Source organism: Pseudoalteromonas sp. JC28, from assembly GCF_013319255.1.
Lineage (GTDB): Bacteria > Pseudomonadota > Gammaproteobacteria > Enterobacterales > Alteromonadaceae > Pseudoalteromonas.
On record NZ_QOKX01000002.1, the window covers coordinates 173,014 to 556,861 of the forward strand.

Here is a 383,848-nt window from a genome sequence, read left to right on the forward strand (position 1 = left end):
GATACACATGTTCAGACTCATCAACCAAAATATCTAAAAATACAAGTCGGTCTTTAATCGACATTGCTTTTTCCAGCGCCGCATCAAGTTGCTCAGGCTTATCAACCCGAATACCGATATGACCATAACTCTCGGCAAGCGCAACAAAATCAGGCAGTGATTCCATATAGGAGCTTGCGTGACGTCCCTCATACATCATGTCTTGCCATTGACGCACCATACCAAGCGAGCGGTTGTTTAACGAGATAACCTTGACAGCAAGGCCGTATTGCAAACAGGTTGAAAGCTCCTGAATATTCATTTGGATAGAGCCATCCCCAGTTACGCACAATACTTCACTTTGCGGGAATGCCATTTTTACGCCCATCGCCGCGGGCAAGCCAAACCCCATGGTGCCAAGTCCGCCTGAATTGATCCATTGACGAGGTGATTTGAACGGATAGTACTGCGCTGCAAACATCTGGTGTTGTCCTACGTCTGAGCAAACATACGCGTCACCACTGGTCATTTGGTATAGCTTTTCGATAACCGTTTGTGGTTTGATTTTTTCTACACCCGCAGTAAACGACAAGCATTTCTGAGCACGCCATGTGGTAATTGCTTGCCACCAATCTTCTTGTGCGGCTCGGTCGATGCGCTTCTCGCTTTTTTCGATACCGCGTAGCAATTGCTCCATCACCGTATCTAAGCAGCCCACAACTGGGATATGCGCTTGAATGGTCTTAGAAATTGAAGTTGGATCCACATCAACGTGAACAATTTTGGCATCCGGACAAAATTTCTTGACGTTATTGGTTACACGGTCATCAAAACGTGCACCTAACGCTAAGATAACATCGGCATTCGCCATCGCCTTATTCGCTTCAAGACTACCGTGCATCCCTAACATGCCAATAAAATTAGGATGTGTGCCGCTGATCCCGCCAAGACCCATTAGGGTATTGGTGATAGGCGCGTTTAGTTTCTCAACCAGCTCAGTTAGTTTTTCTGAGGTATTCGAAAGAATAATGCCACCGCCAGAATAGATAACCAAACGCTTCGCTTCAATAATGGCTTCAACCGCTTTGCGGATCTGCTTGGAATGCCCCTTTACACTCGGGTTGTAAGTACGCATATCAATTTGTTCAGGCATCTGATAATCGAATTTAAGCGCAGGATTCAAAATATCTTTTGGCAGCTCAACCACAACCGGTCCCGGTCTACCAGAGTTGGCTAGATAAAATGCCTTAGCTAACACTTCTGGGATTTTTGTCGCGTCGCGGCAGTTAAAACTGTGTTTAACGATAGGGCGAGAGCAACCAACTATATCCGTTTCTTGAAACGCATCATCGCCGATTAGGTTTGAAGGCACTTGCCCCGAGAGTACAACCATTGGGATTGAATCCATATAAGCCGTCGCGATCCCTGTAATGCAATTTGTAGCGCCTGGGCCACTGGTCGCAAGAACGACACCGACATCTCCCGTTGCTCTGGCATAACCGTCGGCCATGTGGGTCGCTGCTTGCTCATGTCTAACCAAGATATGCTCAATATCTGATTGCTGAAACAAGGCATCATAAAGATCAAGAACCGATCCGCCGGGATAACCAAATATGTATTTTACTTTTAATGCGCTCAATGCTTTTACTACTAGCTCGGAGCCGTTGTATTGCTCTGCCATTACCTCATTCCTCGTTGACTGTGCATGCCTGTTATATTTATAAAATCAAAAAAAAACCCCGCTGGTTGCGGGGTTTGAGTATTTCTTTCAAGTAATAGCTCCCCGCTGAACTCTATGAAGAGACCAGTACCACCACGAGAACGATTAGTTGAAAGAAATTTGTCATTATTTTGCCTTTAAGTTGATGTCAAAGTTAGCCTACACAGTATTAGATATAAATTCCACCTTTCCACCTTTCAATTGTTGAAATATTACATTTCAATTTAAAATTCACCACCAATTGGATTTTTTATTTAGTAGAACTTATACGGGAACAAAACGATAAAAATGCTAAACTTAAAGCTCAATTGTACTAGGGAATCTTAGATGAATATTTTTAAACTAAGCGTATTGGTATCGGCCACACTGCTATCAAATGCAGCGTCAGCGCAGGTGCTCTATAAAGATCAAGTTATCTATTGGCAGGAGAAAAAGCTCGGCCGCACGCTGAGTGAATACGAGCGGAAAATTGCGCTTGAGCAATTCACCAAAACAAAGCCTATTGCCAGCCAAATAAAAACACCTTATGCAATTAAAAATGTGCACCTTGGCAATACTAAGTTAGGTAAACAATTTGCGGTGGGCACGGCGCAAACACTTAATGAAGCTAAAATCCTTGCTATTCTGGTCGATTTTCCCGACTTACCTAACGACCAGAACCGACTAAACCCGGGTGATACAGATATGTACTACTCGAGCTATCCCGCGTCTCACTACCAATCACTACTGTACTCAGATAGCGGCTATAACGGCCCTAACAATGAATCGTTGCAATCCGCTACCCAGTTTTATCAAGCGGCCTCAGGGGGCAGCTTCAAGGTATCTGGCAATGCATTTGGTTGGGTAAGAGCCGCTCAAAATGCAGCCTACTATGGCGAACAAGAAGGCGATACCCGAGACTTAAGACCGGAAGAGTTGGTGTTCGAAGCAGTAAGCAAAGCTGTGACCCAATTTAATATCGACTTATCTGAGTACGATAAAACAGATTTGAACGACATAGATGGTGATGGCAACCGCCTTGAACCTGACGGCATAATTGACCATGTCATGTTATTTCATTCAAGTATTGGTCAAGAAGCAGGTGGCGGCGTATTAGATACTGACGCAATTTGGTCACATCGCTTCTTCGTATTTGATGAAAACAACCAACCTAAGGCAATTCCAGATACCAACTACAAGATTTATAACTACACCATTAATCCTATTGATGCTGCAATCGGTGTGGTTGTTCATGAGTTTGGTCATGACCTTGGGTTACCCGACGAATATGATTTAAATTCCAATGACATAGGCGAACCCGTTGCGCTGTGGTCAGTTATGTCTTCAGGCAGTTACTTAGGCCAATTAAGTGGCTCGCAGCCCACCCAGTTCTCCCCTAAAAGCCTTGAGTTTTTACAACAAAATTATGCAGGAAATTGGTTAAACCAAACAGAGTACACATTAGATGATTTGAGTACAGAACAAACGGTAACGCTCACGGATATTGGAATAAACAATGGTACTACGAATCAAATAAAGATCAATTTGCCTGCACAACTAGAGGAATTCATTACGCCTCTGGATGGAAATTACCACTATTACTCCGGACAAGACGACAAACTCAATAATCAAGCAAGTTTTACCTTAAGCTTACCTAACGCAAGCCAAATTTCATTATCCATGCTTGCAAATTATAGTATCGAGCTTAACTACGATATTTTCCAAGTGGCGGTAAATGGGCAGCCAATAGCAGGAAATACAACAAAATCAAACCATCCAAATTATGCCAATGTCACTCACTACATGGATGGCGAGTCATCTTCTTTTGGGGCTAACCCAATTACGCTAGATTTTGATATCTCAGCGTACCGAGGACAAACTGTCACCGTGACATTCGTTTATCAAACTGACGATTTTGAAACGCTTAAAGGTGTATTACTAGACAACATTAAGGTGACAGCGGATGGTTCGCAAATTTATACAAATACCGCAGAGCCAACTAACGACTTAGTCTACAGTGGATTTCGTAAGATTTCTGGCTATAGAGCTAAATCAGGTAACGCTTACTACGCCCATTTACGCTCATTTAGAGGGTTAGATGCTGGTTTGTCTTTGTCTGGTTATAATTCTGGTGTGCTGATGTGGTACAGCAACAATGAAGAGAGTAATAACTCGACTTCGCTACACCCCGGCTCTGGAGATATGTTAGTCATCGACCAAGATCAAAACCCTATTTTCAAAGCCGACGACACCACACCCGCAACGAGTATTATTCAGGTCAAAGATGCGACGCTTCGTTTGGATACGCAGAAAGCAGGTCTTGGCGATCAACATCTCACGCCAATCAGTACGTTTGATGATACTCAGGATTACACCTTCCCAATCCAAAAGGAGTCAGGTGTTAGTTTGCCGGGTTTTGGTGTTCAACTTAGATTGAATACCATAGAGGAAGATGCAAGTAGTGCGCAAGTCGGTATAATTTACCTCAGCGACCCTAAAATCACTCAAGTACAATCGCAAAACACCGTTAAGTTTAATGTCAAAGGCTTAGCATTAAACGAATCAGATAGCTTTTTGTGGAACTTTGGCGATGGTCAAACAAGTAACGCGCTTTCACCTACTCATAGCTATCAAGATATTGGCAACTATACGGTAATGTTCACACGAACCAAAGCTGACGGGAGCAGTTCAGCGTTGAGTTCAAATGTCAGCGTAGGCAACGTCGAGCCAATCCCGCTTACAGTCGGTGATATCAAAGCGACCTCAGTAGGGCAAGGCTTTGTCTTCAATGCTGAAATCATTGGTGGCAAAGCGCCTTATGAACTTGACTGGAACTTTGGTGATGGAGCAACAGCATCATCTAACTCAGTTGAACATATCTATGAGCTAAGCGGCACGTACACGGTAACGCTTAATGTGAAAGATGCCGAAGGTGAGGCGGTAACTAAATCAACCTCAGTGACTGTCGTAGTACCACTAAGCATTGAAGCCACAGCGACCACATCTAACTTACAGGCAAGCTTTGTCGCAACTGCTGCTGGTGGTGATGGTAACTATCAAGCTAGTTGGGATTTCGGTGATGGTACGCAAGGTTCTGGTTTGACTACAACGCATAGTTACGCTCAAGCGGGTACATATAATGTCGTGTTAACGCTATCGGATGGTGCAGATCAAAGCGCGAAAGGCACTGTTGAGATCACAGTGACGACCCCAACAACAACGCCGACGGACTCTGGTGATAGCGGATCGTCTGGCGGCAGTATCGGATGGTTTGCGTTAATCTCTGGAATGCTAGTGGGATTAAGAAGAAGGTGGTGCTAACGCACCACCCAAGGATTAAATTGAGCGTTAAGAATTAAAGACGCTCAATTACCGCCTGTGTGAAATCGGTAGTGCCGTGGCTACCACCAAGATCGCGCGTAGTACGGTCACCGCTCTTAATAACGTCAGCTACTGCACTGCGGATTTTTTCCGCTTTATCAGCTTCGCCTAAATACTCAAGCATTTGAATTGAAGCTAAAATAACAGAAGTTGGGTTTGCAAGGTTTTTGCCTGCGATATCTGGTGCGCTACCGTGAACTGCTTCAAAGATTGCAGCATCAGTACCAATGTTTGCACCTGGTGCCATACCAAGACCACCGACAAGACCTGCACAAAGATCAGAAAGGATGTCACCGAATAGGTTTGTTGTTACGATCACATCAAACTCTTCAGGTGTCATTACTAGTTTCATACAAGTCGCATCAACGATCATTTCTGCTGATTCAATTTCAGGGTAACGCTCACCAACCTCACGAGCAACTTTAAGGAATAGACCTGAAGTTGATTTTAGGATGTTCGCTTTGTGAACCGCAGTTACTTTCTTACGACCTTCACGCTGTGCTAACTCATATGCGAAAGTTACGATCTTTTCAGCACCTTCGCGAGTGATCTTTGACATTGCTTCCGCTTCATTACCATCTTCAGAAACAACTTGACCAAGACCTGAGTACATACCTTGCGTGTTTTCACGTACGGTAATGATATCAATATCATCGTAACGTGCTTTAGTACCTTCAAATGACTTAACTGGACGAACGTTTGCGTAAAGGCCAAAATGCTTACGCAATGTCACGTTGATTGAAGTGAAACCTTCGCCAACAGGTGTAGTTAGTGGGCCCTTTAGCGTGATTTTGTTACGCTCAATTGCTTCTAGCGTTGCTGCTGGAAGTAATTCACCTGTTTTTTCTAAAGCAGCCAAACCTGCGTCTACGTACTCGTATTCATAGTCGCAACCTACGGCTTTTAAGATCTCGATTGCTGAATCGATGATGCTAGGGCCAATGCCGTCGCCACGGATAACTGTGATGGTTTGCTGTGCCATGTTTTTTCCTTTATCAAAAGTTGGAATACACCCAAGAAGAATTGCAGACTAAGTTTAGTAGAAATTAACAAAGGTGTACGTTCGCTTGTTTAAGCCGCGTTTTATAGCAATTAATTTGGTCTTATTCCAGTATGGAATGAAAAAATGACATACATATGATTTATGCTTGTTATTGATAGTATTTATAGAATAAATATCAGGCAATAGATGAGTAAAATCCGGCCTCTAGTAGCGCTACATCAAACTTTTGTGCGGTAACAAAACGACTTTCAGCTAATACGTCATCGACTAATTGTTTTTGCCATGCAGTTAACACGAAGGTGGGTGATATCACTTTAAGTGCAATAAGTTTAATAAAAATGAACAGTTTACACTGCGCATTGGTCTGAGACTTTTTTAACGTTTCGCTATCTAGCATTGCCTTATGAAGAATACTTTTTTCAAAGTACTGCAGATTAAAGTCTAGGTATTTATCTTTTGCTATCGCTCGGATCCCAAATAGGTTGGCAATTGATACTAGTTCCTCCGAATACTCACGAGAGTGGAGTGCAGTGGCATGTTGGATCTCTACCCCTTGTTTAGTCACTAAAAATACAATAACCGCTGCAAATGGCGACAATAAACGCTCAAATTGCTCACCATAACTTTCACCAACATATAAGGCGATAATTTGACTAATTACGCCATATTTGTGCACGATATCTTCTGTGAAAGGAAGCTTATGATTGGCTATGATCTGCTCAAGCAACACTCGCTGCGCCAGTAATCCAGCAGCATCAAGTCCTACCATGGCGAGAGAGTGCCTAACCGATGCGGCTTTTAGATTTTCACGGTTATACTGCTTTGCTGCGATCTGCAATGCACTTGACACTGAATCGAACTCGCAAATCAGCTTTTCAAGTGCACGAATACTTTGAAATTGACTGTGAGATAAGGCTTTTACTGTTTCTAGTAGATGTAAATGTTCAGAACCAAAAGGAAGTACTGCTGGTTCAGCAGCTCGGTCCCAAATATTGTAAAGTAACTTTGCATCTGTGGTTGCAGTCAAACCACAGTGAAACTGGAATTTACGGTTGGCCTTCGCCAGCTTTTTGGTTTGCCCATGTTCAACAACAGCAATTATTTTTTCACTGTTGCTTTGTATCACCAAAAAGCCCTCTTCGCCTTTAATCTCGCACAGCAACCCCGCAGGATGATTAACAAATGCCCCTGCAATTGCACTCAGCACTTTTAATGCAAAAGCATAACTGAGTTTGCAATAAAGAAGCTTAATCGCTCTGTCTAAAGCCACGCAATTTTGCTTGTGTGTTGGCGTTATTAAGCTTGCTACTCGGTGAGCAATTGCAACAATCAAAGAAGCATGGTCATTAAAGCGCTGAGGGGTAGGAGCCACTAGCTTGCTGTCATAGTTTGAAAGGCGAGATAAAATTCGCAAACATTGCAAGTTAGGTGTTTGCCCATCACTCAGTATTTGTACAGCCAATTGATGGCGAACTTTCCAAAGCTTATCTTGCTGTGCGTCTAACTTTTTACCTGCTGCGAGTTGATCGCTTTCTCTCGCTACGCATAAATAGTCCGCAAAGCTTGCGAGCAATAGCTCTTCGGTTACTGCACGAGAAAACTTTAAGTGATGGCAAGCCATACAAACCAACACATTTTGATTCATGACCAGATTAGTGTTGTAACCCAAGTTTTGTGAATACAGTCCAAGCTGCCCATGCATGCTACTTGGCGAGGACTCATAACAGTCCATGTAAAGCTGTGCAAGTTTAACTAGGGTAGGGTAAATAGAGGACCACTTCTCTTTGTGATAATAAAGACGTAATACTTTGTGTGTACCTTGGGCTATCGCGAACAGCGTTTTACTAGTAACTATCCTTGCATCCATCTATCTTTACCAATTTTATTAAGTAAACGGTCTATTTTAAAACGGTAAAATAGCTTTCTTAGCAAGGCAAAAACATTGCTATTTAGTTGTTCTAAATGAGGCGTTGTTAACGAAGCTAATATGGTATTTTACCCTTCAAATTGGTTGGAAGATTAATCTAATTGGTATCACACTTTATCAAATGTGACCCGAGCACCTGGTCCCCAAAGCTTTAATATGCCATTTTCAAACAATAATCCGGTGCATTCATCTTCCGTAGTAATACCATCTGGTTTTACAAGCTGAGTGCGATAAAACACAATTTGTACAACCGTATTGTCTTGTTTTTTCTTTACATACGTTAGATCCGGGCTGCCCAAGGTATCCAATACTGTGTCTAACTCAGTCGGCTTTTCAAGGCTAAGATTACGAATGAAACGATTGTTAAACGCTTCTCGGTCCTGCCAAATCATCGCTTGCGGGTCATCTTTATAATAATTGATCACGAGAAACACCACAGTAACGTAAACCGCAAGGCCAAGAAATATGTACTGTAGTATTTTCCTAATCATCTAACTGCTCAATAAAGAATGGGTAAAACGGACCTTGTACCTGCAAAAACTGAGATACGCTTGTATGCAATATATCAAAGTCATCTACATTCGCCTAGCGCTTAGCGACGATGTAATACATTGCCAATCAAAAGTCCCTTCAAACCACTCGTATATCCTTCAAACTAAAGCCAATTTCAATATCTCTTCTTAGAGTCACTAGCGCAAGGCTGGTAACATAGTCGCTTGCTCCGGCCTCTAATTTTGCTTTTGCAGCAAGCTTTACTGTCTCATCTTTTAGCATACTTTCAAAGTCGTCATGCTTTGCGAGTAGCTCTTGCGCCGTCTTGATACCAACACCAACAACACCTGGAATATCGTTCGTCTTGTCGCCACTTAACGCCCAAAACATTTCGAGCTTGCTTTGGGTGACAGAAAATCGACTTTTGATATCTTCGAGCGAAATTATCGACTTTTTAAAATAGTCGTACACAGAGATAGCATCATTGATCAGGGGTAAGAAGCCTTTATCAGTCGATACTATCGTGCAGTTAACATTGGCAGCTGCGGCTTTACAGGCAAGCGTCGCTATCACATCGTCAGCTTCATCATGTTCGGGATTAAATGATTTAACACCAACACTTGCGAACGCTTGTGAAAACTTGTCGAGGTTCTGATTTAGAAATTCGGGCATAGGTTGACGGCTTATTTTATATTTTGGGTAAAAGTGATAACGCCAACTTTTATCACCATCAAAGACAGCAACTGCGTGTGTCGCCCCCGTTTTGCGTAACAAGCTACGAGTAGCTTGCTCTACACGAAGACAAGAGGCCTTTATATGGGCCTCTTGTTCTTTAATACCTTTTGGTTCATTAACAGCATAGATGCGCCTGATAAGGTTAAGCGCATCTATTAACAACAAATTATTCATTCACTCTAAGCTTTAATTTTATAACACGGTATATATTTGCTCCCAGGTAGCTTCATTCGCCCCTGAGCTACAAATGCACCCAACAGCTTATCCATATCGGCCATCAGTGATTTATCACCACTTAATTCATACGGACCATGCTGTTTAATTGCTGTAATACCTTCATCCTTCACGTTACCGGCAACAATACCAGAAAAAGCACGTCTTAAGTTAGCAGCCAGTAATTGTTTTGGTTGCTCTAGGTGTAAGTCTAAGCTCGACATATTTTCATGCGTTGGTGCAAATGGGTGCTGAAAATCATTTTCAATCTTTAATGTCCAATTAAAGTAATAGGCATCACCTTCAGACTTACGATACTCGCGCACCGTTGCCATCGACTGTTTGAGCTTTTTGGCTACCAGCTCTGGATTGTCTACGATAATTTCAAACTTAGACAGAGCTTCTTTCCCAAGTGTTTTTTCAATGAAAGCACTGAGTTCTTCAAAATATGCCGCTGACTCTTTAGGGCCAGTTAAGATCACAGGTAAGCATTGCTTTTCATTTTCTGGATGTAACAAAATACCCAGTAAATAAAGCAGCTCTTCAGCTGTTCCAGCACCACCTGGGAAAATAATGATGCCATGCGCAATACGGATAAAAGCTTCAAGACGCTTTTCAATATCAGGCAAAATCACTAATTCATTAACAATTGGGTTAGGCGGTTCAGCGGCTATAATACTGGGTTCGGTAAGGCCTAAATAACGGTTATTCGAGATCCGTTGCTTAGCATGGCCAATTGTTGCCCCCTTCATCGGGCCTTTCATTGCACCCGGTCCACAACCAGTACAAATGTTTAGGCCGCGAAGACCGAGTTGATAACCCACTTCCTTGGTGTATTTGTATTCAACTTCATTAATTGAATGGCCGCCCCAACAGACAATCATGTTAGGGTCTTTATTCACTTCAAGCGCATCAGCGTTACGCAGCATGTCAAAAACCATATGGGTAATTTCTACCGGCGATTTATTTTCACCGTGATATTTTTGACAAATAAAAAGTATGTCGCGGATCACGGAAAATATGTGCTCATGGATACCGGTAATTATTTGACCATCAACAAAAGCTGACTCGGGGGGATTGCTTAACGCAATTTTTATTCCTCGCTCGCGTGCGAGTAGCTGAATATCAAAATCTTCGTATTTATCGTAGATTTCAGAGCTGGAATCGGTATGACTACCTACATTCAATACCGCCAATGCACAATTTCTAAAAAGCCTATATCTCTCACTTGTGGTTGACTGCTGAAGTAAATCGACTTCCAATCTTGATAATAAGTTAAGAACCCCAGTTGGGTTTAGCTCTACTTGCATAGGCTTACTCCTTGTTTATAATGCGCAGCGAATTGGTATAACTGAACAAAGCAGGGACGAGTATAATGTCTCGCAACTCAGCTTTTACCCAAGTTAACTCTATTTACTTAAAACACAATCTATCTCGCCCGCTATTCTTCGCTTCATAAAGCGCTGCATCAGCTCGGTCAAAAGCACTCAACGCAGTGTCCCCTTTGACAAACTGAGTAGCACCGAGAGAAATCGTAATTTCGACTTCTTTTTCTTTAAATTTGAATGGTATAGATTTAATGACTTGCCTTACTTTTTCAAGCGGTTTTTGCGCATGAGTCAGCGGCATACCTGGCATTAGCAAAACAAATTCCTCACCGCCGTAGCGTGCGATAAAATCGCTTTTCCTAATAGACTTTTTAAGGGCTCGTGCGATCACTTGCAATGTTTTGTCGCCCGCACTATGACCATAACGGTCGTTGATAGATTTAAAGTGATCAACGTCGATAACAACCAGCGTCACATCTGAGTCGTTTATCTCAAATAGGTGCATTTCATGGGTTAGACGCTCATCGAAAGCTGCTCTATTTGGTAACTTAGTTAAGCTATCCAATAGGCTTTTGAACTTTTGTTCGCTGAGTCGCTTTTTATAATTTGAAACTTTGGACTCTAAGGTGTTGATACGATTATTAATTGCATCAAATGAGTCAAGCAGCGCCTCACGCTCATTTTTTTCGAGCTTTTCACGCTCTATCAAATCAGCACTCAGTAGTTTCAACTCGTTGTCGACCAAGGCTTTAAGCTCAGTTATTGAGCTGGCGTTTTGGGTTTGCTGATTTAAGTTTTGAATTTTTAGTTCTATTTTATTGTTTAACGACTGTAGTTCTTTAGATGTTGATTTTGAACGCGCCGTTGTTTCAACAATAGAGCGATGTAGCTCTTCCAGTGTTTGATTCAGTGAAACCAAAAAACCTTGTGCGGATTGGCGCTCTTTGGCAATCGTTTGCGCAATAATTTTAATGATTTCTGTCGCTGCTGAATATAGATTATCTAAACTGTTGTTTTCCGCAACGCTTGCGCGGATCTCTTTAACCTTTTCTATTACTTCATCTTCGAAAATTAATTCGTTGATCAAAGCTTGAAGTTCAGCAGCTAGTTCTGGGTGGTGGCTATGAGATGTTTCTTCTGTAATTTCTACTTTTGATTGTAAAACCGTATGGTAGATAGAAACCAAAGACTCTAACGCGGGGATGTAAGCATTAGTAGAGTTGATATCTTCAAGTTCTACATCCAATAAATGACGCAACTTTCTGCGCGACTCATCTGGTAATCCCTTGAGCTTCTGCAGTAACTTTCCGCTTTGCTGAATTGCCGTTTGCAATGCTTTTTGATTATTTGAATTGGTCACTTCTTGTGACTTTAGCGGCTCGGAAATTCCATCGATAAAAGGCACAAGCAGCTCAAAATCGACGCCTTTATTAAGTGCAATACGAAATTTAGCTAACTGATTATCAAGTGAAACATCTTGCCCTTTGCAGGCTAAGGATAACTTTGCAGCAAACTGAGTAAGGAGTTCTACTTGTTGTTTTCTTGCATCCTCAAGCGTTTTTCTAGCCTCTATGGCTTGCTTTAATTTCTGCTCGAGCATTAAGGCATTGTCAGTCACAGATTTCCAATCATAAAATAATCTCTTAGTTACCAAGTCTACAACAAATTACGCTGTTATGCGCGGAAATTTAACGTGGTAATGTATCGGAGTTTGCTGTTTACTCATCGATATTACTTAGCGTGTAAGTCGCTGATTTGGTAAATTGATTTTATCTCGAATTACCGATACAAAAATAATGAAAAAAAGCCTTATTGCCTTAGCATGTGCAGCAACATTTAGTGCTTATGCTGACGTTGACTACCGTATTTCAATTACACAACCGCAGCATCACCTTGCGGAAGTAGAAGTTAAATTTCCAAAATCCTCACAATCAAGCATTGATGTGCAACTTCCAGATTGGCGTACAGGTCGCTACGAGATATTGGATTTAGCCAACGGCGTACGCTTTTTTGACGCCAAATCTCAAAGCGGGCAATCACAAAAATGGGAAAAAATTGATAAAAACACATGGCGCGTACACCTTAGCGAGCCTACCGAGCTGACGGTTAACTATCAGGTTTATGCCAATGAGTTAGGTCTTCGAGCCAGACACATAGATGACACCCACGCGTTTATCGATGCATCTGGCTTTTTGATGTTTAGTGAATCTTTCAGATCAGAGCCTGTTTCTGTTGAACTCAATGTACCTAAAGGCTGGCGCTCAGTCTCCGGTATGGAGTTTGCCGATTCAAAACACAGTTTCAAAGCCGATAACTATGACATATTGTTAGATTCTCCTATTGAGACTGGTATTAATCAGCTGCACAAATTTGAAGTGGATGGCCGTAGATATGAACTAGTTATTTGGGGCGAGGGCAACTATGACGTTGACCAAATGCTAGCCGATCTTAAAAAACTCGTTCAAACCGGCACGCTCATTTGGCACGATTATCCTTATGACCGTTATGTCTTTATGGTGCATGCAACCAGCGGTGCACGAGGGGCAACAGAGCACTTAAACTCGACGATTATTCAAAGACATAGAGACAGTTTTAAAGAAAGAGATGACTACATTGGTTTTATCTCTACAGCCGCACATGAATTCATCCACACGTGGAATGTCAAAAACTATCGTCCAGCAGGCATGGTTCCTTATGATTACGTAGCACCAAATTACACGGATTTGTTGTGGCTAGCAGAGGGCTCAACCAGCTACTTTGAGGATTATTTGCTGCTAAGTGCAGGGATCACCACCAATGACGAATATCTTAAAATGCTGACTAAGCGTGTTAATCGTCATTTAAAAACTCCTGGTCGTCATGTTCAGTCGGTTGCTGCAACGAGCTTTGATAAATGGATCAATCAAGGTGGCGATCATGGGATAAATTACAGCACCAATATCTATTCAGAAGGTGCGTTGGTGTCCATGGCACTTGATATCGATTTACTCGAGAAGTCAAACGGAAAAATTAGCTACCGTGACGTTCATAAAGCGCTTTACCAACAGCATAAATTGCCAAATAGCTTCACCAGTGAAGATGTTAAAAACATCCTAAAAGCGCTTACCGGTCAAGACTACAATACTTGGTGGAATGAATATGTTGATACACCAGCGAACATAGACTTTGACAAGTTATTCGACAAAGTCGGACTTGTTTATGATTATCCAGAGTCGGCTAAAATGATCGCAGGCTTAGATGGTATGGCAAGACAAAAGGGTGAATTACTGGAGCTGACGCATGTAGCTCGAGATGGAAATGCATGGCAAGCGGGGCTAACAGCAGGCGACCTTATCGTTGCATTTGATAAGCACCATGTTCGTAAAGATTTAAAAGCGAGCTTAGAAAACTTCAAGCCAGGTCAAACAATCACGGTAGATTTTATCCGTCGTGATAAGTTGATGAATACGAAAATCAAGCTTGACCGCGACCATGATAAGCCTAAAAAGATAACATTTACACCTAACCCATCAAGCGAGCAAGCGTTACTTTATAAAGCGTGGATGGGGGTTTCTCACCCAAATGAAATAAAATAATGGCAATCAAAAAGGGCTGATGATTATCAGCCCTTTTATAGTCCACAGCCCTAAGCTAAAAAGCAATTAGCTAAGCTTAGGGCTACTTAACTTACATAATGCGAGAAAAGAAGCGTGAACGGTTTTTAGAACGACTTCTACGCATAGAAGAACGGATCTGAGAGCGTGTGCCCGCAAGCCAGCTTTCACGATCGACCTTAGCATTATCACCACGTCTTGCTTCTTCAGTAGCTCTAAAGCCACAGAATTCACGGTATGCTTTTAAATCTAGCGACAGTTCTTGTAACACAAGTTCAATCATAATCGCATCATCGACATAGCCCAATACTGGGATATGATCTGGAACGATGTCTTCAGGCTCACTGAAGTAAGCAAGAGAAGCCATGATCTCGCGCTTTTCATCTTCAGGCATTTGCCATTCTTCATCTAACACTGCGTCAATTAGCGTTTGTAACGAAATTAGACGAGTGCTTACAAATTCAGGAAGGTTGGATTTTTCCATCGTTGCCACTAAATTACGCGCTTTAGCTATAATTTCGGCATCACTCACATCGCCACTTTTCTCAATAGCAGCTTTCATCATTCCACGGAAGTGTTCAAGATCTGAATCAGAGAGTTCAAAGTTGATTTCTATAGACACGTCTGTGCTCCCTCAACGTTGTTATTATTAATGGTTTAAGCAAAAAGTTAAACTTATTGCAATAATCTTAGATACTAGCACATCTTTTTCAGAAGTCTTCCCATAAATTACACTTTTAACACGAATTTTTCTCTATTCCGTACAAGTATAAAACCCATTGTTCAAAAGGCGTACAGCGGCTTTCGCATCATATAACTAGAAGTGTTGCTGATAGCGTTTGAGAACCAGCCCGCGATAAAACTTGTTTTTTATAAACTTATTTATCTGAAGCAATTGTTTACGCCAAAAATACCGCTTTGCTCCTGTAACACTTGGAGCTCTATCTATGGTACTCGCAAACTTTTCACCATGGCTAACAGGACAAGGGCTCATTACAAAAACACTGAGCTGTTTTTCCCAAAAATGTTGATAATCAATATCAATCGGTCTGCCGAAAGGAGTTGACTTAGATAATATTTTCTTCGCCCCCTCAAAACTTACAAGCTGAGCGACGATTCCCGCGGGCACTTTATTTTGCATAAATAGCGATAACGATTTATTTAGCGGAAAGCTTGCAATCGGAGTGCGTTTGTTCTTCGGAGATTGGAATAGCTTGATCATATCCCAACAAAATGGCAATGAAGCAATCTGTTGGTCAATATGTGCTAAGTCGTCGTGGAGCTGAAAATCATCTTCAAAAATAAAGGCGTAGGGTAGTTTTAACTCAACAATTTTTTCAAGTGCTTTGATATGACTTAGATAACAACCTATTTCACCCAAGGTTAAAGGGCGAAAATATTGCTTAGCGTTTTTTAACTTACAATAGCTCGTATCTAAAACGTCTGCGCTCAGCTCTGCGCCTTTTACAGCGCTTATCCTTTCAAAGGGTAGTGAGAACTTATCAAACTGGAGAGTAGATTCCTTGAGTCTATCAGTGCAAGAATCTAAATTGATGAGAAAAATATTCGGTTTGGTCACGATAACTCTTAAATCCGCTAACTAATTACATTATGAGTGTGCGACTTTTGTATGACAATGAAATGACCAAATTCTGACATGAGAGTAGGGTATCAACCCTACTCTAAAGGAAGTTATTACCAATCACTCGCAGCTGAGCAGTAACTCACTGCAGTTTGACGGTCTTCCGTTCTGTTATCATGGCGACTTGACATGCCGATGATTGCACCATTACCACCTAATGTCCAAGGTTGGTCGTAGCCTGTGTATTGTGTTGTAATACATGATTCAGCGAATAGTGCAGCGCCTGCGCTAGAGGTTGCCATAGATGCGCAATTAAAGTTAAACAAACGGTCTTCTGTACCATTATCGTGACGACTTGACATTCCGACAAAGAATTGACCATTAGGACAAACAAAGTTAAACGCTTGGTCGTATGAATTTACGTAACCGCTCCACTTTGTCGTTTTACGATAAATGCGACTACCGCTATCCGTTGTAAATTTTGCACAGACTAAGCTAAAACGTCTGTCTTCTTGTTTATCTTGATGGTAGCTTGAAATTGATTTAATAAACATATTACTTGGACAAGTGTAAGTAAATGCTTGGTCAAAATCATTTAAATACCCCGTATTGAGTTCACTATAAACACGTAAGTTACCACCAGCTAGCGTTGAAAAATCACTGGCAATTTCAGTGCTCTCAGTTTTCGCTAATTTAGTCTCAGTAACGTCATAACCTGAAACATCGTTATTAGTTTCTATTAGCGCAATTATCTCATCTAAATTCTTAGCTTGAGAAGCGGGGATCTCATATACACTGCCATTTACTGTATACTCGAATGGCTTAGCTTGTTCATTAGCAGAAGCAGGAGTGCTAAGCATAGCAACAGAGAAGGATAGAGCTGAAAGCTTTATTAATGTGTTCATCTTAATTCCTTTAAAAATAGTAGTTAATTTAGCGCCAACAACAAAAATAGCACCTGAATTAAACGCTACCTTTTCTTAATAAACAAGCTTTTTTATTAACACAAAAAACCAAAGAAATGCATAATCAGCATCAATTAAATACAGACTGTTGCAGATCCCAACTCCGCTCAAAATACATACAGCTTATTTTTTCTAAATTTGTATCGCGTTACACCACAATTACTATTCACTATTTTTATATAAAAGACGCCACGCAAAGCGACATTAGAATCGAGTAAAGCAACAATGAAAAATTTATTAACGCTTAAACAGACAAAGTCAAGGGGATTGCAAACGAGGAATCCTAGGGTGGGATAGGGCAGAAGAAGCACAACACTTCTCCGTATTTTGTATTTATTTTTCAGTCACATTAAACGAAACTATCCATGGCGAGACTTTATCGAGGCCTTTGCCCAGTTCAATTGCAATTTTGCTAGTAGAGCTCGGCGAAGTAATGTCCGTACGCATTAGCTGGCCACTCTTTTGGCTATCGCCAGCCCAAGAGTGATCTAAACATTGCCTTGCTAGACTCTGTGCATAGTTATGGATTTTTACTGCGTTTTCGTACTCTTTGAACTGCTCAGAACAGGTATATTTTGATTTTCCACTAGCGCTTTCTATAATTTGGCATTTATTGCCAACTAAATGTGCCTTAGCCTGCCAAGAGTTAATTAACTTTGCGCCGACTTCAGCACCTTTAAGCGCTGAAAACCCTGTGGATGATGCACTTAGAAGCGTATTAAGTTTCTCGCAATTAGACATATCATCGAGCTTTTCTTGTTGCTCTGGGGTTAATGTTGAACATCCGGCAGCTGTCAATCCTGCCAGCATTAGACCAAGTAATCTTGTTTTCATAAACCGTTCCATACTGTTCGTAGTAGCACTATTAAAGTTAGACTAATATTTTGCCACTGCATAGTTGTAAGACTATGAGAAGTTTACCTTATTTATATGAACAGGAGTTGATCTAATTACAGGTTTATCCCAATTTTACTAAGCTGGCTTGTTTCGGCACGATGTCTGGAACAAGCCAACGAAGGGATAGACGAAATGATTACTTACCCAAAGCGCAAATTACTTATGCCTATCTTTTAGCGTACTGACCACCTCACTGAGTGTAAGGCCTTGCCGCTGTAATAAAACAATAAGATGATACAGTAAGTCTGCGGACTCATTGAGCAACTCTTCGTTGTCGTTTTTCATCGCTGCTAGCGCCACTTCAACCCCTTCTTCTCCGACTTTTTGACAACTACGGCTTAAGTCTTTAGCAAATAAAGAGGCGGTATAGCTGCTTTCAGGTGATGCATTTTTCCTCTGGGCAATCACTCGCTCAAGCTTTCCTAAAAATGCTAGCTCTGGCATGGTTTCCGCAAAGCAGCTTTCGGTTCCAAGGTGGCAAGTTGGACCTTGTGGCTTTGCGTAAATCAGCAGGCTGTCTTTATCACAATCGGTATGCACTTCCACCAAGGTCAATACATTGTTTGAGGTTTCACCTTTGGTCCAAAGGCGCGATTTTGAACGCGAATAAAAAGTAACGAGTTGCTTTTCTAATGTCACTTCAAGGGCTTCTCTGTTCATAAAGCCTTGCATCAATACTACCCCGGTTAACACATCTTGTACGATAGCGGGAATGAGTGCTGATTTATCAAAATCTACTTTTGCTATGTTTTGTTTATTAATAATCATTGTCGTGCCGCCACATCATTATTTATTAAGAACTGTTTGAGCTTTGGAATGTCAATCACACCTTTATGGAACACACTTGCAGCCAAAGCACCATCGACATTAGTTTGTTTAAATACATCAACAAAGTCTTGCATACTACCCGCGCCGCCAGAAGCGATAAGTGGCACTTTACACAGCGCCCTAATCGCGCTGAGCTGCGCTATATCATAGCCATTACGCACGCCATCTTGATTCATACAATTAAGTACAATCTCTCCAGCGCCAAGGTCTTGAACTCGTTTGACCCATTCGTGCGTTTTGTATCGAGTACGACTTGCCGCATTCGGATCGCCAGTTAACTGGTATACTAAATATTCCTGAGTTTGCTTATCATAGAAGCTGTCTACGCCGACAACCACACATTGCTTACCAAATTCGTCATGTAACTCTTTAATGAGTTCAGGCCTTGCAATGGCAGGGCTGTTAATCGAGATCTTATCTGCGCCTTGCTCAAGCACTCGTGCCGCATCAGCCACTGATTTAATCCCACCAGCTACACAAAATGGTATATCGATATGTCTGGCAATTTCAGCTACCCAATTCACATCGAGTAAACGCTTTTCTACGCTGGCACTGATCTCATAAAACACCAGTTCATCAGCACCTGCCTCACTATAACGCTGGGCGAGGTCAAGAATATCACCGACGACTTCATGGCCTTGGAATTTAACACCTTTGACCACCTGACCGTCTTTTACGTCTAAACAAGGAATTATGCGTTTTGATAACATGCTAAAGCCTCCTCAACGCTAAATACACCTTCAAGTAGCGACTTGCCAAGTATCACTCCACCTACTTGTTGCTTTGCAAGCCGTGCAATATCGTCAAGAGAGCTCACGCCCCCTGATGCTTGTACTTTAATTGCACTGTTATGCTTAGTGATGTCTTCGTATAATGCAAACGATGGACCTGTCATCGTGCCATCCTTACTGATATCCGTACATAAGAAATCACTCACACCTTGCTCAACATAAAAATCTAACAGCTCGAATAGATCGCTTTTCGCATCATTTAGCCAGCCGTGAGTGGCAGGAGACCAGCCGCTTTCGGTTTTGTTCACATCAAGTGCAATCACGAATTTGTCGGCGCCACATGCTTTAATCCACGCAGCAACTTCTTGCTGTTTATCTACCGCCATTGAGCCAATCACCACTTGGGCAGCTCCGGTATCTAACCATTGCTTTACGTCGTCTATACTGCGAATACCTCCTCCTACCTGAAAGGGAACAGATAAAGCCTTAGTCGCCGCTTGGATAGTGCGCCACTGCTTTTTGCTCGGGTCACGAGCCCCTTCTAAATCCACCAAATGTAGCTTGGCTGCGCCTGCATTTTGGTATTCAAGTAAACGCTCAGCTAAATTAAATGGGTAAAACTGTGCGGTTTCGTACTTGCCTTGATACAAACGAACAATATTGTTCTCTAATACATCTAAAGCGGGAATAATCATTGTTCGTCCTTTTATAGCTGCCAATTAATAAAGTTTTGTAAAAGCTGCGCACCAACCTTGCCGCTGCGCTCAGGGTGAAATTGCATGCCGGCATAATTGTCGTTTGCGACAATCGCAGAGAACGCTTGACCGTACTCACCCGAAACCAATGTCGATTGATTGATGGTATGCGCAAAACTGTGTACAAAGTACACTTGGTCTTGTTCACTGAGCCCTGAAGTGAGCGCATGGGGCTTCACCACACGGAGATTATTCCAGCCCATATGCGGTGCAGTTAACTCGTTAGTCTCTAATAACTCAACCTTACCCGGAATACGACCTAAGCACGGAATATCCCCTTCTTCAGTCGACTCACAAAGCAGCTGCATCCCTAAACAAATCCCCATCAAAGGCCGTTGATAGTCAGCGACTGCGTCTGCCCAGCCTTGCTCATTTAACCGCTTCATTGCCACATTTGCGTGGCCGACACCGGGTAAAATGGCTCGTTCAAAGCGGGCTAGCTTCTCCGGTGCAGTGATCACTTCAGGCGTAACACCAAAGCGCTCAAATGCAAAACGCACTGAGTTAATATTGGCACAACCGGTATTAATAATTGCAATCATAAACACCCCTTAGAACTTGCCATTTGCTGTGACGCGTCTGTTGCAATTGCCATACGAATAGCACGAGAAAATGCTTTGAATAAACCCTCAACTTGGTGGTGGGCATTACCTTCGCTTACGCTCAAAATTAAACTCACTGCCGCATTATCCGCGAAGGATTTAAAGAAATGCTCAACCATTTGTACATCCAAGTCGCCCACTTTATCTCTTGTAAAGTCAGCGTTAAGTACAAAAGACGCGCGTCCAGATAAATCCAACTGACATTCTGCTTTACATTCGTCCATAGGCAGCGCAAAGCCATAACGTGCGATTTGTGATTTTGTGCCAAGCGCAGTCTTAAAAGCCTGACCAAGGGCAATACCGATGTCTTCTACGAGGTGGTGCTCGTCTATATGTAAGTCACCTTTCGCCTGAATATTCAGGCCAAGGTTAGCGTGAGTTCTGATCTGATCTAGCATGTGGTCGAAAAAACCAAGCCCTGTTGAAATCTCTCCATTTGCTTGTTGATCCAGATTTATCGCTACCGAAATCTGCGTTTCTTTGGTATTTCTGGCAATTTGTGCACTTCGGTTTAAGGTGGTTAACTGCGTCACAATAGCAGGCCAGTTATCTTTGTAGAGAATACCTTCAATGCAAAGGTTTTCTGCAAGCTGAATATCGGTTTGCCTATCGCCAATAACAAATGATTTGCTAAGGTTCACTTTACCTGAACGCATTAATTCAGTGAGTAATCCTGTTTTAGGTTTGCGACATTGGCAGTTGTCTTCGTCAAAGTGAGGACAGATCAGTACTTCTTCAAAACGGATCCCTTGGCTTGTTAAGATTTGCATCATTTTATCTTGAGGCGCATCAAAATCAGCTTTAGGGAAGCTATCTGTACCGAGACCATCTTGGTTAGATACCATCACTAGCTTATAACCAAACGACTGCAGTTGTAATAACGCTGGGATCACATTGGGTAATAGTGCCAATTTCTCTAGACTATCCACTTGCTTATCGGTTATTGGCTCTTCGATAATAGTGCCATCGCGGTCGATGAATAAATAGGGGGCGCTCATGATACTTCCTCAGTCACTTGGCATTGTTTCAGCCAGTTTTCTACTTGTTTTAATTCCTGCTCGTTGCCGATAGAGATCCGCAACCAGTTGTCCTCGCCAAACAGCACAAATGGCCGCATGATTAACCCCTGGCGCATCGCTTGCTCCACAAACTGTTTGTCGGTTAGCTGTAAAGTAACAAAGTTGCCTTCGCCGCATAACATTGCGCTTACGAACTCGCTGTCTTGTAGCCATTGTATAAGCTTCTTTTTTGCTAGGTTCAAAATAGAGACTTGCCGGCGCATCTGCGTTATCGCATCTGACGTTAACGCTGTTGCTGCTATTTGTGCCACGACTGTAGAAACAGGGTAGGGCGCAATCACTTTTCTCACCGGTGCCAATAGTGCTTCACTCGCTAACATAAAGCCAACGCGAAGTCCTGCCAGTGCAAACGCTTTAGATAACGTACGCAGCACAACAACGTTTGAGAATTCTTTGATAAGCTCGACACAGGTTTGTTCTTCACAAAACTCAATATAAGCTTCATCAACGACCACGATTGCACGGCCTTTAAGCTTATCAGCAAGTGCAGCGACTTTGCTGGCAGGTTGTATTGCGCCAGTTGGGTTATTTGGATTACACACAAATACCAATTTAGCGTCACCAATTGCAGCGGTTAGTGTATCCACATCGTCATCGGCAAGCTGATCTTGGCTTAATTCATTAATAGCGATGTTGTGGGTGTCTGCCGTAACTTTGTACATACCATAAGTAGGGGTAAAGATTGCAATGCTATCTTTGGCCGGTTCACAATATGTGCGTACTAATAACTCAATGCCTTCATCGGCACCACGCGTCATCAGTACATTTGTTTGATCGACCTTAGCGTAGCCTGCATAGGCATCAATTACCGCTTGAGGTTGCGGATCTGGATAACGGTTTAAGTTATCAAAGCACATTTCAAGCACACGAGCGTATGGACTTTCATTGGCATTGAGCCACGTGGTGCCGGTCAACTTTGCACTCTTTGCAGAGCTGTAAGCCTTAAGCTTTTCAATGTTATTTGGTAACGCAATATTAGTCATTATTATTCTCCAACCTCACTTTAACGGCGTTCGCATGTGCATCTAGGCCCTCAGCTTGTGCCAAAGGTAAAATGGCAGAGCGCAAACCACGAAGGCCTTCTTTTGTGATGGTTTGTACTGTGTAAGCCTTATAGAAATCCATCAGATTTAAACTTGAGTAGGTTTTTGAATAACCATAGGTTGGCAATACATGGTTGGTGCCAGACGCATAATCACCCGCTGATTCTGGCGTATAGTCACCAACAAACACTGAGCCTGCGTTTTTTACTAGAGGCAGGAAACGCTCTGCATCTCTTATCTGTAAGATAAGGTGTTCTGGCCCATACTCTGCTGAGATTTCAAATGCTTGCTCTATGCTCTCAACTAAAATCAGCGTGCTGTTTTTAAGCGCAGCTCTGGCAATATCAGCGCGACTAAGTTTGCTTAGTTGACGCTCGATTGCAGCTTCAGTTTCTTCGATTAGTTGACTGTCAGACGCCAATAATATGACTTGCGAGTCTTCACCATGCTCCGCTTGAGAAAGTAGATCGGCGGCGATAAATTCTGGATTAGCGCCCTTATCTGCAATCACTAACACCTCAGAAGGGCCAGCCGGCATATCAATCGCAAGTCCCGGCACTGACTGAGAAAGCAGCTGTTTTGCCATTGTGACAAAGCTATTGCCTGGACCAAAAATTTTGTTCACTTGTGGTACGCTGTTAGTACCTAGCGCCATGGCAGCAATTGCACCTGCACCACCACATTCAATCACATCGGTAACGCCACACAGTTTAGCCGCATACAAAATCGCAGGATGTATTTGGCTATCGCCTTTAACCGGCGTCGCCAAGACGATTGTTTTTGCACCACTTAGCTGCGCGCACACGCCTTGCATCAAGACAGAAGAAGGCAGTGGCGCGCTACCACCTGGCACATATAAACCCACGGCTTCTATCGCTTGATATCTGAGCTCGCAGGTCACGCCTGGCTGAATCTCAATTTTCTTGCTTTGTGGTAACTGCAACTGGTGAAACTTCTTAATGTTGCTATACGCTTGGTCAATAGCACTTTTAAGTTCAGGTGTTAACGCAAATTCGCTTTCAATAAGCTCTGATCCCGTTACCCGTATTCTTGGATTAATACGTGCGTCAAACTGCTCGGCATAACCAAGTAATGCGTTGTCGCCGTTGCGAGCGACGTTATCAATTATCTTTTCAACTGCTGCTTTTACCTTATCGCCCACTTTGACCGCAGGACGGCTCAAGCATTCGCGACGTTGCTCGCTGGTGGCTTGCTGCCAATCAAACATGCTGTTACTCCATCATCTTTTCAATTGGCATGACGAGAATAGAGTTAGCACCGAGCGCCTTTAACTCTTCCATTGTCTCCCAAAATAGGGTTTCAGAGCTAACCATGTGAAGTGCAACATATTCATCACTGCCAGCAAGTGCAAGTAAAGTTGGTTGGCCTGTACCTGGAAGTAATGCACATACTTCATCTAACTTATTCTTTGGTGCATGCATCATGATGTACTTGCTTTCTTTTGCTTGTTTCACCCCTTTAAGGCGTGGCATTAACTTATCGATAAGCGCAAGCTTACTTTGGTCAGTCAATGCTGCATTTTGAATGAGGCAAGCATTAGATTCTAAGATGGTATCGCCTTGCATAAGGCCATTAGCCTCAAGCGTTGCACCGGTTGATACTAAGTCACAAATGGCGTCAGCAAGGCCTGCTCGAGGTGCTACTTCTACCGAGCCCGTTAACATGACCACGCTAGCATCGATGTTCTCACGCTTTAGATATTGCTTTAAAATCTCAGGGTAGGTGGTTGCGATGCGTTTGCCGTTAAACCACGCTTTATCCTGTTGACCTAGCTCTTGTGGCCACGCCAGTGCTAAACGGCAAAAGCCAAAGTCCAGTCTTGAAAGTTTAGTGACTTCAGCAAACTGCTCGTTGCGAACACGCTCAGCTTGAACTTCTTCTAACACGTTTTCGCCGACAATGCCTAAATCACAAACGCCGTCCATTACAAGGCCGGGAATATCGTCATCACGTACTCTAAGTACATCAATAGGCATGTTGGTAGAGTGGGCGATCAAACGCTGTTCACGTAGGTTTAGTTTTACACCAAGTTGTTTGAGTAGGGCTTGACAATCCTTTGAAAGACGGCCTGATTTTTGGATTGCGATTCTTAAACGGTTGCTGTTGCTCATTATTTATTTCCTAATTCTTTAAACGAAAAACCCCGAGGCGGAACCTCGGGGCGAAATAAACTTTGACTATACTTTTTGCTTCGCCGGAGGTTCCTTTAAGGAATAACCCACCAGCGAAATACCTGACAGGTTATCCCGTATGATGATGGTGATGATGAATTGCTGTCAGTGTTATTAGCATGATGTTACCTTTGTAATATATCTGCTGTTCAAAAAGTTCATTTATAGATAAACATAATTTTGTTCTACTTGGCAATCATTTTTTAACGCAAATTAAAGAATAGCTTATAACAGCCGATAATAAGTAAGACCAACAGTAGGTTAGAGGGGGAACAGATGGATGCATTTAAACCTTTTTTAGGCCCAATCGTACGGCTAGATGTAACTCATAAGCCTGCATTTCATGTAGCTGGTGTGCAGCACTATAAGATTGAAAAAGTTAAGAAAGATCTAAAAACCGAAATTGAACTTAAACGCCAAGCTGCTGAGCACGAAAAAGTTAAAGAAAGCGAAGATGAAGAGGATGAGGAAGAAAAATCTCACGAAGAACATAAGGGTGAGAATCTAGATACATGGGCGTGATCTAAAATTGCTTTATTGCATCAGCTAGAACAAAACTCGCTTCATCTCGATGCCATTCGATTTGCAAAAATAGGTAAAGATATTTTTGCCTTCACAATGCCGAAATCTTAGAAAAACGTGTTGAACACTCACCCAAAAAAGTTAGTAACCGCTACCACCATATAACTTTTAATTATAAGATTTTGTTTATAAAGGTGTAATGACGTGTAATTCAAATTTTGCGTTTTCACGCCTATGTTTATAAACGAAATGGTGGCTAGGATAAAAATTCTAGGCCGTAAATCCATTTTAAGTTAAGTGAAAGAAAGTGATTCGATGATATGGTGAATGTGCAGGATGCCACAAGAGAGGGATCACTAATTTCTTGTAAATTTCATCCGATAGGAGAGGAATGTCATGTCAACATTAGAAGCATCTTCAGAAAGCATTAATGTGCTCATTGTTATTGATACAGAGTACGTGAAAGCGCATTACCCCCACCCAAGCCAAGACCAAAATAGTCCCACACCTATAGATCACAACAGTGAGTTTATGATTGCTTCAGATCCCAGAGGCATTGTTAGTGGCCAAGGTACTGCGGTACTAAACTTTAGAGCAAACGCTGGGGACAATGTTTCCTTTAGCGGCACGTCGATTTACGGCAACGCTGATGATGCCGTGATTATCTACGGGATCAAACAATTTGGTGGTACTCAAGTTTTTAATACGTTTGTGACTAACAGCGTAAATCGCACTGAAGCAGCAGTTCCAAATGTTAATTCCGGCAACAATAATGGTTTACCAGCGGCGCATGTAAGCACAAACTTTATGACGCTGGATTCTAAGGTGCGAAACTCAGGCACTGAAAACTTTCAAGTTCAGTCTGCGTTATATACGCTTAGTTCAGATGGTCAAAGCCAGTCGCTTTTAGGATATTATCAATGGGATCCAACCATCACTGTTAGCTGAGCAAAGTAACTGTTGACCAAAATAGACTTATTTTGTACATATTTAAGCCGTGTAGCTAACTAACCTGAGGTTTGGATAAGGAATGTTCCAACTCATTGTTGCTAAAGCACAACTTAGTTTTCTCCTTATCTAGCCAGAGAGTTTTAGGGAAAACAAGGCGAATTTACGCACCAATAGCTGGCTATTGGAAGTGAATTCAACGCAGTTAGCGCTAAAACTGGCTGCTAGAAAGGCATTAATTATCCGCAGCTCAGGTTAACTAGCACGGCTTTTCCCTCAATCTTTATGCTCAACGAATTTCACTAGGGCCAGTAGCCACCACGTCAAGCCAAAGCAAATTTAACCTGACCGTTCACCATTTTACACTGGAGAAATAACATGCCGTATAAATCAGTAAAGAACCTTATAGGTTGATTCGTTGTAGGTCTGTCTGTGCTCGCGTTAGCCCCAGTGTTTTCCTAGTAGTATAGCTGTTTTAGCATTTTATTTAAGCCCTGCGCTTCTCCCCATTTGCTTGTTTACCATTTCTTCAGCTAATCACCGCAACTTTTAATTGAAGGCAATCATTGTTGGTGTCGGTACGCTGGTTTTGAATGATTACTTGCGATTTGGTGCTTAGCCACATACAATTTCGCGACCTGTCTGTTTGTAAACTACATTACTTTGGCTGTATCTACGACTTTCTCTTCTACGGGGCCTTTAGCCCAGCACTTCCCAGGCTATCAACCAAGGCAGCCCCAAATTGATATGGCTATTGCGGTAGAAGAAACCATACAAAATGGCGGACAATGCATCGCCGAAGCAGGAACAGGGACAGGTAAAACGTTTGCCTATCTCATTCCTGCCTTTCAGTCTAAAGGTAAGGTCATCGTCTCAACCGGCTCCAAGGCCTTGCAGGAGCAATTATTCCATCGTGACGTACCGACGCTAAAAAAGGTGCTTACCAGTGGTAAAAAAGTCACTTTGCTAAAGGGTAGAGCCAATTACCTTTGCCCTTATCGTTTATCACAGCATTTGAGCCATGTACCAACCGACGACCCAGATGTTATGCACCAACTTGCCATGGTTGCAAAGTTCGCTTCTGAAACACACAGTGGAGACTTAGCCGACTGTGTGGGTATCGAAGAAGACGCAAAGGTATTACCCTACGTTACCTCAACTGCAGATAACTGTTTAGGAAAAGAGTGCCCAGACTACGAAGACTGTTATATCCGAAAGGCAAGATTAAAGGCAGTCGATGCCGATGTTGTGGTTATCAACCATCATTTATTTTTTGCCGATATGGCCGTAAAAGATTTAGGCTTTGCGGAGCTAATGCCAACCGCGGATAGCTATATCTTCGATGAAGCACATCAATTACCAGAAATAGCCAGTGACTACTTTGGTGAGACTATCAGCACTAAAGCTTTGCAGGCGCTTATTAACGATTTAAGGGTGATCTACCGTTCTGATATTCCAGATATGTTGCAACTTGGCAAAACACTCAGTAAATTGGAAACCAGTGTCGCCGATTTGCGTTTGGTATTTGGTGGCGATGGTGCCCGCGGTGATTGGCGTGAGGCGCTGGCGAATAAACCAATTTGCGATGCCATGCATCGAGTGATAGCTAACTTAGACTTTCTCTATAAAGTGCTCAAACTTTGTCTGGATAGAAGTGAAAAAATAGAACACCCATTTGAAAAGGTCATGACCTTTAAAAATCAGTTTGAACGTGCCTTTGATACCAGTCAAACTGGATTTAGTTACTGGTTCGAAACCACAAGGCGCTTTTTATCTATTCATATCACGCCGCTTGATGTATCAAGTAAGTTTGCACAAATTGTCAAAACCACTGAGGCAAGCTTTGTATTTACCTCCGCTACCTTATCCGTTGATAATTCCCTTGAGCACTTTAGTCGTAGCTTAGGACTCAAACCGACCTCACAATTTATTGTTGATAGCCCATTTAACTATAAGCAGCAAGCCTTGCTTTGCCTGCCACGCTATTTGCCAGAAAGCCGTGACGACTTAATGCCACATGCGCTGGTAAAGCTTGCAAAACAAGTGATTGAAGCTGCAAAAGGGCGTACATTTTTACTCTTTACCAGTTATCGCGCGATGCATTTAGTGTACGAAGGGCTGAATACGGCACTGCAATACCCCATTTTTATGCAGGGTCAAGCATCGAAACGGATAATTTTAGAGCAATTTATTCGGCACGGTAACGCCGTACTACTTGGTACAGCTTCTTTTTGGGAAGGCGTGGATGTGAGAGGTGACACTTTGAGTTGTGTTGTCATTGATAAGCTACCATTTGCTTCACCAGATGACCCTTTGTTGCAAGCGCGCATGCGAGACGCTGAAATGCGTGGATTAGAACCCTTTGATGCAATACAACTCCCCCAAGCTGTTATCGCGTTGAAACAAGGGGTTGGGCGGCTAATTCGTGATGCTAACGATAAAGGTGTACTGATTATTTGCGATAATCGCTTAGTTACGAGAAAATACGGCCAGACGTTTTTAAGTAGTTTGCCCGATATGTCTCGCACGAGAGACTTAAACAAGGCAATCCGATTTTTAGAGAATATTGATAAAAATGAAAAATAACCTGTTGGCCATAGACGCCTCCACCGAAGCACTCAGTATTGCATTGCACTATGAAGGCAAGTTTATTCGCCACTTCGAGGTTTGCCCACAGCAGCATAGCCAAAAGATACTTCCCTTAGTTGAACGTATTTTACGCGAAGCCGATATCACGCTTAGTGAGCTTGATGGCATTGTGTTTGGACGTGGGCCGGGCAGTTTTACTGGGGTTAGAATAAGTACAGCGGTTGCGCAAGGCTTAGCTTATTCTTCAGGTCTTAAGTTGGTTGGCGTTTCAACTTTGCAAGCGATGGCGCAACAGGCATACATGGAAGCAGGCAAGTCCAGCGTAGTGTCGGCAATAGATGCACGTATGGGTGAGATCTACTTATGCCAATACAATGGCGAAACTCGTGATGTTATTCAACCAAGCACCGAAGAAACAGTTATTAAACCTGAAAATATCGACTTTACATCAACTGGCGCGGCCGGTGTTGGTACAGGATGGCAAGCATTCTCAGAGCTTGCCACACAGCTTGAATGCGAAATCATTGACAATATCACGTTACCGGATGCTTATTACATGCTGTTTATAGCCGACGATAGTTTCACACAAGGCTTATCTGTGGATGCAGCTGACGCCCAGCCGCAATATGTAAGAGATACTGTGACGTGGAAAAAGTTGCCAGGTCGAGAATAAAGGCGTATTTTTATACAAGCACTTCGTATTTATTGAGCTAGAACGTGAAACTAAATTCAATCATTCAACAAGCAGGTACATATCAAGTAAAGCCACAGCCTAAAAAGGCGGTGAGCCCTGCTATTGAAGAAATGAGTACGGCTAAGCTCAATACCGCTCAGATCAAAACCAGTGAAAAGGGCATTGCGTTGGTGGAGCAGTTCCAATCGCAGCAACGTTCGACTATCTACGACCGCCCTAACTTTCGTACTGGACAAGCAATTAGTGAATACAAAGCAATTGCAACGGAAGCAAGACGAGATGAGATCAAAAGTATGATTGGCGTTTCTGTTTACGCGTAATACCAATTCGCTTAATTAAGTGGTCTATTTTGAGGCGAGAAAATCTTGTCGATAACAAGACGAAAATTTTGCTATTTAGTTGTTCTAAATGAGAAATTTTTAACGCCGTTAGCGTCAGATTTGCTCCTTAAAATTGAGCAAGTATTAAAGCTAATTGATATATTATCTCTTTCAAGATTCGATAACAAAGAAGGTCAGCAAATGCTGACCTTCTTTGTTTGAAATAATAGGTGAAGATTTTTACTTTTTAATAAATCCAATCAGTTTATCAGCAATTGCGGTATTGTTTTGCGAGCCGATAAACGCTTCTTTACCTTTACCATGGGCAAACACTTGTACATCGATAGCGGTGTGACCACCCGTTGTCCAACCGGTGAAAGATGCATCACTAATTGCCTCTTTAACGACAACACTAAGCGCCTTCGGACCTTGTGATAGTGCTTCTTTTACTTTTAGCTCAGTCGCACTGTCATACTCAAGACCTGTTAGCTCTTGCCATGTTGCTTTAATGTCTTTTGTCTTTGCAAGTGCTTTTGCTATCTCGCCCGCTGAACCTTTCACTTTAGCTACCACATCACGCTCCCAGCGATACTGACCGTTCGCACCAAGCGTTAATCCACCGGTAGAGTGATCTGCTGTGATCACCAAGATAGTGTCAGGGTTGTTATCAACAAAAGCCTTTGCCAGCTTAATTGACTCTGCAAAGTCGTCCATTTCATGCATAGCACAAGCGATATCATTAGCATGTCCACACCAGTCAATCTGACTACCTTCAATCATTAAGAAGAAGCCTTTATCATTCTGGTTTTCCAATAATGATAATGCCGTTTTAGTCATTTTAGTTAGGCGCTGAGGCTCTTCATCAATTGCGAATGGCAGACCTACTTCTGCGAACAGACCCATCGCAGGAATTTTATTTAGCGTATCAAGCTTAGATAAAGCATCGACGTATTGATAACCTGCGTCTTTAAATTCATTAACTAGGTTTCTATCTTCACGAATGAAGTATTTAGTGCCACCACCAAGCATAAGATCTACAGGTAATTTTCCTGCGATTTTATTGTCTATGTAATCATTGGCAATGTCGTCATAGTTACGACGTGATTCATTATGAGACGCGAAACTTGCAGGTGTTGCGTGGTTGATTTGCGATGTTGCAACAAGCGCGGTTGTTTTACCTTTTCTTTTCGCCAATTCGAGCATCGTTTCCAAATGTTCTTTATGGGTATCTACCGCAATTGCGCCATTATAGCTTTTCGTTCCTGTACTTAAGGCGGTTGCGCCCGCAGCACTGTCTGTTACAACCGTGTCGTCGTCTGGGTAGGTATGCGCCATACCAACCAAAATAGAGTCAAAAACCGTTGGGTCAACCACTTTCGTGGAAGGGTCATCTTTAAAATAACGGTAGCCCGTTGTGTAAGCCGGCCCCATACCGTCGCCAATCATGTAAATAATGTTTTTTGGAGCAGCCAGTGTCGGAGCCGCAAATACTAATCCAACAAATGAGGCCAAAAGGCTAGTTTTGAAATTCATTGTTATTCCCGTGTACTTATCGTGATGAAGGTTTGTGATTCTCTACTATTTGATCAATTTAAACGCATTCGTAATAAAATGGATGTTGGATAAAAATATTTTCAACAAATCAAAGTAGTAAGTTCAAATATGTCACGGTAAGATGATAAATCAATGATGGTACAATGAACACTAAAAGAATTCGTCGATGTCTCTATATGCGATAAAAGAACAAAAAATCGGGCCATTCTCCTACCAACACTGGGGAGAAGGAGAGCAAACCGTTATCTACCTTCACGGTTGGCAAGATAATAGCAACAGTTTTGTGCCGTTTGTGCCATTTTGCAATACACAATACACACATATAGCGCTTGACTTACCAGGTCATGGACATTCAGATTGGAAAAGTGCCGACGCCTTTTATTACTTTATCGACTATGTCTATGACTTAAAGTACTTTTTAGATTTAGCACAAATCAAAACGTGTCATATTGTTGGTCATTCTATGGGGGCGATGATAGCTAACTTGTTTGCAAGCTGCTATCCAACACGCTGTTTATCTTTGGTATTAATCGAGGGAATAGGAATTGTGAGTACCTCAGAGAGTGATACCAAAACCCAGCTCATTAATGCGTTTAATTCCCGAGATAAATTAAAACAATCTGAACCACGGGTTTATCCTGATATAAATACACTTACGCAACTGCGCAGTAAAATCAGTGATGTTTCCGTAGAAATAGCAGCGCTGCTTATGGCAAGAAATACCCTGCCGCACAGTGAAGGCGTGCAACTTACATTAGACCCTAGGCTAAAGCACCACTCTGGATTTAGGTATTCCATCTCGCAGGCAAAATCCGCGCTCAATGGGATTACCATTCCAACCTTACTGGTGTTAGCGGAACAAGGCTATAACATGATTGTCAGACAATATAGTCAATTTAAAGGCTGTTTCGACTCACTCAAGCTTGAGAAAATACCTGGCGGCCACCATTGCCATATGGAAAACCCGGAAATTTGCTATAAGCTAATTGAAGCACACCAAAACCGCGACAAAACCGCGTTTACAACTGAAGGAGCGTAAAGAATAAACTAATCATGGAAAGAAAAGTTCACAAAGAGCGCTAAAGCCCACGTTTCAACAGCATCTAGATTGTAAATCCTCAGATATTGTGGGAATATGGCGTTTTTAGAGTATTTGCTCAATTGTTAAAGTGCCTTACATCGTTTATGGTTTAGGGTGAATATAAAAATAACGAGAACACAGGAGCTAAGAGTGGAAAAAATCTGGCTTAAGCGCTACCCAGAAGGTATGCCTGAAACTATCGACCCAGAGCATTACAACTCATTGCTTGAATTATTTGAAAAAAGTTTTGCAGATTATGCTCAGTATCCAGCCTACACCAATATGGGTAAGACACTGACTTATCAGCAAGTTGATGAAAAGACCAAAGCAGTTGCTAGTTATATACAAAATGAATTGAAACTTGGCCGTGGCGATAAAGTTGCTGTCATGATGCCAAACTTGTTGCAAACCCCAGTTACTATTTTAGGTGTACTACGTGCTGGTTGTACCGTTGTAAACGTCAATCCGCTTTACACCGTGCGCGAATTAGAGCATCAGCTAAATGACTCCGAGTCAAAAGCTATCTTTATTCTTGCAAACTTTGCCCATACACTGGAGCAAGCCTTACCAAAAACCAGTGTGAAGCATGTAGTGCTGACAGAAATTGGTGACATGTTAGGTGGCTTCAAAAAGCATCTGGTGAACTTTGTTGTTAAGCACTTCAAAAAAATGGTGCCTGACTTTAGCCTGCCAAATACCATTCCTTTCAAACAAGTAATTGCAGCAGATCCTGCAAAATACAGTAAACCAGACGTGACGCTAAGTGACCTTGCCTTCTTGCAATACACTGGCGGTACAACTGGCGTATCTAAAGGCGCGATGCTTACTCATGGCAACATGGTAGCAAACCTTGAGCAAGTTTCTGGCTGTTTAGATACAGTATTAGTTAAAGGAAAAGAAGTCGTTATCACGGCGCTACCGCTATACCATATCTTTGCATTAACAGCGAACTGTTTGACCTTTATGAAGTACGGTGGTCACAATATCTTGATCACCAACCCGCGTGACATGCCTGCGTTTGTAAAAGAGTTGGCAAAAGTTCCATTTACCGCTATCACTGGTGTTAACACGTTATTTAATGGCCTGTTAAACACACCAGGGTTTGCCGACCTCGACTTTTCAACTCTGAAAATGTCTTTAGGTGGTGGTATGGCTGTACAACGCCCTGTCGCTGAGCGCTGGCAGAAGGTGACAAAGTCGAAGCTGATGGAAGGTTATGGCCTTACAGAATGTGCGCCGCTAGTTACTATCTGCCCACACGATCTTGAAGCCTACAACGGGTCTATTGGCTTACCTGCACCAAGCACTGACATCAAAATTGTTGATGACAATGGCAATGAAACACCTAAGGGTGAGCCCGGTGAGCTGTGTGTTAAAGGACCACAGGTGATGGCTGGTTACTACAACCGTCCAGACGCAACCGCCGAATGTTTAAAAGACGGCTGGTTTGCAACGGGTGATATCGCCACTTATGATGATGACGGTTTCTTCTACATCGTTGATCGTAAAAAAGACATGATCTTAGTGTCTGGCTTTAACGTTTTCCCTAATGAAATCGAAGAAGTCGTTGCCATGCACGAAGGCGTGTTGGAAGTTGCAGCGGTTGGCGTGCCTCATGAGGTTAGTGGTGAGCAAGTTAAAGTTTTTATTGTTAAAAAAGACCCATCTTTAACAGAAAAAGATATAATTGCACATTGCCGAGATAATCTAACGAACTATAAAGTACCAAAGCTAGTTGAGTTTAGAGATGAACTGCCAAAGACTAACGTTGGTAAAATACTACGTAGAGCGTTAAAAGAATAACAAATAGAGCCGGCACTAGCCGGCTTTTTTATAACTAGCGTGATATGGCTAGTTATGTAAATTGCATGGGAGTAACAGTGCAGTATCAAGTTATTGAAAGCCAAACAGCACTAGATGAATTTGTCTTGTCTATTTCGAAAGCCAAAGTGCTCGCCGTCGACACCGAATTCATGCGTCGCCGCACCCTATACCCAGAAATTGCTCTGTTACAGATCTTTGATGGTAACCACCTTGCCCTTATCGATCCACTAGCCGATATGGATTTTAGTAGGCTGTGGACATTATTTTCAGATACTAGTGTTTTAAAAGTACTTCATTCTCCATCAGAAGATATCGAAGTATTTCTAAAGTTTGCAGGTTTTATCCCATCACCAATATTCGATACCCAGTTTGCTTTACAGTTGTTAGGTGAGGGTAGTTGTATTGGTTTTGCTAATATGGTGAAGCAACTTAGAGACGTAGACATTGACAAAAGTGAATCCAGAACAGATTGGTTACGCCGCCCTTTAACTCAAAGCCAATTAGATTACGCCGCCTCCGATGTATATCATTTACTGCCATGTTTTGAGACTATTCAAGCGCGAGTAAATGAAAAGCAGCTATTTAACATAGTGCTTCAAGAGAGTGAGTTGCTCGCCCAAAAGAGAAGCTTCCGTCAACCTGATGAAGTACTTTATCTTGATGTCAAAAACGTGTGGCAACTTAAGCCTAGAGATCTTGCTACTCTAAAAGAACTTGCAGCGTGGCGCAGAGCCAAGGCAGAGAAAAAGAACTTAGCGCTAAATTTTGTGCTTAAAGAACATAACATGGTCGAAATCGCCAAACGTCGTCCAAGCTCACTGGGCAGTTTACGTAATGTTCCAGGTGTTGAGCCAATGGAAGTTAATCGCTCTGGTAAAGAAATTCTCGCCTGTATAGAAAAAGCAAAAGAAGTAAGTGAACAAGATTGTCCACAACGCGTGAGAAGACTTATCGACTTCAAAGGTTACAAAGCAGCGTGCAAGGATATCAAACAGGTTATCGCCGAAGTCGCCAAAACTAACGATATTCCTGTTGATGTGTTTGCTTCGAAAAAACAAATCAATCAGGTGATCAGCTGGTCGTGGAAAAAGTCACCGGAAGAAAAGCAATTGCTGATGAAACCCGATCTTGCGTTAGGCTGGAGGGCTGAGCTTGTTGCAGATAAGTTAGACAGTTGGTGGCTGTAGCACTCCTGTCGATTTAAAGGTGAAAGATAAACAGCGAAAGCGATAATAACATCCACCTTCCGAAGAAGGTGGATGTCGCTCAACTAGTCTTTTGGTTGTTCGATACCAAAGTACACGCAATGTAACACAGGTAATACAATCAACGTCAGTATGGTCGCAAAACCAAGACCGAACATAATGGTGACCGCCATGGACTGGAAGAACACGTCAAATAATAGCGGGATCATACCCAGTATGGTTGTGATAGCAGCCATAGACACCGGCCTTACACGACTCACACCAGAATCAAATACCGCTTGGTAAGGGGACTTACCAGAGTCTATTTCGATATTTATTTGATCCATCAGTACAATACCATTTTTAATCAACATGCCGGATAAACTTAGCAAGCCTAGCAGCGCCATAAAGCTAAATGGTGCTTGTAGTAAAACAAGGCCTGCCGTTACCCCAATAATAGCAAGCGGCACGGTTGACCAGATCACTAATGGCTTTTTCACCGAGTTAAAGAGCAATACAGTGATCATAAACATCGCTAAATAACCGATTGGTAATGAGCCAAAAATGGCTTTCTTCGCTTTGCTTGACGACTCATACTCGCCGCCCCATTGCATCTCGTACCCTTGGGGTAGCTCAATGGCTTCGATATCCGCCTTCACTCTTGCAAATAACTTAGCTGGGGTTTCATCACCTATCACGTCGTGATCAGCCATTACCGTGATGGTACGTTTACGGTCGCGGCGCATGATCAGGCTATCTTCCCAAGTGACACTAAAATCATCCACGATTTGTGAAACTGGTACGTAGACGCTAAGGACAGGGCTGAATATTTGTAAGTCACCAAGATTTTCAACATTGAGCCTCTCTTCCTCAGGAGAGCGCGCAATGATAGGCAACAGTTGTGTACCATCTCGATATAACCCTACTTTGTTACCTGACACCGAAGTCAGTAGCAACTGATCTAAGTCTGATTTACTGATCCCCAATCGACGCGCCTTCAATTCATTAAACTGTGGGCGCACCAGTTTGGTTCTTTGTCGCCAGTTATCACGAATATTAAACGCTTTATCGTCTTGGCTGATAATACCTTTGGCTTCTTCAGCTAGTTGGCGTAACACAACAGGGTCTGGTCCCGAGAACCTAGCCTCGATTTTTGCATCAGTTGAAGGACCAATTTCCATACGCTTTATTTTGAGACGTCCGTCTAGCTCATTTTCAAGCTCATAATCGCGAAGCTTGGCAATCATAGCCACTACTGCTTCTCGGTCTTTTACACGTACAATTAACTGACCATAAGCGTCGTATTGTTTTTCAGGCGAATAGGTCAACATAAAACGAGGCGCACCTTGCCCAATCGTTGCAGTTACTTCATTAACCATCGGATCGGCCAGTAAAAAGGATTCAATTTTCTCAACATTCTGCGCCGTGCTACGTATATCGGCACCTTGATAATGCCAGTAATCCACATAGAACATCGGTGTATTTGAAGCTGGGAAGAAAGACTGCTTAACCGATTTAAAGCCAACAACTGCAGCGACTAATAGTAGTACCATAGAAATAATAGTAATAGCACGATTTTTAAGGCAGAAGGTCAGCATGGATTTATACACGGTGAAGATCACACCTTTATAAGGGTCGTCTTCTCCGCTGGTATCTGATGACTTTTCTTTAGGCCCTTTAAACATCATATTGGCAAAAAATGGCGTCAGTGTAATAGCCGTTACCCAACTTAGCAGTAGTGAAATTAACAACACCCAAAATAGCGAGCCTGCAAACTCACCACTGGCGTCGGAGCTTAAGCCAATCGGTGCGAATGCGGTGATCCCGATAACGGTTGCGCCAAGAAGTGGCCATTTTGTCTGTTCAACAATGTTCACAGCAGCTTTTACTTTAGATTGACCCCGTTTAATATTAATCAAAATGCCTTCAGTCACTACAATGGCATTATCGACTAGCATCCCCAGTGCAATGATCAAAGCACCTAATGAAATACGTTGTAAATCAATGGCGAATATCTTCATAAAGATAAAGGTACCCAGCACGGTAATAAGCAAAATACCGCCGATTAAAATACCACTCTTTACACCCATAAAAATAAGCAAAACGATAATTACAATGGCAACGGCCTCTAAAAGGCTAACGATGAAACCATCAACCGAGGTTTCTACTTCTGTTGGTTGATTGTAAACCGTGTTGATCGTAATACCGTAAGGGCGCTGATATTCTAATTGCTGTAAGTGATGTTCGATTTCTTTACCCACCTCAACAACATTTACACCAGAAGTAAAAGAAACCCCAACCAGCAGTGCACGCTTTTGATCAAAACGTGTAATATGATTCGGCACTTCCGCATATTCGCGTGTCACTTTTGCCACGTCACCCAAATAAATAAGCTCTTTGGCACCGGGCTTTGAGATCAGTAATCCCTCTAGCTCAGCAACGTCTGTAAACTCACCAGTAGGGTGCAGGCGAATAGACTCATCTCCAACTCGTATTTTACCCGCATTAGATACTGTATTTTGAGCTTGTAGCAACGAGAAAATGTAACTAGGCGCAATGCCAAGTTGTGACAGTTTTTGTGTTGATATTTCGACGATCACTTGTGCTTGTTGCTCACCCGCAACAGTGACTTTACTTACACCTTCTACTAGCACTAATTCGCGCTTCAAAAAGTCAACGTAGTCTTTTAGCTCATCATACGAATAGCCTTCACCGGTGATCGCGTAGAGTTCACCGTAAACATCAGCAAAATCGTCGATAACGCTTGGCGTCATAACACCTGGCGGTAGCTTCGGCGAGAGATCATTTACTTTACGGCGCAGCTCATCCCAGATCTGTTGTAAGTCTTTCTTACGGTACTTACTCTTCATCTCAACAGTGATCTGCGACTTACCGGGAGAAGAAATTGAAGTAACATAATCAACATACGGCAGAGATTGAATCGCATTTTCAATCGGGAAGGTGACTTCCTCTTCCACTTGTTGTGGCGATGCACCAGGATACATGGTCACGACCATGGCTTTTTTTAGTGTGAATTCAGGATCTTCTAGCTGGCCTAGGCCCAAATAGGATACCGCCCCAGCAATAAGCAGGAGCAAGGCAAACATCCAACTGATAACCTTATTCTCAATTGACCACTTGGCTAAACTCATATTACAGACCTCTTTCTTTAGTCCAAGGTCTCACTTTTGCGCCTTCTTGCAAGTAATGCACGCCCGCAGCAACAATTTCTTCACCAGGTTCAAGACCCGACATTACCTCAATTCCGGTATGATTAAGTTGACCAACGGTGACTTCGCGTTTTGTTACCATCTGATTATCTCTTTGATATACCCATACGTAACTATTCCCCTCTGTGCCTTGCTTTTTATCTGAGAATACTGCTTGGTTAGGTACGATGATTGCTGTATTTTCACGGTTCGTAATTTTGCTTGGGTCGACGTAAACATGGCCTGTCATACCTGCGAACAAATTAAAGTCCTCAGGGATTGGAAGACTAAATACGACTTTGTAGGTTAAGGTTGCAGGGTCTGCCTGCGTATCCCATTCCTTAATCGTAAGCGGGTAAGACTTACTTGGGTAGCCATCAAAAACAACGGTCGGTTTGTAATCCGAATCTTTATCAACACGTGCAACGATGCGCTCAGGAACTTGAATAACCACATCCATCATATCGCGTGTTTCAAGGCGAAGGATATTTTGCTTTGCTACCACGTTTTCGTAATTTTTGACAAATACCTTAGCAACCGTGCCGCTAAATGGTGCTCTTAACTCACTATATTCAAGGTTTGTTTTAGCAATTTTAAATGCAGATTCCGCAACTTGCTTGTCTGCGTTTGCTTTATCAAACTCAGCTTTAGTCGCTATGCCTTTTTCAAATAACGGCTCAATTCTCGATAACTGCGATTTAGCGAGTTCAAATTGGGCTTTACGTTGTTCATATTGCAGATTGAAATCTTCAGGATCAAGCTTGGCTAGCAATTGCCCCTTTTGTACGTCTTGGCCTGCGAGAACAGGAAACTCGATAAGTTCACCATTCACACGAAAGGCAAGATAGGAGCCTTGATTTGCCACCACTTCAGCAGGGAAACTGCGAAGCGTGCTGCTATTGGGGTCCGAAACAGTGTGAATTTTAACTGGTCGGTTAGGGGCTTCTGTTGGGGCTTGTTCTGCTTGCTCTTGGCAACCCACTAATAAGGTAGCCAGCACAATTCCAGAAAACACTCTTAACATTTTGTTCTCCATGACAACGTCAATTTTAATGCGTGCAGAATAATGGAATTACATATAAAATAAAAATTATAAAACATTCTATACTGCATAAGATTTATTTATGAAGATTTCGGACTTAGCAGCGTTTTGCACCGTTGTTGAAGCGCCTAGCCTTACCGAAGCGGCAAATAAGCTTCATAAGACACAGCCTGCGGTCTCTCAATCAATTAAAAGATTAGAACAATCTTTGGGATTTGCCCTTTTTGAGCGTGAGAAATATCGCAATGTGTTAACAGAGCAAGGTCGTCGGTTTTATTTTGAAGCCGAAAAATTACTTAATCATCATAGAGATTTGTCATTACTCGCGACTGAATTCGCGGCGGGTAATGAACCAAGCTTTAACATCTGTTACGAACCGATCGTATATCAAAACCAGATTGATCAAGTATTAGGCAATGCCTTCATTAAGTTTCCCGCAACTGAAATGAACATCTCAAGTGGTAAACGTTTTTTTGCGCTTGAGCAAGTCACACAGGGGATTGCAAACCTTGGCATTGGCCCTTGGTTTGACCTTTTTCATTCAACTGGCGATTTAGAATCAATGCCGATTGGACACGTAAAATTAGGCTTAGTCTCATTAACAGGCTATATGCCACCAGAGCTGAGCTTTTCGGAGCTTGCGCAATACCCATCTCTTGCAATGAAAGAAAGTAAATTCAAGTTTGATAGTGAGCGCTTGGCATACAGAAATAGTAACAATGTCATGAAACTCGATGACGCACTGGCAATAAAAAGATATTTATTACAAGGTATGGGCTATGCCTTAATCGGCCTTGACCTTTGTAGAGAAGAATTAGAGTCTGGTGTTTTGCAACAAGTGAGGGTGTTTGATAGAAAAGACGAGTTTGAAGCTGAAATCCACGCGTATCGTTTGCATATTTCACACCATGGACCGGTAGCAAGATATTTTTGGGACAAATTAAAAGAGTTAAATATTCAATATGAAAAGCAGCAATCCTCAGCAAGAACTCGCTGAAAAGGTTTTCACCGTAATTGGCGGTATCCCGTTTGGGAAGGTAGCCTCCTATGGGCAAATAGCGAGCTTAGCTGGTTATCCAAAACATGCCCGAAAGGTTGGTCAATTGCTGAAGAACCTACCACAAGGTTCAACATTACCTTGGTACAGAGTAGTAAATAGCCAACGGCGCATTTCTTTTCCTGAAGACAGTAGTAAATTTCAAGAGCAAAAGTCACGCTTGCAAGCTGAGGGCGTCACATTCTCAAATAGTAACGTGATAGCTAAACACTGTGTTTGGGAATAGTCATAAATTTAGCGTTAACTGATCCAGATAAATAGGGCCGTCGTAATTATCGTTAGTTTTTGTATATTTGAACGGGAATTATGAAACTCGCTTTATTTCCATTGCCAATATTCTTGCTTCCAGGCGGGTTCACCCGCTTGCGGATCTTTGAGCAGCGCTATCTATATATGGTAAAAGAGGCCGCGAAAACAGAGCAAGGTTTTGTGTTATGCCCATACCTCGCGGATACGCCGAACAATGTGTCAAAAGAAGGCGTGCACGTTAAAATTGTCGACTTTTCACAAGATGATGATGGTCAGCTGCTCATTGATGTTGAGGCACTATCGCGCGTCGCGATCAGTAATGTGGAAGTAGACTCACAATCTTTACGTTATGGCGATTGTGACATTATTGATGGGCCGCCATGGCAATGTAGTGAAGAAGCATTTAGTCTAGTTGACGAAACCCTTGCTCATAAACTTCAGAGCGTTTTTATCGCCAACCCAATCCTTGATGATTTGTACCGCGACAAGCATTTTACTCAGCCTCTTTGGGTTGCTTATCGTTGGCTAGAAATCTTACCCATCTCGATGACCCAAAAACTAAAAATAAAACAAGCACAAACATTTGAACAGGTGGCAGAGTTCTTACATACTGTATTAGATGAAAAATAGTGATCCATGCCAAGTTTTACAGCGTATTACAGCTTATAATTATAAATTGGAAGGTGAGCTATGTTAGGCCAACAGCAATCTATTGATTGCAACGTTCAGTCAGGAACTCGCAAAGCAGTGCAAGAAACTCCCTCTCAAGCGTTATCGGACGCTTTAGTTAAGGTTGCAGAAAAACGAGATCGCAAAGCTTTTGCCTTCTTGTTTGAGTACTTTGCGCCAAAAATCAGGCGCTTTGGTGTGAAACAATTTGGTAATGACGCCCAAGCGATGGAGCTCGTACAAGACACGATGACGTCAGTGTGGCGTAAAGCCCACCTCTATCATCATGATAAAGGCGCAGCCACAACGTGGATCTATACCGTGATGCGTAACGCGTCGTTCGACGCATTGCGTAAAATGAAGAGTAATAAAGAAGAACATATCAGTGAAGACATCTGGCCGATAATTCAAGACTCGCAGGCTGACGACGACGGTTTTCAAGATCACTTGCAAACGGCGCAAATTCAAAAATACATCAATAAGTTGCCGCCAGCACAACGAGACATAGTCAAAGGCGTGTACTTTCAAGAAATGTCTCAAGAACAATTGGCAGAGCATCTTAATATACCTGTCGGGACAGTTAAGTCACGTTTACGGCTTGCTTTACAAAAACTTCGCGCAGAAATGGGAGATCAAGCATGATAAAGCATCACCCTAATGATTCATTATTAAGCCAATTTGTTGAAGGTAATTTGCCTGCAAGTATCAGTGTCGCAATTGCAGCACATGTCGAAATGTGTCCATGTTGTCAGAAAAAGACTCAACAGCTTGAAGCGCAAGAAGCGAATGTTCAGCTTGGAGGAGGCAGCGACTCTTCACTAAGCAGCGATTTCGAGGCGATGATGCAAGCGATAACACTGGACGACGAAATAGACGAAGTTAAAGAATATATCCAACCCTCATTTAACTATCAGGGCAGGGATGTTCAGTTACCTCGGGCTATTGCGAATATCGACCGCACCAAGTTTTCAGGTGTAGGCAAAATCGCCCGCTCTCGGTTATTGCTAGAAGACGGCGACTTACGCTCAAGCCTTTTACAAATTGGTGCGGAAGGCGAAATTCCAGAGCACACCCACACGGGCTTTGAGATAACCTTGTTGCTTGACGGCGATTTTGCAGATGAGGCTGGTGAATACGTACCGGGCGACTTTATTTGGCAAGACGGCAAACATAATCATTCTCCGCGCACAAAAGAAGGCTGCCTGTGCTTTACCGTGGTAAGCAGTGCACTACACTTTAATAAAGGCTTAAGTAAGCTGTTAAACCCAATTGGTAAGTTGATTTATTAAAGGAATAGTTGCGAAATGAAATTTTCATCACCAATAAAAATTGGCATTAGCGCGTGTTTGGCTGGAGACAAAGTGCGATTTGACTCAGGCCACAAGCGTTCAAACTTTTGTATGGATGAATTCGCCGAACATGTTGAGTATGTGCGCTTTTGCCCGGAAGTTGCGATAGGCATGCCAATTCCAAGACCAACTATCAGACAGATCCGCGTAGGCGACATTATCAAAGTTAGTCGCCCCGACGGTAAAGAAGATGTCGCACCAAAGCTTAAGGAGTTTGGTGAAAAGGTTGCAACCTCACAAACACAAAGCCTCTCCGGCTTTGTGTTTTGCGCCAAAAGCCCAAGCTGCGGAATGGAGCGTGTTAAGGTTTATAACGAAGCAGGAACAGGTAATACATCTGAGGGTATTGGCATTTTTGCTGAGCAAATTATAAAACACAATCCGCTTTTGCCTTGCGAGGAAAATGGCAGATTGAATGACATGCATCTTAGAGAAAACTTCGTAATGCGGGTATTTGTCTATAAAAGCTGGCAGGAACTAACGCAATCGGAAAACATCGGTCTACACGAGCTGACGAATTTCCACGCCAAGCACAAATATCTGTTGATGAGCCATAATTACCAAGCCTATAAAGATTTAGGGCGTCTACTTGGTGATGGCAAAAAATTTGATAGAGAGACGCTGAAACATAAATACATCAGTGGTTTGATGTCGGCACTGAGCAAGCCTGCCAATCGCAAAAATCAAGCAAACACGTTAACGCATCTACAGGGATATTTTAAGAATGAGCTTTCGAGCATCGAGAAGCAAGAGATGTGCGGCGCAATAGATCAATATCGCAAAGGTATTGTACCTTTATATGTACCGTTGACTTTGCTCAAGCATCATCTCACCGTGCATCCTAAAGCGTATTTGCAAAGCCAAGTGTACTTTGACCCATACCCCAACGAACTGCGTTTAAGATTCGGAATTTAATAATGAAAACAGCTTTTTGGTTTCGCCGTGATCTCAGGGTTTACGGCAACGAGGCTTTGATTGAAGCCGTGAATGAGGGCGCACGCGATGCGCTCTTTTTTTATTGCAAGCCACAGTGGCAGTCACACAACGTGGCCAGTATTCAGCTCGACCTACTTGAGCGCAGATTACTTGAGCTTGGCAGTCAGCTTAGTGAATTTGGCATTAGGCTACATATCATTGAAGCGAGCACATTCGCTGAGCTGCCGGCGCAGCTTCAAGTTGTTTGTGACGATAAAGGCATTGATTGCTTATATGCAAATAAAGAGTACGAAGTAAATGAAGTGGCCCGCGATGCAGCATGTGAAACTGTGATCACGTTAAAATTATTCGATGGCGATCTCATTGCCAAACCAGGCTCTGTGCTTACGGGCTCCGGTGAGATGTTCAAGGTGTTTACCCCCTTTAAAAAAGCATGGTTAAAACGTTTTGTGGGGCAGCAATTTCACTTCACTAGTTGGCCATTAGATAAGCAACATGAGGCAAACTTCAAAAAGCCAACTTTCTTCGAGATGACCAATGGATCTGAAAAGTGGCCAGTGGATGATAATGCCGTTGTCACGATTGTAAATCGTTTTATTAAGGACAAACTAGCAGACTACCAAGATGACCGTGATTTCCCTGCAATCAAAGGAACTTCGGGGCTCAGCCCATATTTGGCATTAGGCATTGTGTCGCCCAAGCAGCTCATCGCAGAGATCCAACTTCATTACCCTGAAGTGCTTGAAAACCCAAGTAAGCCAGAGTTTTGTTGGGTAAACGAGCTCATTTGGCGTGAGTTTTATCGCCATCTTATCGTCGCTTTCCCGCGTTTATGTAAAGGTTTTAATTTCAACGATAAATATAACGCGGTTAGGTGGCGTGACGACAGCCAAGCATTTGAGCTCTGGTGTAATGGTCAAACTGGCTACCCGATTGTCGATGCGGCAATGCGTCAGCTCAATAAAACTGGCTGGATGCACAATCGGCTACGTATGATTGTTGCCAGCTTTTTAACCAAACACTTGCTCATCGACTGGCGTAAAGGTGAAGCCTATTTTATGTCAAAATTAATAGATGGCGACCTTGCCAGTAATAATGGAGGCTGGCAGTGGGCTGCAAGTACGGGGTGTGACGCGCAGCCTTATTTTCGTATTTTTAATCCCATCACGCAGAGCGAAAAGTTTGATCCCGATGGTTCCTTTATTCGTACATATGTGCCTGAATTGAAAAATGTTCCAGCAAAGCATATTCATTTTCCTCATGACTATTTAGCGGCATTTGGCGGAAAGGATGACTATGTAGAGCCGCTGGTTGATCATAAAGAAGCAAGAGCAAGAGCACTTGACGCATTTAAGGTTTAAATAGGTATGGATCACAGAATGCAGCGATTCGTGGCAATTTATAATGAAATAGACAAATACTGTCTCGGTAAATTGGCTTCAATTTACACTGAGGACATCAGTTTCGTAGACCCTTTACATAAAATTCAAGGACTTGATGCGCTAACGAGTTATTTTCAGGTGTTATATGAAAATGTCTCTGAAATCGAATTTCTTGTTACGAACGCCTATCAAGTTGATGACGTCAGCTTTATCTACTGGACTATGTCCTATCAACACCCCAAGCTAAATGGCGGTAAGGTCATAGAAGTCGATGGTCATAGTCGTTTAAGTTTTATTGGCGAAAAAGTGGCGCAACATCGGGATTACTTTGACAGTGCGCAAATGCTGTATCGCCACGTTCCACTACTCGGTGGTGTGATTCGTCTATTGGATAAAAGGATCACGGCATGAGCAACATCTTAATTACTGGCGCAACATCAGGGATAGGTAAAGGTCTTACGGAATTTTATGCAAAACAGTCACATCAAGTAACTGCTTGTGGCCGCAACCAAGAAGTGTTAGACAAATTAGAAAGCAGCGTAGGTGCAAAGAGCAAAGCATTTGATTTAACGAACCGCGAAGAGATAGAAGATAACTTCAAAGATATTGACGACTTGGATCTCGTGATCCTCAACGCAGGTGGTTGTGAGTATATCGATAATCCCAACCAATTTGACGGCTATTTGTTTGAGCGAGTAATGCATATCAACGTCATCTCAATCGGCCACTGCCTAGACGTTTTACTGCCAAAAATGAAAACAGGCGGGCAACTTTGCATCGTAAGTTCCAGCAGTGCATTTTTACCTTTGCCTCGCGCCGAAGCGTACGGTGCGTCGAAAGCGGCTGTCAGCTATTTAGCGCGCACCCTGACAGCAACATTAAAAGACATTGGTGTAACCTTAGTTCACCCAGGATTTGTAGAAACGCCGTTGACAGATAAAAACGACTTTCCGATGCCATTTATTGTAAGTGTCGATGAGGCCGTGGGTTACATTAGCAAAGGAATAGAAAAGCGCAGCAAGGAAATACATTTCCCAAAAAGATTTACTCTATTTTTAAAACTTCTCAGGTTACTGCCGTTTTCGTTGTGGTTACCTCTCGCAAAAAGGATAGCCCGTGGCTAAGATTGCAATAATTGGAAGCGGTATTTCAGGTATGACCGCAGCATACCTGTTAAGTCGTCAACATGACGTGAAAGTCTTTGAAAAAAATGATTATATTGGCGGGCATACAGCAACTATTGATGTTGAATACCAAGGTGAAAAGCTCGCGGTTGATACCGGCTTTATCGTATTTAACGACAGAACCTATCCAAAGTTTGAAAAATTGCTGGCTGAAATTGGTGTTAGTCGCCAAGAAACCGAAATGAGCTTTAGTGTTCACAACAGTCAATCGAAGTTTGAGTACAATGGCCATTCACTCCGCACGCTATTCGCACAAAAACGTAACCTACTGAGGCCGACCTTCTGGCGATTGCTAAAGGATATTGTGCGTTTTAATGATCTTTGTAAATCATTATACGAAAAAGACGACTATCGAGGTGTTGAAACGCTTGGTAAACTGCTACAGCAACACCAATTTAATGAGTTTTTTAAGCTGCACTACATCTTGCCGATGGGCGCAGCTATCTGGTCAACCAGTATCAAAGAAATGCTCGACTTTGAAGCTAAATTCTTTGTCCAGTTTTTCTTCAACCATGGGCTCTTGGACATCACAAATCGCCCTCAATGGTATGTTATCCCAGGTGGTTCGAGGGAATACATTCAACCATTGGTGGCAGAATTTAAAGACAATATTGTGCTTAATGCCGACATCAAGACAGTAGTTCGTGATGACTCTGGTGTGACCATCGTCTTCAAAGATGGTAGTAATGAGTACTTCGATAAAGTGGTCTTTGCATGTCATAGCGATCAGGCTTTAGCGTTACTAAATACCCCATCGAGTGATGAACAAGCGATACTTGGTGCAATTCCTTATACTGCAAACTCAGTGGTGCTGCACACTGACACCCGTTTATTGCCAAAACGTCCGCTGGCGTGGGCCAGTTGGAACTATTTATTAAACGAAGCGACGGACAAAGCCGCTGTTGTCACCTACCAAATGAACATACTGCAAGGGTTTGACGCTAAACATCAATACTGTGTCACGTTAAATCATGATGAAGGGATAGCTGAAGACAAAGTGATCCGCCGCTTTGTCTATCATCATCCGGTATTCAATACCACCAGCATTGCGGCCCAAAAACGTAAAGCCGACATCGATGGTAAACACCATAGTTATTTTTGTGGTGCGTACTGGTTCAACGGCTTTCATGAAGATGGGGTGAGAAGTGCGGTAGATGTGGCCGAGCAATTGGGTATCTCATTTTGAACAGTGCAATACTGGTGGGAAAAGTTCGGCATCGGCGATTCGCTCATGCCAAGCATGCTTTTTCTTACCCCATGTATATGATGTGGCTAGATTTAAGTGAGCTCGACGCACTCAATAGTATTTCGTCAAAGTTTGGTACATCCGGCTTAAAACTGCTTAAATTCAATCAAGCTGACTATATCCTCACAGAAGGCGAAAGCTTAGTTGAGCGCGCACGTGCTAAGTCAAATTCGCTAGGCAAACCCGTTTCATCACAAACAAAAGTATATTTAATGGCGCAAATACGCTGTTTAGGCTTTTACTTCAGTCCGGTTAATTTCTACTTTTTTGAAGACGAGAAGGGGGCTGGTTTTAGCCATATGCTCGCTGAGGTCAGTAATACGCCTTGGAATGAGCGTCATTTTTATTTAGTTGAATTAAGTAAAGAAGTGAACTTTAAAAAGCAATTTCACGTATCACCTTTTATGAATTTGGATATGCACTACCACTGGAAAGTGAAGCCACCCGGTAGCAATACGCTAATCCATATTGAAAACAGAAAAGGTGACGAATTGCTATTTGATGCCACGATGACGCTCAAAAAGCAGGAGCTCAATGAAGCAAATATTAATCAATTGCTTAAGCGGTTTCCAGCAATGACATGGAGCATAGCTAAAGGCATCTACTGGCAAGCGTTGAAGTTATTTTTAAAAAAAGTGCCTTTTGTTGGGCACCCCGGAAGAGTATAAGATGGAAAATACCACGACAATATCCTCATCAATTTCGCTTTCTACATTCGATAGAGTGTATAAAAAGCTCGTCTTTGGCGCGTTGAACACCTTAGAAACCGGAAAAGTGGTACTTGTCGAAGGCGACCAAAAATACTGTTTTGGTGAGTCAGAAACAAGCTTAAGCGTTGATATTCAAGTTCATTCAGTGCAAATGTATAAGCTATTTGCACTTGGCGGCAGTGTCGGCGCAGGTGAATCTTACATTCTTGGTCATTGGAGTTGTTCGGACTTAACCAAACTGATTGAGATCTTCGTCCTAAACCAAGCTCAGCTAGATGCATTTGAGAATAAGTTTGCATTTTTCTCCGGCATTGTGAATAAGATAAAGCATCTTAAAAATAAAAACTCGAAACAAGGCTCAAAGCGTAACATTGTCGCCCACTACGACCTTGGTAACGACCTTTATGAATCATTTTTAAGTGAAGAAATGCTGTACTCTAGTGCAGTGTATCCCTCAAAGGAAGCATCGCTTGAAGAAGCGCAGCAACATAAGTTAGCCGCAATCTGTGAGCGCTTGGATCTTCAGGCAGCTGACAAAGTTGTTGAGATTGGCACCGGGTGGGGCGCATTTGCGGTTTATGCTGCAAAAAACTACGGCTGCCATATAACCACAACAACTATTTCAGAAGAGCAGCATGCCTACGTAAAAGCACTGATTGAAAAAGAAGGGTTGCAGCAGCACATCACATTACTAAAACAAGATTACCGCGAATTGGACGGCCAGTACGACAAGCTGGTGTCTATCGAAATGATTGAGGCAGTTGGACATGCTTATTTATCGGGCTTTTTTGCCAAATGCAACGACTTGCTGAAACCGACTGGCGCGATGCTGATTCAGGCCATTACCATCGCCTGCCAACGTTATCAACATTACCTCAAGCAATCGGATTTCATTCAGCAGTACATTTTTCCTGGCGGTTGTCTTCCTTCCGTGAGTGAAATGAGCAAGCAAATCGTAAATTCCACCGATATGGTTGTCCACGAACTCCATGATATCGGTCTGCACTATGCCAGAACGCTATACGATTGGCGTGTTCGGTTTGAAAAAGCATGGCCCTCACTTGATAGTAAACGTTTCGATGAACGCTTTTATCGCCTTTGGCAATTTTATTTATGCTACTGCGAAGGGGCGTTTAAACAAAGAGCAACTAGTGCCGTGCATTTAGTCGCCAGAAAACCAAGATACCAGTCCAATGTCTGTACTCAAACATTGGATTACTAACGCGCTACTCTTCCAAAGCATTTGGTTTGCTGCATTATTTTTTCAAGCAGATGCGCTTTGGTTGATGTTGGTTGGCTGTCTCGTTATGCTCGCAGGACACCAAAACAAGCATCTCAATTTGGTGCTTGCACTCGTTGGTTCCGCCATAGGAATGAGCATTGAACTGATTGCGGTCAAAGCTCAGCTCATCAATTACCAAGGTAGTGAATTACTTCCGGTTTGGCTTTGGGTTTTGTGGATAGCATTGGTGCTGACAATAAATAATGCACTTTCCAAACTATTAACGCTCAAAGCGCCGATGTTATTAGTGGTATTTTTGGTCTGCGCGCCACCTAGCTATCTCGGTGCAGCTAACTTTGATGTAGTTTCTATCTCAACACCTTGGTACATTTTTTGGCCAGTGTTTGGCGCACTGTGGAGTGTGGGGTTCTACCTGATAGTGAGTTTTAATCGCATTTTATGGGGTACAAAGCTTGCGCAGTTGCCAGCAAATTGATAGCGTTTGATTACAAACCCACAGGATCCGGGGCGAAACGCAATAAAATAATAGATATTTCGTCGAATTTCGCAATTTTGGGGTTGCACATAAACGCAAAATGCATAAACATAGGTTTTGCTTAGGCAAATTATAAAGTTATAGGAATCTAATAATGAATAAAGCTCAACTAGTTGAAAAGATGGCGGCAGACGCAGAGATTTCAAAAGCAGCGGCAACCCGTGCTTTAGAAGCGTTTACTGGCGCAGTAACTAACACACTAAAAGATGGCGGTTCTGTTGCTTTAGTTGGTTTTGGCACATTCTCAGTAAAAGAGCGCGCTGCGCGTACTGGTCGTAACCCACAAACTGGCGCTGAAATCCAAATCCCAGCTGCGAACATTCCTTCGTTCAAAGCAGGTAAAGGCCTAAAAGACCAAGTAAATCCTTAATCCACTCGCTGGACAAGAAAAACCTCCCAAGTTGGAGGTTTTTTTATGCCTCTCACATTCATTATAATTGATACCGCTACCTTGAATTTGCTACTATCGCCCCAATCTCGTAATTTTATCTAATAAGTTGTTTAATCAGTTTTCATGAAGCGTATTAACCTTTTCGCCGTTATGTCATTACTCATGTTGTTATGGGTAGCTGCTGCGTGCGCGACAGGAACGCCTGATAATCACTTATCCCATACTTCTGATACGCACAGCACGAGCTTCGAAAACATCACCCAAAAGGGCCTCGCTGACTCCAATCAGTTACCCAGTAAGCCAAGCCCTACAAGTCCAATAAAGCTCAGTGGTGAAACCACGCATCACGAAAAGGGCTTATTACCGGAACGCGAGCGTACTAGCCACCCTAGTTATTTTCTACATCCTAAACAACAAGCCGAATATGCGCTTGTATTTGAGCTTGCAGCAGAAAAATATATACCGGCCTCAGTCTATGACATCAATAGACCTAAACCTGTACCTTGGTATATGTGTGATACTCGGCCAAACAATGGCTTTATCGACAACTGTAAGCCGGCAAACTTAACCTTCAAAGGCAGTCTCAACTTCGCCTCTTAATCATTATCTACTACCAATAAAGTACCCAAATAGTAGTTTTGATACCAGCACCCTAACGTCTGTATGACCAGTATTCGTTAGCAAATCGGTATCGCTCAGATAGATAATGAGAAAAATATGAAAGATATAAATTCGCCAACGAGGCCATCAACCTCTCGTGGAGCCACCGCGCGTGCAAAACGCTTTTTTACTGCGCTTATTGTGTTCTTGTTGATCCTTTGTGCACTACCAAACTTGTATCCCAATAAGAATTTGATTCAAATTCAAGCAAGTAGTAACGAGGTAGTGTCTCTATCGCTGCCTGAGCTTAAATCTCAGCTAGAAGGAGAGGGATTCAAAGTCAAGCAAATCGAGTCTCATCAAGGTGGCTACTTAGTTGAACTTGAAAACCGCACGCTAACCGCCGAAGCGCGTGCTTATATGGCTGAGTCTCACTCCAAGCTAAGTGTTAAGGTTGTTAGTGCTTCAACGATGCCACAGTGGTTAGAAAGCACTGGACTCAAACCTATCAAGCTCGGACTAGACTTGGACGGCGGTGTGTTGTTCGTACTCAAGGTTGACACAGAGCAAGCGGCGCAAAATAAACTGCAGTCACTCGCAGACGAAGCCAATAGCCTACGGATCAAAAATCGTTATCGTAACCTATCTATTCCTCAAGTTATCAGTGGCGAGCAGGTTGAGGTCATAGCGAAAGCGCAAGGGCAAAATGAACTCGTAGCACTTACTGCGACACTGCGCGAACTCTATCCACAATTTACCAGTACAACTCATAAACAAGGCAGTTTAACGAGAGTTAATTTCCGTTTTGCCGAAGCGAAAAAAGCAGAGTTCGATAAGCAGTTAATGACCCAAGCGCTATCTACTTTACGTTCGCGTATTGAGGAACTCGGGATCACAGAAGCAGTTACGCAACGTCAAGGCACTAACTATATACGAATCGAATTACCTGGCGTGCAAGACCCAGAACAAGCCAAGCGTATTATCGGCGCCACAGCAAAGCTTTCATTTCATGCATTACAAGAAATGGGAGGTCAAAAATTAAAGGATAAATCTGGCGCTTTGGTTTCAGTCGACCCAGTTGCCATTTTTGGCGGGGATGAAATAGAGTCCGCAACAGCAGGAAGAGATGAATACGGCAAGCCTTTAGTGCAACTATTCTTATCTTCTCAAGGCGGTGAAAAGATAAACCGATTTTCTAGAAACAATGTTGGTAAACCAATGGCTACCGTATTCAGCGAATATTACGCGGATCCAAAAGGAGAGATTAAGCGCAAAACGGAAGTAATTTCAGTCGCCACTATTCAACAAGTATTAAATACCCGATTCAGTATTACCAATATGCAGTCAATGGAACGCGCGCAAGAGTTAGCATTATTGTTGCGGGCGGGTTCTCTTGACGCACCAATCACCATTGTGAAAGAGCAAACCATTGGTCCTTCATTGGGCGAAAAGAATATTGAAAGCGGCTTTAAAGCTTTGGCGTTAGGGCTAAGCCTAACTTTGCTGTTTATGGCAGTATGGTATCGCAAGCTAGGCGCAGTGGCCATTACCTCATTACTGGTAAACTTAGTTTGCCTGATTGGATTAATGTCGCTGCTTCCTGGTGTTGTGCTTACCTTACCCGGCATTGCGGGCCTAGTTTTGACTATCGGTATGGCCGTCGACACCAATGTGATTATTTTTGAGCGCGTTCGCGAATTAAGGCGTAAAGGCATTGGGATGGTTACTGCATTAAAGCAAGGTTATCAACAAGCCATGTCGAGTATTATCGATGCCAACTTAACCACGATGATAACTGCTCTTATCCTACTTGGTATCGGTTATGGACCAGTAAAAGGGTTCGCGATCACTTTGGCGCTGGGCATAGTAACCAGTATTTTCGCCGGTGTGGTCGTCTCCGGTATGTTATCAGAATCTCTTTATTCAAAATCACGTAAAGGCGCAAAGTAAAATGACAAGTAAAACGCAAAAGGCAAGATTCGTCGGGCTAATTTCTGGATTGTTACTTGTCCTTGCAAGTCTCATAGCCATCACTCAAAAAGGCATTGTATTAGGCCAAGACTTTACCGGCGGTTACGTTACGGTTATCGATTTACCCAAGCAAACGAACCAAACAGAAATGCAAAACAAGCTAGCTGAGCTTGGTGTTCAAGATGCGCGAATCTCTCTACAAAACGATGGTAGCTGGCGAGTTTTCCAACCCCCTCAGTCCACCGATGAAACACACGTCAAACAGTGGATAGAAGGAATTGAAACACAATGGCAAGCAAGCGTATTAGACGCCAGTTATCTTGGTGCGCAGGTGGGTAATGAGTTAATTGAGCAAGGTGGCCTTGCTGGTATATTCGCATTACTTAGTGTATTGATTTACTTGGCGTTTAGATTTGAGTGGCGCTTAGCGGTCTCCGCAAGTATCGCGCTTTTTCATGATGTGATTGTGACGCTAGGTTTGTTTGCAATAACGCAAGTAGAATTTGACTTAACCGTGCTTGCAGCGCTGCTGGCGATTATTGGTTACTCACTCAACGATTCGATTGTGATTGGTGACAGAGTTAGAGAGCTTTTGTTCGAAGAGCAGTGGAAAAACAGTCCCGTGGGCAATACCATAGACCAAGCGATAAAGGATTCAATGAGCCGCACGCTTATCACCTCATTAACGACGCTCACAACAGTGTTAGCGATATGGTGGTTAGGCGGCGCGGGACTTAATAGTTTTGCCATGGCGTTGTGTTGTGGCATTCTCATTGGTACTTTGTCTTCCTTGGCAATTAGCGCAACTTTACCGCAGTTTTTAGGTTTGTCATTTAATAACTACCTAAAAGAAGAATCTGAGGCAGCGAAACAGCAACTCGCTGAGCCATAAGCATAATATGCGATTTAGGTTAAAAAAGTAGCAATTACTCTTTTTTAACCTTGTCGTGCTGATGTATAATCCGCACTTCGAAAGGAGCCGGATAAGGATTAATGTCAAAATATAGTTATCAAACTCGGTGCGGGAAAGTAACCCTCTGGGCCGAGCAAAATATCCTCTTTGCCTGTTTCGAAGGAAATATTAATGAGTCTATGATCCATTATTTTTCTAGGGCATTAGAGCAATGTCGAGCCGAGATCCATTCTTCGACATGGGGTTACGTGAGTTATTCCGAAAAGGCCATAGCTGCGACACCAGAAGCCTACAAGTTACTGGTAAACACAGCAAAGCGCTGTTTGCAGTTAGGCTGTGTTAGTGCTGCGTATGTGTTGAAGTCGGCAATTGCGAAAAGCCAGATTGAAAAAATGCGCAAAGAAATTGGCATGCCAGAGCCATTAGATCAAGTTTTATTTGCTAATGTAAGCGCTGCCATTGAGTTTGTAAAAAGTACTTTAGCTACACCTGAAAAGTTGTCGGTATAAGACATCCTAATTCTATATAAGTGACGTTGCCTATTGGGACGAGCATTTATAATCAGTTTGATTGCGCCTTCACTGTTAAGGCTTCATTGGGCCGCATCTCGCAACGTGCGATGATGCGGTTGTTTTTATCTTCTTCCTGTCTAAGCAACATACCTTCATCATTTTTTGTCCACCACACAAACCCATCACCTTGATATTTTGCACCGCTGGCTGAGCGTGCAATCTTCATCTTAACCACCTGTTCGTTAAAATGGACAGTTGCCTTATCACTGTCGTTGTAGTCAACTTTTATCACCGAATCATTATCACATTGATAACGGCTAAGTGTTTCACTAAGCTCAATTTTACGATTTGAGATGTCCTCGCCACATGCACTGAGAACAGCGCTAATTAAAACAGCAAAGGCAATTTGGGATTTCATAAACAGACTCCGGCGAGAAAAAGACGGTATCTGATAATTTAGCGTAAACGGATGAAGTTAAGGTGAATAGTGCGGTTACAAGGCAATAAAAAGCAGCATAAAAAAGGCCCAATGGGCCTTTAAACATGATTACAAGTTATTAATCTTTTACTGGAATGGTATTGGGGTACTCTGCGCTTCGCGTATTTTTGGCGTGTATAATCGCTTCGTCATCGCCATAAAGAAAATAGGCGTAAACAATAGACCAAATAAGGTAACCCCTATCATTCCTGAGAATACTGCAATCCCCATGGTTTCGCGCATTTCAGCACCCGCACCAGTTGCAAGTACCAGAGGTACAACCCCCGCGGTAAAGGCAATCGACGTCATCAGAATAGGACGTAAACGTAGTTTACATGCCTCAACAATTGACTCCAAATTAGTCTTGCCTTGCTCATACTCTTCTTTGGCAAATTCCACCATTAGGATTGCATTTTTACACGCCAAAGCAACCAAAACGATAAGAGCAATCTGGGTAAAGATATTATTATCGCCGCCTGTTAGCCACACCCCTACTAATGCTGACAGTATGGTCATTGGCACAATGAGGATGATTACAAATGGTAGCTTTAGGCTTTCGTATTGCGATGCCAAAACCATAAACACCAAGAGTACAACCAGTGGGAAGATATACACCATCACATTACCCGCGAGGATCTGCTGATAGGTGACTTCAGTCCACTCAAATGCCATGCCTTCGCTAAGCGTTTCGTTTAGCACCGCTTCAATTGCCATTTGCGCTTGATCCGAAGAATATCCGGGCGCAGGGCTGCCATTTAACTCGGCGGTAGGATACCCGTTATAGTGCATAACACGATCAGGCCCCGTTGTCGGCGTGACTTTGAGTACCGCGCCAAGTGGCACCATTTGACCGTAGTTGTTTCTTACTTTGTAAGACAGAATCTGTGCAGGATCTGCCCGAAAATTAGCGTCAGCCTGAGCGGTAACCTGATAAGTGCGACCAAATAAGTTAAAGTCATTGACGTACATTGAACCTAAATAGATCTGTAATGCATTAAACACTTCCTCGAGCGGTACGCCTTGTACCATTGCTTGCTCACGGTCGATATCAATGTCCATTTGTGGTACTTGGATCCTAAAGCTTGAGTACAGTCCCATTAGCTCCGGTTGCTGCTGCGCTTTTGCGATCACTGCTTGTAAGTCAGAGAATAGCTTCTCAAAGCCAAGGTTTGCTCTATCTTCAATTTGCAGTTTAAATCCACCTGTGGTGCCTAACCCTTGTATTGGTGGCGGTGGGAAAACCGCGACAAACGCTTCATCTATGATGGCAAACTTCTGATTAAGCTGCGCAGCGATTGAAGACGCATACAACTCTGGCGATGTGCGATTTTCAAATTTATCTAGGGCAACAAATACAATCCCGCTATTTGGGCTGTTTGTAAAACCATTTACTGAAAGCCCAGGGAAAGACACGGAATGTAAAACGCCTGGAGTCTGTAATGCAATTTGTTCCATCTCACGTACAACGGCTTCTGTTCTATCCAAACTCGCCGCGTCTGGCAGTTGGGCAATCGCAACAAGATACTGTTTGTCCTGTTGTGGAATAAAGCCACCAGGGATGGTGCTAAACAACTTAGTAGTAGCAAAAATTAACCCTAAATAAACCACCAGCACAATGGTGCTCAGTCTAATAAGTTTTTTTACTAGTCCAACATAGCCGTGAGCTGCCTTATCAAAAAAGCGATTAAACGGTTTGAATAGCCACTGACCAAACAATTTATCTAACACCACTGTGAGTTTGTCTGGTTTAGCACCGTGCGGCTTTAATAGTAGTGCAGCTAGCGCTGGTGATAATGTTAATGAGTTAAATGCCGAGATCAGCGTCGAAATTGTGATCGTGAGGGCAAACTGTTTGTAAAACTGGCCTGACAAGCCGGTAATAAAAGCAGTTGGAATAAACACCGCACAAAGCACCAATGCAATCGCTATAATAGGGCCTGTCACCTCTGACATCGCTTGTTTAGTGGCCTCGAAGGGCGCAAGGCCGTTTTCAATATTACGCTCAACGTTTTCAACCACGACAATGGCATCATCAACCACGATACCGATTGCGAGTACCAAACCAAACAACGACAAAGTATTGATAGAAACACCAAGCCACTGCATTGCAGCAAAGGTACCAACTAACGATACAGGCACCGCTACCAGCGGAATAATCGAAGCGCGCCATGTTTGCAAGAATAAGATAACGACTAATACCACAAGTACGATGGCTTCTAATAATGTCGAAATTACCGCATCGATTGAGCCACGAACAAAAATTGTCGGATCATAAACAATATCGTACTCAACCCCTTCAGGAAAACGTGTCGATAACTCTTTCATGGTTTCACGCACCTGATCCGACAGCTCTATCGCATTAGAACCAGGACGCTGGAAAATCGGCATTGCCACCGCTTCGTTTCCATCTAGCAAAGCTCTTAACGCGTAGTTATCTTGTCCAAGCTCAACTCGGCCAATGTCTTTGAGTCTAGTGATCGCGCCATCGCTCGATACGCTAACAATAATATTGTCAAATTCACTGGTATCTACCAAACGCCCTTTAACGTTTAACAGAATTTGGAATTGATTTTCATTCGTTGTGGGTTGAGCACCCAAAGAGCCAGCTGCTACTTGGCGGTTTTGTTGTTGGATTGCTCGAACCACATCGCTTGCGGTTAAGTTTCTTTCAGCCAATTGCTCGGGGTTTAGCCATATCCGCAAGGCGTATTTACCGCCGCCGAATAGCTTCACATCACCAACTCCCGGCAAGCGCGCTATCTGATCTTTGACATAAATATCGGCATAGTTAGAGAGGTAGCTTGTATCATGCGAGCCGCTTGGCGATACCAAGTGCACCACCATAGTGAGATCTGGTGACGCCTTCTCAGCAACAACCCCTAAACGTTGTACTTCTTGCGGTAATCTTGGAATAGCGCTATTTACACGGTTTTGTACTTGAACTTGGGCGCGGTCCAAGTCAGTACCAAGTGCAAAAGTCACGGTAAGCGTTAAACGACCATCACTGGTTGCTTGAGAAAACATATACAGCATGTTCTCAACACCATTGATCTCTTGCTCAAGTGGCGTTGCAACGGTTTCAGCAATGACTTTTGGGTTTGCACCGGGGTAAGTTGCAGATACCACAACCGTCGGCGGTACCACCTCTGGATACTCACTAACGGGAAGCTGAAAAAGGGAAATGGCTCCTGCGATTAATATCACAAGCGACATCATCGCCGCAAAAATAGGCCGTTTAATGAAAAAATGGGAAAATTTCATTATTAGTTTAATCCTTGTGAAGAATCGTTTGGCGTCATCGCAACCACTTCTGTGGCGATGTTATCTGGCAAGGTAAGCGTCACTGAGTTTGGGCTTATCGGCATGCCAGGGCCTACACGCGCAGGACCATTCACCGCGATACGCTCTCCTGCGGCTAAACCCGATTCAACTGCACGAAATTCGCCATAGCGATTACCGAGTGTGATCAGACGATATTCAAGTGTATTCGCGTCGTTGACGACAAGAACAAAGCGATTTTTAAGATCCGTACCCACTGCGCGGTCTGGAATTAATACTCGATCGTTTTGCTCACCGGATGAAAGACTCACTCGCGCAAACGAGCCAGGTCGTAATTGCCCACTATGGTTATCAAAAGAAGCGCGTACTTTTAGGGTTCCGGAGTGGTCATCGATGGCGTTGTCAATAAAGTCTAGCTCACCCATGACTGGCTGTGACTCACGGCCCAATAACTGTAATTTCACAGGAAGCGGCTCACCTTCCGTCACTGATGCAAACTGGCTATTCCAAGTTCGCTCGTCGATATCAAAATACGCATACATCTTATCGGTTGCGACTATCGTCGTAAGCAAGGTGTCGTTTGCTCTAATGGTGTTACCTTGAGTGACCTCAGCAAATGAAATTTTGCCGCTGATTGGTGCTGTGATCTTGCTAAACTCTAAGTTTAGTTGAGCTGCTTTAAATGAAGCGCGAAGCGCATCTAGTTCGGCTTCACGCTGTGCGGTAAGCGAAACACGGGCATCGACTTCTTCGGTTGAAATCGCTTTTTGCTTGCTTAATCGAAGCGCACGCGCTGACTCACTTTTTGCTTGCGAAAGGGCCGCTTCGGCACGTTTCACTTGTGCGGCAAGACTGGCAACCTCAGCCAAGAAAGTTCTATCGTCCAGCTCAAATAAAACATCGCCTTGGTGCACCGTATCTCCTTCTTTGAAGTTTACCGAGCCGATCACTCCTGTGACCCGAGCGCGAAGTGCGACTTCGTTTGGAGAAGAAAGGCGTGTTGTATAGGTGTGCCAATCAGCAATGCTAATTTGCGGTGTTGGTGCTACATCAATTGGTTGAAGAGGCGGAGCTTGACTGCTTGCCTGCTCAGCTTCGCCACATGCACTTAGCAATAGCAAAGCAGAAATAATCGTTGCGAGTTGCGTTGGTTTTAACATAGTTCCTCCTTTGTGTATGGAGGTAACTATACGTTTCATTTGTTGCATTAAACATAAGTGAAATGGAATATGATTGGTGCTAAATTAGAATCAATTGATGTAGATAACGAAATCAAAATGTCTTTTTTGTGTGATTTGCGCGAGATCTAAGATAAATCTTCCCGATTGATTTAGAATAACAAAAAGCCTAACGGAATTGAATTATGTCTAACGCTAACCATTTACAATCCCTACTGAGTGAAGTGCTCAATAAAAGTGACGATGCAGTTGCTATTGTTAGCAACAAGTCGGTTCTTGAATTTTGCAATAAAGCAATGGCGAAGCTAATTGGACAACCCTCGTCTCACATAACAGGACGCACACTGAGTAATATCTTCGACCCACAAACAGACGATACGTTTGATGATAGAATCGACGGGGATGAACTCACGGAATGGTTTTTAGGCTTAAGCAACGGCTGTGAATTAGACTATCCAGAAATTGAAATTGATACCTTAAGTGGTGAGTTCTTCAGATTACGATGTTTTTCGCTGCAGAATGATGCCTTTGTTATCTACGGAGATAACATTACCACAACAAAAGCGATGCATAGCGAACTCGATCACTTACGTAAAGAGCTCGATTTTATTACTAAAACTGACCCATTAACGGGCGTCGCCAGTCGTAGGCAGTTAAGCGATAAAATTGACAGTCAAATTAGGTTATATGAACGTTACAGAACACCATTTAGTGTGATACTGACCGACCTCGATAATTTCCGTGCAATTAACGAGCAATTTGGCCATGAAGCGGGAGACCTAGTGCTGGTTCACGTGAGCTCGCGACTCTCTGACATGTTACGAGACACGGATTTAATAGCTCGGCTAGGTGGAGAGGAATTTGCTCTGGTACTCCCTAATACCGGCTTAGAGGGAGCAATCTTAGTCGCCGAGCGGGCACGTATTATGATAGAGCAGGCATCATTTCAAATTGCGGTCGGTGAAGAGGTCGATATTACCAGTTCATTTGGGGTTGCAGAATTTGGCGCAGGTGAGTCTGGCGTTGAAAGCATTATTCGTCGTGCAGATACGATGTTACTAGAGGCCAAAAGCAGTGGCAGAAATCGCGTTGTTCCAAACCCGCACTAATTAAGACCAATCGTTAAATTGTAACAATGCTTAACTAAGCTAGTTCCTTCAAGTAGTAGATAAGTGCGCCCAATATGGCGCATTTTGCAGTTAAGGAACAATAATAATGGCAAGTTTTACCCGTCGAGATTTTATTAAAAGTGCATTAATGGGCGTTGGCGCAGCGACAATTAGCGTCTCGTTAGTAGGTTGTGGCAGCAGTGATAGTAAAGCGGTTGCAAGCAATGATTTTGCTGTCGCATTTAACCATGGTGTCGCAAGTGGCGATCCTTTGGCTGATAGCATTATATTATGGACGCGAGTCACTCCTGAAGGCACACCTAACAGTGTGGATGTCACTCTACAAGTATCAGAATCAGAAGATTTTGGTGTCTTACTACAAAGCCACCAGCTTGCCGCATTAGCAAAAAACGATTACACCGTTAAAGTAGATCTTAATGGCCTTGTTGCAAATAGCCGCTACTTTTATCGCTTCGTCACTAAGGAAACGCATTCACCCATAGGTAAATGCAAAACCTTGCCCCTCAACGATGTAACTCAGGTAAAACTTGCCGTCATGTCTTGTGCAAATTATCCGGCAGGTTACTTTCATGTTTATGCAGAGGCTGCAAAACGCAGCGATTTAGACGCGGTGTTACACTTAGGTGATTACATATACGAATATGGTATGGGTGGGTACGCCACTGAAAATGCCGACGCCATGGGGCGAGGGCTGGATGCAGATAATGCGAGTGAGATTATTACATTAAATGATTATCGTCGTCGCTATGCAAAATATCGTACGGACCTTGGTCTGCAAGCTCTCCACGCCAGTACGCCATTTATTGCGGTATGGGACGACCATGAAGTATGCAATGACTCATACATGGATGGCGCTGAAAACCATAACGAGGGAGAAGGGGAGTACGCTGCCCGCAAACTTGCTGCACTGCAAGCTTACTATGAATGGATGCCTGTGCGTCCGATGGTTAAGGATCAACTTGAGAGCCTCTATCGTAAATTTGAATTTGGCGACTTGTTATCACTTTATATGCTAGATACTCGTCACGAGAGCCGAGCTAAAGCACTCGACTATCAAAATTACATTGACCCCACGACAGGACAGGTGGATTTTGCCGGATTTCAGGCGGATCTCACCGCGCCTTCGCAACAGCTTTTAGGCGTAAACCAATTGACTTGGCTCACCGATAATTTGAAAAATTCAACAGCGAAATGGCAAGTTTTAGGGCAACAAGTATTGATGACTAAAATGATGATCCCAGTCGAGCTGCTCATGTCTCTTGCCAACCCTTCCGCACAAATGCCGACGCAATTAACAGAGCTTGCTCAAATAAAGGGCAGGCTGCTTGCTGGTGACTCAACATTGTCTGCACAAGAAAAAGCGCGAGTCACGTATACTGCACCATATAATTTGGATGCATGGGACGGCTACCCGATTGAACGTGAAGTAATTTTACAAACAGCAAAAGCGGCCAATAAAAACTTAGTAGTCGTTGCTGGAGATACGCACAACGCCTGGTCAGGTAAGCTCTGCGATGCAAGCGGAGCCGTTTGTGGTCAAGAATATGCGACAGCTTCAGTCAGCTCTCCAGGGCTTGAGTATTACTTGCAATTAGGCGATGAGCAGGCGCTACAATTCGCTGAGGCATTGCAATTACTAGTCGATGACCTTGAATATGCCAATATTCATCAGCGTGGTTATTTAACGCTTAATTTCACAAAAGAGAAGGTGGAAAGTGAGTGGCATTTTGTCAATACAGTCAAGCAAGAGCAGTTTGAAAGCCACAATAAACAGCGCGAGCTTTTACTGTAGTTACAGCAAGCTATTCGCGCTACGCTTCTTGTAAAGCGGCGTAAAAAGTGTGTAAAGGGGCTTTACAGCCCCTTGCATTTAGCTATTTTATCTTGCGAAAGAAGCGGTGTTGCCTTAAACGGCTTCTTTTTACCTCCCTTAACTTTAACCTTTACAATATCTAAATATTGAAAGTCGCCAGGGGCGTTAAGACGCCATAAATTTTTTGACTGTTCAGAAAAGCAAAACTCTCCCGTATCTCCATGTATCAACAGCAACGGATAACTGAGTTGAGCCGCATATTCTGCAAGTGTCTCTCGATATAACTGATAACCATCGCACTTAGCTTTTGAGTTTTTATCACAACGTCCTGAATGCTTCTCTTTTTGATATAGGTCGGCTTGTAGAAATATCACCGCGGCTTTATGGTTTGGCGTCAACAAGCTGTCCAACCACTTGATATTCTCTACATCACGACGATGAGACTCTTCGTGCACTACTTTTTTATCGGATAATAAGATTTGTCTGCGACCATTGTTGGTGCCTGGTACATGCAAGGTTAAAAACTGCACATCATCCACTATCCAAGATTGATTTTCTGGTACTGTTTGCTGGCGTTTAAAGGCCGGTAGCTCAGGTGTTTGCACCGCAAAGTGTTTACGGATGAAATCCAATCTCTCTAATTCATCAAACCTAGGGTTTAGGGTCTCACGGTCACAGTCAGTCCAATCATTGTCTCCGGGCGTGAATACAAAAGGTTGACTACTTACATTTGAGATCAGGGCATAATTATCTTTAAGCAGCTGGTCTGTACAGGGCTCAGCACCGGATTTCATATCACCTACGTGCACCATAAAATCATGCTGTATATCATTTACCTTTTCGTGCAGAGCACCATTTGACATCAACATGCCTCTGTCTATCTCCGTATAGGGCATATCACCAAAGACTAAAAATGACGTTGCCGAGGCCTGAAATACACTGAGCATAGGCATCAATGCCATGGCGAATAATTTAACGAGCTGCACAATAATTCTCCTTTATGTTAGCCCCTATCATACATCAACTCTGTGACAGAAGAAGTCGCTCTCTCAATAAAAAGCGCCGCTAATTGCGGCGCTTTGCTACTTAACCTGAGCTGCGGATAATTAATGCCTTTCTAGCAGCCAGTTTTAGCGCTAACTTCGTTGAATTCACTTCCAATAGCCAGCTATTGGTGCGTAAATTCGCCTTGCCTACAGGATGTAGGTACCTTAGCGAGAGCAGGACGCGGAAGCGGTGTTTTCCTTAAAACTTGCTGGCTAGACAAGGAAAAAACTAAGTTGTGGCTTAGCAACAATAAGTTGGAACATTCCTTATCCAAACCTCAGGTTACTTAAGATGTTTTTCGAAAAAAGCTAAAAACTCAGTAAGCGTCTTCACTCTATGTGCTTGATAACTCAGATGGTGGTTGCCATCCTCGAGCTCTATATATTTGAACTTCTTGTCATGATCTTCAAGTTCATCTGCCATGTCACGACTATGATTCACAGGCACGACTTTATCGTCATCACCATGAATAAGTAACACGGGGCGGCTAATCTGCTTAGCGTAGTTAACAGGAGATTGTGCTTTAAGTTTATCAATATCTTGTCCGAATTGGTCACGAACAAGCTCTTTGTTTGTGAAAAAGCGCGCACGACTGACTATCGATTCTAAGTCTGTAACACCGGCAAAACTTGCTGCACATTGAAACGTTTCAGGATGTTTTACCACAGCCATTAGTGCCGCATAGCCGCCGTAACTTGCACCACCTATACAAATTTTATTTTTGAGTGCATACTTTTCTGCAATCAACCAGTTTGCCGCATCTTGTAAGTCATCTTGCATCTTTCCTCCCCAACCTTGATTTGCTTCATTAAAGAAGTCAAAACCATAACCAAAAGAGCCTCTAAAGTTAGGTTGGAAAACCACAAAGCCTCTGCTTGCCAATAGTTCAGACCAGTAATCAAAGCCAGCGTAGTCGCGAGAGTATGGTCCACCGTGTGGAAAGATGATTGTTGGAGCAGCCGCATCGAATGCTTTAGGTAGGGTTAAGTAACCCTCAATTTCTAGGCCGTCACGCGCTTTAAACGATACCCTTTGTTTGCCCAAATAATTGTCACCGGTAATATCCGGATATAAACGTCCTAACCCTGCCAAAGAGCTGGTTTCTCTGTCACCAATCAGATATGTACCGGAGTCTTGGTCTGAATCGCCGTACGCTATGTATTTTTTATTATCCGCGCTCATACTTATAACAACGGTGTCGTAGTTTGGTAATGCCGCTTTAAGTGAGCGTTGAAGGCGTTTGCGGTCTTCGTCCCAGTAAATTCTCGAGTTATCAAGGTTGGAATGGCTGAAGCCTATGGCTCTGCCGTCGTGTGAATAAATGATACTGCCATCAAAATCATAGTCTGGATCGGAGAAAATAAGCTGAGGTAAAAGCGGGCGTTTAGTAATGTCTGCTTTAAACAGCGCATTTTTACCATTATGAAGTGCGGTGAGGTAAATAATATTTGGGTCTTTATCAAATCCAAGAATATGGATAGCTTCCGGGCCACGAGCCTGAAAGGTATAGAAATCGGTTAAATCCTTCGTCTCATTATCATAGAGCATATAATAGGCAGTGATCCCTTCAAACCCATAACCCATTCTTACATTGCCTTGTTGATCGGCTATCCAGCTAGATATTTTTCTTCTTGCTCGAACAACTTTCTCGCGTCTATCTTTAGCTATATCTAAGATATAAACGCTCGGCTTGTTTGCCATATCAAAGTCAGTTTGAACCAATATCTTGTTTGGTTGTTCTGGCAGTATGCTAATCACGTCATCTTGAAATTGTGCCGAAATTTAATAGCGATAAGCACGGTTGATTTGAACTAATTCATCCGTAGGATTTTTTAAATCAAATTTAAATAAACGAGATGAGGTGTATTTTACACCTCGCTGCACTTTGGTGTAATTCGCACCAAATAAGAGCATGTCATCACTGGCCCAATCGTACCAACCAAGTGCTATCGTTTTATTATCAGTTTGCAGGATATAATTTTTTTTATGCGTTTTTAGGTCATGAACAGTAAGAACAAGGTTTCCTTCATAATTTTGTAAATACGCAACGGCCTTACCACTGGGTGAGAGTGAAACTTTACTCATATTAGGTAGTTGTGCGTAACTCTCTACGGGTAACTGGGCGTTAGCAGAGATGGTGCAGAGCAGTGCAGTGGCAAATAGAATTATATTTTTCATTTTCTGAAGTATAGTGTATTAAGTTCCTTTAATTTGCCAACATTATTATCTATTTTTAGACCAAACTCCAATCTATATACATTTACATAAACTATCATTAGCGGTAATTCAGGAGAAACAAGCACAAAAGTTAGCTACATTGTGCTCACCTTAAAATGGTCATTATTGGGGCTGCGTACGCATTAAATAATTCATACGCAGATTGAAAGCTAACTTTTAGCCTATTTTACGTTAATTGGATTTGAGGCGTGAATTTGATAATCAGTATAACCTTGTTCACCTCCACCAAATAATGTCTCAGACTGATGTTCATTTAAGAGCAAGTCATTTGCCAGCCTGTAGGGCAAATCAGGGTTTGAGATAAAAGGACGACCAAACCCAATCATATCAGCCCAACCTTCATTAAGAGCTTGTTGGGCGCGCCCTTTCGTATACTTTCCGGCATAGATCAACACGCCATTAAATGCCTCTCTAATTGCGTATTTAAAATTCAGAGGCATATCTGGCGCGTCTTCCCAATCCGCTTCTGCGATGTGTACGTAGCATACGTTGAGCGCAGTTAGCTGTTTAATTGCCGCGAGGTATGTCTGCTCAGGGTTTTCATCTACTGTACCATTTAAGGTAGTAAGCGGCGCAAGTCTAACACCCACTTTGTCACTGCCAATTTCTTCACTCACCGCCGTCACGACCTCACGCAAAAAGCGAATGCGGTTATCAACAGAGCCACCATAGCCATCAGTCCTTTGATTTGAGTGAGAGTCTAAAAATTGATTAATCAAATAACCATTCGCTGCATGCAGTTCAATTCCATCAAATCCTGCTTGCATCGCGTTACGTGCAGCGTGTCGATATTCGTTAATAACATTATTGATGTCTGCTTGGGTCATTGCTCTAGGTGTTTGAGCTTGAATAAAATCAGGGGAGTCATTTTCATCGATGAAAACTTTCACACCCTGAGCTTGAATTGCTGAAGCTGAAATCGGCTGAAGCCCAGCGGTATTACTTTGGTGCGATACTCGCCCAACATGCCAAAGCTGCGCAAACATAACACCGCCTGCATCATGCACTTGTTTTGTGACTTGTTTCCAGCCAGCAACTTGGGCGTCTGAATAGATCCCCGGTGTCCAAGCATACCCCTTACCGAGTTGCGATATTTGTGTCCCTTCACTAATAATTAAACCAGCCGTTGCACGTTGTGCGTAATAGGTTGCCATCAAACTGTTAGGGGTATCCCCGGGTTGACTTGCCCGCGAGCGGGTCATAGGCGGCATCACTATACGATTGCTCAGTGTTTTACCTGCTAAGTTAATCGACTCAAATAAATCAGCCATTTGGCCTCCTCAATGTTTATTTTCACTATGAGAAGCTTAACGATTTAAAATATTTTCATTAACAGCAATAAATACAAAATATATTTGTAAAAAATGAAAAAACTATAGCGTGAGCCTAGGCGCAATGTAGTCTAGAAATGCCGAAATCCGAGAGGATACACCACTATTTTGATAATACACGGCTTGTACTGCTTCTCTGCGATTTGGCGAAATAATTTGCTCGGTAAAAACTTCAACAAGTCTTCCGGCTTTTATATCTTGCCTCACCATAAAGTTAGATAGCAGTGCAATGCCATGGCCAGCAATACATAATTGCCTCACGGTCTCGCCACTGGATGCGCTAATAGAAAACTTGAGCTGTTGCGGATTTTGTAAAGGCCAGACGTTGAGATGTGGGGCATCGGTAAAACCTATCAAGTTATGATGTGGAAGATCAATCAGTGATTCATTACCTACAAATTTACTTAAGTAGTCAGGGCTTGCTACAAGATGAAGTTTACTGCGGCCTAGCAAACGCGCATGAAGATTAGAGTCAGCTAAGTCACCAATTCGTATTGCGATATCGGTTTTATGCTCTAGCAAATCGATGATGCTGTCATGACTTGTTATTTCCAAAGTAATATCGGGAAAGGCCTCATTAAAACCTTTTAATATAGGCGTAAGCTGGTGAAAAACGAAAGGACTTGCAGCATCCACTCTTAATTTACCAGCTGGCGAAAATCGTAACAGCTTTAACGCCTCTTCACCTTGCTCAATGGTATTGAGTGCCTGCCGCGCATAGCGTAAAAATAGCTCTCCTTCTTCGGTTAACTCTATCCGTCGAGTCGTTCGATTGAATAGGGTTACACACAGGGACTTTTCCAGTCGAGTTACTGCTCTTGAAACCTTTGCAACTTGTTCGTCCATCAGATTTGCTGCAGCGGAAAAACTCCCAGTATCGACAACACAGATAAAAGCTTCTAGATCTTCGGTTTTTGAGCTAACGGTCATGTGTATTCCTTTTCATTTTCTACAAAAGTATTTTGTCATTTTCGCTATTTTTTGCAAATAAAAAAGCTTTCACACTACACCAACTTATTGCTTATCACGTTAAAAAGGTTATTTATGCCGCTTGCATTACTGGCGCTGACATTAAGCGCATTTGCCATTGGTACCACCGAATTTGTCATTGTTGGTTTAGTACCGACCATTGCTTCCGATTTATCAGTTTCGCTGCCAAGTGCAGGTTTACTGGTGAGTTTATATGCCATTGGCGTTGCTGTTGGTGCGCCCGTTTTAACCGCACTGACAGGGCGATGGAATAGGAAATCTGTATTACTTAGTTTGATGGCACTATTTGTCTTTGGCAATCTGCTTGCGTGGCAAGCGCCAAGTTATGAAAGCCTCATTTTAGCGAGGATCATGACAGGACTCGCTCATGGTGTGTTCTTCTCGATTGGCTCTACGATTGCAACTAGCTTGGTCTCAAAAGACAAAGAGGCAAGTGCCATCGCCATTATGTTCACGGGACTGACCGTTGCGCTCGTAACAGGTGTCCCCTTGGGTACTTGGATTGGCCAACAGTTTGGCTGGCGAGCCACTTTTCTAGTAGTTTCTGCTTTAGGTGTTATCGCTCTCTTGGGAAGTGCATTATTAATTCCAAAGAACCTAAAGCAAAGCGCATCTGCCAGTCTATCTGAGCAGGCAAAAGTATTATTGCAACCCAGATTACTGCTCGTCTATCTTATGACCATACTCGGCTACGGTGGAACCTTTACAGCATTCACCTATCTTGCGCCAATTTTACAACAGGAAGCTGGTTTTAACGCCGCTACAGTCAGTATTATTATGCTGGTTTATGGTGTATCTGTTGCAGTTGGCAATATCTATGGCGGCAAATTAGCAGATAAAAAAGGGCCGATAAGCGCTCTGACCATCATCTTCGCGTTACTCTCGGTCATTTTGGCTGTGTTGACATTTACCATGCAGTCGAAAACCGGCGTGGTGATCACAGTACTAGTGTGGGGAGCATTTGCTTTTGGAAATGTACCTGGTCTTCAGGTCTATGTTGTACAGCTAGCCGAAAAGTTTAGTCCAAAAACGGTGGATGTCGCATCGGGGTTGAATATCGCTGCCTTCAACGTTGGAATTGCGCTCGGCTCTGTTTTAGGTGGTCAAATTGTTGAAAATATGTCGCTGCAGGACACCGCTTGGGTAGGGGCACTTATCAGCACTGCAGCCTTATTAGCAACCCGTTTTAGTGGCTATCTAGATAACAGATCTTTATTGAAGGCTCAAGTTGTAGAGTAGGTGGCGGCTCATCCGGAGGAATTTTGCTAAAAGATCGCCACCTGAAGTGGCTCCTACGAAAAAAGCAATCTGGTTTAGCAAATATTCAAGCCACACTAAAATAGGAGCAGGTTAATCCTGCGAGCTTTTGTTAAAGATCGCCACCTGAAGTGGCTCCTACGAAAAAAGCAATCTGGTTTAGCAAATCTTCAGGTCTCACCAAAGTAGGAGCAGGTTAATCCTGCGAGCTTTTATTAAAGATCGCCACCTGAAGTGGCTCCTACTAAGCTAAAGTGCAAGTGCTACACTATTGTTTGGGGATCGCATTTCCTTTAAACGACACTTTGATATTCGTCACTTTACTTAAGTCATAAAGCTGTGGATTTTTCAGCTTAATTGACCAAGTGGTAAACGGAGTTGGTTTAAAGTAATTAATCGCATAATCGTTTGCGATTGCACCACTGGTGATTGGATCTATGCGCGTCGTTTCACTATCTAACAGCTCGTAACTTACCAATCGGTATAACGACTCTGCACTAAATTGATAGTATTGCCCTTTAAACCTATCTTGATATGAACCACTAGATCTTACTTCGATATCATAGCGCTGGTTCTCATTTAACCCCGGACCTTCTAGTACAACATTGACCTCGTCTAATCTAACTCGATCAAACTGGGAAAAATCAATATCTTCCAACGACAGCGTAAAACTCATTTCACCGTCTTGCGCAAAATCCAGCAATTGCTGCGGCGCATCTAACTCTTCTATGGTGAGCATAAAATCTTGAGGCCGAGGGTTAAAACGCAATAATGACGCAGCCTCTTGTTCACGTAGTAAAGCTAAGTCGTGACGGTATTCTTGATAACTTTGATTAAGGCTGGGTGTCACTATGGTGTCATCAAGAGACCAGTAGCTAAATGCCGCCTGATAGTTTGTTAGTGCAACAAATATCGGCCGTTTTAGATTATTTAAAGTCCGGAATAGCTGTTCCTCCATGTCCTGAATTTCATCTAGACTGTTTTGATTATTTTGTAAAAATGCATCTATACGATTGATCTGTTTAAGTTTTGCATCAGCGGTGATGCGCAAATCTATCTGTCTAGACTGCTCCTGGGCAATATCAATCTCTACAGCAACTATTGCCTTGCCATGATTAATCAACTTTTCGATAGCAACAAGGTAGTCACTTGCACCATCAATGTCTTCATCTATGGCCTTTTTCATTTGTGCCTTAGCAGTTATTAAAAATTCGTCCCAAATTCGATTTGCCTCTTCTTTGGTCGGAATGAGTGAATTAAGGCGATTGAACTCTTGTGCAAGCTCACTACTAGAAAACGGATCAGCGGTTTTTTGTGATAACACGTTTAACTGGCCGCTAACCGTTTGTACTTTATCCATTAATGACGCGATATCATCAATTTTGGTTTTTAACTCATTGATCTCTTGGATTGTGGCGGGCAAGCTCGCAACTAAGTCTTTCAAGCCACTGGTATCTCCCCCCGCAGCACCGGCAAATGCAGTGCCCGCACTAATTACGGTTTCAAGTACTTTAAGCCCAATTTCAGTGATTTTATCTAGTTTGTAGTCCAAAATTCCTTGTTGAAACTCGACCCCTGAATAGAAGACATTATTTTCTTGTCCGCTGAATGCTGCTTTTTGTTCATCAAGTGTCTTTACCAAGCTCGTCAGTTGCTCTACAGAGCGAGAGATAATTCGTTGCTCAGCAGATGCAACGTCGAATAGGTTATCCTGCATTAAAGTGAGATCTTGGCGTTTGTTTTCTAAACTTCGACCTTGTTGCTGAAAATTACTATAGCTATCCTGATATGCTTCCATCGCTTCAATATATGCTTTAATCGTTAACTCATAAAAGTCGCGGGATAGGCTAGGCACATAGTTTTTGTTAAGTGTTGCGTACGACAAAAACTGTTTAAAGTTAGCAAGCTGCAAGTAAAAATTCTTTGCTTGAACGGAAGATTCTCTAACATCATGAGCTGCGTTTAAAATAGATTCAGGCCAACTCAACATCTCAATACTTAACGCTGGATTTTGATCATAGATAGAAGCTGCCATATCGAATGACTTTTCAAATGCATCTAAAAAGTACTCTTTATGCACAGAGATGAGTGACGTTAGCGCTGGCGAAACAGGCGTTGCAAACTTATTGCCTTGTATTACCTGATATAGCGTACCAAACGAATCCGGTGCAATACTAAAGCGTTCAATTTCACCATCACTTGGCGAATGAGCTGTGATTATATTGATATTGGCCTCAACTTTATCAGCCATAAATACCAATGTTGATGCTTGAGCATTTTGGGTGTCTACATTGATACTCACCGTACCATTACCCATTATTTTACGTGCGACGATAAAAATTCGTTTGTTTGGCGCATCGAAAATCATGTTTCGGTCGATTTCCACCGTGTCAGCAGCAATGACGATAGTATTATGATCTCTTGCACTAGTAAGCACGTCATTCAAATTGACATGTAAGGCCGAGACCAAATAATTTTGTGTGTCTATCTGTTGTTGATTTGAAGTCGTAACGCTCGGTAGGTTTTGACTTAGCTCAAGATTATATAGCTCATTCCAAGTCGCAGCTTGGCTCGAAAAAGCGCAGCCAATCAACAGGCTGAGTAAAGTTGGTTTCATAGTAACTCCTTGTTGCAACATAAAACACCAACCTATTGAGCGCTCTATGAGAGTAGATCGCTCAATAGCTGTTGATTTATGATGCTAAAAATTCAAACTTATTGATGTTTACTGCTGTGATGTAGGCAGGTAGGCGTTTTGTAGAAACGTCCTTGCTTTGTCTGCAATGTCTTTCCATGAGTTGCTGGCATTGCTAGCAAGAGGTGAAGAAACGATCCCTGCAACAATCACATTGGCATTACGTAATGCATTTTCACTGTCTAATTGGGTCAATACATCTCGAAGAGATTGCATATCTCCATACAAAGACTGCCAGTGCACTTGAACTTTGCGTACATTACTCAGCGCAGTTTCAATTTTTTCATTCATGCCTTCCACTTGCCCTTTGGCAATTTGATAAGAGGCCGCAAGACTCATCGCGTGAGCGAGTTCCTTATTCGCCGTCTCAATTTGAGATTCTACTTTATTAATCTCGCTCTTTACTTCCTCTAACTGAGCACCTTGGATACTACCGCCAATGATTAACCCAAGTACGCCGCCAAGACTACTTAAGCCAATGCCGGTTTTCAAATCACTCTTTTCATCATTCAGATCGTTGAGTCGTCGTTGTAATGTGCTAATTCGGTCACGTATGTTAGCTGGCTGGTCTTTATTTAAAATGTCCTCAAAAGTGCCTTCTAGTGTATTTAATTGTCCAGAGTGCGTAGTTAAATCTCCCTGGAAGGCAACAAGTTGATCTACCACTGTTTGGGTTTTTGTTAGATTACCATCAACAAAATTCATGAAGGTGTTTAGAAATGAAATTGCTACTTGTCTGCTTTGCTCAGCAGCTTGCAAATTTCCGCTTAGCGACGCGTTATGTAGCTTTGTTAGTTCATCGATAAATGGTTGAATTAGCAATACATGGGTATCGGAGTAATTCGCTAATTTTGTCGCAAGGTCAATGATGCTAGGATAAAGCTTATGATTCCAATTCTGACCCGACGCATTGATTGATTCAAAGGTTGTCATTAGTGCAATGTAGTCGTTATTTAGAGGCGTATCTGCTGGATATCGCGTCGCACTTCTAAAGGCAGCTTCGTTATTAGGTAAGCTAACAGCTGACTCAGCAAAAACTTGAATTGTGTGCCATTGCTCCTGAGTAAGTAGGAAGTCATTCGAGCCAACATCTATAAACAACGGTGAACCTTCAATATCACCTTGAAGTGTATCGTACATAATTGGTGAGATTTCTGGGACGTCGGTATTCGCAGTTGCAAGCTGACTAAGCCCAAATAATTGGAGTGACGTTACGATAGCGATTGCGCTTTTCTTTAACTTAATTGATTTCATCTTTCATATTCCTTAATCAATCGGTGTTCTAACTGTTAAGTTGCACTAGACCTATTCTGGTTTAAAAGGTGCAACTGAAGATAAAAGTGCATGTAGTTAAAATGTTAACCAAATGTACTTTTAATATTATTGATATAGGGACAATGAGAATGGAAGAACTTCTACACTTTCTAACAAATTGAGGAAATTAGTTGCATTTTCAATAACACCAAACAGCATGGCATACAATCTACAAAACAACATATTAAGTAAATGAAAGTTAACAAAAACGAGCTATAACCTGGCCATCCATAGCTATAGATGTAGGGGGTTTTGTTACAAACAGATAGTTAACAGCTTATTTTTATAGCCACTTTCGCTCAAAATTCAACCTTAATTAAACTGTTTCATAAAATCGAACTCAATGTTTCTGCCGCTATAAATGAGGCGCGTGTTCTTTGTTGAAGAAATAAATTCAATCTATTGACAGCTATCTGATCTTGGCCAGAAAAATCAAAGTAACTACCCGTTAGTACAGCCACTTTAAGTTATATAAATGACTTAAAAATTCAAACAAGGTTAAACCTAAAACGATTAAGAAAATTATCAATAACCACTTTTAGCTAGGCAGGGGAAATAACACTAAATCTGGTATAGACCAAAACACATATTTCATTTATAACTGTTAAAAACAAATGTTTAATTTATGTAATATTTATGTAATTTTATTTGGATGCGGCGGTCTTTATCTTATAAAGTAATGTGAAAAGAGAAGTTAAATGAACAAACTAAGAAGAATGATGATATTTAAGGGGGTGGTAGAGTCAGGATCACTGACCAAAGCCGCGGAGAAGTTATCTTTGTCTAAATCAGTGATCAGCCAACATCTCAAGAAACTAGAAGAAGAGATAGGAACACCACTACTATATAGAAACACACGAAGCCAATCATTGACCAACGTTGGTAAAGACTTCTATGCGTACTGCCTTGAAATCAGCCATTTATCAGAGTTAGCTTGGGAGAAAGCAAGATCTAAGCAATCAGTACTGGCAGGGCAGTTAACAGTGACAACATCCTATGCTTTGATGCAAACCATCGTTGCACCTGCACTATGTAAGCTGATTAAAACGCACCCTAAAATCCGCCTGAATTTAATTAATGAAGATCGCCATCTCAATCTAGTGGAGCGGGGGATAGATCTTGCTGTTAGAGTAGGTAAAAGCACAGATGTGGAGCAATCACAACAATATATTGGTTCATTTAGAGACGTGCTATATAAAGCAAAGGACAGTGAATTTAACGACACAACCGCTCCTTACATTGCAAACTCTTGGGAAAGCAAAGTCACAAATTATGAATTTATACATACAACACAAAATATCGTTAAACCGCTTTCATTCAAAGCACATCACAAAACCAATTCCGTTAGCGATACAATAGGGCTCATTGAAAGCGGTTTGGGTATTGGATTAGTGCCAGAAATCATCGCATTTAATAATCATAACTTGGAGCGAGTAGATCCCGAATTCGAGCTGGAAAAAGTGGAAGTATTTTGCATTCATAAAGGTAGTACTGATGTACCCGCGACGATACGAATTGCGCAAAGTGCTATTAAAAGCTATATGGATGCTCATCAATTTGTATTGAAAAATGCTGCGATGCACTAGTGAGCGCCAGATGGAATGCTGTCCTCATTTGCGTTACTAAAAATCTACGTTATGCTTGCAGTAGTTTAAGAAAATTATTTCACTCTAAACATGAAGTTAAAGGAAAATCTATTCTCCCGTTGTACCTTGGTATTTGGGCTAATATTGTTTGCGATACTGAGCCAAAGTACTCAAGCGGAAATAACCATCGCGGTTGTAGGCAAAACTAAAAATGACACCTTTTATGAACAATCGTATAAAGGGTGTGTAGACTTTGCGAAACAACATCCAAATGTAGAGTGTATCTACGATGGTGCAGACGACTATCAAGATTTTAGAACGCAAAGCCTAATTATTAATGAACTATTGAGTAAAAAGGTAGACGGGTTATTAATATCAACTACCGATTCAAACTATCTCGTGTCACGTTCGCTCAAAAAGGCAAAGCAATTGAAGATACCAGTGATCACTTTTGACTCTGACCTTTTAACAGAGCATAAAGATTACCGTCTCGCCTATGTAGGAACCGATAACTTTGCATTTGGTGTTGCACTTGGAGAAGCCGCTAAACCTTATAAAAAGGCCGCGCTTCAATCGTTTTGTATTCAAACAGGTCATCACTCAACACCTAATTTGGATAAAAGAATCAATGGCGTTAGATATGCACTCTCTACACATACAATAGACAACCTTACAAAAACAGAGAATGATCTCAAGCAAGGGTGGCAGAGTACGAACGATGCCCACTTTACACAATGGGTAAACGCGAAGATGCGATAAGCCAACTATTGACCTTACTAAATTATGAAAATCCCCCGATTTTTATTGCTGTCGCTGGCTTCGCTCAATTTCACTCTAATTATATTGAACGCGTATTACCATACAAAGAGAAGATCAAAAATAACAATGCTGTGATCATTTCCGCAGATACAGAAGAGATGCAACTTAAAGCTTTGGAAAAGGGACTTTCAACAATCAATATTGGCCAAAACCCCTTTGAAATGGGCCGAAAAGGAGCGGAATTACTTTACAATACGATAGCTCTTGGCCAGACACCTTCCAAGGACAACTACTACTTAGACTTTCATTACTGCAACCAAACAAACGCTCTTAAATGTACCGTTAACCATTAGCTTTAATGACTTTGTTATACGAAACCCTAGTCTCGGTCAAAATGACGGATAGGTTTCGACATCTATTTTTCACGCAAAAAAAACAATACTAAAGTACCAATTAAAAAGTCTATTTAGAGACGTAAAACATCATAAAATCTGGTTTTTCGGTTACTCATTGACCGCTGACTCAATAAATACGACAATGGTATTATATTAAGTGATGTTATTGTAAACAAAAAATTTACATTAACTCTATTTTATTGGAGTGGCTATGAAACTTAACTTTACAACCTTAGCGTTAATATCAGTTGTTGGTACAGCAAGTGCTGCCGACAATTTAGTCGTTAACGGCTCGTTTGAAACATCAGGCAATATTTCTGGTGATTGGGCGTTATTTGACAACCTCCAAGGTTGGAATAGAGAAGGTGCCAGATTCGAAATTCAAAAGCAAAGCCTTGGTATTATCGTGCCTCAAAACGGCAATCAATACCTAGAGCTTGACTCAACTGCAAATTATACAATCTACCAGAATATCCCAACAACGGCTGGAAAAAAGTATAAAGTGAGTTTTTATTACTCGCCTCGAGTGGTAAACAATAACTCAACTAATCGTGCACGTGCATGGTTTGGTGACAACACACTAGTGACGATGAATGCAACGACCCGAGGCTGGACAAAGTACGAGTATACGGTTGAAGCGACTGGTAGTTCGACACAATTACGCTTTCAGGGGTTAGGCACTTCTGACTCATATGGTGCGTTACTAGACAACGTAGTCGTAACAGAAGAGGAAGACGTTACACCTCCAGAGCCTCCAGTAACTTGTAAAGTAGGCGTGTATGGCATCAATAACTTTGGTGAAGACAGCAATAGCTATGTTTATAAATTCGACATGGTTAATGGTACCTATGCATACGTTGATGGCGTCGCTAATACAGCTTCAAACATTGCTGCGCACAATGGTGCACTTTACTTTATGGAACAAAACGACAGTGCATCTAAAGCTTCATCACTTTGGAAGGTTTCACTAGATAGTGCAGAGCAGACTTTAGCTGCTAATGCAGTTTCATGGCCATTATACCGTTCAGCAGTAACGCCAGACGGTACTAAATTACTTGCAAGCAGCAAAACTTATCTTTATGAGTTTGACATGCAAACAGGCGCAAAAACAGTGCTTGGAAAACTAAGCTATGCAGGTGACGACTTCTCACACGGTGATATCGCTTATTCAGCAGATACTAACGTGATTTACGTACTAACAGGTAAAGCACTTTACACGCTAGATAAAGGCGACATGTCTTTAGATCTCGTTGGCGAGCATGGTGTAAATTGGGCATCGGGTTTAGCAGTAAGCTCAGACGGCACCTTATACGTATCTGGCCGTAACTCAGGTGAAGACGCGAAGATCTACACACTAGATCCAAACACTGCAGAAGCAACCTTTGTAATGGATGGCCCTGAGCACATCAACGACTTAACGTACGTAGCCAACTACTGCGAATAAATTAAGAAACAAGTAGACTGTAGACAAGGCGAGGGGAAACCCTCGCTTTTTTCGTTTTGGCTTTGTGGTGATTCCTATGAGAACTCATAATACTGAGGACTATAAAACAACAAATTACGTCCTTATTTCACAATCAATAAATTTCACTGACACATATTTCAGAATAGACGTTGTTAATATCCTTCAAATGTCGATGGGTCACATATCACAGGCTTTCCTTATCCGGCTTATCCTAGGCAAGACTGCTGTTAGTAGGCTGAAGATAGTTCAAAAATGTGAGGTAAACTGTAATATTGTGATAGCCTAGGCTTTAGGCAATTATTGAGACTGAATTATGAGCCGCTGCCACCTCGCTCGAATGATGGGCGAACACAAAATGCGTATTGCTGATGTTGCCAGAAAAACTGGTTTGAGTAGAGCCACAGTCACGTTGTTGTATAAAGAAACGGCCCAAAGAGTCGATCTCGATGCAGTAGACAAACTATGCGAACTGTTCGATTGCGATATAAAGGACTTATTTGAGCGTGTGTAACCATATCAGGCATACGACTGTTGACATGGACGGAACCAAATGAAAATCGATAGAAATAAACCTGAAGTATTAAGAGTGACCGAGTACATATTCAAGAGATTTAAAATTTAGTAGGCAAATCTGCCGATGAGTCTCTAATTGCCTCTATTCGAGGAAATTAGAGGCTCATTTCCACCAAAACTAATCACTGGTGAACTGCAACTACAAGAATAAAAACAAGGATTGTTAAATGATTGAATCGTTCAAACTTAAAGGCGTTGCCACGTATAAACCTGATGGTATTGAAATAAATAGTCTCAAGAAGATTAACTTTTTCTACGGTGCTAATGGTTGCGGTAAAACAACCGCTTCCAACTATCTAACAGACACCAGCATTGAGAAGTTCAATGAGTGCTCCATTCAGTGGCAAGGAAACATCCCGCTTAACACACTGGTTTACAACAAAGCATTTAGAGATAAGAACTTTGGCGGTAGTGATATCGCAGGGGTTTTTACTTTAGGCGAAGCGACTACCGAACAGGTTGAACTGATTCGATTAAAGAAAGCTGAGTTTGATAACGAAGAAAAACAACTCACTGGTAATCAAAAAGTCCTTAAGCAAAAAAATGTTGAATTAGATACGGCAACAAGTGAGTTTACAGAGCAATGTTGGTCGTTGTATAAAAAGTATGGTGATGACTTCAAAGAGGCGTTACAAGGCTCCTTAAAGAAAAAGTTATTTAAGGACAAGATTCTTCAGTTCTCAGTTTCTGCATCTGATGTAGAACAGGTCTTGAAACATGAACTGCTAATTGAAAAAGCTAAAACCTTGTTAGGTGAGCGCCCAGAGGTATATCCAGAACTCCCTTCAATGAACTTAGATTTACTTTCACGTATCGAGCAGGATGACATTTGGCAAACAGTTATCGTGGGTAAAAGTGACGTTGATATAGCCGCAATGATTGATACGTTAGGTACTCATGATTGGGTTAATCAAGGGCGAAAGTATCTTGGAGAGGATGAAACTTGCCCATTTTGTCAGCAAAATACGATTAACGATGCATTTAAGGCTCAGCTAGAACGTTACTTTGATGACGATTTTTCAGTACAAACAGAAAAAGTTACCCTATTAAAAGAAAACTATAGTCAAAGTGCTGATGAGCTCATTCTCTCTCTGCAAAAGTTGTTAGATACTGAAAAAAACAACCCGCATAGTAAGTTGGATCTTGAAGCATGCATCCCATATTTTCATGCTCTTGAAAGCGCAATTAAGTCTAACATTCTTGGTTTTTCGGAAAAAGTTGAAAAAGCGAGCCTACAGTTTGATGTTTCTCCTACGGCACGAGCTTTAACTGAGTTGCAAAGTTTAATCGATAAAGCTAATGATGAGATCAAAAATCATAATCAGTTAGCCACAGACTTTGATAGGGAAACATCCAAGTTTAAAGCTGAGGTATGGCAGTTTTTAGCCGATGAAATAAATGATGACTACAAGCGCTATAAAAAGAAAGTTACAGGCCTAGAGAAAGCAGTGGAGCAGCTTGGAAAAACTTTTGCTGAACGCACAGAAAAAGTCGCAACTTTAAAAACAGAATTGGCGGACTTAAGTAAAAATAATACTAGTGTTCAACCTGCTGTAGATGAAATTAATCGCTTATTAAAAGCATATGGATTTCTAAATTTTGAAATTGTGCCTTCTCAGCAGTTAGAAAACCATTATGTTATTCAACGTCAAGATGGCACATTAACACTAGATACATTAAGTGAGGGTGAAATTACATTCATCACTTTCTTATACTTTGTGCAGTTGGCTAATGGTGCATTAACTCAAGACGCTGTAACAGAAAACCGAGTTGTTGTAATCGATGATCCGATCTCAAGTTTAGATAGCAATGTGCTTTATATCGTCAGTGCAATTGTTAAACAACTCATTAAAGAAGTTAAAGAAGGCTCCACGGTTAAACAGTTGTTGTTGTTTACACATAATGTGTACTTCCATAAAGAGGCTTCTTTTCAAGGTGGTAGATCCAATGGATGTAATCAAACACACTTTTGGATTTTAAGAAAAGCAAACAATATAACTTCCATTCAGCCCTACGAGCAGCTCAATCCAATAGAGTCCTCATACGAATTGCTTTGGCGAGAAATCAAAGAACAAGGCAACAATTCGTGTATTACCATACAAAACACCATGCGTAGAATTTTGGAAAACTACTTTAAGATTCTTGGTAAATTTAGTGATGGTGATATTGAAGCTAAGTTTAAAAACCCTCAAGAACAGCAAGTTTTTCGTTCATTATTGTACTGGATCAATGATGGTTCCCACTGTTTACCGGATGATTTGTTTATTCAAAATCAAGATGACACTGTTGATATATATTGCAGCGTATTCAAGGATGTATTTAAGTTCTCAGGGCATATAGCTCATTACAATATGATGATGGGCGTGCAAGACGAGCCAGAGGTTGTCGGGGAGCTGGGAGTTGATGTTGTTTGATGACACAGGCGCTACAACACATACAAATAACAATAACCGGCTGACTTAGATATTATCGAGTAGGTCACTGTAACTAGTTCAAAGCCGCTACAGTTAACTAAATAATAAGAAGTAAATATGGATATCAAATATTGGGAAGGTGGGCTAGAGCGCCACGAAATAGATGCGATTAAAAAAATTGAGAACGTTCTTAGTTCTTCAAATGTGCAAAAACAGAAAGGTAAAGGCACGAATAAAGGGCAAGGTTTTGAAACCCTTCAAGCACTAAAAAAGCCTTTTAATGAAGGCTGGAAAGGATATGCAGGTTTTCGCTTTATTAATAAAAACAAACAAGGCGAAATCGATTTATTAATCGTAACTCACTGCAACATACTGATTGTTGAGCTTAAACATTGGAACGGAAAGCCTGTAACTTCAAGTAATGGTAAGTGGTATTGGGGCGATGAAAACCGAGGCAAATCTCCTGTTGAAGTCACTCGTAATAAAGAGTTTCTGTTAAAAAATTTACTAAAACCATTTGCTGGTAAATTTAGAAACGAAGGCCGTACTCCTCATGTACATTTTTTAGTAGTGATGAGCGGGAATAGTAAATTTTCGCAGTTACCTAAAAAAGATTTAGCTAATACTTTATCACTTAGTGATTTTTGTAAATTGTGTTCAAACGAAGGTCAATTCAATAAACGATTCACACCGCACCCAGATGCTAAAGTTTTACTTAAAGATCTACCTTTATTAGAAAAAGGCTTACTACTTAATGATAAAAAAGTAGAAGCTAAACCTTTGTCTGTCGAAGGCTGGTTAGGGCAAGAGCAAATTTTCGAGCACCCGAATAACGTTTATAAAGAGTTTTTTGCTCAAAGTGAATCCGATAAAAATGATCATGCCATTATACGTAGTTGGGATTTTGATAACCTTTGTAGCCATGATGCTAAAACGCCTGATGGCCGAATAAGAATAGTCTCTCGTGAACGTGAAGTGCTGACAAAGATAAAACGAGAAAACAGAGAGCTTTACGAGCATTGTGTTTCATCATTAACCATACCGACTAAAGATAAGATTACTTCGCAATACAATGAGGTTGTTGAGCTTCCCCATGGGCATGAGCGCCTGAATGACTTTATTGCCACTTATGGTGAGAACTTATCAATTGATGAAAGAGTTAACTTAGTTCGAGTATTAGTTGCTCGTTTTGCAGACTTGCATCAACTGCAACTCGCACACCGAGATATCGGAAATCACAGTATCTGGTTTAGCACCGGGCAGCGAGTTGCTCTCTCTAACTTCATATCAACATTTGCACGCAAAAAAGAAACCGTTGGTGATATTCGAGATGAGTTATCTGTCTACAACCAAGATACCACTTATTCGTCACCATACCATTATGACGTTGTTCGATTAGCGATTATCGGCTGGGCTATTATAGGTGCAGAGCGTTTAACGCCAAGCCTTGAAAAAACAATTTCAGAAAAACTAGCTCAATGTGATGAATGGTACGGGGAAATACTATTAAAGGCGTTTGAAGGCAAAACCTTTGCTAATGCAGGTGAATTGCTTGATGCATTAGTAGAACAAGAACCGAGCAAAGAAGCTGAGTTTAGTTTTTCGAGTAAAGAATTAGAGCGCTTTGTTAAGGCAACTAAAGTTTCTAGGCTACACCCTGAAGTCGAATTTATGTCTGAATCAGATGTTAAAGAGATGTATAAGGCTGACTCAGGTGTAGTAAAAGTTTGGAACAACATCAACCCGACTGATATTAACGCTGGCCTTGGTTTACGCACATTATCGTTTTTAGAACGAGTAGAAAAGCTACAGAGCCTCAACTTAAGCTTTATACCGTCAGTTATTGATTATGGTATTACCGCACGCGATAGCTCGCTGTATTTGGTTTCTGAGTGGGTTGAAGGCGAACCTTTAGACCCTTACCGAATGCGTAACAGAAGAAATGACATCGTGAAAAGCTTAATTGCTCATGTTGAGCATATGCATTCATTAGGCTTTGCACACGGTGATTTAAAACCAGAAAACGTCATCGTTGATAAGCGAGGCGATGTTTATATTATTGATGTTTTAGACTTTCATCATGATTCTAAAGAATTACTGAATACAGAATATAGCCCAATAGATATTGATAAGAGCTCTGCATTTGAGCGTGACAATTATGCCGTTATGAAGATAACTGCGGAGCTATTAGAGGTTGAGTGGGGCACGAAAGACGACAAGTTCGAAGCAGTCAGCCTAGCGATTATTCATGAGCTTGAAGATGTAGACTTTGGTTTTAAAGAGTTAACTCGCTTTAAATATGCTGTTTTAAACCCGGAAAAAACAACTACGCCAACAGTTGAATTAATTGATATTGAAATTGGGAGTAATAGAGAAGATTTTGAGTCGGTTACAATATATCCTGATAACGGTAAGTTGTATGTATCAATTGAAGAGAATCGTAGTAAAGGTTATGGCTTAGTTGTTGTATTTTCAGGGCTAGGGGGTGTTCAAAAACTTTTCTTCGATGACGCTCGTTTTGAATTTGAGCACGGGTTGCGCCCTATCAAAAGTGATAGAAGTGAAGTATCTCGTAGAGATATAGAAAATGCAGTTCTAGAGCTACCGTTTGGTATTCGAATTTCGCAAGGCCGAGCGAGCTACTTAGACAATATTAATAACCGAATTCGTCAGTTTTATAGTTTTGAGAATGCGGTAAAACAATTTCAGTTAAAGCAACACAAAGTAAAGCCAATACCATTTGAGCCTCAAGAGCAACTTGCTGAAGTTGAAGTAAATGTTAAACCAATATCTACGAGTGAACTTTGGCAAGCAATTCTTAAAACAGAGACTGAATCGCATCCTTATGTTGAACTTACAGGTGAACCACGAACTCACAAAGATAATAAAGATACGCTCATATTACCATACGAAGCAGACAGAGATCCGCTTGACGGGTTTACAGCCAAAGATCAGGTTGAAGCGATTATTGTTGATGGCGAAGAGGATTACTTTATAGGGGAAGTTAATTTATCTGCGTCTGGTTTAAATAGGGTGCAATTATCACGATTCGCCAGTAGAGCTTTTCGTTTGCAAGAGAGTGATATTATTTTCTTCCGCAGTAAAGCAGATAAGGCATCTTTTAATAAGCGTAAGAACGCTTTAACACGCATTCTGGAACAAGATTCTGTTGTTGAAAATCTGTCCGACTATTTTGAACCTAACTGTAATTTAGCACCAACAGATTATGGCTTAACTGTTACTGATAGTGACTTTGCTTGCTACGATATAAAGGATAGCAAAGGTAAGGTTGTTAAAACGCTAAATGAAAAGCAACGAATTGCTTTTCAAAAGCTTTTAAGGTTTGGTCCTCTTTCAATGCTGCAAGGCCCACCCGGTACAGGTAAGACGGAATTTATTGCTGCATTTGTTCATTACTTAATTGAAAAGAAAGGTGCAGAACGAATCCTACTTGTAAGTCAGTCTCATGAAGCTGTGAATACCGCTGCTGAACGTATTAGAAAGCATTGTAGTCGTTTAAATACAAGCCTTGATGTTGTTCGCTTTAGTCGTAGTGAATCAACAGTCTCTAACTCGTTACATGACGTGTATTCAGACAATATTGTAAGTCAAAGAGTTGAGCAATTTGAAACTCAATTAAAATATAGGGTACTGAGCCTTGCTAAGTCATTAAAAGCGCCAAATGAATATTTGGAAGCATTTCTATCGTTAGATAAACAACTTCTTTCTTTAATAGCAGAACAAGAAATTGCCTTGAAAGAACTTGATGATGAAAGCCTAGAAGCTAATCAGAAAAAAGCTATAAAGAAACAACTTGGTGAGCGGAAATCGCTTATCAATAGCAGACTGCCTCAAAGTGTACGAATTAACAAAGATTGGCACGATAACTTAAATGAAGTTAGAAGTGGCTTAATAAAAGATCTAAACCATGAATTTGCTATTGAACATAATATTTCTAGTTCAGTCCAACGATTAGTGAAATTGTCGAAAGACATGATCAGAGTTATGCAGTCTGGCAATGCTAATATGGACGAGTTTCTTGCTCGTTCAAAACAACTGGTAGCTGGTACTTGTGTTGGTATAGGTAACTGGAATATTGATATAGCAACTAACCAATATGATTGGATTATCATTGATGAAGCCGCTCGATCTATCGCTAGTGAACTTGCTATTGCAATGCAAGTTGGTAAACGGATTCTCTTAGTAGGTGATCATAAGCAATTACCGCCTCTTTATACTGACCCTCACAAAAAAGCATTGGCACGGCATTTAGGTATTCCGTCTTCCAATGACATTGATGAATTAATTGAAAGTGATTTTGCTCGGGCATTTGAAAGTGATTATGGCCAGAAAGTAGGAGCCAAGCTACTTGTGCAATACCGAATGGCACCAGCTATTGGTTCTCTTGTATCACAATGCTTTTACGATGGTGAACTTGAGAATGGTGATCGCAAAATTCCCGATATTTACGATGACGTACCAAATGAGATGAGCGCATTTACAACGTGGATTGATACGTCACATTTAGGCAAACAAGCTAAACACCAAGAAAAAGGCTCAAGGTATAACATTTACAATGAGAAAGAGGCTGAAGCCATTGTTGATGTGCTCAAAAAAGTAGATGAGAACAAGAGCTTTTTAAGTTCGTTGTTTGAGCAAGTAAAAGAAGGTGAGGCCGCTATAGGTATCATATGTATGTATGCTGAGCAGAAAAGGTATTTAAGACGAAGAGTAAAACAGTCTGGCTTTTCTGATGAGCTAATTAAGTTGCTTAATATTGATACTGTAGATAGTTATCAGGGGAAAGAAAATAGAATTATTATTCTGTCTGTTACCCGTTCAGATCAAAGGCAATCATCAGGTTTCATGTACTTGCCCAACAGAATCAATGTCGCTCTTTCTAGAGCAATGGACAGGTTAGTCATTGTTGGTGATAAAAGAATGTGGCAAGGGAAAAATAGTCAGCTGCCATTTGGAAAAGTGATTACCTATATGGAAGAAAATGCTAATGAAAGCTTATATCGCTTTGTAGATGCTAAAACCAAGAAATTAAAGAAGGCAGTATAAGGGTTATGGAAAACACAACGATTGAATTTAATGAAGTAGACTACATTGTACCTACAAAGACATTTAAAATTGAATTTTCTTATTTAAGCAAACAAGGTTTCCCATTCGTTAAGGAGTTTTTACTTAAAGCTCTTTATATTTCACCACTTTCAAAGTTTGAATTGTCTTCATTCTTTGGTTTTAATCAACGAGAACTCGCGGCAGCGATAGAAGAGCCCATTAGTAAAGGAGAAATTGCATATTCTGATGAAGGAAAGTTGTTTTTAACCCCGCTAGCTAAAGGTTACTTTTCATCACTAGATGATAAACCTATGGTTGAAAAACCTCAGACTAGAAGTGCTTCTGTGTCTTTTGAGTTAGTAGGTTTCAATAAAGTTAAAAACCAACATCAGAATTGGCATTCAGGCCTTCGCTTAAAAGTAAACCATGAAAAACAGAGTTTAAGTGAGCAACATGCGAGAGCAATGTTTACTAAACATTTTCAGCAGCTTGTTCAAAATGATGAGTTAGGCGGGTTTAAAACCCATGACAATTCATTACCTAGCTTATATTCCGTTGATAAAGTTACCAGTAAGAAAACTATTGCTCACAGAATTAAACGAAGATTTGAGATAGATTTAGATAACCAAGTTAAGCCCTTAGATCTGCGTCAGGAATACGTAAATGACGAAGCAGTGGTACAAGAAATTTTAAATGAAACAGACAACTTTAGATTAAGCAACAACCTAAATAGTATTACTTCGGCTTGGGATGCTTTTGAAGATATGTCCATTTCTCGGTTTATTCATGATACCAGCATCGATTTTCGAAGTCTGCTCGCTGAAATGGTGGCTGGTTCATATGATAAGCCTTATGAGCTTCTATTAGGGCCTCTATACGGTAAACAACCCTTGAGTGTGATTGAGAACCATTTAAAGCAACTTAAGCCTCTTAAAAATAACCAAAAAGCGCAAGAGTTATCTTGGTATGCTGCAAACACTCGTTATTGGGGAATGAGTGAAGGATTTAATACCGCTAAAGTGATCCTTGTTAATTATAGTAACAAGGGAAATAGTAAAAATTATGATTTGAAGCTTTACTTACCTTGTGACGAACATCCAAATATTGAAAGCCAGGCTGGTAAGGTATGGAAACAAAAGTTAGGAAATTTGGAATTTTGTGAGGGCATTAGAAACGGATTATTTGATGGCAGTGTTGAAATTTTAGTTCTAGAGGGAGAGTTTGCAGCTGTAAGTTATCATCTAGCTATGCCTGATATTAGTCCTGTCCATATACCTTTAGGCTTCCTCACTACAGATCAAAAGCTAATTGCCAATGTTGTCAGCGTTGTTAACCAATTTATGTCGGATTCGGTATCACATGATAAGCCGAATTTAATTGGAAAATTTCAAACGAAGTAGTAGCTGGAGGGTCATATGAAATTTACAGAAACCCAATTATAAGCAGCTATTATTGAGCTACTTGGTGAACAAGGTAACCGGTAGTGAGCTTACTCGTAGCAATATTGAAGTTTGATTAAGGACAATATACGTCTGTTCTTATCTAATAAGTATCAAGCTGACAAGATTGCAGCTGGTGAGATCTATTCAATCATTACGCAGACATGGGTATATAAAAAGCTTTTTACGATATTTTAATGGCATTGGCGATTAAATACCATTTCCAATACCCAGAAGACAAACGTATAAAGAAATCCTCGAACAAGCTGAAAATTTTAAAAAGAATAGGGCGGTTGCATGAGTAATAAAACACGCGTCGACATGATAATTGAGACATTACGAGATCATAAAGGTGAAAAATTAACTGCTCGCGAACTTGCTAAGTTGTTTCTTGAACGCTATCCAGCAGAAATAACTGAAAAAATGAAGAACCCTAATTACGCTAATGAGGAGGAGCTGATAGCACAATTAGCGGCAGAAGTTGGTGGTCAACGAACAAAAAGGGCTAAAGAAAAGTGCAAAAACATAAAAACGCGTGAGAAGCCAAGACCACGTCTGTATTACTGGGATGATAAGCCTTTAGCTATTACTGAAAGCCTTGATGAAGAGTTTCATGAAGCTGACGAATTGAGACTAAGTGAACATGATTTATACCCAATTCTTATTGAATTTTTAAATAAAGACATGGGGTTATACTGTCATCGCATAGACGAAAAGACATCTAAAAACAGCCAGGGTGCTGGCGGCAATCACTGGTTACATCCTGATATCGTTGCAATGGAGCCTTTAGATAAAAGTTGGGATCAAACGGTGAAGACTTGTGTTCGCTTCGGTAATGATAAATCCGTAAGGTTGTGGTCCTTTGAAGTAAAAAAAGAGCTAACACGGTCAAACGTCCGGAAGTGTTTCTTTCTGGCAGTATCAAATTCAAGCTGGGCAAACTTCGGTTATCTCGTCGCAACTGGAATAGCTGATGGTGTTGAACCAGAACTGCAAATGTTGAGCTCATTACACGGTATTGGAATATTGCTATTAGATGTGGGTGACTTGTACAACAGCCAAATATTAATCCCAGCCAAAGAAAAGTCTGACATTGATTGGGTTTCAGCTAATCGAATTGTAGACGAAAACCCGGACTTTCAAAATTACATCAAACAAGTTGGAATTTATCATCAGACTGGTGAGCTTATACCAAGCGTTTGGAATAAGTGACACCTTGAAAGTGCGCTACGTGAATTCTATTAATCTTTCTAGGGATAACCTTGAAGCCACGCACGTAGCGACGCGATATTAGCGTATACAAATAATGTCAGTTTTCAGCCATCAAATGGCAGAATTGTTCAAACCAAATCCCAACAAAGGGATCCAGCGTTAAAATATCAAAGTTTAAATTTCTTAAATCTAATGTATGTATAACCAGTTGAATAGTTGTGTGAATTTTTGACACACAAAACTGGATCGATCCAGAGTTAAAGTGCTAATTACAAAGCACCATAACAAGCCAAAATGTCTCATATTTAACTATTTAACATAACGTAAATTATAGGCTTATCTACACAGTATTGCATAATATGTGCAGATGTCACTATAATATGTCCAATACTAACCAATATCGGACTTATGATGATTTTACCATTGGTCGACACCTTAAAGCAGCTTAGGTATCAAATCGCCCATCTTGAAGATGATACGCTTGGGCATGAATATCCAGAGCTGGAAAAATTCTTGGCTCGTCAAGGTAAATCAATACCGGTACATAGCGAGCTACAGTTCCTATTTCAGTTTTTGTATGTTTACGGTCGTAAGTCTGAAGCAACTTTTAACCGCTTTCGTAATGAGCTTGAGCGCTTTTATTTATGGTCGTGGCTGGTTGCTGAGAAGTCAGTGTTTGAGCTAAAACGCGAAGACATCGAGGCATATGTGGATTTTGTGGTAGAGCCAGATAACGCATGGACACAAACTTCTGTGCAGTGGCGTTATAAGCAAAACCAAGGTATCCGTCAGGTTAACGAAAATTGGCGGCCATTTGTTCTCAAAGAAAACGGCGCTAGCCAGCAAACGTTGGCAGCAATGTTTACCGCGCTCAATGTGTTTTACAAGTTTGCCATTTTAGAAGAAAAATCATTTGCTAACTTTGTTCCAGTGGTTAAGAAAAATAGCCCGTATTTAGTTGTTCAATCGCAAATCAACCTTCCTGATACGCTGAGTGATTTGCAATGGGAATATGTTTTTGGTGTAACACGTGATTTAAGTGAACAGCAGCCGGACCTAGAACGAAATCTTTTCGTATTAGCTTGCTTAAAAGGCTTGTATTTACGCATTTCAGAGCTATCTGACCGCCCTCATTGGTCACCAGTAATGAGTCACTTTTGGCAAGATCAAGATGACTTTTGGTACCTAAGAATTATGGGTAAAGGCAATAAGCTAAGGGATGTAACGCTTAGCGAAGACTTTATCAGTTATTTAAAGCGTTACCGGCAGTACCGGGGGTTAAGCGCCCTACCTCGCGTTGATGAGCCCTACCCAATTGTTCATAAACTAAGGGGCCAAGGCGGTATGAACGTTCGTCAATTACGCCGTATTGTTCAGCAAAGTTTTGACTTAGCAGTGGCTAAACTAAAGGAAGATGGCTTTACAGAAGAGTCAGAGCAACTCGAAGCCGCAACTTCACACTGGCTAAGACATACAGGAGCAACGCATGATGCGCAACACCGCCCGCTAAAACATCTATCTGAAGATTTAGGTCACGCTAAAATCGCAACAACAGATCAAATTTATATTCAAACAAATATTAAAGAACGCGCCAAATCGGGTTTGAAACGGAAGATTTAGGCTCAGAACGTTCGGTCTGGATTTTAAGGAGTATATATGAGCTCAAGATCATTGGTAATAATTGAAGATGACTTAGGCCTTGCGGAACTGCTTAGGCGCTTCTTTGAAAAACATGGTTTTATCGTGAGTATCCAAAATGATGGAGTGAGCGGATTGGCGCATGTCCTGCAACTTCAGCCGGATTTTGTATTGCTTGATTTGATGTTGCCAAATAAAGATGGTTTCGAGATCTGCAGGTCACTACAAAACAGGTACAATGGTAAATTGATTGTGTTAACCGCGAGTCACGATGATATAGACGAAATTACGCTATTAGAAATGGGGGCTGATGACTTTATTCATAAGCCAGTCAACCCACGAATTATCCTAGCGAGATTTCGAAAACTAGTTCGCCTAGCAGAAGAAAGTGAGAATAAACAGCAAAACGGGCACGTGATCCGTGTTGGCCCCTTCTCATTTAACTCATCGACAAGGCAAGCAAGCCAAGATGGTATACCGCTTGGTCTCTCAGACAGTGAATACACATTATTCCATTTTTTGGCGTCTAATGTTGACTCTATTCTAAGTCGCGACCAGATTTCAACTCAGCTGTACGGCCGCTCATTTGATGGTTTCGATCGTACAGTTGACAATAAAATCATGAAGATAAGAAAGATTATCGGTGATGAAATGCCCTATCAACACCTCATCACTGTAAGAGGGAAAGGATATATTTTTGTAAATAGCAAGGAAACTGAATGACAAGCATACGTTTTGCATTTGCAAGCTTACTCTTTGCTAGTTTGTTTTTAGTGATAAATCCCCTTTTGACTTCTCTAGCTACAAGTTATTTCTCAAAAGAGCTGAAAAAGGATGTAGAGCTTGATTATCTAGCCTATGTTTATGCTTTAGATGCAGCTCGCCCTGGCTTGGATGATGCTCAGTGGCAAGCTTTACTTGCCCAGATCTCAGAAAAAAGTAATCTAAAAGTACAGACACTAGATAGACCAGCATTTGAGCAAACGACTAAGTTAGTCATCGAAAACGTTTATGATGAGGAATTACAAACCGTAATCGCAAAAATACAAGGTAAAGAGTTAATAGCGTTTTCTGCGCTTGGAGTGCAAGGCTCTGCAGGGGCGATCCTCAATTTTATTCAGTATGGTTTACCCTTAGGACTAATCCTAGTCCTATTTTTGTTGCACTCACTTTGGTTGCAATTTCGACTTTCTAGGTTAGAACATGCTAGTAAATTAATTGCACAAGGATTGTTATCTAAACGTGCTGATACCGGACTTTTAGCAGTCGGACGTGTCAATTACGCCTTTAATCAAATGGCTGAAAAATTAGAGTTTGCCTTTGCACAGCAAAGGAATATGATCAGAGCCGTATCTCACGAGCTCAAAACGCCATTATTCCGACTTCAGCTCAAGCTTGAGTTGCTTGATGTTCCACCAAAGAACAAAAATCTGGTTCGAGAGTTATTTGAGGAATGTGAAGAGCTTGAAATGCTGGTGCATGAGATTTTGGAGTTCAGTAAAGTAGAACAGTTTTCCGCAAAGACCAGCGTTTCCAATTTTGATTTGAGTACACTAATTAATGAATACATCGTCACTTTAGAAAAGTATTGTAATCACCCTATAATTATAAATTGTCCAAACTCAGTATGGATAAGAGCCTGCCAAACAGATGTTAAACGCGTGCTTCATAACTTAATTGTTAATGCTGATAAATTTGCAGTCGAGCAGATCCGTGTTTCACTAAGTTTATGTAACGCTCAACTTCTCTTAACTGTGGAAGATGATGGCATTGGCATTGCAGAAGATAAACATGAGTTAGTCTTCCAAGCCTTTTTTACGGTAGATGAAAGTCGCTCAGGAAGAAGACGGGGTGCAGGCCTTGGCTTGACCATCGTAAAAGAAACTTTATTGAACTATGACGCTGAGGTCTCGATAAGCAGAAGTGAACTCGGTGGCGCATGTCTAACTATCAATTTGTCCCCAATGTTGATCTATTAACTATGACAAACCCCTGACAAATCCGCGACAATCAAATCACTACTTACACTTTAAAATAACTTCATATTTTAATCGATAGGAAGTTATGATGAAAAAATTCAACTTAAGACCGATCACTTTAATCTTGTGTATCGGCCTTGCTGGTTGCCACTTTGACGAAAATAAAAGCAGCGTAGAGGTTGTTCAACAAACGCAAAGAAATGAGCTTTGGTATTCGGAACATTATGGTGAAATAAAACAAATAGTTGATGAGCGTCTAGTGACCTGGCAAGTAACAGGCTCCTCTTGCTATCCAATTCTGACATTAGACCCTCTTCCGTTATTTGATGCGTTTAGCGCCAAAAGTGCAGGCTTGCTTACCTATAAACGACCCTACGATTCTGGCCCTGTAAAATACACTGAAATATCCAGTCTCGATGAAGTCTGTAAAGACGGATTTATATCTACCTCAGATAAAAGTGACTATACCTTTGACGCACAGGCAATCTTTGAACTTTTTTGGCTGGATATGAAAAATCACTATGCATTTTTCTCTGAGCGTAATGTAGATTGGGACGCTGTTTATAACCAGTATGCTGGGCAGCTAAGTGATGCCAATGAGACAAACCTACTAGGCGTATTTCGTGAAATACTTGAACTACTAAATGATGGTCACACCAGGCTTTATTTTAGCCTTGAAGAAGAACCGATAAATTTTGAAGCTAAACCTACCCTATTCAAAAGGTTAGAACGAGAAGCAGTTGATCTAAACTTGACTGGTGAGCCTGCTGAAAAATATATTGAAACGCAAACGAATCAACTACAAATGACGATTGCACAATATCTGGATCAAGAGACAAAGCAAGACTTTATAATACGTAAACAGCAAAGTCCGAATGGCCCTAATTGGGGAGTGATTAACACTGGTGGTCAACATATTGGTTATTTGAAACTCTATCATTTTCAAAACTTTATTGATGTAGCAGGTATTGAGCGTCAAGATATTAGTTATGCCAATGCGGCTTTCAACGATTTACTGGATGAAATTTTCACAGACTTATCCCGTACTAATCAGCTGATTATTGATATTCGCGATAATGAAGGTGGCCATGACATACAAGCACTAGAATTAATCAAGCGCTTTATCTCACAAAATACGCTTGTTTGGGATATTAGTACATTTTATGATGGGGCGTTGCATCAGCTGACATCGGTTTATGCAGAGCCTGATAATGACAGGCCATATTATCTTAAAGATATTTATCTTCTAACCTCAAACGGTACTTTCAGTGCTGGCGAAACCTTTGCGTTGGCGATGTCTGCGCTCCCTCAAGTAACACTGGTAGGACGCGCTACAGCTGGTGCTACCTCTGATACTTTTCCACGGATGCTGCCTAATGGTTGGATTTATGAGCTTAGTAATGAGTACTATGAAAATAGTTTGGATTTGAATGTGGAAGTGCTAGGTGTTCCTGTTGACGTTGAAGTCGATCCCTTCGACATCACATTTAGAAAAGAGAACAAAGATGCGGCGATTGAAAAAGTATTGTCACTACTAAGCTATGAGCCTTAACTATGAAAAAAATGAAAAAAGGACATCCACCGATGTCCTTTTTATCATTTAAGGATTTTAGCAAAAAAACGATGGATTGAACTACTACATTTAACTCAACTAAATAGCATCACTTACGCTTAAAACGAACAATCAACTCGTGCATTTCTTTAGCAGTCGATTCTAGGTCTTTACTCTCTTGATGCACTTTGTCCGCGCTATCTAGGCTGTTGTTTGCAAGCTGTGCAATGTTTACGACTTGCTGATTAATGTCATCAGACACGGCCGCTTGTTGCTCAACCGAAGTTGCAATTTGCATCGACATATCACTAATTTGGATAACCGCTTGGGTGATTTGTTGTAGCATATCGGTGCTTTGATTCAGCTGTTCAATACCGTGAAGCGATTCTTCTTGGCCTTGCTGAGCAATGTCTACTGACGCTTGTGTGCTGCTGGTTAGTTCTTCAATAATTGCATGGATCTCTTTCGTCGACTCTTGTGTGCGCTGTGCTAGATGTCTAACTTCATCAGCAACTACTGCAAAGCCCCTACCTTGCTCACCAGCTCGCGCAGCTTCAATTGCTGCATTTAGTGCTAGCAAATTAGTTTGCTCAGCGATTTGTTCGATAATTTGTGCGGCTGCTGCAATTTTATCAGTTTGTTTAGAGACACCTTCAACAGAATTGCGGATGTCAGCAATGGTATTACTTAAATCACCAAAAGCAATTTTAGTTTTATTAGCGATCTGTTCTGTTTGAGAAGTCAAATCAAGGGAGTTCTGAGCATCTTTAGCACTCAGTTGCACGCTGTTAGAGACATCGTTGATGGTTGTTGTCATTTCATTCATTGCTGTGGCAACAAGCTCAGTCTCAGTTTGCTGCTTTTGTAAATCAGCATAGGTGGCTCGCGCTTCTTTACTCGCCGTATGCGCTCCTTTAGATACGTTTTGCGCCGCATGTTCAACACGCGTAAGAATTGTATCTAGGTGTGCCCTTTCGCTCTTTAAGCGGACTTGGATTGATGCCATAGTACCATCCCAAGTCGAATAAACTTGCTCAGATATCTCATCGCAAAAACTGTGCGCCAACTCAGATTCTAGTCTTCTCAGCTGTTCTTTATCGCGCCAAGTTGCATAGGCTGAATATGCCAGCATATTTGCCATCAACCAAAAAAATCCTGCAGACTCAGAAGCAAAATACCAAAGTGCCAGTGATGAGATGATGTTAAAGACTGGCCAAACCACGCGTAATTTGGGAAGACCGAAACTGCTTCCTTTATTAGTATTTACGTTTGTATAAAGTTGACTTGCCCGTTCAACCGTAGCCCTGTCTGGGCAGCTTCTAACCGACTCATAGCCAATGATTTTGCCATTTTCTGTTATTGGCGTTACATAGGCATCTACCCAGTAGTGATCACCATTTTTACAGCGGTTTTTTACGATCCCCATCCATGGCTTGCCTGTTTTAAGCTGCGTCCACATTGTTTGAAACGCCACAGGTGGCATATCTGGATGTCGTACTATATTATGAGGTTGACCAACTAACTCATCACGAGAAAATCCACTAACATCAACAAACGCTTGATTGCAGTCAATAATATTTCCTTTCAGATCAGTGACGGAGATGAGTTTTACATCGCGAGGAAAGGTTTTTTCTCTTTGGGTTACTGGGTGGTTGGTTCTCATTAGACAAGTCCAAAACTAACAAAAAATTGATTTTCCCTTAAATATTTGCAGAAAAATACGCCCTCAATCCATGAATAGCAATAGAGAAGGGATTAATTAACGATAATTACAACTATAGTGTGAGTTAATTTTAGGCGCAAATTGATTTATGCCAGTTTAGATCGAAATTAGGCTTACTCCCGTATAGCCTTTCTTGTAAAATAACCCTAATAAAATGATAATCTAAGGAGCGTTAAGTGTCTCGCTTTTCAGCCATTACAGATAATCCCCATGAAGGCCGATTTAATTCCAAAACGGGCATTCTTATTACGAATTTAGGTAGCCCGGATGCACCGACGGCTAAGGCACTTAGAGTTTATCTTGCGGAGTTTCTCTCCGATCCCCGTATAGTCGAAATTCCAAGGCTAATTTGGTTAATGATTTTACATGGCATAATTTTACGTGTTCGCCCTAAAAAGTCAGCACATGCCTATCAATCAATTTGGACCGATGAGGGCTCCCCGTTGATAACCATTAGTCGAGCGCAAACTGATAAAATAAAGAAGCAGTTACGCAGTGAAGGTTTTGAAAACATCGAAGTTGAACTCGCCATGCGCTATGGCAACCCGTCAATTGAATCAGGGCTTGAGAAATTAAGAGAAAAAGGCATCACAAGAATTATCATCGTGCCACTATATCCTCAATATTCCAGTGCAACGACAGGCTCAACCTTTGATCAGATCTCAAAGGTGCTAAGAGGTTGGCGCTGGGTACCAGAGCTACATTTTATTAATGGCTATCACAAACATCCGCTCTATGTCGAATCTTTAGCTAATTCCATTAGCGAAGATCTTGAGGCGAATGGGGAGCCGGATAAATTGGTATTTTCATATCATGGTACACCAAAGCTATTTTTAGATAGAGGCGACCCGTATCACTGTTTTTGTCAGCAAACGACTCGCTTAGTCGTTGAAAAACTTAATCTTGATAAAGAAAAAGTAATAACTACCTTTCAAAGTCGTTTTGGTAAAGCAGAATGGTTACAACCTTATACGGACAAAACACTTGAGAGTTTTCCCAGTCAAGGTATTAAAAACGTCGCTATTTTAAGTCCGGCTTTTAGTGCAGACTGCTTAGAAACACTCGAAGAGTTAGAAGTTGAAAACCGAGAGGTATTTGAGTCTGCTGGCGGCGAAAAGTATCGCTATATTCCCGCACTAAACGACCGTGATGATCACATTAAAGCGATCACAGCGCTGATAAAACCACTGCTGTAATAAAGACGCAGAAGCAATCTGCTATTTTTAGGTGTGATATCAAAATATCACACCTTTATTTTTCTAACGCACTTTGTGTTTGTTCAGCAAAAGCGTCTGTTGTGAGTAGCTCAAGACAGGCATCTATTGGTTTTGCGGGACTGTAAAAGAATCCTTGAATGTGATGACAACCGAGCTCTCGTAATTTTTCGAGTTGAGTAAACTGCTCTACCCCTTCGGCTATCACACCAATTCCCAACTTATCACTGAGCTTAATGAGGCAGTCAATCATTACTTGTTTGTTATAATCAGACATCAGGCTGTCGACAAAGCTTTTGTCTATTTTTAGGTAATCCACCTGATTTTCTATCAAGTTACTTAATGATGAATAGCCAGTACAAAAATCATCAAGCGAAACCTTGATCCCATGTTCCCTCAGTTGATTAAGCGTTTTCCAAGTATAGCGATTTGTAGCAAGCGATTCGGTAACTTCAATGGTAATTGCTTCATACGGGATCTTTGCTTTTTCGATGGCACTGGTAATTAACTTCACCTGATTAATACTGGCTTTAAACTCACTAACAGAACGGTTAATAGAGATCCCAACCTCTGTAAAACCAGCTTGGTGGATCTTTGCTAAGTCTTGGCAACTACGCTCAAGTACAAACTGTCCAACTAAATGAATAAGACCAAATTCTTCAGCAATAGGAATGAAAGTACCTGGTGATACCATTCCGTATTCATCATCAAACCAACGTACTAGGGCTTCAAACTTTGTGATGTGGTTGGTATCAGCATTAACGATCGGTTGATAATAAACAGTAAGCGCTCCTTCTTTCAGTGCCTGCTTTAACTTGTCTTTAAGCTTTATTTTATTTAAATAGGCATTTTGAATTGCCGCATTGTGTAAGGCTACCTGTCCGCGCTCGGTCTTTTTCACGCTATTGAGTGCATGCGCTGCGTTTCTGAGTAAGTTAGCCGCGGTGATCCGAGAGCCAGCCTCGAGCTGTGCAATACCTGTAGAACAAGTGACTTCTATAGTAATTTCATTAAATACATAGGGCTGAGAAAGTTTCAGTGAAAGCTTTTGAGCAATTTTAAGCGCGCTCTCTACATCGCTATGAGTGAGCAATAGCGCAAATTCATCACCACCATATCTTGCGATAATGTCATTTTGGCGAACTGCATTTTTTAATCGTTTAGCTACAGAAATAAGTACCTTATCGCCAATCTCTGGACCAAAAACATCGTTCACTTCTTTAAATCTGTCTAAGCCAATGAAAAGCAGTGAACAACTGGTATTGTTACTTCTAGAGCCCGATATTTGTTCTTCCAATCGCTGCATAAAACTGCGGCGATTTAATAATGCTGTTAATGGTTCATGGTTGGCGTAGAAGGTAAGTTGAGATTCGTTCCGCTTCCATTCGGTAATATCTCTAAAAATGCCGACGTAGTTAGCAACTCGACCTTGCTCATCCTTCACCACACTCAGTGTTAATTCCTCAGGATAAATCTGACCGTTCTTGCGACGGTTGTGGATCTCTCCTTTCCAATGGCCAACCGTGCTCAATGATGCCCACATGGCTTCATAGAATGATTTATCTTGCTTACCAGATGATAACACCGCGGGGTCTTGGCCCAATAATTCGTAGCCGGTATAACCCGTTAGCCGCTCAAAAGCACGATTCACCATAATGATTTTATTTTCATTATTGGTGATCATAATGGCTTCTGTAGCATGCTCGAACACAACATTAGTGAGTTCGAGCTGTTTATTTAGCGATGAAATATAGCTAATATCTTGAATAGTCGCAGTGAATACAAATTCATCGCTATGCTGCTCATCAGACTCTACTTGCCCAATAATTCTTAATAACCCATGATTTTCCGTGCGAGCGGCCAATGAAACTTGCAAATCAGTATTGCGAACGGCACCTAACCTCACTTTTTCTAATGCAATCCGCAGCCTTTCACTATCTTCTATCGTGAGTTTATCGAGCAATAATGACAGCGACTGAGAATGAGCTTTTGTCTTAAGTAGATGATTTAGGTGGGGGGAAAAGTAGTGCTTATTTTGTTTAAGTTGCCATGTCCATGTGCATAGGTCCGCTATTTGCTCACCTTTTGCAAGTTGCTTTAGTAAAATACCTTGTTTAGTCAATTCTAAATTGTGGTTAAGCTCCGTTGAGATCAGGTGTCCTAACTCTTGAAACCACAATTTTTCTTCAAAGCTGACTTGTTTTTCTTTATTAAACAAACAGACCATTATTCCTATTGGTTTGTGATCTAAGGCCCTTAACGTTACCCCTAAATACCCCTCTATACTAAGAACACGAAGAATTTCATCTTCTTCATAAAGTTGTTGCAAGCCACTGGTAACACTGCAAACTTCGTTACTTGCTTTAGCATCAAAACACGGCGTCCCTTCTAGGTCATAAATAATATTATCGACTTCTTTACCATCCGCCAGGTACATAACGGTCTTTACGCGCTTATCGTTATCGATAAACTTACCCACAAAACAATGATCCGCATCAAACCGTTCAAACAGCTGTTTCAATGCAAATTGATATCGCTGATTAGTGGATGTTAAATTGTAAAAATGGCTAAACGTTAAATTCATAGAAGTCTGTATGGCTAATTCTCGACCAAGATTTTTGTTTAATAAATAATAATAGCTTATTAAACTACATAGAATATAAATACAGATCAATAAATTTGCTTTTTGAAAAGAAATTGAGTCTAGTAAAAGCAAGATAGCGCCGATTGGCGCTACCTAAGAAGAAAATTTGTTTATCTACAGTTGTGGTTGCACGTCCAAGCCATAACCAAACATCACAGCGAGTACCAACACAGTTGCCGCTGCTACCATGAGTTTAGCCATTAACGGCATACAGAATCTAAACCAATGGGTATATGGGACGCCAGCCATGCCGAGTATCCCCATTAATACTGCATTGGTCGGTACTATCATGTTTGAGAAACCATCACCAAACTGATACGCAAGTACTGCAACTTGCCTTGGTACACCAACTAGGTCACCTACTGGAACCATCAATGGCATGGTAACATAAGCCTGACCAGAGCCCGAAGGTATGAACATATTTAAAAGCGTTTGGATAAGTAACATACCAACAGCTGAAACTTCCGCAGCGACATAAGAAAGTGGTGTTGAAAGACCATGTACAATCGTATGAAGAATTTGACCATCCTCTAGAATTAGTGCAATACCGCGAGCTACACCAATAAGCACTGCAGTAGTAACAAGATCTGAGACTCCTTCGATAAATCGGTTTGCGGCTTCATCAGCTGAAAGTTTACCAAGAATTGAAATAACGATACCCCAGGCGATAAATAAGCCACCTAGTTCGTAGAGATACCATCCTTGAGTCGCAATACCCCAAACCGCACAGACAAGCGTAACAATGAAGGTAAGTAGAATAGTTCTATGACGACCATTAAGCTGCGGATAGCTTGGCGCAGCCTGACCTGCCAGTGGGCAAGGCACGTCTTTCATCATAGAGTGCTCAGGGTTTTGCTGTACCTTTTTTGTATAGCTCCATACATGATGAAAGCCAATCAGTACAAATGGAACAAAAATAGCAAATCTCAACCATATGCCCGAATAGACAGGTACTTCAGCAATTTGCTGAGCAATTAATACCGTAAATGGGTTGAATGCCGAGACACCGTAACCAATACCATAGCCGGCAATGATCATACCAACAGCGGTCATGGCATCCAGCTTCATTGCTTTACAGAGTGCAACTAAAATCAGCACAAACGGGATGTATTCGCCTGCTGTACCAATAGCGCTTGACGCGATTGCAAAACAGAACACTACCATAAAAATGAGTTTTTGTGGTTTATCGCCATTTTTCTCAAGTAAACGACCGATCAACGCATCAACGGTGCCTGTTGCACGTGCGATTGCGAGTACACCACCAACAATCATAACGAAAAAGATTACGTCTTGCGCAGCAGCAAACGCACGAGGAATAGCTTTTAGCAGATCCCAAGGTGTAAGATGAACAGACTCTTCTGCAATATGGTAGGTACCAGCAAGCACAACCTGCCTGCCAGAGTCAGTAGTTGCAGTATCAAAAAAGCCTTGTGGAATAATCCAAGTCGACAGTAATGCAATTAGCATCATACCTAGTAGCAGGACTAGTGTATGAGGAACTTTCAATGTTTTTGCCATGGAAAGTACAGCTCCAAATTTGGTAACGGTAAAATTGCAACGCATCTTACCGATATTCGGAGCAAATTTCACTTTTTAATATCAAATTTCCAATTATGCTACATTGTGATTGGCTAAAACGGCATGTTCAACACGGTTCCTGCCGTTTGCTTTCGCCTGATATAGACTTCTGTCTGCAAGTTTAAGTGCATGATGCAAATCCTCAGAGCACAGCGGCCAGTGAGAGATACCAAGTGAAATCGTAATATGCCCAGCTTCACCAAACTCAGTTTCAGCGGTACATGCACGCAAGCGTTCTGCAATTATGTCTGCTTTATCAATGTCTACATATGGCAAAAACATTAAAAACTCTTCTCCACCGCTACGACATAAGTGATCTTGTTCACGTGCATTAGTGCGCATCAGCTCGGCGAGTTTTCTGATTACTACATCACCAACATCGTGGCCGTAAGTATCATTCACATGTTTGAAGTGATCGATATCGAGCGCAATAATGCTAAACGGAGTTTGCTGCTCATAGGCAGTCTCCAGCCACTTTTCCATTCCTCGTCTATTGAATAAATGAGTAAGCTGATCTTGCTTTCTTTCATCGTCAAAGCGTTGGATCTGTGCTCCTAAGTTCTTAACACTGCTGTGCATTGCCTGATAAAGCCATGCGGCTTCATAATACCATGTAGATACATGTGGAAAATCTATGTTTCTACCATCTTGCACTTGCTCTGATAACTTAGCTAATCGCCATAGGGGCTTTGCTATTAAGGTTCCGAGTCCAAGTACACAAATTAACAAAAGTACAGTAAATGGAATGGTAGTTTTGAGTACGTGCCGCATAGTATTAGAAAGGTGCGACATAGTAACTTCTAACGGACGTTGTGCGACTACGCCCCAACCACTTGTGGGAACCAGAGCATAGCCCGCAAGCATCGCAACGCCTTGGGTATTTATCACTTGTGCTGACCCTGAAACTTTATTAAGCAGAGACCCAACAACTTCATTTTCAGTGACATCTTGTCCTATTCGATGATCGTCGTGATGATAGATTAGTTTGCCGTTTGGTCCAGTAACAAAAATATAGGTCTTGTCCTTATGATGGTGGTTAGCAAGAAGCCGCCCTAAGATATTATCTCCTTTTAGATAAATCCCAGCTGCGATAAAGCCGACAAATTTACCTTCTCTATCAAACATTGGGTGTGTTGGGCTCACCATCAAATTTCCGGCGGGAGAGATAAATGGCCCTACAATGAAAGGTGCCTGTTTACGAAGTGGCGATGTTTCGGCTTCATTTATAAGCGTAGTCCCAACAACACCGAGTGAACTGGGTTGAGCACCGATAATTTCTCCATCGGCGTTGACTAGCACGATTGAATCAAAACTATGAGTTCGAGTAAGCATTTGCTTAAGTTCGTTATCGACCAACTCTGGGTTATCTAGCTCCGAGGCGATAGTTTCGCTTGACGCTTTTAATTGCATCAAAACTGATTGTAAAAAGAGATCAGTAACATCCGCGAGCTTAGTTGCATAAGCGCGATTTGCCTCCAAGGTATCTTTTACCATCACTTGCTTTTGAACTTGGTAGCTTGAGAACAGAGCGTTTAGCAACGAAGTAAATACGCATAATGTGGCAAGAATGAGTATGAGCTTTTTGAGGTCTAACCAATGTTTTGCTTTATTTATTTGTACCACTAAGAATTCTCTTTAATGTACTTCCATGACATTTTAGCTATTCGTTTGAATGAAACAGTTAATCTATATCAAACTTCTGGTCAGACCAATAACGAATAAGAACGTGCACATTCTGTGTGCCGGTATTATAACCACATAGCCAAAAATATTTAGTTTTTTGAACGGATTATTGGTATTGTCTCAGCTATCAGGTGTAAAATAATCTGAACATAAATACAGCGAAGTTCTAATGAAGAAAAAGACTACCAATCCACTAGTTGGCCACTTTACACTTGCTTGCCTTGCGCTCGCGGCGATATGGATGTTCGTATCTGATAAAGATGCATTGCTTGTCCTTAATTCCTTGGTTCTTGTCTATATTGTCTTTGCTTTAGCAAAACGATTAATGAAGGCTTCCAATAAAAAGTAGCGCGCTTTACTGCTTTTGTTCAGAGCCTCGTTATTTATCGGCTCTGAACACAATAAATGGCCTGTTTTACTGCCTAACCAGCTTTAATAGGTTTTCCCCCCTACTATCAAGCTCATTAAGTGGCTTAAGCCCCATAATGTGTGTAAGTGTTGGGTAAACTTCTAAATTGCTAGCTTGTTCTATCGTTACACCCGATTTAAAGGCAGGGCCACTTGCGACAAAAAATGCGGCCATATCAGGTGTCACCTCATACCCATGCGTACCATAATAGCCTTGCTTGCCTTTTTGCATAAAGACAATAGGCGCTTTTGCTTGCAGGATAATGTCACCGATACGAGAAGACTCACCGCCATTTAATTGCAGTTTTCGCTCACGATTTAATACTTTATAACGACCATTCGCTTTTTTACGTAACTGCTGTATAAGCGTCTCTGTTTCAAGGACTTTATCACCTAACGCATAAAGTGACACCCTCGTTCCGCTATTTTTTATCGTCCAATCTTCAGGTATATCTAGCTCTTCGAGGATAACGGCTTTGCTTGGCTCTACGCTTGCCATACCGTGGTCAGAAACAAGTACTAAGTTCACTTTAATTTTGTCCCTTTTCAAAACAGCGACAAAATCTCCAATTAAGCCATCAACAAATTGTACCGCTTCTCTCGTTTTTTCATGATCTGGTCCGTATTCATGACCCATGGTATCCACTAGAGAAAAGTAGCTGGCGACAAACAATGGTTTTTCGCTTTTTGGTAATTTTAGCCAGTTGTGTATTTCATTTAGACGGTTCTTGTAATCGGCTTGTTTTGAATAGTGATAGTAATAGTCAGGCGTCATACCATTGATTCTAGCGTCTGATTCAGGCCAGAAATACGCGGCAGACTTATACCCGTGCATTTTTACAAGATTCCATAACGGAATACCACTTATCCACGAGCTATCCACTTTACCCATTCCCATCTTATAACACTCTTCACGCTTCTTATCACAAAAGTAATTATCGACAATGCCATGATTGATTGGTTTTAAACCCGTAACAATAGATAAGTGATTCGGAAATGTCTTAGTCGGATATTGAGGCCATAGCTTAGTCGCGCGGACGCCCTGCTTCGCAAGATTTGCAATATTCTTTGCATCGTGTTTTTCAATGTAATCCCATCTAAACCCATCAATGGAGATCAATATGGTTGTCGCGCGCTCAGCAAAAGCAGTGCAACTAAAGATAGATAAGGTGAAAAGGAGGATTCTTAACATGTATAAATTCCCGTGTCATGTGAGTACCGCTGCAAAAGTAGGAGGCTGTGCAGCATAATCCGTGTAATTGTGGCCGCATTAAATCACAATGATTTGAAATTTATATTGATTTGCGGTCAGTGGATGGCAATTATAGATATTCGGGGAAGGTTAACTTTCACTATGTTGTAGTTGAGCTTAATTAATGCTTGATCTAAGTCAAAGTGACCTTTATATTAAAGTTTCAATAATTACTGAAAGTTTAGAACAATGAACTTATCACCAAAAATAGAAAATTTTGTACTTCATTGCGGCGAAATGGGAAGCCGTTGGGGTTTCAACAGAACTATAGGACAAATGGTTGGTTTGTTGGTTATTAATGAAAAACCATTAACAGCGAACGAAATCGCCGATGCGTTAAAAATTTCACGCGGTAACGTGAGTATGGGAATAAAAGAATTGCAATCTTGGCAACTAGTTAAGGTGCATCATATTCCCGGCGACCGTAAAGAATACTACTCTCCAAACGGCTCTATTTGGGATCTCGCTAACCGCGTATTTGAAGAGAGAAGAAAAAGGGAAATCGACCCAACACTAACTCTACTTCGTGACCAAATCCTAGATAGCGCCAACTCACCAGAAGAAGTGTATGCACAGCAGCAAATGCAATCCATTCATGACCTACTTGAAACCGTCACTAAGTGGTCAGCGGAACTTCAACGCCTATCACCAGAGCAATTGCAATCGTTGATGAAGCTCGGTTCTTCTGTGAGTAAAGTAATAGATTTAAAGGATAAATTATTACGTAAGTCTTAAAGTGCGAGGTGCGTCATGCTTGATACGTTGTTGTTGTCGCGAATACAATTCGCAGCAAATATTAGTTTTCATATTCTCTTTCCCACGATAACCATCGCGTTAGCTTGGTTTCTAGCGTTTTTTAAACTCAAGTATGACCTAACCGAACACCCGGTTTGGTTAAGAGCTTATCGCTTTTGGGTCAAAATTTTTGCATTGACCTTTGCACTTGGTGTCGTAAGCGGCATTACTATGTCGTTTCAGTTTGGTACAAACTGGCCCGGCTTTATGGAGAAAGTCGGCAATATTGCAGGTCCCTTGCTCGGTTATGAAGTATTGACCGCATTTTTTATGGAAGCAACATTTTTAGGGATCATGTTGTTTGGCATGAAGCGCGTACCACCTAAAATACATACTTTAGCCACCTTTATCGTCGCCATAGGTACAACGCTTTCCGCATTTTGGATCCTGTCTTTGAATAGTTGGATGCAAACCCCGACGGGCTTTGAACTTAGAGACGGTATCGTATATCCCACGGACTGGTTTGAAGTTATTTTCAATCCTTCATTCGGTTATCGCTTCTTCCATATGCTACTAGCTAGTGCACTGACGGCTTCATTTTTGATAGCTGGTGTCAGTGCGTATCGGATGCTGAAAAACGACGAAAAACATGCCCCCAAAAAGGCGCTAACCGTTGCGTTAACAGTTGCGGCCCTGCTTACTCCATTGCAGGCTTTCGTTGGCGATTTGCATGGCCTAAATACGCTAAAACATCAACCACAAAAAATTGCAGCAATGGAAGGGGTTTGGGAAACAGAGAAAGGTGCACCACTACTATTATTCGCAATTCCGAATGAGGAAGAAAGACGCAACGACTTTGCGCTCGGTATTCCTAACATGGCAAGTTTTATTCTTACCCACGACGTTAACGGTGAAATTAAAGGGCTTAATGAATTTAAAGGTGAACACCCACCTGTTAAGCCCGTCTTTTTCGGTTTTAGAATCATGGTTGGGATGGGCATGCTGATGATCTTAGTTGCGTTTGTCACTCGTTTTACATTATGGAAAAAGGGCGAGTTACCGAAGTGGCAACTGAAAACGCTTGTTGCGATGACTTTCTCAGGCTGGGTGGCTACCCTCGCAGGCTGGTATGTCACAGAAATTGGCCGCCAACCTTATATCGTCAGTAGTATCTTAAGAGTTGAAGATGCAGTCACAACAATTGCCTCAGAAAACGTCTTATTTACACTCATTGGCTATCTGACGATATACGCAATCTTACTGTACGCTTATATTCGCACTTTGTTCCACACTGCTAGCAAGTCTGTAGAAGTGGAAGAATACGACATGAAGGAATTTGCTGAGGAGGTGACTCGTGTTTAATCCGGAATATCTATCTCTCATCTATGCAGGTTTAATGGCACTCGCAGTGCTTGTTTATGCAATATTAGATGGTTACGACCTTGGCGTTGGCATGATGATCCCGCTGGACGATAAAGAAACCGCAGACACTATGATAGCCTCTATCGGTCCATTTTGGGATGCTAATGAAACGTGGTTAGTTTTAGCTGTAGGCCTCGCATTTATCGCATTTCCTCAAGCCCATAGTATGATCTTGCAGGCGCTCTACATTCCTGTTGTGTTTTTACTCTTTGGCTTAATTATGCGTGGTGTCGCTTTTGATTTCAGAGCAAAAGCGAGAGTTAAACGCCAAAGGCGCTGGGACAAAGTATTTAAATTTGGGTCACTACTCACATCATTTGCGCAAGGGTATATGCTGGGGCTTTATGTTATAGGCTTTGAAAATACCCCTCTAGCCCATGCATTTGCGGTCTTTAGTGGAATTGGCGTTGTCTGCGCGTATGGCTTGATTGGTTCTGCATGGCTAATTATGAAGTGTGAAGGGCAATTGCAGCAAGATGCGATTAGCTGGTGCAAAAAATTTGCGAGAGTAGCCTTTGTTGGGGTGTTGCTCGTTTCTATCATCAACCCAGCGATTAATGAGTGGATCTATGAGCGTTGGTTTGACCTCCCGATGGCCTTAGTCGTATTACCAGCCCCGATTATTTGCTTGTCGCTCTTTGTAATTTTAGAACTTGTGTTACAGAAACTACCAAAGTCGCCGGATAATGGTGCTTGGTTACCGTTCCTGATTTCAGCATTTATCTTTGTGCTTTGCTTCTTCGGCTTAGTTTATAGCTTTTACCCATTCGTAGTGCCAGGCAAGCTAACCATCTTCGAAGCGGTCGCTGACGCATCGGCTCTTACTTTCTTATTATATGGCGTAGTCATTGTGGTGCCGACCTTAATTGCATATACACTATTTTCGTACCGAGTCTTTTGGGGCAAGGTTCAACCTTTGTCCTACTATTGACACTTGCATACATTAGCCCAACCAAAAGGCAGCGAGTTGGACGCTGCCTTTTTTATTGCTTTATGAATACTACTCGTCTTTGCTATATGTCTTTTTTGTTTACTGCAAATCTAATGCCTGCGAAGCAAGCTTTATCATCCAATAAATAGGCATAAAAAAGCCCGCTATTCGAGCGGGCTAAGTCTGACTTTGTGGCTAAATCTTTGGGTAACCTATTCTGTCAGATAAATATCCAACGCTTGAGGCAAAGTAATAAGATCTATTCCAATTCATTAAAGCCTTGTAATTGTCATAAGCCAAGTACATCCGGCCATTGGCGTCATCTGGCATCACTAAAGCGGCTGTGATATTCACTTTTGGCAAGTCAGTTCCATCCATCCTACGAAGACCAAGCGCTTGCCACTCCTGCAATGAACGCTCTGATTTACTCCACTCTTTTAACCATTCGCTGTGCGTTTTAGTACCACGCTTTAAAATGTAGCTATTGTCAAAACCTTCAGGTAGCTTAACTTGGCGACCCCAAGTGAGATCGTCGTTCCAGCCCACACTTTTCAGGTAATTGGCTATTGACGCAAAAGCATCTTCTTGTGTCGTCCAAATGTCCTTACGACCATCTTTATTATAATCGACAGCATAAGACGTAAATGAAGTTGGCATAAACTGAGTTTGACCCATTGCTCCTGCCCACGATCCTTTGAAATCATCCAGACCGATGTGACCATCTCTTAAAATATCCAGCGCAGCCCACAACTGTCTTTTATACAAAGCTTCTCGACGACCATCAAAAGCAAGCGTCACTAACGCACTAATGACTGGATAGCCGCCTTGAATACGACCAAAGTTGCTTTCAAGGCCCCATAGGGCAACAATAAACCGTGCCTGTACGCCATATTCTTTTGCTATTTTTTCTAAAGATTCTTGGTGTTCTTTGTAGAGTTTGCGAGCCTGTTGGATTTTCCATTCAGGGACGCGCTTGGGTAAATAAGTTTCTAGTGTTTCGACAATTTCTGGCTGGGATTTATCAGCCTTAATCACCTTTTCCTTAAATACTGCTGTTGCAAAAGCCTCATCAACTAATTGTTGTGTATAGCCCTTGTCAATCGCTTCTTGTTTTAAGTTTTTGAGGTATTCATCAAACTTCGCTTGAGTATTAGCAAAGACTGATGTGGACAAGCAAACTGAGGCTACTAGTAGGGAAATTTTTTTTATCACGAATCTGTTACTCCGTTTTGCTCTCTAAATTCATCAAGCAAGCTTTCTGTATGCGGTGGAAGTTGCAAGTAAAACCCATCGTCAGTTAATTTTTGCTTAACCGTTTCAAGATCAGCAATTCCCAATTTTGTTCTTCTCGCAAGGTCAATGATCATGACATAGGTAGGAGTGCCGAAAGTTTCCATTAACGGTGCAGGGACATTGGAAAAATCATCTCTTTTAGTTACAAAAAGATAGGTATCCGCTTTTTTTGGACTTTTGTATATGGCAGTGAGCATTATAAGCCTATAAATTCTTGCTAATCATGGGCGGTCACTATACCATGCTATTAGTAAGTTGTGGAAAGTTTTACTAACCGCTAAAGTCAGCTAGATAAGGCTTTAGCGGCGGTTGTAACAGAAATTTGAGTACATATGGCAAATCAAACATTCGAACTAAAAGGAAATCTATTTACACTCTCTGTGCTGCAGTTGTTTTCTTTAGATCTGACCAAGTTAAGGCAAGATCTTGATAGCAAAATTTCGCAAGCGCCTAAATTTTTTCAAGGTGCACCAATTGTCGTTAATTTAGCTGATGTTCAGGAGCAAACTGTAGAATTCAAAGAGTTAAAGCAAACACTGGTCGATTTACAGCTCAATCCAGTGGGTGTGTGTAGCGGTACTCAAAGTCAGCACGACTTAGCCAAAGAAGCCGGGTTTTCTGTACTAAACTATTCAAGGGATGTGCAACCGAGTACCCCATCACAATCTCAAGCAGCAGAAGTAGTAGAAAAACAAGTTTATCTTCCTGCTCAAATTGTGAACGGAACGGTACGTAGTGGTCAGCAAATTTATGCTAAAGACCGTGATCTGATCGTGCTAGGTGCTGTAAGTCATGGTGCAGAAGTTATCGCCGATGGTAACGTGCACATTTACGGTACTTTACGTGGTCGTGCAATCGCAGGTGCGCAAGGCCAAGAAGACACGAGTATATTCTGTCAGCGCTTAGAAGCTGAGCTGGTGTCTATAAACGGGAGTTATTGGATCAGTGATTCGCTGCAAGGTGAACACTGGGGTCAAGCTGCTCAAATAACACAACAAGACGAATCATTAAAAATTACAGCTTTGGTCAAAGGATAAATCAGATGGCAAAAATTATTGTCGTAACTTCAGGTAAAGGCGGTGTTGGTAAAACAACGTCAAGTGCAGCAATTGGTACTGGCTTAGCGCTAAAGGGTTATAAAACAGCCATTGTCGATTTTGATATTGGTCTTAGAAATCTCGACTTAATCATGGGATGCGAGCGTCGCGTTGTTTATGATTTTGTCAACGTTATCAACGGTGAAGCAAATTTAAATCAAGCATTGATTAAAGATAAGCGCGTCGAAAAACTTTATATTCTTCCGGCTTCTCAGACTCGTGATAAAGACGCCCTCACTCGAGAAGGGGTTGAGCGCGTGTTAAATGAGATGAAAGAAGAATTTGATTTCATCATTTGTGATTCCCCTGCAGGAATTGAGGCAGGTGCAATGATGGCATTGTACTTCGCAGATGAAGCCGTGGTAGCAACTAACCCTGAAGTTTCATCCGTTCGTGACTCAGACCGTATTTTAGGTATTCTACAAAGCAAGTCGAAGCGCGCTGAAATGGGCCTAGAGCCGGTTAAGGAACACCTATTGCTTACACGTTATAACCCAGAGCGTGTAGATAGCGGTGAAATGTTGTCGGTAGACGATGTTAAAGAAATTCTAGCGATTGACTTACTAGGTGTAATACCTGAATCAAAAGCAGTACTTAATGCATCTAACTCAGGTCAACCGGTTATCTTAGACCAAGAGTCAGATGCAGGCCAAGCATATAGCGATGCAATTAACCGCTTATTAGGTGAAGTCGTTGATTTCCGTTTCTTACAAGTTGAGAAGAAAGGTATCTTCAAACGGATCTTTGGAGGGTAAGGTGTCATTACTAGATTATTTTCGTTCTGAGAAAAAAAATAGCGCGTCACTAGCGAAAGAGCGACTGCAAATCATCGTTGCGCACGAACGCTCAAAGCGTGGTACACCTGACTACTTACCACAGCTTAAGCAAGACATACTCGATGTTATTCGTAAATATGTGAAAGTAGATTCGGATGCTGTCAACGTCCAGTTTGAACAAAACGAGGATGACTTAGCAGTATTAGAATTGAACGTTACTCTACCTGATGATGAAAAGTAACAGTTTGAGTAAATGTGATAAGGGCTATTTCTATAGCCCTTATTTATTTCGTTTTGCCCATTCTAATTAAGCTGTCAAGGGGCTTTACATTGCCCTACTCTTTGCTGAATTGTCCGAACTTCAGATTACTTACTCTTATTTAAGGACAAAGTACCTTTGACCCTTTTTGCAGGCTTAGTATTGTGCTTTGGGCTTGACTTACGTTTGTTGTGACTGTGATTTTGTTCACCATTTCGCGTTTTTGGCTTAGACTTAACGCTATTTTGTTTGTCGAGTTCAGTTGTTCGATCTTTGCTGTTATGCGCTCGCCTATCTTGCTTTGGACGAGCAACTTCACTACTAGGCTTATCATGCTGTTTTCCCGCACCAGCCCCCGCTGATGCCTCTTGCGTTTTACTCGATGACTCTGTGGCGTGATTAATCGCTCGCATTTCGTTTTCGTTAAGGTGGCGCCACTTACCAGAGCTAAGGCCAGTTAGATCGATATTCATTATCCGAATACGTTTAAGGTGTGTTACTTCAAATCCTAGATATTCACACATTCTGCGAATTTGACGATTTAAGCCTTGGGTCAATACAATGGTAAATGACTTAGCCCCGGTTTTACGAACTTTACAAGGCTTTGTGACAGTGCCAAGGATTGGAACACCTGAGGACATACGTTTTACAAAGCGCTCATCAATGGGCCTATCGACCACAACCTCATATTCTTTTTCATGGTTATTGCCGGCGCGAAGGATTTTATTGACCATATCGCCTTGGTTGGTCAAGAAAATTAATCCTTCGGATGGACGGTCTAAGCGACCAATAGGGAAAATACGCTCAGGATAGTTGATTGCACTGACAATATTGCTTCTGATTTTTCGCTCGGTGGTACAAGTTACACCAACAGGTTTATTATAAGCAATAAATACAGCCTTTGGCTTTGCTTTCAAAGGCTTACCATCAATGATGATAGTGTCAGCATCAGACACTTTGGTGCCCATTTCTGGTAGAATTCCATTTACTTTGACACGGCCTGAGGCGATTAAGTCATCAGCTTCTCGACGACTGCAGAATCCAGTTTCACTGATGTATTTATTGAGGCGCTTTTGCTCTGTCACGATACAACCACTTTGAGTAAAAACCCGTATTGTAATCGCTTCAACCACTTTACACTACTGCATTTCTACTTTTGCAAACTTTTTCTTAATAGCTCAGGAGAAAAATGATACTGCTCTTTAGGCTTTCCTCTAAGACTCATTGTCTTGTAATCGATAGATTGCCAGTTTTTCGCTGACTTTATCCAGTAATAGTCAGCTAGATTTTCCTTGGTGATCACAGTTAAATCAAACGCAAGTTCAGTGTTATCCTTCCAAAAAGGGTGCCCATAATAATGATCGTACACCGAAATCAACGCCCAAGCCCCCATCATAAAGTGTCCACCAACGGATGCTTGCATCTCATTGTGTTCAATAAGCTCAAAAGTGTCAGACAACCAATCAAATCCACCAAACACTATTTGTGAGGTGCTTGATGCTGCTGCGGTGATAGCTCCCATCGCCATCAAATCTGACGCACACCAAATAAGGTTTGTTTTTGGATAGCGGTGCAACAATTTCTTAGTCTTATCAAGCGCTTGTTCTTTTGACCACCCGGCGTAGACAGTTTGCTGAACCACCACGCCAACTTCATCAAAAAAGCGCTTTGCACCGTTACTTCTAATATCTGACTCTGTGCCATAGTGACCATTGATAGCAATAGGGTAAATTGTCTCATGACCGTTAGTTTTAGCTTGTTGGTATAGCTGCTTTGCCAAATCGTAACCGGCTTGGTCATTATCGTGATGCACTTCCCCAAGCCAATACTTATAGTGTTCTTTTGGATTACCAATCGCTTGCCTTTCAGGGCCAGAAATCGTTTCTTCTAAAGTAATATGATTGATACCATATTTTTCTAAAAGCTTTAGGCTTTCCTCGGCACCACCAGGATAATTAATAAGGATGACATAATCGGGAGTAGCACGATAACTCAAATATTTTTTAAGCTCAGCAAGCTGTATAATTCGGTTTCCTTCTCCATAGATCACATCTAATCTAATATCGAATTGATCCGCTGCCGCTTCTGTAATGCCTTGGACGCGCTGCCAAAATGGTTCACCAGGCACAGAAGGATTAACAAACAAGACATTTAAAGACTGTTTAGCATCAACACTAAAACACACCATCCATAGCACTACCCCAATTAGTACTTTTTTAATCATAGCGGGCTCTTCGTATTACTAGCAACTTCAATAACTTCTCAAATGGGCCTTGCTTAAACAACTTAAAATAAATAGACGCAAGGGCTAATTGAATTATAGACGCAATTACAAATGCCGAGAAATAATCCACCCGCTCCCAAGTGCTGATAGCGTTCGGGTTTATAAAGTAAAAATAGCTTACAAACACAATTGACTGGAGAAGATAAAACGAAAGCGCTAGGCGCCCAACACATTGTAAACTCCAAAGTTGATGTTTTGCACCTCGCATTGCCGCCTTGATTACAACGACATAAAACAACGCAACGGGTATCGCAAGGATCCAATCTATTCCTTCAAAAAACTCGACGCCTAGCTTACGCTCAAGAACAAAGCCCACAAATGACAAAATAATGGCTACAACGGCAAACAAATTAATTTTATGAACAGGTTCAGCACGCTCTAAATCAAACATTCCACTTCGATATAAACGCATACCAAGTAGCATTAACCCGGCGGTATACCACAAAGTAATAACCGGGATAAGCAAACTAATAATGATAAAGTACAGGCCATTAAGGGTGAGTAGTTCTAAGTAGCTTGCTGGAATTTGCTGCAAAAACTCGAGGTAGACTTCTGAAGTTCTATTTATTTGTGGTTCTGGATCAATTAATAGCAATAAGCTGATAGCAATAGAAGGGACTAAAATGAATCCTATCGCATAGCGGTTTAGCTTTTTGTCGCTCGCATCTATAAATCGTAGCGCTACAAATCCACTCAACGCATAATTAAATAAAATATCTCCAGGCCAAACCAACAGGCCGTGTAACACACCGAAAACCATTAACCATGTTAGTCGATGTCTTGCAAGGCTCTGATCATCTGTCTTTGCTACCTGAATGCACAATGCCGCCCCAAATAACATGGCAAATAAGGTTCTGAATCGACCATCAAAGAAAATACTGTTAACCATTGCGAAGAACGGATCAAGATAGTGGGCAGTTTGAGCTGGTACATAACCCAACTCAAAATTGGCCATATGTACCATATTCATGGAAAGCAAGCCAAGCAGCGCGAACCCGCGGATCGCATCCATCGCAATAATTCTATTCATCAATACACACGGTTTTTATACATATCAGCCCAGTTTATCGCAGCGGCATGAAAATCAGGAAGGTTTTCGTCTTTATAGTTTAAATAACTGCACGCATCCTGCAGAGTCCACCAGCTTCCAGACTCATAGGCTCTAACGATATTTAAAATATAATATAGTGTGTTGGGTTTGCCTATCAAAGCATCATGGAGTTGCTCAGGAAAAGGTAGCTTGTTTACAACCTGCTCCATTGGCCTGTCAAGAATGGCATCAAGCAGAGAAAATAACCCTGTCATAAAGCTCATATTGGCAAGCCCTGGCGATATTTGCTGTGCGATAAGTTCACAAAACCGTGAACGAACGATAGAAAGGCGTGTTAATTCTGTCGGTTTTCCCTCGGCTACGTGGGCTGTCATAATTAAGTTTACAAACTTTTTTACACGCTCGTTTCCTAAATATACCAGGGCTTGCTTTAAAGATTCGATACGACTTTTGATCGGAAATACGCCGGAATTAATAAGCCTTAGCAGTTTATACGCAAGCGCAGTGTCCTGAGCAAACAACTCGGCTAATCGCGTAATACTCATATTCGGTTTGAGTGCTTCTTCATAAATGAGCATGACTATCACATAATTGATAGTAATGTCTTTTTGCTCAATCATTTTTGGTTTTGCAAAGAAGTAGCCTTGAAAGAACTGAAATCCCATCTTTTTAGCTTGCTCGAATTCTTCTTCGGTTTCGACTTTTTCCGCAAGTAGTTTAATGTTCTTTCGCTCTTTAATCATGTCAATCACTGGCACTATAGTGTCCAGCGGGTTTTCCATGACGTCGAACTTAATCAACCTTACGAGCTTTAAGAAAGGTTCCCATTCTTTTGAGTATTCAAAATCGTCTAACGCGAGTCTAAAGTTGCTGTGAAATAAGCCTCTTATCCGCTCATAATTTTGTTTTGTTGGCGGAATAGTCTCCAATAGTTCTAAGATCACATCACTTGCTGGGAGAAACTCACACAGCTCCTGACGTAATGAGTCTGGACCAATATTAATTAGCGCTTTCTTTCCCGAAGTGAGATATCGCATGCCGAGGTTAAGTTGATTATTCATTATCAGCTTGGCTGTCGCTGCATCATCTGCAATATTTGGAAAGCTATTTTTTACACCATCGCGAAACAACAATTCGTATGCAACAACTTGTTTTTTACGATTAAATATGGCTTGGCGGGCCACAAAAACCTTCAAACAAAAACTCCTTCGTACCTAAAGTGAACAATCGCACTTTTGGTTTAGCAATTTTTAGATTTTAACCCTTTATGATGATAAAGAAAATCAACCTAAGCTATTAAGAATCAAAATAATAGCTTAAAAGATAATGCAAAATGACAAAAAAGAAAGGCCAAAGCTATCTTTTGATACCTTTGACCTAGTTTTTTGTTTAGCAACTGAGCCAATTGCTAAATACTTAACACAGATGCGAAAATTTTTTTATCTACGTTTTTTCTATCTATATAATTGTTCGCAGTATTTTTGTGCAACATCAGACCAGTCAAAGCGCTGCATACGAGCTTGCAGCCTGAGTTGTTGATATTTTTCGCAATCTCCTATCAGATCAGCAAGTGCTAATTCAAAAATCGCAATAAACTGATTACCTTGCTCTGCGAGTGTTTCCCCTTCAAAACAATAGCCTGTTTCATTGTGTTTTACCGTATCATATAGTCCACCCACTTTATGTACGATACAAGGTTGTCCAGCGCGCATCGCAAGCATTTGGCTGATACCACAAGGCTCAAAGGAGCTTGGCATTAAAAACAAATCACCTAATGGGTACAGTTGCTCGCCGAGTGCTTTACCATAACCATTTAAAAACAAGACATTGTTATGGCGTGCCATTACTTCGGTAAATAGCTGCTCAAGACTTGGGTCACCAGAGCCTACAATCACAATACGTGCTCCTTGGTGCTTGGCTATTTTTGCAATGTCATCGAGCACAATGCCTGATTGGGTAGGCTGTCTTAAAATAAGTGCTTTTTGATCGGTGAGACGACCAACACTTGTAATTAGCTTGCCGCTAAAGGCTTCGTCACGCCAAGCGAGTATGCGCTGATGAGCAATGTAAAACCGAGATAATACTTGGCTAGATTTTGCCATCCATTGAAACACATGCTGCTCAGCAAGCACCAAATAGTCAGCAAAAATTAGATTCTCTTCGTCACCTGACTCATCATACACACAACCGTTTAAAATACCTGCTAACCGTCCTTCATGAGACGCATGCTGCATGTCGCTTTCTAACCCTTCGCCACCAAAAAAACCAAGCTCAGGATGACTCGGGATCATCACTTCTTTGGCATAATTAGGAGAAACAACATGCACTTTGTCTGAAAGATTAATAGCCGCTCGCATAGGATTAAAACAGTGAGGATATTTAGGATCGCAAATACTGAGCCCATCATAGGTGAGTGTCGGAAACCAAGACTCAAGGCTGGAAAAGTCATGATTAAAAGGCCGGATCCCTTGAAGCGCAAGGTTATGCACAGTATAGACTGTCCTTAGCACCTTTAAGCGTTTGAATCTTGGACTAAACTGACGAAGTACAGCAACGACAGCAGCGTGCCAGTCATGTAGGTGTACAACATCTATCTCAGCTATCAACTCATGTTCAATAAGTTCAGCAACTGCCGCACTAAAAAACGCAAATCGATTTGCATCTGTCGCAAAGGGCTGGTGAGGATCATTACAGTAAATAGCGCCGTGATGCTCACTAAACAATGAGTGTGAAATGACATACTGAGTGACATTGTCACTTTCTTCAACAGACCAAAGAGTCGCCGTTTCTAGGTGTTGACGAAAAGGGACGGCAATATCAGCGACTAAGTTTCGATTTAAAGCAGCTTGGCCATAATCGGGTGTGACCACCGATACTTTAATGCCAAGCTGCGCCAATGCATAAGGTACGTCGCGTATTACATCTGCGACGCCCCCCACCTTACAATTTGGCAACCGATCGTTTTCGGCTGCCACTAAAATTACATGCATAGTACCTCTACATGGATCATTTATTATTTTTTTCCGCAAGCTCTGCGAGCATATCTCGGGTCACCAATACGATCCCCTTATTCGACACTCTAAAGCCATTCTCTTTGTCTAGGTCAGTATCGTAACCAATTGTCATCCCCTCTGGTATTTGACAACTGCGGTCAATGATTGCGTTTTTGATTTTGCAGTTACGCCCGATTTTGGCACCAGGCAACACAACGGCTCCTTCAATTTCACAATACGAGTGAACATGCACATTGGAAAACAGCAATGAACGCTTAACTTTAGAACCAGAAATAATACAGCCACCAGAAACCGTCGAGTCTACGGCCATACCGCGTCTATCATCATCATCAAATATAAATTTAGCTGGTGGTAGCTGTTCCTGATAAGTCCAAATTGGCCAATGAGGATCATAGAGATCAAGTTGTGGTTCAGGAGAAACCAGCTCCATATTTGCTTCCCAGAATGAGTCAAGCGTCCCTACATCTCGCCAATACGGCTGCCCTTCATGTGATGGGTCGCAAAATGGATACGCATATACATTATGCTCTTCTATGATGGATGGGATAATATCATGACCAAAGTCACGACCAGATCCTTCTCGTTCCGCATCCTTTTTTAACTGCTCGAATAAAAACTCAGTGTTAAACACATAGTTCCCCATAGACGCCAAACATACACCTGGCTTTCCAGGGATTGACGTCGGATCTACCGGCTTTTCATCAAAGCGACGCACACGGTTGCTTTCATCCACAGTCATTACACCAAACGTTTTCGCTGCTTCTTCACAAGGCACTTCAATACAACATACGGTCATATCTGCACCTGTCTCAACGTGCTTTGCAAGTAAGCCACCGTAATCCATTCTGTAAACATGATCACCCGATAAGATCATAACGTATTTGGGAAGCTCATGACGAATAATATCCATATTCTGGAAAACTGCATCTGCTGTGCCGCAGTACCACTCATCACCATATCGCTGTGATGCTGGCAATATTTCTACAGATTCTCCAAGTTCCTTTTTAAAGTGTCCCCATGCGCGATTAACATGGCGAATAAGGGAGTGCGACTTATACTGCGTGGCAATACCAACCCGTCGGATCCCTGAGTTAATGCAGTTAGACAGTGGGAAATCGATAATTCGATGTTTGCCGCCAAAATAAACAGCGGGTTTCGCTCGCCAATTGGTGAGCTCGTGAAGGCGCGAACCTCTTCCACCCGCAAGTATTAAAGCATATGTTTCTCGAGTGAGGGTACTAATATAACGATTCGCATAATTAGGCATTATTTCTTCTCTCCATAACTTTTTTGCGGTGACTACTGCATTGGGCTCAAGCGCCAAATATCACCGCTGTAATCTTGAATTGTTCTATCGCTAGAAAATTTTCCACTTGCTGCGGTATTGAGAATACTCATGCGCAGCCAATGTTCCTTGTCTTTATATGCTTGAGCCGCATGCTCCTGGCTCTCAACATAGGAAGGAAAATCTTGTGCCACTAACCAAGGATCGGTACTACTCTTAATTGAGTTGATTACGTCATCAAAGATATTAGGCTCAAATAGGTTAAAGTGACCACTTTCGAGCAAAGCCATAACACGTTTAAGGTCATTGTTGCTTTCTATTATCTTAAGGGGCTGATAATTTTGGCGCACTTGCTGTGCTTGTTCAGCAGTTACACCAAATAAGTAAAAGTTGTCTGCACCAACGCATTCTCGTATTTCAATATTTGCACCATCTAAAGTACCTATGGTGATCGCGCCATTCATCATAAACTTCATGTTGCCTGTGCCAGACGCTTCTTTTCCAGCGGTTGAAATTTGCTCTGATAAGTCTGTTGCAGGACAAATCACTTCCATTTTTGAGACATTGTAATTGGGCATGAAAGCCACTCGAAGATAGGGCCTCGCCGCGGGGTCATTGTTGATAACATTGGCAACATTATTTATTAATTTAATGATCTTCTTCGCCATGTAATAACCGGGTGCAGCCTTACCTCCAAACAGTACGCAACGAGGAACAAGCTCTGCCACATCACCACGACAGATCCGATCGTAAAGATGGATAACGTGCAATACGTTAAGTAACTGACGTTTGTATTCATGAATTCGCTTGACTTGAACATCAAACATCATAGTTGGGTCAAACTCTACCTGACATTCATGAGCAATTAGCTCAGCAAGACGTTGTTTGTTGTTTTGTTTGACTGTTAGCCACTGCTTTTGGAAGGCGTGATTATCATAAAAACGACGTAGTTCACTAATTTTAGAAAAATCAGCTTGCCATCCGTCGCCAATTTTTCCGCTAATCAATTGCGCCAGTTCTGGATTACAATGCGATAACCAACGCCTTGGCGTCACACCGTTGGTTTTATTATTAAACTTCTCTGGGCACAGTTGATAGAAATCGTTAAACAAGCCAGCTTTTAATAACTCGGTATGAAGTGCAGCAACACCATTGACAGAATAACTACCTACAATCGCAAGGTACGCCATGCGAATTTGAGGATGACTGGACTCCTCAATGAGTGACAGCGCGCGCTGCTTTTCGATATCGCCGGGCCATTTAAGTGCAACTTCCGACAAAAAGCGGGCATTGATCTCATAGATAATTTCTAGCAACCTTGGTAACAAGCGCTCAAATAAACTCACAGACCAGCGCTCTAATGCTTCAGGCAATAAAGTATGATTGGTATATGCCATGGTTGATGTCGTTATCTTCCACGCGGCATCCCATTCCAGCTCGTAATCGTCTAATAAAATACGCATTAGTTCAGCTACGGCAATACTGGGATGGGTATCATTGAGCTGGAATACGTGATAATCCGCAAAATCACTGAAATCATCGCCATATTCCTCAACCCAAGTTGCAATCACGTCTTGCAAGCTCGCGCTGGATAAAAAGTACTGCTGCCTTAATCTCAGTTCTTTGCCATTTTCACTGGCATCATTGGGGTACAGCACCATCGTTATCTGCTCAGCGAGATTCTTCTTCGCCACTGCTTCTGAATAACTACCGGCATTAAATTCGTTGAGGTCAAACTCATCGGTCGCCTCTGATTTCCATAGCCTTAATGTATTTACCACCTCATTACGATATCCAGGCACAGGAACGTCGTAAGGCACCGCGAGAATATCTTGCGTATCAAGCCATTCATGATGCTGCCTACCATTTTTGTCGGTATGTACTTCAACATGACCAAAAAACTTAACTCTGCGGGCTTGTTCTGGTGCGGCAAGCTCCCATGGATGACCTTCACGGAGCCAATTATCTGGCTGTTCTACTTGGTGACCCTGTTCACAGGTTTGGTTAAACATCCCAAATTCGTAACGTAAACCGTAACCAACAACAGGAAGGGCTAATGAAGCACAACTATCCAAAAAACAAGCTGCAAGGCGGCCTAAACCACCATTACCAAGACCTGCATCATGTTCAGCCTGCGCGACCTCTTCAAGCTCAGTACAGTATTCTTGTAATGCCGCTTGAACTTGTTCTTCTAAGTCTAGATTTAACACCGCATTAGACAGTGCTCTACCCATTAAAAATTCCAGCGAGAGATAAGCTGCTTTACGCGTCTTTTTACTCTTTATGTGCTCTTTGGTTGCTCGGCAACGGGCGACTAATCGGTCACGAATGGTCAAGGCTAATGCATGGTACAAATACAGTCGCGACTCTCCTACTTTGTCTCGACCTAAGGTGTAGTAAAAGTGACGAGTCAAATCATCACTCAAGGTGTTTTCATCTATCTTTGGTGCATCTTGCCAATGTTTTACCACGCATACTGGCGCACTTTTATTAGCCATGCTTTTCATCCCCTTTGATTGATGTAAATATCCATGCTGACTTAGCTGGAACCTGTAAATAAGAATCTAACTCTGGTCTTTGCGGCTCAACCGCGGTGGTGATTGCTTGCTGCCAATGAGATGAAAATGCACTAAATGGCAGCTTTATTTGCAATGCACTTTCACTGGCGTTCAATATTATCAATAAGCTTTGCCCTAACTGCTGATCAGTAATGGTGTAACTCAACCATTTGCGGCTCGGCTCTCGCCATTGTTCAGGCGATAACGGCTTTGCTTGTTCATTAAACCAATTCACCGCAAAACGACTGTCACTGTCATGGACATAAAATGAGTGAGAAAACGCGGCAAATTGCTTACGAAGCGCAAGTAAATCTTGGATAAAAAAAGTTAAAGTATGGTGTTGCTGGTGGTTTTTCCATGCCAGCCAGCTAGTGCAGTTGTCTTGGCAGTAAGCATTATTGTTGCCACTTTGCGTATGTGCCATTTCGGTTCCCGCACAAATCATCGGGATCCCTTTGGATAAAAACAAAGTGAGTAATGCATTTTTCTGCATACTGAGACGCAATTCATTGATTTGAGGATCGGCACTGAATCCTTCTACCCCACAATTAAATGAAAAGTTTTCACTGTGGCCGTCTCTATTTGCCTCACCGTTTGCTTCATTGTGTTTATGCTCGTAAGCCGTCCAATCAAACAATGAGAAGCCGTCATGACTGGTAAGAAAATTTATGGAGTTCAAAGGACCCCGTAAGTTATGTTCAAACAGATCACTGGAACCATGAATACGCATCGCAAGCTCTGGCAATACTCCCTCATCACCACGCCAGAAGCGCCTAACTGTATCTCGATATTTATCATTCCACTCACGCCACGGAGAAGGAAATTGTCCAAGTTGATACCCACCAGGACCAATATCCCAAGGCTCGGCAATCAGTTTTACTTTGCTAAGCACTGGGTCTTGATGGATCGCTTGCAAAAATGCATGTTGATTTGAAAATCCCGAGGCTTGACGAGCAAGGATCGTCGCCAAATCAAAGCGAAAACCGTCCACCCCCATGTATTCCACCCAATAGCGCAAGCTGTCCAAGACAAGTCTTAATACCACTGGATTCGAGATATTCATTGTGTTTCCACAGCCCGTGTCATTAATGTAGACATTGGGCTTACTCGGCAAGGTACTGTAATAAGTCAGGTTATCAAACCCTTTAAAGCTAATTGTCGGGCCATCCAAACCACCTTCCGCAGTATGGTTAAACACCACATCCAAAATAACCTCAATGCCGGCTTGATGGAGTCGCTCTACCATTACCTTAAATTCGTTGATGTCGTCGTTAACGAGATAACTTTTGTGTGGCGTAAAAAAGTTGAGGCTGTTATATCCCCAATAATTTTTTAGTCCTTTGGTCGTAAGAAATTGCTCGTTGATAAACGCATGCACAGGTAGCAGCTCAATCGCAGTAACACCAATATGCTTGAGGTGATCGATAAAAGTTTGTTCTGCAATCCCTAAGTATTTTCCTTGGTGTTTAGTTGGAATATCTGGATGCCTAACAGTTGCCCCTTTAACGTGACATTCATAGATCACCGTTTTACTCCACGGAGTCTTCGGTCGCTTCCCTTGATACTTCTCAATCGCCGTCACTTTACTCTTTGGCATATCACAGGCGTTATCAGATGGGTTTAAATGGCCTACTGGCAAATGGCAAAAATGCCGTTCACTCCAAGTAAACTCACCGAAAAAGTCGCGACAATATGGGTCTAAGAGTAACTTATTAGCATTGAAAAGCAGCCCTTTTTCCGCGCTATACTCTCCGTCTACCCGATAGCCATATAAGTCTCCGACTTGTGCTCCCTCGATAAACAGTGACCAATTTCCGCCCTCATGCCGAAACATCCCTATCCGATTCACTTCGCTATGGCCGCTTTTGTCGAACAGACACAGGGTTACGCGTTTTGCTTTCGGTGCATAAACACAAAAGTTAACGCCTTTATCACTGGCCGTTGCACCCAATAATTGATGATCGCCGCGATAACTGGTTAGCATGTGCCACCAGAGATCAGCTGCAAATACACGGTTGCCAAAGGCGGAACGGTTATATCGATACTTTGCTCAAGGCCATGGCTTGCTATGTTTTTCGATTCAATGAGTTGTTGTTTATGTGCAACGACTCCAACGCCGCTCCCCCAAAACGCTTTGTCATCCGTGTTTAAGATAACTTGATACACACCCGCTGACGGCACGCCTAAGCGGAATTGAAAATGAGTTTGTGGCGTAAAGTTTGCGATCACCACCAACGGTGTGACACCATCCCGTCCATAGCGTACAAAACTAAATATGCTTTGCTCTGCATTCCCTCCATCAATCCAATTAAATCCTGTTGATTTGTTATCGCACTCGAACAGTTGCGGCGTTGATTTATAGGTCGTATTGAGCGCTTTGACACACTTATACACGCCTTGGTGCGCTTCACTTTCAAGCAACTTCCAGTTGAGTTGTTGGTTATGATCCCACTCCTCTCGGGGGGCAAGTTCAGCGCCCATGAACAGCAACTTTTTACCCGGGTGGGCAAACATAAAGCCATAGTAGGCACGTAAATTAGCGAATTGCTGCCAATCGTCTCCTGGCATTTTGCTCAGTAGCGCACCTTTGCCATGTACCACTTCATCGTGGCTTAATGGCAAGATGTAATTTTCAGAATAGGCATACACCATTGAAAAGGTCATTTCATGGTGATGGTACTTGCGATGAATTGGGTCTTTGGACATATAGTTTAGCGTGTCATTCATCCACCCCATATTCCACTTATAACCAAAGCCTAAACCATCGTGTTCAACACTGCGGGTAACACCAGGCCAAGCGGTGGATTCTTCAGCGACCATCATAATACCTTCATCAACGCCATAGCATTTGGTATTGACTGATTTGAGGCACTCAATTGCACCTAGGTTTTCACGGCCGCCGTATTGATTTGGCACCCATTCCCCATGTTTACGGCTGTAATCCAGGTAAAGCATCGATGCCACAGCATCCACTCTTAGGCCATCGATGGCGTATTCTTTTATCCAATACATCGCATTCGACAGCAAAAAGCTTTTTACTTCAGCGCGGTCGTAGTTAAAAATATAGGTGTTCCAATCTGGGTGAAATCCTTGCCGCTTATCAGCATGCTCAAATAAATGCGTACCATCAAATTTATGTAAACCATGGGGATCTGATGGGAAATGTCCCGGTACCCAGTCGATAAGTAATCCGAGCTCTTCACGATGACAGCACTCAACGAAGTAAGCAAAATCCTCCACGCCACCAAAGCGACTGGTTGGCGAGAATAACCCCACTGGTTGATAACCCCAGGAGCCATCAAAAGGATATTCACTGATAGGCATCAGTTGCAAATGGGTAAATCCTAGTGCCTTTACATAAGGGATAAGGTCATCCGCTAATTCTCGATACGTAAGATAGCGATTACCTTCTTTCTCTCGGCGCTTCCAAGAGCCCAAATGCACTTCATAAATACTAATGGGTGCATTGATTTTATTACGCAGCGCCTTTTTATCATGATCAGCTTGGCTCAATGTGAAAGCCGCAGGTCGAGCCTGAGTTATACTCGCCGTACCCGGTGCTTGTTCCATTTTAAATGCAAAAGGGTCAGCCTTTTCTATGCGCTCCCCCTCAAATGTGGTGATTGCAAATTTATAGCAGCAGTCTACCTCCAGTGCCGGAATAAAAAGCTCCCATACACCACTGGCTGGGTGTAATCGCATTGGATGCTGCACGGCCTGCCAATGGTTAAACTCACCTATCACAGAAACAGACAACGCATTTGGCGCCCAAACACCAAATCGAAACCCAATTACTCCCTCTATCTCTACTTGATGTGCACCTAAATGCAAATAAGCTTGAGCTTGTGTTCCTTCATTAAATAAGTACAAGGCATCATCAGCCAAGCAACTATCAAAACTATATACATCCCTCCCAGTGACTGTTTGCTCTGGGTAGTGCACTTCAAGCAGGTAATCTTTGCTGATGTCATCCGCTTTAAAATCTAGTGTGAATAGCGCACTTTTGCGAAACCGTTCAAGAGCATAGCTACTATCGCTGGTAAGCACCTTAACTTCTGTCGCACCTGGAATAAAACAGCGCACTACTGAGAGCTTCGCATCTAGCTGGTGTAGCCCTAAGAAGGCAAATGGGTCGCGACACTTACCGGCTTCCAAAGCGGCTAATTGACTGATGTAGTCATCTACTTGGGCTTCTTCTATTTTTGCTCTTGTATTCATCTATTCTTTCCTGCTGGTTATTGCATCTCGGATCAGCGGCCGAGAGCTTGCAATAATTTCCGCTGATGTCTGATTAAGTCGCCTTCTCCAGTTTGGATACTCTTGATCAGTACCAGGAATATTCACTGGTAACTTCTGTTCGTCGAGGTCATCAAACTGAATTGTCAGCATTTTTGCAGGCGACTTGGCGAGCACATTGATAAGCGCCTGATACACATCACGGGCTTCGCTCGCAAGGCTGACACTCACTTCACCATAGCGACTAAGCCAATGACAAAGCTTCTCTCGCTCGGATGTTCGCTCTTCATCCGCTTTTGTTAGTTGGGGTTCGCTCAATAACTGATATTCACGTTTCAACCTAAGGTCATCATGGCTCCACCAGCCAAAAAATGGCGGGACGTCATGGTTTGCAACCATAAGTAATGCATTGTGCTTATAGTGCGTAGGTGCTAAAAACTGACCGTGATAATCCTTCTCGAAGTAAAAAAGAATATTGCTGTATATATGAGACTCAGACATTGCTTCTTTGATTTCGATTGGAACAACCCCTAAATCTTCACCAATGATCATCACTTGATGTTTGACAGACTCAATTTTGAGGATCGCTAAAAGGTACTCAAATGGATAATATACATAGCAACCTGTTTGCTGCTGATCTTGATAAAAGCACCACCACAACCTTCTTAGGCCCATCACATGGTCAATTCTTAATGCCCCAACACCGGTGATGTTCGCTTGGATCAATTGTTTAAAAAATGCAAAGCGCTGCGCTTTTAACTTAACGGGGTTTAACGCTGGTAACCCCCAGTTTTGACCGAGCTCTGCCCAAGGGTCTGGAGGCGCGCCCACGCGAGCACGTTCGGCATACAAATTTTTATTGCTGTTGTATTCACTTGAACCGTCAGCACAACCAACGGCTAAATCATTGATTAAACCTACAGCCATACCGGCATTCAGTGCCAAAGACTGGCATTGCGTTAATTGTTCAAACGCAAGCCATTGTAAAAATTTAGCGAAGTCATCGTCCTCAAATGCCTTAAGCTCTTGCTGCTTAGCCTGGCAAAATCGAGTAAAGTCTGCACGCCACGCTCCAGTTTGTTCACACAATAACTGCCACGCAAAACGTAACGCGTTAAGCTTAATTTCCATACAGTGAGTCATATCAAGATATGTCGCGTTCAAGTTAGCCTTTGAGCCGTCTAGATAGTCGGCGAACACACTCACATCTAAGCCAAATTGTTCACACAAAAGCTCGATAGAAATGTAAAAAGGGTGCAGTAGGCGGCGGTCATTTGGGCTGTACGGGCTCGCTTTTTCTGGTTCATCAACAAACAACAAATGCAGTGGGTTTAACAAAATGTAATCAACCCCTTCAGCTGCGCTAGCCTCAACTAATTGCTTTAGCTCATAAAAATCCGCACTTAGCTTGCTGCCAGCAGGCTTTAACGAATATAGCTGAATAGACAATCCAAGGAGCTTTTTATGTTGTTCAATCGGGTCATAGCACTGTCTAGGCGTCACCCAAAGTTCTGTCTCAAACCGCGCACCATTTAACATTACCTCAGCGCTATGATAACCGACTTCAATCGCGTTTATTGGCACTTCAAGTTGAACATAACGTGTATCTTGATAGCGGTAATCCCCAATCGCTACTTGATTGTTTGGATCGCAAACACAGCAATAACCCAATGCGGGGATCGACACAGTTAATTCGTTAATTTGCAGGCCGGCATCCACTCTTATCGTAATAGTTGGCGTCGCTTTGCAAACCAAAGTAATGGCTTCAACTGGCGTTAACCACTTAGCAATATCCAACTCAAAGTTGAGCGTATTTATTTCATCTAGATTGCTGACATCAACACCGCACTCCTGCAATGCCTGTAGGCGAGTTTGGTGATCAAATACCACATGATCACCCGTGTATTTATGGTATTCATAACCAATACCATAGAGGTAAAGAAGCTGGGCAATGTTGTCCATTTATAATGTTACGCTCTCGCTGTGGACACAACACTGTTGTCTTCTCCAAAGCCGTTGGGCACATAATCATCTGCTTGATGATCGTTGTCCCAGACTTCACCATCAATCAAATATCTGAAGTGGTAATCTTTGTCGGTTGGTAAACGGTGTTTGAGCTTGAACGCACTGTCTTTTTTGATGAATTTCATCGGCTCGGGTTGCCAATCATTAAAATCACCAGCAAGTTCCACCGTTTTCGCTTCTGGGTGTGAAAATGAAAATGTAATTTCTGCTTCGTCTTTTGTTTTGAAAAACCGTTTAGTGAGCATATAACCCCCGTTTACCTTTTGTGAGTCCTTATTTCACAGTGACGTACGCTAATACTGCAAACGACTGGTAACTGTGTACGATTTATGTCGAGCATATTGAGATTTAAGTGAAATTGAATTGCAAAATTAAATTTTAATTAGCTGGCAACTCACCGTTCGCTTTAAAAATCAGCAGCCCTAAGTACAGCAAACAAATATTGAGTTTGTATGACAGTACAAATTTGGTGCAATTTTGCACCGCTTTGGCGCAATCTAAATCAGATAAGCAGTGATTTCAGTTTGCTATGAGTTCCTTGCAATCACTGAGCCAATCACATTAAGAGTCAACAAGAAAGCTAGTTAAGAATGGTTATCATGTAAAGTGAATTTAACTAATAATTGATCCCGCTCATATAAAGCAGTGTGCAAAGTGAAATTTTTAGTACTTTTGCACGATGAAGTTTGCAACTGAATGCTAAAGTGTGTAAAAAACTAGGTTAGCAACTATAATTTCAGATTACATTTTTTGCGATGAAGATCGCATCTGCGTACTATTACTCCGTAATATGCAAGAGACTGAATTACTAAGGAAAGCCTATTCATGCCAAACGCGATAAGACTAACAAGTACCCTACTTCTGGGCACATTATTTGTTGTCATATTGCTGCATCTGTCTTTTAAGGCCAACGTGCTTGAGCTGATCGCTACAACCCCGTTAAATGAGCAACTTACTGTATCAATGATATCACCTTGGTATTCCCCACTACTGCACGGTTTGAACTTTGCAGCAAGCGGAAACCACACTTATGTTGCGGTAGAGTCAACACTCGGAATCCCCAGATATCTGGATGTAAGTACAGTTTGGTATGCCGTATTTACTTCTCCAATCACTCTCATTTCAATTGCAACTTTACTCGCGATTGTTGCGTATCTTTTTAAATCAGAGCGCCGCTACCGTAATCAAGATGAAGATATCAGCGAGGTGAATAAGGACGTTGGAGGAATATTGATGCGTTTAGAGGTTGATAGTGCGCCACTGCACCATAAGTCCTCTCTTGCCAAACTCAGCCATGCGATCCACGACTTGTCTAGCCATCTTGCACGCGTAAAACGCCATTCAGAGTCTCAAATTTTTCAAGACAAGCTCACAAAGCTTATAGATAGACATGCATATATTGACCATATTGAGGCAAAGTTAAAGCAAGCTGAGTTGGCGCAACAAAAATGTGGCCTGCTATTTATTGATTTGGACGGCTTTAAGCAGGTCAACGATTCCTTTGGCCACAGTTTTGGCGACGAAATTCTGATCCAAGTTGCTGCTCGGCTCTCAAAAGTGGTTCGCCAATATGGTTTAGAAGATTGCCACCCTATTCATGGCCTTGAACAAAACCTCTCAAGACTCGGCGGCGATGAATTTTCGCTATTTATTCCCAAATTAAGCAATCCAAGTTTGTGCACAGAAATCGCGCAGTCCATTCTTAGTGATATAGAGCGTGATTTCTTGCTTGGCAATAAGCTTGTCAAAATTGGAGCAAGTATCGGCATCGCGGTATACCCAGATAGTGCAGCAACACCAAACTCATTACTGCAGATGGCTGATGTTGCCATGTATAGAGCAAAAACGGATGGTCGTGGAATTTTTAAAGTTTATTCCCCCGAAATGGGGTCGAAAATGCGACGTTATCACTACCTCTTAGAAGAGTTACGACTCGCTATCTCTGCGCAAAGCTTTTATCTGTCATTCCAACCGATAGTGCATGTTGAAGATTGTGCTATCGACTATTTTGAGGCGCTTATTCGTTGGAACCACCCGATAGAAGGGCAGATTCCACCGGCCGAATTTATTCCAATTGCAGAAGAGTCAAATTTAATTTTAGAGCTTGGTGATTGGATCCTACTTGAGTCGTGTAGGCAAATGTGTGCATGGCATAATGCAGGGATGAAAAAGGTAAAAATCTCGGTCAATGTTTCTGGAATACAATTAAAGCACAGAAAAGTCTTTGAATGGGTAAATGCTGCCCTAGAAAAAACCGGTTTACCAGCTACTGCTTTGATGTTGGAAATCACAGAGTCCACTCTTATCAAGGCCAGCAATGAAACGATTTCACAATTACAACAATGCCGAGATGCAGGAATAAGTGTCGCGATTGATGACTTTGGCACAGGCTTTAGCTCGCTAAGCACCCTCGCCGATTTACCCATTGATGTGATAAAAATCGATAAACTGTTTATCACTCAAGCCAATAGCAACCCCAAGTACCGTAAGATCCTCAATTCCATCAGCGAACTTGGACAACAGTTAGAATTAAAGATTGTTGCCGAGGGCGTTGAACAAACCGAACAATTTGAGCTAGTTAAAAACTTAGGAATTAGCTGTGTACAGGGGTACTTAGTTAGCCGGCCTGAAAGCTCAAATAATGTGGGTAGCAAAGTGTTAAATGGCAATGTGAATCACATCGCAGCCACCGGCACCAGCATTTGGTTACCAGAGCAAGTTGGGTAGCTGCTGTTAATAGTTAAGCGAAAAAAGTTAGCTACATACAGCACCTTGCACGCTAGGAAACCTATTATGCTAAAAGTGGGGTGCTTGGCAAATCGTGATGAACGCCCACAGTATTTATCCAGACTAGGTAAGGTTATTTATCGCTTAAATTTGGTTTCTAGGATAACCGATGAATTGGTACGCTCAATCCCCTCTAAATTACCAATTTCATCTAGCAGATGGCTCAACTGCTCCAAACTCTGTGCTTCAACAATGGCAATCAAGTCATATTCCCCACTAATGGCATAAAGCGCAGAAACATTTGGCAACTGCTGCAATGCTAAATTCGCCTTTGTAGTGAGTTTTTGTTTTACCTTAATAGAAACGTGTGCAGATACTAAATCGTCCATATACTGCTCCGCGAACTCTACGCGATATCCTTTAATTACGCCATTTTGCTCTAATTTTGCGATACGATTTTGTACTGTGGTTCTGGAAAGGTCTAACTTACGTGCCAACTCAGAGATGCTCTCTCGTGCATTATTACGCAACAGTGCAATGAGCTTTTCATCTTGTGAACTAATCATTTTGCAATTTAATCATGTTAATTTGACATAAATGATAGCAAATATGTGAATTATTGCACTGCAAATTATTACAAAAGCGCGTAATAATGAAGAAATAGCAAGTTGGCTGCGAGCAGAACAACAAGTAATCAGCTTCTGCTCGACAGTAATACCGCACAATGATAACAATTTAGGAGAAAGCGTCATGCAAGCAAATCGCGAATTATTCGATGAAGTCATGGTTCCAAACTACAACCCGTCAGCCGTTATTCCAGTTAAAGGCCAAGGCTCTCGCGTATGGGATCAGACAGGTAGAGAGTTCATCGATTTTGCAGGCGGTATCGCCGTAAACTGTCTAGGCCATTGTCATCCAGCACTAGTCTCTGCACTTAAAGAGCAAGGCGAAAAGATTTGGCACTTATCAAATGTGATGACCAACGAGCCGGCGCTTCGCCTTGCCAAAAAGTTAACTGATGCAACATTCGCAGAAAAAGTCTATTTCGCAAACTCAGGCGCCGAAGCAAACGAGGCGGCACTTAAACTTGCGCGTCGTTGGGCACTGGATAAATTTGGTGCAGAAAAAACGCAAATTATCGCATTCAACAAAGGCTTTCATGGTCGTACTTTCTTCACGGTAACGGTTGGTGGTCAAGCAGCCTATTCAGATGGCTTTGGTCCAAAACCTGCTGATATCACTCATATCGACTATAACGATTTAGCTGCGTTTGAAAAAACAATCTCAGACAATACTTGCGCAGTCATGATGGAACCGCTTCAAGGTGAAGGCGGGATCATTTCTCCAAATGCTGAGTTTGTCCAAGCTGTGCGCGAACTATGTGATAAGCACAACGCGCTACTTATTTTTGATGAAGTACAAACGGGTGTTGGCCGAACTGGTGATCTATATGCTTATCAAGGACTGGGGGTAACACCTGATATCCTAACTAGCGCAAAAGCACTAGGTGGCGGTTTCCCGATTGGCGCGATGCTTACTACCACTGAAATTGCAGCTCACCTTAAAGTAGGCACCCATGGCTCAACTTATGGTGGTAATCCACTGGCCTGCGCAGTAGCGGAAGCTGCATTTGACACCGTAAATACAGAATCGGTGTTAGCTGGCGTAAAAGCCAAAGAACAACTATTCAGAGATGGCCTAAATGCTATTAACGACAAATACAATGTATTTTCTGAAGTGCGCGGTAAAGGTCTTCTTCTTGGTGCAGTGCTCAATGATAAATTTGAAGGCCGTGCACGCGACTTCCTAGTAGCAAGTGCAGAGCACGGTTTAATGTCATTAGTTGCTGGTACTAACGTAGTTCGTTTTACGCCTTCCCTTGTGATCACTGATGAAGAGATCCAAGAAGGTCTAGCACGCTTTGAACAAGCGGTTGCTGCAGTAGTAAACGGCTAAGGAGCTGGGGACCTCGGTCTCCTCTTTCTCATGTTAGTATTAAGACCAATACAAAAAACTGACTTCGACGCGCTAAAAACCATTGCGGTTGAATCTGGCCATGGGTTTACCTCACTGCCAGTAGATGACGAATTGTTGTCTAATAAAATTAACCGCTCGGTTGAAAGCTTTGCAAAGTCAGTATCAAAACCATACGACGAAGGCTATTTATTCGTTCTTGAAGACACACAAACGGGCGAAATTATAGGTACCACTGCGATTGAAGCCGCGGTCGGTATGTCAGTGCCTTTATATCACTATCATCTTGGTAAAACAGTACATCACTCAAGAACTTTGGGTGTCTATAATACCGTCGATATTCTATCGATGTGTAACGACTACACCGGAAGCTCTGAGATCTGCACGCTATTTTTACGTGAAGGTCATCGTCAAGGCTTCGCTGGTCGCTTTCTTTCAAGAAGTCGTTTCTTATTTATGGCAGAACATGCAGAACGCTTTAGCGACACCGTTATTGCGGAAATGCGTGGTGTAAGTGACGAACATGGCCATTCGCCATTTTGGCAGTGGCTGCAAGAACACTTTTTTAGCATTGAATTTCCGCAAGCAGATCACTTGGTCGGTCTCGGGGACAAAGTGTTTATTTGTGAACTTATGCCCAAGTATCCCATCTATGCAAACCTACTAAGTCCAGAAGCACAAGCTGTGATAGGTAAAGTGCACGAGAAAACCAAGCCTGCTTTGCGTTTATTACAAAAAGAAGGGTTTGAACACCGTGGCTATGTTGACTTGTTCGACGCAGGTCCAACGGTAGAAGCCAAACTAGACAACATTAGAACGGTTAGAGAGTCGTTTAAAGGTGAGGTTGAAATAGTCGCTTCACTACCTGACAAGCTCCCTAATCTTGCTATTTCAAATGGTCGATTAGACGCGTTTAAAGCCACGTTTACCGATCAGGCTTATCTGTGCGAAGCGGAAGAAAAAATTCAGCTGACCGTAGAGGTAGCCAATGCGCTTGATGTCACTCAAGGTGAACTGATAAACGCATTTAAACTATAGATTTCAATGTCGTGCTGATACCAATTGGTATAAAGTTTAACAAGCTGTCACCAAGACAAAAAATTAGGAAACCATTATGCACAACAACGTAGATACACTATTTGAACACCTGTGGGACAACTACCTAGAAGTAACACCTTCAGCAGTTAAAGTTCATGAACTTCTCGGCTCAACGCAAAAAGACGACGTGATCAATGACCACATCGCATTGCGTACCTTTAATATTGAAAAAGTAGGCCTAGAAAAGCTCGCTGCACATTTTAAAGCTGTGGGTTATACAGAGTGTGGCGAATACCACTTTGAAGCGAAAAAGCTATATGCTAAACACTATGAACACCAAGATCCAACGAAACCAAAGGTGTTTATCTCTGAGCTGCTCGTTGAAAAATGTTCAGAAGAACTACAAGCTATCGTTAAAGACATGGTTGAGCAAATCGACGAGTCTGCAGTAACAGCTGAAAACTTCCTGTATTCTGGCACCCACTGGCGCGTTTCTCACGAGACATACAAAAAACTACTGGCTGAGAGCGAGTATGCCGCATGGATGTCTGCATGGGGTTACCGCGCTAACCACTTTACGGTAAGCATCAATTACCTGAAGAACTTCACTACAATTGAAGCTGTAAATCAAGCACTCAAAGACAATGGTTTTGAGCTAAACACCTCTGGTGGCGAGATCAAAGGCTCTCCAGAAGTGTTACTAGAACAATCTTCAACGCTTGCTGATCACCAAAACGTGCAGTTTAATGACGGTGAATTTAGCATTCCAAGCTGCTTCTATGAGTTTGCTCTGCGTTATGCCAAGCCTGACGGCGAGATCTATACTGGTTTTGTTGCAGCTTCTGCTGACAAAATCTTTGAAAGTACTAACGCAAGATAATCGCGTTTAAAATCAGTGCTTGCCTAAGCACTCTGCCCAAATTGTAAAGCAGCCTTTATGGCTGCTTTTTTAGTTAATATTAGCCACAACTCCAATCAAACTCACGAGTTACCAAATCAAGCATACCTATCCCTCCGCCAAAGTTATGCCCACCTAAGATCTCTTCGAATTCGATGTAGTAAGGTGTAAGAAAATCTGGGATCCCTTGACCGTTTAAACTCGTCCCGCCTAAATGGTTTGGCGAAACACTCTCTAACCACTCAGGGTCGCCTTCATACGGATCAATATAACCTGTATCTTCATATTCGCTGGGCATCTTGCCCGCATTAGGATCACTAGGGTTAGCAACAAGCGTAATTGCACGGTTAAAACTCACTGCTTCTGGGGGAATTCCACCAAGCTCGCGATATATTTGGTATTCTTCAGCTGGCAAACTGAGATACTCAGAATAGTTCATTTTCCAAAAGCAACTCGCCCCCCCCTCGACTAACCATTCAGGGACGCAAACATCATCTTCAAAATGTCGTTCAATAATGGTTGGCGGTGAACAGAGCTCGCCGTAAAACTCAGCTTCACTAAGCAGGAGCGTTGCGTAATAACAATCTAGCGTATCCGCTGCAAACTTACAGCTAGGATGAACCGTTTGCATCGCCTGCCAAAAGGGTTTGAATAGCGGTTCATCTGGCGATTGCTCAGCAAATAACGCCTCTTCTAACCCTTCAATATATTCGGGCCCGCCATCATTGTGATCAACCGCGATTGCAAAAAAGCTAACCGCAAATGCATTCTCATCAGTGCGATAGCCCTCTGGCAATCTTAGTGTAAAGCTGTGTTTTAGCGGGTAGCCGGTATGTGGGTCAAGCGGCCATTGATTGGCTTTAATTCCGGGGGGCAAACCAAATACCCAACCATCAAAGCGCGCTTTATCATCAATGGATTGTTTCAATATCTCGATATTATAAGCATTCATTACTATCTCCTTATTAAATAACGTTGCTTTCTCGTAAGTTAGGGCCTGTTTATCTTTCAAGTTTGTTTTTGCAGCAGCAAAGAACAACAGACCCTAGTATAAAAGTATTAACCCCACAATTGAAATAGGTACTTAGACTTTTTACAGTGTTTGAGACACTTAAAAATATTGTTTATATTCATTACCTGTTGTTGAAAAATCAGTAGTGAAGATGATTAGACAAGGATAATAGTTATGAATTATTTTGGAACGTTTGGTTCAACGGAAGAAGAGGCGCTTAACCTTCTCATGCCTGTTGTCGACAATGCTTTGAAAGCGCATGAGAGAGGAAACTATCAAGCATATTTATCTGTAATAACCGCCGACTTAGCCAAAAAGGTTTCTGAGGAGGGATTTTTACGGGCATACCATGAAATCGCGCCGCAGCTTGGCCGCTTAAAATCCAAAACCTTGTTAGCGTCTCTTCGAAGAGGTCAGGATCCAATGCTGATATTTGCAGCGAAGTACGAGAACACGCAAGACGATATCGTAATTAATATCACATTTAAAAACGCGACTACCCCGCCTTTAATTGCATGGATGTGGATTGAATAGTCCTTTGGTTCAAAGGCTTAGATCAAAACTTATAGGAGGACCGTTTCCGGTTTGCTTCACACTTGTGTAATAACATGTATAACCCTTAACAGCCGGTTATTAGGACGAGTAAGTGAAAACAGTGACAGGAAATGGTAATCCCTCAACAAAATTAGACTGTATCAGTCACCTAAAGCAATAATTTTGGCAGTAGACACCGCGGATATTTTCACTCCAAAACTGGAGATACTTGGCAGTGTGGCATTATGATGTATTCTTATTTGTTCACCTGACATGTGCTTTTTGCAATGTGTGGTATGGGCATCCGCCACTAATGTAACTGCATAACCCAAACCCGCGGCTCGCCGACTCGTTGTATCAACACAAAACTCTGTAGCATAACCACAAACATAAATATGTTGAGCTCCATGTTCTTCAAGTATGTTAGACAGATTTGTGTTTAAAAATGAATCTGGGGTGGTTTTACGCACGAACTGATCATTGGCGTCAACTTGAAGTACTGATTGTAATTGCCAACCTTCACTACCATACTCAATCGCAGTACCGTTTTGCTCATGTTGAATATAGATAACTGGCATGCCTTGCTTTCGAGCCCAATCTGTCACTAAGTTAATTTGGCTTAACACCTCTTCACTTGCATACGGTTTGGGCTCTGGGTCGAATAAAAGACTCTGTACATCAATTACCAATACTGCAGATTTCATAGCATACTCTTTTTGGGCATAATCTTGCTTATAAATTAAAAAGCCGCCAACAGCTTGAACAGCATTCATTCTTTCAAGGGTTGTAGTGCCCAAGCAATATAAATCACAAGCGTTATATTGTCATTTTAATATTTATACATTGGTCTTACTGCCACATTGGCTATGTTTCAATACAGCTAAACAAGTTATGATAAATGTGTATGCAAAGACCTTGTGGATAGCACACTTATGGACAAGATTGATCACCAGATATTAACCCCTTTAACGGCATTACTATGCTTGGTCATAAGCGGTTGTGACGACCTAGGCCAACAAATAGACGCGCTTACTGGCGAGCAAGACAAACAAGTGCAAACACTAATTGAGCGCACTAAAGACCAAATGGTGTTTGTTGAAGGCGGCAGCTTTATGATGGGCGATGGTGGAGGTCCTAATAACTTGCCTTGGACCATAGCTCGCGATAATAAGCCCGCTCATAAGGTGACCCTTACCAGCTATTCGATGGGCGCTTATGAGGTAAGCTATGGCGATTTTGATTTATATACCGCAGTAAACGACCTACCAAAAACCATGTGGGAGGATTGGGGTAAAGGGGAAGTTTGGCGCGCACCTGAATTCCCTGCGGGAGTGAGTTGGTATGGTGCTAAGAACTATTGTTTATGGCTGGCGAAACTCACACAACTCCCCTTTGATTTACCAACAGAAGCACAATGGGAATTTGCAGCACGAAACCGTGGCGAAAATATTTTGTTTGCCACCAATACAGGTATGCTTGAACTCGGTGTAAATTACTCTCTCGCCGAAGAGCCAGAGCCGCATATTAGTGGCACCTATCCGCCTAACCCATTAGGATTTTATGACTTGAGCGGCAATATGATTGAATGGGTCAATGACTGGTGGGCTGAGGATTACTATCAACACTCCCCAGAGCAGGATCCTAAAGGGCCAAAAGAAGGCACAAAAAAGGTCATGCGCGGTGGCAGGTTTTTAGAGTCTCCTCGCGGTAGTAACGTATTTACACGGCAAGAGTCAGATGAGCTTGATGAGGCGTATCGCGCTAAAGGATTTCGCTGTGCGCTAAACCAAGCGAAGTCACTTTCTGTTCAATCAGTTAACTAGTGTACTGCCACCATATTTATCCTCGTAAAAGTCAGCGTTTATTCAAACTACTTACTTTATGCTGTGGCAATTTTGATTTCGCCTGTACGCTTGGTATGCTCGAGCTGCACTAAGGATAAATAAGTAACATACGGAAAGTCACCATATGGAAAATAAACGGATACATTCACTCCTCTACTTTGCCAACATTAACCGGCCCAATATTCTCGCCAATAAATATTCTACCGCTCCAAGTCTCGCATTACTTTGTATGGTAATGACCGGGTGCGACGGCCTTGGCCAACAAATAGACGCGCTTACTGGCGAGCAAGACAAACAAGTGCAAACACTGATTGAGCGCACTAAAGCCCAAATGGTGTTTGTTGAAGGCGGCAGCTTTATGATGGGCGATGGCGGTGGTCCAAATAACTTACCTTGGACCATAGCCCGCGATAATAAACCCGCTCATAAGGTGACCCTTACCAGCTATTCGATGGGCGCTTATGAGGTAAGCTATGGCGATTTTGATTTATATACCGCGGTAAACGACCTACCAAGAACCATGTGGACAAAATGGGATAAAGACGAAATTTGGCGCGCACCTGAATTCCCTGCTGGAGTGAGTTGGTATGGCGCAAAAAACTATTGTTTATGGCTGGCGAAACTCACACAACTCCCAATTGATTTACCAACCGAAGCACAATGGGAATTTGCAGCACGAAACCGTGGCGAAAATATTTTGTTTGCCACTGATAGTGGGTGGATAGAAGAAGGTCGTAATTATGAGCTAAATACTGATTATGCGGAACCTTCTGGCACCTATCCCCCTAACCCATTGGGATTTTATGATTTAAGTGGAAACATGATTGAGTGGGTCAATGATTGGTGGGCTGAAGATTATTATCAGCACTCACCAGGACAGGACCCTAAAGGGCCAAAAGAAGGCACAAAAAAGGTTATGCGAGGAGGAAGGTTTTTAGAGTCTCCTCGCGGTAGTAATGTATATACACGGCAAGAGTCAGATGAGCTTGATGAAGCGTATCGTGCTAAAGGATTTCGCTGCGCGCTAAATCAGTCGACTAAATTAAGTGTGCAACCAAACTAGCTTGGTTGCACGTATATAATTAAGCCATTGCGATAAATGGAGTTGTATTAAGCATAGCTACTGCAACCGAACCGGAACGTGCTCGGCTTGGTAGTTTGCGTCGCCATGCATCAAACTCTCGCTGCTGAGCACCTTCTAAGATACTATTCAGCTGAGATAAGCCCTCTTCTCGGCTGCATTTTGCGCCGCCCTCCCCCATATGCTGCAATACTTCATCTAGCTCTTCAGTGCAGAGAATATGCTTAAGTATAATAATAATCGCATTCTCGCGCTGCTCATTTAAGCCCGACCAGCTGTAGGCGTCTGAGTCAATAAGGCTAGCGAGGTTAGGGTTCGCTAATAAGTTTAAAAAAGCTCCCTTGGACTCAGGTACCGTAAACTTAAGCATTTCTGGTGTTTGTTCAACTCTCTGTATAATGGCCTTTGCTTGTTCATGAATAAGCACTTTAGTTCGCCACCATTTATCAACTGAGTCAATCGTCCCACCAACAAACTCAGTAATATCTTTACCTGTTGCTATGTGCATAGATACTGCTTTGTATAATACTTTAAAAGCATCTTCTTGGATAAATGCTAGGTAATCATAATCATTATTTTTAAGCTGGTGATAAACAAATTGGGCAAGCGTGACAATTTCATCTACACCTATCTCACAGACCAACTCTCCGCCAGCACCTACGCCCCAGATAAGTCCCAATTTCGCGCGAAGCATAAACCTTCCGTCTTCATAACCAATATAACATCCGGCATGTGCACCAGCGCCAAATGCGCCTTCTGCCTTTCCACCTAGTTTAGCTAAATCACAAAAACTAGATTTACCAGATTTTTCTGGATTATCCCACTGCAAAGCACCAGTTAACTCACAGCCTGCGGATACCCCAGCGAATGCGCTGAGCTCGCCTTTTACAGGTTCAAACTTGCGATCGGCGCGGCTAAGTGCTTTTACTTGTTCAGGGGTTAATCCCTCAAGCATCATTTTACCTTGCTTTACTGTACAGCCTACATTTGCCGCCGCTTGTAATTTCGCTCCTGCATAGCCAAAAAGGGCAATAGTCGCATTTAATCGGATCGCGCCTAAGTTTATCTCACGCTCTTTGGTTGTATTTTTAAGCGGCATCATAAACTTAAATTCATACCCATTTTTATTAGGGTAGTAACCACTCATTGCAGCTTTTGCTTCACCGACTGCAAAATCGACTTTGGCATCAGCTTGAAATGAAAAGACACCATCCTTTGGGCTAAAGTTTGCAGCAATGCCTGCACCATGGGTATAGCGCATTAATCGCGCCTCTGCACTGGCGTCAAAATAGTCGCTTTTTTCAAACCTTTTTATCTTTAGATCTTCATTTAGCTCCCTAGCCCATTCGCCCCATATGGTTGTATACGTGTCGACAAGCTTCTTATCATATTTAAAATTGACCTTTAGCTTGCTCAAATCATTTTTAAGCGCTTTGTTCAGTTTGTTACGGTCTAAGTTGCCATTCGCATCGCTAAAACGACGACCGTTTCGAATGTCCGTATCAATTTTATAGCGTCTAAAGTGGTTGGCCATTTTATCACTACGCACATAAGTATATTTTCGGCCTTTAAAACCAATGACTTCGGTAATTTTATTAGCGGTAGGGCCTGAAACAAGTGGTTTTAGGGTCTCATTTAACGCCTTTTTTGCGTCAATTACTTTATCATCTTGTTTCGAGAGGTCTTGTTGTCCAGCCAGCGCTTGCTTTAGCTGCTCCATGGGAGGGTTAAGTACTTCCATTTCTTGCTCTAAAATATCGGCAAGTGACTGGGTGACTGCTATAAAGCTGTTATCTTCTGGAATATATATAAAATCAATAATTTCCAGTTGGTCTTCGGATTCTTCAACCGAAAAACTCACGGAGTGCGTCGCACCTCCGGCTTCAGCGGTTAATGTGTATTCCCCCGCCACAAGCGGTAGCGCCAACTCCCAATCATAACCTCTGTCTGGTATGTAGTTGCCATTCACTTGCTCCAATATGGCTGATTTTGAACCCGACGTTGGCCCTTTCCAGATTAGGTTAACGCTGTTGCTATTATAGAATTGTCCTTTAACTAGTACGTCAAAGCCGGTATTCACCCTGACTTTATCACCCGCTTTGGGAGGATTTTTTATAGTAAACTGAGGATGGTTGAAGCCATATATACGGCTTTCATTTGGTGTGCCAGTATACTGCTCGACAACACTCGCGGCAGTTTCTCCCGGTCCTAATACATGATTTGCAAAACGTCTTTTAGTGGCTTGGTTTTGCTCTAGTTTTACGATTTGCTTTGGATTAGGTTGACCAATAATAACAGATGGCGCAATAGTATCTATGGGTTGTGCTGTACTTTCTAGCTTAGTGGGTGTTTTTCTATTAGCAGTGTTATTGTTACCTTGACTACTCCCATTATGGTTAATTGAACCGACATCTCCACCTGAGAAAGCTTTACTGCCACTAGAACTGAACTGACCTTCCACTTTAGCCTCAAGCGCTGACTTTTTAATAAACGCAAAGATCTCCTTTATATTGCCTTGAGAAACCGTTTTGAGACGTTGTGCTTGGTTATTTGAAATAACAAGTAGTTGTCTATCGTCATGGTGATGAAATCCACCATGCCAGTAACGAGCTTCTTTTGGGTCAATACGAATATAGTCAGTGTGATGGGGGTTAAGTGCTTTCAGAATGATGTTAGGCACTTTAGCCATCGGCAATCTGGTTGGTTGTGCCGAATTTTTTACGTCTGAATCTGACTGAAAAAGTGAATCATCGAATGTACCTTGCTGTGCGTCTTGCACAAGCGCAGGCCACTTGTCAAAAGGCTTCATGCCAATCCTTCCTTGTTTATTCCGGTTGTTCCTCATCAATGCAATTTGCTACTCATCAATGAGCGCGAGATATAATCTGGACTAGATTTTATACTGATGGAGTCAGTTATTCAATCAAGGAAAAATTTTGCTATTTACCTGTTCTAAATGATGAGAAATTCTTAACGCAGTCAGCGTATGATTTCCTCCCTCAAATTGAGCAATTATTAAGACAAAGTAGTATGACATATCATTGTCAAAAAGACCCTGTAGAGTTTACTCTAGGTTACTCTAACACGCTCAAAAGTTAGTTGGTGCGGTAATATTTTCGCGTTGAAAAGCAACAGGGCCAACTTAACCAAAGGCGATTAAAGGAGTTAGCATGACCAGTTATGTATCAGAAATAAAGGCGCTAAATCGCGGGCTAAGTGTTAAGCCTCCCATGACACATCCCGCTATTGATTCAAAAAAACACTACAAAAGCGAGTTAAAATACTGGCAAACCCAACTATTACATGTGCAACAAGCCTATTTTCACCAAGGGAAGCGGGCTATTTTAGTGTTTGAAGGCTGGGATGCGGCTGGTAAAGGAGGCGCGATTCGCCGCATGACAGAAAAGCTCGATCCGCGCGGCGTTAAGGTCTACCCAATCGCAAAACCAACGCCTGAGGAACAAGGCCGGCATTACCTGTATCGGTTTCAAACAAAGTTACCTCCTCGGGGTACTATGACTATTTTTGACCGTTCATATTACGGCCGAGTGTTGGTAGAACGGGTTGAAGCGTTTGCTAGTGAGCACGAGTGGCGTCGTGCCTATCAAGAAATCAACGAATTTGAGCGTCTGCTAACAGATGATAACGTCCGCATTGTTAAGCTATTTTTACACATTAGCGAAGATGAACAGCTCAAGCGCTTTACAGAGCGTTTAAATAATCCGTATAAGCGCTGGAAACTAACGGAAGAAGATATTCGCAACCGCCAAAAGCGACAAGATTATGAGCAAGCAATTGATGATATGTTTGCTAAAACCGATACAAATTTAGCGGATTGGCATTTGATCCTCGCGGAACATAAATGGTATGCCCGCGTACAAGTGATGAAAACCATTGTCGAAGCGTTAAGCAAGGGGGTTGATATCAGTCCCCCACCTATCGATAAAGCCGTTGTAAAACTGGCAAAATCTCAATTGGGTATTGTTCAAAGGGAGGACTAATCCATGAATCGTCACGACTATCTTGCATCTTACTTTAATGAGCGTGAAGGCATTCACGTAAGCAATGAGTGCAGTAAATTCGACAAAATGAGACTCAGTCCATTTCGGTTCTTCCGTGGTAGTGCCGCGCTTATGTATAAGGACTTACTGGAGCAACAATTACAGTTACCTGAAGCGGCCACCAGCCTGCCACTCACCTACGTAATGGGCGATTGTCATACGGGCAATTTTGGCTTTCATAGTGAAGAAGGCAGCCACGGCGACACCTTAATTTTTGAACCTAATGACTTCGATGACGCCTGCGTCGGACACGCTGTATGGGACCTGTTTCGCTTTTTAGTGAGTTTACCGCTTACCCAACTAGAAGGTGGGCGTATTCAAGAGCAAGCTCAAGATATTAAAGACCGAAGTAAACCTTTGGTAAGTAAAGAGCTGGTTGCCCAAGCACAATTGGACTTTTTACACAGCTACCTAAAAGCCTGTCAGTTGTCGCTGGAGCATAAGGTCGATAGCAACACAGGCTTAACCGAATTTGATAATAATCATATACTGCATAAACGATGGCAAAAAGGGTTACAAAGAATGGCGGGTGGTGCCGCGTTTACGATAAAAAGCACGCTCGCAAAGGAAATCGACCTTAGCATTAAGCCGCTATGTTTTCGCGAAGATAAACTGAAGTTTAAGCAACTTGACCCCGATTTAAAAGAAAACCTTATTCATCACTTTGCGCCCTATGTTGATGACGAAATTTTAGATTGTGTTGAGCGTATCGACCAAGGCACAGGCTCATTGCATCTGAGCAGATATTATTTGTTGGTTGGCCCAAACGTACAAAAGCCCACTAAAGATATTTTGCCGCTATGCCACATTGTGGAGGTAAAACAACAGCAACTCGCTTCGCCTCTTGCTTACTTTGCAAATTTAAGCCCAGTGAATCGCTTAGATCCCGCACACTTAACCGTCAACAGTCAAAGAAAAATGCAGCGCCGTACCGATCTCATCTTAGATAATGCACTGTGGCAAGGCAGTCACTGGCTGGTACGCTCGCGCCATCATGCTCGCGTTGGTATAGACCCAGAAGACATCACCATTGGTAAGCGTGCAGCGACTAAGTCAGGCTTTAGCCAATATGCAGAAGCTTGCGGTGAAGCACTTGCCCTTTCACATATGCGAGCAGATAGACGATCCTTACAATTTCAGGAGGATGCCGTAGCCATTTTACCTAGCCTCATTGATGACCTAGTCAAATCGGCCAGTCATTACAGCGAGCAAGTCGTAGCCGACTGGCGTTGGTTCTGCGAGCAATCCTAGAGCTAAGCGATTGCGCACTCAACTTGCTTTTGCTTTGGAATGTCTACAATTAGGCCATCCTCTGCAATGATGAGTGCATTGCTAAAGTGCAACTTGGCCTCTTCAATAAGAGGCTGCAGCATGCCCTCGCCATGATAGCGCACGCTAAAGTGAGTGAGCGCGAGCATGGGTACTTGATGTAGTTGTGCAAATTGAGCGATGCGCTTGGCATCGCTATGTCCTGTATGAAATCCCACTTTATGAAGATCAGCAGCGGTAAAGGTAGCTTCATGAACAAGCAAATCGACCCCTTTTATCATCTGCGTTAGCAAGCCGGGCTTTTCGTTATCACCACAAATTATTGCAACTCGAGGTTGCCAACTATAAAAACTGTAGTTATCTGAGGTTAAAAGTCGGCCTTGGTATTCCACGTCTTGGCCCTTTTGCAACAAGTTGTAGTGTCCACCAGACGCAATACCATCTTGCTGAAGTTTGTCTATTTTTAACTTGCGAGGAATGCACTTTTCCGTGAGCTTATAGCCAACACTGGGCACTCTGTGTTGTAGCGCTATGATGTCGATGTCGCAACATTCAAGCGGTAGCTTATCGTTTATTTCTTCAATGGCGATGGTGATTAAGTCAAAACTGAGACTCACCTCTGTCAGTGTAAAACAGCTTTGCACAAACTGAATAACGGCCCTCGGCGCAATCAATTTTAGCGGCGCTTTGCGAGAGTTTAACGCCATGGATGAAATGAGTCCGGGTAATCCATAGCAATGATCCCCATGAAGGTGGGTAATACAAATCGCTTCGAGATGATATAGGGTTAACTCACTGTGCAGCAGCGCATGCTGGATCGCTTCAGCGCAGTCAATTAGTACCCAGGCTTTGGTATTTTCAAAGCTTACTGCCGCTGCCGACATATTACGTTGCTTAGATGGGCTACCTGAAGAAGTGCCAAGAAAATGTACTTTCACGCCAAAACCGTTTACTTTTTAAGTGGGTATACCATTGTAACGAATAAATAACGTAATAGCGAAGCGCGTGAGCTTCCCTTGCAACGTAATCTCTAAGGAGAAGATGATGAATTTGATACCTTCGGACAGCATGATCTTGGTGATCGATATTCAAGAAAAATTTCGTCCTCATATTGAGGTGTTTGGCAATATCGAGCGCCAAGTAACCACCCTGCTACAAGCTGCAGAACATTTGTCTGTTCCTGCACTGATTTTTGAGCAATATCCCAAAGGGCTTGGCCATACAGCACCGAGTTTACTTGAATTTAATCTCCCGGTTATCGAAAAAACCGCGTTTAGTGCCTACCACGTTGAATCTTGCAAGCAAGCTATTCAAGAATATAAACGCGACACCATCGTCGTGGTTGGCCTCGAAAGTCATATCTGTGTACAACAAACCGTCAATGACCTACTTGCGGACAATTTCAACGTTGTGATAGTTGCCGATGGTATTTGCTCACGTAATCCAAAACACACAGATTGGGCGCTAATGCAGATGCAGGCAGATGGCGCACGCTTTTTGGCTTTAGAGTCTATTTTATTTCAGTGGCTAAAATCGGCCAAGAATGAGCAATTTAAGGCAATTTCAGCGTTAGTTAAGTGATCGGCTATCACAGTGAAAGCGTATTCCAAGTATCGAGGTGAACAATGAAAAATGAATTAGATAGCAAGTTCTTATTAACGGTGTTCGAGCATATTCAAAAGCACGGTGAAGTAACCGAAGAAGGTAAACGCTATGAGGGCATAGTGGCCTATTCAGATCCAGATGGTTACACCATATACCTGCAAGGCAGTGGCGTGTTACTGCGCTCTGGGTTTCATAATACTTATCACTTGGATTATGAACAAGATAAGCACAAAGACGATTTTATTAAGAAGCTAGATTACATTTTTAAAAAGGCGAATGAGTAGCTTATATCCAAATACCAACCGAGGACGTCGCGTTAGACGTCCCCACCCTGAAAGCAAACAAACCCGCGCATATGTAAGTAAGGTCGTCGAAGCGCTCAGGGGAAATCCAAGTAAACTCAAGATAATCAAACAGAACTGCGATGAATTTCGCCAGCAACGCTTTTTAAAACGTGGCTTTTTGCTCGCCATTGAGCGCTTTGATTGGGTGTTTGCGGTGGACGATGATGTAGAGCGAATTTGCCAGCAGATCCTCGCCGACGACTACATAGGAAAACGCCTACGCCGCTACCCTTTATTGTTTAAGGGGGTGTTAGATGATTAACCTCGTTTGGCTCAAACGTGACTTAAGAGTGTCCGACCATAGACCACTTTACGAAGCGTGTAATAATGGCAGACCAACCCTGATATTGTATGTTATCGAACCTGAATACTGGCAGCTCCCCGATACCAGCGAAAGACAATTTCAATTTTTGAAGGAGTCGCTGCTAAGCCTTGCTGAGCAGCTGCAGCTTTTAGGTGGCACGCTGACGATTCGCCAGGGCGATATCATTGAAATACTTGAAAAGATCCATCAACACATCGCGATCGCAACCCTTTATTGCCATCAAGAAACGGGGAATACATGGACATTTGAGCGCGATTTGCGTGTTATTGCCTGGTGCAAAGAACGACACGTAACGTATGAAGAATATCGCCAACAAGCCGTATTTAGGGGAAAAATTAATCGTGATAAGTGGCAACAGCAAGCCGAAGACTGGCTGCAAAGCGACTGCCTACCAACGCCTTCAAAAATCAATCCACTGCTGCAACAGCATAGTGGTATTGCACTTTTAAATGACTACCCTGGGAATGACAGCAACTCAGCCCCAAAGCCACAATTAGGTGGACTCAAAGCCGCGCAGCAAACCTTGAATAGCTTTTTTAATCATAGGATAGACAACTATTTATTTGGTATCTCAAGCCCGGTAAAAGCCGTAACCAGTAGCTCCAGACTCAGTCCGTATTTGGCCTATGGCGTGCTAAGCCTCAGGGATGTGTTACAACAAACTCTTGAATTAAATGTTGACTCAAAACGCAATAAGAGCGGTTTTTTATCACGGCTTTACTGGCATAGCCACTTTGTGCAAAAGCTCGAATCAGAACCGCTTTATGCTGAGCGCGCTGTGCATGCATCCTTAATTGATATGCGTGCGAGTGAATTTAATACGCAACGTTATGAACTTTGGGCTCACGGCAACACGGGCGTCCCCTTTATTGATGCCTGTATGCGAATGCTGATCGCCACAGGCTGGATAAACTTTCGCATGCGCGCAATGTTGATGGCGTTTTCAAGCTATCATCTATGGCTTGATTGGAAACAACCAGCAGCAAGACTTGCCACTCTATTTATAGATTATGAACCTGGGATCCACTATCCTCAGGTACAAATGCAGTCAGGCACTACTGGGATAAATCCGTTTCGCATCTATAACCCCATAACGCAGGGGCTAAAATATGATCCAGAAGGCCAATTTATTCGCCGCTACATTCCTGAGCTTAATCACGTTCCAACGCATTACTTGCATACACCTTGGTTTTATACCAGCTTAAAAGAAGACCAATATCAGCGCCCTGCTATATTACCCGATGACGCAGCAAAAATTGCCCGTGAAAAAATCTCCGCATTTTATAAGCAATATCTAGATAAAGATGAAACAGGCAGAGTGCTTCATACTCACGCTTCAAGGCGTCGCTCAAGTCGTGGACGCAAAAAACAAGCAAGTTCTGATAAAAATCAGCTTAAGCTATTCTAACTGATCCGTTTTTGCACAATGTTCCGCCTTTCACCCTAAAAAGAGGACAAATAGCCGCTTAAGCATGATCTCATGTAAAAAAAATGCTAAGGTTGCGCCATTTTTTGGAACTGAGAATTTAGCTATGTCAAATGCTGTAGAGACGCAAGCTGATAGTCAGGACCAACAGGGGCAAAAAGGGGGATTATTCAATCGCTTCTTGGCAACTGTTGAGTTCTTAGGGAATATGCTTCCCCACCCTATTACTTTGTTTGCAATGTTTTGTATCGCCATCGTGTTATTTAGTGGTATTGCCGATTGGATGGGGCTATCTGCCATCGATCCTCAATTAGAAGGCTCAGCTGGTCGCGATCCCGACGGGGTGATTGAAGTCGTAAGCTTGATGAGTGCAGAGGGCTTGCGATGGATAGTTACCCATCTTGTAACTAACTTCACTGGCTTTGCACCACTTGGAACTGTACTTGTAGCACTACTTGGGGTTAGCGTTGCTGAACACTCAGGTCTGCTATCTTCAGCAATGCGTGGCATGGTGATGGGCGCTTCAAAACGTCTTGTAACATTTATGATTGTGTTTGCCGCTATCTTATCGAACACCGCTTCAGAACTCGGCTACGTTGTACTTATTCCGCTCGCCGCAATGATTTTCCATAGCCTTGGTAGACACCCTCTTGCCGGTTTAGCAGCCGCATTTGCAGGCGTATCTGGTGGCTACAGCGCAAACCTCCTACTTGGCACTATCGACCCGCTATTAGCTGGTATTACCACTCCCGCAGCACAGATGATAGACCCAACATACCAAGTTGGTCCAGAAGCAAACTGGTACTTCATGATAGTTTCTGTATTCCTAATTGCCATATTAGGCACCGTAGTTACTGAGAAAATTGTAGAGCCACGTTTAGGAAAATATGACCCGAAAGAGGCCAGTGTTGATTTAAGCGAAAACAATATAGAAAAGCTTTCTGCAAAAGAAAAATCTGGCCTTAGATGGGCTGGTTTATCGCTACTCGTAGTGAGCATTCTGCTTGCATTAACCATAGTACCTGAAGATGGTATTTTACGTCATCCTGAAACAGGCGAAGTGGCGGGTTCACCATTTTTAAAAGGGATCGTGGTATTTATCTTCGTAACCTTTGCTATCCCGGGTTTTGTGTACGGCCGTGTGGTTGGGACCATGAAAAATGACCGCGATATTATTGATGCAATGAGTAAAAGCATGAGTTCTATGGGCATGTATATTGTGTTGGTGTTCTTTGCCGCCCAGTTTGTTGCATTCTTTAAATGGACGAACTTAGGTACTATTCTTGCGATTAATGGCGCAGCATTGTTACAGGCGCTAAACCTAACCGGCCCAGAAGTATTCGTACTGTTTATTTTCATGTGTGCACTAGTTAACCTAAGCCTTGGTTCATCATCAGCTCAATGGGCTGTCACGGCACCGATATTCGTTCCAATGCTTATGCTTATCGGCTATGCGCCGGAAACCATTCAAGCAGCGTACCGTATTGGAGATTCAGTTACTAACCTTATCACTCCCATGATGAGCTACTTTGGTTTGATATTAGCGGTTGCGACGAAATACAAAAAAGACATGGGTATAGGTACATTAGTAGCAACTATGTTGCCGTACAGCATGTTCTTCTTTATAGGTTGGGTAGCACTATTCTACGTGTGGGTATTTGGCTTTGGTCTACCAGTTGGACCTAACTCTCCTATCTACTACAATCCGTAGCTAATACTTTAAAATTATCTAAATGCCAGCATTTGCTGGCATTTTTATTTGTGAAAACCTCAACCCTCACCTAAGGTTGAATAGGAGACAGCGAAGAAGGAGCCGATTTTGGATACCAATAACATTGCAATTATTACATTGGTATTAAACTAACTTCACGTGATCACTGTTATTTTATGCCCTGTTCCTGAGTGATACACGTGACCTAACATTAGGTGAATTATGTATACACTCTTTTACTATCCACAAAGTGCGAGCCTTGCGCCTCATATTTTATTAGAACTCATTGGTGAGCCTTATCAACTTGAACTGGTGGATATCAAAAAAAACGCCAACCGTAGTGCACAATACTTAAAACTAAGCCCTGCCGGACAAGTACCAGCCCTCGTTGACGACGACTTTACCTTATTTGAAAGCGCTGCAATTTCTCAGTACCTTGCTGAAAAGCACATCGACAAGCAGCTTATCCCAACTGAGCTAAAACTAAAATCACAGTGTCTGCAATGGATGCATTTTATGAGCGCTTCTATTCACAGCGACTTATTGATGTATACCTACCCAGAACGACACACACAAAGTGCTTTGATGTATGACGACCTTATTCGCTCGCAGCAAGGTCGACTGGAAGAAGGGTTTGGTATTATTGATACCTTACTTGCAGACAATCATTACCTGTTTGCAAATCAATTTACGCTGTGCGACAGCTATTTATTTATGCTTTGTGAACGTGCGAAGACATTTTTAGAAAAAACGCCTTCGCTTAAGAATTTACGCCGCTATTATCGCCAAATTGCGGCAACACCAGCTATTAGCAAAGCCTTAGAAATGGCTGAGTTTTAGCCTGAACGATTAACGTTAATAAGTACAATACCGGTCAGCACAGCAATCACGCCCACGACTTTTTGCAGGTTAATAGGCGTATAAGGTACACCAAAGAGACCAAGCTGACCGATCACCATAGCTACCACCATTTGACCACACAAGTAATAAGCCATAAGGTTACCTATACCCATTTTAGGAATTAAAAAATAACAGAGTCCCACCCCTGTTGCACTTAGCACCCCACCTAAACACCACAAGTACCAAGGCACCGCTTTTAGCTCTGAGGTTGCTGGCAGCACGTTATCAGATACCCGAAAGGCAATAAAGGCATAGAATGCGCTGACGGTAAACGCCACTCCAGCTGCCAATATCGGACTTTTTAATAAGCCGCCAAGTTGTGCATTCATGCTTGCCTGCACCGCAATTGCACCACCTGCAAAAACGGCTAATATGGCAAAAATCATCGTCACACCTCAAGATGCAGCAAGTCTCTCGATTTCCTTACTTTGCTTGTATTCGCGTTCACATCCGTACTGTCACGAATGCCAATTGGCGCAATTAATACCGTGCGTAAGTTTAAGGATGAAAGACCCAATACGTCATCGTAGGCAACCTTATCGATACCGGTCATTGGGCAAACATCAATTTCCATACTGGCGGCTACCAGCAGTAATGTACCGAGGGCCAAGTGAGCCTGCTCAGAACACCAGCTATATTGAGACGCACAGTCCATGGTGTGTAGCGCGTCTTTCATACCCAATTCCATCTGCGCATAGACAAGCTCATCAAGGTTTCGATTCGCCTTAAAGTCTTGAATGTAGCGCTCTATTTGGCTATCAATAGGTGACATATCCGCAGCAAAAACTAATAGATGACTATTATCAAGCACCTTTTGTTGTCCATACGAATGCGGTAGTAATGCTTTTTTTATCGATTGCTTGGATATTTGAATAATCTTATAAGGCTGTAAGCCAAATGCTGAAGCGCTCAACCCCGTTAGTTCGATTAACTTATCGACTTTGTCTTGCGCAATGGTTTGCTCAGAAAATTTGCGGACGGCGTAACGCCAATTCAATAACGATTCTAGTTGTGATGTATTCATAAGTTGCTCTCCATTATGTGTTGAAGCAACTTTAACAAGATGAAGAGCTTGGCTCATTTACCTATGTAAACGAACCTGAATTTTTTAACGACTTTCTTATTCGGCTTAACTGTGTAGGAGTGATCCCAAGATGTGACGCCAAATGGTATTGCGGTACACGCTCAGCAAGTTCTGGCTGCTCTTTTAAAAATGCGAGATAGCGCTCCGTGGCATCTAACTGCACCATATAAAGCTCTCGCTTATCCTTTTCTAACAACCAGTTCTTCTCAAGGTACAGTATTTGAAATCGCATTAATTCCGGATTATCCATCAGCAGTGCTCTAAATTTCTTAAAATTAATTAGCATAACCTCAGTCGGTTCTAAGGCTTGGATCCCCTGATTAGCGGGTTCAGCACGGTGCAAAGCGTGCATTACACCAGGAAATTCCCCCGCCACAAAAAAACGCTTATTGTATTCCTGTCCAGCAGCATTGGTATTTACTAATCTAACTAACCCTTGATGTAAAAATGCAAAAGTAGTCAGATACGCTCCTTCTTTGTAAAGCCACTCATCTTTCGCGAGTAGTTTGATGCTGGTGATCGCAGCAATAGCGGACCAGGTTTCTTGAGAAAGTGGATAATAGGCGTCTACCGCTTGTTTTAATCTTGTTAGTGCATCCATGATTTATAGCTTTATGATATTATTCGGATTAACTATTCCTATTTGCAGTGTCTATGTCAATCTCTAGCCATTACCAAGCACAAATCGAATGTGGAAATCTTACTCCTGATGCAGCGCAGCAAGCTGCAATTTCAGCCTTAGATGCCCTTTCTCATTCACTCGCTTGTGGTCACTCGAATAAAGGCATCTATTTTTATGGCCCTGTCGGGCGAGGCAAGACCATGCTGATGGATTGGTTTTATGAATTCACTGACGTCGCAAACAAAACTCGCCTACACTTTCATCACTTTATGCAACAGGTGCATAAAGAGCTCAATCAAATTCAAGGTGTGAGAGATCCTTTAAAGCGGATAGCCCAAAATTGGGCAGAGCACACTTCTGTGCTGTGCTTTGACGAGTTTTTTGTCACCGATATCGGCGATGCAATCATCATGGCGCGATTATTTGAAGCCCTTTTTGAAGCTGGCGTGACCTTAGTTGCAACCTCTAATTGTCACCCAACCGAGTTATACAAAGATGGATTACATAGAGACCGTTTTGAGCCAACAATTGCGCTGCTTATAAGTCACTGCGATGTCATATCTGTATGTGGTGAGACGGACCATCGATTTAGCAAAGGCACAACGGCAAACCACTACTTCGTCAACGATAAACAAGCATTTTGGGACGCCTTTACTAATGCCGGTGGCGTATTCAAACAGAGCATCCTGGAGATTAATCATCGTCCAATTAACGTGCTTGGCGCAAATGAAAGCGTCGTATGTTTTGATTTTATGGAGATCTGCTCAAGCCCACGCGCTACCAATGACTATATTGAGCTTGCACAGCAAGTTAGCTGTATTTTTATCTCTGAGTTACCGCTACTTGGTGTTACTCCAGAGAATAAAGATGTAGCGCAAGGAACTGAGGAAGGCTATATCCGCCCAAATAACTCAACGCAACCTAGGATTGGCGACGATGAGGCCAGACGCCTGATTGCGCTTATCGATGAATGTTACGAAGCCAAAGTACCGGTTGTTTTTTTGGCCGCTGCGCCCATATCGCAAATCTACCAAGGTGAGCAACTGGCATTTGCTTTCGCTCGCTGCATTAGTCGAGTGACAGAAATGCAAAGTTGGTCTCTTAGCGCCTACTGAGCTTACAATTTTTATAATTGTATAAATTACAAACGAGTGCTAACCTGCTGCAAATAATAATAAAAAGTATGTTTCTATGAAAAAGTTTCCCTTGTCAGAGAGTACTGGCGACAGTGACTAATCAACAAAAACAAGCTCAGCCCTTTATTCCTGACTCTTTTATGCCACCAACGAGGGTTAGCACATCCCATTTTTCTTTTACCGTGCTCAATGAGAAAATTGCGATAGTAGATTATGAGCTGGTGATGGCTAATCAAGTACGCTTGCAAGGCATATTTGGTCCGAATTCAGACTGGCCGAAAGCTACTATGACTTATGAGGAAAACATTGCGAGTTTAGCCACCCACAAGGAAGAATTTATGTCGCGAGCGGCATTTGCCTATGCGGTTTACACCAGACACAGTGAAAAGTATATCGGTTGTGTCTATATCGATCCGCCACAATCTTCAGATTTTGATTGTGATGTCTATCTATGGATAGGAGCAGAAGATATCACATTGGATAACCTAGTCTATCAAACAATTACTCATTGGTTAAAAACGGCATGGCCATTTTCTAAACTTGCATTTCCCGGTCGAAACGTTGCATTCAATACAGAGTAAAAAACAATAATTTAAGGAAAATCATAATGAAAGTTCGATATGCACTGCTGCCACTCATGCTCGTTTCAAGTCTTTGCTCCGCAGATACACTGAGCGACAAGGTTAACGCTTACTTCGAGGCACAAAAAGCCGTTGAACACCAATATTCAAAAGAGTCTGATGTTACCCACCTACTTACGCTTTTGACGCCAGACGCCTCATTCGAGCATCCTCGTTTTAATGCCGCGTTGTCAAAAGAAGAATACAAAAAAGGCCTACTCAGCTATCTAGGCCAATACGGAAAATGCGATATCGAAGTCACAAACATCATTGAAGGCCTTAATGCGGTGACCGTTGAGTATCTACATCCTTGCGTTGATCAGCAAGGTAACACGGATGAAAAAGAAAATAAGCAAAAGCTTATGACACTGTTTGAGTTTAGCGGCGAAAAAATAAAGCGTATTCGCCACTATTTTTAAGTGGCATTAAATATCAAGAAAATAGACCACATCGATTACCTAAGTGGCCTATTTACGCATTTTGATTATCACTCACCAAGTAATTTAGTTAGCCGCTCTTTACGAGCAACAAAGACATCGTAGCCACCATCACCCTTCGATGACAATGCCAGCGCTTTGTTTACTTGCTCTAAAGATGCTTGGTATTGTTTGTCGGTTTCATAGCCATATGCTAAGCCGTTGTAGGCATCTGCATTATTTGGATAGCGTGAAACGCCAAACTTAAACAACTTAATTGCTTCTTTCACGTTACCCATACTTACGTGGTAATAGCCAAGCTCTCTGATCACTGCTTCCTGTGGCTCAAAAACCTCGCCATATTGAGCAGACAGTTGTTGATAATACTTAGTAATAGAGCTCAATTCACCGGTATACGCACGAGCAGGCATTTGAGTTGGCAAAAACAGCTTTTGATACGCGCTAAACATACCAGCTGCAGACACAAGTCCATGAGGAACATTGTCGTAGGACTCACTGAAAAAGCGCAAATCATGTGGTTGATTTGCTGCTAGAAAGCGCGCCATATCGTCGTATCTTTCGCGCATCACGCCACCTTCCTCACCAATTGTGATATATAGAAAGTTATTTAGCTGCTTCGTTTTGGAAATAAACGCTTTGGTACTCTTTGCTGTCGCGCCAAAGTTCCACCATACCGCTGGGCTATAAGCAATATGCGCTTGAAATAGCTCAGGCTTTGCCTGCAAAGCATAAAGCGCAAAAGTACCCGCTGCAGATGCACCGGCAATGACTTTAAAATCATGAGTGCGGTAGGTCTGGTTCACATAAGGAATAAGCTCAGTCTCGATAAACTCTAAAAACTTGGATGCCCCGCCGCCAATATCCATAGGTCCTGCTGGCTCTTTATTCTTAGTTGGATAAAGATCTCTTAACCTGTCTGTATTTTCGATTGCAACAATAATAACTTCAGGTGCGGCAGAAACGTTTGCTCCTTGCAAACGCTCAAGTACAGCGGTCATCAACGGAAGGTTGCCTTTACCATCAAGGCGATAAATCACAGGGTATTTTTTATTGGAGTTGGTGTGATAATTTTTGGGTAGTTGAATTGTAAAAGTTCTCTTTTCATCAAGTACTTTTGACATCAAGGTTTTTGTTTGTTGCTCATATTCTTGTTTTGTCTTTTCTTCGGACTCTGCCATCGCAGCTACCGAAAAGAAAGCCGCTAAAGTCACAGCAAACAAGCACTGAACTGCCTTACCAATTCTCATTATTATTATTCCATTTAGTTGATTTCACTAACAAAGCTAGCATAATGGTTCAGGAATTGATAGCACCCCATGTCCCTCTTGTTGCTAGCTTACTTTTTAGATAGTCAGCGCATACACTTAAACCGAGAAATACAGCAAGGCGGCAATCACAAAGAAAACAACAATAACGCTGCTGCAGTTATCATTTCTGCCACTTCCTTTTATGATTTGGCCTAAAAAGCGTTCACTTACGCGATGGTTACTTAACTAAACCATCGACGTTTTTATCCAATACACTATAAATGGCTTTCATGGCGGGATCGACACCATTGAAGTAGCTTGCAGAGTCCGGCAATACCGGCATATGTGGTGCAATCCAAATACGGTGGTCTTCTGCGCGAGAAGTTTGGTGAAACTGCGACGAAACGAGTCCAAACACCCCACTGAACGGTAAACGGAACCTTCCAGCTTCACCAATATGATTTGGCCGAGAACCACTTGGCTCTCCAACCAATATAGCATTGGTAAAGCTATCAATATTGGTCAAGAGGTTTTGCGCTGCAGAAAAGGTATTACGTCCCATCACTACAAATAACTTACCTTCTGGCTTTGCCGCTTCAAAATAAATAAGTGCCTTTAGTAATGGTGGTAAGATGGAGCCATTGCCACCACTATTGTGTCGTAAATCCAGCACCAAGTGATTTACTTCACCGTCTTTTATTGTCTCTATCAACTCCGCACTAAATTGCGCTAGCGACTGCGTTTTCATCTGTGCAACGGCATTAAATTGCACGTACCAAACCTCATTACTTTTATCCACTTCGTACCAATAAGGTTTAGTGACGTTTTGCAGATATTGTGGGCTTTTTTGATGATTTTCTGGCAAAGTCGGAAAGCCGCGAAACTCGAATGATTGGCCACTAAGGCGAATGGTCTTTTGCGCGCTCTGCGCATTTTCTACCGTGATAGACACTTCATTTGACGCATCGATCAACTCTAGTCCAGCGAGTACTTCGGGCATGGCGAGATAATAAGGCGCAAGCCAAAGCTGCTGCATTTCATTATCTCGCGGATTAATCTCGGCAACTTTCGCCATTGCATCTGCGGTTGGTGTTTTCGCAAAGGCTGTGACTTTATAGCCGATTAAATCACTAAACTCAGCTTCAGCATCAACAATGTAAAGGCCATCGGTAAAGGCATAAAACTGCACTGGCAAACGAGTGAAATTCCCTTTTTCTCCGAAGGTCGGTACGATAAAGTTATGCCCGTTACCAAGCCTGCCTATCATTTGCATCATACCGAAGACAATTTGCTGATCAGTTAACTTGGGTATATCTGAGCGCAAATCATTTGCCAACGTAATTAAATCCGGGTTGTTACTTGCCTGTTCGTTAACATGCAACCGCTTAATTTCTGAGAGTAAGAAATCTAAATCTGCATTCCACTGCTGATCCCGAGTGAGCGAAGTGTCTTTATAGTTACCTGTAAGACGCTGAAATTGCATATTACCTTTGATGGAGTCGAAAACGCTTTTATTTGCTAAGCTACTGCGTTCGTCGTACCGTGCTGACAAGGACTTATTCAGCCACTGATTAGCTTCATCTACTTTCCCCTGTGCGGCATACGCGCCTGCAATCTTTATCATAATGTCATTTGAGGGGCGCGAACCGGTAGGAATATTGGTTAGGTTTACACCCAGTGACAACGCCTTTTTCAGCGCAATGATAGCTTGCTCATAATGCGCTAATTGTATTTGCGTTAATCCCAATAGATACCAAGTGTCTCCGTCATCTTGATACGACTTAGTAAGCTTTTGCAGTTGTGGTAACGCCTGCTGCCAATTTTTGCTACGTACCAACGCTAGTGCGTTGATCCGTGTATTTAGGTAATCCACTGGGGATTTAACATCTAGTTGCTGTGCAACATGCGCTTGTTCGCTCGTTGATGTCAGCACCCGAATAGGTTCAGCCTTTGCAGGCTGCGCGATAAACAAACTACTAAAAGTCAGGTAAGTGGCCACATGAGTGAGAAAACTTGAATACATCATCTTTATCCTTGTTATCGATTTAACTCCAGATTACCTATAACGACTTTATATGGCGTGCAATATCAGGATTTTGTACTTCTAGGACTTTTAAAAAACACTCAGAATTAAGTATAAGCAATTGTTTAATATACTTACATTAGTTTTGAAAATTGACTTGGAGTGTAACCCGTTTGCTTTTTAAAAACACTGTTAAACGAGGATTTTGAGTTAAACCCAGCATTCGTTGCGAGCGCTAACAAGTTGGGCGTTGTTTGCTTTTCGCACTGTAGTTGCTGTTTTACCTCATCGACCCGCAGGCTATTGATATACTCATTAAAGTTGTAACCACCACAAGTATTGATGGCCCAAGAGATATCCTTTACCCCAAGTCCAATAACCTCAGCAACGTCGTGAATAGTCAGGCGTGGCTGTCGATATAAATAGTGCTGCATAATCGTGTTATGAATTGCATTGAATATCTCGGTTGGATCTTCTGACTGTTTGTCCACCTCATTGAACGTTATTTCTTGGGCTTGCGTTATAGAATCTTCGAGGTGTGGTTGATGGTGTACTTTGACAACTAGGTAAAGATTAATTGCAAGTAACCAAACTAAGTCAATAAAATACCAGAGTGCTTTAGTGCTGGTTTCGTTGTATGTTTGCATATTGAGTCTAACCAAATCCACCAGAGCAAAGATCACAAACAAGACAACCGTTGTTCTTATCCATTGTAAATCGCACGTGTTGACGTCCGCTCTGATCTCCGCGGATGCTTGCTGGTAAAAGCCAACAAGTTGCACCGTAAAAGCAAAATAAATCAACTGACTGACAGTGCCAAACGCAATCACAAGCTGGGTGTATTCAGTAAATGGAAGCGCCAGCAAAACAGGTAAGAAATGTACTAATCTTCGCTCTTGCTTATCCCGATTAGCATGCAGTAGATTTTTAAACAGAAAATAGACTAAAGGCCCAGTAGCTAGGGTAAATACAGGCGTGATAAGTAAATAGCTTCTAGCCCCTAACGCTTCTTCAGCAAAATTGGTTGTCATCAGCACACATTGACATAACAAATAGATGACGAGCATTCTTGCGCGTGGTTGATTGGCAAAAATTAACATTGCGAGGAGATAAGCCCCAAGAGAGACGAGTTGGATTACATTAACTGGAACAATGTGAAATGACTGAAGCACAAGCCGTATTTTTATAATTATTTTTCGCTATTGTACGCCACATTGGCTAAAAACAACAACGCCAGCGTGCTAGCTGGCGTTGTAAATAAAGCAAAAAAACAATTTTACTTCTTCTTTTGCTGCTTACGTACATTTGCAATACGAGAGCGGTTTTTTAATCTCGCTTCTGCACTTGCTTGATTCGAAGGCTTATTCACCCGCGCCTTACGACGTTGATGCGCGGGTTTCTTCTGGATAGTTTCAACCAGTCTTTCACGATTTGCCACTTCGTAGCCCGGCAGATAATAGCGTGAAATTTGCTGCTCGATTAACTGCTCAATATGAATAAGGTCAGATTCTTCTTCGCGGCTTACAAAGGTGATCGCATAACCAAACTGACCTGCACGACCAGTTCTTCCGATGCGGTGAACATAATCTTCGGCAAGATAAGGCACATCGTAGTTAACCACGCGTGGCAGGCCAACGATATCCAATCCGCGAGCTGCGACTTCGGTTGCAACCATAACGCGTACTTTGCCTTCGGTGAACTCTCTTAAAGCGCGACGACGAGCGCCTTGAGTTTTATCGCCATGACATACATTTGCATCTATACCATCAAGCTTTAACTCTTCAACTAGCTTGTCCGCGGTTTCTTTCATATTGACGAACACCAGCACTTGTTGCCAGTTTTTGGTCCCGATCAGCTCAGATAGTAACTCGCGCTTACGTTCTTCTTTAACTGGATAAACAACGTGGCGAACCGTGTCGGCTGTACTATTTTCTGGCGTCGCTTGGATTAACTTAGGGTGTTCCAACACTTGTTTCGCGAACTGCTTCATTGCCGACGGGAAAGTTGCAGAAAACAACAATAGCTGCTTTTGCTTATCCACCAGCTCAATGATTTTTTGCATGTCGGTGATAAAGCCCATATCTAACATGCGGTCAGCTTCATCTAACACTAAGTGTTTAACGTTACTTAACGTGACATTACCTAGGCGGATATGATCTAACAAGCGTCCAGGGGTTGCCACTAAAATATCCACGCCCTGCTTTAAGCGCTCAGCCTGGCCATTGGCGTTAACTCCGCCAAACAGTGCCTGCACTTTTAAGTCTGTGTACTTAGCAAATGTCGCACAGTTGTTGGCGATTTGCTCGGCAAGCTCACGCGTTGGCGCCAAAATCAACGCTCTTGGCGTCGACTGTGCTTCAGCCTCAAGCAATTTTTGGATGATAGGTAATGCAAAAGCTGCGGTTTTCCCTGTTCCAGTTTGCGCTGTTGCGAGCACATCACTACCTTGACGGACAGCTGGGATAGCCGCCTGTTGAATTGGCGTTAATGTATGAAAATTGATGTCTTGCAGCGCATCTAAAAGAGGCTGTGCGAAACTAAATGAAGAAAACGTTGCCATAATAACCTACGACCGAGTCAAAAACGGTCGCAGATTATAAATGACAAACCGACTTTTAACAAAACTTAAGCAAGGTTTCGTCAATTAATTTTGGTGTCGAGCCAACAAAGTCACTTTCTTTTAACTGAGAAAGGAGTTCAATCCCCTCTTTTTGCTGTGCTGGCGACAGTGGCACATAAGGCAATCTAAATACCGGTTTGACTGCGCCAGTCATAATTAAAGCTGAATTGATAGCAATTGGATTTGGTTCGCAAAAGAGCCAGTTCATTAACGGTTGCAAAGACTGGTTAAGCGCTTGGTTAGGCGTGTCCATCAATTGCCTGAACAAGCCCGGAATAATGTTTGAAGCAACAGAAATAACGCCATGAGATTGGCTGTTATGACGGCTATCGTGGGCTTGATCATCGTTACCTGACCAACACGCAATGCCTTTCGCTTCATAGTGTGCGATACGCTCATCACCCGCACATTCTTTCATACCAACAAAATGCTTGTGGCTGGCCAGCGGCTCAATGATATCAGGCGTAATGTCTTGTCCCGTTCTGCCAGGCACGTTGTAAATAAAGCCAGGACCGATTTCCAAGACTTCTTTCAAGTGTGCCTTCACACCCGCAATTGAGGTTTTACCATAATACGGGTTTATTTGTAATGCACAGTGCATACCTGATGCAAACCCATATTCAGTCGCTTTTTTTGCTTCTCTGGTGTTATTGCTGCCAGTGTTACCAACAATCAGCAGTTTATCGCCAAACTTATTCGCAGAATGGGCAATGAGCATTAAGTGCTCTTCCCAATTCATCAGTTGGCCTTCACCCGTGGTGCCACCGACAACAATACCATCGACACCGCCGGCGATTTGCGCTTCGACTAGCTTGTCGTAAGTATCTAAGTCAATTTCACCCGCCATTGTGTAAGGGGTTTTAATAGCGGTAATTAAGCTTGCTTTTTTTATTGATTGGATCTGATGCATGGTCTTTCTATTACTCTTCCAGTTGACAGCCATTTTTACCATAAATCTGACTGAGATCCGACCCATAAACCTGAGTAAATCGGTTAAATCTAACGAAATTTAACTTTAGTGCTTGTTATTTGCGTAAAGATCCAGCAAAATCAAAAACACTGTATATTTATCCAGTTTAATTTTATGGGACTGACACATTTTCTAAATACGCACTTTTATACCACTTTGGAGCTGAGCAGCAGCTTAAAGATACCTGAAGAACAGCTCTTAGAATGGCAACAAATGAGCCTATTCCCAAATCCGAGTTATAGTATTCAAAATCAAATTAAGTGTAGTTCGTACTTTGGCCTGTACGAATGTGAAGAATATACTGATTTTTATGCCCGAGGCCTACTCAATTGGGGGCAACTGTTACTTAAACATAAAGTAGATCAATCAAGTAGTGCATTTGAGTTATTTCAACAGCGTTACTGTGAAGCACTTACGAAATGTATTGAAAAAGGCTTTTACACCGAAGATCCAAGCTTTAGTGATGACCTTACAGAGCATGTACAGCAAGTTTGGCAACAGTTCTTATGTGGCAAGTATGGGGTGATCAGCCAAAATGGTCTCGTAGAGGAAGCGCTTTATATTGACCTAGGCCGCGCGATTATCGACGACATTACAGAAGCAAGAACCGCCAGCAGCATTGCCCCAGAGCAACGTATTCAAGTACATAGCGCCATGAAGCTACTAAACAAAGCATTGGCAGCCAATACTCAAGCTGAGCAAACAGAATCGCTACGCACTCGATACATTGACCAATTGATTAGTAAGTACGACTTATCAATCAAATAATCTGCAGTCTGGCGCACAACCGTTTCGCCAGACAATCTATGCGTATTTATATTTGCTGTTCTATGTGCGCACGAATTATCTCAAATGCTTTTAAGACCTTTAACTGATCTTTACATAAGCTGTCGTACCAAGCATCGAACAGTTCATCATCTTGCTCACTGAGCGTTTGATACTGTGCCAGTAGTGTCACTATGTCACTATGTGTGCAAGAGAGTGTGTCTAATTCTTGCTGTAACGCGCTGTCATCGCTGCTGTGAAGCTTAGCCAAAATTGAGTTATCTAACTCAGCATGTTTATCCATAATAAATGCTCTATATCTGTATTGCGTTAGCGAACAAAGTACTTTCGCGAACGTACTAGGTTTTAATTATTTGCTAGACCTCTCTCATTTAGTGAAGGTTATTAACCGTTAAGCCAGCCTCATTTGGATCTCACTCTTTTATCTCATATCTATCAAACCAACAGGCTTACATCGATAGCTATATTCCAAAAAAGTCTATTCGCTACTATTCCGGTTAGGTGTCAACACCAATATGACTACTTGAGAAACTATCTAGAACTAGTTATATCAGGCAATTTTAAGGAAAGTAAGCCCCTTTTAATCAACTGCTCAAGATGCATTCAGTTTAGTTCCGCATGCGTCGACAAATTAGGCGTATCGCGCTAAATAGCGGCAACGACAAATTAGTTGTTGAGAATAGTTTTTATTTGATTTATATTGATACAATATAACAACACATTATTTAGGAGTCGTTGTCGTGAAACCCAATATCCACCCTGATTATCAACTTGTTGCCTTCCATGATACATCGGTTGATAAGTACTTTATTGTTGGTTCAACCATTAAATCAGACAGAACCGTTGAACTAGATGGTAAGACTTACCCTTACTTCCCAATTGACGTCTCTAGTGCATCTCACCCTTTCTACACTGGTAAACAGAAGTTGGTGGCAAGTGATGGTCGAGTTGCACAATTTAACCGTCGCTTTAAGAACCTTGCGACTAAAAAAGGATAAACCAGATGAAAGTACTGAGCTCACTCAAAAGCGCTAAAAATAGACCGGGGTGCCAAGTCGTAAAAAGACGCGGTCGGGTTTACGTAATTTGTAAATCTAATCCGCGATTTAAAGCGGTTCAAGGTAAAAAGAAGAAGAAACGTTAAAGGTCAAAATAAGTACGTTTTAAAGGTGGGCATTGCCCACCTTTAAACTAAAAGGCTAGTCTTTTGCTTCCCACAATGAGAATTCGCCTAGTTGAATTAGGCGTCCGCTAGCGCCGCCAATTCCACCGCCTTCACGGGTATGCTCAAGTTCCAAACGATACTGGGTATACGCATTTGGACTCTCGATAGCAAAGCTATAGTATTCCATCGTATTAGGTAGTTCGTTGAACTGTTGAGTATCTAGCGTAATCCAATTCGTACCGTCATTTGAGCCCTGTAGCTGCCACGCATTAGGAAAGCGATGAGGGTTGTCTCCCGCTGTCGCTAATGAGTAGTATTTTGCTGTTTTAGCGCTGTCAAACACATAGTTAACCTGGGCCTTATCAACCTGCTTTATCGGCAACAAGTCAGGTGCATATTGTGCAAGCCAAGCAGGGGCTTCCAACACCACATTAAATTTAGAGGTAATATTTCTATCATTAAGCTTGTCTGCCCCCTCATTAAAAGGCACAAGTGCAGTTCCGTTTGTTGTTACCTGAGTGCTAGTGGGTGCAAAGTTCTGATAGCCAAGTGGTACTGGTGGTAACTTACCGACGCTTGCAAGGTAGACTTGATACTCTTCAAATACTGCATCAATGCCACGTTGTTCACCAAATATAGACTTAAAAGCGGTGTCTAAACTCCACGCATCAAGCGTTTTTGCTGCCGCATTAAACTTACGGATAAAATCGGTGTTACGATGACTGTTTTCTACCCACTCAAAGAAGAATGCTGTTTGATCGTAAGCATCAACATTGTAGTGTTCCATCCAGCGAACTCCACCGCGTCTATGCTCTAAGTAACCAGCATCTATTCGAATAAAGTTAGCTAGCGCTTCAAGATAGGTGTGATAATCCGTGCCCGGACGATATTCTCCTTCAGCCGGAACGTTGTTGTAACCATGGGTCAGCTCATGCCACAGCACGCCAATAACTTCGTTACGGATAGCCTCATCTCCAAGACCCTCTAGGTTGGCGATGTGCTTAACATCAAACCTAAGCTCCATAAATTTGCCTTCACCGGCCTTTGAAGCCGGCGCATCAAAGTCTCCGGTAATAAAAGTAACGTGCTCAAAAACGTTGATTTCGGTTACATTATTAAACAAGCGCTTGGCAATCTTCAATGAGATCTCATGAATAAGGGCATTTAGGTCTGGTACTGCACGTTCAAGCGCCAGCTGTCCTGGGTGCTCTGGTAGTTCCTTTTTCACTTCGATTACAGGCTCTGGAAACCCAGCCCATGGCGAGGCTGGCTCCCACACACGGATAAAGTCTTGCTGAACTAATGTCGCTTCCCCTTTGTCGTTACTCGCAACCAGTGTAATGGTTTTTGGCCCTAAAGCTTCAAACTTAACCAATGGGCTTTGCTCTGTACTTGTCGCAGGAATACCACCTTCAAACGTCCACTGCCAGCTAGTCGGGTTAACCAACGACTCATCTCTAAAAACAATATACTCAGAGACTTCAGGAGTCGTGTTTGTCGCATTAAATGCGACGATAGGAATATCCGATACCGTTTTGATTTCGAGTTCCGCTAGTTGCGTAATATCAGCACCATAGCTATCTGTACCACCATGTACTAAATCAAATTTGAAGTAGCGATACTTTTCGCCGCTTTCGGCCAATTCAAAATTGCGAGTCAGTCCTCGAGCAGAGAATACTTCTCCCGCTCTTGAGTCCAGCTCAATCCACTCAGCTTTATCATTTGAGCCATATACGACCCACTGTTTTGGATCTCGGTTTGCTTCATCGTTTGCTGACGTAAAGCTATATTCTCTAAGTTCAATCTCTGTCGCGGCTTTAAACACTACAGTGACGTTTGACGCAAAAGCCAGGAATTTTGTACTCGTGTTAGCGTCGATAAGTTTGTCGACACTTTCACCTGCGGGCGAGGCTTGTACACCATCCGCTAAAATAGCCTCAATCTCAACCCCAGTATCTGAGGTGATATTACGCAATGCGCCAGAGTCTGGCTGCCCAGATGATTGAGTTTGCTCTGGCTTATCACGTTCAACAAATTCAGACCCATCATTACAGCCTATTAGTGTCGCAGCAACGGCCATTGCCACCGTTGATAGCATTAATTTTCTCATTTCGTTACCCTTTATTATTAAAATTGGTAGTTAACTTTTAGTAAGAACTCACGCCCATTCGTGTCATAATTACCCGCTTTATAAAATGGGTAACCTCTAAACGAGTCATCTTGAGGCGGCATCGCATTTAATAAGTTTTGAACCGTAAACATCACTCGCGTATTGTCATTGATGTAATGGCCAATGGTTAGGTTATGCTTTATCCATGCAGGTAACTTTTCTCTTTGACCAAAATCAGCACCGTTCCAATTTTTTCCTTTATAATTTACCTGCCATGAAATTGCGGTCTTTTCCAACTGCCAAGTCAGGTTAAACGATGCCATATCTTTGAAGTTATAGTTATCTTGACTGTCTAGCACATCCTCAAGCGGATCTTCGGGACGAAGCTTTTCTTTTTTCTTTAAAACATGGCTGTAATCAAGCTTATAAATAAACTCACCAAGCTCTGACTCAAACGTGCCCTTCACACCAAAGTTGACGCCGCCATGCTGCCTTTCCGCGGCGTTTATATAACCTTCTCTGATAATTGCTGCGGTGTACGGTAACCCTTTTTTCGTGTTCCCTAACCAGTCGGTTGCCAGACCATCTTGATCAAAACGCTGTACTCTGTCTTGCATATTGGCGCATTTAGCAGAAGATGAATCAATTAAGCCGTTTTCACACTTCCAGACATTATCAAGAATTTCGCCAGACCCAAGTCGAGTAATTTTGTCTTTTAAGACAATGTCATAAACATCAACATTGAATGACAGCTCAGGGGAGTACTCATACACAAGACCGAACGTTAATGAATGACCAGACTCTTCTTTTAAAGTTGGATCGCCTGCCGAGATTGTCTCAAAGTCAGCATCTAGCTTTGGCTCATTGCTATTTGTTGTGTCTAAGTCTGCACAGCTGATAGTTAATGCATCAGCATTATATTGAGCGGGATCCCCTGTGGTTTGAAAACGTAGACATGCATCTGCAATCACTCTGTCCGAGCCTCGTCCAAAGTTACCAGCAAACCCTTGATATACTGAGCTCATGCTAGGACCACGGAACGTTGTGCCATACGCACTTCTTAGCATCAGCGCGTCAGTAGGAGAATATTTAAAACCAACTTGATAAGTAAATGCCCCACCAACATCAGAAATATCATCATAGTGGTCATAACGCAGCGCTATTTCACTAGAGATCTGTTCAGTAATTGGGATCATAAATTCTGTCGCCGCAGCATAACGGTTACGTTCACCATCGGTGATAACGCCAGTTAGACCAACAAACTCTTTATTTAGTATTCTGCTATCGGGCGTCGCCCTCGTCCCTTCTTTCATCAGCTCAATATATGCGGCAAAAGACACAAATCCTGCTGGCAACTCAAATAAATCCCCGGACAGATCTGCGGTTAGGGTTTCATTGAACGATAAGCCATCGTAGGTTGCCCAATCAGCCATGTTATACATATTGTCTTGGGTCAGAGGTGCAAAAAAAGCTTGGTAATTTGGACGGTAGATTGGCATGCCATCAACCTCTCCCAACTTAGGGCCTTTTAGCCAGTTATTTCCTTCAACCGTGTGATGCAAGTACCTATCAGAGAAGTCGTATTGTGAACGGCTGAAGCCAACGGAGTAATAGTAATCTGCTACCTCCCCTTCAAGACCAAAACTAAATGAATAAGATTTATCATCGTATACTCGACCTAAGCCATCATTTGTATATTCTGAATCATTCACTATCCGCCACATATACTTAACTGGAGCGCCATAGCCACCAGCTTTATTTTTGATATCTGGATCCCAAAACATGGATCCGTGAATTGACTCTGCATGAGCAAAGAAGAATGGATTTCGTGCCCCTTTCTTTTCTTGATCGATATAAAATCCGTTAACAAAAAAACTGTGTTCGTCGTTGATACTGTACACCGAGTTGATATACAAACTCATGGTTTCAACTTGGTTACGGAGCAAGTTGTTGCCGGTTTCATCCCACCCACAGCTTAGGCCGTAATCATTGCGGCTAATAAAGTGCTGAACCGCAGTCGGGTGTGGATTATCATCTGTATTACAGTACTGCGCTGAATATTGATTTTTGAACTCGGTATTCTCAGCCCATACGGTAATGGAACGATTGAGCTCTCGCTTGTTTGTTGGATCTGGATTATCCCAAACGCTGTCATGAAAAGGTCTGTCGGCACCAGTTAGCGCCTCTTCCGTCTTGTATTCTAGTGAGTAGTCAAACGTAAAGTCGTCTTGCTCAAAACCACCAACAAACGACAAGCCTTTTTTATCACCCGTACCATAAGTATCCTGGCCATAGAATGCTTCAACGACATGCTCGTCCATACCTTTTTTGGTGATAATATTGACTACCCCAGCCATCGCATCTGAACCGTAGATTGCAGAGCCTCCGCCGGATTGAATATCGATGCGCTCAACCATCGCCGTTGGCAACATATCGAGATTAACAAAATTGGTTTGGCCACCGTACGGCATTGGGTAATAAGCCAAGCGCTTACCATTAACGAGAATTAGTGTGTATTCAGGTCCAACACCTAACAGGTTTAACTCTTTGGCACCAGGTGTATAGGAGCCAGTTTCTACTTCACCGAGAACGGCACCACTGGCGGCTGAAATACTACTCAGTGCATCATACACTGTGTTAAAGCCACTTCTGACCATATCAGCGGAAGAGAGACTTTGGACATTGGTAACACCTTCAATGGCGATACGCTTGATACGAGATCCTGTCACCTCAACGCGTTCTATTTCTTCTGCTTGTTCTTCTGTTGCGGCTGTTACTGAGTTAGTTGCTACCGCTGCTAGGACAGCAGCAGCGATCAGGCTATGTTTATATATTATTGTTGTCATAAGACCCCCATAATTTAAAGGAACGTTCCAATTTTTATTAAAATTTCATTTCTCCCTTAGCAAAACCAACAAAGCTTCAGGCAGAAATCAAAAAGGGAACGTTCCAATTATGAGCAATAAAACAAACCTGTCAACAAATTATGTACATTTACAGCATAGTGATGACAAGTTGTAATCATCTAGTTCTTGCTAGTTCACTGCAATTTCTTGGCAGTTAGCACACTTTGATAGCGAGACCAGAGCTTATCAAGAGGCTCTCCAGTAACTGATTTTATTGCATCTTCAAATGACCAATCTTCTATTTCTACCGCAGTTTGATTAAAACGATAGGTAAAATCTGGATAAGACTCAGCGAGCCACGCAAGAAAAAACCCTGTATTTGTGTATCCACCAATCCAAGAATCCGACGGCTTAGGTGAACGGGTTTTATGGTATCCCGCTTGAATGCGAATGAGATCCGCCATTCCTTCAATAAATGCATGTACATCGGGCTCAGAATAACTTCTCTCTTTTGGAAATAGCTGATATCCATGTGTAAGTTCGTGCCAGAGCACACCAAGGAGTTCGTATTCCACTTGCTCATCTGGCTGCGCAGCGAGTTTTTCGGTGATGTACTTTGAACTAAACACGATTTCCATATTTGTTTCGTCTCCAGAACGATACGCTATTGTGTCCATCCACTTCAGCCTAAATGTGACTTGCTCAAACTCTGGTAACTCTGCAAAGTGTTTGTACAACCTTGGGGCCAGTTGGCGAGTTACGTCATCCACCGTAGTGGCTATATCAGGAAATAGCGCTTGCAGGCGTTTCGACCCTGCCGACTCAGTATCTTCAATAACTACTTTGACCTTTGGCGGCTCAAAGCCTTTCCATGGTTGAGTTGGATCGTAGATTTTTAAATAGTTCGCACGGGTTTTTAGGTCCGAACCATGCGCATTTTTAGTGACTAGAGTGACATCGTAGTTACCTGGCTTGTCATAAACTACTTCAACACTTTTTGCGTTTGGCAGCATCGCTTTGCCCTCAACCTTCCAATTCAGTGCTGTTGGTGAGTTTGCAGATATCGACTGCAGAGAAACTGGCTCATTAAGCTTGGCAACAGTTTTATCTGCAGTAAAATTTGCCAGCGGTAAGTTTGTTTCTGCATAGAGTGCCAGATCAGCGATTTGCAAAAAACGGTCACCCCACTGCGTTTTACCTTCCTGTGCCACAGTAAAGCGCACGTACCTTGCATCCGTTGTTTTGGGTAGGTCAAAAGCGAGTGTTTCACCTCGCCTTGAAAATACGATATCGTTGCGTTTATCAGCCACTTGCCACACCTTACCATCTTTAGATACGGCTACAGTCCAATGCTTTGGATCTCGCGCGGGGGCATCTTGGGCTGAAGTGAGACGATATTGTCTGAGCGCTTTTACGTCTTTCAAGTCAAATACAATCTCAGCGCTGGATTGCTTAGATAAGAATTTGCTTTTTAGCGACCTATCAACTAACTGCTCTATCCCCTCACCTTGGATTTGCTCCTTTACGTCACTCGTTACAGAGAATGCATCGCGTTCGGTGATGTCGTAGAGCGCATTGGCATTCGCTAATGAGGAGCCACAAAATGAAAGTAAAATTAGACTGGCTAATGAGGAGGTTTTCATTGAAATTTCCCAGATTAAAAACAAACATACTGGATCGTTCCAATTTATAATGCAACTTATTTTGAGTAGATTTTTACGTAATATTTAATAAGTGCAGAAAAGGATAACGCTATTTCATCGCTTTTGGATCTTATGGAAGACTAACGAGCCTGAGAGGTAAAGCCACGGCTCGCTAGTCTTTTTGCCATATTCAACTAAAGCCAAGACCGATAAGCAAAGCCGCTGTGATAGAACAAGGAATAACCACAGCGATAGGATAAGTTAACTATTCGAATCTCAGGTTAACTACCAAATAGTAACTCCCAAAAGCCCGGTGGCTCGTGTAGTTTGTGGTATTGCTTTCTCAGCTCATCAATTTTTAATAGCATTTCACGGGCTTTCTCGACTCTTCCCGAGTCTATTTCATGGCTCGCCTTAGTAATGGCTTCGAGTACTTTATCCAAGCCCTCAACTGACTCGGCAGACACCTCTTGCTTAAACTGAAATTGCTTACTTTCATTAACGAGTGTAGTCAGCTCGGTTAAGTGTGCTTGCATTTCTTGAGCAGATTGCGCTTTCATAGCCTGCTTATAAATATGGCCCATTTCCTTCATGGTTTTATTCAATTCGCTTGACTCATGCGCAACCCCTGACACCGAAAACAACAACACGAATATAAATACGATTTTTCTCATCAAAGTCCCCTTACTCTTTGCGCGCTAGTATAAAGCAATTAACGCATGAGCTAAATTCAATGCTATGAAAAATATGCTGGTTCCGAATAGCATTCAAAAAACAGGCAGATAGCGCAACGATTCTAGCGTAAACTATACTTATATTAATGACGTCGCGTATTTAGCAGCACACTTTTTGAATATCAAAAATGTAGAGACTTATGATCCGAAAATTGTTGTTCATCTTTTTATTTTTATCGCCGATGGCCGTGCTATCTGCACAACGATTCAACGTTCAATTTGTAAACCCCGGTTTTGCAACAAAAAACCCTACCGGAGACTTTTGGTATAACGTCAGCAACGTGATGACTGCGGCCGCTAATAACATGAATATTTCCCTCAAAATTAGTTATGCGCAGCGCAACCATATTTTGATGAAATCGCTCGTAGAGCAAGCCTTGAAAAGTGATGCTGATTACCTTGTGCTGGTTAACGAAAAATCGAGTGTCGTTCCCTATTTGTTAAACACCAAAGCCACCAAAATCAAGATTATTTTCTTGCTCAACGGACCGACTAAAACAGAGGAAGTAGCTCTGTTAAAGTCAGGACACCAAATTATTGGCACCATTGAGCCAGACAATTTCCAAGCCGGTTTTAAATTAATGCATCAACTTGCGCGAAAAGCACTTAGGTCCTCCAATCCATCGCAACATGTATTAGCTTTGCTAGGAGACGTGGCGACGACTGCGGCATTAGACCGACAAAAAGGCATGCGCGCTTATCTTGAGCACCATACAAAGCTAGAATTAATCGCAGAGGCAAATTGTCAATGGTCTCAGAATGAAGCTTATCGTCTCACTAAAGCGTGGTTACAGCGAGACTCCGCAATTACAACCGTTTGGGCTGCCAATGATCCTATTGCTTATGGCGCATTACTCGCTGCTAAAGAGTTAAACCGTAAGATCGTCATAGGTGGGATTAATTGGGATGAAGATATTGCGCCTAAGTTAGATGTTTCGATCGGAGGGCATGTGTTGCTTGGGGCCTATACTTTAGCTCGACTAGCACAATATCATAGAGACTTTACACCAATAGACAGCGTGACCTTGTCTATTTTCGAATCGCTGGATGACGCTCACTTACCTTTGTATCATGCCATACATGGAAACTTTCCTGAACACCTGGACTTTTTACGTTACATTAACGATCCAGCGCAATTTACCATTACAGAACTAACTCACTCACTTAATAAAAATAACCACAATAATAATGTGAAGAATTGAGAATTTAAGAACGATTAATTAATGCAATAAACAAAACCCAGAAAGATAATGCAATTTACACCTGTCTAATCTTTACGCATTGACAGCGATGTCAACACCTGTTTTAGTAACAAACGTAAACAACATGTAAAACAGGTGAAATATGAAAAACAGTAATACAGTAGTAAAACTTCTTAAGCTTTCGACCCTTAGCGCTTGCGTTTGTGCAAGCCTTGCAGTTGCTCACGCAGATACACAGCGCGTTATTGTCACGTTAAAAGACAGCGCAACACCAAATGTTCTGCCAGTGCGCTTAAATCAAGCGGAAACGGCGCAGTTTAAAGCGCAGGCTTTGTCTGAAGCTGCCTACTCCACCTTGGGTACTGCTGCAGTCAACACATTGCCAAGCATTAATGCATATGTCGCCGAAGTTTCTTCTACGCAAATGCAACAACTACAAGCAAGCGGTAATATTGCACACGTAGAAGTTGACCCTAAACGCTATTTGCCAAGTGTAAAAACTTCGGCAATTGATTTACTCGCTGAAACCACACCTTATGGCATTAATATGGTGCAGGCTAACCAAGTATCTGACGGCTACAGCGGCAACCGTAAAGTCTGTATTATGGATACAGGTTATACGCTAGGTCACCAAGATTTACCTAGCACAGGCATTACAGGTAATGATGGCTACGGTAACTACGATACAGGTGTGTGGAGTAACGATGGTAACGGCCACGGAACACACGTTGCCGGCACAATCGCCGCTTTAGGTGGTAATGGCACAGGTGTGGTCGGGGTGAATCCATCAGGGCAACTAGGTCTTCATATTGTTAAAGTGTTTAATGACCAAGGCCGCTGGGCATACGGTTCCGACCTCATTAAAGCAATTGAGCAGTGTGAGCAGGCTGGCGCCAATGTAACCAGCATGAGTTTAGGTGGCAGCGGCAGCTCTACGGCAGAACGAAGCGCATTTGAGCAGAGTTATCAGCGTGGCATGCTACATATCGCAGCCGCAGGCAACGCGGGTAATAGCTCGTTGAGCTACCCAGCATCGTATAATGCAGTTGTATCCGTGGCAGCAGTAGACAGTTCTGAGTCAAAAGCCTCTTTCTCTCAATACAACAGCCAAGTAGAAATTGCAGGCCCGGGTGTTGGTGTAAACTCAACCTGGAATAATGGCGCGTATCGCAGTATTAGTGGGACTTCAATGGCAACACCGCATGTCTCTGGTGTCGCAGCACTAGTGTGGAGCCACTTCCCGCAATGTACAGCTCAGCAAATTCGCCAAGTGTTGAATACAACAGCAAAAGACAAAGGCCAAGCAGGTCGTGATACTTCTTACGGCTATGGTATTGTGCAAGCAAAAGCGGCGGTTGATTATCTAACAAATAATGGTTGTGATACTTCAGGTGCAGTCAATGCAAACTTTAACTTCAGCGTGTCCGGCCTCACTGCGACATTTAACAACCAATCAACAGCAGGTAGTTATCAGTGGGAATTTGGTGACGGTGCAACAAGCTCACAAACCAACCCAGCACACACCTACGCAAGTGCTGGTACATACCAAGTGACACTCACTGTGACAGCTTCAAATAACAAAACTGCTTCTAAGACTCTAGCAGTTACCGTTAGTGATGCACCAGCTGGCTGCAATGGTATCCAAGAATGGAATACAACTAAGTTCTACAATACGGGCGACCGGGTTTCATTTAAAGGCTTTGAATACCGTGCTACGTACTGGTCACAAGGCGCAAGCCCAGAGATCTACTCAAACGTTTGGACTAAAGTCGCGCAATGTAAGTAATATCAATTAGTCATTTAAGTGGCGCTTAAGCGCCACTGTTTAATGCTAACATTGCACTACAACACAGAATAACAGAGATCATAAGCCATTCTTTTGTTGAAATTATCTCTTTAAAAAACCACATCCCAAGCATACTTGCGCTGATTATGCCAATGGCTCTTTTCAATCCTTCAACAAGCCCCGGCTGAATTTCGGTTAACGCCTGCATTTGGAAGATAACAGCGACAGCGAATACCACTGCAGAAATAGTCCAGAGCAACCAATGTGCGCGGAAATTTTGATTTTTAAACTGTGGTCGTAACAAGATTAGATTAACAAAAAATACCATAAAGGTTAGAAACCCAGCATGAAAAGAGAGCGAGCTGTATTGCAAAGCCTGTTTATCGAACACGATGCAAAGCCCCCAGCAAAAAGAGGTGATTGCAACTTGTTTTGCACCTGGCTCTTGAAAAGAGAATCTGCCTCCTTGCAATAAAAATGAAGCGAGAACAATCGCAGCGATTAGCATTGACTGCAGCGTGGTTAAAGGTTCTCCAAGTAGCAACCAAGCAAACACACCTGCAAGTGCTGGAGTGATAGATAACAGAGGCAGGATAACCGCCATTCGCCCAAGCGCAAGCGCTTGAATAAAGTTTACGCTACCAATTGCAGCCAACATTCCGCTAGCTATCGCAGGCGCTAGATAAGCAGAACTTGGGAGCTGTTTGTCAAAAACCAACCAATAGCCTACGTATGCAGGTAAGACTAGCAGACTAAATATCACCGACATTTGTGCGGCTGAATAATGACTTGCTAGCCTTTTTCGTAAAAAATCAAATACAGCCCAATTTAACGCACTGAATAAGGCTATGGCCATTTATTATCCCTGTTGTAATGCTATTTCCGTTTGAAATTTCATGTAATCATTGATTTTTACATGGTCCGGTTTCCAACCCAACAGAAAGCGATAAAAGTCAGCCCACACCACAGGCCACAACGACTCCCACTCAGAAAGGATCTGAGCGATATCAATAGAGGCTGCTTTGCCTAATAATTCTATTCTCAACATATCTAAATACAATTTGAGATACTCATCGGCATGCAGGAGCTGTTCTTTTTCGTCTAATACCGACGTAATAAACAGCATTAAGTCTGATACACCAATACCCTTTCCAACATACTGAAAATCGAATCCCAGTGCTTGATCGCCATTAAAGGCAAAGTTAGCAAGCTTAGCGTCGCCATGGATCCAAGTATGCCAATGGCTATTTTTGATACGATCTCGTAATCGAGGTGCCGCTTGTTTAATGCTACTGTGTTGCATTCGCTCAAGTTCATCCGGTCGTGTATCTAGGTGCCAATAATTTCCTTGCTCCCACACATGCTCTGCAGGGCTTTGTAAAAAGTGAGCATGGAATTTAGCTAACCACCCTATCACTGCTAATATTTGTGACTCGGATGGATTAGCGGTTTGCGAAAAACCCTGAGTTGAGAAGTCTCTAAAGACGATGTAGTCCATCCCTTCACTTACCCCTTCACCTAAATAACTCGGCGTATTACAGGGTGAGAGTAACTCGCATGCATGATGCTTGTAAAAGTGACGTTCTACTTGATAAGACTTAGCTTTACGCGCAAGCGCTACTGAAGATTGTTCAATTCGCCGATGTGCAATGTCACTAGGCACTTTAGTGCGCTTAATTGCAAGCTTCCCAGCATCATGATTGATAAATAACATATCACCACAACCGCTCCATAATTGTTGCTCTTGCTGTGTTGACATAGGCGCAGAAATTACATCGTTCGGAATACTTATTTTCACTGTGTTACACCCTTTTGTTATTTAACCTGAGAGCCGTTCAATAAATAGCCAAACTTCTTTATTGTATAACTCAGGTTACTTAAACACAGTACAACCCCTTACTTACTATTACGAATACCAATTTGCTTAATTAAGTGATCTATTTTGAGACGAGATAATCTTGTCGATAACTCCGCTACCGCATCCTGTTACCGCCAAGGTATCTACATCCATATAGACAAGGCAAAAATTTTGCTATTTAGTTGTTCTAAATAAAAAATTTTAACGCTGTTAACGTCAGATATGCTCCTTCAAATTGAGCAAGTATTAACAAAAAATTGGTATAATAAGCAAACCGTTTTACAGTGCTTGATAATTATAGCTGGTGTTATTATCTTTACCCAACATGAAAAAGCCCTTAACCAATTGGTTAAGGGCTTTTACTTTTACAAAAAAGTTATTTGTTTAACTTACTCATTCACGGCTTGCTTGACTGTTTCTTTCGCACTTTGTTCATCTAACAAGTTTAAATCGAAGTCAAACTCATCCACTCGGATTGCTTTTTCACGCTTGCGATTGTAATCAACCAGTTTTGCATACTCTTCTTCGTTGATAAGGTTACCAACGAGCGCATTATCTAATGTTTGCTCGAAACGAACACCTGGTTGGATCTCGCGCTTGCGAACTGCCTTTTTAACTTTGGCAAGCAGGTCAAGGCAACCCATCTTAGCTTTATATGCTTGCTCATTGATATCATGACCATCACCTGCGGTAGGCTTCACAAGATGAGTAAGCTGCGCTTTGATTGGCGTATCCATTTGCGCCGCGGCGGCCAATTCTCTGATCATATCATCATTAATTTTGGGCATTTGTTTACCACTAAACTGCATCGTGATCACACGCATAAATTTACGAGTACCACTTGCCGGGAAGTTATCTAAGAATTTATGTAGCGCTTCTTCTGCACTGATAAGTGCATGCCTTGTCGCATAATGGAAATAAGGTGCTGCTTGCTCACGCTCTGCTACCGCTACTTTTTGCTCATAGTATTTGATTGAAGCCATTGCTGCATACAAGTGACTCATTACATCACCAAGGCGTGCTGACAGCATTTCTGCTTGTTTCAGCTTTCCACCTAGTACGAGCAATGAAAAGTCTGCGTATACCGCAAGCTTAGCTGCTAATCTATGTGCGGCTTTTTCATACGCACGCACTTCAGGTAATGGTGATTTTGCATCAGCCGTGAATGGCATAAGACCATATTTGAAAGCACGTAAGCTGTTGGCAACACTATAGCTAACTGTTTTTGTCAAAATACCACGGAATTTACTGTCGGCGTCTTTCTCTTCGCTGTGAATAGATTCAACCATCGACTGTAGATATGGGTGACAGCGCATTACACCTTGACCAAAGATCATCAAGTTACGCGTTAGGATGTTTGCACCTTCTACGGTAATCGCTATTGGCTGGGCAACATAACCGCTTGCAAGGGTATTCTGAGGACCATTTTGAATAGCCTTACCTGCAAGAATATCCATTGCAGAGTCCAATACGTCACGACCAGTTTCAGTCATGTGGTATTTTGCAATTGCTGTTACTACAGATGGCTTAAGACCCATACCTAAACCTTCTGTTGTTAATACCCGCATCGCCTCTTGCATGTATGCTTTGCCTGCAATATCTGCAAGCTTTTCTTGAATACCTTCAAATTGACCGATCGAGAGACCAAATTGCTCACGTACCGCCGCATATTCAGATGCCGATTTCAGTGCGACTTGGCTAGTTGAAACACCTAGCGCCGGTAAAGAAATACCACGCCCTGCACCTAAGCAACTTACCAACATCTGCCAACCGCGACCGATATTCTTCTGGCCACCGATGATAAAGTCCATTGGGATAAAGACTTTTTCACCACGTGTCGTACCGTTATAGAAGCGTATTCCCATCGGGTCATGACGGTTTCCAAGTTGCACACCCGGATGGTCATGTGGAATTAACGCACAGGTGATCCCTAGTTCTTTTTTACCGCCTAGTAATCCCTCAGGATCCAATACTTTAAAGGCTAAACCGAGTACCGTCGCAATCGGCGCAAGTGTGATATAGCGTTTGTCCCATGTTACTTCAAGACCAAGTACTTCTTCACCGTTATACATGCCGTTTTTAACAATACCTTGGTCCGGAATGCCACCGGCATCGGAACCAGCTTCAGGGCTTGTTAGCGCGAAACATGGAATATCACGACCGTTTGCTAAGCGAGGAAGGTAGTGCGCTTGCTGCTCTTTAGTGCCGTAATGAAGCAATAACTCACCCGGACCTAGTGAATTAGGAACCATCACCGTTACCGCTACCGCAGAGGATTTAGTCGCAATTGTACCCACTATCGTTGAGTTTGCGTAAGGGCTAAACTCTAGACCGCCGTATTCTTTTGGAATGATCAAAGAGAAAAATCTCTCTTTTTTCAAAAATTCAAGCACATGCTCTGGCAAGTGTTTGCCATTTTGAATTTCCGAGTCATCGATCATACCCATTAATTCTTTAACTGGACCTTCTAAAAAAGCTTGCTCTTCTGCACTTAGCTTAGCTTCAGGTACAGCACGAAGCGCCGAAAAGTCAGGCTTACCTTGATAAATTGACCCTTCTAACCAAACATCACCTGCATCTAATGCTTCTTGTTCTGTAATTGAAATGCTTGGGAGGATCTTTCTTAAATTCGTTCTTAGGCTCATAATTAACTCATCCGACCAGATAGATATATCTACATTACGGCATAAAAATTCGTTTAGATCAATTACTCTACTTAATTTTTTAACGGCTTTTTTACTGAGTTATCGAGTGATTAATATAAATGACTGCTAAATTAATGGCTTACAGCTGTAAGTCGAAAAAAGTAAATTACTGTTCTTAGGGGGGAAATAGGAGTAAAAGAGGGACTTTGACACCCTTAGCAGTTCTAGACTGACATTTTATCTATAATAAAGATGGTTTTTAAAACCAGCACTGCCATTAAAACAGTGCGATTTTTGCTTTGCATAGCTGCTCTACCGTAGCAGGTGAAACAACGACTTCAACTCCCCGCTTGCCCGCACTAACATAAATTTGCTCAAATGCTAAAGCACTCTCGTGAAGTAACGTGGGCAGCTGCTTTTTCTGCGCAAACGGGCTTATACCGCCAATTAAATAACCAGTTACCTTTTGCGCGTTTTGTTGATCTGCAAGCTGTGCTTTTTTCCCCATACACGCTTTAGCAAAGGCTTTTAAATCCACTTGTTGCGTGGCGGGAGAAACAGCTACATACAATTTACCATCAACGTCAATCAGCAGGGTTTTAAATACTTTTTCTCGGTCTAGGTTGAGCTTTTTCGCTGCTTCATTAGCAAAGTCGTGATCGTTAGGGTCGTGCTCAAATTGCAGCACTTGGAACGCCACTTTCGCCTTTTTAAGTAGGTTAATTGCCGGTGTCATTACAAACTCCTTTTAAGCAGATGTTGATTTCTGTTATACCAAGAAACAAACGCTTATGCTATCGCCTTACGATGAGACCCATCATCCGTCAAAACAAAAATGCCCGCTATCGCAGCGGGCATTTTCAATAAGCTTAAGTTACTTAGTTAAGTCATCAAAGAACTTCTTAACGCCGTCAAAAAAGCCTTGTGCCTTAGGACGGTTCTTACCGTTGTTTTCACCCATAGACTCTTCAAACTCTTGCAGAAGCTCTTTTTGGCGCTCGTTTAAGTTTACTGGCGTCTCAAGGACAACTTTACAAATTAAGTCGCCTACTGCACCGCTACGCACAGATTTCACGCCTTTACCACGCATACGGAACATTTTGCCAGTTTGACTTTCCGATGGAATCTTCAGTTTTGCGCGGCCATCTAGGGTCGGCACTTCAATCTCACCACCGAGTGCTGCCGTTGTGAAGCTAATTGGCACTTCACAGTACAAATTGTTGCCGTCACGTACGAAGATTGGATGCTCTTTTACACTCACTTGTACGTACAGGTCGCCAGCTGGAGCACCATGCGCACCCGCTTCACCTTCGCCAGACAAACGTACTCTATCACCCGTATCAACCCCTGCTGGGATCTTAACGTTAAGTGTCTTCGTTTTCTCTACACGGCCTTGTCCGTGACAGCTGTTACATGGGTCTGAAATGATCTGACCTGTGCCCTGGCAAGTTGGACAAGTTTGCTGTACTGCAAAGAAGCCTTGGCGCATTTGTACTTGACCTGCACCATGACAGGTTGTACAAGTTTTAGGCTTAGAACCTGCTTTTGCACCACTGCCGTCACATGGTTTACAACTCACCCAAGTTGGTACTTGGATATCCACTTCCTTCCCACGTACAGCCTCTTCAAGACTTAACTCTAAGTTATATCTTAAATCTGCACCACGCTGTTGTCTTGATTGACGACGACCACCGCCACCACCAAAAATATCACCAAATACGTCCCCAAAAATATCGCCGAAGTCGCCAGCGCCGCCAAATCCACCATGACCAGCACCACCACCTTGTTCGAAAGCTGCATGGCCGTATTGATCATACATCTGGCGTTTTTGACTATCAGTCAATATCTCGTAAGCTTCTTTTACTTCTTTGAATTTCGCTTCGAGTTCAGCGTTACCAGCAGTACGATCAGGGTGATATTTCATTGCAAGGCGTTTATACGCCTTTTTAATGTCACGTTCACTGGCGTCTCTCGCAACACCTAATACTTCATAATAGTCAGGTTTAGACATTTTTATCACACTACTCTTTCTTGGCAACTTACATCGTTGCAAACTCTGCCGAGCCCTGTCACTCGCAAATTAATGCCAGACAACAGTCTAATTTATAAACACGTAGGGCGCGACAAGCCATACAGCCAGCGCGCCCTCACTCAAGACCTACAATTACTTGTCGTCTTTAACTTCTTCAAATTCAGCGTCAACTACGTCGTCGTCTTTTTTCGCTGAACCTTGTTGGGCACCTGCGTCACCGCCAGCTTGTTGAGCTTGCGCTTTTGCTTGAGCGATTTCCATAAGCTTTTGCGATTTCTCTGCTAGTGCTTGTGTCTTAGCATCAATTTCGTCTTTGCTATCACTCTTGATTGCTGCTTCTAGCTCGCCAAGTGCAGCTTCAATTGCTGTCTTGTCATCAGCTGGAAGGTCGTCACCCGCTTCTTCAACTTGCTTGCGTGTAGCATGAACAAGTGCATCAGCTTGGTTACGAGCGCCAACTAGTTCTTCAAACTTTTTATCTTCTTCTGCGTTTGCTTCTGCATCACGTACCATTTTTTCAACTTCATCGTCGCTTAGACCTGAAGAAGCTTGGATTGTGATCTTCTGCTCTTTACCTGTGTCCTTGTCTTTCGCAGACACATGTAAGATACCATCAGCATCCACATCAAAAGTAACTTCGATTTGTGGCACACCGCGCTGCGCTGGGCGAATACCTTCTAGGTTGAATTGACCTAGAGACTTGTTATCGCTTGAACGCTTACGCTCACCCTGTAGTACGTGAATTGTTACTGCAGACTGATTGTCTTCTGCAGTCGAGAAAGTTTGCGACTTCTTGGTTGGAATAGTCGTGTTTTTCTCAATTAACGCAGTCATTACCTGACCCATAGTCTCAATACCTAGAGACAGAGGACAAACGTCGAGTAGTAGTACGTCTTTCACGTCACCCGCAAGTACACCACCTTGAACCGCCGCACCAACGGCTACCGCTTCATCAGGGTTAACGTCTTTACGTGGCTCTTTGCCAAAGAATTCAGCTACTGTTTTCTGTACCAGTGGCATACGTGTTTGACCACCAACTAGGATGATGTCATTTACGTCGTTTACAGAAAGGTCTGCATCAGCAAGTGCACGTTTTAGTGGCTCGATTGATTGCGCAACTAAGTCTTCAACTAGTGACTCAAGTTTTGCACGAGTTAGCTTAACGTTCATGTGCTTAGGACCTGTTGCATCAGCAGTAACGTAAGGTAGATTTACCTCAGTTTGCTGTGCTGAAGACAACTCGATCTTCGCTTTCTCAGCCGCTTCCTTAACACGCTGCATCGCTAGCGGGTCGGTTTTTAGGTCGATGCCTTGGTCTTTCTTAAATTCTGCAACTAGGTAGTTGATAACGCGGTTATCAAAGTCTTCACCACCTAGGTGAGTGTCACCGTTAGTTGCTAGTACTTCAAAGGTGTGCTCGCCTTCAACTTCATCAATCTCGATGATTGAGATATCGAATGTACCACCACCTAAGTCGTATACTGCAACAACGTTGTCGCCTTGCTTCTTATCCATGCCGTAGGCAAGTGCTGCTGCTGTCGGCTCATTGATAATACGCTTAACTTCAAGACCTGCGATACGACCAGCATCTTTTGTTGCTTGACGCTGTGAATCGTTGAAATATGCAGGAACTGTAATAACTGCTTCAGTTACTGGCTCACCAAGGAAGTCTTCAGCTGTTTTCTTCATTTTCTTAAGAACTTCAGCTGAGATCTGAGGTGCAGCTCTTTTCTCCCCACGTACTTCAACCCAAGCGTCGCCGTTGTCCGCTTTTACGATGTTGAAAGGCATGATGCTAAGGTCACGCTGTACTTCTTCATCTTCAAAACGACGACCAATTAGACGCTTGATAGCATAAAGTGTATTTTTAGGGTTAGTCACGGCCTGGCGTTTTGCTGGCTGACCTACTAGTGTTTCACCATCATCTGTAAATGCAATAACAGAAGGAGTTGTGCGGTCGCCCTCAGCATTTTCAATAACGCGCGGCTTGTCACCATCAAGTACCGCTACGCAAGAGTTAGTAGTACCTAAATCGATTCCAATAATTTTACCCATGAATCATCTCCGACTTCAAAATTCGTTGTTCAGTTAGTTGATTTGATAAATAAGGTCACCGATTTGTAATTCAAGCGTCACAACTAAAAAAAAATGAAAAAATTTGAAATTTTTTTGCTTTTCGAACGTTTCGGTCAAAAAATCACCCTTAATTGCTTATTTTGAAACAAGTGAAGAAGAAAATACGCTGTATTTGACGCTTGATTACCTGGTTAGACCAGTTATGCTAAGTGCAACATAATAAATAATGAGAAATGACAACATGACATTTGATGAAATTATTCAGTCGGAGCATTTACAGCAAGCGCAAACACAAATGACGTTTCCTGCAAGTTGGTGTCAAGGCCGCACTGCGTTTGGCGGATTGTCTGCGGCAATCGCGGTGCAAAGCATGAAGCATCAACTGACAGAGCCTCGTCGACTGCTCTCTGTGAGCGTAAATTTTGTCGGACCACTGCTAGAAGGCGCACCATTTACCGTTGCAACAACCATTTTGCGTAGCGGCAAAAATGCAACCCAAATGCAAACTCAACTGATCCAGTCAGGCGAAGTTTGTCTTATTGCTATCGGGTGCTTTGGCAAGGATAGAGAATCTGCTATCCAAGTTGCAAATGCGGATAGCCCTACTCTTTCAGATGTCAATCCAAAGGCTGTTCTTCCATATCAAGAAGATGTGATGCCTGCATTTTTCCAACATGTCGCGCTCAATGCTCAGCAAGGCGCTTTGCCATTTTCCGGCGCACCATCTTCAAATCTGGGTGGCTGGATGCGATTTAAAGCACAAACTACATCGGTAAACGAACTACATACACTGGCACTTGCTGACTCATGGCCTCCAACGTTACTCCAGATGTGTAAAGCACCGAGCCCCGCCAGCAGTATGTCTTGGTACATAGAATTTTTGTGTGATATTTCACTCGACTCAGAGTCTTGGCTTGGCTTTGAAGCCGTGACTCACCATAGCCAAAATGGTTATGGTATTGAAGATGCAAAAATTTGGTCACAAAATGGCAAGCTGCTCGCCCTAAGTCGCCAAACCGTCGCGGTATTTGATTAACATTGATAAATTTGGGCGCATCAAGCAAACTAGCATAAAAGGAAATCAACGGATTTTTATGTGATTACAGCTTGCCCTGAATGCGATACGCTTGTTGAAATAGACTCTATCGAGTCCCAAAAGCGTGCGGTGTGCCCAAACTGTCGGTGCGTGTTGTGTCATGTACAAGGACACCAAAACCAATTAGTACAAGCCTTCAGCTTTTCTGCGTTACTATTTTTATTCGCAAGCTTATTTCCAGACTTTATCTCCTACACACAACACGGTATCACTCAAGTTGTAAGCCTCTGGCAAGCACTCATATTGTTAGCTGAGCATTACAGCTATTTTCTCGCTGGATTATTTGCCTTCACTATTTTAATCATGCCTGTTGCCGTATGCTCATTGCTACTGCTTGCACACACCGAGTATTGGCAAATCATCAATGCGCACAATGCTCGGCATTTAGCAAAATTACTCTCAGCACTAAAACCGCTTAATCTCACCGATATATTTTTAGTAGCCGTGCTCGTAAGCGCTTTTAAATTAATGTCTTTCGCTGAATTGGAAATGGGCCTTGGATTTTGGGCCTATATTTTGTTCGTTTTGTGTTTTATTGAAGCCCTCTCACTTTTTGATCACGAGTATATGTGGCGTAATCAGACTCAATGTAATCGTCACTTGGCCGAACCAAAGAATTTATCTACCACGCTAAAACGTTGCAAGGTTTGTGGCTTTTTAGGTGAAGGCGAAAAGTGCCAGCGTTGCTACGCCAAACTAAAATACCGCAAATCTCAATCAACGCAAAAAAGCTTAGCTTGGATGCTCACCAGCGTCGTGCTACTTGTACCTGCTAATTTTCTGCCCATCATGGATACCATCAGTCTTGGGCTTCATACTCCTGCAACGATTTTTTCCGGCGTTCAAGTGCTTTGGGAAGCCGGCTCTTATCCCGTAGCAACACTTATTTTTCTCGCAAGTATATGTATTCCTATCGCAAAAGCGTTACTATTGAGTTACTTACTAATACGAGTTAAGAAGCCCAAAGACCCAATCACAGCAACAAAAGTGTACCGCTTGCTCGAATTTATTGGTCGCTGGTCGATGATAGATGTGTTTGTGGTGATAATCTTAGTGTCTTTGGTACAACTTGGTACGGTGCTAAATGTCGAGCCGGAAATTGGTATCGTGTTTTTTACTTTGATGGTGCTTTGCCAAATTGCAGCCGTTAATAGTTTTGATCCGAGATTATTGTGGGATAAAAATAGTCAATGACTACTCAAGCCGATATAGAAGACAAACCAAAATTTTCAGTGATTTGGATTATTCCAATTATCGCGTTGCTCATCACAGGCTGGATGTTATATCAACATCAGGCAAATAAAGGCCACACTATTTTTATAAAAATGACTGACGCAGATGGCATAATTGCAGGCAAAACTGAGGTGAGAGTAAAAAGCGTTAAGGTCGGGTTAGTCGAGTCATTAAAGCTTGAATTAGCGCAAAATGCAGTGGTTGCGAAAGTTAGGATTTTACAGCCCTATCGTGATTTATTAGCTGAAGATTCATCGTTTTGGGTAGTTAAACCTCGAATTGACGAATCCGGAATATCAGGCATGAATACACTACTCTCTGGAGTGTATATAGAGCTATCCCCCGGTGAAGCGAAAGCACGTTCGAGCATATTCACCTTAATGGATGAACCTGCATTAATCGGCTCAGAAGTGCAAGGAAAACGCTATCAACTCGTGGCTTCAGATGCTGAAGTGTTAGACGTTGGCTCCAGTATATTTTTCCGCAACTATAAAGTGGGTCAAGTTGAGTCTGCACATTTTAGCGTCGAAAGCTTAAAAATGGAGTACGGTATTTTTATCTATTCTCCATACGATACGCTTATCACAGACAACGCTATTTTTTGGATTAGTTCCGGCATTGATTTTAAGCTGTCAACGGAAGGTGTTGAAGTGTCGACAGGATCTCTTGCCAAAATGGTTAAAGGCGGAATTTCTGTAGACTATCCACCAACCATGCCAAGTGGCAAAGAAGCACTCGAAAATAAAACCTTCGCCTTGCACAAAAATTTCGCAATGGCCTTAGAGCAACGCTTTGATCACTTCGATTATTATCTTATTGAGTTTGAGCAATCAATTCGAGGACTTCGAGCTGGTGCACCAATCGAATACCGCGGGATGCGGATTGGCACAATAGAGCAGGTACCAGCGACTGGTGTTAGCGATGATAGACCTTTATACTTTCAACAAAATAACACCTCTGTGCCTGTATTGGTTAAAATTGAGTACGGACGCATTTACGAAGATGCGCAACTTGCTCAAACATATTGGTCAGAAAACATAGACAAATGGATTAGTAACGGCCTTAGGGCGTCACTAAAAAGTGGCAATTTATTAACAGGTGCGGTATATATAGAGTTAGACTTTTATCCAAGTGCAGAAGTCGTTAGTTCAAACAAAACGACTATTTACCCGGTATTACCCAGCGTTCCGAGCGGTATTACAGCACTTTCTGAACAGGTCACAAGCTTACTGAACAAGTTAAATGGGTTACCTCTTGAAACAACTGTTAAGGAACTAGAAGGCGCCCTTCAGCAACACAGGTTACTAGCAATGGAAATGAATCAACTCGTAGAGTCTATCAATAACAACAAGATAACAGACAAGGTTGGCGGCAATTTAACGAACTTAAAAGATACATTAAGCCAGCTCACATCAAGCTTAAAGCAATTTGAACAAACTATGACGCAGTACCAAAAAGGCTCAGGTGTCATGGATCAACTTAGTAATACCCTTGAGGAGCTTGAAAGCCTGTCCAATCGCTTAAAGCCTATTTCTAAAGGGCTGAATGAGCAGCCGAATATGCTTATTTTTAATAAAGAAAGTGGCGCGGATCCGCTCCCAAGGAAAAAATAAATGAAGACTGGCTCTGTGATATTTTTGCTTCTATTTTGTTTAACAGGATGTATAACTAATCCATCCCAACCGGTTAGTTATTATCAGTTAGAAGCAAATAATGTCGCAGGCGAAAAGCAAGTTGAGCTCAATCGTGTACTACTGATTGATAAAGTGCAGTTAATCGAACTGTTTGATCAACAAGCCTTGGTGCAATTTCAGCGAGACAATAGAGTAAACATCGCTAATTTCCATTTTTGGGCCCAACCCCCCGCCGATATGTTGACATGGAACTTAGTAAACGCACTAAATGGAACCAACAAAGCTACTGCAATTAAAAGCGATAAATTTTATCGCAATGCGCAAGAGCACCAACGCCTCGTTGTAGAAATTAATGAGTTTGCAGGGCACTTTGAAAAAGGTGCTGTGATGAGCGGGACTTGGTATCTTTATCAATACACAAAAGGGAGCTATCAACTAACTCAAGTGCAACCATTCCAATTTGAAACAGCTCTTGATCAGGATGGCTTTAGCGCTCTGGTTGCGGCACATCAGAGAAACTTTACTCAACTAACGACACAAATAAGTCAACAATTATAATTGACAATCAAACACCACCACAGGTGTTAAATCGTTATCAATTATTATTTTACCAATACGACTAAATCCCACTTTGTAAAGCAGGCTTATGCTAGCTGCATTACTTTCTAGCGAGATAGCGCTCAGCTTAGGGTGATTCCCTTCTGATTTAACATATTGCATTAGCAATTTGGCAGCCTCGGAAGCATAACCCTTCCCAGTAAAATCATCTAAAAACGCGTAACCTAAGTCTGGAATATTAAAAAAAGGTCTTTGATATAAGCCACAGACTCCGATGCTCGTATTGCTACTAAGTTCAGCAACAACGTAAGGCGCTGGCGTACCGATTTGATAAGGAATTAGGTAAGCTTGCTCGATATGCTCCTCAGCTTGCTTTTGTGTTTTTATGCCTTTATCCCGAATGTTATCGATAAAACTTTTTTGATTCAAAAGCCTGAGTAAAAACCCCGCATCATTTAAATTTGCCTTTCTTAAAAAGATCTTTTCTCCCGTCACAATCACCATCTAGTCTCCGAAAATACTGTAATTAATTTCCGTTTATACTTTAGCATTTGCAAAAGCTAATAAAAAAGCTGGGAAACGAATTTTCCCAGCTTTTAATCATCACTGAAATACCGACTGATTATTGTTGGAATTTCACGTTTTTATACATCTGTTCAACTGAATCCAGCTTAGTTTGCTTCGGTAGATCTGCAAACGGTTCAGCTTGGAACTTGGCGCCACGTAATTGAATATTTAATCTAGCAGCATCGGTGTTCATTACAGTTTGCTGATAGTACGCTTTAATATCTTCTAATGTGACCGCTTCAACTGCAGCAATTAGCTTAGCTTCGGAGTCAAACGCCATATTTTCTTTGAACCAATCGCCCAATAACGGTTGTAGTTCTTCAGAAAGATTTTTTGGCTCTTCGGTTAATGAGACTAACACTGCATTTTTTAACTGCTCGAACGTTGCCTGATCTAACGCTGCTAAGTCTTTAGCATATTCATCTTTATACGCGTCAAAGCGAGCTTGCATACTCTTAGCATCTTTTACCGGTGTTTGAATATAGAAGCCTAGCGCTGAATATTCGTCAATAGCAACGCTGGTTGCACCAACCGCATACGCTAACTGCTCTTCAGTTCTCAGACGTTCAAATGCCGCCGTTCTTAAGTGCCCTTGAAGCACCATCGCCGCCGCCTTTTGTGCATAACCTTTGACTGGGTGCACTGCAAAATCGATTACGGCAACATCAGCAACGTCAATGTCTTGCTGCCATACGATTGTCTGCTTTTGCTCTGGCTGCCAATATTTAGCTCGCGCGTACTTGGTCACTTTTTGGCGTTTAGGTAACGCATTATCAAGCGTCTCTTTTACTGTTTGCAAGTCCGTTTTATCGTAGTTGCCATAAGCAAAAACGCGAACTTGGTTATTCGTTAAAATTTGATTTTGCACTTTATCTAGATCGGCCAAAGTCAAAGACTTAGCTGCTGATATCAATGCAGAATCATCATAGCTTCCTGAACGGATAAGTTTTTGATATACACCAAAAGCTTGTCTGAATGGGAATTCTTTTTCTTGGTTTTTAATGCCACGCACGTAACGATCAACAGCCTGATCAAATGCGCGTTTATTCGTTTCTACACGAACACCTGAGAGCGCATCTTTTAGCAATAATGCTTGTTTATCAGTAAAACCTGAAATATCTAGCATTACCCCATTTGCTGGGGTCAAGCCAAGGTGCATACCAGCGATACTCGCTTCCGTCATCAGTTTTGCTTTATCCAGCCGGTATAGATCGGCCCAAATCGACAGTGCAACCTCAGTTTTGATGTCTTTTAATGCACTTGGGTTATTCAAGTAGATTTTCAGACTGCCTTTAGGCTGCTGGTAGAAGCGCTCACTCGCGGCATGCCAAACCGTTACCCCATCAGTATCAATAACCTTCTGAACGCCCTTTTTCGCGTCATCCGCAGATGTTTTCAGTGCGAAGTTTTCAGGTAGCAAGGTATTTACACTAGGAAGTGCTAAATCGAAATTTGCCTCTTCTTTCCATTTATCAAAATCGCTACGCTTTAAGTCTACGATCTGATATTCACCATCATAGAAGTGCAGTTTTGCGTCGGTAGGCTCACCTTTACTGATATACCATACCCGCATTTGCTCAGGTGTAAGTTGCTTCAAGACAGCCTTAACTGCATCAGCATCAAACTGCGCGTAGTAGTAGCTTGCATTGATAGCATGGTTCATTGGGTAATGCTGCATGCTATCTGCAAGGTTACTAACGTAACCAAACTCATCGCCTTTTTCTAAAAACCTAAATTGATTATTTAGCGACGTTTGGATTTCCTTGAAGTAACGGCTATCGACTCCTTTATCACGGATCATATCGATATAATCCAGTACTGTACCTGTGATTAACTCACGTTGCTTTAGGCCTTCATCGGTTAGCTGAATATCAATCTGCAACGTCCCGTAGTTGCCATAACTATTTGGAGTCGCGAATGCACTTAACGATGAGATTAAACCTTTATCTTTTAGAACTTGAGCGGGGCTACCCGCCATTTCATTACTTAGCAGATAAGTAATGAAATAGTTCGGCTTAACCGCAAACGCATTGGCGTTGTTCTTGATAGTAAAATCAAGCTGTAGAGTCTTTACGTCTTCATTCGGTTTATAATGGACCAACTTTTGTCCAACATTATCGAAGTTAAGCGATTGCTTGACCTGTGGCTTCTCGATGTTCTTATTCTTAATTGTCGTAAAGTGCTTTTTCGCTTTTACCACCATCTGCTCAATCGGCTCATTAGAAATCATGGCTAACTTCATGATATTCGCAGAGTAGTACTTATCATAGAAAGCAACAGTCTCTTGATGTAGCTTGCTTCCTTCTTTATCCCCTAACGTTTCTAGATTACCTATAAGGAAACGGTTAGCAGGATGTTCTCCCATCATGTTTCGTGCAAGTTTAAATTGACCAAAAAAGTCCATTTCACGACGCATAGACCACTCAGCATTCACTGCATTTTTTTCTTTTTCCGTGTACTCAGGGTAGAGCTTTGGAGATTTAAAGAAATCGGAGAACCTGTCTAACGCCTCGTCATAGGCATCGTTGTTCACTTTGAACATATAATTGGTAATATCCAACCAAGTATAAGCATTGTGTGCCCCACCGTTTTTGGTCATGAACTCAGAATAACCTTTGCTGTCTGGATACTTTTCTGTGCCAAGGAACAACATATGTTCAAGATAATGCGCCATGCCCTGCTGTGACATCGGATCGTGTAGTAGACCAACGCCAACACTCAGCGCGGCCGCTGATTTCGATACAGATGGATCTGATACCAAAATAACTTCAATGCCATTTTCTAAGGTTAACGTTTGATATTGCCTATCATCATTAGGACTTACAACCAGTTGCTCTGAAAGAAGATTCTCAGTCGTGCCTGAATGATTAAGTGAAGAAGTTGTACCACATCCAGTCAAAACTGCTAAGGTAAGTGTGCTAATTGCGAATAGCTTTTTCATAAAACAATCCATTATTGTGATAATTACTTTTTGGAACCAGACTATCATCGTCATTCAACTAAGCTTTTGCAATATAGAAATTTTTTGTTTTGTAACACTTCGTAAACTGAGGAGCCTATGCCAACATCCACTTATTTACTGCTCGCCGCACTATTTTTACAAACTCTGCTGACCATAGTCATCATGGTCATTATGGGTAAACGTCGATTTAAAGCGGCACGAGAAAAACAGATCCAGTTTGATCAGTTCAAAACCATGGCGCTCGACAATGCGCCTGAAAAAGTCATTCTGGCTTCCCGAAACTTTACCAATCAGTTCGAAATTCCCATGTTGTTTTTTGTTGTTTCTCTCGCCGCACTCGCAATGAAGCTTGTCACCTTGTGGTTCAGCATTTTCGCCTTACTGTTTGTAATTAGCCGTATTGCACATGCCTATGTTCATATCGGCAGTAATCATATTAGAACGCGTTTTCGCCTCTACCTTGCTGGATGTGCGTTCATTGTGTTGCAGTGGATCACATTACTTTTAACACTTATATAACTAAAAACGATAAAAACGCCATCCGTTTTAACTAATTGTTCTTTAATCTCTGAGTCAATTTGTTAGCATGGCGATGGCAAAAAGAACAACAGGGGCACATAGATGAAACAGGATAATGATATCTGCGATTTTGGACTTCATGCTGGAGAACCTTACTCCACGCTGCCAGCTAGCTTTTTAAACTGGATGATAGAAACAGACCATGCAAAATGTGAGTTAGCAAAGTTTGAACTGGACAGAAGAGTATCTGCGGTGGCACAAAACGCCAGAAAATATAGCAATTTTGAGTGTTAGCACTATTAAAATAATTATAATGATCTAGAATACGCGCATAATTTATCAAATAGCTTCTAAATTATGCGCAACTTACTTATTCTTTCAACCGCTTTGCTATTATCAGCATGCCATTTTTCCTCTCCTAAGCAGTCGCAACAAGCAGAATACCTAACCGTATTACACACCAACGATAATCATGGTCGTTTTTGGCAAAATGAAAAAGGTGAATATGGTATGGCTGCCAGAAAAACCTTAATTGACCAATTAAAGAGCGAAGCCGAAAAAGCAGGACATGCCGTTATATTGCTTTCTGGAGGCGATATAAACACCGGTGTACCAGAATCTGATTTACAGTTTGCCGAACCTGATTTTAGGGGAATGAGTAAACTCGGTTACGATGCCATGGCAATTGGTAACCATGAATTTGATAACACTCGAGATGTACTAGCCAAACAAATTGAGTGGGCAAGCTTCCCAGTACTGTCAGCAAATATTCTTGATAATACAAATCAAATGCCAGCATACGAGCCTTACACAATTATTGAACGTGCAGGATTGACCATTGCTGTCCTTGGGCTTACGACAATTGATACTGTTAAAATTGCCAATCCAAAGCATGTTCATGGCCTTACTTTTATTGAGCCTTTAACAGCCACAGAAAACTGGGTTCCTAAGATCAAAGCCAAATATCACCCAGATGTGATGATTGCTGTCACACATATGGGCCACTATCACGGTGCTAATCATGGTATCAATGCGCCCGGTGATGTAACACTTGCGCGCCGACTTCCTAAAGGTATGCTTGATTTGATAGTCGGTGGACATTCTCAAGAACCTGTCTGTGTCGACGACAATGGTAACGAGGATACGTCATTCGCTCCTGGCAAAACATGTAAACCAGATAATCAAAATGGTGTTTGGATTATGCAAGCACATGAGTGGGGTAAGTATGTGGGTAAAGCCGTATTTAGAATTGATGGTGATACAAAAACCTTGATTAGCTATAACTTAATCCCTGTAAACTTAAAAGATAAAGCTGGCTCTGTGATTGGTGAAACGATTCAAGAAGATCCGCAAATGCTTGCTTTTTTGAAGCCTTTTCAAGAAAAAGGACAAGCTCAAATTGCTGGTGCAGTAGGATACGTTGATAGTTTTTTAGATGGTCGTCGCAGTACAGTGAGATTTAAGCAAAGCAACCTCGCAGATCTTATCATTAATGCGCAAATGGCAGCTGTCGAAGCTGACTTTGGCATTATCAGCGGCGGCGGGATCCGAGATAGCATAGAACAAGGTGATGTCAGCTACAAAGATGTACTGAAAGTTCACCCTTTTAAAAATCGTATTACTTACATAGACTGGAAGGCCAGAGATCTTATTAATTACTTAAACATTGTTGCTAAATTCCCGCCTGACTCTGGTGCTTACTTACAGTTCCACCATATTAAGTTTGATATCAAGAATGATAAGGTAACCAATATTAGCATTGCGGGCGAGCCATTAACCAACGATAAGACCTATCGTATGAGTGTGAATAGCTATAATGCATCTGGTGGTGATGGCTATCCAAAGATTAATCATCTTCCTGAATATACTGCTACAGATCTAACTGATGCACAGGTTCTAAAAGATTACTTCCAAAAGAATAGTCCAATAAAAGCTATCGATTTATAGAAAGACAATCCAGTAAAGCGGTGTGACTCACCGCTTTACTGTCACCTGCTCTATTTACCAATAATATCAACATCAGACTTTTTCACTCCGCTCAGTCCATAACTATGTAATTTGGAACGAGACCCTTCTCCGTGTGCTTTTGGCGGATAAAACAGCACCTTTTTTTCTGGGAATGCGTCTAATACTTCGTCTAGTGCAGCTCTAATTTCACTTAGTGTTTTTTCTAAACTATTGGTGAAGTTTGGCCGTTTTCTTATAGTATGACCAAGCTCAACTAAACGATAAAAGTATTTATCCGCGAGATCCAATAACTCTTTTGGCATCTCTTTGTTTTGGTTGAGAATAGTGTCAGGGTTTACCTCGCAAAACTCAACAAGTGCCAAATAAAAGCATAATGGTTTATTGGCTAATTGAACACTGACTAATTTGTTTCTATTCGTTGTTACTGTTTTTGAGTACAAATCAATAACAAGCTTAAATTCCGGCAACTTCTCTAGTGTTTGATTTGAACTTACTTTTGCATCAATACCTTTTCTTCTCACCCAGTTGAACACCGCAACGCCGATAAGCGCCATAATCAGAGGGAAAATATAGGTAAATTTCGGTTTGGAGTCGTCTAATGACACCGCTACATAGAAATTTCTGTGTGGCGCAGACAATGTTAGCACTTCACTTTTTTCACCTTCACCTGCCCCAGACGTATTAATGTCAAGAACAGTTAAACGGGCACCTTGAGCGCCTAACGCAGCATTGAGTGAGTTTATATATTCTCTTAACTCAGTTTCATTACCTGCATAATGTAGAAAAGGATCTGCGACAGGTAAACGATTCATATCAATAGCAACGCGAAGCGCAACCGCTTCTTTTTGTTGCTTCAAAACCCGCTTAGTTTCAATACTTTGAGAAATGTAGAAAATGCCGCTAAACAATAACGCCAAAGCAATAAAAACGGATATATTGCGCTGGCTAACGTCCATCTGCTTCTCCGATAAAGCCATAAGGTGAGGCTTCACATTGCCAGTATCGATCTACCTTATCAAAGTAACTCGATGTTCTTAATTGAGCGACTTGGTTAATAATTCCCTGCATTGCACAAACTAGATCAGTGTTATTGTTGTTCATCTTTAAATACCATTTACTGCCGCTAACATTATTTGCAATTGGCGTAATGTAATTCTTCGAAAACCGCAACTCGTCTTCTTCGGACCAATAGGAGGCAATAATATCAACTTCACCAGCAGCTAGACGATCGCGGAGCGCTTGATGCGAGCTTAAATAGGTAATATCGAGCGCATTAATATCGATATCTAACTCTTTAAACGCACTTTTTGGTAATATGTGACCAGAGCGACTTGTTGGATAGTCTAGTAAGCCTATTTTTTTATCTAAGAAATAAGATTTAGATAATTTGGGTTTTTCTGTGTTTGAGATAAAAAAGGCGGAATAAGCCGGGTACCCTATAACAGGCTTATAACTATGCGTTGATTCAGCCATCAAAGCCGACATGATATTGTCTTTTGTTAAAATAAGATCGGCAATTCCCTTAGCTAAAAACTCTATTTGCTCAGCGAGGCTTCCTCCCCAATACACTTTCACCTGCCCATATTGTCTAGTGACCACTTCATCTTCACACGCTCTAACTAAAACGTCTAACGCGAGACTTTTAATCGGAACATGTATTTTTAAAGTGTTGATATTGGACACTGAACGCGTTTTGCAAGTATTTGAGTACTGGACAACGGGATCAAGAATAAGAGGCTTTGCCGATATTAATCGAGCCCCTAAAATCCAGCACAATAATGCGCTTATAAACAACAAAGATACAATTGTTGATTTACTAGTCAAAATGTTACTATGTATCACTAATTGAAATAACCTATCCTTTCTTGACCGCTATTAGATCAATTTTCTTTACTCATTGCAATAGGTAATTTTACTAATAAATCATAACACCATGAATTTATTACTTTATTGACAGGAAATTATGAATCTTATTGAGTCCTTTTATTTTGTTGAAAAATACGGACAATTGGCCTCACTTTTCGGTTGGGAAGATTGTTCCCTTTTCTACAAGAGATACAAATGTTACGTAAAAGCTTGTCATTACTTTTCGCTGTAGGGATGACTATAACGACGTCAAGTGCACATGCCTGGGGTCAAAATGGTCATAGGATCATTGGCGAATTGGCGGAGGCGCATTTAACTGATCAGACTCGCGTTGCGATTCAACCGTTATTAGAAGGTGATTCTCTGGCTGAGATTTCAACTTGGGCAGATGAGATGCGTTCGGATCCAAGCACATTTTGGCGTAAACAATCTTCAAAGTGGCATTACATCAATATCGACAACCCAAAGGCAATGCACGAGCATGTTCATGCCGATTTGAATGACAAAGAAAAAGTAAAACACATCCTAGACGGTATCTACTACTCCATCAATACACTGAAGTCAGAATCTAAGTCAATCGATGAAAAGCGTTTTGCATTTCGTTTCCTAGTTCACCTTGTAGGTGACAGCCACCAACCATTTCACGCAGGTCGCGGTAAAGATCGTGGTGGTAACATGATTAAAGTAAAGTTTTTTGGCAGTGATTCAAACTTACACAGCACTTGGGACACCAAATTAATCGAAAATGAAAATCTTTCATTTACAGAATTCACACGTTTTATTCAAACCACAAATAATGAAATAATTGCTGAATACTTAGATAGCTCGCCAGCAGATTGGTTGCTTGAGTCAAATAATATTGCTGAAAAAGTTTATAACAGCAATGAAACTGAAATAAGTTACGGTTACATTTATAAATATATGCCAACAGTTAAATTTAGGCTGCAACAAGGTGGCATTAGATTAGCCGGCCTATTAAACCAAATTTATGATCCTAATTCTAAACCGCTGGTTTCATCATTGAAGTCAGCAAATAAAATAACAGTTAACCATTAGTTTAAAATAACCTACTAACACGGGAAACAACATAATGAAAATCCAACTTCGCAAAAATGCACTTACGCTTGCTATCGCTGCAAGTTTAGGCATGAGTGGCATGGCGGTTGCGGCAGATACATCTTCGTCTATCAAAGGACAGATTGTAGGACCTCAAGGTAATCCAGCTGCAGACACTAAGATTATCATCGTTCACGAACCGACAGGTACACGCCGCGTTGTTACAACGAATGACACTGGTACGTACAACGCATCAGGTCTTCGCGTTGGTGGTCCATATACCATCACTATCGACTCAAACAAATTCCGTGACGCTGAGCTGCGTAACGTTTACCTATCACTAGGTGAAGCACAAAAGATCGACCAGCAGCTAAGCGAATTGCAAATGGAGTCTATCGTAGTTACTGGTACTCCAGTACTATTTAACTCTTCTGCAAACGACACTTATTACGGTGCAGATGCAATCAAGAGCACGCCTAGTATCAACCGTGATATTAAAGACGTAGTGAGAAATAACCCTCTTGTTGTTATCCAGCCAGGTAATGACAGTGCGATGACAATCGCAGGCTCAAACCCGCGTACAAACTCTATTACTGTTGATGGTATTCCGCTAAACGATGACTTCGGCCTTAACTCTGGTGGTTACCCAACACAACGTAACCCATTCCCTCTAGACGCACTTGACCAAGTAACAGTTCAAGTAGCACCAACAAATGCTAAATCAAGTGGCTTTACTGGTGGTAATGTTGATGCGGTATTTAAGTCTGGTACTAACGAAATCACTGGTAGCGTTTTCTATGAGAAAATGACTGACAGCTGGGCAGGTACACCTAAAAACGAAGGTGAAGAAGTTCCACTAGAGTTCGAAGAAGAGAATTATGGCTTCTCAATCGGTGCGCCTCTTATCGAAAACAAACTGTTCTTCTTCGGTGCTTACGAAAAGTATGAATCTCCTCAGTCAATTGAATGGGGTCCAGCGGGATCTGGTATTGGTGCAAATGAAACTAACATTACACAAAACGATTTAGCAGCTGTACGCAAAATTGCTTCTGAAGTATATGGTGTTGATAACATCGGTAGTGCAGACGCACAACCACAACTAGAAGATGAAAAATACATCATTAAACTAGATTGGAACATCAACGACTATCACCGTGCTAACTTCGTATATATGTTTAACGAAGGTAACCGCACAAACAACATGACTCAGAAAGCAAGTGAGCTTCGCCTAAGCACTTATTGGTACAATAAGTCAGAGAAACTAAATAACTTTAGCTCAACGCTATACTCTGACTGGACGGATGATTTCTCAACACAAATCAGTATCACGAGCAAGTCTGTTGAAACCGGTCAAATCTCACTAGATAGCGCTTTAGGTCTAGGTGACATTACGATAGATAATATCGATGTTGATGGCGATGGTACTAAAGGCACAATTAACTTCGGTTCAGATGCTAGCCGCCACTCAAATTCACTAGAAAACGATCTCACAACATTCAAGTTTGACGGTACTTACCTACTTAACGAACATACATTAGAGTTCGGTATTAAGTATGACATTCTAGACGTTGAAAACTTTTATCTAGATGGCTCTAAGGGTGTTATCACATTTAACAGCCTAGAAGACTTTGCCGCACGTCAATTATCAACATATTCTTATAGTAATGGTATTGGTAATAATCCAGATACAGTTGCAGCGACATTTAAACGTAAAGATCTAGCTCTATACGTGAACGACCGTTGGGACTTTAGCGATGAACTTGCGTTTAGCTTTGGTCTTCGTTACGAGCGTTTAGGCTCTGACGACAAACCAGCGTTTAACCAAGACGTATTTGATAGAACGGGTTTTGACAACACTTATAACCTAGATGGCGCTGACATTTGGTTACCTCGTGCTGGCTTCACTTACTACATGAACGAAGACGTAACTATCCGTGGTAGCGTAGGTCGTTATGCTGGTGGTAACCCTAACGTTTGGATCTCAAACTCATACTCAAACGATGGTTTCAGTCGTCAAAACTTCTCTGCTAGAGGAGTTACTGCACCTGCGAGTATCCTAAATACCATTCCTCAAGAAGCAATTGATGGTATTAACAATGCGAATCGTGGTTCGGTTTCTAACTTTATCGATCCTAACTTCGATATTCCATCGCAGTGGACATATATGCTAAATGCGGATGTAACTTTAGATATTCCTTATATCGGTGAAGACTTCGCATGGACGACAACAGCAATCTATACAGATAAAGAAAATACCGCTGAATGGGTAAATGCTGCGCTTCTTCAAGAAAACGATGTTGTAGGTTCTACTGCGGATGGTGTATTACCATTCTACGATACCCGTGAACTTGAGATTATGCTAACGAACGCAGATAAAAACGGTCGTTCGATTATCCTAAGTACTGGTCTTTCTAAAACATGGGATAATGGCTTCAAGTTTGATATGTCTTATACTCACCAAGATATCACTGAAGGTAACCCTGGTAGCTCTTCAACTGGTCGTAGTAACTACCGCTACGGTCACTTCTTAGATCACCAAGAAACACAAATCGGTACGTCTACCTATGAAACTGAGCACCGCTTTGTATTTAACCTTGGCTATTCAACAGAGTTCATTGAAAACTATAAAACGAATTTCAATCTATTCTTTGAACGCCGTTCAGGTTCAGCATATAGCCACCTAACTAAATGGCAAAACCTTACTGGCGGTAAATACTTTGATCAAGACCTAATTCAACCTTCAGGCTTTGGTTCTACATTTGGCGGTAACTACCTAGCTTATGTCCCAGCTGCTAACGATCCTAATGTACTTCGTTATGAAGGTGTAACCGAAGCGGAAGTATTAGCTCACTTCGAAGATCTTGGACTATCAGGTTATGCGGGTGGTTTTGTAGACCGTAGCGCAGGAAAGTCACCTTGGACAACCTCTATGGATCTGTATATTTCTCAGGAATTGCCTGGATTTACTAAAGATCATAAAGGTGAGGTTTACTTCGTAATTAACAATCTCATTAACCTGATCGATTCTTCAGCTGGTAAGGTTTATAGACAAGACTTTGGTACGAATAATGTTATTGAGATGGATATTGACCCGGCAACTGGTAAATACATCATCGGCGAAACTGCATTCGACAAGAGTATGTTTGAGGCAGAAGACTCAACTTACCGCATTAAAATCGGCGTACGTTACAACTTCTAATATCTAACACGTAATTAGATAATCTCCCAAAGGCCAACGAAAGTTGGCCTTTTTCTTTGCAGAAATCTAAAAGTGTTTGCTTAACAATTGAAAAAAGATAAAATTCATGCGCTATTTAAACTTATAGCTCTAATTTATTCTATTTTAAAGGATCTAAGAAATGAAAACTAAATTTATTCCAGCTGCGATAGCTCTAGCAGTTAGCTCTATGGTAGCATTTAATGTTAACGCTACTGAAGAAGAGTCAAAAACTGCTTCAATTGGTTCACTTATTTTAAAAAAAGCTAAAAGTAAATTCGTCTCAAATTTTGGTTCACTATTGGGTGATGCACTTTTTGGTTCGCAAGGACCACAATTTGTATCTCTAAGTGAAGAAAGTTTACAAGCTATCCAGGACCGTGTTCGAGAAGAAATAGTAAGAGATGCAGAATTTGACTTTATCGCAGATTTCCGCTCTGTTGAATCTAGTATGAAGCATTACAGTGAGACAATCTCGCATAAGGGCAAAGACTTAGCACTACTTAGTAGTTTGCTTGTAAAATCAAACGATATAATAAATCACCGCGCTTTAGACTCTAGATATAATGCAGATTACTACTACATGGCCGATACATATGCTCTTGCGTCTTCTCTCGCTGTAGCAGTTTATACAGAGCGTTACCTTACAGGCTCAGTGTCAAAGCAATCTGTGTCTGTCTTTGCGGGAAACCTAGCAAACAAGTTAGAAACAATGCTAGTTGCTAAAAAGAATGCCGATTTACCTCTTAGAACTCGATGTGATGGCAGAGACCCTTACGACCAAGACACGACCAATTACTGTCGTCTAGTTGACCCACATGGAAACACGGTTTTTCATGATAGCTACCAAGGCCAGCGGGAATACTATGAATGGAAAGATGCTGCGGATGCAGCTGAAGCTAAATATAAAGAAGATAAGTTTCAAAAAATTCAGAGCGTAATCAATCAACTTCGTAATTTCAGATAAGTAATTTCCATTTAAAAAATGGCCAACATTATGTTGGCTCAGGTTGATGATAAACCCCACTTTTTTAAGTGGGGTTTATTTTTTCAGTTGCAGATAGCATTTCTCCGGCTTTATTAGAGTGTTGGATTTTAGTATTATACCAATCCGCTTAAATATCTGGTCTAGTATAGGTTATATAAAATCACCGGTTATGCAACGTTGAACCCAAACCTATCAGAACAGCTTTTAGCACTTTCTCGAAAAGAACAAAACGCTCGAAAACGCATTCGATTACTTGCGGTGTCATTATTTTATGAGGGGAATAGCTGAACAGCTATTGCAAAGCGCCTTAACATAGCGCGAAATAGTGTTAATAAATGGTTTTCTAGTTACCTAGAAGATGGGCTGGATGGTTTAGCCTATTCAAGGGCGTCCATCTAGATTGCAACAGCCACAACTTGAACAACTGTCTGAATTTATAAAACGAACGAACACAGAACGTCAAGGCAGGCGTCTTACCAGCGAGGACATTGTGCATAACATTCACACTGAACTTGGTGTTCATTACCACTTAAATCAAGTCTATAAAGTACTAAAGCAGCTTGGCTTTAGTTGGTTCACAAGCTGTTCGAAGTTGCAAGCACAGCTCCTATCGTTACCGAAAAACGTTTAGGCTTTAGTACTGGTGGTGCGATTATCAAAGACGAGTTATTTTACTTTGTTAACTACAACTCTTGGAAACAAGAGATGGACAGGGACTACGGTTTTGATGGTTCAGGTACAGCGCATCTGGTCCTGATGATGCGAATGTAAACTGGGAACAGTCAGATTTATCTTGGAATCAGCTAGAAGCCTTACTTAACCGTGCAGGCATAACTGAGCGTGGACAACTATTAGACCGCAATACGGGAACTCAGCCTTGGGTTACCACTATGGATGTTAGCTTTAAACAAGAAATCCCAGGTTTCTATAAAGAGCATAAAGGCGAACTTTACTTTATGATCGAAAACTTCGCTAACCTACTTAATAGTGACTGGGGTGTAGAGAAGAAGCTAAGTTACTCTGACCAAGCCGTTTATGACTTCGGCGGTTTAGATGACGATGGCAAGCTAATCATCGAGCCACGCTACAACGGTGCTGATGTTCGCAATTACTCGACTATCGATAAAGGCGCGTCAGCATGGCAAGCTAAAATTGGTATTCGTTACACATTCTAATATCTAACACGTAATTAGATAATCTCCCAAAGGCCAACGACCGTTGGCCTTTTTTCATTAATCAGCATTGCTGGTATCACCGTTTGCTAGTCTATTTTGAAGCGTCATTAGCAGCCCAATAAAATTTTCTTTCTGCTCATCGCTAAAACAACTAAGTAACTCAGCTTCCCATGCCAATGCAAGCGGCGTTAATGCTTGATAAAGCACTCTTCCTTGCTCTGTCACCGCAATAGTTTTTGCACGTTTATCACTTGGACTCACTAACATCTCGATCAACTGTCTGTCTTGTAACTGCTTAATTGCTCTTGAAACGGTTGATTTATCCATGCTTGCCAATTCACATATGTGCTTTGCAGTAAGCCCCTCCGTCTGTATTGCGTGAGATAATACTCGCCATTGTGGCTGCGTTAATTCTCCCTTTTGTTCGTAGACGTGCGCAAAGTCATTGCTCACTTTTGTTGACAGTGAAACGAGCTGATACGGTAAAAAATCGTTTATATTCAGCAGTTTTTTATCAGTTTTAAACATTATTTCACACTCCCAACTGTCACTATTACTTTACAGAGCGACTAGATGACAAACATTGAAAATACTCTCACATGAGAGTATCTTACTATAAAACACAAAGGAGTCGAGACACATGAGCCAAGAACTTCAATATTTAACTGGATTTGGTAATCAATTTGAAAGTGAAGCACTGCCGGGCGCTTTGCCTATTGGTCAGTTTTCACCGCAAAAAGTAAAATACGACCTTTATGCGGAGCAATATAACACCACCGCTTTTACAGCGCCTCGTGCTGATAATCGTAGAAATTGGTTCTACCGTATTCGCCCTTCTGTTTTACAAGGTGAATATGAAGCGATGGATAATGGCCTATTGCGCACGGCACCAATAACTGAAGCCGTTTCCCCCCCTTCTATGTTGCGCTGGAGCCCTATCGATATACCACACGAAAAAACAGACTTTATCGATGGCTTAGTGACGATGGCAGCTAACGGCAGTGCCAATGGCCAAAGCGGGATTGGTATTCATGTATATGTTGCTAACGCATCAATGGAAGGTCGTTACTTCTATAATGCGGATGGCGAGCTGTTATTCGTCCCACAGCAAGGCGAACTCATTTTACACACAGAGTGTGGAAAACTCGCAATTAAACCAGGTGAGATTGCCGTTATCCCTCGAGGTATCAAATTCAGTGTAGAGCTTTTAAGCGATACGGTGCGTGGTTATATTTGTGAAAACTACGGACACCCTTATATATTGCCTGAACGAGGCCCCGTTGGGGCGAATGGCTATACCAACGAACGTGACTTTCAATACCCCGTTGCCGCCTTTGAAGACAAAGAAGGCGATTTTGAACTCGTTGCAAAGTTTAATGGTAATTTGTTCCGCTGTGAGATTGGCCACTCACCACTTGATGTGGTTGCATGGACTGGTAATAGCGCCCCATACAAATATGATTTAGCACGATTTAACGTAATGAACACCGTAAGCTTTGATCACCCAGATCCGTCAATCTTTACTGTACTGACTTCTCCATCAGGCACGCCAGGTGTTGCAAACGTAGACTTTGTGATCTTCCCACCGCGCTGGATGGTGGCAGAAAATACATTCCGTCCGCCTTATTATCACCGTAATATCATGAGTGAGTTTATGGGCTTAATTGAAGGGGTATACGACGCCAAAGAACATGGTTTTGTGCCAGGTGGCATGAGTCTACACAACTGTATGTCTCCTCATGGGCCAGAAGCTGATGTATTTGAAAAGGCGAGCAACGCAGAGCTTGCACCACAGCGCTATGAAAACACACTCGCGTTTATGTTTGAGTCACGTTACATTATCTCTCCAACTAAGTATGCTTTAGAAGGCAAAGCACGTCAGCCTAACTATGCTGATTGCTGGAAAGGCATTAAAAAGTACTTTAAAGGAGCATAAAGATTATGTTGAAACTCTATACTTATTTTCGCTCATCTGCAGCCTACCGTGTGCGTATTGCTTTAAATCTTAAAGGATTAGAGCATGAATTAGTCCCTGTAAACTTGCTTAAATCGGAGCAAAACGGCGAGGCATATTTAAGTAAAAATGGTCAAGGATTGCTACCGACGCTTGAAACTGAGCATGGCGTTCTTGCACAATCTTTAGCGATATTAGAGTGGCTAGAAGAAACCCAAACAGGCCAAGCATTGCTACCACAAGATCCTTGGCAAAAAGCGCAGGTAAGAAACTTTTGCTACGCCATCGCCTGTGATATCCACCCTATCGATAACCTGCGTGTACTTAAATATCTCTCAAGTGAGCTAGGTGCATCTGATGAGCAAAAAAATGAGTGGTATCGCCATTGGGTTATCGAAGGCTTTAAAAAGCTCGAGCCTATGATAGGCGACGGTCAATTTTGCTTTGGCACGGAGCCCACACTTGCGGATGTTTGTTTAGTACCACAAGTGTTTAATGCCCTGCGTTTTAAAGTTGATATGACTGCATTTCCTAAGATCAGTCGAGTGTACGAATATTGTAATACGCTTGATGCGTTTTCTGATGCGGCGCCTGAAAATCAATTAGACGCACAATAAGGCTAGTAAACGATAAGCCAACTAAAAAGAGTGACATGCTAAGCATATCACTCTTTCAATCAAATGAACGTTTGTTATTTCAACGCGCTATAGACATGATCAAAATGGCCAATAAGGTCGTGACCAAGATCAGTCAAATAACCCCCATCGGGGCTGTCAATGACCCCTTTTTCAAATAGCCGCATCGCGGCACCTTGTATACCTTCAGGCGCGCTGCTATGAATTTTTATCCCCTGATGCAAACTATGTCTTGGAAATCTAGCTAGTAAGGTCAACTCATCCAACAATTTTTGGTCTAATGCCATTGTCATTTTTCCTTATTCTTCTATAGTCATTTAACACTCTAGTTCAAAAAACCAAATTTGATGAAGTTTTTAATTTGTTTAATCACTGTTAATTTGATCTCACTGCCTGTTTTGGCTACAACGCCCGCTGATTTGAGGTTATATGGAGAAATACCAAAGCAAGTCTGTTGGTATGAAGGAAAGTCATATAGCGAAGGCGCACTATTGCTACAGTTTGACATGCTGTTTGTCTGTGCAACGAAAAAGTACAACGAAGACAATGGCAAACTTGTGTGGGTAAAGGCTGACGCGTCTGGGGCACCAATTAGACCTGAAATTTCGGATAAAATTAGGGTAAACTAGGCGTAATATCTAAAGTTATATAGAAGTAGAAGATGACAACCCAAGCAAATAACCCCCTTCACGGTATCAAGTTAGAAGAAATTATTGTAAAACTTGAACAGCAACTAGGCTGGAAAGAAATGGCAGCCGCCGTAGATATCAACTGCTTCAAAGATAATCCAAGCGTTAAATCTAGTCTCAAGTTTTTGCGTCGCACACCTTGGGCAAGAACCAAAGTGGAGCAACTGTATCTAGATACCTTCCACGGCTTTCAGTGGCCAGATATAAAAAAATAACCCGTTTTCTCTAAGTTTATTTGGCTACATAAAGCACGTTGTAAGTTTCCTGGAGCTTTTCAAGAATATGCTTGGGAACATTTTTATTACAAGCTAGGTAAAGAGACGTATTAAACTGATCTAATGTATATACCGGCTCAAGTAATTGAGCCGTTTGCTCTTTTGCACTTCGAAACCTAAACTGAGCATCGCTTAATATCACCAAATCAACAAAGTCTTTGCGCGTCTTGAGTAGCTCAAAAACCTTATCAAAAGAATTAATCAGGATAAGCTGTTTCCCTTCTTGAAAACCATGTTCCATTAAAAATTGGTGGCTAAAATTATCTCGGATCACCGCAGTTCGATAAGCTTGAGCATCTTCTAATTTATTCAGCTTGATTTTGCTTTCACGTAGCGCATAAAAAGAGGTGGTAAACGTATCAATGGGAAATACCCAATTAAACTCATTTTCGCGAATGGTATTTCTGGCTGTTGAAAACACACAGGTATCTTCTTTTCTTAATGCGGCATTATAGGCTGCAGGCCATGAAAGTACGTTGATGGTGTAATCAACGCCTGAGTCATCAAGCACTGCCCTAACTTTATCCGCTGAACGCCCAATTAGCTCCCCTTTTTCATTAAGGTATTGGAAGTCAGGAAAGTTCTCAGTGACAATATTTAGCGTATAGGCAAGCGCACTGAAACTCGTCAGTAAAATACAAAGACCAAAAGAGTATGCACCCTTCATGAAACTCTCCCCATAGCTACTTGAATAATATAGTCTTAACTTAAAGGTTGAGCAATTTTTAAAGAGATAGAATAGCTGCTTGTGAATGCGGGTTATGGGTAACTTATTGAAGTGAATGAGTGATAGACAAAGATGCCTTCGCCTATCACAGTGCTGTTTAGTTATTTAGTTGCTTTAGCTATTGTTGATAGCATCAATTAAAAACGCACTCAGCTTAGCGCCTTCTTTAAGCGTGGTTTCTGAGCTCGTTTGTCCAACAAGAGAGCTGTCGGTAAATGGGGCTATTTCCATCATGTCTGCACCTGTGATTTTAAACTCACCACGCAGCGCTTGTAGAATTAACATCGCTTCGTCTGGAGTCATACCCCCTGCCTCTGGAGTACCCGTTGCAGAAGCAAACTCTTCATCAAGTGCGTCAATGTCAAAGCTAACATAAAGCTCTTCAACACCGTCAGCCTTTAGCTGTGCAATAACTTCATCTACAATCGCTTGTGCACCACGCTCTCTGATCTCATGAGCCCAATGCTGCTTAACACCGAATGTAGACTCCCAATGAGACTTAGGTTTGCCACTCGAGCGGATCCCAAATTGTACTAAATGATGGGGTGCAGGCAAAAACTCTAGGATATGCGTACACCAAGAGCCGAAGCATAAATCGATACCTAAGCGCTCAACAAGTAAATCCGTGTGAGCATCAAAATGGATAATCGCTGTTTTTACACCACGAGCACGCTTTGCTTTAAGATACGCTTTTGTTAACGGGTAGCTGATTGAGTGGTCGCCACCAATGCCAAACACGCCTTTATCTGGGTAATTTTCGTAAAAGCCATCACACACATCTTCTGTAATAGATAATGGTGAGACGTAATACTCACTCTCTGGGTCAGCATAAAGTGCCTTTTGACAATTACTGATCGTGCTCTCGTTTAAATATTTGTCGTGCAGTAAATGTGGAATAACACGCACATCGCCAAGGTCAAACGCGCTCGTTTGCGGCTGTTGCTCAATTAATGTCGAACGCAAAAATAACGGGCCCCAGTTGGCGCCGCGTAAAATACCACCGCCACAATCTGAACTGATCCCAAGAATTGCCGCTTTATGTTCACTTTCGCCCAATTTTTCCAGTGACGCTTTCCATAAAGTATCGACACCTTCTGTTTGTCCATATAGCTTTCGTCTTAGCGCGTCTTTTCTTTCTTTCGCTGTGTTTACTGTAAACACACCATCTCCCGGTGGGCATAAACAGTGCTCAAGTTTTTTATGGAATTGTTTTTTGCTCTCAGACATCGCTATCCCCTCTTATATGCATAATCATGCGACCCAGAAAAATCTTCCCTATTGCGCTTTATATATTGCGAAACACTCAAAATACGATTGGCTTAAAATGAGTAAAAACGACAAATTAAAAATAAAAATCCTTATAAATCAAAAGACTTACTTGATCTCTAACTTCGTTTTCGGAAGACATTGACTGTTCATTAGGTCGTTGTTGCAGCACATATAACAGGTTCAAATAAGAAGTCAACCGCAGTACCAACAATGCTCATTGATGCTACGGTTGTTTATTCATAGAGGGTGTTTAGTTATTCGTAGTGGCGTGGCACTTTTGTTTTAATTACAGCGATATAGCCATGCCAACTTGCGTACGCTAGCAGCGGCATAATAACGATAAACCCAGCCGTTCCAGTTGCAAACCCAAGCATCACCAAGAACACTAAGATCCCACACCATACCACCATAGCGCCGACATTTTCTTTCACAGCATGCATTGAGCTTATTACCGCAGTCATAATATCCACTCGGCGCTCCATCATTATTTGTGGCGTAAACGCTGAGATTGCAAATACACACACCAATAAAATGCCTCCCACTATCGAGCCGAGTGCTAAAAATGCCGAAAGCTGTTCAAACGTAGGATTCGGAACATTTGGATATAATGCATGGATAAGCGCCGCTAAGCGCATCCAAACAATCATAATGACCATCAGTAACACCGCAAACCCCCACTCGCCAGCGGGATTACGAAACATTGATTTAAGACTATGCGTTAACGTTGGTTTATGGCCCTTTTCCAACTCCCACGCAACATCATACAAGCCAGCTGCGAAAGCAGGTCCAATAAGTGCAAAGGCGACAGCGGCAGGCAGAATTACCAAGTGGGTACCTGATTGGTACACTAACCACATGATAAAAGCAGGTATTAGGGTAAAAATAAGTCCATATACTAGGCTAAGTAATGGTGCATTCGCAATATCTTTAAATGCTAATGCAAGCCAGTGAAACGGTGCCAAGGTTGGAACTTTGTTGCATTCAAAGCAACGCGCAAATTCGTTATCTTTATTTATAGAATGTGTAGCAGGCATAACCATTCCTCATTGTTGCTCTCATGTTAAGGTTTAGTGGAACATCGACAATCCCGCAAGCTATCCTGAGCTATAATACCAACTGCGTTAATTCTCTAACCAATTTAACGGGTAAAATATCATACAAGCTTCGTTAAAAATTTCTTATTTAGAACAACTAAATAGCAAAATTTTTGCCTTGCCTATATGGATTTAGTTGCCAAAGCGGTAGCAGGACGCGAGAGCGGTGCTACTAATATTATTTCCCGCTTCAAAATAGCTCATTTACTTAATACGATTGGTATAATTTAAACACGCCACACTTAAATAGGACATCTGTCCTGTACTTGATAGGCGTTAACTATAAACATTACGCTTTAATTATAACTAAGGTTTACTATGGAAAAGGTATTTCACTTAGGTCTTACGAAAGCCGACCTACAAGGCGCTTCACTAGCAATTGTTCCGGGTGATCCCGAGCGCTCAAAACGCATTTCTGAATATCTCGACTCTCCAGTCTGCTTAGCACAAACTCGCGAATTTCATATTTACCTTGGCTTTTTAAATGAAAGTCCTGTGGTAATTTGCTCAACTGGTATAGGCGGCCCATCTACGTCAATCGCCGTTGAAGAATTAGCACAGCTTGGTATCACTACCTTTTTACGCATAGGTACGACTGGTGCCATTCAACCACATATCGATGAAGGTGATATTTTGGTGAGCACGGCATCAGTGCGTTTAGATGGTGCTAGCCAGCATTTTGCGCCTATCGAGTTTCCTGCTGTGTCTGATTTTCATACCACTTCAGCAATGGTACAAGCCTGTGAATCGTTGGGCATTACTCACCATGTTGGGATCACTGCGTCTAGCGATACTTTCTACCCAGGGCAAGAACGTTACGACACATACTCAGGCTACGTCAGAAAAGCGTATCAAGGTTCGTGTGCAGAATGGCAAAAGCTTAATGTGATGAACTATGAGATGGAATCTGCGACGTTATTTACCATGTGTGCAGCACTTGGATTGAAGGCAGCTTGTCTTGCAGGCGTATTGGTAAACAGAACACGCCAAGAAATTCCTAATGTCGACCATCAAGCTGTTGAAAAGAAAGCTGTCACTGCAGTTTTAAAAGCAGCTGAACTGTTACTTTCGAAGTAGTAGCAGTAAACGTAGAGATTGAGTGGTTACTCAATCTCTATATGTGTAAGCAAATGCTCGGCATTGTATGCCTTTAAAACCGCTAAGCTTACTTGCAACTGATTAGCACTGCCCTGTTTTTCTAGCAAAGTGATCTCTACGACATTTACCTCAGATAATACTTTACCCGACATAGCTAATTGACTTAGTGCACTTTGTAATGGCGATAAGCTTGGGTTATAAGCCGCATTTTCAGCATAACGCCCATAAAAGCACTCACCAGTGTCTAGTTTAATTTCCACCGCACTTTGGTTGTGTGTGTAGGGGCAATAAGCGCGCAGATAATGCCGATAAAGCGCCGCACTGATTGATGCAGGCGATGTTTCATTCGCAGCAAGATGTTGCGCTTGAGAAAAGAGCTTTTCACTGTTGCCCAGATCGTCCGGACCAAACGAAGTCGGCAGCAAGTCACACAACGAGGTTTTGCCTGTCGGCAATAAAATTTCAAGCTCCTTTGCCGTGCTTAGCTCATTCATAAATTGACGACAAAATCCGCAAGGCGCGGCATTAATCGTCATTTTAGAGATTTCCGTTGCACCATTTAACCACGCATTGTTAATTGCCGCTTGCTCGGCATGAACAACCAAAGAAAGCGCCTGATGCGAGAATTCTAAATTCGCGCCTAAAAACGCTTGTTGCGATTTATCATCCCAAGCAATGGCACCAACATAAAATTGTGAAATAGGAGGCGTAGCAAACTCAGCTGCAACTTCAAGTAATGCAGCCTCAAGCTCAGATCGAGATAAGTGAAAGCGGTTTTGATATTGTACTAATTGGGAATAACTAAATATTCCACGATGGGCGATGGCGTATTGCGTTAACGCACTTTTTATTGATGGTTCTATCTTTGCCATATTGTTGTCATGTTTATCTATGGCAGGATAGTTTACGCAAGAGTTACAGCCGACTCAACCATTCTCTTGCAGATTTAAAACACTCAAAGTTTTCAGCGCTGATATTAAAACGCTTAATTTTCTGTAGAAAAAGATCATGCATATAACCTTCAAAACCAACGACGCGTGCAATATGTAAATTGCCAATATTGTGCGCAACTTTTGGCATTATGTTCACAATATCAATTGCGGCGAAGCGGTGTTCAAGTTCACTCACATCTACTAATACTTTGCTACTATTATGCTTTTTTGCGTATAGATTGGCTTTCTCGTATGCCGAGACCACATCGTTTGCATTCGCAATGCCTCTGATCTTCATCATAATCAGATCATTACACTCATCAAATGTGACGCTAGTAGATATTTTGTGCATGTATCGTAGACCCATCAACCGACAATTCTTGAATAAAACAAATAAAACGACTGGTAAAACCAGCCGCGCATTTTAAATCAATGAGAATTACTGTCAATAAATATACTAATAAAAAACCAATCAAAATAAAAAAACCAATCCATTGGGATTGGTTTTGTAGCTATTATGCTTATAAATGTAAAATTTTACAAAAATAGATTATTCAAATTGTTGCACTAACCCGTGTTGCGCATCCCCGCCGCAATCCCTGTCATCGTGATCATGAGTGCCAGTTCCAAATCGTGATTGGTTTCTTCACGCACACGCTTTAACAGTTCTATTTGTAACAAGTTTAGAGGATCAGTATACGGATTTCTCAGCCCGATCGATTCTTTGATCCAAGGTTGCTGTGACAACAGCGACGACTCTGGCGCAAGGCCGCGAATAAGCTCGATGGCCTGTTGTAAGTTGTCTCTTAACTCATCCCCTAGGCCTATATACTCGTCACTAACTAAACTTGCATCATACATCTCGCTGAGCCAAAGGTCGGCTTTACAGAATACCATTTCGAGCATTTCTAAACGGGTTCTAAAAAATGGCCACTTTGCGCTCATTTCTTGCAGCATGTCTTTACCAAACGTTTCTACGGCAGCTTCAAGACCTTCTTTCGCCCCTAGCCAAGCAGGCAACATCAAGCGGTTTTGACTCCATGCGAAAATCCATGGAATAGCCCTCAAACTCTCTACTCCGCCGTTTGGATTTCGTTTAGAAGGCCTCGAGCCTAGCGGTAATTTAGACAGCTCTTGTTCTGGCGTTGCCATTCTAAAGTAAGGCACAAACTCAGGGTTCTCTCGAACAATACTGCGATACTTTTTGCAGGAAGCTTCACTAATCGTCTCCATAACCTCTACCCATTTAGGTTCGGGTCGAGGGGGCGGCAACAAATTACTTTGTAAAATCGCACTGGTATAAATAGATAGACTTTGCATCGCGACTTTAGGTAAACCAAATTTAAAGCGGATCATTTCGCCTTGCTCAGTCACTCGCAAGCCACTTTTTAGCGAACCAGGAGGCTGAGATCTCAGCGCTTGTGCAGCAGGCGCCCCCCCTCGACCAATCGTACCTCCACGGCCATGGAAAAGGACCAGCTCAACGCCCTTCGCATCAGCAAGGTTAACCAGCTTTTCCATTGCATCATACTGCGCCCATCCTGCCGCCATCATCCCTGCGTCTTTTGCAGAGTCGGAATAGCCGATCATGACATATTGCTTGGCACCAATCGTGCCTTTATACCAAGTGTTCTCAAATAACCCGCTGATCACTGATTGCGCATTGTTTAAATCATCCAGTGTTTCAAATAGCGGGGCTACCGGTAAGTTGAATTTACACCCGCTTTCTTGGAGTAATAAATGCACGGCAAGAATATCAGAGGCACTTTGCGCCATCGAGATAATGTAAATGCCGAGTGCGTTTTGGTCTTGATCCGCAATCGTTGCAAATGTCTCTAGCACCTCTTGGACATTGGAAGAAGGTTGCCAATGACGTGGCAGTAACGGTCGTCTCGAGCTTAGCTCGGTTAATAAGAAAGCTTGCTTGTCTGCTTCTTGCCACTGAGCATAATCACCAAGACCCAAATAGCGTGTTAATTCAGAAAACACTTCGGTATGTCTGGCGGAATCTTGGCGAATATCTAACTTACATAAAGACACGCCAAAACAGTCAATTCGTCTTAATACATCTAACAACAAACCGTCGGCAATATTAGTCATGCGACAATCAACCAGCGAGCGATAACACGCCTCTAGTGGCTCTCTTATCTGTGATACCTGTTTAATCTTGTCCTGATAATGAGAGGGCGTGCCTTTGATTTTATATTCCAATGCTGCAATGGTTTCTTCTACCTCAGCGCGTACTTGCTTTAGTACATAACGATAAGGTTCATTACTGCCGTCCGCTCGCGCTATAAAGCTTTCGGATGCATTACTCATAGAGAGTTCTGCGCCCAAAATTTCTAGATCTCGACGATATAAATCAAGCGCCATCCAGCGGCCGTGATCAAGCACAGATTGCGTCACATGAGAAGTAACAAACGGGTTGCCGTCTCTATCGCCCCCCATCCAAGAAGTGAGTTGAATAGGACTAAAATTGGCGGGTAGTTGTAAATTTAATCGCGTTTTCACTTGGGCGTTGAAATACCGAACAAACTTAGGCACGGCTTCCCAAAGACTATTTTCAATAACCGCGAATCCCCACTTTGCTTCATCCAGCGGCGTAGGTCGCTTTTCTCTAATATCGCTTGTGTGCCACGCTTGTGAGATCAACTGCTCAATGCGGTCAATGACCTCATCGTAGACAGGGTCCTCACCTGAGGTCACCTCAAGCACTTTTAAACATTCGCTCAGCTCAACGTGTTTATTGATGATGGTTCTGCGTGTTACTTCCGTCGGGTGAGCGGTTAGCACCAAATCGATTTTTAGTTTGCTTATTACATCTGCAACTTCGTTTAGTGTCAGCGCACCAGCATCAACTTTACTTTGCAATTCATCAAGCGCCTTATCGACTTCGATCATCACGCCGTCTGGAGAGCCTGATTTTGAAATGGTGTGGAATTGTTCTGCGACATTCGCCAGGTTTAAGAAATGATTAAATGAGCGAGCAACGGGAAGTAGCGCTTCATCGCTTAGGCTACGTAAGGTGTCAATCAGCGCTTGCCTATCTGAATCATTACCGCTTCTAGAGGATTTTGCTAGGTGTCTAATTTCTTCAACTTTGTCTAATGTTTCTTGACCCTGCGCTTGTTGAATAATTTGCCCTAACATCTGCCCCAAAAGGCTCACATTACTACGTAGGCTTGCGTATTGCTCAGTCATACAATCTCCTTGATGAAAAGATACTCGAACTCCACTATACCGAGAATAAATTGATTTGCGAACGATCTATTTTCAAGACGTTAACGTAATAACATGACAAAGATAAGTATTATTCGAGTGAGCGAATGATTGTATTTTACGATGGTAACTGTCCGCTATGTGTGAGAGAAATGAATGAACTTAAGCATTTCGATCAACACAATAAAATTGATTTTGTGAATATTCATGATGATCGCTTCTCGAGCGAGTTTCCTGAGATAGAGCATGAAGCGGCTATGGCTAAACTCCACGGTTATGATAACCAAGGTAAGCTTATTTTAGGACTAGATGTTACCGCAGCGGCTTGGAGTCAAGTTGGTAAACATCGCTGGATCAAATTATTAAGATTACCCATCATCCGAACAATTGCAGACGGCGTTTACCTGTTTTTTGCAAGGCACAGAATGAAAATTTCTAAACTTCTGGTCCCAAATCAATGCAGTATACAAAATAGTGGAGATTGCAATCGTGACTAACTTCGCCATCATAGTGATTGGTGCAAGTTCAGCTATCGCTGATGCCTTTATACAAGCGCAATCCGAACAAAATCCCGACGTAAAAATGATCACGGTGTCTAGGCAAGCTAAAACGGCTTCACATGCCAATAACCTGCATTTTCAGTGTGATTATTCTAAAGCACAAATTCAACAAGTTGCGAGCCGTATTCTCGAGTTGGACTTAATGGTAAAAAGTGTCACCATTTTTAATGGCTTACTCCATGACGAGTTTGATACATTCCCAGAGAAAAAGCTCGAGGACATTGATCTTGAATACAGCATGGCGCTGTTTAATATCAATACCATGATCCCCATGCTTTGGTTACAAGCTTTATTGCCAGTCTTAAAAGGTAAGCAGTCATGCGTAGTTACAGCACTCTCTGCCCGTATTGGAAGCATCAGTGACAACCAGATGGGCGGCTGGTACAGCTACCGCAGCTCAAAGGCTGCGCTTAATATGATGTTTAAAACCGCAGCAGTCGAGCTTGCGCGTCGAGCAAAAAACATTAAGCTCATTTTGTTCCATCCAGGTACTACCGACACGCCACTTTCAAAACCTTTTCAAGCCAATGTCCCGGACGAAAAACTCTTTACGCCAGAATTTGTAGCACATCAACTTAGTGGCATCATCGCAAACAGTCATCCTGATGGTACGGTGAGCTATGTTGACTGGCAAAATAAATTAATTGGATGGTGAACACAGCATGAAACACTTCTCAAGTAACGATATTAAAACCTTAGACGAGCGTTATCGCGCATTGATGATAAATTCACTATCAGGCTTCAAAAGCGCTAACTTAATTGGAACGGTTGATGAGACAGGTCAAGAAAACTTGTCTATCGTCAGCTCCGTTTTCCACCTCGGTGCCAGCCCGGCGCTCGTGGGTGTGATTTTTAGGCCTCATAGTGTACCTAGGCACACATTGGAAAATATCTTAGCGACTGAAAAATACACCATCAATCAAGTTAATGTTCAAATTTATACGGCAGCCCATCAAACCTCAGCCAGATATGAAAAGAATCAATCTGAATTTGAGGAAACGGGTTTAACCGTCGAGTATTTAAATGCTTTTCCAGCTCCGTTCGTCAAGGAAAGCAGATTAAAATACGGGCTTAGCCTCAAAGAGCACCAAATCATCAAGCTCAACGATACCGAGCTGGTAATAGGCGAAATTGAGTCGCTTCACATTGAAGAAAACGCTCTACTCGAGGACGGCTATATCGATATAGAGGCGCTCGACTGTGTCGCGATTTCCAGTTTAGACGGCTATCACAGTACCAAGCGTATTAATCGCTTGGAGTATGCTAAACCAAACAAGCCAACCAGAATTAAATTACTTGGCTAGGTATCTCTACAATGATTCCAAGAGCTCAAGTAATTCCTCGAGCTCTTCCTTAAAGTGCTTCTTCTGTTTGTCGCTCATGGTGCCTTTTAGTTTCACAGCGAGATTTGCATACTCTTTTATTCGCCTTGCTTGAATATCTAGGATGCGCTCAGGCAGCGCTGTGGGTGTAGTAACTATCGCTTGCTGCAACAGCTCAGGTGAAACCTGCTCGACTCCGCTCAGTATCATGGCTTGTTTAAACTGGCTAAATCGTCTTTGTTCATGTGCACGCCAAACCTGACGCGCAAACTCGCCTTGCTCGTAATATTCGTTAATAAGCTCCTTTTGTTTATCACTCAAATCACCAAGCCAACGCTCGTAGCGGTTAAATTGGTCTCCTTCCTCCCAGTCATCGTCCAACATTTCTTTTTCTATGTTGGCTATCAGCATTTCTCGCTGTTCACGGTTAAGCGAATTTAGGTGTGTTTCTAACTTGGGATATACGGCTTCAACGACGGAATACCAATAGTTCCTTGTGGTATACACCATATGCACCATGTCACTCTCTGTCATGGTTTGCCAGTGCTTCAACAGTGATTGGATATGAGATTTGTATTTTGGTAGCTCTGACTGTCGATGCCACGCAACCAAAGATTCTACATCAGCCTCAAGCTTTTCCTCTTGCTCATCCGTCAGCTCAACATAATCGGAAATATAATAACTCGCTAACCATCCTAAGTTGTTATAGGCCAATCTTTGACTACATCCAGCCAAACACAGTAAACATAGCGCCAGTGCTATTAATTTCTTCATCCCATAGCCTCAATTTTTGTTTTTATTACCTTATATTAACGCAGTATCTGCCATTTTAGATTTGTATTTTGTAAATCTGTGTTTCTGGCATTAGAATAACTAACAACATAGTTAGCATAGCTACCTTAAGGAGGTCTATGATGTTAGGCAGGATTTCAAAAGCATGTATCGCCATTGCACTTTTAAGCCAAGCACCTTTGGCAACAGCTGGATTGGAAGAAGGCATAGATGCACTCAATGCTGGCAGGTTCGAAGAAGCACTACAAGAATTCAATTATTTAGCTGAAATGAACTACGCCCCAGGCATTTATCAACTCGGTGTAATGTATGAAGGCGGCTATGGTGTCGTTAAAAATCAGCGCAAAGCTGCAGAGTTATTTCAACAGGCCGTAAAACTTGGTGAAGCCGACGCAATGTTTGCGCTAGCAGTCATGTATGACGAAGGTCGCGGCGTTAAAAAGGACCGCTCAAAATACGTTGAGCTAATGACCAGAGCGGCAAACAAAAACATGCCAGCCGCGCAATTTAACGTAGCGCTAATGTATGCAAACGGTGACGGTGTACCACAAAGTTACCGCCATGCACTTAACTGGTATGAAAAAGCCGCCGCAAACAACTACACCTTAGCCATGTTTAATTTAGCACTCATGTATTTTCAGGGCTTAGGAGTCGAGAAAAATATTGAACGCTCGTACGTATGGAACACGTTAGCCGAGTTTAATGGTTATGCCGAAGCCACAAAGAGCCGAGTACTCGACGAAAAACAGCTTTCCCCTTCACAAATCGAGCAAGCGAAAGAGCTCGCAAATAGTATTTACGAGCGAATTCAAGCCGGTAAATACGTGGCAGAAACACGTACAAAGTAAGTAAAGTGGTAAATAATAAAGGTCTCATGTGAGGCCCTTATTATTTTTCCTTACTAAGAGATTGAGCTAGTACCATCACACCTAGGTAAAAGTCATGCTCATTATTAACCACGGCAATCTTTTTATCATTGTTGAACCCGCTAACACTAAGGTAAACTAGCACTTCATTCATAATGAGCTGTGAAAATGAATCGCAAAAAGAAAATTTACGAAACCTTAAAGAAAAAAGACAAACGTGCTAATGCTAAACTCCACAAAAGCAACAAACCTCGTTATATTTCAAAAGCTGAGCGTGAGAAAATCGCAGCCCAACAGCAAGAAAGTGAGGAATTAGATAGCGAAAACAACGAGCATTAATAGCCCCAGTTTTGTGTCAGCTCGTCATTAACTATTTTAATTTCAAGCACTTTTTAACTATGATTCTGCATTGTTGCCTACCTCAATCAATCCTCCAACGTTAGATGAGGATCTCTGCTCTCAAATTAAAATTGATTTGCTGGTTTGAACAGTGAAAATTCACACGTGTTAGGTGTTACTATTTCCATGACTCTGAGTCTTTGCAAACAAGGTGGATAATCGATGCAGGGCTTGACACCCAGAATGCCTGAAATCCTTCAGGTAACGGCTCGATTTCATCACAGCGTACGACGCCAGCAGCTTTGAGGTGCTCTGACGCTGCTGCAATATCATTGGTAACAATCTCGAGCCATGTTTCGGCTTGGCTGATACCAGGTACGCTGTCGAGCCTGAGACTATTGGAGCCAAACTCAAAACCAACCGATGGAGCATGCTCTGTTATTTCTTTGAGGCCAATGACATCGCGGTAGAACTGAAGTGTTGCCTCGTACTGATGAGGCGGCAGCTTCATGGCGATATTACGACCAGCTGTGAACTTAACCTTAGTATTCATGTGAACTCCTTCCTGACTGAAACTGTCATCCTGTATCGTGTTAGCCTGAATATTGGGCTGAGCCAGCACTCTCTCTAGCATCAGCTTTTTTATCTGTTGATATAGTAAAGTCCCATAAAAATAACCAGTGATATTTCAGGCTAAGTCTTATTTCAAGTACATTGGATCTCAATATGTAATGGCGCTTCGCTCAACACATTAACGCTACTTTCTCCTCAAAAATAGCCACTCTAAAGGCTTTGTAAGCAGCTTCGAATGGCTAAGCAACATCTTGTTGCGCCATTTAGTATTATTGGATTGGAGAATGGGCTTTTTGTGGCTAAAGGTATAAAAGCCTTCTTCGCCATGATATTGACCCATACCAGAGTGACCTAGGCCACCAAAGGGTAAAGACTCAACAACCACGTGCACTATGGTTTCGTTGATCGCTAGAGTCCCCGTTGCGAGCTCCTTTGACACTTTATTCATAGCAACCTGAGATTGCGTAAACAAATAACTCGCAAGCGGTGTGGTGTCTTCTCTAATGTAGTTAATCGCATCATTTAAGTCGGATATTTTTAGTATCGGCAAAATCGTTCCAAATAACTCCTCTTGCATCACCCTCATGCTTTTGTTGACATGGGTGATGATATGCAGAGGGAGCTGACGATTGTCGCATGCCGGCTCAGCTTGCCATACATTTGCGCCTTTACTTTTGGCATCAATAATAATGTCATTTAAGCGCTGAAATTGTCTGTCGTTAATAATTGAAGTTTGGTTTTTTACACCTACTTTTGTTTTATATGTTTTTTCGTAGTGCTGTTCCAGCTCAGCAATAAATGCGTCGTATTTTTCTTCGTGCACTAACACATAATCTGGTGCAACACAGATTTGACCTGAATTAGAGAGCTTACCCATTAACACGCTCATCGCAGCGGCGCTGATATCAGCGTCATCAAGCACAATAACAGGTGATTTCCCCCCTAACTCTAGGGTGACCGGCGTGAGATTTTTAGCCGCCGCCGCCATCACCTTTTTGCCAACTGCTGTTGAACCTGTAAATAGCAAGTGATCAAATGGCTGCTCAGTAAAAGTCGTGGCAATATCAGGTCCACCTTCAATGACGCACACTTCATTATCCAATCCTTTAAAAATGGCTCTTATCACCGCATTCACATTGGGAGTGAACTCGCTCAACTTGAGCATGACTTTGTTTCCAGCGGCGAGGGCGGTAATCACGGGGACAATCGCCAACTGAATTGGATAATTCCACGGGGCTATCACGCCCAAGACTCCTTTTGGCACAATCTCAATTTTCGCCTTAGATGGTAGCCACTGCGCACCGGGTGAACGATGCTGCACTTTGCTCCATTTGCGCAGGTGCTTAGCGATATAATCAATCGAATTAATGCAAGGCATGATGTCTGCAATCACAGTATCGAATCGACTCCGAGTACCAAAGTCCTGATCCGCCGCCTCGACTAATTGATCTTGCCGTTGCAATATACGTGCTTTTATTTCCGCTAGTAAACGTAAGCGCTTTTCAAGCGCTGGGTAAGGATCTTGGTTAAAGCGGCTTTTTAACTGAGTAAATGTGGCTATTAGAGTGCTGGTATTATCTTCAATCATTATCAGGTCCTGCTAATGTCTAATTCGAATATAGCAAGGAAAAAACAACGGGTCTATCTTCAAAAAGCTAGGTATTACTATGGAGGCAGGCTGCGTATGACCGAGTTGCCTTTCGATGGACACAGCCTGTGGAGAATGGCAACTTTAAAACCCTAGTATGCTCCTTGCCAAAGTCAAGGTAACGATTGTAATTAACCCAATTGCGACTAAGTTCAAAACAAACCCTGCTCGGATCATGTCTTTAATTTTAATCTCACCCGAGCCAAATACGATGGCATTTGGTGGTGTTGCGACAGGCATCATAAAGGCGCAACTGGCCGCGATTGCTGCAGGGATAACCCAAGCTAAAGGAGAGCCCGTGATTGATTCAGCGACAGGTCCAAGTAAAGGTAAAAAGCCTGCAGCCGTTGCGGTATTGCTGGTAATTTCCGTTAAGAACGTAATAAGCGCTGCAACAACTAGCACGCCAAGCACTAAGCCCATGGCATCCGCGCCCACAAGTAAGTTAGCGATGTAATCGGCAAGTCCTGAAGATTTGATCTGTGCCGCGAGCGATAAACCACCGCCAAATAATAGCAAAATCCCCCAAGGCACCTTAGCTGCGCTTTCCCAATCTAAAATACGTTCGTCACTTCCCGACTTAGCAGGAAGAACAAATAGTAACAGTGCAGCGGCAATTGCAATGCCAGTATCTGACAATTTAAGACCCGTAACATCACCAATTAGCGGTCTAAAGATCCAACATACTGCCGCTAAAATAAATACCGCAAAAACCCCTTTCTCCGCACGAGACATTTCACCGAGTGCTTTTAATTGGGAAGTAAATAACGACTTAGTATCAACATTGATTTCTTCTTTATCAACCTTGTAAGTCACTTTGGTCAACCAGAACCAAGCAAATGCCAGCATCACCAAAGACAAAGGCACACCAATCATCATCCAAGTGGCAAAACCAATCTCTATTTGATAACTGTCGGATAAATATGCAGCCATTAACGCATTTGGTGGCGTACCAATTAAAGTTGCAATACCTCCAATACTGGCACCATAAGCGATAGAAAGTAATAGCGCTTTAGCAAAGCTTTGGCTATCTCCACCCTGCTCTTTTACCAAGTGAATAACCGAAAGTGCAATCGGTAACATCATTACTGCCGTAGCTGTGTTATACTTAGACACACTTATCAAAATTTACATAAAAAGAGTATAAACCATTGAAAAACTTATACGTTTATAGTCGTGTTTCAAGCGAAGTTCAGATATCAGGTAAAGGTCTTGATCGTCAAACTATAGATCCCTCAATAATACATCAACTTGAAAACCAACATAATTGTAAATTAGCTGGCTATCTCTCAGATCGTGGCGTCAGTGCGTTCAAAGGGGATAATATTTCTGATACAGGGGAACTAGGCCAATTTATAAACAGTGTAAAAAACGGTCAATTGAAAAATTGCGTTTTAGCCGTAGAGACAATAGATCGTATTACTCGTTTACCCATCCATCAAGCTAGAAAATTGTTTGCAACTATCTTAGAAAATGGTATTGAATTAATTATTCTTAAGATGGGATATGAATTAATAACTTATGATAGCTCATCCGATATGGGACTAGATTTACAGGTACAAATATTCCTTCATCTCGCTTATGCAGAATCTAAGCAAAAGTCAACCAGAATCAAAGCTAGCTACCAGTCCAACATCAAGTCAAAATCCGTTAAATGTTCCCGACACTTGCCATTTTGGATTGAATGGAAGGACAACGGTTATCATTTAGTTGATTCAGAGGTTGAAAAATTAAAGGAACTGTTTGAGTTAAAATTGAAAGGATATTCGGTTCTATCCATTGTAAAACGTTTAAATGATAGTGGTGTATCATTCCGCAACAGTCGCACGAAACTTGTTTCACAAACTAGGATCACTAACCTTTTAAAGTCGCGAACGTGTATAGGCGATTTTGGTGTTTATAGTAACGAATCTGGCAAACGTGAGCTTGTAAGATGGGAAACTGGTTTTTACCCTGCTGCGATAGATAATGAACTGTTCAACAAGGTTCAAGCATCATTCAGTAAGACTAAAGGAACGCGCCAGACGACTATTAAAAACCTGTTTCATTCAATAAGCTACTGTTCTTCCTGTGGTGGACGTATGGCAGTTTATCATGGTCATAGAGAACAATTCTATCTGAGGTGCGTCAATGCTACACAAGGACGTTCAGAGTACCATTGCAAAGCAGGATCAATAAATTATCCCTCAATGATTCACGCCTCTTTGGTTCATTATTTTTCATACTTAGATGTAGATTCGATACAACCTACCACCAGCTTAGAAAGAAATTCAAAAAACGAGGTTGAACAGTTACAAGATGAATTAAAAGTTCTTGAGCGTAAGCGCGAACGTTTAAGAAAATTGTTTCTTATCGAAGATGATATAACAGATCTAGAAACCGAGTTAAAAAAAGTAGTTGCCAAGATCCAGACTACTAAATCAAGGATAGATAAACTTTCGATTCAAGATGATCCAATAGTTGATACTGTCAATGAAATTAAACAAACTTTGGCTGATTATCACGAACCTACACAAGATGAATTAATAAAATTGAATGCCATGATACGTAAAATCGTTAACAGGATTAATTTTAATAAAGGTTCAGATCATATAACGTGTAGAGCTACTATTCATTATCATAATGGCTGTATAGTCAATCTGAGGCTGCATAATAAGAACAGTGACCCTGACGGTTTTAATACCTTTAAGCAAGTTTGGGGATGATGTAAAAAAGATTGAAAAAAGTTGAATTTAGGGGTTGATTTTTATTTAAAAATATGCTAAAATCTCTTTTGTAATCTAAAGTTAATTGATAGCTAATAGATCTAATTTAGAAATAAATTTTAATTTGCAGGGGCGCGCCCCTCGCACTCCCCTTGGGGAGCGTATATTTAATATAAATTTAATTATAATTAATAGGATCTGTTAACATAATAGTTAATATAATTAATAGATGAGGAATAATCTAAAAACCTACGGTTTTCTCGCGTTGCTCGTAAGTAACTGATCTTTAAAAGGAATATTAATTAGATCTATTCATAAATGAGGAATGATAATTAATTATTATACAACATAATTAATAAGATGTTAAATATTAGTTTCACTACGTTCAACCACTCGCTAAAGCTCGCCAATGATTCTTTTCATAAAAAAAGTCTGTTCTATGAAACCATGATAAGAAAAACATAGAACAGACTATTTTGAACATTGAAATTAAATGTAAGGAGTTTACAGATAAAAAAATGAAGGAAACTGGTAAGGCCATAATAAAATGACCCTGCGGCACTTTGGGTTGTAAAGTACTATTGATAATAATACTCATTATAAAATACTATTATCAATAGTTGGTAAAGCTGAACTCCCATAATGAATAATTCGCTATAGCTCAGCAACCATGAACCCATCATCATGAACAGATGAACATTGTAAACGAATCTTTACACATCCATTATGTAAGTATTCACTAACATTATTCATCATTCGTCACTATAAACAAACGTTCAGAAACGTCCTCTAAATTAATTATCATTCACTTGAATTATTAATAATAGAACAGGCTATAGTGCCGAATTGTTTTGATGATTAAAGAACCGTTCTTATTATTGCTTGTGTAGCGCACCATTCAAACTTGATAATACATTTTTCAACACATTGTATTATCGCGTCCTCAAGATGAAATTTATAAATCACCTCTACAGGAATGGAAAGTAACGATTCTTTTTAGAAACCTTTTTCAAATTGTGTGACTCTAAGCACTGTGAATATGATATTCAATCCGCTTAAAGAACCTTTTCAAACTATGGAAATGATTATAACACCAATCAATTGATAGTGTCAATACTTTTTTGCATAATTTTTTAAAATTAATTTGCTGATGGTCAAATAACTAATACATGAATCTTAAATTAAAGAATCCCACCAGCAAGATAGATTGTCTCATAGTTTTGTAACCATTGTCAACAACTATTTTGAATTATTTTACAAAATTAATTGTGATTTACGGACACTTTCTGAATAGCTTATTTTATGATGAGTATGATTCAACACGGCTTGTGATTTAGCTTGTGCTTCAAGATCAGCCCACTTTTGTTTTAATGGTTCGAGAGCATTACTTTTTAATGTGGCGTGAACCGTCACTTTATCGTCAGAAACTCTTGTTTGTAATTTGGTAAATTTCATTAAAAAAGGATGTTGATCTGCAAAAATTGCATCGTATTTTTCACTAGATGATACATGTTCAGCAGCAAATCCAATAAAATGAGCTGTTAATTCCATAAGCATTTTCAACGTTAAAGATCCATCTTTTAGTTTTAGGTTATGATTAAAAGAATATACCTCACCGTTAATCAATAGTTTCAAACTAATATTTTTATAGTTTTTGTATGTTTCTGAATGAATAAGTTTATCTTCTAAATCGTAAAATCCGTTCTTATCAACTAAATCATGATCTTTGAACTTCATATTGATGAGTTCTAAACCTGTGTCACTATCAAAAATACCTTGACGAATTCTACAATTATTATCAGTCGCATATTTATATACTGAATATACACTAACACCCTTTACGTCATGGTCAGTTAATTTTGTTTCACTCTTAGTCACTTTTTTAGCTTGATGTTTTAATGTTGCAGCCATATTTTTAATCCTCTTTTCTTTAATTATAACTTACAGTAAAACCACTCTAAAATATAATCAATGAAAATTATGGATTAAGATTCACTGTAAGTTTACTGTATATTTCATTTCAATAATATTTATGAGTCTTAATTTACTGTATATTTACTGCAAATCCTTTTGTATATAAATATTATTAAAATAAATAAAGCAAGTTTACAGTATGGTGAAAACACATGAAAACAAGAATTAAAGGTATACAAGTTGATCTATCTGAATATTCAAGAATAGCATTAGATAAACTACAACAACCAGAATTTAATAACGGTAAAAAGAAAAGTATTAACGCAGTTATCGCTGAACTATTAAACGAATATCTTGTAGATGTTTATCAATTTAAAAAAGAAAGATTAATCGAATATAAAAAACAGGTGCAATAATGGAAACAGATTTATTAGACAAAGATACACGCAATATTATTGAAATGTCAGTAAATGAATTACACGATTTACTTAAATATCATTTACCAGACGATGAAATTTATAAAGCAAAAGAAGCTTTTATAACAGCAATTAATACATCAGTTTTAAGTTATTATCAGAAATTTTATTCATCATTCATAGAACAGTTAAAAGATGCTAAACAAGATTTTGAGAATCTTAAGACAGAAATCGAAACTCTAAAAGAGATGATCCAGTTTAATGAGGAATGATAAAATGGAAATAATGGAAAATAACGAATTAACTGAGGATTTTAAAGTAAAAGTTGCTGAGATATTCAGACGCACTATTGAACGGTGTCTGGATAATAAAAGACGAGTTTTACAGAAAGATTTTTCAGCTTTAGTTGGTGGGTTTAAACAAGATCAATATAATGAAGATAAATTAAATCAACTTAAATACGAATATAATAGAATTATCAAGAATAAAGTTGATGAAAAACAGAAACAGAAAAAGAAATTTACTCCAGATAATGACTCACTATTGGCTAAAAATAACAAAGAGTTAGTTGAGGAAGTAAAATATACATTTAAATTGTAGAATAACAACAGGTATTGAAAACATGGAACAACGAGACCCAAAATCAATTTATAAGGAAATGATTGAGGCAGAATTAAAGATTATTAATGAGCGTATTCCCAAAATTGAACGAACAATAATCATGCTAGAAGATATTTTAAAAAAGTTTAAAGATAATCAGAAACAGTTTCAAAACTTACTAGACGGTAAAGCATAATGATGAATACTCCAAAAAATTATACTGAACAGCTTTATAAACATTTGATTCATAAGGCAAAAATGTTCGAAAAAGATTATAACGATCATTCGGAATTTTTCAAACAATTAAATGAAAAAGTTACAAAAGTTCGCGATGAAATTAAATCAAAAGGTAAAGAATAATGATGAATGATGTAAAATATAAACGAGGATTAGAATTATACTTTCAGTCAAAGTTATATAGTTATTTTCAACACGATTTAAATAGCTTTAATGAAATTGATTTAATGTTAAAAACCATTATTAGACAAACAGATTTAACATTTAAACCTGTAGATGTATATTCACTTTACAATGAACTTTATAATACAGATAAATGGCAAGATTATAATGCTTTCAAATTGGCTGAATGTTTAAAAATATTAACCTTGAAGGAAACAAAACAATAACTTTAAAAGGAGGTTTAATAATAACATGAAAAATAAAATGAATAATAAATCTCCTATTAAATTAAACATAAAAGATAATCGTGGTAAAAACATAATAACAAGATTGGTTATTGATCCAGATTTTATTGAATATTTTAATAGTTTGCATACGGTGGATGAAGATAACACAGCGGGTTTAACAGCTCATTTTATCGAGAAATATGGTAAATGTATAATTCCTAAAAAAATATCCAATTATACATTATACCAGAGAGTTAATATTCCTGTACGATTTATCAGAAAGCATAATTTATATAGAAAATATCTCAGCTCCCATAGGTTAGCGTATAAAATTAAATATCCCTCAAGGAATTTATATAATATCGACATAGATCATAAATGCCATAATCCACACTGTTGTAATCCCGACCATTTAAGAGCTTTAACTAGATCGGAAAATAGTATAGAAAAAGGTGAAAGAGCGTTCCTTGAGATGAAAAATACTTTGAAAATAATCGAGGAAAAAGACGAATTTACAAAGTGGTTAAAGATAATCAAGAAAGCCGCAGTTAATTTTGATTATAGTGGCGAATATAAAACTAGAATTGACGATGACCATTTAGAGGGTTTGTATTAAAGGTAAGAAAATGAATAGACAAGAATTATACAACACAATTTATACTCACTTCACAACAAGAATAGCTTTTCAGGATAAGAAAAAAATAGTTAATGATATTCTTGAATTATTTAACACAGGTTTAAATTATCATGCGTTAGATTGCATTGGATCAATTGAGGAGATCACTCGTCAATTAGTGAATATCATTCAACCCAAAGAAAAAAATGTTGACCAATATTTAATTGGATAAAAAAAAACCATGACCGAAATCATGGTTTTAAAGATACGTCATTCGTCCTTGAAAAATTATAAGAAAGATTTATGTTTAACATGAATATTTATAGATTTATCACATCAGGATTATTAACGTTCGGCAATGATGCAAAACTGATCAATTCACCGTTAATCGTATTTTTAACTTTGTTTCTCATAGTGAAGCTGTTTATATCTTCATCACCTTTAATGATCCTTGATGTAACTTTCTTATAATTTTCTTGGCTCATGACTAGACTATCCTTAGACCCTGATTTAATCATGTAAACGCTGTTTAATTCTTCACGGATCTTCAATTTATCATTTTGAATAGGTTGAACGTTTTCAAAATTATCTGAATATTTTTGCTCATCTAAAAAGACTTTTGGCTCAATTTTTAATTTTATAGGGTCTACATTTAGAACATCAGTAGTAACCTTGTCAGTAGTAAATAATGATTCGCCCCAATTCATAATAATGTCTGGTAGGTCTGCTAGAATGTCAATAAACGAATGAAACGATTCTTTGAGCGTGTCTAAAACACTGAGCGCCTTATCACGAATAGATTCAACTTCATCGCGACCTATAAAACCAAAACTTATAAAATCCCACATACCGCCGTAGAATGCTGTTAAAGTCTCTACTATGTCACCCGATTTTTTCCATTCTTTGAAACCATCAATTAACCCTGAACCTATAGTGGCCGCTATCAAAACATGTGGGCTAAATCTAGCTATTATTTTAGGCACAGAACGGATCATAGTTCGGCCTAGTGTTCGTGTAACGCCTTTAAACATCGATTTGAACGTTTTGCTTACGCTTTTGATAACTTTTGAGGTCATGCTCTTAAAACCTCTAGCAATTTTAGAGAACATTTTCTTAAACCAGTTTTTAAAATTCCGAAGATGCTTTCTTTTAAAACTGTCTATTTCAAAGTTTAAACCTTGTTTATCACCTTTCCTTTCATCAGATGTAGGATCATCGGGCAATTGTAAATCAAACAATAACTTAAGCGTTTCCTCACGTTGACTATGATTATCATTAAGGTTCTTCACTACTAAACCCGATAATTCACTAATGTTCTCGTACATGAATAAAATACGTTCGTCTTGTTCAACTGGTACACTAACGAAAGTTTCTAATTCAACATTCAAAACTCTAGACGAACTATTATTAATAGTCTCTAAGATTGTTTGAATATTAATCAATGTTTCTTCTAGCTTGCTAAGGGTGTTACTACTTTCTAACTCAATGTTTATAGGTTCATTTTCAATTATGAATGAATTATGAACAGGCTCATACATGTTCACTTGATATTCATTCTCATTTTCAGGTAATTCTAAATCAAAGTTGATATTCACTGGTTTGATGTTCAGTTCATTGTTAGGGATGATGACTTGATGTTCAGACATTTTAAAGTCTTTAAATGTATCATCAACAACAAGGACAGGATCATCAATTAAAACGTCCTTAATGGGGTTGTGAACGTGTTCTACCGTCTTTATAGTCTCGGATGCTACATTAAGTTGAATAAACGTTTCTGGTGTGTCTGAGATAGTTATATCATGTTCCCGAACGTTGGCTTTAATGTAGTAGTCCCCTGCACTAACTTGATGAACTATTCTTTCACTTTTTTCATTTTCAATAACGTTAACCGTTACTGTATTGCTTTCATGTGAACTAGATACATCTAAATCAATAGTTTCTAACGTTGGTAAAACAGGTTCTTTCACCGTGCCAAAATGTATTTCTTGATCAGTCTCGAACGTTTCATTGATAGTAAAATCAAGCTCTTTTAAACGCGTGTCAATTTTACGAATTTTTATCAATGTGTCTTTATAAACATCAACAACGGTTTCATCATGTTCTAGGGATAATTCAACGTTTTTTCTATGATCATTGATTATAACCTCACGTTTAATTAAAAGTTCTTTCTTTTCATTCAAAACCGCTAACTTTTGATAGTCTATAGATGATACGTTTACAGGCGTATTAATCCGTGACGATGCTTTAAATATCACGTTAGGAATGGCCGCTATATTAGATGTAATATTCTTAAAATTATCATCAAAATTATGTTTAGGATTTTTAAAGGGTTCTAGATTTTCCTTGATAGACTCTTGAAAATTATCAAGTTTTTTTATTATTTTTGTTAGACTCATGGCTGTTATTGAATAAATGTTAAACACTTAAATATTTACCCTCACCACAATGCACCAACTTGGTGCAACTGTAAAGAAAGCAATCTATTGATCATAAACAACTTTTATCTAATATGCACCAAGTTAGTGCAACAATGGATCATATTGGTGCAATATTTAATACAATATAATTGAATGATAATTAACTATACATGAAACTCTATATAAATCATGGTGTTATGATAAGTCAATATAATTTTAAAAGTTGGCACGATTAATGCTATAAACTATACGTAAGAAAAAGTCAAGCAATTTTTGTGACATGTGAATAAATTATGTTATTTTACATTATATTCAAGGTTTACGGGAATATTGATTCAACCTTGATGATAATTGATTAAAATTGATTTAATAAGGACTAGATAATGAATAAACAATGTTTTGTTTACATTCATTTACAAAAAACATGACTGTTTGCTTAATATTTGTACTACTTTAGACACTTTTCGAAAAAAAGTTTTATATATATTAGTACATGGTGAGCGAAAACTCGCTTTTTTTTGATTTATGTCTGTCCACATAGTGACAGACACACACATAAAGGTAAAAACATGAAAACAGTATTTACACCAAGCGTATTAAAATCTTTGTCGGATGATTGGGCTACAGGTCGTTATAGTAAAAGTGACCTAGCAAGAAAATATGGTGTAACACCATCAACTATAACTAAAAAAATTAAGATTCTAGTTCAACTAGGTTTAGCTTAAAATTGGAATTTGAAAAATAGAATAGTGAATAAACTTCCCCGACAAGGGGATCAAACATTAAATAAACTTTCCTAAGATGGAGGGATAACAAAATAAAAAGGTAATACATGAGTACTTTTAAAAAGATGATGGAATCACAAGAACTAGGAATTACAGACACAAAAAAAGAGCTTAACCCCCCAGCCAAGGTTGTTAAAAGCTCTCTCTTAAATAATCTCAATAATATTTATGAAGAAAAAATAGAACAACTTCATAAACTATGCGGGTATTTTACAGCTATGGACGATGGTTGTCAACAGTTAAATGATAAAAAAATACATTTAATTGATGGTTTTGTGGGTGTTGGTAAGAGTTTGGAATCTCTTAAGCTTACTATTATCAACATGCTTAAAGGTAACTACGTGATTTATGGTGTACATACTATCAGTAGCCAGTTAAGTCGCTCAGAGGAACTTGAGACACTATTAAACCAGTATATTAATGTATGTTCAGACGATGAATTAAAAAGTGCTCTAACGCTGTTACTAGACCGTATTGTTAGAGTTTCATCTATCGAGAAAGACTCTGACAGTTCTGTTACGAGTATGTTCGAAAATACGTTGTATGATATTGAACAGAAAGACAGTGTTGCTGGTGCTTGTGTATTCGTATGTAACCAAGCAGTAAGGTTATTAAATTGTTCAGCTATTAATAAAGAACGTTCGGTAATTTTCTTTGATGATGATAATAGTAGTATTAATAAAAGGGACGTATTAAGAGATTATAAACTAGAGAGTGTAAAATCTTTTTTATCGTTCTTTAATACTACTGTGATAGAAAAAGATGATAAAGACACGGTATTAAAAATTGAGTCATTAAAAGACAATCATAAACAACAGTTAGAAAACTTAAAAATTGTTAATCAAGCTTTTTATGAAAAAGTTAAACCTGTTATTGAAATTTACAACCGCCAACGTAACAACGATCTGATCTTGTTCGTGAGTAAAAATGATAATAAAAGATATGATGTTATATTGTCGACTAAATTATCAATTAAGCTGGCTGAATCATTCAGTAAAGTTTATGCGGTATCTGAAAATGTTATGAATGACAATCTAGCGATTTTTGATTGGATTAATAACTCTAAAGTTGGTTATGATTATTCACTATTAAAATATGATTCAGTTAACCGTGGTGAAAAGTTTCTAAAAGTTGATGGTGAATTGCAATTTAAAATTGCTACAGTTGCAGGTAAAAATACATTTAGAATTGCTAAAGCTATCAATAAAGTTACTGAAAATAGTGTATCTAAGAAGATCACTCGATACATTAACAGTCTGCCAGAGTGCTATGATAACGTTCATGTAGCTTTAAACAAACGTTCAACAGGGATCTTTGATAGTAGCCTTAAGCGTGAGTTTACAGAGACGGGAATTGATACAAGAGGCCGTAACGATCTTATGGATTGTAACGTTTCATTGTTGTTCGGTATTAACACCATTCGTAACAATGACAAAGCTTTCTATAAGAAAGTTTATAAAATGGATGATCAACAGGTTTTTGATAATGTAACCATCGCGCCTATTATGCAAAATCTTGGTAGAACAGCTATTCGTAAAACTCAGGTAAAACCATACTTAGTAATTTTCCCTGATCTGAATATTGCTAAATTATGCCTTGAAAGGTTGGCAAAATATTATCCTGATGTATTTACAAGCACTGTTATTGAAAAGTTGATTAATGAGGCAGATCACCTTTGTGAAGATGATTTTAACGAATCTAACCAACAATATTCTGATCTTGGTTTAGATAATAAACATTATGTCGCACTGAATAGACTACGTTCTAAACATGGTGCTGAAAATGTGGATAACATGATCTTAAAGTTGAATGGTGAAGTTCTAACGGTTATCGAATATTTTAAAAATGTTGAACAACAAGAAAAAGAACTTAATAAATCAGTTAGTGATGTTGCTAGAAAAGTGAGAAACAAAATTAAATCAACTGTGGTTAAACAGGCTGCTGAAAAAATTGGAAAAATGGAATTCATAAATCAGTGCAATGAACTTAAAAATGATAAAATAATCGAACTAGTTAATAATATTAATAATGATGTTGAATCAAAAGTTGATGAAATTATTGTACCTATTCAGCCAGAAGTGAATGATGTTGATAGTATAGAACCTGAACTATTAGAGATCTTACTTGATGAAGATAACAGAGAATATAAACAACCATGCACCTCAGCGATTATGAATGTTGACTGGTATAGTCCCGAACAAAAAAAGGAATTATCCGATTTAGCTTTCATTAAGGAGGCTACAAAAAGTTTTATTTACTAAGATGTATTAAAGGGCTTAACCGCCCTTTTTTATTAATGGATTTTAAAAATGACAACTTTTGTAAGGTGGCTCATAAAGGAAGAATGAGGTATAAACCTTACAAAAGTTGTCACAAGTAAAGATGGGGAAGAAAAAGTAAAAATGACAACTTTTGTAAGGTGGCTCATAAAGGAAGAATGAGGTATAAACCTTACAAAAGTTGTCACAAGTAAAGATGAGGAAGAAAATAATAGTAATATGGCTCTTTTTTATAGACATAGATTACAAAAGCAATTTATCTACGAGAGCTTTAGCTCGCTGTGGTGTGACGTAGGAACACTGTATAATCAATGACATTCAATAAGATGTTAATATCTAACCTCTAACGAGGTGCAAGACCTAAAGGCCGTTGCAAATAACTACTTTTTATTCATTTAGTTGTAGAACATTCAATATGATTAACTTTTACTACAACATGAGCTATAAAAGCAATTTATCTACGAGAGCTTTAGCTCGCTGTGGTGCGTAGCACTAGATTATACAGATCTATTAATAATATTCGCTATTAATACATCATCTAGTTTCACTACGTTCAACCACAGCGCTACTACGTAGCTCGTAGACAACTTATTTTTCTTGTCTAGATGTAAGAACATTAACAGATCTATTAATATAAATTTCGTTTTTGGTTGATATTCTACAACTATAATGAACTATTCCCCCTGCGTTGATTCATCTTACAAAATATAGTAATAAAGTGTTCCGATAGTGCCTTGACTCTACAACACTATAAAACACTATCAATAAACTGTCCCCACTGTGACATAAGCTATTGAAAATGATCGAAAAAGTTGATAAAATACAGTGAATTATCAAACAAGGAAATTAAGAATGAGCAAGAATCACACTATTGTTTTAGATTATTATTCGGATGATCTGGATATTGAAAAATGTCTAAGTGAGTATGCAGAACAAAACCCAAATGTTGAGTATGTAAATTTAAAAATAGTAGATCATAATAACGAACTATTGAATCATTTTGCATTGACTATCGTTAATGATGACATTTTAATCATTGGTTTTAATGATGAACATGTTGCGTTATCTGGCTTGAATAAAACTGTGAAATTCCTTTATTCAATGAGAAACAAGCACTATTGTATCTATATTAACAACATGGATTTAGATGCAACTGAAAATCACGTATTATTTGAGGACTTTAGTTTAGATGATTACAGATAAGGTTTAATAAATTATGAAAGACGATATTAAATTACATTTTAGCTTTTACGACAATTTTGATGAAGCTAAATCAAGCTTCATAGACGGTATTAACGCTATTATAAACGGTGAACTATTTACTGAAAACTCTGTGTTACAATCCATCAATGAGGACTATAAATGTCTCGAACTAACATTGACCGATCTTGAGCTTATGCGTGATTATGTCGAAAATCTACAACAAAATGATGTATAATTAATCAGTATAAAAAACAGCCAATGAATGGTGGATTAATTTTAATTCACCTTTTTTGTATAAAGTAGTTGCATCATTCGCCACGATGAGTTAATCTTCAATTCTCTTGTTCAATACAAGATTTTCAATACCAAAAAATAAAGTTGGCCGACTTTTCATAAAGGCTAGCTGAATCGTCAATGATCAGTTAGCCACCATTCCCCAAGGTCAACAATCCTGAATTATCATTTTTTAACAGTCGATTTTTAATTGACATAAAAAATTGTCGATTTTTAATTGACATAAATATTGATACAACGAATAGACGTCTGATTATCGCTTAGTAGTTGAATCGAATAGTTAAAAAATGGCGTAGTTAACCTTTTGATTAATTTTTAACTATCTGCCATAAAACAGAAAGCCCATCAAGTTCAACGTCACGGTCTCTCTTGATGGGCTTTTCTGTGTCTGGATATTGTCTGGACTATAAATTAACCATTCTAAAATATATCAAACCTCCGTCTATCTTATACGCAACGAATAACACACCATTTAATACCAATCTGGATGTAAGACCTATACCACTATCGGGTACATATTTTGATACTAAATCAGCCATTATTTTCAACCCTCTTTGATAATTTTGAATACTGTAGACCTACCGAGACCAGTTTCTTCAATTATAGCTTTAGGTTTTACACCGTTGCTGTATAGTTCAATAACTTGTTGTTTTACCTTTGGATCTACAGGTTTGCGACCTGTGTATTTACCTTGTTTTTTAGCGTTTGCAATACCCTCTCTCTGACGTTCCCTTATTAAGTTTCTTTCAAACTCAGCAAACACACCCAACATAGTTAAAAACATTTTTCCATTAGATGAAGACGTATCTACATCTTGATCAGTTGCTTTAAAATTTACACCTTGCTCTGATAGTTCATCGACAAGTATCAAAAGGTCTTTCAAGTTTCTAGCGATTCTATCAATCTTGGTCACTATCACAGTGTCACCTTTTCGTAACTGTCCTAGTAACATTTGCAACTCTGGTCTATTGGTATCTTTACCGCTAACTTTTTCACTAAAAATACGTTGACAGCCAGATTGTTTAAGTTTCTCGATCTGAGTGTCTAGATTTTGGTCAACGGTACTAACTCTGGCATAACCGAATACTAAGCCTTGCGAATCGTTCATAATTTATCCTTACAGTCTATTTAACATCTTAGATGTATGTATACTATCATCTATAAACTATAGATCAACCCTAAATAGACTGTTTAGAGACAATTTTATTAAAATTGTGAAAAGTCTATAAAGTATACCCCATAGAGACAAAATATTTTTTTAATAGGTTGACAAGGATTAAAAAACGTGATTTGAAAGTGGAATTTACTATCATCTATAATACCGAACAATTTTAAATAATTAATCTATAATAACGAATAATGTGATAATGTAACAAATACCAGTGGGATAGTTGAGAATGATTCGCAATAGTTAACCATTATCATTTAATAGTGTCGCCTTTGTCGCTCACTCTAAAAATAAAGTTCATAAATAATATAAAGAGTTGACAGAAAAGGTTAATTATGAGCAAGAAGAAATTTAAATACACTATTCGGATCGATGAAGATGCTAATGAACAGTTCCTAAGATTTATGGATGGTGGTCAATATTCATCAACTGGTGAGATGTGGACAACTTTTTTAAAAAATGTAGTCTCAAACGTTATCTATGTCTCACCACAAGAGCAAGCACTATTAAAAGAATATGGCGGTATGTCAGATCCAATCAAAGATATATCTACAGCTATTAACGATGCATTATTAGATGCTGAAACCAACAAAAATAAAGCGTTGATGAAAGCTCGTTTAGAGTCGCATGATAATGTTTCGTTCAAAGGTGAGAGAGAGAGTAAAGCACCAGAATATCTACAACCAATCCAAGAACAAATATACGACTATTAAGAAAAGGTACAAAAATGGAAAACAAAATTATCGCAGAATGTCAAGAAATTTTAAGTGAACGTTCATACCTAAAGCCAGCAGAGTTTATGAAAGCGGATCGTGAATTAACACGCTTACGTAAAGTTGCCTCGAAAGCTGCTAAAAATTCGAAGACTGCTAAAGCACTACAAGATCAGATCGAGATACTAGCAAAAATCGTACATCCTCATTTTTATAAAAACGCACTATAAACCAATAATAACGAACGGTAAAATCCCCATGCAAACAACAATAAAAACACAAAAAGATGCACTTACACAGATGCTTTATTCTAAGGGTATAAAAGAACTTGACAAAAGTCTTGTTATCACCATCCTGTCGCTTTGTGAAAAATTATCAATTGATCTTATAAAAGGTCGTACCGATATTTTTAACGGTTGTGAAAGCTCAACAGATGATTACGCACTATTAAGAACGTTCATCTATACTCTCGCAACCAAACCTGAACTATTGTTTAAGATGTATTCAATGTTGGTACAAGGCGTTACACACCCTAAGCCCTATCTGGCTATGATGAACGATTATGAACAAATATCATTAATGATGAGATATCGTTTGACAAAATACATCGAAGATAAACAACCTTAACACACACGATTTTACAGTTTTTCGCCATTTTCACGAATTGTCGCTCGTTACATTCCGTTACAACCCTAAGCCAATACCCAATATTTAATCCTGATATTGGGTATTTTTCCTTTATAATTCAATAAGTTACATGAATATCATGAATAGTTAATAACCATTCGTTATAATATATACAATATCAATAACTATCAGTTATATTACCTGAATATTTTTAATGTCGCTAAATATTAAGGCATGGGTAGGCCAACATCGAGATTTATTAGTCATATTTGCTCGATGTTGGCTTTACCGTTTTAAGCAACCATCCCTAGCTCTCTCTCACTACACAATCTTTCATATTCATTCATAACTAAAGCATGGATCATGAATAGTGACCCAGCTGTGAAAGTCTCTGTATACCCGTCTTTCATATCATCTTTCTGAATATCTGAGCGAAATTTACTGAACCTTTCCTTTACTATTTTTTCCAATTCAAAAACTATTTTTCCACTATCACGGATCTCGGTTAATAGTTCGCGACCATTCAAATACTCAAGGTATGTCTATACACTCTACCGCCGTTGCCGTGTTTGACATCCACATAGATAAAAATGCTGTCACGCCCATCATCGCTAATATCTGTATACTCGGTTTAGTGCCTGCGAACAACATGGTATTCAGCGCGATGCGTTTATGCAGCCCCCACCTTTCCATGGCGATTGAGAGCAAAAATCCACCCAGAAATAGATAAATCAAAGGATGCGCAAACGGTGCAGCGACTGCTTTAATAGATGCAATCCCGACTAAAGGCGAAATAACCAAAGGTAATAACGAAGCCGCTGGAATAGGCACAGCTTCGGTTATCCACCAAGAGGCTAGCCAAAACGCTAAGCCTGCGGTTCTCCATGCCTCAACCGACATGCCAGATGGTGGTTCAACCAAACAGATCAGTAACATTACCAAGGGACCAAGCCACAGAAACAGCTGCGTTTTTATCGTTTTTTTATTCTCTTCTGTCATTATCTTGAACCTTTAAAACTTATATTTTAAACCAACAGCGATGCTAGTATCGTCTTGTGTTTCAAGGTCGAGCTGCGTTGCCATTACATACAAGTTAGTTTGTTTATCAAAAATATAGTCTGTACCTAGCGTCCACTGAGTCGCATCTTCACTGTGGCGTAATCCGCTTGAGTCTTTGGCAAACTGTAGCTTCGGACGCCAATTATCGTCGAGTTGATAACTTGCGCTTAGCACATAGCCATTACCTGATTTGTCTTTCGCTAGATTTTCACTGTCTTGGATGATGGCACCAAGTTGTAGCTTTTGCCACTTGTAAGCCAACGCGATACGCGTGGCAACCAAATTACCAATACTGTCGGTATGACTCAGAGCAACATAGTAATCTTTATTTTTTAATGCTCGGTCACCATAAATTGCGGTAGCTGCAAACCCAGTTTCGTCGTTGCTCGCGTCGTCTTTCGGTGTGTAGGTCAGAGAAAAAGAAAAGTCGTTCCATTTAGGTGAAGAATAGGTAATTGAATCACCAACTCTGTCTTGGCCTGCTAGCACTTGGGCAATATCACTTTGGGTTTCGTTAAATTGATCGATTTTCCCTTCACTGAATTTAAAACGCGTGTCGTTTCTGCCCACTAAAACCGTACCAAATTTACCTTCAAGGCCAACATAGGTGTTTCTTGCTGAAAATGGCTCGGTGGTATCGTCGTGTTCAAAACCTTTAACTTGTACTTCATATTTGTAGACGAGTTTTAGATCGCTTGATAAGCCGTGAGTGCCTTTTACACCAATTCTTGAAAATGGTGCGTCAATTTGTGTGCCCTCTTTGGTATAACGCATCACACCTTTGTCTGTGTTAGCAATTTGAACTTCTGCTTTACCATAAATGCTGTAGTCTGCGGCTAACGCAGAGGCTGATAGCATTGCACTGGCAACTGCCAACGCCACTAAAGATTTACTTGCTGTCATAACTTGTCTCATTTTTTGATTATTGTCGCTTAAGACAACGCAATTCTGAGACCAGAGTTTATTTTTTAATATAAATCATATGGATAAATATAAATCTAAGATTAACACCAGCTAAAATGTGCGGATTTCCACACACTTAAATCTATAATGTGTCACTAAATTCACCCATCATCATTGGTGAACATAGTGCGATTTAAACCATACTTGCTCATCTTGTCGTACAAGGTTTTTCTCGGCACTTTTAATAAATTCATCGCATCTTTTATGCTACCTTGGCTTTGTGCCAGCGCTTCTTCAATTAACGATTGCTCGTAGTAGCTCACCTTCTCAGCCAAACTCAACGTTTCATCAGACAAATTGCTTTGCATGTTGTTACTCGCAGTCATCGCACCACCGAGTAAAATATGGCGCTCGGCGTGGTTTCTCAGCTCTCGCACGTTCCCAGGCCAGTCTTGCGCCAGTAGCTGCGCCTCTAATTCAGGGCTAATTGGCTGCATAGGTTTATGAAAGCGAGTAGCAGCAATGGAGCTAAAGTGTTTATATAGCAGCGGAATATCAGCTTTTCTGGAACGAAGTGATGGGATCATCACTTTGACGAGGTTAAGTCGATAAAATAAATCCGAGCGAAATTTACCCTGTGCGACTAAGGTTTGTAAATCCACTTTCGTCGCCGCAACCACTCTAATGTCCAGTGCTATCGCAGTGTTGCTACCAACTGGCGTCACACTTCTCTCTTCTAAAACGCGCAGCAGCTTCACTTGTAAAGCCGCAGACATGGCTTCGATTTCATCCAAAAAAACCGTGCCACCTTGGGCAAAAGAAAATTTTCCCTCGCGAGACTCTTTAGCACCCGTAAATGCTCCGCTTTTGGCACCAAATAATTCACTTTCAATCAGCTCTTCTGGAATCGCACCGCAATTGATGGCGACGAAGTTATGGTTTGAGCGCTCGCTATGGTCGTGTAAGTATCGCGCCACCAATTCCTTTCCTGTACCGGTTTCACCTTCAATTAGTACGTCAGCAGGAGTATCAATCACGGCATCAAGCAAATGTAGCATTTGCTGCATTTGTTTTGTCTCACCTAAGATCCGCACCCCCGGCGCAGACTTTTTCTTGACTTGCGCTTTTAGCTCTCGGTTTTCCATCACCAGCCGGCGTTTATCAAGCGCCCTTTCTATGCAGTCAAGTAGCGGCTCTGACACAGGCTTTTCAAAAAAGTCGTAAGCCCCTTTTTGGATAGCTTTTACCGCCACTTCAACATCCGCAAAGCCGGTTAGAAATACCACAGGTAACTCAGAATCAAACTGCATTACCTGCTCTAAAAATTGAATACCATTGATCTCAGGCATATTGATGTCACAAAGCACAACACCGCTAAACTGACGAGAAAGCTTTTTTAATGCAGGCGTTGCACTGGAAAAACACTGCACTGAGTACCCTTCTATTTCAAACAGTTGCTTTAGTGCATCTCGTATACTTTGTTCATCATCGATGATTAACAGGGTTTTCTCTTCAGTCATGTTGCGGATTCTTTGTGTGTAAACTAATTAAAAACTCGGCACCACCTTGCGGATGATTATGGGCACTGAGTTTGCCATGAAACGATTCAATGATCTGTTTTGAAATGGATAACCCCAAGCCCAAGCCATTACCTGATTTAGTGGTGTAAAACGGTTCAAATATGTTGGATAAAGCATGCTGCTTTATCCCTTCGCCCGAGTCAATAATAGACAGCTGGATCTTGCCTTCGTGCTCCACGGCGCGAATATAAATGCATTTATTATCTTGCTCAACAATGGCTTGGCACGCATTGCTAATAATATTCACCAGTACTTGCTCAAACTTAAATGGATCGACCCAGATATTGCACGCAAGCCCCTCACTTTGAATTGCTACACCGTAGCGTTTGAGTTCAGGCCCAACTATAACTAAGGCGTTATCTACAGAGTGTTTAAGGTTGGCCACCAGCATCTTATTATCATGATGCTGACTAAATGATTTTAGCTGCGCCACGATTTTATGCACTCGAGTGATCAAAGATTGGATCAGGACCATATTTTCGACTACTTTGCTCACTTCTCCCTTTTGAGCCAACCGTTTGGCGCTGGCAACATACGCACTCATGGCACTAAGCGGTTGATTGATTTCATGGTTAATGCTGGCGCTGAGCTGCCCTATGGTTGCTAACTTGGCAGCGCGAATCAGTGCATCTTGCGCCTGCTCGAGCGCTTGCTTGCGGCTGGCAACCTCAGCCTCGAGACTCCGCTGGCTGAAAAGCAGTTGTCGGTATCCTGTCAATTTACTCAACGTGTACTCGACAACAACAAAGAGTAAAATCAATACCAGTGCAGTTACCCCAAGCCGCGGCCACTGTGCAGCTTTGATAGGCGCAACTTCATGTAGCAAATAAAGAGTGTATTGCTTGTTAAGCGGCCTCTTTTGCATCAGCGCGTCGCTGCCATGAGATGAAGTTTTCACTCTGGTTGGTGAAAGCACGCGCCAATCAATCGGAAACAGAGATTCGTTTTCAAACTGCCTTGAGGATTCAATTTCTTTTCGCTTTGCTGGGGACAGTTCCCCTAACGAGCCTAACCGCCACTGCTCAACATCAGATGCCAGTACAATATGATTATCGTCCACAATTAAGAAATGGCTATCAGTTCCCGTATCAAGCTGGGCTTTATCTGATTCAAATTTACTGGCGTTAACCTTCATCACCACCACGCCCACAAGCGAGCCGTCTTTATAGACAGACTTAGCAAAATAGAAGCCACGGGTTTTGGAACGTAAACCGAGCGCAAAAGAGACATGCTCATTGCCCTTGATTGTTTCGTAAAAATAGGGGCGAAAGGCAAAATTGCTGCCTTTATAGCTATGCGGTAAATACCAGTTGCTGCTCGCAATCACAGTTCCACTGAGGTCTAGCAGGTAAACGTCTGACGCACCACTGGATATTTGAATGTCCTGAAGGTATCTGTCCAGTTCATTGGAGTTAATAGCGGTTGCTTGCTGTAAGCCTGATTGCACCAAATTGCTTAGGCTCAATTGCGTTTGGATAGCTTGATAACGAGTAAATTCAGTCTGGACATAACTATTGAACTTTTCTAGGTTGGTTTTAGTCTGACCAAGGACATTTTCCTCATCCTGTGCCACATTGAACAAATAACTTGCCCACAGCCCACAAAATAATAATAAAAGATAAATTAATATCTTAACTGAGAACTTATGTGACACACGCAACTCCTAATTGAACTCATTGAGTCTATCAGAAGCAGAATATCAATTAAATCAAATCTCTTTAAATCAATGTATCACTAAGCGCTAAGACCAGAGATAAACAAGGTTTTATCTCTGGTCTTAATTTTAAACGCGTATTAATTCGCGCTAATACTTAGCGTTACATTGCTCGCTGCTTGGTAGCCTTGCAGGCCGATATGCCAAGTGCCAGCCTGAGGATTGGAGATGGTACATACCTCATTATTGCCATTTTTGTATGGCCGACATTGGTAGGTGCTGGTATTTGGTTGCGTGCCAAAATTAACATAAAGATCCGCATCTCCCGTGCCTCCCGACGTCGTAATTGTCAGGGTTTGGTATCCCGCGGTTAGTGCTTGACTAAAATACTGCCACTGTCCGCTGGCGACAGAAATATTATTGATAGTTTCGTCAATAGGCGTATTGCCACTTGAGGTATCGTACTGTCCTACCAAACTGACCCCCGAAATCGCGTTCCATGCCTCTACCATCACGTAATACGTACCAGTTTGCACAGCGGAAATATTGCATTGCTCGTTACTAGACGAGTTAGTGCTCTTGCAGTCATGAGTATCCAAAGTAGGTTTGGAGCCATAGCGAACGTAGAGATCGGCGTCACCACTGCCACCTGAGGTGGTAAAACTTAAATTAGTTGCACCTTGTGGTACTTCCATGGTGAAAAACTGCTGGCTTTTAGAAGCGCCAGAAATCCCCGTTTTAGCCACGCCGTTTTCAAGCTTATTGTTTGGTTGTGGCGGAGGTGTATCACCCGCATTTTTACCAAGCTCAGCAACAAACGCCAGCGCGAGTTTTGCAAATTTTTGTGCATGTGTTGAATCAAATTCAGTATCGTTGGTGGTATGAATTTTTCTGTTGATCTCAGACATTCTTGATTCAAATGGCATAGAAGCTGGGAACCCTTGCTGATACCAAGATGCATGGTCGGAGCAGCCATAGCCACATTGGTCATAGGCATAGCTAAGGTTTGGCAAATAAGTTTCAATTAATTGGCCTAAGAACTGATTCTGTGCGCTGTTTGTATAGTCTGTCATCATCACAATATCCGCACTACTGCCATTGCGGCCAGTCATATCAAATTGTGTCATACCGACTACGTTTTTTCCCTGAGAGCTGTAAGACTGCGCGATAGCTTTAGAACCTCGAAGCCCAACTTCCTCTGCCGCAAAGCCCATGATTTGGATTGTCCGCTGAGGCTGATAACCATCTTCAACAATAGCGCTTAGCGCTTCAGTAAGCACAGCGATCCCAGAGGCATTATCATCCGCACCCGGCGCAAGCCCACTCGAGTTAGATTGGTTAATTGAATCAAGGTGCCCGCCGATAATAACGATTTCATCGCTCAGTTCGCTACCTGGAATGGTGACAATCACTGAAGACTGAGCCCAAGAGTGGCTAAAATATTCAACACTAATATCTGAGCGACTTGCTGCAATATCGCTCCATGTTTGCTTGACCCATGCAGCGGCATCAACACCCGTTCGCGAGGTATAATAGCGGTTATAAAAACTGGTTAGCGAATTGACACTGCTGTCTAAATTTACCGTACTGACTTTTGAGATTAAGCTGTTAACCCGCGCGGGGTTATCAATGCTGTAGTTAACCAGCGTCGCACTTGGGTTTATGCTTTCTAACTGTGCAAGGTAGCTTTGCGCCTGCTCTAAAGAGTCATGAGCGACAAAACCACCACAGCGGTGATATTCGTCGTGCATAAATGCACTCAGGTGTGAATGTAAGCTTGCAGGTACTTTTAACGCTTTGACTTCGCTGTTCGGTAAAGAAAGCTGCTCAAAGTGAGTACCGCGAATAGAATTATGGACTTGGAAATGCTGACTAGACTTCGCATCCATCGTCACCCAAACCTCTTCTGACGCTTCAGAAAAGCCACTCAAACAGGCAATGCTCAGTAGCATAGGTGTAGTTAATTTCATTGTTGTATCCTCAACTCATTTGAATAACAACATGATTTAAGCGCTGAGCAAAATAAAAGAATTATTCAAATGAGGTAAATTTATGACTTTTTTGGGGCCTAATAAAAAAGGGAGCTTGCGCTCCCTATAAACTGTTACTTAGTTCGCTTTGATATTCAGTGTTACACCGCTAGCTGCGCTATAGCCACGTAAATCAATATACCAAGTACCTTGCTGCGGGTTTGCAATCGTACAAGTCTCATTGTTACCGTTTTTATAAGGACGACACTGATAGCTCGACGTTGTTGATTGAGAACCAAAGTTTACGTATAGGTCCGCATCACCTGAACCACCTGAAATGCTTACTTCAAGGCTGCTGTAGCTAGCATTTAGATCTTGCGTGAAACGTGTCCAGCTGCCAGATGCAACACTGATATTTGACTCAGTGCGGTCAATTGGTTGAGTTCCACCTGTTGAGCTGTATGTACCAGTCAAAGTTACGCCCGAAATCTGATTCCACGCTTCGACCATCACGTAGTACTTACCAGCTTGAATGTTACTAATATCGCAGCTTTCGTTGCTTGTAGACGTTGTGCTATTGCAGTCATAAGTGTTTAGTGTCGGACGAGAGCCATACTTGACATAAAGGTCCGCATCACCGCTACCACCAGAAGTGGTGAAGTTTAGGCTAGTCGCATCAGCTGGCACATCAAGGGTAAAAAACATTTGCTCTTTTGCCGCGCCACTGATCCCAGTACGAGGCTGACCGTTCGTTAACTCTTCATCGCCACCAGGAGGAGGTGGTGGGTTGGTGTCACAGCTACTACCTGTGCTTAAGTTAGAGTTAACGCCAACCGCTGCTAACGCAGCTTGTACATCACCAGGTTCATAACCTAGGTCACATGCCGCATCCATCACGCCATTACCAGCTAAGTCCCAGTCAGTATTAGCGGTCCAATACATTTGGTTAGCTTTTGCCATTACGATAAAGGCTTTTTTCGTATCCCAACCTGCCGTAGTTGCCAGATTGTAGAAGGCTTTGTTGAACACCCCTGAAGTGTGATGAACATCCATGCTAGACGTATAGTTAGACTGATGATCGATTGAGCGACCGTCTTGCGTTGGATCATTCATATAACGCAATGCACCACTCCCTTTGAAAATGTCTTGTCCAACTAACCAGTCATTGCTGCCTTTCATATAAAATTCAGCAGCTTCACCTGCCATATCAGAAAACGCTTCGTTCAAGCCACCTGATTTATAACGGTATACCAAACCTGAGTTTTGCTCAGTGAAACCATGGCTTACTTCGTGAGCAGATACATCAAGACTTACCAACGGATAGAATGTATTTGCACCATCACCAAATGTCATCGCACTGCCATCCCAAAACGCGTTTTCGTAGTTGCTACTATAGTGCACACGCATTTTAAGCTGGAACGACAACGGCGCTGTGCCGAGCCAATCGTTGTACATATTAAATACTACATTGCCAAAATAATGGGCGTCGTTCAGCGGTGAGTATGCACCGTTAATTTCTTTAACGGTATTTTCTGGGCATGTAAAGCTATGTGCAGTCGAACCGCTACTACCGTGATTTAAGTTAATTGTCTTAACGTTCGCATTCGTCATGGTACAAGTATTGCCCGACTGCGCTACGTCTAGATGACCATAATCAGTACCATATTGGTAACGACCAGTCTTTTGGTTACCACCAGGGCCTATCGCATCTGCATGCTGCAAGTTATTGAAGCTTTCTAACACTTCGCCTGTGTTTGCATCAATGATCAAATATGGGCGTTTAGGCTCATCACCATAAGTAACAAAAGTGACTTCATAGACTAAACGTGCCGTTGAATTGCCATCCAGCCAGATCGCAAGGCGAGATTTCTCGTTATGTTTTTTAAGCTTTTTGCCTGCACTAAGCGATTGCTTTTCAAACTGATTCAATGCCATTTTGGCATTTAGCTTGGGTTTTACCGAACCGATGTCAGCCGCGATGTTATAAACCGCTGCACCGTGAGCCTTTTTAAGCGCACCGGCATCGTCAAACGTTAAAATGACCGAATCGCCAATCACTGGTAATCCTTGGTACATTTGTTGAAAACGCTTAGTTACTTCACCTTTTTTACTATTGAAGCTTTTAAGCTCCTTTAGTTGGCTCGCGCTTTCCAAACCAATCAGCACTTCTGGTTGTGTACTCAACACTGTTTGAGAAGCTGACTTAAGCATAGTATTAATGTCAGCTTGCTGGTTTAAGTATTGTTTTGTTGCAGCTTGAGCACTGAGCGAAGTAAACGCAATCGCACACGCCGTAGCCATAGTTACTGTAGATAATTTCACGAATTACACTCCTAGTATTGTTGTTTTATTGTCCTTTTCATCACTGCTTAACAAAAAACATTAGATGAAATGTGACTGTTTTCTCCTTCAACTGCAGAAGACATGGCAAGCCCATTAGCACTCGCCACGCCTTATTAGACTAGGCAGCAATTCAAATAAATAAACCCCAAAGTTAACATTTTAATAATATTTAATTTACTTTAAATATTTATGCAATGCTTTCATGCATTTGTTTAAAAAATAGACCCACACTTAATATCTTGAATTAAGTAACAAAACATACGTTTGTAAATTTTTTGATACAATATGAGTAAATATGCCAGTTTCTTCCCTAAACTAACTTTATAATCATTATGTTGTATCAAAACATGTAGTAACTACTCGGTAATTCTTTCTGCCTTGTGCTTCATTTGTTCAACCCCACAACATCTGAAATCTAAAATTATTAATAAAATTCAATACCTTAGAAATCTCATTCTCCCGGTATAACACTTGCAGTTTGAATAATTACAAGCTGCAACGAAATTAGGAGGAGTAATGGATACTTTTGAAATATTATCCTACACAGATCATAGAGTTGGGGCCGTTCTAACAGGGAAAGCAGCCGCAGAAAAATTGCAAAATGAATTGTTAAACAGCCACCTTGTTCAACATGAGCATCTAGAACTGGTTAATCCGTATGACAAAGATGCCGACAAAAAACTTGAGCCTAAAAGCGAAAGTCGCCTTGCCAAAAACATGCTTAATTGGCATTTGTACCTTGGCAGCATGGGGGTGATATTAGGCTTTCTAATCGCGGGGCTATTGGTAAGTTATGGACCGGCTTTCACACAAGCTAATCCTTACTTAACGTTTATCGCTTTATTAAGCCCCGGCTTATTTTTAGGGCTATTTGCTTCAGGCCTTATTTCTTTGCGTCCAGACAAAGATGCGTTTAACCAGGCGGTGATGAATAAAATCGCAGAGGGCAAGTGGCTGCTTATCATTAAAACGAATAATGAGGCGCATCGAAGCAAACTCATGTCGTTTTTTAAAAACAGCACCAGAACAGACGTTTTAAGCTAGAAAGAGGTAATCTACATGGAAATTTTTAATGCAATAAAGCAAGATCATGATCATCAACGCGCCCTATTGAACATGTTGGCAGAAACGTCTGGTGATTCAAAGGTTCGCGAGAAGTACTATAAAGAGTTGAAGGACGCGCTAGAGGCGCATGCCATCGCAGAAGAAAGGTACTTTTACGCCCCGTTAATGGAAAGCGACATGACGATCGAAGACTCTCGCCACGGTATCGCCGAGCATCATGAGATTGATGAGTTAATTGAGGCACTGGATAATACGGAGTTTTCCGATCCTAGTTGGCTAACTAAATTGAAAAAACTCAAAGACAAAGTTGAGCATCACTTGGCTGACGAAGAGCAAGCATTTTTCCAGCGTGCGGGTAAGGTACTTGATAAAAGTGAAAAGTCGCAACTTGCAGATGAGTATCAAAAAGAGATGGAAGAGCAGTTATAGCTTTCTATGCCCACAACATGTTGTGGGCATTTACTTTGCTAGATTTTGGTAACCGACACCATCACAGCAATTTACCAATTAATACCACTCCAAGTATGAGCAGTAGTCCATTCATCACCAGCAAAAATTGCTTTTTAGGTAAGCGTTTCGCAAGGTGCACACCGAGCCTATTACCAAGCAACGCTAAAGGTGTAAAACAGATAGCAAGCAACACATGTTGCCACTGTAACAACCCAGTTGCAGAGAAGGTCGCCAACTTAATCACATTCATCAGCGCAAATAGTACCGCAACCGTCGCGATATAAGCCGTTGGCTCTAATTTTCGAGCGTTAAAATACACCATGAGTGGTGGGCCGCCTGCATGAATTAAGGTCGTGGTGATACCAGCTGCGGTAGAGGTGCTCGCGGCCAGTAACCTTAAGTGCCCAACACTTTCAGGTGTATTTTTAATCAGTAAGCTTTTAAGCGCAAATATTATGCTCATCGCTGCAATCACAACCGTCAGCCAAAACTCACTGACGCCTTGAAGAAAAAGCGTTGCTAAGGCTATCCCGACTAGTGTGCCTGGCAATAACCGCTTTAATTCTGGCACATTCCATAAGCGCCAATAGCTCTTCAGGCTAAAAACATCCGCAACGATAAGTAGCGGAAGCATCAACGCAATGGCGTCCCTTGGATTCAACACCATCATCAAAATTGGAACAGAAAACGCCCCTAACGCGCCTGCAAAGCCAGACTTTGAAATACCACTTAGCAGAACGACAAGGGCAATTACTGCAAGTTGAATTGGTTCTGTCATTCTTCAATTCCTTTAATTTTAGGCGCTGAATTTATTAATTAAGTAATAAAAACCACAGCGCTTCAACATCTGTTACTGCCGTAACCTGCATGTTGTCATCAGCAATCAGACCGATGCCATCTCCTTGCTGAAACCTTTCACCATCAAGCGTCGCTTCACCGCCAACAATGTGCAAATAGGCTTTTTGCGCGTGCGCATTCAGCTCAATCTGTTGACCTTGATGTAGTTGCAATCGGTGTATTTCAGCGTCAGCATTGATACTCAGAGTGCTCTCCACGCCTGTAGGCGTAACAATCGGCGTAAGTGCACTACTTTGTTTGATTTGAATTTGTTCATAACTCGGGGTTATGCCTTTAAGCTTTGGCTCTATCCAAATTTGTAAAAAATGGGCAGGCGCTGTCTTTGAAGCATTATATTCTGAATGAAGAATGCCACTACCGGCGCTCATTCTCTGAACTTCACCTGCCGCCACAGTAAACTGATTACCCATACTATCTTGATGTGCTAATTCACCGTCAATGACATAGGAAATAATTTCCATATCTCGGTGACCATGAGTATCAAAGCCATGACCACCAAGTACTGTGTCATCATTGATCACCCTAAGATTACCAAATCCCATGTGGGCGGGATCATAATATCGACCAAATGAGAAACTATGTTGGCTTTGCAACCAGCCAAAATCTGCTTTACCTCTATCTTGTGCTTTTCGAATATATCGCATGTTTCGCTCCAAACGCATGTTGATGACCTTAGTCTATTGCCTGTTTGAAACGAATAAAATTTGATAATTTAACATCAACCATTCTACTCAAGAGAATCTTCTAGCTGCATGCACTGATATCTTAACTCACCAATAAAAGCGCGCGCGGCGGGCCCAAGCCTGTCACCATCTTTAAAAATAAGATGAAGCTGTGCTTTACGCTGACTATGTTGCGATAGTGGTAGTGGTTTCAAGACGCTAGAGTCTAGTTGCGTTTTAATAGCCGGAATAGGTAACCAAGCAAATCCTAAGCCTTGCGCTATCATATCTATCGAGGTTGTCATATGGCTCACCGTCCAACGTTGATGCGCCCCCAACCATCCTTCATCTTTTTTACGCGAGATTGCAGAATCTCTCACTACGATTTGACGATGGGATTTTAAGTCTTCGAATGTAAGCTCGCGACCAAATTGATGTAATGCGTGATTGGGATTTGCCACTGCAACAAACTCGATTTGGCACAACTCTTCACTGAACCCATCTTGTAAAGTAACTGGAGAAATGGCGATATCTACGTCGGTATTTTGTAAAAGTTCTGATGCGCCTGTTAATACTGACTCGACCAACTCGACACGCAATAAAGGGTATTGTGCAGATGTATTTTCTAGCACCTTATAGAGTACCTGCTGTGGGAAAATTTCATCGACCGCAATGCGCAATTGACTCTCAACTCCCTCGCCCAGCGTCTGCCCTACCGCTTCCACTTTTGCCGCTTCTTCCAAGAGATAATTGGCACGGCGCAGCATCATTTCACCCGCTTCGGTTAACAGGGTTCTTCGCCCTTCGACTCTAAAAAGCTTAACACCAAGGCATTCCTCAATTTTATGGACCGCAGTGTGGATACTTGACTGGCTTTTATGCACTTCTTTGGCAGCTTGATTAAAACCACCATATTCAACAACGGCTCTAAACATTCGCCACTGTTCTAATGTCACTCTCAACATACTGATTTAACCTAATATTTATGCGTTATTGCTCAATGGTTGATGGTTTATTTTCACAATCTTCACCATGGCAGGTATTAAGATCTTCTTGCGCTTTTTCGTCCGCCTGCAACACCTGTTTGAGGTCAGCCATACGCTGACGGATCGCAATACCATAGCTTTCATCGTCTCCCCACACATCGGCGAGCATATGCATAGATTCAACATCGTGTTTGGTAAAGAGGTAACCCGCTCGTGCGACATCTTCTTCACTATGGCCCAATAACTTGAGCGCCTGTTCACCTAACTTCACAGCAGAGACAAAGGTTTCTCGCTCAAACGCAGTGACACCCAATTTTATCAGTTGGTAGGCATGGCGACGGTCGGTCGCACGAACTACAAGTTTTAGGTTAGGGAAATGTTGCTGCGCCAACCTGACGATTTCGAGGGTTTTATCTGGCTCATCAATCGCCACGACCAGCATTTGCGCCTCGTGAGCCCCTGCGGCTTCGAGTAAATCTAATCGAGCACCATCGCCATAAAACACTTGATTGCCAAAGCGACGGAGTAATTCAATTTGGCTTGGGCTGTGATCCAAAATCGATAAATGATAACCCTGTGCATGAAGCAAACGCCCTATCACTTGGCCAAAACGCCCGTAGCCGACCACAATAACGTTTTGTGTCGCTTCCATCGTCTCTAAGCTATCTTGTTCTTGAGGAGTATTGGCCTGGCGTTCAACTATTTTGTCATAAAGAATAAAAATGAGGGGCGATCCGAGCATAGATACCGCAACAACCAGTGTAACTAACGCGACTTGATCTGGAGTTAAGATTGCTAAACTGCCAGTAACCGAAAGGAGTACAAACGCGAACTCACCGCCTTGACACAGGGCTGCGGTAAATAACCATGTCGCTCGCTTATGCAGTGAAAACGCCGTTGCCAACATATATAAAATAACCGCCTTTAACCCCATTAGTAGCACCACTGACGCTAAAATAAATAACCATTTTTGTGCCAATAAGGAAAAGTCGATTGATGCGCCTACTGTCATGAAAAAGAGGCCAAGTAGTAACCCTTTAAACGGTTCGATATCGGCTTCTAATTCATGGCGAAATTCACTTTCCGCGAGAACAACACCCGCGAGAAATGTTCCAAGCGCTGGGGATAAACCAATGCTTTGCATCAATAACGCGGTTGCGATAACGATAAATAACGCCACCACGGTAAATAGTTCGCGCATTCGAGTGCTGGCAATATACCTAAATAACGGCGCGGCAACATAATGCCCGGCAGCGATAATAGCCAAAATGACAAAAACAGAGATAATCACTTGGAGATAAGTCGGAAAAGCGTGTAATAAATTGCCGTGGCCATCACTCACAGCCAAATCACTAAATGCTAACAACGGCATAATAGCGAGAATGGGGATCACGGCTATATCTTGAAATAACAACACCGAAAACGCATTTTGACCGCCAGATTGTTTAATTAAGCCTTTTTCATTTAAGGTTTGCAGTGCAATGGCAGTAGAAGACAGTGCCAACATTAACGCGATGGCTAATGATTGCTGCCACAAAAAGCCAAGCACTAAATCAATCGCGAAATAGAGTACAGCCGTTGTTATAACTACTTGTAAGCCACCGAGACCAACTATAGAGCGGCGCATCGTCCAGAGCCTTTTGGGCTGTAACTCAAGCCCGACTAAGAATAGCATCATCACTACACCAAACTCGGCAAAGTGCATGACGTCCGTTTGCTCCCCCACAAGATGAAGAAGGTGAGGACCAATTAGGATCCCCGCCAATAAATATCCAAGCACAGAGCCAAGCCCTAGCCGTTTAGCGATTGGCACCGCCAATATCGCAGCAGCCAAATAGATAGTCGCGAGCAGTAACATAATAAAGACACCTGTTATTGTTATCGTCTTTATTATGTTCAGGGTAAGTGTATTTATCCAGTCTTCGTTCTAAAAAACAAAATATAAATGACCGAAATCCTGCAATTAATCTTGTAAATCCGAATATATAGTGGGGTGGCAGATCTGCATCAAAATGCTCGGATCTGGCACCGCTGCAAAGCCGAATTTTTCATATAGAGTATGCGCATCAAAAGTTGCCAGCATAAAGCGCCTTAAGCCTTGTAGCTCTGGATGTTCAACCACGGCTTGAACAATCGCTTTGCCTACTCCTTTACCTCTGGCACTTTCATCAACTATCACGTCAGCAAGATAGGCAAAGGTGGCATAGTCAGTTATCACGCGACAAAAACCCTGAAACTCGCCTTTGTCATCCAAACACATGAAACTCAGGCTATTTTGAATGGCTTTTTCTAGCAATGCTTTAGGCATTTGTTTTGCCCAATAAGCATTAGAGATCAGTGCATGGATAGTATCAAGGTGGCGCAAAATAAGAGGAGTATCAGTGGTTATCATTATTGTCCCGGTTAACAGCAAGAGTAGAGCTAAAAATTAAGCGATTTTTAGCAAGAAGCAAAGTGAAATTTTCACAGTCATAAATCTTTCATTATTGCGTAACCCTTCGGTCAATAAAGCGGCGTAATCTCCTTTACGAAGACTCCCCTTGATTGATTTAGAGTTGTTGGCAGTGTTGACTCAGTTGACACTGCCTTTTTTGCTTGATACCAAAAAATAATAAAAAACGGCGCTCTAAGCGCCGTAATTAAACAAGCTTTTGAATATAACTAACCTAAGTTTATTTGATAGGTTGGCGGTTGGTTAAGTTTATTGCCCAGTCGGGATAACCCTTTCCACCACGCAAATCCAAACAACAACATCGCTACAATCCAAAGTGAAGCACTCGTCGGCGAGGTACTTAACTGACTAGCTTGGTAAACTAAAGTCGCCATGATATAAGCAATTGAGGTCGTCCAGCCAATAACAAGCCACATCCACTTACCGCCAGATTCACGCTTAATTGCACCTAATACCGCTACACAAGGAGTATAGAGTAAGATAAAGACAAGATAACTAAATGCACCAATTTGACCATTAAATTTCGCGGCCATTGCGGTGAGTAGCACTGTGCCACTTTCAGCACCTGATTCTAATTCGTTAAGTCCTAATGGATCACCAAGGTTTGCGATAAGATCTTTACTATTGTCTACTATGGTCATCAACGCTTCTTTTAACGAAGCCAACAATGAAAACTCTCCACCTTCTTCTTCGGCACCGGTATAAAGCGCATCTAAAGTACCGACGATGGCTTCTTTGGCAAACATACCAGTCACAACACCAACCGTAGCAGGCCAGTTTTCCTCTTTTAACCCAATTGGCTCAAAGATTGGCGTGACAACTTGTGCAGCCTTCGCCAAAAGTGACCTATCTGTATTCTCATTGCCAAACGAACCGTCGGTACCAATCGAGTTTAATGCACTGAGTAAAATAACCACCATGACAATTGTTTTGCCAGCACGTTTGATAAAGCCGCTCAGACGCTGCCAAGTGGTAATGAATATATTGCGCCAAATTGGCATATGATACGCTGGCATCTCAGTAAACGAGGGTAATTTTTGCGTTTTGAATACTTGCTTTCTAAATAAAAAGCCAGAACCTACCGCAACCACTATGCCAAGCAAATACAGACCAAAAACGACATTGGCTCCGTTCGTTGGAAAGAAAGCCGCTGCAAATAACGCATATACCGTCAAACGAGCGCCGCAGGACATAAATGGCGCCATAATAATCGTCAGTAACCTATCTGACTCTCGGCCCATCGTTCTTGACGCCATAACCGCAGGCACATTACAGCCGAATCCAACAATCAAAGGTACAAAAGCATTGCCAGGTAGACCAATGGATGACATCAAACGGTCAATAACAAACGCGGCCCGAGAAAGATAACCACTGTCTTCCAAAATGGATAAGCACAGATACAGCACCGCAATAACAGGGATGAAGGTCGCCACTAATTGAATACCCGCACCAAAACCATCAGCCAATAACACACTTAGCCATTGAGGTGCGCCAATATCAGCCAGCAAGATTTTTACACCATCGATGAGTAAGGCGCCCACGGCGATGTCAAAAAAGTCGATAAATACAGCACCAACATTCACCGCAATGGTAAACATTAAATACATCATGGCTAAGAAAATAGGTACACCAAGCCAGCGGTTGAGCACAATTTTATCAAGCGTTTCTGTCGTATCTGCACGTTTTGGCGTAATGACACTTACGCCATCAGCCAATTTTTTCACTGCTTGGTGACGAGCAACCGCTTTTTCGAGGGGATCGCTGCTAGCACTTTCGGTGTTTGCCGTCACAGGTGCTTTTGGAAAACGCGTGATCTGTGCGAGTTGTTCCAACAACGCTTCTTGCCCTGTACCTTTAGCACCGTGGAATGGCACTACAGGTAACCCTAACTGTTCAGAGAGTCTTTTTAAATCTAACGTTCTTCCACGCTGTGTTGCGACATCAACCATATTTGCAACAACGAGAATAGGTTTGCCTAATTCTTTCAGCTGGGAAGTTAATACTAGATTTCGCTGTAAGTTTGCGGCATCCACGATGTTAATGATGACGTCAGCTTCATTTTGCTTTAGGAAGTCACACGCGATTTGCTCATCTTGGCTTGGCTCAATTTGCTCCATGCTATATAAGCCGGGCAAATCTACCAATTCTACGTTTGTGTTTTCTAAAGCAAAATAGCCGAATTTTTTCTCGACAGTTACCCCTGGCCAATTCCCTACTTTTTGTTTAGAGCCGGTCAGGCGGTTAAATAATGTGGTTTTCCCGCAGTTCGGGTTCCCCACTAACGCAATTTTCATACGTGAGCCCTTAATAACTTATAAAACTTCAATTTCAACGAACTGTGCGTCGGCCTTACGCACACTCACAAAGGTGTCACCAATTTTCACTTGCATCGGGCATCCAAGTGGGGCGACGTTAATGACTTCTATTTGCTCACCAGGAATAATTCCAAGTGCCATTATTCGACTCAGTAACGCAGTATCTGGATGGGTAAGAGAAGTGATGGTCGCTGCGCTATTTTTGGAAAGTTTATCTAATGTCATTGATTATGAGAACAATTTGCAATAAAAGTATGGCGCATCATACCTCATTGACTATTTTCTTTAAACTAGATTGCGACAATAATCTATTATTGCTTGTTATTTAAGGTGTTTACTAGTTAAGATGAACTAAACCATTGCCATATGCCTGACTGTATTAAGGGGTCCTGCCAATGAGTAACGACAAAAAAAAATGGACGCTCAAAAGCATTGCGGCGGAATTAGGTGTGTCAAATGCAACTGTATCGAATGCTTTTAACAGACCAGATCAACTCTCTAAATCCAAACGAGAAGAAATCCTAAAAGCCTGTAAAGAATTGGGTTATTTTGGACCTAACAAGGCAGCCCAATCGCTGCGTAAGGGCTCGTTTAACATTGTCGCGCTGGTACTACCCGATAGCGTTGAATATATGGTATCAGATCCCGTTGCGAGTAGCTTTATGCGAGGAGTTGCAAGCGTTTTAGAAGCTCAGCATATTAACCTACTCTTGTTCTCAGGCACCGCAGATAATGTCGGAGACATTGTCGATTTCGTCGACGGCTTAATTTGTTATGGCCGCCCGCGTAATCCCAAGTTAATTGAGCATCTTGCGAATGTTAGCAAACAGGTTGTGACGGTTGACTTTGATTTGCCCGCACATGCCAGTATTAATATCGACAACCAACAAGCCGCCTTTGATGTAGCGAGTAAAGCATTAAACGACAATAGTGATGTTGCTATTTTTGGTTTGAGATTATTAGACACTGATTTGCTATGCCGCGTATATGAGCAGAACCTAACAGATATAGAGACCTCTATTGCGCATCAGCGTTATAGCGGATATCTCAAAGCCATTGAAGAGCGTGGGTTAACACTTGGCGAAGACAGAGTGTGGAATATTCCTGAAAGCAGCGAAAGGTTTGCAAATATCGCCGCAAAAGAACTACTTAACCTCTCACCAAGGCCTAATACCGTGCTGTGTATGAGTGACTTAATTGCACTACCGCTGTTAAGAGAAGCCAAAAAACTTGGTGTAAAGATACCGCAGGATCTTAAAGTCGTTGGTTTTGATGGCGTTGATGAAGCGCTACGCTTTAGTCCCAGCTTAACTACCATTCATCAAAATAGTGAAGAAAAAGGCCGAGAAGCAGCCAAACTCTTCTTAAATAAAAGCGATGATAAAGTAATGCTTGGCTATACCTTAAAAATGGGGCAAAGCTGTTAATTGCCCCAAGCTAAATACTCAAATACGAGAAGTTCCTTACGGACACATGCCTTCCATTTCGAAAAGCACCTCTCCCCAAGGATCATAGAATGTCCATGTACAAAACTCTCCACCTACACCTCCACCAGAATTGCGACTTGGATATCGCCCAGTAGCTGGCGGTAAATCAATAGCACCATCTGAAGTATCACTACTTTTCACACTCGCTTTTCTATATATATTAAGCGTTTCAAGAACACAATTCGATACTTGATTTAGGCTTGCAGGATTCTCTCGTAAATAGCGCACAGATACTCCTGCGAATGTCGTCATGTCTTTATTTAAATCCATGCGAATATCATTACTAAACTCTAAATTATATACCACTCTATGGTTGCCATTAATTGCATCATAAAATTTTATATCTATCATTCTTCTGCGCGGTACATACTCTACTTGACCTGTAAATCCAACACCTCCCACACCTACCGTGTAACCAAACTGAGTAACACGAGTAGTCTCAAATGCCGCCCTTAAGCTACCATACTCTTCAATTAATGCATTTTCCGCACGTCTTCGTAGAGTCGTTCTTGTCCTTTCGTCGAACGCGAGTATTGCAGCTCGGGTAATAGCTTCATTTTCACAGTTATTTTCAGATAACGCTTGTTGGCGGCTAGTGCTAGTATTGATACTCAGTGTAGATTGCATACTTGATGAATTATACTCTTGGGAAACTTTCGTTGTTGCCCGGCCCCAAGCATCATAAGACTTGCTTAACTCGTCCGCTAATGCATTTGCATGATTTGGTACAGGTAAAATTTGACTACGAAGCTCCATTTCCGCACTAACCCCTCCTTGATTAGCATGCCATAACCTATAAAGCCACTTCTGTTTTGAGTTTGCGTTGATAATTAAGACTTCTTTAGTATCAGAGTAACATTCTTGAATGTAATCCCTATCGAATACTCCTTCATTTTCGTAACACGTCAGTGCTGGCAGATATTTTTTAGCAAAGCTTTCAGCGTTACTTGCATCGCATGTATAACATAGCTCCAAATCATACATTTTTCTGGTTGAAGCTTCAGCTGTAGCAACCTTAGTTAAGGTTAGTACAGCCGCTACCACCGAACTTGACACTAACAGGTATTTATTCACTTATATTCTCCTTAATATATAGTCAGCTGAATAAATCCAGATTAGTAAAGCATGAAACCATATAAGGAACAAGAATATTCACAAGCAAACACATTTACCTAACAATTTTGTTTGAAATCAGTCCTGCTGTGATTAAGAATATGCAAGATATTACTAAACAAGCCGCTAAGCCATACTCCAAAAAGATCCACCCTGACAATACTGTACCGAGTAACCGCCCGATGGCGTTCGCCATATAATAGAAGCCCACATCGAGTGACACTCCATCACTATCGGCCAAACTCACAATAAGATAGCTGTGAAGAGATGAATTGATAGCAAACACAATACCAAAGAGTAAAAGCCCACCTACTACAGCTAAGCTTGTCCAGAGCTGCGTTTGAAGTGAAATAGCAATCAACAGCGGAATAGCCGCTAAATACAACGCCCATCCACTGACTTTACTTGGTGTTGATGCAAACTTATCACGACTAATAAACCTTGGAGTTGTTGATTGCACGATGCCATAACCGATAACCCAAGTAGCCATAAAGCCACCAACCCACCAATGATCCCAACCGAACTGCTGCGATAAAAAGACTGGAAGCGCAACCACAAACCAAACATCCCGTGCGGCAAATAAAAACAATCGCGCGGCAGACAGCATATTAATTGCTCGGCTTTTTGAAAATACATCGCTAAATTTGGGTTTGCTTTTAGCCTTGCCTAAATCGCTTTTTAAGCTGATAAGGCTAAACAACCACACTAATAGCAACATGATTGCCATTAACCACATCGCGCCGGTAAAGCCAAGTAAGGTAAGCAGCAGCCCGCCAAGAAAAAAGCCAACGCCTTTTAGCGCATTTTTAGAGCCGGTAAGTATTGCTACCCACTTAAACAAGGTCCCTTCTTCACCCGATTTTACGATGGCCTTTATCGCACTTTTGGCACTCATTTTATTGAGATCTTTGGCAATACCTGAGAGCGCCTGTGCTGCCATAACATAAGGCACGGTGAGCCAGTGCGTTGGTACTACCAACATCAATAATGCCACTATTTGTATGCCTAACCCAATATTCATGGTGCGGTTTAAGCCAATGCGTGCGCCAAGCCATCCTCCGATTAAATTGGTGACAACACCAAAAATTTCATAAAAGAGAAATAGCATGGCAATTTCAAGCGGGTTATAACCCAATTGATGAAAGTAAAGCACCACCAACATTCTGAGCGCACCATCCGTTAAGGTAAACGCCCAATAGTTGCCTGTCACAATGAGATATTGCTTGATATTTTGAGGTATATTGCGCAGCTGCATAATGCTTTATTCGCCTAACGACAATCCGACTTTACGTACTAATTCCGCGGTACGATTTGCATAGCCCCACTCGTTGTCATACCACACGTACAACTTAACCTGAGTACCATTAACTACCATTGTAGATAACGCATCGACGATACTAGAGCGAGGATCCGTTTTATAGTCAATAGAAACCAATGGTCTTGATTCATAGCCTAAAATTCCGTTAAGCTCAGTAGCAGCAGCTTGCGCCATCCAGTGGTTAATCTCTTCCACTGTAGTTGGCCGCTCAACCTCGAAAACGCAGTCTGTTAATGAAGCATTCGCCAATGGAACACGAACGGCGTGACCATTTAACTTACCTTTTAATTCAGGAAAGATATGGGTAATAGCAGTCGCTGAACCCGTTGTTGTCGGAATTAAACTCATGCCACAGGCCCGCGCGCGGCGTAAATCCTTATGTGGCGCATCCAAAATGGTTTGCGTGTTGGTGATGTCATGAATAGTCGTCATCGAACCGTGCTTTATGCCGATATTTTGTTGCAGGACTTTTACCACGGGCGCTAAGCAGTTTGTGGTACAAGAAGCGGCTGTAACGATTTGGTGGGGCATATCGTCATATAGATGGTCATTCACTCCCATCACAATATTCAATACTCCTTCTTCTTTTACCGGTGCCGTAACAACAACACGCTTAACGCCTTGATCTAAATACTGTTGCAGCAAAGCTTTGGTTTTCATTTTGCCGGATGCTTCGATCACGACGTCACATTGAGACCAGTCGGTTTGCGCAATCTCTTTGTTTTGAGTCACCGACAACACTGTTTCACCTATTTGGATCTGTTCATCTTGAAAAGACACACTGTGATGCCATTTACCATGGACAGAATCAAACTCTAGCAAGTGTGCTAGAGTTTCTGCATTGCCCGCAGGATCGTTAATTTGTACAAACTCGATTTCAGGCCAGTCAAAGCTAGCGCGAAGCGCCAAACGCCCCATTCGACCAAAACCATTGATCCCTACTTTAATTGTCATAAGAACTCCAAAATCTAATTATTAGTTACAGCAAGTTGCCATGCGTGTTGGCCGTTCGCCCATCGCATTTAGCCTCACTAACTCAGCTTTTATATAATCTGGTTGATGCATAACCGTGGCGTTTATCACCGCCTTCATCCATAGCGGTAGCGTTGGGTTTATAGAATAAAATACCCATTGTTTTTGCTTGCGATCACATAGAATTCCAGCCTTCTTTAGCTGCGCCAAATGCCGTGACACCTTGGGTTGGCTGTCTTGTTCAAGCGCAGCCATTAGCTCGCAAACACATAGCTCACCTTCCACCATCAACATGGCAAGCGTTTTTAAGCGGATCTCATCCGCTAAGGATTTATAAAATTGCAAGGGTGTAAGTAGCGTATGTTGTGGCTTACCTTCGCGTAGTAGGGAAATAACTTGTTCATTGATGTCGAACAAGGTTTGCTCATAAGCATTATTGCGATTTCGCTCAGCTGGACTCGCAATATCCCACGCAAGGACATGTTCTCCTTGCAGTTTACCTTCGCATTCAGATTGGACTTCAGAGCATAAGGTTACCACCACATCAAAGTGTTCGTCCTTATACTCATTGAGGTGTTTACTGTACAGATTGTCCGTATTAATCCCTAAACGGCGTAGCATTGACAGCGTAGTCGCATTCACAGTGCTCGGCTTAGTGCCTGCACTATAAGCATGAACATCCGAACCACCATGAAAGTTAGCTAGCGCCTGCGCTAAAATTGACCGCGTTGAGTTTCCAGAACAAAGAAAAAGTATCTTCATCATTGCATAACAAATTAATTATATAACTTTATTGTTATATAGATAATCCGCTATGTCAATTACGCTTTGTTGATATTTATCTATACATAGCAGCTCAACTAAGATTGCGAGCCGCTACCAAGGATAATCGATGTTGAGGAACTTAAAGCCAGCTTTCTACGCGCAACTTTGGCTCCTCGCTATGGTTAGAAAAGCAGCGATTGAATGTTATAGCTCTGCTCTGTTGCGTTTTCAGAAGTTTTAATCATGGCTTCATCTTTTGCGAGATCAACTCGCAACTCCGCTTTTGCATTATTGCCCTCCCAAGTTATAACCAGATTTGAGCCTTGGCATGTTACTGCAAAATTGCCATCAAATGCGCAGCAAGTATTACGCAGTTTAATTAGAGTTTGCAGACCCTTCACGACAGGTTTATCGAGTGCAGCTTCCACCATCACTACATCCAAATAAGGGCGGTTGATATCGCGCCCAACATTACTTTTTTCAAGGAGCGCCATGTCATTTTCCATCGCCAATAGACCACCGTAATAAACTTGTGGTACTCCAGGGCAAAAGAACTGAACTGCTCTTGCTACTAAATAATAAAAATCATGCTTCCCTAAGGCTTCATAATAACTGCAATTGACTTGATACAAGTCGACATTGCTCGCTGCAGCGCCGGTTGCCTTGCGGCTTTGACCATTACTGTTGCTATGGATCTGCTCAACCAAAGCATCAATTTGATTGGCATCGAGTAACCCTGGTTTATCCCCTTCAGGCCCTGCGTCAATAATGCCAATTCCGTCATGAGTATCCAGCACCGTTAGACAATTACGCGGCGCAATGTCCAACCACTTGGCTAAAGCCGAAAAATCTTTATTGAATAAACTGTGTAAAATAAGCGGAGGGAGCGCAAAATCATAAACACGGTCGACTTTGCTGGCAACCTCTACTTGAGTTTTGTAATAACTGTGAATTTCGGCAATGGTTTCCATGCCAAGTTCATTGGCGCGCTTAGATAATTGATTGATAAAAGCAAAGGCCTCATCAGTCATAAAACAGCTGGTATTTGCGCGTTTGATTGCATATCCTGCGGCATCTAGTCGAATAATTTTCACTCCACTGTCTGCAAACAATGTTAAGACTTTTTCTAAATAAGCGCGCCCCGCTTCTGACTCAACATTAATATCAATTTGGTTATCAGTAAAAGTGGTCCAAAAATCCACAACTTCGCCACTCACTAACACCTTTTTAGAAAAGCAACTTCCTGGCCTCGGACGATAAATTGCTTGCGCTTGCACTTGCGTGATGCCATCAGGAAAGACATCTTCTTCTTTTAAAAACATCGACCAAAACTGTGACTCTTGGCCATGAGCCAACACATCTGCAAATTCTGCTGACTCTCCTGACACATGGTTAACGATAAGATCTGCCATTACCTCATAGTGCTCGGCAATCAACTTAATATGTTGCCAATCGCCCAATCGTCCGTCGACTTTGGCATGGTCAATCGGGTCGAAACCTGCGTCACTACCATCAATTGGATAGTAAAAAGGCAAAATGTGGACACCACCAAATAGTCCAGCTAACGGGCCCGTTAGTAACGTATTTAATTGTGCAAGGCCGCCGCCAGACAGGCGGTCAGCATACGTGATCAACTGAACTTGGTTTTTCATAATTTACTCATTAAAAAAGTTGAGACTTAATCGATTAAGTTATATCTTTAATCATGAACAAACAATAATCAAGTTTTATCGTAGCGTTCTACTAAAAATAATTCGCTTAATGCAGATTAGTATTACACTCAGTCTTATGTAAAGAAGTAGACCAGCTACATAACAAAGCCCTTCAAGAGGTGAACAATGAGCAGCAAGTCGAATCACACTCAGCTCAACACATTGCGCTGGTTAACTTATATGATGTTTTTGATGTTTGCGATGACATCAGACGCCGTTGGCGTGATCATTCCAACACTGATCAGCGAATATCAACTTAGCATGACCCAAGCCAGCGCCTTTCACTATGCGCCAATGATTTTAATTGCCTTTAGCGGCTTATGTTTAGGATTTTTGGCAGATAAAATAGGTCGTAAGCTCACGGTGTTAATTGGCCTCATGCTATTTTCATCCGCATGTTTCTTGTTCGCACTGGGTGAAACTTTCACCATGTTTTTAATGCTTTTATGTGTGATTGGATTAGCCATTGGTCTATTTAAAACAGGGGCCCTCGCTCTTCTAGGCGACATTTCTGACGGCGCACAAGAACATACTCAAACCATGAATAAAGTCGAAGGCTTCTTTGCCATCGGCGCGATAATTGGCCCTGCAATTGTCAGTTATCTATTGATACAGGGGGTGAGTTGGACCTATCTTTATGTGCTTGCTGGTGGGCTGTGCTTAATACTCAGTATCGTGACTTTAAGCACTGAGTTTCCCAAGTTTAATACCGCTCATGCACAAAACAATGCGGGCCTCTCACACACAGCAGCGATGCTCAAGAACAAATATGCACTTGGCTTTTCCCTCGCCATAGCACTCTACGTTGCAACTGAAGTCGCAATTTATGTATGGATGCCCACTTTATTACAGGATTACCAAGGTGATTTAACTTGGCTTGCAACTTATGCCCTCACCATCTTTTTTATTTTACGTGCAGTAGGTCGCTTTATGGCTGTATGGTTACTCGCTAAGTACCGTTGGCAAAGCGTAATGCTAGCGCTGAGCTTTGCTATATTTGTATGCTATTTTTTAACTTATCTTTATGGTGTTAATGCCGCTATCTATACGCTCCCGCTAAGTGGTTTATTTATGTCTATGATTTACCCAACATTAAACTCAAAAGGGATCTCTTGTTTTGACAAAGCTCAGCATGGCTCTGTTGCTGGTGTGATGTTGTTCTTCACCGCACTTTCTGCTGCGCTAGCACCACTTCTGATGGGTATGGTGAGCGATTACTTTGGCCATGTTAGCTATGGCTTTGTACTTGCGACTGGGTTTGCATTTTTACTCTTTGCGGCCATGCTGTACAACTGGTTAAAGGACCCTGCCCGCTTACTATTGAGCAAAAACGCTAAGTTGCAGCGAGTGTAACCCCTCCAACCACAAATTTTTCGCGGGTTAAAATTCATAAAAACCAAAGCATTAAAATTTTGTTTGAATTATTGATTAATTTTTAATTGCAACCAAATTAAATTGTGCTAAAAATAAACTTAATCGATTAAGTTTATTTTTAATAGACCGCACGAGTTTGACAACGATAACAAGAGGCAAATGATGACAACAATCAAAACCACCCTATTTACACTCAGCGCACTCACGCTTGCAATCTCTCACTCGGCGGCCGCTGAAGAAAAAGCACACACTACGCCTGCCGATGGCTTCGAGAAAATAGTCGTAACGGGTGTACCAAAGCGAACAACCATTATGGCATCGAGTGTTTCTGTTAGCAGCATAGGACTGGAACAAATCTCTGTTGCAACCCCCAGAACTACCGCTGAAGCATTCAAACTAATTCCTGGTGTAAGGTCTGAATCAACCGGTGGTGAAGGTAATGCAAATATCGCTGTACGTGGTCTTCCTGTCGCATCCGGTGGCGCTAAATTTTTGCAGTTACAAGAAGATGGCTTGCCTATTTTGCAGTTTGGTGACATTGCTTTTGGTAACGCCGATATTTTTATGCGCCTTGATAATACCGTGGAGTCAATCGAGTCTATTCGTGGTGGCTCGGCTTCGACTGCCGCCAGCGACGCTCCCGGAGGCATTATCAACTTGATTTCAAAAACGGGTGAAAATGAGTCAGGCAGTGTTGTCACCACGTTTGGTTTAGATTATGACGAGTTTAGAACTGATTTTGAGTATGGGAGTTATTTAAGTGACGACATAAAATTTCATATTGGTGGCTTTGTGCGTCAAGGTGAAGGCCCACGTGACACCGGCTATACCGCAAATAAAGGCGGCCAACTCAAAGCCAATATCACCAAGGAATTTGAAAGTGGCTACGTTCGTTTATATGTAAAACACCTTGATGATAAAACAGCAGGCTACCTTCCTATGCCAATGTATTCTAATGGCGACTCCATCAGCAGCTTTGATGTACTGTCAGATACACCTCACTCTGTTTATTTCACCGCCACGCAAGGCTTAGGTGGTAACAATCAAATTCGTCAAGGGGATATGCGAGACGGAATGCACCCTGTTGTTGATAGTATCGGCTTTGAAGCAAATTTCAAACTAGGTAATGATTGGCAAATCGAAAACAGGTCCAGAAAGTCGAGTATCTCAGGCACATTTATGTCGCCTTTCCCTGCTGAGGTCGCTAATAGCCAAGCAATTGCCGAGAGCATAGCCGATACAGGTGCGACACTCACCTTTGCCAATGGACCAAAAGCGGATCAAGCGTTCAATCAAGCACTACTAATGCGCGTTCATACCTTCGAAGTGGAAATGAATGATTTCGACAACATCATGAATGACCTAAAGCTCACCAAGTCATTTGGTACTGACACGTCACTCACCTTCGGCTACTTCATGTCATCGCAAAATATCAATATGTCTTGGTTATGGAATTCATACTTGCTCGAGGTTAAAGGAGATAACGCAGCGCTTGTCAACGTGGCCGCTGCGGATGGCACTGCATATTCTGAAAACGGATTATATGCCTACGGTACGCCCTATTGGGGAAATTGCTGCCAGCGCAACTACGACACTGAATACGATACTCGTGCCCCATATATCGCCTTTTCAACAAAGCTCGGCGATATTTCAGTTGATGCGAGTGTGCGTCATGATTCAGGTAAAGCGACAGGTACATTTGCAGGTGCTGTAACATCTCGTGTAGATATCAACCGTGATGGCACTATATCAAAGCCAGAGGAGCAAGTTGCAGCCATCGATCTCGCTAACCCCAATGTGGTTAATTACGATTGGAGCTACACAAGTTACTCTGTCGGCGCAAACTACCAAATGACCTCAAGCAGCGCCATATTCGGCAGATTTAGTGAGGGCGGTCGTGCAAATGCAGACAGACTATTGTTCGGTAAAGTGAATATTGATGGTAGTGTAGCTGATGAAGACGCTGTGGATGAAGTGACACAATATGAATTTGGTATCAAACAAAAGTTTGAACAAGGTCGTCTATTTGCAACTTTATTTTACGCCGAAACAGAAGAGCAAAACTTTGAGGCAACCAGCCAAAAGTTCTTTGACAGGAAATACGAAGCACAAGGTATTGAACTTGAAGGTGTCTATTTTATTGGCTCCTTCGACTTACGAGGTAGCTTAACTTGGACCGATGCTGAAATCGCAAAAGATGCACTCACTCCCGAAGTCGAGGGTAACACGCCAAGACGGCAAGCTGACTTTGTTTATTCCTTATTGGGTAAATATAACTTCGATCAAGGTGCTATCGGTTTAAGCCTAATCGGCACCACTGACGCGTACGCACAAGACAACAACGAGTTAAAATTTGACGGTTACACTCAGGTCAACGCGTTTGCAAGTTATGATCTGACTGAACGCTTCAATATCGCGTTAAACGTAAACAATCTCTTTGATACCACTGGATTAACAGAAGCCGAGGAAGGTGTAATTCCAACTAACAATATTATTCGCGCTCGCAGTATTAACGGCAGAACTACGTCTGTCACTTTAAAATACCGTTTCTAATTAGGGGTAGTAGTTATGCAATTAACATGTTTTGGCGAGATGCTTATCGATTTGTTACCTACCGGCGACGGTAGCTTTAAACCTATTGCTGGCGGCGCTCCAGCGAATGTAGCGGTAGGCTTTGCTAAACTTGGTGGCAGTGCTCGGTTTGTGGGAGGTTTTGCTGAAGATCCCTTTTCGCTGCAATTAAAATCAACCTTGGCGCTATATGCTGTTGGAACCGAATATTGTGTACCCATAAAAGGAGCGCAAACCGCCTTGGCTATCGTCCACCTAGACGCTCAAGGAGAACGAAGCTTTTCGTTTTACCGCAACAGTACCGCTGATATTGCAATCCGCCCAAAAGACTTTGAGCATTTGCAATGGCCAGATCACGGGATATTTCATTTTTGCTCCAACACGCTTACCGATGCAGAAGTGACAAGTACCACCATGGCGTTATTAAAGTCTGCTGCGGCTCATAATCAATTAATTTCATTTGATGTTAACCTGCGCTTGAATCTATGGCAGGACTTATCTTGCTTATCCGAACGTATAGAGGCTTGCTACCCCTATGTCGACATATTAAAAGTGAGTAAAGATGAGCTGAGATATCTTGCTGAAGAAAAGAACATGAGAGAGGCTAGCTATTTAGATTGGTTACTTAGTGTCGGCGTACAAGCGGTGATCTCAAGCGATGGGCCAAACCCTTGCAGTGTATTAACAGCTAAAGACTTTTATTCCGTCGCCTCTCCTACTATTGATGCGGTTGATACAACCGGCGCTGGGGATAGCTTAATGGCAGGGTTTCTATTTCAACTCAGCCAACATGGGATCTCAAAAGATACACTAGTGCAAAACTTCCCAACCGTAAAAAAGGCACTTAGCTTTGCTGTGAAATGTGGTGCGTTTACTTGTGAACACAAAGGTGTCATGCCCTTTATGCCAACGCTTATAGATGTGTCTGAACGGTTTTCTTCCTTCAACCCTGAGGCTTTGTTAGGTTAATACCTAAAGCGGGAAAAGGCTTTCCCGCTGTTTTATTATAAAAGTCGAGACTTAGAACCCGGTTTCATAGTCAATATGAGCAGAGTTTGTCGTCTCGTATGTACCATCAGTATAAAGAATAGTTGCAGTCGCATTGTACTGACGATAAGCACGAATGGTCATGTTACACGTCGTACCACCGCTGCAGTTCGCATCACCATTCCAAATTACTTTACTAATCGCTTTAGTGGCATTTGCGATATAGAACTTACCTGAAGTTGAATTACCGAAAGAAAAATCAATTCCAGAACAATAGCTAGTATTGTTACCCCACACATTACCGCCTGATTTCACGTTCAAAGAGCATTTTAAATCTGCCGCTTGTGAACTAAAAGACAGACCACCTAGTACAACCAATACTGAAGCAATTAATGTTGATTTCATTATTATTTCCTTTAATTAAGAATAAGTTAAGTAACTTTTAGTGACCAGTTTCATACGAGATACGTGATACATTCGTTTCTTCGTATGTGCCATCTTTGTATAAGATAGTCGCCGTTGCTGTATGTGTTTGATACGCATAAACAGTAAGTGCACATTCAACACCTCCGGAGCAGTTTGCATCACCATTCCAAATCACTTTGTTAATCGGCTTGCTGATATTTGTTAAGTAAAATTTACCTGTAGTTGAGTTGCCAAATGAGAAGTCCATACCAAAGCAGGTTTGTCCGTTACCGATGACGTTGCCACCTCTTTTCACTTGTAGGTCGCAATTCAACTCTGTTGCGCCAACGCTGCAGGTACCAACTAGTGCAATAGCTGCAAGTATCTTAGTTATTTTTTGTTTCATCTTGCTCTCCTTATATTTATTATGTTAACAACCAAGAAACCTTGGTTAAAAAATAAACTACACAATAAAAATAAAAAATTCAATTATTTTAACCCAATAAAAACATAAAATTCACAATAAGTTCAGAAGGCCATGTTCATTCGACTTGATGGCAAGGGATTTAAACGCTGAGAGTCAGCTGTAGAGATTATCGAAATAATAGACTAAATAAAAAAAGGCCGCAGCGGCGGCCAAACACATCATGGGTAAAACAATGAAGGGATGTAAGTGTGAATACACAGCCATTCTATGCGAATAACCATAAATTAAAATCACATTATAAAGATTGTTATCATCGCTTTTTTCGAACAGTCAATTTTCTACGACACTCGTGATACAATTGCGGGATTAAAAATTACAACTAATTAACCATGCCATTACTTTGGATTGTTACTTTACTTTGGGCGTTCTCGTTTTCTTTAATTGGTGTCTATTTGGCAGGCCAAGTCGATGCTTGGTTTAGCGCTTTATCTAGAACCTTGCTTGCTGCAATTGTGTTTATTCCATTTTTGAAATTGAACTCAGTGAATAAAGAGTTGATAATCAAGCTGATGGCAATCGGTGCAGTGCAGATTGGTCTGATGTATGGCTTTTACTATCATTCTTTTTTATACCTAAGCGTACCTGAAGTGTTGCTATTCACTGTGATGACACCCATCTATATTACTGCACTCAATGACTTACTAAACCGCTCGTTCAATGCCACCTTTTTGCTGTCTGCACTCATAGCTATCATTGGTGCAATCACCATTAGATTTACAGAGCTTACTAGCGATTACCTTTTTGGCTTGCTACTAGTGCAAGGCGCAAACCTTTGCTTTGCGATAGGCCAAGTAAGTTACAAACGCTTAAGTAACCATTACCAGCTGGTACACCACCAAAGCTTCGGCTTTTTCTTTATTGGTGCGTCCCTCGTGCTCGCCATTGGATTTATGTTATTCGGCAATCCCCAACAACTCCCAAGTACGAATCTACAATGGGGAATACTGATTTATTTAGGCTTGATTGCTTCAGGCGTAGGATATTACGTCTGGAACTTAGGACTGACCCGCGTCTCGGTGGGTGAACTCGCGGTAATGAACAATGTGCTGATCCCAGCTGGGATCATTGTCAATTTGCTGATTTGGAACCGAGAGGCTGACCTCGTTCGCCTTGGTATTGGTAGTGCTATTATTTTTGCAGCCCTGCTGTACAGCAAACTCGGAACTAAAGGCGAAAAATGAGTAAAATAGTACAGCTCTTTCCAATCTGGGCGGTTATTTGCTCAATAGTTGCCTATCTTTTTCCAACTCTATTTAGCGCGTTTAAAGGCGGTATTATTCCGTTATTAATGTTGATCATGCTCACAATGGGTTTAACCCTCACTACAAAAGACTTTTTACGCGTGCTTGACAACAAAAAAGCCATTTGCGTTAGTGTACTGCTTCAATTTACCGTAATGCCGAGTGTTGCCTACTTGATTGCAACCACAATGAGCGTAGAAACTGACTTATTAATTGGTATGATTTTAGTGGGCACGGTTGCAGGCGGCACGGCTAGTAACGTTTTGTGTTATCTCGCCAAGGGAGATGTCGCGTTATCGATTTCTATGACCGCGATTAGTACTTTACTCGGCGTGTTCTTAACGCCACTGATTACCACATTGATGATAGGCCAGGTGGTTGATATTCAGTTTTCTGATATGTTGACGAGCCTGCTAAAAATTGTGCTATTTCCTGTGGCTGTGGGCGTTGCTTTCAATACCTTGTTTGCCAAACCACTAGCGCACTCTGTTATCAAAACAACTCCGATACTGCCTTTACTTTCAATGCTCTCAATCGTTTTTATCATTGCAGTGATCGTTGCTCTTAATCAACCTAAACTTCAAAGCATCGGGCTCGTTATGCTGGTTGCAGTGATCCTGCACAATACTACAGGGCTACTTTTGGGCTATTTCATTCCGAAACGGCTCGGTTTTGACGAGAAGGTATGTCGCACCATGGCCTTTGAGGTGGGCATGCAAAACTCGGGGCTTGCTGTTGCGCTTGCCATGAAGTTTTTTACTCCTGCGGCGGCCGTAGCAGGTACCCTATTTTCTATTTGGCATAATGTCAGCGGCTCGATATTAGCAGGAATATGGCGACGAAGCGCCATCAGCTCATCTGATAACTATAAAGCCTAATATCAAAGGTTAGGCTTTATTGTAATTGCTTATAAAAGTGAATTTTGCAATCCGATGAGCCGTTGATTTGTTCACAATTTACAATCTGGTAATCGCGGCTTATTAGCATCAATAGCATGTTTTTGAATAGGTTTCTCGACTTTACTCTAATGGCGCTATAGCCTTGCGCTTTGCACCAAGTTTCTTGCATCACCAACAGCTGCTTGGCAATACCTTTGCCGCGATATTCGGGGATGACCGCGCCTAACCAGCTATAAAACTCGTTGTTTGGCAGTTCGTGACCTAGCTTATACCCTACAGGCTTGCCTTGAGCGTACGCCACCAGCAATAAATATTGTTTATCTCGCAGTTTGTCTCCGACTTCCTCACCCTTTCTTGGCGTGGCAAATTCAGGAATTTGGTTTTCTATCGCAAGAAGGTCATCTATCGAGCCGACTTTATATTCTAGATTCATATTAATGTCTGTGTAATTGAAAAGGTATCGCCAACAGTCACTTCGGCATAAGCGCCGTTAATTAGCGTTAAATTCGGCGCTTGATGGCCTATATCCACATCGTATAGCACGGGGAAATCGCAACCAGTAAAGACTTTTTGCAATGCATCTAGGTGCGTCCAGTCGCAATCTTTTGCTAGCGGCTCTGGATTTCGACCAATTAAAACTCCTGCGACTTTCGAAAACCAACCTCGTAATTTAATACTTTGCAGTGCACGATAGTACGCCGCTGGCGGCATTTCGCCATTTTCAAAATATAAGATAATCGACTCATCAGGGTGCGCCTGTGAAAAAACGTCCAGATCAAAATATTCCGTACCAGCCAATAACATGTGAATATCCAAACAGCCGCCTAATAATCGACCAGCAAACTGCTGCCGGTGATTGCCATTGGCCAAAATACGCCATTGAGTGCTCGCGGACAAGTTAAATCCAGCATCGGGAAAATCAACAAAATTGAGTGGCTCAGCTTCAAAATGTGTCGAGGGAAACTGCGTAAAAGAGTCATTAGGCGCGCGCCTCAAATGGTTAAAAAGTCCAACCGTTAAAGGGTCTTGTTGATGGGCATTTAATTGCATAAGGTTAGTTGCATGCACGCTTGCCCAGCCTAGTTTGCAAGTCACTGCGCTCAGCAAAGTGCTGACATCAGAGAAACCGATGAGCCATTTTGGCGGAGCATGCGCCAACTTTTCCCAATTAAGTAATGTCAGTAAATCCATTGCAATTGCACCGCCCCATGGCGGCATAATCGCGTCTATTGTGTCGTCGAGTAAGTATCCCATAAGCTCATTAGCACGGGTTTTGACATCCGCGCTAACGTAGTTGTGGTTATCGCGCAGGCATTCACCAACCACGAGTTCAAAACCTTGTTGCGTTAGATAATCCAAAGCGTTGTCTAGTCTCGCGTGCATAGCAGCAGGTACGCCCGCTGAGAATGCCGTGATCGCAATTTTACTGCCCGCTTTCAACGGATTGGGATACTTCATCATGATTTCCGTTATTTTTTTGCTTATCCTACCTGAATTTCCGCTTTTGCATACTTTAAATTCTCCCGTTTCGGGCGAGCGATCAAGTATAGAAAGGTTAACGGCCCCAAGCGTCCAATCAGCATTAAAAAGATGATTACCGCTTCACCGGGTTCAGACAATGAGCTGGTGATCCCTCGAGACAAGCCAACCGTGCCTAATGCCGACACTGCTTCAAACGTGATATCCGTTAAATTTGCCTGCTCAGTAATCGTTAAAATAAGGGTTGCGAGCATCACGGTAAAAAAGTACACCACGGTGAGACTAAGCGCCTTAAATACCGTTTCAGGCGAGATCTGTCTGTGTCCAATAGCGACTTGATCTCTGCGTCTCAAATAAGCGTAAGTTGCCATTAATAGCACCACCACTGTGGTTATTTTAAGACCACTGGCGGTACTCATAGAGCCGCCCCCTATTATCATTAACCAAATGGTCAACACGGTACTTTCGTCATTCACCAGCGCAAAGTCGATACTGTTAAAGCCCGCTGTCCGTGGCGTCACAGCTTGCATCCAGGCGGTGATCACTTGCTCAGACACCGGCAAATTTCCAAGGGTCTCTGGGTTATTTGCTTCAAAAAGCCAAAATAAGCTAAATGCCAGCACATTTAACACCGCTGTTGCTATCAAGACTAACTTAGTGGCAGATCCAAACCGGCTCCAACGGCGTCTTTTCACTACATCCATCAACACTACAAATCCAAGTCCGCCAATCACAAATAATCCCGATATCACAAGATTAACGACCCAATCACCACGAAAACTGGTTAGGCTGTCATCATGCAATGCAAATCCCGCATTGTTAAAAGCCGAAATAGTGTAGAAGAAGCTTTGCATTATCGCATCACCAAGCGGTAGCGTTTGATACCAATGGGCAAGCAAAATGGTAAATCCTATAGATTCGATGATCAGTGCATAAACTAACACGCATTTGGCTGTATCAACCAACTGATCAAATCGAGCTATGCCAAAGCTTTCTTTTGCGATAAGTTGTTTACTAATGTCCATTTGCTGCCCCATCCCCCGCAGCACCACAACCGTAATGGTCATAAAACCAAGTCCACCGATTTGAATAAGACTAGCAATAACAAGATGGCCAAAGGTCGTAAAATCATTTGGCGTACTCAATACGGCAAGTCCTGTCACCGTTACCGCGGAAGTTGCAGTAAATAACGCTTGCATCACTTTGATGTCTTGGGTGTGTGCTATCGGTAGCAACAACAAAATAGTACCTAAAGCTATCAGCCCACAAAACCCAATAAACAGAACTGCTGGGGGGCTTAACCTCAAGGGCTTTTTGCGGGCTTTGGGCTGGCTACTTGGATAGGGATAATAATGGGGACTCCATGTTTTCATTACGCCCCCAGTTTTAGCGCGATAGAATTTAACGCTTTTAACTGACCGCTGAGGATCACTTTATCATCTTCGTTGATCAAAAATGACTCTGCCGGATTGCTATAACACGCTTTGCCGCGCTGTACTAACACAGCCTTGATTTCGCCCTTTGCACGCTTTAATAGCGTTGCCAAAGACTGCCCGCAGCTTAATTTATTCACGATGACTTCCACCATATAAAAACCATGCCCCAATTGCATATATTGATTGACCATGGGGTAATTCAGTGTTTGTGCGACCCTGATCCCCATTTCTTCTTCAGGGCGGATCACGCGTGTTACGCCTAAGCGGGATAAAATTGTATGATGCGCTTCTGAGCTGGCCTTAACCCAAATTTGCTCAACGCCTAAGTTCTTTAACGACAGTACACATAAAATGCTCGATTCTAGGTTTTCACCTATGGCGACCAATACAGCTTTGCTTCTCGTAATATCTAGTTGGCGTAATGCCGTTTCATCGGTCGCGTCTAAAGAGGTGGCATAATCAATATGCTCAACAACTTGGTTCACCACACGTTCGCGACTATCTACCCCTATCACTTTGTTTCCAAGCCGCTTTAATTCCAAACAAGCCGCAAAACCAAATCGACCTAAACCAATAACTACAAATTGTGCCATAACAACCTCTATATACCCCGTTATGAGAAATGCTTATTGAGCGGTAAAAGTAAAAACCGATAACCAACCCCGGGCTCAGTTTCTATGATTTTTGGTGTAGCAGCATCGTCACTGAGTTTCTTACGTAACTGGCTGACCACAATCCGTAAATAGTGACTATCTTCCACATGGCTTTCGCCCCAAATTTGCTTTAATAAGGTTTGCTGACTGACTAACTCTTGTGCTCTTTGTGCAAGCATACTAAGTAGTGCAAATTCCTTTTTCGACAGTGCTAATGGTGCGTTATCCATAATGACTTGATGCTTTTGTAGATCTATCATCAACTTGCCGTAGTCAATGGCGAGCAAGCGTTTGTTCGGTACTAAATCTCGTAATAGAACTTTGACGCGCACTATTAGCTCTTTGATGCTAAAAGGCTTCGTCAGGTAGTCGTTTGCGCCGCCCTCAAGCAGTTTAATCTTCTCAGCCTCTTGATCTCGCGCAGTTAAGATCAATACAGGTAACTTGCTGGTTTCTCGGATCTTCTTCAAAATGCTATATCCATCAAAATCTGGTAGCCCGAGATCTAAGATAACTAAGTCTGGCAGCTCACCTTTTAGCACCGACTTGGCTTCCTTTCCAGTGCTGGCTTCCACATAATTCAGCCCTTCAGCTTTTAATGCTAAGCGGATAAAACGACGGATCTCTTCTTCATCGTCAATCAATAAAATGGTGTGAGTCATCAATGCGCCTCCTCTTTTGGCAAACTAACTTCCATTGTGCAGCCTTGCGTCGTCGGCAAAATGCGAATATCACCGCCGTGCGCACGAATAATACCTCTTGCCACACTCAGCCCTAAGCCACTGCCACCGTCTTTACTGGCGCTTTGCCGAAACGAGCTAAAGGCGGTAAAGACTTCTTTTTGCCGAGCAACGGGGATCCCAGGGCCGTTATCCTGAATAAATATCAACAACGCTTGCTGCGTTTCTCCAAAGGAAATCTCAACCCGCTCTCCATCGGGACTAAAGGTGACTGCATTTTCAATTAAGTTAAACAGGGCTTGTTCAATGAGTGCAGCTTGTATCGTGAGAATTGGACTCATATTCTGTGGCATTCTCGAGACGCATGGCGCGCCTAGCCGCAAAATCACGTTATCAATCAAGACATCAATAGACGTAGGTTGCTTCAACAGCGAAAGCTCATCCCCTTGATGCTGTAACTTGGTGGCTTGCAAAATATTTTCGATATAGCGAAACAAACGGTGGCTTTCTGATCGTGCGGACCCCAACAGCTCATTTTGCTCGTCTTGGTCTAACTTATCACGATAGGTTTCTAGCGTTTCGAGCGCTCCTATCACCGCAGCGAGCGGTGTGCGTAGATCATGAGAAACCGACAACAAGATATTGGAGCGCACATTCGCAACTAAAAGCTGCTGCTTTTGCTCTTTGATATAGCTCGATAAATAGCTGGTAGCTAATGCCACCGCGATAAATACCACTAAATTGACCACGTCCTCGGTGTTATTCATATGAAGCGTGTATCTGGGCTCTGTGATAAAAAAGTTGAACACTAGACTGCTAACAACCGCCACTCCCAGTGCCATCCAACGTTTTGCGATGAGAGAAACAACAACAACGCCCAACTGTAATACCAGCAGTACACTGATCGCTGAATGTAGCAACGAGTCTAAGGCAACGGCAAAGGCGCTGGTTAACAGCAAAACCAGAAAACTAACGAGATACTCGTTCTTGGCAATAAATCCATTCTCGGAAAACATAGTGACTCCAACTTGCGCTATGTCTTTATTCTATCCTTGTCGAAATTTCGCTGCCGTATAATTTGCGTAAAATTTACTTAGCTTTAGGCTATTTAGCACAAGAGCCTGTTTATCTATCAAGTTTGTTTTTGCATGTTGATGATAAAAAGGCTAAGCGCATATCTGATAAAGCCATTGTGATACGCTGGCACAAGCTGTTCAAAAGCAACTGGATAACTTAGAAATTCATTGAAGAATGGCCGAGAGCGAGTACTGACCACTTATTGTAAAACACTCAAAAAACGACGGCGCACAAACCTAGCAAATTGTGAACGTTTGCTGGCTAGACCAAATAAAGGCTTTAGCAATAACTCCTCAAGCTGCGCTAGCCGTAGCCTCCCCCATGCCGTGCGCGATAAGCTTATTTTGACGTCGAGAAATACGTAAACGCCAAAAACTTAAGTAGCGCAAAATTAAGGTTAACCGATGAATGTCTAGTGGCCCTAAACGATAAGTTGTATCGACTGATTTAGGCAGCGATGAGATCGCAATAAGAGATTACGGCGTAACGCCCTTATATGTGTTTGCCGTAAACGATTTAACGGCTAACCGACATAACGAAGTTGAACAGGTTTAAGCGTTGCCAATACAAATTAGCTGCTTAAAAGCAGCTAAAAAGGAATCGTTATGCTTACTTGACCAGATAAGGTTCATATGTGTTGTGCAACAAACCCAAAAGTGTACGCCTAACCTTCACGCCCCTCCGTGAACACAGGTAATTTAGGGTCTAGGTGGCACCAATTTGCCTTATACGCTGTGTAAATTTGAGCATCTACTTTTGCTGGTATATCGTCGTCAAACGTAGAGATAGCTAACTCAATTTCATCATGAGTTGAACTTTTAACACGGAAACCTAAACTTGAACCGCAATCAGAACAAAAGGTTCGAATAGTACCATTCGGCGCAACGAACTCTTTTAGCAATTGCTCACCTGAAAGCCATTGCAATCCTCGCACCCCGACCAAAGTTCCAAAAGCCGCACCATGAAATTTACGACACATTGAGCAATAGCAGTTTGCGGCTTTTTCACTAAAACCACTCACAGAAAACCGAATGCCTCCGCACAAACAAGAACCTTTATATGTATTACTCATCTTAAGCTTCCTCCATGTTGCATAACGCCCGGCTAATAAGTGAACCAAAGCAGGCGGGCGAATTGCTCTGCAATTGGCGTGACGGCTTTGGTGAATCTTAATTCAGCCGCTTGTTATGTCACTGGAATGCCACGACCTGCTTGTATCGATTTCCATCGAATATTTTTGAGAAGATCCTTATCACATTCCACTAGGAATTTTACAAAGTAAGGGTCTTTCTTAAACCAATAGTGAATGTAAGGAGCAATTCTTATTAAAAGACCTTTAATAATAAGTTGCATTTGTTTATCTAACTCATCCATAAACATAGACAGATGAAATTCGCAGAGCTCATCTTTATAATTATTTGCAACCACAATTTCATCCAATGAAGTTACAGTCCACTTAATTGAAACCTCCTTGGACAAAACACTTAATCGATACGAAAGTAAATCTATTTGGTTTAACCTTTCGTCATCACTGTCGAGAATCATAAGTTCATCACGCTTATAATTTTCCATAAAGAAGCTATAAAAATCCTCATATAAATAATTTATATTAATAAGAGCCATCTCACTAACATCTGAGGCATATACAGACTCATACTTTTCTACAAACTCCTTAACACTAAAACGATTTTCAGGTGTAATTCCATAATAGAAATTTTCATTTTCCAAATATCGGTCATAGTTTCTTTTAACGTAATCATTAACGCTTAAAAAGAAAATATCTTCATCCTCGGACACAAAGAAAATAAAAGCAGGGATATTTGAATTCAACCAATAATCTGTTGTAGAAGGTTTAACTTTATAAAAACGCCATTCATTATCTTTATTAAAAGACAGCTCAGAAGTAGACTTCAGCTGAATTGCTGCCAACTTCCCCGTAACTTCATTGTCATCGGTGACATATTCAATTAGAACATCAATACCATAGTCTCGCTCACTGAGATCTCTTATTATCCAATGGTTGGGAATAGCGCGACTAAAAACCTTATAAGAAAACGATTCACTTGTATGATTTGTGCTTCTAGTTGGCAATCTATTTTTGAACAAGGCTAACCTCAAAGTTGAAAGACATAACGCCCGCATAAAAAAATGCGGATAATGCTTGGCTAAAATTAGCGAAGAATGAGCGCCAGCCAAGCATTTGACGTCATTTTTTATGCTATTGTTATGTCACGCTAATTCGCGTGTTATTTTAGTCATCATTTTTCTTATTCTTGAATATGAATACGGCCAACTTGATGTCTCTAAGCTTTCAAAAGCCGAGACAATCCTATCAATTCTTTTAATGCCCTTCCTCATACCTGTTAGCTCTTGGACATTTCTCTTATCTTGAGGAAGCCTCAATAAATCATAATATTTCTCTTGAGCTGTTCTAACTGCAACCAGATCTAAATCTAGGCTATAACGCATTGAAATTACGTTATGTTTTTCAAGTGTATTCAACACGGCAGTATGGTTGGTATTGATTTTACTTAATACATCATTTCGATCATTCTCATTAGGAATTAGTACTTTTATTAGCTCTTCGTCTTTATATTCAGTCTTATATTGAGGAAATCCTTGTGTGTTCAAGCTGCTAGCGTAATCATCATTCAAGTATGAAACAAAGAAATCTTTATCCAAAATGATTAAAAATGGTATCTCTAACTCATTTAGGAGGTGAATTGTATATTTCGCCTTATCCACACCCTCAAGGTTTAAATAGGATAGGCCATTAGTTTCAAAATCAAACCCAGCCGCATCCCCAATTCTTTTTATGATCTCAACCTCATTTTTGCTCTCGGTAACAATGACATGACTAGAAAAGAAAAAGTCACTATTTCTATACCGATGAAATTGATAGTACTTAAAGTCATCTAAATCATATTTATCAAAAAAATCTTTAGGCAATTTATTGACTGTGGTAATAAAGCCTCTATTTTCACAAAGCTCCTTTTTAAAAGATATGATTTCCGTATGATCAACTTGATCAATCATTTGTGACGAATGTGTTGTAAAAAAAAGTTGTAGGATATTCTCTTTTTCAACTAACCCTTTAAAATATCGAATTAACTCTTTCTGAGCTTGCGGATGCAAGTTTGTCTCTGGCTCTTCTAAACCAATAATTATATTTTCATCCCTTGCCTTACCTAGTAAGTTATACAATGAGATAATCGTTAAACTTTGAATTCCAGAACCACACTCAACTAGAGGGTGACTCAACCCTGATTCTTCAATTGAAATAGATACATCTGATAAAAAATCCTTGTAACTTATAGTTTTTGAGTATTTTATTTTTATATCGAATGGTTTATTAACAGGGAACTCAGCCTTTGCATCTCTAGCAATCTTATCTAATGCATTAGTCTCAAGATGGTTTATTGCATGCCGAAATTTCACCGTATAATTATCACGGGCCGATGTTGCTTCCTTCATTTTTTCTTCAACAAGAAGCTGTAGCACACTGTGTTCCATTAACTCGAGTGCTTTCGCATCTCGATTTGGAGGAATAAGAATGAACTCAATTTGTTTTTTTATTTCTTCTATACATTCGCTATCCGTAACCCAGTTATTACCAGATTTATATTTGATCGTTCTTTTGCAACCTTTAGCATTCAGTTGAAAAGCAGCTTCAATCATTACTTTATTATTATTTATGTACTTGTCTGGTGTCCTATTTTCATCAAAGTTCTCGAAATGAATTTCAACTTTAGAGATAGATCTAGGAGCAAAACTGTGCACACCATCAACGAATGCAGATTCTTCTTTCTCATAGTTAAAAAAAACATTCAGAGCTCGAAGTAAACAGGATTTCCCCGAATTATTTTGACCAACAATAGCGTTAATTGAATCGACCCAAATATCCGCCTTTTTTATTGAGCGGAACTTTTTAATGATAACTCTTGAAATTTCCATATACACCTAGAGGTTGAGAAAGTGACATAGACATAATGACTCCCACACGGTGCTAGCCTCCGCATTTTCGTGGGTTAGCTTAAAGCCAGAGCCATAATTAGTTTGTCAAATAACTAAATAGCAGAGGCTAGCATGACTAAACATAACATACTTTTCATTGGCTTAGATACTCATAAAGAGTTCATTGAAGTTGCCTACATTGAAGACAATCGAGGCGCACAACCCATTCATTTCGGTCGTATTTCTTCAGCTAAAGTCACCATTAAAAAGCTTATCAGGCAATTTGAATCTAAATACCCTAACACTACGCTCCATTTCGTTTATGAAGCTGGCCCCTGTGGTTACTGGATTTACCGCTTAATTACTTCTCTTGGACATTGCTGTTACGTAGTTGCCCCATCGCTTATTCCTAAAAAACCTGGCGAGCGTATAAAAACTGACAAACGTGATGCACTTAAACTAGCTAAATTACTTAAGTCTGAAGACTTAACCCCTATTTATGTACCTGAGCCGGAAGATGAAGCTATTCGTGATTTATCTCGTGCTCGAGAAGTTGCGATGAAAGATTTAAAAGATGCAAAGTACCAGCTAAAAGCACTGCTTCTTCGAAACAATATCAACTATGCAGGCACGGCAAACTGGTCTCTCAAACACTTACGTTGGCTCACAGAACTAGTATTGCCACATCCTGCACAACAAATCGTTTTACAAGAGTTTATTCAAACTATAAACGAGCGAACTGCACGATTAGAGCGACTCGACAATGAGCTCTCTCATCATGTTTATCAATGGCGTTACTACCCTGTAGTTAAAGCAATCCAAGCTATGCGCGGCGTTCGCTTACTCGTGGCCGCTGGTATTGTCGCTGAGCTTGGTGATTTAACCCGCTTCGACCATCCGCGAAAACTCATGAGTTATCTTGGGCTCATTCCGAGTGAACACTCGAGTGGTGGTAAAAGGCATATTGGCGCAATTACTAAATGTGGCAATGGTCGTGCAAGGCGCTTATTAGTCGAAGGTGCTCACAGTTACCGTCATGCAGCCAACATATCGACTGAGTTACAAAAACGACAAGAAGGCTTACCAAAGCAACTTATTGATATTGCATGGAAAGCACAAATAAGGCTCTGTAAACGTTATAAAAAGCTTATAAATAAAGGCAAGCATTACAACCTCGTTGTCACCGCCATTGCCCGTGAAATGATTGCTTATATCTGGGCAATCGCAAAACAGGTTGTGCTCTCATCGGTAAATCCCAAATTAAGATTATCCAGAGTACCAGCTTAAAATGAACGAATTAGAGTTAATGTATTGGGTCAAGCATCGGGTGTGGCACAACCACCGACGGCGTTAGGATGGCAATGCTGCTAACACAGCATTGAACCACGAACATAGACTGAAAACAGGTGCCACGTCGAGTTAAGTAAGGTCTGCTCTGCTCATGAAAATGAGTAACCAACGAATACCAGCAAGAAAACCGACGAAATTACTTGCTTCAACCTATGCATTAACTCTCTCTAATTCGAGTTTAGAAGTTATGGCTTAAAGTTAGGCAAGGATCAGTGTGTGTAACTTGACAGTGGGAGTCATACCAACGCCTTAATAAACGGCGAAAAATAGCAGGCTAAAATTTGCGACGGAGGAGCACAAGCCAAGTGTTTTGCGTCCTTTGTCTTGATGGCCTTGTTAGGCGCTACCTATCCTTTTCACTACTTGATTCATTGTATAATGAACAAACTGCGAACCGAGTTCGGTAAGTTGATAAGGTTTAGTGTTTTCAAATGCTGACTCCATAGTTGAGCTAGCTGGCTTTTTAGTTTTCCCTCTAGTTGTCTGACGCACAAATTGACCATCATAGGTCGTTGGCCGATATTGCCGTATAACCCCACCTGTACTTAAGTCCCTAATTAGTAACTTAAATAAATCTGCTTCTGCACTATCTTCTCTAGGCATTATGTCACTAACTGATTGCCAAATACCTAAACGTGTAATTCCATTATTTTGATAAATCGCTCGAATAACCTTGAAGTGTATTTCGTGATATTTGTCTAGCCAATCATTGAATAACCTGATTTGATCGTCAGGGCATAAATGTGACGCTGCAGCGTTTGAAATTAAATTAATAACGTATTGCTGCTTTTCTTGAGTTTCAGATGCATCCCAAGATTTAAAAGCTCGACGAACGAGCCCCATATACTCATCAGATTGAATTCGAGCTTCATACTCGTCATGAACAGATTCAAGTCGACTTGCCATATCATCTAATGCGACCATTAGAAGCTCTATTTTGTCTTTGTGAACTTTCAACCATTCTTCATGGAGTTCATTAACTTTTCCTTGCTCTTGTTCTCCATGTATTGCTGCGCCACTTGATAAAACTTGACCAACCCATGGGATAGCAGACATTGCGTTGGCAACTACTCTACAGTACTTAGTCCATTTTCCTTTTTCTTTGAGAAGAGCCAAATCGTAAGAAATGAATTCTTCTGTTCTATTTTTATCCAGTTTTTTATTTTCTTCATCCATGATTGAACCTTTGATTGGCGCCTAACGCTTTGCTAAAAGGTGGAATAAACTGGGGTGATTTTTGCCTGCGAAGCAGAAAAGCAAAAAGCGCCACAGTTTATGGAATCCGTTTTGAGAAACTTGTTATATTTCATTAACTTGCCATTCAATTTGTTCTTTTGACACAATAACTTGCAGATAGTTACTTGTGACACCTTTTTCAGACAATAATACATGATCAAATGGTGCACTAACATCAAACCATTCTCCAGAAGTGGATACAAAACCATCAAAATCAAACTTTGAAAGGTCTACTACTTTCCCACTTATCCAGTCTATAGCCTGTATTTTGGCAACACATACGATTTCATGTGTTGGAACCGCATTATGGAAGAACACTCTGCTATGTTTGTCTGTTTCATAATCACTGCCAGTTCCGTAAATAGCTAGACTTTCATTCGGATTGCAAACGACGCGTTCAACAAGTAGCTCCCAATTAGATTGAGCCCAATCGTGAAAATAGTCCTCAAACGTAGCTACGAAATCATTGGGTCGGTTTTCAGCCTCTTTTGCATATTGTTCGTATGCTAATTTAATTGTTTCAAAACCGGAAACCAGGTGATTTCTAAAATTCTCCATTGCCGGTGCTATAAGCTCTACATTCATAAATTTAGTCACAAGGCTCGATTGAAATATAACGCCTTAATAAACTGCGAAAAATAGCAGGCTAAACTAAGCGAAGAATGAGCGCAAGCCTGCTGTTTTACGTCCAATGTTTAATTAATTTGTTAGGGGTACAACTTGCTTCATTGCTACCTTCGAGGCAAATAAACTTAAAAGAGCCCCAAAAGCTAATATTGCTACCGTTTTATCAAATGTGAAATCACTTGTTAAAATGACAGCTAAAAACAAACATAACGTATAAAAAGTGCCAGCTAAAAACAGCGACAAAAAAATTATTGCTCCATTCTTAAGCCCATGATTAAAACTTAAGATATGTGTGCTGCCGACCATAATGATTAAAAACAACAACAGTAGAGTCACAGTGAATAACAATGGAGCTTCAAAAGTCACCCCAATCGCCAAAATTCCCATCAAAAGTGCCGAGAAATAACTCAAAATAATTGCTAATGAGATTAAGTTTTCACGCGACACTAAATGTACCCCTAACGCCTTAATAAACGGCGAAAAATAGCAGGCTAAACTAAGCGAAGAATGAGCGCAAGCCTGCTATTTTGCGTCCACGGTTTAATTAATTTGTTAGGGTTACAAAACATCTTTTTTGATTGAGTGTGCTTCAAGTTCCTTTGCTATTAAATTTCGATCCATATCTTCAGGTAATAAGAATGTGATTTCACTATCATCAGTAAACTTAAAAACGATGCCGTTAAATATAAACCTGTACGAAGAGATCAGCTCCCAAGGTATCGAAGTTATATTATCTGCTTTGATTCTGACAAGGCCTTTGGGACCGGAATCAATTTTGACTGGTGACAGCCACGTGACCGTATACAAAACCCAAGCTAAAGTGAAACCTAGCACAGGAGCAATCCAAATTGTTTTAGCTAGATGACTGATAAAGTCATCTTTAGTCAACAGGCTTACAACTGCCAAAAAAACGAAAAACAACGTCCATAGTAAGCAGCTTATTAACACCCCCTTTGAAATGAGGCTATATTTCTCTTGGTTTTGGATTGATTTAATCCAAGGTTCAGTCCACTTCATTGCCTGATTGTAACCCTAACAATTTAATATCGACCCAATGGGTCGTTTATCTACCGGGTCATGGGTCATTATTCTCATTGTACCAGTTTTATCACAATAACTAACTTGTTGCTACAGATATATTTTTCATCATTATGAAAAGGATGAAAACGACCCAGTGGGTCGTTTTCTTGACTATAGGAGAAACACGTAAATACTGTATATAAATACAGTTTTTTAGAGCTGATTCAATGAGAACTCGTTCACCATTTCTAAACCACATCGCAGAGTTTATGCTGACTAAGCAATATTCGCTCAGAACAGTTGATACATATCTTAAGTGGATTTCTTCCTATATTCATTTTCATGATAAGCGTCACCCAGCTTCAATGGGCGATAACGAGGTTGTCGAATATCTCGACTACCTTGTGCTTAAACGTAATGTGTCGCCTAAAACACAAGCGACAGCGTTAAATGCATTATCTTTTCTGTATAAGCAAATAATTAAACAGGATTTGTGCCCCAATCTAACGTTTATCAGAAGCAAGCGCCAATCTAAGTTGCCAATTGTTATGACCCCCGAGGAGGTTAAACGTCTCATGTCGTTTTTAAGTAAACGATATTATTTAATTTCAGGCTTAATGTATGGTAGCGGCTTACGTGTAATGGAAGCTGTTCAACTACGAGTTCAGGACATTGACTTTGACTACAAGTGCATTCGGATCTGGAATGGAAAAGGGAATAAACATCGGGTGGTTACTCTCGCCACAGAACTTATACCTTTGCTAAGAAATCAAATTGCTCAGGCTGATGAATACTTAAAATTAGATTCCCAGAATGAACGATATGCAGGTGTTTGGATGCCAAACGCACTAGCAAGAAAATATCCTAGCGCCAATAAGTCAATTGCTTGGCAGTATCTATTTCCCTCATATAAGTTAAGTGCAGATCCTGAAACTGGGGAGATCCGCCGACATCATTTTCATCAAACACGAGTACGTAAAGCGGTTAAAGAGGCAGCCAAAAAAGCACAAATAACAAAACCTATAACGCCCCACACTTTTCGCCACTCTTTTGCTACACACCTGTTACAAAGTGGGGCAGATATTAGAACAGTACAAGCTCAGTTAGGCCATTCAGACGTTAAAACCACTCAGATTTATACCCATGTTTTACAGCAAGGCGCAAACGGTGTTGTAAGCCCTTTGAGCAAAATTTTCTAGCTTGTTTTGGGGCATAAATGAGTTAGTGGAACGTGCGCTTTGTGGAACAAAAGTAACATTGACGACCGTCTTTTGTTCCACAAAGCGCATGTCAGGTAAAGTCTCGCCCCGTTATTTTTAAACGGTGAGATTCGGGTATGGGCTACTACATTTTATACTTGGTAAAAAGTACAAATCCCAGCAAACAATAATGATCACGGTAATCAAGTCGTGCCAGTTACAGGCATATCCGAATCAAAGCCAACACTGGTAAATAGGCTATCTAATTCAAGCTCAAAATCTTTGCGATTAACATCCAACGCTTTTAATGTTGTTCCGCCAAGTAACGCCTCTTGGCCCTTTTCTAGGCGTGCATGTAAACTTGCAATTACCGCACGAATGCGATCTCTATCTTGCTGCGCCAATGCTTTTTGACTTTCAGTTTCATGATCAAGCTTTGCCAACATTTCCAGCCGCTCAGAGAGCTCCTTGTACGCTAAAAAATCTAACTCTAAATTTTTAAACAGTAATTGCTGCGCTTGATCTTTACTACTGATATCAACCTTTACAGGCCCTGTCATTATATCAGCCAACAACGCTCGGAGCTTTTCGTAAGCAGCCTCATCTTGAGAGTTGATGTTTGTAAGGTCGAATAGAACTTCGTGATCCGCAAATTGGAACTGCAGTAACGTTTTACTTTTTTCATATAGCGACGTTTCACCAGACGAGCCACTGCTCATGGCACTCATAAAGTTTTGTTTAAAGGTGTGAGCACGACCCCCACCTGCAGTATGGTGATTGTCATTTACTGTAAGCTGATTATGAGCGCTCGGGATCACTAGTTTATCTCGCTCTAAGGGTGAAAAGTTCAGTGAAGTAGGCTCTATGAGCGCTACTTGATGTCCAGTTAAAAACGTTGGCATTGGGCAAGTCTAAAAAAACAATCTCGGTGAGGGATCTTTGCAAGCATTATTCCAAATAAATATTTTCAACAATCAGCCGATGAATTGATATCAATAGCCACTGAACACGGAAATATTTCATTTTCTTAAATAACACGTACAGCTTCATGGGCAATTCATTGCCGCTTAGGTACGTTAGATTGCCCTATTTGAAGGCTAAATGGCAACGAGTCTACTGCTGAACAACTTGCCAAGCCCGTACTTAAAAAAGAAACGCCGCAGTAGCAATCAAAGCGGAATTTGGTATAAACCTTGCTGTATAAATATCAACCACCCAATGGATGTGCTTAATCATGAAGTTGACGAAGGAAGAATTACAATTCATTAACCGAACCCTAGCCGGTAATCGCGTTGCAGGTTCGCTATTGCCGGAAGCTAGGGATCAAAAGCAGCAAACTCACAGCGAGATTAAAAAGTTACTTGCGAGTATTTCAAATAGTTCTCAGTTTAGTCTCGTTGCCAAAAATGCCAACGAGCAGGTCGAGTTTCCACTTAGCGACCTATCGGCATTGATGGAGATTTTAGACAACAATTTAGAAGCACCTAATATCGTAGAAGCCGCTAACTCTAGTGCCCCACGTAGTTGGCGTACCTGCCCATCAACACCGGTCAGGTTTAGATTGTCCCCTCAAATGATGCCATTTAACATGGTCTCCATATCCCAATCCGGTGGACTGATTAATACTTTTCCCTATCAAGCAAGTGCAATCCAAATTAATGTGATCAGTCGGATAGCTAAATTATATCTTGCCGACCCTATTCCACTGTTTGCAAACGTCCACTCGATAAAAGTGACAAGCCCACTGGAGCTCGCCGTATCCTTTGCAATGAATAAAACCGATAACGAAAAACTCAAAGCATTTATTCTTCATAACTACATACAGCGCAAGGGGTTAGATTAGTTCAGCTTGATAAGCGCGAACTGGCGATCCCCGCTCCCTATGCATATTATGCGATCATTCCTGATGGGCGCAACGATAGAGCGCCGACCAAGAAGTGCTTACAATGGCTACAAGGATTGGTAAATCACTCGCATGGCGAGCAGTAAAAAAGCACAGCCAAGAATTTTATCAATCACAGCTCGCTTAGCCGTTAAATCGAATTTATCTCTTGCTGAAGCACTCAAAATTGAGACAATAAAATACCACAACGCATCTATCGTTAGCACGGTGATACACATGATAAAACCTACCGTTAAAGTCATCTTTTCTGGGTCGATAAACTGCGAAAAGAGCGCAACGAAGAAAATAGCTAATTTCGGATTCAAAAATGCAATTGCAAAACCATCCTGTGCCGCTTTGCCATACGACGTTGCCACTTGAGACTGTGATACCGCCAACCCTTGGCTCTTACTCATTAGGATTTTTATCCCCATCCATGCCAAGTAGGCAGCACCACCGTAAACCAAAAATTGATATACAATCGGAAATTGATGAATAAGCCCTGACAACCCTAAAATTGCTAGGCTGGCATAAATCCCAACTCCCAAGCCATGCGCAAGGCTTGCGACAATACCGTGTTTGGCACTATGAAATAGGCTATAACGCAAGACAACCGCTAAACTTGGACCTGGCGACATCGCACCAAAAACACAAATAGCAGCAAGGCTTAACCAGGCTGTAAGCTCCATAATTTTTCCGTAGAGAATTGCAAAACGAGTAGGATAACAGATTTGAAAAAATAGATGGCACTTTGTAAGTAAAAAGGAGCTACCAGCCCCTTTCTACGTGTTTTTTATACAGACTGCGTTTGTAATTCACATTCTGTTTTATGCTGACCAATAAACCAAATGCTGTTGGCTTCGCCATAGTAAGCTCTATGCTTTGTCTTATCTGCCATTCGCCAAAAAATAAAACCTAGGATCATAGCAGTTAACTCTAAACCAATAGAAGACCAAGCTGTCGCAGGCCAAATACCTAGACTTGGGATTGCAAACGCAATGACTGAAGTCAGTGGCAACGAGAAGCACAAAATGGCAATCGCCTTTTGTGACCAAATTGCCGTTTTACTCATACCGATAGCGAATGCTGCAATCAAGGTAAAACCAAAACACAGATAATAGACCCACATATACACAACATTGATGTTTATTGTGGTCAAGGCGGCCCATTTTGTTACAGCAAACGCGGCAGCTACACCAAGTAATGAGCCCATTGCCACGCCAACAGTCAATTTCCCCATTATTCTGGTTGATTTTGACTGCTCCGGCTGCTTTTGCTTACGGCGCTTCTCAAGCCACAATAAGTTACCCGTATAAAACAGCACTGCGCCTAAAATACCCATAATAAAATAAGCCCAACGACCAAACTCACCACCGTAACTCCCAAAATGAAGACCGAATAACGTGGTCACTACCGCACCCCAAACCCCTTGCGCATCATCCACGACGCTGCTTGCCGATACTTCAAATGTGTAAGGGTTCATAAACAAATAGTCAGTTTTAGGTCCACGCATCAAGTGTTTATCACTTAACAGTTGAATTGACGCAGAAGGCATGGCGCTATTTAATCGACTCAGGGTTATACCTTTGACTTGGTAGTCAGGTGCGTAGTCTTTCGCTTTTTTCAAAATTACGTCGAGACTTGGCAAGTTTTCAACCTTGTATTCAACAGCTGAGGGGGCTTGACGTGAAAAAAGAGGTTTATCTCCATATAATTTACCTAACCCATCGTACAAAATATCGTGGAATGCGAATACAATCACAGTGATGGCGATAATAATATGAAACGGTAAGCTAGTGATCCCAATTAGGTTATGAGTATCAAGCCAAAAACGGCTCGCGCCTTTTTTATCTCTTAGGGCAAAAAAGCTTTTTACTAAGCTCGGCAATAAGAAAATAACGCCCGAAACAAGCGCAATAAAATACAAAATTGCCGCAATACCGAGTACATAAACCCCTGCCTGATCATGGCCAATTTCCCCCGCAATGCCTGCACTGCGGTGAAGATAATCCACTAGTGATGATAGTTCATTAATATAGCTGGTATGCGCCTCAAGCTCCCCTGCTTCATTTAAAGTGCCGTGCCAGAGCGTTTTATCAAGGCTCAAGCCCCGAGCGCCACCTTGCTCATACCAATTAACTGGAGAATTGTCTGCTTCGAAACTAATATTGATACCACTTAGAGCTTCAGGATGTTGTTTAAATACACGGTGGATAAGCGCATCATATTGGCTGGCATCGACTTGAGGCAAATGGTGAGAAGGAGGCGTTGCCCACTTGTCGATGCTACCTGCAAACATGGTGATAGCGCCAGCAAAGAAACCGATAAACAGCAGTAGACCGGTCGTTACTCCCGTCCAAGTATGTACACTTTGATAAATCCTTAATATATCGGCGCGGATCTTCATGCCATCCCTCTTACAACAAATAAAATAACGTAAACAACTAAATTAGCGCCGCCAAGCCAAAGTACTGCTTGTTTTGAGTTTTTGAACATAAAAACAAAACTCAAAATGAGCAACCAGATAGGAGAAATCATCCACATACTAAATTGAGTCCGCCAACTTTGTCTCGCAGGAGTTAACGTCTCCATCAAACCATCACTGCCCACCCAAGCGAAAAGACCAACGATCCCAAAGCTTAGTGCCAAGCCAAGTATGACACCTGCAAGTGTCTTCCCCCACCAGTCAGGCTGGATTTTATCAGCATGTGACAACCTGCTCATTGTGATTTCCTAAAAAGTATTAAAATGGTGAAGGGAATAAGCGCGGTAAGTACCATGACACCGATAAGCCAACTAAATACGACCGCAGCACCAGTGAAAATTTGTATTGCAAAAATGAATGTAATTGCCAGAAGAATGTAGCCAGCAGTTCTAGCATTGTTTGGCAGTGGTCGCTTTAACAAGCGCTGATGCTTGTTTGTGCAGTAAATTAACGTAATTGCAAGGCTCAGAAGAGCGACAAAAAACACACTTAACAAGGTAAAACTCCGTTTTACAATTAGATTGAGGATTAAGGTGAGATTAAGATTATAGCGAATGTTTTATTTTCAGCAACACAAAATACAATTGATATGATAATCATTTTTATTACATACAAGATATAACGAATAGCCTGATACTTCTGGATGCAACGGTCAGCTAATAGCGGCCACATTGAATTGATTTATGTATAAACGTAAAACAGTCATAATATGTTCTTTTGTTGCGCTTTTTCCAATCTATCATTACGCTTAGAGAAGGTAATTTAGGACAAACTTGCCGATGCGCATTATTTTTATTTTGCTACTAACTCTCTCCAGTATTTGTACTCAGGCAAAAACGGATAGTCGGGCGGTACACATTTGCTTTGAACGGTGGTGGCCTTACAGCTTTGTTAACGAGCAAAAACAAGTTCGGGGCATAGAGGTTGATATAATTAAATCAGCACTTATAGGTACTCCCTATCGAGTGACATTTCATGAACTTCCTTATCGTCGCTGTTTAGCAGGCGTTGCCGATGGTACATTTGATTTTACCTTACATGTGGATGAGGCCGATGGCTTTCCAATTATCGATGTGTCATTCACCACCTGGCTGCTTTCTCTTGCGGTAAAACAAGGTCGCTTCAGCAACCCTGATGACTTTTATCAACTTGCCGCCCCAAGAGTCATGATCTCAGAGGATTACAGCTACCCGGAAGCGGCTGTACAAGGGCTGAAAAAAATCAACGCAGCCATTGTCAGACGTTCGTTTTATGAGCAAAACCATGACGACGGAAAAAAGTTTTTTAGCGTACTCAATAACAACAGAGTTGATGCAATTTTAGTCGATAAAGTGTGGGCTTTAGAGATGATCCGCCGCCATCAACTCGAGGTCACTTTTCTACCGCGTCCCTTTCATGCTGAGCAGCAATTTATGGGATACAACATCGCGAACCAAACTATGGCGAGGCGTATCGAGTCGCTCTTAGAAAGGGTTCCAGATACAACAATTAAAGCTATTGAGATTAAATACCTAGGCGATGATTTTTAATTCTCAACGCAATAATTTCATGTTCAAATAACAAACAAATAACCACACTACGATGATCTAGTCCTACACTTATAATATCCGTTTATCCATTTGCCTAGCACTCGAAGGAGCTCATATGAAATCCTTATTTTCTTGGCTCATCACATTATTATCTTTGATTGTTCTTGGCGCTTGTGGCTATTGGTTTTGGCTAACGAGTGAGCAAGAAGAAATTTACAGTGTAGGAAGAATAGCAAGCAGCGAAAGTAATCCTATTCTTGAGTTTTATCCGCATATTTCAAAAGTTAACAGGCCCGTCGATACCTTCGTATTTCCGATTGCGCTAGGAGATATTGGTCCGAATACCAACCTATACTCTGGCCCTAACCAATATCCTTTTTACTGTATGACTCTGGACTCAGGCCTTGGTCAACCAGAAATAGATAACCACTCGGGACTCGGTGTGCCGGTGATGGATGAGCAATCAAATCAAGTACTTGGTTTTAGTAAAGATTGCATGGCAAAAACGCGTTTACGCTACTTTGCGATAACTTCTGACAACCAAATCAAGCCGCTAGACGAAAGAAATAAAGCGATAGACACAAACTTACTGTTACGCGTTGAGCAAGGCACCATCAATCGCTTCATTTACACTATTGTTATGCCAATTACAGTTGACGAAGTGGGTGACAGACAGGCTAAGTCTCAATGGAATAACCGACTTATCTACCAATTTAATGGCGGTTCAGGGATTGGCTTTAGACAAGGTAGGCAAAAACCGGAGCGTGTAATAGATAGACAGCTAGAGCAGTTAAAGCTTGGTTACGCAGTTATAAGCTCTAGTGGCAATAAAACCAGCTACACCTACAATATGTTACTGGCCGAAGACACTGCAAGACGGGTGAAAAAGCAATTTACTAGTTTATACGGAGAGCCACTCTATACAGTTGGGATTGGCGGCTCTGGCGGTGGGCTCGCTCAATATTTGATTGCACAAAATAGCCAAGGGATCTTAGATGGCCTTATCCCACTTTATAGTTACCCTGATATGATCACCCAAACCACTTACGCGTTAGATTGTGATTTACTGAATAATTACTTCACCTTTAGAGCCAATGACAGAAAAGCATGGCGTGATTGGACCCGCCGCCGCCATATTGAAGGCATGAATGCAATCAACGACTTTCCGCAACGAGCTGGTTTTTTGCAGCCACTCAACCAATTAATGTCCGGGTTTGTGCCCTCCTTTCCTGACGGCAATAGTGAATGCATCAATGGTTACTTTGGATTATCTACTTTTATTAATAATCCGAGGCAAGGGTTTTTAAGGGCCTTTTTTGAGGATGAGGTAGTAGAGAGAACAAACTGGAGTTACTGGCAGGACATGGCCAACGTATTTGGCACGGATCAATCAGGCTTAGGATTAAGCACTTGGGATAACGAAGGCGTTCAATATGGACTAGAAGCATTAAAGGCTCAGCAGATCACGATGGCTGAATTTATTGATCTCAACAAAAAAATAGGCGGATGGAAGCCCCAAAACCAAATGCAACAAGAAGAAATTGTATTACCGTTTGGCCACAAAGTACCTATTTGGCTCACTCTTTGGGGCAATCATAATATCACCACGCCAGATGACAATGGTATAGCACCGAGGCACAGTGGCAGCCTTGCGGCGATGGAAAAAGCGTATCGCTCTGGACAGGTATTTATTGGCAAGGTTGATATCCCTATTATTGATGCCAGACATTATCTTGAGAACGAGTTAGATATGCATCATATGTCAGCTTCATTTTATACTCGATTGAGAATGTCCGCCGCAGATTCAACCCCAGAGAATCAAGTGATTTGGGTTGCACATCAAGCGTTTAATCCAACTCAACTCGCATTTGAAAAAATGGATGAATGGTTACTCAACCTCAAAGCGCAGCCGAATTTATCCGTTACAGACGCAAAACCGAAGACACTTGCTGATACGTGTTTCGACGAACAAGGTAAAGTCATCGCCAGCGGCAACGCAGTGTTTAATGGTATCTGGAATAACCAGCCGCAAGGAACTTGTACCGCCAGATATCCAATGTTTTCTACCAGCAGAATTCAAGCCGGTGCAAACTGGGCTGGTGATATATTTAAGTGTCATAAAATATCGATTGAAGCGGCGCTTGCCCAAGGGATCTACGGGGATGTAGATATCTCAACACAACTCACCACACTTAAACAAATTTATCCACAAGGCGTATGCGATTATAGTCAGTCCGATATGGGTAGACCGCAAGATCTTGATTGACCATGAAAAGCGGCTTAGACTTAGAACTTACAGGAGAGCAACGGATTAGAATTAAGTGATGCAAGCATTATTTTCGTACGGCACACTGCAGCAGGAGCAAGTGCAACTTGATACATTCGGCAGACGATTAGAAGGCGAAAAAGCGGTACTTTGTGGATTTAAAATTGGCCAAGTTAAAATAACAGATCCCGCTGTTATTGCCAGTAGCCAAAAGGACATTCATCCCATTTTAATCGCGACAGGTGATGCAGAGGATAAGGTAGAGGGCACTGTATTTTTAATCACGGAAGCTGAATTAGCTCATGCAGATGGGTACGAAGTGGATGAATATCAGCGCATTTCGGCAACTGTTGTTTCTGGACAACAATGCTGGATTTATGTAGCAAACCAAAAAGCAATTCTCGTAGAAAGTCTATAAAATGATAGAGCTTTCCTAGCTCTATCATTAGCTACTACATATAAACTACTCACACGCCTTACCGCAGTTACTTATTGTGACTTGTTTCTGGCCCATATAGCTCGCAACGCCATATACTCGATTAAACGCAATCGCGCCGATAAACTGCCCATCATATAAAATACCTGGAGTCCAATCACTGCTATGCCAGCGACCGCTTGTTAACGCGTATTTATTTATACGATTCGCACCATTGGCAGCAACACTGAAGTTACCTCCCCAAGAAGAATTTATAGTCGGAGTACTCTGGTACACTCCAATTTGAGCAAAATGTTTGCCATAGCCATTTGCATCACGCTTTAAATCAATATAAATATTCATACCTGTAACCAAGTTAGCGATTGTTTCTTCAATATCGATATTTAACGCTCGTTCAGCACTGCTGATATTTGCAGATACGCGCCTATCCGCTAAAATTTTCTGCATTCCAAACAATGCCCCTGGCTGCTCTAGCTCACTGAACTTTCTTAAATTACTTTTGATCAAATCATCAACTTTCGCTTTTGCGTAATCACTTGCAAAGTAATCAACAAATATACTTACGCCTGGTATGGAAAATAATCCCGTTGAGCAACTTGCATCAACCTTTCGATTGTAGTTAATCGCAAGGTCTTCCAAAGCCCCTGTATAGTAGTTATATGTTGCGGTAGGAGCTAAGTTATTTAAACGTGCCGTCACAGTTACGCTGGGGCAAAGGATATCAATGCCGGAAAATTTGACCTTGGCATATAAGTTTATATTCTTGAGCGTCAACTTTACTTTGTAGTTAGTTGTTCCCGAAAAGGTTGCTGACACTCGCTTGGCATCAACGTCTATCGCATAAATACTTTTTACTTTACTCATGCCTGCAATATCACGACGCATACCCGATTCAGTTTCTACCTCAAAGCTCCTCAGATCAGAAAACAAATTGTCGGCTACTGAGCCAATATTTATCGAGCGAGCAGACTCCACCGGTGAGGGCAGGCCGCTTGGTTTTGATAACTTAAGTGTTGTCTCTCCGGCATTAACACTTAGTGTGGTAATACCAATCAAAATCAAACCAGCAAGTTTACAGATGTCTTTCACGTTCACTTTCCTTATTATGAGTTGAATGAACCCATAATATGTACAAATAATGTAACAGAAAAATGATGTGTTTATATCGGTACTATTAACACAACTGAGCTGTTTTACATCCAGATACTGAATTAAGCCACCCCATTTGATTTAAGTTGTATCATTTGCAACCTCATCCTTTTTACATACACAATTGCGACATAGTATATCGGCGTTTACTAGAGACATGGACGTCTCCTTTACATAATTTCTTTTAGATATCCACTTACTTAGTGCTTCATGCATTTAAAAAGCAAATTGTTATAAATTGTAAAACCCTGCTCTAGAAACATTAAAATAGCGCTACACTATTTTTGTACATATTGAAGAAAAGGAAAGATTCGTGAAGCGATTCAGCGTTATCGCAACTAGCATAATAATTGCCTCATTAGTTGGTTGCTCGACCGAGTCAACGCAGTCGGATATTGTAAAAACAGAAGGGATTTGGGCGGATATCCGCGTTACTTCAAATGGTGACACATCTCGTGTTGTTACAGAGTTCAATTTAAACAACAGTTCTGGCGCAAACATCATTCTTTCCGAAGGTGATAGTGTGGTTGCCAAACTAGGAAACGAAAAGAAGCAATTAGAAAAAGATGACGACTTATTTGATGTCGATTATCAAGGCTATTTTACAGCGACCGAAAAAGACACTGAGTTAACTCTTGAGTTTCTTCGAGATAAAGAAGATGAAACGCTAACCTCCAAAGTTAGACTTCCTACTCCAATTAAACTTTACTCTCCTGTTTCTGAACAGTTTAATCGTAATGATGATCTTTTAGTCGAGTGGAAACCGGAAAGTGACATAAATACCACGTTACTTATCAGCTTAAACTCAACTTGTATAGCGAATAATGGCGCTTCACATTTTGTTAATTTTGAGTCTGAAATCTCTGAGTCTAGCGGCCAATATAAAATCCTGTTGGGTGAATTAACTGGCTTTGATAACGAAGCACTGGATAAAACTAAACCGTGTGAGACAACAGTTAAGTTGTTCCGTATCCGAAAAGGTACTATTGATAGCAAGTTTAAACCTGGTAGTCGAATTAATGCGATTCAAGAAAAAGAATCTGAAGAATTCAAAGTTACTTTAAATTAGTTTATTAGCGTAACTTACCCCTCTTCTAAAAGTTCGTTCGAATAACTAGTCTAGAGTAAACATAGCCCAAAAGCTCTCGCAAGAGAGCTTTTTCTTTAATATGTATCCCACTTCTTATCCGCACTTTCCGATTCAAAGCAGCTGAAGATTTCCAAATAAGCTATTGAAGAGACTTACCTCGTATCAAAATGGCTCCATCATGAAACAAGCTGCACCGAGTGACAGCCAATATAAAAAGGCCTCAACATTTAGTTGAGGCCTTTTCAATGCTAAAACTGCAGTTAAGCTTAAAAACGATAGCTCAAATTAAGAGCTAGGTCATTTACATCATTTGCTGAAATGAAATAATGGCTATAATCGACTCCTAATGTCAAAGCTTCACTGAGTTGATAATGAACACCACCGCCTATGTAACCGCTGGTACCGCTGTCTTCGTAACGAGTGGAAAATCGACCATCCCGAACGCTGTTAATCTTGTAATCCCAATTAAACGCACCCAAGAACATTTTACCAACAAACTTATCTGCAAATGATTTTGAGTAGTTGAATTGTAATGCAAGACCCTCAGGCAAGACAGGAGCAACTCGTGCCAAAGTCATTTGGCTTTGTTCAGGATCAGCACTTAAGCCCGAAAACTCAACGCTACCTTGGCCAAGATCGATATAACGAAGTCCAATATGCCAATTGGGTATTAATTCGTAAAATGCGCCTATCGACCAACTGCTACTTTTCTCATCTAAGCTGACAACGTTTAGCTCAGTAGAATTAATTTCACTGTCTGCATTTGACTGCCCAAATGTCGCCTCTAACTCCCAATTGCTCGCCTGTGCCTGTGTTGTTAATAAACAACTACTACTTACTAATGCAAAGGCAGGTAAGAGTGATTTTCTGCGGCGAATCACCACCGCGCTGATTAATAGTAACAACATGCCTCCCATAGTCCCTGAGGACTTGTTAGTTATTGATGTAACTTGTTTCACCGCTACAGTGACATTTACTTGGCCTTCAGCCGTCGCACCAAACTCATCTTTAACAACATAGTTAATTGTATCTGTACCTTCAAATCCCGTTTTTGGTGTGTAGCTCAACGTACCATCGATATTGACGGCCACAGAACCTTGGCCTGCTGTTGCAGAAACAATGCTTAGCACGCCACCTTCAGGGTCACTATCATTTGCAAGTACATCAATGATAATTTTTGAGCCATTTGAGGTTGCCGTATCGTTCGCAACTTGTGGTGGTTGATTAGCAATAATAGAAACCGTTGCGGTACTATTACTCGATCCCCCCTGACCATCAGTGACACTATATTGAATAGTAGCATTACCCATAAATGCAGCTGGTGGTGTGTAATTCAATTGATTGTTTTCTATACTAACCACACCGAAATCGACGCTCGCCCCCGTTATGGTAAGTGCATCATTGTCACTGTCCGTATCGTTTTCAAGCACATCAATTATAATTGTTTGACCAGAGACAATTGTCACACTGTCGGCGTTAGCTATGGGTTGTGCGTTATCCGTAATTGGTACTGCAATTCCACCTGGGTCGACAATACTGCCATTGGCAATACCATCGTCATCATTTGGACCACCATCAACAATACGTAGTTGCACACACCAATCACCATCGCTAAGGCCTGCGCTCCATTCGTTGCTTCCAGGTGGTGGACAGAAACCTGGCTCACCTTGAGTAGAGAGCAACTCGTTACCTTCTCCAATCACAAAGTCTTGCCACTCACCGCCAATTAGCTTGCGATAAACCGCATTAAGTGGGATAGGTTTGCGTTGTGGTAACACGATACTATATACATCTCCCGGTTGTGGTAACCCCGTCGCAATAAAGTCGAACAAACCACCTGCATTATTTGCATCCGGATCTGAAGGTAACTCAGACTCTAACAGCTGTAAGCCACCCGTATTGTTCTGCGGTACAGTTGCACCTTTACGTAAGCAAACACCAGGGTCACCTTCAACCAAGAACTGATTTGATTCTAATGCTTGTTCTTGCACCACATTACAATCGGTGATCGCATCCATGAAGTCAGGAATACCATCACCATCCTGATCGACATAGCCTTCTTGATCATCAGGAATTAAATCCCCATCAGTATCTTCTCCGGACAATAACCCTAATGACGGAACAACCTCAATAAACACGGTTCGAGATGTCGACAAACTGGGGGTCGCATTATCTTCTGCCGTAACCCCTACTTTATAAATACCCGTAGGTACATTTTCAGGGCTAAACTCAAAGATAAATGGATCATCCGATGTATTGACTAACACTGCATCTGGCTGCCAACTGACACTCACTTGATCATTTGGATTAGGATCAGCAACCAAAGCTTCTATGGTAACCACATCATTAGAGGCGGTAATTAGGCTACGCTCTTCACCACTTTGCTGCACGACCGCCGTTAAGCTTGGCGCCACATTCTGCTCAACAATTGTTACTGTTGAAGTAGATTTAGCGCCTCTGTTAACTGAGTCACTCAAGGAAATCACAATGGTTTCGTTATCTTCACTTATACCATCAGCAAAGATATTAAAGGTGATGGTAGCACTAGTACCTGCGTTTATTACCACTTCACCCGACTGCAAATCGTGATCACTACTATCGGCTGTACCAGTTACGGTATAAGGCACCGTTACTGGGTAACTTGGTGCTGTACCATTTAGATACACCTTCACAGAATGACTACGATCTTCGGCAACTCGACTATCTTTTTGCAGCGAGATCAAAGGATTGACGTTTAGATTTTGACTCGCAGTGGCTTGTTGTCCTTGATTATCAGTTGTCTGCCAATAAACAATATGTTTACCAGGTGCAAAGATAGGTGTGCCTCTAACCAATGATACTGGCAGTGGGTTTCCTGAGCTATCTGTAGCGACAGCAATACCAAGGTTCACTTTTGTAAATAACCCAGTTGCATCCACTGTTAAATCACTTGGCGTAGTGATTGAAGGAGCATTGCCGGTGCTTGTATTATTAATCGTAATACTTGCATTAGCCTTTGCTCTGGCTTTACCTTCATCTTCAATCATATAAGTGACAACAATTGGCCCTTGTGTATTTTGCACGGCTTGGTAAGTCAAGGTGTTATTTGAAATAAACGCAGAGCCTATCGATGCTTTTGCACCTATAATTCTTAGCGTTCCGCCATCTGGATCACTATCGTTGCTCAAGACTGGCAGTACATACTGATTAGAAGCCACAGCATCGAAGGTGAAACTGTCATCAACGGCAATAGGTGCATCATTTACGGAAGTTACTGTCATCGCGACTGAAGCCGTATTTGACTTAAATTCACCGTCTGACACTGTGTAAGTAAATACATCGGAACCATTAAAGTTTGGCAATGGTGTATAGCTAAACACAGTACCTTGAATTTGAACTACACCATTTTGTGGCTGCGACACTAACTCCATTGTTAATGCATCACCGTCGGCATCACTAACCTCTGCCGAGAAGCTTGTCGTTCCATCTTCAAGCACCGCTCTTTGCATGTTGTTTGCTACTGGCGCGGCGTTAACCGGCTCAACATTGATTTCAAATGCCGGTAAGCTTGCTTGTAATGCACCATCACTGACACTCACGATGATATTACTGTAAGTGCCCACATCATCTCTAGTCGGTGTCCCCGCAATATTACCAGAGGACGTATCAAAACTTGCCCAAGCTGGTAAATTGGTTACAGCAAACGTCAGTGTTTGAGAATCCACATCGGATGCCGTCGGTGTAAAGCTGTATGCTTCGTCTTGTTTAACACTTGTTGATGGCGTACCTGAGATAACTGGTGCGTCATTCACAGCATTCACCACTATGCTAAACGCAGGCAAGGATGCGTCAGCTTGACCATCCGACACCGTAATTACGATGCCGCTATATGTGCCATCTTGCCCTTCGGTTGGCGTGCCTGTAATAGCACCCGTTGAGTCGTCGAAACTCGCCCAAACTGGAAGGTTTGTGACGCTAAACGTTAAACTATCACCATCTGTATCCAATGCTGTCGGTGTAAAGCTGTATGCAACATCTTCATTGACAGAAGTTGAAGGCGCTCCTGAAATAAACGGCGCATCATTTACTGATGTCACTGTAATATTGACTGTCGCTGCATTCGACACTAAACCTTCAGCATCTTGTACCGTATAAGTAAAGCTATCATTGCCGAAGAAATTAGCATTTGGTGTATAAACAATATTACCTGTTGTGAGTACTTGTAGTGAACCGCCTTGAGGCTGACTAACAATAGCAACACTTGCGACATTGAGCTGGCTATCTACATCCGTATCGTTACCCAATACGTTGATTTCAATGTTGCCATCTTCAAGTAATTGAGCCGTATTGTTAACAGCAACTGGCGCATCATTAACTGCTGTGATATTGACTGTAACCGTCGCCGGATCAGAACGCAGCCCTTCACTATCTTCTACGGTATAAGTGAAGGTCAATATACCATTTTGGTCTTGTTTTGGAGTGATCGCGAGCACACCATCCGAACCAACTGTAACGGTTGCAAGGTCGTAGTTACCTGCACCATCGCCTTTATCTTCAAGCGCAATATCCGAACCATCAAAACCTTGGTCTTCAACATCAGAGTCATTTGCAAGAATTGCCAATGTTGTCGCGGTATCTTCGTTTGTTGTTACCGTGTCATTACCCGCTATAGGTCGGTCGTTTACAGCGCCAATATTGACGGAAATAGTCGCAATATTTGACTTCCCACCCTCACTGTCAAGAATCGAGTAAGTAAAGCTATCACTCCCCGTCTCATTGGCATTTGGTGTATAGGTAATAGTGCCATTATTCAAGTCTATTGCCGCTTGACCTTTACTGGGCTGAGACTCAAGTGCAATAGTACCAGTTGGGTTGGTATCTTCGACATCCGTTGCATTTGCTCTCACGGGCAATGCTGAAGTTGACGTGTCTTCGTCTATATTCGGTGTAAAGTTAGCCGCGACTGGTAAATCATTTACAGGTGTAATGGTTATACTAACCGTTGCCTCATTAGATTCAGCCAGAGTCGAGTCTTTAACCGTATAAGTAAATGAATCCGAACCATTTTCATTCGCGGTTGGCGTAAAGGTCACTACCCCATTAGTAACGCTTAACTGTCCCTTAGTCGGTTGAGTTTTGATAGTAACCGATGAGGCAACCATGTTGTTTTCAGGGTCACTATCATTAGCAAGCACATTCACTGAGTTTGAGGCATCTTCAAGCGTAGTCAGCGTATCATTCACAGCCGTTGGTGCATCTTCAATCGCGTTCATATTGATTGTTACGGTGTACACCGGCGAGCTGGCATTAGCACTGTCTTCAACATGATAGGTGAAGCTATCGGTATGATTCTCACTCCCCCCATGAACATAACTAAAACTACCATCGGCATTCAGGGTTAACGTACCGTATTGCGGATCTGTGTCTTTTACTATCGTTAGACTATCGTTGGAATCGAGATCATCGTCACTCGCAAGCGACAGTAAGCCATTGTTGAAGTCCCGCGTTAATGTTGCGCCTTCATCTATAGTGAAGCTAGTGCTTTGCCCCGTTGGCGCATCATTGGTATTAACTACTTCAATATTAAATGCTGTGAGTGTATCGCTATCCGTTCCGTCGCTCACCGAAATTTCAATATTAGAAGTCGTGCCAACATGAGAGTCATCCGGAGTACCTGAAAGTTTACCCGTTTGCGTATCAAATGTTGCCCAACTTGGTTTATTCGTAATGCTAAAAGTATGAGTATCGGCTGTGTCAGAATCAGTCAAGGTCGGCGTAAAGTCGTATTCACTGTCTTCATTGACGCTCGTTGCCGGTGTGCCTGTGAGCACAGGGGCAACATTATACTTTTTAGTGACGGTGTCAGTTACTGCACTCGATTCATTCCCAGCGGTATCAGTTACAGTAACAGATAACGTCAATGTTCCTTCGTTTAATGAGGTGACATTAATTCCAGTCTCTTGGTGGGTAGTACCCGTTATAGATATTGCACTTGAGCTAGTTACTGAACTGCTACCGTCTGAGATTTCATAAGTAAAACTACCCGCTGATTCCAAGCCCGTTAATGTGAAGCTAAATGCAGTTTCATTACCTGCATTGATTAAATCTTGGTCAATCGCAGCTGAAATCCCACTTGGTGCGGAGTTGTCTAGCGTGACTGTCGTGCTCGCTGCGCTTGAGGTATTGCCTGCAGCATCACTTTGCGATGCCGTTACCGTCAATGTGCCATTGTTAAACGTGCTAACATCAAATTCTGAGCCACTTATTGTCCATTCGCCGGAACTATCAGCAGTGACAGTACGATCCAAACTATTCGCACCGTCATTGATAGTGACAACTACGCTATTTCCAGCTTCCGCTCCCGTTCCTACTATCAAAACATCATCATCTTCTGATGCATTTATTAAATCATCGCCTTCTATAGGCGTTGTGATCGCAGGTGCTGAAGGTGCTGAGTTATCCAATGTGATCGTGGTGCTAGCTGCACTTGAGGTATTACCTGCTGCGTCACTTTGAGTAGCTGAGACCGTCAATGTGCCATTGTTAAACGTACTGACATCAAATTCCGAGCCACTTATAGTCCAGGCCCCTGAGCCGTCCGCAGTGACCGTTCGATTAAAACTATTTGCACCGTCATGAATAGTAACGGTTACGCTATTACCCGCTTCAGCGCCCGTTCCTACAATCAACACATCATTATCTTCCGCCGCATTTACTCGGCCATCACCTTCAATTGGTGTCGTAATTGTCGGTGCTGAAGGTGCTGTATTATCGAGTGTAACAGTGGTACTTGCTGCACCAGAGATATTCCCTGCTGAATCTGTTTGCGTCGCCGATACAGTTAATTCGCCATTACTAAATCCACTAACATTGAACTCACTGCCACTGATAGTCCAGTTACCGCTACCATCGGAAGTTACATTTTGACTCAGCGTTGCTGAACCGTCAGTAATACTCACGCTAACAGTCACGTTAGCATCGGCACCAGAGCCAGCAATCAAGACATCACTGTCTTCAGCGGCATTAATTTGACCATCACCCTCAATTGGAGTCGTAATACTAGGCACTGAAACACTCGTATCAATGACCATTGATAAGCTATTGCTATTGGTAATATTACCGGCTGTGTCCGTTGATCGCGCTGTGATTGCGTGCGTACCACTGGTCATCGCCGAACTTGGGGTAATAGTCCATGCACCTCCCGCAGCTGTGGCTGAGCCAACAACGCCATCAAGATCAGAAATTAGTGTCACTGTGTCGCCGGTAGATGCACTTCCTGTGAATGTGGGCGTTGTATCATTAGTAATGTTATCTGCATTCGAGGAGCCGGTATCACTCCCAGCAGTCAGATCTGGCGTGCTTGGCGCGGTAGGGGCTGTATTATCGATCGTTACGCTTAAAGAACTAGAGCTACTACTTACGTTCGTGCTCGCATCCGTGGCGGTCGCAAAAATCGCATGTGATAACCCAGCAGTCAACGGATCCGTTGTAATTTGCCAATTACCACCCGTTGCTGTGCCAGTACCAATGACCGTGGTACCTCCGCCTACCTGATCACTATATAATTTAACCGTCGCCCCGCTCTCAGCAGTACCACTGAAGGTTGGTGTGGTGTCATTGGTAATGTTGTCTGAGCTTGAAGCCCCAGAGTCTGAAGCCGCATCCAAGTCTGGTGTCGATGGCGCATTTGGGGCCACGTCATCGTTGACCGTTATCGTGAATGACTCTTGATAACTTGCGGTTCCATCACTCGTTTGAATACAAATAACATAGTCACCCGGAGATGTTGATGCTTGCGTTTGTAACGTAGCTCCTGAAAATTGGAAACTGCCGTTACCCGTATTTGCGCTACATGTACCACCATTGCTACTGCCAGCCGTAACCAAGCTATAGGTATGACTGTCACCACTTTCCACATCTGTGGTGCTGGCTGTCGCCACGGTCGCAGCAGTTCCGGTATTCGATTGGTCTATGCTTGTTGCTGTCAATGCAATATCGGTAGGGGCATCATTTACAAGAGTAATAGTCACTGCGGCCTGATTTGTACCAGTACTGTCTGACGTCCCATCATTAAAGGTATAGTTAAGTGTTACAGATGAGCTTGGATCCTCAGAGCTGTTACCGTAGCCAATTGATTGCAGCACATTATCCACTAGCGCGGAAGTAGCACTGCTGTTGAAAGTGAGTACTAATGTGCCTGCTGAGTTAGTGGTGACTGTACCGACCTCAGTGCTATCGTAACTTAACGTGCCTCCCTGAGTCAGCGTACCAAGCAACCCTGTGTTACTAAATACATCTTGACTGTTAGCGCCACCTGAGCGTGAGATTGTTAGCGACGCACCATCATAATTACCATCTCCGCCACTCAGTGCGTCAAGCTCAGTATCTGCAATGGTTACATCGCTGTCTATCGCAATCGAAGTTCCATTTTCAGTAAAGGTATTACCACCATTTAAATTACTAAAGATAGGCTCATCATTTGCAACTTCAAAGGTGATCACTGTATCACTGCCAGAGTCAGCGACCGTAAACGCAAGATCGTTCCCTGCGGCATTCGTGAGCGAAATACTTATTTCTGGGTTAACAAAAGTAGTAGCGTTGGTGTCCACCTCCAGCGTACTAGTACCATTGAAGCGAATATTGCTGGTTGATAACCCTGTTATACCTGTAATTGTTATCTTATCTCCGATGCTAAGATCGGCTATTGTGTCACCATTTAAATCACTTTGCGCTCCGACAAAATTATCATTACCATCGTTACCTGTCATGGTATCTGTACCGCCGCCAGGACGTATAGTGTCTGCACCACTACCACCTGTGATAGTATCAGAACCATCCAAATCTGTTGCCGTTATTTCTAGCACATCACTAGAAAAGGCAGAAGCGTCTATGACTAAGTCAGATGTGATTGCACTGCCGCTGGCATTTGCAACCGACACAGTTTGACCATCAGCATTAAAGTTGTCTGTAAGTGTGATCGTTGCTGCGCTATTGGTGCCAATTGAAATGCCTTCAACAGCAGAAACCGAGGTGGTCGAGAAGTCAAATTCTCCACCATCCATAAGTTTTAATGTCTCACTACCCGCCGCCCCTGAAATCGCTGTTGCAAAATCACTCAGGTTGGCCGTATCAATCGCAACAGTTGCACCACTTGATAGACTAAGGTTTCCTATATTGAAGAATCTACCTCCAGTTACATCCGCACCATCTGACGCTAAAACAAGATCTGCTACGTTCGTGTCGCCAGTTAAATCGCCAGTGTAGGAGCTACCACCGATATTAAACGTTACAGCATCATCGTTCGACGTTGCAGAAACATCAGTGGTACCGTTACTGATGGTAATAGTCCTAGTATTGCTAGCATCGTCACCAACACTATAAACTTCAACCGAAGAGAAAGTGGTGATATCCCCATCACCAGAAATATTGATAGTTTCTGATCCAGCTGCTGAAATATTACCAGTAAAACTTTCATGTTGAGCTACTGTCATGGAAACAGACGCGCCGGAGGCTATCGTTAAATTACTGACCGCGTTTATACTTGCTGCCGTAATATCAGCACCAGAACTTAACGACAAAGTATCGGCAGTGGTATTTTCGCCTGTGATTGTTCCAGTATAGGTAAGCGAACCTATATCGAAGGTAATTGCATCTGAAGTTGAAGTACCAGTAACAGAATGACCTGCACTGCTCACGGTCACGGTTCTTGAATTGGTTAAATCATCAGATAAAGTATAATTTTCAAGCGCAGAAACCGTTGTAATATCGCCATTGCCAGAGACAGTTAGAGAATTAGTGCCGTCGCCGGAAACCGAACCAGTAAACGATGACAACTGAGATACTGAAACTGTTGCAGAGCCACCAGTTGCTACAGAAAGGTTTTCAAAACCGCTTACTAACGCGCTCGCAATATTTCCGCCATCACTAATTGAAAGCGTATCTGTACCACTGCCTCCTGCTAGCGTACCAGTAGCTGTGAATGTACCAACATTTACGGTGTCGTCACCACTGCTGCCAGTTACACTTTGCCCAGCAGCGCCAAGCGTAAAGGTATTAGCCGCTGAAAGTATGTAAGTTTCAATTGCACTGTTACCCGTTAAACCATCACTCACATCACTGATTGTAATCGTCTCGGTTGCCGCTGCTGTGATTGCTGAGAAGCTGTCATGCTGAGCTTCCGTCATAGTGACTGAGGCATTATCATTTAAGGTCAGTGATTCGAAACCACTGAGCGCAGTACCACTGATGTTTGCGCCGTTATCCACTTGTAGAGTATCTGTGCCTGCGCCAGCTGCGAGCATACCTGACGGCGTAAACCAAATTATATTAATCGTGTCATCCCCGCTGCTACCCGTCACATTTTGTGCCGCGCTCCCCAAGGTAAAGTTCATTGCAGCGCCTAACACATAGGTTTCAATGTCGCTATCACCGGTTAGGGTTTGATCTCCATCCGCGCTAGATATTGTAAATTGGTTTGTACCTGAACCATTGATGGTGGTAAACGCTTCGTGCTGTGTTTCGGTCAGCGTTAAAGAACCGTTACTATCTGGGGTTAATGTTTCAAAATTAGCTAGTAACGTAAAGTTAGCTAGATTAGAACCAGTTACTACAAATAGTGTATCAGTTCCCGCGCCCCCATCCGCAGTTGAACCAGCAATATGGCTAGTATCAGCAATCGTCAGTGTTTCATCGTCACTAGTAAAAGTGATTGCTGGAGATAAGTTTGTGCCGTTTGCTGTATTAAAACCGGCTGCGGTACTGCTCGCAGCAATAACATTGCTCACAGCCACAGTCGCAGTTCTATACTCACTACTCAGTGTACCGTCGTTGATGACAACAGTTACGGTTCTTGCGGTTTCGTTGGGAGTACTGGAGGTATTATTATAAGTGATTGCCTGTAAGAAGGTTTGCACTTCTGACGCGGAAGCCGTTGCGCCAGTGATAGAAATTGTATCTTGTAGCGAAATATCAGAAGAACCCGAAATTCCCGTCAATGCATCTTGAGCGGATGCACTAACATTCAGGCCTTCAGATGCACCGTCTTGATCGTTGGTAAGGCTTACTATTATGGTGGTAATTGTGTCGCCATCAGCTTCCGTCACAGCAGCATTCGCGGCGATATTTACCGCGTCACCACCTTCAGAAAATGAAGCACTACTATTATCGCTGCCACTGGTTGAATCTAAATCAACAAGTGGTGCCTCATTTACGTTTGTTACCGTGATATAAATGCTTTGGTCAGCGGTGTTAACACTATCATCGGCAGTAACCGTAATATTGTAAATATTGTCGCCGCCGTTGTCTCCCGGCGATTCATAATCCGGTGCAGTCTTAAACGTGATGACACCTTCGGTTGAGTGAATATTGAACAGCGAAGCATCTGTACCAGATAAAGAGTAAGTGATCCCTACGTCATTGCCACCGCCATCACCATCGGTTGCATTAACATCCAGCACTGTGCCCGTACCATTTTCTGCAAAGTTAGTCGATCCGTTGCTGACAAACTCTGGATCATTATTGGTCGGTGTTCCAGGATCCCAAGCACAATAAGGTGCGTAATCATTACATGCCGTCTCTGTTTTAAATTGACTACAATACGTATTTCGGGGGTCCCCGTCAGCAGGTCCACATAGCAGAAATTCCAGCCGCCCCCAATTTGGGTCGCGTGTGACCGTAATGGCTTTGCCTGTCAATCTTGACTGCACGTACTCTAGCGCTTGCTGGTTAACAGCGGTATGAGCCGCCCCGCCCTGTAATGCCTCTGCATTTGCTAGCGCTGATGAAGCCACTGCCACAGGCAACTGAATAGCAGCACTGCATAGCAATGCAGCCTTAATATGGGTTTGTAGTTTACTGCGCGTAAATATCGCTGCGCTGTTATGTTCTGTATCCATAGTTTTATCCACATTTTATACCCAGAAGCTCACTTCCAAGGTAGGAACGACCTTTATCCAACTTGTTGTGTTATCAGTAGCTAACACAACCGTTTAATTACTTTACTTACTCTGGTTGTCCAACGCTAAACCAGACACTTGAGCCAGCTTTTGTTTGACTTTACTTGCCGTTAGTTCGGGCTCAGCAGCCAACAGCAGTGCAATCATGCCCGTGCCATATGCCGCTGCGTAAGAAGTACCACCAAAACCACTGTATGCATTATTTCTTGCAATCCCCCTAGCACTATAACCTGGCATCCAAGCACTTACCGATTTACCAAAGTTACTGAAGCTTGCCGGCATACCGCTGCTATTCATTGCGCCCACCACCACCGCAGACGCAATACTCGCCTCTGTACTATTTGCTTTAATCATCTTTCCACTATTTCCGGCGGCTAATACTACTAAGGTTCCTTTACCACCTCGGCCGGTTTGTGCTAAGCCATCAATGGCATCTTTTATTGGTTCTAATAGCCACTGCGTTTGCCAACTCATGTTAACAACATCGGCTTGCGCCAGTTGCGCGATATGTAACGACTCCAATGTATGGCTTGTCCAGCTTTTTGTTTGCCTTATTGCAATAAGCCCGGCGTCGATTGCAAGGCCCGCCATTTCAGCTGGCAGCAAGCTGGTTGCGCCTGCAAAAATCACTCCAACTACCTTAGTACCATGTTTATCAAAGCGGCTTTGCGGCTGTACGTCCTTGACTCTTCTTTCAATATCGTAGGTGAGTAATACCTTAGTTTTACTTAAGGCCTCATGTTTTAAATCAAAGCCATCATCGATAACAACGATTTTTACTCCCTCGCCTTGAGTCGATTGTTGTAGTTGCTTTTGCCATTTCTCTAACTGAAATAAACGAAAAGGTAGGCTTTTCATAGAACCTGATTGCGACAAGGTTTTTGTTAGCCATTGCGCAGCGTTGTTGTTTTCAACTTCGAGCTTACTTTTTATTTGTAAAATATCTGGTTGAGCATATATTACCCCCTCCAAACCACTGGCAATCGCTAGTGCACCAGTTAAGCGCTTTGCGGACACGTCTTTTAGCGATACCACCATAAACTCGTGCTCTGCAAAGGGCCCAAAGGTGGCTAGCTGACCCACCTCTGTTTTTTGTTTTAAGGCGTTTGTAACACCACCGCCCATCCCAGCCTTTATTTTTATGATTATTCTGTTACTCAGCTCTACCAATTGTTCTGAATTAGCAAACTTATACACACTCTTAGGTTCAGCGTTGCTCTGTTCAAGCTTTATCTTGTTGCCAAAATTAACAAACTCAATTCCCTGTGCATTCGTCGTACCAATAGATAAAACAACAAATATAAAGTACAGCACCAGCTTTAATCTTGTTAGATAAAAAAGCTGACAAATCTCTTTTTTACACATTGGTTACCACTCTTACAAACATCACAATAAGTTACCAACTTAAAAGCGATAATAACACTCAATTACCACCATAAAATATAAGTATTAGTAAGGACCAGCACCAACAACAAGCCAATCTCTTACCAATACTTTGCGCCTTACTAAGCTAGTTCCTTGGTGGAAATGTGCCATCTAGTGCCAATGCAAACTGAATCGCCAAAAATGGCTGGCGGTTTTCATGTCCAGCATTTGCCATGCCATTAGTACCAAGCGCAGCATAATCCATCGCTATCTGCTCTTCCACATCAGGTTGGTTATCATAAGCAGTAAAGCCTGTAGACTGAGCGAGTAGATTCCCCTGCCCCGTATCAACCGTTTCGGCTAATGAAGTCGTACCATAAAAAGTATGGGTATGAGCAGGTAAGTCCGACGCAACTAGCATAACTTCATTGTCGCCTTGTTTTTCGGTTAACCAATTTGGTGTCAGGCCAGGGCCTGTCCCCGTCCCCATCGGAACTCTACATTGTAAATTTGGCACCCCCATGGTGGTGCGACAATCACCACCAAAGTTACAGCCTATTACCGCAAAAAGTGCTGAATTTTGCGATATAGGTAGTAGTTGTCCTTCACAACTGGTCCACCACTCTGGTGTAAAATTGCAAACAAACATTCGAACTTCACCTAAAAAACAATCAGCCATTCTTCTTCTCCTTAATTTCTAGGTGGATATATGCCATTTAGGCATATGATAAAATTAACCCCAAGGCTAGGCATTTTGTTTTCATGAGCCTGATTGCTTCCCGCTGAGGCAATGATGCCGTCGTACATAGCTGAAGGACCATTACCATGCTGGGCCGTTGCTGGTTCACAGTATATATCAGCTTTACCCAACACTTGCCCACCAGGGCTTGTACCCGTCGCGGTGTTGTTACTTACCTGAAAATTATGGCTATGCGATGGTATTTGACTGACGTCCAAGGTAACCGTTTCCACCCCTTTCATTGTTCCTATTTGTGTTGGCGTTAATCCAGGACCACTACCGAACCCCATAGGTAATCGACCCCGCATATCCGGAAACCCAAAACTACTTCTTCCATCACCACCATAAGTATTTCCAAGCAAAGAGAATAATGCTTCATTCCCTGTAATTGCAGTGATCTGCCCGTAGCAAAACGCCCATTTAAATGGCGAGTAATTGCCGGCAAACATCGTTATCTGTCCAATAAACCCTTCCATTACGACCTCCTTAGTTTCGGCTCGGATAAATGCCAGTGAGTGCAATGGCAAAGTTAAGGGATAAGCTAGGCTGCATATTATTGTGGCTCTGACCGCCACCAATGCTTGATACCGTGGAGTCAGAGGTATTTACCAAACTTGTAGCTGCGGCATATATAGGCTCTTCCGTCTCCGTCGCCATTTGGTTTGGTCCCGGAATGTTAGCAAGCGGAAAGTTAGCCGTTTTCGTACTTGCTTGCATGATGTGGGTGTGCGCGATATTTGCTAAGGTTAACGTTACGTTTTCAGCGCCACCAATATTGCCTCTATCGTAACTAGCGCTTCCTAAGTTACCAAGCCCCACTGGCACTCTGCCACGAAAGTCTGGCAGACCAAAAGTTGTTCTACCATCACCACCATACGCGGTGCCGGTAAGAGAATAAAGGGCTGGATTTTGGCTAATTTGAATTAGCTGACCGTTACATAAAGACCAATTTTTAGGTGCCCAATTGTAGCCATAGAGGGTAACCTGTCCAATATAGGGTTCTGACATTATTAAACTCCTTTATGCTTCTTTTTTTATGCTGATAATTATTTGATACTTGTCTTTTTCGTATGCAGATAAAAACAGTGGCATTTCACCCAGCTTTTGATGCTTTAATGTATACGTATCATCAGTAAGCGGAAAATTTGATTTGGCGGTTAACGTTACAGAAAATCCTTCAAATTCATTACTGTTTAGCTTGCACTCATCAATAGCATCAACTTGCAACTCGTTTAGCTTATGCTTGCCATCGGCCGTAAATACTTCAACATCCTGACCGATTAAGTCTTCAAATAAACTACTAGTTAGTTTCACAACACTTGCTCCTTTGCTCATTAAGTTAGACTCGCTCTTGTTAACTAAAAAACAGTTATTACTACCAATGACCAAGCGAGGCGCTTTATTACCTTTCGTTTATTACCCCTCTTTTTAAATTAACCTAAAACTATATTCCTCAACGCTGGCGGATACCAAATTAGTAACTCATAAGGAGCCTTAATTGATTCAATTTTAAAGCCTAGCTTCTGATATAAACGCTTTGCATCGTAATTATTTTGCAATACCGACAGAGTCATCGGCACGCCGGATTGAGCAGCAGCTTGCTGGAAAGATTGAACAACTGCTGCACCGAGCCCTAATCCACGAGCTTGAGGTATTAAAGCAATTTCTATTAATCTCACTTCATTATTACCAAAGTCAATTGTCGCCTTGCCTATTCGCTCATGGTGTTTTTCAATAATGAAATACATAGCGTTTGGAAATTGATCTCCATAGCCATTACTTTGCGCTTTAAACTGCATTTCAATAATTGACTCTATAAAATCCTTATCTCCATCAATCAACTGCAAATCTTGCCGAGTGCTATGGTGTAAGCTTTCCAGAAAGCCTTTATCTTCTGGTTTTGACGGTCTAACATATAAACCATCTGGAGGCGTAAACTTCATCACTCTTACCTTTATATTTTAACTATAAAAACCAACTACTTTTCGATTAATAGCACCAACTAATTTATCATCAAGTCGATTACCAATTTTATCAAGCAGCCAAAACTCAAATTCCTCAAACAACCTAAACCGATACAAGGCTTCTAAAACCAATTCTAAACTTAACTCAAGTTCACCCCATATTTGTGTATCCAAAGACCACTCACATTCATGGTTGTTAATATCAAGCTTATTTACTTTATTTAATTGGCATTTAACGAAGATACGTTTAATTTGGAAAATTCCAGACTCACCCACCTCATGATAAGCGGGAAGATTTGGTAAGCTTTCATCAGGGAAGCTAAAGATGAACTCAGGTATTGGATCGTTAATATACTCAAAAGTAATCCGATCACCGGCCTTTAGATTTTTATCTTGGTACTTAATTGGTAAATTCAAGCTGCATTGGTTTTCGGTGAGTCTATGCTCCCTATAGACTTTGATTTCCGTTTTCAATTCCAGTGTATGATAAACTTTCCCGCAATCCGGTACCTCAAACGAACCAGATAACACATCTAGGTTATTCTCATTGAGTGCGCTGGCTGTGTTTTTATCGAGACGGAAAAACGAACCAAGCTCAGCTGGGTTGACTCTTTGCTCACTTTTCGTCAGAGAACTTGGATTGCATAGCCAAGCAGTAAGCTCAATTTCTTGAGGTATGAGCTCTCCATCTGGCTTTAAAAACTGTTGAAGGTGACTAAAAATCCATACTTGAGGCTCTCTGCGTAATAAGGTATTCATGGTCTCGGATATGATGAGATCAAACTCTATTGGTTCTTCAGGTAGCCAAGTTGTTGCATCTGCGTGTACTATACGTTTCACCATATGAGCGATATCTAGTTTAGTTACCAGCTCATGTATTGCTTGCGTATTTTCAGGATGAATATCTAAAAGTGTCACGGAGACTGGACTCGTTTTGTGAAGCGCGAGAAAAGGTAATAGTAATACACCATATGGCCCGGTCCCTGCGTAGAGGATATTTATATTATCTTGCTGATTGATTTTGTCTCGTATCGCGCTCGCAACGCCCTGCATAAATATCTGACTACGTAGCGTTTCTAGTAAACATTTAGCTGCCTGAACAGGTGAAATCGCGACCCCTTTGTCAGTGTTTATATCAGACCAATCATTCATATCGAAGTCAGTGGATACGCCTGTTAGTTCAGCTAGAGCCTCAGACATAGATAGTGCGTGAGGTCTATTTAGCCCAGCATCAATCTCATTTAGGAGCAAAGCTTGAGAGTGCTCTAGCAATTTTTTTACTTGGTACACGCTGCCAGACGTCATTACAGATCCTTCAACCTATTATTTTTAAATCACTTGCTAACGAAACACACTGCATTTTTTTAGCTTGTATACTCTTCACAAGGAACGCCCATTGACCCTGACTGGCAATCTAATAACCAATCATTTACTTTGCAATCAATAACGATATTGACTCTATCAAGGTTTCCTCGGTTAGCGACACTGTGTATTTTGTCCGCATTTATGTACCACACCTCTCCTTCTTTCATTGGTACTTGCATACCATCAACGACAAACTCAAGAGCAGTGTCGATGACCAAAGGTATATGAAGTCTTGCTTCACCATTTTCGATACAAAGGCCGCCATCTCTGTGAGGTTTTATAAAAGCACCTGCTTTCAATCGCATGATTCTTACAGAGAGAACTTCACAGGGGAAATTATCAACGAATGATTTAAGTAGCGGCTTTTCTTCTAATATAGGTAAGTTTTGCCAGTGAGTGCCTGACTCAATCGCAAAGTTTTGTAAGATCGGGTGAGCAGATAAATGCTCTGACAAACAACGCAACGCAACTACGTCCCACCCGCCGTCGTAATTTGCTTTATTTACATGGTCAGTCCAGGCCAGCTCATTCAGCGTCCCAAGCTCGTCGAGTACTTGTTGATGTTCAAGAAAAATTGGAAGCTTAAAATAAGCTAACCGTTCCTTACTATATGGCATAACCATCCTTAAGTTCACAGATAACTAACCTAACGTAACTCAAGCTCCAAACTGCTTAAGTGGCAAAAAAGTAAAATCCGATCAAGCCCTTACTCAGCTTAGTCCACCTCGATAAAATTGCGAATATTTTGATCTAATTTCCATTGGTGATCTGAAAACTTCCCACCATTGATAATAATCTGATTAGCGCCATCGATACTTGTAACTGTGCGTTTTTGCTTTTGACTCAATGTATAGTTTTTTAAAAATACTCCATTGCTTTCAAAAACTTTGATACTAGAACTGCCAGAATTCAAAACAAATAACTGATTAGACTTACCTATGGTGATGCTCTTTGGACCATTAAGTTGATAGTCTTGCTCAATTCCGAACTCACCAAAAGTGCCCAATATTTCACCGCTAAAGTCGGCTAACACTATGTGGTGCTTTCCAGGTTGCAATAAATAAAGCTGTTGTTGTGTCGGATCTACAGCAAAATCTTTAAGATCGCTAATGTATTTAGGTAAAGGCAATTCATTGGAAGCAGGGTTACCCTGGGTATCAAAAACCCTGATCACCTTCTCATGTTCGAAGTAAACGTAGAGAGAATCTCCGTAACGCCTAATTATATTGGCTCTTTTTTTAAAAGAAACTCGTTCCCCTGAAGGGCTTAGAACATCCCTGATAGGTACTTGAATACCGAGTTCATTTAATAGGTTTTCAGGAAGCCTTTCCGTTGTATCTTTTGATACTCCAGAAGCAGTGAAGCTTTGTCTAGCAAAACTAACAGGAGGCAAGACTGATGCAACCGTGAGTGCTGCACCAGCAAACATAAACGTTCGGCGTTTCATTCATTTTTCCTTTTTATTCTTATAGGTAAAGTATGCCAACTTTTTCGAGCAGAAGGAATTACACTCCATTACAAGCAATATTCCAAAAAACTCACCCAAATAAAAATAGAATACTTTCAAACACTTACAAAATCCCACAGTCAACCCAGACTGTTAATTATCCAATTTTAAAAAACAATTAAAATTCTCATGCTAGACAAGTATTTACATTCCAATTACCCTATACCATTAACAAAAAATAAGAATTAGTAATCATATGTCTCTGACACAGTTTTCGGATAGCCATATTGTCGATGTATTCCAGTCTGACAAATACCAACTACTTGAAAAAATTGGAGAAGGTGGATTCGGTAAAGTTTTTAAGGCGCGCCAAATAAACACAGGGCAAATCGTTGCACTAAAATTTTTGGCGTTAGAACCACAACTAGAAGCGACGAAAAAACAAAGATATGCAGAACGTTTCAATCGTGAAACCTTACTTTGTAGTCAATTAAACCACCCAAATATCGTACGATTATTAGATAAAGGACAATTAAATGAAAATTTAATGTTTGGAGTCTTCGAGTATGTGGAAGGACAAACATTAAGGGACTATCTAAGTCAAAATGGCGCGATTGATTCTGTGTATGCAACCGACATCATGTTGCAGGTGCTAGATGCACTTATTCATGCCCATCAACAAGGCATCATTCATAGAGACATAAAACCAACCAATATTATGCTAAGCCAATCTGGTGCTAAGACTTACGCCAAAATACTTGATTTTGGTATCGGTACACTTGCGCAAGAAAGCCGCCAACATGACTTTGAAACAATCACGCTTACGCAAGAAACATTGGGCACGCCTTCTTACAGCGCACCAGAACAATTACGTGGCGAGCCAGCTTCTGCCAAATCAGATCTTTATGTATGGGGTCTGGTATTCTTAGAATGTTTAACTGGCGTGCCTGCGGTAACGGGCACTAGCGTCGCATCGATTTATCACAAACAATTAAGCGATGTACATATTCCAATTCCAAGCGCCCTACTTGGCCACCCCCTTGCGGGACTGCTTAGGCGTGTACTCAATAAAAGTGCGTTGGAACGTGTGATCACTGCAACCGAGGCATTTTCTGAACTTGCTCGGATGAACGTATCGAACCTTGTTGGTGTGCTAAATGATGTTAAAGCCCAGCATGGTTACGACGAAACCACAGTAATGATCCGTGATGACGATCCTAATCATCGCGCCATTCAAGAATATACTGCGCTTACCGAACGCAAACAGCTAACCGTTCTTGCGGTAAGGTTAAGTGTCAAAGCACTCGACAACAATGAAAAAGACTTCGATGTCATAGACACGGTTTATAAATCTCAACGCAATCACTTTATTGATATCGCGACTCGTTACGGCGCTTATCATGTGGGTAATCTCGCCGATACCAGTTTGTTTTATTTTGGCTACCCCGTTAGCAGCGATAATGATGCGCGATTATCTGCCCGTACCGCACTTGAAATGATAAGCGAGCTTGCGAAGCGTAACGCGCTAATGCAAGAAGCTCACAGAGTCGCGCTTAACGCCCATATAGGCATTCACACTGGAATATTTATTACCTATGCTAATGCCGTACCTGAAGGACATCACGCGAATATTGCAGCAGCACTCTCCCGTGAAGCTGGCGAGCGTCAAGTCTTATGTAGTGCAGAGTCACGCTCACTCCTTGATGCTTTTTCTGAATTCAATCTGTACGGTCAAGTACAAATAGGCCCGTTATTTGAACTAACGCCGGTTTATAACTTGCAAGGAGAACGTCGCATCGAAGCATTTGGCTTTATGCGTGGTACAAAGAACCATCACGAACTTGTTGGTCGTCACCTTGAGCTTGAACAGACACTTTCACTCATTAATAACGAGGTCGAAGGTGCAACCCGCATCGCTCACATTCATGGTGAGGCTGGCATAGGTAAATCTCGGCTGCTGCAAGAAATTCGTGCTAATGCACCGCAATATCAACATTTAGTCGCCCAGTGTTTACCAGAGCATCAAAATAATGCTTTGTATCCAATTTTAACGCTGGTCAAGTATCTATTTAACACCGAGCAGCTAGATGCTCATTCAGCCAATACCGTTTTTAGTTATGTATTATCCAACATGGATAGTAAGCTCGATTTAGCACAAGCTATCCCTGTGTTGCTAGTTTGGCTCAATATCTCACTTGATGATGAAATCACGCCTTCTACACTTTCTCCCGATGAGCAGAAGCAAGTATTGTTTAAAGGGCTTTGTGCATTGTTATTGTCAAATCGTCACGGGCTCAGTAAATTTAAACTCTACATTATCGAGGACATTCACTGGGCAGATAGCACCACCTTAGAGTTTTTACATCACTTTGTCAGCGCGCTCGCTTCAGGTGATGTTTTACTAAGCACTTCAAGACAAGCGGTGCCTAATCAGCTAAAAGACCTCACCTTAGTGGATGTTTGTCTGAAAAAACTAACCGAAAAGGCCACCGAAGACTTTATCATTAATCTATTTGATGGCCGCCGAGTGTCAGAGCAAGTTCTCAAATTACTTACCAGCCGCACCGACGGGATCCCGCTATTTATTGAAGAACTCGTCAACATGCTTAAACAAAAGGCATTAGTTGGAGATAAAGGCGGAGAGATTGACTTCCTCGCACCAGATAAACTTGACCATGTACCTACGAGTTTAAGGGAGTCATTACAACAAAAACTAGATAGCCTTAGTCACGCCAAAGAAACAGCCCAACTAGCAGCCACAATTGGCCGAGAGTTTGAATATGATTTACTCGTTGCGGCATCTTCTTTAAGCGAAAACCAGATCCAAAACGACTTAAATGAGTTGAAAGCAAACGACCTTATTGTGCAGCAACGTCGTGTTGATAACGATAGCTATATTTTTAAGCATGCGCTGGTGAGAGATGCGGCTATAGCTAGCATTCCTAACTTTCTACACACACAGCTTTATAAAAAGTTAGCAAACGTTCTTTTGTGCAATGATAGTACTCACTTTAATAGCCGTGTTTCTTTACAGCTCCAAGCTGAATATTACATTGGTGCAGAACTCATTGAACTTGGAATAGGCTCCTTGATTGCCGCTGGTAATGAACAGAATCAAAAAGGTGCCTATAAAGAAGCAATGAACCTATTATCAGGTGCTGAAGGCTTATATCAAAGTAAAGCGCTTGATAAGGTAGAAATTGCGTTGAGAATTTACCTTGGGATTGCGCACAGCCTCTCAGCAACCCTTGGTTTTTCCGATCCTCATGTCGAACTTTATTATAATAAAATTAACGAACTGGAGATATCAGCAGCTGATCCTGAGCTAGTGTTGGCTGCTCACTTTGTGTCTTCAGTCTTTGGTATTGTTACCTGCCAACATCACATGACAAAAAGAGCGCTTGATAGCCTCTCAGAAATAGCAAATGAAAAAAATGGTCAGCATTTAAAAGTACCAGTTTTATTTCAGCTAGGGCAATTTGCTACTGTAAGCGGAAAGCCAGAAGAAGGTTTTTCATACTTAAAGCAGAGTTTAGCTGTATATGACCCTACGCACCGTAAGTTTTATAGTGAGCTAATAGCATACGATATAGAAGTTGCGATTCGAGTTTATGGCGCACTAAATGCGGCACAGATTGGTGATCGTAAAATCGCTTTAGACTGGCTTGAAAAAGCCTTAAATCAGGCAAAATCTATAAACAACCCCCACACTATAGCCCATAGCTATGTGAGAGCATCTCAGCTTTATATAATACTTAGGCAACCAGAAAAAGTACTTGAATATGCTGATTTAGCACTAACAGTATCCAATTTACACGGCTATCAATTATGGACAGCTTTTGCGAAATGCTTTAAAGCATGGGCATTAGCAACACTTAACGGCAACCGTTCGGAGGAAAGCCCTGTTTCACTGTTTGAACAAGGAACACAGTTTCTAGACGCTGTAGGACTAAAGTCTCATGCACTCTGGCTAGCTGCGTTAAAATCCCAAGTTTTATATAAACTTGGCCACAAACCTCAGGCTTTAACACTTATTTCAACTACAATCAAAGATCTGAAGACTAGCGATGAAAAGCTATATCAACAAGAAATTATCGACACAATAAGGATGATTGAAAATAATGAATAAGTTATTAATTAAACTAACTATTAACTTATCCTTTGTATTCTCTATTGCTTCCTCATGGGCAGCCGATCCGCTGACTGAGTTAAAGAATGAAATAAATAAAAGTATAAATTCCAAAAACTCTAGATTCCTAAAATATGGAAATACGAATAAAAAGTCTGAATTCCTTAGAGTGCCCAATCAGTTTATATGCACTTTCCCTGATGGAAATCAAATTTATAATATAATCAAAAAAAACAATGAAATTATTGAAGATATTACCGATAAATCAGTGCAACTTGCAATGGTTCAGGAGCTAAGGGCATTTGAAGAAAAAATAATGAACATTTCCGCTTGGGATTTGTTTCTCTCGGTAAACAGTAACATAAACAGTAAAAACAGTGCTTTTCCAGATTCAGTGAGTTTTACCTCTGATTACATCCCTCGCTGGGGAGCTTGGCTTCACGACACGACATCGTCCCCCAAATTAGTTGATGCGAATACATTTGAGATGAACGCAAAATCAGTGAGTGATGGTAATTGGAAGTGCCAAGGTGATTGTCTGAAGAATACACTCGACTTGGAACTGTTTTCTAAAGAGCAAAGAGTAGATGGCGGTGGTATCCTAATCGACCAAGCTGGAAATCCTATCTACTACGAAAGCCGTGCAAACGGGCTGTTATATCAAGATCTTGCTGAAGGGTTTCAATATAGTGTTCCTATGTCTTTTCCTCTTGGGCAATGTACTGAATACATAGACATTGGACTTGAAGTAGGTGGAGAGGCCGGTAAAAGGCAAAATATTTTACCTGTTGTTTCTGTGAAACTTGGATGGAAAATTCTTACAAAGCAAGACGATCCAAACAAATACTTTTCAATGGAAAACATTACATTAAATCTAAATGGCAAGACAGTTCAGTCCAAATTGGGACTAGTCGCAATGCATGTTGCTATTAAAGAGCAGCGCCAATATCAGTGGCGTTGGGTAACATTCGAACATATTGATAACCTCAACGAGCCAGAACAACATAGCTCTGAGACGCCAACTTTTAATAACCCTAATTGTCATGATTGCTGTGACAATTTACTACCAAAGAAAAGTGATAGTCCAGCTCAGCTAACACGACTTGAGCCCCTTTCAACTAATACAATTTTGCTAAATAATAAAATGCGCTCATTATTGAAAAGCAATAACTCCGTTTTTCAGCACTATAAGCTAGTAAGAACTCAATATACGAGTCTTGTCACTCCTAATTTGAAACAATTTTTTATCGAGCGAACACCTAGTGACGCAAGAAATGCTGTTTTAGAGCCATTTGTATTGCCAGAAATAACAAATTGCTCAAATAAAGAAAAATACATCGTACCTATACATACATTCAAAACTGGCTGTATGGGGTGCCATAAGTACGCAGAATATAAAACGAAAAATGGTAAATCTGAAACCGCAGACTTTACTTTTATCTCTCCATTAAATATACAAAAGGAAAATACAAATGAGTAATAACAATATCGATTTCGCATATGCAGTGATCCATAATATTGATAATGCAACGGAAGATTTCAAAGCAAAACCAGAGATCCTTATGGCAAAGTTTGAACTAGAAGAAAACGCTAAAGAAAAGCTAAGAGAAATAGGTAAGGCTTGGAGTAATGGACAAACCACAGATGTAGAAAAAGGCTGGGCAGAATTTGCAGAGCAATTCATAGGCCCTGAACTGTTCGCTGCAATGCGCTGGTAGTCATAATTATGCAGGTTGTTATGTCAAACTATATCAAACTAGTCGAAAAAAGTCTTATCGCTCTGCGAGTAGATAACAGTGCGATAAGTAAGGTGCTGGATAAAGTCAATCCTATTGAAGCTTCTACTTCTAGTATATTTATCGAAACAAGACCTTTAGATCAAAGTAAGCTGGATATAACAACCTGCCACCACTTTACAAGAGATTGGGAATGCGCAGGCCTAGACAACTTAAAATTTGACCTAATAAAGAAACTGGATTTCAAATATAGACCAAAGACAGTCTGGTTGGAATACGATGACATTGCTGAAAGTGAGACTTCACCCGGCTTGCACCTTAGTGTAAACCAACAGACCATGGTCAATATATCTGAACTATGCGATATCCTATTTAATAGCGGCACACCTATCGACAATGAGCATTTTGAACGGTTATTACAATTAGCTGAAATACAGCATATTTCTAATCTTCACAGAGACCATGATGAAACGCTGAAACTACACCTCAAACCCAATAATTTGAGCAGTATCAAGCTCATAGAGGAGTTTTCTACATTTATCACTGACAACTCTTGTATGGAAATGGTTGAAAGTGTTTGCCAACTAGATGAAAGTTATTTTGACTATATATTTCTAGACTTAAGCTTTTATAACAACGCCCCTCTTCCCATAATTGGGATATATCTTTCTAATAAGAATAAAAAAAGTAAAAATTATTTAAGTGACTTTAAGCGGATATTAGCCTTCTTAGAGCTGGAAATTTCAGCTGTGGAAGCAATATTTTCGCTCATTAATAATGAAGAAGATGTCTGTCTAGACATAAAAATCGTCATCACAGCAGAAACTATTTACACTAAGCTTTACACCGGTGTCATAAATAGCCGAGCAGTAGATGTGGAAGAAATGGCAAAAAAACTGAAATTGGTTTTTAGTTAATGTAAAAACCAATGTCAGCGTATACGAGTTTTAAAGAGCCACTTTGGTATTTGTTGAGCACATTAGTGAATAATACTTACATTAATGTTAACTCGATAAGAAATGTTAATAAAGGTGCTAAAATCTCAGCACCTTTAAGTTTATTTTAGGCAAATTTCCCTCTTGCTGCATGAAGCTTCTTATAACTTTCAATAAGACGCAGGTGCTTATCTAAACCTTCCAGCTTCATGTTAGTTGGCGTTAAACCATAGAATTTCACATCACCATTAATTGAGCCAATAACCGCATCCATCACGTCTTTAGAGAACATGCGAGTAAAGTTATGAATGTAATCTTCAATTTCTAGCTCTTCATCCAACGCGACTTCAAGTGTGGCATGCATTGCTTGGTAGAATAAGCCACGCTCAACGGTGTTGTCGTTAAACTGCAAAAAGGTTTCAACTAGTTCAATGGCCGTTTCGATATCGCCAAGCGCTAGATAGATTAAAATCTTAAGCTCAAGAATTGTAAGCTGACCCCACACCGTATTTTCGTCAAACTCAACACCAATTAGGGTGATAATATCGATATAGTTATCAAGCTGGCTGTCTTCTAAGCGCTCGACCAAGTTAGCTAATGCTTCGTCATCTAGAGAATGGATGTTGAGAATATCTTCACGATATTGCAGTGCTTTATTGGTGTTGTCCCAAATAAGATCTTCGGCAGGGTACACTTCAGAAAAGCCCGGAACCAAAATACGGCAAGCGAACCCTAAGTCTGTGAACTCCGCAATATAGGCTTCTTTACCTAACCCTTCCAAGATGCCAAATAACTTATCGCATTCTTCTTCATTCGTGCCTGTAAAATCCCACTCAACAAAGTCGTAGTCATGCTTCGTACTAAAGAAGCGCCATGAGATCACCCCCGTAGAATCGATAAAGTGTTCAACAAAATTCTCCGGCTCAGATACCGCCATGCTGTTAAACGTAGGTTTTGGTACATCGTTTAAGCCTTCAAAACTACGGCCTTGTAACAACTCAGTTAAACTGCGCTCAAGTGCAACTTCCAAGCTTGGATGCGCACCAAAAGAGGCAAATACACCGCCTGTTTTAGGGTTCATCAGGGTCACACACATCACAGGAAATTGACCGCCCAGAGACGCATCTTTCACCACCACAGGAAAGCCCTGTTCTTCAAGCCCTTTTATCCCTTCAACAATACCTGGATATTTAGCAAGTACAGACTCTGGCACGTCAGGCAACACAATTTCCTGTTCGATGATTTGCTTTTTCACCGCGCGTTCAAAGATTTCAGATAAACACTGCACTTTCGCTTCAAACAGGTTATTACCAGCACTCATACCGTTACTTAGGAATAAGTTTTCTATTAGATTTGACGGAAAATACACGGTTTCACCATCTGAATGGCGAGTGTACGGAATAGAACAAATACCGCGCGCTACATTACCTGAATTTGTGTCGATTAGATGCGAACCGCGTAGTTCACCTTCTGGGTCGTAAATTTCACGAGTGTAGTCGTCTAAAATTTCAGTAGGAAGCGCATCATCAGCTTCGGGTTTAAACCACTTTTCGTTCGGGTAGTGAACAAATTCAGCATTTGCGATTTCTTCACCAAAAAACTGATCATTATAAAAGAAGTTGCAATTTAAACGCTCAATAAACTCACCAAGTGCTGAGCATAGCGCGCTTTCTTTGGTTGCCCCTTTACCATTGGTGAAACACATTGGTGAAGCAGCATCACGAATATGCAAAGACCAGACGTGTGGCACGATATTACGCCATGATGCAACCTCAATCTTCATGCCTAAATCCGACAGGATTTTGGTCATATTTGCGATAGTCTGTTCCAGCGGAAGATCTTTACCTAGGATAAAAGTGCTGTCGCTTTCGCTGGTATCAACCATCAGCATAGCCTGCGAGTCATCTTCAAGGCTTTCAACCGCTTCCACTTGGAATTCAGGTCCTGTTTGGATCACTTTTTTAACAGTACAGCGATCAATTGAGCGCAGGATACCTTGGCGGTCTTTTTCAGAAATGCTTTCCGGAAGCTCCACCTGAATTTTAAAAATTTGGTTATAACGATTTTCAGGATCAACGATGTTGTTTTGCGCCACACGAATTCCATCCGTTGGAATGTCACGCGCATTACAATACACTTTCACAAAGTAAGCTGCACAAAGCGCTGAAGAAGCTAAAAAGTAGTCAAAGGGACTTGGTGCTGAGCCATCGCCTTTATAGCGAATTGGCTGATCTGCAATGACAGAAAAGTCGTCAAATTTGGCATCAATTCTGAGATTGTCGAGGTAATTTACTTTGATTTCCATTGGAAGGTTCCGGTGTGTTGCAATCGAAAACGCCAATTGTACTTGAGGATGCAAAGTGGTGCCAATGGAAGTTTCTGTTTATTCGAGTTGAGTTAATATAAACAAAATCCACAATGTAACCCACCGTAATTGCGCTAACTGGCATTTTACGACACTATAGTCAGTGCTGTAGCTGAGACAGACTCTATTGGCAGGCGAGTGAATATACTCGACAAACAACACTTAAGTCTGACAAGCAACAAAATAACTAGGAAGTACACGCATGACGATTGTGAGCAAAAGCAAACTCGATTTTTACAAAAACAACGGCTTCGTTTTATTTGAACAAACTTTACCCGACAAACTGCTGGAAAAACTGAAGCGACTATCTAATGCGCTCGAGAGTAAAGCAAAACAAGCACAGCAAGATGGAAAAATCGCGACTCAATACCATTTATCAAATGAATCAGGTGAGCCAAAACTCTTTCGTTATAATGATTTGCTTTTTGAAGCGCCCGAGTTAATTATCGAACTACTCGCAACACCAGCAATGTTAGCGATCAGTGAACACCTTTGTGGTGTAGGCAGCGTTCCATTGCAATGTGACTTAGTCTGCAAATATCCACATCCCCACCCTCACATAGCTTGGCATCAAGATGCTCCTCATTCTCGTCATTTTGCATATTTAAATGTCGGTATCTATCTTGATGATGCGAATATAGATGACGGGTGCTTACGCTATTTGCCAAATTCCCAACACCAAATTTTGGATATTTATTCTCTCTCGAGCGAATATGGCTGGAACATTCCAGGGGTTGTACAGCAACCAGCTAAAGCCGGAGATATCTTAGTTCAAGACATGATGGTTTTACATGGCTCTGAGCCGAAACGCACTGAAGGTCCGAGAAGGACAATATATGTAGAGCTTCGGCCACTTGCAGGTGTCAATGAGAATCAAAGTAGTGAATGGGCTGAGCTTAGAAAGCAGTGGATGGCGCACGTTATTCAGGCTGCAGACCCAGAAGACGTACCTGAGAATTGGCTAGCCGTTTATGGTGAACCCAATTATGATTTGAATACGCTAGTAGAGCGTATCAAACAGAAACGAGAGGCCGTGATCCCAGCAGTTTGGGCACCGAAAATTGTTGAGCACCCAGACTATCCTACACCCGCCGACCTACGTTAGTCTGCATGAAGTAATTGTCACCGCTTATCGATGACAATTACCTCTGACCATACGGTGTTTGAAATTTTCTCTCACTTCACCTTAGCTAAAATCAAAAACACGATTTACTTCAATGCTATAGCACACTTCTTCAAACCTAAATCGTTTCATTGTTATCCCTTGGGCTTGGTCGAGGTTTACCGCCCCATGCTTTTCGTAAAAGCGTCTTGCTTGTTGGTTTTGTTCATAGATCCAGGTGTAAGCGCTTTGACAACCCAGCTCGTAAAGCTTTAACAAGCGTGCTTTCAACAGCGCCCTACCGAGCCCGCGGTTTTGGTGACTTGGTAAAATGTAACCACGATAAAGCTCGCCAGCATTCGTTCTCGATACTTTTTGGCTAACCGGGTTATACATTCGGCGATAAATCCCAGCAGCGCCGCAGCCTAATATTTTCCTGCCATCAGTCACAAGCAATGCTGTTTGGGTTGTCGAATTTTTGATAATCTCAGACCAAATAGTTGCAAAAAATTCGACGTTTCCCCTTTTTAGCACGTGCTCTGGTAAAAACCCGCTAAAGGCCGCTTGCCAACTCACCTTGGTGACTAAAGCCATTTCCTCTATATCTGCGGTGCTAGCAGTCTTTATGGTGATTTTTTCTGGCAGGTTAAATACGTCAACAAATGCCTTTTCATCTAACTCAGTGATATCCATATAAACACTCAGAAGCTCTTTTAAGTAACAATTAACACATTATTGTTACAACTTGTGATTTATACAAATATTTATTCCAACTTCCTTCTTGCTTGGATATTTACCGTTTTTCACAAGGCCGACCACTATCAAAATTTATACCCAAATTGATAAATATCATCTAGGAAAAGCTCCTCAGCCAATTTTAACGCTAAATCAGAGTAGTAATGACGGTAGTGCCTACTTGATGCTTGATTATAATAAGGTAAATAATAATCTTTGCTCCCCAACTTCCTTAAAATTCGCTTACTGTCTTTTTGATAGTTTTCAAAGCGGCAAATTTCATTAACGAGTGAATTTCCCAAATGGTCAGATAACTGGGACCATTGACTCCACGCTATTCCGCCGTGCAGCTCTGCAACCATCTCTTGTACAAATAGTTCAAACCTCTCTTTCTCTGCATAATGATGCTTCTCAGATACCGCTTCTGAGTGTAGACTTTTACCTTTCTCTAATAGTGAATACCAAGAAACGAGTCTTTCCCATGGGTTACGTACAAAAGCAAATTTAAACGTACTCTCAAACGCTTCCGGCAATGCCGCTCTAGCCTCTAGAAGCGATGCATGCTGGCTGCATATCATCCTTAGGTCTGGCGCCGTTTGCCTGAGGACACTACATAACGACGTACCGCCAGTGCGGCTAATGTGGCAGAACAAAAAATTGTACTTTTTAGAATAAAACATAAGCCTCATCATTTCAGACTACAAAATGCATTTTCTTCACTTTGTTAAAGCATCCTTGGTCAAGAATAACTACAAAGTCGAAATCAGGTCTCGCTGACTCACCTTACCAAGTTTAAGCTGTTCGTAAGAATGATAGATAGCCTTTTTGCTATCTTGCAGTCGCTGGGTAATGTCTTCACCTTCAAGTAGCGCCGCTTGCGCGGCTTCTAGCCTATCTTGCGTATCAGTAATAATTGCTGTTAATTTTGCTTTATCTGATCTAATTAGCGTACTGTCCTGCTCGACTTTTTGCTCAAGCATAGTTAACAACTCTGAGCGTACAGTTACCGTTTTATACTCTTTAAAGTCCAATCCCAGATGATTAAATAACAGTGCTTGGTTCATCTCTTCTGGTGCAATTTCTACTTCAATTGGCATCTCTACAATGTTCGTCATCATTTCACGATACATCTCGATGTTATATTCGCGGCTGCCTATTTTGTGATTCGAACTCACCAGAGCTTCATGGGCTAGCTTTTCAGCTTGCTCAAAATGCTTGGTAAGGTAGGTCGATTGGGTGTTGTTCGGGGCTTTTTCTTGAACGGCCTTTGCGGCTTCCATAAACGAAGGTGTACCTGAATTTTTTGCCACTGAATTAGAAATGTCTTGATCGCTCACAGCATTATTGTTCTTTCGACTATAAAGATCGTTCGAACCATACATTTGTGAATAAGGTGAATTTTGAATGTACATACTCGCTCCTTGGTGCATTGGCTGTTCTAGTACAGCAATAAGTGCGCCAAGGAAGCGTTATTAACCTGATCTCGGGTTAGTTAGAGTCCTAGGAGTCTTTTAACCAATTTTTCGATGTAATCGGGTTTTACCAAACCAAAGTTTGCCGTTCAAGCGCTTAATATTACTGCGCTTGAGGCAAACTTTTTCCGCTATCGATTAATTAACCTGAGCTTCGGATAATTAATGCCTTTCTAGCAGCCAATTTTAGCGCTAACTGCGTTGAATTCACTTCCAATAGCCAGCTATTGGTGCGTAAATTCGTCTAGTTATCCCTAAAACTCTCTGGCTAGATAAGGGGATAATTTAATGTGTGTTTAAAAACAATTAGTTAGTTCATTCCTTATCCAAACCTCAGGTTAATTATTAACTTTCTCACGCCAACGGATCATCAACATATACACTACAGGTAACACCACTAAGGTAAGTAATAGTGCGCTTGCCATGCCGCCTACCATAGGCGCGGCGATGCGGCTCATTACCTCAGAACCTGTGCCCGAACCGTAAAGGATTGGCAATAACCCGATAATAATTGTTGCCACCGTCATCATGACTGGACGAATGCGTTTGCCCGCACCTTCTAAAATGGCATTATTAATGGCTTCAAGGGTTATGATCGGTTGTTTCTCCTTAAGCTCGCTGATGGCTTGGTTGAGATACACGAGCATGATAACGCCTATTTCAACGGCAACACCAGCAAGCGCTATAAAACCAACGCCAACTGCGACCGAAAAGTTAAACCCCTCAAGGTATAGCAGCCACAGTCCACCAATCATCGCCATAGGTAACGTCGCCATGATAATTGCCACTTCGCTAAAGCTTCTAAAGTTCAAATAGAGTAAAACGATAATGATCCCAAGCGTGAGCGGCACCACATAAGTCAATTTAGCTTTAGCACGCTCCATATATTCGTATTGACCAGCCCAACTGATGGAATAACCTGCAGGTAACTCCAACTGCTCGCTCAGTACTTGTTTAGCGGCTGCCACATAGCTGCCAACATCGACACCATCTAAATCAATAAACGTCCAACCATTAATACGAGCGTTCTCGCTTTTAATGCCCGGTGGCCCATTTTCAATATAGATAGTTGCCACATCACCTAGGGCAATATTTAATCCCTCGGCGGTGACTATAGGAAGCTTCCGCAGTGCTTCTGGAGAATCGCGTAAGTCTTGCGGGTAGCGCAAACTAACCGGATAGCGCTCTTGTCCTTCAATGGTTTGCGTGACGTCCATTCCACCAATTGCAGTTGCGACCACTTGCTGTACATCAGCAATATTGAGCCCAAATCGCGCGGCTTTATCACGTTGAATATCGACCTTAATATAACGCCCCCCAGCTACCCGCTCTGAATAGACCGAAGCGGTGCCCTCTACCTGACTCAAAATACGTTCAAGATCTTGACCAATCTTTTGGATAGTATCTAAATCTGGACCCGCGACTTTAATTCCAACAGGCGTTTTAATCCCCGTCGCGAGCATATCAATACGCGTTTTGATGGGCATCACCCAAGCATTGGTTAAGCCCGGAAACTGCACTAGCTTATCGAGTTCCGCTTTGAGCTTTTCAGTGGTCACTCCCTCACGCCACTGATCTTTAGGTTTTAATTGAATAAAGGTCTCAATCATCGTCAACGGGGCAGGATCGGTTGCGGTTTCCGCGCGACCAATTTTACCAAAGACATTTTTTACCTCAGGCACCGTCGCTATCAATTTGTCGGTTTGCTGCAAAATTTCTCTGGCTTTACCAATCGAAATACTTGGATATGTAGTCGGCATGTACATTAAATCCCCTTCATCCAAAGGTGGGATAAACTCGCTGCCGATTTTATCCATTGGATAAAAGCCAACGACAGTAATAGCAGCAGCAGCCAACAACGTCAGCTTAGGAAAGCGTAAAACTTGTTTCAACAAGGGCATATACGCGCCAACCAACATTCGATTGATTGGATTTTTATGCTCGGGCACAACTTTACCGCGAATAAAGTATCCCATCAGCACAGGAATAAGCGTAATGGCAAGCCCTGCCGATGCGGCCATCGCATACGTTTTAGTGTATGCCAGAGGGGCAAACATACGCCCTTCTTGCGCCTCAAGAATAAACACAGGTAAGAAGCTTACGGTAATAATCAGCAAACTAAAGAACAGCGCAGGACCAACCTCAGAAGCCGACTTTGCGACGATTTCCCAGCGATTTTCATCATTGAGTGGCGTTTTTTCCATGTGTTTATGCATGTTTTCAATCATCACGATTGCACCGTCGGTCATCGCCCCGATAGCAATGGCTATGCCACCAAGGGACATGATATTTGCGTTCATCCCTTGAAAATACATCACGATAAAAGCCACCAGAATGCCAAGTGGCAAAGTGATCACCGCAACCACGGAAGAGCGAATATGAAATAAGAACACCACACACACTAAGGCCACCACCACCAGCTCTTCAAGTAACTTAGACCAAAGATTATCAATGGCTTTGGTGATAAGCTCGGAGCGATCGTAAACCGTCACCACTTCCACCCCTTCAGGTAAGCCTTGTTGTAGCTCAGCAAGTTTTTGCTTTACCCCATCTATGGTCTTTTGCGCGTTTTCTCCAAAGCGCATGACTACAACACCGCCAACAACTTCTCCTTCGCCGTTAAGCTCAGCAATGCCACGACGCATTTGCGGTCCAATATTGACAGACGCAACATCTGCTATCGTTAATGGCGTGCCTTTGACGGCTTGCCCAAGTGGGATAGCTTCAATATCTTTAACGCTTTGAATATATCCCGTACTTGTCACCATATATTCGGCTTCAGCCATCTCAATCACAGAAGCGCCCGATTCTTGGTTACCCCGCTGCAGCGCCTGCTGTACATGCGTAAGCGGAATACCGTAAGCGCGCAATTTGTTGGGATCAACCTGCACTTGATACTGTTTCACCATACCACCAATCGGCGCGACTTCTGACACGCCGGCAACCGATTGCAGCTCAAACTTTAAAAACCAATCTTGTAAGCTGCGTAGCTGGCTAATATCGTGTCTACCGGTTTTATCAACTAATGCATAAAGATACACCCAACCCACCCCAGTGGCATCAGGGCCCAACTGCGGTTTTGCCGCATCGGGTAATTGTGGTGCGACTTGACTTAGGTATTCAAGAACACGACTGCGCGCCCAGTAAAGATCCGTTTTATCGTCAAAAATAACGTAAACATAGGAATCCCCAAAGAAGGAATAACCACGTACGGTTTTTGCGCCCGGCACAGAGAGCATGGCGGTGGTCAGCGGAAATGTCACCTGATCTTGCACCACTTGTGGTGCCTGTCCAGGATAAGGTGTTTTGACAATAACTTGTACATCAGACAAATCTGGAATGGCATCGACAGGCGTGTTTTTAAGGGTAAATAGCCCAGCCCCCACCAGCATAAGTGTCAGCAGTACCACAAAAAAGCGGTTGTATACTGACCAGTGAATTATTGCTTGGATCATTGTAAATGCTCCTTAGTGGCCAGAGTGCATATTCATCGACATCTCGCCTGCAGGTTTGATATCAGTCACCACAAATTCGTCACCCACTTCAAAGGTGAAAGTCACCTTCATTCCTGTCATAAGCTGGCTTAAATCAATGTGCTCAGCTGCAACAAAGTCCATCGTTGTTGCGGGACGGTCCCATTTTTCAATGGCGTCGCGAGAAATATTAAGCACTCGGGTGTCAGGGGTGATGGTGTTTATCACGCCACCCACTGTTGCTGTTGGTAAGGTATTTTCGGTCGTACTTCCTTCGGACATAATGTGAATGCCTGTCAGTAATACGCTACCGTCATCCTGTTTCGTGGCTTCAAAATGCAAAGTCTGTCCAGCGTTTAATTCGTCAACATCGACACTTTCAGCCACGGTAAAATCCATCACCATTTCAGGCCATTCCCACTCGGGTACGGGTTGATGATCGATATTCACTACTCGACTTTGGTAGTTCACGCTTTGAATTTCTCCTTCAATCCAAACTGACTTAGCCTCAGCAACTGGCGCCATACGCATAAAATCAGAAGTAATGCTCGATTGAGAATCAATCAGGAATTGGGCTGACGTAACAATCTTGTCTCCTTCGTTAAGGCCTTTGAGGATTTCAATGTTTTCATCACCAATTTGACCCAGTTCAACGGCAACCGATTTAAAGCTACCGGGTGCAACTTCAACGACAACACGATTTTGTTTGGCAGTGCGGATCACAGCTTCACTCGGCACTTGCAATACATCGTCACGAGAATCGGCATGAATGTTCACTTGCGCAAACATATTTGGCTTTAATAGCGCATCACTGTTGTCAAACCTGAGCCTTACTCTAAGTGTCCGTGTTTTTTCATTGAGTGAGGGGTAGACGTAATCGACTTGCCCTCGCCACGTTCTGCCGGGTAAAAAGTCTAACCTCATGGAAACCGCTTGCCCCTGAGCGACCAACATAGCATCACGTTCAAATACATCAGCTTCGACCCAAATTTCGTCAAGTTTGGCGATACTCATGAGCGTTGTGCCTGGTTTTACGTAAAACCCTTCTCGGATCTGGAGTCCATCCAACACCCCAGATTGACGCGCATAAAAGGTAATGCTTTGATGCACTTCACCCGTTTTTTTAAGCGTATTGATAAAGTCATCACTCAGGTGCAATGCCTTGAGCCTTTCATGCGCTGCGTTTATCAGCGCCTGATTATTACGCTTTCTAGCAATAAGGTATTCTTCTTGCGCATTAACCAGTTGCGGCGAGTACAAGGTATACAGTGGTTCACCTTGCTTCACCGGATCTCCTGCTGCTTTCACGTAGAGCTTTTCAACCCAGCCCTCAACTCGAGGATGAATGTGAACTAAGCTATCTTCGTTGTACTGAACATACCCAACCGTACGGATTTGGTGAGACATCGCTTGACGCATGGCCACCGCAGTACGAACGCCCAAGTTGTTTTCAACGTGAGGCGCTATCTCCACAACCCCCTCACCAAATTTTGTATTCGCAGACTCTTCTTCGTACACAGGTACGAGATCCATTCCCATCGGAGACTTACCTGGCTTATCACGACGATAGTTCGGATCCATAGGTGCAACCCAATAAAGTGGCGCTTTCTCAGCGTTTTGCGCTACCGCAGACTCGTTACTTGAAGAGAGATTTATCCCAACTAGCACGCCTGCCGTTAATGTCGTGACGGCAACCAGCGTCATTTTTAAGTTGTTATTCATGGCTTGCATCCTCTTCAATTTGAGCCAAATAGTAGTTACTGCGTACCACCGCTTTTAACAATGCAATATCAATGGAAAGTGCTGATAACTGCGCATTCAGTTTCGCGATACGCGCCCTCACTACCTCGGAAAAGTCGCCATCATCATTGGTATAAGCAGTCAACGCAGCTTCGGCCTGTTCAGCGCTTTGTGCCACAATTGATTTTGCGTATAGCGATTGCCTCTCTTGCAATCGTTGGATAGTTTGAATTTCTCCATTTAAGTTTGAAAACAGCTGCTTTAGCACCAGCAACCGGTCGGTTTTACTCGCCTCAACTTGTGCAGTCGCTGCCGCTTTTTGCTGATCTTGTTTTCCATCTGTGAATAACGGAACGTCGAATGACACACCAACGCTAAAAAAGTCGGTGCGAGACATCTGATCTGGTGCATCATCCCGATACGCGTAACTCGCATTGACTGAAAACTGTGGTTTATATGCCTGCTCAGCTAACTTTACCCCTTGATTAGCACGGAATGTATCAACGTCGGCTGCAACAACCAACGGGTGATGAGTCAAATGTTGTACTACAGCTTGGCTATCAACTGGGCGTTGCTGCATCAATTTTGGCGCAATTGAGCGGATCAACGGCAGTGTCACTTCGTTTTGGTCAAGGACACTCAGCGCATTTGAATTAGTGAATGCATCATTTAACAGCCATTGCGAAAGCTTTGCCTTAGCAGTGTTAAGCTGCTGATAAGCCGCGGAACGCTTGTCATCTAATTGCATCACCTCAAGCTGAGCACGGATCACATCTTGCTGGCGTGTAGCACCAAGCGCATTGGAGTAGCTAGCATTGGCAATTTCTACCATTTGGTCAAACAACACACTATCGCGTTCAATCAATTCTAACGTCTTTTTGGCTTGTACAATATCAAGCCACACCTGAGAAACATCGCGGCGCACTTGCGCTTTTCTATCCGCTTGTAAAATCGGTTGCTTTTTAGCGTCAAGTGCCAATTGTTGGCTCTTAATTTCGAGGCTATCTCCTCGCGGCAACATCTGCATCACACCAACTTTAAGCTGGGTCATCCCCTCTTGATTAAACTCCCAACTATCAACAGGCAGGTTCATCATGCCTATGGACACCTGAGGATCAGGATAGCTTAGTGCTTCTCGGCTCATCGACTGCATCGCAGATCGCTTGTATTGGCTAGATTGAAGCCAAGGATCGTTGCTGATGGCTGCATCTATCGCTTGCTCTAACGTTGCAATATTGGCCTGTGCTATCTGAGGTAGTATCAGTGTTGCGATAAACAGGGAAACTTTGATTGTCATTAGAATTGTTCCTCATAACTGTCAATTTCAGCAAAAACCTCATAGCTCCCATCTTTTTTGAGTAGCAATACTTGATAAGGCATAAAACGCTCGCCAACTTCCATACCAGGCGATCCAAGTGGCATAGCCGGCACGCTCAAGCCGATATTTTGTATGTCTTGAGTTAACGTTTCGTTTTGCAAAAACTGTTTAATGAACTTGGCAGGAACATGCCCTTCAAAAATAAAACCATTTTTAGAAACCCCGGTGTGACAAGATTGAAAATTTTGCTTAATACCAAACTTACTCTTAAGTGAGCCAAGATAATTTAAATCGGTGGCTTTGTGCGCGATACCTTGCGCAGTTAAATGGTTTAACCACAGCTCACAACAGCCGCAGGTTGGGGATTTAAAGACTTCCAATTCTATATTGGATTTACCGTATGCCACGGCACTCATTAGCCATAGCGTCATCACTAAATAAAACTTTTTCATGCTAACCTCGCATGCAATACCAATTACGTTAGTGCAACAGGTATCAATCAATTCGTTGAAAATTACGTCAAAAAAGACGATTAATCGTACAAAACTTTGAAATTAAGGCAGATCAGCCCTGAGGTTAGGCAAGTATTGGGGGTTTATAAAGAGAGCGAGGGTAGTCGCTGAGTTGACCACTTGTGAAACTTAATTTATCGTTTTTCAGTAAAATAGGCGCTATCCACTCTCTTGGCGAAAACGCTGCAAGATTTGTGGAGCACATATGTGTGGGGCAAGTACAGTCGCTGCATTGTGCTGTGTTCTGAGGGTCACAACAATCCATCTCAACCATCGTTTCATGATGATGAGGCTCTGCCGATTGCACGTTACTTTGAAGCATTTGATGACTTGCATTATGACTGGTAGCGCCATGCATTTCACATGCTGCCATAGAGGCAGCCGCGTTTTGACCACTAAGTGTAGCCACCACGAACAATGTGATAAGTAAACGTAAGAATACTTGCAAGGTACTTTTCCAAATCAAATAAGCAAAGTAATAATAAAAATCTAACCAAAGAAATGCAAGTAAATAGACCAACCTCGTTATTATTTTCTTTCATCATTGATATACTTAGGCTCAAATCTAAAAAATTATTCCAACTCAAGGAAATGAACTTTATGAAAGTAGCTTCATTAGTGACTATTTTGGCGTTAGTTGTTTCAAGCAACGTCAGTGCCGCAGATTACGGAGATTTTGGTGTTTCAATATATGGTGGCAAAACGTACAGCAGTGACATCGAAACTTCTCGCCACCAAACATACGAATTAGAAGACGACTCGCATTTTGGGGTGAGCTTAGACAAGTATTTATCAGAAGGCCGTTACGGATTTTACTATGGTAAAACTGAGACCCAACTTACTGCTTACCCACTAAACAAAGTGGAAATGGAATACCTACTATTTCAAAGCGCAGTAGTACATCCTCTCACAGACAACATAGATGTTTATCTGGGTGCACAGCTTGGTGCGACTTTCATTAACCCCAATTTTATCGACTCAGATACTTTCTTCGCGACCGGTTTATACACAGGCCTTGAATATAATATCGGCGCGGGCTTCCACCTAGGTGCCGAAGTGCGTTGGATTGTGAGCCTTCTAAACAATGATTCAGAAGTTACTTGTGATATTGACCCTGCAACTCAAAATACCTGCAGCTGGCACTTTGATGATGAACAGTTGAAACAAGTTCAAGCAAGTGCAACGTTAAGCTATCGCTTTTCACTGTAATTATTACGAGCTGGTTTTAATATACAGTAAAACTCAACAACCCCTGGTAAGTCGCTGTACAATAAAGTCAGCAAAAACACTCACCTTCGCGGGAATATGGCGAGTAGCAGGATATAACATCCAAAGCTCGCCCGAATAATTAGTCTCGAAATCCCATTCAGGTAATACCTGTATCAACTTTCCCGACGCTAACGCATCTTTAGCTACAAACATAGGTAAGCTTGTGATCCCAAGCCCTTGCAGCGCAGCATCTAACCTCACTCGAGTATGATTTGCTTTATAGCGCCCGCTAACGGAGGTTGTGTGTTTTTGTGTGCCTTTTCTGAATCGCCACTTAGCATCGGCATCCGTTTCCCCCAAAGCAATGCAGCTGTGTTGTATTAGTTCTTTAGGGTGAGTAGGAATTGAGTGTGTTGCAAGATATTTTGGTGATGCCGCTACTATATGTTCTATCGTCATTACGCTTCTGCCTATTAAACCCTGCGGTGGTTCGTTAGTAATTTTAAATAGAATGTCTATTTCATCTCGGATCAGGTCCAGTGCGTTGTCATCCAACACCAAATGAACATCAATGTTTGGAAGTTCGCCTAGAAACGCCATTACACTTGGATGAATTAGTGTATGTGCGACCGCTTTTGGCGCTGCAATTTTAACTGTTCCTTGTGCCGTTTGATGATGGCTTTCACAAAGCGAGATGACGTCTTTGGCGGCTTGTTCCAACTGAGTACAGCGCTCATACACAGCTCGTCCTGTTTCGCTCAATCTTAAGCTGCGGGTGGTACGCTGAAGTAAACACACCCCCAATTGCTGCTCAAGTTGTTTTATGGCACGACTCACTGATGACGGCGAGACACCTAATTGCCGAGCGCTTTCAGAAAAACTTCCAGTGTTGACAACAGAGACAAAAATCGACATTTCTTGCAGTAGCTCAATATGTTTACTGGTCGCCATAGCTCTCCCATTTGTGCGCTCTATGCAAAAGTTATTTCTATTTTTAGATTATTATCTTCTCAGGAGAATGAAAATACAATGTTCTCAATTATTCAATATTATATTGGGAGCTTATTATGGTGCAGTATTGGCCAGAGTTTTTGTCATTAGCCATCATTCATTTTGTTGCAGTGATCTTGCCGGGCCCCGACTTTGTTATTACGGTCAGACAGAGCTTAAAATACGGCAGACTACATGGCGCAATGACAGCCTTGGGGATTGGCGCTGGACTTAGTGTTCATATCTTATATACCTTACTTGGTGTCGGCGCACTGATGCAGGCCTCACCTTGGGTTTTACAAGTAGCTAAATTAATCGGCGCTACGTATCTTATCTACATCGCTATTCATCTGCTCAAAAGTGCAGGAACGATTCAACTGGATACAGAAAATGCCCAAGCTGATGTAAGCTCACAGTCGCTCAAAAAAGCCTTTAGTCTTGGTTTTTTAACTAATGCAACCAACCCAAAAGCAACCCTGTTTTTCTTAGCCGTGGTAACCAATGTCGTCAGCCAAGGAACTCCGTTACATATTCAACTTTTTTACGGCGCTTGGATGTGCAGTGTTAACGCTTTATGGTTTATCTGTGTCAGCTTATTATTCTCAGCTCCATCTTCTCGCGCTTGGTTCTTGAACAAGATGAACTTGGTTGAAAAGGCACTTGCTGTGTTGCTTATGGCCTTCTCATTAAGGCTGTTGATTGCTTAACACAAGAATGCTGAATAAGGGTTTCCGCATCATGCGTTAGCCCTCATTCAATCACTAAGATATGGATATTAGGGCATCAACGCTTCCCACCAGCTGCTACTTGATAGCGTTTCTGATAGCGTCAAAACTTCACCTACAACAGGTGTTACCAGTGCTACTTGATTTTGCTCAGCTGCGATTTTCACTCTTGCGAGCGGATCAAACCAAGAGTGAAAGGCCAAGTCAAAAGTACCATTATGAATGGGGATCATATGCGTTCCTCGCAGATCTATATGAGCTTGTACGCTTTGCTCTGGTGTCATGTGAATATCAGACCAATCTTTATCATAGGCACCGGTCTCTACTAAGGTTAGATCAAACGGGCCAAGTCTTTCACCTATTTCCTTAAATCCAGCAAAATAACCAGAGTCTCCACTAAAAAAGATATTTTTGTCTGCTGTGCGAATAGCCCACGCTCCCCAAAGGGTTTTATTTGCATCTCCAAGTCCACGTCCAGAAAAATGCTGAGTAGGTGTAAAAGTGAGTGTTAACTCAGCGGTTTCTTCAAACTGCCACCAGTCAAACTGCTTTATTTTCTCGGCGGGAACTCCCCACTTTTGCAAATCACCTTCTACACCCAAAGGTACATAAAATGCCCCCACTCTGTCTGCTAATCGCTTTACGCTTTCCTTGTCTAGGTGGTCGTAATGGTTATGTGAAATCAGCACCTTATCAATTTGAGGCAATGATTCAATAGTAATCGGTGGTTGATGAAAACGCTTTGGACCAATAAATGAAAACGGCGATGCTCGTTCAGCAAAAACGGGATCAATCAGAAGATACTGCCCTTGCGCTTTAATGAGTACTGATGAGTGTCCCAGTTTAATAACGTGAGTTTGCGTATCTGAAAGTGCCTTTAAATTCGCCTCTGTGAGCTCTTTTATTGGCATATCAACCTTCGGCACCGCATTGACTTTTTGTTCGGTAAAAAAGCGCCAAAAAATTTCCAGCGTCTTACCTAGGCTCGTTTTTTCCGTTTCATGAGTATTATGAAATTTACCATCACTATATTGGGTTGATGAATACCCACCTTGATTTACCGCAGCATTTAAATTAGAAACCATAACTCCCCCTACTCCTATCAGCAAGACCACAATCAAGCCAAACCATGTTCGCTTTTTCATACAACCACCAAAAGTAAACTACACAGTGTAGTTTACACATCAAGAATAGAAAGTAAACTAAGCAGTGTAATTTATTTTAGTTTTGCTAAAATGCGGAGTATCCATTTGTTGATATTCCCTTGCCTGTAATAGATAAAATGAAACAATCAGAAAGAAAGCGACTGCAAATTCTAGAGGCTGCCCAACAGTTATTTGCTCAGCACGGTGCTCAAAATACCAGTATGGATCTCATCGCAAAGCACGCTGAAGTGTCTAAACGAACGATCTATAATCACTTTGAGACCAAAGAGCTACTACTGTATAACGTACTTGAACACATGATGCTTCAGGTTGACCAAGGTGATATTTATCAATATCGACCCGATGTCTCGATTGCAAAACAACTTCAAGAAATCGCTTTACGAGAAGTCAATCTGCTCACCTCTGAATCATTTATCAAAGTGGCTCGCGTGGCATTTATCGAGTTGTTGCAAGACTCTACATTGGCTGCGCATTTCAATAACAGTAAAGTAGGTTGTATGCGTTATTTAGAAACGTTTTTAGCCGATGCTGTCGCTAACAATGCACTGTATATCGAACATCAGGCATTCGCAGCACAACAGTTCTTATATCAACTCAAATCTTTTATCTTTTACCCACGGCTTTATGGATTTGATCTCACAAATATGGAGGAAATGGACTTTATTGTAGAGCAAAGCGTTGCGCTTTTTATGGCGAGATATGGGACTGAACAACGCGCCCAAGATTAATGATAAGGTATGCTAATACGAGGATTTAAATAAATTTCATACCAACTTGCATAAGGCTATATTTCAAACAAAAAGCTTCCCTGATATAGTTATCCACGCTAGCAAGAGTAAGGAAATCAGATGAGCGAATTAATTGCAATTGGTAAAAACATTTGGATCCACAATGGCCCAACTGTACCATTCTTTGGCATGCCATACACTACCCGAAGCACTATAGTAAAGCTTTCTTCTGGCGCATTATGGGTGCACTCTCCTGGAAAATTAACGGAAGGATTACTGAGTGAATTGACGCAGCTTGGGCAAGTGGCCTACCTAATTTCTCCAAATAAACTTCATCACCTATTTATGGGAGATTGGCAGGAAAAGTTCCCACATGCGATTATGTTTGCTTCTCCAGGTGTCGACAAAAAACGGCCTGATCTTACTTTTCAGCGCCAACTGGGCGACATGGCAGAACCCGAGTGGCAAGAAGATATTGATCAACTCATTTTTAAAGGCAGCGCGGTCATGGAAGAAGTCGTATTCTTCCACAAAGAGAGTGACACATTAATTTTGACGGATCTTATCGAAAACTTTCACCCTAATCACTTCTCCGGTTTTAAAAAAGTATTAGCGAAAATCACCGGGATTATTAGCCCTAACGGTAAAACCCCCATAGACTGGCGAACTTCGTTTATGTTTGGGAAGCAGCAAGCCCGAGCCTGTTTTTCAAAAATGGCCGCATGGCAAACCCAATATATTGTTATTGCCCATGGTGAATGCATTACAACAGGCGCTGGGGCATTTTTACATCGCTCATTTTCTTGGCTGGGTATCAATAAAGCCGCGTAAGGCGCAGAACAAATAGCAGTATATAAAAAGCGCTGTCACTTTACTGAACAGCGCTTTTTTTACTTAACCTAAAATTACATACCAGCAGGGTATGTATAACTTGCTTGTAGACCTAGCGGAATACCAAGCATCCAATAGATCAATAAGAAGATGCTCCAACCAATCAAAAAGGCAATTGAGTAAGGCAACATCATCGCTATCAAAGTACCTATCCCGGTCGACTTAACGTATTTCTGGCAGTAAACCACAACCAACGGGAAGTAAGGCATAAGCGGCGTGATTATATTTGAGCCGGAATCACCAACACGATAAGCCGCTTGTGTTAAATCTGGTGAAATACCCAATTGCATTAACATCGGAACAAAAATCGGCCCCAACAACGCCCACTTCGCAGAGCTTGACCCTACAAATAGGTTTACAAATGCGGTGAGGAAGATAATACCAACCACGGTAACATAGCTTGGCAGCGCCAATGCCTTTAATATTTGGGCCCCTTCAATAGCAAGCAGTGCGCCCAAATTTGAATGGCTGAAGGCACTGATAAAAAGTGCACAGAAAAACGCCATAACAATATAGTAAGACATGCTATTCATGGCTTTAGTCATGGCATCAATCATGTCTTTTGAAGTTTTGAACGTACCAACAACGAAACCGTATACCGCACCTGGGATCCAAAACAGTAGGAAAATAAGTGGCACAATTGATTGCATTAACGGTGCACTAAAATCAGTTAAAGCACCCGACGGACTGCGTAGTGCTGAATCTTCACCGCTTGATGCATAAACCAATAACGCGATACCTGCTAACATCACCATAGACGCCACCACAAAGCCCTTCTTTTCTTTGCTTGTGATCTCATCAAACGAAGGCAAACTATCAGTATCGCCGTCAATTTCTGTCGCTTTTAGTCTTGGCTCTATGATTTTATCGGTGATATACCAACCTAATAAAATAATGAATAAACTCGATGCTGAAGTGAAAAACCAGTTATTTAGCGGGTTAATCGCGATTTCTGGATCGATGATCTGCGCTGCACTTTGGGTAAAGCTTTGTAGCAACGGATCGATACCAGAAGGAATAAAGTTCGCGCTAAATCCGCCGCTTACACCAGCAAATGCCGCAGCAATACCCGCAAGAGGATGTCTTCCCATCGCATAGAAAATAACACCAGCAAGCGGAATAACTAACACGTATCCAGCGTCTGTCGCCGTGTGGCTTACAATTGCGATAAGAATAATAGAAGGAGTTAGTAGTGCTTGAGGCGTGCGTTTAAGCATGATTTTAAGGCCAGTATTAATATAGCCAGAATGTTCAGCGACACCCACACCTAGCATAGCAACTAGCACCACGCCTAATGGCGCAAATCCCGTGAAGGTTTTTACCATCGTTGCCATAAATCCGGCAAGCGCATTTGGGTCTAATAAATTGTGAACGACAATCGCCTGATTGGTTCTTGGATCAATAGCGCTAAATTCTACGCCTGAAAATAACCAAGATAGCAGCCAAATCAGCAACATTGCTGATAAGAAAATGATTGCAGGATCAGGGAGTTTATTCCCCACCCGCTCAATCCCGTTTAAAAAACGGGTGATCGCAGAGTTTTGCGAGTTCGCTTGTTGTGTTTCGTGCATACCATTGCCCTAAGAAAAAAATTGCTTAACCATAACTTAATATTTACATGTTAAGCAAGAAAACGTGCCTATTGACGAGACACTTTGCCGAATTAGTAGCCGACTTGGTATTTTTTTGTCTCAAGTCAGTGTTCAATAAAGAATTTACGCTATGCTTTTTATATGTCTGAAATTAAGGATTTTTAGATGATAGATCTAGACGACAAAGTGTTAGCTGACGTCAAACATGGTTTCAATTTACCACCTAAACCTGCGCTGATAAGCGAATTGCAAGCAGCACTTGCTACAGCAGATCCAGATCTGAACGACATCGCTTCTATTATCGCTCATGATGTCAGCACCTCAGCCGCGGTGCTAAAAATCATCAACTCGCCCCTATACGGCTTGGCAAGAACGGTCACTGATGTAAAACAGGCTGTCGTCTTTCTAGGTCTAGACTCTATTAGTAAGCTGGTGACCGGCTTTTTGCTCAAACAAACCTTTGACCAATGTAAATGTTGTATCAGTTTGGAGCGGTTTTGGGATAACGCTTCAGACATCGCGGATAGCATCATGGTGATTGGTAATAAACTTAAATCGCGTGTTCCTATCGAAAACTTGCACTTACTAGGCTTATTTCACGACGCAGGGATTGCCGCTATGGCAGTAAATTACCCCGATTATATGGAAACGCTCATTGCCGCTAACAAAGATTATGACAAGCTGTTAGTCGAACACGAAGAAGAAAAGTACGAGACCAATCACGCTATTATCGGCTACTTCCTCGCGGCTTCCTGGAACTTGCCACAAAGTATTTGTCAGATGATTTTATGCCATCATGACCCCGAGTTTTTGGGGAACTGTAAAGATGAAGAACAGAAATTAGCTTTCTCTGCTCTAAAAATGGCGGAAAATTTTGTACATATCAATAAACGTTTTGTTGCAGCGCCTGATTGGCACTTAATGAAAGCGGATGTATTGAAGGTTTTAAATTTAGATGAAGATGATTATCAGGACATCAAAGAAGACCTAGATGAATACTTCTTAGAGCAGGATGGGGTAAGCAACTAGTTATCTCACACTCAACACCGCCTGTGAAATGCGACTCAACGACACTGTTGCGGCAATTCTTAAAACTTCGTAGACTGGCAGCAAAATTAAAATAAAAAAACTTAAGGAATTTACATTGCCAGCGCTGCTATCTCTTAAAGGCAAATTTGCCATCTTTGGGCCTGGAATATTAATGGCAACTGCTGCTATCGGTGGTTCACATCTCGTTTCATCAACTCAGGCTGGAGCACTATTTGGTAGTCAATTGATCTGGTTAATAGTTGTTGTTAATTTGCTCAAATATCCCTTTTTTAAATATGCAGTCGAGTACACAAGCCACTCTAAGCATAGTGTCGTCGAAGGTTATCACGCACATTACCGCTTCGGATTTAAGGTTTTTGTGCTACTCAATATTTTCGCAGCCATTGTAAATACCGCGGGTGTGCTATTACTTACCGCAAGTCTCTTGAGCTACTCGCTGCCATTTCCAATAAATATTGAATTGTTAAGCTTTATACTTTTGGCTAGTTGCTTGGCAATCTTACTGGTTGGGCACTACAAAATACTCGATGTAACAAGCAAATGGGTGATGATAATTTTGACCATTTCCACGGTTATGGCGCTTGCCATTGCGGCTAATAATGGACCGGCCCATCCAGCCCCCATTGATCCGATATCCCCGTACGACATCGCGTTACTGGGCTTTTTAGTTGCCTTAATGGGTTGGATGCCTGCACCAATCGAGATTTCAGCCATTAATTCCTCTTGGCTAAAGACGAAGATGGCTAAACAATCACTAACAAGTAGCCAGATCCTACTGGATTTCAAGGTGGGATATTTTGTTACGCTGGGTCTTGCGGTCGTGTTTTGTTTACTCGGTATGCTAATGCAATACGGTCAAGATAAGCCTGTGGAACTCGCTGGTGTTGCGTTCTCACAGCAGCTCATTGATATGTATGCCAATACAATCGGCGAATGGGCCAGATGGCTAATTGCTGGCGTCGCATTTTTGTGTATGTTTGGAACAACGATCACAGTGTTAGATGGCTACTCCCGAGTGCTTAGTGAATCACTTCAGCTGTTACGACCGAACACAACGAAAAAGAGTTACACGCTCATTCTATTGCTACAAGCAACGCTTGGTATGGCCGTAGTGCTGTTTTTTAAAGCCGACTTAAAGAGCATGCTAATGTTTGCCATGAGCTCAGCGTTTGTCACTACTCCTATCTTTGCTTGGATGAATTTAGGATTAGTGAAAGGTGAGATCTATCGCAGTCAACCAATGTACACCAAGATTTTGACGGGACTGGGGCTGATTTATTTAGTGGGCTTTGCACTGTTATTCATCTATTGGCGATTTTTGATGTAAAGCCAAGCGAGGCGGAGTAGCAGATGCAAATTACACTTCTAGGGCCTGTTTATCTTTCAAGTTTGTTTTTGCAGCAGCTTGATTGGTGTTTATACAAGGCAGAGCCTGCGTAGCATAGTTGCTCTATGTAAGTCTGGCGATAAAGACTTTGTGCTCCTGCAAAGTCACCTTACCCCACATCCTTGTGGGGCAACACAGAAGAAATGCCAATCAAGCGCTGCCCTTTGGGTTCACCTGAGTGCGCTCTGTTCATTGTTGCTCAACTTTTGCCTAGATTACTAGGCGGCAAGTCGAGCGTCGCGATCAAAACACACTCAGAAGAACAAAAATCAAACAGCAAAGGTCAACAGGCCCTAGCATCTGCTACTCTCAGGTGAGGTGCATTTATTTTAGATTTTGCACCTGCTCCCAAATAGAAACCACGTGCGCTTTATCATCGTCATTTAGCTCTCCATTTCGGTATGCTCTTACCAAGCTGCTTTCAACTTTGGCATTTAGCTCATCAATCGAAAGATCTGCTTCCTCTACTTGTGCATAGCCTACCGCTAAGTCAAAGTGACCGCGTAAATAGCCACCAGCAAATAATTCATCATCGCTCGCTCTATCAACAAGCTCATCAAAAAACTGCTGCGCTTTCTCTACATATTCTACTAAAGACATAGTTATTCCTAAATTATTCTTGATGGCCTATGGCGTACATTACATGGTCATTGAACCCAGTGATCACTTTAATAAATCCAGCTAAGGACTCATCAAGTTGTTCGTCACCGGTATCAGCAATTAAAGGACGACCATTTAAGGCCTTTAATTTCGATTTTGTGGCGATAAGGATAATATTATCTTTGCCGATTTTTTTGATGAGGTTAGGACTTAGCTGCTGATTACCGCGGCCAAAAATATGTCCTTGCCCACCAATTAATGTGATCACTAGCTTTGTTTTGTTATCAGCAAGCGACAACAATTGCTGCGCAGTTTGATCTTGGGCGATCAGCGCTTGGTCCCTTACAACATCAACACCTAGAAGTGTATTATCAAGTCCCATCTCTTCCATCACTGCTGCAACGGTAGAACCAGACCCCATAATGTAGGTTTCATCTTCTTCCATTTCGGCAACCACGTAGGCAGCGATATCGGCTAACACTAATTCATCGCTTTCTTTACCACCGTTTTTCACCGCTTGTACATATCTCAGCTCGGTCGGCACTTGCATTTCACCAAATCGCTTAGCGCGCACAGTCCCTTCACGAAATGCTGCTTCATCAATGTCCATCACATCGGCTTCGCCAATGGAGACAAGCTCTCCGGTAACCAAAAGTTCAACGACTCTACCAGCTGCTTTTGGCGTTATCGCGTATACGCCGCTATGAATTTTGCACCCAGCAGGGATCCCAAGTACAGGACATGAATCACCCACCGCGTGGCAAATGTTGCGGGCAGTACCATCGCCACCAGCAAACAAAATCAAATCGACACCGTGCTGTTGCATCATTTGCGCTGCGGTCTCGGTATCTTCAGGACGAGTTGCCGTACTTTGAGTTTGATAAATCACTTGGGTGTTAAAACCCAGCTCTTTTGCCGTACGCTCCCCCATCTCACCATTAACAGTGTATATTTCGATATTTTGTTGATGTGAAAGCAGTTGTGTTAAAGCCGTTTTTGCTCGCTGATTAGCGCGAGGCTCTGCACCTAACGCCAAAGCTTGTTGAGCTGTTTCTGCGCCATCGCTACCTTTTAGTGCAACGCTCCCACCAAGCCCAGCTAAAGGATTGATGATAAGTCCAAGCTTAAATTGCATCGTCAAACTCCATGCTTAGCTCTGTCGGGATATCCCAGTTAAATTGCTGCTGGCGTAAAGGCCAAGGTGTATTATAAAAATTGCTTAATGCGTTGAGTAGTTGAGTTGTTCTGGTATTAAATCCGCTTTCTAATAAAGCTAGCACTTGCTGATGCACCCGTTGTTGAAAGCTGAAACGGCAAGTTTGTTCACCGTTGAGGTTATCAACGGAAACATTAAATGAAAAACCAGCTGCGACGCTTAACGCCCACTCAATCGCTTGTGGTTTCACTTCCACTTTTTCAAATTCGAGCTGCTGCGCTTTATCTCGTCCATCGGGACAATACCAATAGCCGTAATCTTCGAGTTGCCGACGCGCTTCACCCGCAACGAGCCAATGTGCAACTTCATGCAAAGCACTGGCATAAAAGCCATGAGCAAAAATAATGCGGTGATGAGGGTATGATTCATTTGCAGGTAGATAGATGGGCTCGTCGTCGCCCACTACCAGCTCCGTGTTGAGCGTGTGCAGGAATAACCCATTAAAAACAGCAATGAGGTCTTCTATTTTATGCATCAACATCCGCCACAAGTCTAAACTGGGCGCAAATTGTAAAGTTTTTAGCGGCTAAAGTAAAAGATCTCGTTTTAGACTATGCCTTTTTGTCCAACGAGCTGCGTGGCGCGATATAAAGCGAAGCACGATCTCGACCTGACTTTTTCGACTCATAGAGGGCTAAATCAGCTTCTTCAAAACATCGTTTGTGATTAAAGCTTTCGCCAATAAGCTCGTATCCCGCGACGCCAATGCTAAATGTCAGTCCAAAACTGGTGAAACGGGTAAATTCATGCACCAGTCGTTGTGCAAAATTAAGCGCGGCATCCGGCCGAGTTTCAGGGCAGATAATCACAAATTCATCACCGCCCCATCGTCCAATATGGTCGCTTGGGCGTGCTTGCTCTCTTAGAAACTGCCCAACTTCCTTCAATGCATTATCACCATCTTGGTGTCCTGCGGTATCATTTAATTGTTTAAAATGATCAACGTCGATTACCAGTAGCGATAGCGCTCGATGATAACGTATGGCCCGCTGCACTTCTTCTTTCAGCAGCGCTTCAATCTTTCTGCGATTCATAACCTGAGTTAAGAAATCCAGTTCAGCTCGGTTCTTCAATTCTTGTTCTTGACGTAAATCTCGGATCACCGCAATAAAAACATCATTTTTAGAGACGGACACCGTGGATAACGCGATATCCACCGGGATTTCCACACCTGATTGATGTCGCCCTACAATTTTAAGGCCATCATGCGTCACTCTGCGCATCGTAGAGGTACCTTGGAACTTTTCTCTGTCCGCGACGTGTTTACCGGTATACCGTTCTGGGATGAGGTCTTCAACCTTCATACCTAGTAGTTCTTGAGGTTGATAACCAAACAAGTCAGTACACGCCTTATTGACTTCTTTAAGCCTACCGTCTTTGTCACAATATAAAATGGCATCAGGAGTAGAATTGAATAACTTTCGTTTCTCGTTGATAAGTTTAACCACAAAAATGAGCGTAAAGATGTTCAAGCAAGCAAACAACAAGACTATTGGTAGTAACAACAATACACCGGTGTTACTCAACTCTTGGGTTTGAGCGAGCTTTACAGATTGATTTTGCTTTGCAAGCTCAAATTTCTCTCCAATTGACTTACGCAAATAATTAAATGCAGCTTCTGCGTCCGTGTCATCTACTCTCACTAAGCGGTCCACCACTTCAGAGCTCAACCTACCTGATGTAAATTTTGACTTAGCAAGCGCAAGCATTTGTGTATATTCATCAAAGGTGTGTTGAATAACGGCTAATGCCTTTGTCTCTTGACTGCTTAGCGCCGTACTTTGCAATTTTAAGATGGTCGCTTTGGTGGCTTCAACATCAGCTAAAGCCTGTTCGTAATAAATCTCGTCTTGACGTAGTACATAATTTTTGAAGTGATGAATAAAGCCGTTATAACCAAAACTACGCTCTAGCTCAGCTAGCAGCTCGGCACGTTTAATTGCAACTTCAGTTTCTGATTGCCATGACTGATGAAATGAGGAAATGGAGTGGTTTAACAAAGTGGACCAATAAAATAGACCACCACTCACCAAAATAGTAAATATAACTAAGCCACTGATCTGCAAAAAAATACGTTTATTCATATACTCTGCTGTCCAAATTCAGCAAATCCTAGAGTGCAGTAAGCAAAAGAAGAAATTAGAGGCCGTCTAGGTGCTGTAGAATCCATGTCGATGGTACAAAAGTTACATACCATTACAGCTACTAAGTCTAGACCAGAGAACGAAAAAAGCCGCATTACAGCGGCTTACAGATAGGATATTTTCAATTAAGATAAATTGGTATCGTTACTCGTAATAAGCTTTGCCTTCTTCAGCCATTGCAAGTAGCGGCTCCGCAGGTGTAAATGCAGGGTTATCAGCAGCGTATGTTGATAACTCTGAGCACACCTTATTGGCACCTTTTTTGTCCATATAACTAAATGGGCCGCCCAAGAATGGTGGGAAACCAATGCCAAAAATAGCACCGATATCACCATCTCTTGCATTACGAATAATACCTTCATCAAGACAGCGAGCAGCCTCATTGAGCATCTGTGCAACGCAGCGGTTCGCAATTTCTTGTTTATTCAATTTAGGAGAAGGCGTGACCCCGAGTAACTCATAAACTGACTCGTCCACTTGCTTGCCTTTTTTACCTTCATAGGTGTAGAAACCACGACCAGATTTGCGACCAAGACGTTTGCTATCTATCATACGTGCAAAAGCATCCGGCGCCTTAAAGCGAGCACCTAATTCTTTTTCTAGGATTGGCGCAATCTTAGAGCCAATGTCTACACCTACTTCATCAAGAAGCGCAAGAGGACCAACAGGGAAACCAAACTCAACCAAGGCTTGATCGATTTTCTCTATCGGCTCACCGGCAAGCAAAAGATTTGCCGCTTCGTTGACATAAGGAGCCAGAATACGGTTTACGTAAAAACCAGCTTTGTCTTTTACTACGATTGGGGTTTTCCCCTGCTTGCGAGCAAACGCCACAGTGCGCGCAATAACCTCATCACTGGTGGTATCGTGCGGAATGATCTCCACCAGCGGCATTTTTTCTACTGGCGAGAAATAATGCAAACCAATTACGTTTTCAGGACGCGTTGCTTTTGCCGCGATTTGGCCGATTGGTAATGATGACGTATTACTTGCAAATATCGTACTCTCACTGCATTCGCGTTCAATATCCGCTACCATCGACTGTTTCAGGTCTAAGTCTTCAAATACAGCTTCAATCACCATGTCTGTGTGTTTAAAACCAGAGTAATCTGTTGTCCCCGTGATCATATTCAAAGTTGACTGCATCTCTGCCTTTGAAATAATACGGCGCTTTTGGCGTTGCGTTAGGATCTTATAGCTGTAATTTAATGCGTTGCTAATGCCCTGATGCGCAACATCTTTAATACGTACTGGAGTGCCTGCTTTAACCGCACTAACATGGGTAATACCTGCGCCCATTAAGCCACCACCTAGCACTGCAACACGCTTCACAGGAGCAAGATCTTCACCTTGGAAATCCTTTTTCATTTCCGTTGTGGCAAAGAAAATCCCACGTAGCGAGCGCGATACTTCAGACATCACTAAATCAGCAAAACCCTCGGCTTCGGTTTTATAACCTTTAAGCTTGTCCAGCTCTACAGATGCACGTACCGCTTTGATGATAGCGAGCGGCGCTGGATAGTGACCACCCGTTTTCTTCTCAACATTTTCTTGTGCTTTTTTGAAAATGATATTGCGTCCGAACGGGTTAGACTCTAGCAATTGGCTAATTTTGTCTAAATTCGGTTTGCGAGGCTTAGGCTTACCTTTTCTGGCAAGCTTCACCGCTACGTCGAGTAAAATACTGTGCGGCACGGAATCGTCAACTAAGCCCGCTTTTTTCGCTTGCTTAGGTCGAACTTGTTTACCAGTTAGCATCCATTCAAGTGCTTTTTGAATACCAACTAATTTCGGTAGACGCTGTGTACCGCCACCACCTGGCAATAGACCAAGCTGTACTTCTGGAAGACCCAGTTTAGTCTTGCTGTCTTCAGTACATACACGGTAATCACAAGCCAGCGCAAACTCCAAGCCGCCACCCAGTGCTACACCGTGGATCGCAGCAACGGTCGGGAATGGTAAATCAGCCAATTTAAAGAAGGTTTTATGACACATTTCCGAAATCGCGAGCGCATCATCACGGGTTTTAGCGCTGTCTAGCATTTTAATGTCTGCACCCGCGATAAAGTTATCGTCTTTACCACTGATAAAAACCATACCCGTTACGTCGTCTTGCTTACTCTTTGCGATGATCTCTAATAATTCATCAGCAAATGTATCACGTAGGGTGTTCATTTTTTCGCCCGGTACGTCGATTGTAACGATGGCGACTTTATGGTCGTTTAATTCATAAGAAAATACTGACATTATGCGCTCTCCAATACGAATGCGGCTCCAAGACCACCTGCAGCACAGGCAGTTGTCAATGCAAGACCACCGCCGCGGCGTTTAAGCTCATGTAAGCTTTGCGTGATCAAGCGTGCACCGGTTGCTGCGAATGGGTGACCATATGCAAGTGAACCACCAAGCACGTTAAACTTATCCATGTCGATTTCGCCAATTGCTTTACTGCGACCAAGTTTTTCTTGCGCGAATTTGTCTGAGCCAAACATTTTCATATTGGACAGCGCTTGCGCTGCGAAAGCTTCATGCATTTCTATCAGGTCAAGATCAGCAAGGGTAATACCCGCTCGGTCAAGTGCTACAGGCGTTGAATGTGCAGGACCCATCAACATATCTTCGTGTACGCCGATTGCAGAGAAGGCGAAACTACGCACATAACCTAAGATATCGTAGCCAAGCGCTTTGGCTTTGCTTTCGCTCATCATTAATACTGCCGCTGCACCATCAGTAAGTGGCGTTGCATTTGCTGCAGTTACTGAGCCGTGCTGTCTGTCAAATACAGGCTTTAACTTGGCGTAGCTTTCCAATGAGGAGTTTTCACGGATGTTATTATCTTTATCAATAAAGCTTTTGTATGGCTCAACATGGGCAGCCATCACTTCATTGTTTAATAAGCTTTCCGACCATGCTTTTGCAGCTAAGGTATGTGAACGGTGCGCCATCGCATCTTGATCTGCACGGCTGATCCCGTGAGTCTTAGCCATTTGCTCAGCGGTTTGCCCCATTGATAAGCCAGTTGAATATTCCGCAACTGCCGGTGGCACTGGCAGTAAGTCTTTGAGTCTTAGCTTTGAGAAAATCTGTAAACGCTGCTTAAGCGTACGTGCTTTGTTCAAGTCAACAAGGCTACCTGCAAGCTTTTTGCTCACGCCAATCGGTAACACTGATGAAGAATCCGCACCACCAGCAACACCGACACTCACTTGGCCTGAAATAATGCTCTCTGCAACGTTAGCAATCGCCTGGAAACTGGTTGCGCATGCACGTGATACAGAGTAAGCATCAACAGAAACTGGCATGCCAGTGCCAAGCACAATTTCACGCGCAATGTTTGGTGCTTCCGGCATTTGTACAACTTGGCCGAATACCAGTTGGTCGATTTCTTTACGATCGAAGTTCAAACGCTCAAGCATTTCGTTGACGACGATTTTGCCTAAATCTAGGGCTGGAACGTGGTGAAAAGCGGTAGCTTGCTTTGCGAATGGCGTACGCAGGCCGCTCACGATAGCGATTCGGTCGCCTTTTGATGTTTTTAGTATGTTTTGTTCAGACATGAATTTTGCTCTCCCGCTGACAGGTCTGACCTGTTAATTTCCTCCGATTCTAAACAACCAAATCGAAGTTGCCAATAGCAAAGCACGAAATGGCTGCTTTTTAAACCGTGAAAACCAACTTTAGATGCTTTTTCAAGCAATCTCAAAGTATTTGAAATTGTTATTTAAAATTTATGAACTTTTCTAAAATTATGGGTCTAATCAACTTGATTATTCATTCAGCGTCCATATAACTATTTTTATTTTTGTCGGCTTAAAAGGCAGTCTCATGGCAGTAAACGAGTTTTCTCAACTAAAAGAATATTTAGACACCCAAATTTTAGGGCAAAGTGCACTGACCGAATCCTTGCTTATCGCGCTTTTAGCAGATGGTCATTTATTGGTTGAAGGCCCCCCAGGTCTAGCTAAGACCCGTGCCGTAAATGCGCTGGCTAAAGGCATTGAAGGGAGCTTTCAACGCGTCCAATTTACCCCTGATTTATTGCCTTCTGATGTAACTGGTACAGATATCTATCGCCAACAAACCAATGAATTTGTATTTGAGAAAGGCCCGCTTTTTCATCATTTGATTTTGGCTGACGAAATCAACCGAGCGCCAGCCAAAGTGCAATCAGCGCTACTAGAAGCAATGGCCGAACGCCAAATAACCGTTGGCAAAACAACGTATCCGTTACCTGAGCTATTTATGGTAATGGCAACGCAAAACCCGCTTGAACAAGAAGGTACATACCCGCTACCGGAAGCGCAGCTTGACCGCTTTTTACTCCATCTGAATATCGATTATCCGGATGCAGAAACCGAGGTAGATATTTTGCGCCTCACTCGTGGCGAGGCGTTGGAGGAGTACCAAGCGACCTTCACACCTATTAGTCAAGCAACCCTATTTGAGGCCCGTAAAACCGTACTAAGCATGCACCTTGCTGAGCCTCTGGAGCAATATCTTGTACAATTAATTATTGCGACCAGACAGCCACAACGCTTTGATGCAACGCTTGCAAGCTGGATTGATTATGGTGCGAGCCCTCGAGCTACAATTGCGCTTGATAAATGTTCTCGTGCTCATGCTTGGCTACAAGGCAGAGACTTTGTCACACCAGAAGATATTCAAGCTGTGGTGCATAACGTGCTACGCCACCGTATCGTGCTGAGTTATGAAGCACAGGCCGATGGGATCACCAAAGATCAGGTGATCAGTAAGATTTTAGAATTGGTTGCTGTTCCATAATACTATGAACGACATCAAGCAGTTTAACTCGGCCAGCTGGTTTAATGAAAGCCACAGTAATGGTGTCGAACTCAGCCTGAAAGAGCTACTTTTTTATAAGTCCAAAGCGCATTTACTTTCGCTTAAACCGAGAGGAAAAGTGAAAAGTGCTCAATCAGGTCAATACCTTGCACCGCATAAAGGTCGAGGTATGGAGTTCGCTGAAGTCAGACAATACCAATATGGTGATGATATTCGTGCGATTGACTGGCGAGTTACCGCGCGTACCGGTGAAGCACACACGAAACTCTTTCAAGAAGAGAAAGAGCGCCCCGTTTTTGTATTTTGTGACTTTTCCTCAAGCATGCTATTTGGTTCAAAGCTGTTACTTAAGTCGGTGCTTGCGGCGCACTTAGGCATTTTGGTGTCTTGGGCTGCATGCCAACGCGGCGACCGTGTTGGTGGTGTGGTATTTAATGACAGCAATCACCACGAGCTAAAACCGATTGCTCGCGACCGTGGAGTGCTTGCGCTAGCTCATCAGTTTTGTGCCCTACACGAACAAGCATTAATTCAAAAAGAGACTCACCCCTCGGGGGATCGTTTCAATGAGAATTTAAAACGACTTGTGCATCTAGCCAAACCTGGCAGCCTGATTTATCTCATTTCGGACTTTACGGAGTTGAATGATGAAAGCTTTAAATTGCTAGAGCGAGCCACTCGCCATAACGAAGTCATTGGTTGTATGGTAAGCGATCCTTTTGAGCATCATCTGCCTGAATACAGTCAAGCAATTGAGGTCTCTGCTGGTGAACAAAACTGGACATTGCCCTTGATGGACAAGCAATTTAGAGACAAATTCTCGCAAAATGCGTCTGACTTTTTCAATCGAAGATTAGCGCTACTTAAGCGCTCTGGTATGTCGTTACAAAAGTACGACGCGTCATTACCAATCGAATTACAAATCATGAGGGGTTAAATGCAAGTCAATCCACTCGACCAGCTTAATGATGTGGTCATCCCTCAAAGCGTGAGCTGGTGGCCACTTTCTTATCCAATGTGGGGAGCCATTTGTGTTCTACTCACAATATTTGCGGCTACGTGTTGGCTATTATATCGTCGCCAGCAATTTTTAAAGGCAAAAAAGGAAGCCATAAAACTGAGTCATTCGCAGGATAATGCCCAAGCATTACACACCATACTCAAGCGTTTAGTAAAACATTATTACGGTGATACCGCTGCGAGTAGATCGGGCCAAGCATGGTTAACGCTGCAAGCAAGACTTACGCGCGTTGAACTCACTCAGCAAGAGCTCGACTCGTTATATGCTCCGACTCAAGACCCCGCACTCAGCGATAAACTATGTCGTGCGATTAATACCTTCAAAGTGAAGGAGCGTCTCGATGTTTGAGTTTAGTTGGCCCCTTGCCTTTTTATTGTTACCTCTGCCTTGGCTAATTGCGAAGTTTAAACCGAGTATCGCGCAGACCAACATTAATATTCGTATGCCAAGTGCCGCAAAGTTACAACTCGCGAGCACAAATCAACTCAATAAGCGCGCAAAAGTAAGCCTAGTGGAAACACTCGTCTGGCTACTACTGGTAACCGCAGCGGCAAACCCGACTTGGCTTGACGACCCAATCGTTGTGCCAAACGAGGGACGCGATATTATGCTTGCCGTTGACTTATCGGCTTCAATGACAGAGCAAGATATGGAATACCAAGGTCGCTTAGTGGACAGATTGTCTGTCGTCAAAGCCGTTGTTAGCGACTTTATCGAAGCGCGCCAAGGAGATCGTCTGGGACTTATTCTTTTTGGTGACACCGCATTTTTGCAAACACCACTCACCCGAGATTTAGCGACGGTTAGTCAAATGCTTAGTGAGGCACAAATTGGTTTAGTTGGACGCGCCACAGCAATTGGCGATGCTATTGGTTTGTCGGTAAAACGTTTTGGCGAACGTGAACAAAGTAACAAAATCTTGATTTTGCTGACCGATGGTCAAAACACCGCGGGCAACCTTCAACCAGAAGAAGCACTGATCTTAGCCCGAGAAGAAGGCATAAAGATTTATACTGTTGGCGTTGGCTCTGATGGCAGACGCGGTTTTGGTTTATTTGGTTTTAACTCTATGGCTGGTAGTAGTATCGACGAGAAAACGTTGCAACATATCGCCAAAGAAACTGGTGGGCAATATTTTCGTGCAAAAGACGTGGAAGGCCTACAACAGATCTACGCTATGCTCGATGAGCTAGAACCGATAAGTGATGAAACACAGACTTTCCGTCCTAAGATTTCACTGTTTTATATTCCTCTCCTCGCGATACTCGGCTTGCTTTTTGTGGCTCAGCTAAGTCTCGTATTAAGAACAAAATTAAGAGGGTAAATATATGGAATTTGAATTTATTCGCCCACATCTGCTTTGGTTACTTGTTCCTTGGGTGATATACAGTGCACTGCAATGGTCTAAAAAGTCCAATCAAAAATCAGCGCAACTTATCGCACCGCACCTGATGAAGGTGGTGATGGGATCCAGTGGTCAAAAACACCAAAAACAAAGTAACTCTTGGCTTAGTATTGTGTTCTTTTTGTTGGCCATTATTGCGGTTGCGGGACCAAGTATTGAAAAACAAGAAGTACCAGTATTTAAAACTCAAGCACCTAGAGTGTTAGTGCTCGATATGTCTTATTCTATGTACTCAACCGATCTCGCGCCAAACCGCTTAACACAAGCGAGATTTAAAACTTTAGATATGCTCAAGCTTTTTAAAGAAGGCGAGACGGGTTTAGTTGCCTATGCAGGTGATGCATTTACCGTGTCGCCACTCACAACGGACGTCACCACACTTGAGAATTTGATCCCGAGCCTTCGTCCAGAGATCATGCCCTCAAAAGGCTCAAACGTGTATGCAGGCATCGAAGAAGCCGTTAGCTTGTTAACAGGTGCAAGTGCTACCTATGGTGACATTATTTTGGTAACCGATGGATTTGAGCAAGAAGACGCTGAAGATGTGCAAAGCCTCCTTTCTGACAGCCCATTTAAGCTAAGTATCTATGCCTTAGGTACGGCGCAAGGCGCACCAATCAAATTACCTGAAGGCGGCTTTTTAAAAGACCAATATGGTCAGATAGTCGTACCAAAGTTATTCCCGACTCGACTTGAAAAACTCGCTAGAGTTAAGGGTGGAAAATTTGCCAGCTATACTGCTGACAGCAGTGACATAGAGACATTTAAGCCAAATTTGGGTGCAAATACATCGGTGCTTAAACGCGACCAAGAAAGTGCTAAGTGGCGAGTAGATGCGGGAATATATCTGTTGATTGTACTTATTCCACTCGCACTGCTATTGGTTCGAAATCACGCAGTTATGCTCAGTGCTTTGGTTGTTTTTGCGATGTTGCCGCAGCAAAAAGCGCTGGCGAATGAATGGACACAGTGGTTTAAAAATAGCGACCAAAACGCGCTGCAGGCCTACCAAAATGAAGCGTTTGATGAGGCCGCGCTTGCCGATAATCCGGTACTAAAAGGCGCAGCCCTTTATAAAGCCGGAGATTACGAAGGAGCAGTAAAAACACTCGAGCAAACAAGCTCAGCAGAAGGCCAATACAATTTGGGCAATGCGCTAGCACGGCTTGGTAAGTTAGACGACGCGATTTCTGCTTACGAAAAAGCCTTATCCTTAGATCCTGAGTTTACGCAAGCGAAGGATAATAAAGCGCTAGTCGAAGCGTTAAAGGACCAGCAAGAGCAGCAAAATCAGCAGGACCAACAAAGTCAGCAAGACCAACAAGGTCAGCAAGACCAACAAGGTCAGCAAGACCAACAAAGTCAGCAAGACCAACAAAGTCAGCAAGACCAACAAAGTCAGCAAGACCAACAAAGTCAGCAAGACCAACAAAGTCAGCAAGACCAACAAAGTCAGCAAGACCAACAAAGTCAGCAAGACCAACAAGGTCAGCAGGACCAACAAGGTCAGCAGGACCAACAAGGTCAGCAAGACCAACAAGGTCAGCAAGACCAACAAGGTCAGCAAGACCAACAGAATTCACAAGCAGGAAGTGAGTCAGAACAAAACAACAACGAGCCAGAGCTAGATGCTGCCCGCCAAGACCAGCAAGCAGCCGAGGAACAAACTCAAGAGCAAAAACAACAGCAAGCGCAAGCCGCACCTACGCCCGATCCCGAGCAACCACCGCAGGATGAAGAAAAGGCACAGGCTGCAATGATGCAAGATAGTCGGCCACTTACCCCTGAAGAAATAGAGAAAGCGCAACAGCTTAATCAACTGCTTAGAAAAGTACCCGATGATCCGGCCATATTATTGAGAAATAAAATGCAACTAGAAGCACAACAACGCAAACAAAGACGTCTACCAAGAGGAGCTGAAAAATCATGGTAAAACGCATTCTATTTTTTCTGTCTTTGTTGATATTAAGCCACGCCTCGTTGGCATTGGAAAATCTCACAGCCAGCGTAGACAAAAACCCAGTGCTCGCAGGTGAATATTTCACGTTGTCGATTATCGCTGAGGGCAAAGTCAAAGGCACTATTCCTGATGTTTCTGTGCTTAGTAACGACTTTATCACCAGCCCGGTGAATACCAGCTCTAGAACCAGTATCATTAATGGTAGTGTTTCAAGCTCCACTACCTGGCAAATGCAGCTCGTTGCTCGCACTCCGGGTACTTACACCATTCCTTCGTTAGAGGTAGATGGTGAAACGACCCAGCCGATCGAAATCAAAGTTGTTGCTCGTGATGATGAGCAGCAAAGTGAAGATATATTCGTAAAAACCGAACTCAAGACAAAAAATCTCTATGTTCAACAGGCTGCGCTTTATACCGTTAAGCTCTATGTAGGAAAGGAACTACTAGATGGCCAACTGAGTGCCCCAATCTCAGATGGTGCTAACTTCACACAATTGGGCAAAGCTAATGAAGAATACGAAGTTATTGACGGCCGACGCTACATGGTGCTCACCCGAGAATACATGATCCAACCGCAAAAGAGTGGCAATTTCACTATTGAACCACCTATCTTCAACGGCCAGATCAGAGATGGCTATCGTAGAATGGCGACTTCTGCGGTTGGCAATACCATTGACTTTTCAGTATCTCCAATTCCAGCTAACGCTGCTGATAACTGGCTGCCCAGTGAGTATTTGAATTTTTCTGAAGAATGGCAGCCCAAAGATACCGAGTTTATGGTTGGGACGCCCATCACGCGAACACTAACACTCACAGCAGTAGGTGTTACTAAAGAGCAGCTCCCTGACATTCAGCTTGAAGACGTTAATGGGTTTAGAATTTATCCAGACGCGTCAGAGCGTAAGCAAATTACCCGAGATGGAAAAGTCATCTCACAGTTAACCATTTCTTTTGCTTACCTACCGCAACTCGCCGGTGATTTTACTCTGCCCGAAGTAAAACTACCTTGGTTTAACACCATCACTAAACGTGAAGAGTTTGCGACATTACCAAGTAAGTCTGTCAGCGTGATTCTCGATCCAAACCAGCCAGCCTTACCACAGACCGCTCCAATCCAGCAGCCGCTTTCAAGCCCAAGCGTAAATCCATCAACGGCTACGCAAACCAACGTGGTCACAGAACAAATTATCCCGCTGTGGATGTGGGGACTCGCCGCTTTCGGATACGCATTATGGCTAATAACATTACTAATATGGCGTCTAAGAACAAAACCGACCGCAAGCCCCATAGTAAATACGGTCACTGATGAAAATTCAGCACCTTTTATTTCGTTTGAAAAAGCGGTTAAGCAAGATAACCCAGCGGGCTTTTATCAAGCGCTACTGCACTACACCAAACAACAAAATATCACCATGGCACAATGGCTAGCACTTCAACCCAGCTCATTGCGAGCACAAGTACAAACGCTGCAAAGCTCGTTGTATGGAGGCAATAGAGAAAAAGTAGACTTGTCTCAACTATATGGTGAAATTAAAACCAGTGTTAAAAGCACTGTTCACACAAATAAAAGCCAAAGTTTAGGTAATCTATACCAATAAGCGCCTCAGGGCGCTTTTTTATTGCAAGACGAGTTAGATTTGTTAGTAAATAATTAACAGATCAATTATGCTTGGTGTGAGATACACTCCCAGAATCAACTAAAATAAAATGAGTTTTTGTTGAAATAAACCTGCAAAAAGATAGGTCTCATAGATATGGCCAGTAAACAACATCACTACGAGTCACTGGTTCGGATGTACCACAAAGAGCTATATAAGTTCGCTTATTGGTTGTCTGGCGATCCGACAATAGCAGAAGACTTAGTACAAGAAACTTTTTTGCGGGCTTGGCGCGCACTCGATTCATTACAAGATGAGAATGCAGCAAAGCCTTGGTTATTAACTATTTTAAGACGAGAGAATGCACGTCGTTTTGAGCGTAAGCAATTTGACTATGCGGAGGTTGAACAAGATACGCTGGTCGACGATACCAGTTCGGCTTTGGATGATGCAATGGAGCAAACCGTTGTGCAACGACAAATAGCCAACTTAGCACCAGAATATCGTGAACCACTGCTTCTGCAAGTGGTGATGGGATGTTCTGGGGATGAAATCGCCGATATACTTGAGCTGAATAAAAACACGGTGATGACAAGATTATACCGTGCTCGAAACCAGCTGAAAGACGCTTTAACGACTGAATATGAACCAATAAAGGGGGCATCAAACTAATGGATGAACTCGAATTTCGACGCCGCCTCGTTGCTGATCCTCATGATGAAGAGGTCAAAAAACAGGCCGAACAGCAACCTGAGTTGCAAGTGCTGGTTGAAGAAATGCAAGCTTTCGACGATTTCTTGGGTAAATCACTCGATATTGATGTGCCAGAGGGGTTGGCTGACAAGATAATTGCAAAACAAAAGGAGCTTGAAACGGAAGAACAAAAAGTGGTGAAAGCGTCTTGGTTTAGACGCGCTACCGCACCATTTGCGATTGCCGCCAGTGTATTTTTTGCCGCCGTGGTCTTTTACTTTGGCGGTTTTGGACACCCTGTCGATACCGGTGAACATGCGCTTGCTCATGTGTATTACGAAGAAAATGCACTGCAGAAGCAAGAAACAGTGTCACTGCAAACCGTGAATGAGAAACTCGCGATGTTTGGGGGTAAGTTCGACAACTTGCCGGGTAAAGTGGTTTACGCGACATTTTGTAATTTTAAAGGTCAAAAAAGCCTTCACTTGGTTATGCAATCCGAATTTGGTCCACTCACGGTTTTTGTCGTGCCAGCAGGTCAACAAAGTACGATTGACGGCAAAGATAGTTTTGGTGATAGCCGCTTTGAGGGCTTAATTGCCCATGATGGTAAAGCCAACACTATACTGGTGGCAAACCGAGGTGCGCCAATTGAAACCTTCCAATCAGAAGTGACAAGCTCACTACGCTGGTTATAATGCTACCGCCCCACTCTTTGGGGCGGTGTCTCAATATCCTTACTAAACCTCTCAAAATACAAATTTAATTGAGGTACATACCTATTTAAATAGCCATGTTAGTTCTTTACAATGGCGACAGTTATTTTGGTATATAGGAACTTTATGAAACATTTCATTGTGTTACTTTCCCTTGTTTCTTTTTTATTTACAGCCAGTTTTAATGCTGAAGCGAGAAAGAAGTTTGGTAGTAAGAGCTCAGGCAAAACCCAGCAAACGCAAACGACTCAGCAAAAGCAACAAACTGATACACAAGCATTAAATGCAAAATCTACAGCAAAGCCTAAATCGAGTAAAAAAGGCATTATGGCTGGTGTACTCGGCGGATTACTAGCCGGTGGTCTAATTGCCGCGATGCTTGGCGATGATTTTGAAGGATTCCAATTCCTTGAGATGATTCTGCTTGCCGCTGCTGCCTTTTTAATTTTCAAATTGGTTAAGGGCATGCTTGCAAGAAAACAGCAGCCAACTTATGCCGGCGCGCCACCTATGGGTGGCTACAACAATACTCCACCACAGCAATTTCAAAGCCAAGGACCAATTGGCGGTGGTTTTGGCGCAAGTAACGTGCCTATGAATTTGCCGAGAGATTTTGACATCAATGGCTTTTTACAAGGCGCAAGACAGCATTATCAAACCATCCAAACCGCTTGGAATAACAACGACTTTTCGACGGTTTCTGAATACTTGAGCCCAGAGTTGGTTGAAGAGTTCAAGCGTGAACGAGAGCAACAAGGTGACGTTAACACTGAGGTGATGTTTGTTGACGCTGAGTTAGTTCGTGCTGATACACGTCCTGACGTTTGGGAAGTAAGCATTAAGTTTACTGGAAAATATCGTGATCTCGGCGACATGCAAGAGGAACCTATCCACGAAATATGGCACTTAGAGCGTAAAACGACGGGAGATGCACCTTGGCTAATCGTTGGTGTTGAAGAGCTAGCAGCATAACTCATCAACTTTAACAAAAATTACACTCAGCTTGTGTATTCGCCAAGCTGAGTGTTTATTTGCAGCACTTCTCTATTCTCACCCAAACACACTTCAATATCCGCTATTCTTGGCAAGCTTCGCATTCCCCATGCCGATAGGCGTTGAAATGGCTGAATAAATTGTCTAACTTGCTCATCACTCATCCCTTTTCCGTTCGATGCTTTGAGCACATGCTCTTGTTGCAGCCGCCACTGATATACTCTGTCGAAGCTCATTCCATTTAAATAAATGAGACTATCTAATTGTGAAAAAATAGCTTGATACTCTTCACATAAAATTTGATTCACTTTTAAGCGAAACGAACCGTCTTTATCAAACTCTTGCTCAAATTGATTAACGGGAGATGCTAACTCATCGCTAGGCTGCTCCTCCAATCCCATACACCATCCCTCGATAATAAGTACCTGTAAACCCGCATCAACTTTTCGCCACGTTGATTTTGGCAACTTCCTATCTATTGATTTATCGAATACTGGTAAAATTAATGCTGCGCCGCGTTTAAACCTGCTTATAACATCTTGTAATAGTTGCAGATCGTGTGTACCAGGCAAGCCTCTTTGTTGAAACAGCGGATGAAACTTTGAAGCAAGCACTGCCCGCTCTTCTGGGTCTAAATAAAAATCATCAAGAGACACACACTTACAAGTAATGCCAACTTCCCTAAGTTGTTTACAAAGAGAATAGCTGAGTGTTGATTTACCAGAACCCTGAACGCCAGAAATTCCTACTAGTAGAGGGTATGAGAAGCCTCCAGTTGAAAACATCTTGCCTATTCTATTCTTTAACTTATAAGCCAAAGCCATTTCGATCACCACTTTATAAAACCAAAAAATCAAGATACCAAATATTTACCATTAAGAAATAAAAAGATATCTTTTGTATGTAATATAAAAACAATAAGGAAAACGTATAAAAGCAATAATCTATTCAATTTTAATGTGTGTTTCATGCCTCTCAAATGCCATAGAGTATGAACCGGTTAACTGCAGAAGTGAGCAAACAGGTACTAAAAACTTTTATGAAGGTGAAGCTTCGTGCGTAGGTGAATATGCCTATAGCACATGTCCCTCTGGAATTGGAAGTTGTCATGTTGTGGATGATAACTTTGTTACAATTCGCAAGTATATACCATTACAAACTTCAAATAGCGCTCAGCTACAAGAATTAGTAGAACAGTGGGTTACCGGAGTTACTGGGGCACGCTTACGAGAAACTCACTTAGTATCTTGTACAGCACATAATGTTCCTTTTTCTCATTCGGAAGCAGTTTATGAAACTGTGTGTGACTATAAACCGTCGGTCGAAATTTGGCATAGTGCAATAGCTGGTAGTGCTAATAAACATGTGTATATCGTTGCCAGAGATAAAGATGGTTCGATTGGTTCTCAGGAGCTTTGGGTTAATGGCGTAAAACAGAGTGGTTCATCCACTGAGCTTGTTGGACAAGATGGAGACTCTTTCGTTGTAATGGCTAAAGTTCGTGATAACGATGGTTATTCATCCTCAACATCGCGAAATATCATCCTCAGATGGAATGGCTACCCTTGTAAAGGAAAGTGTCCTGATCCTTTCTAAAAAAACAATTAAACCACCATTAGTTCATAAATGGTGGTTTTAATTATCATCTAAATCCAAAGCGATATTCAAACAGAATCATGATATTTCTGCCCTGTTGTGGCACATGACCATCAATCAATCTTGGATCAAATACAGTGTATTTTTTATCAAAAAGATTTTCAGCTTTCAGTTGAATTTTAGTATTGTTATCCAAATTAAAAGAAACGGTACCGCCAATGAGGTAGTAACTTGACTGCTTGAAATCATCTACAGTTGACTCTGGGGGTGCAAGTATCAATGTTGTGTCTCGCCAAATTGCATTTAAAGTAACTTCTACCGCCTCTCTTTTATGAGTAAAGGCAAGTGCAGCAAACTTTTTAAAACTGCCGTTTAATGGCTCGTCAAATAAATGGGTGTATGCACCTTGTATCCATGTTGAGTCACTCAAATTAAAATTAGCATTAACTTCAATACCCTGCATACTCGTCTCAAAGACATTATCAAATGTAAACTCAGCTTGCTCATCATCAATGGATACAAGATTAATAAAATCTTCTAGTTCATTGTTAAACAGTACCGCGTCAAATTGTTTGGACTCGTCTTGATAATGCCAGACCAGCTCTGTCGTTTTTACATATTCTGAAGTTAAGTTCGAATTACCTGATGTAACGTCATCGTTTGAGTTAAGCTCATTACTGACTGGTGTACGAAAAGACTCTCCATATTGTAGCTTAAAAGTGTTTGCTTCATCGTAGCCGTAAACGAATGCAAGCCTTGGCGATAAATTATCGTCTATGTCTTTCACTTCGTCATATCGTGCTCCTGCAAACATACTAAGTTGCTCGCTAAATCGATACTTAGCTTGAACATAACCCGCATAAGAATCAAAATCCTGACGTAGCGAATAAAATGGCGCGTAGTCAGATATTGTCTGCACACCACCCAAATAGGTATGGTTATAAATAATTATGTCACCAGCAGTTTGGTCATAGTAAGTAGTTCTTACACCTGCTTTACTTTGCTCTTCCTTTGACAACTCAATGCCGAAATTCCATTGTAAATGGTCATTTTGTTTATAACCACCATCTAGGTTATAAGTTAAGTCTCTAGATTGCCAAGCTGGGCCAACTAAAAAGTCACCTCCTTGCGTGATACCTATTTCTGCTGCTGTAACGATGAGCCCTGCACTTTCAATGTTATGCTCAATAAAGCTCAGTTTATGGGTTAACTCGAGTAACTCAGTAATTTGCCACTGATACTCAAATGTTGCCGCATAGTTCTCGCTTTTGTGTTCGTTTTCAGGGGAATAACGGGAAAGATTTAAAAACTCGTCAAGTTGAGTGCGGTTAAACCTTACTTGCCATGTTAACGCTTGATGATTGCCGCCAAACACAGCAAAAAGTGATTCTAACGGGTCTTTTACGGCACCTCCAAAATAGCTATCACCGGTGCGTTTATTAAATGCAATATTAGCGTAGACCTGTGTTTCGTTAGACACTTGCTTTGAAATGTTGATCGCCGCTTGAGCGCTGCCATGCTCACCATAGCCAACAGAAAGCTGATTACTATGTTTTTTGGTAATAATATTCATTACACCAAGAAAGGCATTGCTACCATAAAGCGCGGAGCCCGGGCCTCTAATAAATTCAACTTTATTGATAATTTCAATGGGAATGTACGGGGTGTAGACCGACGCTTTACCGAATGAAGACTCATTCAGCCTTTGCCCGTCAATCATCACTAACACATGTCCAGTATCCAGATACACACCACGGGTATGCTCTTTTGGCACGGCTCCAACCCAATCGCCTCGAGTAGATTGAAAGCCAGGTACAAAATTCATTAAATCATAAACATTGTCGACACCTAGGCTATTGATTTGTTCTGAATTAAAGACAGTAATACTAGAGGGAACCGATGCTCTAGTCTCATCGGTTTTGGTTGCGATAGAGACGTTTACATTCAACAGCTCTTCAAACGACAGCTGATAAAGGTCGGCGTCCATAGCTTCTGGTTCAGCGACTACCGCAAAAGGAATTAATAATGGAGTGACTTTAATTAACGCGCTTAAGTTTTTCATATTATACGAGCTCTATGTTCCCACACTTCACTCGTAGTGTTAGATTACTCTAACCTACGTAGCAGCATATGATTAACTTAATAATACTTGCTCCTAGCCACTACGCAAGTTTTTGATTAGCCTTTTCTTTTAGACCCTAAGCAGATGCCAACTTTCTCGCTTTGAAATATTTAAATAAACCAATTAAAGACGCTGCGATCCAAAATAACTCTATCACAAAGCTTGCAAGGTTAAAGTTATAACAAAGACTAATCAGTAGTAGGATCGCACCACTTAAATTCATCAAGTTATACGTTAAACTATCGGGAGATGCCTTTTCCAGCTGTAGCATAAAGAATGCACCAACAACCAAGAAAGTGCCTGTCATACCGATGATATCGAACATTAAATCGATCATGTTTTTTCCATTTAGCAAGACCCAATAGGCTGGCCCAGTTCCATGGGAAGGGTCATTTTCATTCATTGAAACAGCAAAGCCAAACGGCGAAATAGTAACAAACTGGGAAATTCAAGACAGGACATTTGTCTGATAACAAAAAAAGGTGAGCAATAAGAATTGAAGTAATAACTACTTGAAGGTGACCTTGCCACCAATCATTTTCAGTGCTGGCGCACCTCTCACTAATGTATCCCGGGCAAACTCTTGCTCACAATTGGGGCAGTTTACTTGGTTGGTGGTAAAGTCCTGGGTGATCCGTTCTTTAAAACATTTGACGAGGCTGCCCTTGCCTCCCTTACGATACTTAAATAGCTGCTGGCGGCATCCAGAACAATAAATATCGACGGTTCTAACAGGGCCTTTTTTATTGGGTTTTGCCATACCGAGTTAGCTCATGATCCTAAGTACAAATGCAATGAGCGTAAACTGTAACACATGATAGCCACCGTTGACTAAAAACAGTTTCATCGGGCGCTGCTCAAATATATAGCTTATTCCTAATGAACAGGCGACGAAAAAAACTCCCACACCAAGCCCAACTCCGGTAGCCGCTAACAAAGAGAGCGATAGATCAAGCATCACAGCCATAAACACAGCGGACAACAAAGATAACAGAAATGCGACGCCAAAAGTCATCTTGGGATCGCTCGTTTGTAAGTCAAGCTCTGTCAACCCACACCCCTCCATCCATGTTTTTTGGAACAGCATAGGCGAATACCAAATACCACCTAACATAAAGGAAGACAAAGCGGCGAGAATAATTGCCCAAAGGTTCAATGCTTCAAATGAGAATATCATCGACTAACTCAGCATATTTCATTTTATTTAATAATGAGTATAAGTGAAAACCTACTTATAAACAGGTTTCTTTTGTAATTTCCTCTGCAGCGTTCTTCGGTGCATATTAAGTTGCCGTGCAGTTTCAGAAATATTACCTTCGTTTGCCTTTAGAACTTGCTGAATATGTTCCCACTCAAGTCGTTCTGGAGACATGACTTCTTCTACGATTTCTTGAGTTTTCTCTCCCAATAGCGTTTGTACTATCAAACTGGTACTTGCTGGCTTAGTTAGGTAGTCATCAGCACCCAATTTTATCGCCTCAACTGCAGTTGCAATGCTAGCATAACCCGTTAATAATACAATGCGAGCGCTTGGATTGAGCTGCTTGATTTGTGTTATGAAGTTTATTGAGTTGGCCTCACCCAGCTTCATATCCAACAATATGTAGTCGAAAGCTTCTCGTTTACAAGCCACCTGCATATCTTCAATTAAAGTGACGTGTTCAACACCAAAGTCTTGTTTTTCCAAGCGCCTCATCAATGTTTGTGCGTAAGGCACGTCATCTTCAACAAGCAGTAACTTCATCACTCACCCTTGGTAGTTTAATCGTACATTTTGTCCCATCGGTAACGTCGCTTTCAATAAGCAGATGTCCACCAAGCCGTTCAATTGTCGCATGACTAAGCAGTACCGCCATGCCAAGCCCAGATTCACTATTCACTACATTGTGCCCCAGCTGCGCTAGCCTTTCTTCTGCTATTCCCTCACCTTTATCAAGAATGGTTATCACATGCTCAGTCGGCTCGGAGGTAAATATCACCTCTATGTCCGTCTGTTTTGCTTGCTCATTTGCTCGCACACCGTTACTAATAAGGTTCAAAATCGAAGGCATCAACATAGGATCATCGCACAGCCCCCCCTGAACATTAGTAATATCGAATCGAAAATGCTGCCGTGGAAATTGTAAATTCGTTAATTCTTTTAACTGCTCTGCAAGATGCTCTGCAGTTATCATTTGTTTAGACGCTGACTTTAAATACTCAGTGAATTCTCTAAAGACATTAAGCTGCTCCTTACATTTCCCAAGAGGTTCCGACATTTCTTGAACACATGGATCTTTTGGATACGACTCCTCCAGCTCTTCGTGTAATAGCGCCAAATGTGCGATTGGCGTGGCGAGTTGATGGGTTGCTTGTGCGGCCGCACTACCTAATGCGATTAATTGCTCTTGCTGTAGCTGCTGCTCTCGTAACATGGCAATTGCCCGCTCTTTTTTTCGATTTTGCTTTACCAATATGCTCACCACGGTAACAACGACTATAATAGTGAAAGTAAAGTTAACTAACATCCCGAGCAAGTGAGTGCTCATGTCCATATGGTGGACATGTTCATGAGACATTTTTATATAAAGATAAAGATAAGCCCCAATCGCCCCAGCCGACACCATCAACATGTTGATAGTTGGAATAGTTACTGCTGCAATAACCGTTGGCAATACCAGCAAGGACACAAACGCATTGGTCGCTCCACCCGTCAGGTCCAACAAAATAGTAAGAAACAAAATGTCCGCCAACAATTGCATTGTCATACCAATAGACGCGGCTTCTTTTGTGTTACGGTAGGCGTAAATACTTAATAGCTGAAATACCGACTCCGCTGCCACCACTCCAACCACTGCAACAAAATCAAATTGTTTACCAAAAACTAGAGCTGCGATAGCGAGCATCACTATTTGAATGATGATTGCCACAGATCGCAACAACAACAGTTGACCCAATGCAGAGCTGGGAGAAAACGCAATTTTCATGAAAATATAAGAAGCTAAGCTAAGATAAAAGAATTATACCTAATCTAGCGAAAATAGGTGTGATCGAACTCAGTTATATCGCCGTTTTACAAGCCACAGCTTCGCTTTTATGGCAATACTGTGAAGGATTTGGTATAAATAAAAAATTGGCCAACTGGTCGGATTAGAATAAGAGACACTATGGTTTATGCAAAAATCACGGGCTGGGGTAAGTGCATTCCACCAGCGAGCATCAGTAATGATGAAATTAGCACCATCGTTGATACCAATGATGAATGGATAAGTACAAGAACAGGTATAAAATCCAGACGCGTTAGTCATGTTAGCACTGCCGAACTTGCAACGGTTGCAAGCCAACACGCTTTGGCATGTGCAGGACTTGAAGGTAAAGACATCGATCTTGTTCTACTTGCAACCTGCACCCCGTCAACTATGGTGGCAAATACAGCTTCTTTAGTACAAAAGAATATTGGAGCCGTGGGTGCTGCAGCATGTGATACCAATGCGGCCTGTTCGGGCTTTTTGTATGCATTACAAAATGCCACCGCACAGATCCAAGCCGGTATGATTAAAAGAGCAGTCATTGTTGCAGCTGAGCGTATGACTTGGTATGTAAACTGGGCAAAGCGCGACAGCGCGGTATTATTTGGCGACGGTGCTGGTGCTGTCGTGCTTGAAGCAAGTGAGGAACCAACCGGCCTATTAGGCACCAAAACTGGCTGTGATAGCACTGACAGAAGTATATTACACATTCCAAACTATGGTACCGATATGGACCGCTGTGCAGGCACCGGACCTTCTGACCTCTCTTTTGAGGGACGTGAAATCTTCAAGCGTGCTGTAAAAGGTATGAGTGAAGCATGTGATGATGTACTCAACCAAGCACAGCTATCACTAGAAGACATTGATGTACTTATCCCGCACCAGGCAAATCTTCGTATCATTCAAGCGATCCAAAATCGTTTGGAAATTTCAGATGATAAAGTCATGGTCAATATCGACAAGTACGGTAATACCTCAGCTGCAACAATTGCAATTGCACTGTGTGAAGCTGTCGAAAGTGGTCTTATTAAGCCACACGCTAATATTATGTCGGCGGCATTTGGCGCTGGATTAACCTGGGCTGCGAGCTATTTAAAATGGGGAGAAAGAACGACCCCAATTGCGATGTCGGATGCACGTTTACCTGATTGCGATAAAACAGGTCTTGAGTTGATTGCACCAGCAGTGGCCGCGAGTCAAGCTCAATAACTAACCTACTCTCCCGAATTAAGGTTAATTGCTCGATCTTGCCCTTGGGTGGGTGGTAATATTGCAATATTATTATCGCTCATCCAAGGAGTTTATTGTGCTCAAAGCGCATACCGAGATCAGTCAATTAGAACCACAAGCAATTTGGAAGTTTTTTGACCAAATTTGTACCATTCCCCACCCTTCAAAACACGAAGAAGCGCTAGCAAGCTTTATTGTTGACTGGGCTAAAAGCAAAAATTTAGACGTACGTCGTGATAACACTGGTAATGTGTTCATCAAAAAAGCTGCAACAAGTGGCATGGAAAATCGTAAGCCTGTTGTACTACAAGCACACATTGATATGGTGCCACAAAAGAATGACGATACAGCACACGACTTCGTTACCGATCCAATCAAACCATATGTTGATAATGATTGGGTAACTGCAACTGGCACTACATTAGGTGCAGACAATGGTATCGGCATGGCATCATGTTTGGCCGTATTAGACGCTGACGATATCAAACACGGTCCACTTGAGGTGTTACTCACCGTTGATGAAGAAGCAGGCATGAGCGGCGCGTTTGGTTTGCAATCTGGCTGGTTAGAAGGAGAAATTCTGCTCAACACCGATTCAGAGCAAGAAGGCGAAATCTATATGGGTTGCGCAGGTGGTGTAGATGCATCCTTAACTCTACAACTCGTGCGAGAAGCGTTGCCTAAACACCATCAAATCTTTGAGCTGTCTCTAAAAGGCTTACGCGGCGGACACTCTGGCGTCGACATTCACACTGGTCGTGCAAACGCTAATAAATTGCTCGCAAGATTCTTAAAACACCATATTGCAGACTTTGATCTAAGACTTATCGAGATCAGAGGCGGCTCCCTACGCAATGCAATTCCGCGCGAAGCATACGCTGTCATTAGTTTTGATGAAACGCAAATAAGCGAGTTCCAGGCGCTGATTGAAGCTTATGAAACCATCATTAAGCAAGAATTATGTGCCATAGAAACCGGGATCACATTTGCGCTCAGCACCTCAAAAAGTACCACGTTGCCAATGAGCCAAGCTTCTGAAAGCAAAGTATTAGCGCTTCTCAATGCTTGCCCTAATGGTGTTGTACGCATGAGCGACGATATTCCAGGTGTTGTTGAAACCTCACTTAATATGGGTGTAATTTCTACTACAGATAACAGTTTAGAAGTCCTATGTTTGATCCGTTCATTAATTGATTCTGGTCGCAGTGATGTCGAGGGTATGTTGCGTTCACTGGCTGAGCTGACACAAGCAGACATTGAATTTAGTGGTGCTTACCCAGGCTGGAAACCTGATCCAAGCTCAGAAGTATTAGCTATTTTCCGTGATATGTATGAATCAATCTACGGTGAAAAGCCACATATTATGGTTATTCATGCTGGTCTTGAATGTGGTTTGTTCAAAGAACCTTACCCGAACATGGATATGATTTCTTTTGGTCCAACCATCAAATTTCCACACTCTCCCGAGGAAAAAGTAGAAATTTCAAGCGTTGGCCTATATTGGCAGCAAATGAAAGGGATCTTAGAAAACATTCCTGAAAAGCAGTAAAACTAATCTAAAATTAATTATACCAATTCGGTTATTAGACAAACTAAAAGCCCAGCTTACGTAGCTGGGTTTTTCATAGATTTCAGGCTCTGTGATTGTGATTAGCTGAACTTTTTCTCAAGATAACTAAACATGGTTCTAAGACCCAATGCTTCACCACCAACAGGTCTACCCGGTAACGCTCTCACGTTCCAAGCCATCACATCAAAATGTAGCCAAGGTGTCGTGGCTGGCTCAACAAATTCTTTTAGATACAGTGCAGCTGTTATTGAACCACCAAACGGCGTCGAACCACAGTTAGCAATATCGGCGATATCGCTCTTGAACAGCGCCTTATACTGATCAAACAAAGGCAGTTGCCAAATAGGATCCGCATTACCCAGACCAATTTCCATTAGCTCAGAAGCAATCGCTTGATCTGTAGAATAAAAACCAGGCAGTTCAGTGCCAAGTGCAACGCGACACGCACCAGTCAAGGTTGCGAAATCAATCAATAGCTCAGGCGCTTCTGTTTGCGCTTCTGCCAATGCGTCGCATAAAACCAAGCGTCCTTCGGCATCGGTATTGTCAATTTCAACCGTAATACCTTTACGTGTTTTGATCACATCACCTGGCCTAAAGGCATTGCGAGAAACCGCATTTTCTACCGCTGGGATAAGTACGCGTAATCTTACAGGCAGTTTTGCCGCCATAATCATATTGGCCAACGCGATAACATGAGCCGCTCCGCCCATGTCTTTTTTCATATTACGCATTCCAGACGCAGGTTTTAAGTCCAAACCACCAGAGTCAAAACATACGCCTTTACCAACTAACGTAAGTTTTGCGTGGTTTTCATTACCCCAACGTAAGTCAAGCAAACGCGGAGCATTGTCACTCGCACGGCCCACCATGTGGATTGTTGGGTAGTTTTGCTCTAATAACTCATCACCAATGATTTGTTCAAATGATGCGCCATATTGCTCGGCAAGTTCTTCCATTACTTCAGCCATGTGCTGAGGCATCATATCGGCAGCCGGTGTGTTTACTAGATCTCTTGCAAGATTAATAGACTCGACAGCCGCTTTTACTTTGGCATATATATCAGCATCTTCGATAGCAAGCTTTGCGACAATCGCTGGCAATTCTTTATAAGCAGAAAATTGATACGCCCCCAGTAAAAACGCAATAGCGTGGCTCTCAACTTGCTCTGAAGCGATATCAATAAAATAAGTGCCTTTTGGTAACTGCTTTGCAAGATCGCCCAATAGCCAAAAATCATCGTCTTCAGCAATAACAATAACTCGCTCTACTTCTCCAGAATCAGCATTCGGAATAAGAATATTTTTTTGCGATTGAAGTTGTGCGGTTTTTACGAAAAGCTGTGTCGTACTTGACTGCTGCGCTTGCCATGACGCTAATTCTGCAGCAGAGAAGATAGAAATGGGTGTACCCTTCGCAGAGTGAACGAGTAGGTTGTTCATGTAGGCCTCAAATTTATTATGTTCATACTTAGATTACCAAGGCTAAAAAGAAAATTCACTGTTCCTCGGTTTTTGTTGGCTTTTTTTTCAAGTTGAATGAGCTAGGCAAAACATCCACGCCCACTAATTGACCGACCTTTACGATTATCGGAATGGTAATGGGGGCAAAAGGTAAAACGGCAAACACACCCAATCCTAATCCTTTGAGAATATCCACAAGTTGGGCGTTTGCTGTTTTTAGCTCAGCCTTATGCGCTCGCCCCAAAGTATATCGCTTGTATATCTCAAGCATTTCTTTCGTTTCTTGTTTCTCTTGTTCTAGTGCGCATTTGAGCGCAATCATTGCTCTGCGCAATCTTATTTGCTGTCTGCGTTTACTGATCCGAGCAACGCGCATCGGTGCTTTATGGACAACTTTGATCAGTTTCATTAATAAACTCAAAGATAGTGTTGTCCAGAGTCTATCAAAATTTTTAGCACTTTAGCTATTAGCCATTGGTACAAATTAGCTATTCTAACGAGTAAAGTTATACGTAAAGTGTGCAAAACAACGAACTAGAACAAAATCAACCTCAATTACCACACAAAACTGTACAATAATCACTCACACAAAGACTAGCACCTAGCATTGCTCAATTAATCTACAAAAACTGAATAATGAAATTTCCGTAATCTCGCTAAACTTTGTAACAACAAATTATAAGCAACTGGGTGTTTCTCTTCAAAACTAGTTAAACCGTCCAAAAGTTCATCTTCAACAATAACTTATCATTCAACCTTTGCAATTCTTCTTAGCCTAAACAAAAAGTTATTAAGAAAGTTGCAGTTTCAGAAATCACTGCTAATTTTAAAAAAGCGCTTGCCAACACATAGCAAATTAAATTATATGTGTATTAAAGGTAAAAATATTATAAATAGCCTTTTTTATTGGTATGACAACAACAATCAACTGGGGAAACAGGATGAAACTAAAAAGTAACACGGTGCGCCGTGCAATTCGCTTCGCGCTCGCTTCAGCAGCAACAACCTCACTTCTTACTACCACCGCAATGGCTGAAGAAGCCAACCAAGCAAAAGCAGATGAAAAAATTGAAAAAATCGCGGTAGTTGGCTCCCGGGCTGCTCCTCGCTCTGTAGGCGAGTCACCAGTACCAATTGACATCATCGGTGCTGAAGATATGTCGAAAGCTGCGGGCTCTGACATGCTGGAATTACTGAAAGGATCTGTACCATCTTTGAACGTACATGCAAACCCAATCAGTGATGCAGCGACTCTAGTAAGGCCAGCTAACTTACGCGGATTGCCTGCGGACAGTACGCTGATTTTGTTAAATGGTAAGCGTCGCCACCGTTCATCGGTTATTGCTTTTTTAGGTGGCGGTATTAACGACGGTGCTCAAGGTCCTGATATTTCAGTGATCCCTAGTATCGCGCTCAAACAGGTGGAGGTACTTCGCGACGGTGCTGCCGCGCAGTACGGTTCAGATGCAATCGCGGGTGTAATGAACTTTGTACTTAAAGACGCTAGCGAAGGGGGCTCGTTCTCTATTCGTCAAGGTGAATACTACGAAGGTGACGGCGACACGACGGTTATCGAAGGTAACGTAGGTTTGCCATTTACGGATGATGGATTTGCTAACTTAAGCTTTCAGTACAAAGAAGCGGATGCGACTAGCCGCAGTGTTCAGCGTCCTGATGCAGCAGCATTTGCGGGGGCTGGCTTAGAAGGTGTTGCAGATCCTGCACAAATTTGGGGTGCACCAGAAATCAAAGACGATATCAGTATTTTCGGTAATGTTGGTGTAGACGTTACAGATAATGCCCACTTTTACATGTTCGGTAACTACTCAGAACGGGACGTAAAAGGTGGGTTCTATTATCGTAATCCTACCACTCGCCCAGGTGTTTATGGCGGTACAATCAGGCTCGTTAATGGTGTGCCGATGAGAAGAAGCCCAACAGATGAAGCACAGCAAAAATTGTGGGACGCAGCAACACCAACGGTGTTGGTAGGTGCGTTAAACGGTGGCCTGGATGCACAATTAGACTGCCCGGTAGTTGAACTTCAAGCCAATGGATTGCCAGATCCAACAGCATTAGGGCAGTTGGATGCTGCCAACTGTTTTGCATTCAACCAGATCCTTCCAGCAGGATTTACACCAAACTTCGGTGGTAACATCACTGATACCTCTCTAACTATCGGCGTTGAAGGTGAGTTTAAAGACGGCTTTTTGGAGGGGGGTTACTGGGACTTAAGTGGCTCGGTTGGTCGTAACGAATCACGTTACTTCATCACTAACACGGTAAACGCTTCACTTGGCGCAGATACGCCTATGGACTTCAGCCCAGGTAAATACATCCAACTGGAAAAGAATTTTAACTTTGACGTGTCAAAAGGCTATGACTTTGACCTAGCTTACGATGTAAACGTTGCAGCAGGTCTTGAGTGGCATGAAGAAACATTTGAAGTACTTTCAGGTGATGAAGCATCATTTATTGCAGGGCCACTGACTGAGCAAGGCTTTGGGATAGGTTCAAATGGTTTCCCAGGCTTCAAACCTTCTGCAGCAGGAGAGTACACTCGTCGTAACTATGCTGCTTATGTGGATATCGAGACCCCATTTACTGAAGAGTTTATGATGGGATGGGCGCTTCGTTACGAAGATTACGATTCATTTGGTTCGACTACAAACTTTAAGATCACGGGTCAATATCATGTTACCGAAGACTTCTCGGTTCGTGGTTCAATCAGTACCGGTTTCCGCGCGCCAACGGTAGGTCAAGCTAACGTGTCTAACGTGCAGACAAACTTAAGCAGTGGTGTATTGGTAGATTCAGCACTATTACCACCAACAAACCCTGTTTCAGAGCAGCTTGGTGGTACTGAATTGACTCCTGAAGAGTCAGAAAGTTACACACTAGGTGCGGTATATCGCTCTGGCGACTTATTTATTACGTTAGATTACTACAACATTGAAGTAACTGACCGTCTAAGCCAGTCTGAAAAAATCGTTTTAAGTGATGCTGACAAAGCAGCCCTTAAAGCAGCGGGTGTTCCTAACGTTGATAACTTAGCGCAGGTGAGCTTCTTCACTAACGACTTCGATACCACGACTCAAGGTATCGACTTAGTTGGTAACTATTCTATGGATATGCTGGGTGGTTATGCAACATTCAGTGCCGCATACAACTGGAATGAAACCGAAGTAGACCGCTTCTCTGCTATCACAGGTGACTTCAAGGTATCTCGTTTAGAAAACGACTTACCGAAGCACAGAGGCACATTAACTTGGGCTCAGCAATGGGATAACTTCTCAGGTTTTGTTCGTATGAACTACTTTGGCGAATACCAAGGCGTTCACGTCGATTATGATGCAACAGCAAAAACAGCGGACGCGACAATCACATTTGATGCAGAGCTTACCTACTTTGCAACAGATTCGATCAGTCTATCTGTTGGTGCAAATAATATCTTTGACCAAGATGCTGAAGAACTAGACTTCTTTGACGCTACAGGTATCCCAAATAACAACTGGGGTGGCAAATACTATGAAACTTCACCATACGGTATTAATGGTGGTTTCTACTATGTGAAAGCAACCTATACGTTCTAACTTTTACTGTAACCCAGAAACAAAGGCGAACTAGCATTAGCTATTTCGCCTTTTTATTTTTATCCTATATAACAAAGCAGTTAATTTTGAATACAAACATGTTGTTATTAAAGCGAGCCAACGAATTATTAGCCGAAAACAAGCTTAGAGAAGCTGAGTTTATGTACAAGTCTGTACTAAAACAGTCACCAAACAACGGTCCAGCTCTATTTGGTCTAGGCCGCATTTGCATGCGTTTAGAGCAGTATGATAACGCAATCTACTATTTAAAAAGAGCCTGCGAACATTTACCAAAAATGCTTGAGCCGCTCTTCGCATTGGCCGATGCATTTTTAGCCGTAGGTTCACCGGTTGACGCAAAAACCGTACTTGAATACACCTTAAGCGTGGCAAAACATAATGCCCAAGCCCATTACCAACTCGGTCAATTTTATCTGGACTATGGCTTTATTGAACAAGCCAAAAATGTCTTTAAAGCGGGGTTAGATTGTCCTCATAGTACAGTGACTGCCTTTATGCTGTACGAACTGGTACAAATGTCCTCAGTCAAAGAATTACCTACATATTTAGCGATTTTAGAAAAATTGGAAAATGAGTTTGAAGCACCGAGACTAAAAACCGTGGTCCACTATGCTCTAGCTAAGTGTCATGAACAATTAGGTAACTTTAATGCAGCCCAAGATAACTATGCTTTAGCGAATGATACACAGCTGCTGATGAGCGAGTTTCGTACTGTAGACATGCTGCCATTTTTTGAATCAATCAAAAAGTATTGTGGCAAAGCGTTTTTTGATAAACCTAGTGATAAGGTTAAGACAACATTTACCCCTGTTTTTATTGTTGGTTTACCAAGAACTGGCTCGACTCTCCTAGAACAAATGCTAGTGCAACATTCACATGTTGGTACACTAGGCGAGAATACCGTGATCAGCGATAAAATTGTCCCTTACCTCAGTAAACGCAACAATTCAGAGTTCCCAGGTTGTTTAGACCAACTAAGTAACTCTATGTTAGATCATTGCCGCATACTCTATGTCGACGAGATAAAGCGGCATCGAGTGCCGGAAGAAGTGGTGATCAATAAACTTCCAGCTAATTTTCAAAATCTGGGCTTAATCCACAAGCTCTTCCCTGAGGCGCGAATTATTCATTTAACTCGCAACCTCAATGCAACAGCCTGGTCGGTCTACAGTAATCATTTCGCCGAAAGCGAGCCCTACTTTTGCTCTTTAAGTGAATTTGCCTTGTATGCGCAAGCGCAAAGCGACTTGATGTCACATTTTAACCAATTTATGAAAAGAGATATTTTTACGCTCAGTTACGAACAACTTATTGCAGAGCCTGAAAAGTCCCTCAAACAATGCTTGAGCTTTTTATATCAAAAATACGAACCTGAATGTTTGGAGTTTCACAAATCTAAAAAGCCGGTGCATACCCTAAGTAAGGCGCAGGTCAGAAAGCCAATCAGTACGCAGCCACTGGAAAAGTGGCAGCGCTATGAAGCATTTATTGAGAAGATGATTGCTCAACCACAAAGCGATCAAACCACGCCAGCAAATCTTTAAACTGATCATCACGTGCATGTTTATGGGTTAACATGTCTATGTGCCCATAATTGTGCCGATGGCCGTGCTTTTTTCCATAAATTCTGAGTTCTTGTATCCCCTTTCCAGATTCACGAATAAACGCTTGAATATCGACAGGTTGTGCCAGTGCTTTATCTTTAACGCCAGCAATGTGCAAGATTGGAGGCAACGTCATGTCTTGTAATACCGCGGCATAATTAAAACCGTCATCCGAGTCAACCCATGGGTGCTTCTGTGCCCAGTCAGCGCTTTGTGCATGTGACTTTAAAGACTCATCATCACTTCCCCAACCAAGTCTCTTCGCAGGTAAGTACCCATGCTTTTTCGAATAATAGTGCGCAACGTTAAACCATATCAGGTTTGCTTTAAGTAATTTGCTCGGGTGATTGTTATGTAAACTACGCTTAGAGCCAAAATAAACACATGCTTTAACATGCGGAATTTCTTCAGGAAAGCGTGCAAAAACACTATTCATCAATACTCCTCCCCAAGAATGCGCAATCCAATATTGTGCTCTAGATCCGGTATATCGTTCGATAAAATTCAGCATTTCAGGGATTTCGTGCAAGATTGATTCAGTTTGACCATAATCCGCTTCAGCGTCGATTTTAGGTATGCTCTCTCCTCGCCCACGAAGATCACCAACAAAACAGCGATAGCCGTGTTCAGCTAAAAAAGGCGCTAGCCCTTTATTACTTTCAGTATAAAAAATTTTGCCATTTTCAACCGCACCATGCATAAAAAACACAGCGGGGCCGCTACTATCCGGTTTTGCTATATATCTGAGGTGGAGTTTATGTCCATCTGCTATATCTACTAATAGTGATTTTTGCTCTATCATTTCTTTGTTTTTATTCTTTTAACACTAACCTCATCGTACCAGTTGACTGATTGATAAGTAAACTCTTAAACGAAGCAAATAAAAGGGTTGATATGCCTCTAAGATAAAGCCAGTATTCAAGACTTAAGCGTTCGATTAAAAGTGTTATAATCCTTTTTATTTATTCGAAGAATCCTGTGCACCCAAGAAACAAGCATAATTCAGGCTATGATCTAGACAAGCTTATAGCGATTGAACCCGCTTTAAAGAATTTTACTTACAACCGAGCTGATGGCATAAAAAGCATCGACTTCACTAATCCAGATGCCGTAAAACTGTTAAATAAAGCATTGCTTAAATCAGACTACGATATACAAGTTTGGGATATCCCCGCACAATTTTTATGCCCGCCGGTTCCAGGCAGAGCAGACTATATCCATGCGTTGAAAGATCTGTTAGATGAAAGTAACTTGCCAGATAAGGTGCAAGGCGTAGATATTGGCACTGGTGCCAATTTGATCTATCCCATCTTGGGATCAAGAGAATATAACTGGCGCTTTGTGGCCTCTGACATCAATCCTCTTGCTGTGAAGTGTGCCAAAACCATCGCAGAACTAAATAAGTTGCCGGTAAAAGTGATGCAACAAAAGCAGCCTAATCACTTTTTTAAAACAATAATAAAAGCAAACCAGTTTTATCATTTTTCAATGTGTAACCCGCCCTTCCATGCCAGTGAAGCAGATGCAAACAAGGGCACGCAAAGAAAGTGGAAAAACCTTAACCGAGCACCACAAGCCTCGCTAAATTTTGGCGGCCAAGCTCAAGAGTTATGGTGTGAAGGTGGAGAAAAGCGTTTTATACTGGATATGATCTCTGAGAGTGCCACTTTCAAAGAGCAAGTTTATTGGTTTACTTCCCTTATCTCTAATAAAGACAACGTCAAACCACTTAAACAGCAACTTAAACAGTTCGCTGCAGAGCAAGTAAAAGTGATCGAGATGGAGCAAGGTAATAAGACAAGCCGTTTTATCGCCTGGAGTTTTTTCACACCCTAGCAATGTATATGGTGGGCTCGAGCTCACCTCGCGTGACTCTCTATACCCCACCGTTGCATCTCTGCAACGGGTTTTGATGTACATGGATGTTCGAATATCGATGAAGTTCATGGATGAACGCTTTTTGATCCAATGTACAAAAACTCTATAGCTAATTGTGCGAAAACTACGGGAATATGTGGGAGAGTTCGGGATTGAGTGAGAGCCTATTTTAAAATGAGTTTGATATTGTGAAAATCAGCGGCGCTCAAAAATTTGCGCCGCTTTTTTGTTTTGCTAATTAATAGACGGAACAGTTACCGCTTTTTGAGCCTCACCATTCTGTGCATACGCAGTTTGCGTTTCTTTACTTGTATCGATCATCACCTGCATTGNTGATCCAATGTACAAAAACTCTATAGCTAATTGTGCGAAAACTACGGGAATATGTGGGAGAGTTCGGGATTGAGTGAGAGCCTATTTTAAAATGAGTTTGATATTGTGAAAATCAGCGGCGCTCAAAAATTTGCGCCGCTTTTTTGTTTTGCTAATTAATAGACGGAACAGTTACCGCTTTTTGAGCCTCACCATTCTGTGCATACGCAGTTTGCGTTTCTTTACTTGTATCGATCATCACCTGCATTGCCTCCGCAACATCTGCAAATGTCTCACAACCACACTTTGATAAAAACGCTGCTATATAATGTGGGGCTAATTGCTCTGCTATATTACTCTTCATTTTCTTCCTCACTCATTAGCTCCCAAATTACCTTATATAAAGGTAGCGTTTCGGGTTTTGTAGGTGGAATTGACGGGCCACCATTTCGGCCTATTCGTGCTGCTTGCTGTGGTGTTTCCAATTGCTCTTCTATATATAGCCTTTTTCCAAATTCAAAACCAATTAATAGAAAGGTGAAGAGTACTAGCAACAACAGCCATTTGTTTACTGTGATTTCATCTTCGGGTCTTAACATAACTCCGGCTCTCCATCATTAGGGCCTTTACCTTTGCTAGAATCAAACAAGTCGCCTTGGATCTCGGCCCGTTTTAGCTTTGTCATTGTGCGAACAACGTTATAAACCCACTGCACCGAGCAATCATATTTCTTGCTCAACTCCACATGGTTGTTGCCGTTAAACTCAGCCCATATCTGATTGCTCGTAAGGATCGCATCGAGCGAACGCCCTTTACATACATAGACCAACTCACCACCAAATGTATGCCGGATTCTATCCACGACATCACGACCAAGCGCAATGGCTGCTTCATCATCCAGCTGAGCTTTAACGCCTTCAGTAACCAGCTCGAAAATAGTTAACAGCATACCGTCAGCTCTATGACTTGATGAGTTATCCATGTTCTACCTCCAACCGTTTACGCCATTGCTTCAACTGTTCGATAAGCGAGTGAAGCATACTAGGCTGAAGCCACTCTAAACGTTCCACCGCAACACCTTTATTAAGCCGCTTGGCTTGTCCTTTGGCCCACTTCAATAAAGCTTGCTCAGAGCCATCGCGCAATAAGCCAGCATGAGCCATTTCTATCCACACCTGGCGCAGTTTATCCAGCGGGGTTTTATCCTCCGGCTCTTTGTCACGAGTCATTGGCGAGTTACGACCTTTACCACTCTTTTTAGCCTCGACTTTAAAGCCCCTGCCTTTCATATGATCCAAGACTTTTTTAAGCTCTCCTGCATTCATATCCTTGCAACTGCTTTTTTTAGTCAGATCAGTTAATACTTGACGATAAAGCTCGTCGTCCCAAGCAAGCTGGCCTTTAGCAATATGAATAAGTTGGATGTATCTAGATTTTGATAAATACATAATGCCACCTTTATAGAGATTTACTAACCAATGGGATATGAACCCAGCTACCTAGCGCATTGCGCTCGTAAAAGCGCACGTAGGTTTTGGTGCTGGACAAGATGATTGCATCATCAAGTGCCTGCATCGCGTTGGCCCAGTCTTCGCTATCGCTGGCTAGGCGGTATTTACGCAATGCCATGATCCGCGCCTTGTTGTAATTACCATCACTGTTTGTGCTAAACGCATCTTGTACAATTTGGCGTAGTAGCTTGTCTTCGCCTAGTGTTTCCAGCTTTTCATTGATCACCTTGTCGATGAGTTCTTTTGCCACATTTATCTCAGGGCCAAACGTGATCTGATCAGCAACGCCAACCTCTACTTTGCGCTTGGCATCATAGCTGGTTAACGTAACATTGCCTTTATTTCCGCCTATCTCAACGTTATAGCTTGCAAACAAATCAGCTATAAATGTGTTCACACTCTTAAACACTTTACGCTTAAATTCATCATGCAGCTCTGAAAGTGCCTTGGCCTCATCAACAAACCCATTTACTAGGTCGTGTTTTTCAATGTCGTGGGCTGCAATTTTGTCTAGCGGGACTTGATAACCGCGCGGGTTTGCTAAAAATGTGCGTGCTGTATTGTCTTGTGTATTCATGATGATCCCTTACTACCTTGGTTGAATAGATTGAAATTTGTGAAAACGCTGGCCCTGGCATTTGGGGCAAACGCTCACGCCTTCCCCAACCCAACCGCAATGCGTGGTTAAACACCGAACCCCTGTAGGCTCAATTGTTTCTATCAGCTCACGTTTACCAAAAACGTTGTCCCAAACCTTTACAGGCGCGTTCACAGCACTGGCTAAAAGGTGTTGCATTGCGCCATCATCAGCTAAAAGTGCCTTTGACTGCTCTTGTGAAACGGTGACCGTTTTAGTCACTTGAACCAACGCCATACCCGTTAATTGAATTTCTACCTGTTGACTCATGGCTATACCTTTAAAACTAATGATTCTGTGATCTGCTGCTCACCAATTTGAGCGGCGGCATTCATGGCCTTAGCAAGCCAAGTATTCACATTGAGTGGGTAAGAGCGGTCTAGCTCTGCATCATCCAATGCAATGCCGTGGCGAATGCGCCCCATACACTTGCCGCGAATGGCGCTAAGGGCATCCTCGGTAAAGATCTTGTCAGCATCTACACCAACGCGAGATAACTTGTGGCGAATATACTGAGGAACATAAATCCCTAGCGGCTGCATCCGTATTTGATTGCAGCGCCAGCTAAACTCACGAACGTGCTGGCCGCTTAACTTTTTGGCAAGTTCCGACTGGCCAATCAGTACAATCCCCATCACCCGCCTAAACCCGTGCGTTAACTCCCAAATGCGCTTGAGTAGCTTGATCACATCAGCGCTTAAATCGTGTGCCTCATCAATTACCATTAGGTGTAAATGGCCGTTGTTGGCGCTTTCAATCAATGCCTCTTCTATTGCAGCATCACGCTCTTCAGCACTTGGTTTATGCTTGATTTGTAGCGCTCTACAAATAGCGGTAGAGATAGACTCTGCGGTTATTTTGCGGCGGTCTAATCGTGCAGGTTGGATCAAAATTACATCAGGATGATCTTGTTGTACTTGGTGTATAAAGGTGCGGCGAATAATCGTCTTGCCGCTTCCACACTCGCCATAGAGTGCAATCATGCTGCCAGCGTTCGCGGCCGTTAGCATGTCTTCTAAAATAATACGGTGGGCATCAACCAAAAATAGGTCATCCTCGCTCGTTATCTCGTTTTCAAACGGGTCACGACGTAGTTTAAAAAACTTCTTTGCGTTAGCTGTTAGCATTTCAGGCTCCGGATCTTCATATTCAACTTCAGGTTGTGCGTTTTTGTTTGGCTCATACCAGGTAAACAAATCGGTTAGTTGCTCGCTGGTTGCACCGAGTTCTTTTAAATACTCTGCAATGGCTGCTTTAATCGCTTTGCTATCACAAGTTTTTGGCCAGTCGGCTTGTGTTGCTACACGGCTTAAACTAGCTTTGCTAAATTTCAGCCCTTTAGCGGCTAATGCTTTTACTACTTGGGCTTGCTTAACTCCCAGTACTTCAAACACATGGCTAAGCTTTGTTATTTTCAACTGCTATCTCGCTATCTTCAGCACTGGAGTCTCCACAATTCCTAGGTGCAACTGTTCAACAACCGCTGACACTTCCGTTTCAGCAATACTTTGGCCATACAGCCAATCAATTTCGTTAGGACGCAGCGGCCTACCCAAACGCTGTGCGACAACCATGCGTAAATCGAGCGAGTCCAACACCTTGCCTTTGCGCGGGGCTTCGGCGACTTGCTTAGCAATCGCGTGGTCTGGCTCAATAGTTTCTCCCTTAGGCGCAATGCGGGTGTCGTGCTCAACATTTTTGAGGTGTGTGTGAGCGACCAAAGCGCCCCCAAATGGAGCTAGCTTTTTCTTCTTAGCCTGCTTGATTTCTGCATCACTGAGATTTTCAAAAGCGAGCCTATCCGCTGCTTTAGCTGCGTTTTGAGTCGCTGTGTCTTTGTTTTGGATGTGCTCTTCACCAATTACAGGGGCATCTAACCTAAAGCCATCTTCACCAACACCTGCTGGCTGAACTTGGTGATACACCACTTCATCAAGGGGGGTTGTAACACCTACTAATAAATCCGGCGTATCACCCACAATAATTGGACTAACCGAAACCGTGATCCCGTTACGTACATGCTCCAGTTCACCAACGTCATAGCGGTGCTGCTGTTTGGTTCGTGGGTGAACATAAGTGATTTCCAGATCACCGTTCACCTTCCGTGTTTCACCTGTTTTGGTCAGTAGTAACCTGCAAATTTGCTCATCTGGCAGCATGCGCAGGTAGTCGCGGTTTTGTGGTTGGTATATGGTTAGCCATACATCTGAACGTGCTTGCTTGTGCCGACTATGCTTGCAGTTCATGCCAGGTATTTTGTTGGCGTTAAATGCCTCTTGCCATGCCCATACCGACTCGTTTAGCTCGTCAACACTGCTAACCGGTTCAAACAAAATGCGGCTTTCAAATTGCTTTTCAACAATGTTGTTTGCCACTTCCACAGCCCCTTTAGCGCGTGGGTTGCCAGCCTCATGGGGTATGTTTTTAACTTTAAGTGCATCTAATACATTGGTAATTGCTTTACCTGTGTTGGCACTGCCTTTATCCCATAACAGAATTTGTGGCACGCCCATAAATGGCGAGCCGTCATGTTGCTTCCAACACCACATTAAAAAGTCGAACATATTGGCCTGCGTTTCACCCGCTGACTCGTAATAACGCACGCGGATCATGCCGCTATTGTGGTCAACCAATACATAGCGCCACACTCGTAAGTGCTTTATGCGCTCTAAGTTCTCTGGCTTATTTGCGTAAAACTCAGAGTCATTTGCGTAGCGCTGCACTTTGCCTTTTTTACCTGGCGGGTAATAAAGTAAGCAGTAAGATGGGTCTACTTGATGTACATGATTAGGCGCTAAACTGCGCATTTGAACATGCGGTGTTGCTCTATCTAACGCGCTAACTGAGGCATTACGTTTAGCTAGTACACGGCTGATCTGGCTGGTGCTTAAACAGGCATAACCATTAGCAACCAAGATTGATTTAGCCGTAGTAACATCCATGATCCGCTTACCATTATCACGTACCCCTTGGTTCAAAATGGCCACCAGCATATTCAAGGCTTCATCGTCCATCGCTGTTGTGCCTGCATCACTGCGTTTGGCTTTGCCACTTTGCCAGCCAAGGCTTTTTAATCGGCGATATAACGCGTCTTTACTCAGTCCTAGCGTTTTGCACGCTTGCTCGCGGATTGTGCCTTTCTGACCGTGGCCTGCGTTGTCTAGCTGTTCGGCCCAGTATTCTAGGGTGAGTGCATTCATTCCATCACCTCTGTACCTTCGAAGCCCATTTCGGCCAGCCACTCACCACTGGGGCGCGCATCGTCTAAGTCGCCATAGGTGCGGTGTATCTCGTTCCACACATGGGCAAGTTGAGTTAGTAAAATTTTGCTGTCGGCGTAAAACGCGGATTTAGCGGCATCATAGGTTTTATCGTCAATCTTTACCGTCTCAAGTTGCTCACTAAGCACCAACATTTGGTTAAACCCTTCACGCACTTGGTTTTGGGTTTTAGCCAAGGCTTCAAAAAAGCTTTTGGCTTCGCCTTTCCAGCGTTCGGCACTAAACTTTTTGCTTTCTAACTCAGTTTTAAGTTTGATGATTTCTTCTTCTTTTTTGGATGAAGAATCACGAGATACTTTGAGCATGCGCTCGGTTGCGTCCAGYTCCTGYGYTAACTTGTCTTTCTCCTTTGAATGCTTAGCCTTTAATTCGTCGATTAGCTCTTGAACTGCTTCTTTGTTACCGACTTCCACAGCTTCAGATTCGATAACGAGTGTTTGCTGATCGTCTGGAAGCTGTCTTAATGATTGCAAATGTCTATAACCAAGCTTCATTTTTTGAGCCTGTTCAAAAAACTGCTCACCAAAAGTACTAAGGTTTGTTAGTCTTTCATTTGTGATCTTGGCACTACAGTCAAGGTATGCGTCACAAAACTGCTCCCAAGTGGAAACCGTTTCCGTTTTTCCATCTTTAGAAAATGATAACCCTTTGTATTCTTTAGAATCTTTAATCTGCTGTACTAACTTTAATTCGGAAACCGTTACCATTTTTCCTATAAAGTTAAATGCTTGGATTTGACCCAACTGGACAAGAACACTTTGCTGCTCTGCCAATTGATTCTGCTGATGAACTTTTAAATCAATTAAGTC

The 383,848-nt window shown here is 41.9% G+C and carries 330 protein-coding genes and 4 pseudogenes (1 of these 334 cut by a window edge); 156 read left to right on the forward strand and 178 right to left on the reverse strand.

The annotated features are described in order from the left end of the window. Positions 1 to 1,660: the 5' portion of an acetolactate synthase 3 large subunit gene (locus DS891_RS06005; protein WP_010605491.1), read on the reverse strand. The gene continues 62 nt to the left of window position 1, outside the view; the window shows 1,660 of its 1,722 coding nt (coding positions 1-1,660); its start codon is at positions 1,658 to 1,660; its stop codon lies off the left edge, out of view. Between the two features lie 366 nt (positions 1,661 to 2,026). On the opposite strand from DS891_RS06005, the gene DS891_RS06010 reads away from it, so the two are divergent. Next, complete coding sequence (locus DS891_RS06010; RefSeq protein ID WP_174169179.1) at positions 2,027 to 4,999, forward strand: immune inhibitor A domain-containing protein; 2,973 nt, start codon at positions 2,027 to 2,029, stop codon at positions 4,997 to 4,999. A gap of 34 nt (positions 5,000 to 5,033) precedes the next feature. Here DS891_RS06010 and DS891_RS06015 read toward each other — a convergent pair whose 3' ends face one another. The 6 genes from DS891_RS06015 to DS891_RS06040 form a co-directional block, all read right to left on the reverse strand. Further along, complete coding sequence (locus DS891_RS06015) at positions 5,034 to 6,041, reverse strand: isocitrate dehydrogenase (RefSeq protein WP_010377116.1); 1,008 nt, start codon at positions 6,039 to 6,041, stop codon at positions 5,034 to 5,036. Positions 6,042 to 6,237: 196 nt separating this feature from the next. Next, a complete protein-coding gene (locus tag DS891_RS06020) occupies positions 6,238 to 7,929 on the reverse strand; it encodes a hypothetical protein (protein WP_102058104.1) in 1,692 nt (563 codons plus the stop codon). 167 nt (positions 7,930 to 8,096) lie between these two features. Next, complete coding sequence (locus DS891_RS06025; protein WP_010605488.1) at positions 8,097 to 8,480, reverse strand: DUF3192 domain-containing protein; 384 nt, start codon at positions 8,478 to 8,480, stop codon at positions 8,097 to 8,099. 139 nt (positions 8,481 to 8,619) lie between these two features. Then, entirely contained in the window at positions 8,620 to 9,390 is a 771-nt protein-coding gene (gene xni / locus DS891_RS06030) for a flap endonuclease Xni (RefSeq protein WP_010605487.1), read from the reverse strand. A gap of 5 nt (positions 9,391 to 9,395) precedes the next feature. After that, entirely contained in the window at positions 9,396 to 10,739 is a 1,344-nt protein-coding gene (gene ppnN / locus DS891_RS06035) for a nucleotide 5'-monophosphate nucleosidase PpnN (protein ID WP_010605486.1), read from the reverse strand. A 103-nt stretch (positions 10,740 to 10,842) separates the two neighbouring features. Then, complete coding sequence (locus tag DS891_RS06040; protein WP_102058101.1) at positions 10,843 to 12,375, reverse strand: GGDEF domain-containing protein; 1,533 nt, start codon at positions 12,373 to 12,375, stop codon at positions 10,843 to 10,845. Between the two features lie 178 nt (positions 12,376 to 12,553). Between DS891_RS06040 and DS891_RS06045 the strand changes: the two genes are divergently transcribed. Next, positions 12,554 to 14,332: a M61 family metallopeptidase gene (locus DS891_RS06045; protein WP_174169180.1), complete on the forward strand. Its 1,779-nt coding sequence runs from the start codon at positions 12,554 to 12,556 to the stop codon at positions 14,330 to 14,332. Between the two features lie 91 nt (positions 14,333 to 14,423). Here the strand turns inward: DS891_RS06045 and DS891_RS06050 are convergent, their stop codons facing one another. The 12 genes from DS891_RS06050 to hisG form a co-directional block, all read right to left on the reverse strand. Beyond that, positions 14,424 to 14,972, reverse strand: coding sequence for a YkvA family protein (locus tag DS891_RS06050; RefSeq protein ID WP_010605483.1), 549 nt, complete (start codon positions 14,970 to 14,972; stop codon positions 14,424 to 14,426). Positions 14,973 to 15,167: 195 nt separating this feature from the next. Continuing rightward, positions 15,168 to 15,929 carry a glycosyltransferase family 25 protein gene (locus tag DS891_RS06055; RefSeq protein ID WP_174169181.1) on the reverse strand — a complete coding sequence of 254 codons (762 nt, stop codon included), beginning with the start codon at positions 15,927 to 15,929 and terminating at the stop codon, positions 15,168 to 15,170. 116 nt (positions 15,930 to 16,045) lie between these two features. After that, the gene (locus tag DS891_RS06060; RefSeq protein WP_010605481.1) at positions 16,046 to 16,837 is read right to left on the reverse strand and encodes a dermatopontin-like protein; all 792 of its coding nucleotides are present in this window, start codon (positions 16,835 to 16,837) and stop codon (positions 16,046 to 16,048) included. 393 nt (positions 16,838 to 17,230) lie between these two features. Further along, a complete protein-coding gene (locus DS891_RS06065; RefSeq protein WP_010605480.1) occupies positions 17,231 to 17,731 on the reverse strand; it encodes a hypothetical protein in 501 nt (166 codons plus the stop codon). 219 nt (positions 17,732 to 17,950) lie between these two features. Beyond that, entirely contained in the window at positions 17,951 to 18,562 is a 612-nt protein-coding gene (hisIE, locus tag DS891_RS06070; protein WP_174169182.1) for a bifunctional phosphoribosyl-AMP cyclohydrolase/phosphoribosyl-ATP diphosphatase HisIE, read from the reverse strand. Then, positions 18,559 to 19,332 carry an imidazole glycerol phosphate synthase subunit HisF gene (gene hisF, locus DS891_RS06075; RefSeq protein WP_102058097.1) on the reverse strand — a complete coding sequence of 258 codons (774 nt, stop codon included), beginning with the start codon at positions 19,330 to 19,332 and terminating at the stop codon, positions 18,559 to 18,561. Before hisF ends, hisIE begins: the two co-directional genes overlap by 4 nt. Next, the gene (locus tag DS891_RS06080) at positions 19,314 to 20,048 is read right to left on the reverse strand and encodes a 1-(5-phosphoribosyl)-5-[(5-phosphoribosylamino)methylideneamino] imidazole-4-carboxamide isomerase (protein ID WP_174169183.1); all 735 of its coding nucleotides are present in this window, start codon (positions 20,046 to 20,048) and stop codon (positions 19,314 to 19,316) included. The genes hisF and DS891_RS06080 overlap by 19 nt, the downstream gene beginning before the upstream one ends. A gap of 11 nt (positions 20,049 to 20,059) precedes the next feature. After that, complete coding sequence (gene hisH / locus DS891_RS06085; protein WP_174169184.1) at positions 20,060 to 20,650, reverse strand: imidazole glycerol phosphate synthase subunit HisH; 591 nt, start codon at positions 20,648 to 20,650, stop codon at positions 20,060 to 20,062. Then, the gene (gene hisB / locus DS891_RS06090) at positions 20,647 to 21,708 is read right to left on the reverse strand and encodes a bifunctional histidinol-phosphatase/imidazoleglycerol-phosphate dehydratase HisB (RefSeq protein WP_174169185.1); all 1,062 of its coding nucleotides are present in this window, start codon (positions 21,706 to 21,708) and stop codon (positions 20,647 to 20,649) included. Before hisB ends, hisH begins: the two co-directional genes overlap by 4 nt. Then, positions 21,705 to 22,772: a histidinol-phosphate transaminase gene (gene hisC / locus DS891_RS06095; RefSeq protein ID WP_174169186.1), complete on the reverse strand. Its 1,068-nt coding sequence runs from the start codon at positions 22,770 to 22,772 to the stop codon at positions 21,705 to 21,707. The genes hisB and hisC overlap by 4 nt, the downstream gene beginning before the upstream one ends. Then, positions 22,765 to 24,060, reverse strand: a complete 1,296-nt coding sequence (gene hisD, locus DS891_RS06100; protein WP_174169187.1) for a histidinol dehydrogenase — start codon at positions 24,058 to 24,060, stop codon at positions 22,765 to 22,767. Before hisD ends, hisC begins: the two co-directional genes overlap by 8 nt. A gap of 4 nt (positions 24,061 to 24,064) precedes the next feature. Continuing rightward, on the reverse strand, positions 24,065 to 24,964 hold the full coding sequence (gene hisG, locus DS891_RS06105) for an ATP phosphoribosyltransferase (RefSeq protein WP_174169188.1): 900 nt from the start codon (positions 24,962 to 24,964) through the stop codon (positions 24,065 to 24,067). Positions 24,965 to 25,300: 336 nt separating this feature from the next. Between hisG and DS891_RS06110 the strand changes: the two genes are divergently transcribed. From DS891_RS06110 to DS891_RS06130, 5 genes are all read left to right on the forward strand, one after another. Next, positions 25,301 to 25,546, forward strand: coding sequence for a hypothetical protein (locus tag DS891_RS06110; RefSeq protein ID WP_174169189.1), 246 nt, complete (start codon positions 25,301 to 25,303; stop codon positions 25,544 to 25,546). 396 nt (positions 25,547 to 25,942) lie between these two features. Beyond that, complete coding sequence (locus tag DS891_RS06115) at positions 25,943 to 26,494, forward strand: inclusion body family protein (RefSeq protein WP_174169190.1); 552 nt, start codon at positions 25,943 to 25,945, stop codon at positions 26,492 to 26,494. 747 nt (positions 26,495 to 27,241) lie between these two features. Then, the gene (locus DS891_RS06120) at positions 27,242 to 29,080 is read left to right on the forward strand and encodes an ATP-dependent DNA helicase (protein WP_254605748.1); all 1,839 of its coding nucleotides are present in this window, start codon (positions 27,242 to 27,244) and stop codon (positions 29,078 to 29,080) included. Next, complete coding sequence (tsaB, locus tag DS891_RS06125; protein ID WP_174169192.1) at positions 29,070 to 29,756, forward strand: tRNA (adenosine(37)-N6)-threonylcarbamoyltransferase complex dimerization subunit type 1 TsaB; 687 nt, start codon at positions 29,070 to 29,072, stop codon at positions 29,754 to 29,756. The genes DS891_RS06120 and tsaB overlap by 11 nt, the downstream gene beginning before the upstream one ends. Before the next feature lie 44 nt (positions 29,757 to 29,800). Continuing rightward, positions 29,801 to 30,097, forward strand: coding sequence for a hypothetical protein (locus tag DS891_RS06130; RefSeq protein WP_174169193.1), 297 nt, complete (start codon positions 29,801 to 29,803; stop codon positions 30,095 to 30,097). Between the two features lie 240 nt (positions 30,098 to 30,337). On the opposite strand, the gene DS891_RS06135 is transcribed toward DS891_RS06130, so the two are convergent. Beyond that, positions 30,338 to 31,630, reverse strand: coding sequence for an alkaline phosphatase (locus DS891_RS06135; protein ID WP_174169194.1), 1,293 nt, complete (start codon positions 31,628 to 31,630; stop codon positions 30,338 to 30,340). A 187-nt stretch (positions 31,631 to 31,817) separates the two neighbouring features. On the opposite strand from DS891_RS06135, the gene DS891_RS06140 reads away from it, so the two are divergent. The 3 genes from DS891_RS06140 (at position 31,818) to rnd (ending at position 35,743) form a co-directional block, all read left to right on the forward strand. Beyond that, positions 31,818 to 32,690: an alpha/beta fold hydrolase gene (locus DS891_RS06140; RefSeq protein ID WP_174169195.1), complete on the forward strand. Its 873-nt coding sequence runs from the start codon at positions 31,818 to 31,820 to the stop codon at positions 32,688 to 32,690. Positions 32,691 to 32,882: 192 nt separating this feature from the next. Continuing rightward, complete coding sequence (gene fadD / locus DS891_RS06145) at positions 32,883 to 34,535, forward strand: long-chain-fatty-acid--CoA ligase FadD (RefSeq protein WP_010605463.1); 1,653 nt, start codon at positions 32,883 to 32,885, stop codon at positions 34,533 to 34,535. A 77-nt stretch (positions 34,536 to 34,612) separates the two neighbouring features. Next, positions 34,613 to 35,743, forward strand: a complete 1,131-nt coding sequence (gene rnd, locus DS891_RS06150; RefSeq protein WP_102058084.1) for a ribonuclease D — start codon at positions 34,613 to 34,615, stop codon at positions 35,741 to 35,743. Positions 35,744 to 35,826: 83 nt separating this feature from the next. On the opposite strand, the gene DS891_RS06155 is transcribed toward rnd, so the two are convergent. Both DS891_RS06155 and DS891_RS06160 read right to left on the reverse strand, forming a co-directional pair. Beyond that, on the reverse strand, positions 35,827 to 38,892 hold the full coding sequence (locus DS891_RS06155) for an efflux RND transporter permease subunit (protein WP_174169196.1): 3,066 nt from the start codon (positions 38,890 to 38,892) through the stop codon (positions 35,827 to 35,829). A 1-nt stretch (position 38,893) separates the two neighbouring features. Beyond that, a complete protein-coding gene (locus tag DS891_RS06160; protein WP_174169197.1) occupies positions 38,894 to 39,973 on the reverse strand; it encodes an efflux RND transporter periplasmic adaptor subunit in 1,080 nt (359 codons plus the stop codon). Between the two features lie 100 nt (positions 39,974 to 40,073). On the opposite strand from DS891_RS06160, the gene DS891_RS06165 reads away from it, so the two are divergent. The 18 genes from DS891_RS06165 (at position 40,074) to DS891_RS06250 (ending at position 54,935) form a co-directional block, all read left to right on the forward strand. Beyond that, positions 40,074 to 40,988 carry a LysR family transcriptional regulator gene (locus DS891_RS06165; RefSeq protein WP_010605459.1) on the forward strand — a complete coding sequence of 305 codons (915 nt, stop codon included), beginning with the start codon at positions 40,074 to 40,076 and terminating at the stop codon, positions 40,986 to 40,988. Continuing rightward, positions 40,954 to 41,274 (forward strand): MGMT family protein, encoded by a 321-nt coding sequence (locus tag DS891_RS06170; RefSeq protein ID WP_102058080.1) that lies wholly within the window; start codon positions 40,954 to 40,956, stop codon positions 41,272 to 41,274. Before DS891_RS06165 ends, DS891_RS06170 begins: the two co-directional genes overlap by 35 nt. 80 nt (positions 41,275 to 41,354) lie before the next feature. Beyond that, on the forward strand, positions 41,355 to 41,927 hold the full coding sequence (locus tag DS891_RS06175; protein ID WP_010605457.1) for an LON peptidase substrate-binding domain-containing protein: 573 nt from the start codon (positions 41,355 to 41,357) through the stop codon (positions 41,925 to 41,927). A gap of 60 nt (positions 41,928 to 41,987) precedes the next feature. Continuing rightward, entirely contained in the window at positions 41,988 to 42,608 is a 621-nt protein-coding gene (locus tag DS891_RS06180) for a sigma-70 family RNA polymerase sigma factor (RefSeq protein WP_039495233.1), read from the forward strand. Further along, entirely contained in the window at positions 42,605 to 43,255 is a 651-nt protein-coding gene (locus DS891_RS06185) for a ChrR family anti-sigma-E factor (RefSeq protein WP_174169198.1), read from the forward strand. The genes DS891_RS06180 and DS891_RS06185 overlap by 4 nt, the downstream gene beginning before the upstream one ends. Before the next feature lie 15 nt (positions 43,256 to 43,270). Next, positions 43,271 to 44,230, forward strand: coding sequence for a DUF523 and DUF1722 domain-containing protein (locus DS891_RS06190; RefSeq protein WP_174169199.1), 960 nt, complete (start codon positions 43,271 to 43,273; stop codon positions 44,228 to 44,230). Between the two features lie 2 nt (positions 44,231 to 44,232). Next, entirely contained in the window at positions 44,233 to 45,612 is a 1,380-nt protein-coding gene (gene phrB / locus DS891_RS06195) for a deoxyribodipyrimidine photo-lyase (RefSeq protein ID WP_174169200.1), read from the forward strand. Between the two features lie 18 nt (positions 45,613 to 45,630). Further along, on the forward strand, positions 45,631 to 46,044 hold the full coding sequence (locus DS891_RS06200; RefSeq protein WP_010605452.1) for a nuclear transport factor 2 family protein: 414 nt from the start codon (positions 45,631 to 45,633) through the stop codon (positions 46,042 to 46,044). Next, positions 46,041 to 46,757: an SDR family NAD(P)-dependent oxidoreductase gene (locus tag DS891_RS06205; protein ID WP_174169201.1), complete on the forward strand. Its 717-nt coding sequence runs from the start codon at positions 46,041 to 46,043 to the stop codon at positions 46,755 to 46,757. The genes DS891_RS06200 and DS891_RS06205 overlap by 4 nt, the downstream gene beginning before the upstream one ends. Beyond that, positions 46,750 to 48,003: an NAD(P)/FAD-dependent oxidoreductase gene (locus DS891_RS06210; RefSeq protein ID WP_174169202.1), complete on the forward strand. Its 1,254-nt coding sequence runs from the start codon at positions 46,750 to 46,752 to the stop codon at positions 48,001 to 48,003. The genes DS891_RS06205 and DS891_RS06210 overlap by 8 nt, the downstream gene beginning before the upstream one ends. Next, positions 48,000 to 48,731: a DUF1365 domain-containing protein gene (locus DS891_RS06215; protein ID WP_102058073.1), complete on the forward strand. Its 732-nt coding sequence runs from the start codon at positions 48,000 to 48,002 to the stop codon at positions 48,729 to 48,731. The genes DS891_RS06210 and DS891_RS06215 overlap by 4 nt, the downstream gene beginning before the upstream one ends. A gap of 1 nt (position 48,732) precedes the next feature. Then, a complete protein-coding gene (locus DS891_RS06220) occupies positions 48,733 to 49,995 on the forward strand; it encodes a cyclopropane-fatty-acyl-phospholipid synthase family protein (RefSeq protein WP_174169203.1) in 1,263 nt (420 codons plus the stop codon). Beyond that, positions 49,967 to 50,491, forward strand: a complete 525-nt coding sequence (locus tag DS891_RS06225) for a DUF2878 domain-containing protein (protein WP_174169204.1) — start codon at positions 49,967 to 49,969, stop codon at positions 50,489 to 50,491. The genes DS891_RS06220 and DS891_RS06225 overlap by 29 nt, the downstream gene beginning before the upstream one ends. 154 nt (positions 50,492 to 50,645) lie before the next feature. Beyond that, positions 50,646 to 50,921 (forward strand): HU family DNA-binding protein, encoded by a 276-nt coding sequence (locus DS891_RS06230; protein ID WP_010377204.1) that lies wholly within the window; start codon positions 50,646 to 50,648, stop codon positions 50,919 to 50,921. A 144-nt stretch (positions 50,922 to 51,065) separates the two neighbouring features. Then, positions 51,066 to 51,542 (forward strand): hypothetical protein, encoded by a 477-nt coding sequence (locus DS891_RS06235; RefSeq protein ID WP_174169205.1) that lies wholly within the window; start codon positions 51,066 to 51,068, stop codon positions 51,540 to 51,542. Positions 51,543 to 51,659: 117 nt separating this feature from the next. Then, positions 51,660 to 53,492 carry a protein translocase subunit SecD gene (secD, locus tag DS891_RS06240; protein WP_174169206.1) on the forward strand — a complete coding sequence of 611 codons (1,833 nt, stop codon included), beginning with the start codon at positions 51,660 to 51,662 and terminating at the stop codon, positions 53,490 to 53,492. A gap of 1 nt (position 53,493) precedes the next feature. Then, complete coding sequence (secF, locus tag DS891_RS06245; RefSeq protein WP_174169207.1) at positions 53,494 to 54,405, forward strand: protein translocase subunit SecF; 912 nt, start codon at positions 53,494 to 53,496, stop codon at positions 54,403 to 54,405. Positions 54,406 to 54,506: 101 nt separating this feature from the next. Continuing rightward, positions 54,507 to 54,935, forward strand: a complete 429-nt coding sequence (locus tag DS891_RS06250) for a hypothetical protein (RefSeq protein ID WP_102058068.1) — start codon at positions 54,507 to 54,509, stop codon at positions 54,933 to 54,935. Between the two features lie 52 nt (positions 54,936 to 54,987). Here the strand turns inward: DS891_RS06250 and DS891_RS06255 are convergent, their stop codons facing one another. The 3 genes from DS891_RS06255 to DS891_RS06265 form a co-directional block, all read right to left on the reverse strand. After that, a complete protein-coding gene (locus DS891_RS06255; protein ID WP_010605442.1) occupies positions 54,988 to 55,356 on the reverse strand; it encodes an MliC family protein in 369 nt (122 codons plus the stop codon). Between the two features lie 147 nt (positions 55,357 to 55,503). Further along, positions 55,504 to 58,677 (reverse strand): efflux RND transporter permease subunit, encoded by a 3,174-nt coding sequence (locus DS891_RS06260; RefSeq protein WP_174169208.1) that lies wholly within the window; start codon positions 58,675 to 58,677, stop codon positions 55,504 to 55,506. Positions 58,678 to 58,679: 2 nt separating this feature from the next. Then, positions 58,680 to 59,855, reverse strand: coding sequence for an efflux RND transporter periplasmic adaptor subunit (locus DS891_RS06265; RefSeq protein ID WP_174169209.1), 1,176 nt, complete (start codon positions 59,853 to 59,855; stop codon positions 58,680 to 58,682). Positions 59,856 to 60,058: 203 nt separating this feature from the next. Here DS891_RS06265 and DS891_RS06270 point away from each other — a divergent pair, with 203 nt between their 5' ends. Next, positions 60,059 to 60,982 (forward strand): sensor domain-containing diguanylate cyclase, encoded by a 924-nt coding sequence (locus tag DS891_RS06270; protein WP_174169210.1) that lies wholly within the window; start codon positions 60,059 to 60,061, stop codon positions 60,980 to 60,982. A gap of 106 nt (positions 60,983 to 61,088) precedes the next feature. Next, a complete protein-coding gene (locus DS891_RS06275; RefSeq protein ID WP_174169211.1) occupies positions 61,089 to 62,795 on the forward strand; it encodes an alkaline phosphatase in 1,707 nt (568 codons plus the stop codon). A gap of 62 nt (positions 62,796 to 62,857) precedes the next feature. Here the strand turns inward: DS891_RS06275 and DS891_RS06280 are convergent, their stop codons facing one another. The 5 genes from DS891_RS06280 to DS891_RS06295 all read right to left on the reverse strand — a co-directional run bounded on the left by DS891_RS06280 (position 62,858) and on the right by DS891_RS06295 (position 68,362). Further along, the gene (locus DS891_RS06280; protein ID WP_174169212.1) at positions 62,858 to 63,802 is read right to left on the reverse strand and encodes a hypothetical protein; all 945 of its coding nucleotides are present in this window, start codon (positions 63,800 to 63,802) and stop codon (positions 62,858 to 62,860) included. Positions 63,803 to 64,145: 343 nt separating this feature from the next. Next, on the reverse strand, positions 64,146 to 65,621 hold the full coding sequence (locus DS891_RS24790) for an alpha/beta hydrolase family protein (RefSeq protein ID WP_368032171.1): 1,476 nt from the start codon (positions 65,619 to 65,621) through the stop codon (positions 64,146 to 64,148). 24 nt (positions 65,622 to 65,645) lie between these two features. Continuing rightward, positions 65,646 to 66,041 (reverse strand): hypothetical protein, encoded by a 396-nt coding sequence (locus DS891_RS24470; protein ID WP_254605722.1) that lies wholly within the window; start codon positions 66,039 to 66,041, stop codon positions 65,646 to 65,648. Positions 66,042 to 66,262: 221 nt separating this feature from the next. Next, a complete protein-coding gene (locus DS891_RS06290) occupies positions 66,263 to 67,372 on the reverse strand; it encodes an alkene reductase (protein WP_174169213.1) in 1,110 nt (369 codons plus the stop codon). A gap of 102 nt (positions 67,373 to 67,474) precedes the next feature. Then, entirely contained in the window at positions 67,475 to 68,362 is an 888-nt protein-coding gene (locus DS891_RS06295) for a LysR substrate-binding domain-containing protein (RefSeq protein WP_010605434.1), read from the reverse strand. Positions 68,363 to 68,476: 114 nt separating this feature from the next. Between DS891_RS06295 and DS891_RS06300 the strand changes: the two genes are divergently transcribed. Beyond that, positions 68,477 to 69,661 (forward strand): MFS transporter, encoded by a 1,185-nt coding sequence (locus DS891_RS06300; RefSeq protein ID WP_010605433.1) that lies wholly within the window; start codon positions 68,477 to 68,479, stop codon positions 69,659 to 69,661. Positions 69,662 to 69,947: 286 nt separating this feature from the next. Here DS891_RS06300 and DS891_RS06305 read toward each other — a convergent pair whose 3' ends face one another. Together DS891_RS06305 and DS891_RS06310 are read right to left on the reverse strand one after the other, a co-directional pair. Beyond that, positions 69,948 to 72,296, reverse strand: a complete 2,349-nt coding sequence (locus DS891_RS06305) for a hypothetical protein (RefSeq protein WP_174169214.1) — start codon at positions 72,294 to 72,296, stop codon at positions 69,948 to 69,950. Between the two features lie 108 nt (positions 72,297 to 72,404). Then, a complete protein-coding gene (locus tag DS891_RS06310) occupies positions 72,405 to 73,628 on the reverse strand; it encodes an alpha-xenorhabdolysin family binary toxin subunit A (RefSeq protein ID WP_010605431.1) in 1,224 nt (407 codons plus the stop codon). 758 nt (positions 73,629 to 74,386) lie between these two features. Between DS891_RS06310 and DS891_RS06315 the strand changes: the two genes are divergently transcribed. The 13 genes from DS891_RS06315 to DS891_RS06370 all read left to right on the forward strand — a co-directional run bounded on the left by DS891_RS06315 (position 74,387) and on the right by DS891_RS06370 (position 93,767). Beyond that, positions 74,387 to 75,274 (forward strand): LysR family transcriptional regulator, encoded by an 888-nt coding sequence (locus DS891_RS06315; protein WP_010605430.1) that lies wholly within the window; start codon positions 74,387 to 74,389, stop codon positions 75,272 to 75,274. Between the two features lie 144 nt (positions 75,275 to 75,418). After that, entirely contained in the window at positions 75,419 to 76,033 is a 615-nt protein-coding gene (locus DS891_RS24475) for a substrate-binding domain-containing protein (RefSeq protein WP_254605724.1), read from the forward strand. Continuing rightward, positions 76,009 to 76,386, forward strand: coding sequence for a hypothetical protein (locus tag DS891_RS24480; RefSeq protein WP_254605727.1), 378 nt, complete (start codon positions 76,009 to 76,011; stop codon positions 76,384 to 76,386). The genes DS891_RS24475 and DS891_RS24480 overlap by 25 nt, the downstream gene beginning before the upstream one ends. Positions 76,387 to 76,639: 253 nt before the next feature. Then, positions 76,640 to 77,872 carry a DUF642 domain-containing protein gene (locus DS891_RS06325; RefSeq protein ID WP_174169215.1) on the forward strand — a complete coding sequence of 411 codons (1,233 nt, stop codon included), beginning with the start codon at positions 76,640 to 76,642 and terminating at the stop codon, positions 77,870 to 77,872. 334 nt (positions 77,873 to 78,206) lie between these two features. Next, positions 78,207 to 78,404 carry a helix-turn-helix transcriptional regulator gene (locus DS891_RS06330; protein ID WP_174169216.1) on the forward strand — a complete coding sequence of 66 codons (198 nt, stop codon included), beginning with the start codon at positions 78,207 to 78,209 and terminating at the stop codon, positions 78,402 to 78,404. Positions 78,405 to 78,633: 229 nt separating this feature from the next. Beyond that, positions 78,634 to 80,880, forward strand: a complete 2,247-nt coding sequence (locus tag DS891_RS06335; protein ID WP_174169217.1) for an AAA family ATPase — start codon at positions 78,634 to 78,636, stop codon at positions 80,878 to 80,880. Positions 80,881 to 80,997: 117 nt separating this feature from the next. After that, complete coding sequence (locus DS891_RS06340) at positions 80,998 to 85,947, forward strand: AAA domain-containing protein (RefSeq protein WP_174169218.1); 4,950 nt, start codon at positions 80,998 to 81,000, stop codon at positions 85,945 to 85,947. Between the two features lie 5 nt (positions 85,948 to 85,952). Further along, positions 85,953 to 87,347 (forward strand): hypothetical protein, encoded by a 1,395-nt coding sequence (locus DS891_RS06345; RefSeq protein ID WP_174169219.1) that lies wholly within the window; start codon positions 85,953 to 85,955, stop codon positions 87,345 to 87,347. Between the two features lie 336 nt (positions 87,348 to 87,683). Next, a complete protein-coding gene (locus DS891_RS06350) occupies positions 87,684 to 88,598 on the forward strand; it encodes a COG2958 family protein (RefSeq protein ID WP_174169220.1) in 915 nt (304 codons plus the stop codon). A gap of 411 nt (positions 88,599 to 89,009) precedes the next feature. After that, entirely contained in the window at positions 89,010 to 90,218 is a 1,209-nt protein-coding gene (locus DS891_RS06355; protein WP_102058052.1) for a site-specific integrase, read from the forward strand. Positions 90,219 to 90,254: 36 nt separating this feature from the next. Then, positions 90,255 to 90,959, forward strand: a complete 705-nt coding sequence (locus DS891_RS06360; protein WP_174169221.1) for a response regulator transcription factor — start codon at positions 90,255 to 90,257, stop codon at positions 90,957 to 90,959. After that, positions 90,956 to 92,215 (forward strand): cell wall metabolism sensor histidine kinase WalK, encoded by a 1,260-nt coding sequence (locus DS891_RS06365; RefSeq protein ID WP_174169222.1) that lies wholly within the window; start codon positions 90,956 to 90,958, stop codon positions 92,213 to 92,215. The genes DS891_RS06360 and DS891_RS06365 overlap by 4 nt, the downstream gene beginning before the upstream one ends. A gap of 88 nt (positions 92,216 to 92,303) precedes the next feature. Continuing rightward, the gene (locus DS891_RS06370; protein WP_174169223.1) at positions 92,304 to 93,767 is read left to right on the forward strand and encodes a S41 family peptidase; all 1,464 of its coding nucleotides are present in this window, start codon (positions 92,304 to 92,306) and stop codon (positions 93,765 to 93,767) included. Between the two features lie 109 nt (positions 93,768 to 93,876). Here DS891_RS06370 and DS891_RS06375 read toward each other — a convergent pair whose 3' ends face one another. Continuing rightward, positions 93,877 to 95,430, reverse strand: coding sequence for a PAS domain-containing methyl-accepting chemotaxis protein (locus DS891_RS06375; protein ID WP_174169224.1), 1,554 nt, complete (start codon positions 95,428 to 95,430; stop codon positions 93,877 to 93,879). 236 nt (positions 95,431 to 95,666) lie between these two features. Between DS891_RS06375 and hemH the strand changes: the two genes are divergently transcribed. Then, a complete protein-coding gene (gene hemH / locus DS891_RS06380; RefSeq protein ID WP_174169225.1) occupies positions 95,667 to 96,686 on the forward strand; it encodes a ferrochelatase in 1,020 nt (339 codons plus the stop codon). A gap of 55 nt (positions 96,687 to 96,741) precedes the next feature. Here hemH and DS891_RS06385 read toward each other — a convergent pair whose 3' ends face one another. The 4 genes from DS891_RS06385 to DS891_RS06400 form a co-directional block, all read right to left on the reverse strand. Next, positions 96,742 to 99,288 (reverse strand): bifunctional diguanylate cyclase/phosphodiesterase, encoded by a 2,547-nt coding sequence (locus DS891_RS06385; protein ID WP_174169226.1) that lies wholly within the window; start codon positions 99,286 to 99,288, stop codon positions 96,742 to 96,744. A gap of 174 nt (positions 99,289 to 99,462) precedes the next feature. Then, positions 99,463 to 100,866, reverse strand: coding sequence for a YfcC family protein (locus DS891_RS06390; RefSeq protein WP_102058047.1), 1,404 nt, complete (start codon positions 100,864 to 100,866; stop codon positions 99,463 to 99,465). Between the two features lie 93 nt (positions 100,867 to 100,959). Beyond that, a complete protein-coding gene (locus DS891_RS06395; RefSeq protein WP_102058046.1) occupies positions 100,960 to 102,549 on the reverse strand; it encodes a sensor domain-containing diguanylate cyclase in 1,590 nt (529 codons plus the stop codon). A gap of 475 nt (positions 102,550 to 103,024) precedes the next feature. Next, positions 103,025 to 104,209, reverse strand: coding sequence for an ectonucleotide pyrophosphatase/phosphodiesterase (locus DS891_RS06400; protein WP_010605405.1), 1,185 nt, complete (start codon positions 104,207 to 104,209; stop codon positions 103,025 to 103,027). A gap of 249 nt (positions 104,210 to 104,458) precedes the next feature. Between DS891_RS06400 and DS891_RS06405 the strand changes: the two genes are divergently transcribed. From DS891_RS06405 to DS891_RS06415, 3 genes are read left to right on the forward strand one after another with little or no spacing between them, the layout of a single operon-like run. Then, entirely contained in the window at positions 104,459 to 105,004 is a 546-nt protein-coding gene (locus DS891_RS06405) for a GbsR/MarR family transcriptional regulator (RefSeq protein WP_010605404.1), read from the forward strand. 15 nt (positions 105,005 to 105,019) lie between these two features. Beyond that, positions 105,020 to 106,366: a cytochrome ubiquinol oxidase subunit I gene (locus tag DS891_RS06410; RefSeq protein WP_174169227.1), complete on the forward strand. Its 1,347-nt coding sequence runs from the start codon at positions 105,020 to 105,022 to the stop codon at positions 106,364 to 106,366. Then, a complete protein-coding gene (locus DS891_RS06415) occupies positions 106,359 to 107,357 on the forward strand; it encodes a cytochrome d ubiquinol oxidase subunit II (RefSeq protein WP_010372949.1) in 999 nt (332 codons plus the stop codon). Before DS891_RS06410 ends, DS891_RS06415 begins: the two co-directional genes overlap by 8 nt. Positions 107,358 to 107,552: 195 nt before the next feature. Here the strand turns inward: DS891_RS06415 and DS891_RS06420 are convergent, their stop codons facing one another. Next, entirely contained in the window at positions 107,553 to 108,569 is a 1,017-nt protein-coding gene (locus tag DS891_RS06420; RefSeq protein WP_010605402.1) for a lytic transglycosylase domain-containing protein, read from the reverse strand. Then, positions 108,566 to 108,847, reverse strand: a complete 282-nt coding sequence (locus DS891_RS06425) for a YcgL domain-containing protein (RefSeq protein ID WP_174169228.1) — start codon at positions 108,845 to 108,847, stop codon at positions 108,566 to 108,568. The genes DS891_RS06420 and DS891_RS06425 overlap by 4 nt, the downstream gene beginning before the upstream one ends. A gap of 135 nt (positions 108,848 to 108,982) precedes the next feature. Here DS891_RS06425 and minC point away from each other — a divergent pair, with 135 nt between their 5' ends. The 3 genes from minC to minE are packed head-to-tail and all read left to right on the forward strand — an operon-like array spanning position 108,983 to position 110,764. Next, a complete protein-coding gene (gene minC / locus DS891_RS06430) occupies positions 108,983 to 109,687 on the forward strand; it encodes a septum site-determining protein MinC (protein WP_010372958.1) in 705 nt (234 codons plus the stop codon). Between the two features lie 5 nt (positions 109,688 to 109,692). Next, complete coding sequence (gene minD / locus DS891_RS06435; RefSeq protein ID WP_010372960.1) at positions 109,693 to 110,502, forward strand: septum site-determining protein MinD; 810 nt, start codon at positions 109,693 to 109,695, stop codon at positions 110,500 to 110,502. Position 110,503: 1 nt separating this feature from the next. Further along, positions 110,504 to 110,764 (forward strand): cell division topological specificity factor MinE, encoded by a 261-nt coding sequence (gene minE / locus DS891_RS06440; protein WP_010372964.1) that lies wholly within the window; start codon positions 110,504 to 110,506, stop codon positions 110,762 to 110,764. Positions 110,765 to 110,889: 125 nt separating this feature from the next. On the opposite strand, the gene rluF is transcribed toward minE, so the two are convergent. The 11 genes from rluF to DS891_RS06495 form a co-directional block, all read right to left on the reverse strand. After that, positions 110,890 to 111,867 (reverse strand): 23S rRNA pseudouridine(2604) synthase RluF, encoded by a 978-nt coding sequence (gene rluF, locus DS891_RS06445; protein ID WP_174169393.1) that lies wholly within the window; start codon positions 111,865 to 111,867, stop codon positions 110,890 to 110,892. A 65-nt stretch (positions 111,868 to 111,932) separates the two neighbouring features. Beyond that, positions 111,933 to 113,006 (reverse strand): ABC transporter substrate-binding protein, encoded by a 1,074-nt coding sequence (locus DS891_RS06450; protein WP_174169229.1) that lies wholly within the window; start codon positions 113,004 to 113,006, stop codon positions 111,933 to 111,935. Continuing rightward, on the reverse strand, positions 112,999 to 114,096 hold the full coding sequence (locus DS891_RS06455; RefSeq protein WP_254605729.1) for a DUF418 domain-containing protein: 1,098 nt from the start codon (positions 114,094 to 114,096) through the stop codon (positions 112,999 to 113,001). Before DS891_RS06455 ends, DS891_RS06450 begins: the two co-directional genes overlap by 8 nt. Then, on the reverse strand, positions 114,096 to 115,313 hold the full coding sequence (locus DS891_RS06460) for an EAL and HDOD domain-containing protein (RefSeq protein WP_174169230.1): 1,218 nt from the start codon (positions 115,311 to 115,313) through the stop codon (positions 114,096 to 114,098). Before DS891_RS06460 ends, DS891_RS06455 begins: the two co-directional genes overlap by 1 nt. A 258-nt stretch (positions 115,314 to 115,571) precedes the next feature. Beyond that, complete coding sequence (locus DS891_RS06465) at positions 115,572 to 117,107, reverse strand: glycogen synthase (RefSeq protein WP_174169231.1); 1,536 nt, start codon at positions 117,105 to 117,107, stop codon at positions 115,572 to 115,574. A 16-nt stretch (positions 117,108 to 117,123) separates the two neighbouring features. Then, complete coding sequence (gene glgC / locus DS891_RS06470) at positions 117,124 to 118,398, reverse strand: glucose-1-phosphate adenylyltransferase (protein WP_010372983.1); 1,275 nt, start codon at positions 118,396 to 118,398, stop codon at positions 117,124 to 117,126. A 32-nt stretch (positions 118,399 to 118,430) separates the two neighbouring features. After that, positions 118,431 to 120,914 carry a glycogen/starch/alpha-glucan phosphorylase gene (locus DS891_RS06475; RefSeq protein ID WP_174169232.1) on the reverse strand — a complete coding sequence of 828 codons (2,484 nt, stop codon included), beginning with the start codon at positions 120,912 to 120,914 and terminating at the stop codon, positions 118,431 to 118,433. Beyond that, the gene (gene glgX / locus DS891_RS06480; protein WP_174169233.1) at positions 120,907 to 122,958 is read right to left on the reverse strand and encodes a glycogen debranching protein GlgX; all 2,052 of its coding nucleotides are present in this window, start codon (positions 122,956 to 122,958) and stop codon (positions 120,907 to 120,909) included. Before glgX ends, DS891_RS06475 begins: the two co-directional genes overlap by 8 nt. Next, positions 122,952 to 125,192, reverse strand: a complete 2,241-nt coding sequence (gene glgB / locus DS891_RS06485; RefSeq protein WP_174169234.1) for a 1,4-alpha-glucan branching protein GlgB — start codon at positions 125,190 to 125,192, stop codon at positions 122,952 to 122,954. Before glgB ends, glgX begins: the two co-directional genes overlap by 7 nt. Beyond that, positions 125,193 to 127,172: a 4-alpha-glucanotransferase gene (malQ, locus tag DS891_RS06490; protein WP_174169235.1), complete on the reverse strand. Its 1,980-nt coding sequence runs from the start codon at positions 127,170 to 127,172 to the stop codon at positions 125,193 to 125,195. 8 nt (positions 127,173 to 127,180) lie between these two features. Further along, a complete protein-coding gene (locus DS891_RS06495) occupies positions 127,181 to 127,480 on the reverse strand; it encodes an isoamylase early set domain-containing protein (protein ID WP_010372991.1) in 300 nt (99 codons plus the stop codon). 580 nt (positions 127,481 to 128,060) lie between these two features. On the opposite strand from DS891_RS06495, the gene DS891_RS06500 reads away from it, so the two are divergent. Beyond that, entirely contained in the window at positions 128,061 to 129,962 is a 1,902-nt protein-coding gene (locus DS891_RS06500; protein WP_174169236.1) for a bifunctional diguanylate cyclase/phosphodiesterase, read from the forward strand. A 137-nt stretch (positions 129,963 to 130,099) separates the two neighbouring features. Here DS891_RS06500 and DS891_RS06505 read toward each other — a convergent pair whose 3' ends face one another. Then, positions 130,100 to 130,528 carry an Lrp/AsnC family transcriptional regulator gene (locus DS891_RS06505; RefSeq protein ID WP_010372995.1) on the reverse strand — a complete coding sequence of 143 codons (429 nt, stop codon included), beginning with the start codon at positions 130,526 to 130,528 and terminating at the stop codon, positions 130,100 to 130,102. Positions 130,529 to 130,712: 184 nt separating this feature from the next. On the opposite strand from DS891_RS06505, the gene DS891_RS06510 reads away from it, so the two are divergent. The 3 genes from DS891_RS06510 to DS891_RS06520 all read left to right on the forward strand — a co-directional run bounded on the left by DS891_RS06510 (position 130,713) and on the right by DS891_RS06520 (position 133,854). Then, positions 130,713 to 131,918 carry an aspartate aminotransferase family protein gene (locus DS891_RS06510; protein WP_174169237.1) on the forward strand — a complete coding sequence of 402 codons (1,206 nt, stop codon included), beginning with the start codon at positions 130,713 to 130,715 and terminating at the stop codon, positions 131,916 to 131,918. A gap of 30 nt (positions 131,919 to 131,948) precedes the next feature. Then, positions 131,949 to 132,974 carry an arginine N-succinyltransferase gene (astA, locus tag DS891_RS06515; protein WP_010605388.1) on the forward strand — a complete coding sequence of 342 codons (1,026 nt, stop codon included), beginning with the start codon at positions 131,949 to 131,951 and terminating at the stop codon, positions 132,972 to 132,974. A 76-nt stretch (positions 132,975 to 133,050) separates the two neighbouring features. Further along, a complete protein-coding gene (locus DS891_RS06520) occupies positions 133,051 to 133,854 on the forward strand; it encodes a DUF1338 domain-containing protein (RefSeq protein ID WP_010373001.1) in 804 nt (267 codons plus the stop codon). A 79-nt stretch (positions 133,855 to 133,933) separates the two neighbouring features. Here the strand turns inward: DS891_RS06520 and DS891_RS06525 are convergent, their stop codons facing one another. Further along, positions 133,934 to 134,824: a hypothetical protein gene (locus DS891_RS06525; RefSeq protein WP_174169238.1), complete on the reverse strand. Its 891-nt coding sequence runs from the start codon at positions 134,822 to 134,824 to the stop codon at positions 133,934 to 133,936. 234 nt (positions 134,825 to 135,058) lie between these two features. Here DS891_RS06525 and DS891_RS06530 point away from each other — a divergent pair, with 234 nt between their 5' ends. Further along, a complete protein-coding gene (locus DS891_RS06530; protein WP_095729356.1) occupies positions 135,059 to 135,418 on the forward strand; it encodes a hypothetical protein in 360 nt (119 codons plus the stop codon). Between the two features lie 161 nt (positions 135,419 to 135,579). Here DS891_RS06530 and DS891_RS06535 read toward each other — a convergent pair whose 3' ends face one another. After that, positions 135,580 to 136,122 (reverse strand): cysteine hydrolase family protein, encoded by a 543-nt coding sequence (locus tag DS891_RS06535; RefSeq protein WP_010605386.1) that lies wholly within the window; start codon positions 136,120 to 136,122, stop codon positions 135,580 to 135,582. A 228-nt stretch (positions 136,123 to 136,350) separates the two neighbouring features. On the opposite strand from DS891_RS06535, the gene DS891_RS06540 reads away from it, so the two are divergent. Beyond that, positions 136,351 to 137,241 (forward strand): SUMF1/EgtB/PvdO family nonheme iron enzyme, encoded by an 891-nt coding sequence (locus DS891_RS06540; protein ID WP_217448596.1) that lies wholly within the window; start codon positions 136,351 to 136,353, stop codon positions 137,239 to 137,241. Positions 137,242 to 137,386: 145 nt separating this feature from the next. Further along, positions 137,387 to 138,325, forward strand: coding sequence for an SUMF1/EgtB/PvdO family nonheme iron enzyme (locus DS891_RS06545; RefSeq protein WP_174169240.1), 939 nt, complete (start codon positions 137,387 to 137,389; stop codon positions 138,323 to 138,325). Positions 138,326 to 138,344: 19 nt separating this feature from the next. Here the strand turns inward: DS891_RS06545 and DS891_RS06550 are convergent, their stop codons facing one another. After that, positions 138,345 to 141,152, reverse strand: a complete 2,808-nt coding sequence (locus tag DS891_RS06550; protein ID WP_174169241.1) for a hypothetical protein — start codon at positions 141,150 to 141,152, stop codon at positions 138,345 to 138,347. Positions 141,153 to 141,513: 361 nt separating this feature from the next. Between DS891_RS06550 and DS891_RS06555 the strand changes: the two genes are divergently transcribed. Next, complete coding sequence (locus DS891_RS06555; RefSeq protein ID WP_174169242.1) at positions 141,514 to 142,344, forward strand: polyphosphate kinase 2 family protein; 831 nt, start codon at positions 141,514 to 141,516, stop codon at positions 142,342 to 142,344. A gap of 3 nt (positions 142,345 to 142,347) precedes the next feature. Then, positions 142,348 to 143,655 carry a DUF2252 family protein gene (locus tag DS891_RS06560; protein ID WP_174169243.1) on the forward strand — a complete coding sequence of 436 codons (1,308 nt, stop codon included), beginning with the start codon at positions 142,348 to 142,350 and terminating at the stop codon, positions 143,653 to 143,655. Positions 143,656 to 143,657: 2 nt separating this feature from the next. Here the strand turns inward: DS891_RS06560 and DS891_RS06565 are convergent, their stop codons facing one another. After that, positions 143,658 to 144,611, reverse strand: a complete 954-nt coding sequence (locus tag DS891_RS06565) for a ribonuclease Z (RefSeq protein WP_368032174.1) — start codon at positions 144,609 to 144,611, stop codon at positions 143,658 to 143,660. Positions 144,612 to 144,714: 103 nt separating this feature from the next. On the opposite strand from DS891_RS06565, the gene DS891_RS06570 reads away from it, so the two are divergent. The 6 genes from DS891_RS06570 (at position 144,715) to DS891_RS06595 (ending at position 149,924) form a co-directional block, all read left to right on the forward strand. Continuing rightward, a complete protein-coding gene (locus DS891_RS06570) occupies positions 144,715 to 145,254 on the forward strand; it encodes an isochorismatase family protein (protein ID WP_254605731.1) in 540 nt (179 codons plus the stop codon). A 44-nt stretch (positions 145,255 to 145,298) separates the two neighbouring features. After that, a complete protein-coding gene (locus tag DS891_RS06575) occupies positions 145,299 to 145,562 on the forward strand; it encodes a DUF3081 family protein (RefSeq protein ID WP_174169244.1) in 264 nt (87 codons plus the stop codon). Continuing rightward, positions 145,555 to 145,884: a hypothetical protein gene (locus tag DS891_RS06580; protein WP_174169245.1), complete on the forward strand. Its 330-nt coding sequence runs from the start codon at positions 145,555 to 145,557 to the stop codon at positions 145,882 to 145,884. The genes DS891_RS06575 and DS891_RS06580 overlap by 8 nt, the downstream gene beginning before the upstream one ends. Next, positions 145,877 to 147,355 (forward strand): deoxyribodipyrimidine photo-lyase, encoded by a 1,479-nt coding sequence (locus tag DS891_RS06585; RefSeq protein ID WP_174169246.1) that lies wholly within the window; start codon positions 145,877 to 145,879, stop codon positions 147,353 to 147,355. Before DS891_RS06580 ends, DS891_RS06585 begins: the two co-directional genes overlap by 8 nt. A 124-nt stretch (positions 147,356 to 147,479) precedes the next feature. Continuing rightward, entirely contained in the window at positions 147,480 to 149,084 is a 1,605-nt protein-coding gene (locus tag DS891_RS06590) for an AbgT family transporter (protein ID WP_254605733.1), read from the forward strand. A 222-nt stretch (positions 149,085 to 149,306) separates the two neighbouring features. Beyond that, the gene (locus DS891_RS06595) at positions 149,307 to 149,924 is read left to right on the forward strand and encodes a glutathione S-transferase family protein (RefSeq protein ID WP_174169247.1); all 618 of its coding nucleotides are present in this window, start codon (positions 149,307 to 149,309) and stop codon (positions 149,922 to 149,924) included. Here DS891_RS06595 and DS891_RS06600 read toward each other — a convergent pair. The 3 genes from DS891_RS06600 to DS891_RS06610 all read right to left on the reverse strand — a co-directional run bounded on the left by DS891_RS06600 (position 149,921) and on the right by DS891_RS06610 (position 151,669). After that, on the reverse strand, positions 149,921 to 150,370 hold the full coding sequence (locus DS891_RS06600) for a DMT family transporter (protein ID WP_017216748.1): 450 nt from the start codon (positions 150,368 to 150,370) through the stop codon (positions 149,921 to 149,923). The genes DS891_RS06595 and DS891_RS06600 overlap by 4 nt on opposite strands. A 2-nt stretch (positions 150,371 to 150,372) precedes the next feature. After that, a complete protein-coding gene (locus DS891_RS06605) occupies positions 150,373 to 151,008 on the reverse strand; it encodes a nitroreductase family protein (protein ID WP_174169248.1) in 636 nt (211 codons plus the stop codon). A gap of 61 nt (positions 151,009 to 151,069) precedes the next feature. After that, complete coding sequence (locus tag DS891_RS06610; RefSeq protein ID WP_174169249.1) at positions 151,070 to 151,669, reverse strand: Crp/Fnr family transcriptional regulator; 600 nt, start codon at positions 151,667 to 151,669, stop codon at positions 151,070 to 151,072. Between the two features lie 53 nt (positions 151,670 to 151,722). Here DS891_RS06610 and zapE point away from each other — a divergent pair, with 53 nt between their 5' ends. The 3 genes from zapE to DS891_RS06625 all read left to right on the forward strand — a co-directional run bounded on the left by zapE (position 151,723) and on the right by DS891_RS06625 (position 153,865). Then, positions 151,723 to 152,805, forward strand: a complete 1,083-nt coding sequence (zapE, locus tag DS891_RS06615) for a cell division protein ZapE (RefSeq protein ID WP_174169250.1) — start codon at positions 151,723 to 151,725, stop codon at positions 152,803 to 152,805. Positions 152,806 to 152,918: 113 nt separating this feature from the next. Continuing rightward, complete coding sequence (locus DS891_RS06620; protein WP_174169251.1) at positions 152,919 to 153,407, forward strand: hypothetical protein; 489 nt, start codon at positions 152,919 to 152,921, stop codon at positions 153,405 to 153,407. 26 nt (positions 153,408 to 153,433) lie between these two features. Next, positions 153,434 to 153,865 carry a nuclear transport factor 2 family protein gene (locus DS891_RS06625; protein ID WP_174169252.1) on the forward strand — a complete coding sequence of 144 codons (432 nt, stop codon included), beginning with the start codon at positions 153,434 to 153,436 and terminating at the stop codon, positions 153,863 to 153,865. 68 nt (positions 153,866 to 153,933) lie between these two features. On the opposite strand, the gene DS891_RS06630 is transcribed toward DS891_RS06625, so the two are convergent. The 5 genes from DS891_RS06630 to DS891_RS06650 form a co-directional block, all read right to left on the reverse strand. After that, a complete protein-coding gene (locus DS891_RS06630) occupies positions 153,934 to 155,130 on the reverse strand; it encodes an alpha/beta hydrolase-fold protein (RefSeq protein WP_174169253.1) in 1,197 nt (398 codons plus the stop codon). Between the two features lie 238 nt (positions 155,131 to 155,368). After that, positions 155,369 to 157,156, reverse strand: a complete 1,788-nt coding sequence (locus DS891_RS06635; protein WP_254605735.1) for a CDC27 family protein — start codon at positions 157,154 to 157,156, stop codon at positions 155,369 to 155,371. A gap of 131 nt (positions 157,157 to 157,287) precedes the next feature. Continuing rightward, positions 157,288 to 158,184 (reverse strand): AraC family transcriptional regulator, encoded by an 897-nt coding sequence (locus DS891_RS06640; protein WP_174169254.1) that lies wholly within the window; start codon positions 158,182 to 158,184, stop codon positions 157,288 to 157,290. Between the two features lie 245 nt (positions 158,185 to 158,429). Next, positions 158,430 to 159,713, reverse strand: a complete 1,284-nt coding sequence (locus DS891_RS06645) for a DEAD/DEAH box helicase (protein WP_010605367.1) — start codon at positions 159,711 to 159,713, stop codon at positions 158,430 to 158,432. Positions 159,714 to 159,768: 55 nt separating this feature from the next. Further along, positions 159,769 to 160,683, reverse strand: coding sequence for a dihydrodipicolinate synthase family protein (locus DS891_RS06650; protein ID WP_174169255.1), 915 nt, complete (start codon positions 160,681 to 160,683; stop codon positions 159,769 to 159,771). A gap of 174 nt (positions 160,684 to 160,857) precedes the next feature. Between DS891_RS06650 and DS891_RS06655 the strand changes: the two genes are divergently transcribed. Beyond that, entirely contained in the window at positions 160,858 to 161,511 is a 654-nt protein-coding gene (locus DS891_RS06655) for a DUF6058 family natural product biosynthesis protein (protein ID WP_029215798.1), read from the forward strand. Between the two features lie 46 nt (positions 161,512 to 161,557). Here the strand turns inward: DS891_RS06655 and DS891_RS06660 are convergent, their stop codons facing one another. Further along, positions 161,558 to 161,812, reverse strand: a complete 255-nt coding sequence (locus DS891_RS06660; protein WP_010373062.1) for a hypothetical protein — start codon at positions 161,810 to 161,812, stop codon at positions 161,558 to 161,560. Positions 161,813 to 162,269: 457 nt separating this feature from the next. Here DS891_RS06660 and DS891_RS06665 point away from each other — a divergent pair, with 457 nt between their 5' ends. Together DS891_RS06665 and ykgO are read left to right on the forward strand one after the other, a co-directional pair. Next, positions 162,270 to 162,527 carry a type B 50S ribosomal protein L31 gene (locus DS891_RS06665; RefSeq protein ID WP_010373063.1) on the forward strand — a complete coding sequence of 86 codons (258 nt, stop codon included), beginning with the start codon at positions 162,270 to 162,272 and terminating at the stop codon, positions 162,525 to 162,527. A gap of 5 nt (positions 162,528 to 162,532) precedes the next feature. Next, on the forward strand, positions 162,533 to 162,673 hold the full coding sequence (gene ykgO / locus DS891_RS06670) for a type B 50S ribosomal protein L36 (protein ID WP_010373066.1): 141 nt from the start codon (positions 162,533 to 162,535) through the stop codon (positions 162,671 to 162,673). Positions 162,674 to 162,728: 55 nt separating this feature from the next. Here the strand turns inward: ykgO and DS891_RS06675 are convergent, their stop codons facing one another. From DS891_RS06675 to DS891_RS06690, 4 genes are all read right to left on the reverse strand, one after another. Next, positions 162,729 to 164,804: a basic secretory protein-like protein gene (locus DS891_RS06675; RefSeq protein WP_174169256.1), complete on the reverse strand. Its 2,076-nt coding sequence runs from the start codon at positions 164,802 to 164,804 to the stop codon at positions 162,729 to 162,731. A gap of 17 nt (positions 164,805 to 164,821) precedes the next feature. Then, positions 164,822 to 167,650, reverse strand: a complete 2,829-nt coding sequence (locus tag DS891_RS06680) for a TonB-dependent receptor (RefSeq protein ID WP_174169257.1) — start codon at positions 167,648 to 167,650, stop codon at positions 164,822 to 164,824. Positions 167,651 to 167,844: 194 nt separating this feature from the next. Next, a complete protein-coding gene (locus tag DS891_RS06685) occupies positions 167,845 to 169,293 on the reverse strand; it encodes a basic secretory protein-like protein (protein WP_174169258.1) in 1,449 nt (482 codons plus the stop codon). A gap of 281 nt (positions 169,294 to 169,574) precedes the next feature. After that, positions 169,575 to 169,967, reverse strand: coding sequence for a cytochrome b562 (locus DS891_RS06690; protein ID WP_174169259.1), 393 nt, complete (start codon positions 169,965 to 169,967; stop codon positions 169,575 to 169,577). A 200-nt stretch (positions 169,968 to 170,167) separates the two neighbouring features. On the opposite strand from DS891_RS06690, the gene DS891_RS06695 reads away from it, so the two are divergent. After that, the gene (locus DS891_RS06695; protein WP_174169260.1) at positions 170,168 to 171,229 is read left to right on the forward strand and encodes an ABC transporter substrate-binding protein; all 1,062 of its coding nucleotides are present in this window, start codon (positions 170,168 to 170,170) and stop codon (positions 171,227 to 171,229) included. A 142-nt stretch (positions 171,230 to 171,371) separates the two neighbouring features. Continuing rightward, positions 171,372 to 173,015: a S8 family serine peptidase gene (locus DS891_RS06700; RefSeq protein ID WP_174169261.1), complete on the forward strand. Its 1,644-nt coding sequence runs from the start codon at positions 171,372 to 171,374 to the stop codon at positions 173,013 to 173,015. A gap of 25 nt (positions 173,016 to 173,040) precedes the next feature. Here DS891_RS06700 and DS891_RS06705 read toward each other — a convergent pair whose 3' ends face one another. The 6 genes from DS891_RS06705 to dnaK all read right to left on the reverse strand — a co-directional run bounded on the left by DS891_RS06705 (position 173,041) and on the right by dnaK (position 181,605). Continuing rightward, positions 173,041 to 173,871: an EamA family transporter gene (locus DS891_RS06705; RefSeq protein ID WP_174169262.1), complete on the reverse strand. Its 831-nt coding sequence runs from the start codon at positions 173,869 to 173,871 to the stop codon at positions 173,041 to 173,043. A 3-nt stretch (positions 173,872 to 173,874) separates the two neighbouring features. Then, positions 173,875 to 174,813 (reverse strand): phosphotransferase, encoded by a 939-nt coding sequence (locus DS891_RS06710; protein WP_174169263.1) that lies wholly within the window; start codon positions 174,811 to 174,813, stop codon positions 173,875 to 173,877. A gap of 449 nt (positions 174,814 to 175,262) precedes the next feature. Then, entirely contained in the window at positions 175,263 to 177,518 is a 2,256-nt protein-coding gene (locus DS891_RS06715) for an acyl-CoA dehydrogenase (RefSeq protein WP_102058008.1), read from the reverse strand. 277 nt (positions 177,519 to 177,795) lie between these two features. Further along, positions 177,796 to 178,254, reverse strand: coding sequence for a Cys-tRNA(Pro) deacylase (gene ybaK / locus DS891_RS06720; RefSeq protein ID WP_102058007.1), 459 nt, complete (start codon positions 178,252 to 178,254; stop codon positions 177,796 to 177,798). Between the two features lie 138 nt (positions 178,255 to 178,392). Then, on the reverse strand, positions 178,393 to 179,529 hold the full coding sequence (gene dnaJ, locus DS891_RS06725) for a molecular chaperone DnaJ (RefSeq protein ID WP_138580617.1): 1,137 nt from the start codon (positions 179,527 to 179,529) through the stop codon (positions 178,393 to 178,395). Between the two features lie 153 nt (positions 179,530 to 179,682). Next, complete coding sequence (gene dnaK, locus DS891_RS06730; protein WP_102058005.1) at positions 179,683 to 181,605, reverse strand: molecular chaperone DnaK; 1,923 nt, start codon at positions 181,603 to 181,605, stop codon at positions 179,683 to 179,685. Positions 181,606 to 181,867: 262 nt separating this feature from the next. On the opposite strand from dnaK, the gene DS891_RS06735 reads away from it, so the two are divergent. Genes DS891_RS06735 through DS891_RS06750 form a run of 4 tightly spaced genes read left to right on the forward strand, consistent with a single transcriptional unit; the run spans position 181,868 to position 186,147 of the window. Further along, positions 181,868 to 182,662, forward strand: coding sequence for an acyl-CoA thioesterase II (locus tag DS891_RS06735; protein ID WP_174169264.1), 795 nt, complete (start codon positions 181,868 to 181,870; stop codon positions 182,660 to 182,662). A 60-nt stretch (positions 182,663 to 182,722) separates the two neighbouring features. After that, the gene (locus tag DS891_RS06740; protein WP_174169265.1) at positions 182,723 to 183,916 is read left to right on the forward strand and encodes a PqiA/YebS family transporter subunit; all 1,194 of its coding nucleotides are present in this window, start codon (positions 182,723 to 182,725) and stop codon (positions 183,914 to 183,916) included. Continuing rightward, positions 183,913 to 185,568 (forward strand): intermembrane transport protein PqiB, encoded by a 1,656-nt coding sequence (gene pqiB, locus DS891_RS06745; protein ID WP_102058004.1) that lies wholly within the window; start codon positions 183,913 to 183,915, stop codon positions 185,566 to 185,568. Before DS891_RS06740 ends, pqiB begins: the two co-directional genes overlap by 4 nt. Beyond that, entirely contained in the window at positions 185,569 to 186,147 is a 579-nt protein-coding gene (locus tag DS891_RS06750) for a membrane integrity-associated transporter subunit PqiC (protein ID WP_174169266.1), read from the forward strand. On the opposite strand, the gene DS891_RS06755 is transcribed toward DS891_RS06750, so the two are convergent. Next, positions 186,142 to 186,651, reverse strand: a complete 510-nt coding sequence (locus DS891_RS06755) for a GNAT family N-acetyltransferase (RefSeq protein ID WP_174169267.1) — start codon at positions 186,649 to 186,651, stop codon at positions 186,142 to 186,144. The two genes, DS891_RS06750 and DS891_RS06755, sit on opposite strands and share 6 nt — an antisense overlap. Before the next feature lie 118 nt (positions 186,652 to 186,769). Next, a complete protein-coding gene (locus DS891_RS06760) occupies positions 186,770 to 189,655 on the reverse strand; it encodes an insulinase family protein (RefSeq protein ID WP_174169268.1) in 2,886 nt (961 codons plus the stop codon). 117 nt (positions 189,656 to 189,772) lie between these two features. Between DS891_RS06760 and DS891_RS06765 the strand changes: the two genes are divergently transcribed. The 3 genes from DS891_RS06765 (at position 189,773) to ushA (ending at position 192,142) form a co-directional block, all read left to right on the forward strand. Next, entirely contained in the window at positions 189,773 to 190,195 is a 423-nt protein-coding gene (locus tag DS891_RS06765; RefSeq protein ID WP_174169269.1) for an MAPEG family protein, read from the forward strand. Positions 190,196 to 190,297: 102 nt separating this feature from the next. Beyond that, complete coding sequence (locus DS891_RS06770) at positions 190,298 to 190,489, forward strand: hypothetical protein (protein ID WP_010605345.1); 192 nt, start codon at positions 190,298 to 190,300, stop codon at positions 190,487 to 190,489. A 63-nt stretch (positions 190,490 to 190,552) separates the two neighbouring features. After that, entirely contained in the window at positions 190,553 to 192,142 is a 1,590-nt protein-coding gene (gene ushA / locus DS891_RS06775; RefSeq protein ID WP_174169270.1) for a bifunctional UDP-sugar hydrolase/5'-nucleotidase UshA, read from the forward strand. Between the two features lie 50 nt (positions 192,143 to 192,192). Here the strand turns inward: ushA and DS891_RS06780 are convergent, their stop codons facing one another. Both DS891_RS06780 and DS891_RS06785 read right to left on the reverse strand, forming a co-directional pair. Beyond that, positions 192,193 to 193,119 carry a hypothetical protein gene (locus DS891_RS06780; protein WP_102058000.1) on the reverse strand — a complete coding sequence of 309 codons (927 nt, stop codon included), beginning with the start codon at positions 193,117 to 193,119 and terminating at the stop codon, positions 192,193 to 192,195. Continuing rightward, the gene (locus DS891_RS06785) at positions 193,109 to 193,846 is read right to left on the reverse strand and encodes a PhnD/SsuA/transferrin family substrate-binding protein (RefSeq protein WP_368032175.1); all 738 of its coding nucleotides are present in this window, start codon (positions 193,844 to 193,846) and stop codon (positions 193,109 to 193,111) included. Before DS891_RS06785 ends, DS891_RS06780 begins: the two co-directional genes overlap by 11 nt. Positions 193,847 to 194,224: 378 nt before the next feature. On the opposite strand from DS891_RS06785, the gene DS891_RS06790 reads away from it, so the two are divergent. The 7 genes and pseudogenes from DS891_RS06790 to DS891_RS06820 all read left to right on the forward strand — a co-directional run. Continuing rightward, entirely contained in the window at positions 194,225 to 195,085 is an 861-nt protein-coding gene (locus tag DS891_RS06790; RefSeq protein ID WP_174169271.1) for a S1/P1 nuclease, read from the forward strand. Positions 195,086 to 195,119: 34 nt separating this feature from the next. Next, a complete protein-coding gene (locus DS891_RS06795; protein ID WP_174169272.1) occupies positions 195,120 to 198,284 on the forward strand; it encodes a TonB-dependent receptor in 3,165 nt (1,054 codons plus the stop codon). Positions 198,285 to 198,444: 160 nt separating this feature from the next. After that, on the forward strand, positions 198,445 to 199,269 hold the full coding sequence (locus DS891_RS06800) for a hypothetical protein (protein WP_174169273.1): 825 nt from the start codon (positions 198,445 to 198,447) through the stop codon (positions 199,267 to 199,269). A 315-nt stretch (positions 199,270 to 199,584) separates the two neighbouring features. Next, the gene (locus tag DS891_RS24795) at positions 199,585 to 199,689 is read left to right on the forward strand and encodes a helix-turn-helix domain-containing protein (protein ID WP_174169400.1); all 105 of its coding nucleotides are present in this window, start codon (positions 199,585 to 199,587) and stop codon (positions 199,687 to 199,689) included. A gap of 91 nt (positions 199,690 to 199,780) precedes the next feature. Next, positions 199,781 to 199,921 (forward strand): winged helix-turn-helix domain-containing protein, encoded by a 141-nt coding sequence (locus DS891_RS24800; RefSeq protein WP_368032179.1) that lies wholly within the window; start codon positions 199,781 to 199,783, stop codon positions 199,919 to 199,921. Further along, the gene (locus tag DS891_RS06815) at positions 199,861 to 200,061 is read left to right on the forward strand and encodes a hypothetical protein (protein ID WP_174169095.1); all 201 of its coding nucleotides are present in this window, start codon (positions 199,861 to 199,863) and stop codon (positions 200,059 to 200,061) included. Before DS891_RS24800 ends, DS891_RS06815 begins: the two co-directional genes overlap by 61 nt. Continuing rightward, positions 200,037 to 200,465 (forward strand): annotated as a pseudogene (locus tag DS891_RS06820) (hypothetical protein); the annotation flags it as partial. The gene DS891_RS06815 and the pseudogene DS891_RS06820, both read left to right, overlap by 25 nt. A 57-nt stretch (positions 200,466 to 200,522) precedes the next feature. On the opposite strand, the gene DS891_RS06825 reads toward DS891_RS06820, so the two are convergent. After that, a complete protein-coding gene (locus DS891_RS06825; RefSeq protein WP_174169275.1) occupies positions 200,523 to 200,993 on the reverse strand; it encodes a MarR family winged helix-turn-helix transcriptional regulator in 471 nt (156 codons plus the stop codon). A gap of 112 nt (positions 200,994 to 201,105) precedes the next feature. Between DS891_RS06825 and hmgA the strand changes: the two genes are divergently transcribed. Together hmgA and maiA are read left to right on the forward strand one after the other, a co-directional pair. After that, complete coding sequence (hmgA, locus tag DS891_RS06830) at positions 201,106 to 202,401, forward strand: homogentisate 1,2-dioxygenase (RefSeq protein ID WP_010605337.1); 1,296 nt, start codon at positions 201,106 to 201,108, stop codon at positions 202,399 to 202,401. Between the two features lie 8 nt (positions 202,402 to 202,409). Continuing rightward, entirely contained in the window at positions 202,410 to 203,036 is a 627-nt protein-coding gene (gene maiA, locus DS891_RS06835; RefSeq protein WP_174169401.1) for a maleylacetoacetate isomerase, read from the forward strand. 74 nt (positions 203,037 to 203,110) lie between these two features. Here maiA and DS891_RS06840 read toward each other — a convergent pair whose 3' ends face one another. Next, positions 203,111 to 203,341, reverse strand: coding sequence for a TIGR02647 family protein (locus DS891_RS06840; protein ID WP_010373121.1), 231 nt, complete (start codon positions 203,339 to 203,341; stop codon positions 203,111 to 203,113). A gap of 60 nt (positions 203,342 to 203,401) precedes the next feature. On the opposite strand from DS891_RS06840, the gene DS891_RS06845 reads away from it, so the two are divergent. Continuing rightward, on the forward strand, positions 203,402 to 203,683 hold the full coding sequence (locus tag DS891_RS06845; protein ID WP_010605335.1) for a DUF1496 domain-containing protein: 282 nt from the start codon (positions 203,402 to 203,404) through the stop codon (positions 203,681 to 203,683). Between the two features lie 32 nt (positions 203,684 to 203,715). Further along, on the forward strand, positions 203,716 to 203,958 hold the full coding sequence (locus DS891_RS06850; RefSeq protein ID WP_017216709.1) for a VF530 family DNA-binding protein: 243 nt from the start codon (positions 203,716 to 203,718) through the stop codon (positions 203,956 to 203,958). A gap of 16 nt (positions 203,959 to 203,974) precedes the next feature. Here the strand turns inward: DS891_RS06850 and DS891_RS06855 are convergent, their stop codons facing one another. The 3 genes from DS891_RS06855 to DS891_RS06865 form a co-directional block, all read right to left on the reverse strand. After that, complete coding sequence (locus tag DS891_RS06855; protein ID WP_174169276.1) at positions 203,975 to 204,685, reverse strand: transporter substrate-binding domain-containing protein; 711 nt, start codon at positions 204,683 to 204,685, stop codon at positions 203,975 to 203,977. 174 nt (positions 204,686 to 204,859) lie between these two features. Then, a complete protein-coding gene (locus DS891_RS06860) occupies positions 204,860 to 205,972 on the reverse strand; it encodes an arginase family protein (protein ID WP_174169277.1) in 1,113 nt (370 codons plus the stop codon). A gap of 296 nt (positions 205,973 to 206,268) precedes the next feature. Further along, positions 206,269 to 207,048: a DUF2189 domain-containing protein gene (locus tag DS891_RS06865; protein ID WP_010605331.1), complete on the reverse strand. Its 780-nt coding sequence runs from the start codon at positions 207,046 to 207,048 to the stop codon at positions 206,269 to 206,271. A gap of 378 nt (positions 207,049 to 207,426) precedes the next feature. Between DS891_RS06865 and udp the strand changes: the two genes are divergently transcribed. Beyond that, entirely contained in the window at positions 207,427 to 208,185 is a 759-nt protein-coding gene (gene udp, locus DS891_RS06870) for a uridine phosphorylase (protein ID WP_010605330.1), read from the forward strand. A gap of 26 nt (positions 208,186 to 208,211) precedes the next feature. Here udp and cdd read toward each other — a convergent pair whose 3' ends face one another. The 3 genes from cdd to ppc form a co-directional block, all read right to left on the reverse strand. Continuing rightward, a complete protein-coding gene (gene cdd, locus DS891_RS06875) occupies positions 208,212 to 209,078 on the reverse strand; it encodes a cytidine deaminase (RefSeq protein WP_010605329.1) in 867 nt (288 codons plus the stop codon). Between the two features lie 43 nt (positions 209,079 to 209,121). Further along, a complete protein-coding gene (locus DS891_RS06880; protein ID WP_223192100.1) occupies positions 209,122 to 209,439 on the reverse strand; it encodes a hypothetical protein in 318 nt (105 codons plus the stop codon). A 266-nt stretch (positions 209,440 to 209,705) separates the two neighbouring features. Then, positions 209,706 to 212,339, reverse strand: coding sequence for a phosphoenolpyruvate carboxylase (gene ppc, locus DS891_RS06885; RefSeq protein ID WP_174169278.1), 2,634 nt, complete (start codon positions 212,337 to 212,339; stop codon positions 209,706 to 209,708). A 125-nt stretch (positions 212,340 to 212,464) separates the two neighbouring features. Here ppc and DS891_RS06890 point away from each other — a divergent pair, with 125 nt between their 5' ends. The 3 genes from DS891_RS06890 to DS891_RS06900 are packed head-to-tail and all read left to right on the forward strand — an operon-like array spanning position 212,465 to position 214,221. Continuing rightward, positions 212,465 to 212,854 carry a thiol-disulfide oxidoreductase DCC family protein gene (locus DS891_RS06890; RefSeq protein WP_010605326.1) on the forward strand — a complete coding sequence of 130 codons (390 nt, stop codon included), beginning with the start codon at positions 212,465 to 212,467 and terminating at the stop codon, positions 212,852 to 212,854. Beyond that, entirely contained in the window at positions 212,847 to 213,572 is a 726-nt protein-coding gene (locus DS891_RS06895; protein ID WP_174169279.1) for an SDR family NAD(P)-dependent oxidoreductase, read from the forward strand. Before DS891_RS06890 ends, DS891_RS06895 begins: the two co-directional genes overlap by 8 nt. 7 nt (positions 213,573 to 213,579) lie before the next feature. Then, positions 213,580 to 214,221, forward strand: coding sequence for a flavin reductase family protein (locus tag DS891_RS06900; RefSeq protein WP_174169280.1), 642 nt, complete (start codon positions 213,580 to 213,582; stop codon positions 214,219 to 214,221). A gap of 6 nt (positions 214,222 to 214,227) precedes the next feature. On the opposite strand, the gene DS891_RS06905 is transcribed toward DS891_RS06900, so the two are convergent. Next, complete coding sequence (locus DS891_RS06905; RefSeq protein ID WP_174169281.1) at positions 214,228 to 215,013, reverse strand: DUF6279 family lipoprotein; 786 nt, start codon at positions 215,011 to 215,013, stop codon at positions 214,228 to 214,230. 140 nt (positions 215,014 to 215,153) lie between these two features. On the opposite strand from DS891_RS06905, the gene DS891_RS06910 reads away from it, so the two are divergent. Both DS891_RS06910 and DS891_RS06915 read left to right on the forward strand, forming a co-directional pair. Continuing rightward, on the forward strand, positions 215,154 to 215,879 hold the full coding sequence (locus DS891_RS06910) for a tetratricopeptide repeat protein (protein WP_010605322.1): 726 nt from the start codon (positions 215,154 to 215,156) through the stop codon (positions 215,877 to 215,879). Positions 215,880 to 216,065: 186 nt separating this feature from the next. Then, complete coding sequence (locus tag DS891_RS06915) at positions 216,066 to 216,236, forward strand: DUF2986 domain-containing protein (protein ID WP_010605321.1); 171 nt, start codon at positions 216,066 to 216,068, stop codon at positions 216,234 to 216,236. Between the two features lie 178 nt (positions 216,237 to 216,414). Here DS891_RS06915 and DS891_RS06920 read toward each other — a convergent pair whose 3' ends face one another. The 3 genes and pseudogenes from DS891_RS06920 to DS891_RS06930 all read right to left on the reverse strand — a co-directional run. Next, entirely contained in the window at positions 216,415 to 216,789 is a 375-nt protein-coding gene (locus tag DS891_RS06920) for a VOC family protein (RefSeq protein ID WP_174169282.1), read from the reverse strand. Between the two features lie 204 nt (positions 216,790 to 216,993). Continuing rightward, positions 216,994 to 218,397, reverse strand: coding sequence for a coniferyl aldehyde dehydrogenase (locus DS891_RS06925; protein WP_174169283.1), 1,404 nt, complete (start codon positions 218,395 to 218,397; stop codon positions 216,994 to 216,996). Between the two features lie 144 nt (positions 218,398 to 218,541). Continuing rightward, positions 218,542 to 219,579 (reverse strand): annotated as a pseudogene (locus DS891_RS06930) (DASS family sodium-coupled anion symporter); the annotation flags it as partial. Between the two features lie 29 nt (positions 219,580 to 219,608). On the opposite strand from DS891_RS06930, the gene DS891_RS06935 reads away from it, so the two are divergent. Next, the gene (locus DS891_RS06935; RefSeq protein WP_174169284.1) at positions 219,609 to 221,162 is read left to right on the forward strand and encodes a recombinase family protein; all 1,554 of its coding nucleotides are present in this window, start codon (positions 219,609 to 219,611) and stop codon (positions 221,160 to 221,162) included. Between the two features lie 1,254 nt (positions 221,163 to 222,416). Here DS891_RS06935 and DS891_RS06940 read toward each other — a convergent pair. Beyond that, positions 222,417 to 223,073, reverse strand: coding sequence for a hypothetical protein (locus DS891_RS06940; RefSeq protein WP_174169285.1), 657 nt, complete (start codon positions 223,071 to 223,073; stop codon positions 222,417 to 222,419). A gap of 215 nt (positions 223,074 to 223,288) precedes the next feature. Here DS891_RS06940 and DS891_RS06945 point away from each other — a divergent pair, with 215 nt between their 5' ends. Genes DS891_RS06945 through DS891_RS06980 form a run of 8 tightly spaced genes read left to right on the forward strand, consistent with a single transcriptional unit; the run spans position 223,289 to position 225,566 of the window. Next, entirely contained in the window at positions 223,289 to 223,492 is a 204-nt protein-coding gene (locus tag DS891_RS06945) for a hypothetical protein (protein ID WP_174169286.1), read from the forward strand. Then, positions 223,492 to 223,764, forward strand: a complete 273-nt coding sequence (locus DS891_RS06950; protein WP_174169287.1) for a hypothetical protein — start codon at positions 223,492 to 223,494, stop codon at positions 223,762 to 223,764. The genes DS891_RS06945 and DS891_RS06950 overlap by 1 nt, the downstream gene beginning before the upstream one ends. Positions 223,765 to 223,768: 4 nt before the next feature. Further along, entirely contained in the window at positions 223,769 to 224,092 is a 324-nt protein-coding gene (locus DS891_RS06955) for a hypothetical protein (RefSeq protein WP_174169288.1), read from the forward strand. 22 nt (positions 224,093 to 224,114) lie between these two features. Continuing rightward, the gene (locus DS891_RS06960; RefSeq protein ID WP_174169289.1) at positions 224,115 to 224,288 is read left to right on the forward strand and encodes a hypothetical protein; all 174 of its coding nucleotides are present in this window, start codon (positions 224,115 to 224,117) and stop codon (positions 224,286 to 224,288) included. Continuing rightward, on the forward strand, positions 224,288 to 224,452 hold the full coding sequence (locus DS891_RS06965) for a hypothetical protein (protein ID WP_174169290.1): 165 nt from the start codon (positions 224,288 to 224,290) through the stop codon (positions 224,450 to 224,452). Before DS891_RS06960 ends, DS891_RS06965 begins: the two co-directional genes overlap by 1 nt. Beyond that, positions 224,452 to 224,718 carry a hypothetical protein gene (locus tag DS891_RS06970; RefSeq protein WP_174169291.1) on the forward strand — a complete coding sequence of 89 codons (267 nt, stop codon included), beginning with the start codon at positions 224,452 to 224,454 and terminating at the stop codon, positions 224,716 to 224,718. Before DS891_RS06965 ends, DS891_RS06970 begins: the two co-directional genes overlap by 1 nt. Before the next feature lie 25 nt (positions 224,719 to 224,743). Next, complete coding sequence (locus tag DS891_RS06975) at positions 224,744 to 225,334, forward strand: HNH endonuclease (RefSeq protein ID WP_174169292.1); 591 nt, start codon at positions 224,744 to 224,746, stop codon at positions 225,332 to 225,334. Positions 225,335 to 225,344: 10 nt separating this feature from the next. Next, a complete protein-coding gene (locus DS891_RS06980; protein WP_174169293.1) occupies positions 225,345 to 225,566 on the forward strand; it encodes a hypothetical protein in 222 nt (73 codons plus the stop codon). A gap of 88 nt (positions 225,567 to 225,654) precedes the next feature. Here DS891_RS06980 and DS891_RS06985 read toward each other — a convergent pair whose 3' ends face one another. Continuing rightward, positions 225,655 to 227,730 carry a hypothetical protein gene (locus DS891_RS06985; RefSeq protein ID WP_174169294.1) on the reverse strand — a complete coding sequence of 692 codons (2,076 nt, stop codon included), beginning with the start codon at positions 227,728 to 227,730 and terminating at the stop codon, positions 225,655 to 225,657. Between the two features lie 590 nt (positions 227,731 to 228,320). On the opposite strand from DS891_RS06985, the gene DS891_RS06990 reads away from it, so the two are divergent. The 4 genes from DS891_RS06990 (at position 228,321) to DS891_RS07005 (ending at position 232,253) form a co-directional block, all read left to right on the forward strand. Continuing rightward, positions 228,321 to 228,476, forward strand: coding sequence for a hypothetical protein (locus DS891_RS06990; protein WP_174169295.1), 156 nt, complete (start codon positions 228,321 to 228,323; stop codon positions 228,474 to 228,476). 107 nt (positions 228,477 to 228,583) lie between these two features. Continuing rightward, a complete protein-coding gene (locus DS891_RS06995) occupies positions 228,584 to 230,797 on the forward strand; it encodes a hypothetical protein (protein ID WP_174169296.1) in 2,214 nt (737 codons plus the stop codon). A gap of 870 nt (positions 230,798 to 231,667) precedes the next feature. Further along, on the forward strand, positions 231,668 to 232,018 hold the full coding sequence (locus tag DS891_RS07000; protein WP_174169297.1) for a hypothetical protein: 351 nt from the start codon (positions 231,668 to 231,670) through the stop codon (positions 232,016 to 232,018). A 13-nt stretch (positions 232,019 to 232,031) separates the two neighbouring features. Beyond that, the gene (locus DS891_RS07005) at positions 232,032 to 232,253 is read left to right on the forward strand and encodes a hypothetical protein (protein WP_174169298.1); all 222 of its coding nucleotides are present in this window, start codon (positions 232,032 to 232,034) and stop codon (positions 232,251 to 232,253) included. A gap of 603 nt (positions 232,254 to 232,856) precedes the next feature. Here DS891_RS07005 and DS891_RS07010 read toward each other — a convergent pair. Beyond that, positions 232,857 to 233,420 (reverse strand): recombinase family protein, encoded by a 564-nt coding sequence (locus DS891_RS07010; protein WP_174169299.1) that lies wholly within the window; start codon positions 233,418 to 233,420, stop codon positions 232,857 to 232,859. 395 nt (positions 233,421 to 233,815) lie between these two features. Between DS891_RS07010 and DS891_RS07015 the strand changes: the two genes are divergently transcribed. Genes DS891_RS07015 through DS891_RS07025 form a run of 3 tightly spaced genes read left to right on the forward strand, consistent with a single transcriptional unit; the run spans position 233,816 to position 234,820 of the window. Continuing rightward, the gene (locus tag DS891_RS07015; RefSeq protein WP_174169300.1) at positions 233,816 to 234,193 is read left to right on the forward strand and encodes a hypothetical protein; all 378 of its coding nucleotides are present in this window, start codon (positions 233,816 to 233,818) and stop codon (positions 234,191 to 234,193) included. A gap of 14 nt (positions 234,194 to 234,207) precedes the next feature. Further along, positions 234,208 to 234,423, forward strand: coding sequence for a hypothetical protein (locus DS891_RS07020; protein ID WP_174169301.1), 216 nt, complete (start codon positions 234,208 to 234,210; stop codon positions 234,421 to 234,423). Positions 234,424 to 234,451: 28 nt separating this feature from the next. Continuing rightward, positions 234,452 to 234,820 (forward strand): hypothetical protein, encoded by a 369-nt coding sequence (locus DS891_RS07025; RefSeq protein ID WP_174169302.1) that lies wholly within the window; start codon positions 234,452 to 234,454, stop codon positions 234,818 to 234,820. A gap of 552 nt (positions 234,821 to 235,372) precedes the next feature. On the opposite strand, the pseudogene DS891_RS07030 reads toward DS891_RS07025, so the two are convergent. The 6 genes and pseudogenes from DS891_RS07030 to DS891_RS07055 form a co-directional block, all read right to left on the reverse strand. Further along, a pseudogene (locus DS891_RS07030) lies at positions 235,373 to 235,819 on the reverse strand (SLC13 family permease); the annotation flags it as partial. A gap of 12 nt (positions 235,820 to 235,831) precedes the next feature. Beyond that, positions 235,832 to 236,782, reverse strand: a complete 951-nt coding sequence (locus DS891_RS07035) for a porin (RefSeq protein WP_174169303.1) — start codon at positions 236,780 to 236,782, stop codon at positions 235,832 to 235,834. A gap of 161 nt (positions 236,783 to 236,943) precedes the next feature. Continuing rightward, the gene (locus DS891_RS07040) at positions 236,944 to 238,302 is read right to left on the reverse strand and encodes a sigma-54 dependent transcriptional regulator (RefSeq protein ID WP_174169304.1); all 1,359 of its coding nucleotides are present in this window, start codon (positions 238,300 to 238,302) and stop codon (positions 236,944 to 236,946) included. After that, positions 238,295 to 240,016: an ATP-binding protein gene (locus DS891_RS07045; protein ID WP_174169305.1), complete on the reverse strand. Its 1,722-nt coding sequence runs from the start codon at positions 240,014 to 240,016 to the stop codon at positions 238,295 to 238,297. Before DS891_RS07045 ends, DS891_RS07040 begins: the two co-directional genes overlap by 8 nt. 140 nt (positions 240,017 to 240,156) lie before the next feature. After that, the gene (locus tag DS891_RS07050; protein WP_174169306.1) at positions 240,157 to 241,986 is read right to left on the reverse strand and encodes a M28 family metallopeptidase; all 1,830 of its coding nucleotides are present in this window, start codon (positions 241,984 to 241,986) and stop codon (positions 240,157 to 240,159) included. A gap of 138 nt (positions 241,987 to 242,124) precedes the next feature. Further along, positions 242,125 to 244,308, reverse strand: a complete 2,184-nt coding sequence (locus DS891_RS07055) for a M4 family metallopeptidase (protein WP_174169307.1) — start codon at positions 244,306 to 244,308, stop codon at positions 242,125 to 242,127. 537 nt (positions 244,309 to 244,845) lie between these two features. On the opposite strand from DS891_RS07055, the gene DS891_RS07060 reads away from it, so the two are divergent. Beyond that, a complete protein-coding gene (locus DS891_RS07060; RefSeq protein WP_174169308.1) occupies positions 244,846 to 245,373 on the forward strand; it encodes a hypothetical protein in 528 nt (175 codons plus the stop codon). A gap of 15 nt (positions 245,374 to 245,388) precedes the next feature. Continuing rightward, a complete protein-coding gene (locus DS891_RS07065) occupies positions 245,389 to 245,823 on the forward strand; it encodes a hemerythrin domain-containing protein (RefSeq protein WP_045990043.1) in 435 nt (144 codons plus the stop codon). A 61-nt stretch (positions 245,824 to 245,884) separates the two neighbouring features. On the opposite strand, the gene DS891_RS07070 is transcribed toward DS891_RS07065, so the two are convergent. The 7 genes from DS891_RS07070 to DS891_RS07100 all read right to left on the reverse strand — a co-directional run bounded on the left by DS891_RS07070 (position 245,885) and on the right by DS891_RS07100 (position 253,342). Further along, a complete protein-coding gene (locus tag DS891_RS07070; RefSeq protein WP_174169309.1) occupies positions 245,885 to 246,622 on the reverse strand; it encodes a sulfite exporter TauE/SafE family protein in 738 nt (245 codons plus the stop codon). Positions 246,623 to 246,656: 34 nt separating this feature from the next. Continuing rightward, positions 246,657 to 247,346 carry a pirin family protein gene (locus DS891_RS07075; protein ID WP_010605309.1) on the reverse strand — a complete coding sequence of 230 codons (690 nt, stop codon included), beginning with the start codon at positions 247,344 to 247,346 and terminating at the stop codon, positions 246,657 to 246,659. An 83-nt stretch (positions 247,347 to 247,429) separates the two neighbouring features. Next, the gene (locus DS891_RS07080) at positions 247,430 to 248,329 is read right to left on the reverse strand and encodes a LysR family transcriptional regulator (protein ID WP_174169310.1); all 900 of its coding nucleotides are present in this window, start codon (positions 248,327 to 248,329) and stop codon (positions 247,430 to 247,432) included. A gap of 25 nt (positions 248,330 to 248,354) precedes the next feature. Beyond that, positions 248,355 to 250,208, reverse strand: a complete 1,854-nt coding sequence (locus DS891_RS07085; protein ID WP_174169311.1) for a monovalent cation:proton antiporter-2 (CPA2) family protein — start codon at positions 250,206 to 250,208, stop codon at positions 248,355 to 248,357. Between the two features lie 105 nt (positions 250,209 to 250,313). Then, positions 250,314 to 250,742 (reverse strand): GNAT family N-acetyltransferase, encoded by a 429-nt coding sequence (locus DS891_RS07090; RefSeq protein ID WP_010605306.1) that lies wholly within the window; start codon positions 250,740 to 250,742, stop codon positions 250,314 to 250,316. A 269-nt stretch (positions 250,743 to 251,011) separates the two neighbouring features. Then, entirely contained in the window at positions 251,012 to 253,096 is a 2,085-nt protein-coding gene (gene feoB, locus DS891_RS07095; RefSeq protein ID WP_174169312.1) for a ferrous iron transport protein B, read from the reverse strand. Between the two features lie 18 nt (positions 253,097 to 253,114). Beyond that, positions 253,115 to 253,342, reverse strand: a complete 228-nt coding sequence (locus DS891_RS07100; protein ID WP_010605304.1) for a FeoA family protein — start codon at positions 253,340 to 253,342, stop codon at positions 253,115 to 253,117. Positions 253,343 to 253,512: 170 nt separating this feature from the next. Between DS891_RS07100 and DS891_RS07105 the strand changes: the two genes are divergently transcribed. After that, the gene (locus DS891_RS07105) at positions 253,513 to 254,544 is read left to right on the forward strand and encodes a LacI family DNA-binding transcriptional regulator (protein WP_010605303.1); all 1,032 of its coding nucleotides are present in this window, start codon (positions 253,513 to 253,515) and stop codon (positions 254,542 to 254,544) included. A gap of 36 nt (positions 254,545 to 254,580) precedes the next feature. Here DS891_RS07105 and DS891_RS07110 read toward each other — a convergent pair whose 3' ends face one another. The 5 genes from DS891_RS07110 to gtfA form a co-directional block, all read right to left on the reverse strand. Then, positions 254,581 to 255,678 carry a hypothetical protein gene (locus DS891_RS07110; protein WP_174169313.1) on the reverse strand — a complete coding sequence of 366 codons (1,098 nt, stop codon included), beginning with the start codon at positions 255,676 to 255,678 and terminating at the stop codon, positions 254,581 to 254,583. A gap of 94 nt (positions 255,679 to 255,772) precedes the next feature. Beyond that, positions 255,773 to 256,972, reverse strand: a complete 1,200-nt coding sequence (gene arsJ, locus DS891_RS07115) for an organoarsenical effux MFS transporter ArsJ (RefSeq protein WP_102057970.1) — start codon at positions 256,970 to 256,972, stop codon at positions 255,773 to 255,775. Positions 256,973 to 256,978: 6 nt separating this feature from the next. After that, positions 256,979 to 257,989: an ArsJ-associated glyceraldehyde-3-phosphate dehydrogenase gene (locus tag DS891_RS07120; RefSeq protein WP_069019406.1), complete on the reverse strand. Its 1,011-nt coding sequence runs from the start codon at positions 257,987 to 257,989 to the stop codon at positions 256,979 to 256,981. Positions 257,990 to 258,010: 21 nt separating this feature from the next. Continuing rightward, the gene (locus tag DS891_RS07125; protein WP_227387876.1) at positions 258,011 to 258,772 is read right to left on the reverse strand and encodes a metalloregulator ArsR/SmtB family transcription factor; all 762 of its coding nucleotides are present in this window, start codon (positions 258,770 to 258,772) and stop codon (positions 258,011 to 258,013) included. A 182-nt stretch (positions 258,773 to 258,954) separates the two neighbouring features. Beyond that, positions 258,955 to 260,424: a sucrose phosphorylase gene (gene gtfA / locus DS891_RS07130; protein WP_174169314.1), complete on the reverse strand. Its 1,470-nt coding sequence runs from the start codon at positions 260,422 to 260,424 to the stop codon at positions 258,955 to 258,957. A gap of 186 nt (positions 260,425 to 260,610) precedes the next feature. On the opposite strand from gtfA, the gene DS891_RS07135 reads away from it, so the two are divergent. The 3 genes from DS891_RS07135 to DS891_RS07145 all read left to right on the forward strand — a co-directional run bounded on the left by DS891_RS07135 (position 260,611) and on the right by DS891_RS07145 (position 265,398). Continuing rightward, on the forward strand, positions 260,611 to 261,837 hold the full coding sequence (locus DS891_RS07135; RefSeq protein ID WP_174169315.1) for a sugar MFS transporter: 1,227 nt from the start codon (positions 260,611 to 260,613) through the stop codon (positions 261,835 to 261,837). A gap of 183 nt (positions 261,838 to 262,020) precedes the next feature. Continuing rightward, positions 262,021 to 264,411 carry a TonB-dependent receptor gene (locus DS891_RS07140; protein ID WP_174169403.1) on the forward strand — a complete coding sequence of 797 codons (2,391 nt, stop codon included), beginning with the start codon at positions 262,021 to 262,023 and terminating at the stop codon, positions 264,409 to 264,411. 15 nt (positions 264,412 to 264,426) lie between these two features. Further along, positions 264,427 to 265,398 carry a carbohydrate kinase gene (locus DS891_RS07145; protein WP_174169316.1) on the forward strand — a complete coding sequence of 324 codons (972 nt, stop codon included), beginning with the start codon at positions 264,427 to 264,429 and terminating at the stop codon, positions 265,396 to 265,398. Positions 265,399 to 265,449: 51 nt separating this feature from the next. On the opposite strand, the gene DS891_RS07150 is transcribed toward DS891_RS07145, so the two are convergent. Both DS891_RS07150 and DS891_RS07155 read right to left on the reverse strand, forming a co-directional pair. Continuing rightward, a complete protein-coding gene (locus DS891_RS07150; protein WP_174169317.1) occupies positions 265,450 to 265,821 on the reverse strand; it encodes a hypothetical protein in 372 nt (123 codons plus the stop codon). Between the two features lie 37 nt (positions 265,822 to 265,858). Continuing rightward, positions 265,859 to 266,227, reverse strand: a complete 369-nt coding sequence (locus tag DS891_RS07155; RefSeq protein ID WP_102057963.1) for a hypothetical protein — start codon at positions 266,225 to 266,227, stop codon at positions 265,859 to 265,861. Between the two features lie 410 nt (positions 266,228 to 266,637). Here DS891_RS07155 and DS891_RS07160 point away from each other — a divergent pair, with 410 nt between their 5' ends. Then, positions 266,638 to 267,489 carry an EamA family transporter gene (locus DS891_RS07160; protein ID WP_174169318.1) on the forward strand — a complete coding sequence of 284 codons (852 nt, stop codon included), beginning with the start codon at positions 266,638 to 266,640 and terminating at the stop codon, positions 267,487 to 267,489. Beyond that, positions 267,486 to 268,427 (forward strand): bile acid:sodium symporter family protein, encoded by a 942-nt coding sequence (locus DS891_RS07165; RefSeq protein WP_174169319.1) that lies wholly within the window; start codon positions 267,486 to 267,488, stop codon positions 268,425 to 268,427. Before DS891_RS07160 ends, DS891_RS07165 begins: the two co-directional genes overlap by 4 nt. Positions 268,428 to 268,443: 16 nt before the next feature. Here the strand turns inward: DS891_RS07165 and DS891_RS07170 are convergent, their stop codons facing one another. The 6 genes from DS891_RS07170 to DS891_RS07195 are packed head-to-tail and all read right to left on the reverse strand — an operon-like array spanning position 268,444 to position 273,712. Continuing rightward, positions 268,444 to 268,881 carry a GNAT family N-acetyltransferase gene (locus DS891_RS07170; protein ID WP_174169320.1) on the reverse strand — a complete coding sequence of 146 codons (438 nt, stop codon included), beginning with the start codon at positions 268,879 to 268,881 and terminating at the stop codon, positions 268,444 to 268,446. Next, positions 268,878 to 269,906: a S66 peptidase family protein gene (locus tag DS891_RS07175; RefSeq protein ID WP_174169321.1), complete on the reverse strand. Its 1,029-nt coding sequence runs from the start codon at positions 269,904 to 269,906 to the stop codon at positions 268,878 to 268,880. The genes DS891_RS07170 and DS891_RS07175 overlap by 4 nt, the downstream gene beginning before the upstream one ends. A 23-nt stretch (positions 269,907 to 269,929) precedes the next feature. Then, on the reverse strand, positions 269,930 to 271,300 hold the full coding sequence (locus DS891_RS07180) for a TrkH family potassium uptake protein (RefSeq protein WP_174169322.1): 1,371 nt from the start codon (positions 271,298 to 271,300) through the stop codon (positions 269,930 to 269,932). Beyond that, positions 271,300 to 271,956: a TrkA family potassium uptake protein gene (locus DS891_RS07185; protein ID WP_174169323.1), complete on the reverse strand. Its 657-nt coding sequence runs from the start codon at positions 271,954 to 271,956 to the stop codon at positions 271,300 to 271,302. Before DS891_RS07185 ends, DS891_RS07180 begins: the two co-directional genes overlap by 1 nt. A gap of 20 nt (positions 271,957 to 271,976) precedes the next feature. Next, positions 271,977 to 272,678 (reverse strand): response regulator, encoded by a 702-nt coding sequence (locus tag DS891_RS07190; RefSeq protein WP_174169324.1) that lies wholly within the window; start codon positions 272,676 to 272,678, stop codon positions 271,977 to 271,979. Continuing rightward, positions 272,678 to 273,712 carry a DUF4118 domain-containing protein gene (locus tag DS891_RS07195; RefSeq protein WP_174169325.1) on the reverse strand — a complete coding sequence of 345 codons (1,035 nt, stop codon included), beginning with the start codon at positions 273,710 to 273,712 and terminating at the stop codon, positions 272,678 to 272,680. The genes DS891_RS07190 and DS891_RS07195 overlap by 1 nt, the downstream gene beginning before the upstream one ends. Positions 273,713 to 273,828: 116 nt before the next feature. On the opposite strand from DS891_RS07195, the pseudogene DS891_RS24485 reads away from it, so the two are divergent. Beyond that, a pseudogene (locus DS891_RS24485) lies at positions 273,829 to 273,930 on the forward strand (transposase); the annotation flags it as partial. 507 nt (positions 273,931 to 274,437) lie between these two features. Here the strand turns inward: DS891_RS24485 and DS891_RS07200 are convergent. The 3 genes from DS891_RS07200 to DS891_RS07210 form a co-directional block, all read right to left on the reverse strand. Continuing rightward, positions 274,438 to 274,845 (reverse strand): GFA family protein, encoded by a 408-nt coding sequence (locus DS891_RS07200; protein WP_174169326.1) that lies wholly within the window; start codon positions 274,843 to 274,845, stop codon positions 274,438 to 274,440. 113 nt (positions 274,846 to 274,958) lie between these two features. Further along, positions 274,959 to 275,969 carry a DUF4365 domain-containing protein gene (locus DS891_RS07205; RefSeq protein ID WP_174169327.1) on the reverse strand — a complete coding sequence of 337 codons (1,011 nt, stop codon included), beginning with the start codon at positions 275,967 to 275,969 and terminating at the stop codon, positions 274,959 to 274,961. A gap of 33 nt (positions 275,970 to 276,002) precedes the next feature. After that, entirely contained in the window at positions 276,003 to 277,727 is a 1,725-nt protein-coding gene (locus tag DS891_RS07210) for an ATP-dependent endonuclease (RefSeq protein WP_174169328.1), read from the reverse strand. Between the two features lie 132 nt (positions 277,728 to 277,859). Here DS891_RS07210 and DS891_RS07215 point away from each other — a divergent pair, with 132 nt between their 5' ends. Next, entirely contained in the window at positions 277,860 to 279,014 is a 1,155-nt protein-coding gene (locus DS891_RS07215) for an IS110 family transposase (protein WP_174169329.1), read from the forward strand. A 399-nt stretch (positions 279,015 to 279,413) separates the two neighbouring features. On the opposite strand, the gene DS891_RS07220 is transcribed toward DS891_RS07215, so the two are convergent. From DS891_RS07220 to DS891_RS07235, 4 genes are all read right to left on the reverse strand, one after another. Further along, positions 279,414 to 280,253 (reverse strand): hypothetical protein, encoded by an 840-nt coding sequence (locus tag DS891_RS07220; RefSeq protein ID WP_174169330.1) that lies wholly within the window; start codon positions 280,251 to 280,253, stop codon positions 279,414 to 279,416. 123 nt (positions 280,254 to 280,376) lie between these two features. After that, positions 280,377 to 280,910 (reverse strand): hypothetical protein, encoded by a 534-nt coding sequence (locus tag DS891_RS07225; RefSeq protein ID WP_174169331.1) that lies wholly within the window; start codon positions 280,908 to 280,910, stop codon positions 280,377 to 280,379. Positions 280,911 to 281,012: 102 nt separating this feature from the next. Continuing rightward, positions 281,013 to 281,387 (reverse strand): hypothetical protein, encoded by a 375-nt coding sequence (locus tag DS891_RS07230; RefSeq protein WP_174169332.1) that lies wholly within the window; start codon positions 281,385 to 281,387, stop codon positions 281,013 to 281,015. Positions 281,388 to 281,498: 111 nt separating this feature from the next. Then, a complete protein-coding gene (locus DS891_RS07235; RefSeq protein ID WP_174169333.1) occupies positions 281,499 to 281,957 on the reverse strand; it encodes a hypothetical protein in 459 nt (152 codons plus the stop codon). A gap of 230 nt (positions 281,958 to 282,187) precedes the next feature. On the opposite strand from DS891_RS07235, the gene DS891_RS07240 reads away from it, so the two are divergent. After that, positions 282,188 to 283,159, forward strand: coding sequence for an integron integrase (locus DS891_RS07240; protein ID WP_174169334.1), 972 nt, complete (start codon positions 282,188 to 282,190; stop codon positions 283,157 to 283,159). A 203-nt stretch (positions 283,160 to 283,362) separates the two neighbouring features. Here DS891_RS07240 and DS891_RS07245 read toward each other — a convergent pair whose 3' ends face one another. After that, the gene (locus DS891_RS07245; protein ID WP_174169335.1) at positions 283,363 to 284,061 is read right to left on the reverse strand and encodes a hypothetical protein; all 699 of its coding nucleotides are present in this window, start codon (positions 284,059 to 284,061) and stop codon (positions 283,363 to 283,365) included. A 332-nt stretch (positions 284,062 to 284,393) separates the two neighbouring features. On the opposite strand from DS891_RS07245, the gene DS891_RS07250 reads away from it, so the two are divergent. Next, the gene (locus tag DS891_RS07250; RefSeq protein WP_174169336.1) at positions 284,394 to 285,002 is read left to right on the forward strand and encodes a hypothetical protein; all 609 of its coding nucleotides are present in this window, start codon (positions 284,394 to 284,396) and stop codon (positions 285,000 to 285,002) included. A gap of 107 nt (positions 285,003 to 285,109) precedes the next feature. Here DS891_RS07250 and DS891_RS07255 read toward each other — a convergent pair whose 3' ends face one another. The 3 genes from DS891_RS07255 to DS891_RS07265 all read right to left on the reverse strand — a co-directional run bounded on the left by DS891_RS07255 (position 285,110) and on the right by DS891_RS07265 (position 287,765). After that, positions 285,110 to 285,730, reverse strand: a complete 621-nt coding sequence (locus DS891_RS07255) for a LysE family translocator (RefSeq protein WP_174169337.1) — start codon at positions 285,728 to 285,730, stop codon at positions 285,110 to 285,112. A 104-nt stretch (positions 285,731 to 285,834) separates the two neighbouring features. Then, positions 285,835 to 287,448, reverse strand: coding sequence for a PepSY domain-containing protein (locus tag DS891_RS07260; protein ID WP_174169338.1), 1,614 nt, complete (start codon positions 287,446 to 287,448; stop codon positions 285,835 to 285,837). Continuing rightward, positions 287,445 to 287,765, reverse strand: a complete 321-nt coding sequence (locus DS891_RS07265; RefSeq protein WP_102057945.1) for a hypothetical protein — start codon at positions 287,763 to 287,765, stop codon at positions 287,445 to 287,447. The genes DS891_RS07260 and DS891_RS07265 overlap by 4 nt, the downstream gene beginning before the upstream one ends. 540 nt (positions 287,766 to 288,305) lie before the next feature. Between DS891_RS07265 and DS891_RS07270 the strand changes: the two genes are divergently transcribed. The 3 genes from DS891_RS07270 (at position 288,306) to DS891_RS07280 (ending at position 291,739) form a co-directional block, all read left to right on the forward strand. Continuing rightward, the gene (locus tag DS891_RS07270; protein ID WP_174169339.1) at positions 288,306 to 289,055 is read left to right on the forward strand and encodes an ABC transporter substrate-binding protein; all 750 of its coding nucleotides are present in this window, start codon (positions 288,306 to 288,308) and stop codon (positions 289,053 to 289,055) included. Positions 289,056 to 289,170: 115 nt separating this feature from the next. Further along, on the forward strand, positions 289,171 to 291,321 hold the full coding sequence (locus DS891_RS07275) for a DUF6351 family protein (protein ID WP_174169340.1): 2,151 nt from the start codon (positions 289,171 to 289,173) through the stop codon (positions 291,319 to 291,321). A 58-nt stretch (positions 291,322 to 291,379) separates the two neighbouring features. Next, positions 291,380 to 291,739, forward strand: a complete 360-nt coding sequence (locus DS891_RS07280) for a gamma-glutamylcyclotransferase family protein (RefSeq protein WP_174169341.1) — start codon at positions 291,380 to 291,382, stop codon at positions 291,737 to 291,739. Between the two features lie 45 nt (positions 291,740 to 291,784). Here the strand turns inward: DS891_RS07280 and DS891_RS07285 are convergent, their stop codons facing one another. Then, positions 291,785 to 292,846 carry a hypothetical protein gene (locus DS891_RS07285; RefSeq protein WP_174169342.1) on the reverse strand — a complete coding sequence of 354 codons (1,062 nt, stop codon included), beginning with the start codon at positions 292,844 to 292,846 and terminating at the stop codon, positions 291,785 to 291,787. Between the two features lie 373 nt (positions 292,847 to 293,219). Here DS891_RS07285 and DS891_RS07290 point away from each other — a divergent pair, with 373 nt between their 5' ends. Next, positions 293,220 to 293,975, forward strand: a complete 756-nt coding sequence (locus DS891_RS07290; RefSeq protein ID WP_174169343.1) for a hypothetical protein — start codon at positions 293,220 to 293,222, stop codon at positions 293,973 to 293,975. Between the two features lie 287 nt (positions 293,976 to 294,262). Here the strand turns inward: DS891_RS07290 and DS891_RS07295 are convergent, their stop codons facing one another. From DS891_RS07295 to DS891_RS07340, 10 genes are all read right to left on the reverse strand, one after another. Continuing rightward, positions 294,263 to 305,869, reverse strand: coding sequence for an Ig-like domain-containing protein (locus DS891_RS07295; RefSeq protein WP_174169344.1), 11,607 nt, complete (start codon positions 305,867 to 305,869; stop codon positions 294,263 to 294,265). Positions 305,870 to 305,971: 102 nt separating this feature from the next. After that, positions 305,972 to 307,294, reverse strand: coding sequence for a S8 family serine peptidase (locus DS891_RS07300; RefSeq protein WP_174169345.1), 1,323 nt, complete (start codon positions 307,292 to 307,294; stop codon positions 305,972 to 305,974). A 145-nt stretch (positions 307,295 to 307,439) separates the two neighbouring features. Further along, positions 307,440 to 307,973: a phage tail protein gene (locus tag DS891_RS07305; RefSeq protein WP_174169346.1), complete on the reverse strand. Its 534-nt coding sequence runs from the start codon at positions 307,971 to 307,973 to the stop codon at positions 307,440 to 307,442. 11 nt (positions 307,974 to 307,984) lie between these two features. After that, positions 307,985 to 308,509 (reverse strand): phage tail protein, encoded by a 525-nt coding sequence (locus DS891_RS07310; RefSeq protein WP_174169347.1) that lies wholly within the window; start codon positions 308,507 to 308,509, stop codon positions 307,985 to 307,987. Positions 308,510 to 308,519: 10 nt separating this feature from the next. Continuing rightward, positions 308,520 to 309,041, reverse strand: a complete 522-nt coding sequence (locus tag DS891_RS07315) for a phage tail protein (protein ID WP_174169348.1) — start codon at positions 309,039 to 309,041, stop codon at positions 308,520 to 308,522. 12 nt (positions 309,042 to 309,053) lie between these two features. After that, positions 309,054 to 309,347 carry a hypothetical protein gene (locus tag DS891_RS07320; protein ID WP_223192109.1) on the reverse strand — a complete coding sequence of 98 codons (294 nt, stop codon included), beginning with the start codon at positions 309,345 to 309,347 and terminating at the stop codon, positions 309,054 to 309,056. A gap of 119 nt (positions 309,348 to 309,466) precedes the next feature. After that, the gene (locus DS891_RS07325; RefSeq protein WP_039494928.1) at positions 309,467 to 309,976 is read right to left on the reverse strand and encodes a GNAT family N-acetyltransferase; all 510 of its coding nucleotides are present in this window, start codon (positions 309,974 to 309,976) and stop codon (positions 309,467 to 309,469) included. A gap of 18 nt (positions 309,977 to 309,994) precedes the next feature. After that, positions 309,995 to 311,302 (reverse strand): class I SAM-dependent methyltransferase, encoded by a 1,308-nt coding sequence (locus DS891_RS07330; RefSeq protein WP_174169350.1) that lies wholly within the window; start codon positions 311,300 to 311,302, stop codon positions 309,995 to 309,997. A 59-nt stretch (positions 311,303 to 311,361) separates the two neighbouring features. Further along, on the reverse strand, positions 311,362 to 311,979 hold the full coding sequence (locus DS891_RS07335; protein ID WP_010377783.1) for an aspartyl/asparaginyl beta-hydroxylase domain-containing protein: 618 nt from the start codon (positions 311,977 to 311,979) through the stop codon (positions 311,362 to 311,364). 98 nt (positions 311,980 to 312,077) lie between these two features. Continuing rightward, on the reverse strand, positions 312,078 to 312,809 hold the full coding sequence (locus DS891_RS07340) for a hypothetical protein (RefSeq protein WP_174169351.1): 732 nt from the start codon (positions 312,807 to 312,809) through the stop codon (positions 312,078 to 312,080). A 256-nt stretch (positions 312,810 to 313,065) separates the two neighbouring features. Here DS891_RS07340 and DS891_RS07345 point away from each other — a divergent pair, with 256 nt between their 5' ends. The 4 genes from DS891_RS07345 to DS891_RS07360 are packed head-to-tail and all read left to right on the forward strand — an operon-like array spanning position 313,066 to position 319,591. After that, positions 313,066 to 316,938, forward strand: a complete 3,873-nt coding sequence (locus DS891_RS07345) for a TOMM system kinase/cyclase fusion protein (protein ID WP_174169352.1) — start codon at positions 313,066 to 313,068, stop codon at positions 316,936 to 316,938. Beyond that, entirely contained in the window at positions 316,931 to 318,418 is a 1,488-nt protein-coding gene (locus DS891_RS07350; protein WP_174169353.1) for a hypothetical protein, read from the forward strand. The genes DS891_RS07345 and DS891_RS07350 overlap by 8 nt, the downstream gene beginning before the upstream one ends. Further along, positions 318,411 to 318,656, forward strand: a complete 246-nt coding sequence (locus DS891_RS07355; protein WP_069019668.1) for a hypothetical protein — start codon at positions 318,411 to 318,413, stop codon at positions 318,654 to 318,656. The genes DS891_RS07350 and DS891_RS07355 overlap by 8 nt, the downstream gene beginning before the upstream one ends. Positions 318,657 to 318,676: 20 nt before the next feature. Then, a complete protein-coding gene (locus tag DS891_RS07360) occupies positions 318,677 to 319,591 on the forward strand; it encodes a hypothetical protein (RefSeq protein WP_174169354.1) in 915 nt (304 codons plus the stop codon). A 145-nt stretch (positions 319,592 to 319,736) separates the two neighbouring features. On the opposite strand, the gene DS891_RS07365 is transcribed toward DS891_RS07360, so the two are convergent. Then, positions 319,737 to 321,914: an OsmC domain/YcaO domain-containing protein gene (locus DS891_RS07365; RefSeq protein ID WP_174169355.1), complete on the reverse strand. Its 2,178-nt coding sequence runs from the start codon at positions 321,912 to 321,914 to the stop codon at positions 319,737 to 319,739. 262 nt (positions 321,915 to 322,176) lie between these two features. Between DS891_RS07365 and DS891_RS07370 the strand changes: the two genes are divergently transcribed. Continuing rightward, positions 322,177 to 323,079, forward strand: a complete 903-nt coding sequence (locus DS891_RS07370; RefSeq protein ID WP_010605244.1) for a phytanoyl-CoA dioxygenase family protein — start codon at positions 322,177 to 322,179, stop codon at positions 323,077 to 323,079. Positions 323,080 to 323,160: 81 nt separating this feature from the next. On the opposite strand, the gene DS891_RS07375 is transcribed toward DS891_RS07370, so the two are convergent. From DS891_RS07375 to DS891_RS07410, 8 genes are all read right to left on the reverse strand, one after another. Further along, on the reverse strand, positions 323,161 to 323,769 hold the full coding sequence (locus tag DS891_RS07375; RefSeq protein ID WP_174169356.1) for a GNAT family N-acetyltransferase: 609 nt from the start codon (positions 323,767 to 323,769) through the stop codon (positions 323,161 to 323,163). A gap of 128 nt (positions 323,770 to 323,897) precedes the next feature. After that, the gene (locus DS891_RS07380) at positions 323,898 to 324,491 is read right to left on the reverse strand and encodes a sulfotransferase family 2 domain-containing protein (protein WP_174169357.1); all 594 of its coding nucleotides are present in this window, start codon (positions 324,489 to 324,491) and stop codon (positions 323,898 to 323,900) included. A 69-nt stretch (positions 324,492 to 324,560) separates the two neighbouring features. Continuing rightward, positions 324,561 to 325,223 carry a hypothetical protein gene (locus DS891_RS07385; RefSeq protein WP_102057925.1) on the reverse strand — a complete coding sequence of 221 codons (663 nt, stop codon included), beginning with the start codon at positions 325,221 to 325,223 and terminating at the stop codon, positions 324,561 to 324,563. A gap of 398 nt (positions 325,224 to 325,621) precedes the next feature. Beyond that, a complete protein-coding gene (locus tag DS891_RS07390) occupies positions 325,622 to 328,738 on the reverse strand; it encodes an efflux RND transporter permease subunit (RefSeq protein WP_174169358.1) in 3,117 nt (1,038 codons plus the stop codon). Positions 328,739 to 328,750: 12 nt separating this feature from the next. Continuing rightward, a complete protein-coding gene (locus DS891_RS07395; protein ID WP_174169359.1) occupies positions 328,751 to 330,478 on the reverse strand; it encodes an efflux RND transporter periplasmic adaptor subunit in 1,728 nt (575 codons plus the stop codon). Further along, positions 330,471 to 331,793 (reverse strand): TolC family protein, encoded by a 1,323-nt coding sequence (locus tag DS891_RS07400; RefSeq protein ID WP_010605238.1) that lies wholly within the window; start codon positions 331,791 to 331,793, stop codon positions 330,471 to 330,473. The genes DS891_RS07395 and DS891_RS07400 overlap by 8 nt, the downstream gene beginning before the upstream one ends. Continuing rightward, on the reverse strand, positions 331,793 to 332,266 hold the full coding sequence (locus tag DS891_RS07405; protein ID WP_174169360.1) for a DUF411 domain-containing protein: 474 nt from the start codon (positions 332,264 to 332,266) through the stop codon (positions 331,793 to 331,795). Before DS891_RS07405 ends, DS891_RS07400 begins: the two co-directional genes overlap by 1 nt. Before the next feature lie 124 nt (positions 332,267 to 332,390). Further along, a complete protein-coding gene (locus DS891_RS07410) occupies positions 332,391 to 332,774 on the reverse strand; it encodes a hypothetical protein (protein ID WP_254605738.1) in 384 nt (127 codons plus the stop codon). Between the two features lie 152 nt (positions 332,775 to 332,926). On the opposite strand from DS891_RS07410, the gene DS891_RS07415 reads away from it, so the two are divergent. After that, positions 332,927 to 333,535, forward strand: a complete 609-nt coding sequence (locus DS891_RS07415; RefSeq protein ID WP_174169362.1) for an outer membrane beta-barrel protein — start codon at positions 332,927 to 332,929, stop codon at positions 333,533 to 333,535. A 33-nt stretch (positions 333,536 to 333,568) separates the two neighbouring features. Here the strand turns inward: DS891_RS07415 and DS891_RS07420 are convergent, their stop codons facing one another. Next, the gene (locus DS891_RS07420) at positions 333,569 to 334,486 is read right to left on the reverse strand and encodes a LysR family transcriptional regulator (RefSeq protein WP_174169363.1); all 918 of its coding nucleotides are present in this window, start codon (positions 334,484 to 334,486) and stop codon (positions 333,569 to 333,571) included. 116 nt (positions 334,487 to 334,602) lie between these two features. On the opposite strand from DS891_RS07420, the gene DS891_RS07425 reads away from it, so the two are divergent. After that, the gene (locus tag DS891_RS07425) at positions 334,603 to 335,232 is read left to right on the forward strand and encodes a LysE family translocator (RefSeq protein ID WP_010605233.1); all 630 of its coding nucleotides are present in this window, start codon (positions 334,603 to 334,605) and stop codon (positions 335,230 to 335,232) included. Positions 335,233 to 335,300: 68 nt separating this feature from the next. On the opposite strand, the gene DS891_RS07430 is transcribed toward DS891_RS07425, so the two are convergent. Further along, positions 335,301 to 336,335 carry an MBL fold metallo-hydrolase gene (locus tag DS891_RS07430; RefSeq protein WP_174169404.1) on the reverse strand — a complete coding sequence of 345 codons (1,035 nt, stop codon included), beginning with the start codon at positions 336,333 to 336,335 and terminating at the stop codon, positions 335,301 to 335,303. A gap of 197 nt (positions 336,336 to 336,532) precedes the next feature. On the opposite strand from DS891_RS07430, the gene DS891_RS07435 reads away from it, so the two are divergent. Both DS891_RS07435 and DS891_RS07440 read left to right on the forward strand, forming a co-directional pair. Further along, the gene (locus DS891_RS07435; protein ID WP_174169364.1) at positions 336,533 to 337,144 is read left to right on the forward strand and encodes a TetR/AcrR family transcriptional regulator; all 612 of its coding nucleotides are present in this window, start codon (positions 336,533 to 336,535) and stop codon (positions 337,142 to 337,144) included. Between the two features lie 120 nt (positions 337,145 to 337,264). Next, on the forward strand, positions 337,265 to 337,975 hold the full coding sequence (locus tag DS891_RS07440; RefSeq protein ID WP_174169365.1) for a DUF4336 domain-containing protein: 711 nt from the start codon (positions 337,265 to 337,267) through the stop codon (positions 337,973 to 337,975). Between the two features lie 74 nt (positions 337,976 to 338,049). Here DS891_RS07440 and DS891_RS07445 read toward each other — a convergent pair whose 3' ends face one another. Then, positions 338,050 to 339,606, reverse strand: a complete 1,557-nt coding sequence (locus tag DS891_RS07445; RefSeq protein WP_010605229.1) for an AbgT family transporter — start codon at positions 339,604 to 339,606, stop codon at positions 338,050 to 338,052. A gap of 186 nt (positions 339,607 to 339,792) precedes the next feature. Between DS891_RS07445 and DS891_RS07450 the strand changes: the two genes are divergently transcribed. Together DS891_RS07450 and DS891_RS07455 are read left to right on the forward strand one after the other, a co-directional pair. Continuing rightward, positions 339,793 to 340,656: an HDOD domain-containing protein gene (locus tag DS891_RS07450; protein ID WP_174169366.1), complete on the forward strand. Its 864-nt coding sequence runs from the start codon at positions 339,793 to 339,795 to the stop codon at positions 340,654 to 340,656. A 115-nt stretch (positions 340,657 to 340,771) separates the two neighbouring features. Continuing rightward, positions 340,772 to 342,004, forward strand: coding sequence for an NRAMP family divalent metal transporter (locus tag DS891_RS07455; protein ID WP_174169367.1), 1,233 nt, complete (start codon positions 340,772 to 340,774; stop codon positions 342,002 to 342,004). Between the two features lie 384 nt (positions 342,005 to 342,388). Here DS891_RS07455 and DS891_RS07460 read toward each other — a convergent pair whose 3' ends face one another. The 6 genes from DS891_RS07460 to fadI form a co-directional block, all read right to left on the reverse strand. After that, positions 342,389 to 342,664, reverse strand: a complete 276-nt coding sequence (locus DS891_RS07460) for a YfcL family protein (protein WP_174169368.1) — start codon at positions 342,662 to 342,664, stop codon at positions 342,389 to 342,391. 13 nt (positions 342,665 to 342,677) lie between these two features. Further along, positions 342,678 to 343,799, reverse strand: coding sequence for an ATP-NAD kinase family protein (locus tag DS891_RS07465; RefSeq protein ID WP_174169369.1), 1,122 nt, complete (start codon positions 343,797 to 343,799; stop codon positions 342,678 to 342,680). Next, positions 343,789 to 344,355, reverse strand: coding sequence for an elongation factor P hydroxylase (locus DS891_RS07470; protein ID WP_045990526.1), 567 nt, complete (start codon positions 344,353 to 344,355; stop codon positions 343,789 to 343,791). The genes DS891_RS07465 and DS891_RS07470 overlap by 11 nt, the downstream gene beginning before the upstream one ends. A 76-nt stretch (positions 344,356 to 344,431) precedes the next feature. After that, complete coding sequence (locus tag DS891_RS07475) at positions 344,432 to 345,964, reverse strand: sensor domain-containing diguanylate cyclase (protein WP_010605224.1); 1,533 nt, start codon at positions 345,962 to 345,964, stop codon at positions 344,432 to 344,434. A 204-nt stretch (positions 345,965 to 346,168) separates the two neighbouring features. Continuing rightward, a complete protein-coding gene (fadJ, locus tag DS891_RS07480) occupies positions 346,169 to 348,271 on the reverse strand; it encodes a fatty acid oxidation complex subunit alpha FadJ (protein WP_174169370.1) in 2,103 nt (700 codons plus the stop codon). Beyond that, complete coding sequence (gene fadI, locus DS891_RS07485) at positions 348,271 to 349,581, reverse strand: acetyl-CoA C-acyltransferase FadI (RefSeq protein ID WP_174169371.1); 1,311 nt, start codon at positions 349,579 to 349,581, stop codon at positions 348,271 to 348,273. Before fadI ends, fadJ begins: the two co-directional genes overlap by 1 nt. A gap of 268 nt (positions 349,582 to 349,849) precedes the next feature. Here fadI and DS891_RS07490 point away from each other — a divergent pair, with 268 nt between their 5' ends. The 9 genes from DS891_RS07490 to DS891_RS07530 all read left to right on the forward strand — a co-directional run bounded on the left by DS891_RS07490 (position 349,850) and on the right by DS891_RS07530 (position 359,192). Further along, a complete protein-coding gene (locus DS891_RS07490; protein ID WP_010377722.1) occupies positions 349,850 to 350,806 on the forward strand; it encodes a MoxR family ATPase in 957 nt (318 codons plus the stop codon). 4 nt (positions 350,807 to 350,810) lie between these two features. Then, complete coding sequence (locus tag DS891_RS07495; protein ID WP_010605221.1) at positions 350,811 to 351,764, forward strand: DUF58 domain-containing protein; 954 nt, start codon at positions 350,811 to 350,813, stop codon at positions 351,762 to 351,764. Then, complete coding sequence (locus DS891_RS07500) at positions 351,765 to 352,196, forward strand: DUF4381 domain-containing protein (RefSeq protein WP_174169372.1); 432 nt, start codon at positions 351,765 to 351,767, stop codon at positions 352,194 to 352,196. Then, a complete protein-coding gene (locus DS891_RS07505; RefSeq protein ID WP_102057908.1) occupies positions 352,189 to 353,172 on the forward strand; it encodes a VWA domain-containing protein in 984 nt (327 codons plus the stop codon). The genes DS891_RS07500 and DS891_RS07505 overlap by 8 nt, the downstream gene beginning before the upstream one ends. A 4-nt stretch (positions 353,173 to 353,176) precedes the next feature. Then, positions 353,177 to 355,186 carry a VWA domain-containing protein gene (locus DS891_RS07510; protein ID WP_174169373.1) on the forward strand — a complete coding sequence of 670 codons (2,010 nt, stop codon included), beginning with the start codon at positions 353,177 to 353,179 and terminating at the stop codon, positions 355,184 to 355,186. Beyond that, positions 355,180 to 356,811, forward strand: coding sequence for a BatD family protein (locus DS891_RS07515; RefSeq protein ID WP_174169374.1), 1,632 nt, complete (start codon positions 355,180 to 355,182; stop codon positions 356,809 to 356,811). Before DS891_RS07510 ends, DS891_RS07515 begins: the two co-directional genes overlap by 7 nt. A 156-nt stretch (positions 356,812 to 356,967) precedes the next feature. Then, positions 356,968 to 357,483, forward strand: coding sequence for a sigma-70 family RNA polymerase sigma factor (locus DS891_RS07520; protein WP_010605216.1), 516 nt, complete (start codon positions 356,968 to 356,970; stop codon positions 357,481 to 357,483). Then, complete coding sequence (locus DS891_RS07525; protein WP_010605215.1) at positions 357,483 to 358,202, forward strand: DUF3379 family protein; 720 nt, start codon at positions 357,483 to 357,485, stop codon at positions 358,200 to 358,202. Before DS891_RS07520 ends, DS891_RS07525 begins: the two co-directional genes overlap by 1 nt. Before the next feature lie 144 nt (positions 358,203 to 358,346). Next, positions 358,347 to 359,192 (forward strand): Tim44 domain-containing protein, encoded by an 846-nt coding sequence (locus DS891_RS07530; protein WP_174169375.1) that lies wholly within the window; start codon positions 358,347 to 358,349, stop codon positions 359,190 to 359,192. Between the two features lie 26 nt (positions 359,193 to 359,218). On the opposite strand, the gene DS891_RS07535 is transcribed toward DS891_RS07530, so the two are convergent. Continuing rightward, positions 359,219 to 359,998 carry a kinase gene (locus DS891_RS07535; protein WP_174169376.1) on the reverse strand — a complete coding sequence of 260 codons (780 nt, stop codon included), beginning with the start codon at positions 359,996 to 359,998 and terminating at the stop codon, positions 359,219 to 359,221. A 172-nt stretch (positions 359,999 to 360,170) separates the two neighbouring features. Here DS891_RS07535 and DS891_RS07540 point away from each other — a divergent pair, with 172 nt between their 5' ends. Beyond that, positions 360,171 to 360,809, forward strand: coding sequence for a hypothetical protein (locus DS891_RS07540; RefSeq protein ID WP_174169377.1), 639 nt, complete (start codon positions 360,171 to 360,173; stop codon positions 360,807 to 360,809). A gap of 46 nt (positions 360,810 to 360,855) precedes the next feature. Here the strand turns inward: DS891_RS07540 and DS891_RS07545 are convergent, their stop codons facing one another. The 6 genes from DS891_RS07545 to DS891_RS07570 form a co-directional block, all read right to left on the reverse strand. Then, positions 360,856 to 362,871: a TonB-dependent siderophore receptor gene (locus DS891_RS07545; protein ID WP_174169378.1), complete on the reverse strand. Its 2,016-nt coding sequence runs from the start codon at positions 362,869 to 362,871 to the stop codon at positions 360,856 to 360,858. Between the two features lie 136 nt (positions 362,872 to 363,007). Beyond that, positions 363,008 to 363,268: a hypothetical protein gene (locus DS891_RS07550; protein ID WP_010379248.1), complete on the reverse strand. Its 261-nt coding sequence runs from the start codon at positions 363,266 to 363,268 to the stop codon at positions 363,008 to 363,010. Positions 363,269 to 363,439: 171 nt separating this feature from the next. After that, positions 363,440 to 363,691 (reverse strand): hypothetical protein, encoded by a 252-nt coding sequence (locus DS891_RS07555; protein WP_010605210.1) that lies wholly within the window; start codon positions 363,689 to 363,691, stop codon positions 363,440 to 363,442. A 6-nt stretch (positions 363,692 to 363,697) separates the two neighbouring features. After that, a complete protein-coding gene (locus DS891_RS07560) occupies positions 363,698 to 364,108 on the reverse strand; it encodes a DUF1761 domain-containing protein (RefSeq protein ID WP_010605209.1) in 411 nt (136 codons plus the stop codon). A gap of 51 nt (positions 364,109 to 364,159) precedes the next feature. After that, positions 364,160 to 364,675 carry a response regulator transcription factor gene (locus DS891_RS07565; protein WP_010605208.1) on the reverse strand — a complete coding sequence of 172 codons (516 nt, stop codon included), beginning with the start codon at positions 364,673 to 364,675 and terminating at the stop codon, positions 364,160 to 364,162. Further along, entirely contained in the window at positions 364,656 to 365,840 is a 1,185-nt protein-coding gene (locus tag DS891_RS07570; protein ID WP_227387841.1) for an ATP-binding protein, read from the reverse strand. The genes DS891_RS07565 and DS891_RS07570 overlap by 20 nt, the downstream gene beginning before the upstream one ends. A 237-nt stretch (positions 365,841 to 366,077) precedes the next feature. On the opposite strand from DS891_RS07570, the gene DS891_RS07575 reads away from it, so the two are divergent. Together DS891_RS07575 and DS891_RS07580 are read left to right on the forward strand one after the other, a co-directional pair. Next, entirely contained in the window at positions 366,078 to 367,148 is a 1,071-nt protein-coding gene (locus tag DS891_RS07575; RefSeq protein WP_010605206.1) for a ketoacyl-ACP synthase III, read from the forward strand. Between the two features lie 97 nt (positions 367,149 to 367,245). Beyond that, positions 367,246 to 368,718: an aminoacyl-histidine dipeptidase gene (locus DS891_RS07580; protein ID WP_174169380.1), complete on the forward strand. Its 1,473-nt coding sequence runs from the start codon at positions 367,246 to 367,248 to the stop codon at positions 368,716 to 368,718. A 101-nt stretch (positions 368,719 to 368,819) separates the two neighbouring features. Here DS891_RS07580 and DS891_RS07585 read toward each other — a convergent pair whose 3' ends face one another. Both DS891_RS07585 and DS891_RS07590 read right to left on the reverse strand, forming a co-directional pair. Further along, on the reverse strand, positions 368,820 to 370,181 hold the full coding sequence (locus DS891_RS07585; protein WP_010605204.1) for a M17 family metallopeptidase: 1,362 nt from the start codon (positions 370,179 to 370,181) through the stop codon (positions 368,820 to 368,822). 55 nt (positions 370,182 to 370,236) lie between these two features. Beyond that, the gene (locus DS891_RS07590; RefSeq protein WP_102057897.1) at positions 370,237 to 370,611 is read right to left on the reverse strand and encodes a hypothetical protein; all 375 of its coding nucleotides are present in this window, start codon (positions 370,609 to 370,611) and stop codon (positions 370,237 to 370,239) included. Between the two features lie 532 nt (positions 370,612 to 371,143). Here DS891_RS07590 and DS891_RS07595 point away from each other — a divergent pair. Both DS891_RS07595 and DS891_RS07600 read left to right on the forward strand, forming a co-directional pair. Next, complete coding sequence (locus tag DS891_RS07595) at positions 371,144 to 373,795, forward strand: TonB-dependent siderophore receptor (protein ID WP_174169381.1); 2,652 nt, start codon at positions 371,144 to 371,146, stop codon at positions 373,793 to 373,795. A gap of 98 nt (positions 373,796 to 373,893) precedes the next feature. Beyond that, a complete protein-coding gene (locus DS891_RS07600; RefSeq protein ID WP_174169405.1) occupies positions 373,894 to 375,360 on the forward strand; it encodes a sulfotransferase in 1,467 nt (488 codons plus the stop codon). Here the strand turns inward: DS891_RS07600 and DS891_RS07605 are convergent. Beyond that, positions 375,302 to 376,222, reverse strand: a complete 921-nt coding sequence (locus DS891_RS07605; RefSeq protein WP_174169382.1) for an alpha/beta hydrolase — start codon at positions 376,220 to 376,222, stop codon at positions 375,302 to 375,304. The two genes, DS891_RS07600 and DS891_RS07605, sit on opposite strands and share 59 nt — an antisense overlap. 176 nt (positions 376,223 to 376,398) lie before the next feature. On the opposite strand from DS891_RS07605, the gene rlmF reads away from it, so the two are divergent. Beyond that, positions 376,399 to 377,256: a 23S rRNA (adenine(1618)-N(6))-methyltransferase RlmF gene (gene rlmF, locus DS891_RS07610; RefSeq protein WP_174169383.1), complete on the forward strand. Its 858-nt coding sequence runs from the start codon at positions 376,399 to 376,401 to the stop codon at positions 377,254 to 377,256. A gap of 526 nt (positions 377,257 to 377,782) precedes the next feature. On the opposite strand, the gene DS891_RS07615 is transcribed toward rlmF, so the two are convergent. The 9 genes from DS891_RS07615 to DS891_RS07655 all read right to left on the reverse strand — a co-directional run. After that, a complete protein-coding gene (locus DS891_RS07615) occupies positions 377,783 to 377,974 on the reverse strand; it encodes a hypothetical protein (RefSeq protein WP_010604434.1) in 192 nt (63 codons plus the stop codon). Then, on the reverse strand, positions 377,964 to 378,209 hold the full coding sequence (locus DS891_RS07620) for a hypothetical protein (protein ID WP_174169384.1): 246 nt from the start codon (positions 378,207 to 378,209) through the stop codon (positions 377,964 to 377,966). Before DS891_RS07620 ends, DS891_RS07615 begins: the two co-directional genes overlap by 11 nt. Beyond that, on the reverse strand, positions 378,203 to 378,592 hold the full coding sequence (locus DS891_RS07625; RefSeq protein WP_128732623.1) for a Mor transcription activator family protein: 390 nt from the start codon (positions 378,590 to 378,592) through the stop codon (positions 378,203 to 378,205). The genes DS891_RS07620 and DS891_RS07625 overlap by 7 nt, the downstream gene beginning before the upstream one ends. Continuing rightward, entirely contained in the window at positions 378,585 to 379,058 is a 474-nt protein-coding gene (locus DS891_RS07630) for a gp16 family protein (protein ID WP_174169385.1), read from the reverse strand. The genes DS891_RS07625 and DS891_RS07630 overlap by 8 nt, the downstream gene beginning before the upstream one ends. Before the next feature lie 10 nt (positions 379,059 to 379,068). Beyond that, positions 379,069 to 379,698 carry a DUF3164 family protein gene (locus DS891_RS07635; protein ID WP_138521764.1) on the reverse strand — a complete coding sequence of 210 codons (630 nt, stop codon included), beginning with the start codon at positions 379,696 to 379,698 and terminating at the stop codon, positions 379,069 to 379,071. A 12-nt stretch (positions 379,699 to 379,710) separates the two neighbouring features. After that, positions 379,711 to 380,028 carry a hypothetical protein gene (locus DS891_RS07640; RefSeq protein ID WP_174169386.1) on the reverse strand — a complete coding sequence of 106 codons (318 nt, stop codon included), beginning with the start codon at positions 380,026 to 380,028 and terminating at the stop codon, positions 379,711 to 379,713. Positions 380,029 to 380,030: 2 nt separating this feature from the next. Continuing rightward, entirely contained in the window at positions 380,031 to 381,176 is a 1,146-nt protein-coding gene (locus tag DS891_RS07645) for an ExeA family protein (protein ID WP_174169387.1), read from the reverse strand. A 3-nt stretch (positions 381,177 to 381,179) separates the two neighbouring features. Next, on the reverse strand, positions 381,180 to 382,958 hold the full coding sequence (locus DS891_RS07650; protein ID WP_174169388.1) for a DDE-type integrase/transposase/recombinase: 1,779 nt from the start codon (positions 382,956 to 382,958) through the stop codon (positions 381,180 to 381,182). After that, positions 382,955 to 383,848, reverse strand: an 894-nt coding sequence (locus DS891_RS07655; protein ID WP_217448599.1) for a hypothetical protein, incomplete at its 5' end; no start/stop codon positions are given. The genes DS891_RS07655 and DS891_RS07650, both read right to left, overlap by 4 nt.

What these genes read in the sequence shown, in the direction of transcription:
- DS891_RS06010 (WP_174169179.1), top strand. Translation starts at nt 2,027, where the DNA reads ATGAATATTTTTAAACTAAGCGTATTGGTATCGGCCACACTGCTATCA.
- DS891_RS06015 (WP_010377116.1), bottom strand. Translation starts at nt 6,041, where the DNA reads ATGGCACAGCAAACCATCACAGTTATCCGTGGCGACGGCATTGGCCCT.
- DS891_RS06020 (WP_102058104.1), bottom strand. Translation starts at nt 7,929, where the DNA reads ATGGATGCAAGGATAGTTACTAGTAAAACGCTGTTCGCGATAGCCCAA.
- DS891_RS06025 (WP_010605488.1), bottom strand. Translation starts at nt 8,480, where the DNA reads ATGATTAGGAAAATACTACAGTACATATTTCTTGGCCTTGCGGTTTAC.
- xni (WP_010605487.1), bottom strand. Translation starts at nt 9,390, where the DNA reads ATGAATAATTTGTTGTTAATAGATGCGCTTAACCTTATCAGGCGCATC.
- ppnN (WP_010605486.1), bottom strand. Translation starts at nt 10,739, where the DNA reads ATGCAAGTAGAGCTAAACCCAACTGGGGTTCTTAACTTATTATCAAGA.
- DS891_RS06045 (WP_174169180.1), top strand. Translation starts at nt 12,554, where the DNA reads ATGAAAAAAAGCCTTATTGCCTTAGCATGTGCAGCAACATTTAGTGCT.
- DS891_RS06060 (WP_010605481.1), bottom strand. Translation starts at nt 16,837, where the DNA reads ATGAACACATTAATAAAGCTTTCAGCTCTATCCTTCTCTGTTGCTATG.
- DS891_RS06065 (WP_010605480.1), bottom strand. Translation starts at nt 17,731, where the DNA reads ATGAAAACAAGATTACTTGGTCTAATGCTGGCAGGATTGACAGCTGCC.
- hisIE (WP_174169182.1), bottom strand. Translation starts at nt 18,562, where the DNA reads ATGATTATTAATAAACAAAACATAGCAAAAGTAGATTTTGATAAATCA.
- hisF (WP_102058097.1), bottom strand. Translation starts at nt 19,332, where the DNA reads ATGTTATCAAAACGCATAATTCCTTGTTTAGACGTAAAAGACGGTCAG.
- DS891_RS06080 (WP_174169183.1), bottom strand. Translation starts at nt 20,048, where the DNA reads ATGATTATTCCCGCTTTAGATGTATTAGAGAACAATATTGTTCGTTTG.
- hisH (WP_174169184.1), bottom strand. Translation starts at nt 20,650, where the DNA reads ATGATTGCAATTATTAATACCGGTTGTGCCAATATTAACTCAGTGCGT.
- hisB (WP_174169185.1), bottom strand. Translation starts at nt 21,708, where the DNA reads ATGAGCGCCCCCTATTTATTCATCGACCGCGATGGCACTATTATCGAA.
- hisC (WP_174169186.1), bottom strand. Translation starts at nt 22,772, where the DNA reads ATGACTAATATTGCGTTACCAAATAACATTGAAAAGCTTAAGGCTTAC.
- hisD (WP_174169187.1), bottom strand. Translation starts at nt 24,060, where the DNA reads ATGTTTGATTGGCAGCAAGCCACCAGCGAGCAACGTCGCGAATGCTTG.
- hisG (WP_174169188.1), bottom strand. Translation starts at nt 24,964, where the DNA reads ATGAGCAACAGCAACCGTTTAAGAATCGCAATCCAAAAATCAGGCCGT.
- DS891_RS06110 (WP_174169189.1), top strand. Translation starts at nt 25,301, where the DNA reads ATGGATGCATTTAAACCTTTTTTAGGCCCAATCGTACGGCTAGATGTA.
- DS891_RS06115 (WP_174169190.1), top strand. Translation starts at nt 25,943, where the DNA reads ATGTCAACATTAGAAGCATCTTCAGAAAGCATTAATGTGCTCATTGTT.
- DS891_RS06120 (WP_254605748.1), top strand. Translation starts at nt 27,242, where the DNA reads ATGGCTATTGCGGTAGAAGAAACCATACAAAATGGCGGACAATGCATC.
- tsaB (WP_174169192.1), top strand. Translation starts at nt 29,070, where the DNA reads ATGAAAAATAACCTGTTGGCCATAGACGCCTCCACCGAAGCACTCAGT.
- DS891_RS06135 (WP_174169194.1), bottom strand. Translation starts at nt 31,630, where the DNA reads ATGAATTTCAAAACTAGCCTTTTGGCCTCATTTGTTGGATTAGTATTT.
- DS891_RS06140 (WP_174169195.1), top strand. Translation starts at nt 31,818, where the DNA reads ATGTCTCTATATGCGATAAAAGAACAAAAAATCGGGCCATTCTCCTAC.
- DS891_RS06155 (WP_174169196.1), bottom strand. Translation starts at nt 38,892, where the DNA reads ATGAGTTTAGCCAAGTGGTCAATTGAGAATAAGGTTATCAGTTGGATG.
- DS891_RS06160 (WP_174169197.1), bottom strand. Translation starts at nt 39,973, where the DNA reads ATGTTAAGAGTGTTTTCTGGAATTGTGCTGGCTACCTTATTAGTGGGT.
- DS891_RS06165 (WP_010605459.1), top strand. Translation starts at nt 40,074, where the DNA reads ATGAAGATTTCGGACTTAGCAGCGTTTTGCACCGTTGTTGAAGCGCCT.
- DS891_RS06170 (WP_102058080.1), top strand. Translation starts at nt 40,954, where the DNA reads ATGAAAAGCAGCAATCCTCAGCAAGAACTCGCTGAAAAGGTTTTCACC.
- DS891_RS06175 (WP_010605457.1), top strand. Translation starts at nt 41,355, where the DNA reads ATGAAACTCGCTTTATTTCCATTGCCAATATTCTTGCTTCCAGGCGGG.
- DS891_RS06180 (WP_039495233.1), top strand. Translation starts at nt 41,988, where the DNA reads ATGTTAGGCCAACAGCAATCTATTGATTGCAACGTTCAGTCAGGAACT.
- DS891_RS06185 (WP_174169198.1), top strand. Translation starts at nt 42,605, where the DNA reads ATGATAAAGCATCACCCTAATGATTCATTATTAAGCCAATTTGTTGAA.
- DS891_RS06190 (WP_174169199.1), top strand. Translation starts at nt 43,271, where the DNA reads ATGAAATTTTCATCACCAATAAAAATTGGCATTAGCGCGTGTTTGGCT.
- phrB (WP_174169200.1), top strand. Translation starts at nt 44,233, where the DNA reads ATGAAAACAGCTTTTTGGTTTCGCCGTGATCTCAGGGTTTACGGCAAC.
- DS891_RS06200 (WP_010605452.1), top strand. Translation starts at nt 45,631, where the DNA reads ATGCAGCGATTCGTGGCAATTTATAATGAAATAGACAAATACTGTCTC.
- DS891_RS06205 (WP_174169201.1), top strand. Translation starts at nt 46,041, where the DNA reads ATGAGCAACATCTTAATTACTGGCGCAACATCAGGGATAGGTAAAGGT.
- DS891_RS06220 (WP_174169203.1), top strand. Translation starts at nt 48,733, where the DNA reads ATGGAAAATACCACGACAATATCCTCATCAATTTCGCTTTCTACATTC.
- DS891_RS06225 (WP_174169204.1), top strand. Translation starts at nt 49,967, where the DNA reads ATGTCTGTACTCAAACATTGGATTACTAACGCGCTACTCTTCCAAAGC.
- DS891_RS06230 (WP_010377204.1), top strand. Translation starts at nt 50,646, where the DNA reads ATGAATAAAGCTCAACTAGTTGAAAAGATGGCGGCAGACGCAGAGATT.
- DS891_RS06235 (WP_174169205.1), top strand. Translation starts at nt 51,066, where the DNA reads ATGAAGCGTATTAACCTTTTCGCCGTTATGTCATTACTCATGTTGTTA.
- secD (WP_174169206.1), top strand. Translation starts at nt 51,660, where the DNA reads ATGAAAGATATAAATTCGCCAACGAGGCCATCAACCTCTCGTGGAGCC.
- secF (WP_174169207.1), top strand. Translation starts at nt 53,494, where the DNA reads ATGACAAGTAAAACGCAAAAGGCAAGATTCGTCGGGCTAATTTCTGGA.
- DS891_RS06250 (WP_102058068.1), top strand. Translation starts at nt 54,507, where the DNA reads ATGTCAAAATATAGTTATCAAACTCGGTGCGGGAAAGTAACCCTCTGG.
- DS891_RS06255 (WP_010605442.1), bottom strand. Translation starts at nt 55,356, where the DNA reads ATGAAATCCCAAATTGCCTTTGCTGTTTTAATTAGCGCTGTTCTCAGT.
- DS891_RS06260 (WP_174169208.1), bottom strand. Translation starts at nt 58,677, where the DNA reads ATGAAATTTTCCCATTTTTTCATTAAACGGCCTATTTTTGCGGCGATG.
- DS891_RS06265 (WP_174169209.1), bottom strand. Translation starts at nt 59,855, where the DNA reads ATGTTAAAACCAACGCAACTCGCAACGATTATTTCTGCTTTGCTATTG.
- DS891_RS06270 (WP_174169210.1), top strand. Translation starts at nt 60,059, where the DNA reads ATGTCTAACGCTAACCATTTACAATCCCTACTGAGTGAAGTGCTCAAT.
- DS891_RS06275 (WP_174169211.1), top strand. Translation starts at nt 61,089, where the DNA reads ATGGCAAGTTTTACCCGTCGAGATTTTATTAAAAGTGCATTAATGGGC.
- DS891_RS24470 (WP_254605722.1), bottom strand. Translation starts at nt 66,041, where the DNA reads ATGAAAAATATAATTCTATTTGCCACTGCACTGCTCTGCACCATCTCT.
- DS891_RS06290 (WP_174169213.1), bottom strand. Translation starts at nt 67,372, where the DNA reads ATGGCTGATTTATTTGAGTCGATTAACTTAGCAGGTAAAACACTGAGC.
- DS891_RS06295 (WP_010605434.1), bottom strand. Translation starts at nt 68,362, where the DNA reads ATGACCGTTAGCTCAAAAACCGAAGATCTAGAAGCTTTTATCTGTGTT.
- DS891_RS06300 (WP_010605433.1), top strand. Translation starts at nt 68,477, where the DNA reads ATGCCGCTTGCATTACTGGCGCTGACATTAAGCGCATTTGCCATTGGT.
- DS891_RS06305 (WP_174169214.1), bottom strand. Translation starts at nt 72,296, where the DNA reads ATGAAACCAACTTTACTCAGCCTGTTGATTGGCTGCGCTTTTTCGAGC.
- DS891_RS06310 (WP_010605431.1), bottom strand. Translation starts at nt 73,628, where the DNA reads ATGAAATCAATTAAGTTAAAGAAAAGCGCAATCGCTATCGTAACGTCA.
- DS891_RS06315 (WP_010605430.1), top strand. Translation starts at nt 74,387, where the DNA reads ATGAACAAACTAAGAAGAATGATGATATTTAAGGGGGTGGTAGAGTCA.
- DS891_RS24480 (WP_254605727.1), top strand. Translation starts at nt 76,009, where the DNA reads ATGGGTAAACGCGAAGATGCGATAAGCCAACTATTGACCTTACTAAAT.
- DS891_RS06325 (WP_174169215.1), top strand. Translation starts at nt 76,640, where the DNA reads ATGAAACTTAACTTTACAACCTTAGCGTTAATATCAGTTGTTGGTACA.
- DS891_RS06330 (WP_174169216.1), top strand. Translation starts at nt 78,207, where the DNA reads ATGAGCCGCTGCCACCTCGCTCGAATGATGGGCGAACACAAAATGCGT.
- DS891_RS06335 (WP_174169217.1), top strand. Translation starts at nt 78,634, where the DNA reads ATGATTGAATCGTTCAAACTTAAAGGCGTTGCCACGTATAAACCTGAT.
- DS891_RS06340 (WP_174169218.1), top strand. Translation starts at nt 80,998, where the DNA reads ATGGATATCAAATATTGGGAAGGTGGGCTAGAGCGCCACGAAATAGAT.
- DS891_RS06345 (WP_174169219.1), top strand. Translation starts at nt 85,953, where the DNA reads ATGGAAAACACAACGATTGAATTTAATGAAGTAGACTACATTGTACCT.
- DS891_RS06350 (WP_174169220.1), top strand. Translation starts at nt 87,684, where the DNA reads ATGAGTAATAAAACACGCGTCGACATGATAATTGAGACATTACGAGAT.
- DS891_RS06355 (WP_102058052.1), top strand. Translation starts at nt 89,010, where the DNA reads ATGATTTTACCATTGGTCGACACCTTAAAGCAGCTTAGGTATCAAATC.
- DS891_RS06360 (WP_174169221.1), top strand. Translation starts at nt 90,255, where the DNA reads ATGAGCTCAAGATCATTGGTAATAATTGAAGATGACTTAGGCCTTGCG.
- DS891_RS06365 (WP_174169222.1), top strand. Translation starts at nt 90,956, where the DNA reads ATGACAAGCATACGTTTTGCATTTGCAAGCTTACTCTTTGCTAGTTTG.
- DS891_RS06370 (WP_174169223.1), top strand. Translation starts at nt 92,304, where the DNA reads ATGAAAAAATTCAACTTAAGACCGATCACTTTAATCTTGTGTATCGGC.
- DS891_RS06375 (WP_174169224.1), bottom strand. Translation starts at nt 95,430, where the DNA reads ATGAGAACCAACCACCCAGTAACCCAAAGAGAAAAAACCTTTCCTCGC.
- DS891_RS06385 (WP_174169226.1), bottom strand. Translation starts at nt 99,288, where the DNA reads ATGAATTTAACGTTTAGCCATTTTTACAATTTAACATCCACTAATCAG.
- DS891_RS06390 (WP_102058047.1), bottom strand. Translation starts at nt 100,866, where the DNA reads ATGGCAAAAACATTGAAAGTTCCTCATACACTAGTCCTGCTACTAGGT.
- DS891_RS06400 (WP_010605405.1), bottom strand. Translation starts at nt 104,209, where the DNA reads ATGTTAAGAATCCTCCTTTTCACCTTATCTATCTTTAGTTGCACTGCT.
- DS891_RS06405 (WP_010605404.1), top strand. Translation starts at nt 104,459, where the DNA reads ATGAACTTATCACCAAAAATAGAAAATTTTGTACTTCATTGCGGCGAA.
- DS891_RS06410 (WP_174169227.1), top strand. Translation starts at nt 105,020, where the DNA reads ATGCTTGATACGTTGTTGTTGTCGCGAATACAATTCGCAGCAAATATT.
- DS891_RS06425 (WP_174169228.1), bottom strand. Translation starts at nt 108,847, where the DNA reads ATGCTCACTGCCATATACAAAAGTCCAAAAAAAGCGGATACCTATCTT.
- minC (WP_010372958.1), top strand. Translation starts at nt 108,983, where the DNA reads ATGGCAAATCAAACATTCGAACTAAAAGGAAATCTATTTACACTCTCT.
- minD (WP_010372960.1), top strand. Translation starts at nt 109,693, where the DNA reads ATGGCAAAAATTATTGTCGTAACTTCAGGTAAAGGCGGTGTTGGTAAA.
- DS891_RS06450 (WP_174169229.1), bottom strand. Translation starts at nt 113,006, where the DNA reads ATGATTAAAAAAGTACTAATTGGGGTAGTGCTATGGATGGTGTGTTTT.
- DS891_RS06455 (WP_254605729.1), bottom strand. Translation starts at nt 114,096, where the DNA reads ATGAATAGAATTATTGCGATGGATGCGATCCGCGGGTTCGCGCTGCTT.
- DS891_RS06465 (WP_174169231.1), bottom strand. Translation starts at nt 117,107, where the DNA reads ATGCATGTAATTTTAGTGGCAGCCGAAAACGATCGGTTGCCAAATTGT.
- glgC (WP_010372983.1), bottom strand. Translation starts at nt 118,398, where the DNA reads ATGCCTAATTATGCGAATCGTTATATTAGTACCCTCACTCGAGAAACA.
- DS891_RS06475 (WP_174169232.1), bottom strand. Translation starts at nt 120,914, where the DNA reads ATGGCTAATAAAAGTGCGCCAGTATGCGTGGTAAAACATTGGCAAGAT.
- glgX (WP_174169233.1), bottom strand. Translation starts at nt 122,958, where the DNA reads ATGCTAACCAGTTATCGCGGCGATCATCAATTATTGGGTGCAACGGCC.
- glgB (WP_174169234.1), bottom strand. Translation starts at nt 125,192, where the DNA reads ATGAATACAAGAGCAAAAATAGAAGAAGCCCAAGTAGATGACTACATC.
- malQ (WP_174169235.1), bottom strand. Translation starts at nt 127,172, where the DNA reads ATGGACAACATTGCCCAGCTTCTTTACCTCTATGGTATTGGTTATGAA.
- DS891_RS06495 (WP_010372991.1), bottom strand. Translation starts at nt 127,480, where the DNA reads ATGCTCACTAAACGGTTTTTCAAAACAAAAGACGAAGCAGAAATTACA.
- DS891_RS06500 (WP_174169236.1), top strand. Translation starts at nt 128,061, where the DNA reads ATGCCAAACGCGATAAGACTAACAAGTACCCTACTTCTGGGCACATTA.
- DS891_RS06505 (WP_010372995.1), bottom strand. Translation starts at nt 130,528, where the DNA reads ATGATTAGTTCACAAGATGAAAAGCTCATTGCACTGTTGCGTAATAAT.
- DS891_RS06510 (WP_174169237.1), top strand. Translation starts at nt 130,713, where the DNA reads ATGCAAGCAAATCGCGAATTATTCGATGAAGTCATGGTTCCAAACTAC.
- astA (WP_010605388.1), top strand. Translation starts at nt 131,949, where the DNA reads ATGTTAGTATTAAGACCAATACAAAAAACTGACTTCGACGCGCTAAAA.
- DS891_RS06520 (WP_010373001.1), top strand. Translation starts at nt 133,051, where the DNA reads ATGCACAACAACGTAGATACACTATTTGAACACCTGTGGGACAACTAC.
- DS891_RS06525 (WP_174169238.1), bottom strand. Translation starts at nt 134,824, where the DNA reads ATGAATGCTTATAATATCGAGATATTGAAACAATCCATTGATGATAAA.
- DS891_RS06530 (WP_095729356.1), top strand. Translation starts at nt 135,059, where the DNA reads ATGAATTATTTTGGAACGTTTGGTTCAACGGAAGAAGAGGCGCTTAAC.
- DS891_RS06535 (WP_010605386.1), bottom strand. Translation starts at nt 136,122, where the DNA reads ATGAAATCTGCAGTATTGGTAATTGATGTACAGAGTCTTTTATTCGAC.
- DS891_RS06540 (WP_217448596.1), top strand. Translation starts at nt 136,351, where the DNA reads ATGGACAAGATTGATCACCAGATATTAACCCCTTTAACGGCATTACTA.
- DS891_RS06545 (WP_174169240.1), top strand. Translation starts at nt 137,387, where the DNA reads ATGGAAAATAAACGGATACATTCACTCCTCTACTTTGCCAACATTAAC.
- DS891_RS06550 (WP_174169241.1), bottom strand. Translation starts at nt 141,152, where the DNA reads ATGAAGCCTTTTGACAAGTGGCCTGCGCTTGTGCAAGACGCACAGCAA.
- DS891_RS06555 (WP_174169242.1), top strand. Translation starts at nt 141,514, where the DNA reads ATGACCAGTTATGTATCAGAAATAAAGGCGCTAAATCGCGGGCTAAGT.
- DS891_RS06560 (WP_174169243.1), top strand. Translation starts at nt 142,348, where the DNA reads ATGAATCGTCACGACTATCTTGCATCTTACTTTAATGAGCGTGAAGGC.
- DS891_RS06570 (WP_254605731.1), top strand. Translation starts at nt 144,715, where the DNA reads ATGATGAATTTGATACCTTCGGACAGCATGATCTTGGTGATCGATATT.
- DS891_RS06575 (WP_174169244.1), top strand. Translation starts at nt 145,299, where the DNA reads ATGAAAAATGAATTAGATAGCAAGTTCTTATTAACGGTGTTCGAGCAT.
- DS891_RS06580 (WP_174169245.1), top strand. Translation starts at nt 145,555, where the DNA reads ATGAGTAGCTTATATCCAAATACCAACCGAGGACGTCGCGTTAGACGT.
- DS891_RS06585 (WP_174169246.1), top strand. Translation starts at nt 145,877, where the DNA reads ATGATTAACCTCGTTTGGCTCAAACGTGACTTAAGAGTGTCCGACCAT.
- DS891_RS06590 (WP_254605733.1), top strand. Translation starts at nt 147,480, where the DNA reads ATGTCAAATGCTGTAGAGACGCAAGCTGATAGTCAGGACCAACAGGGG.
- DS891_RS06595 (WP_174169247.1), top strand. Translation starts at nt 149,307, where the DNA reads ATGTATACACTCTTTTACTATCCACAAAGTGCGAGCCTTGCGCCTCAT.
- DS891_RS06600 (WP_017216748.1), bottom strand. Translation starts at nt 150,370, where the DNA reads ATGATTTTTGCCATATTAGCCGTTTTTGCAGGTGGTGCAATTGCGGTG.
- DS891_RS06605 (WP_174169248.1), bottom strand. Translation starts at nt 151,008, where the DNA reads ATGAATACATCACAACTAGAATCGTTATTGAATTGGCGTTACGCCGTC.
- DS891_RS06610 (WP_174169249.1), bottom strand. Translation starts at nt 151,669, where the DNA reads ATGGATGCACTAACAAGATTAAAACAAGCGGTAGACGCCTATTATCCA.
- zapE (WP_174169250.1), top strand. Translation starts at nt 151,723, where the DNA reads ATGTCAATCTCTAGCCATTACCAAGCACAAATCGAATGTGGAAATCTT.
- DS891_RS06625 (WP_174169252.1), top strand. Translation starts at nt 153,434, where the DNA reads ATGAAAGTTCGATATGCACTGCTGCCACTCATGCTCGTTTCAAGTCTT.
- DS891_RS06630 (WP_174169253.1), bottom strand. Translation starts at nt 155,130, where the DNA reads ATGAGAATTGGTAAGGCAGTTCAGTGCTTGTTTGCTGTGACTTTAGCG.
- DS891_RS06635 (WP_254605735.1), bottom strand. Translation starts at nt 157,156, where the DNA reads ATGATGTATTCAAGTTTTCTCACTCATGTGGCCACTTACCTGACTTTT.
- DS891_RS06640 (WP_174169254.1), bottom strand. Translation starts at nt 158,184, where the DNA reads ATGACAACCAATTTTGCTGAAGAAGCGTTAGGGGCTAGAAGCTATTTA.
- DS891_RS06645 (WP_010605367.1), bottom strand. Translation starts at nt 159,713, where the DNA reads ATGGCAACGTTTTCTTCATTTAGTTTCGCACAGCCTCTTTTAGATGCG.
- DS891_RS06650 (WP_174169255.1), bottom strand. Translation starts at nt 160,683, where the DNA reads ATGCATCAGATCCAATCAATAAAAAAAGCAAGCTTAATTACCGCTATT.
- DS891_RS06655 (WP_029215798.1), top strand. Translation starts at nt 160,858, where the DNA reads ATGGGACTGACACATTTTCTAAATACGCACTTTTATACCACTTTGGAG.
- DS891_RS06660 (WP_010373062.1), bottom strand. Translation starts at nt 161,812, where the DNA reads ATGGATAAACATGCTGAGTTAGATAACTCAATTTTGGCTAAGCTTCAC.
- ykgO (WP_010373066.1), top strand. Translation starts at nt 162,533, where the DNA reads ATGAAAGTACTGAGCTCACTCAAAAGCGCTAAAAATAGACCGGGGTGC.
- DS891_RS06675 (WP_174169256.1), bottom strand. Translation starts at nt 164,804, where the DNA reads ATGAGAAAATTAATGCTATCAACGGTGGCAATGGCCGTTGCTGCGACA.
- DS891_RS06680 (WP_174169257.1), bottom strand. Translation starts at nt 167,650, where the DNA reads ATGACAACAATAATATATAAACATAGCCTGATCGCTGCTGCTGTCCTA.
- DS891_RS06685 (WP_174169258.1), bottom strand. Translation starts at nt 169,293, where the DNA reads ATGAAAACCTCCTCATTAGCCAGTCTAATTTTACTTTCATTTTGTGGC.
- DS891_RS06690 (WP_174169259.1), bottom strand. Translation starts at nt 169,967, where the DNA reads ATGAGAAAAATCGTATTTATATTCGTGTTGTTGTTTTCGGTGTCAGGG.
- DS891_RS06695 (WP_174169260.1), top strand. Translation starts at nt 170,168, where the DNA reads ATGATCCGAAAATTGTTGTTCATCTTTTTATTTTTATCGCCGATGGCC.
- DS891_RS06700 (WP_174169261.1), top strand. Translation starts at nt 171,372, where the DNA reads ATGAAAAACAGTAATACAGTAGTAAAACTTCTTAAGCTTTCGACCCTT.
- DS891_RS06705 (WP_174169262.1), bottom strand. Translation starts at nt 173,871, where the DNA reads ATGGCCATAGCCTTATTCAGTGCGTTAAATTGGGCTGTATTTGATTTT.
- DS891_RS06715 (WP_102058008.1), bottom strand. Translation starts at nt 177,518, where the DNA reads ATGAGCCTAAGAACGAATTTAAGAAAGATCCTCCCAAGCATTTCAATT.
- ybaK (WP_102058007.1), bottom strand. Translation starts at nt 178,254, where the DNA reads ATGACACCGGCAATTAACCTACTTAAAAAGGCGAAAGTGGCGTTCCAA.
- dnaJ (WP_138580617.1), bottom strand. Translation starts at nt 179,529, where the DNA reads ATGTCTAAACCTGACTATTATGAAGTATTAGGTGTTGCGAGAGACGCC.
- dnaK (WP_102058005.1), bottom strand. Translation starts at nt 181,605, where the DNA reads ATGGGTAAAATTATTGGAATCGATTTAGGTACTACTAACTCTTGCGTA.
- DS891_RS06735 (WP_174169264.1), top strand. Translation starts at nt 181,868, where the DNA reads ATGACATTTGATGAAATTATTCAGTCGGAGCATTTACAGCAAGCGCAA.
- pqiB (WP_102058004.1), top strand. Translation starts at nt 183,913, where the DNA reads ATGACTACTCAAGCCGATATAGAAGACAAACCAAAATTTTCAGTGATT.
- DS891_RS06750 (WP_174169266.1), top strand. Translation starts at nt 185,569, where the DNA reads ATGAAGACTGGCTCTGTGATATTTTTGCTTCTATTTTGTTTAACAGGA.
- DS891_RS06755 (WP_174169267.1), bottom strand. Translation starts at nt 186,651, where the DNA reads ATGGTGATTGTGACGGGAGAAAAGATCTTTTTAAGAAAGGCAAATTTA.
- DS891_RS06760 (WP_174169268.1), bottom strand. Translation starts at nt 189,655, where the DNA reads ATGAAAAAGCTATTCGCAATTAGCACACTTACCTTAGCAGTTTTGACT.
- DS891_RS06765 (WP_174169269.1), top strand. Translation starts at nt 189,773, where the DNA reads ATGCCAACATCCACTTATTTACTGCTCGCCGCACTATTTTTACAAACT.
- DS891_RS06770 (WP_010605345.1), top strand. Translation starts at nt 190,298, where the DNA reads ATGAAACAGGATAATGATATCTGCGATTTTGGACTTCATGCTGGAGAA.
- ushA (WP_174169270.1), top strand. Translation starts at nt 190,553, where the DNA reads ATGCGCAACTTACTTATTCTTTCAACCGCTTTGCTATTATCAGCATGC.
- DS891_RS06780 (WP_102058000.1), bottom strand. Translation starts at nt 193,119, where the DNA reads ATGGACGTTAGCCAGCGCAATATATCCGTTTTTATTGCTTTGGCGTTA.
- DS891_RS06790 (WP_174169271.1), top strand. Translation starts at nt 194,225, where the DNA reads ATGTTACGTAAAAGCTTGTCATTACTTTTCGCTGTAGGGATGACTATA.
- DS891_RS06795 (WP_174169272.1), top strand. Translation starts at nt 195,120, where the DNA reads ATGAAAATCCAACTTCGCAAAAATGCACTTACGCTTGCTATCGCTGCA.
- DS891_RS06800 (WP_174169273.1), top strand. Translation starts at nt 198,445, where the DNA reads ATGAAAACTAAATTTATTCCAGCTGCGATAGCTCTAGCAGTTAGCTCT.
- DS891_RS06825 (WP_174169275.1), bottom strand. Translation starts at nt 200,993, where the DNA reads ATGTTTAAAACTGATAAAAAACTGCTGAATATAAACGATTTTTTACCG.
- hmgA (WP_010605337.1), top strand. Translation starts at nt 201,106, where the DNA reads ATGAGCCAAGAACTTCAATATTTAACTGGATTTGGTAATCAATTTGAA.
- DS891_RS06840 (WP_010373121.1), bottom strand. Translation starts at nt 203,341, where the DNA reads ATGGCATTAGACCAAAAATTGTTGGATGAGTTGACCTTACTAGCTAGA.
- DS891_RS06845 (WP_010605335.1), top strand. Translation starts at nt 203,402, where the DNA reads ATGAAGTTTTTAATTTGTTTAATCACTGTTAATTTGATCTCACTGCCT.
- DS891_RS06850 (WP_017216709.1), top strand. Translation starts at nt 203,716, where the DNA reads ATGACAACCCAAGCAAATAACCCCCTTCACGGTATCAAGTTAGAAGAA.
- DS891_RS06855 (WP_174169276.1), bottom strand. Translation starts at nt 204,685, where the DNA reads ATGAAGGGTGCATACTCTTTTGGTCTTTGTATTTTACTGACGAGTTTC.
- DS891_RS06860 (WP_174169277.1), bottom strand. Translation starts at nt 205,972, where the DNA reads ATGTCTGAGAGCAAAAAACAATTCCATAAAAAACTTGAGCACTGTTTA.
- DS891_RS06865 (WP_010605331.1), bottom strand. Translation starts at nt 207,048, where the DNA reads ATGCCTGCTACACATTCTATAAATAAAGATAACGAATTTGCGCGTTGC.
- udp (WP_010605330.1), top strand. Translation starts at nt 207,427, where the DNA reads ATGGAAAAGGTATTTCACTTAGGTCTTACGAAAGCCGACCTACAAGGC.
- cdd (WP_010605329.1), bottom strand. Translation starts at nt 209,078, where the DNA reads ATGGCAAAGATAGAACCATCAATAAAAAGTGCGTTAACGCAATACGCC.
- DS891_RS06880 (WP_223192100.1), bottom strand. Translation starts at nt 209,439, where the DNA reads ATGATGAAGATCAGAGGCATTGCGAATGCAAACGATGTGGTCTCGGCA.
- ppc (WP_174169278.1), bottom strand. Translation starts at nt 212,339, where the DNA reads ATGACTGAGCAATACGCAAGCCTACGTAGTAATGTGAGCCTTTTGGGG.
- DS891_RS06890 (WP_010605326.1), top strand. Translation starts at nt 212,465, where the DNA reads ATGATTGTATTTTACGATGGTAACTGTCCGCTATGTGTGAGAGAAATG.
- DS891_RS06900 (WP_174169280.1), top strand. Translation starts at nt 213,580, where the DNA reads ATGAAACACTTCTCAAGTAACGATATTAAAACCTTAGACGAGCGTTAT.
- DS891_RS06905 (WP_174169281.1), bottom strand. Translation starts at nt 215,013, where the DNA reads ATGAAGAAATTAATAGCACTGGCGCTATGTTTACTGTGTTTGGCTGGA.
- DS891_RS06910 (WP_010605322.1), top strand. Translation starts at nt 215,154, where the DNA reads ATGTTAGGCAGGATTTCAAAAGCATGTATCGCCATTGCACTTTTAAGC.
- DS891_RS06915 (WP_010605321.1), top strand. Translation starts at nt 216,066, where the DNA reads ATGAATCGCAAAAAGAAAATTTACGAAACCTTAAAGAAAAAAGACAAA.
- DS891_RS06920 (WP_174169282.1), bottom strand. Translation starts at nt 216,789, where the DNA reads ATGAATACTAAGGTTAAGTTCACAGCTGGTCGTAATATCGCCATGAAG.
- DS891_RS06925 (WP_174169283.1), bottom strand. Translation starts at nt 218,397, where the DNA reads ATGATTGAAGATAATACCAGCACTCTAATAGCCACATTTACTCAGTTA.
- DS891_RS06940 (WP_174169285.1), bottom strand. Translation starts at nt 223,073, where the DNA reads ATGGCTGCAACATTAAAACATCAAGCTAAAAAAGTGACTAAGAGTGAA.
- DS891_RS06945 (WP_174169286.1), top strand. Translation starts at nt 223,289, where the DNA reads ATGAAAACAAGAATTAAAGGTATACAAGTTGATCTATCTGAATATTCA.
- DS891_RS06950 (WP_174169287.1), top strand. Translation starts at nt 223,492, where the DNA reads ATGGAAACAGATTTATTAGACAAAGATACACGCAATATTATTGAAATG.
- DS891_RS06955 (WP_174169288.1), top strand. Translation starts at nt 223,769, where the DNA reads ATGGAAATAATGGAAAATAACGAATTAACTGAGGATTTTAAAGTAAAA.
- DS891_RS06960 (WP_174169289.1), top strand. Translation starts at nt 224,115, where the DNA reads ATGGAACAACGAGACCCAAAATCAATTTATAAGGAAATGATTGAGGCA.
- DS891_RS06965 (WP_174169290.1), top strand. Translation starts at nt 224,288, where the DNA reads ATGATGAATACTCCAAAAAATTATACTGAACAGCTTTATAAACATTTG.
- DS891_RS06970 (WP_174169291.1), top strand. Translation starts at nt 224,452, where the DNA reads ATGATGAATGATGTAAAATATAAACGAGGATTAGAATTATACTTTCAG.
- DS891_RS06975 (WP_174169292.1), top strand. Translation starts at nt 224,744, where the DNA reads ATGAAAAATAAAATGAATAATAAATCTCCTATTAAATTAAACATAAAA.
- DS891_RS06980 (WP_174169293.1), top strand. Translation starts at nt 225,345, where the DNA reads ATGAATAGACAAGAATTATACAACACAATTTATACTCACTTCACAACA.
- DS891_RS06985 (WP_174169294.1), bottom strand. Translation starts at nt 227,730, where the DNA reads ATGAGTCTAACAAAAATAATAAAAAAACTTGATAATTTTCAAGAGTCT.
- DS891_RS06990 (WP_174169295.1), top strand. Translation starts at nt 228,321, where the DNA reads ATGAAAACAGTATTTACACCAAGCGTATTAAAATCTTTGTCGGATGAT.
- DS891_RS06995 (WP_174169296.1), top strand. Translation starts at nt 228,584, where the DNA reads ATGAGTACTTTTAAAAAGATGATGGAATCACAAGAACTAGGAATTACA.
- DS891_RS07000 (WP_174169297.1), top strand. Translation starts at nt 231,668, where the DNA reads ATGAGCAAGAATCACACTATTGTTTTAGATTATTATTCGGATGATCTG.
- DS891_RS07005 (WP_174169298.1), top strand. Translation starts at nt 232,032, where the DNA reads ATGAAAGACGATATTAAATTACATTTTAGCTTTTACGACAATTTTGAT.
- DS891_RS07010 (WP_174169299.1), bottom strand. Translation starts at nt 233,420, where the DNA reads ATGAACGATTCGCAAGGCTTAGTATTCGGTTATGCCAGAGTTAGTACC.
- DS891_RS07015 (WP_174169300.1), top strand. Translation starts at nt 233,816, where the DNA reads ATGAGCAAGAAGAAATTTAAATACACTATTCGGATCGATGAAGATGCT.
- DS891_RS07020 (WP_174169301.1), top strand. Translation starts at nt 234,208, where the DNA reads ATGGAAAACAAAATTATCGCAGAATGTCAAGAAATTTTAAGTGAACGT.
- DS891_RS07025 (WP_174169302.1), top strand. Translation starts at nt 234,452, where the DNA reads ATGCAAACAACAATAAAAACACAAAAAGATGCACTTACACAGATGCTT.
- DS891_RS07035 (WP_174169303.1), bottom strand. Translation starts at nt 236,782, where the DNA reads ATGACAGCAAGTAAATCTTTAGTGGCGTTGGCAGTTGCCAGTGCAATG.
- DS891_RS07040 (WP_174169304.1), bottom strand. Translation starts at nt 238,302, where the DNA reads ATGACTGAAGAGAAAACCCTGTTAATCATCGATGATGAACAAAGTATA.
- DS891_RS07050 (WP_174169306.1), bottom strand. Translation starts at nt 241,986, where the DNA reads ATGAAATTAACTACACCTATGCTACTGAGCATTGCCTGTTTGAGTGGC.
- DS891_RS07060 (WP_174169308.1), top strand. Translation starts at nt 244,846, where the DNA reads ATGGATACTTTTGAAATATTATCCTACACAGATCATAGAGTTGGGGCC.
- DS891_RS07065 (WP_045990043.1), top strand. Translation starts at nt 245,389, where the DNA reads ATGGAAATTTTTAATGCAATAAAGCAAGATCATGATCATCAACGCGCC.
- DS891_RS07070 (WP_174169309.1), bottom strand. Translation starts at nt 246,622, where the DNA reads ATGACAGAACCAATTCAACTTGCAGTAATTGCCCTTGTCGTTCTGCTA.
- DS891_RS07075 (WP_010605309.1), bottom strand. Translation starts at nt 247,346, where the DNA reads ATGCGATATATTCGAAAAGCACAAGATAGAGGTAAAGCAGATTTTGGC.
- DS891_RS07080 (WP_174169310.1), bottom strand. Translation starts at nt 248,329, where the DNA reads ATGTTGAGAGTGACATTAGAACAGTGGCGAATGTTTAGAGCCGTTGTT.
- DS891_RS07085 (WP_174169311.1), bottom strand. Translation starts at nt 250,208, where the DNA reads ATGTTACTGCTCGCGACTATCTATTTGGCTGCTGCGATATTGGCGGTG.
- DS891_RS07090 (WP_010605306.1), bottom strand. Translation starts at nt 250,742, where the DNA reads ATGATAACCACTGATACTCCTCTTATTTTGCGCCACCTTGATACTATC.
- feoB (WP_174169312.1), bottom strand. Translation starts at nt 253,096, where the DNA reads ATGAAAATTGCGTTAGTGGGGAACCCGAACTGCGGGAAAACCACATTA.
- DS891_RS07100 (WP_010605304.1), bottom strand. Translation starts at nt 253,342, where the DNA reads ATGACATTAGATAAACTTTCCAAAAATAGCGCAGCGACCATCACTTCT.
- DS891_RS07105 (WP_010605303.1), top strand. Translation starts at nt 253,513, where the DNA reads ATGAGTAACGACAAAAAAAAATGGACGCTCAAAAGCATTGCGGCGGAA.
- arsJ (WP_102057970.1), bottom strand. Translation starts at nt 256,972, where the DNA reads ATGCAGCTGCGCAATATACCTCAAAATATCAAGCAATATCTCATTGTG.
- DS891_RS07120 (WP_069019406.1), bottom strand. Translation starts at nt 257,989, where the DNA reads ATGACAATTAAAGTAGGGATCAATGGTTTTGGTCGAATGGGGCGTTTG.
- DS891_RS07125 (WP_227387876.1), bottom strand. Translation starts at nt 258,772, where the DNA reads ATGATGAAGATACTTTTTCTTTGTTCTGGAAACTCAACGCGGTCAATT.
- gtfA (WP_174169314.1), bottom strand. Translation starts at nt 260,424, where the DNA reads ATGAAAAACCAAGTTCAGTTGATCACGTATGCTGACCGCCTGTCTGGC.
- DS891_RS07135 (WP_174169315.1), top strand. Translation starts at nt 260,611, where the DNA reads ATGAGCAGCAAGTCGAATCACACTCAGCTCAACACATTGCGCTGGTTA.
- DS891_RS07140 (WP_174169403.1), top strand. Translation starts at nt 262,021, where the DNA reads ATGACAACAATCAAAACCACCCTATTTACACTCAGCGCACTCACGCTT.
- DS891_RS07145 (WP_174169316.1), top strand. Translation starts at nt 264,427, where the DNA reads ATGCAATTAACATGTTTTGGCGAGATGCTTATCGATTTGTTACCTACC.
- DS891_RS07150 (WP_174169317.1), bottom strand. Translation starts at nt 265,821, where the DNA reads ATGAAATCAACATTAATTGCTTCAGTATTGGTTGTACTAGGTGGTCTG.
- DS891_RS07155 (WP_102057963.1), bottom strand. Translation starts at nt 266,227, where the DNA reads ATGAAACAAAAAATAACTAAGATACTTGCAGCTATTGCACTAGTTGGT.
- DS891_RS07160 (WP_174169318.1), top strand. Translation starts at nt 266,638, where the DNA reads ATGCCATTACTTTGGATTGTTACTTTACTTTGGGCGTTCTCGTTTTCT.
- DS891_RS07165 (WP_174169319.1), top strand. Translation starts at nt 267,486, where the DNA reads ATGAGTAAAATAGTACAGCTCTTTCCAATCTGGGCGGTTATTTGCTCA.
- DS891_RS07170 (WP_174169320.1), bottom strand. Translation starts at nt 268,881, where the DNA reads ATGAATCTAGAATATAAAGTCGGCTCGATAGATGACCTTCTTGCGATA.
- DS891_RS07175 (WP_174169321.1), bottom strand. Translation starts at nt 269,906, where the DNA reads ATGAAGTATCCCAATCCGTTGAAAGCGGGCAGTAAAATTGCGATCACG.
- DS891_RS07180 (WP_174169322.1), bottom strand. Translation starts at nt 271,300, where the DNA reads ATGAAAACATGGAGTCCCCATTATTATCCCTATCCAAGTAGCCAGCCC.
- DS891_RS07185 (WP_174169323.1), bottom strand. Translation starts at nt 271,956, where the DNA reads ATGGCACAATTTGTAGTTATTGGTTTAGGTCGATTTGGTTTTGCGGCT.
- DS891_RS07190 (WP_174169324.1), bottom strand. Translation starts at nt 272,678, where the DNA reads ATGACTCACACCATTTTATTGATTGACGATGAAGAAGAGATCCGTCGT.
- DS891_RS07195 (WP_174169325.1), bottom strand. Translation starts at nt 273,712, where the DNA reads ATGTTTTCCGAGAATGGATTTATTGCCAAGAACGAGTATCTCGTTAGT.
- DS891_RS07200 (WP_174169326.1), bottom strand. Translation starts at nt 274,845, where the DNA reads ATGAGTAATACATATAAAGGTTCTTGTTTGTGCGGAGGCATTCGGTTT.
- DS891_RS07210 (WP_174169328.1), bottom strand. Translation starts at nt 277,727, where the DNA reads ATGGAAATTTCAAGAGTTATCATTAAAAAGTTCCGCTCAATAAAAAAG.
- DS891_RS07215 (WP_174169329.1), top strand. Translation starts at nt 277,860, where the DNA reads ATGACTAAACATAACATACTTTTCATTGGCTTAGATACTCATAAAGAG.
- DS891_RS07220 (WP_174169330.1), bottom strand. Translation starts at nt 280,253, where the DNA reads ATGGATGAAGAAAATAAAAAACTGGATAAAAATAGAACAGAAGAATTC.
- DS891_RS07235 (WP_174169333.1), bottom strand. Translation starts at nt 281,957, where the DNA reads ATGAAGTGGACTGAACCTTGGATTAAATCAATCCAAAACCAAGAGAAA.
- DS891_RS07240 (WP_174169334.1), top strand. Translation starts at nt 282,188, where the DNA reads ATGAGAACTCGTTCACCATTTCTAAACCACATCGCAGAGTTTATGCTG.
- DS891_RS07245 (WP_174169335.1), bottom strand. Translation starts at nt 284,061, where the DNA reads ATGCCAACGTTTTTAACTGGACATCAAGTAGCGCTCATAGAGCCTACT.
- DS891_RS07250 (WP_174169336.1), top strand. Translation starts at nt 284,394, where the DNA reads ATGAAGTTGACGAAGGAAGAATTACAATTCATTAACCGAACCCTAGCC.
- DS891_RS07255 (WP_174169337.1), bottom strand. Translation starts at nt 285,730, where the DNA reads ATGGAGCTTACAGCCTGGTTAAGCCTTGCTGCTATTTGTGTTTTTGGT.
- DS891_RS07260 (WP_174169338.1), bottom strand. Translation starts at nt 287,448, where the DNA reads ATGAAGATCCGCGCCGATATATTAAGGATTTATCAAAGTGTACATACT.
- DS891_RS07265 (WP_102057945.1), bottom strand. Translation starts at nt 287,765, where the DNA reads ATGAGCAGGTTGTCACATGCTGATAAAATCCAGCCTGACTGGTGGGGG.
- DS891_RS07270 (WP_174169339.1), top strand. Translation starts at nt 288,306, where the DNA reads ATGCGCATTATTTTTATTTTGCTACTAACTCTCTCCAGTATTTGTACT.
- DS891_RS07275 (WP_174169340.1), top strand. Translation starts at nt 289,171, where the DNA reads ATGAAATCCTTATTTTCTTGGCTCATCACATTATTATCTTTGATTGTT.
- DS891_RS07280 (WP_174169341.1), top strand. Translation starts at nt 291,380, where the DNA reads ATGCAAGCATTATTTTCGTACGGCACACTGCAGCAGGAGCAAGTGCAA.
- DS891_RS07295 (WP_174169344.1), bottom strand. Translation starts at nt 305,869, where the DNA reads ATGGATACAGAACATAACAGCGCAGCGATATTTACGCGCAGTAAACTA.
- DS891_RS07300 (WP_174169345.1), bottom strand. Translation starts at nt 307,294, where the DNA reads ATGTGTAAAAAAGAGATTTGTCAGCTTTTTTATCTAACAAGATTAAAG.
- DS891_RS07305 (WP_174169346.1), bottom strand. Translation starts at nt 307,973, where the DNA reads ATGGCTGATTGTTTTTTAGGTGAAGTTCGAATGTTTGTTTGCAATTTT.
- DS891_RS07310 (WP_174169347.1), bottom strand. Translation starts at nt 308,509, where the DNA reads ATGGAAGGGTTTATTGGACAGATAACGATGTTTGCCGGCAATTACTCG.
- DS891_RS07315 (WP_174169348.1), bottom strand. Translation starts at nt 309,041, where the DNA reads ATGTCAGAACCCTATATTGGACAGGTTACCCTCTATGGCTACAATTGG.
- DS891_RS07325 (WP_039494928.1), bottom strand. Translation starts at nt 309,976, where the DNA reads ATGAAGTTTACGCCTCCAGATGGTTTATATGTTAGACCGTCAAAACCA.
- DS891_RS07330 (WP_174169350.1), bottom strand. Translation starts at nt 311,302, where the DNA reads ATGACGTCTGGCAGCGTGTACCAAGTAAAAAAATTGCTAGAGCACTCT.
- DS891_RS07335 (WP_010377783.1), bottom strand. Translation starts at nt 311,979, where the DNA reads ATGCCATATAGTAAGGAACGGTTAGCTTATTTTAAGCTTCCAATTTTT.
- DS891_RS07340 (WP_174169351.1), bottom strand. Translation starts at nt 312,809, where the DNA reads ATGAAACGCCGAACGTTTATGTTTGCTGGTGCAGCACTCACGGTTGCA.
- DS891_RS07345 (WP_174169352.1), top strand. Translation starts at nt 313,066, where the DNA reads ATGTCTCTGACACAGTTTTCGGATAGCCATATTGTCGATGTATTCCAG.
- DS891_RS07350 (WP_174169353.1), top strand. Translation starts at nt 316,931, where the DNA reads ATGAATAAGTTATTAATTAAACTAACTATTAACTTATCCTTTGTATTC.
- DS891_RS07355 (WP_069019668.1), top strand. Translation starts at nt 318,411, where the DNA reads ATGAGTAATAACAATATCGATTTCGCATATGCAGTGATCCATAATATT.
- DS891_RS07360 (WP_174169354.1), top strand. Translation starts at nt 318,677, where the DNA reads ATGTCAAACTATATCAAACTAGTCGAAAAAAGTCTTATCGCTCTGCGA.
- DS891_RS07365 (WP_174169355.1), bottom strand. Translation starts at nt 321,914, where the DNA reads ATGGAAATCAAAGTAAATTACCTCGACAATCTCAGAATTGATGCCAAA.
- DS891_RS07370 (WP_010605244.1), top strand. Translation starts at nt 322,177, where the DNA reads ATGACGATTGTGAGCAAAAGCAAACTCGATTTTTACAAAAACAACGGC.
- DS891_RS07375 (WP_174169356.1), bottom strand. Translation starts at nt 323,769, where the DNA reads ATGGATATCACTGAGTTAGATGAAAAGGCATTTGTTGACGTATTTAAC.
- DS891_RS07380 (WP_174169357.1), bottom strand. Translation starts at nt 324,491, where the DNA reads ATGTTTTATTCTAAAAAGTACAATTTTTTGTTCTGCCACATTAGCCGC.
- DS891_RS07385 (WP_102057925.1), bottom strand. Translation starts at nt 325,223, where the DNA reads ATGTACATTCAAAATTCACCTTATTCACAAATGTATGGTTCGAACGAT.
- DS891_RS07390 (WP_174169358.1), bottom strand. Translation starts at nt 328,738, where the DNA reads ATGATCCAAGCAATAATTCACTGGTCAGTATACAACCGCTTTTTTGTG.
- DS891_RS07395 (WP_174169359.1), bottom strand. Translation starts at nt 330,478, where the DNA reads ATGAATAACAACTTAAAAATGACGCTGGTTGCCGTCACGACATTAACG.
- DS891_RS07400 (WP_010605238.1), bottom strand. Translation starts at nt 331,793, where the DNA reads ATGACAATCAAAGTTTCCCTGTTTATCGCAACACTGATACTACCTCAG.
- DS891_RS07405 (WP_174169360.1), bottom strand. Translation starts at nt 332,266, where the DNA reads ATGAAAAAGTTTTATTTAGTGATGACGCTATGGCTAATGAGTGCCGTG.
- DS891_RS07415 (WP_174169362.1), top strand. Translation starts at nt 332,927, where the DNA reads ATGAAAGTAGCTTCATTAGTGACTATTTTGGCGTTAGTTGTTTCAAGC.
- DS891_RS07420 (WP_174169363.1), bottom strand. Translation starts at nt 334,486, where the DNA reads ATGGCGACCAGTAAACATATTGAGCTACTGCAAGAAATGTCGATTTTT.
- DS891_RS07425 (WP_010605233.1), top strand. Translation starts at nt 334,603, where the DNA reads ATGGTGCAGTATTGGCCAGAGTTTTTGTCATTAGCCATCATTCATTTT.
- DS891_RS07430 (WP_174169404.1), bottom strand. Translation starts at nt 336,335, where the DNA reads ATGGTTTCTAATTTAAATGCTGCGGTAAATCAAGGTGGGTATTCATCA.
- DS891_RS07435 (WP_174169364.1), top strand. Translation starts at nt 336,533, where the DNA reads ATGAAACAATCAGAAAGAAAGCGACTGCAAATTCTAGAGGCTGCCCAA.
- DS891_RS07440 (WP_174169365.1), top strand. Translation starts at nt 337,265, where the DNA reads ATGAGCGAATTAATTGCAATTGGTAAAAACATTTGGATCCACAATGGC.
- DS891_RS07445 (WP_010605229.1), bottom strand. Translation starts at nt 339,606, where the DNA reads ATGCACGAAACACAACAAGCGAACTCGCAAAACTCTGCGATCACCCGT.
- DS891_RS07450 (WP_174169366.1), top strand. Translation starts at nt 339,793, where the DNA reads ATGATAGATCTAGACGACAAAGTGTTAGCTGACGTCAAACATGGTTTC.
- DS891_RS07460 (WP_174169368.1), bottom strand. Translation starts at nt 342,664, where the DNA reads ATGTCTTTAGTAGAATATGTAGAGAAAGCGCAGCAGTTTTTTGATGAG.
- DS891_RS07465 (WP_174169369.1), bottom strand. Translation starts at nt 343,799, where the DNA reads ATGCAATTTAAGCTTGGACTTATCATCAATCCTTTAGCTGGGCTTGGT.
- DS891_RS07470 (WP_045990526.1), bottom strand. Translation starts at nt 344,355, where the DNA reads ATGCATAAAATAGAAGACCTCATTGCTGTTTTTAATGGGTTATTCCTG.
- DS891_RS07475 (WP_010605224.1), bottom strand. Translation starts at nt 345,964, where the DNA reads ATGAATAAACGTATTTTTTTGCAGATCAGTGGCTTAGTTATATTTACT.
- fadJ (WP_174169370.1), bottom strand. Translation starts at nt 348,271, where the DNA reads ATGTCAGTATTTTCTTATGAATTAAACGACCATAAAGTCGCCATCGTT.
- fadI (WP_174169371.1), bottom strand. Translation starts at nt 349,581, where the DNA reads ATGTCTGAACAAAACATACTAAAAACATCAAAAGGCGACCGAATCGCT.
- DS891_RS07490 (WP_010377722.1), top strand. Translation starts at nt 349,850, where the DNA reads ATGGCAGTAAACGAGTTTTCTCAACTAAAAGAATATTTAGACACCCAA.
- DS891_RS07495 (WP_010605221.1), top strand. Translation starts at nt 350,811, where the DNA reads ATGAACGACATCAAGCAGTTTAACTCGGCCAGCTGGTTTAATGAAAGC.
- DS891_RS07500 (WP_174169372.1), top strand. Translation starts at nt 351,765, where the DNA reads ATGCAAGTCAATCCACTCGACCAGCTTAATGATGTGGTCATCCCTCAA.
- DS891_RS07505 (WP_102057908.1), top strand. Translation starts at nt 352,189, where the DNA reads ATGTTTGAGTTTAGTTGGCCCCTTGCCTTTTTATTGTTACCTCTGCCT.
- DS891_RS07510 (WP_174169373.1), top strand. Translation starts at nt 353,177, where the DNA reads ATGGAATTTGAATTTATTCGCCCACATCTGCTTTGGTTACTTGTTCCT.
- DS891_RS07515 (WP_174169374.1), top strand. Translation starts at nt 355,180, where the DNA reads ATGGTAAAACGCATTCTATTTTTTCTGTCTTTGTTGATATTAAGCCAC.
- DS891_RS07520 (WP_010605216.1), top strand. Translation starts at nt 356,968, where the DNA reads ATGGCCAGTAAACAACATCACTACGAGTCACTGGTTCGGATGTACCAC.
- DS891_RS07525 (WP_010605215.1), top strand. Translation starts at nt 357,483, where the DNA reads ATGGATGAACTCGAATTTCGACGCCGCCTCGTTGCTGATCCTCATGAT.
- DS891_RS07530 (WP_174169375.1), top strand. Translation starts at nt 358,347, where the DNA reads ATGAAACATTTCATTGTGTTACTTTCCCTTGTTTCTTTTTTATTTACA.
- DS891_RS07535 (WP_174169376.1), bottom strand. Translation starts at nt 359,998, where the DNA reads ATGTTTTCAACTGGAGGCTTCTCATACCCTCTACTAGTAGGAATTTCT.
- DS891_RS07540 (WP_174169377.1), top strand. Translation starts at nt 360,171, where the DNA reads ATGTGTGTTTCATGCCTCTCAAATGCCATAGAGTATGAACCGGTTAAC.
- DS891_RS07545 (WP_174169378.1), bottom strand. Translation starts at nt 362,871, where the DNA reads ATGAAAAACTTAAGCGCGTTAATTAAAGTCACTCCATTATTAATTCCT.
- DS891_RS07550 (WP_010379248.1), bottom strand. Translation starts at nt 363,268, where the DNA reads ATGATCGATTTAATGTTCGATATCATCGGTATGACAGGCACTTTCTTG.
- DS891_RS07555 (WP_010605210.1), bottom strand. Translation starts at nt 363,691, where the DNA reads ATGGCAAAACCCAATAAAAAAGGCCCTGTTAGAACCGTCGATATTTAT.
- DS891_RS07560 (WP_010605209.1), bottom strand. Translation starts at nt 364,108, where the DNA reads ATGATATTCTCATTTGAAGCATTGAACCTTTGGGCAATTATTCTCGCC.
- DS891_RS07565 (WP_010605208.1), bottom strand. Translation starts at nt 364,675, where the DNA reads ATGAAGTTACTGCTTGTTGAAGATGACGTGCCTTACGCACAAACATTG.
- DS891_RS07575 (WP_010605206.1), top strand. Translation starts at nt 366,078, where the DNA reads ATGGTTTATGCAAAAATCACGGGCTGGGGTAAGTGCATTCCACCAGCG.
- DS891_RS07585 (WP_010605204.1), bottom strand. Translation starts at nt 370,181, where the DNA reads ATGAACAACCTACTCGTTCACTCTGCGAAGGGTACACCCATTTCTATC.
- DS891_RS07590 (WP_102057897.1), bottom strand. Translation starts at nt 370,611, where the DNA reads ATGAAACTGATCAAAGTTGTCCATAAAGCACCGATGCGCGTTGCTCGG.
- DS891_RS07595 (WP_174169381.1), top strand. Translation starts at nt 371,144, where the DNA reads ATGAAACTAAAAAGTAACACGGTGCGCCGTGCAATTCGCTTCGCGCTC.
- DS891_RS07600 (WP_174169405.1), top strand. Translation starts at nt 373,894, where the DNA reads ATGTTGTTATTAAAGCGAGCCAACGAATTATTAGCCGAAAACAAGCTT.
- DS891_RS07605 (WP_174169382.1), bottom strand. Translation starts at nt 376,222, where the DNA reads ATGATAGAGCAAAAATCACTATTAGTAGATATAGCAGATGGACATAAA.
- DS891_RS07615 (WP_010604434.1), bottom strand. Translation starts at nt 377,974, where the DNA reads ATGAAGAGTAATATAGCAGAGCAATTAGCCCCACATTATATAGCAGCG.
- DS891_RS07620 (WP_174169384.1), bottom strand. Translation starts at nt 378,209, where the DNA reads ATGTTAAGACCCGAAGATGAAATCACAGTAAACAAATGGCTGTTGTTG.
- DS891_RS07625 (WP_128732623.1), bottom strand. Translation starts at nt 378,592, where the DNA reads ATGGATAACTCATCAAGTCATAGAGCTGACGGTATGCTGTTAACTATT.
- DS891_RS07630 (WP_174169385.1), bottom strand. Translation starts at nt 379,058, where the DNA reads ATGTATTTATCAAAATCTAGATACATCCAACTTATTCATATTGCTAAA.
- DS891_RS07635 (WP_138521764.1), bottom strand. Translation starts at nt 379,698, where the DNA reads ATGAATACACAAGACAATACAGCACGCACATTTTTAGCAAACCCGCGC.
- DS891_RS07640 (WP_174169386.1), bottom strand. Translation starts at nt 380,028, where the DNA reads ATGAGTCAACAGGTAGAAATTCAATTAACGGGTATGGCGTTGGTTCAA.
- DS891_RS07650 (WP_174169388.1), bottom strand. Translation starts at nt 382,958, where the DNA reads ATGAATGCACTCACCCTAGAATACTGGGCCGAACAGCTAGACAACGCA.